Genomic DNA, 461373 nt, shown 5'->3' with positions numbered 1-461373 from the left:
CATCCGCGGCGACGATCCCAAGGTGCTGCTGATCGACGAGACCGACAAGGCGGACGTCGAGGTGGAGGGCCTGCTCCTGGAGGTGCTCAGCGACTTCCAGGTCACCGTGCCCGAGCTGGGCACGGTCACCGCGACCCGCCGTCCGTTCGTCGTCCTCACCTCCAACGCCACCCGGGAACTGTCCGAGGCACTGCGCCGCCGCTGCCTGTTCCTGCACATCGGTTTCCCCGACGCGGAGCTGGAGCGGCGGATCGTGCGGCTGAAGGTGCCGGGGATCGACGCCGCGCTGGCCGAGTCCGTCGTACGGGTGGTCGGGGCGCTGCGCGCCATGGACCTGCGCAAGGCCCCGTCGGTCGCCGAGACCGTCGACTGGGCCCGCACCCTGCTGGCGCTGGGCGCCGGCACCCTGGACGAGGACGTCGTGCGCGACAGCCTGGGCGTGCTCCTCAAGCACCAGGACGACATCCTGAAGGCGGCGGCCAAGCTCGACCTGGACGCCGTGTGACCGCCGCCCCGCCCGCGGACCTCGCGGCGCGGCTGACCGGTCTCGTCGACGCGCTCCGCTCGCACGGCGTACGCATCGGCACCGGCGAGACCGTGGACGCGGCGCGGGCGGTGGAGGCCCTCGGACTGACCGACCGGGAGCCGCTCCGGGAGGGCCTGGCGGCGACCCTGCTGCACGGCACCGGCCAACGGCCGGTGTTCGACGCGGTCTTCGACCTGTACTTCCCGCGCGGGGTCGGCGCGCCGCGGGGCGGACCCGCGGACCGGGAGGACCTGCGCGACCGGCTGGCGGCCGCCCTCGCCGACGACGACGCCGCGCTGATGGCCCGGCTGGCGGTGGAGGCGGTCGACGGCTTCGGCGGATACGGGAGTTCACCCGCCTCGGACGGCTGGTCGTCGTACCGGACGCTGGACCGGCTGCGTCCGCAGACGCTGCTCGCGCGGGTACGGGACGAGGTGCGCGGGCGGGACGGCGCCGCGGGCTTCGGCGACCGGCTGCTGGAGGACGAGATCCGGCGCCGGATCGAGGAGTTCCGGCGGCTGGTGGCCACGGAGGCGCGGCGCCGGGTCGCCGAACGGCGGGGGCGGGACGAGGTCGCCCGGCGCGCGGTGGCCCCGTCCGCCGACCGCGTCGACCTCCTGTTCGCCGGGAAGGACCGGCTGGCCGAACTGCGCCGTACGGTCCAGCCGTTGGCCCGGAAGCTGGCGACCCGGCTGGCCGCACGGCGCCGCAGGGCCGCGCGCGGCAGCATCGACCTGCGGCGGACCCTGCGCGGTTCGCTGTCGACGGGCGGGGTGCCGATGCGGCCGGTGCTGCGCCGGCGCCGGCCCGCCCGGCCCGAACTGGTGCTGCTGTGCGACGTCTCCGGATCGGTGTCCGGGTTCTCCGACTTCACGATGCTGCTGGTGCAGGCGCTGCACGACCAGTTCTCGAAGGTGCGGGTGTTCGCCTTCGTCAACCGGGTCGACGAGGTGACCGGGCTGCTCGTGCGCGGCGCCGCCGACCCGGAGGGCCTGAGCGGGCGGATCCGGGCCGAGGCGACCGTCACCGGCTGGCACGGCAGCAGCGACTACGGCATGGCGCTGGGCGAGTTCACCGAACGGTACGCCGGTGCCGTCGGCCCGCGCACGACCGTGTTCGTCCTCGGCGACGCCCGCACCAACACGGCCGACCCGAACCTGCCGGCCGTGCGCGAACTGACCGGACGGGCGCGGCGCGTGTACTGGCTCAATCCCGAGCAGCGCTCCCGCTGGGGCACCGGCGACTCCGCCGCGCCCGAGTACGCCGAGCTGGTGGAGATGCACGAGTGCCGCACCGTACGGCAGCTGAGCGCGCTGGCCGGGCGCCTGCTGCCGGTGTGACCGCGCCGGAGGGCCGGACGGCCCCGCGGGCCGTGAACAGCCGATCCCCGCACTCGGCGGGGGCGGCTGCGCCCCGTTTCCCCCGCCGGCCGTCGTCCGGTCTCCGGCAGCCCGGGGGTGGGGCCGGTGACCGCCGCCGGCGGGCGCCCGCCGGGCGCCTCACGGGCGGGGGCGGGAAGACCCGCCGGGGAGACGGCCGCGGGTGACCGGCCCGGGCCGGTCACCCGCCTTCGCGTACGGGTCAGTCCGCCTTCGCGTACGTCTGGGCCATGCCGCCCGCGAAGTCGTACACCACGACCTGGTCGTCGCCGACGACCCACGCGTCGTGGCCGGGTGCGCAGACGAAGACGTCGCCGGGGCCGACCTCGCGCTCGGCGCCGTCGTTCATCCGGATGTGCATACGGCCCTGGACGACGTAGCCGTTGTGGTGGATCTCGCAGCTCTCGGTGCCCGCGATGGGACCGACGGACTCGGACCAGCGCCACCCGGGCTCGAACGTGGCCACGGCGAAGTCCAGTCCCGTCATGTGGACGGCTTCGAGGTGCCCCCTGGGGAAATCACGTCGCTCGTCCGGCTTGTCCAGCGTCTTGACCTCCAGCATGTCCTTCTCCCTTCCGGTCGTCGCCCTGCACGACCGGGTCCGGTCTCCGTCTGTCCCGAACGGCACCGGCGGGGCCGGGCCCCACCCGTTCATCGTCCGCCCGTCCCCTCGGGGACGCCATTCGGGTGACGGGGCCGGTCGGCCGGTCGGTCGCCGGGCCCGCAGAGCCGTGCGAAGCGCTCGGCGTCGACGTTCCCGCCGGAGAGGATCACCCCGACCCGGCCCGGGAGGGTGCCCGCGCGGCCGGTGAGCAGCGCGGCCAGCGCGGTGGCCCCGCTCGGCTCCAGGACGATCTTCAGCCGCTCGAAGGCGAACCGCATCGCGTCCCTGATCTCGTCGTCGCCGACCAGCACGATCCCGTCCAGCAGCCGCCGGTTGAGGGAGAACGTCAGCTCACCGGGGGTGTGCAGCGCCTGGCCGTCGGCGATGGTGCGCGGGACCGGGATGCTCACGCGGCGCCCGGCCTCCAGCGACCGTCTGGTGTCGTCCCCGGCCTCCGGCTCGACGCCGATCACCCGGGCCGCCGGGCACAGGCCCTTGACGGCGGTGGCGCTCCCGGCGATCAGCCCGCCGCCGCCGACCGGTGCGAGCAGCGCGTCCAGCTCTCCCGCCTCCTCGAGCAGTTCGAGAGCGGCCGTGCCCTGTCCGGCGATGACGTGCGGGTGGTCGTACGGGGGGACGAGGGTCAGCCCGCGCTCGGCGGCCAGTGCCTGAGCGACGGCGACGCGGTCGCCGGTGTAGCGGTCGTACGTGACGATCTCGGCGCCGTATCCCTCGGTGGCCGCGCGCTTCGACGGCGGCGCGTCCCCGGGCATGACGACGACGGCGGTGGTGCCCAGCTCCCGGGCGGCCAGGGCGACGGCCTGGGCGTGGTTGCCGGAGGAGTGGGCGACGACGCCCCGGGACAGCTGCTCGGGGGTGAGACGGGAGACCGCGTGGTGGGCGCCGCGGAACTTGAAGGCGCCGACCCGCTGGAAGTTCTCGCACTTGAGGTGGACCTCGGCGCCGGCGAGCGCGTCCAGGGTGCGCGAGCGCAGGACCGGCGTGCGGTGCGCGACGCCCTTGAGCCGCTCGGCCGCGGCGCGGACGTCGTCGAGGGTGACGGGCGGATGCGTGGTCGTCACTCGGTGCCTCCGGAGGATGCTCGGACCGTACGTCCGGACGAGGGATACCCGGTTCGACGGCCGGCCGATCGTCAGGTCCTTACAGGAGTCTGACGGCCGGGTCCCGCGCGCACCACCCGGCCCGTCCGTCGGCCACTCTGGTTTGCGTCAGCCGTGGTGACGGGCGCGCGGATGAGGACGTGCGCGCCGGAAGGGAGTGAAGTCGTGGGACGTGCGGGTGGAGGGGCGGCCCGGCGGGTGGCGGCCGTGGCCGCGGTGCCGGCCGTCGCGTTGGCGGGCCTGGGGCTGTACTGGTTCCAGCCGTGGAGACTGTGGGTGGACGAGGAGGTGCGGGAGGAGCTCCCCGCGGCCGCGTCGCGACGGCCCTCCCCCACCGCGACGGCCTCGGGCCCCCCGTCCTCACCGGCCGCGGACCCGGGCCCGCGGACCGTCGCCGACGGCGCACTCGTCACCCACGAGCACCGCACCACCGGCACGGTCCGCGTCCTGCGCCTGGCCGACGGCTCGCACGTCCTGCGGTTCGAGGGGCTGGACACCTCCAACGGCCCCGATCTGCACGTCTGGCTGACGGACGCGCCGGTGATCGAGGGCAAGGCGGGATGGCACGTCTTCGACGACGGGAAGCACGTCGCTCTCGGCAAGCTCAAGGGCAACAAGGGTGACCAGAACTACCCGCTGCCCGCCGGCGTCGACCCGGCCGACTTCCGCAGCGTCACCATCTGGTGCGACCGCTTCGACGTGTCCTTCGGGGCGGCGGAGCTGACGGCCTGACCCCGGGCCCCGCTCGACCGGCGCCTGCCGGTCTCCCCTGCGGCGGGAGACGTCGCGCAAGGCGTTCCCCGGCCACCGGTGCCCGCGGCCGGGAGCACGACACGCCGGGCCCGGCCGGGGACGCGGGACGGCCGGGCCGCCGGACGGGCTCACGAACGGCCTTCGGCGCCGTCGTCGGCTCCGGCGCCGCGACGGCCGGCCCGGCGCCGGGTGCCGGGCAGCATCTCCTGCACCTTGGCCTTGAACCCCTGCCTGATCATGGAGCCACGGTCGCTGTCGCCGTGGAGGATCGCGGAGGCCGTGGCCTCGATCTGGTCCGGTTCCGCGTGCGGCGGGATCGGCGGCACGGCCGGGTCGGTGCGGAAGTCGATGACGAAGGGCCGGTCGGCCGCCAGCGCACGGTCCCAGGCCTCCTCGACCTGCTCGGGCTTCTCCACGCGCACGCCGTCGAGACCGATCCGCTGCGCGATCTCGGCGTACGGCAGGTCGGGAAGGTGCTGCGACTCCTCGAACTGCGGTGCCCCGGACATCGCCCGCATCTCCCAGGTGACCTGGTTCAGGTCCCGGTTGTTGAGGACGGCCACGACCAGGCGCGGATCGGACCACTGCTGCCGGTACTTGGCGGCCGTGACCATCTCCATCATGCCGTTCATCTGCATGGCGCCGTCCCCGACGAGGGCGATGGCGGGCCGCTCGGGGTGTGCGAACTTCGCACCGATGGCGTAGGGCACCCCGGGGCCCATGGTGGCCAGGGTGCCCGACAGGGAGCCGCGCATCCGCCCGCGCAGCCGCAGGTGGCGGGCGTACCAGTTGGCCGCGGAACCGGAGTCGGCGGTGACGATCGCGTCCTCGGGGAGCCGCCCGTCGAGGGCGTGCACCACGTACTCCGGGTTGATCGGGTCGGCTTCCACGGCGGCGCGCCGCTCCATGACCTCCCACCACCGGGCGACGTCCTCCTCGATCTTCTCGCGCCAGGTCCGGTCCTCCTTGCGGCGCAGGTGCGGCAGGAGCCGGCGCAGCGTCTCGCGCGCGTCGCCGACGAGGTTCACCTCGAAGGGGTACCGCAGGCCGATCATGTGCGGGTCGATGTCGATCTGCACCCCGCGCGCCTGGTCCAGCTCCGGCATGAACTGCGTGTACGGGAAGCTGGAACCGATCATCAGCAGGGTGTCGCAGTCCCGCATCAGCTCGTAGGAGGGCCGGGTGCCGAGCAGGCCGATGGCACCGGTGACGTAGGGCAGGTCGTCGGGGAGCACGTCCTTGCCGAGCAGGGCCTTCGCGACACCCGCCCCGAGGGCGTCCGCCAGTGCCTCCACCTCGGCGCGCGCGCCGCGGGCGCCCTGGCCGATGAGCACGGCGACCTTCTCACCGGCGTTGAGGACCTCGGCGGCCCGCCGGACGTCGGCGTCGGCGGGCACCGGGGCGTACCGGCCGGTCCCCATGCTCGACGGAACCATCTTGAAGGCGTGCGTCGGCGGGCTGTAGTCCAGTTCCTGCACGTCGGCGGGGACGATGACGGCGGTGACCGTGCGCCGCGCGTACGCGGTGCGGATGGCGCGGTCGATGAGGTTCGGCAGTTGCTCCGGCACCGTCGCGGTCTCGCAGAAGTCGGAGGCGACGTCCTTGTACAGGTTCTGCAGGTCGACTTCCTGCTGGTACGAGCCGCCCATCGCGCTGCGGTTGGTCTGCCCGACCAGCGCGACGACGGGCACGTGGTCGAGTTTCGCGTCGTACAGCCCGTTGAGCAGGTGGATCGCCCCGGGGCCCGACGTGGCCGCGCAGACGCCGACCCGGCCGGAGAACTTCGCGTATCCGACGGCCTGGAACGCGGACATCTCCTCGTGCCGGGACTGGACGAACTTCGGAGCGTCGTCGGCCCGTCCCCACGCCGCCAGCAGCCCGTTGATGCCGTCGCCCGCGTAGGCGAAGACGTGGTCCACCTCCCACTCGCGCAACCGCTGGAGGATGTAGTCGGATACCTTCATGCCGGCCATCGACCTTCCGTTTTCTCGCTGACGCGCGCCCGCGCGATCCGGCCGCGCACCACGCTGGCAGGGACCTGACGGGTTCCGTGCGGCCCCCGGCACAAACGTCAGCGGTCCGTGCCGTCCCGCCTCTCCCCCTCCCCCGCCGCGTCCGGGGCGGGGCCGCCGTGCCCGTGCAGGGGGGTGCCGTCCCGGGCGAGGCGGTCGGCGAGTTCGTCGGTGAACAGCCGGCCGCGGTCGACCGCGTCGGTGCGGTAGGCGATGCGGCCGACGATCTGGCTGGTGATGGGCGCGTTGAACAACTGGAAGAGGGCGACGAGCAGCAGCACCGGGGCGTTCCTGAGGGGCAGGTGCACGGCCGCGCCGACCAGGACGAGCAGCAGGCCCAGGGTCTGCGCCTTGGCCGCCGCGTGGAGGCGGCTCACGGTGCCCGGGAAGCGGAGCAGCCCCAGGGCGCCGAGCAGGCAGAAGCACGCGCCGGTGAGGAACAGGACGGCGGTGACGGCGTCACGCAGGACGGTCATCGCATGCCTTTCCGTTTCTCGACGAGGTGGGCCGCGGTCACCGACCCGATGAAGGCCAGCAGGGCGAGGACCACGAGCACGGGGAGGGCGGTGCTGTCGTCGCGCAGCGTCATGCCCACGGCTGTTCCGGCGATGACCATGGTGACGATGACGTCGAGCGCCACGATGCGGTCCAGGACACGCGGGCCGCGGACGAGACGCACCAGGGTGAGCAGACCGGCCACGATCAGCGTCCCCAGCGCGACGGCGTACAGGTGGGTCATCGTCGTCTCCCTCGGTGGTCCGGTGGCGGGTCGTCCGGCGGGGGGTCGGACGGCGGGGGGCCGTCCGGCGCGTCGGACGGCGACCCGTGCTCGAGGGGGTGGTGACGGTGTCCGACGACTCGTGCGACCCGGCGCTCCAACTCCTGCGTCTCCTTCTTCCTGCGGGCGACGGCCTCCCGGTCGCGGACCGGAAGCGCGTGGACGTACAGCCGCCTGCGGCGGCGGTCGATCTCGGTGACCACCGTCCCGGGGGCGATCGTGGTGATCTCGGCGACGGCGGTGATCAGCACGTCGTCGTCGACGTGCAGGGGGACCTCGATGACCGCGGAGCGGGTTCTCCCGCCGTGCCGGACGACCTCCCAGGCGACGATGGTCCCCGACCTGACGAGGTCGGCCAGCAGATGGAGCAGCAGGAGTCCGATCCACCGCGGCCGGGGCACCGCTCCCGGCAGGACGGACGGCAGGGGAAAGAGCACGGCGACGGCGACGGCGACGAGCAGCCCCCCGACGAGCACGACCGCGCCGGTGGACCCCCACAGCGCCACCCACAGCAGCCACAGCCACACGACCAGCGGCAGGTGGTGCAGGGCCCGGCGGATCCTCTCCCGGCGGCTCAACCGTGCTCCCCCTCCCCCAGCACGGCGGACCGGTACGCCCCGGGACGCAGCAGGTCCCCGGCGGCCCGCTCGCCGATGCCCGCCAGCGGGCCGGCGAAGACGGCGACCGCCACTCCGGTCAGGACCGTGCCGGCCGTCGAGGCGAGCATCAGCCGGGCTCCGCGCACGCCGCCGGGGCGCGGTTCGGGCGCCTCGGCGGCCGATGCCGCGATCCCGTCGGCCGCGCCGCGCACCGTGTTCCTCGGCTGCCCCGCGAAGGCCGTGGTCCACACCCGCGTCATGGCGTAGAGCGTGAGCAGACTGGTGAGCAGGGCGGCCGCCGCGAGGGCGTAGGCGGCCGTGCCCCCCTGTGCGACCCCGGCCCTGAGCAGGGCCAGTTTGGCGACGAAGCCGGAGAACGGCGGAACGCCCGACAGGCTCAGGGCCGGTACGGCGAACAGCACGGCGACCAGGACGCCCGGCGGCGGCCACTTCGCCATGCGGGGCAGCGACGCCGTTCCCGTGCGGATCACGGCGAGGCCGACGGCGAGGAACAGCCCGGCCTGGACGACGATGTGGTGGATGACGTAGAGGATGGTGCCGGTCAGCCCCTGGACGTCGAACAGCGCGATGCCGAACAGCATGAAGCCGATGTGACTGACCAGGGTGAAGGACAGCAACCGGTTGACGTCGTCCTGGGCGATGGCGCCGAGGATGCCCACGATCATGGTGATGATCGCCGCGCAGGCCAGGAGGGTCCACACGCCGTCCCGCGGGAACAGCAGGGTCTCGGTGCGCAGCACGGCGTAGACGCCGACCTTGGTCAGGAGCGCGGCGAACACCGCGGTGATCGGCGCGGGAGCGGTGGGGTAGCTGTCGGGCAGCCACAGGTGGAGCGGGATGATCGCCGCCTTGATGCCCAGGACGACCAGCAGCAACAGGGCGAGCGTCCCGCGCAGCCCGTCCGACAGGTCCGCCAGCCGGGGCCCGAGCTGCGCCAGGGCGACGGTGCCGGTGGCCGCGTACACCAGGGCGATCAGGGTGATGAACAGGACGGACGAGGTCAGGCTGACGATCGTGTACGTCATGCCCGCACGGGTGCGGTTCTCGTCGGCGTCGACGGTGATCAGGACGTAGGAGGCGGCGAGCATCACCTCGAAGGCGACGAAGAGGTTGAACAGGTCGCCCGTGAGGAAGGCCAGGCTCACGCCCGTGACCAGGACCAGGTACGCGGGGTGGAAGACCGCCACCGTGCGGCGGCGCTCCTCCGCGGTGCCCTGGCCCATGGCGAAGAGCAGCACGGCCAGCGTGACCAGCGTCGACACGGTGAGCAGCAGAGCCGACAGCCGGTCGGCGACGAGGGTGACGCCCAGCGGCGCCCTCCAGCCGCCGGCGTGCAGGACCTGCGGGCCCCGGGTGTCGGCGAGCACGAGCAGTGCCAGCGCGTCGGCCGGGACCAGCGTCAGCACGACGGTGCTCAGTACGCGCACCGCGCGGCGGGACAGGCCGATCAGGGTCAGACCGGCTCCGACGGCCGGCAGCAGGACGGGCAGGGCCAGCAGCGCCTGGGTCACCGGTCGCCTCCCCGCCGTGTGCCGTCGTCGGCCGGGACCGCGCCGGAACCGGGATCGGGTTCGGGATCGGGATAGGTGTCCTTGTCCTCGTCGGCGTGTTCCCGGGTGGCGCCGATGCGCCGGTCCTCCGGGTCGTCGGGGACCTCGTCGCTGCCGGTCAGGTGCCAGGACCGGTAGGCCAGCGCCATGAGGAAGGCGGTGAGGCCGAAGGTGATCACGATGGACGTCAGTGCCATGGCCTGGGGCAGCGGGTCGGCGATCCGCTCGGGGTCCGGGGGCGCGCCGTCCAGCACCGGGGGAAGGCCCGGCGTGCCTCCGCCGACCAGGAGCAGCAGGTTCGTGCCGTGGCCGAGGACGAGGAAGCCGAGGACGATGCGCATCAGCGAGCGCTGGAGCATGAGGTAGAAGCCGACGGTGAAGAGGCCGCCGACCACGAGGGACAGGGTCACGTCGATCGTGTTCACCGCCGGCCGCCTTCCTTGTCCCGGTCCCGGGCCCGGTCCCCGTTTCCGGCCTCGTCGTCCTCGCCGTCGTCCCCACCGTCGTCGTCCTCGCCCGTCGCGGCCCCGGGGACGTCGAGGGCGGCCCCCACCGCCGACAGCAGCCTGAGCGTGACGCCGACGACCAGCAGGTACACGCCGATGTCGAAGAACAGGCTGGTCGCGAACTTCACCGTGCCCAGCACCGGCGGGTGGAGGGTCACCACCGTGCTCTCCAGCGGCGCACCGCCGAGGGCGAGCGGGAGCAGGCCGACGACGGCCGCCAGCATCAGTCCCGCGCCGGCGACCGCACTCGCGCGCACCCGTACGGCGGCCCCCAGGTCGGCGTGTCCCCCCACGAGGTACCGCAGCACGAACGCCTGGCCCGCCACCAGGCCGCCGGAGAACCCTCCGCCGGGGCCGTAGTGCCCGGAGAACAGCAGGTACAGCGAGAGCAGCAGGATCGAGGGGAACAGCAGCCGGGTGGCCACCTCCAGCAGGACCGACCGCTCGCCGCCGGACCGCTCGGGCGCGCCCGGCAGCCAGGTCTCCACCGGCTCGTCCCAGTGCGCCGTCGGGAACGGGCCGCCGGCACGGTCGCCGGTCTCCCGCACCCCTGCGGGACCGCCCACCCGGACCAGGCTGACGACACCCACCGCGGCGACCAGGATCACCGAGATCTCACCCAGCGTGTCCAGTGCGCGGAAGTCGACGACGATCGCGTTGACGATGTTGTGGGCGCCGGTCTCCGGCGTCCGGTGCACGTACTCCGCGGAGATCGCCGGGGCCGTGCGGGCGGAGGAGGTCACCAGGGCCAGGGAGGTGACCAGGAGCCCGACCGCCCCGGCGGCCGCCCCCCGCACGACGCGCGTACGGGTCAGCGCCCGGCCGGGTTCGAACCGCTCCGGCATCCGGCGCAGCACCAGCACCATCACCACCACCGTCATGGTCTCCACGAGGAACTGGGTGAGCGCCAGGTCCGGCGCTCCCCGGACCAGGAAGATCACCGCCACTCCGTAGCCGACGGCTCCGGACAGCAGGGTGCCGGTCAGCCGGTGCCGGGTGACGACCACCGCCGCGGCCGCCGCCAGCACCATCACCGCGAGGAACGGCTCGCTCGGCGACCACCACCACCGCGGTGAGCCCGGCGAGGGCGCCGCGGCCACCAGCGCCGCGCCCGGCACCGCCACCACGGTGACCAGGAGCACCGTCATGTAGACCGGCAGCGAACCGACCTGGGTGTGTCCGGTCAGGACCACGGCCAGCCGGTCCACGGCGGCCACCGCGCGGTCGAACGCGCGCTGCGCGTCCGGCAGTCGGGGCAGACGCCACCGGTCGCCCCCCGCCAGGTGCAGCAGGACGCCGAGGAGGACGGACAGCGCCGACAGGCCGAGCACGGCGGTGGGGCCGTGCCAGAGCGACAGCTCGTACGGACCGTGCGGCCCCGGCGGATAGCCGTCGGCGTAGGGCGTGACGAGGGCCGCGGTCCCCGCGTACCACACGCCGAGGACCAGGCTCGCGGCCGACAGCACGGCCACGGGCGCGACGAACCCCGGGGCCGGCCGGTGCGCGCGGGCCGCCGCCTCGCCGGGGGGCCCGCCGAAGGCGCCCCGGACGAAGCGGGCTCCGTAGGCCACGGTCAGGAGGGAGCCGAGCAGGAGCCCCGCGGTCAGCCAGAGGTGGCCGCCGAGTTCCGTGCCGTGCAGGAAGGCCTCCACCGCGGCTTCCTTGCCCAGGTACCCGAGCAGCGGCGGCAGGCCGGCCATCGAGGCCACGGCCACCGTCGCGGCCGCGCACAGCACGGGCATGCGGCGGCCGAGGCCCGACAGTGCGCGGATGTCGCGGGTCCCCGTGGTGTGGTCGATGACGCCGACCGCCAGGAACAGCGCGGACTTGAACGCCGCGTGGGCGAGCAGCATGACCGTCCCGGCCAGGGCCGCGGTCCGGGTGCCCGCCCCCAGCAGCGCGGTGAGCATGCCCAGTTCGCTGACCGTGCCGTAGGCCAGCAGCATCTTCAGGTCGGTCGCGCGCAGCGCCCGCCAGGCGGCGAGCACCATGGTGACGAGGCCGACGACGAGCACCGCCGGCCGCCACGGGGGCACGTCCGCCAGGGCGGGTGCCAGCCGTGCGACGAGGTAGACGCCCGCCTTGACCATCGCGGCCGCGTGCAGGTACGCGCTCACCGGGGTGGGGGCCACCATCGCGGCGGGCAGCCAGCCGTGCAGCGGCATCTGCGCGGACTTGGCGAACGCCCCGATCAGGACGAGCACCACGGCGACGGAGACCGCCGTGCCGCGCGGGGGGCCGGCGAGGATGCCCGAGACGCTGTAGGTCCCGGCCGCCTGGCCGAGGACGATGAAGCCGAGCAACATGGCCAGGCCGCCGCCCGTGGTCACCAGCAGCGCCTGCCGGGCGGCGCGCCGCTGCTCCGCGGCCTCGCCGCGTTCGGCGATGAGCAGGAACGAGGCGACCGTGGTCAGTTCCCAGAAGACGTAGAGGACGAACAGGTTGTCGGCCAGGACGAGTCCGGTCATCGCGCCCGCGAAGGCCAGCAGCGTGGCGGCCAGCCGGCCGGCGTCGTGCTCGACGTAGTACCGGCAGTACAGCAGCACCAGGGCGCCGACACCGGCGACGACCCAGAGCATCAGCAGGGCCAGGGCGTCCAGCCGCAGCTCGACGGTCAGCCCGAGCGAGGGCGCCCAGGACAGGGTCTCGCGGTACTCACCGCCGTCCAGCACCCGCGGCGCCCGTGTGCCCGCCCAGACCACGACCGCCAGCGGGACCAGGGCCGCCACGGGCCACACGGCACGGCCGAGCCGTCGCTGCCACCAGGGGATCACCACCGCGAGTCCCGCGTGGGCGGCGAGCAGGAACAGCACCGCCGCACCAACTCCTCGTCGAAACCCGGTTCACCGGTTCGTCCGGCTCCCTGACGCGGGCCCTTCCCGCTCGGCTCTGGCGGTGTACCCCGATCGACTTCCGCAGGTGCCCCGTACGGCCGCGATCAATCTCAAAGGTGAGGCAGACGGGCGTACCGAGCGCGTGCGCCGCGGAGGCCGCCGGGCACGTCACCGTCCGGCGGTCCCGGCGGCCTCCGGCACAGGAGCCCGGCGTCGCCGGGGAGCACTCCGGCGAGGCGCGCGGCACCGGCGGCACCGCTCCCGCCGCGGGCGTCGCCCGGCACGGCTCCGGCGGCGTCACCGGCCGGACCCGGCGCCGTACGCGTCACCGGGTCCGGGGCCGGGCCCGCCGGGACCCCGGGGAGCCGGCCGCCTGGCCGGCGAGCCCGGCCAGGACCAGGCCGGCGGCCAGGAGCAGCCCCTGCGGCAGGACCATGCCGGCCACCACCCCGGCGATCCCCGCCAGGAGCAGCAGCCGGGCTCCCGCGCCCCGGTGCTCGCGCGGCCGGGGCGAGCAGTTCCTTTCCCGCGCCCCGCACGAGCGGGGAACGTCGCGCCGTACGGGGAGTTCGGTGGTGCCGGGTCGCTCGTCGCACTTGGACATGGCTCCTCCCTCCCGGGCTGTGGAGCCGGCCGTGGGCGTGTGTCGCGCTCTCCCGTCCGAACGGCATCGACCCCTCACCGTAATCGTACACATGTTCGCATCAATCGGTCCATATCTACCCGTCCCCTCCCGTCCCCTCCCGATCCCGCCTCGGAGCCGTCGGGTCCGGGGCCCGGCGGCGGAAGCGCGCGGGACGCGGACGTGACGGGCGCCGGACCCGCCGGACACCCGTATGCGCCCCGCCGGTCGCCCGGACGGCCCGGAACGGCCGCGCCGGAGGGGCGGGGACGCCGTGGTGACGCGAATGTGGTGACAGCCGTGACGCACGGGCGGACGCGAGGAGGCCGGATGGCGAGGACCGTGGCGGAGGGCGCCGTGGCGTGCGACGACGGGCGCCGCGACGCCGGAGCCGGGCGGCAGGACCCCTCCGGCCGTTCCTTCGAGCAGCTGGGCGCGGTGGCCGACGCCGTCCTGTACGAGGGGTACCTGCTCTACCCGTACCGCCGTTCCTCGCCGAAGAACCGGGTGCGCTGGCAGTTCGGTGTCCTCCTCCCCCGCGACTGGGCGGAGCGGCACGGCCCCGTCGAGCCCGGTGTCTCCGGTTCGGCGGACCCCTGGTACCAGCAGACCGAGTGCCTGCTGCGGATCCGGCGGCCCGGCGCGGTCGTGCGGGTCAGGGTCCGCCACCTGCAGCTCCAGCACAAACAGGTGGAGGAGACCGGCCGGGACGGCCGCCACCGGCCGGTGGCGGCCCTGCACCTGCCCGACGGCACACCGCACCTGACGTTCGACGAGGCGGTGCCGCGCGAGGCCGATCTCGCCGTCCCCCTGGACGACCTGCTGCGGCGGGAGTCCGCCTTCCCGGTGGAGGGGCCCGCGGGCGAACGGACCGAGGCGCTTCCCGGGGGCGCCGGGCGCGTCGTGCGGCGGCGCTTCGACGTGCGCGCCCGCACCACCGTCGGGGCCGAACGGCTCACGGACGACGTCTGCCGGCTGCGGATCCGCACCGAGAACACCGGACGCGCACCGGGACCGGACGCCGTGCGCGACGAGGCGCTGCGCCGTGCGCTCATCGCCACGCACACGCTCGTCGGCGGGGACGGCGTGGAGTTCGTGTCGCCGACCGACCCGCCCGCACGGCTGCGCGAGCACACCCGCGCCTGCCGCAACGACTTCACCTGGCCCGTCCTCGGCGGACCGCCCCCGGCCACCGGCGACGGCGAGGGGCCGCCGGGCACGGGGAGCGCGGACCCGCCCGGGGCGCGGCTGCTGCTCTCCTCGCCGATCATCCTCCCCGACCACCCGCAGGTGGCACCGGAGAGCCCGGGCGACCTGCACGACGCGGCGGAGATCGACGAGATCCTGACGCTGCGCACCCTGCTGCTCACCGACGAGGAGAAGCGCGAGGCCCGCGCCACCGACCGGCGCGCCGCCCGGATCCTCGACCGGGTGGAGACCATGCCGCCCGAGGTCTTCTCCCGGCTGCACGGCGCCATCCGCTCGCTGGACCCCGCCGGTCCCCCGCCCGGCGACTCCCCCGGCCCCCGGCCGGTGGGGTGGCGGGAGGGCGCCGACGAGGGGCTGTCGCCCGCGACCGACGCGGTGCCGGTCGGCGGCGTGCCCGTGCGGGGCGGCAGCCGGGTCCGGCTCCGTCCGCGCGGGCGCGGTGCCGACGCCCAGGACATGTTCCTGGCCGGACACCCCGTCCACGGTCCGCGGCATCCACCAGGGGAACAAGGGCCCCTACCACCACCAGCCCGGGCACCACAAGGACGGCACCGCCGACGCGCGGCGGTCCACCGGGATCCGCTGGAAGCGGCACGACGCGCTCATGAAGGTCATGCCGAACCTGTCTCCCGGCTGAGCCCTCCGAGCACGGTGCGCCCCGAACGACACACGAGGAAGCAGGAAGCGGACATGACGGCCAAGCGAATCCTGATGGCGGAGGCGGCGCTGGTGGGCGGAGCACTGCTGGCGCTGCTGGTCAAGGAGTGGCCCGGGATGAGGCGCGAGGTGCGCATCTGGCGGATGGCCGGCTCCCGCCCCCGCTAGGACCGGTCCGGCGGCACCCTGCCGGCACGGGCGGGCGGGGCGGGGGTCCCCGCCCCGCGGGAACCGGGAGGGCCCGCCGGGTCCCGCGTCCCGGGCACGGGCCGCCGGGGCGGGCTCCGGCGGCCCGTCCCGCCGACCGCGGGCGTCAGGGGGACGCGGCCGGGGCCGCCGGGATCACGCCGCCGGGCTGAGTTCGTCCAGGATGCGGACGACCTCCTCGTCACCGACCTGGTCGAACTTCTCGTACCACTGGCCGACGGCCCGGAAGTCCGGCGGCTGGTGCAGGCAGATCAGGTCGTCGGCCTCCGCGCGCATCAGGTCCACGGCGCCCGGTGCGCCGACCGGCACGGCGAGGACCAGCCGCGCGGGGCCCTGCCGGCGCAGATGCCGCAGGGCGGCGCGCGCGGTGACGCCGGTGGCGAGTCCGTCGTCGACGACGATCACCGCCCGGTCCGTGACGTGGGGCGCCGGCCGGCCCCCTCGGTAGCGGCCCTCACGGCGGTGGAGCTCGGTCCGTTCCCGGGCCACGTCCGGGCCGAGGCGGTCCTCGCTCAGGCCCAGCATCTCCAGCACCCGCCGGTCGTACAGCGGCGGGTCGTCGCCGACGATCGCGCCGATCCCGGTCTCCGGCCGGCCGGGCACGCCGATCTTGCGGGCGACCAGCACGTCCAGCGGTGCCCGCAGGGCCCTGGCGACCTGTGCCCCCACCGGCACCCCACCGCGGGGAAGCGCGAGGACGAGGGGGTCCACGAGGTCGCCGTCGGCGGCCCACTCCATCAGCCGGAGGGCGAGGTCCTCGCCCGCGTGCCGGCGGTCGTGGTAGCGCATGGCCGGTGCCCGCCTTCCTCTGCCCGAACTCCTCGCGGGGCGCATCCTCGTCGACGGCGTCCGCCCTGTCCGGCTTCCGGGGTTTCCTCCGCGTGAGCGCCGAAACCGGAAGCCGGACCTACGAGTTCCCGGGTCCGGCCGGATAGGGCACCGCCGGGCCGGGTACCCGGCCCGGTCGACGGGCGCCCCCAGGGAGGTGACGACGCATGATCTCCGAGAGCGTGACCGTTCCCTCGGGAGAGGCGGGGCTGGCCGGTGACCTCGTGGTCCCGGCGGGCGCGCGCGGCGTGGTGGTGTTCGCGCACGGCAGCGGCAGCTCGCGCCTGAGTCCCCGCAACCGTGCGGTCGCCGAGGCGTTGCGCCGGGCCGGGTTCGGCACGTTGCTGATGGACCTGCTGACCGAGGACGAGGAGCGCCGGGACTCCGTGACCGCCGAGTACCGTTTCGACATCGGCCTGCTGGCCCGGCGGCTGGTGGACGCCGTCGACTGGCTCGAGCAGCGGCCGGACACCGCGGACCTCCCGGCGGGCCTGTTCGGGGCGAGCACGGGAGCGGCCGCGGCCCTGGTGGCCGCGGCCGAGCGTCCGAGGAGGGTGTCCGCGGTCGTGTCGCGCGGCGGACGGCCGGATCTGGCCGACGCGGCGCTCCCCCTGGTGGCGGCCCCGGTGCTGCTCGTCGTCGGCGGCGACGACGGGCAGGTCCTCGGCCTCAACCGCCGGGCGGCCGAAGCGCTGTCCGCGCCGCACACCGTCCACGTGGTGCCGGGCGCGACCCACCTCTTCCCCGAACCCGGCGCCCTGGAGGAGGTGGCCGAAGCCGCCGCCGGCTGGTTCCGGGACCACCTGGGCGCCGGGAACGGCTGCGGGTCCCCCGCCTGAGGTCATGTGCCGGGTGGGGCACGGCGGTCACGGCACGGCCTGGCTGCCTGCCGGATGACGGCGTGGGGGACGGGACCGGTGCGCGGGCGCGGGCAGGGGCCACGGGGCCGGCCGGACGCCGTCCGGCCCTGGCGGCCCGGGGAATGCCGCGGTGTACTGGAGGGGACGGGAAGGACCCGATGCCGACGCGGGGAAGCGGCTCACCACCGCGCACCGCGCAATCCGGATCCGCGAGAAGCGGGTGGAGTCCTTCCCGTCTCGTCGTTCCGGACGGCCCGGTCCCGTCCGCGCGAGTGCTGCCGGTCTCCGCGAGCACCGACGTGCCGGGCGGCGCCCGGCCCGCCCGGGGACCCGCCGCTCGGCCCCGGCGCGCCGGAGCGAGACCCGTCCCGGAGCGGCCGGTCCGGCGCCGTCTCCCGCCGCGTGGTGTCAGTGGCCCTCGTGCTTCAGCCGGTCGCGGGCCTGGGTGGCGATCACGGCGGCCTGGATGCGGCGCTCCACGCCCAGCTTCGCCAGGAGACGGGAGATGTGGTTCTTCACCGTCTTCTCCGCCAGGTACAGCCGCAGACCGATCTGCCGGTTGGTCAGCCCCTCACCGACCAGCGCCAGGATCTCCCGCTCCCGGTCCGTCAGCCCCGGCAGCGCGTCCGGCTCCTCCTCCTTCTCCCGCGGCCGCCCACCCCGCAGCCGCGCCATCAGCCTGGCGGTGGCACTGGGATCCAGCAGCGACTGTCCCCGGGCCACCGTGCGCACGGCCTCGACCAGGTCGGAGCCCCGGATCTGCTTGAGCACATACCCGGACGCACCCGCCATGATCGAATCCAGCAGGGCCTCCTCGTCGTCGAACGAGGTCAGCATCAGACAGGCCAGATCCGGCAGGCCCGAGCGCAGCTCACGGCACACGCTCACCCCGTCCCCGTCGGGCAGCCGCACGTCGAGGACCGCGACCTGAGGACGCAGCGCCGGCACACGGACCAGGGCCTGCTCGGCGGTCGCGGCCTCACCGACCACACTGATGTCCGGCTCGTCGTCCAGCAGGTCGTGCACCCCGCGCCGGACCACCTCGTGATCGTCCAGCAGGAAGACCCGGATCGGATCGCCGGGACCGGGCTGCGCACCGTCCGCCATGAAGTGCTCCTCGTTCTCTGCGTGCCCTGCGTGCTCCGTGTGCTCTGCGCGCTTCGCGTGCTCTGCATGCTCTGCGTGCCGGGTCCGCGCCGGTGGCCCATCATGGACCCCATCGGCTTCCCGTACGGAATCCTTCCCGGCCCGGGGCCGGATGGCCAGGGCCGGTCGGCCCTGTTAGTCCGGCCCCGTCCTCACCGGCGACCACCCGCTCAGGGGGTGGCCGGCGCGCTTGCGGCACCGGGCGGCGGCACGGACCGGCCGGCGGTGGCCCGGGGAACGGGTGACGAGCGGGGCCGATCGGCCCGCCCGAGGGCGCCGGACGGGAACCGGCCGTCCGCCCGGCACGCGTCCGGCGCCGCGGGCGCGCCGGCCCGCCGAGCGGCCCGCGGGACGCCGTACAGAGCTGAGGAGCGCGACGCCATGGTCCGATACGTGTACGACTTCCACGAGGGCGGCCGCGACATGGCCGGCCTGCTCGGCGGCAAGGGCGCGAACCTGGCCGAGATGACCCGGCTGGGACTGCCGGTGCCGCCCGGCTTCACCGTCACCACCGAGGCCTGCCGCGCCTACCTGGCCACGGGCGCGGAGCCCGAGGGGCTGTCCCGGGAGGTCTCCCGCCATCTGTCCGCCCTGGAGGAGTCCGCCGGGCGGCACCTGGGCCGGGCCGACGACCCGCTGCTGGTGTCCGTCCGCTCCGGGGCGCGGTTCTCCATGCCCGGGATGATGGAAACGGTCCTGGACATCGGCCTGAACGACGACTCCGTCCTGGGTCTGGCCGCGGTGTCGGGCGACGAGCGGTTCGCCCGGGACTCCTACCGCCGTCTGGTCCAGATGTTCGGCAGCACGGTCATGGGCGTGGACGCCGCCCTGTTCGAGGACGCCCTCACCCTGCTGAGGGACGAGCGGAACGCCCCGGACGACGTGCACCTGGACGCCGGTGACCTCGCCCGGCTCGTGGAGACGTACAAGGAGCTGATCCGGCGCGAGACCGGCGAGTCCTTTCCGCAGTCCCCCGCCGAACAGCTGCAACGGGCGATCCTGGCCGTCTTCGAGTCCTGGAACGGGGAGCGGGCCCGCCTGTACCGGCGGCGCGAGCACATCCCCGACGACCTGGGCACCGCGGTCACGGTGCAGCGCATGGTCTTCGGCAACCTCGGCCACGACTCCGGCAGCGGGGTGGCCTTCACCCGCGACCCGGCCACCGGGCGCCCCGGCCTGTACGGCGACTACCTGCCCGACGCCCAGGGCGAGGACGTCGTCGCCGGGATCCGCAACACCGTGCCCCTGGCCGAACTGGAACGCCTGGACCCCGGCTCGTACACCCGGCTGCGCGAGCACATGCGGACCCTGGAACGGCACTACCGCGACCTGTGCGACATCGAGTTCACCATCGAGCGCGGCACCCTGTGGATGCTGCAGACCCGGGTCGGCAAGCGCACCGCCGAGGCCGCGTTCACGCTCGCGACCGAGCTGGCGGACGAAGGGCTCATCACCCCGCGGGAGGGGCTGGCCCGGGTGAGCGGTGACGGGCTCGCCCGGCTGATGTTCCCGCGGTTCGACACCTCCGCGACCGGCGACCCGCTCGCCCACGGCATCCCGGCCTCGCCCGGCGCGGCGGTCGGCGCGGTGGTCTTCGACTCCGCCGAGGCGGTGCGGCGCGCCGCGGCCGGCGAGAAGGTGGTGCTCGTGCGCCAGGAGACCACCCCGGACGACCTGCCCGGCATGGTCGCCGCGCAGGCCGTGCTCACCAGCCGCGGCGGCAAGACGTCGCACGCGGCCGTCGTGGCACGCGGCATGGGCAAGGTCTGCGTGTGCGGTGCCGAGGAGCTCACGGTCGACACCGGGCGACGGCGTTTCACCACCCCGGACGGCACCGTCGTCGAGGAGGGCGCGGTCGTCTCGGTGGACGGCTCCGCCGGTGCGGTGTACTCCGGTGCGGCCCCGCTGGTCGACTCGGAGGTCATGCGGTACCTGGAGACGGGTGGGACGTCCGAGGGCGTGGTCGCGTCGGTCGCCCGCGTCCTGAAGGAGGCCGACGGCACCAGGCGGCTGGCGGTGCGGGCCAACGCCGACACGCCCGAGGACGCCGCGCGGGCCCGCCGGTTCGGCGCGCAGGGCATCGGCCTGTGCCGCACGGAGCACATGTTCCTCGGCGAGCGCCGCAAGCTGGTCGAGGACATGATCCTCGCCCCCGACGACGCGGCCCGTGACCGTGCCCTCGACGCCCTGCTCCCCCTGCAGCGGCGGGACTTCGCCGGCATCCTCGAGGCGATGGACGGCCTGCCGGTCACCATCCGGCTCCTCGACCCGCCGCTGCACGAGTTCCTGCCCGACCGCACCGACCTCGCGGTGCGCGTCGCCGCCGCCGAGGCCCGCGGCGAGCGCCCGGATCCGCACGACGTGGACCTGCTCGACGCCGTGAACCGCATGCACGAGGAGAACCCGATGCTCGGCCTGCGCGGTGTGCGCCTGGGCCTCGTGGTTCCGGGTCTGGTCGCGATGCAGGTGCGGGCCGTCGCCGAGGCGGTGGTGGAGCGGACCGGGGCCGGGGGCTCCCCCCTGGCCGAGATCATGGTGCCGCTGGTCGGCGCCGTCGAGGAGCTGCGGCTCGCCCGCGCGGAGGTCGAGCGCGTCCTGGCCGAGGTGTCCGAGGCGTCCGGCGTCCCGGTGAGGTGCCCGGTCGGCACCATGATCGAGCTGCCCCGGGCCGCGCTCACGGCGGGCCGGATCGCCGAGGAGGCGGAGTTCTTCTCCTTCGGCACCAACGACCTCACCCAGACCACCTGGGGCTTCTCCCGCGACGACGTCGAAGCGGAGTTCTTCCCCGCCTACCTCGACAAGGGTGTCTTCCCCGCCTCCCCCTTCGAGACCCTCGACCGCGAGGGTGTAGGCCGTCTGGTCGGCATCGCCGTCGCCGAGGGCCGCGCCGCACGGCCGGACCTGAAGATCGGCGTCTGCGGCGAGCACGGCGGCGACCCGGATTCCGTCCGCTTCTTCCACGGCGCGGGACTGGACTACGTCTCCTGCTCGCCGTTCCGCGTTCCGGTGGCCCGCCTGGAGGCCGGCCGGGCGGCGCTGACGGGGACCGGGGACGGCGACAGCCGGTGACGGGGATCGCGGCCCCGGGGACCGGGGCGGGTGCTCGCCGCACGCCGGAGCCACGCAGCGCTCGCAAGGAGCCGGGCACATGACCCTCGACGACACCGGCGCCCGAGCGGCACCCGGCACCGTGCGGGTACGGGCCGGGGGCGACGTCGGCGCGCGGGACCTCGCGTACGTCCGGACCGGGGCCGGCGCCGTCCTCGGCCGGCCGGGGCTGCCGGCGGTCAGCGGCGACGTGCGGGTCCCCGGGGCGGCGCCCCCGTCGTCACCGCCTCCGGCCGGCGGTGCGCCCCGCCTCGCCGTGGCGGACGGGCCCATGGGTTCGCCCACGCCCCCTCGGGTACCCGGGACGTCCGGAACGTGGGAAGAAGAGGAGCGCGACGATGGCTCCCGCGACGACAGGGCCGGCGGACTCCGCACGAGACGGTCGCCGGTCCCCGGCCCGTACCGGTAAGCGGCTCAGTGCCGTCCCCGAGCCCGATCAGGAACCGGATCTCCTGGGCCAGTACCTGCGGCAGATCGGGGCGACCCCCCTGCTCACCGCGGACGACGAGGTGTGGTTGGCGCAGCGCATGGAGGCCGGGCTGCGCGCCATGGAGGAGCTGGAGCGGGCCGAGGGCGGCGACCGCGGCCTGCCGCGGGAGCGACGGCTCGCGCTGGAGGCGGCCGTGCGCGACGGGCAGGCGGCCAAGGACCACATGATCCGCGCCAACCTCCGGCTCGTGGTGTCGATGGCGAAGCGCCACGCCCATCGCGGGCTGCCCCTGCTGGACGTCATCCAGGAGGGCAACCTGGGACTGATCAGGGCCGTGGAGAAGTTCGACCACACCAAGGGCTTCAAGTTCTCCACCTACGCGACCTGGTGGATCCGCCAGGCCATCGAGCGCGGCGTGGCGACGCACGCCCGTTCGGTACGGCTGCCGGTGCACGTGGTGGAGCAGCTGCAGAAGCTCGGCAAGGTCGAGCGCAAGCTGCACTCGAGCCTCGACCGGGAGCCGACCGTCGAGGAGGTGGCCCGCGAGAGCGGCATCGCCGAGGACAAGGTGATCTGGCTGCGCCGGGTCGGGCGGCAGGTGATCAGCCTGGACACCCCCGTGGACGACACCGGTGACACGGTCGTCGGCGACCTCATCCCCGACACCGAGGTCCTGCAGGCCCCGGAGGTCGCCGAGTTCCAGGCGCTCGCCGAGGAACTGCGGGGGGCCATCGACACGCTCGCGCCGCGCGAGGCGCTGATCCTCAGCCTCCGGTACGGCCTGCACGACGGGCGGACGCGCACGTTGCAGGAGGTCGCCAAGCAGGTGGGCCTGACGCGCGAACGCGTCCGTCAGCTGGAGAAGCAGTCGCTGGCACATCTGCGGCAGCGGGAGCAGGGCGAGCGGCTTCTGGCGTGGGCGGGCTGACGGACCTCGCGGGGCACGGCCCGGGGGCCTCCCGGGCCGCCTCGCGGACGCCGCCCGCACGGCCCCGTCGGCCGGGTTCGGCACGGCCGGAGGATTCGGCGTGACCGGCCGGGTCCGCACCGCCCCGGTGGCCGCGGGAACCGGGCTGCGCGGACCCACCGGCTCCGGGCCGGGCCCCCCGCCGCCACCGGATCGCCGGCCCCCGGAGAGACAAGCCCCGCCGGATGCCCCACACTCGGAACAAGGCTGCCGATCGATCCCGCTCGAGGGGGCGGACCCGTGCATGATGTGCCACCGTGGCTGTGGCTGGTCTTCGCCGTCACCGTGCTGGTGTCGCTGGCGGTCGACCTCCTCGCCCATCGGCGGGCACACGTCATCGGGTTCCGCGAGGCCGCCGCCTGGAGCGGGGTCTGGGTGGGACTGGCGGTGCTCTTCGGAGCCGTCGTGTTCCTCGTGGTCGGCACGACGGCCGGAGTGGAGTACACGACCGCCTGGCTGCTGGAGAAGAGCCTCTCGGTCGACAACCTGTTCGTCTTCGCGCTGATCTTCGGCTACTTCAAGGTGCCGCGCGCGTACCAGCACCGCGTGCTCTTCCTCGGTGTCCTCGGCGCCCTGCTCTTCCGCGGCGTCTTCCTCGCCGCCGGAGTCGCCGTGGTCAGCCGCTTCACCGCCGTCCTGTACGTCTTCGCCGCCGTCCTCTTCTACAGCACGTACAAGATCCTCAAAGAGGAGGAGGACAGTTTCGATCCCGGCAGGAGCATCGCCGTACGCCTGCTCCGCAAGGTCGTTCCGGTGCGGGACGAGTACGCCGGCCCCCACTTCTTCGTCAAGGAGGCGGGCAGGCGCGTCGCCACCCCGCTGCTCGCCGTGGTCGCCGCCATCGAAGCCGCCGACCTCGTCTTCGCCGTCGACAGCGTGCCCGCGGTCCTGGCCGTCAGCAGCGACGCCTTCATCGTCTACACCAGCAACGCCTTCGCCATCCTCGGCCTGCGCGCCCTCTACTTCATGCTCGCCGGACTGCTCGACCGCTTCCACTACCTGAGCAAGGGCCTGGCGCTCATCCTCGCCTTCATCGGTGTCAAACTCATCCTCCAGGCGTCCCACAAGATGATCAGCCCCGCCGTTCCCGAGGTCCCCTCACCGCTCAGCCTCGCCGTCATCGTCCTCGTGCTGACCGTTTCCGTGGTGCTCAGCCTGGTGCGCCCTCCGCCGCCGAGCCGCACCGGCGACCGGCCGGCGGAACACGACGGAGCGGCCTGAGGGCCGACGCCCACGAGGCGTCGTGAAGTCCACAAAGCGGGCGTAAAATCCCTTTCATGAACCAGCAGCGACGCAGGATGACCGTCTCCTCGGATCATGTCTGCAGTTCGTGCGGGAAGCCGGTGGACACCGTGCTGGAACGGCACAAGACCATGGGCGTCTTCGCCCCCCTGTGGGCGACGGACCCTTGCCGCAACCCGGACTGCGCCCGGTACGAACCGGAACGGACGGCGCACGAGACGGAGCGGACGGCGGACGAGACGGTCCGGAAGACCTCCTGAAACCCTCCCGGAGGTCCGGCACACCTCTTCCGTGCCGCCGCACCGCCGTGCCGGCGGCCCCCGAGGCAGCGGTTTCGGCCGGGTGGACCCCGGCGAGCCGTCCCGCGGAGGGATGTCAGCCGCCGCCTCCCCGGGTCCTGCCCGCTCCCGATCCGGTCGGCCGCCGGTCCGTCTCCCGGTCGTCCGCCGCTCGCCCGTCCCGGTCGTGCCGGCGCAGGCGTAGCTCGACGTGGGCGTCGACCACGCGGGTGTCGAAGGCGGGCTGGGGCGCGGTGGCGGGGCCGCGCACGTTCCAGCCGTCCGAGAGCCTGAAGGTGCTGCCGTGCCACGGGCACTGGACGCATCCGTCGGCGACGGTGCCCTCGGACAGCGGTCCCGCGAGGTGGCTGCACCGCTCGGCCAGCGCGTGGACCGTGCCGCCGGGTTCCCGGACGACCAGGACCGGCACGTCGTCCACGCTGCGCCGCACGGGCCGGCCGGCCGGGAACTCGTCCACGGTGCCGATCCGGTGCCAGCCCTCCGTGACGACGTGCGGGACCTCCTCGGCGTGGTTGGCTCCGGACGCCTGGCGGTAGGCCAGGTGGCCGCCCAGCATGCCGCCGAGTCCGACCGCCGTCATCCCCAGGAAGCCGAACGTGCGGCCCGCCGCCCCGCGGCCCTTCACGCGGCAGACGAGCGAGGCGGTGTACAGGGCGACGGCCGCCGTGTTGGTCAGGGCGTGCAGCAGACCGACGCGCTGCTGCTGACGGTGCAGCTCCGCCCAGTCGACGGCGCCCGTGAAGGCCGCGGGAGCGGCGGCGGCCAGTCCGACGCCGACCAGCAGCCCCGCCTCGCGGGAGCGGCCGGGCCGCAGGTCCAGCACCGCCGCGGACAGCCAGCTCCCGATCGGCACCTGCACCATCAGCGGATGCACCGGATGTCCCAGCCACCTGCCGTGCAGCAGGTCCCGGCCGCGTCCCAGCGGCAGGGCCCGCACCCTCTCGCGGAGCGCGTCGATCACCGGATCGGCTCGTGGGTCCCGCTCCAGGCGGTCCAGCAGCCACAGGGCCCGGCTCTGCCGCATCCTGCGGCGGTCTGGCGTTGTGCTCATGGTCGGCCGGGTCCCCCGCCCGCGCGAACGGCAAACGGACCCACGGGCGGAAACCGGGTCAGCCGGGGCGCAACCGTGGGTGACGCCTGATTCCCTCCGGCCTGCGGCCGACGTCTCATCCGCGCTCGCGGAGGTACGCCTCCAGCTCCGCGGCCCCGGTCAGCATCGCCCGCCCTCGGGCGGACAGCCGGCCGTGCCAGTCGCGCAGGGCGGCCTCCAGCGGCTCCAGCCCGCCGGCCGCCCGCACCCGGGCGACCAACGGGGCGATCTGCTCCAGCAGGTAGCCGCCCCGCCTGAGCTGGTGGGTCAGCCGGGCGTCCCGCTCGGCGGCCTCCTCGTAGACGCGGTACCCGGTCCGCGGGTCGCGGCGCGGACACACCAGCCCGGCGCGCTCCCACTTGCGCAGTGTCGCGGGCCGGATCCCGAGCCTGTCCGCCAGCGGCCCGATGAACGTGCCGCCGGGGCCGGACACCGCGGCTGGCCCGGATCCCGCACCGGGCCCGGGCGCCGTGGTGGACCCCAGGTCGCGCAGGGCGCCCTCCACGGCCCGGAGGGTCCGCCGGTCGTCGAGGAGCTGGGCGTGGCTCTCGTCGATGAGGCGGAACGCCTCGTCGACCGCCCCCCGGTTCACGGCCCGCATGATCGACGCCGCCGTCCGGTGGCCGTGGCCGGGCACCAGGGCGAGGAACGCGCGCAGGGCGCCCGCGTGCAGCGCGGTGTAGGCGCGGTGGCCGTGGGGCGTGCGACCGGCGGCCGGGAGGATGCCGGCCTCCTCGTAGTTCCTGACCGCCTGCGTGGACAGACCGTGCCCGCGCGCCAGGTCGACCGGCCTGAGCCGCTCCCTGTTTTGAAGCTTTCGCACCATGGATGCGACGGTATCGCGGAAAAGTTTCAACCGAAGGTTCAACGATACCGTTGAAGGCATGGCTACCGACATCGAGGACACCGTCCGTGCCGTCGAGGCTGCCGCCGTCATGGGGCTGCTCCCGGCCCGGCCCCGGCTGCTCGCCCTGGGCGAGCCCACCCACGGCGAGGACGCCCTGCTCGGCCTGCGCAACGAGCTCTTCCGGCAGCTCGTCGAGCGGGAGGGCTACCGGACGATCGCGATCGAGAGCGACTGCCTGGCGGGCCTGCTGGTGGACGACCACGTCACCTCGGGCAGGGGCACCCTCGACGAGGTCATGGAGCACGGATTCAGCCACGGCTGGGGCGCCCTTGCGGCCAACCGCGAACTCGTGCGCTGGATGCGCGCCCACAACGAAGGCCGACCCGCGTCCGAGCGGCTGCGCTTCGCCGGTTTCGACGGTCCGCTGGAGATCACCGGCGCCGCGAGTCCCCGCCGGGCCCTCACCGCACTCCACGGCTACCTCACGGCCCGGGTGGACGCGGACCTGCTCCCCTGCACCGGGGAGACGCTCGACCGCCTGCTCGGTCCCGACGACCGGTGGACCGATCCCGCCGCGATGCGGGACCCGGCCCGGTCCGTGGGGCGGTCGGCCGAGGCCGGCCGGCTGCGGCTGCTCGCCGACGAGCTGGTGGCGCTGCTCGACGAGCAGATGCCGCACCTGCTCGCCACGACGTCGCAGGACGAGTGGGACCGGGCGCTCCTGTACGGGCGCACCGCGACCGGCCTGCTGCGCTACCACCACTGGACGGCCGACGCCTCACCGGCCCGCATGTCCCGGCTGGTGGCCGCGCGGGACCGGATGATGGCCCACAACCTCCTCGCCGTCGCCGCTCGGGGTCCGGTGCTCGTCCACGCCCACAACTCCCATCTCCAGCGGGAGAAGAGCTCGATGCGGATGTGGGAGGGACCGGTGCAGTGGTGGGGCGCCGGCGCGCTGGTGAGCGCCCGGCTCGGCGAGGAGTACGCCTTCGTGGCCACGGCCCTCGGCACGCTCCGGCACCGGGGAGTGGACACCCCGCCGCCGGACACCGTCGAAGGACTCCTGCACGCGCTCCCGGAGGATCGCTGCGTCGTCGACGCCCCGCGGCTGGCCGCCGTCCTCGGCGGCAGACGGCCCGCGCCCCGCGTGTCCCCCTGGTTCGGCTACGCCCCGCTCGACCCGGACCACCTGGCGCACATCGACGGCCTGGTGTTCGTCAAGGACGTCCGGCGGAGCTAGTTGTCCTGCCCAGCAGCCGGACGCCGTCCGGTACGTCGATCCCGAACTCCTCGTCGAGGAGGCGTCGTGCCTCCCGCTCGTCGGTCAGCTCCCGCGCCGTGACCGCGCCGTCGGCGCGGGTCTCGGTGAGGCGGCGGCCGTCGAGGAGCAGGTGGCGGCCGGGGGTGAGGCGCTGGACGTAGGGGCGGTGGCTGAACGGGGAGCGGGGGTTGGTGGCGATGTGCCAGTTGATGACCTCGAAGTCGGGCCGCTCGAAGGGCTCCACCGTGAAGGCGTACTGCGCCTCCCAGCCGTCCGCCCTGCCCGCCCCGGTCGTGCCGTACGCCTCCAGCACCCACATCTCCAGTGGGCCGTCGTGCGGTGCGTGCACCAACCGGTGCCGGCGGCCCGCGTCGTGGAACTCCGTGCCGGCCACCAGCGGCACCGGCTCCAGCAGGGCGCCGGCCGTGCCGAAACCCACGTCCGCGAGGTGGGGCCGCTGCTCGCCGGGCACCTCGACGAGCAGCGCCATGTGCGTGCGCGGGCGGCTCTCGAAGCGGTCGGTGCCGACCACGACCCGGGCGGCCAGCAGGGTCACCCGGAAGCCCAGCGCCTCCAGGGCGCCCGCGAACAGCGTGTTGTGCTCGTAGCAGTAGCCCCCACGGCGGCCGTGGACCAGCTTGGCCGTCAGATCGGCCGGGTCGAGGGAGGGGGCCACACCCCGCACGGGGTCCAGGTTCTCGAACGGGACGGTCAGCGCGTGGGCCGTGTGGACGCCCCGCAGCGTCGCGAGGTCGGCCCGCCGCTCGCCCTCCCACCCGATCCGCTTCAGATAGGCATCGAGGTCGAACGACGTCGTCGGTACGGTCTCAGGCATGCCTCCACCGTATGGACGCACCGCCCCGGTCCGCCCGCCCCCGCGGCCGGAACCACCACCGGCCTTTGGTCCTAGTGCTCCGGTCGGAAATCGTCGCCCGCGCCGGTTCCTCCCCGGTGGCGGCGGGCCGTGGCTCGGTGCCGTCTGCGCCGGAGGGACCGGTTCGGTGCACGGGCGACCGGTTCGGGGCGGGGGAGGACGCTGCCGGTGGCGCCGGTGAGGTGGTCGTAGGGCTCCTCCCGGGTCAGCCAGGTCGACGGCGCCGTCTGGATGCCGTCACGGCACGGTGGGCGTAGTGTCCGCGTATGGGAGCTGTTCGGTGTGGCTGGAGGGATGCAGCCCTGCCGGAACCGGCGGAGCACGGCGGCCGTCTGCGTCGTCCGGTGCTCCGGCGAGCGGCTCGGCGGGCGCGGTGCCGGTGGCGGGCCGCGGACGGTGCGCGGCAGGACGTGGCCGGGAGGAGCGGACCGGGGCCGGCGTCCCCGCCGCCGCGGTGTCACGTGGACGGCTGATGGACAGCGCGATGACCGCCGTGGTGCGGGAGACCGGCGCGTTCGCAGGGCTGCTGTACGTGCTGCCGCCGGGCGACGACGCGTTGTGGCTGGCCGTCGTGGCGGGGGCACCGCACGAGTTCGCCGCGCCGTGGAGGAGGGTCGCGCTGACCGATCCGATGCCGGTGGCCGATGCCGTGCGCGAGCGGCGCCTGGTGTGGGTCGCCGGTCAGGAGGAGATGGCGCGCCGGTACCCGCGACCGGCGTTCGTGCTGCCGTACGACTTCGCGCTGTCGGCCGCCCCGGTCACCTCGAGCGCCGAGGTCCGGGGCGGGCTGGTGCTCCTGTGGCCCGGCACCCGTCCGTCACGGCTGAGCCCCGGCGAACGCGACGCCATCGAGACGGGCTGCCACCGCCTGGGCGGCGTCCTGCAACAGGCCGTGGAACGCGGCGACCCCCTGCCGCCCCCCGGCCGGCCGCGGACCCTGTCCCCGCCGGCCGGGCGCACCGTCCCGCCCGGCGAGGCGGCGGCGGCCGCGGCCTTCATCGACCGCCTGCCCGGAGGGTCCTGCGCGCTGGACACGAACGGCCGCCTCACCTTCGTCACGCCGGCCGCCGCCGGTCTGCTCGGTGCCGCTCCGGCCGACCTGGTGGGTGCCCTGCCCTGGGAGGCGCTGCCCTGGATGGACGTCCCCCAGGTCGAGGACCGCTACCGGGCCGCGGTGGTGAGCCGCCGGCCGCAGGCCTTCACCGTCCTGCGCCCCCCGGACGTGTGGCTGTCCTTCGAGCTGTACCCGGACCCCTCCGGCATCAGCGTCCGCATCACCGGCACCGACCCGTCCGAGGACGCCCCCGCACCGTCCGTGCCGGCCGCGGGTCCCAGCCGCGCCGTCCTGCTGTACCAGCTGATGCACCTGGCCGCCACCCTGACCGAGGCCGTCGGCGTGCAGGACGTGGTCGCCCAGGCCGCCGACCAGCTGCTGCCCGCCCTCGGCGCGCAGGGCATGGTGGTGATGACCTCCGAGGACGGCCGTCTGAAGATCCTCGGCCACCGCGGCTACCGCACCGAGATCATGGAACGCTTCGACGCCCTCCCCCTGAGCACGGACATCCCCGGCACCAGGGTCCTGACCACCGGCGTACCGGGGTTCTTCGCGTCCTTCGCCGACCTCCGGCGCGACTACCCGGCCACCGTGCACGAGGACGGGATGGCCGCGTGGGCCTTCCTGCCGCTGATCGCCTCCGGCCGTCCCATCGGCTCCCTCCTCATCGCCTACCGCCGTCCCCACCCCTTCCCGCCCGGTGAACGCGCCGTCCTCACCTCCCTGGCCGGCCTGGTCGGCCAGGCCCTGGACCGTGCCCGCCTCTACGACAGCAAGCACGACCTCGCCCACCGCCTGCAGTCCGCCCTGCTGCCCCACAGCCTGCCCCGCGTCCCCGGCCTGAGGGTCGCCGCCCGCTACCTGCCCGCCGCCCGCGGCCTGGGCATCGGCGGCGACTTCTACGACCTCATCCGCCTCGACCAGCGCACCGCGGCCGCCGCCATCGGCGACGTGCAGGGCCACGACGTGGACGCGGCCGCCCTCATGGGACAGGTCCGCACCGCCGTCCACGCCCACGCCACCGTCGGCGCGCCCCCGGACGACGTCCTGGCCGCCACCAACCGCCTGCTCACCGACCTCGATCCCGGCCTGTTCACCAGCTGCCTCTACGTCCACCTCGACCTCGCCCGCCGGCGCGCCTGCCTGGCCACCGCCGGACACCCGCCGCCCCTGCTGCGCCACGCGGACGGACGCACCGAACTCCTCCGCGTCCCGCCCGGCCTCCTCCTCGGCATCGACCCGGACACCCGGTACCCGACGCTGGAGTTCCCCCTGCCCCTCGGCTGTGTGCTCGTCCTCTACACCGACGGGCTCGTCGAAGCCCCCGGAGTCGACCTCGACGACGCCGCCGCCGCCCTGGCGGGACTCGTGGAGCACGCCGGACCGACCGACCTCGACGCCATGGCCGACACCCTCGTCCGGCACGCCCCCAGCCCGGGGGACGACATCGCCCTGCTCCTCATCGGCCCCGACGGGTGACGCGGCGTTCGTCCCCGGGGAGACGGGGGTTCCCGGCCCGCCGCGGGTGATCGCACGCCCGCGGGCCGCCGGGTCCGCGGCCCGCGACCGCACCCGGCCGGGCACTGGAAGTGAAACCCGCTGTCGTGTGCTGACCGACGCGGCCCGCGCCGCCGTACGGCCCTCCCCGACGGATCCTGCAGGCGGGGCCGGCCGGTTCGGGCTTCGCGGGGCGGTGCGCCCGGCCCCGGTACGGCGCGCGGCACGGGGATCGGGGCCTTCCCGAAGGGGCCCGCCCGCGGATCGGCGGACACTCCGCGGACCCCTCCGCCGAGGACGCGCCGACGGGGCGCCGCCCCTTCGGGGGTGGCGCCCCGCCTCCGTGTCCTCGCCGCCGGTCAGTCGGCCGGCGTCAGCGCGACCTCGGCGCTGCCCGAGAGGGACGGCAGGCCCTCGGGGGAGAGTCCTTGTAGGTGGCGTTGAAGACCGCCTTCAGGTTGTCCGCACCGGCGTGACCGCCGTCCACGAACGTCTTGAACGACCCGGAGCAGCCGTTGCTCGTGGAGAGCGGGTGGCCGTGCGAGTCGTGGCCGAGGATGAACGTGACGGTGACCTTCGAGCAGTCCACCGGCTGGTCGTCGGTGACGGTGACCTTCCAGGTGACCGTGTCACCCCAGTGGAACGCCGTACCGCCGTGCGGAGCCGGGTCGGTGGTGAGCGAGACGACCGGCGCCTTGTTGCCGACCACGACGGGAACCGACGCGGAGGCCGAGCGTCCGGTGCTGTCGGTGACCTTCAGCGTGGCGTCGAAGACGGCGTTCTCGGTGAACGTGTGCTTCGGGTTCGCCTCCGTGGAGTCCACGGTGCCGTCGGCGTCGAAGTCCCAGGCGTAGCTGAGGGCGTCGCCGTCGGCGTCCTTCGTGCCGGCGCTGGAGAACTGGACCGTCAGCGGGTTGGTGCCGTTGACCACGTCCGCGGCGACCTTGGGCTCCGGGGTGCGGTTGCCCCGCGTGAAGTCGATGCGGGAGAGCTGGGCCTCGGGCAGCTCCGCGAAGTACCCGGTGCCGTACTCGAGCACGTACAGCGCGCCGTCCGGGCCGAACTCGGCGTCGATCGGGCCGTCCGTCGTGATCGAGGGGATCGCGTCCTCGATCTTCCGGACCTCGTTCCTCTTGCCGAGGGTGATGGCCTTCATCTGGTCACGGGTCCACTCGTAGAAGAGCGGCTTGCCGTCGAAGTACGCGGGCCAGCGGTTCTCGGCCTTGTTCCGCTTGTCGTAGCGGTACGCCGGGCCGCCCATGGGGCCGATGCCGCCCGTACCGAGCTCCGGGAACGCCTCGGAGGCCCCGTAGCCGTAGACGATCTCCGCGTCCGTGACCGGCGGCAGCTTGCTCAGGCCGGTGTTGTGCCGCGAGTCGTTGACCGGCTTGGCGCAGTCGAACGCGCCGCTCGACTTCTGGGTGGCGAAGTCGTAGTCCTGGTACGGCATGTCCCGGGTCACGCAGAACGGCCAGCCGTAGTTGGCGGGGCGGTCGATGACCATCCAGCGGCCGTGGCCGCCGGGGCCGCGGTTGGGCTTCGCCTCGTCGGCGTCGGGCGAGTAGTCGCCGACGTAGACCTCGCCGGTCCTGTCGTCCACCGCGAAGCGGAACGGGTTGCGCAGGCCCATGGCGTAGATCTCGGGACGGGTCTTCGGGGTGCCCGGCGCGAAGAGGTTGCCGTCCGGGACCACGTAGCCGCCGTCGCGCTTGACCTTGATGCGCAGGACCTTGCCGCGCAGGTCGTTGGTGTTGCCCGAGGTGCGCCGCGCGTCGTAGGCCGGGTTGCGGTCGGGGCGGTCGTCGAGCGGGGCGTAGCCGTCCGAGGCGAACGGGTTGGAGTCGTCCCCGGTCGACAGGAACAGGTTGCCCTTGTGGTCGAAGTCGATCTTGCCGCCGACGTGGCAGCAGATGCCGCGGTCGGCCGGGACGTCGAGGATCTTCTGCTCGGTGCCGAAGTCGAGCTTGTTGCCCTCGAGTTTGAACCGCGACAGCCGCGTGACGCCCTTGTACTCGGCGAAGTCCTCGGCCGTGCCGTACTCCGGTGCGTCCCCTTCGTTGACGCCCGGGGTGGCCGGGTCGTCCATCGGGGTGTCGAGGCGGGGCGAGTAGTAGAGGTAGACCCAGCGGTTCTTGGCGAAGCCCGGGTCGACGGCGATGCCCTGCACGCCTTCCTCGTCGTGCTGGTAGAGCCCGGCGGGGCTCTTCTTCATGTCGGCGGCGAGGAAGTTCACGCCGCTCTCGGGGTCGTGGATCCTGACCTCTCCCGTGCGCGCCGTGTGCAGCACCCGCCGGTCGGGCAGGACGGCGAGGGCCATGGGCTCGCCCGGGCGGTCGTTGAGGGTGACCTTCTGGAAGTCCGACTGGGCGGGCGGTGCGGGGTCCGATTTGGCGGCTTGGGCTGGGGACAGGGGCAGGAGGCCGACGGCCCCGGCCAGCGCCGTCGCCCCCACGAGGGTGACGATCCGTCTGTTGCGCACTCAGAACTCCTCTGGTCCGGTCGGCGGCCGTGAAAAGGCCCGGGGCTCGGCTCCCGGCCGGCCGCCGCAGAGTGAAACAGGTGAAAACCCGTGCGAGGTGAGTCAGTTGGACGCTAGAGCGCCCACTTTCGACTCGTCAAGGACAAAGTTTCAACTTTCTCGGAGAAAGACTGTCCCGGTACTTCAGGTGCTTCCGGGCACGCCCGGGGCACCCGCCCCGCGCCGAGACGCGGGACGGGTCACGCGGGTGACGCTCCGTCAGCGGCGGGCGCGCAGGGCCGCGAGGTTGTCGTAGCCGATCCGGGCGAACTCCAGGGACTGGGCGGGGACGCTCGCGCTCGGCGCGTTGTCCTGCTCGACCATCGGGTTGTGGTGGTTCTTCGCGCCCACCCGGGTGAAGAACTTCCGGTAGTCGATGTCCCCCGTGCCGAACGGCACCATGTCGTAGCCCAGGCCGCTCTGGGGGTTGACCGCGCCGTCCTTCGCGTGGAAGAGGGGGAAGCGGTTGGTGTTGCGGGCCACGAGACCGGCGGGGTCGAAGACCTTCTCGCGCTGCGAGCCGTCGTGGGCGGTGTACGTGTGGAACTTGTACTGGGCCACGTGGGCCCAGAAGACGTCCAGCTCCAGGTAGACGCTCCTCGGGTCCGTCACCTCCAGGAAGTACTCCAGCTTCCGGATGCCGGAGCTGCGGGTCGGCCGGCCCTGGTCGTCCAGCGGGCCGCCGTCGAGCAGGAAGTCGTAGGCGCTGTCGTGGTTGTGGGTGTAGAGCTTGACGCCCTCGCGGCGGGCGATGGCCCCCAGGGTGTTCCACTTCTCCGCGGCGACGTCCCAGTCGGCGCGGTAGGGGGTGCCGGTGGGGTCGCCGCCGGTGCCCATGTGGTCCATGCCGATGATGTTGGCGATCTCCAGGTGGAGCTTGAAGGTGTCCAGGTCCGCGGTGGTCAGCGGCCAGGACGGCGGGATGAAGCCGTGGCTGCCCTGGGCGCGCAGGCCGTACTCGTCGAGCCAGGAGCGCAGCAGCTTCGCGCCCTGGACGGTCCCCAGGTTCGCGCCGCCGGGCGCGTTGGCGTGCTGGCCGTAGCCGGCGAACTCCACCTGGCGGTAGCCGAAGCGCGACAGCTGCCTGAACACCTCGCGGAAGCCGGAGGGCAGGTCGGTGGAGAGGGGGTCGCGGCCGACCGCGTCCCGGACGGTGTAGAGGATGATGCCGCGCTTGTGCGGCGGGACCAGGGCGGAGCGGCCCCGGTCCTCGACGGCGGGTTCCGCCCCGTCCTGCGCCAGGGCGGGCGAGGCGCCGAAGACCGGGGCGGCGATCGCCGCGGCCGCGGCGGCCGTGCAGGTGCTGAGGAAACGGCGGCGGTCGACGCCGAGCGTGCGGCGCAGTTCGTCGCCGGTGACGGCTTCGTCGTTGAACGCGGTCACAGTGATTCTCGCTTTCGTCGTCGCGGTGCTGCGGGTGCCTGACGGCGGCCGCCTCGGCAGAGGCCGGCGAGCCGCAGCGGCAGGGACTTCACATCGGCGGCCGCCTGGCGGCCGGACACTGCGCGGGGGGTGGGGCACGAGGCGAGCGAACGTCGTCGCTCAGGGGGAGGCGGCCGTGGCGGCGGACGGGCTCGCCGCGGCCGGGAGTCCGGCCGCGCCCGGCGCCGCCGCCGGGGAGACACGGCCGGAGGGGACGGGACGACGGGGGCGGTCGGCGGCGTCCTCGTCGCGGTCGGCCCACAGGAGGGAGCGGATCACTCGGCCTCCCGCAGACGGTCGGCGAACGACAGCAGCGCGGTGAACTGCTCCGAGAGGCCCGACGGGCCCCCGTCGGGGTCCTTGAAGTAGAAGCCCAGCTCCGGGAGCGGACCGGACAGGCCCGCCTCGTGGGCGCGGGCGACCAGCCGGGCCAGGTCGAGGACGAGCGGGGCGGCCAGCGCCGAGTCACAGCCCTGCCAGATGGTCTGCAGGACCATCCGCGAGCCGAGGAAGCCCTCGAAGGCGATGTGGTCCCAGGCCGTCTTCCAGTCGCCGAGCGCCGGCACGTCGTCGATGTGCACCTCGCCCTCCGGTGTGTGCCCGAGGGTCTCGGTCAGGACGCGCTCCTTGCCGGCGTTCTTCGCCGCGGCCGCCCCCGGGTCGGCCAGTACCGCCCCGTCGCCGCCGCCCAGCAGGTTGGTGCCGGACCAGGCCCGTACGTCCAGGGCGCGCTGGACGAACATCGGGGCGAGCACGGCCCGCAGCAGCGTCTGGCCGGTCTTGCCGTCCCGGCCCGCGTGGGGAAGTCCGCCGGCCGCGGCGGCGTCCGTGAGGGCCGGGGTGCGCAGCCCGGTGGACGGCGTGAAGTTGACGTAGGGGCAGCCGGCCCGCAGGGCGGCGGCCGCGTAGAGGGAGCTGGGCGGCAGCCGTACGGCGTCGGGCGCGGGCAGCGGCTCCGTGGAGGAGACGTTGACGACGACCACCCGTGCCAGTGCGTTGCGGGTGCGGAACGAGGCGAGGTCGGCGGCGAAGTCCGCGATGAGTTCCTCGTCGCTGCGGGTGTCGCCCGGGAGCGGGCCGCCGGGCCGTATCTCCTCGTCCGCGGCCTCCAGTCCGGCGCGCACGGCGGAGGCGAGCCCGTGCGGCAGGACGCCCGCGCCGGTGAGGTGTTCGGCCCGCTTGGGCAGCGGGCAGTCGACGGTGTCGTGGCCGCCGAAGACGAGTGAGGGCAGGGGCGCCAGGCCGGTGCCGCGGAACGGCGGCGTCTCGGTGACCATGCCGGTCGGCGGACGCAGTCCGGCGGTGACCGCCGCGCATCCGGCGACGGAGGTGGTGGCCACCGATCCGCGGGCTCCGACGAACCAGACACCGGTGCGCGCGGTCCGCCCGCCGGTCCGGGGCTCCGGTGCGTTCCCCTGGTTGTTCACGGGCTGCCTCCCTGCCGTGTCGGTGTTCCGGGGTGGTTGGGGACGGCGGGCGGGGGCTCGGGGCCTTCCCGCCCGCCGCCGGCATGTGGGCGGGCTCCGGCCGCGCCCCGGGAGGGCGGCTCCGCGGTCGGCGCGGTCACGGTGGGCGGGTGGGCGGCGGGACGGCCGCCGGCGACGAGTGCGGTCCTCTCGGGGGCGCTTGGCTCTGTGCTGTGCACGGATGTCCTCCGTAGGCCGGCCGAACGAGCGGTGAGCCGTGCAACCGGAACGCGCCGTCAGTGGCGGACCACTGTGTGGCACTGTGCACGAGACGGGACCGTAGCCCGGTTCGTCCTCGACGGAAAGCCCTTGCGCAACAAGGAAGTCGAACTTTTTCCCGGTCCAGGACAAAGACGTGTCCGGGCAGCCCGGACCGGCCCGGCGGCTCTTCCGCCGCCGGGCGCGGGCCCGGCTGGTTCCGGGGCCTGTTGCGCGGGTCCCGTGGTCCGCCCGGAGGGCGGGCCGGGCCTTCTCGGCGGGCCCTAGCTGCCGCCGCCTCCGAACGCGGCGTCGAAGGACGCGCTGGGCGGGTCGAAGTCGAAGGCCTTCAGGCGGGTCAGCGCCTCGGGAGCGCCCTGGAGCCGGTCCATGCCGGCGTCCTCCCACTCCACGGAGACCGGACCGTCGTACCCGATCGACCGCAGCATCCGGAACACGTCCTCCCAGGGAACGTCACCGTGCCCGGCGGAGACGAAGTCCCAGCCGCGCCGCGGATCGCCCCAGGGCAGATGCGAGCCGAGACGGCCGTTGCGCCCGTCCAGCCGCCGCCGGGCCTCCTTGCAGTCCACGTGGTAGATCCGGTCCCGGAAGTCGTAGAGGAACCCCACCGGGTCCAGGTCCTGCCACACGAAGTGCGAGGGATCGAAGTTGAGCCCGAAGGCCGGCCGGCGGCCGACCGCCTCCAGGGCCCGCACGGTCGTCCAGTAGTCGTAGGCGATCTCACTGGGATGCACCTCGTGCGCGAACCGCACGCCCTGCGCGTCGAACACGTCCAGGATCGGGTTCCACCGCTCGGCGAAGTCCTCGTAACCCCGCTCGATCATCGACTCGGGCGCCGGCGGGAACATCGCCACCAGGTGCCAGATCGACGAACCGGTGAAACCGACGACCGTGTCCACACCGAAGGCGGCCGCGGCACGCGCGGTGTCCCCGATCTCGGCCGCGGCGCGCCGCCGTACGCCCTCGGGCTCGCCGTCGCCCCAGATCCGGGCGGGCAGGATGGCCCGGTGGCGCTCGTCGATGATGGCGTCGCACACGGCCTGGCCGACCAGGTGGTTGGAGACCGCCCAGCACTTCAGGCCGTACTTGTCGAGGAGCCGGTGGCGGGACGCGAGGTAGGAGGGGTCGGCCAGGGCCTTGTCGACCTCGAAGTGGTCCCCCCAGCAGGCGAGTTCCAGCCCGTCGTAGCCGAAGTCGCGGGCCAGGCGGCAGACCTCCTCCAGCGGCAGGTCGGCCCACTGACCGGTGAACAGCGTGAAGTTGCGCGGCATCCGTTCTCAGCCCTCCTTCAGGCGGCGATCGGCGTGTAGACGGAGTTCTTCCCGGCACTCTCCTCCACCGCGGCCAGCACCCGCTGCACCTGCAGCCCGTCGGCGAAGGAAGGCTCGGGCGTGCGCCCCTCGGCGACCGCGTGCACCAGATCACGGGCCTGGTGCACGAAGGTGTGCTCGTAACCGAGACCGTGGCCCGGCGGCCACCAGGCGTCCAGGTAGGGGTGCTCGGGTTCGGTGACGACGATCCTGCGGAACCCCGCGGTGACGGCCGGTTCCCGGTGGTCGTGGAAGGACAGCTCGTTGAGCCGCTCCAGGTCGAAGGCCAGCGAACCGGACTCGCCGTTGACCTCCAGGCGCAGGGCGTTCTTGCGCCCCGACGCCATCCGGGTCGCCTCGAACGTGGCGAGCGCGCCCGAGGAGAGCCGGCCGGTGAAGACGGCCGCGTCGTCGACCGTGACCGGCCCGCGCCGGGTGCCGCCGGAAGCGGTCAGGCCGGAGGAGGCACCGTCGAGGCGGGGGCGTTCCCTGACGAAGGTCTCCATCTGCGCGGAGACCCCGACCAGCACCTCACCCGCCAGGTACTGGGCGAGGTCGACGATGTGCGCCCCGAGGTCGCCGAGCGCCCCCGATCCCGCGTGTTCCCGCTGCAGCCGCCACGTCAGCGGGAAGTCGGGGTCGACCAGCCAGTCCTGGAGGTAGGTGACCCGTACGTGGCGCAGCGTGCCGAGCCGGCCGTCGGCGATGAGCCGGCGTGCGTGGGTGAGGGCTGGCACGCGCCGGTAGTTGAAGCCCACCATCGCCACCTGCCCGCGTGCGCGGGCCGCCTCGGCCGCCGTGACCATGGCCTCCGCCTCGGCGACCGAGTTGGCCAGGGGCTTCTCGCACAGCACGTGCTTGCCGGCCTCCAGCGCCGCGATCGCGATCTCCGCATGGCTGTCGCCCGGTGTGCAGATGTCGACGAGGTGCACGTCGTCGCGGGCCACGAGGGCGCGCCAGTCGGTCTCCGCCGCGGCCCAGCCGTGCCGGTCGGCCGCCGCCCGCACGGCGTGCGCGTCGCGGCCGGCGATCGCGGCGAGGACCGGCCGCAGCGGCAGGTCGAACACGTGCCCCACGGTGCGCCAGCCCTGGGAGTGCGCGGCGCCCATGAACGCGTAGCCGACCATGCCCACGCCGAGTGCCGGCGGCGCGCTCCGGCTGTCCCTCTGTTCCATGCGGATTCCTCCTCGTCGGAGTGTCACTGACTCGTCGCTGTGCTGGTGGGGCACGGGGCCCGGACCGGTCAGATGAAGCCGGTCGGCAGGTACTGGTCGACGTTGTCCTTGGTGACCACGGCCGAGTAGAGGGTCAGCGAGGACGGGATCTCGAACTCGGCGAGACCGCCGACGCCCTTGCCCTGGCCCAGCGCCCGGGCGAGGTCGATCGCGGAGGCGGCCATCGTCGGCGGGTACAGGACGGTCGCCTTCAGGACGCCGTTGTCGGCCTTGATGGCGTCCATCGCGGACTTGGCGCCCGCGCCGCCGACCATCAGGAAGTCGTCGCGCCCGGCCTGCTCGATGGCGCGCAGCGCGCCCACGCCCTGGTCGTCGTCGTGGTTCCACAGCGCGTCGAACTTCGACTGCGCCTGGAGCAGCTGGGCCATCTTGGCCTGACCGGACTCGACCGTGAAGTCGGCCGCCTGACGGGCCACCTTCCTGATGTTGGGATAGTTCTTCAGCGCGTCGTCGAAGCCCTGGGTGCGCTGCTTGGTGAGCTCCAGGTTGTCCAGCCCGGCCAGTTCCACGACCCGGGCGTCCGGCCTGTCCTTGAGCTTCTCCCCGATGTAGTGGCCGGCGTTCAGCCCCATGCCGTAGTTGTCGCCGCCGATCCAGCAGCGGTACGCCTGCGGGGTGTTGAAGATCCGGTCCAGGTTGACCACCGGGATGCCGGCGCGCATCGCCTTCAGCCCGACCTGGGTGAGCGCCTTGCCGTCGGCCGGCAGCACCACCAGCACGTCGACCTTCTTGTTGATCAGGGTCTCGATCTGGCCGATCTGCTGGGCGGTGTCATTGGAACCCTCGGTGATCTCCAGCGTGACGTCGGAGTACTTCTCCGCGCGCTGCTTGGCGTTCTGGTTGATGGCGTTGAGCCAGCCGTGGTCGGCCTGCGGCCCGGCGAAACCGATCGTGACCGGCTTGCCCGGCTTGTCGTCGGCGACCGGGGCGTTGTCCGTGGCCTGTTCCTGGCTGCTGGACTCGTTGCTGGTGCACGCCGTCAGCAGCGCGCCGGCGGAAGCGGCTGCGGTGCCGAACAGCAGTGCTCTGCGGCTGGTGGCCGGGATTCTTGCCATGGCGGATCGACCCTTCGACTGGGCGGTGTGCGGGGGATGGAGGGCGCGGGGGGTGCCGGACGGCGGGGTCGGACCCGCCGTGCGGCGGTGTGCCGCGCTGCGTCAGGCGTCGCCGCCGCGCAGTGAACGGTGCTGGACCAGGACGGCGGCGACGATGATCGCGCCCTTGGCGATCTGCTGGACGGCGGTCTCGAGGTTGTTCAGGGCGAAGATGTTGGTGATCGTGGTGAAGACCAGGACACCGAGGACGGAGCCGACGATGGTGCCCCGGCCGCCGGTGAGCAGGGTGCCGCCGATGATCGCGGCGGCGATGGCGTCGAGTTCGTAGAGGTTGCCGTTGGTGTTCTGGCCGGAGCCGGACAGCACGATCAGCAGGAACGCGGCGATGCCGCAGCACAGCCCGGACAGCAGGTAGAGGTAGAGCCGCTGGCGGCGGACGTCGATGCCGGCGAGCCGGGCGGCCTCCGCGTTGCCGCCGACCGCGACGGTGCGGCGGCCGAAGGTGGTCCGGTTGAGCACCAGCCAGCCGATGACGGTGACCGCGGCGAACACCAGCACCAGCGGCGGGACGCCGAGCACGTAGGCGTCGCGTTCGCCGAGGTCGAGGACGCCGTCGACGGTCACGATCTGCGTCCGCCCGTCGGTGATCTGCAGGGCCAGGCCCCGGGCCGAGGCGAGCATGGCCAGCGTCGCGATGAACGGCACCATCCCGCCGTAGGCGATCAGCACGCCGTTCACGAGACCGCAGCCCACACCGACGGTCACCGCGGTGAAGAGGATCCCCGCGAAGCCGAACTCCTGCGTGGCCACGGTCGTCGCCCACACCGAGGCGAGGGCGACGATCGCGCCGACCGACAGGTCGATGCCGCCGCTGGTGATGACGAACGTCATGCCGACGGTGACGACACCGATCACGGACGCCTGGGTGAGGACGAGCTGCAGGTTGCTCACCGCCAGGAACTCGTCCGGCGCGGTGATCCCACCGACCACGACGAGTGCGGCGAGGACACCGAGCAGCGACAGACTGCGCACGTCCCACCGCAGGCCGAGCGGTCGGCGCGAACCCTCCTTGTCCGTCGGGGACTCGGCGGCGGACGTCGGCGCTTCCTTCTGCGCCGCGGTGGCCGGCTGCGTCATGGCGTCGGGCTCCCTTCCATCACGAGATCGAGTACACGGTGCTCGTCGAGCTCCCGGGCGTCCGCCGTGTGCACGACGCTGCCTTCACGGAGCACCAGCACCCGGTCGGCGAGCCCCAGGACCTCGGGCACCTCGCTGGACACGAGAAGTACGGCCAGGCCCTCGTCGGCCAGCCGGCGGATCACTGCGTAGAGCTCCGCGCGGGCGCCGATGTCGACACCCCGGGTCGGCTCGTCCAGCAGCAACACCTTGCACCCGCGCAGCAGCCAGCGTGCGAGCACGGCCTTCTGCTGGTTGCCGCCGGACAGCGTCCTGATCGCGACATCGGGATTGTCCGGCCGCAGGGACAGCTCCCGGACCGCCCGGTGCGCCGCGGCGCGCTCGGCGCGCCGGTCGAGCCAGCCCGCGCGGGCGAACCGGGACAGGGTGGAGATCGAGACGTTGCTGCTGACGGACTCCAGCATCAGCAGGCCCTGCGCCTTGCGTTCCTCGGGCGCGAGGCCGATGCCGGCGCGGACGGCGGCGCGGACACTGCCGGGAGGCAGCGGGGTGCCCTCGACGAGGACACGGCCGCCGTCGGCCTTGCGGGCCCCGTAGATCGTCTCCAGGATCTCGCTGCGCCCGGACCCGACGAGCCCGGCCAGACCGACGATCTCACCGGGCCGCAGGTCCAGGTCGACGGGCGCGAACTCGCCCCGCCGGGTCAGCCCTTCGACCGTCAGCACCGGTTCCCGCCCCGCGGCGAACCCCGCCCGGGGACGCTCGGGGAAGACGTACTCGACATTCCGCCCCGTCATCAGAGCCACGATCTCGCGGGTCGGGGTGGACTCCGCGGGCAGCCCGCCGGCCACGGCCCGGCCGTCCTTCAGCACCGTCACCCGGTCGCCGATGCGCCGGATCTCCTCCAGCCGGTGCGAGATGTAGACGACGGCGACACCGTCGGCCGTCAGATCGCCCACGATCCTGAAGAGGTTGTCGACCTCGTCCGGGTCGAGCGCCGCCGACGGCTCGTCCATCACGATCAGCCGCACCTCGTGGGACAGCGCGCGGGCCATCGAGACGATCTGCTGCTGCGCCGCGGACAGGTCGCCGACGAGCCGCGCGGGACCGATCTCCGAGTGCCCGAGACGCTCGAGCAGCTCCGCGGTCGCGGTACGGGCGGCGGAGCCGCGCACGACGAACCCGGCGGCCGTGGGTTCGTGCCCGAGGAAGACGTTCTCCGCGACGGACAGCCCCTCGATCAGGTCGAGTTCCTGGTAGATGGTGGCGATGCCCAGGCGCATGGCGGCGATCGGCGACCCCAGGTTCACCGGCTCGCCCCGCCAGGTGATCTCACCGTCGTCGGGCTGGTGGGCTCCGGCGAGCACCTTGATCAGGGTGGACTTCCCGGCACCGTTCTGGCCGAGGAGGCAGTGGACTTCGCCGGCCTGGACCTCCAGGTCCACACCGTCCAGGGCGCGGACGCCCGGGAACGACTTGGTGATGCCGGACATGGTGAGCAGGGGTGGTTGTGGTGCCATGAAGGATCCCCTCGGCGGGTGCGGACCGTGAGCGGGCAGGCTGGACGGCGGGTTCGGGTACGTGGGCTGCTGCGGGAAGCCCCCGGCGTCGTGCGTGCCGGGGCGGAGGGGTGAGCAGGGCGGGGCGGCCCGCGACCAGTGCCGCGGGCGGAGCCGGCCGCCGGAGCGCCGTGGGGTGGCACGGCGGTGCTGCGGTGGCGCTACGGGGTCGTGGCGCTGTGAGGCTGTGGCGCTCCGGGACCGACGGCGCTCCGGAGCTGTGGCGTCACGGGGTCGCGGTGGCGTCCGTGGTGGACCGCGGCCGGCGGGTACCGGCGGCGGTCAGGCCGGTGAGAACACGTGGTCGCTGATGAGCCGGGCCGCGCCGATGACCCCGGCGGCCGGTCCCAGCTCACCCAGGACGATCGGCAGGTTGCCCGTGGCCAGCGGCAACGACTGCCGGTACACCTGGGTCCGGACACTGGCCAGCAGCGTGTGCCCGAGCCCGGTCACACCACCGCCGATCACCACCAGTCCCGGATTGAAGAAACTGACGAGTCCGGCGATGACCTGGCCCAGACGCTTCCCGCCCTCCCGGATCAGCTCCAGGGCCACCGTGTCGCCCGCCGCCGCCGCGGCCGACACGTCCGCGGCCGTCAGGCGCCCGGCCGTCTCCAGCCGAGCGGCAAGCTCCCCCGACCGGCCCGTACGCGCGGCCTCCTCCGCGTCGCCGGCCAACGCGGCGCCGCTGAAGTGCGCCTCCAGGCAACCCCGGTTGCCGCACGCGCACGCGCGGCCTCCCGGTTCCACCTGGATGTGGCCGATGTCGCCGGCGCTGCCCGTTGTCCCCCGGTAGACCTCGCCGCCGACCACGATCCCGCAGCCGATACCGGTCCCGATCTTGATGCACAGGAAGTCGCCCACGGAACGCGCCACGCCCGCGTGCTGCTCCCCCACCGCCATCAGGTTCACGTCGTTGTCGACCATGACCGGGCAGCCCAGTTCCTGGCTGAGCGCCTCCCGCACCGGGAAGCCGTCCCAGCCCGGCATGATCGGAGGCGCGACCGGCACGCCCTCCGGGAAGCGGACCGGACCCGGGACGCCGATCCCGGCGCCGTCGAAGCCCTCCGCGACACCGGAGGCCTTCAGCTTGGCGGCCATCGACAGCACCTGCTCGAAGACCGCGACCGGCCCCTCCCGGACGTCCATCGGATGGTTCAGGTGCCCCAGGACCTCCAACTCCGCGTTCGTCACGGCGACATCGATCGACGTGGCGCCGATGTCGACACCGAGGAAACGCAGTGCCGGCGCGAGCCGGATGTTGTGCGAACGCCGGCCGCCCCGTGAGGGGGCGAGGCCGTCCGCGACGACCAGGCCCGTCTCCAGCAGCCGGTCCACCTCGACAGCCAGTTTCGAACGGGACAGGTCCACCAGATCACCCAGTTGGGCGCGGGAGTTGGCCCCGCCGTCACGCAGTAAACGAAGCAGCCGCGCCTGATGCGCGTTCTCAGGCCGAGCGGTCATCCGTCTCACGAACCCCTCCCCTCCCCTCGCCCAAGGCTGGGGACCCAGGCTCCTGCCTCCGTCGGCTGAGCCGTCAGGCTTTCGGGAGGAACGTAGCAGCGATTTACCGGGCGGGGAAGAACTTACGCACGACTTGAGTGCAACTTCTTCCACGCACAGGACAAAGTCCGGACGGTGCTCGCCGGAAACCCCGAACGGGGCCGAGGGGCCCGGGTGGTGGGCCCGGGTCCACCGGGCGACGCGGGGCCCGGGCGATCGATGCCGCCGCAACCGCCGGCCGGCCGGCGGCCCGTCCGCATCGGCGCCGAGCGCTCCGCGCACCCCGGTCCGGCTGGTTCGACATGTGTCAACATCGAGGCTGGCGAACACGAAGGTGCTGCCGCTGCTCGAGCCCGCCGACGACCGGGCGGCGGTGCCGTGCTGCCCGCCGCCGGCCGAGCGTCCGATGACCGCCGAGGAGGCGGAGACGGCCGCCCGGATGTTCAAGGCCCTGGGCGATCCGGTGCGGCTGAGGCTGTTCTCCGCCGTGGCCTCGCACGAGGACGGCGAGGCGTGCGTGTGCGACATCTCCGGCGTCGGCGTCTCCCAGCCGACCGTCTCCCACCACCTGAAGAAGCTCAAGGAGGCCGGCCTGCTCACCTCCGAGCGGCGCGGCACCTGGGTCTACTACCGGGTCGAGCCGACGGTGCTCGCCGCGATGGGCAGGCTCCTCGCGCCGGCGGCAGCCGCATGACGCGCCTCGAAGGAGCGGGGCCGGGGCCGGCCCGGCGCGTGCGGTGACCGTGCCGCCGGCCTCCGCGCACGCCGGCCGGGCCCCGGCGATCCACCGGGCAGGCGCCGACGGGGGCGGCGCCGCCTTCGCGAGCACGGTTCCCCGCCCGGATCCTCACGCTCCGGTCATGGGCGCAGAAGGTCGCGGATCCGCACCGCGGCGTCCCGGGCCGTCCGGCCGACACCGATCAGGGTGGCGGAGGCGGGGCCGGTCCAGTCCCCGTAGCCGAGCAGGTGCAGTCGCGGCTCGCCCACGGCCCGGGTGCCGTCGGTGGCGATGCGCCCGCGCGGACCGCGCAGCCCGAGCGGGGCGAGGTGGGAGAGGGCGGGGCGGAAGCCGGTGCACCAGACGATCGCGTCCGCCTCGGCGTGCGTGCCGTCGGTCCATGCGACACCGGTCGCCGTGAGCCGGGCGAACATCGGCCGGGCGGCGAGCAGGCCGGCGTCGCGGGCCGCGCGGACCGGGGGTACGGCGACGATGTCGCCGAGCGAGGCGACGCCGCCGGTGTCCGCGCGGCCTTCGTCCAGGGCGCGGCGGCGTCCGGTGGCGACGTCGAACAGGGCGTGGCCGTCGATGTCGTCGGGCAGGAACCGGGGCGGGCGCCGGGTCACCCAGGTCATGTCGATCCCGGCCAGGGCGAGGTCGGCGGCGATCTGCGCGCCGGAGTTCCCGCCGCCGACCACCAGCACGCGCCGGCCGGCGAGGTCGGCCGGGCGCCGGTACCCGGTGGTGTGCAGCTGCCGTCCGGAGAAGACGTCCCGGCCGGGGACGGCGGGCAGGAAGGGCCGCGACCAGGTCCCGGTCGCGCTGATGACCGCCCGTGCCTCCCAGACGCCCGCGTCGCTCTCCACGCGCAGGCGCTCGCCGCCGCGGCGCACGGCCCGCACCTCCACGCCGTGCCGGACGGGCAGGGCGTACCGCTTCTCGTAGTCGGCGAGGTAGTCGACCACGTGCCCGGCGTCCGGGCAGGTCCCGCCGGGCAGGCCGGGCATGAGCCGTCCCGGGAGGGAGGAGTGGGCGGCCGGGGAGAACAGGCGCAGGGAGTCCCAGGTGTGCCGCCAGGCACCCCCGGGCGCGGGATCGGCGTCGAGGACGACGAAGTCCGGCACGTGGCGGCGCAGGTGGTAGCCGGCGGCGAGTCCCGCCTGGCCGCCGCCGACCACCACCACGTCCGTGCGCCGGGTCACGGGCCCACAGGCGCGGCCGTGAACTTCCGGCGCCACGCGAGCGACACGTACACCAGCGCCACCAGCACCGGGACCTCGATCAGCGGGCCCACGACGCCCGACAGGGCCTGGCCGCTCGTGACGCCGAAGGTGGCGACGGCGATCGCGATGGCCAGCTCGAAGTTGTTGCCGGCCGCGGTGAAGGCGAGGGTGGCGGTGCGGTCGTAGGCGAGGCCGATCGCCTTGCCCAGGGCGAAGGTGCCGAACCACATCACGGCGAAGTACACCAGCAGCGGCAGCGCGATCCGGGCCACGTCCAGGGGCTGCGAGGTGATGGTCCTCCCCTGGAGGGCGAAGAGAACGACGATCGTGAACAGCAGGCCGTACAGCGCCCACGGTCCGATCACCGGCAGGAAGCGCCGCTCGTAGTCCTCGCGGCCCATCCTCCGCTCGCCGATGCGGCGGGTGAGGAAGCCGGCCAGCAGCGGGAGGCCGAGGAAGACGGCCACGTTCGCCGCGATCTCCCGCATTGAGATGTCCAGGTGCTCACCGTCGCCCAGGCCCAGCCACCCGGGCAGCAGGTCGAGGTAGAACCAGCCCAGCAGGCCGAACGCGATGACCTGGAAGACCGAGTTCAGGGCGACGAGCACGGCGGCGGCCTCGCGGTCGCCGCAGGCGAGGTCGTTCCAGATGACGACCATGGCGATGCAGCGGGCCAGCCCGACGATGATCAGGCCGGTGCGGTACTCGGGCAGGTCCGGCAGGAAGATCCAGGCCAGCGCGAACATCACGGCCGGGCCGAGGACCCAGTTGACGACCAGCGAGGAGACCATCAGCTTCCTGTCGCCGGTGACCGCGTCGAACCGGTCGTAGCGGACCTTGGCGAGGACCGGATACATCATGATCAGCAGGCCGAGCGCGATCGGCAGGGAGATCCCGCCGATCTCCACCTTCGCCAGGGCGTCGTTCAGTCCCGGGACGAGCCGTCCGAGCCCGAGGCCCACGGCCATGGCGAGGAGGATCCACACGGCGAGGAAGCGGTCGAGCGTCGACAGCCCGGCGACGATCGGGGAGCCCTCGCCGGTCGCGGGGGCTTCGGTACGGGTCACGGGCAGGCTCTCTTGTTGTCGGCGGCGGCACGGGCCCGCTCGGCCAGTTCGGAGAACTGCCCGGCGAGCGAGGCGATGACGTCGGGGCGCAGCCTGTAGTACGTGAACCGGCCGCACGGCTCGGTCTCGACGACCCCGGCCTCGCGCAGCACCCGCAGGTGGTTGGAGAGGTTGGTCTGCTTCGCGCCGGTCTCCTCCACCAGGTGGGTGGTGCACAGCGCCTCCCGGGCGAGCAGGGTCACGATCCGGAGCCTGAGCGGGTCGGCGAGCACCCGGATCAGGTCAGCGTCGACTGACGTCATCATGGACTGATATTTTCACATCAGCCTGAGCTGATACCAGCCCGGGTCCGGGCCCCGCACGAAGGAAGAACCGATGCCCTCCTCCACCCCGCTCGCGTCCGTGCTGTTCGTCTGCGTCCACAACGCCGGCCGTTCCCAGATGGCCGCCGGTTTCCTCAGCCACCTCGCGGGCGACCGGATCGAGGTCCGCTCCGCCGGCTCCCTCCCCGGCGACCGGGTCAACCCCGCCGCCGTCGAAGCCATGAAGGAGGTCGGCATCGACATCTCCGCGGCCACGCCGAAGGTCCTGACCACCGAGGCCGTCCAGGCGTCCGACTACGTCATCACCATGGGCTGCGGCGACGCCTGCCCCGTCTTCCCCGGCAAGAAGTACCTCGACTGGACCCTGGAGGACCCGGCCGGCAAGGGCGTCGAGGCCGTCCGCCCCATCCGGGACGAGATCGGGGCGCGCATCGAGGCCCTCATCACCGAGATCGACGCCGGGCACGAGAGCGGCGCCGGACAGGAGGCGTGAGCGGCGTGTCCGGCGGCGCCGTCCCGCGCGACGCCCTCACCGCCGCCGTCCGCGACCCGGACGGCACGGGCCCGCGCACCGCCGCCGGACACGCCCCCTGCACCGAACCGCTCACCGGCGCGCCCACCGATCGGGCAACTGATCGGGCCACTGATCCACAACGCCCGGTGTGACCTGGGATATACCCATTCGGTGCCCGGTTGTGCGTAGCTTGACCGATTGCTCCCGCACGCAGTGCCGCGGCATCGGGGGCACGTCACATCGATCGTTCAGGAGACCCATGCGCCCCCGAATACCCTCCGTCCCCCGAATGGCCTCCCTCCCGCCCGTCGCCCTGGCGGGCGGTGCGCTGACCGTCGGCCTGGGCGGCCTGTACCTCGCCGGACTGCTGCTCACCGGCGGTGAGATCGAGGCGGGTACGACGGTGCGCGGCGTGGACATCGGGGGCCTGACCCGCGAGGAGGCCGGCCGGAAGCTGGAGCGGCACCTGGCGGCGACCGCCCCGCGGAAGCTGGCGGTGGAGGTCGGCGACCGCGGGGGCACGGTCGACCCGCGGCAGGCGGGGCTCGCCTTCGACATCCGGGAAACCCTTGACCGGGCGGTGTCCACCGGCTCCGATCCGATCGGCGTGATCGGCGGGCTGTTCCGCTCGGGCGGTGACGTCGAGCCGGTCGTGCGGGTCGACGAGGACAGGGCCCGTGCCGCCCTCGGGGAGCTGGCGGGGACCCTCGACCAGGAGGTCCGCGACGGCGCCGTCTCCTTCGCCGGCGGCCGCGTCGAGCAGACCGCCCCGCGCACCGGGTACGCGCTGGACGTGGACGCCTCGATCGACGCCCTGCGCACCCCCTTCCTGCGCGGCGCGGCGGACTCGGTCACGGTGCTCCCCGCACGCGAGACCAGCCCGAAGGTCACGGCGGAGGAGGTGCGGCGGGCGGTGCGCGAGTTCGCGCAGCCGGCGATGTCGGCGCCGGTCACGCTCACCGCGGGCGGCAGGCGGTTCACGCTCACCCCGGCCGTGCTGGGCGAGCACCTGACCATGCGGCCGGACGACAGCGGCAGGCTCACACCGGAGCTCGACGACAAGGGCCTGCGCGCCTCCCCCGCGGTGACCGGCGCCCTCAACGGCCTCCCCGCCACGCCCCGCAACGCCCGGCTGGGCCTCGAGGGCGACAGGGCCGTGGTGACCGCCGACGCCAGGCCCGGCCTGGAGGTCACCGACAAGGCGCTGGGCAAGGCCGTCCTGCCCCTGCTCACCGAGTCGGGCGCCGCCCGCACCGGCGAGGTGGACACGCGGCGGATCCAGCCGGAGGTCACCCGCGAGAACGCGGCCCGGCTGGGGCTGACCGAGAAGATGTCCTCCTTCACCGTCGAGTTCGAACCGGCCGCCTACCGCACGACGAACGTCGGCCGGGCCGTGGAACTCATCGACGGCTCCGTCGTCATGCCGGACGAGACCTGGAGCTTCAACCGGACCGTGGGCGAGCGCACCGAGGCCAACGGCTTCGTCGAGGGCATCATGATCCTCGACGACCAGTACGCCAAGGCGCCCGGCGGCGGCGTGTCCGCCGTGGCCACCACGGTCTTCAACGCGATGTTCTTCGCGGGGGTCAAGCCCGTCGAGTACGGCGCCCACTCCTTCTACATCGAGCGCTACCCGGAGGGCCGCGAGGCGACGGTCGCCTGGGGCAGCCTCGACCTGAGGTTCACCAACGACTCCGGCAGGGCCCTGTACATCCAGGCCGAGTCCACCGACACCTCGGTGACCGTCACCTTCCTCGGCACGAAGAAGTACGACGAGGTCACGTCGGTCAAGGGAGCGCGCACCGAGGTGCGGCGGCCGGAGACGAAGACGGGAACCGGCGAGCGGTGCGTGCCGCAGACCCCGCTCGAGGGCTTCGACGTCACCGTGGAGCGGGTCTTCCGCGACGACGGCCGGGAGGTGCGGCGGGAACCGTTCCGCACGCACTACACCCCGCGTGACGAGATCATCTGCGAGGAGGCACCGGGCGGGCGCCGGCCCTGAGGACGCGTCCCCGTCGGCGGGGCGGCGGCGGGCCGCCGCACCGCGGCCTCCTCGGAGCACAATCATCCGGCGATGACGGAAGAGGTGACAGTGTGCCGCCTCCTCCGTCATCGCCGGCGTCGTGCCGCCCGGCGTCCGGCCGCCCGCCCGCCGCGCCCGGCACGGGCCCCGGCCCCGGACCGTGCGCCCCCGCCGAGGTGCGGAACACCCTCACCGGCCGGATGCCGCCCGCCGTCGCCCCGCGCCGGTGGCGCCGTCCGCACCCGGCACCGTGTTCCCCGGCCGTCGACGGCCGGTCCTCGGGCCCGGAACCGGACGAGGACGTCGCGCAGTTCCCGCCCTCCCCTGCGTCGTCAGGAGTTCCCGTGTCCGTCGAGGACCTCAACGCCGAAGCCTGGACCGTGTACGGCCGACGTCAACTGGATCGCGGATACGTGCCGCCCGTCCCCGGACGACTGGAGTGGACTCCGTGGAAGGGGGTCGGTCCCGGCGCGGAGATCCTCGGCGACGTCGCCGGCAAACGCGTCCTGGACATCGGCTCCGGCGCCGGCCACCACGCCGTGCACCTGGCCCGCGCCCACGGCGCGCAGGTCACCGCCGTCGAGCGGTCCCCCACCCAGCACCGACGCGCCACCGGCGCGCACGCCGGCGCACCCGGCGTCCGGTTCGTGCACGGCGACGTGGTCGACCACCTGCGCACCGCCGGTCCCTTCGACGCCGCGTACGCCATCGGCAGCCTCGCCTTCGCCGACCCGCGCCGCGTGCTGCCCGCGCTGCGCGAGGGCCTGCGCCCCGGCGCGCCGCTGGTCCTCTCGCTCCTCCACACCGACCTGCACGGCCGCGGCCCGTCCACGACGGTCGCGCCACGGGAGCAGACGATCAGGCTCCGGGACGATCCGCCGCTGACCGTCCGGATGTGGGTCCTGGCACCGCGGCTGTGGGAGGACCTGCTCACCGAGTACGGCTTCCGGGTCGAGGCCGTCGACCTCCTGCGCCCTCCCGGCGAGGACGACCCCGTCGTGCAGCAGCTCGTCCGCGCCCGCCGCCTCCCGGACCGCCCCGCGCGTCTTTCCAGCCGGCCCCGCACCACGCGGCCGCCGGCGCCGCACGCGGCCGTCGGCGTGGGCGCCGTCGTCCTCGGCGACCGGGGCGTGCTCCTCGGCCGCCACCGCCACGGCACCCTCGAACTGCCGGGAGGAACCGTGGAGGCCGGGGAGTCCCTCGAAGCGGCCGTGGTCCGTGAACTCGCCGAGGAGACCGGCCTGATCGCCCGGCCCGACGACGTCACGCTCCTGGGCACGCTCGTCGACCACGTCGGAGACGTCGTGCGGGTCACCGTCGGTGCCCTCGTCACCGCCTGGCGGGGGCAGCCGGCCGCACAGCCGGACGAGAGCGTCGACGACTGGGCCTGGTACCCCCTGGACCGGCTGCCCGACGGCCTGTTCGTGTGCAGCGCCCAGATCCTCACCGCCTGGCGTCCCGACCTGCCCATCGACCACACCCCGGCCCACTTCACCCCCTACGCCCCCCCCCGCACGGCGCCCTCGGCCCGCCGGCCCGGGGGCTCGTGCTCGCCCTGACCGGCAGGGCCCGGCTCCAGGCCCCGCCGCCCGCGGCTCCCCCCGTTCACCGCGGTCGCCCAGCCCGTCCCAGGGGAACGGGCCCGCGCCCGGGGCGCCCCGGTCACGCCGGCCGAGGCGCCCCGGGTCCCGCCACCACGGCGTCCGGGGGCGGGGCCGGACGGCCCCTGCGAAGGGATCCGGGCGCCCCTTCGCAGGGACGGTGCCCGTGTGCCGAGACCGGAAGCGGAACGGGGCCGAAGAGGTGAGGACCATGCGTGCGCTCGTCTACCGCGCCCCGGGACGGGTCTCCTGGGACACGGGGTGAGGGATCCGGGGATCGAGGCGGCGACGGACGCCCTGGTACGCGTCGACGCGACCGCCGTCTCCGGCGGTGACCTGCGCATCGTGCGCGGCGACCTCCCCGAGGCCGAGCCCGGCACGGTGCTCGGGCACGAGGCGGTCGGCGAGGTGCTGGAGGCCGGCCACGCGGTGCGCCGGTGCACCGCGGGCGACCGGGTCGTCGTCTCGTCCGTCTCCGCGTGCGGGCAGTGCGCGTGGTGCCGGGACGGCGGGTACGGACAGTGCCCCGTCGGCGGCCGGATGCTCGGACACCGCATCGACGGCCCCCGGGCGGAGAGGGTCCGTGTGCCGTTCGCGGACCACTCCCTCCACCGGTGGCCGTCCTCGCTGACGCCGGAGGAGGCCGTCCTGCTCTCCGAAGTGCTGCCCGCCGCCTACGAACTCGGCGTGCGCGCGGGCGGCGTCGGCCCCGGCCACACGGTGGTCGTGGTGGGGCGGGGCCGGTGGAGCCGGCCGCGGCGGTCGTCGCGCGCGTCCACGCCCCGCTGAGGATCATCACCGTGGACCTGTCCCGGCCCCGCCTCGCCACCGCCGCCCGGGTGGCTTCCGACGCCGCGTACCTTCCCGGGGCGGCGATCGCCGAGCTCGCCGCCGGGCCGGGCGCCGAAGGGACACACTCCGGTCCACGGCGGTCGTTCCGGGCCCCGCGGGGGGGGAGGAGGAACCGCGAGCGGTGGACGAGCGTGCGCCGCACCCCGCTCCGTCCGGTCCCGGACGCACGGCCCCGTCGGCGCCCCGGCCGGATCTCCCGGCACCGGCCTCGCTCCGGGCGAGCGGCTCCACGAGCGGGGTTCCCGGTCCGGCGAACTCCCCGTGGGCCGGCGGCGCCTGCGCGCGGAACCCGGAATCCGGCCCGCGCGCGCCCGTTCGGCGGCGCCACAATCCGGCTCTGTGCCTTTCGCTGCCGACGGAGACCGGTGCGGCCCGTCAAGGACGGCGGCGCATGGTCACCGAAATCGCCGACAAGGTACCCGTGGCCGCTACAACCAGTGACGATCCCGGCGAATGCGGAGCCGTGCCGCACCGCGATCCGCCCAGTATTTCGGAATCACCGGTCATTTCAGGACGGCCCGATCCGGACTGACGAAGTCCAGCGGCATGCGCGCGGGCCTGTGCGTTACCAGGTCGGCCAGGATCTCCCCGATACCGCTGGCGTGTTTGAAACCGTGCGCATTGCAGCCCCCGGCAAGAATCAAACGCGGATCGCCCCCCGGTCTTCCGATGACGAACTGCCCGTCGGGCGTGGCGGTGAGCATGCACACCGAAACCTGCGAGGGAATGGGTTCGAGCCCGGGCAAATAGCGTTCCAGCACCCTCGTGAGGTCGGCCCAGTCCTCGCTGACGGCACTCCGGTCGTCCGTGTCCGGGTCGATGGGGCGCGGCCTCCTCCCATGGGCCTCCAGGCCCAGCTTGACGCCGTACTCCTTCTCGCTGCCGTTGCCCCACAGGACCTCCTGCCCCGGAAGCTCACGCATGAACACGGGAAAGCGGTCCAGTTCGAACCGGTCGTCACCGGTGGCGGAACGGAACCACGTGATCGGCATCCGCAGGGGGGTCAGCGCCATGCCCGGAACCAGCGAGGCGAGCCAGGAACCGATGGCCATCACGGCTTGCCGCACCCGTATCAGTCCCCCTCCGGTCTCCAGCTCCACGCCGCCGGAGACCAGTTCGACGGAGTGCACCTGGGTGCCGGTGACGACCCGCGCCCCGGTGGAGCGGGCGAGCCCGGTCGCGGCGCGTACGGCTTCCTCGGGGCGCAGGATGCCGGCCGACGGCTCCCACACCGCGATGTCGTCGGGGCCGGGTTCCGCGTGCTGGCCGAAGCGTTCGCGCAGCTCCGGCGGGGCCAGTCGCTCCACGTGGATGCCGTGCCGGCGCGCGGCGCGCAGCGTGCCGCCGACGACACGGCCGCCCTCGGGCCCGATCAGCAGTCCGCCGCGGTTCTCGAAGAGCGGCGTACCGGTCAGGCCGGCGAGTTCGTGCCACAGTTCCAGCGATCGCCGTGCCAGCGGCACGAGTTCGGGATGTTCCAGGCAGGTGACGCGGAACATGCGCGACCCGCCGTGCGAGGCCCCCCAGGCGTGACCCGGGTGGAACTGCTCGATGCCGAGGGCGTCGACGCCCCGGGAGGCGATCTGCCAGAGCGCGCAGGATCCCCACGCGCCCAGGCCGACCACCGCCACTTCCGCGTCCCAACTGCTCATGACCCTCCTGACGTCCGGGCGGTGCGACCCACGGGCGAGAGCGGTCAGGGCGTTCCGGTGCGCCTCGGGCCCGAGGACCGCGGGGAAACGCACCGATGGTCGCCCGGCCCGCTGACACGACCCTGACGACCTGCCAGGAGACTGACGTACAAAGTGTTTCCCAAAGACCGTCAGTGGCGGAATCTCATGTGGTGACTCTTTCAACGTGGCCGCTTAGGATCATCGCAACACGGGTTCCGGCTTCGCTGGAGCGCCGCGTCGGTCACCTGGCAGGTCCCGTCCGTTCCACAGGAAAGGAGGCGGCGGCGGAGCCCGGTCTCATCCCCCCACACAGAACCGTCTGGGAACCGGATTTCCGACAACAGCGGGAGAAGGTGTGAAGTTCAGAGTTCTTGGATTGACGGAGCTGTACGACAGCGTCAACCAACGCAGGGTCCCCCTCAGCAGCCACAAGCAGCGCACCCTGATGGGAGCACTCATCGTCAAGTGCGGCTCCACGGTTTCCGCCGAACAGTTGAGCGAGGAAGTCTGGGGCAATTCCAAACCTCGTAAGTCCGCCAACGCCCTCCAGGCCCAGATCTACCGATTACGCCGGATGATGGATCCGCTCAAGGGCGGCGAGGCCGCCGCCCAGGAGTGTCTGATCACCGAGGAGTCCGGTTACGTCCTCAGAGCCGACCCCGAGCAGATAGACAGCGAGGTCTTCGTCCGCACCGTCGACCGGGCGCGTCACACCGCCGCCCAGGATCCGGCCCTCGCGGAGAAGATGGTCCGCGGCGCGCTGAAGCTGTGGCGCGGCCCGGCCCTCCAGGGCAGCCGCGGCCCGCTCTGCACCGCCGGCGCGGCGATGCTGGAGGAGGCGAGGCTGAGCGCCCTGGAACTCCTCTACGACGTGTCGCTGCGCGCCAACATGCACGCGCACGTCATCGCCGAACTGGAAGAACTGACCAACAGCTACCCACTGCGGGAACGTTTCTACGACCAGTTGATGGTCGCCCTCTACCGGTGCGGCCACCAGGCACAGGCACTGAGCGTCTACGAACGGGTCCGTCGCCGTCTGGCCGACGAACTCGGCGTCACACCGGTACCCGCGCTCAGCAAACGGATGCAGCAGATACTGTCCCACTCCCCCGAACTGCTGGACGTGCAGGCGTCGGGAGCCACCGATTCCCGGGGCCCCCAGCGGATCACCCTGCGCACCCAGCCGTCCTCCTCGGCCATCGCGCCCGCGCCCAGCACGGCGCCCCGGCCCGCGGGCGGCGTCCGCCGTCCGCCCGGACCCGGCAACTCCGGCCCCGGGCCGGCCCGCCCGGGCCCGCTGTCGGGGCACGCCCGCGCCGAGTCCCCCGTGGACGCGGAGTTGCGCCGGTTGCGTCTGCAGGTGAGAGAGCTCATGTCGCAGCAGCAGACGCTGGTCTCGACGGTGCAGCAGCTGTCCACCCAGCTGGAGGAGGCGATCGAGGCGGTCGAGGAACACCGGCCGGGGCACGGCGCCGACACCGGCCGGCCGCCCTTCGGGGAACCCCGGCTGCTGCACCGGCGGCCATAGGCGCGCACCGGGGCCTGTCCGGCGGACCGGGTCGCAGGAGACCTGCGGCACGGCCCGCCGGACAGGCCCGGTCGGGTGCGCCGGGAACCGCCCTCGGAACACCGGTCCCGGCGCACCCTGCCGCGGCGGCCCGAGGGGCCCGCCGGTCAGTCGGCCGCGGCGGCCTCCGTCGGCTGCTGCGCGTCCTTCTCGGCGGTCCGCGCCTGCTCCGCCCTCTCGGCCCGCAGCAGCATCGATCCGGCGATGCAGCCGCCGACCAGGACCGCTCCCGCGCCGATGAGCTGGCTGAGCGTCAGGGCCTGTGCGAAGCCGTCCCGGACCTCGTCCAGCAGTCCCGGGGAGCCGTCGGCCGCGGCCACGGCCTCCGGATAGGACTCACCGGCGGCCGAGCGCAGCGCGTCGGGCACCGCTTGGGCGAAGATCCCGGTCAGGACCGCGCCGAGGACGCCGATGCCCAGGCCGCTGCCCAGCTCCTGCAGGGTGTTGTTCACTCCGGACCCGGTGCTGGCGCGCTCGCGGGGGATGGAGCTCATCAGCGCGTTGGCGACCAGGGGACCCGAGACGCCCGCGCCGCCGCCCAGCAGCAGCAGACCGGCCACCAGGACGGCGTAGCCGTTCTCGTCGGGCGCCAGCGCCACGGTGAGCAGCCCGACGGCCGAGCAGGTGACACCGATCACGATGCCCTTGCCGACGCCGACCGCCTTCAGCACCCGCGGGCTGACCAGGATGCTGCAGGCCAGGACGCCGATGGCCATCGGGGTCAGCTGGGCACCGGCCTCCAGCGGGTCGTAGCCGCGCAGGAACTGCAGGTCCTGGGTGAGCAGGAACAGCGAGCCGGCCAGACCGAAGGCCGTGAGGATCCCGCCGAAGACGGCGCCGCGGAACTTGGGGTTGCCGAACATCGCCATGTCGAGCATGGGATCGTCGACCCGGCGCTCCCACCACACGAACAGCGCGACGCCGGCCAGGCCGACCAGCCCGGCGCCGAGGGTCTGCGGCGCCAGCCAGCCGTCCCGCGGCACGGAGATGACCGCCCACACCAGCGACACCACGGACACGGTGGACAGCAGCGCGCCGGCCAGGTCGGGGCGGGAGTTGCCGGGGTCCTTCGACTCCGGCAGCAGCACGCCCATGGCGATCAGGCCGACGATCGCGACCGGCACGTTGATCAGGAAGGTGGAGCCCCACCAGAAGTGGTCGAGCAGGAACCCCCGAGGACGGGGCCGAGGGCCATGCCGGCGGAGGAGACCGCCGCCCAGACGCCGATGGCCCGCGGTCGTTCCTCGTCGTCGAAGGTGCGCACCAGGACGGCGAGGGTGCCGGGCATGAGGAAGGCCGCCCCGATGCCCATCAGCGCGCGGGCGGCGATGAGGACCTGCGGGGAGGGAGCCAGCGCGCCCAGCAGGGACCCGCCGCCGAACACCGCCAGGCCGAGCAGCAGGGCGCGCTTGCGGCCGAGCCGGTCGGAGAGGCCTCCGGCGGTGATGAGCAGGCCGGACAGGATGAGCGTGTAGGCGTTGAGCGTCCACTGGATCTGCGCGGTGCTCGCGCCCAGTTGCTCGGTGATGGACGGGATGGCGACGTTCAGGATGGTGTTGTCCAGAACGATGACGAACAGGGAGGTGCACAACACCGCGAGGATCCACCAGCGACGGGGATCACGCTGCGTCTCGGACATGAAGGAACTCCTGAGCAGGGGACGGAACATTGCGGATACGCAAGAACCGAAGACCGCCCGTTGGTCCTCGTCAGCCGCGCGGACGGCAGAACCGAAGCGCGAGGACGCGGCAGTGCCGGACAGATGCCACGGCAACGGCAGCAGGCTGAGAGCGACGCCGACGGGGCTCCGTCGAAGGAGCGGGGCGGCGTCGTGGCATGACGTCGTGAAGAAGAGGAGACGTCAGGTCGGTCGAAGACAACGGGCGATGCCCGCGCACTCAGTAGATCATGGAGCAAGCCTCCCACAGCGTTTCGCGGTCGGTCAAACCGCTTCCCGGCCACGCGGGCGGGACCGGTCAGCAGGGGTCGCGGTCCACCGGATGGCACCAGCCGTAGGGGTCGGCCGCCTCGCCGCGGTGGACGGCGGCCAGGGCCGCGGAGAGTCGGCCGGCGACCGGGCCCGGCCGGCCGTCGCCGACCGTCCACGGCCCGTCCGCGCCGAGCACGCGGCCGACGGACGTGACCCGGGCGGCGGTGCCGCACGCGAAGACCTCCGTGATCCGGCCGGCGGCGCAGTCCTCGCGCCACCGGTCGAGCGCCACGGGGGCCTCGGTGACCCGCAGTCCGAGGTCGCGGGCGAGGACGATGAGGGCGTCGCGGGTGACGCCGGGCAGGATGGTCCCGGTCAGCGGCGGGGTGAGCAGTTCGGCCCGGTCCCCCTCGCCGTACACGAAGAACAGGTTCATGCCGCCCAGTTCCTCCACCCAGCGGCGTTCCACCGCGTCCAGCCAGACCACCTGGTCCGCGCCCCGCCGGGCGGCCTCCTCCTGGGCGCGGTAGGCGCCCGCGTAGTTGCCCCCGCACTTGGCCGCCCCGGTGCCGCCCGGGGCGGCGCGCACGTGGTCCTCGGCGACCGCCACCGTCACGGCCCGGGCGTCCGCGCCGAAGAAGTTGCCGGTGGGGAAGGCGATGAGGACGAACAGGCAGGCGCGGGCGGGCCGCAGCGCCAGATGGGCCTCGGAGGCGAACAGCACCGGCCTGAGGTACAGGCTCCTGTCGTCGCCCTCGGGGATCCAGTCCATGTCCTGGCGGACCAGGGCCTCGGTGGCGGCGACGAACAGGGGGGCCGGGACCTCGGGAGGGCGAGCCGCCGGGCCGAGGCCGCGAGCCGGCGGGCGTGGGCCAACGGCCGGAAGACGGCGGCCCGGTCGGCCGTCCTGCGGTAGGCCTTGAACCCCTCGAACACGCTCTGCCCGTAGTGCAGTCCGACCGTGGCCGGGCTCAGCTCCAGCGGGGCGAACGGCTCCAGCACGGCGTCGTGCCAGCCGTCGGCGGCGGTCCACCGCACGGTGACCATGTGGTCGGTGAACACCTCGCCGAAGGCGGCGCCGTCGGCCGCCGGCCGGCGCCGGCCGGCGGGCACGGACACCGGGCCGGGGCGCAGGACGACGTCCGGGGGCGCGGTCGCGGTCGTGGCGCCGGCGGTCACGGGGCGTGTCACCGGTGCGCGATGAACAGGCGGCCGGTGGGGAAGGCCAGGGTGACCGCGCGGGCGTCGGAGAAGCCGGCGCCGCGCAGCTTGCCCAGCCACTCCTCCTCGCTCAGCAGCCTGCGCCGCATGAACTCCCCGTGGTAGTACGACACCGCTGCGCTGAACCGGCGCTCCCGCGGGTCACGCAGGTACGGCACGGCGTCGGTGACGGCGAGGAACCCGCCGTCGGCGAGCTGGTCGCGGCAGTTGGCGAGCACCGCGTCGCACACGTCCTCCTCGTCGGGCAGCATGTCGTGGAAGACGAAGCCCGCGTGGATGACGTCGGCCTCGGCCAGGAAGCCGGGGTCGTCGGCCACGGACTGGATGGTGCGCTCCAGCACCTCGAGCCGGTCGGCGAGACCGGCCTGCGCGACGGCGTGCTCGGCGGCCCGGCAGGCGTCGGCGGCGAAGTCCAGCCCGATCCCCGTGGAGCCGGGCACGGCCGACAGCGTCTCGATGAGCAGTCGGCAGGTGCCCGCACCGAGGTCGACCACCTTGCGGGGCTTGGCGTCGACGATGGTGGCGAGCGCGGCCGGGTAGAAGGCGTGCGACCCCATCCACTGGGAGCTCACGGCGACCTCCCGGTAGTCGCGCACGTACGTGCGGGCGGCCCGCTCCCAGTCGGTGAAGAACTCCCGGGCGTGTTCGATGAAGGGCCGGTTGGCGTTCATCGTCCAGGAGATGTAGCCGGCCTGGTGCCGTACCGTCTCGAAGTCGGGGCAGCCGCGGTAGTGACCGGTGCTCTCCCGGACGACGAGGCCGGCCGACTCCAGGGCGTCCAGGTAGCGGGTGAGGGCGGGTTCGGGCAGGTCCGCGGCGGCGGCCGTCTCCCGTGTGTCGAGGACGCGGTCGCTGCCGAGACGGTCCAGGACGCCGAGCCGGTCGCCCATCTCCAGCAGGGCCGCGGCGGCGGCGAGGTCGGGGGCGGGCCCGCTCGCCTCGATGCCCTCGTGCAGGTGCTTCTCGGCGACTTCGTGGGATGCCATGCGCGTCTCTCCTTCTGCTTCGGAGTGCGGCCCGGGCCGAGGTGCGGCGCCGCCCGGTCGGGCGGGTGCGCGGCCCGGTGCGTCGGACGGTTTCTCCGGCCCGTTGTCGTGGACTGTAGGAGGCGGCCATGACGTCCGGCTGACAGTGATCTGACGGCGCCGGCGGCCGGTGGACGGGCCGCCTCAGCGGTCGCGCCAGGCGGCCTGCAGTTCGTCGAGCTCTGCCTGGTCGAGGTCGACCAGGGGCAGGTCGGACGGTGTCCAGCCGCCCGGATCGCCGTGCCGCGCGTGTTCCGTCAGGGCGGTCAGCGCGCGCAGCCAGGCGTCGGACTGCGCCTCCACCGTGCCGGGCGCGAGCAACCCGTCGGGCCAGCTCCACACGGCGTGCAGCCGGGGCCCTTCGGGGCCGTCCAGGGTCACGGCGTTGACCTCCAGGTCGTGGGCGACCGGGAAGTCCGGGTCCGCTCCCCGCCGGCGAGGGCGGTGTCGTCGGGCGCGGCGCTCCACGGCGTGTCGTCGTGGCGGAACCGGCCGAGGTAGTTGAAGGCCAGCGGCGGCGGATCCAGGCGGGCCAGGACGGGCGCCGTCCGGTCGTTGAGCCTGCGCAGCAGGCCGAACCCGGATCCGTCCGAGGGCAGCGCGCGGACCGCCTCCTTGACGCGCCGGACGGCGTGGCCGAGCGCGGCTCCCCCGGCGAGCGCGTCGTCGGGGTCGAGGTCCGCGAGCGGCAGCCGCAGGGGGTGCAGGCAGGTGAACCAGCCGACCGCCGTGTCCGGCGGCGCGCCGGGGCCGGTGGTGTCCCGGCCGTGGCCCTCCAGGTCGAGCAGGACGTCACCGGCCGTCCGGCCCGCGCGGGCGGCCTGGTGGAGGAGGGCGACACCGAGGGCCGCGACCAGCGGTTCGAGCACACGGCAGTGGAAGGCGGTGGGCACGGTGGTGAGCAGGTCCCGGGTGACGGGGACGGGCAGGTCGGCGGTGTGGTGCCGCAGGGCGGCGAAGGTGTCGCGGCGCGGATCGCGCGGGCGGGCCCCGAGCCGCAGCCGGGGTGCCTCCAGCACGGCGGTCCACAGGGGCAGTTCGCGCACCCGCCCGGGGGACGCGGCCTCCTCGGGGAGCCGGGCGGCCCAGTCCGCGTAGGGGGTGCGGGCGGGGGGCCGCGGCAGTGGTGTGCCCGCGAGCGCGGCCTCGCAGGCGGTGCGCAGCGCGGGCAGCAGGACGCCCCAGGAGACGGCGTCCACGGCGAGGTGGTGCACGACGAGGGCCAGCCGGCCCTCCCGGTCGCCGGCGTCGAACCACACCGCGCGCAGCATCCGCCCCTGTTCCGGGGCGAGTTCGGCGCGGGCCCGGGTGAGCTCGGTGGTCCGGACGGACTCGTCGGGCGCCGCGTCGACGGGCACGCGGCGCAGGCAGTCCGCGGCGTCGGGGGTGCCCTGCGGGGCCGGGCGCAGGCGCAGGCGGGCGGCGGCCGGGGCGGACCGGGGGCCGCGCAGCAGCGTGGTGCGCAGCGCGTCGTGGCTGTCGATGAGGTGCTGCAGGGCGCGCAGCAGCGGGCCGGTGTCCGGCAGCGGCGGGGTGCGCACGATCATGGTCTGGCTGAACGTGTCCACCGGTCCCCCGCTGTCGTGGAGCCAGTGCGCCATGGGGGGTGCCGGGAAGGGGCCGGTGGCGGGCGCGGTGCGCCGCGGTCCCGGGACGTCGTCCGGGTCGCCCCCGGTCGCGGCGTGGGCGGCGAGCGCGGCGGCCGTACGGTGCTGGAAGACGTCCTTGGTGGCGATGCCCAGACCGCGCGAGCGCAGCAGGCCGACGAGCCGGATGGCCAGGATGCTGTCGCCGCCGTGTTCGAAGAAGTCGTCGTCCGGGCCCACGGTGGTCGTCCCCAGCACCTCGGCGAGGGCCGCGCACACGGTCTCCTCCGTGCCGGGGCGCGGCGGGCGGGACGCCCGCGGGGGCGGGGCCGGCTCGGCGCCCGGGGCGGGCAGCGCGGCGCGGTCCAGCTTGCCCTGCGCGGTGACGGGCAGCGTCTCCAGGGTGACGAAGGCGGCCGGGACCATGTGGGCGGGCAGGCTGCCGGCGAGATGGCGGCGGAGGTCGGCGGGGTCGGCCCGGTGGCCGCGGCCGGGGACGACGTAGGCGACCAGCCGGCGGTCGCCGGGGCGGTCCTCGCGGGCGACGACCGCGCAGCGGCGTACGGCGGGGTGGCGGCCCAGGGCGGCGGTGATCTCCCCGGGTTCGACGCGGAAACCGCGGATCTTCACCTGGTCGTCGGCCCGGCCGAGGTATTCCAGGGTGCCGTCGGCGCGCCGGCGCCCGAGGTCGCCGGTGCGGAAGGCGCGGCTGCCGGGCGGGCCGTAGGGGTCGGCGACGAAGCGTTCGGCGGTGGCGCCGGGACGTCCCCGGTAGCCGTGGGCGACGCCGGGGCCGGCGATGTACAGCTCGCCGGGGACGCCGGTGGGTGCCAGGCGCAGACGCTCGTCGAGGACGTGGACGCGCAGGCCGGCGACGGGGGTGCCGATGGGCACGACCGCTTCCCCGTCCAGGGGGAGGCTCATGGTGGCGCAGGCGGTGGTCTCGGTGGGGCCGTAGGCGTTGACCAGACGGCGGCCGGTGGACCAGCGGGCGGCCAGCGCGGGCGGGCACGCCTCGCCGCCCACGACGAGGGTGCGCAGGCCGGGCAGGGACTCGGGCGGGACGCCGGTCAGCGCGGTGGGCGGCACCAGGGCGTGGGTGATGCCCCGGGCCGCGGCGACCTCGGCGAGGTCGGCCCCGGCGAGCGGTCCGGGCGGCGGGACGACCAGGGTGGCGCCCGCCGCGTACGCCATGAGGGTTTCCATCACGGACGCGTCGAAGCTGGGTGAGGCCAGTTGCAGCACGCGGCTGCCGGCGTCGAGGGCGAAGCGTTCGACCTGGGCGGCGGCCAGGGCGGGCAGTCCCGTGTGCGGGACCACGACGCCCTTGGGGGATCCGGTGGAGCCGGAGGTGTGGATGACGTAGGCGGGGTCGTCCGGGTGGATCGGGCGCGGGCGCTCGGCGTCGGCGAGCGGGGTGGCGGGCAGGGCCGCCAGGGCGCTCCGGACGGCGGGCTCGTCGAGGACGATCCGCCGGGTGTCCCGCGGCAGGACGGCCGTGTGGGCGGCGGCGGTCAGCACGGGGCCGCCGGGGGCGGCGGCCAGCAGGTGCCGGACGCGTTCGGCGGGGTAGGTGGGGTCGACGGGCAGGCAGCAGGCGCCGGTCTTGAGGACCGCCAGCCAGGCGAGTGCCGCCCGGCCGCAGCGGGGCAGCGCGATCGGGACGACGGTGCCGGCCCCGACGCCGTCGTGCAGCAGCAGCCGGGCCAGCCGGTCGGTGGCGGCGTCGAGTTCGGCGTAGGTGAGGACGGTGCCGTCCGCCTCCAGGGCGGGGCCGTCGGGGCGGGCGGCGGCCTGCGCGGCGAACAGCGCGGGCAGGTGCGGGTGGGCGGCCGGGGTGGCCGGCGGGTTCCAGGGGCCGAGGGCGAGCCGCCGCTCGCGCGCCGAGGTGAGGTCGACGTCGGTGACGGGCCGGGCCGGGTCGGCGGCGACGGCGCGCAGCAGGGTCAGCAGCCGGCGCACCGTGGCGCGGGCCGTGCCGGCGTCGAAGAGGTCGGTGGCGTACTCGACGTCACCGGTGAGGCCGGCGGCGGTGCCGTCGGCGGCGCGCCGCTCCACCAGGTTGACGGTGAGGTCGAACTTGGCGGCGCCGAGGTCGACGGGGAGCGTGGCGGTGGGCACCCGCGGCAGGTCCAGCCGGGGTGCGGTGTCCTGGAAGGACAGCACGACCTGGAAGAGGGGGTGACGGCTGAGGGTGCGCTGCGGGGCGAGGGCGTCCACGACCCTGTCGAAGGGGACGTCCTGGTGGTCGTAGGCGGCCAGGTCGGTGCGCCGGACCCGGGCGAGGAGCTCGGAGAACGAGGGGGAGCCGGAGGTGTCGACGCGCAGCGCGACCGGGTTGACGAAGAAGCCCACGACCTCGTCGGCGGTCGCGTCGGGCCGCCCGGAGGTGGGACTGCCGATGACCACGTCGGTGCCCGCGCCGGAGGCGGTGAGCAGGGCGGCGAGGGCCGCGTGCAGGACCATGAAGAGGGTGGCGTGGTGGTCGCGCGCCAGGGTCTGCAGGCGGGTGTGCAGGTCGGCGTCCACCTCCAGCGGGACGCTCGCGCCGCCGTGCCCGGCGACGGCCCGGCGCGGCCGGTCGGTGGGCAGGGGCAGCTGTTCGGGGGCTCCGTCGAGGGTGCGGCGCCAGTACTCGAGTCCGTCCGGCCGTGCCGCGGGCCCGCCGGCCGGCGGGCGCAGGGCGGCCGGGTGCGGGGCGGGCCGCGACCAGTGGGGGGCGCGGCCGAGGCGGCGGGCGGCGTAGGCGTGGCCGAGGTCGCTCAGCAGCGGGCGCAGGGACCAGCCGTCGCCGGCGATGTGGTGCAGCACCAGCAGCAGGACCCGGACCGGGCTGCCGTCGGGTGCGGGCGGAAGCGCGAAGAGGGTGGCGCGCAGCGGCAGGTCGGCGGCGAGGTCGAAGGGGAGGCGGGCCGCGCCGGTCAGGTCGCCGGGCAGCTCCTGTTCGGTGGTGGTGCGGGTGGTCAGGGCGAGGCGGTCGGCCGCGGCGGGCGGCAGGATCTCCTGGACGGGTTCGCCGTCGGTGTCCGGGTAGCGGGTGCGCAGGATGCCGTGGCGGCGCACCACGTCCCGCAGGGCCTCCTCGAGGGCGCGGTGGCCGGGGTCGCCGGTGAGCCGGAAGGCGCAGGGCAGGTTGTAGGTGGCGTTCGGGCCCTGCATCCGGTGCAGCGCCCACATGCGGCGCTGGGCCGGGGCCAGCGGCAGCCGGCCGGACGCGGGGACGGCCGGGACGTCCCCGTCCGGCTCCCCGGGAGCCGGGGCGGGCGGCGTGCCGGCGCCGGGCCGCGACGGCGCGGGGCGCACGCGGGTGGCGAGGGCGGCCGGGGTGGAGGCGTCGAAGACGGTGCCCACGCCGAGGTCGGCGCCGAAGGCGGCCCGGACGCGGGCGACGAGCCGGGTGGCGAGCAGGGAGTGTCCGCCGAGGTCGAAGAAGTCGTCGTCGGCGCCGACCGGGCCGCAGCCCAGCACGTCCTGGAAGAGGGCGCACAGCTCCCGCTCGACGGGGTTCGCGGGCGCGCGGCCCGCGGGGCGGGCCACCGGGTCGGGCAGGGCGTCCCGGTCGAGCTTGCCGTTGGGGGTCAGGGGCAGCGCGGGGAGGGCGACGACCGCGGAGGGCACGGCGTGCGGCGGCAGGCTCCGGGCCAGGCGGTCGCGCAGGCCGGCGGGTTCGATCCGCGCGCCGGCCGCGGGCACGACGTAGCTCACCAGCCGCGGGCCGGTGGTGGGGCCGTCCTTCAGCACCGTGGCGCAGGCGGCCACGGAGGGCAGCCGGCCGAGCTCGGCGTCGATCTCGGCGGTCTCGATGCGGAAGCCGCGCAGCTGGACCTGCCCGTCGGCGCGGCCCAGGTGGGCCAGGCCGTGTTCCTCGGTGTACCGGGCGAGGTCGCCGGTGCGGTACATCCGGGCGCCGGGCGGGCCGTAGGGGTCGGCGACGAAGCGCTCCGCCGTGAGCGCGGGCCGGCCCAGGTAGCCGCGGGCCAGTCCGGCGCCGGAGACGTACAGTTCGCCGGTGGTGCCGGGGACCGCTGGCCTCAGCGCGCTGTCCAGCAGGTACAGGCCCAGGTCGGCGAGGGGCTGCCCGATGGGGCTGCCGGTGGTGGCGGTGCCGGCGGCGCGGCGGTCCATCGGCAGGTGGGTCACGTGCACGGTGGTCTCGGTGATGCCGTACATGTTGACGACGCGGGGGCTGTCCTCGGGGTGGCGTGTGTACCAGTCGCGCAGCGAGCCGGGGTCGAGCGCCTCGCCGCCCAGGACGACCCGGCGCAGGGCCAGGTCCCGTCCCAGGTCGGGACGTTCGCCCTCGGTGAGGATCAGCTGCTGGAACGCGGTGGGCGTCTGGCTGAGCACGGTGACGCGTTCGGCGGCGAGCAGACGCAGCAGCCGGGCGGGGGTCCGGACGGTGTCGTGCGGGACGACGACCAGGCGGCCGCCGTGCAGCAGGGGGCCCCAGATCTCCCAGACGGAGAAGTCGAAGGCGTACGAGTGCAGCAGCGTCCACACGTCGTCGGCGCCGAACCCGACGGCGGGGCGGGCGGTGGCGAAGAGCCGTACGACGTTGCGGTGCGGGACGACCACGCCCTTGGGGCGTCCGGTGGAGCCGGAGGTGTAGATCACGTAGGCGGTGTGGTCGGGGTGCGGGGCACGGCCGGGGCCGCCGCGGTCGGCGTCGGTGAGGGGGGTGTCGGCCAGCGCTTCGAGGGCGGCGCGGCAGGCCGGGCCGTCGAGGGTGATCCGGTGGGGGCCGGCGGGGACGCGGTCGGCCTCGCCGCTGACGGTGAGCAGCAGGGCGGGCCGGGCGTCCTCGATCATGAGCGCGAGCCGGTCGGCGGGGTAGCCGGGGTCGAGCGGCAGGTAGCCGGCGCCGGTCTTGAGGACGGCGAGCAGGGCCACCGGCAGGACGGCGGAGCGGGGCAGGGCGAGGGCGACCAGGTGGCCGGGCCCGGCGCCGTGCCGCAGCAGCAGGCGGGCCAGCCGGTCGGCGCGGCGGTCGAGTTCGCGGTAGGTGAGGTGCTCGTCCTCGGCGGTGACGGCGGTGCGGTCCGGGTGACGGTCGGCCTGCCGTGCGAAGAGGCCGGGCAGCGTGCCGGCGGGGTCGGGGGCCGGTGCGGGCGCGGGCCGGGTGGCGCGGCGCTCGGCCGGGGTGCGCAGGTCGATGCGGGCCAGCGGCCGGTCGGGGTCGGCGGCGAACTCCTCCAGGAGGTGCAGGAACCGCTCGCGGTGGCGGTCGAGCTCGGCCGCCGGGTACCGCTCCGGGTTGGCGTCCAGGTCGACGGGCAGGGGCCCGGATCCGGAGTCGTAACAGGTGATCTTGAGGTCGTCGACGGGTCCGTTGGACAGGAAGTCCAGCCGGGCGGGCAGCGTGGCGAACGCGCCGCCGGCGGAGCGCATGATGTTGACGACGGGGCCGTACAGGGGCTGCCGGGAGCCGAGGATCCGCAGGTCCCGGCGCAGCTCCTCCTGCGGGTAGCGCTGGTGGCGCAGTGCCGCGCGCAGGGCGTCGGCGGCCTGGCCGACGAGGTCGCCCACGAGGGTGCCGGGACCGGCGGTCAGGCGCAGCGGGACCACGTTGGCGGTCATGGCGGGGGTGCGGCGGGCGGCGGGGGTGAGCCGGGCGTTGACGGCGAGGCCGAGCACCAGGTCGGTGGCGCCGGTGAGGCGGTGGACGAGCGCGGCGACGGCGGCGACCACCGCCGCGGGGCGCGCGCTGTCGAACCGGGCGGCCAGTTCCTCCAGCGCCCGGGCCGGTCCGGCCGCGAGGGTGCCGCCGGAGCGGACGAAGGCGTGCGAGGTGGTGGCGGGCGGGCCCGCGAGGGAGAGGGCCGGGGGGCGGTCGCGCAGGGCGCGCAGCCAGTGGGCGCGGTCGTCCTCGAACCGTCGTGAGGCCCGGTACGCCGCCTCCTCCTCCCACAGCCGGGCCAGCGGGGCGGCCGGGTCGGCGGGGACCGCCCGTCCCGCGGCGAGCGCGGTGTGGACGGCCTCGACCCGGCGCTGGAGGAGCCACATGCCCATGCCGTCGAGGAGCAGGTGGTCGGCCCGGTGGTACCACAGGTGGCGGTCGGCACCGGCGTGGAAGAGCACGTGCGCGGCCCGCGGGCCCCGGTGCGGGGGCGCGGCGGCCGCGAGGTCGTCGCGCATCCACCGCAGCGCCTCCTCGGCGGTGGCCTCCTCCCGTGTCACGGGGACGTGCGCGGCGGGGGCGAGGCGCTGGACGGGCTCGTCGCCGTCGGCGCCGTGTTCGGCGAACTCCAGGCGGAGGGCCTCGGTGCCGGCGACGGCGTGGCGCACGGCCTCGGCCAGCGCGCCGGTGTCGAGCGGGCCGCGCAGGTCGAGGCAGGCGGCGCCGTTGTGGAGGGGGTTGCCCGGGTCCAGGCGCTGCGCGTACCAGATACCGCGCTGCGCGGCTCCGAGCGGGACCCAGTCGGTGGGGCGCGCTGCCTCGTCGAGCATCGGGACGTCCTCCCGGGGGGCCGGCGACAGGGAAGGGCGCCGCCGCGACGGCCGCTGAGGCCGTGCCGGGCCGCCCGCCGGTCATCGTCGCGGACCGCTCTGATAGGCCGCTGACGCCGGTATGACGGGGGACGCGCCGGGCGGTGCGCGCGGGCCGCCGGGGCCGGTGGGCGGACGGGCGCGCGGGCCGGCCGGGCCGGGTGAGGGGGCGTACGGCGTGAGCGTCGTGGCTCGTCACGGGTGCGGCGCCGGAAGGTGCACCGCGGCCGTGCGCACCGGCCGGGCGGGCGGATCGCGTCGACGCGCCGCGCGCCGCGGTCCCGGATCGTCGCGGGGAGGCGGCCGTGCGTCCGCTCCGTCGGTGCGGGCCCGGGCCGTGGCCGGGGAGCGGCCGGGCGTGGGTCCGGACGGGCGCCGGTCCGTCCGGTGTGGGTCCGTCCGGGCGGCCCTGTCCTCCGGCCCGTCCGGGGACCCGGGCCGTCGGTCCCGGACGGGGCCGGGCGCGGGAAGGGGGCGAGGAGCCGCGGTCGTGCCCCGACCGGCCGGTCGCCTTCTCCGGCGGGCGAGGAGCGCGGGCCGGGGCACGGTGAGGGCGCGGGCCGGCTCCGGGCCGGCGGGCTCTCGGCACCGGTGCCCCGGGCGGGCCGGTGTTCCGGACCGGCTCCGGCGTCCCCGCGGCGGGCGCTCCCGTGCGGGGGCGGATTCCGCCCTGTGAACGTCCCCGTCCGCCCGGAAGGGGAGGTCCGAGGACCGGTCAGACGGCGCTGCGGGCCCGGGCGCGCGGGAAGGCCGGCATCACGTGGTCGGCGAAGAGCCGCATCGCGGTGACCGCCTCGTCCCTGCCGAGACCGCCGGGGCTGAACTGGAGACTCATGTCGAGGTCGGTGCCGAGGTCCGCGCGGATGGCGGTGATCTGGTCGCGCACCGCGTGGCAGTCGCCCGCCAGGACCTTGTTCGCCGCCAGCGACCGCTGGAAGTCGTAGCCGGCCGCCTTCTCGGCGAAGGTCTCGTAGCCGGGGTAGTCGGCGCCGCCCCCTGCGGCCAGCGGCGCCACGGCGCGGGCCATGTGGGCGACGTACGACCGCTCCCAGTGCTCCGCCCGCGCCAGCGCCTCCCCGTGGCGCTCGGACAGGTAGCAGGTGTACTTGATCTGGACGCGGTACCCGCCGGGCGGGTGCCCCGCCTCCGCCCACGCCTGCCGGTAGGCGTCCAGCATGCCCCGCAGCTGCTCCGTCGTGGTGACCGACGGGACGACCTGGAGGTGGTGTCCGGCGCGCCCGGCGGCGGCGCAGGACTCGGCGCTGGTGGCGGAGGCGACGAAGATCGGCGGATGGGGGCGCTGGTAGGGGCGCGGCAGCAGCGTGACCGGCCCGAAGCTGTGGAACTGTCCCTTCCACTCCAGGTTCTCGGTGGTCCACAACCGGCGGCAGGCCTCGACGCCCTCGGCGAAGCGGGCGCGGCTCTCGTCCATCGGCACGTCGAACGCCGCGAACTCGGTGGGCAGGAAACCGCGTCCGAACCCGACGTCGAGGCGGCCGTGCGAGAGGTGGTCCAGCATGGCGAGCTTGCCGGCGAGCTTCACGGGGTGGGTGAAGGCGGGGATGACCGCGCCGGTCACGATGCGGACGCGGCGGGTGCGGGCCGCCAGGGCGGTGAGCAGCGTGACCGGGTCGGGACAGTAACCGCCGTAGGGAGTGAAGTAGTGCTCCACGGTCTGGACGTGCTCGTAACCCAGTTCGTCGGCGAGTTCGGCGAGTTCGCCGGCGAGGTCGTAGCACTCGGTGGCGCTCCTGACGCCCGGGTCGACGACGGGGAAGAAGTTCACACCGAATTCCATTGCTGCGTTGCCGCCTTCGGATCGGGCGCTCCCGCGCCGCCAATGGTGCCTTCGGACTCCTTCACCTTGAAGAGGGTGCCGGCCGCCGGGCAATGGCGCGGCGCTCGCCCCCGCCGATTCGGGGGCGTTTTCGCGTCAGTGCGTCAGCGCGCTGTCAGCGGTTCACCAGAACAATTGCCAGGGTGCCCGGCGTCCCCGTAGAGTCCCCGGCACCGGCCTGCCGGGCGGCGGTTCAGCGCGCGGCCACGAGCCGCCACCAGTCCCCCAGGGTCGGCGCGTCGATGAAGTCGTGGGGCGGGCGGTCAAGGCCCGCACGACGCCAGGACCCGATCAGGGAAAGCGCGGTGACCGAGTCGAGTCCGAGTTCGAACAGGCTGTGGTCGTCGCCTATGTCGTCCGGTTCGAGACCGATCCGTTCGGCAATGGTCCGGCGGAGTTCTTCCCGGCTCTGCGGAATTCGATTAATGGTCATGCCCGGCACCGTAGCAGAACGCGCAATTCACAGAAAAGCAACGGGAAGAAAGGGGAGCCGAATTACGGGGACCCGCTCCGTGAATTCACCTCCGAGTCGCCGCTTCCCGTGCTCCCCGGGACGATGTGGACCGCATGTCGACACCGCGGCGGCACCGCACGATTCGTCGTCTAAGGAGTCGCTGTGCTTGAAGGATGCGTCGGCTGGCCGCCGGAGACGGCCGGCAGGTACCGGAAGCTGGGCCTGTGGGAGGGGCGGACGCTCGGGGACGAGCTGCGGCGCTGGGCCCTGGCCCACCAGGACCGGGTGGCGCTGGTGGCGGGCGAACGGCGGGTGTCGTACCGGGAGCTGGACGCGTGGGTGGACCGCGTCGCCGCCGGGCTGCGCGCCCGCGGGATCGGCCGTGACGACCGGATCGTGGTCCAGCTGCCCAACGTCCCCGAGTTCGTGGTGCTGTGCTTCGCGCTGTACCGCCTGGGGGCGCTGCCGGTCTTCGCCCTGCCCGCCCACCGGGCCAACGAGATCACCTATCTGTGCCGGCACGCCGAGGCCGTCGCGTACGTCGTGGCCGACACCCACCACGGCTTCGACTACCGGCCGCTCGCCGAGGCGGTCCGGGCCGAGGTGCCGTCGGTGCGGGAGGTGTTCGTGGTCGGCGACCCGGGCCCGTTCACCCCCTTCGAGGCGCTGTCCGCCGCGTCCGGCACCCCCGCGGACGCCGGCGACGCGCGCGGCGGGCCGGACTCCGGCGACGTCGCGTTCTTCCTGCTCTCCGGCGGCACCACCGCGCTGCCGAAGCTCATCCCGCGCACCCACGACGACTACGCCTACCAGACCCGGGTCAGCGCGGAGATCTGCGAGGTGGACGAGACGTGCGTGTATCTCGCGGTGCTGCCGCTGCCGTTCAACTTCACCTGGGGCTGCCCGGGGGTGCTGGGGGTGCTGGGCGCCGGCGGGCGGGTCGTGCTGGCGACCGGCACCGGTCCCGAGGAGTGCTTCGCCCTGATCGAGTCCGAGCGGGTCACGCTGACGTCCGTGGTGCCGACGATCGCCCACCTGTGGCTGGACGGGCGGGAGTGGATCGAGCGCGACCTGTCCAGTCTGCGCACGCTGCAGATCGGCAGCGCGAAGCTGCATCCGGAGGTGGCGCGCCGGATCGAGCCGGCGTTCGGCTGTGCGCTGCAGCAGGTGTTCGGCATGGCCGAGGGGCTGCTGTGCGTGACCCGGTCCACGGACGACCCGGAGACGGTCATGACGACCCAGGGCCGGCCGATCTCCCCCGAGGACGAGCTGCGCGTCGTCGACCCGCAGGGCCGGGCGGTGCCGGTGGGCGGGACGGGTGAGCTGCTCACCCGCGGTCCGTACACGCTGCGCGGCTACTACCGGGCTCCCGAGCACAACGCCACGGCCTTCGACGAGGAGGGCTTCTACCGCACCGGCGACCTGGTGCGGCTGACGGACGGGGGCGGGGTGGTCGTCGAGGGCCGGGTGAAGGACGTCATCGTGCGGGGCGGGGACAAGGTGTCCGCCACCGAGGTCGAACGGCACGTCAGCGCCCACCCCAAGGTCGAGCAGGCGGCGGTGATCCCGGTCGCCGACCCCGTGCTGGGGGAGCGGGTGTGCGCCTGTGTGATCCCGGCGGCGGACGGGGCACCGAGCCTGAAGGAGCTGAAGCTGTTCCTCTCCTCCCGTGGGGTGGCCGACTTCAAGCTGCCGGAGCGGCTGGTCCTGCGGGAGTCCTTCCCGCTGACCGGCCTGGGCAAGGTGGACAAGAAACGGCTGCGGGCCGACGTCGCCGGGTCGAGGGGGTGAGCCCCGTGCATCGGGCCATGCGGTCGACGGCCCGGGGCCGTACGGCGGGGTCGTACGCGGTGCCGGCGGCGAGCCGGGGCAGTGTGCTGGGCCGGGAGGAGGCGGAGGCGCTGACCGCACTGCTCTCCTCGCGGGCCGTGCTGTCCTCCGGCGAGCAACGGGAGCGGTTCGAGGAGCGGTTCGCCCGGCACGTGGGGGCGCGCCACGCGCTGTCGGTGACCAGCGGAACGGTGGCGCTGGACCTCGCCCTGCACCTGCTGGACCTGCGCGAGGGGGACGAGGTGGTCGCCACCCCGCAGACGTACCAGGCGACGGTGCAGCCGCTGCTCGCCTCGCCGGCCCGGGTTCGGTTCTGCGACGTCGACCCCGACTCGCTCAACATCGATCCGGACCGGCTGGCGGAGCTGATCACCGGCCGCACCCGAGCCGTCGTACTGGTGCACTACGGGGGCTGGCCGGCGGACATGGACCGTGTCATGGCACTGGCCCGGGAGCGGGGCATCACGGTCGTCGAGGACTGCGCGCACGCGCTCGGCAGCGGCTACCGGGGCCGTCGGCCGGGTGCGCTCGGCGATCTGGGGTGCTTCAGCTTCCACTCCTCCAAGAACATCACCTCCCTCGGCGAGGGAGGCATGATCACCTTCGACCGGGACGAGTGGGCGCCGCGGCTGGACCGGTTGCGTTCCAACGAGCCCGACGGGCTGTACACCGGGCTGCCCGAGCCGGCGGACGGGGTGCCCGACCTGCTGCCGTGGATGAAGTACTCCTCGTCGGTCTACCGCACCGTCTGCGACGGTGTGCGCCGGCCCGGGACCAACGCGACGCTGTCGGAGGCCGCGTGCGCCGTGGGGCTGGTGCAGCTGGACCGGCTGGCGGAGCTGGTGGCGCGCCGCCGGACCATCGCGGCGCGGCTGGACCGGGTGCTGGAGCGCCATCCGCTGTGCCGGGTGCCGCGTCCGGGCGCGGATCTGGAGCACGCCTACCACCTGTACACCTTCTTCGTCACGGAGCGGCAGGGGGTGCGCGAGAAGCTGGTGCGCGGCCTGGACGAGCGGGGCGTCGAGGTGGAACTGCGGTACTTCCCGATGCATCTGACGCCCGAGTGGCGGGCGCGCGGCCACGGTCCGGGCGAGTGCCCGGTCGCCGAGCGGCTGTGGTTCGGCGAGCACGTCAACCTGCCCTGCCACCCGGGCCTGACCGACGACCAGATCGACCACCTGGTGTGGGCGCTGGACGACGCGCTGACCGCGCTGACGGCCGGCTGACGCACCTCCTCCCCTGTCCACGCACGACGAGTGACCGAAAGGACCGAGCGATGCCGCTGATCGAGGTCAAGCTGTACGAGGGACGGCTCGAGGACGGCAACGACGCGAAGCTGATCGCCGCGCTGACCGACGCGGTGGGCCGGGTGCTGGGCGACGCCGCCCGGGAGCAGACGTGGGTGACGCTCCAGGAGGTGCCGCGCGCTCGCTGGGGCATCGCCGGGCGGCCGGGTTCCTGACCGCCCGCGAACGGCCGTACGCCGGACGCCCGGTGCCGCTGTGGCACCGGGCGTCCAGCGTCGTCGCCGCCCGCGCGGGGCGGGGACGTCAGCGCGTCCAGGTGCGGTCCAGGTTGTCGGCGACGGCCTGGCTGTGGGCGCAGTAGCCCTGCTCCCGGGCGTAGTTGGCCATGTACCGGCGGAAGGCGTCCTGCGGTTCCACGGACATCCGCAGGGCCCGCCGGTTGGCCAGGACACTGGTCAGTCCCATGGCGCGCAGCCCCTCCACGGCCCGGTCCGTCGCGGCGTCGATCTCCTCGGCGGGCACCGCCTCGGAGACGATCATGCGCCCCTCCGGGCTGTCCACGGGGATGTCGCGGTTGAACAGCACGGCCTGCCGGGCGAGTTGCTCGCCGACGAAGCGGGGCAGGCGGAGCACCCCGCAGCCGGGGATGATGCCCTCGCGTCCGGCGGGCAGGTTGACGTACGCCTCCCGCTGCGCCACCACGTGGTCCATCACGAGCAGGAACTGGCAGCCCCCGCCGATGGCGAACGCGTCGACGGCGGCGATCCAGGGTTTCTCCCGGGCGCCGCGCGGTTCGGCCTCACCGGTGAAGGTGCCGGAGTGGCCGCGGTACATCTTGTTGACCGCGCCGAGTTCCCGGTCGAGGAAGAAGTCGACCAGGGAGATCCGGCCCTGCCGGAGGTGGGTGAGGTTGATGCCGGCGCCGAAGACGCGGCGGCCGGCCCACTTGGGGTGGGTGGCGACTCCGCCGCGCAGCACGCCGATGTCGATGCGGTCGTCGAGCAGCACGAGGTCGACGGCGGTCTCCAGGGCCTGGTTGGAGGTGTCGTCCTCGGCGTTGAGGTAGCGGTGGTTCTGGAAGGTCACGTGCCCGACGCCGTTCTTGTGGTGGACGGCGATCGGGCCGAGGTCCACCGCGTCGCGCTGGCGGAACTCCTCGAGCAGCCGTTCGGCCCGCTGCCGCGGCCGGGTCATGGCGTGCAGCAGGTGGCGTCCGCTGGGGCGGTCGTCGAGCACGTGGGCGACGAAGATGCCCTGGTCGATCTCCCAGCCCTCCTTGGCCCGCTGCTCCCGCTCCCGGTCGGCGGCGAGGTCGGCCTCGGCGGGCACCAGGCCGGGGTAGTGCCGGGCGGCCGCCGCGAGCAGGTCCGCCACTCTCGGGACGCGGCTGAGACCCTCGGTGAGGGTGGCGTAGACCTCGCGTACGTGACGCCGGAGGAACTCCTCGCGGACGGCGCGCGCCTCGGTCAGCAGGCGGCGCGCGACGTGCTGCTGGGCGGCTGAGCGGTCCGGGCGCGGGGGCAGCCGGTCCAGGCGCGCGCGCACCCCGGCGAGCTGCGCCGTGAGGGCCCGGGCGTCCTGTTCCAGGGCGGAGCGGGCCGTGCCGGGGGCGTGCGCCACGGTGTCCTCGCTCATTCGGTTCGGGCGCCCGCGGCCGGCGCGCCGTCCATGCGGGCGGCCAGGCTCCGGGGCCGCATGTCGGTCCAGGTGCGTTCGATCCATTCCAGGCAGGTGTCCCGGTCGTCCTCCTCGTGGGCGACGGTCCAGCCGTCGGGCACGTCCGCGAAGACGGGCCACAGGGAGTACTGGCCCTCGTCGTTGACGAGGACGAGGAAGCGGCCCTCCGGGTCCTCGAACGGGTTGCTCATGGTGGGTCCTCTCTGTCCGGTCTTTCGGGATCGGGTGGTGCGGTGCCCGCGGTGCCCGGGGTCGTGGTGTGGGCGGGGCGGGCCGGTCAGGGGGTGTCGCCCAGATGGCGGGCGAGGATCTCGCCGATGCGCCGGATGGGGGCGTCGCGGACCATCTCGGCGTGCGCGCAGGGGACGTCGTGCACCAGGACGCGTCCGGCGGTGTACCGCTGCCAGCGCTCGGCGGGCGGTGCCCCGGCGACGCGGCCGGTGGTGGCGGCGAAGAACAGGACGTCGCCGCGGACGGTGCCGAGGGGCGGGTCGAACATCATGCGGCTGCACCGGACGAAGACGTCGGCGAAGGCGGCGACCCGGTCCTCGTCCATGAGGCCGGCCAGTACGGTGCTGCCCTCCTTCAGCAGGGCGACGATCTCGTCGCGGTCGAGGTCCCGGTCCAAGGCGTGCCGCGGATCGAGGCCGGCCTCGGCCAGCAGCACCTGGTGGATGCCCCGCGTCATGGCCTCGTCGCCCTGCGTTCCGTCGGCGTCGGCGGGCCGTTCGATGTCGGGGTAGGCGTCCAGCAGGGCGAGGGTGGCGACCTTCTCGCCGTCGGCCTCCAGCCGGACGGCGACCGCGTGGGCGAGCAGGCCGCCGAGCGACCAGCCGAGCAGGTGGTAGGGCCCGGAGGGCTGGACCTGCCGGATGCGTGCGGCGTAGTCGGCGGCGAGTTCGGCGATGGTCGTCGGGGTGGCGCCGGGTTCGCTCAGCCCGCGGGCCTGGACGCCGTACACGGGCCGGCGCGGGTCGAGGGAGCGCAGCAGCCCGGAGTACACCCAGCTGATGCCGCCCGCCGGGTGGAGGCAGAACAGCGGGGCGAGGTCGCCGCCCCGGCGCAGCGGCAGCATCACGTCGAAGGCGTCGGAGCCGTCGGCCACGCCGAGCCGGGCGGCCAGCCGGGCCACGGTGGGTGCCTCGAACAGGGTGCGGACCGCGAGCGGCGTGCCGAAGGTGGCCCGGACCCGGTTGATGAGCCGGGCGGCGAGCAGGGAGTGGCCGCCGAGGGCGAAGAAGTCGTCGTCGACGCCGACCGACTCCCGGCCCAGTACCTCGGCGAAGAGCTTGCACAGCAGGTCCTCCGGCACGGAGGCGGGCGGGCGGCCGCCCCGGCTCTCGCGCAGCGCGGGGTCGGGCAGGGCGCGGTGGTCGACCTTGCCGTTCAGCGTCAGCGGCAGCCGGTCCAGCACGGTGAAGTGGCTGGGGACCATGTACGCGGGGAGCCGTTCGGTGAGGTGGGCCCTGATCCGGGCGGTCAGCGCGGCGTGGCCGTCGGCGCGGCGCGGGTGTCCGGCGTGGGCCCACACGGGGAGCGCGGCGGCGTCGGCCGTGGGCCGGTAGCGGCCCAGCGCGGCGGCCGCCCGGCCGGCGCCGTCCGGCGGTGCGGGCGTGAAGGTGACGTCGTAGCGTCCCGGCTCGCCCGGTGCGGGGACCAGGGCGGCCCGCAGGCCGAGGCGGTCCGCGAGGCGGTGCAGGTCCTCCGGGTCGGGCAGGGACGCGGGGAGCGGCCCGCGCAGCCGGCCGAGGACCACCTCGGGGTCGCTGCCGTTGTCGAGGGCGGTCACGGCGGCGAGCGGGGCGGCGACACGGCGGTCGGGTACCCGGGTGACGGTCAGCGCTCCCGCCGGGGCGGTCCGGCCGAGGTGTTCGGCCAGTTCCGTCAGGTCGGTCAGGTCATGGCCCCAGCGCAGGGTGCGGGCGGGCGGCGGCCCGTCCGGGGCGGCGGGGCCGGTGTGCAGGACGACGTCGTAGCGGTAGGCGCTGAGTTCGTTGTGGTGGACGGCCCGCTTCAGGCCGACGTCGACGGCCGTGACGGCGGGTATCTCGGTGTGCAGGGTGGCGAAGAAGTCGGGGGCGAGCAGGAGTTCGTTCTCCAGCAGCACCTCGCGTTCCACCGCCGTGCGCAGGTCGGACAGGGTGGCGGAGTCGTCCGCGCGGTGCAGGGCGACGGAGGCGGCGAAGGTGCGGTGGTGGCGCAGGTCGCGCACGTCGCCGACGAAGATCCGTCCGCCCGGCGCCAGCAACGGCACCAGCCCGCGCAGCACCTCCACCGCGTACCGCGCCCCGGGGAAGTACTGCACCACCGAGTTCAGCACGATCGTGTCGAAGTAGCCGCGCGGCAGCCCGTCGGTCTCCAGCGCCGAAGCCACCCGCAACCGCACCCGCTGCGCCCACTCCCGCCCCCGCACCACGGCCCGCACCCGCTCCACCGCGGCCGCCGACACGTCCGTGCCCCAGTAGCACTCCGAGCGCCCCGCCAGCTCCGTCAGCAGCAGGCCGTTGCCGACCCCCACCTCCAGCACCCGGCCCGGACCCAGCGCACCGATCCGCGCCACCGCCGCCGCACGCCACTCCTCCATCTCCCCCACCGCGATCGCCGACCCGTCGTAACTGCTGTTCCAGCCGGCGAAGGGGTCGTCGTCGTTCTCGCGGTACAGGGTCTCGTACAGGCCGTGCCACTCCTCGACGTGTTCGGCCTCGGTCCTGAGGTCGCGGTCGCTGGCGGTGGCGGTGCCGGGGTCGGCGGGGACGAGGTAGGCGGCGAGGGTGCGGTCGCCGGGGCGGTCCTCGCGGGCCACCACGGTGGCCTGGGCGAGTTCGGGGTGGCGGACGAGCACGGCCTCGATCTCGGCGGTCTCCACCCGGAACCCGCGGATCTTCACCTGACCGTCCGACCGGCCCGCGAACTCCAGCACCCCGTCCGCACGCCACGCCACCACATCACCCGTGCGGTACATCCGCTCCCCGCCACCGGCGAACGGATCCGCCACGAACCGCTCCGCCGTCAGCCCCGCACGACCCGCGTACCCCCGCGCCACACCCGCACCCGCCACGTACAGCTCACCCCGCACCCCCACCGGCACCGGACGCAACGCCCCGTCCAGCACGTACACCCGCGTGTCGGCCATGGGCCGGCCCAGGGGCACGGTGTGTTCCACCCGGTGGGGGTGGCGCATGGGGTACCGGGTGGCGCACAGGGTGATCTCGGTGGGGCCGTAGATGGCGGTGACCGTGGTGCCGGGGCAGGTGTCGAGGACGCGCTGCACCGCCGCGGGTGAGACCACGTCACCGCCGGTCCACACCTCCCGGACCCCGGTGAAGCTCTCCGGGCGCTCCTCGGCGATCAGGCGGAACAGCCCGGCGGTGTAAAGCACACCGGTGACCTGTTCCTCCGTCATGACGCGTTCGAGGGTGGCGAGGTCGAGTTCGCCGGCCGGGGCGACGACCACGCGGTGGCCGTTGAGCAGCGGGGCCCACAGTTCGAAGGTGGAGGGGTCGAAGGCGTGCGGGGAGTGCATGAGCACGCGTTCGGCGGAGCACCGCGCGGCGCGGCAGACCCCGGCGCCCTCCTCGTAGGGCCCGTGCCACACGGGGTCGTGGGCGAGGTCGAGGACGTCCCGGTGGGTGATCTCGACGCCCTTGGGCTCGCCGGTGGAACCGGAGGTGAACATGACGTAGGCGAGATGGCCGGGGTCGCCCGGCACCTGCGGGTCGGCGGTGCTGCGGGTGGCGAGGGCCGGTTCGTCGTCGACGACCACGACGGGTCCGTCGTGGCGCACGTCGCGGGTGCGCAGGGCGCGGTCGGTGAGCAGGATCCGGGCGCCGGTGCGGGTGAGCGCCATGCGGGCCCAGGCCGCCGGATAGCCCGTGTGCAGGGGCACGTAGACACAGCCGGCCTTGACGATGGCGAGCAGGGACACCACGAGGTCCGCGGAGCGCTCCTGGAGGACGCCGACGGCGGTCTGCGGGCGCGCGCCGAGCGCGATGAGGTGGTGCGCGAGGCGGTTGGCGCGTTCGTCGAGTTCGCGGTAGGTGAGTCCGCGGCCGTCGGCGCGGACGGCGACGGCGTCGGGCACGGCCTCGGCCCGGGCCCGGAAGGCCTCCTGGAGACCGCCGTGCGGTGCGGGTGCCGTGGGCCGGGCGGTGTCGTTCCAGTCGGTCAGGACGCGCCGGCGTTCCTCGTCGGTGAGGAGGTCGAGCGAGCCGACCGTGCGCCCCGGGTCGTCGACGGCGGCGCGCAGCAGCCGGCCGAGGCGTTCCAGCAGGGTGCGCACGGTGTCCGGGTCGAAGAGGTCGGTGCTGTACTCGGCCATGACGTCGAGGCCCGCCGGGCGGCCCTCGCCGTCGTGGCGTTCGTAGCAGAACAGCGACAGGTCGAACCGGGCGGCTCCGGCGGTCAGCGGGAGGTAGTCGGCCCTGGCGTCACCGAGCCGGAAGTCGGCGCGGGGCGTGTTCTGGAGGGCGAGCATGACCTGGACCAGGGGGTTGCGCGACAGTGACCGCGCGGGGTTGAGGACCTCGACCAGCCGCTCGAACGGCACGTCCTGGTGCGCGTACGCCGCCAGGTCCCCCTCCCGCACCCGCCCCACCAGCTCACGGAACGACGGATCACCCGACACGTCCGTCCGCAGCACCAGCGTGTTGACGAAGAACCCCACCAGATCGTCCAGCGCCTCGTCCGTACGGCCCGCCACCGGCGAACCCACCGCGATGTCCTCCCCCGCACCCAACCGCGACAACAACGCCACCAGCCCCGCCTGCACCACCATGAACAACGTCGCCGACGCATCCCGCGCCAGCCCCACCAAACCCCGGTGCAACTCCGCGTCCAGACGGAACGCACAACTGCCCCCACGGTGCGAGAACACCGCCGGACGCGGACGGTCCGCCGGAATCTCCAGCTGGTCCGGCAACCCCGCCAGCCGCTCACGCCAGAAACCCATCTGACGCGCCATCTCGCTCCCCGCGTCCGACTCCTCCCCCAGCAGCCCGCGCTGCCACACCGCGTAGTCCGCGTACTGCACCGGCAACGCCGACCACACCGGCGCCCCACCCGAGACCCGCGCCCCGTACGCCGTCATCAGATCCCGCGCCAACGGAGCCAGCGACCACCCGTCACCCGCGATGTGATGCAACGTCAGCACCAGCACACACCGCTCCTCCCCCACCACGAACAACTCCCCCCGCACCGGAATCTCCACCGCGAGATCGAAGGGGTGGCGGGCCGCCCGGTGCAGGCGCTCGTCGAGGCCGGGGTCCCCGGCGCCGACGGTGTGGACGTCCAGTGCCGGGGCGGCGGCCTCGGGCGGGAGAATCCGGGCGACGGCCTCGCCGTCGGCGGCCGGGTACACGGTGCGCAGCACCTCGTGGCGGGTGACGACGTCGTGCAGGGCGGCGCGCAGCACCTCGGGGTCGACGCGGCCGTCGAGGGCGAGCGCCAGCGGGATGTTGTACGTCGCGGCCGCGCCCTCCATCTGGCTGAGGAACCACAGGCGGCTCTGGGCGTACGACAGGGGCACGTCGGCGCCGGTCCGCCCGGCGGGCCGCAGGGGCGGGCGGGCGGTGTCCGCGCGGTCCAGGTGACGCACCAGACCCGCCGGGGTGGGACTGTCGAACAGCGCCCGCACCGGCAGCTCCACCCCGAACACCGACCGCACCCGCGACACCAGCCGCGTCGCCAGCAGCGAATGACCGCCCGCCACGAAGAAGTCGTCGTCCGCCGCCACCGACGCCAGACCCAGCACCTCCGCGAACAGACCGCACAGGATCTCCTCCCGCGGCGAACGCGCCGCCCGGCCGCCACCGCCACCGGAGAACTCCGGCACCGGCAACGCCGCACGGTCCAGCTTCCCGTTCACCGTCAACGGCAGCCGCTCCAGCACCACGAACGCCGCCGGCACCACCGACGCCGGGAGCACCTCCGCGGCCCGGGCCCGCACCTCGTCGGAGGTGAGGGCGCCGGCGTCGCGGGGGACGAGGTGGGCGACCAGGCGCTTGCCGCCGTCCGGGGCGTCGTGGGCGGTGACCACGCAGTGGCGGACCCCGGGCAGGCCGGCCAGGGCGGCCTCGACCTCGCGGGGTTCCACCCGGACGCCCCGGATCTTGACCTGGTCGTCGCCGCGGCCCAGGTACACGAGGCGGCCGTCGGCCGTCCAGCGGGCGAGGTCGCCGGTGCGGTACATGCGGCTGCCGGCGCACCGTAGGGGTCGGCGACGAACCGTTCCGCGGTCAGGGCGCCGCGGCCGAGGTAGCCGCGGGCGAGGTGGAGGTCACCGGCGAGGTAGAGCTCTCCCGCCGAGCCGGGGGGCAGCGGGCGCAGTCCCGGGTCCAGGACGCGGGCGGTGACGTTGCGCAGCGGCGCGCCGATGGTCGGCTCGGCGGTGTCGTGCGGGTCCAGGACGGCGCGGGTGGCGTAGACGGTGGCCTCGGTGGGCCCGTAGACATTGAGGACGCGGCAGCCCGGGAAGGCGGCGGCGGTGTCGCGGACCAGCCGCGCGGTCAGGGCCTCGCCCGCATACAGCAGGGTGTGCGGCGCGAGCGCGCGGGGCGGGGTGCCGGGGTCGGCGAGCAGGGCGGCCATGGCCGACGGCACGGTGCTCAGCAGGCCGGTGGAGGAGTCGCCGTCCCGGGCCAGGGCCAGGACGTCGTCGGCCAGGTCGACGCGGCCGCCGCAGAGCAGCGGGGCGAAGAGTTCGAAGGCGGAGACGTCGAAGCCGAGGGAGGTGGTGGCGGCGACGGACGCCAGGCGCTCGGCGCCCAGTTCGTCGGCGGCCCAGGCCGCCAGGTCGACGACGTTGCGGTGCGGCACGACGACGGCCTTGGGGCGTCCGGTGGAGCCGGAGGTGAACAGGGCGTAGGCGGCGTTGCCGGGGTCCAGCGGGCGGAGGCGGTCGGCGTCGGTCAGGTCGGTGTCGGGGTACCGGGCCAGGGCGGCTCGCAGGTCCGGGGCGTCGAGGACGAGGTGCCGCCGGCCCTCCGGGAGGGCGCCGGCGGTCTCGCGCGTGGTCAGGACGAGGGCCGGGGCGGCGTCGTCGAGCATCAGCGCGATCCGCGCGGCCGGGTGGTCGGGGTCGAGCGGCAGATGGGCGGCACCGGCCTTCAGTACGGCGAGGACGGCGACGACCAGGTCGGGGGTGCGCGGCAGGGCGAGGCCCACGAGGTCCTCGGTGCCGGCGCCGGCGGCGACGAGGTGGCGGGCGAGCCGGTTGGCGCGCGCGTTGAGCTCGGCGTAGGACAGGACGGTACCGGCGTGCCGGAGGGCGGGGGCGTGGGGCGTGCGGGCGGCCTGGGCCTGGAAGCGGTCCGGCAGGGTGCCGGGGCGGGCCGGGGCCGCGGTGTCGTTCCAGCGCTTCAGGGCGTGGTGCTCGCGGGGGGCGAGCAGGTCCGCGGCGCCGACCGGCCGGTCGGGGTGGGCGAGGAGTTCGCGCAGGGCGCGGACCAGCCGGTCGGCGAGGGCCTGCGCGGTGTCGTGGTCGAAGAGGTCGGTGCTGTACTCCAGGACGCCGTCGACGCCCCGGGGGGTGCCGTCGGAGCCGCGGCTCTCCCGCAGGTGGAAGGAGAGGTCGAACTTGGACACGCCGATGTCGAGCGGTTCCGGCCGCACGCGCAGTCCGGGCAGGCCCAGTTCGGCGCGGGGCATGTTCTGGAGGGCGAGCATGACCTGGACCAGGGGGTTGCGCGACAGTGACCGCGCGGGGTTGAGGACCTCGACCAGCCGCTCGAACGGCACGTCCTGGTGCGCGTACGCCGCCAGGTCCCCCTCCCGCACCCGCCCCACCAGCTCACGGAACGACGGATCACCCGACACGTCCGTCCGCAGCACCAGCGTGTTGACGAAGAACCCCACCAGATCGTCCAGCGCCTCGTCCGTACGGCCCGCCACCGGCGAACCCACCGCGATGTCCTCCCCCGCACCCAACCGCGACAACAACGCCACCAGCCCCGCCTGCACCACCATGAACAACGTCGCCGACGCATCCCGCGCCAGCCCCACCAAACCCCGGTGCAACTCCGCGTCCAGACGGAAGCGGATCAGGGCGCCGTCGTAGCCGGCGACGGGCGGACGGGGGCGGTCGGTGGGCAGGGCGATCTCGTCGGGGAGGCCGGCGAGGGCGTGCTTCCAGTGGTCGAGCTGGCGGGCGAGTTCGCTGTGCGGGTCGTCCTCCTGGCCGAGGAGGCGGTGCTGCCACAGGGCGTAGTCGGCGTACTGCACGGGCAGCGGCGCCCAGTCCGGGGCCCGGCCCCCAGCCGGGCCCGGTAGGCCGTCATCAGGTCGCGGGTCAGGGGCGCCATGGACCAGCCGTCACCCGCGATGTGGTGCACCGTCAGCAGCAGGACGGCCTCGGTCGGCGCGGTGCGCAGCAGGCGGGCGCGGACGGGCAGGGCGCCGGCGAGGTCGAAGCCCTGCCGGCCGGCGGCGGTGAGGGCGGCCGGCAGGTCGTCCTCGGTGGTCTGCACGACGGTGAACGGCACGCGGGCGTCCCCGGCGGGGAGGATCTCCTGGCGCGGCCGCCCGTCGCGCTGCGGGAAGACGGTGCGCAGCACCTCGTGGCGGGCGACCACGTCGTCGAGGGCGCGGCGCAGCGCCTCCTGGTCGAGGTGGCCGGACAGCCGCATGGCGTAGGGGATGTTGTACGTGGGTCCGGCGCCCTCGACCTGGTCGAGGAACCACAGGCGCCACTGGGCGGCGGACAGGGGCGTCTCCCGCGGGCGGGGCTCCGGCCGCAGGGGCGGGCGGGCGGTGTCCGCGCGGTCCAGGTGACGCACCAGACCCGCCGGGGTGGGACTGTCGAACAGCGCCCGCACCGGCAGCTCCACCCCGAACACCGACCGCACCCGCGACACCAGCCGCGTCGCCAGCAGCGAATGACCGCCCGCCACGAAGAAGTCGTCGTCCGCCGCCACCGACGCCAGACCCAGCACCTCCGCGAACAGACCGCACAGGATCTCCTCCCGCGGCGAACGCGCCGCCCGGCCGCCACCGCCACCGGAGAACTCCGGCACCGGCAACGCCGCACGGTCCAGCTTCCCGTTCACCGTCAACGGCAGCCGCTCCAGCACCACGAACGCCGCCGGCACCACCGACGCGGGAAGGCGGTCGCCGAGGTACGCGCGCAGGGAGGTGACGAGGGAACCGGTGAGCCGGGAGCGCCGGGGGCTGTTGGCGAAGCGGGCCGGGTCGGCCGCGGTGGTGACGGCCGGGGAGTACAGGCCGTCGATGACGTCGGGCACCGGTTCCCGCCCGTCGGCCCCGGCCGCGGTGTCGCCGGGCGCGGTGAACAGGACGTCGAGGTCGCCGTCCGGCGAGTCCGCGGACCAGGTGACGGCGGCGCGGCGGCCGAGGCGTCCGGCGAGGGCGTGCAGGTGCTCGGGGTCGGCCGCGGGGCGGCCGGTGTCCGTGGAGCGGACGGCCCGGCGGGCCTCGCCGAGCTCGCCGGATCCGTCCAGCAGCCGCAGGGCGGCGGTCTCGCCGGCCAGCCGGGCGTTGGGCACGCCCGTCACGCGCAGCGCCTCGGGCCGGTCGGCCAGCAGGCGCTCGAGTGCGGCCGGGTCGTCCAGGCCGCGGCCCCAGGGAAGGGTGACGGCGGGGCGGGGCTCCGGGGGACGGGGGCCGCCGCGCTTGCGCAGGACCACGTCGTAGCGGTGGCGGCTGAGCTCGTTGTGGTGGTGGCCGCGTTTGACGCGGATGTCGACGGCGTCGAGGGCGGGCAGGCGGTGACGCAGGGCCGGGAAGAACTCGGGGTCGACCAGCAGCTCGGTCTCCAGCAGCACGTCCTGTTCGACGGCGCGCCGCACGGCGGCCGCGTCCCGCTGCTCGTCGGGGCGGTGGAGCTGCACGGCGGCGGCGAAGGTGCGCAGCAGCCGGTGGTTGCGTACGTCGCCGAGGAAGAGGCAGCCGCCGGGGGCGAGCAGTTCCATGGCCGCCTCGATGACGTCGGTCAGGTAGGCGGCGTGCGGGAAGTAGGGGACGACCGAGTTGATCACGACGGTGTCGAAGTGGGCGGTGGGCAGTCCGTCGGTGACGTCGGCGGGCTGCGCCCGCAGGTGGACGCGGTCCCTCAGGGCGGGCCGCTCGGCCAGTTGGGTGCGCAGCGCCTCGATGGCGGTGGCGGAGAAGTCGGTGGCCCAGTACGTCTCGCACTCCTCGGCGAGCCGGGAGAGGATCAGACCGCTGCCGACGCCGATCTCCAGCACCCGGCGGGGGCGCAGGGCGCGGATGCGGTCGACGGTGGCGTCGCGCCACTCGCGCATCTGGGGCAGCGGGATGGGCCGGGAGTCGTAGCTGCTGCTCCAGCCGGCGAAGTTCTCGCCGAAGGCGGCGGTGGCGGCGTCCCGGTACACCTCCTCGTAGACGTCGTGCCACTCGCCGACCTGCTCGGCCTCGTCGCCGCGGTCGCGCTCGGCGCCGTCCCGGGGGACGACGTAGGCGACGAGCTGCCGGTCGCCGGGGCGGTCCTCCCGCACCACGGCCACGGCCTGGGAGATCTGGGGGTGGCCGCGCAGGGCGGTCTCGATCTCGCCGAGTTCGACGCGCAGTCCGCGCAGCTTCACCTGGGAGTCGGCGCGTCCGACGAAGTGGAGACGGCCCTCGGCGTCGCGGCGGACCACGTCACCGGTGCGGTACAGACGGGCGCCGGGCCCGCCGAAGGGGTCGGCGACGAATCGTGCGGCGGTCTCGGCGGGCGCCCGGTGGTAGCCGCGCGCCATGCCCGCGCCCGCGATGTACAGCTCGCCGGGCACGCCGACGGGGACGGGGGCGAGGTGGTCGTCGAGGACGTACAGCCGCATCTCGTCGAGCGGGACGCCGATGGGGACGGGCGCCGTGGGGTCGCAGCTGCCGCGGAAGGTGTGGCAGGAGGCGTAGACGGTGGTCTCGGTGGGGCCGTAGCCGTTGACGAGGGTGGTGTCGGGGCAGTCCGCGGCCAGCCGGGCGGCGGCTGCCGGGGAGAGCACGTCACCGCCGGTCCACAGGGCGGTCAGGCCGCGCAGCCATTCGGTGCGGTCCTCGGCGGTGGTGTTGAACACGCCGGTGGGCAGCAGGAGTCCGGTGACCCCTCCCTCGGTGACGGCCCGTTCGAGCACGCGCAGGTCGAGGTGGCCGGGCGGCGCCATGAGGACGTGCCCGCCGGACATGAGGGGGAGCCAGAACTCCATGTTGAAGGCGTCCCAGGCGTGGGCGGAGTGGAGGAGGACGCGGTCGGTGCTGCCCGGTGTCCAGACGCGGTCGTGCCGCAGGCACTCGATGCCGCCGTGGGTGAGGGCGACACCCTTGGGCCGGCCGGTGGAGCCGGAGGTGTACATGATGGCGGCGAGCCGGTCGGGGTCGTGGACCGGCGGGAGCGGTGCCTCGGCGCCGTCGGGCCGCGGGAGCGGGTCGTCGAGGACGAGGAGCGGGAAGCCGTGTCCGGCCGCCTCGTCGCGCAGCGCGCGGTCGGTGAGCAGCACGGGCGGGCTGGTCTCGGCGAGGACGGCGGCCCGCCGGGCGGGCGGGTGGTCGGCGTTGAGCGGAACGTAGGCCCCGCCGGCCTTCAGGACGCCGAGGACGCCGACGGCGAGGTGCGCGGAGCGCTCGGTGAGAAGCGCCACGGGTGTCTCGGCGGCGACGCCGAGCCCGCGCAGCAGGCGGGCCAGTTCGTCGGTGCGGCGGTCGAGTTCGGCGTACGTCAGCGTCTTTCCGGCGGCGGTGACGGCGGGCGCGTCCGGCTGTGTGCGTACGAGGTGGGCGAACCGGTCGGTGAGCGTCGAGGGTGCCGGGGCGTCCGGGCGGGCGGTGTCGTTCCACTCGGTGAGCAGCTGGTGCCGTTCGCCGGGCTCGAGCAGGTCGACGGCGCTGATGCGCTGGTCGGCGTCGTCGACGCAGGCGCGCAGCATCGCCGTCAGGCGGTCGATGAACCGTTCGACGGTGTGCCGCTCGAAGAGGTCCCCGCTGTACTCGACGAGACCCCAGACGCCGTCGGGCGCGCCCTCGCCGGTGCGTGCCTCGGTGAGGAAGACGGCGAGGTCGAACCGGGAGACCTCGGGCCTGAGGTGTTCGGGTTCGACGGTCAGGCCGGGCAGGTGGAAGGGGGCCTCGGGCGTGTTCTGGAGGGCGAGCATGACCTGGACCAGGGGGTTGCGCGACAGTGACCGCGCGGGGTTGAGGACCTCGACCAGCCGCTCGAACGGCACGTCCTGGTGCGCGTACGCCGCCAGGTCCCCCTCCCGCACCCGCCCCACCAGCTCACGGAACGACGGATCACCCGACACGTCCGTCCGCAGCACCAGCGTGTTGACGAAGAACCCCACCAGATCGTCCAGCGCCTCGTCCGTACGGCCCGCCACCGGCGAACCCACCGCGATGTCCTCCCCCGCACCCAACCGCGACAACAACGCCACCAGCCCCGCCTGCACCACCATGAACAACGTCGCCGACGCATCCCGCGCCAGCCCCACCAAACCCCGGTGCAACTCCGCGTCCAGACGGAACGCACAACTGCCCCCACGGTGCGAGAACACCGCCGGACGCGGACGGTCCGCCGGAATCTCCAGCTGGTCCGGCAACCCCGCCAGCCGCTCACGCCAGAAACCCATCTGACGCGCCATCTCGCTCCCCGCGTCCGACTCCTCCCCCAGCAGCCCGCGCTGCCACACCGCGTAGTCCGCGTACTGCACCGGCAACGCCGACCACACCGGCGCCCCACCCGAGACCCGCGCCCCGTACGCCGTCATCAGATCCCGCGCCAACGGAGCCAGCGACCACCCGTCACCCGCGATGTGATGCAACGTCAGCACCAGCACACACCGCTCCTCCCCCACCACGAACAACTCCCCCCGCACCGGAATCTCCACCGCGAGATCGAAGGGTTCGGCGACGGCCGCGGTGATCGCCTCGTCGAGGCCGTCGGGGTCGACGAGGACGCGTCGCAGGCGGCACGGGGGCGCGGGGTCGAGGATCTTCTGGTGGGGGTGGCCGCCGGGCGCGGGGAAGACGGTGCGCAGGCTCTCGTGGCGGGCGATCACGTCGTCCAGGGCGGCGCGCAGGGCGTCGGTGTCGAGGGAGCCGGTGATCCGCAGGCCGAGCGGGATGTGGTAGGTGGGGCTGGGGCCCTCCATCTGGTTGATGAACCACAGGCGGCTCTGGGCGAACGACAGGGGTGTCCCCTCCGTGCGGGGCACCGGCCGCAGCGGGGGCCGTCCGCCGGGTCCAGCCGTGTCCAGGGCGGCGGCCAGCCCTGCGGGGGTGGGGTGCTGGAACAGGTACCGGATCGGCAGGTCGGTGCCCAGGGTGGAGCGGACGCGGTTGACGAGCCGGGTGCCGAGGAGGGAGTGCCCGCCCAGGTCGAAGAAGTCGTCGGTGGGGCCGACGGCGGGCAGGCCGAGCACGTCCGCGAAGAGGGAGCACATGATCTCCTCCTGCGGGGTGCGCGGCGCGCGTCCGGCGCGCGGGCCGGTGTCGGGGTCGGGCAGGGCGCGGCGGTCGAGTTTGCCGTTGGCCGTGCGCGGCAGCGCGTCGAGCGCGGTGAGGGTGGCCGGCACCATGTGTTCCGGCAGGCGGCCGCGCAGGTAGGGGCGCAGGGTGGTGGCGAGGGCCGCGGAGTCGCGGGCGCGCAGGGGGTCGTTGGTGAGGGCCCCGGAGAGCGGTCCGTGGCCGTCGGGGGCGGACGGGCACAGGTCCGCGAAGAGCGGGGCGGGGCCGTCGGCGGCCGGGGTGAACACCGCGTCGAGGGTTCCGTCGGGTCCGTGGGCCGACCGGCTCAGCGCCAGGTGGTGGCCATGGCGGGCGGCCAGGGCGGCCAGTTCCTCGGGGTCGGGCAGCCCGGGCCCGGGGGGCGCGTCGAGGACGGCGTGGGCGTCGTCCGGGGAGGCTCCCCGGGCGAGGGCCGCCTGTGCGGCGCGTTCGCCGGCCAGACGGGCGTCGGGTACGCCGGTCACGCGCAGGCCGCCGGGGTGTGCGGCGCGGTCGGCGAGCAGTGTGGCGAGCTGCCCGGCGGTGGTGACGTCGCCGTCCCAGGCCAGGGCGGGCAGGTCGGCCGCGCGGGGCGTGCCGGCGCCGCGCGTGTGCAGGACGACGTCGTAGCGGTGGCGGCTGAGCTCGTTGTGGTGGTGGCCGCGTTTGACGCGCAGGTCGACGGCGTCGAGGACGGGCAGCGACCGCGTCAGGGCGGTGAAGAAGGCGGGGTCGAAGAGGAGTTCGTTCTCCTGGGCGACGCCCCGTTCGGCGGCGGCGGTCAGACCGGCCGCGTCCGTGGCGCCCTCACCGCGCGCGAAACGGCGCAGTTCGACGGCGGTGCGCAGGGTGCGGTGGTGGCGCAGGTCGCGCACGTCGCCGACGAAGATCCGTCCGCCCGGTGCCAGCAACGGCACCAGCCCGCGCAGCACCTCCACCGCGTACCGCGCCCCGGGGAAGTACTGCACCACCGAGTTCAGCACGATCGTGTCGAAGTAGCCGCGCGGCAGCCCGTCGGTCTCCAGCGCCGAAGCCACCCGCAACCGCACCCGCTGCGCCCACTCCCGCCCCCGCACCACGGCCCGCACCCGCTCCACCGCGGCCGCCGACACGTCCGTGCCCCAGTAGCACTCCGAGCGCCCCGCCAGCTCCGTCAGCAGCAGGCCGTTGCCGACCCCCACCTCCAGCACCCGGCCCGGGCCCAGCGCACCGATCCGCGCCACCGCCGCCGCACGCCACTCCTCCATCTCCCCCACCGCGATCGCCGACCCGTCGTAACTGCTGGTCCAGGCGGCGAAGGGGTTGCCGGAGGCGTCGCGGTACAGGGCGTCGTAGACCTCCTCCCACTCGCGTTCCTGTTCGCTCTCGCGGACACGGCGGGCCTCGTCGTCGGCGGCGGGGACCACGTAGCCGGCCAGGCGCCGGCCGCCGTGGGCGTCGGGGAGGGCGACGACGGCGGCCTCGGAGACGGCGTGGTGGGCGCGCAGCACGGCCTCGATCTCGGCGGTCTCCACCCGGAACCCGCGGATCTTCACCTGACCGTCCGACCGGCCCGCGAACTCCAGCACCCCGTCCGCACGCCACGCCACCACATCACCCGTGCGGTACATCCGCTCCCCGCCACCGGCGAACGGATCCGCCACGAACCGCTCCGCCGTCAGCCCCGCACGACCCGCGTACCCCCGCGCCACACCCGCACCCGCCACGTACAGCTCACCCCGCACCCCCACCGGCACCGGACGCAACGCCCCGTCCAGCACGTACACCCGCGTGTTGGCGAGCGGGCCGCCGATGGTGACGGGGGTGCCGGGACGCACGGGTGCGGCGGTGGACCAGATGGTGGTCTCGGTGGGGCCGTAGAGGTTGGTCACCTCGGCCGCGGCGGCGGTCAGGTGGGCCGCCAGGTCCTCCGGCAGGGGCTCGCCGCCGGTCAGCACGCGCAGCCCGGCCAGGGCGTCGGCGTGGTCGGGGACGAGGGTGCGCCACAGGGTCGGGGTGGCCTGCATGACGGTGGCGCCGCTGGAGGTGACGGCCTCGGCGAGGGCCCGCGGCTCCAGCACCGTGTCGCGGTCCGCGAGGACGACCTCGGCACCGGTGATCAGCGGCAGGAACAGCTCGAGGGCGGCGATGTCGAACGACACGGTGGTGACGGCGAACATGCGGTCGCCCGGCCCCATCGGCACCCGTTCCCGCAGGTCGGTGAGGAAGTTGGTGAGGGCCCGGTGGGGGACGACGACGCCCTTGGGGCGTCCGGTGGAGCCGGAGGTGTGCAGGACGTAGGCCGTGTGGTCGGGGCCGGGCGCCACCGGGCCGGCCCCGGGGGCGTCGGCGGGCTCGTCCGGGTGCAGCACGGGGATGTCCGGGGGGAGTTCGGCGCTCCGGTCGGCGGTGGTGAGCACGCACACCGGCCGGACGTCGTCGAGGACCTGGCCGATCCGCTCGGCGGGGTGGTCGGGGTCCAGGGGCACGTATCCCGCGCCGCTGCGCAGGACGGCCAGCAGGGCGGCCGGCAGGTCGGCGGTGCGGGGCAGCAGCAGCGCCACGTGGGTCTCGGGCCCGGCGCCGAGCGCGCCGAGCCGGCGGGCCAGCCGGGCGGAGCGGCGGTCGAGTTCGGCGTAGGTGAGGGTCTCGCCCGCGGCGGTCACGGCGGGGGCGTCCGGGGTGCGGCGGGCCTGGGCGGCGAACAGGTCGGGCAGGCAGGCGTCGGGCAGCGGCCGGGCGGTGTCGTTGCGGGCGACCAGCAGGTCCCACCGTTCGGCGGCGGGCAGCAGGTCCACGCCGGCGGCGGTGCGCTCCAGACCCTGGGCGAGGAGTTCGAGCAGGCCGGTCAGGCGCGCGGCGAGAGCGGCGACGGTGTCGTGGTCGTACAGGTCGGTGCGGTAGCTCAGGCGCAGCCGGAACGGACTGCCGGGCACCACCATCAGGCACAGCGGGTAGTGGGTGGCGGCGTGCTCGCTCACCCCGGTGAGCCGGATGTCCCCGGCGGTGACCTGGAGGGTGTCCGGGTCGAGCGGGTAGTTCTCGAAGATGACCATCGTGTCGAAGAGTTCGGCCGGCTCGGCCAGGCTCTGCACGGCGGCCAGGCCCAGGTGCTGGTGCGGCATCAGGCGGGCGTGCTCGTCCTGGAGCCGGTGCAGCGCCGCGGACAGGGGTTCGCCGGGCGCGGTGCGCAGGCGGACCGGCAGGGCGTTGGCGAACATGCCGACCATGCGCTCGGCGCCGGGCAGCTCCGCGGGCCGTCCGGAGACGATCTCCCCGAAGGTGACGTCGTCCCGGCCGGTCAGGTGGCCCACGAGCAGGCCCCAGGCGCCCTGCACCAGGGTGTTGAGGGTCAGGCCGTCGGCGCGGGAACGGGCGACGAGCGCGGCGACCAGCTCCTCGGGCAGGTCGGTGACGTGTTCGGCGGGGGTGCCGGTCGCGCGGCCCCGGGCGGGCCCGGCCACCAGGGTGCCCTCGTCGAGGCCGTCCAGGGCGCCGCGCCAGGCGGTGCGGGCGGCGTCGTCGTCCTGCCCGGCCAGCCAGGCCAGGTAGTCGCGGTAGGGCGTGGTGGCGGGCAGTGCGGCGAGGTCCGCGTCGCTCCCGTAGAGCGCGAAGAGCTCCTTGATGAGCAGGCCCATGGACCAGCCGTCCAGGAGCAGGTGGTGGTGGGTGAAGACCAGGCGGTGCGCGGTGGGACCGAAGCGGAGCAGGGTGAACCGCATCAGCGGCGGGGCGGCCGGGTCGAACCGCTCGGCACGGTCGGCGGCGAGCAGCCGTTCGGCCTCGGCGGTCCGCTCCGGGTCCGGCCGTCCGGACAGGTCCACGGTCCGCCACGGCAGCCGTACCGCCCGGGGGACGACCTGGACGGGGCGGCCCTCGCGGCGCTGGTGGCGGAAGCCGGCGCGCAGGTTGGCGTGGCGCCGCAGCAGGGCCTCGGCCGCCGCGCGCATGCGGTCGGCGTCGAGGGGGCCGGCGACGTCGAACCTGAACTGCACCACGTAGACGTCGTCGCCGGAGGGGTCGTCGTACCGGGAGAGGAAGAGCAGCCCCTCCTGCAGCGGCGACAGCGGGAGCACATCCTCGATACGGGACACGGTCACAGCGTTGCCTCGTCTTCCTGGTCCAGTTCGCCTTCGAAGTCGTCTATGTCGGCCTGACTGAGGTTCACGAGCGGCAGGTCCGAGGGCGAGCGGCCGCCCGCGCCCCCGGTGGCGGTGTGCGTGACCAGGGCGCGGAGCAGGGCGAACCAGCCCTCGGCCAGCTCCCTGACGTCCTGTTCGCTCCAGAGCGCGGCGGGCCAGGACCACAGCGCGACCAGCCGGGGGCCGCCCGGTCCGTCCTGGGTGTAGGCGTTCAGCTGGAGCGGCCTGCCGAACGGCAGGGCTCCGTCCACCGAGCCGCCCAGCGGCGGCGACTCGGGCGCGGGCGCCCAGTCGGTGCCGTCCGGCGGGGCGAACCGGCCGAGGTAGTTGAAGCAGATCTGCGGGCGGGTGCCGTCCGCCAGCAGGGGGGCGGTGGTGTCGTCGAGGTGGCGCAGCAGGCCGTGGCCGAGGCCGTGCCGGGGCAGGGCGCGCAGCTGCTCCTTGACCCGTTTCACGGCCCGGCCGAGGGCCGGGCCGCCGGACCTGAGGGCGGCGGGGTCGGCCAGGCCGATGTCGAGCCGGACCGGGTAGAGGCTGGTGAACCACCCGACGGTGCGGGAGAGGTCGCCGCCGGTGACGCTCTCGTCGCGGCCGTGGCCCTCGACGTCGACGACGAGGGCGGTGGCCTGCTGGCCGCGCTCGCGGCGCCAGGCGGTCACGGCGGCGGCCAGCGCGGTGAGGAGGACGTCGTCGATGTCCGCGTGGAACGCGGCGGGGACGGCGGTGAGCAGCGGGTGGGTCGTCCCGGCCGGCAGCTCCAGGGTGACCAGGCGGCCGGTGGCGGCCGTGTCGCGCGCCGGGTCCGGGGGCACGGCGGTGGGCAGCGGTTCGGCGGGGCGGACGACGGAGCGCCACAGGTCCAGTTCCCCGTGCACGGCCGGGGTGCGGGCCAGCTCCGCGAGCCGGTGCGCCCAGTGCCGGAACGACACGGGAACCGGGTCGAGCCGGGGGGCGCGCCCGGCGCGGACCGCCTGCCACGCGGTCGCCAGGTCGGCCGTCAGGACGCGCCAGGAGACGCCGTCCACGGCGAGATGGTGTGCGGTCAGCACGAGCCGTCCCGGCCGGCCGGGACCCGCGTCGCACCAGACGGCGCGCAGGACGTCGCCTGCGGCGGGCCGCAGTCGCCGGTCGGCGGCCTCGCTCTCGCGTGCCACCGTCTCGCGCAGTGCCCCGGGCCCGAGTCCGCTGACGTCGACGCGGTGGACGCGGTCGGCGGCGCGGACGGAGCCGGGCGGCGGGATCTCGGGCCGCCAGCCGCCGTCGGGGCCGGTGGTCAGGCGCAGCCGGAGCATGTCGTGGTGGTCCAGCAGGGTCTGCAGCAGGACGGTGAGCCGCGGCTCGTCCAGGTCCGCGGGGGCGCGCAGCACCACCGACTGGCTGAATCCGTCCACGGGGCCGCCCAGTCCGCGCAGCCAGTGCATGATCGGGGTGGCGGGGAAGGGGCCGGTGCCGTCCAGGCCGGCGGGCCGCTCCTCGTCCTTCCCCACCTCGCCGGCGACGGCGGCCAGCCGGGCCGCCGTACGGTGTTCGAACACGTCGCGCGGGGAGAGCAGCAGCCCGGCCTTGCGGGCCCGGCCGGCGAGCTGCATCGACATGATGCTGTCGCCGCCCAGGGCGAAGAAGCTGTCGTCGATGCCGACGTCCCGGGCGCCGACGACCTCCTGGAAGAGCCGGACGAGCAGCCGCTCCCGCTCGTCGCGGGCCGCCCGGCCGCCGGCTCCGGTGACGACGGGCGCCGGCAGCGCCTGGCGGTCGACCTTGCCGTTGGCGTTGCGGGGCAGCGCGTCGAGCACCACGCACGAGGCGGGCACGAGCGGGGCCGGCAGGCGCCGGGCCAGGTGGTCGCGCAGCACGCCCGGATCGGGCCGGCGGCCCGGGACGGGCACCGCGTACGCCACGAGACGGGGAGCGCCGGGTGTGTCCTCACGGGCCGTCACGTACGCCTGCGCCACGTCGGGGTGCTCCTCCAGCGCGGCGCGGGTCTCGCCGGGCTCCACCCGCTGCCCGCCGATCTTCACCTGGTCGTCGGCGCGTCCGAGGAAGTCCAGGGCGCCGTCCGGACGCAGCCGCACCAGGTCACCGGTGCGGTACAGGCGGCCGCCGGGCGGTCCGAAGGGGTCGGCGACGAAGCGGGCCGCGGTCAGGCCGGGCCGGCGCAGATAGCCCCGGGCGAGCATGACACCGCCGATGTAGAGCTCGCCGGTCACGCCCGGCGGCACCGGCCGCAGCCAGGGGTCCAGCACATGGGCGCGGGTATGGGGCAGGACGGTGCCGATCGGTGCGGAGCGGGGCCAGGCGGCCGGGTCGGGACCGAGGGTCGCGGCGGTCACCACGTGGGTCTCGGTGGGGCCGTAGAGGTTGTGCAGCCGCCGTGCGGGGTGCCGGTGGAAGAGGCGTTTGACGGCGTCCGTCGGGGTCAGGGCCTCGCCGGCCTGGACGATGTGGCGCAGGGCGGGCAGGTCGCGGTCCTGGGCGGCGGCCGCCTCGGCGAGTGCCTCCAGGACGGTGTGGGTCGTGTAGAGGTGCCGGGCCTCGTCGCGTTCCAGCCAGTCCAGGAGTTCGTGCGGGTCGTGCCGGGCGGCGTCGGTGGCGACCGTGAGGGTCTGGCCCTGGGTGAGCGCGGAGAGCATCTCCAGCGGGGCCGGGTCGAAGGCGAGGGTGGAGAACTGGGAGACGGTCTCCCCGGCGGGGGCGGGCACCGCGTCCGCGTACCAGGCCATCAGGTTGAGCAGGGGCTCGGCGTGCATCTCGACGCCCTTGGGGCGGCCGGTGGAGCCGGAGGTGTAGAGGACGTAGACGAGGTGGTCCGTGGTGAGGGGGGCGGTGCGGTCGGCGTCGGTGAGGTCGGCGTCGGAGTGGGCGGCCAGTTCGGCAGCGCAGGCCGGGTCGTCGAGGACGACGGCCGTGGTGTCCTCGGGCAGCCGCTTGCGCTCGGCGGCGGTGGTCACCACGGCGACCGGTGCGGCGTCCCGCAGCAGGAAGGCGATGCGCTCGGCCGGGTAGGTGGTGTCGACGGGGACGTAGGCGGCGCCGGCCTTCAGGACCGCGAGGAACGCGACGACCTGGTCGGCCGAGCGGGGCAGGGCGAGCGCCACCGGGGTCTCGGGCCCGGCGCCGAGCGCGACGAGCAGCCGGGCCAGCCGGTTCGCCCGGGCGGCCAGTTCCCGGTAGGTCAGCCGGGTGTCCGCGCAGACGACCGCGGTGGCGTCCGGGGTGCGCGCGGCCTGGCGCTCCAGCAGGGCGGGCAGGGTGGCCCGCGGGTACGCCGGTGCCGTGGCGTCGGGCGTGTGCGTCACCGCCGTGCGCTCGTCGTCCGTGAGCAGGTCGAGGGCGGCGGCGGGCCGGTCCAGGCCGTCGGCCAGGGCGTGCAGCACCTTCAGCAGGCGGGCGCCGATGCCGCGCACCACCTCCGGGCGGCACCGGCCGGGCCGGTGCTCGACGCGCAGCCGCAGCCGTTCGCCGGGGATCACCACCAGGCTCAGCGGGTAGTGGGTGGCGTCGCGCACCTCCAGGCCGGCCAGGGTCACGCCGTCGGCGCGCAGGTCGAGGGCGCCGGGGTCGAGGGGGTAGTTCTCGAAGACGACGAGGGTGTCGAAGAGTTCGCCGAGCCCGGCCGCGCGCTGCACGGCGGCCAGACCGGCGTACTGATGCTCCGTCAGGCTTCCCTGGCGTTCCTGGAGTTCGGCCAGGATCGCGGCGAGGGACCGGTCGGGGCGGGCGCGCAGCCGGATCGGCACGGTGTTGATGAACAGACCGACCATGGAGGCGGAGCCGGGCACCTCGGGCGGCCGGCCGGAGACCACGGCGCCGAAGGTGACGTCGGCGGAGCCGGTCAGGGCGCCCAGCAGCAGTCCCCAGGCTCCCTGGACGAGCGTGTTGAGGGTGAGTCCGTGGGCGCGGCCCCGCGCGGTGAGCGCAGCCGTGGCGCGCTCGTCGAGCTCGACGTACTCCTGGCGCGCGGCCTCGCCGTTCCCGTCCGTGCCCGGCACGGCGACCGTGGTCGGCCGGTCCAGCCCCGCGAGCTCCCGGCGCCATGCCCGGGTGTCGGCCTCGGTGTCCCGGGCGTGGAGCCAGGCGAGGTGGTCGCGGAAGGCGGGCGGGGCGGGCAGGGCCGTCTCGTCGCCGCCGGCGTCGTACAGGGCGAACAGGTCGGCCAGCAGCAGGGGCATGGACCAGCCGTCGAACAGCAGGTGGTGGTGGCTGAGGACCAGCCGGTGGTCCCGCGGGCCGAAGGTGACCAGGGCGCAGCGCAGCAGGGGCGGCCGGGCCGGGTCGAAGCGGCGGACCCGGTCGGCGGCCAGCAGCCGCTCCAGCGCCTCCTCCCGGCCGGACGGCGCGGTGTCCGTCAGGTCGTGCTCGGTCCAGGGGACCGCGGCCTGCCGGGGAACGACCTGCACGGCCCGTTTCATGCCGTCCTGCCAGAAGCCCGCCCGCAGGTTGGGGTGCCGGCGCAGCAGGCCGTCGACGGCGGCGCGCAGCCGCGCGGGATCCGGCCCGCCGCGCAGGTCGAGGACGAACTGCACGACGTAGACGTCGGCGGCGCGCTCGTCGTAGAGGGCGTGGAAGAGCAGCCCGTCCTGGAGGGGGGTCAGGGGCAGCACGTCCATCGGTCCCGTCCGCGTCACAGCGTCTCCTCCGCTCGCGTTCCGTCCGGCCGCACGGCCCTGGGAATTGATCCGCAGCATCGTCACAAATAGCGCTGACTCTGCACTGACGAACGACTGACAAGACGCCTGCACATAAGGGGAGGCGCGCCGGAATTACCCCGCTCCGCGCTTTCGCGTCTTTCCGGGCCACCGCCGTCTGCTAGGCTCCCGACGCATTGGACCACCTGCCGGACGTGCTCCCGCGAGCATGTCGGAAAGCGGCTTCGACGGACCACCTCCCCGGCCCTCCCCGCAGGTATTTCACGACGCCGTGCGGACCGTGCCGGGAACCGGACACGATGGGTGACGACGATGCTCAGTCCAGCGCAGATCACCGACTACCGATCCACCGGATTCCTGCTCACCGACAGCGGGATCGGACCCGCGGACCTGGAACGCGTCCGCGAGGAGGTCGCCCGCCTGGAGGGGGTGGAACACCCCGGGCGCGTGATGGAGAAGGACGGCACGACCGTGCGCGGGCCTGCACGGCTGTCACCAGGTGAGCGAGCTGTTCGGCCGGCTGGTCCGGCTGCCGCGGATCCTGGAGGCGGCACGGCAGCTGGTCGACGGCGACGTGTACGTCCACCAGGTGAAGGTCAACGCCAAGCGGGCGCTGTGCGGCGATGTGTGGCCCTGGCACCAGGACTACGTGTTCTGGCAGCACAAGGACGGCATGCGGCGGCCGCTGGCGGTCAACGCGGCGCTTTTCCTGGACGAGGTCACCGAATTCAACGGCCCCCTTCTCCTCATCCCCGGTTCGCACCGGAAACCGGTTCCGCAGAACCTGCCGGAAAACGGAGGAGAACCGGAATCGAGAATCACGGGAGCTGAATCCGGAAAGACATCCGGCGCCGGATCCGATCACCGCGGGAAGACGTCCGGAAAGCAGGACTGGCTCTCCCAGCTGTCGGCCGACCTGGATTTCCGGCTGCATGCCGAACAATTGACGTCGCTGGTGGCGGAAAGCCGCATCACGTCCGCCACCGGGCCGGCCGGGGCGCTGCTCTTCTTCGATCCGAGGATCGTGCACGGCTCGGGCACCAACATGGCGCCCTCCGACCGGCGGGTCGCCCTGTTCACCTACAACAGCGTCGCCAACCCGCTCGCCGAGGTGCCCTCGCCCCGGCCGGAATTCCTGGCGGCCCGGGACTACCGGCCGCTGGCCCCGCTGTCCGGGGCGCTGTGATGGGGTCGGGCACCGCCGCCTCGGCCCCTTCCGCGCCGGGCACCGCCACCGCTCCGGCCCCTTCTGCGCCGGTCGCGGCGGCGGACGGTCCCGGGGCCGGCGGGGGGCCGGCCGTCTGGCGTCCGGGGGCCGACGGACCGCTGCGTGATCCGGCCCCGCTGCTGCCCGACCCGGCGCCGGTGCGTGTCCTCGGCACGCCCGCGGCCGACGCGGTCGACCCCGGGTGGGCGCGCACCCTGCACCAACGGCTGGTCGTGGGACGGCGGTTCAACGAGCAGGCCACGGCGCTGGCCCGGCAGGGCCGACTGGCCGTCTACCCCTCCTCCACCGGTCAGGAGGCGTGCCAGGTGGCCGCCGTGGCCGCCCTGCGGGAGACGGACTGGCTGTTCCCCACCTACCGGGACACGCTCGCGGTGTTCCTGCGCGGACACACCGCGGGCGAGACGCTGGCGCTGCTGCACGGCGCCGCGCACAGCGGCTACGACCCGCGGGCCCGGCGGACGGCGCCGCTGTGCACTCCGCTGGCCACCCATCTGCCGCACGCCGTCGGCCTCGCGCACGCGGCCCGGCTGCGCGGCGACGACGTGGTCGCGCTCGCCCTGGCCGGTGACGGCGCGACCAGTGAGGGCGACTTCCACGAGGCCCTCACCTTCGCCGGGGTGCTGCGGGCGCCGGTGGTCTTCCTCGTGCAGAACAACGGCTTCGCCATCTCCGTGCCGCTGGCCCGGCAGAACGCCGCACCCACACTGGCCCACAAGGCGGTGGGCTACGGGCTGCGGGGGCGGCTGGTCGAGGGCAACGACGTCCTGGCGACGTACCGGGTCGTGGCGGAGGCCGTCGCGCACGCGCGTGCGGGGCGGGGCCCGGTCCTGGTCGAGGCGATCACCTACCGGATCGACCCGCACACCAACGCCGACGACCCGCGCCGCTACCGCGCCGACGAGGAGGTCGCCCTGTGGCGCGAGCACGATCCGGTGACCCTGATGGAGGCCCACCTCGGGGCGGCGGGACTGCTGGACGACGCCACGGTGCGCGAGGCCGCGCAGGCCGCCGACCGGGTGGCCGCCGAACAGCGCGCCGCGTTCGCCGACCCCCCGCCGCCGTCCGCGCGGCAGCTGTTCGGGCACGTCTACGCGCGGCCCACCCCGCACCTGCGCGAGCAGGCCGCCGAACTGGCCGCGTGGCGGCGCTCGTTCGCCGCCGGAACCGAGGAGGAGACGTGACCACCCTCGACGAGGCGGACGACACCCGGTCCGCGGCACCGCCGCCCGCCACCGCCGCGACCGGGTCGACGATGGTGCAGGCGCTCAACCGGGCGCTGCGGGACGCGATGCGGGAGGACGACACGGTGTACGTCCTCGGTGAGGACGTCGGCTCCCTCGGCGGGGTCTTCCGCGTCACCGACGGCCTGGCCGCCGAGTTCGGGGCGGACCGCTGCGCGGACACCCCGCTGGCCGAGGCGGGCATCCTCGGCACCGCCGTCGGCATGGCGATGTACGGCCTGCGTCCCGTCGTGGAGATGCAGTTCGACGCCTTCGCCCACCCGGCGTTCGAGCAACTGGTCGGCCACGTCGCCAAGATGCGCAACCGCACCGCCGGCCGGCTTCCGCTGCCCCTGGTGGTGCGGATCCCGTACGGCGGCGGGGTGGGCGGCGTCGAGCACCACAGCGACTCCTCGGAGGCCTACTACGCGCACACCCCCGGCCTGCACGTGGCCACCCCCGCCACGGTGGCCGACGCCTACGGCCTGCTGCGTGCCGCGATCGCCGGCGACGACCCCGTGGTGCTGCTGGAGCCCAAACGGCTCTACTGGGGCCGCGAGCCGTGGTCCCCGGACGAGCCCGTCCCGGTCCCCCCGCTGGGCCGCGCGGTGCTGCGACGCCCCGGCCGCTCCGCCGTGCTGATCACCTACGGGCCCTGCGTACCGCTCTGCCTGGAGGCGGCGCGGGTGGCGGCGGAGCGGGGGATCGACCTCGCCGTGCTGGACCTGCGGACACTGGTGCCCCTGGACGACGACGCGCTGTGCGCCGCGGTGCGCGCGACCGGGCGGGCGGTGGTGGTGCACGAGTCGAGCGGCTTCGCCGGCGTCGGCGCGGAGCTGGCCGCCCGGCTCACCGAGCGCTGCTTCTACCACCTGGAGGCCCCGGTCCTGCGCGTCACGGGGCTGGACATCCCGTATCCGCCGCCGCTGCTGGAGCACCACCACCTGCCGGACGTCGACCGGGTCCTCGACGCGGTCGAGCGACTCCACTGGGACGACTGAGCGCGGACCGCCGGACAGGAGCCACCGGTCACAGGACGGGCGACGGAGGGCGGGCGGCGCCGGAAGGCGCGCAACCGACCGCGGCGCGAAGCGCCTTGGGCCCGGCCGCGACGGCGCCGCGACGGCCGGGCGGGGCGCCGCCGCCCCGCCCGTCCCTTTGCCGCCACGTCCGCCCGGCCGCTACACTCGACCGCATGATCTTCTGAACGGGCAGGCGAGCTCCCCAGCACAGACAGCCATTCGCCCCTTCCCGCATGCCGTCGCCGCCGCTGCGCGCGACCGCGGGTTCCGGGACGCCCTCGACGCGTCCCGTCTGGAGATCTCCCTATGCCTTCTCAGCTCACTCTCTCCGGCGTGTCCAAGGGCTACGCCGACCACCCCGTCCTGGAGAACGTCTCGTTCAGTGTCCGCCCCGGTGACGTCGTCGGCGTCGTCGGGGAGAACGGCGCGGGCAAGAGCACCCTGCTGCGTCTGATGGCGGGCGTGGAGCAGCCCGACGAGGGTGAGGTCGTCGTCGACGCCGGGGCGGGCGTGGGCCTGCTCGGCCAGACGGTCGACCTGCCCCCGCACTGCACGGTGCGCGACGCCGTCGACCGCACCCTGTCGGACCTGCGGGACCTGGAGCGCGCCATCCGTGAGGCCGAGAGCCGGATGGCCACCGCGACCCCCGCGGAACTCGACGCCTACGGCGAGCTGGTGACCCGCTTCGAGGCCCGCGGCGGGTACCGGGCCGACGCCCGGGTCCACGCCCTGCTCGACGAACTCGGCCTCGGACACATCCCGTTCGACCGGGCCGTCGGCGCGCTGTCGGGCGGGGAACAGAGCCGGCTGGTGCTGGCCTGCCTGCTGGCCACCGAACCGGGGCTGCTGCTGCTCGACGAACCCAGCAACCACCTCGACGAGCCGGCCATGACCTGGCTGGAGAACAAGTTGAGGACATTTCCCGGCACGGTCGTCGCCGTCTCCCACGACCGGGTGTTCCTGGACAACGTGACCCACACCGTCCTGGAGGTCGACGGCGAGCGGCGGACCGTCAACCGCTACGGCAACGGCTACGCCGGCTTCCTCGAGGAGAAGGCCGCGGCCCGCAGGCGCTGGGAGGAGGCGTACCGGACCTGGCTGGACGACATGGAGTTCCAGCGGGTGCGCAGCGTCACCACCGCCCACCGGGTGGGCTACGCCAACCGCTTCCACTCCAACAAGCTCCAGTACTTCAACCACGGTCTGCGGGCGGAACGCCAGGTCGGCAGCCGGGTGCGCAACGCGCTGGAGCGGCTGCGGCGACTGGAGAGCAACCCGGTGCCCCGGCCGCCCGACCCGCTGCGCTTCACCGCGGACGTGTCCCACACCGGCGCCGAGGTCGACGGTCCGCTGGTCACCCTGACCGGCGTGGTGGTGCGGGGCCGGCTCCGGGCCGACGAACTGACGATCGCCGCCGACCGCCGGCTGCTGGTGTACGGCCCCAACGGCGCCGGCAAGACCACCCTGCTCAACGTGATCGCGGGCGTACGGCAGCCGGACTCCGGCACGGTGGAACGCCACGGACGCGTCGGCCACCTCCCGCAGGAGGTGACCGTCCGCAACCCCGAGCAGCCGCTGCTGGCCGCGTTCGCCGAGGGACGCGTGGGCACCGAGGACGAGCACCGGGAGCGGCTGGCGTCGCTCGGCCTGTTCCAGCCGGAGACCTTCCACGTCCCGGTGGGGCGGCTGTCGGTCGGCCAGCAGCGCCGGCTGGCGCTGGCCCGGCTCCTGGTGGAGCCGGCCGACCTGCTGCTGCTCGACGAGCCCACCAACCACCTGGCGCTCACCCTCGTCGAGGAGCTGGAGCAGGCCCTGGCGCTCTATCCGGGCGCGGTCGTGATCGTCACGCACGACCGGCGGCTGCGCTCCCGCTTCACGGGGGACCGCGTCGAGGTGCGGGACGGCAGGCTGCTGTCCGAGTCGCCGACACCGTCGGCGTGACCGTGCGGGACGGTTCCCCTCACCCGGGCCCGGCCCGGGTGAGGGGAACCACCGGGTGACGGGCCCCTACCAGGTGACCGGGATCTCCGAGAACCCGCTGAGCATGGAGCCGGGGCTCGACCAGCGCAGGTCCGCGACGTCGGCGGCCAGCCGGATCCGGGGGAAGCGGCGCAGCAACGCGCCGATCGCCACCTGGAGTTCGAGCCGGGCCAGGGCGGCACCGAGACAGAAGTGGATGCCGTGGCCGAGCGCGGTGTGCTGGTTGTCCGTGCGGTCCAGCACCAGGCCCCTGGGGTCCTCGAAGCGCCGCGGGTCCCAGTTGGCGGCCTGGGTCGACGCCAGGACGGCGCTGCCCGCCGGGATGCGGGTGTCGCCGATCGTCACCTCGTCCAGGGTGACGCGGAAGAGGGCGCCGTCCCCGGCCGGGGCGTAGCGCATGAGTTCCTCCACCGCCGACGGCAGCAGTTCCGGCCGCTGCCGCAGCTCCGTCAGCCGGCCGGGGAAGCGCAGCAGCGTCAGCACGCTGGAACCCAGCTGGTTCGAGGCCGGCTCGTACCCGGCGAGCAGCAGGATGAGGGAGAGCGAGCGCACGTCGCGGTCGGTCAGGTCGTCCTCCCGGTCGGCGGTCGCGACCAGGGCGCTCAGCAGGTCCTCACCGGGCTCCTTCCGCTTGGCCACGATGAGGCCGTCCAGGTAGTCCTGGAGGGAGTCGCGGGCCGCCGACCAGTCCTCCATCGAGTAGCCCGTGAGCGACACCATGGTGTCGGCCCAGCCGCGGAACCGGGTCACGTCGTCCAACGGCACCCCGAGCAGCTCACAGATGACGGTGATCGGGAACGGCACCGCCAGGGACTCCACGATGTCGGCCGGCGGGCCCTGGTCCTCCATGGTCTGCAGGAGTCCGTCGACGATCTCCTCCAGCCGGGGGCGCATGCGTTCGACGCGGCGCGAGGTGAAGTCCCGGGAGACCAGCCGGCGCAGTCGTGTGTGCACCGGCGGGTCCGTCGTCATCACGCTCTCGAAGGTCATCTCGGTCAGGCGGGGCGCGCCCGGCAGGTCCTGGCGGACGCTGAAGCGGGGGTCGGAGAGGACGAAACGGACGTCCTCGTACCGGGTGACCAGGAAGCCCGGGTCGCCCGTCGCCATGGTGATCCTCGCGACCCGTTCCGTTTCGCGCAGTTCCTCGTACAGGGGCGGGATCTCGGTCGGGACGGTGCGGTCGAAGGGATAGGGGTGACGCGTCTCGCTGGCGACCATGTCTCTCCATGTGCGTCGGGGTGGCCGTCGGGTGGCCACCGGTGCGGCCGGTGGACGGCCGGGGCGGTGGCCCCGGAGGCGGCCCGCGCGGCCCGGCGGACCTCGTGCCGGGCGCGGCCGGCCGGTGAACCGCCGCGCGGCTCGTCGTCCGTCCCGTGAGTCTCCTCGCCCCCCGTGACACGGCGAGAGGGGCCGCCCGCGGTCCGTCAGGCGGGCATCAGGCCGGCGTCAGACGGGCTGCCCATAGTGGCGGACGGGAGATCGGCGACCGTTCGGTCGGACCACACGAGCAGGAGGTCGGATGGAGGCCACCACGAGCGGCGACGTTCCGTGTACCAGCCGGACCACGACGCTGTGCCTGCCGAGACTGTCGGAGGACGCCTCCGGGGCACGTCTGCTGCGGACCTACCGGGAGCCGGGCGAGCGCTTCCGCGCCGGTGAGCCCCTCTACGAGTGCGAGACCGACAAGGTCACCGTGGACGTCGACGCCCCCGTGGACGGCGAGCTGGAGAGCTGGCTGGTCTCCGAGGGCGCCGCCGTCGAGGCGGACGCGCCGGTGGCCCGGATCCGCGTCACGGCGGTGGCCGACGAGGGGACGGGCGGAGCCGACGGGCCGGACGGGACGGGCGGGGCGCAAGAGGACGGCGCGGACCGGGCGGACGGGACGGGAACGGCCGGCTCGGAGCGGGCGGAGGAGACCGGATCGGACCGGACGGAAGGGACCGGCCCGGACCGGACGGGCCGGGAGGTCCGGACGGACGGGGTGGCCGGGTCGGGGGCGGCCCCGGACGGCGTGCGCGGGCCCGGCGGGACGGCCGGCCCCGACGCCGCCGGCCGCACCGGGGACACCGGCGGTACCGGCGCCACGGGTGGCACCGGCGGCGCCCCCTCCGGCGCCGGCCGCGTCGGCACCGCCGGCGTCACCGAGCCGGCCCTCCCCCCGGCGGACGCACGGCCCGTCCGGGTGTCTCCGCTGGCCCGCAAGCACGCCCGGCTGCGCGGGCTGTCCGTGGCGGACCTCGCCTCGATACCCCGGCGCGGCTCGATGCTCACCCCCGCCGACATCGACCGTCATCTGGACGGCGCCGGGAGCGGGCGGGAGCCCGCCGGGCGGTCGTCCGAGGACCCGCCCGACTACGACGACGTACCGCTCACCGAGGCCCAGCAGCGGCTCAACCGGGCGCTGGACCGGGCGCGGGAGGAGGTGACGGCGTCGTCCGTCAGCCTGTCCCTCGACGCCGCGGCGCTGCGCCGGGCCGCCGCCCGGCTGCGCGTGGAGTCCGGTGCGGGATTCGTCAGCGACTTCCAGGCCCTGGTGCGGCTGGCCGCGCTGGCCGCGCGCGACCACGCCCGGCTCAGGGCGCGCCGGATCGGAGCCGACGGCCTGCGGGTCTTCCGCCGGACCACCGTCGGGGTCGCCGTCGCCACGGCCGAGGCCGACCTGGTCGTCGCGGGCCTGCCGGGCGCGGGCGAGGGCACCTTCGGGGAGTTCTCCGCGCGCTGGGCGGACGCCCTGGAGTCCGCCCTGGCCGGCCGTTCCACGGTCGACGGGACCGCCACGCTGCTGGTCTCCTCGCTGGACGAGGAGGGGGCGCTGGACGCGGCACCCGTGGTGGTGCCGCCCGCCGTGGCCACGCTGTTCCTCGGTGCCGCCGCTCCGGGACCGGACGGGTCCCGGCTGCTGACGCTCGCCTACGACCACGGCGTCCTGAACGGCCGCGAGGCCACCCGGTATCTCGCGGACGTCCGCCGACAGGTGGAACGCCTGGCCGGCGCCGGCCCGGACACCGGCGCCCCCGCCACCGCCGGCGTGGAACCCGCCGGGCCGCCGCCCGCCGGCACCGCGTCGGACCGGGCGTTCCCTCCCCCCGCCCCGGGGCCGGCCCCGGCCCACGGCGTGACACTGACCCGGCTGACGGAGCTCGTACGGGAGGTCACCGGGTGTCCGGTGGACGCGGACCGGCCGTTCGCCGAGCAGGGGCTGACCTCGTCCGGCGCCGTGCGGCTGGCGTCGGCCGTCGGCGAGCGGTGGGGGGTCCGGTTGCCGGCCACCGCCGTGTGGCACCACCCGACCCCGCGCGCCCTCGCGGCGGCCGTGGACGCGCGTTCCGCCGCACCGGCCGGTGTGCCCACCGAGCAGCACGCCGGGGCGGCGGCAGCCGTCGTCCCGGACGCACCCGCGGCCACGCCCGCCGGCCCCGTGCCCGACGGCGTCGCACCGCCGCCGCCCGGTGACCGGGCCGTGATCGTCGGGATGGCGTGCGCGTTCCCCGGTGCCGAGGGGCCGGAGGCGTTCTGGCGGTTGCTGGAGGGCGGAGGGTGCGCGGTGCGGGAGGTGCCGGCGGGCCGTCTGGCGGACTTCGTCCCGGACGCGGGCGGCGCGGACGGGCCCCCGCCCCGGGCCGGGCTGCTCGACGCGCCGGGCGACTTCGACGCCGCCTTCTTCGGGATCCCGCCGCGCCAGGCCCGCTCGATGGACCCGCAGCAGCGGCTGCTGCTCGAACTGAGCCATCACGCCCTGGAGGACGCCGGGCTGGTGCCCGGCCGGCTGGCCGGCACCCGGACAGGGGTCTTCGTCGGAACCTCCAGCTACGACTTCCGGGAGCGCACGGTCCGGGAGGGGCGCCCGGACGGCTACGCGACCCTCGGCACCTTCCCGGCCTTCCTCGCCAACCGGATCTCGTACCACTACGACCTGACCGGGCCCAGCATCACCGTCGACACCGCCTGCTCGGCCTCCCTGACCGCGCTGGTCCTGGCCGTGTCGGCGATCGAGCGCGGAGAGTGCGAGACCGCCCTGGTGGGCGGGGTGAACCTGCTGGGCAGCGGGTTCAACCAGGCCGCCTTCCAGCGGGCGGGCATGCTGTCGTCCACGGGTCTGAGCAGGGCCTTCGACGCGGCGGCCGACGGGTACGTGCGCGGCGAGGGCGCGGGCTGGCTGGTGCTGCGGTCCCTGCGCCGGGCCGAGGCCGAGGGCGATCCGCTGCTGGCGGTGGTGCGCGGCGCGTCCGCCAACCACGGCGGGCGGGCGGCCGGCCCCACCGCGCCCAGTCCGCGCGCACAGACCCGGCTCATCCGCGACGCCCTCGCCCGGGCCGGCCTGCGCGGCCACGACCTGGGGTACGTCGAGGCCCACGGCACCGGCACCCCGCTCGGCGACCCCGTCGAACTGGAGGCGCTCCGCGCGGCACTGGAGGCCGACGGCGTGCCGTCGCGGGCGGCGGGCCCCGGGGGCCGGGTGGCGGTGGGCTCCGTGAAGGCCAACATCGGGCACCTGGAGGGCGCGGCCGGTCTCGCGGGGGTCGTGAAGACGGTGCTGGCGATGCGGCACGCGCAGGTGCCGCCCATGCCGCACTTCACGCGGCTCAACCCCGCGATCGACCTGTCCGGCAGCGTGCTGCGGGTCGCGGACCGGGCGCTGCCCTGGCCGGCCGGTGACGCGCCCCGGCGGGCGGCGGTCAGTTCCTTCGGCATCGGGGGGTCCAACGCCCACGTCGTGCTGGAGCAGGTCGAGGTGCCCGCCGCCGCGGACGGTCCCGGCCCGTACGTCCTGCCGCTGTCGGTGGCCACGCCCGACGCCCTGCCCGTGCTGGCCCGCCGGCTGGCCGGCCGGCTGGCGGACGGGAGCGAGCGGGGCGGCCGGCCGTCCCTCGCCGCCTGGGCCCGGACCCTGCAGACGGGGCGCGCCGCGCTGCCGGTGCGCGCCGCGCTGACCGTGCGTGACACGGAGGAAGCGCGGGAGGCCCTGCTCGCGCTGGCCGAGGGCCGGCCGCACCCCGCGGTCACCGGCCCGGCGGTCGCGCCGGACGGCGTCGGCGCCCGGGAGGCCGCGGCGAACGGCTCTCCCGTGCGACGATGGCTGGACGGCGAGGCGGTGGACTGGACGGCGGCCTGGAACGGTCCGGACCGGCCCAGGCGGGTCTCCCTGCCGGGGCACCCCTTCGACCGCCGTCCGCTGCCCCCGCCGTGGGCGGACGGGCCCGCGGCCGCCGCGGCGGGGGACCGGCCCCCCGGCCCCTCCCGGGAGCCCGGGCCCCGGGCCCCGGAACCGGAGGCCGCACCGGAATCCTCACCGCCCCCTTCCCCTTCCGTGTGCCTCGCCCCGCGGTGGGTGCCCGAGCCCCTGCCGGACACCGGCCGGCACGGCCCGGCGGCCGCGGCGGGCGTCGTCCTGGTGCACGACGCCTCGACGGAGGCACCGGCCCGTTCCTGGGCCCGCCGGTGGCCGTCACAGGCAGGGGCGGCCGCCTCGACGCCGGTGCTCGTGGCCTACGGCGGCGGGCTGCCGGACGGACTGCCCGAGGGACCCGTCCGCGTCCTGCTCCTCGTGGGCGGGGCGGACTGGACGGCGGACGCGGACGGTCACCGGGAGGTGCGCCGCTGGCTGCGGACGCTCGTACGGCTCGCGCGGGCGCTGGACACGCGCGGGTACCCGGCGGCGGTCACCCTCGTCACGACGGGGCTGGCGGTGCCCGGCGGCCGGCCCTCCCCCGGCGCGGCGCTCCAGGGCACGCTGCTGGGCGCGTTGCGGTCGCTGCCGCACGAGTCCGGCCTGCTGACCGCCGCGGCCGTCGACCTGCCGGGCTTTCCGGCCGACGCCCCGACCGAGGTGACGGGGGCGGCCGAGGCGGCCGCCGAGCCGTGCGGCACCTGGGTGCCGCTCGTGTCCCACGGCCACGGCCGGCGGCTGGTGGAACGCCTGACGCCGGTCGCGAAGGCGGCGGACCCGGGCGGTGAGCGCGGTCCGTGGCCCGCCGCGGCGCCCGCGCTGATCGTCTTCGGCGGCGCGGGCGGGGTGGGCGGGACCGTCGCCGTCGACCTCGCCGCGCGCCGGCGGGCCCGGCTGCTCCTGGTGGGCCGCTCGGCGCCCGACGAGCGGGTGGCCGCGGTGCTGCGCGGCGTGCGGGACGCGGGAGGCGACGCGGAGTACCTGGTGGGTGACGTCCGCGACGAGGCCGACGTCTCCGCCGCCTTCGCCCGGTGCGTGCGGCTCCACGGCCGCGTCGACGGCGTCCTGCACACGGCCGGCGCGGCGGAGAACGCCCTGCTGCACGACATCGGCGAGGACGCGCTCGGCCCTCTCCTGGACGTCAAGGTGGACGCGGTCGCCACCTTGCACCGGGTCCGCTCGCGCCACCCGGGAACGCCTCTGGTGCTCTTCTCGTCGTTCCTGGCCACCTTCGGCAGCCAGGGCGGTCTCGGGTACGCCGCGGCCAACGCCTGCCTCGACCGGGTGGCGGCCGCCCTGGACGGCCCGGACACCCCGACCCGCGCGGTGGGCTGGGGACTGTGGCGGGACACGGGGATGGCCCGCGACCACGGCGGACGGATCCTCGCCGCCTTCCCCGGCCTGCGCCCCCTCGACACCGACGAGGCGACCCGCGTCCTCGAACGCTGTCTCGCCGGCCCCCACCCGCACGTGGTGGTTCCGGGCGGCCGGCCGCGGGCGCTGGAGGCTTTCCTGACGACACCCGGACCGCACCCGGACGACGGCCCCGCCGGGGATCCGGCCGGGCCCCCGGCGGCACACACGACCGAACGACCTGCCCGACGCCCGGAGGCGGACACGGTGGAGGAACCCGCACGTCAGCGGCCGGAAGAACTGGAGGAGCGCATACGGTCGGTGGTGCGCGCCGTGCTCGGCGCCGGCCGTCCCCTGCCACCGGCGCTGCCGTGGCGGGAACTCGGCGTGGACTCCCTGCTGCACGTGGAGCTGACCTCCCGGCTGGGCGAGGTCTTCGGCCCGCTGCCGGGCACCACTCTCCACGAACACGGCACGATCGAGGACCTCGCCCGGCACCTGGCCGGACGCGCCGGCGTGCGGGACGCACCGGCCGCCCCCGAGGGCGCCCCGGCCACCGCCCCGGAGGCACGCCCGCGCCCCGCACACTCCCCCGTCGCGGCCCGTGGGGCGCCCCCGCGCGCCACCGGCGCGGCGGACGCCGCCGAGGACGCCGACGCGCCCCTGGTGCCGGCGGGCCGGCCCCCCGCGCGGCCCGGGCCCGCGGCGCCCGGGCACCCGCCGGCTCCCCACCGCCGCACACCGCGGCCGTCCGTCCCCGCCGGAGCCGGCCGCACGCAGCCGCCGGTGGCGGTGATCGGTCTGGCCGGGCGGTACCCGGGCGCTCCCGACCCGGACAGCCTGTGGCGGCTGCTGTCGGAGGGGCGAAGCCCGGTGCGGGAGGTACCCGAGGACCGCTGGGACTGGCGGGTGGCCCACGTCCTCGACCCCGGCACCACCCGCTGGGGCTGCTTCCTGGAGGACTGGGACCGGTTCGACGCCGAGTCGTTCCGCATCCCGCCCCGGGACGCCGCCGTACTGGACCCGCAGGAGCGGCAGTTCCTGGAGACGGCCTGGGAGACCTTCGAGTCGGCCGGGTACGCGCCGTCCGCGCTGTCCGCACCGGGGAGCCCGCACCGGGTGGGGGTCTACGTGGGCGTCACCTCCCCCGGCAACCTCCTCGCGCAGCGCGACGCCCGGCTGACCGGCGCGGACAACGCCGAGTACGGCATCACCGCCTTCTCCTCCGTCGCCAACCGGGTGTCGTACGCCCTGGGCCTGACCGGGCCGAGCCTCGCGGTCGACACCATGTGCTCCGCCTCCCTGACCGCCGTGCACCTGGCGTGTCAGGCGCTCGCCACCGGGGACGCCGACCTGGCCCTCGCCGGGGGCGTCCACCTGCTGCTGCACCCGGACCGGTTCGGCGCGCTGGGCGCGGTCGGCATGACGTCGAAGGGCCCTCGGACGCGGGCCTTCGGCGCCGGCGGGGACGGCTTCGTCCCCGGCGAGGGCGCCGGCGCGGTCCTCCTCAAGCCGCTGGAGCGGGCGGAGGCGGACGGCGACACGGTGTACGCGGTGATCACCGGCAGCTCCGTCAACCACGGCGGACGGGGCAGCGGCTACACGGTGCCGAACCCGGTCGCGCAGTCCGACCTGGTCCTGCGCGCGCTGGAACGTGCCGGGACCGCGCCGCACACCGTCGGGTACGTGGAGGCGCACGGCACCGGCACCGAGCTGGGTGACCCGATCGAACTGCGCGCCCTGACACGGGCGTTCACGACGGACGAACGGGTGCGGCCGCACTCGGTGCGGATCGGCTCGGTCAAGGCGAACATCGGGCACGGCGAGGCCGTCGCGGGCGTGGCCGGGCTGACCAAGGCGATCCTGCAGCTGCGCCACCGCCGTCTGGTGCCGAGCCCGCACGCCCGGCCCGAGAACCCGCTGCTGGAGCTGGCCGGAAGCCCCTTCCGGGTGCAGCACACGGCCGAGGCGTGGCAGGCGGCCGCCGACGAGGAGGACGGGCCCGTTACCCGGCGCGCCGCGGTCAGCTCCTTCGGGGCCGGCGGTGCCAACGCGCACGTCGTCCTGGAGGAGTACCGGGCCGCGCCGGACCGGGAGGACACCGACCGTCCGTGCGTGGTGCCCCTGGCCGCGCCGGACACCGCCCGGCTCGCTGAGTCCGCGCGCCGGCTGGCGGCCGCGCTGTCGGCGCCCGCCGAGACGCTCACCGGGCCGGCCGCGCTGCGGGACATCGCCGCGACACTGGCCCACGGCCGCGCGGACGGGCCGTGCCGGGCGGCCGTGGTGTGCGCCGACCGCGGCACGCTCGTGGAAGCGCTCGAGGCGCTGGCGGCGGGCGCCGGACATCCCGCCCTGGTCACCGAGGGCACGGACGGGGAACCGCCGGCGGGGGTCACCGCCCACGAGGCGGCGGAGGCCTGGCGGCCGGCCCGGCGGTGGGTGCGGTCGGGGGCGTCGGCGCGGCCCGCGCCGTCCGGCCCCTACCGCAGGGTGGCGCTGCCCGCGACCCCGTTCGGCGGCGGGCGCCACCGGGTGCCCCGCCCGGCGACCGGTGCGGTGGAGGCGGCTCTGCTGCCGCTGCGCCGGGGGCGCGCGCTGCCGCTGGTGGCGCCCGGCGGACCGGTCGGGGACCGGGTGCCGGTCGCCCTGCCCGCCGGACATCCGTGGGTGACGGACCACGTGGTGGACGGCAGCCCGCTGCTGCCCGGCGCGCTGGCCGTGGAGGCCGTCCTGGAGGCACTGCTGGCCCTGGGCACCAACCCCTACGGGTCGGCCCTGGAGGACGTCACCTTCCTGACGCCGTGGGCCGGGCGGATCACCGAGGCCGAGGTGGTGCTCGGACCGGCCGGCGGTGACGGCACGCCGGACGGCGCGCCCGGCACCGGGGGACGCCGCCCCTTCACCGTCCGGGCCGGGGAGACCGAGCTGGTGCGCGGCGGCGTCGCGGCCGCCGCGCCGCCGCGCCCGCTCGACGGGCTGACCCGGTACGCGCCGGACCGGCTGGCCGCCGCACTGGCGCCGGACGGTGCCGAGGGCGGCGCGGACGACCTGTACGCGGTGCTGGAGGCGCACGGCTTCTCCTACGGGGCGGGCTACCGCGCGGTGCGCACGGCGGTCCGCTCGGGCGGGGAGGTCGTGGCGGCACTCGCCTCCGACGGCCCCGCGGCGCCCGCCGGGCGGCCGGCGCTGCACCCCGCGGTGCTCGACGGGGCGTTCCAGGCGGCCGGCTACGGGGCGATGGCGGAGGCCGGGCTCCGGCCCGTCGCGCGGTTCCGGCCGTTCTCCGTGGACCGCGTCGTGGTGCACCGCCCCGCCGTCGGCCCGGTGTACGCGCACGTACGGCCGGTGCGGCTGGACGACGCGCGCGGCGTCCACGTCTTCGACCTGAGCCTCGTCGACGAGGCGGGCGTCCCGGTGGCCGACGTCGACGGGTTCCTGCTGCGCTCCGAGCCCCTGACGCGGCGGCCCGCGACCGTGGCGCCCGCGCCCGGGGCCGGCCGGGACACCGGCGCGTACGCGCTGGAGTGGCGACCGGCCGGGGAGAACCCCGGGCCGGAGCCCGCGGACCTGCTGGTGATCGGCGGTGACGGTCCGCTGTGCCGGGCCCTGCGCGCCGGGGCCGGCGTGTCGCTGCCGTGGGAGGCGCTGCCGCCCGGGGAGCCCGAGGCGGCGCGGGAGCGTCTGGAGCGGGCGCTGGAGGGCCTGGCCCCGGACGCGGGCGTGCTGCTCGTCCTGGACGGGCTCCCCGCCGGCGACGGGTTCCCGGCGGGTGAGCCGGACGCGGCCCTCGACGCCTACGAGCGGTTCGCCGCGCGGACCGTCCAGCCGGTGTTCGCCGCACTGCGCGCCCTGGTGTGCGCCCGCCGGCTCGCCTCCGCGCAGGTACGGATCGTGGCCTGCTGCCCGCCGGCCGGTGCCGAGGCGGTCCAGCACGCCCTGTACGGGCTGGTGCGCACGGTGGCGGGCGAGACGGGCCGCTTCGGCGCCGGCCTGGTCACGGTCGACCGGGCGTGGTGCGCGGCGGCGCCGGACGAGGCGGCTGCCGCGGTGCGGGGCGAACTGGGCCGGACCGGCGCCCCGTCGTGGACCCGGCCGGCCGCCGACGGCCGCGTCGACCGCGCCGAACCGGTGGAGGTGCCGCGCGCCGCCTCCTCCCTCCCCCTGCGTCCCGACGGCTGCTACCTGGTCGTCGGCGGCACCGGCGGTCTGGGGCGCGCCGTCGCCCGGTCCGTGCTGCGCCGGGAACCGGGGGCCCGGGTCGTCGTCGCGGGCCGGCGCACCCGGCCGCCCGGTGAAGCGGAGACGGGGCGGGTGACGTACCTGCCGTGCGACGTGACCGATCCGGAGGCCGTGGCCGGGCTCGCCGGTGAGCTGGACCGCCGGGGCCTGCGGGTCGCCGGGGTGGTGTTCGCCGCGGGCGTGCTGCGGGACGGCTTCCTGCGGACGAAGACGCCCGCCGCGGTGGACGACGTGGTCCGGGTCAAGGCGCTCGGCGCCGTGCTGCTGGACGCGGCGCTGGTGCGGCATCCGCTGGACTTCTTCGCCCTGGCGTCGTCCGTCGCCGTGCACGTGGGCAACCAGGGCCAGTCCGACTACGCGTTCGCCAACGGCTTCCTGGACGGCTTCGCCGAGGACCGCGCCCGGCTGGCCGCCGCGGGACTGCGTCCCGGGCGGACGCTGTCCGTCGGCTGGCCGGTCCTGGAGGGCGGCGGCATGCGCCCCTCCGAGTCGGTCCTCGCCTTCCTGCGCGAGACGTACGGCCTCGCCCCGCTGCCGGTGACCGAGGCGGCCGAGGAACTGTGGCGGCTCCTGGCCTGCGCTCCGCCCGCCGGCGGTCCGGCCCGCGTCGTCGTGGCCCACGGAGACCTCGGCCGCTGGGCGGGGGCCACCGGCGCCCGCCCGGCACGGGGCGACGGACGGGACCGCACGGCGCAGACCGGGGCGGAACCGGTACGGGAGACGCGGGCGGAGCCGGAGACGGAGCCGGCCGGCGCGCACGCGGCGGCCGTACGGTGGCTGACCGCCGAGGTGTCGGCCGTCACCGGGCTGGCCGAGGCCGCGCTGGCCCCGGACACCCCGCTGGACTCCCACGGGGTGGACTCGATCGCCCTGATGCGGCTGGCGCGGCGGCTGGAGGGCTCGCTCGGCAGGCTCCCGCGCAGCACGCTCCACGACCACGACACCATCGCCGACCTGGCCCGGGCCCTGGCGGTCACGCACGGCTCGGCACTGGCCTCGGCCTCCCGGGCCGCGTCCGGCGGGGCGCCGCCCCCGCGGCCCGCCGCCGTGCCGGCCGGACCCGCGTCCTCCCCGGACACCGGTGCCTGGCCGCTGACCGAACGACTCGTGCCGCTGTGGACGGCCGAGCAGGTCGCCGCGCCGCGGGCCCCCTACAACCTCTCCGTGGCCTGGCGGCTGCCCGCCGGGCAGGACCGGCACGCCGTCGGCGCGGCCGTCACCCGCCTGGTCGCGCTCCACCCGGTCCTGGGCCGGGCCGTCGGGCCGCACTCCGGCACGCTCCGCCTCCTGACGCCGGCCGCGGACCGCACGGCGTCCGGACTCCTCGACGTGCGCGGGACGGCCGCCGGGCGGCTCCACGACGCGCTCGTCGAGGAGTCCGCGCGGCGGCTGCCGCTCGACTCCGGGCCGGCGCTGCGGGCGGTGCTGTGGGACGACGGCACGGGCCGGGACGTGCTGCAGGTGACGGTCCATCACCTGGTGGCGGACGGCCGGTCGGTGGAGCTCCTCGGCGAGGACCTCGGCGCCCTGTGCCGGGACCCGGAGCACCGGCGCGCGCCGGGCGGGTCCTTCGGCGCTTTCCTCGCGCAGGAGGAAGAGGGGGCCGGGGCCGCCCGGGCGCAGGAGGTGCGGGCCTGGTCCGACCGGCTGCGCGACGCGCCGCCCGCGCCCCGCTTCCCCGGCGGCGCGCCCGGTGCCGGGGACTGGGCGGCCGGGCACGCCGAGTACCGGATGCCGGGGCCGCTGCGCGACCGGCTGCGCGCGCTGGCCGACCGCGCCGGGGTGAGTGCCTTCACCGTTCACCTCGCGGCGTACGCCCTCGCCGTGTGCGCGGTCACCGGCAGCGGCTCCCTGCTGGTGGCGGTGCCGACGTACGGCCGTCCGGACCGGGAGTACGACCGGACCGTCGGGAACTTCGTGAACTCCGTACCGGTGCGGGTGCGTCCGGTGCCGGAGCTGCCGCTGCGGCGCTGGCTGGCCGAGGTGCAGGAGGAGGTCCGCTCGGCCCTCGCGCTCGCCGCGGTGCCCTACCCGTCGGTGGCGGAGCTGTGCCGCGGGCAGGGCGGTGAGGCGGCGGTGCCGACGCTGACCTTCGCCTACCAGAACTGGCCCCGGCCGGCGGACGCGCCGCGGCCTCCCGGCGAGCGGGTGTTCATCCGGGGGCAGGGCGGCCACTGGGACCTCGGGCTCGAACTGACCGACACGCCCGACGGGGTGGAAGTCCTCGCCAACCACCGCCTGACCGCGCTGACCGACGGTGAGCTCGACTCCTTCGTCGACACGTGGTTCACGCTGGCGGGCGCGCTCGGCGCGGATCCGGACGCCCCCACCGGGGACCTGCTCGGCGCGGACGCGCTGACGCTGCACGGCCGGTTCCGGCGGGTGGCGGCCCGGCGGCCGCAGGCGGAGGCGGTGCGCGACGCCACCGGGTCCCTCAGCTACGCCGAGGTCGACCGGCGTTCGGCCGCGGTGGCGCGGGCGGTGCGCGACGCCGGGGCGCGGCCCGGGGATCCGGTCGCCGTCCTGGTCCGCCGGGGGGTCCACCTGCCGGTGGCGCTGCTCGGCGTGCTCCGGGCCGGCTGCCCGTACGTGCCGCTGGACGCCTCGTACCCGCCGGAGCGGCTGCGGTCGGTCCTGCGCGACGCCGGCTGCGCCGTGGCGGTGACCGAACGGTCCGCGGCCCGGGCGGCGGAGGGCGGGGCGGGCCCGCTGGACGGCGGCGGGCCGCTGCGGACCGTCCTGCTCGACGACCTTCCCGCCGCGCCGCCGGACGAGGACCGGTCCGGGACCGGCGCCCCGGACCCGGACGGCGGCCCGGACCCGCTCGCCTACCTGATGTTCACCTCGGGCAGCACCGGGCGGCCCAAGGGGGTCGCCGTGGGGCACCGCAACGTCCTGCACACCCTGGACGCCTTCCGGGACCTGCTCGGCTGGTCCGGCCGCGACCGGCTGATGGCCGTGACGACGGCGGGCTTCGACATCTCGGTCCTGGAGCTGTTCCTGCCGCTGGTGACCGGCGCCACCGTGGTGGTGGCCGACCGCGAGGCGGTACGGGACCCCGCGCGGCTGGGGCGGCTGCTGGACGAGGAGGACATCACCGTCCTCCAGGCCACGCCCAGCGGCTGGCGGCTGCTGCTGGACAGCGGCTGGCGGGGACGGCCCGGGCTGACCGCCCTGTGCGGCGGGGAACCGCTGCCGCCGTCACTGGCCGGGGACCTCGCGGCCCGCGTCGGCGCCCTGTGGAACGTGTACGGCCCCACCGAGGCCACGATCTGGTCGACGGCGGCCCGGCTGACCGCCGGGGCACCGGTGGTGCTGGGCGAGCCGGTCGGCGCCACCGAGCTGCTGCTGGTCTCCCGGGACGCCGACGGCGCGCCGTCGGCCACGCCGGACGGCGGGACCGGCGAGCTGTACATCGGCGGCCCGGGCGTCGCCGCGGGCTACTGGCGCCGCCCGGGGACGACGGCCGAGCGGTTCACCGGGCATCCGCTGCTGCCCGGCCGCGCGGGGCGCTGGTTCCGCACGGGCGACCTGGTACGGCGTGCCCCCGACGGGGGGCTGTGCTTCGTGGGCCGCGCCGACGGCCAGGTGAAGATCCGCGGTCACCGGCTGGAACTGGGGGAGGTCGAGGCGGTCCTCGCCGACGATCCCCGGGTCGGGCAGGCGGTGGCGGTGACCGTCGGCGAGGGGCCGGCCACCCGGCTCGCGGCGGTGGTCACGCCCGCCGCCGGCGCGGCGGTCCCGTCCGCCGAGGAGCTGCGTGCCTCGGCGGCTCGGCGGCTGCCCGAGTGGATGGTGCCCGGGACGATCCTCGTGCGGGACGCCCTCCCGGTGACGCCCAACGGCAAGACCGACCGTGCGGCCCTCGCCCGGCTGGCGGCGGGCGGCGGCCCGACGGCACCGCTCCGGGACGGCGTCCCCGGCGCGCCGCCCGTGGACGGTGTCCCCGGCGCGCCGCCCGCGGTGAGCGGGACGGGAGGGCCGTACGGGACCGGCGTGCCGTCGGAGCCGGGTCCGGACGGGGTGCCCCCGGTGCCGCGCGAGGACGAGTTGTCCCGGCGGCTGGCCGAGGAGTGGGGGCGGCTGCTCGGCGTGGACCGGGTGCCGCCGGACCGGGAGTTCTTCTCCCTGGGCGGCAACTCGGTGCTGATCGGCAGCCTGTTCGCCCGGCTGTCCGAAGGGTTCCCGGACGCTCGCCTGGAGCTGGCGGACCTGTTCGCGCACCCCACGCTGGCCGACCAGGTACGGCTGCTCACCGGCCGTCTCGCCGCCGGCCCGCCCGGGCGGGAGCACGCCGGGGAGTCAGCTCCGCCGCCCGCGGGGGACGGGGCGCACTCCGCCGACGACCGGAACGGACCTCCCTCGGCGCAGCAGCTGCGGCGGGAACGCCGGCGCAGCGCGCGCCGCACAGCCACGAAAGCGGGATGACGATGACCCTCGCACCTTCCGCACAGCAGCCGACGACGGCCGCGGACGACCCGACGGCGGTCGCGGTGGTCGGGGTGTCCTGCCGGTTCGGGCCGGTGTCCACGCCGGACGCCTACTGGGATCTGCTGGTGCGCGGCGACACCGCGATCCGCCGGTTCGGCCGGGACGAGCTCCTGGCCCTCGGCCACCGCACCGCGGACGTGGACGCGCCCGGCTTCGTCGCGGCGGGCTGCCCGCTCGTCGACGCCGACCGGTTCGACGCGGCCCTGTTCGGGTTCAACCCCCGGCAGGCCGCGTGGCTCGACCCCCAGCAACGCCTCCTGCTGGAGCTCGCGTGGGCCGCCCTGGAGGACGCCTGCCTCGCGCCCGACCGGGCCCCCGGCCGCACCGCCGTGTTCGCCTCCTCCGCCCGGCCCACCCTGCCCCCCGTGGGCATCACCGGGCTGGACGCGGAGGGCATGGCCCGGTTCTCCTCCGCCGACCGCGACTTCACCGCCACCCGCGTCGCCCACCGGCTGGGCCTGTCGGGCCCCGCGCTGGCCGTGCAGACGGCCTGCTCCAGCGCGCTGGTCGCCGTCCACCTGGCGGTGGAGAGCCTGTTGGGCGAGGAGTGCGACACCGCCGTCGTGGGCGCCGCGTCGCTGCACCTGCCGCAGGCCGGTTATCCCGCGCACCCGGAGATGATCCTCTCCCCCACGGGTGTGTGCCGCCCCTTCGACGAACGGGCCGACGGCACCGTGTTCGGCAACGGCGGCGGCGCGGTGGTGCTGCGCCGCCTGGCCGACGCGCTGCGGGACGGCGACCCGGTGCGGGCCGTCGTGCGCGGATCGGCCGTCAACAACGACGGCTCCGCCCGGCAGGACTACCAGGCGCCCTCCCCCGAGGGGCAGGCCGAGGTCCTGCGGGAGGCCGTGGCCGTGGGCGGCGTGCCGCCGTCGGGCGTGGGCTACGTCGAGGCGCACGGCACCGGCACCCCCCTGGGCGATCCGGTGGAGTTCTCCGCCGTGCGCCGGGTGTACGGGGAGGGGGCCGAGGCGTGCGCCCTGGGGTCGGCCAAGGCCGCGGTGGGCCACCTCAACACGGCGGCGGGGCTGGCCGGCCTGGTGAAGGCTGTCCTGGCGCTGGAGCACGGGCTGGTGCCGCCGCAGCACGGTTTCGCACGGCCCAACCCCCTGCTGGGGCTCGCGGACAGCCGGTTCTTCGTGCCGTCCGCCCCGGTCGCCTGGCCGGTCGCCCAGGGTCCCCGGCGGGCGGCGGTGAGCTCGTTCGGCATCGGCGGCACCAACGCGCACGTCGTCCTGGAGCAGGCGCCCCGGCCCGCCGCCCCCGTCGCCGACGGGCGGCGCCACCCGGTGCCGCTCGCGCTGTCGGCCCGTACCGGGGAGGCGCTGCGGGAGTCGGCGCTGCGGCTCGCCGACCACCTGGACGGCCCCGGCCGGTCCCTGCCCCTGCCCGAGGTCGCCAGGACGCTGCGGGAGGGGCGGGGCCGCCTGCCCGAACGCATGGCCGTGGTGGCCCGGGACACGGCGGAGGCGGCCCGTCTGCTGCGGGACCGCGCGGCGGGGCGGCCCGCCGGCCCCGCCGACGACGCGGACCCGGCGCCGTGGCGGGCCGCCGAGGCGTGGGAGACGGACCCGGACGCCGGCTTCCCCGTGCCGCCCGCCGGAACGCGGCACGGCACGTCCGCGGTGGCCCCGAGGGTGCGGCTGCCGGGCTACCCGTTCGACCGGAGCCGCAGCTGGCCGCTGGCCGCCCCGGAGCGGCCGGCCGGGGAGGACACGGAAGCGGGCGGATTCCGCGGCATGGTCGACCGCAACACCTCCACCCTCGACGGTGTCCGCTTCGAACGCGACGTGACGCCCGACGAGCCCCTCGTCCGCGACCATGTCGTGGCGGGCCGCCCCCTGGTGCCCGCCGCGGCCTTCATGGAGCTGCTGCGTGCCGCCGCGGCGCGGGCCACCGGCGTGGAGCCCGGCGCGCTGGAGGACGTCACCTTCCAGGAGCCCGCCGAGGCGGACCGGCCCCTCGTCCTGCACGCGGACGTCGCGCGCCGCGACGGCGCGGTGGACGTCACCGTCACCTCCACCGCGCCCGGCACCGGCGCGGTCCGCCGGCACGTGACCGCCCGCGTGCCCGCGTCCGCCGGCGCGGCGGGCGGCGGGGAGCCGCCGTCGGCGCCCGCCCCCGAGGAGATCCGCGCGCGATGTACCGGCGACGTCGCCCCGGACGACCTCTACGCGTCCTTCGAGCGGCACTCGGTGCGCTACGGGCCCGCCTACCGGGTGCTCGTCGGACTCGCCCACGGGGAGCGGGACGTCCTCGCCCGGCTGGACGGCGGGCCGCAGGCGCGGCCGTCGCCGGTCGCCCTGCTGGACGGCGCGCTGCAGGCGGTGATGGGATTCCTCGCGCGGGGCGGCGCGGCGCACGAGCGATACCTGCCGTTCGCGGTCGACCGCCTGGAGCTGTGCGGGCCCCTGCCGCCGGGCGGCTTCGTCCACGTACGGCCCCACCCGCTGGCGGGCGGCGGGACACGGGTGCGCAAGTTCGACGTCACGGTGCTCACCGCGGACGGCACCGTGCGGACGCGGCTGACCGGGCTCTCCCTGCGGCCGACGGCACCGGCGGACGCCGAGCAGCGCGGGGCCGGACCGGGCGGGGCCGCCGGGGGCGCGGCGCCGGCGGGGAGTGCCGCGGTCCCGGGACGGGACCCGGAGACCGCCGGCCGGGATTCCGGAGCCGCCGTGCGCCGTCCCGAGGTGCACGTCCTCACCCCCGTCCACCTGCCCCTGCCCGCTCCCCCCGGGGCCGGCCCGGTGACGGGCGGCCGCCCGGCGGTGATCGGCGGTGGCGCGGCCGACCGCGCGGCGCTGGCCGGACTGTGGGGGCCGCTCGTCGACGTACCGGGGTTCGAGGGCGAGGCCCCCCAGGAGGCCGCGCGCCGGATCGCCGGGCAGGTCCTGGGCGCGGCGGACCGCACCGGCGAGCGGCCGGTGCTGCTGTGGCTGGGGGCGCACGCGCCGTCGTCCGGCGCCGGGGACGGTCCCGGTGCGGTCGGCGTCGGGGCCGTCGCGGTGGACTGGGCGGAACGGGCGGTGGCGCTGCTGCGCGCCCTGCTGCGGCCGCTGGCCCGCACGGGCGCCGTGATCCGCGTGCCCTACCTCGCGTCCGACCCCGCGTGGGCGGCGGTCGGCTCCGGTCTCGCGGCGCTGGGTCGCTCGCTCACCCGGGAGAACCCCCGGTTCGACCTGTGCGCGGTGGGGCTCCCCGCGCCGTTCGACGAGCCGGGCACCGCGGCGCTGCTGGCGCGGGAGCTCGAGCCGTCACCGGTCTCCCGGCACGTGCTGGTCGGGGCGGACGGCCGTCGCCGTGCGCCCGGCCACCGGTTGGCGTTCCCCGCCCCCGACGCCCGCCCGGCCTTCCGTACCCGCGGCAGGTACTGGATCCACGGGTTCGGCGGGCTGGCGGCCCGGCTCGCGGAGCACCTGCTGACCGTCCACCGGGCCGAGCTGGTCGTCACCGGCCGGCGGGCACGGGGCGTGGACGATCCCGAGTGGAACGCGCTGCGCGAGCTGGCGCGGCGCACCGGCGGCTCGGTCGAGCACCGGGTCGCGGACGGCACCGACGCGGGGGCCCTGGCGGCCGTCGTGGCGGACCTGACCGCGCACGGGCGTGCTCCGCAGGGGGTGTTCCACTGCGCCGGGGTGCAGCGTGACGGCTTCCTGCTGAACCGTGCCCCGGACACGGTGGCGGACGTCGTCGCCCCCAAGGTGCTGGGCGCCGCCGCGCTGGACGCCGCGACCGGCGGACTCGACCTGGACTTCTTCGTGGTCTTCTCGTCGCTGTCCGCGGCCCTGGGCAGTGAGGGCCAGGCGGACTACGCGTACGCCAACGCCGTCGCCGACCGCTTCGCCACCGAGCGGGCCGCGGCCGTGCGCGCCGGGCGGCGCACCGGCCGCACCCTCTCGGTGGGCTGGCCCTACTGGGCCGACGGGGGGATGCGGCTGCCGGGCGATCCGGCCGCCGTCCTGGGCCCCTGGGCGCCGTTCCCCTGCCGACCGCGGCCGGCCTGGACGCGCTGGAGACGTTGCTGACGACTCCGGACGGGCCGGTGTGCCCGCTGGTGCTGTACGGGGAGCGCGCCCGGCTGGCGGCCACCCTGCTGCCGGCCCTGTCGGCCACGGACCCGGCCGCCGGGACGTCCGAGGCCGTGGACGCAGCGGCGGCGGATGACGCCGGTACGGCCGCGGGCCCGGTATCGCGGGCGGCGGGTGACGCCGGTCCGGCCACCGGACCGCAGCCGTCCGTCGCCGACGGCACCGGGACGGACGGCCAGGGCGAGCAGGGCGGGCAGGAGGCGCGGGACGCGGCGCTGGTCGGTTTCGTCCGGGACGTACTGGCCGACGTGACCGGGCACGAGGTGGAGCGCGTGGGGCCCGACACGCTCTTCGACGACCTCGGCATCGACTCGCTGCTGGCGATCCGTACGGTGGACCGCCTCTCCGAACGCTTCGGCCGGCTGCCCCGCACCCTGCTCTTCGAGTGCCGTACCCCGGCGGAGCTGGCCGCCCACCTGCGTGAGCGGGTCCCGGCCGGGGAACCCGAGCCGCCCGCCCCGGCCGCCGCACCGCCGTCCGCTCCCCCGCCGCCTCCCGCGCCGCACGCCGGCGGGGCCGGGGCGGCACCGGAACAGGCACCGGCGCCCGGTCCGGCACCGGATCCGGCCGACGACCGGGCCGTCGCCGTCATCGGCTTCGCCGGACGGTTCCCGCAGGCCGACGACCTGGACACGTTCTGGCGCAACCTCCTCGAGGGCCGCGACTGCGTCACGGAGATCCCGCCCGACCGGTGGCCGCTGGAGGGCTTCTACCGGCCCGGCCGGGACCGGCCGAACACCTCCTACGCCAAATGGGGCGGCTTCCTCGACGGCATCGACCGTTTCGACGCGCCCCTGTTCAACATCTCGGCCCGGGAGGCCGGCACGATCGACCCGCAGGCCCGGCTGTTCCTGGAGAGCTGCTGGGCCGCGATCGAGGACGCCGGGTACACCCCGGCGGACCTCGCGCCGGAAGGTGATCCGCGCCGGCCCAGGGACGTCGGTGTGTACGTCGGCGCGATGTACAGCGAGTACCAGCTGCACGAGGCCGAGGAACGGCTGCTGGGCAACCCCGTGCACGCCAACAGCGCCTTCTGGTGCATCGCCAACCGGGCGTCGTACTTCTTCGGCTTCGAGGGCCCCAGCATCGCCCTGGACACGGCCTGTTCGTCCGGTCTCAGCTCGATCCACCTGGCGTGCGAGGCGCTGCGCGCGGGCACCTGCGCGGTGGCCGTCGCCGGCGCGGTCAACGTGTCGGTGCACCCGAACAAGTACCTGATGCTGAGCCAGGGACGCTTCCTGTCCAGCGACGGCAGGTGCCGCAGCTTCCGCGCCGGGGGTGACGGCTACGTGCCCGGGGAGGGAGTCGCGGCCGCCGTCCTCAAGCCGCTGCGGGCCGCGCTGCGGGACGGCGACCAGATCCACGCGGTGATCCGGGGCAGCGCGGTCAACCACGGCGGCCGGACCAACGGCTACACGGTGCCCAGCCCGAGGGCGCAGGCCAACCTGATCGGGAAGGCTCTGGCGGACGCGGGGCTGACCGCGCACGACCTCCACTACGTCGAGGCGCACGGCACGGGCACCTCCCTCGGCGACCCGATCGAGCTGCGCGGGCTGACGGAGGCGTTCAAGCGGGACGGCCGCACAGACCCCGGCGCGTGCCCGATCGGCTCGGTCAAGTCGAACATCGGGCACCTGGAGTCGGCGGCCGGCATGGCGGCGTTCGCGAAGGTGCTGCTGCAGCTGCGCCACCGCACCCTGGTGGCGTCCCTGCACGCCGATCCGCCCAATCCGGAGATCGACTTCGAGGCCACGCCGTTCACCGTCCAGCGGCGCGCCGAGCCCTGGCGGCCCGTCGGCCCGGACGGCGCCCCGGCCGTGCTGCGGGCGGGCATCAGTTCGTTCGGCGCGGGCGGCGCCAACGCGCACGTCGTGGTGGAGGAGGGCCCGTCCGGGCCCGCGGCGCCCCCGGACGACGGACGGCCGCTGACGCTGTTCCTGTCCGCGCGCACCCCGGCCGCGCTGGAGCGCGGCGCGGGGCGGCTGCACCGGTACCTGCGGGACGCCTGGGCGGCCGGGACCGGTCCGGCTCCGGCGGACGTGGCGTTCACCCTGGCCGTGGGCCGCGTCCGGCTGGCGCACCGCGTGGCGGTGCGCGGCAGCACCCGCGAGGAGCTGCTGGACGGGCTGTCCCGCGTCGCGTCCGGCGCCTCGGCCGACGGCGGTCCCGAGGCGCCGGTGGGGGCGTGGCCGGCCGGTGAGCGGCCCGACCTGCGCGCCGCCTGCGGCGCCGGGGACCGGGGACGGCGGGTGTCCCTGCCGCACTACCCCTTCGAACCGATCCGCTGCTGGTACGACAACCAGCTCGACCGGCCCGCCACGACCGGCGGCGGCTCCCCTGCCGGCTCCGGTGCGGGCGAGGCACGCCGTGCGGTGCGGGGGCACCTGCGGGACTTCGGCCTGCCGCCCCGGCCCGCCCCGGAGCGGGACGTGCCGCAGGCCGCGGACCCGCCCGCGCCCGGAGCCGCGGCCGGTACGGCCGAGGTGCCGACGCCGGCCCCCGCCGGCACGGACGCCGGGACCGGGGGACCACCGACGCCGTCCGACGCCCCGGGCAGGCGCCCGCTGGACGTGGACCACGTGCGCTCGACCCTCCTGGAGGTGCTGGGGCAGGTGCTGTACGAGGACGCGGCGGCGATCGGCGCGGACCGGCCCTTCGAGGAGATGGGTCTGGACTCGCTGCTGTCCGAGGAGCTGGTCGTGGCCGCGCGCGACCGGCTGGGCGTCGCGCTCGAGGCGCGGGCCCTGTTCGAGTACCCGACGGTGGACCGGCTCGCCCGCCACCTGTGCGAGAGCGGGGCCGGACGGCCGCCGGCCGCACCCCCGCCGCCGGACCCCGGCGACCCGGACGCCGTACTCACCGCGCTGGAGAACGGGGTGATCGGGCTGGAGGAGGCGGCCGCCCTGCTGGAGGGCTCGGGGGGACGCCGATGACCTGCTCCGTGACCCGCGTCCCGCCCACGGCGCCGGACACGACCCACGACGCCGTACACGCCGTAGCCGAGGAAGGGATCTGGACGGCATGGACACCCGCGACGTTCTGAGCCGGTTCACCGCCGGTGACCTGTCGAAGGACGAGGTACTGGGCCTGCTGCGCGACCGCGGCCCCGGCGCGCGGGACGGCGGCGCCCGGGAGCGGGCGTCCGCGCCGGCCGGCGGGTCCGGCCCGCCGTCCGGGCGGGTTCACGAACCGGTCGCCGTCATCGGGTGCTCCGCCCGCTTCCCGGGCGCCGACGACCTCGACGCGTTCCGGCGGCTGCTGCGCGAGGGCGCCGACACGGTGGCCGAGGTGCCCCGGGACCGGTGGCCGGTCGAGCGGTGGTACGACCCGGACCCCGCCGCGCCCGGCAGGTCGCTGTCGCGCTGGGGCGGCATGCTCCGGGACGCGGCGGACTTCGACGCCGGCCTGTTCCGGATGACCCGCCGGGAGGCGGAACTGACCGACCCGCAGGCCCGGTTGTTCCTCCAGGAGTGCCGGCGCGCGGTGGAGAACGCCGGGTACGCGCCGTCCTCGCTGGCGGGGTCCCGGTGCGGGGTCTACGCGGGGGTGATGCTCAACGACTACGCGCTGCGCGTCGAGCGCTCCAGCCCGCACCACCGGATGCCGCAGGTCATGCAGGGCAACTCGCAGTCGATCCTGGCGGCCCGGGTGGCCTACCTGCTGGACCTCGCCGGGCCTGTGACCTCCGTGGACACCGCCTGCTCGAGCTCGCTGGTGGCGCTGCACCTGGCCTGTCAGGCGCTGTGGCTGGGCGAGGCGGACATGATGCTGGCCGGCGGGGTCACGCTGTACACGACCGAGATCCCGTACGTGTACATGAGCAAGGCGGGGATGCTCTCCCCCACCGGCCGGTGCCGTCCGTTCGACGCGTCGGCCGACGGCTTCGTGCCCGCCGAGGGCAGCGCGGTGGTGCTGCTCAAGACGCTGCGCCGGGCGCTGGCCGACGGCGATCCGGTGCAGGCGGTGATCCGCGCCTCGGGCGTCAACCACGACGGCGCCACGAACGGCCTGACGGCTCCGTCGCGGCGCGCGCAGACGGCACTGGTCGAGGAGACGTACCGCCGGTTCGGCGTCGATCCGGCCGGCATCGACTACGTCGAGTGCCACGGGACCGGGACACCGCTGGGCGATCCCATCGAACTGGCCGCGCTGAACGCGGTGTTCGCGCCCGCCGGGCTCCCGGCGGGCAGCGTCCCGGTCGGTTCGGTGAAGGCGAACGTGGGACACACCTCGGCGGCGGCGGGACTGGCCGGCGTGTTCAAGGCGATGGAGGTGCTGGCGACCGGACGGGTGCCGGCCACGCCGCACTTCCGGCGGGCCAACCCGCGCATCCCGTTCGCCGAAGGGCCCTTCAGGGTCGCCGACAGGCCGGTCGAGCTGGTCCGGGACGGCTCCCGGCCCTGGCGGGTCGCGGTCAGCTCCTTCGGGCTGAGCGGCACCAACGCGCACGTCGTGCTGGAGGAGCCGCCGGCAGTGCCCGCCCCGGCCCCCGTCCCCGGCCCCGTCCTGGTCGTGCTGTCGGCGCACGAACACGCCCTGCTCGCCGCCCAGGCCCGCGTGCTGGCCGACTGGCTCGAGGGGCCCGGCGCCGGCACCGCGCCGGCCGATGTGGCCCGCACCCTCGCCGTCGGCCGCGATCACCATCGCCACCGGCTGGCGGTCGTCGCCGAGACCGCCGACGACCTGCGCGAGGCGCTCACGGCACTGGCACAGGGGCGTCCCCCGGGGCGCTGGGTGGCGTCACCGCCGGACGGCGCGGACGGCGCGCCCGGCGACGGCGGCGCGGGCACCCCCGTGAGCGAGGACGCCCGGCGGGCCCGGGAACCGCTGCCGGAACGGCTGTACGACCGTGTCGCCCCGGCGGGCCCTGCCACGGCGGACGATCTGCTGGCCCTGGGGCGGCTCTACGTCCAGGGGCACACCGTGCGCTGGTCCGAGGTGTTCCCGCCCGGGCGCGGGCGGGTGGTGCCGATGCCGGGGTCGGTCCTCGCCACCGACCGCTTCTGGATCGAGGAGGACCTCCCCGCCCCCGAACGGGGGACCACCGCCCCGGCCACCGCCCCCGCGTCCGCCCCGGCAACCGGGCCCTCCGCCGGCGCCCCGCACGCCGCCTCCGCTCCCGCCGCCCCGGCGCCCGGTCCGGCCGGTGTCAGCCTGTACGCGCCGCACTGGGTGCCGGTGCCGGTCGCGCCCGACGGCGTCACGTCGGGACCGTTGCTGGTCGTCGGTCCCGCCGAGCTGGCCGCCGGGCTGGAGGCACGGTGGTCGGGTCCCGTCCACGTGCTCGCCGCGGACGGGGCACCGCCCGCGGACCTCGCCCCGGCGACGGCGCACGGAGCGGACGAACGGGTGACCCTCGTCGTGGTCGTGCCGCCGGCCGGCTCGCGGCACTGGTGGGCGCCGCTGTTCGGGCCCGTCCGGCAGGTGCTGACGGGCCTGTGGCGGCGGACGGTCCATGTGCTGGCGGTCGCCACGGACCGGGCGACGGCCCTGGCCGCCGGCGGCTTCGTCCAGACCCTCGCCCACGAGAACCCGCGGCTGACCGGCCGCGCGCTGCTGCTGGACCGGGCCGGCGCGGCCGAGGCGGATCCGATCGCGCAGGAGGCCGCGGACCCCGCCCCCGGCTCCGGCCGGATCGTCGACCGCCGGGCGGGACGCCGGCTGAGCCGTCTCCTCGCCCCCGTCGAAACGCCCACCGCCGCGCCCCCGGGCACGGACGCGCCGTTCCTGCCGGGTGAGGTGTACCTGGTCACCGGTGGGCTCGGCGGACTGGGCCTGCTGACCGCCCGTCACCTGCTCGGCCACGGGGCGCGGGTCGTGCTGTGCGGACGACGGGCGCCGGAGGCGCTGGCCCGCGCCGACCGCGACGCGCTGACGGCTCTCGGCGGCGACGTCCGCTACGTGCCGACGGACGTCACCGACGAGGACGCCGTGCGGGACCTGGTCGACGGCGTGCTGCGGGTGGAGGGCCGGCTGGACGGGGTGTTCCACGCGGCCGGCACGCTGCGGGACGCGTACCTGGTGCGCAAGCGCCCGGAGGAGGCCGACGCGGTGATCGGCCCGAAGGCGCGCGGTGTCCGGGCCCTGGACGCGGCGACGGCCGGGCTGGGGCTGCGGATGTTCGTGCTGTTCTCGTCGCTGTCGGGTGCCGTGGGCAACCTCGGCCAGTCGGACTACGCGACGGGCAACGGTTTCCTGGACGGTTTCGCCGAGCAGCGGCGCGCGGCCGTGGCCCGCGGGGAGCGGTCCGGCCGGACCCTGTCGGTGGCCTGGCCGCTGTGGCGGGACGGCGGCATGACGGTTCCGGACGCGGTGCTCGCCGCGATGCGCGAACGCACCGGCGCCGAGCCGCTGCCGTCCGCGCCGGGCCTGGCCGCGCTGGAGGCGCTGCTGCGCCTGCCGGAGGACGCCTGCCTCGTCGCGGTCTTCCACGGCGAGCGTTCCCGCTGGGAGGCGACGCTGCGGGCGTTCTCGGTGCTGGGCACGGTACGGCCGCAGGCTGGGCGGACGTCGGAACCGGAGCCCGGTCCCCCTTCCGGTCCCGGGGGCGGGGCGGGCGCGGGGGCCGGTACCGGCCCCCGGCACCGGCGCGTCGCCGACCTGGTGCGTCGTGCCGTGACGGAGGTGACGGGGACCCCGGAGGGCGCCGTGCGGATGGACGCGCCCCTGGAGTCGCTGGGGCTGGACTCGGTGACGATCCGGAGCCTGGCCGCGACGCTGAGCCGGACGGTCGGCCGGGTCGAGGGCGCGGAGGTGTTCACGGCTCCCTCGTTGTCGGCCCTGGCCGCGCTGCTGGCGGACCGGACCGACGACGACGCGCCGGCAGCGGCGCCGCGACCGGACCTCCCGGCCCCCTCGACGCCGTCTCCCGGCCCGGCCCCTGCGACACCGGCACCGCTCCCCGCCCGGGCTCCCTCGGCACCGTCCCCGGATCCGGTCCCCTCGGCGCACGGTCCGCACGGTTCGCACGGGGGTCCCGGGTCCGGTCCGGCGCTGGCCGTGGTGGGGATGAGCGGGCGGTACCCCGGGGCTCGCGACCTCACGGCGTTCCTGCGCGGCCTCCGGGAGGGCAGGGACTCCTCCGGGCCGCTGCCGGCCGGCCGCTGGGCCGCCGGGGGGACCGGCACGGAGGACGTCCGGGGCCACTTCCTCGAGGACGTCGACCGGTTCGACCCGGAGTTCTTCGGGCTGTCCGCGCACGAGTCGGCCCTGGTGGACCCGCAGGAGAGGCTGTTCCTGGAAGCGGCCTGGGAGGCGCTGGAGGACGCCGGAGCGCTCGGGGAGCGTCTCGACGGCCTGCGCGACGACTCGGGTGAGCCGCGCAGCGTCGGCGTCTTCGTCGGGGTCACCTCCAGCGACTACCAGAAGGTCGGCGTCGAGGCGTGGGGCGGCGGCAACCGCACCGTCCCCGGCGGCCACTACTGGAGCGTGGCCAACCGGGTCTCCTACCTGCTGGACCTGCGCGGCCCCAGCCAGCCCGTGGACACCGCCTGTTCGTCGTCGCTGGTGGCGCTGCACCTGGCCGCGGAGGCGATCGCGCGGGGCGAGTGCGCGGCCGCCGTGGTCGGCGGGGTGAACCTCTATCTGCATCCGTCGCGGATGCTGCTGCTGAAGGAGTTCGGGTTCCTCTCCCCCGACGGGCGCTGCCGGTCCTTCGGCGCCGGCGGCACCGGCTTCGGCCCCGGTGAGGGCGTCGGAGCGCTCGTGGTCAAGCCGCTGGCCCGGGCGCTGGCCGACGGCGACCGGGTGTACGCCGTCGTCAGGGGTACGGCGGTGGCGCACGCCGGACGCGGTCACGGCTACACCGCGCCGAGCCCGCGGGCCCAGGCCCGGGTGATCCGCCGGGCGCTCGCCCGGGGCGGTGTGGACCCGGCCTCCGTCGGGCTGGTCGAGGCACACGGCACCGGCACCGAACTGGGCGACCCCGTGGAGGTGGCGGCCCTGACCGAGGTGTTCGGCGGCCGTCCCGCGGACCGTCGGCCCATCGCCCTCGGCTCGGTCAAGTCGCAGGTGGGGCACGGCGAGTCGGTGGCGGGGCTGGCCGCGCTGACCAAGGTGGTCCTGTCCCTGCGGAACCGGGAGCTGCTGCCGACGCTGCACGCCGACCCCGTCAACCCGGCGCTCGGCCTGGACCCCGCCCTGTTCACCCTGACGACCGAGGGCGGCGACTGGCCGGACGACGGCCTCGCGCCGCGCCGGGCCGGCGTCAGCTCGTTCGGGGCCGGCGGGGTGAACGCGCACGCCGTGCTGGAGGAGTACGTGCCCGAGGACGGCGCGCGGCCGGCGGCCACGCCCGCCGGGCCGGGCGGCGAGGAGCTGGTGCTGCTGCGCGCTCCGACGCCGGATCACCTGGCCGCGCTGGCCGGCCGGCTCGCCGACTGGCTGGAGGACACCGGCGGGCCCGGTCCCGGCGTCGACCTGCGCGACCTGGCGTACACGTTGCGGTGCGGGCGCGCGGAGCAGCCGTGCCGGCTGGCGGTCACCGTGCGCGGGGTGCCGGAACTGGCCCGTGTCCTCGCGGCGGTGGCCGCCTCGGGGGCGCGGGGGGAGACCCTGCCGCCGGGGGTGCACCTGAACGACGTACGCGTCACGGCCGCCGATCCGGAGTCGTTCCGTGACGACGCGGCGTTGCGGGCGTTCGTCGCCTCGTTGTGGGCGGCGGGGGACGTCGGCCGGGTGGGCCGGCTGTGGACGCAGGGAGTGCCCGTGCGCTGGACGGACCTCACCGCGCCCGGACGGATCGTCTCCCTTCCGCCGACGGTGTTCCTGCGCCGGCGCATCTGGGTGACCACCACGTCCGCGGACCGCCCGTCGACCTCCCCCGCACCGGATCCGGAGGCACCGACCGCACCCGCCGTGCCGCCCGCTCCCCCCGAGCCCTCCGCGCCGTCCACGCTCCCGGCACGAAACGGCGGCCGGAGCCACGACCGGAACGAGGGCCGGAGCGACGGCCGGGAGGACGGCCGGTACCGGGAGGTGCTCGGGCGGCTGGAGGACCTGGTGCTGCCGCGCGTGCCGGGGCGGCAGGGCCGCGTGGACGCCGACCGGTCCCTGGTGGAGGCGGGGATGGACTCGGTCAACCTGATGAGCCTGCGGTTCGCCGCCGAGGAGGAGTTCGGCGTCGAGCTTCCCCTGGACCTGCTGGGCGGGGACGCCCCGCTCACCGCGATCGCCCGGCGGATCGCCTCGGCGTCCGCCGCGCCGGCCCCCGCACCGAGGCCGCCCGCAGGCACGCGGTCCGGCAACGGTCTGCCGCCCTCGCTCCACCCTTCCCAGTCCTGAGGAGCCACCGTGCAGTCCATCCGACACGACACCGTGCCCCGGCCGGTCCGCTCGTCCGCCGCCGAGGCGCCGGGACGGTGGGAGGACGTCTTCCCCCTGACGGACGTCCAGGAGGCCTACTACGTGGGCCGGTTCATGGAACCGGAGTCGGCCGCCGCGATCTATGTGGAGTTCGAAGCGGACGGGCTCGACCCGTCGGCCGCCGAGGACGCCTGGAACGACCTGGTCGCCGAGACCGGGATGCTGCGGGCCGAGGTCCTGCCGGACGGCCGCCAGGGGATCAGGGCGTCGGTGCCGCGCCACCGCGTCCCCGTCACGGACCTCCGGGAGGCCGACGAGGCGACACGGACGGCGGAACTGGAACGGCTGCGCGCCGAGGGCCGCTCCGCCGCCTTCGACGTCCACCGCTGGCCCCTGTTCTCGGTGACGGTGGCGCTGCTGCCGGGCGGCCGGAGCCGGGTGCACCTCGCGGTGGACGAGATGGCGGTCGACGGGCCCAGCGTGCCCCTGCTGCTGCACCGCTGGTACGCCCTCCACCACGGCCGGCGGGAGCCCGCCGCGCCGGAGTTCGGCTTCGGCGACTACGTCAGGGCGCTGCGCGCCCGCGAGGACGGCGACCGGACCCGGGCGGCCCTGGCCTACTGGCGGCGCAAACTGTCCGTGCTCGACCCGCCGTCCGGCGCGGACGCGGCGGGTCCGGACACCGGGGCGCCGGAGGACGCCGTCCCGGCCCCCGCACGCCGGCGGCTCACCCTGCGCCTGCCGGGTGACGCCTGGCGCCGCGTCGGCGCACACGCCTCCGCCCTGCGGGTCACCCCGTCCGCGCTGCTGCTGACGCTGTACGGAGGGCTGCTGCACCGGACCGGCGCGGCGCGGCGGTCCGGCTGGACGGCCGCCGGCGGCGGTCCCGTGCCGGTGGTGGTGACCACCTACAACCGGCTGCCGCTGCACCCCGACATCGCCCGTGTGGTGGGCCCCTTCGTCTCCACGTCGGTGTTCCTGGCCCCCGAGCCCGCCGGGCCGCCGGCCCGCCTCGCCGGCACCGTGCGCGATCAGCTGTGGGCGGACCTGGAGCACGGCGCGGTCAGCGGGGTGCGCGCGCTGCGGGAGACGGCCCGGGCACGGGGGCGGACGGTGGCGGTACCGCCGCCGTTCGTCTTCACCAGCATGCTCGGCACGCTCGGCGGGGCCGCACCGGGGGCCGGGCCGCGGGACGCGGGCTGGGCCGGGACCGCCGCGACGGAGGCGGGACGCACCCGTACGCCCGGGGTGTGGCTGGAGTGCCTGCTCCACGAGGTGCGGGGCGAACTGCACGTGAGCCTCGACTGCGACGAGGAACGCCTCGGCCCGGGCGTGGCCGACGACCTGTTGTCGCGGCTGGGCGGAGCCCTGGAGACGCTGGCCCGCACGTCCCCCGAGGACGTCGCCGCGCTCGACGACCCGGCCGCCCTGCTCGACGCCCCCGCGGACGCGAACGGGGACGGACCCCGGGACGCGGCGTCCCCTGCGGACGTGAACGCGGAAGCGGACGCGACGTCACCCGCCGGCGCGGGCCTCTCCGCGTGGGCGGCCGTGGAGGGCGCGGACGCCGCCGACGGGCTGCCCCTGACACCGCTGCAGACGGCGTACCTCGTCGGGCGCACCACGATGCCGGGCGCCGCCGGGGAGACCCGGGTGCACCAGGAGTTCCGGCTGCCCCGGCCCGACCTGGACCGGCTCACGGACGCGTGGCGGCTGCTGGTCCGGCACCATCCGGCGCTGCGGGCCCGGGTGCGGGCGGACGGCACGCTGACGGTGGAGCCCGCCCCGGCCGATCCCGCGCTGCCGCGCGTCCCGCACCACGACCTGTCGGATGTCACCGCGGAGGAGGCGGAAGAGGCCCTCGCACGACGGCGGGCCCGGCTCGCCACGACCCCGATGCCGCTGGAGGACGGGCCGTTGTGGCGGCTGGAAACCAGTGGTCTGCCGGACGGCTCGGTGGTCCTGCACGTGCTGCTGGACGCGCTGGTGGCCGACGCGCGTGCGGTGGCGCTGCTGTTCGAGCAGCTGTTCCGGCTGCACGCGGGTGAGGCCCCGGCGAGGGTTCTGTCCGGGCACCGCGTCCCCTTCGCGGCGTTCCTGCGCGACCGGGACGGCGCGTCGCGCGGACCGGCGGCCGAGGCCGCCCGCGCCGAGTGGGACGCCCTGTTGCGTACCGCCCCCGCGGGCCCGTCGCCCGTCCGCCGGGGCCCGGGCTCGTCCGGTCCCGGCGGGGCGGGCGGTGACCACCGGCGCCTCGACCTGCCGCGGTGGCGGGTGCTGCGGCGTCTCGCCGAACGGTGGGGGGTGCCGCTGGACGTCCTGCTGCTCACCGTCTACTGCGACGTCTGGCGCCGTGCCTGTCCCGACGGCGAGGCGTTCACCGTGGTCGTCGTCTCCTGGGACCGGCCGGCGCGGCCGCCCGGCGCCGACGCTCTCCTCGCCGACTTCACGCGGCTGAGCTGGCTGGTGGTGGACGACACGCTGCCGGCCGGTCCGGCCGACCGGGCGCGCGCGGTGGCGGAGCGGCTGCGCGGTCAGCTGTCGCGAGCGGAACGGGCCGACGGCCTGGCGGCGGCCCGTGAGCGCGCCCGGCGCGAGCCCGGCGGCACGTCCCCGTTCCCGGTCGTCTTCACCCGGTTGCCGGCCGAGCGTCCCGCACGCGGCGGTCCGGGGGTCGAGCTGCGGTACAGCCAGTCGCAGACCTCCGGGGTGGCCGTCGACCAGGTCCCGATGTTCGTCGGCGACACCTTGGTGTGCCAGTGGGACGTGCGACCGGACGCCCTTCCCGACGGGCTCCTCGACACCCTCTTCTCGGACTACGCGCGCACCCTGGGGGACCTCTGCGAGCGGGACCCGGAACACGACCCGGCCCCGGCGCCGCCGCAGGCCCCCCTGGTCGGTCCGGTGCGTGACTTCGCGGCCGGACTCACGCTGGCCGACCGGCTGGAGCGAGCGCTGGCCGAGCACGCGGACCGGGTGGCGCTGCGGTCCGGGGAGGAGGAGCTGACGTACCGGGAGCTCGGGCTCCGCAGCGCCCGGCTGGCCCGGTACCTGCGGGCCGGCGGTGTGGGTGTGGCCGACCGGGTGGCCGTGCACCTGGAGCGGTCCGTGGACCTGGTGGTGGCCCTGCTGGCGGTGGTCAGGTCCGGTGCCGCCTACGTTCCGCTGGACACGGCCAACCCGCCCGCCCGCACCCGTCTGCTGGCGGAGGACTGCGAGGCCCGGCTGGTGATCACCGACTCCGGCCTGCGCACCGTCTTCGACGGGCTGCCGGTGCGGGTGCTGGACGTGACGGCACGGCGCGAGCGGATCGACGCCGAGGACGGCGGACCGCTGGTGGCGGGCGCGGGCCCGGACGACCCGGCGTACATGATCTACACCTCGGGAACCACGGGCCGCCCGAAGGGCTGTCCCAACGCCCACCGGGGCGTCGCCAACCGGCTGCACTGGGCGCAGGAGCGGTTCCGGCTCGGGCCCGGGGACCGGGTCGCGCAGAAGACGCCGTGCGGCTTCGACGTGTCCGTGTGGGAGTTCTTCTGGCCGCTGCTCGCGGGCGCGAGCGTGGTGCTGGCCCGGCCCGGGGCGCACCGGTCCCCGGCCGCCACGGCCCGCTGGTTCGCCGAGGCCGGCATCACCGTCAGCCACTTCGTCCCGTCGATGCTGTCGCTCTTCCTCGACGAGCCGGGCGCGGCGCGCGCGACCTCGCTGCGGCTGGTGCTGGCCAGCGGCGAGGCCCTGCCGGCGGACACGGTCCGCCGTTTCCAGGCCGTCCTGCCCGGCGTCGGGCTGCACAACCTGTACGGGCCGACGGAGGCGGCCATCGACGTCACCCACTGGGCCTGCCCGCCGGGGTGGTCGGGGACGGACGTGCCGCTGGGCGGACCGATCGACAACACCGTCATCCATCTGCTGGACGCCGGCCTCCGCCCGGTCGCCGCCGGTGACGTCGGCGAGATCTGCGTCGGCGGCCCCGCGGTGGGGCTCGGCTACCACCGCCGGCCGGAGGCGGAGGCGGAGCGGTTCGTGGACTCGCCGTTCCCGGAGGACCGGTCGAGCGGCGGGAGCGGCCGGCTGTACCGCACCGGGGACCTGGGGCGGGTGGACGAGCACGGCCGGCTGCGCTTCCTCGGCCGCCGCGACGACCAGTTCAAGATCCGGGGCCTGCGGGTGGAGGCACAGGAGATCGAGGCGGCGCTGCGCGGCGTGGCGGGCGTCGACGACGCCCGGGTGCTGCCGTGGACCGGCCCCGGCGGCGACCGGGAGCTGGCCGCGCTGTGCCGCGGCACGGCTGCACGACGGCCGTCGGCCGCCGCGGTCCGCGAGGAGCTCTCTCGCGTGCTGCCCGCCGCGCTGGTCCCCTCCCGCCTGGTGTTCGCCCCGCACCTCCCGCTGACCACCAACGGCAAGCTCGACCGCGCCGCCGCCCTCCGGCTCCTGGAGACCGGAGACGCACCGGACGCGGCCCTCGCACCGTCGGGCGCCGGCGCACCGGGTGCCGGCCGGGTCCAGCCGGGCGGCGCCGCACGGGACGGGCGGGGCGACGGCACACCCGCCACCGCCGGGGAGAGGGCGAGTGGCGGCGCGGCGCGGGCCGTCGGACCGGACCAGGTGGCACGGGTCGCCGCCCGGCTGCTCGGCGTGGAGCACGTCGCCGGGGACGCGGATCTCTTCCGGCTCGGCGCGACCTCGTTCACCATGATCCGGCTGGCGCAGGAGATCCGGCGCCGGTACGGCGTCGACGTGCCGCTCGAGGCGCTCGTGCAGCGTCCGACACCGGCCGGAGTCGCCGCCGCGGCCACCGCCCCGGAGGACGGCGACGGAACCGGCGGCGCGCGGTGGCCGGGCGCCGAGGAGGTCGCCGCGGTCGCCGCCCCGCTCCTCGGCCGGCGGGAGATCGGCCCGGACGAGGACCTCTTCGCACTCGGCGCGACCTCGTTCACCATGATCCGGCTGGCGCAGGAGATCCGGCGCCGGTACGGCGGCGACGTCCCGGTCGACGTTCTGGTGAGCCGCCCGACCGCCCGGGGGGTGGCCGAGGGGCTGACCCGGCCCGACACCGGTACCGGCTCCGGTACCGACCCCGGTACCGGCACACCCGGCGGCGCCCCCTCCGACGCCCCCGACGTCCGCATCGCCTTCGACGCCGAGGCCAAGGCCGCCTTCAAGGCCGAGCGCCGCTCGCTGCGCCGCTTCGGCCCCGACCGCCTCCGCGTGGCTCTCGACCTGCCGCCGGACCGCACGCCGCCCGCCCGGCCGGTGCGCAGCGTGCGGGAGTTCGCCGACGGGCCGGTGGACCTGCGCTCGCTGTCCCTGCTCGCGCTGGCCTTCGCCGAACTCGGCCCCGACGGCGACGGCAGGCGGCCGTACCCGTCGGCCGGCGGCCTGTACCCGGTCCAGGTGTACGTGTACGTCAAGCCGGGCCGCGTCACGGGCGCCGCTCCCGGCGTGTACTACCTCGACCCGGTCGACCGCGCCCTGGTCCTGCTGGCCGGGGGCGCCGTGATCGACGCGGAGTGCCACGTGCGCTACAACCGGCCGGTGTTCGAGGGCTCGGCCTTCGGTCTGTTCCTGGTCGCCACGCCGCGGGCGATCGCACCGGCGTACGGGCGGGCCCTGGCCACCCGGTACACGGCGATCGAGGCGGGCCACATGGCGCAGGCGGCCATGGAACGCGCGGGCGGCCTGCGGCTCGGGCTGTGCCCGGTCGGCGACATGGACTTCGCGTCGGTGCGCGGCCACTTCGCCCTGGACGACGGCCAGGACCTGCTCGTGTCCCTGTGGGGCGGCCCCCTGCCCGAGGAGGACGACGCGGCGGGGAAGGACCACGTGGCCGGGGACGCGGTCGCGGTGGTCGGCTTCGCCGCCCGGCTGCCCGGCACGGACCCCGCCGACGGTGTGGGCGGGCTGGCCCGGATGCTCGCCGAGGGCCGTACCGCGATCGGTCCGCCGCCGCCCGGGCGGGCCCCGCACCGGCCCCTGCGCACCGACCGGGGCGGCGCGACGGTCGGCGCCTACCTGGCCGACGTGGAGGACGACGAGCCCGGCGAGTCGGGGATCACGGACGACACCGCACCGGCCGTCGACCCGCAGGAGCGGCTGCTGCTGGCGACGGTACGCGCCTGCCTGGAGAACGCGGCGGTGCGGGCGGACCGGCTCTCCGCCGCGGGCCCGGTCGGGGTGTTCACCGGTGCCATGTGGCACGACCACGCGCGGGGACGCGGCTCCTCGCCGGAGCGGGCGGCCGCGGTGCCGACCGGTACGGGACTGGCCCACCGGGTGTCGCACGTCTTCGACCTCCGCGGCCCCAGTCTGGTCGTGGACTCCGGCTGTGCCTCGGGTCTCGCCGCGGTCGAGGCGGCCGTGCGCTCGCTGCGGTCGGGGCAGTGCACGGCGGCGGTGGCGGCGGCCGCGAACCTCGTCCTGGACCCGTCGCACCTGGAGTTCCTCGCGGAGGCCGGGCTGCTCGCCGAGTCCGCCGGCTCGCGCCCCTTCTCCGACCGGTCGGACGGCTGGATCCCGGGTGAGGGCATCGGCGCGGTGCTGCTCAAGCCCCTGGCCCGTGCCCTGGCCGACGGCGATCCGGTGCTCGCGGTGGTGCGCGGAGGCGCGTGCCGTCACTCCGGGCGCACCCGGGACTACGGCATGCCCGGTCCCGGACGCCTGGAGGAGACGGTCAGGGCGGCGCTGGCCGACGCCGGGGTGGATCCCGGCGCCATCGGGTACGCCGAGACGTCGGCCACCGGCGCTGCCCTGAACGACGCCCTCGAACTGGACGTCCTGGGCAGGGTGTTCGGCGATCGGCCGCGGCCGCTGCCGGTGGGTTCGGTGAAGGGTGTCCTCGGGCACATGGAGGCCGCCTCCGGGTTCGGCCAACTGGCCCGTGTGCTGGCCCAGTTCCGGCGGGGCCGGCTCCTGCCGACGCCCGTGCCCGACGGCACCGGCGCCCTCGCGGGCGGGGGCGGCCGGGTGCGCCTGGTGCGGGGCGAGGAGGACGCGGATCCGCCCCGGCTGGTCCTCGTCAACAGCTTCGCCGGTACGGGCGGTTACGTCAGCCTCGTCGTGGAGGCCCCGCCGCGGGCCGCGGCCGGCCCGGCGCCCGACGTACCGGTGACGCTGCCGCTGAGCGCCGACACGCCCGCCGAACTGGCCCGGTACGCGGAGCGGTTGGCCGACCACCTGGAGGAGGAGCGTCCGCCTTTGACGGCCGTCGTCGCGGCCCTGGTCCGGGGCCGGCGCCCACGGGACTGCCGGGCGGCGGTGGTGGCCACCGCCGAGGGTGCGGTGCGGGCTCTGCGCGAACTGGCGGCGCGTGCGCCCGCCGAGGGCAGCGGACTCCTCGTCCGGGCCGCCGGGGACGCGCCGCCGCGTCTGCCGGACGGCTGGCTGGCCGGTGCCAGCGCCCCCTGGCCCGCGGCGACGGGCCGGGCCGCGGCGCTCCCACCGACCCCGGTCCCGGTCCGCAAGCGCTCCGCGGACACCGACGCAGCGCCGGGCCCCGAGGCGCCGCCGCCCGGACCGGCCGCGGACCGCGCCCTGCGGCGGACGGCGGCGATCGTGGCCCGGGTGACCGGCCTTCCCGCCGGCGAGCTGGCCGCCTCCACGGACCTGATGTCCCTGGGCGTGGACAGTCTGCGCCTGGTGCGCATCGCCCGCGCGATCGCCGAGGAGGGCGGCCGTCCGCCGTCGTTGACCGCGCTGTACGAGCAGCCCGTGCTGGGTCCGATCGCCGAGGCCGCGTTCGGCACCACCGTGCCGGAGGCGCCGCCGGGTCCGCCCGGGGACCCCGGCGCACGCCCCGGGCCCCGACCCCCGGCCGGCCCGGACGCCGGCACCCCGGACGTCGACGCGCCGCACGTCGACGCGCTGGACGTCGACGCGCTGAACGAGGCGGAACTGGACGCGCTGCTGGCGCGCCACGCCGGATCCGGCCCCCTGCCCACCGCCGCCCACCGACCCGCCGAGGAGACATGAACGCGCCCACCCCCCTCCCCACGACCGGCCCGCCCTCCGCGTCCGTCGAGGCCAAGCGCGAGCGGCTGAGGGCCCTGCTGCACGGCACCCCGGGCGACACGGCGGTGGCCCTCACCCCGGAGCAGCGCGGACTGCTGTTCCTGCACCGCCTCGATCCCGGCTCGGGGGCGTACGACATCCCGCTCGCGGTCGCGTTGCGCGGACCGCTCGACACGGACCGGCTGGCGGGCGCCTTCGACGGCCTGATGGCCCGTCACCCGGTGCTCGCGACCCGCGTGGAGGACCGGCCGGGCGGACCGGTGCTGACCCCCGCCGCACCGGCGCCGCGCCTTCGGCTCCGGGACACGGTCACCGGGGACGCCGCCCCGCGGGACCCGCTCGCCCCCGTGCGCGAGGAGGCCGCCCGGCCGCTCGACCCGGACCGCGCGGTGCTGCGGGCGGTGCTGTTCCGGCACGCGCCGGACCACCACCACCTGCTGCTGATCGCGCACCACGTGGTGTTCGACGGCGACTCCTGCGTCATCGTGCTCCAGGACCTGTGGGCGCTGTACCGGGCCCGTGCGGACGGCCCGCGGCTGCCGCCCGCCGGGGCGCCGTTCGCCGCGTACGCGGCCGGCCGGGCGGCGCGGTCCGCGGAGCGCGAACGGGCCCTGGCCGGTTTCTGGCGCGCGCGGACCGAGGGGGTGACGGGCGCGCCGGTGCTCCCGTTCGACCGGCCCGGGACCACGGCGCGCACCCGCGTCTCCGCCGACGTGCCGGTCCGTCTCGGGCCCGCCGGCACCCAGGCCGCGCGGGCCTTCGCGGCCGAGCGGCGCACCAGCGTGTTCGCGGTGCTCCTCGCCGCCTACCTGCTGGTGCTGGGCCGCCACGACCCGGCCCGGCGCCTGGCGGTGGGCACGCCGGCGGCGATCCGGCACGACCCGCGCTTCGACCGCACCGTCGGCTGCCTGATCAACATGATCCCGGTCCGCGCCCCGTTCCCGGTCGACGCGGCCGGGCCCGAGGGGCCCACGGCCGCCGAGTACGTCCGCGCCGTACGGACGGAACTGGCCGAGTGCCTCGACCACGCGGATCTTCCCTTCCCCCGGATCGCGGAGCTGATGGACGGCCTCGACCCGGAAGACGGCTCCCCGTTCACCTGCCCGTTCGCCTTCCAGCGGTGGCGGGGCGACACGGTCCGCGAGGTGTCCCCGGAGGTGCGCGCCGAGATCGTCGAGGAGGTGCACCAGCCGGGCGTCGGCCATGTGAACCTCACCCTGGTGGAGTACGACGACGAGATCCGGGGGCACCTCAAGTACGACGCGGAGCGCTTCGACAGGACCTCGGCCGCCCGCTTCGCCGCCGAGCTGACGTCGGTGGCGACCGCTCTCGTCACGCACTCCGACGCGCCGGTCGCGCGGGTGCTGCGGGAGTCGCCGGCCGGGACGACGGCCAGGACCACGGCCCAGGACGGGAACGTCCCCGCCGCACCGGCGGCCCCCGCCGCCTCCCCCACGGCCCCGTCCCCGCCCCCGTCCCCGGACCTCCCGGCCGACGCGGCGCCGGAGGGCACCGCGCCGCGGCCCGGTGACTCCGCCGTCTCCGAGCAGAAGGCCCTGGCCGCCGCCCGCGAGGCATGGCGGGAGCTGCTGGAGACGGCTCCCGAGGAGGACGTCGACGACGTCGACTTCTTCGCCGCCGGCGGCGACTCGGTCATCGCCGTGCAACTGGCCGCGCGGTTGCGGCAAGCCGGTTTCGACCTGTCGGTCCGCCGGATCTACCGGCACCCGACCCCGGCCTCCCTGGCCCGCTCACTCGCCTCGGACCCGACCACGGCGGCCCCTTCCCCGTCCCCGCATGACGCCCCCGCGGCCGCCGACAGCCCGGCACCCGCGCCCACGCCCATGCCTGAGCCCGCGCCTGCCCCCGTGCCTGCGCCTGGGCCTGTTCCCGGGGCGGCTCCGCCCGAAGCCGGCCCCGCGTCCGCCCCTGGCACGGTCCCGGACCTGTCTCCCGTCCAGTCCTGGTTCTTCGAGAAGGTGCGCGAGCACCGGGCGCACTGGAACCAGTCCGTCGCGGTGCGCCTGCGCCGGCCCGTGGACCCGCTGCTGCTGCGTCTGGCCCTCCAGGCCGTCCTGGCCGCGCACCCCGCCCTGACCGCCCGTGTCGAGCCCGGCGGCCCGTCGGGGCACCGCGTGCGCCCGGCCGGTCCGCTCACCGGGCAGGGCGTCCGCGATCTGCTCGCGGTGGCCGACGGGGCCGGTGCGGGCGAGGCCGAGCGGCTGTGGCGGGACGCCCAGCGGGGCCTGGATCCCGCCGCCGGCCGAACCGTCCGGGCGCTGCTGCTGCGCGGCGGGCCCGACGGTGACGAACTGCGCCTGACGGCACACCACCTGGTGGTCGACGCCGTGTCCTGGGGCATCGTGCTGGCCGACCTGGACGCGGCGCTGACCGCGCTCGAGGAGGGTGAACTGCCGCGTCTCGCGCCCGAGTTCACGACGGAGCGGGAGTGGGCCGCCCGGCTGGCCCTGGCCGCGCGGGAGGCGGACGGCGCGGAGTACTGGCGGGCCGTGTCCCGTGTGCGGCAGGAGTGCGACGGGCTGCTCGCCTCCGCACCCCCGGGGCCCGAGGCGGAGACCCGACACGAGGAGTTCACGCTCGACCACGACGCGACCACGCGGCTGCTCACCGAGGTCCCGCGGCGGCTGGAGCAGCCGGTGCACGCGGTGCTGACCGGCGCGGTGGCGCTGGCGCTGGCCCGCTGGCGCGGCTGCCGGATCGTGACGTTCGACGTCGAGACCACGGGCCGCCCGGGCCGTGAGCAGGTGCGGGGCACCGACGGGCCGGGACCGGTGGAGCTGTCGCGCACGGTGGGGTGGCTGACGTCGGTCGACCCGGTGGTGCTCAGCGGGCCCCGGGAGGCGGACGCCGAGACCTATCTGCGCGAGGCCGGCGCCGCCCTGGCCGCCCGACCGGACTGTGCGGGCTTCCTGACGTACCGACACCTCTCGCCCGACGCGTCCCTGCGCGAGGAACTGGCCTGCCTGCCCGCCGCGCTGGTCTCCGTGAACCATCTGGGACGGGCGGACCGCCTCGTCGTCTCCTCCCGGATGTCCCTCGCCCCGCCCCCGCCGCTGGACCGGTCGGGGCGGGCGCGGCGGCTGTATCCGGCCGAGGTGTACTCCGTCGTGCGGGAGGGGCGGCTGCGGGTCGGGGTGGCCTGGACACCCGCGCCGAGCGACGGACTGGACGCCGACAGCGTGCGTTCGCTCACCGCCCGTCTGCGCGCGGTCCTCGACGAACTGGCCGCCCGGCCCCCCTCCACGGCCGCGACCGCACCCGTCGCGTCCCCCGCTCCGCCGCACTCGCCCGACACCGCCCCGGTCGACGCGGGCGGCACCGCCGCCCCGGCCACCCCGGCGCGCTCACCCGGTGCCTCGCCTCCGGCCGCTCCCGCCGCGTGTGCGTGGCCGTTGACGCCGCAGCAGTACGGCGCGGTCGTGGAGTCGCTCGCCGCGCCGGACTCGGGGCGGCACGTGGAGCAGTTCCACTGGTGGTGGCGCGGCTCCTTCGACCGCGACCGCTTCGCGCGGGCCTGGGCCGTGCTCTTCCGCCGCCACGCCGTGCTGCGCGCCCGGGTGTCGGACGGACCGACTCCGCTGCTGTCGGCCGCGCCGGACGTCGGCCCGGACCTGAGCTGGTCGCGGAGCACCGAGGCACCGGAGGAGCGGGAGCCGTCCTGGGACGACCTGGTACGCGCCGAACGCGACCGCGGCTTCGCCCCCGACACGGCGCCGCTGCTGCGGGTCGTGGTCCGCGAGGAACCGGACGGCCACCGCATCCTGCTGACCCTGCACCACGCCCTCCTCGACGGCTGGAGCATCGCGCTGCTGCTGGAGGAGCTGTACGAGGCGTACCTGGACGGCACCGATCCGGTGTCGGTCGACGAGCGGCGCCCCGATCTGCGCGACCACGCCCGGTGGCTGTCGGACCGCGACACCGACGCGGCGCGCGCCCACTGGGCCGCCCTGCTCGGCGGGCCGGGGGCGGCCGAGGCGGCGGTGCTGCCGGGTCTGCCCGGACCGGTCCGGGATCCGTCCCCGGCCCCGGACGGGAAGTCGCGCGTGAAGCCGGACGGAGAGCCGGACGCGGGCGGGGAGCCGGAGCCGGCCCGCGCCGAGGTGGACGCGGGGACCATGGACCGGCTGCGGGTGTGGGCGGCCCGGCACGCGGCGACGGAGTCCAACGTGCTGCAGGCGCTGTGGGCCGCGTTGCTGTGGCGCTGCGCCGGGGGCACCGGCCGCGTCCGGACCCGGCTGGGGGTGACCCTGTCCGGTCGGGCCGGGGGCCCCGACGGGGTGCGGCGGATGCCGGGCATGCTCAGCACCACCCTCCCGCTCGACCTGGACGTCGGCCCGGGGGACTCCCTCGGCTCTCTGGTCGAGCGGGCCCGTGAGGCGGCCCTCGATCTCCAGGACCACGAGTGGGCCAGCACCGGACAGGTCCACGAGTGGGCCGGGCTGCCCGGCGGTCGGCCCCTGTTCGACAGCCTGCTGGTGGTGGAGAACTACCCCGCCGCGCTGCACGGGGTCGGGGAGCGGCTGGCGGCGGCCGGTGCCGACGTCGGGGTCCCCACCGCCGTCGGGGCCCGTACCGCGTACGCGGTGACCGCGCTCGCGCACCGCGAGGAGTCCGCGCTGGTGACGGAGTTCGTGGCCGATCCGCGCCGGGTCGCGGGTCCGGACGCCGCCCGGCTCGCCGCGCTGTGGGAGGCGGCCCTGCGCCGGCTGGCCGAGGACCCGGAGGCCCTGACGGTGGCGGACCTCGTGGGCGGTGTCGGCGACGCCGCGCTGCCCCGGATCGGTCCCCGGGCGGGGTCCGCGCGCCGTCGCGCGGTCTCCTGGCCGGAGTCGGCGTGGGCCACGGAGGCCGTGCGCGACGCGTTCCGCACGGTGCTCGGTGTGGCCGACGTCGGGGCGGACGCCGACTTCTACGCGCTGGGCGGCCACTCCCTGCTGTCCGTACGGCTGCTGCGGGCCCTCGAGGAGGCGGGCGCGCCCGGTCTGGCACTCGCCGATCTGCTGCGGCACCCCACGGCCGGGGAACTGGCGCGCCTGCTGGAACGCCGCCGTACCGCCGGCGGGGAGGCGCCGTCCGTGCTGGTGCCGCTGCGGGAGCCGGAGGACGGGGACGAGCCGGTGACGGTGTACCTGCTGCACCCGCCCGGCGGCCAGGTCGCCTGCTACGGCGAGCTCGCCGCGCACTTCCCCGGCACCGCGCGTCTGGTGGGCGTGCAGGACCCGCGCACCACGCTGCCGGGCCCGCCGCCGCACCGCACGGTGGAGGAGCTGGCCCGCCTCTACGCCGACGCGCTGCCCCCGGCCGCCGCCGGTGAACGGCTGGTCCTCGGCGGGTTCTCCGGAGGCGGGGTCATCGCCTACGAAATGGCCCGGCTGCTGCGCTCGCGGGGCCGCACCCCCGGTCTCGTGGTGCTGCTCGACGCCGCCGCCCCCTCCGGGCCGCGCACCGACACCACCGCCGACGGCAGCTTCCTGGAACAGGTGGCCGCCTACGACCGCCGGCGGCGCGCCGCCGGCGGCGACCGGGCCGTGCCGCCGGAGGCGGCGTCCGCTCCGGCGGCCGCGCCGCAGGAGTACCTGGACGAACTGGCCAGGGTCGCCGACTGGATGGGCAACGCCGGCCCGGATCCGTTCGCGCTGCTGCGCGAGACGCTCGGCGCGGTAGAGGACTACCGGCCGGGACCGTACGCGGGACGGCTGCTGGTGCTGCGGGCGGCGGAGACCGACTTCGGGCGGGGCACCTCCTTCGACGCCTCCGGCACGTACTACGCACGCCCCGCCCTGGGCTGGGAGGACCACTGCCCGGACGTGACGGTGCGGGAGGTCCCCGGCAACCACGTCAGTCTGCTGTCCGGTTCCCACGCGGTGGCGCTGGCCGCCCTCCTGGCCGACCGGTGCGCCGGGCTGCCGCGGCCGGCGGACGCCCGCACCGACACCCTCGAGGACGAGGTGGAGACACCATGACCACCGTTCACATGTTCGCCGGTCAGGGCGTGCAGCGGCCCGGCATGGGCAAGGACCTCTTCGGCCGTTTCCCGGAGCTGACCGAGCAGGCCGACTCCGTCCTCGGCTACTCGGTGGCCGACCTGTGCCTGACCGGCGGGGACGGCCGGCTCGACGACACCCGGTACACCCAGCCCGCGGTGTACGTCGTCAACGCGCTGTCCCACCGGGCGGCCGTGGAACGGGACGGACCGCCGGACCTCGCCCTCGGGCACAGCCTCGGCGAGTACAACGCCCTGGAGGCGGCCGGGGTGTTCGGATTCGCGGAGGGCCTGGAACTGGTCGCGGCCCGCGCGGCCGGCATGGCCCGGATCACGGGCGGCGGCATGAGCGTGGTGGTCGGGCTGGGCGAGACGACGCTGCGCTACCTGCTGCACCGCTCCGGGTTCGACTCCGTGCACCTGGCGAACCTCAACGCACCGGACCAGCTGGTGCTGGCCGGCCCCCGCGAGGACCTGGAGATGATGGAACTGATCCTCCAGGACGCCGGCGCCCGCCTGGCCCGCCGGCTGCCGGTCAGCGGCCCCTTCCACTCCCCGCACATGACCCCGGCCGCCCGGGAGCTCGCCGCGCTGCTGGACCGTGTCCCGTTCCGTCCGCCGCGGTTCCCCGTGGTGTCCAACCGCACGGCCCGGCCCCACCGGTACGAGGAGCTGGCCGCCACACTGGCCGAGCAGGTCGACCACCCGGTGCGCTGGGCGGAGTCGGTGGCGTGGGTGCTGGGCCACGAGCCCGGCGGCGGGCGGCGGGAAGGGCCGCCGCCGAGGTTCGTGGAGGTCGGTGACGGCACCGTGCTGACGGGCATGGTCCGGCGCATCCGCGAGGAGTGGGACCGGCACTCCGCCGACCGCGGCGACCGGGTTCCCGCCGGGGTGACGGGAGGGCGGGCGTGAACACGACGAGCACCGTCTTCCAGGGCCGTCCGGCGGCCGATCCCCGGCTGCGCCTGTTCGTGTTCCACCACGCGGGCGGCTCCCACATGACCTACCGCGCGCTGGCCCGGGAGTTCCCGCAGGACTGGGAGGTGTGCCTGGTGGACGCGCCGGGGCGCGGCCGGCTGATGGACGAGGAGCCCCTGACCACGCCCGAGGCGCTGGTCGACCGGGTCTACGACGACCTGCTGGTGTGGCTCGACCGGCCGTTCGCGTTCTTCGGGCACAGCATGGGCGGACTGCTCTGCCACGACCTGACGCTCCGTCTGGGCCGGGCCGGTCTGCCGCTGCCGGTCTGGCTCGGGCTGTCCGCCCGCGGCGCCCCGGCGCCGGAGGGCGGCACCGCGGACGAGCTGCGCCACCTGCTGCCGTCGGCCGAACTGCGCGAGGCCGTCGGCCGGCTGGGCGGCACCCCGCAGGCCGTGCTGCGCGACGACGACCTGTGGTCGCTGGTGGAGCCGGTGCTCCGGGCCGACCTGCGGATCGTGGAGACCTGGCGGTTCGACCGGGCCGACCGGCTGCCGCCGGTGCCGCTGGCCGTCTTCGGCGGCACGGCCGACCCGATGGTGGCCCCCGCCCGGCTGGCGGCCTGGGCGGACCGCACCCCGGCCTTCCAGGGCCTGCGTCTGTTCCCCGGCCACCACTTCTACTTCACCGAACAGCCGCACCGGACCGCCGCGCGCATCGTCGCCGACGTCCACGCGGCGCTGGACGCGGCGGGCCGGCTGCACCGGTGACACCGCGGCCCGCTGCCGCCGTTCCCGTCCCTGAGGAGACCCGTATGACCACCACCCCGCAGGCCCCGGTCCCGGCCACCGGGCTGACCGGCCAGGTCGCCGCCGTCCTCGGCCTGCCGGAGCACGGCGTCGACCCCGACCGCCCGCTGACCGCCCTCGGTCTGGACGCCCGCTCCGCGCTGCGGCTGCAGCACCGGCTGAGTGCGCTCGGCGCCACCGGCGTGTCCCTGCGCCGGCTGCTCGACGGCGGTTCGGTGCGTTCCCTCGCGGCGCTGCTGGCCCGGGAGCCGCAGGCGCCCGCCCGTCCCGGCGCGCCCCCCGCCCCGGACGCCTCCCCGGGCCGCCGGCTCGTGCCGCTCGGCGCCGACCCGGCCGGCCGGCTGGCGACGCGCGCCGAGGAGTGGGGTCTGACGCGGGAGGAGGTGCTGTTCGCGGCGGCCGCACTGGCCGTGGCCCGCTGGACGTGCGGCACCGGCTCGCTGGAGGTCGGGCCGGAGACGGGCGGGCAGCCGGCGCGGACGGTGCGGGTGCCGGCGCCCGACCCGCTGCGGTGGACCGGGTTCGGCGCGTACGCCCGCGAGCTGAGCCGCGTGCCCGACGCCCCGGCCGGGGCGCTGCACCCCTCGGCGGGCGCGGCCCGCCTGGTGTTCAGCGCGGTGCCCGGGGACGGGGCCGACGCCCCGGACGGGCCCGGGCCCGTCCTCGCACACCGGCTCGACCACACCGGCGTGCAGCCGGTGGCGGTGTGGGAGCCGGGCGACGCGGGCGGTGCCGACGCCGCGTTCCTGACCGGTCTCGGCGAGGCGTACGGCAGGCTGCTCACCGTCCTCGCGGCCGACCCCGCCGCCTGGCGGCGGATCGACCTGGGCTGGGACCCGACGTTCGCCTTCCAGGAGCCGCTCACCGCCCGGCCGTTCCCGGACGCGGGGCCCCTGCTGGACGGTCCGCTGCGCGCGGCGGCCCGGCGCGCACCGGACGCCCCGGCGCTGCTGGGCCCCGCCGGTGCCCTCACCCACGGCGAGCTCCGGGCGCGGGCGGCCGTCCTCGCCCGGCGGCTGACCGAGGCGGGGGTGCGCCCGGGCGACCCGGTGGCCGTCGCCCTGCCCAAGGGTTTCGACCAGATCGCGGCGGTGACCGCGGCGGCCCGCTGCGGCGCCGTCTACGTGCCGGTGGACCCCGGCTGGCCCGCCTCCCGCATCGCCGCGGTGGTCCGGCGTTCCGGCCTGGCGCACGCCCTGGTCGCCGCGGAACCCCGGCCGGCCCGGACGCGCGGGCCGAGCTGCCCGCCGGCGTGACCCGCGTCCCGGTGGACGCGGCGGCCCCGCCCCCCGCCGCCGGCGGCGGTGCGGGACACGACGGCCCCGGACCGGGGACGGCGCCGGACTCACCGGCGTACATCATCTTCACCTCCGGCTCGACCGGTGAGCCGAAGGGCGTGGTCGTCGACCACGCGGCGGCCCGCGTCACCGTGGACGACATCACCGACCGACTCGCCGTGGGGCCGTCGGACCGGGTGCTCGGGCTGTCGGCGCTCAGCTTCGACCTGTCCGTCTACGACGTCTTCGGAGTGCTCGGCGCCGGGGGCGCGCTGGTCCTGCCGGATCCGGACGGCGAACGCGATCCGCAGCACTGGATGGACCTCGTCGAGCGGCACCGCGTCACCCTCTGGAACACCGCGCCCGCCCTGATGCAGATGGTGCTGGACCTGGCGGAGGCCGACCCCCGGTCGGCGGCCGGGCAACTCGCCCCGCTGCGCCGGGTGCTGCTGTCGGGCGACTGGATCCCGGTGACGCTGCCGGACCGGCTGCGCGCCCTGGTCCCGGAGGTCGAGGTGATCAGCGCGGGCGGTGCCACCGAGGCGGCGATCTGGTCGATCTGCCACCCGGTCGGCGAGGTGCCGCGACAGTGGCGCAGCATCCCCTACGGGCGGCCGCTGCGCGAGCAGTTCTTCCACGTCCTCGACGACGAGGGCCGCCCCCGGCCGGTGGGCCGGGCGGGTGAACTGCACATCGCGGGCCGGGGCCTGGCCCGCGGCTACGCCGGCGACGAGGAGCAGACGGCCGCCCGCTTCCCGGTCCACCCCGTCCTCGGCGAACGGGTCTACCGCACCGGCGATCTGGGCATGTGGCGCACGGACGGCACCATCGAGTTCCTGGGACGCCGGGACCGGCAGGTGAAGATCAGGGGGCACCGGATCGAGCTGGGCGAGATCGAGTCGGTCCTCGACCGGCTCCCGCAGGTGCGCCGCGCCGTCGCCTCGGTCACCCGGGGCCCCGACGGCCGGCCCCGGCTGCTCGCGCACGCGGCCCTCACCCCCGGGGCGCTGCTGCGCGAACCGGACACCGTGCGGGCGGAGCTCCACGCCGCGCTGGAGCGGTCCCTGCCCGTCTTCATGGTGCCGCACCGCATCGTCCTCACCGACGCCCTGCCGGTCACCGCCAACGGAAAGATCGACCACGCCCGCCTGGCCGGCCTCCCGGATCAGGCCGGGACTCCGCACCGGCCGTCCGGTCGCCCCGCGTGTCCGAATCCCTCCCCCGGCGCCGAAACCGACTGTGCCCCGCGGAAACCGCTGTGACAGACTCTCACCACTCGTCGCCGCGGCGCCGTCGCGCGTCATCGCGGCGGCCTCTGTGCAGTCGACCCCAGCGAAGCGAGCGCCCGCACCGATGCCCGTCCCGTCAGCCGCGCGCCGGACCCACGCCGCCGACCGGACCGGAGCGCGGGCCCCGGCCGGGGGTGGGCGACGCCGCGTCCCCGCCGCACCGCCGGCGGCGCCCGTGTGCGCGCCGCCGGCGCCCGCGTGCCGCACCGTACGGGTGCCCGCCGCCCCGGCCGGGCCCCTCCGGGGGGCGTCCGCACGGGGATCAGCGTGACCGCCGTGTCGCGGTTCGCCTTCCGCGTCTGACGCGGTGCGCCGTCGACCCCGTACCCGAGAGGACCCCCACCCATGCAGAGCGCGCCTTCGACAGCGCAGGACACGGGCACCTCGCACCCCCGGGCCGTCCTGGCCGTCCTGTGTGTGACCCAGCTCCTGCTCACCATGGACGACAACGTCGTCAACATCGCACTGCCGACCATCCAGCGGGAGCTGGACTTCGGCCCCTCGTCCGTCGTCTGGGTGATCAACGTCTACATGCTGACGTTCGGCGGCTTCCTGATCCTCGGCGGGCGGCTGGGCGACCGCTTCAGCCTCGTGCGGACCTTCTCCGCCGGCACCGCCGTCTTCGCCCTCGCCTCCCTCGCCTGCGGCCTGGCCGTGGAGCCCTGGCAGCTCATCGGCGCCCGCGCGCTGCAGGGGCTGGGCGCCGCGCTGGTGGCCCCCGCCGTCCTGGGGCTGATGACCCTGGTCTTCTCCGAGCCCGCGGCGCGGGCCCGGGCCTTCGCCGTGTGGGGGGCCACCGCGATCGTCGGCGCCCTGGCCGGCCTGATCCTCTCCGGTGTCATCACCGGATACGCCTCCTGGCGGTGGGTGTTCCTCATCAACCTGCCGATCGCCGCGGTGGCCCTGTTCCTGCTGCCCCGGCTGGTGCGCGGCGTGCACCCGGGCGGTGCCGGGCAGCCGCTGAACTGGCGCGGCGCGACGCTCCTCACCGGCGGCCTGTCCCTCCTCGTGTACGCCCTGCTGTCGGTCGAGGGCGAGGAGAACCCGCGGGCGACGGCGGTCACCGCGGTGCTGGCGCTGTCGCTGCTGGCCGCCTTCGTCGTCGACCAGCGCCGCTCGGCCAGCCCCCTGGTGGCCAAGGGCGTGTTCGCCGCGCCGGTGCGGTCCCGGGCGCTGCTCGCCGCGGTGCTGCTGTCGGCGGCGATGTTCCAGGGCTTCCTGGTGCTGACGCTGTACCTGCAGAACGGCCTGGGCTACGAGCCGCTGGCCGCGGGTCTGGCCTACGTGCCGTTCGCGCTCGGCTCGCTGAGCGGTGTCAAGCTCGGTGAGCGGGCCACGGTGCGCCACGGCGCGGGCCGGGTGCTGACGGTCGCATGCTTCGTCACGGCGGTGGGCGCGCTGCTGCTCGCCTGGGCTCAGGGCGCGGACCTCGGCTATGTGGGTCTGCTGCCGGGCATCCTGCTGTTCGCCACCGGCATCGGTGCCGGACTGCCCTCCTCCGCGACGGCCTCCACGCACGGCGCCGACGAACGGACCTCGGGCGTCATCGCGTCGCTGGTCAACTCCAGCCAGCAGCTCGGCGGAGCCGTCGGGCTGGCGCTGGTGGGGATCGCCCTCGGCGGGACGGGCGGGCGCTTCGGGACCGCCATGGCCACGGCGACCGTGCTCGCCGCGCTGTCCTGCGTCGTCTCGTTCCTGGTGGTGCGGCACGAGCCGCGCGCCCGGGACGCCGCCGAGTCCGGTCCGGCGTGACACCGGCCGGCACGCCCGCCCCCGCCCGACCGCACTGACGCCCCCGATCAGGAACGAAGGTCCCCCCATGCCGACTGTGCGCCTCCAGGCCGTCGACCTCGTCAAGTACTACGCGGACCACCGGGTGCTGAACGGGCTCTCGCTGTCGGTCTCCCCCGGCCGGCGGATGGGCCTGGTCGGGGAGAACGGCGTCGGGAAGTCGACGCTGCTGCGGCTCCTCGCCGGCGTCGAGGAACCCGACTCCGGCACGGTCGACCGGCCCGAGGACTGCGGGTTCCTGCGGCAGGAACTGTCGTTTCCCCCGGACACCACCGTGCAGGACGTGGTGGACGACGCCCTGTCCGGCATCCGGGCCGCCGCGGCCCGGCTGGAGGAGCTGTCGGCCCGGCTGGAGACGGCTCCGGACGACGCGGAGGCCCTCGCGGCCTACGGCGACACCCTGGAGTGGGCGCAGCAGCACGACCTGTGGGACGCCGACCGGCGCGCCCGGCTGGTGCTCACCGGTCTCGGTCTGGGGTCCGTGGATCCGCGGCGGACGCTGGGGACGCTGTCCGGCGGGCAGCGTTCCCGGCTGGCGCTGGCGGCCCTGCTCGTCCGGCAGCCGCAGGCCATGCTGCTGGACGAGCCGACCAACCACCTGGACGACGACGCGGTCGGCTTCCTGGAGCAGCGGCTGAACGAGATGCCGGGCGCGGTGGTGCTGGCCTCCCACGACCGGATGTTCCTGGACGCGGTGTGCACCGACATCCTCGACCTGGACCCGTCCCGGGGCGGGGTGACGCACTACGGCGGCTCGTACTCGTACTACCTGCGGGCCAAGCGGCTGGAACGGCTGCGCTGGGAGCAGCAGTACGAGGCCGAGCAGGAGGAACTCGCCCAGCTGCGCGCCTCGGTGGACGTGACCGCGCGGGCCGTCAACCACGCGCGGGCCATGAAGGACAACAACAAGATGGCCTACGACCGGGCCGGCGGCCGGGTGCAGCGGCAGATCTCCCGGCGGGTCCGCAACGCCCAGCACCGGCTGGAGGAGCTGGAACGCGCCCAGGTGCGGCGGCCCCCGGACCCGCTGCGGTTCGCCGCCACGCTCACCGGCAGGGCGGCGGAGGACGACGGGCCCGCGGTGTCGCTGCGCTCCGTGGAGCTGGCGGGGCGGTTGCGCGTGGACCGCCTCGATGTCGGCCCCGCCGAACGGCTGCTGGTCACGGGCCCCAACGGGGCGGGCAAGTCGACCCTGTTGAACGTGGTCGCCGGTCGCCTCGCACCGCACTCCGGGACGGTGGAACGGGCTCCCGGGGTGCGGGTCGGGCTGCTGGAGCAGGACGTCGGCTTCCCCGACGACCGGCGCAGCGCGAGCCAGTTGTACGAGCGGGCCGCGCGCGCGGACTCCCCGCCGCTGTCGCAGCTGGGGCTGCTCCCGGCCCGCGACCTCGGCCGGCCGGTGGGGCAGCTGTCCATCGGCCAGCGGCGCCGGGTCGCCCTGGCCCTGCTGATCGCCCGGCCGCCGGACGTCCTGCTGCTGGACGAGCCGACGAACCATCTCTCCCTCAGCCTCGCCGAGGAACTGGAGGAGGCGTTGCGGACCGCGCCCGGGGCCGTCGTCGTGGCCTCCCACGACCGCTGGCTGCGACGGTCCTGGGAGGGTCCCGAACTCGTCCTGAAGAACGGCGAGATCACCGGCGCCCCGACCCCACGGCCGGGCACCTGAGGCCCGCACCCGGCCGGGAGGTCGGGTGTCCCCGGCCGGCTCGGCAGGCCGGTGGGCGCGGGGGCGTCCCCGGCCCCGGACACGGCGGGGTGCGGGGGCGCCGCGCCCCCGCACCCCGGGCCGGCTCAGACGGGCAGGTGCGCCCTCAGTTCGGACGCGAGTGCCGGTTCGACCCGGGCCTTGAGGAGCGTGCCCTGCGGGGTGTGCTCGACGGAGAGCACCTCGCCCTCGCGGTGGGCGCGGGAGACCAGGTTCCCCGCCGAGAAGGGCAGCATGACCTCGATCTCCTCGGTCGGGCTGGGCAGCCGCTCGTCGATCAGGGCCCGCAGCTCCTCCACGCCCTGACCGGTCCGCGCGGAGACGACGACCGCGCCCGGCTCGGCCTCCAGCAGCCGCGCCAGCACCTCGGGGTCGGCCGCGTCGGCCTTGTTGACGACCACGACCTCCGTGCCCGCCGCGGCGCCCACCTCCCGCAGGACCTCCCGCACGGAGGTGAGCTGCGCCCACGGGTCGGGGTGCGACCCGTCGACGACGTGCAGGACGAGATGCGCGTCGGAGACCTCCTCGATGGTGGAACGGAACGCCTCGACCAGGTGGTGGGGCAGATGACGGACGAATCCCACGGTGTCGGTGAGGGTGTGGGTGCGGCCGCTGGGCGTCGTCGCCCGCCGCACCGTCGTGTCCAAGGTGGCGAACAGGGCGTTCTGCACCAGCACGCCGGCACCGGTGAGCCTGTTCAGCAGCGAGGACTTGCCGGCGTTGGTGTAACCGGCGAGGGCGACCGACGGCACGCTGTTGCGCCGCCGCTCCTCCCGTTTGATGTCCCTGCCCGTCTTCAGCTGTGCGATATCGCGGCGCAGTTGGGACATCTTCTTCTGGATCTGCCGCCGGTCCGTCTCGATCTTCGTCTCGCCGGGGCCGCGGGTGGCCATGCCACCGCCTCCGCCGCCGCCCATCTGCCGGGACATCGACTGCCCCCAGCCGCGCAGCCGGGGCAGCATGTACTGCATCTGCGCCAGCGCCACCTGGGCCTTGCCCTCACGGGTCTTCGCGTGCTGGGCGAAGATGTCCAGGATCAGCGCCGTACGGTCGACGACCTTGACCCGGACGACCTCTTCCAGCCGGACCAGTTGGGCGGGGCTGAGTTCACCGTCGCAGACCACGGTGTCGGCACCGGTCTCCTCGACGATCTCCCGTAGTTCCGACGCCTTGCCGGAACCGATGTACGTGGCCGGGTCCGGCTTGCTGCGGCGCTGGACGACCCCGTCCAGCACCAGGGCGCCGGCCGTCTCGGCCAGGGCGGCGAGTTCGGCGAGGGAGCGCTCGGCGTCCTCGGCCGTGCCGGAGGTCCAGATCCCGACGAGGACGACCCGCTCCAGGCGCAGTTGCCGGTACTCGACCGTGTTCACGTCGCTGAGTTCGGTGGACAGGCCGGCCACGCGGCGCAGCGCGGCCCGTTCCTCCCGTTCGTACTGCTCGCCGTCCAGGTCGTCGGCCCCGGCCGCGGCGAACCGGTCGTCCATGAGGGCATCGGCACGCTGATGGCGGGGGGTGAAGTGGTCGGGGCGCGTCATATACGTCCTTCCGTTGCACGGGCGGTACTGAAGCCGGTGGGGGGGCAAGGGCCGGTGGGCGCGGGAACCGCGGTGGGTTCCGCTCCGGGGGACGGCTCGGGAACGCTCCGCACCCGTGGCCGCCACCGGGACTCGCCACGACAGCTGCCGGGCCAGGGGTGGGGGGGAGCGAAGGAAGACTCGACGACACCGGAACGGACATCCGGGCACACCGGACGGGCGGCACCACACGGCGGCGAGAGCCTCGCGGGAGGCTCGGGGGCCGGGGCCGCTACGGGCGGCGCTCCGAGCGCGCCGCGTCACAGAATCAGATTCCGTTCGTCATGGAGATCCACCCTACGGGGTCCCCGGGGGCGGACGCATCCCCATTCCCGCGAACGTGGAAAACCAGCCGGCCGGACCGCGCGACGAGGGCGGACGGTGGCGCAGACGTCGTCCGACCTCATCGGGGGGCCGGCACGACGTGGCTCCGAACGGACGACTCCGCCCCGCGCGCGGGGCCGGGCGGCCCGGGACGCGGAACCAGCCGGGCGTTGCCGCGCAGGCCCGCCACCCGCAGCAGCTCGTCCGCCGCCCGCGACCCAGGGCGCTCTCTCGCCCGGTGCCCGCGAACAGGACTGCCCGGCGACGGGCCCGGGGCCGTTCGTCGCCTCACACCGGAACGGTGACGACGGGGCAGCGGGCGTGGTGCGGTACTTCCCTGGCTCACCGAGCCCAGCAGCATGCCCGTGAAGCCTCCGTGCCCCCCCGCGGTCAGGCCCGCTGCGGCACGACCGCCACCGGGCAGGCCGCGTGGTGCAGCAGGGTGTGGCTCACCCGGCCGAGCCGGAGGCCGAAGTGCCCGGACCTGCGCCGTGCGCCGACGACCACGAGGTCGGCGGCGGCCGAGCGGTGGACGAGCACCTTGTGGGCCGGTCCCTCGGCCGCCGCCCGGTGTACCCGCACGGCAGGGTGATCGGCCGACGCCTCGGCGACGAGCGCGTCGACCAGGGCCAAGGCCTGTTCCTCGTGCCGGTGCGCCGGATCCGCGGCCGGTGCCGAGTGGTCGGCGTTCTCGTACGCGGGGCAGCGCCAGGCGCGGACGACGTGCAGCTCGCACCCGCGCGCCTCGGCCTCCCGGAAGGCGAACCGGACGGTCTCACCGCTCGTGCCGGGGTCGCCGGCACCGAGCAGGATCCGCTCGTGGGTTCCGGCGAGGCCGGCCTTGTCGCCCCGGACCACGACGACCGGGCAGGACGCGCGGGCCGCGACGGCCGGACCGACCGAGCCGAGCAGCACTCCCCTCAGTTCTCCGCGGCCGCGTGAACCGGTCACCAGGGCGAAGGCGTCGTTCCCCTCGCGCAGGAGGGCGGACGCCGCCTCTTCGGGCAGGATCTCGGCCGAGACCTCGAGACCGGGGTTGCGCCTGCGGACACGTTCCTCGGCGGAGACGACGAGATGACGCGCCGTCACCTGCTCCGCGGAACGCTCCCGGCTCGTCCTCGGCAGCGCTCCCTCGTGGCGCTCCCCCCGGGAGGCGTGGACCAGCCGCAGCGGGAGACCGTGACGGGCGGCCTCGTCCACCGCCCAGTCCACGGCCAGAAGACTGCCCTCCGACCCGTCGACACCGACGACCAGGGGAAGCACCATGATCCCCACCGCCTTCTCTCGGACTGCGTCGTGCAGTGGCCGGTACCTCTTTCACGGTCTCACCCGGTGCTCGGGGACAGCAGGGGCGAACCGGCCCCCGCCGGAAACCTCCGGCCCTGCCGCGGCGCGCCCGGCCGGGCCCCCGGACCGGCTCCGTGCACCGTTCGGCCCTGGGCCTCGCGGACCGTCCGGCGGACACCGGAAGCAGGACACGCAGTACGACGACCCCCGTGCTCCGCCCCGTGATCGTCACCGGATCCGAAGGGACCGGTCCCATGAGCACGAAGACCCTGCCCCCGGCGATGCCTCCCGCCGTGACACCGCCGGTCCACCCCGCGCGACCGACCGCCGTCCTCGACCCGCCACCGTCCCGCCGGCTGTGGCGGGTGAAGTGGCTGCTCGCCCTCCCCGCTACGCCGTCCTGCCCTTCCTGTGGGTGGCGTTCGCGGGGGTGAGCGTGGCGGTCTTCCCCGGCGGTCCTCCTGCCGGGCTGACGGAGCACTTCGTCGAGGGCGATCCGTCGGAAGCGCTGATCCGTGCTCCAGGGGCTGGAGCGGACCCGCGGTCGCGTACGGGTGAGGGGGCGAAGCGCCGTGCGACCGCGACGGGCAGGCTCAGCGCGGTCAGGACGACCCCGGGTTCCAGCAGCAGGGCGAGGGGGTGTGCGCCGGACCCCGGTGATGCCGTCGTGGGTGCCGATGACGGCCAGGAGGTCTCCTGCCCGCAGGGGGCCGGGCCGGTCCGGGTGGGCGATGACGTCCTCGCCGCGGACGACGCCGGCACCGGCGTCGCAGGGCCGTAGGATCTTGGCTGCCGCGACGACCGCAGGTGCCACACCGTTCGGGCGACGGCAGGGCCGTTCGGCATGATGGGATGGCACCTACGTCCGGAGGGAGCGGGGATGGCGGAGGGGCCGGCACAGAGGCGGAAGGGGGTCCCGGCAGCGCCCCATCTGCGGCTGGACGAGCTGCTGGAGGGTCTGCAGGCACAGGTGGAGCAGGTCCGCGCGACCCGGGACCGGGTGCACACGCTGCTGGACGCGGTCCTCTCCATCGGCACCGACCTGGACCTCGACGTCGTGCTGCGCCGGATCACCGAGTCCGCCGTGACCCTGGTGGACGCCCGGTACGGGGCCCTGGGGGTGCTCGGCGAAGAGGGGAAGATCCGGCAGTTCATCACGGTCGGCATGGACGAGGGCACCATCGAGGCGATCGGTCACTATCCCGAGGGCAAGGGCATCCTCGGGCTGCTGATCCGCGAACCGGAGCCGCTGCGCCTGGCCGACCTGGGTCGTCATCACGACTCGGTCGGCTTCCCCGAGGGACATCCGCCGATGACGACGTTCCTGGGAACGCCCGTGCGCGTGCGCGACCAGGTCTTCGGCAACCTGTACCTGACCGACAAGCGCGGCGGGGCGGAGTTCGACGACGACGACGAGGCCGTGCTGCGCACGCTCGCAGCCGCAGCCGGCGTCGCGATCGACAACGCCCGCCTGTACGAGGACACCCGGCGCCGCGAGCAGTGGCTGTCGGCGAGCAGCGAACTGACCCGCACCCTGCTGTCGGGCACCGACCCGGACAACGTCCTGCACCGGGTCGCCGCCACTGTCCGGACGCTGTCCGGCGCCGATCTGGTGACGCTGGCGGTGCCGCTCACCGGCAGCGAGGAACTGGTGATCGAGGCCGCCGAAGGAGAGGGTGCCGATCGGGTACGCGGGCTGGTCCTGCCGGCCGCCACGCTGGCCGCGAAGGTCTACCGGTCCAACGAGCGGATCACCAGCAGCGCCCTGTCGGAGGAGCCACAGGCAGGGGGCGGCTCCGCCGCCAAGATCGGCCTGGGGCCGGGGTTCCTGCTCCCGCTGGGTGGTGGCGAGGACGTGCGCGGGGTCCTGCAGGTCGCCAACCTGGCCGGCGGCGCGGAGTTCTCCGAGGCCACCATGAGGATGATCAGCGGGTTCGCGGACCAGGCCGCACTCGCGCTGGAGATCGCCGAGCACCGCCGCGAGGCCGAGCACCTCATGGTCCTGTCCGACCGCGACCGCATCGCCCGCGATCTGCACGATCTGGCCATCCAGCGGCTGTTCGCCTCCGGACTGACGCTGAACTCGGTCCTCGGCCGCATCGCCGACCGGCCCCAGGTGGCCGAGCGTGTGCAGCGAGTCGTCGACGACCTCGACGACACCATCAAGACCGTGCGCGGCACGATCTACGCGCTGCGCGAGCGCGATCGCGCCGACGCCCAGGGCGGTCTGCGCGGGAAACTGCTGGCCGAGACCGACCGGGCGGCCGCCGTACTCGGCTTCACCCCCGCCCTGCGCATGACCGGTCTGCTGGACACCGACGTCCCCTCCGGCCATGCCGAGCACCTGCTGGCGGTGTTGCGTGAGACGCTCTCGAACGCCGCCCGGCACGCACACGCCACCTCCGTGGAGGTCACCGCCGAGACGGACGGCACGCGGCTCCACCTGCGCGTCGCCGACAACGGCAGGGGCATCGACCCGGCCGTCACCCGCCGCAGCGGCCTGGAGAACCTCCGCCGGCGCGCCGCGGACCTGGGCGGCGGCTTCACCGTCACGCCGAACGAGCCCGCCGGCACCATCGTGGAGTGGACGGTGCCCCTCCCCGCGAAGGACGGAGCCTGAGCCCCACGGTGGCGGCAGTCAGGACAGCGGCGACGGCCCGCCGGGGGTCGTCGCCGGACGGACGGGGCGCCGACCACGCCGGTGACCGAGCCGACCTTGTCCGCCGGGGTCACAGGAGGGCCACCAGGGCGAAGGCCGCCCCGCTGCCCGCACCGAGCGCGGCGGCCATCGACAGGAAGGCGGTCGTGCCCAGCGGGGCCAGGGGCGGGGTGAACGACTGTACGACCGCTCCGGTGACGACCACGGCCGGCGAGCCGGTGAGCACCCGCACCGGGCCCAGCCGGTCGGACAGCCAGCCGCCGGCCGGACGCATCGCCACCGCGAGCAGCACGAAGCCGGCCATGCGGTGGGCGGCGTCGGCCTGGGTGAGGCCGTAACCGGTCTTGAGGTAGGTCGGCAGGTAGACGGAGACGGCGACGTACCCGCCGAAGGTCACCGCGTACGGTGCGGACGCCTGCCAGGTGGTGCCGAGGCGGGCGGTGACTGCCAGCCGGCGTCCCAGCGGCTCGGCCGGCACGGTGCGGCCGGGTGCGTCGCGCGGCAGCAGCGCGGCGGCCACGGCGTACACGGCGAGCACCCCGGCGGTGATCAGGAACGGGGTCGCCATGCTGCTCGCGTCGACCAGCTTCACGGTGGTCAGGGCACGGATCGCGGTGCCTCCCATGCCGGCGCCGAAGACACCGATGGCGAGGCCCCGCCGCTCGGGCGGGAACCAGGCGTTGACGAACGGCACACCGACGGCGAAGGCGGTGCCGCCGATGCCGAGGAAGAACCCGCCGGCCAGAAGAGCGGTGAGCGAGTCGTGTCCGGCCAGACCGAGGTGGAGCACCGGCACGATGGTGGCCGCCGGCACGATCGGGAACATCGCCCGCCCGCCGAACCGGTCGGTCAGGGCGCCCACCGGGATGCGGCCCAGGGAGCCGACCACGACCGGCACCGCCACAGCAGCGACTGCTCGAACGACGACAGGCCGAGGCTGTCCTCGAACCGCGGGCCGAGCGGACTCAGCAGCGCCCACGCCCAGAAGTTCACGGCGAAGCCGATCGTGGCCATGGCCGGCATCAGCCACGCCCGGCCGGACACCGGAGCACCCGACGGTGAGCTGTCGCCCTTCGACTTCAGCGGCTTCGACTTCAGCGGCTGGACCATGTTGTCCGTCCTCTTCCTCCGCGCGGTGGCACGGCGCCACCGGGATCGCATGCGCGCGGCAGGCCCTTCGCCCGTCCGCCGGCGTCCTGTGACCACTGTCCGCAGCCGGGCTCACCGGCGGCATGGGCCGTCGGTCCCCGCGGAGGGCCGGGCAGGCCCCGGGTCCGGACCCGCCGCTCCCTCTCACGGCCCCGGACACCCGGGACCACCGTCATGCGGCCGCTGTTCGCACTGGGGTAGGGCCGACCGGCCCTACCCCGTCCGTCGCCGGCGGGGAGACGATGGACCGGTGTTCCCGACAGACGGCTTTCGCGCACTCGGCCGGCAGGAGTGTCTGCGCCTGCTGGCCAAGGTGCCGGTCGGCCGTGTGGTGTACACCCGGCAGGCACTTCCCGCGGTCCTCCCCATCAACTTCTCCCTGGACACGGACGCCTCCGTCCTGCTGTGCACCTCGCCGGCCTCGGACCTCGTCCGTGCCATCGACGGCGTCGTGGTCGCGTTCGAGGCCGACGAGTTCGACGCGGTGACCCGGTCCGGCTGGAGCGTGGTCGTCACCGGGCGGGCCACCGTGGTGAGCGATCCCGCCGAGCACGAACGCCTGGCGCAGACCGGCCCGAGCTCCTGGATGCCCTTGCGGGAGTCGGTGTTCGTACGGATCGAGTCCGAGATGGTGACCGGACGCGAACTCAGGGGAGCTCCTGACCCGCGGTGAGGCACGGCCCGCAGCCGCTGCGGGGTCCTGACACCTCTGAGGCGGGCAGGCGCCCGGCAGCGCGGGCAGGCCCGGGCGGACCTCCGGATGACGGTGAACGGACGCTCCCCCGCGTCGTGCCGCCGGCGGCGGACGACACGGGCGGGGCGGTCACCGCACGGCCCTGCCCAGCGCCCTGGGGCCGTGTCCGGCCGCCCTGGGGCCAGGGCGGACGAGGCGGGCGGCCGGACGGTGACCGGGCCGGACCGTGCGCGGTGCCCGCCGTGAGCGGCAGCGGGGCGATCGGCCTCGGGTGCGGTCGGTGGAGTCGTACACGGGTCACCTCCGGGATCGGTCGCCGTCGGCATCCACCGGCGGCGGTGCTCGGCGCGGCGGCCGATGGTCGTCCGCGGCTCGGTCACAGCCGGCATGCAACGCCCGGCACACCCGGCTCCCCGGCCGGCCGGACCCGGCACCGGAACCATTGGTCCCCCTTGCCACCGGCGACATGGGGCCGGTGGGCCGGTCGCCGGGGACCGCGGGCCCCGGGTGCCGACCGCCGTGCACCGCTTAGCGTTCCGGGCCATGGAGAACGGTCAGAACGCGCGGCGTGGGGAGTCGAGCGCCGGTGAGGGCCGGCCGCTGGCGGCCCGCAGGCTGCTGAACCGCCGTGAGGTGTCGGCCGACGGGCGTGCGGTGTTCGGTGAGGGCGACCCGAAGTGGGAGGGTTTCTACCGGGACCGCTGGTCCCACGACAAGGTGGTGCGCTCCACCCACGGCGTCAACTGCACCGGATCCTGCTCCTGGACGGTGTGCGTCAAGGACGGCATCATCACCTGGGAGCACCAGACCACCGGCTACCCGTCGATCGGCACCGACTGCCCCGAGTACGAGCCGCGCGGCTGCCCGCGCGGGGCGTCGTTCTCCTGGTACACCTACTCGCCCGGCCGGGTGCGTCACCCGTACGTCCGGGGCACGCTCCTGGTCTACCGGCGTCGGGCCGCACCGGCCGCGTCCCCGACGGCAGCGGCTCGGCCGCGGTCGGCCTCCGGCTCCCGGCGAGCGGCATGAACCACGGACCCGCGCTCGCGCCGGACGCCGCCCCCGCCCTGGCCCGCCACCCGGGCCGGGGAATGTCCGGCCCCAGGGCTCGCCGCGTGGTGTCAGTGGCCCTCGTGCCTCAGCCGGTCGCGGGCCCGGGCGGCGATCACGGCGGCCCGGATGCGGCGCTCCACGCCCAGCTTCGCCAGGAGAGGGGAGATGTGGTTCTTCACCGTCTTCCCCGCCGGGTACAGCCGCAGACCGATCTGCCGGTCGGTCAGCCCCTCACCGACCAGCGCCAGGATCTCCCGCTCCCGGTCCGTCAGCCCCGGCAGCGCGTCCGGCTCCTCCTTCTCCCGCGGCCGCCCACCCCGCAGCCGCCCACCCCGCAGCCGCGCCGCCCCCGTGGCGCGGCTGCCCGCCATGTCGGGCAGCCGGCTTCCGGCTCCGGACCTCCCCGTCGCGCTCGTGAAGGAGAACTCGCCGTGACCGCTCGCACCGTCGGTGAAGTGATGACCAGGGACGTTGTGCAGGCCCGCCGGACGACACCGTTCAAGGAGGTCGTGCGCCTGCTCGACCACCACCGGATCAGCGGACTGCCGGTGGTCGACGCCGACGACAAGGTCCTCGGCGTCCTGTCCGGCAGCGATCTGGTACGCACTCAGGCGTACCGGGACGGCACCGCTCCGCCTCCGGCCGTGACGGCGGGTGACGTGATGTCGAGCCCCGCGATCACCGTGCACCCCGAGCAGACCGTGCCGGACGCGGCCCGGCTCATGGAACGCCGCGGCGTCGAACGGCTGCCCGTGGTCGACGAGGAGGACCGGCTCGTCGGCATCGCCACCCGCCGGGACCTGCTCCGGGTCTTCCTGCGCACGGACGACGACATCAGCCGCCAGGTGACCGAGGAGGTCCTCGCCGCCGCCCCGGGACTGCCGGCCGAGGCCGTCCGCGTCTCCGTACGCGACGGCGTCGTCGCCCTCGACGGCCGGGTGGAGCTGCGCAGCCAGGTGCCGGAGCTCGTTCACGCCGCCTGGCGCCTCGAAGGCGTGGTCGGCGTGGTGAACGGCCTCGGTTTCCGCGTCGACGACTGTGCGGCGCCCGCTCCGCCCGCTCGGGCCGGGAGCCCGTGAGCGCGGCGGCGGGCGATGCCGTGCGGCGACCCGGTCCGGCCGGGGCCGACGGTCCCTGCCGGGCCGGACGGACACGGAAGGGGTCCTTCGGCGCCTCCTGCGGCAGGGCGGCCCGAAGGACGGTGAGGGAAGGGAGCGGCGCCGTTCACCTCGGTACCGCTCCCGCCCGGCGCCGCCGTGCACCACGGCGGTCCCCGACGACGGAGGCACACCACCATGACCCGGGAGCACGTGCGGACCAGGGCGTGGAATCGCTCGCCGCCGCCGTCGAGCGGCGGAAGCCGCCGCACGGGAGCTTCCGGGCTTCCGCACGGCGGCTTCGGCGGGCCGGGCGGCGTCGGCGGACGTGCCCCCGGGTGCGACGGACCCGACGCGCGGGCCGTCGGACCCTTCCGCCCGTCGGGCGCCGGTCCTGGTCGTCCGCCGGTCCGGCCCAGGTCCGTGCCCCGCTCGGCCGTCGTCCCGCAGGGGATCGAGAAGCGGGAGGCGGCACTCGGCCGCCTCCCGCTCACCAGCCACCGGCAATCAGCGGTTTCCGCCGCTCAACGGACCCTTCCCCGCGGCTTCAGCGGCACCGCCGGCAGCTCGGGGGCAGGCAGCGGCGCACCGTCGTACCCCTTGACCTCGCCGAACCGCGTGCCCTCCATCCAGTCCCGGCGGGCCTGCACGATCTCCTCCTGGGTCCGGCCGATCCAGTTCCAGAACATGATCAGCTCCTCCTCGAACGGTTCGCCGCCCAGGAGCATCAGACCGGCGTCCGACTCGGCGCGCAGCGGGAGTTCGCTCCGGCCGCAGCCGAGGTAGAGCATCGAGCCGGGGAGCACCGGTACGCCGTCGACGTGGGCCTCGCCGGACATGGAGAGCACGGCGTACTCGAAGTCCGGTTCCAGCGGCAGCCGGACGTCCGCGCCGCGCGCCAGGGCGAGGTCGGCGCCGACGATCGGGGTGTACGCCGTGCCGGGCGAGGTGGCGCCGTCGAGGTCGCCGAGGATCAGCGTGGCCTCGACGCCCGGCGCCGTGACGACCGGCAGGTCGGCGTGGTGTTCGAAGCGGGGCTCCGTGTGACGGTGACCGTCCGGGAGCGCGACCCACAGCTGGGCGCCGTGCAGGAAGCGGGCGTGCGAGCGGGGGCTCTCCTCGGAGTGGCTGATCGCCCGGCCGGAGGTCATCAGGCCCAGCTCGCGCGGGCGGATCGTCTGGAGGCTGCCCGTGGAGTCGCGGTGCAGCACCTCCCCCTCGTGCAGCCAGCTCACCGTCTGCAGCCCCATGTGGGGGTGCGGCGGCACCTGCATGCCGGGCTCGTCGGCGATGTCGTCGGGACCGTAGTGGTCGACGAAGCACCAGGCGCCGACCATGCGCCGGCCCAGGTTGGGCAGCAGCCGCCTGACCTCGCTGGACTCGCCCAGCTTGACGTGCCGAGGGCTGAGGAGTTCCCGCACGGGTTCCGCCACGACGAAGCCCCGGCCGCCGCACGGGGAAGGAACCGCCTCGCGCTCAAGATTGCTCATGACGGACAACCTAGCCCCGCGGGGCGCCGCGCGTCAGTCCGTCGCCACGCCCGTGGCGGTGGTTCCGGATCCCGGCGGTGACGCCCGCGGAAGAAAACAGTAGCCATGTACATAGTAGCCATGTACGGTATTCGTCATGAGCTCGGCACACGAGGGCGCGACGCCCGGATTCCTGGTCTGGCGGCTGTCCATGAAGTGGCGCGTGGCGGTCGACCGCGCGGTGGCCCCGCTCGGCCTGACGCACGCGCAGTACTCCGTGGTGGCGACGCTGTACGGGATGCGCCGCTCCGGCGAACGGCCCAGCCAGCGCCGCCTCGCCGACCACACGGGACTCGAGCCGCTCTACGTGTCGAAGCTCGCCCGCGCCCTGGAGGCCGCCGGTCTCCTGGAGCGCACTCGGGACCCCCGCGACCCGCGCGCCGTGCAACTGTCGCTCACGGACCGGGGTGCCGAGGTCACCCGGCAGGCGATCGAGGTCGTCCAGGGGCTCCTGCGACAGCTGCTGGAGCCGCTCGGCGGTCTCGACGGCGCGCGCGCCCGGGCGTTCGTGCACGACCTGACGACCCTGCTCGACACACCTCTCGACCCTTCAGCCGATCACACGAGCGAGCACGAGACGGAGCAGTCATGACCACCACCGCACCCCTTGCCGACGGCCGCGTCATCGGCCTGGCCCACTACGCCGGCCGCGCGGTCCTGGAGAGCGTCCTGGACCGCTACGGCGTCACCTTCCAGCAGTCCGTCACCCTCCGGGCCGTCGCCGTGTCCGGCACCGGCCCGGCCGACCGCACCCGCCTCGCCGGGGAGGTCTCCGACGCCCTCAAGATCCCCCGGGCGGAGGCCGACGGCGTGATCGACGAGCTGATCGCCGCGGAGCTGCTGGTCCCGCACGAGCCCTCCGCGGTGCGGATCACGGACGCCGGACGGGAGGTGTACGAGCGGAGTTCCGCCGAGACCGGGGCGATCTCCGCCCGGATCTACTCCGGCATCCCCGCCGAGGACCTGGCCGTCGCCGGACGGGTGCTCACCCTCGTCACCGAGCGGGCCGACGCGGAACTGGCCGCCGCGACCGGCGCGGTCGCGTAACGGAATAGGGGACCGCCCGGGTCCGTTGTCGGCGTCGAAGGAGGTACGAGTGGACACCACGTACTACGACCACGGGACACCGGCCGAGCGGTGGGAGCGGGCCGGGATGTTCTTCGACGCCAAGGACTACGCCGCCGCCGCGCGCGTCCTGGACGGGCTGGTCGAGGAGGTGCCGGAGCAGACCGGGCCGCGGCTGCTGCTGGCGCGGGCCTACTACCACTCGGCCCAACTGCGCCGCGCGGAAGCCGAGTTGCGCGCCATCGTGGAGCGCGACCCGGTGGAGCACTACGCCCGGCTGATGCTCGGCCGCACGCTCGAGCGGCAGGGGCGGCACGAGGAGGCCCGGTCGCACCTGCGCATCGCCTCCGCGCTGGCGGGCGACTTCGACGACGACCGGGCCGTTCCCCGCCGGTGACGTCACCGGCGTCATGACGTCACGGCGCCACCGGTGCCCGGCCCCCTCGGGGGCCGGGCACCGTCATGACCGCGGCTCGTGCCGCGGCGCCGGTGTCACGGTCGTCCCGCTGCGTACGTCCGGCGCCCGCGCCGGTGCGCGATCTCCCCGAGCACGACGTCGACGGCGAGGAACGCCGCCAGCGGGATCCCGAGCAGCGGCACGAAGCAGCCCAGCACGGCGATCACCGCCAGCAGCGGGACGAGGACGTACGGCGGCACCTGCTGCCAGGCTCCCCGGGGGATCGGCCGTCCGAAGGAGGAGCCGCGCCCGCGCTGCCACCACATGCGGTAGCCCCACAGGATCAGCAGGATCAGGGCGAGGGCGAGGGCCATCAGCGCGATCTGGTTGACCAGGCCGAACAGGTTGCCGGTGTGGAGGTCGATGCCCCAGCGGGTGAGTTTCGCGAGCACCGGGTAGTCCGCGAACCGCAGGACGTCGGTGACCTCCCCGGTGGCCGGGTCGACGGCGGCCGCGTCCTGCTTCTCGGGCCAGCTGCGCTGCACCTGCTTCACGACGTACGCGGACCCGGCGCCGGCCGGCGGCACGATCTCCACCGGATCACCCAGCCCCTCGGCCCGCGCCGCCGCGAGGACCCTGTCCAGGCCGACCCCGTGGGCCGCGTCGCCCGCCGTGCCGCCGGCCGTGTCGTGGCCCGCGTGCTCGCCGCCCGCCGCGGCCGACAGCGACGGGGTCTGCTGGCCGAGCGAGGCGCGCAGGTCGTCGATGCCGGCGCCGGCGTAGGTGGACCACGTCAGACCCGTGGCCGAGAGGAAGAGGAAGCCGGCCGCGGCCCAGACGCCGACGCCGCCGTGCAGGCCGAGGGTGCGGCGCCGTCCCCCGGTGCCGCGCACCCTGCGCTGGGCGCGGCGCCGGGAGAGCCACAGCGCCAGTCCGCCGCCCGTGATCACCCACAGCCAGCTGGCCGCGAACTCGCTGTAGAGGCGGCCCGTCTGCCCCAGGTGCAGATCGCGGTGGAACTCGTCGATCCAGGTGCGCAGGGGCAACGCGCCGGTGGAGCCGTACTGTTCCAGCGCACCGCGCACCTTCGCGGTGTACGGGTCGACGAAGACGGCGAGCGTGTGGCCGGGATCCACACCCGGCACTCCGGACAGCATCACCCTGGTCGTGGCGTCCGCCCCGGGTGAGGGGCGCACGGCGGCGACCGTGCCCTCCGGGTGGGCCGCGCGGGCGGCGGCCACCTGCTCGGCGACGGGCAGCTTGCGGTCGCCGACGGGGACGGTCAGTTCGTGGTCGTAGACGATCTCCTCGGCCTGGAAGGAGGCGGCGTACAGCAGACCGGTGAGGGCGGCGACGAGCAGGAACGGGGCCACCAGCACCCCCGCGTAGAAGTGCAGGCGCAGGATCAGGGGGCGCAGGGCGGCCCACGTGCTTGCGGCGGGCGCGGGGGCGGGGGGCGGGGGGACCTCGTCCGTGGTGGTCGAGGGAGCGGTGGTCATCGGTCGGCTTCTCCCGGGGGGAAGTTGGCGGTGGTGGTGCAGTAGTCGGGGCGGCGGGGCGCCGGGTTCCCGGGAAGCGGTTGTGACGTGCGTCACCCGGCGGGCCGGGGGCTCGGTGGCGGCGTGACATCCTGGCGCGATGGGAACTGCGTACGATCAGGTGCCGCCGGCCGAGCGGGTCGAGGAACTGCTCGCCGTCCGGGGGCCGTTGCCCGTCGTCGCGGCCGGTGACCCGGTCCTGCGGCGCGGTGCCGAGCCGTTCGACGGCCAGCTGGAGCCGGCGCTGCTGGCCCGGTTCGTCGAGGCGCTGCGGGTCACCATGCGCGCGGCGCCGGGGGTGGGACTGGCCGCGCCGCAGGTCGGGGTGGGTCTGCGGATCGCGGTGATCGAGGATCCGGCGCCCGTCCCGGAGGAGGTGCGGCTGGCGCGCGGGCGGGTGCCGCAGCCGTTCCGGGTGCTGGTGAATCCGTCGTACGAGCCGGCCGGAGCGGGGCGGGCCGCCTTCTTCGAGGGCTGTCTCAGCGTGCCGGGGTACCAGGCGGTGGTGGCGCGGCACGCCGAGGTGCGGCTGAGAGGGCAGGACGAGCACGGGCGGCCGCTGGACGAGGTGTTCACCGGGTGGCCCGCGCGGATCGTGCAGCACGAGACGGACCACCTCGACGGCACGCTCTACCTCGACCGCGCCGAGCCGCGGTCGCTGTCGTCCCATCAGGCCGTGGTGGAGCGCTGGTCGCAGCCGACGCCGGAACGGGCGGCGCGGGCGCTGGGGTTCGAACTGCCGTAGGGCGTGGGGGGATCGTCGCGGTGACGCCGGGCGGCCGCTGTCCGGGACGCGCGGCCGGACCGGGGCCGGACCGGCGGGGCGGGCGGGACCCCGCGGGGCGAGGAGCACCCGCGAGCGGCTTCCTCCCCGGCCCGCGTGCGGCCCCCGCCTCCCCCGGACCTGGCTCAGGCGTCCCGGTACGCCTCCAGCAGGCGCAGCCACACCTCGCTGATCGTCGGGTACGACGGGACCGCGTGCCACAGGCGGCCGACGGGGACCTCGGCGGCCACCGCGACGGTCGCCGAGTGGATGAGCTCGCCGACGCCGGGGCCGACGAGGGTGACGCCGCGCAGGATCTCGTCCTCGAGGTCGACGACCATGCGGGCGCGGCCCTTGTAGCCGTCGGCGTACAGACCGGCGCCGGCGACCGAGGACAGGTCGACGTCGACGGCGCGGACGCGGTGGCCCTCCTGTTCCGCCTCGGCCAGCGAGAGACCGACGGCGGCCACCTCCGGGTCGGTGAAGACGACCTGCGGGACGGCGGCGTGGTCGGCGGTGGCGGCGTGCGCGCCCCAGTCCTCCGTGAGCGCGGGTCCACCGGTGGCGCGGGCGGCGATGGCGGCGCCCGCGATCCGGGCCTGGTACTTGCCCTGGTGGGTGAGCAGGGCCCGGTGGTTGACGTCGCCGACGGCGTACAGCCAGTCGTGGCCGCTCACCCGCAGGCTGTCGTCCACGCCGAGCCACACGCCGGGCTTGATGCCGACGCTCTCCAGCCCGATGTCGTCGGTGCGCGGCGCGCGGCCGGTGGCGAAGAGGATCTCGTCGGCCTCGATCCGGTCACCGGCGTCGGTGACGACCAGGACGGTGCCGTTCTCCCGGGTCACCGACTTCACCGAGGTGCCGGTGCGGATGTCCGCGCCCGCCTCGGTGAGGGCCTCGGCGACCAGTTCCCCGGCGAAGGGCTCCATGCGGGACAGCAGACCGCCGCCGCGCACGAGGACCGTGACCCGCGAGCCGAGCGCCTGCCAGGCGGTGGCCATCTCGGTGGCGACCACACCGCCGCCGACCACGACCAGCCGGCCGGGCACGGACCGGGCGCTGGTGGCCTCCCGGCTGGTCCACGGCCTGACCTCGGAGAGTCCGGGCAGGTCGGGCAGCTGGGCGCGGCTGCCGGTGCAGACGGCGACGGCGTGCCGGGCGGTGAGGACGTGCCGGCCGCCGTCGGGGCCGGTGACGGTGACGGTGCGCGGGCCGGTGATCCGTCCGTGGCCGCGGTGGAGGTCGGCTCCGATGCCCTCCAGCCACCGGACCTGGCCGTCGTCCTTCCAGTGGGAGGTGTAGAAGTCGCGGTGGCCGAGCACCGCGGCGGCGTCCAGGGGGCCCTGGACCGACCGGCTCAGGCCGGGGACGCGGCGGGCGTCGGCCCGGGCGATCACCGGACGCAGCAGGGCCTTGCTGGGCATGCAGGCCCAGTAGGAGCACTCGCCGCCCACCAGCTCGCTCTCCACGACCGCGGTGGTGAGCCCGGCGGCGCGGGTGCGGTCGGCGACGTTCTCCCCCACGGGGCCGGCTCCGAGCACCACGACGTCGTAAGCGATGGATTCCGTCTGCGTCGATTGCGTTTCCGTCATGGCGTCAGTCTGGTGGGTGGTGTGCGAGGTGGCCACATGGGTAGGGCGCGGAATACGTGACCGGTCGGCCGTGTTGTGCCGACGGCCGACCCGACACCAGGAAGAGGGAACACGCCATGAGCAGCACCGTGGAGCTCACCAAGGAGAACTTCGACCAGACGGTCACGGACAACGCGTTCGTCCTGATCGACTTCTGGGCGGCCTGGTGCGGTCCGTGCCGTCAGTTCGCGCCGGTGTACGAGAAGGCGGCGGAGGAGAACCCGGACCTGGTGTTCGGCAAGGTGGACACCGAGGCGCAGCCGGAGCTGGCCGCGGCCTTCGGCATCCAGTCGATCCCGACGCTGATGATCGTCCGCGACCAGGTCGCCGTCTTCGCCCAGCCGGGCGCCCTGCCCGAGGCCGCTCTGACGGACGTCATCGGACAGGCCCGCAAGCTGGACATGGACGAGGTCCGCAAGCAGATCGCCGAGCAGCAGGCACAGCAGGAGCAGGGCCGGGCCCCGGGCCAGGGCGAGTAGTCGCCTCCCCCGCCGTCAGCTGGACTCGCGCCGCACCACCGACGCGCCCAGCACCTTGTGCGCCTCGGGCGCGGCGACCGGGTCGCGCACCGTGCGGTCGACCAGCTCGGCGAGCTCACGGCCGGACGGCAGCTCCAGGTGCACGGTGCTCAGCCGGGGCCGCAGCAACCGGCCCAGCATCAGGTCGTCGGCACCGATCACGGCGGTCTCCTCGGGGATGCGGACGCCCTCGTCCTGGAGTGCGCGCATCAGGAGCATCGCGTACTCGTCGTTGTACGTGAACACGGCGTCGAGGCCGAGGGCGCGCCAGCGGGCGGCGAGCCGCGCGGCGGCGTCCTCGTCGTGGGCGAGGGGCAGCTCGGTGACCGTGGCGTCCGTACCGCGCAGGGCCTCGCGCACCCCGGCCAGGCGGGGCGCGGAGAACGCCTCCAGGCCGGGCTCCCGCGGGACGACGACGCCGATCCGGCGCCGGCCCCGGTCGAAGAGGTGGGCGCCCGCGCTGTACCCGACGACGTCGTGGTCCATGAGCAGGGCGTGCGCGCCCTCGACGGACTCGGGACCGAGGGTGACGACGGCCCGCGCCCCGGAGCGTTTGAGCACCTCGACGCCCCGCGGGCCGAGTCCGGACCCGGGGACCAGGACCGCCACGGGCCGCAGTTCGGCCCAGGCACGGGCGGCCTCGTCGTCCTGCGGGCCGACGGTGCCGTGCTGCACGACCGTGTAGTCGAGGCGGGCGAGCGCCTCCTGGAGGTCGTTGATGAACCGGCTGTAGAGCGGGCCGACGGGGAAGGCCGGCGCGGGCATCAGCACCATGCGGCTGTGCCCGGCGCGCAGGCTGCGGGCGGCCGCGTGCGGCACGTACCCGAGTTCTCTCGCGGCCTCGCGGACCCGGCGCCGGGTGGGTTCGCTGATCCGGACGGCACCGGCGTTGTTCAGGACGTAGGAGACGGTCGCGCGCGAGACGCCGGCCAGGCGGGCCACATCGGCGCTCGTGGGAACGGAGCGCGTCGGTGCGGGGGATGCGGGCGGGGGCGTTTTCGATATCTGCACCATGACGTACCGCATCCTTGCAGAAGGGGCAACGAGCCTGTCGGCCGGGTGAGTTGAGGGTCCCACGGCGGCCGTCGCCCCGCTCCGGGGCCTCCGCCGGGCACCGGGCCGGCTGGGGAGCCCAGGCCTACGGAAGAGCTCCGGGCCGGCAGGAGGGCGTCCGGCCCGTCACCCGGCCGTCCGGCCCGTCACCCGGTCGACCAGGTCCACCCACGCCGATTCCAGCCGCTCCGGCGGCATGCCGCACTGCCGGGTCAGGTGGTGGATCAGAGCGGGGTCGAGCTGGGCCAGCAGGGTGTGGGCGAGGAGCTCGCAGTCCGCGTCCGGCACCGCCTCGCGCAGCAGCAGGACGACGTGGTGGCGCAGCACACGGCGGGGCGGGGCGGTGAAGCGGCGGCCGGCATCCGGTTCGGCCGCCAGCTGCAGCTCCAGCTCGTCGGCGCTCCGGCGGAGCATGGCGAGGCCGAAGGCCCGCAGCCGCTCCGCGGGCGGCGCGCCCGGCCCCAGCGGCGGGGGCCCGGTGAGGAAGGCGGCCTGGAACTTCTTCTCGGACTGGTCGAGCAGCGCCGTGAGGAGACCGGTGCGGTCGCCGAAGCGGCGGAAGACCGTGCCCTTGCCCACGCGGGCCGCGGACGCCACCGCCTCCATGGTGACGCCGTCCGCGCCGCGCTCGGCCACGAGCAGTGCGGCGGCCTCCAGCAGCCGGGCCCGGTTGCGCGCGGCGTCGGCGCGCAGGCAGGGCTCGTCGACGTCGAGGCCGAGCTGGGGCAACTCCTGCGGTTCGACGGACTCCTGGGGCGTCGGGGCGGGCGGCGGGACTGCGGACATGAAGACAGCGTAAAGCATCGGGAAGAAAATGGACCGCGGTCCGGTTAGTCTGCTACAACAGAGAAACGGACCTCGGTCCGGATCGTTGACGCAGTGCTTTCCCCCTCCCCTGGAGTTCGTCGTGTCTGTTCGCATCCTCGCCCTCGTCGGCAGCCTCCGCGCCGGTTCGCACAACCGCCAGCTCGCCGAGGCCGCGGTCAAGCTCTCCCCGGAAGGCTCCGAGGTGGCCCTCTACGAGGGGCTCGCGGAGATCCCCTTCTACAACGAGGACATCGACGTCGAGGGCAGCGTCCCGGCCGCCGCCGCCCGGCTGCGCGAGGCCGCCGCCGGCGCCGACGCGCTGCTGCTCTTCACGCCCGAGTACAACGGCACGATGCCGGCCGTCCTGAAGAACGCCATCGACTGGCTGTCCCGCCCCTACGGCGCCGGTGCCATCAGCGGCAAGCCGGTCGTCGTGATCGGCACCGCCTTCGGGCAGTACGGCGGCGTCTGGGCGCACGACGACGCCCGCAAGGCCGTGGGCATCGCGGGCGGGAAGGTGATCGAGGACGTCAAGCTCTCCATCCCGGGCTCCGTGACCCGTTTCGCCGAGGTCCACCCGGCGGACGACACCGAGGTCGTCGAGCAGCTGACCGAGGTCATCACCCGTCTGGGCGGCCACGCCGCGGAGTCGGCCGCGGCCTGATCACGGCCGGCGCACCCGTTGCCCGATGGGGCCGGAGCCAGGACGGCTCCGGCCCCATCGCCGTGCGCGCGCCCGGTGCTCAGGCGGCCCCCGCCACCCTCCGCCCGGCGTCGCGGTGGATCGGCACGCCCGAGCCGGTCAGGGGCACGCCCGTGCCTCCCCGGCGGGCCGCGACGATCTCCGCCGCGATGGACAGGGCGGTCTCCTCCGGCGTACGGGCGCCGAGGTCGAGGCCGATCGGGGACCTGAGCCGGGCCAGCTCCCGCTCCCCCACGCCCGCCTCGCGCAGCCGCCGCTCCCGGTCGGCGTGGGTGCGGCGCGAGCCCATCGCCCCCACGAACGCCACCGGCCTGCCCAGCGCCTCCTTCAGCAGGGGGACGTCGAACTTCGGGTCGTGGGTGAGCACGCACAGCACCGTGCGCGCGTCGGTCGCGGTGCGGCGCAGATAGCGGTGCGGCCAGTCGACCACGATCTCGTCGGCCTCCGGGAACCGGGCCCGGGTGGCGAAGACCGGGCGGGCGTCGCAGACGGTGACGCGGTAGCCGAGGAACCCGCCCGCCCGCACCAGGGCCGCCGCGAAGTCGATCGCACCGAAGACGATCATGCGGGGCGGCGGCACCGACGACTCCACCAGCAGCGTCAGACCGTCGGGGCAGTACGCCCCTGTCCCGGACTCCGCCCGGGGCAGTCCCCGTCCCGCTCCGCCCGGCGCGAGGGCGACCGTGCCGGTGCGCCCCGCGTCCAGCAGGGCCCCGGTCTCCTCGGCCACCGTCCGGTCCAGCTCCGCGGGCCCGCCGAGCCCGCCCTCGTACGACCCGTCCGGACGTACGAGAAGAGCGCCGCCGAGGAGTTCGGCCGGGCCCTCGACGACCCGGGCGAGTGCCCCCGGCTCGCCCCGGACGACCGCCGACAGCGCCGCCCGCAGCACCGGCCGGACGGGGGCCCGCGCGCCGACCGGGGTCACCATGATCTCGACGACCCCGCCGCAGGTCAGGCCGACCGCGAAGGCGTCCTCGTCGCTGTAGCCGAACCGTTCGACGTGGATCTCGCCGTCCTCGAGCGCCTGCAAGCACAGCTCGTACACGGCACCCTCGACGCAGCCCCCGGAGACGGAGCCGATCGCCGTGCCCTCGCTGTCGACGGCGAGGGCGGCGCCGGGGCCGCGCGGGGCGCTGCCGCTCACGGACACCACCGTCGCCACGGCGAACTCCCGGTCCTCGGCCAGCCAGCCGTGCAGCTCGCCGGCGATGTCAAACACGCGGTCCTCCCGCCCGCAGCACCCGGTCCGGGCGGATGGGCAGGCTGCGGTGGCGCACGCCGGTGGCGTGCCAGACCGCGTTGGCGACGGCCGCGGCGGCGCCCACGATGCCGACCTCGCCGATGCCCTTGATGCCGACCGGGTCCTCGGGGTCCTCGTCGTCCACCCAGTCCGCCTCGATCTCCGGCACGTCGGCGTGGGTCGCGACGTGGTAGCCGGCCAGGTCGGACCCGTAGAGGCCGCCCGAGGCGCCGTCGCGGACCGCCTCCTCGTGCAGGGCCATGGAGAGGCCCCAGATCATGCCGCCGACGAGCTGGCCGCGCGCGGTGAGCGGGTTGACGATCCGGCCCGCCGCGAAGATCCCCAGCATCCGGCGCACCCGCACCTCGCCGGTGGTGACGTCCACGGCGACCTCGGCGAACTGCGCCCCGAAGGAGTGCCGCTCCTTCTGCGCGAGGGCGCCGACGGCGGCGGTGGTGTCGGAGCGCGCCGTGATGCCCTCCGGCGGCACGGTGCCTCCCGGGACGAGCCGGTCCCGCAGTTCCCCGGCGGCGGCCGTGACCGCCCAGGCCCAGGAACGGGTGCCCATGGAGCCGCCCGCGATCCCCGCCGGGCCGAAGTCGCTGTCGCCGATCCGCACCCGGACCAGGGCGGGCGCCACCCGCAGCGCGTCGGCGGCGACCAGGGTGAGCGCGGTACGGGCCCCGGTGCCGATGTCGGCCGCCGCGATCCGCACGGTGAAGGTGCCGTCCGCCTCCGCGGTCACCGCGGCCGTCGACGGCAGGGCACCCGCGGGGAAGGAGGCGGCGGCCGTGCCCGTGCCCAGCAGCCAGCGCCCCTCGCGGCGCACGCCGGGGCGCGGGTCCCGGCCGGCCCAGCCGAAGCGGCGGGCGCCCTCCCGGAAGCAGGCGGCGAGGTTGCGGCCGGCGAACGGCAGCCCGGAGACCGGGCCGCGCTCGGCGTCGTTGCGCAGCCTCAGCTCGATCGGGTCGAGGCCGCACCGCTCGGCCAGCTCGTCGAGCGCCGCCTCCAGCGCGAACGACCCCGGCGCCTCGCCCGGCCCGCGCATCCACGTCGGGGACGGCACGTCCAGCCGCACGACCTCGTTCACCGTGCGGTGGGCGGCGGCGTCGTACATCACCCGGGCCGGCCCGGCGCCCGGTTCGACGAACTCCCACACCGTGGACGTCTGGTTGAGCGAGCGGTGCTCCAGGGCGCGCAGCCGCCCGTCGGCGTCGGCACCGAGCCGGACCCGCTGGGCGGTGGGGCTGCGGTAGCCGGTGAGCGAGAACATCTGACGACGGGTCAGCACGACGCGCACCGGGCGCTGCAGGACGGTCGCGGCCATCACGGCGGCCACCTGGTGGGCCCGCAGGCCCTTGCTGCCGAAGCCGCCGCCGACGTGCTCGGAGCGCACCCGCACGGCGGACGGTTCGAGGGAGAACATCTTGACGAGCTCGTCGGCGATCCAGGTGGTGCCCTGGTTGGAGTCGACGACCTCGAGCCGTCCGCCGTCCCACCGGGCGGCCGCCGCGTGCGGCTCCATCATGGCGTGGTGTTCCTCGGGCGTGGTGTACTCCGCGTCCACCACGTGGGCCGAGGCGGCGAGTTCGGCCTCCAGGTCGCCCTTCTCCGTGGCGGCGGGCATGTGCCCGTCCGCCGGGTACGCGTCCGGGCGGCCCGCGTGGAACGCGATGTCGTGCGGCTGCCGCTCGTAGGTGACGACGAGCGCCTCGGCGGCCTCCCTGGCCTGTTCGGGCGTCTCGGCGACGACCAGCGCGACGGGCCACCCGGAGTACGGGATCCGGTCGTGCTGGAAGAGGGCCGCGGTCGGGTCCGGCGGGACGCCCAGCAGGCCGATGTAGTCGGTGTCGACGCGCGGGGCGTTCCCGTGGTGCAGGACGGCGAGCACGCCCGGCATGCCGAGCGCGCCGGCGGTCTCGACGGAGCGGATCCGGCCGCGGGCGACGGTGGACAGCACCAGCCGGCCGTGGGCGAGGTCCGCGAAGGGTATGTCGCCGGCGTAGCGGGCGGCCCCGGTGACCTTGTCGCGGCCCTCCACCCGGGTGTGCGCGGTGCCGACGGCGCCGGCCGGCGCCGTACGGCCGGTCGTGGCGGCGGTGGTCATCGGGCGGCCTCCTCGGCGAGTTCGGACAGCACGGCCACCACGAGGTTGCGCATGAGGGTCACCTTGTATCCGTTGTCGGGCAGCGGCCTGGCCGCCGCCAGTTCGGCGTCCGCGGCCGCGGCGAAGCGCTCCTCGCCGGCCGGGGCCCCGGTCAGGACGCGTTCGGCCGCCCGGGCCCGCCACGGCCGGGACGCCACCGCGCCGAAGGCCAGGCGCGCCTCGCGCACGACCCCGTCGCGGACGTCGAGGGCGGCGGCGACCGAGCCGATCGCGAAGGCGTACGAGGCGCGTTCGCGGACCTTGCGGTACCGGGAGCGGGCGGCGACCGGCGCGGGCGGCAGGGTGACGCCGGTGACGAGCGCGCCGGGCGGCAGGGCGGTCTCGCGGTGCGGGGTGTCGCCCACCGGCAGGTAGAAGCCGTCGAGCGGCAACTCCCCGGGGCCGTCGGCCGTCTCGTACGAGACGACCGCGTCGAAGGCGGCCAGCGCCACGCCCATGTCGGACGGGTGGACGGCCACGCAGTGGTCGGAGGCTCCCAGGACGGCGTGGTTGTGGTGCTCACCGGCGACGGCGGGGCAACCGCTGCCGGGCGCACGCTTGTTGCAGGGCTGGGTCACGTCGGCGAAGTAGCCGCAGCGGGTGCGCTGGAGCAGGTTGCCGCCGACGGTCGCCATGTTGCGCAGCTGCCCGGAGGCGCCGGCGAGCACCGCCTGGGCCAGGGCCGGGTAGCGGCGGCGGACCTCGGGGTGCGCGGCGAGGTCGCTGTTGGTGACGGTGGCGCCGATGCGCAGCCCGCCGTCGTCGGCCGGCTCGATCCGGTCCAGCGGGAGCCGGCGGACGTCGACGAGCCGCGCGGGGCGCTCGACGCCGGTCTTCATCAGGTCGACGAGGTTGGTGCCGCCGCCGAGGTAGCGGGCGTCCGGGTCGGCGCCGAGCAGCGCCACGGCGCCGGGGACGTCGTCGGCGCGCCGGTAGTCGAACTCCCTCACGCGGCGGCCTCCTCGGTCCCGGCCCGGGTCACGGCGGCCGCGCGGGCGACCGCTTCGGCGATCTGCGCGTAGGCGCCGCAGCGGCACAGGTTGCCACTCATGCGTTCCTTGATCTCCTCGGGGGTCAGGGGCGGCGGCCCCGTTTCGGGCCGTACGTCCTCGGTGGCGGCGCTGGGCCAGCCCGCGGCGTGCTCCTCGATGACGGCGACGGCCGAACAGATCTGGCCGGGCGTGCAGTAGCCGCACTGGAAGCCGTCCAGGTCGAGGAAGGCCTGCTGCACCGGGTGCAGCCGGTCTCCCCGGGCCATGCCCTCCACGGTGGTGATCTCCCGTTCCTCGGCCGCGACGGCCAGTTGGAGGCAGGAGACGGTGCGGCGGCCGTCGACCAGGACCGTGCAGGCTCCGCACTGTCCCTGGTCGCAGCCTTTCTTGGTGCCGGTCAGATCGAGTCGCTCGCGCAGGGCGTCGAGCAGGGTGGTGCGGTGGTCGACGGACAGCGTGTGCTTCTCGCCGTTGATGTCCAGGGTGACGGTGCTGGACGTCGAGGGGGCCATGAGCAGCCTTCCTTCGCGGATCCGGGGCGTGTCGGGACGGCCTTCCGGACGGCGGGCGGGTCGGTGACGCGGGGGGCTGTACGGGACGAGCGCGGCTCGGGAACCATGCGTCCATGCGGGAGTGCGCAGGGCCGGAGCGCCGGTCGCGCGGGCCCGCCGATACGATGAGCCGAAGCGGACAGCTGTCCACTACCGGAGAAGTTAGTGGACAGCTGTCCGGTTAACAAGAACGGGTTTCGGCCACGGCCCGGGAGGAGTCACGCGTGCGGGAGAAGAAGGACGCGCCCCTGCGTTCGGACGCGCAGCGCAACCGCGAGCGCATCCTGGACGTGGCCCTGGCCGAACTCACGCGCTCGGCGGACACCCCGCTGAGCGTGATCGCCAAGAAGGCGTGCGTCGGACAGGGGACGTTCTACCGGAACTTCCCCAGCCGCGAGGCGCTCGTCCTGGAGGTCTACCGGCACGAGATGCGGCAGGTCGCCGAGAGCGCGGCCCGGTTGCTGGCCACCCGGGAGCCCGACCGGGCCCTGCGCGAGTGGATGGACCGGCTGGCCCGGTTCGCCATGGCCAAGGCCGGGCTGGCCGACGCCATCCGGCAGGCCACCAGCGGACCGGGGAGCCCGGCGAAACCGGGACACAACGAGGTGACCGAGGCGGCCGAACTCCTGCTGCGCGCCTGCGAGGAGGCCGGATCCATCCGTCCGGGGGTGAGCGTGGACGACTTCTACCTCGCCATCGCCGGCCTCTGGCAGATCGACCCGGACGGGGACTGGCAGCCGCGCGCCACCCGGCTGCTGGACCTCGTCATGGACGGGCTGCGCGCGGGGGCGCGCGGGCGGTAGGCCCTGCGGACCGCGTGCGGCGTCCCGCACCGGCCGCGCGGGGCACGCGGGCGGTGGCCCCGGACCCGCTCCCCGCCCTCAGGCGACCGCCGTCGGCGCCAGCTCCCGCAGTTCCCGCAGCGCGGCCTCCACCGCCGGCCGGGCGCGGCCGCCGCCGCGCGTGCAGGTCAGCAGCTTGCGGTGCGGGTCGCCGGCGCAGCGCACGCGGGTGATCGGCAGGTGCGGGGTCAGGTGGGCGAGACGCGGGATCAGGGCGACGCCGAGTCCGTGGGCGACGAGGTGGGCGGTGACGTTCCAGTCGAGGGCGTGGTGGACGACGTCCGGGGCGAATCCGGCCGCGCCGCACGCGGACATCACGTGCGGCCGGCAGGGGCTCTCCGGCACCGGCGCGATCCACGGCTCGCGCGCCGCCTCGGCGAGGTCGATCCGCTCGCGTCCGGCCAGGGGATGTCCCCGCGGGACCACCAGGTCGAACGGGTCGTCCAGCAGCGGCCGCTGGTCGAACCGCGGGTCGCCCAGCGGCGGGTTGTGCGGGGTGGACTCCACGACGGCCAGGTCGGCGGCCCCTTCGAAGAGCAGGTCGAAGCTCTGCTGCACTCCGGCCTCGGCGATCCGCACCGACAACCGCGGGTGGCGCTCGCCCAGCCGGGCGGCCATGGGTGCCAGCAGCACCGAGACCGCCACCGGGAACCCGGTCACGCGCAGCGGCCCGGCCGGGACGCCGCGGTCGGCCCGCAGGTCCAGTTCCGCCTGGTCCCAGCGCGCCTGGATGGCGTCGGCGTGCGCGAGCAGGCTCTCGGCGGCCGGGGTGAGCCGCACCCCGCGTCCCTGCGGCTCGAGCAGCTCGACGTCCAGGTCGCGGGCGAGCCGGCGGATCTGCTGCGAGGCGGCGGACGGGGTGAAGTGCAGGGCGCGGGCGGCCGCGGTGACCGTGCCGTAGCGGGCGACCGCCCTGAGGACGTGCAGCCGGCGCAGGTCAATCATGAAGCCCACGCTTCACGGTGGCGTCCACGAAGTCAACCTGGACGTGCACGGAGGTTCCGGCGCACCCTTGCCGTGTCGCGACGACCGACGAGCACCCGACGCGCGAGCAGGCGAGGAGTCACCATGACCAGCACGACCGGCGCCACGGGCACGACCGGGGCCGTCTGCCCGTACTGCGGGTGGCCGGACGACGCCGAGCCGTTCCGGGTGGTCTCCCGGCACGGCACCGCGGCGGGCAGCACCGTGTGGACCCGGTGCGGGTGCGGCTCGCTCCAGGTCCGCGCCGTCGACGACCGCGGCGTCCGCATCGTGTCCCGCAGCGGGCCCGCCGGCCTCCCGTGGAGCGGGGCGGACCGGTGACCGGCCGGGGCGGCCGTTGACAGGCGGCCCGCCCCGGCCGTACTAATCGAGGCCGGTGGTCCGGGGTCCGGCAGGAGGCGTGGACGTGCAGAAACACCCCTTGTCCGGGGTCACGGTGGTCAGCCTGGAGCAGGCGGTGGCCGCGCCCTACGCCACCCGGCAGCTGGCCGATCTCGGCGCCCGCGTGATCAAGGTGGAGCGGCCGGGCGAGGGCGACTTCGCCCGCCGCTACGACACGACCGTCCACGGCCACTCCAGCTACTTCGTGTGGATCAACCGCTCCAAGGAGTCCCTCACGCTGGACCTGAAGGATCCGCGGGGCCGCGCGATCCTGCACCGGCTCCTCGAGGACGCCGACGTGTTCGTGCAGAACCTCGCGCCGGGCGCCGCCGACCGCCTCGGCCTGGGCACCGAGGAGCTCACCCGCCGCTGTCCGCGGCTGATCCCGTGCACGATCTCCGGTTACGGCACGACCGGGCCCTGGGCGGACCGCAAGGCGTACGACCTGCTGATGCAGTGCCAGACGGGCCTGGTGTCGCTGACCGGGACGGCGGACGGGACCGCGCGCACCGGCATCTCCGTCGCCGACATCGCCGCCGGGATGTACGCCTACAGCGGCGTGCTCACCGCCCTGTACACCCGCGCGACCACCGGCAGGGCCCATCCGGTGGAGGTGTCGCTGTTCGAGGCGCTGGCCGAGTGGATGGGCCAGCCCGCCTACTACACCCGCTACGGCGGCAGCCAGCCCCCGCGTCTGGGCACCCAGCACGCCACCATCGCCCCGTACGGGACCTACCGGGCCGCCGACGGCCGCGAGGTGCTGTTCTCCGTCCAGAACGAGCGTGAATGGGCGGCCCTGTGCGCCGGGTTCCTCGGCCGGCCCGAGCTGACCGACGACCCGCGCTTCGCCACGGGTTCCGACCGCGTGGCCCACCGGGAGGAGCTGAACGCGATCATCGCCGAGCGCTTCGCCCGCTCCGGCGCCGAGGAGCTGCTCGGGGAGCTGGAGGCGATCGGCATCGCCTGCGCCGGGGTCAACGACGTCGCCGCGTTCCTCGACCACCCGGTCCTCGCCGCCCGCGACCGCTGGCGCGAGGTCGCGGTGCCGGGCGCGACCGTCCAGGCGCTGCTGCCGCCCGCCGACCTCGCCGGCCTGCCGGCGCGCATGGACCCGGTGCCGGCCGTGGGCGAGCACACGGAGGCGATCCTGACGGAACTGGGCCACTCCCCGAGGACATCGAGGCGCTGCGCGCGGACTCCGTCGTCTGAACCCGGCTACCCCTGCCGCTGGTGCAGCGCCGCCAGCACGTCCTCGTCCGTCAGTTGCCCGAAGTCGTCGTACCACTGCCCCACGGCCATGAACGCGGCCGGCTCGTGCAGGCAGACCACCTCGTCGGCCTCGGCGCGCATCAGCCTGGCGCCCTCCGGTGCGCAGACCGGGACGGCCAGCACCACCCGGGCGGGCTCCTGCCGCCGCAGGGACCGCAGGGCGGCGCGGGCCGTGGAGCCGGTCGCCAGCCCGTCGTCGACGACGATCACGGTCCGCCCCCGGAGGTCGGGAGCGGGCCGGTCCGCGCGGTAGAGCCGTTCGCGGCGGCGCAGTTCGCCGCGCTCGCGCTCGACGACGGGGGCGAGGTCGGCCTCGTCGAGGCCCAGCCGGCGCAGCGCGTCCGCGTCGAACAGCGGCACCCCGTCGCCGGCCATGGCGCCGACGCCGAACTCCTCGTGGTGGGGGGCGCCGACCTTCCGCACGACGAGGACGTCGAGCGGGGCGTCCAGCGCCCGGGCGACCTCCTGTGCCACGGCGACACCGCCGCGGGGCAGGGCCAGGACAACGGGGTCGGGCAGGGCCCCCTCGTCCTGTCTCGTCCGCAGCCGTCCGGCCAGTTCGCGGCCGGCTTGCCGGCGATCACGGAACCGCATGGCGGATGCCCTCCCTCCGCACCGGGGACGGCGCCGACGGCGGTGCCGCGGACGGCACCCGGTCCGGCACCCGCGTACCCCGCTCCCGGGCGGTCGAAGCACGCCGCGTACGCCGTCCGCCGGAGCGGGGCGGCATGGGTGCGCGGTCGTCGGGCAGTCGGGATGCATGGTCGGTGACACGGGCGACTACGGGCAGGTACGGCGGCCGGGCGACAGCGGGCACCGGACGGTGCCGCAGGAGGACGACGTCCGGATCGAGGCGTGGGCGGGAAGCCGGGAGAACTGCCTGGCGGAGGCCGTGGCGGCGGTGGTGGAGTGTTTCGCCGACGTCTCCGGGGTGCGGCCGACCGGCGTGGGCCGCATCCGGCTGGACGAGGCCAGCGACGACGATCTGCTGGCCGCGCTGCTGGACGAGATCCTGTACCGGCTCCAGGTGCACGGGCAGGTTCCGGTGGACGTGGAGGCGGACGAGGCGGAGGGCGGGCTGGACGTGCGCCTGGCGGTCGCCGGCCTGGCGGACGTGCGGGTCACCGGGGACCTGCCGACGGCCGTGGCCTGGGAGGAACTGCGGATCGGGCCGGGGCCGTGCGGGTGGTCCTGCGCGGTCACGGTGGACGGCTGAGCGACGCCCCCCGGTGCCCCGGCGGACGCCGCATGCCCGCGGGGCGCCTGGGGTACCCCGGGGCACATGAGCGGCATCGACATCGGCAGTGACGCCTTCAACGACCACTCCTTCATCGCGCGCCGGTACGCGTACGAGGGGCCCAACGTCTCCCCCTCGCTGACCTGGAACGGGGTGCCGGACGACGCGGCGGAGCTGGTGCTGTTGTGCGAGGATCCCGACGCGCCGTCGGGCACCTTCGTGCACTGGATCGTGGTGGGGATCGACCCCCACAGCGACGGGGTCGCGGCGGGACAGAGCCCCCCGCGGGGGACCGAGCTGGTCAACGGCTACGGCGAGCGCGGCTGGGGCGGACCGCACCCTCCCCCGGGGGACGACGCGCACCACTACTACTTCCGGCTCTACGCCCTCGCCGAACCGTGCGTCCTGCCCGACGCGCCCCGCGCGGAACAGGTGCACGAGGCGGTCGACAGGGCGCAGATCGCCAGCGGCACGCTGGTGGGGCTCTACCAGCGCTGAACACACGGCGGCCGGCGGGCGTCAGTGGGTCGGGGCCGCCCTGCTGATGTCCGCCAGCGCGGAGTGCGGGTCCTCGGTGGCGGCGAGGTCGCCGAGGCTGACCACGCCGACGGGGCATCCGCCGCGTTCGACGACCGGGAGCCGGCGCACGGCGTACCGCCGCATCAGCTCGACGGCGTGATCGGTGGTGTCCTCGGGGGCGAGCGTCACCAGGGGCGGGCGCGTGCACAGGGAACCGACCGTCGTGGCCTCCGGGTCGTGCCCCTCCGCGACGGCCCGCAGCACGATGTCGCGGTCGGTGAGCACGCCGAAGAGGTCGCAGTCGTACGCCACCAGCACGTCGCCGACGTCCCGCTCGCGCATCAGGCGCGCCGCCCGCGCCACCGTGGTCATGGGCTCCACGGACGCGGTGTCCGGTGACATCACGTCCCGTATCCGCCGGGTCATGGGCACCTCCCGGGAACGGGTCGGGCGGGTCTTCCCCCGTGTCCGCCGCGTAGCCCGCAGCGCGGTGCGTAAACCGCCCGCCGGGCGGTGCCCGGTGCCGGCGCGCGGCCGGAGACCGGCCGGCCGGGGCGGGACGGGTCGCGCCCCGCCCCGGCCGTCTCCGGGACCGGGCCCCGCCTACACCGCTCCGGGGACCTCCTCCGTCGTGCCGTTCAACGGTGAGGCCGGGTCACTGCCGTACGGCCGCGTGAGGGCCTCGAGGCCGTGTCCGGCCGGATCCCTGAAGTACACGCCGCGTCCGCCGTCGTTGCGGTTGATCCGGCGCGGGTGCCGTCCGTGCGGATCGGCCTGGATGGGGATCCCGGCGTCCACGAGCCGGGCGAGGATCGCGTCGAACTCGTCCTCGGAGACGAGGAACGCGTAGTGCTGCACGGGGATGTCGGCGTCGACGGTCGCGAAGTCCAGGGTGACGCCGTTGGCGGTCGTCACCGGCAGGAACATCCCGGCCGGCTCGCCGACCTCCAGGCCCAGGACCTCCGCGAGGAAACGGGCGGACCTCTCGCGGTCACGGGCGAGAACGATGGTGTGGTCGAATTCGACTGACATGATGTCAATGCCTCCACGGGCATCCGCGGCGCCTCCATGCCTCACCCGACCGGTGACCGACACGCGATGCCGCACGCCGGAGCCTAGGCGACGTCCCCCGCGCCCGTCGACCGGATTACGGCGGCGCGGTGGGGCTGATCCCCGTTCTCCGGGGCACCCGGACGGCACACCGTTTCAGGGGAGGGACACCGTGCTGGCCGTCGCGCTGCTGCTGCTGCCCGGGCTGGGGCTGCTGCTGCTTGTCATGACGCACATCGAGGACCGGCTGCTGAAGGGGGGCGAACCGCCCCGCCGGCCCCGTCTTCGCGTTCTGCCGGGAGGCCGGGGCGGTCCGTCCGCGGCGTCCTCGTCGGCGGGCGGGCGGCACGCCCATCGGGGGCGGCACGCGGCCTGATCCGGCACGGCGGACGGCGCCCGGGCCGGACCGCGGGCACGGGACGGGCACGGGACGGGCACGGGCGTGGCCGCCGGTGCCGCGCGGCCGTGCGCCCGCCGTCACCGCGAGCCGGTGGAGCCGCCCGCGGTCCCGGCGGCCTCCTCGACGCGTTCGGCCACCCAGCCCAGGAAGTCCCGCACCCGTGCCGGGGGCAGCGGGAGCGCGGCCTCCCGGGGGCGTTCGAAGCTGCGCAGCGCGTCCTCGACGAGCGGCCGGAACGCCTCCTCGCCGGCGGCGATCGTCTCGGCCGCCCTGCGTTTGGCGAACCAGCGTCCCGTGCGGCAGTACACCACGGAACGGCAGCCGTTGAGCACGCGGTTGTCGGCGACGTGCCCCTCACCGGCGGCGTGTTCCCGCACGGAGGCCCGGAGCGCGGCGAGCACGGCGGGCCGCCCCGGCGCGGCGATCACCTCCCGCACCGGCCTGCCGAACAGCGGCAGACCGCTCTGGTGGGCGATGGAACGGTCGAGGACGTACCAGAACTCCGGTGACTCCTGCGGGTCGTAGCTGACCCGCCCGGGCAGCGACGGGCCGGTGTTGAGGTCCATCAGGTACCCCGCCTCCCCCGACGGACGGGCGGCGAACCCGGCCGGGTACACGACCAGTTCCAGCCCGGCCGCGGGACAGGGCAGGGCGGGGTGGGCCAGTGCCCCGGCCAGGTCGGGCAGCGCCCGCCGGGGAAGGGAGGGGGCCACCACCGCCGTCACGTCGACATCGCTGCGTCCGTGCCGGTAGTCGCCGAGCGCGAGGGACCCGACGGCGAGGACGCTCACCAGGTGGGGGCCGCAGACGGCACGGGTGCGGCGGGTCAGCTCGTCCAGGTAGGCGCGGACGTCGCGGGGCGGGGCGGGGGCGCGGCTCATGGCTCCAGTGTCGTCCCGCCGCGCGTGGCCGCGCCGTCAGTTCCACAGTTCCCGGCTGTCGCACACGTGCGCGCCCATGTTGCGTTCCATCATCCGCAGGGCGGCGTCCGCGAGGTCGGCGTGGATGTGGGCGACGGCGTCCCGCGGCACGGTGACGTCGAAGTGGCGGATGTGCGCGTCGAGCGAGGAGTAGAGGACGCACTGTTCCGTCACCTGGCCGCACAGCACGAGCCGCTCCACGCCCTGCTGGCCGAGCAGATAGGCGAGCGGGGTCTCGAAGAAGATCGAGTGGCGGGCCTTGACGACGAAGAGGGAGGAGTCGTCCGGCCGCAGCGGCTCGACGAGGTGGGCGTGCGGGCCCGCCAGGGCCCGGTCGAGCAGCTCGCCGTGGTGGGAGCGCCACTCGCCGAAGTTGTCGTTGACGTAGATCACCGGCACGTCCCGTCGCCGCGCCCGTTCCAGCAGGCCGGAGACGACGGGTACGACCGACTCCGCGGACGGGAGCAGCAGCTCGGCGTCCGGGTGGTCGTAGGTGTTGATCATGTCGATGACGATCAGTGCTGTCTTGCCCATGGCACCGGGGTTCCCCGCACACCGGGGTCGAACGACGGGGCGGGGAAGACCCGTGCTCCCCAGGTACGCCGGCAGGGGACCGGGAAGGCGACGTGCCCGCCGAAGGCCACCGCGTACGGGGCGGACGCCTGCCGGGCGATGCCCGGCCTCGCACCACCCGGGGGGCCGGCCGGCGGGGGCGGGGCGTCCCGTACGGTACGCCCGTGACCGCCTACAGCACCGAGGACGCCCCGGGCCGCCACGGCCCCTCCGCCACCGTCGAGGCCGCACCCCGCGAGGTGGGCCGGGTGCGCACCGAGTACTCGCCCGCCCACGACGGCGACCCCGATCCCGGGGAGATCGTCTGGACGTGGGTGCCCTACGAGGAGAACGACGGCCGGGGCAAGGACCGTCCGGTGCTCGTCGTCGCCCGTGAGGCGGCCGGGACCTTCCTCGCCGTGCAGTTGTCCAGCAGGCGGCACGCCGGGGACCGGGACTGGGTGCCGATCGGCAGCGGGCCGTGGGACCGGTCGGGCCGGGAGTCGTGGGTCGCCGTCGACCGGGTGCTGCGGCTGCACGAGGAGGGCATGCGCCGGGAGGCGTGCGCCCTGGACCGGATGCGGTTCAACCTCGTGCGTCAGCGGCTGCGGGAGCGGTACGGCTGGAGCTGATCCCCGCCGCCCCCGGGACGAGGTCCGCGAGGACCCGTTCGAACGCGGCGCGGACCTCGTTCCGGCGCGTGCGGTCCAGGATCCCGAAGACCACGTGCTCGAAGGCGCCCGCGAAGCGCGCGCCGGGCTCCAGCAGCGCCCGGAAGGCCGCCGCCACCTGGGCCGGGTCGTTGCGGAAGACGCCGCATCCCCATGCGCCGAGCACCAGCCGCCGGTAGCCGTGGGCCACGGCGGTCTCCAGGACGCGCTCGGCGCGCACAGCCAGGGCGCGGGGCAGTTCCCCCGCGCGCTCCGGCACCGTCCGCAGGACGACCCCCGCGTTGGGTGCGGGCGAGGTGAGGAAGCCGGCCGTGAACGGCTCGTCCAGGAGACGGCCGCGGTCGTCGCGGAAGACGGGCACGGCGGGCGAGTGGATCACCCGGTCCGTGTAGAACGGGTCGCGGTGGGCGCGGTGGTGGTCGTAGTAGTGGTCCTGGGCCCGCAGCAGGCAGGTGTACAGCGCGGAGGCGCGGCACAGGGCCTCCTCCTGGGCCTGGGCGCCGTTGAGGTAGCCTCCGCCGGGATTGCGCGCGGAGGCGAAGTTCAGCACGGCGGGCCCTCCGACGGGGGCGGGCGAGCGGCCCGCGAGCCGTCGCGCGGCCTGGAGACTGCTCTCGCCGGTGACCTCGATCCGGGTGTCCGCCGGCCGGAACGCCGGGAACGGGACCGGATCCGGCCCGTACGTCCGCGTGCCCTCCCGCGCGGCCTCGATCGCCGCCAGGAGGGACACCTCCCGCCCGTCCGGCGCGCGGTAGCCCCCCACCGCCACGATCTCCTCGGTCTCGCGTGCGATGCCGCGCAGACGCGCGCTCACGCCGCGACCCCCGTGCGCGCCGTGACCGCGCGTCGCGCGTTCTTCCCCGTCGTGCTCACGCAGGCATCCTGAGCGATGCTGGTGACGCGGCGCAACGGAGTTTCCTCCGCCCGCCGAGCCCGGGAAACGGGCGGGAAAGCCCTGTGGAACGGGCGGAGCGGAAGGACGACCGCCCCGGAACGCGCCGCCAGGCACTCTTGTGCCGGGCGGCGTGAGGGCTTTGGGTGGACGCGTCGATGCCGGCCCGGACCACCGATCTCCGGGCCGGCGGCATGGTGGAACCCAGGAGGACCCCGACATGTCCGATCCGTCAGGTGGCCGTACCGAGCCACGCACCGCCGTCACGGAAGCAGAGGTGGAGGCCCTGGTGCGGGGCATCTGTTTCAAGACCGGGCCGCCGCTCCGCCTCGGCGTCGAGGTGGAATGGCTCGTCCACGAGCTGCGCGACCCGCGGCTCCCCGTGTCACCCGAACGGCTCGAAGCGGCCTACGCCGCCGTACGGACCGTGCCCCTGAGGTCGGCGCTCACCGTCGAGCCCGGCGGCCAGCTGGAACTGAGCTCGCCGCCCGCCGCCTCACTGATGGAGTGCATCGGTACCGTCTCCGCCGACCTGGACGCCGTCCGCGCGGTGCTGCGCGAGGACGGCCTGGTCCTCGCCGGTCTCGGCCACGATCCCTGGCGGGCGCCGCGCAGGTTCCTGCGCGAGGCGCGCTACGACGCCATGGAGACCTGTCTCGACCGCACCGGTCCGGCCGGCCGCGCGATGATGTGCGCCTCCGCCTCCGTGCAGGTGTGCCTGGACGCCGGGTACGAGGAGCCCGGTCCCCTCGGCCACGTACGGCGCTGGTGGCTGGCGCACCAGCTGGGCGCGGTCCTGGTGGCCGTGTTCGCCAACTCCCCGATCGCCGGTCACCGGCCGACCGGGTGGCTGTCCACGCGGCAGCTGCGCTGGGCGCAGCTCGGCACCGGCCGGGCGGGCGGCCCCGTGCTGGACGCCGACCCGCGCGGCGCCTGGGCCCGGCACGTCCTGGACGCACCGGTGATGTGCGTACGGCGGGACGACGGGCCGTGGGACGTCCCGCAGGAGCTGACCTTCCGGGAGTGGGCCAGGTCGGGCGTGCCCAGGCCGCCGACCCGGGAGGACCTCGACTACCACCTCACCACGCTGTTCCCGCCGGTCAGACCGCGCGGTCACCTGGAACTGCGCATGATCGACGCACAGCCCGGTGACGACGGCTGGATCGTGCCGCTGGCGGTGACGGCGGCGCTGTTCGACGACCCGGAGGCCGCCGAGACCGCCTACCGGGCGGTGAAACCACTGGCCGAGCGGACCCTCGGCATGCCCGCGCCGCACAACCCGCTGTGGTGGGACGCGGCCCGTGCCGGGCTGGCCGACCCGGAGCTGCGCGAGGTGGCCGCCACGTGTTTCGGGGCGGCGCTGCGGGCCCTGCCCCGGCTCGGCGCCACCGCCGGGGTCACGGACGCGGTCGCCGCGTACCAGGACCGCTACGTCGCCCGGGGCCGCTGCCCGGCGGACGACCTGCTCGACGACCTGCGCGGCGACCCGGGCGACGGCCGTCCGCACGAGGCGGCCCGCGGCGCCGGCACGCGCGCACCCGCCCGTCCCCCGCACCGCACACATCCGCACGGCACACATCCGCACGGCACGCACCCTTACGGGAAGGACATCCGCTCATGACCGATCCCGCCCTCGACGCCGAAGCCCTGCGTGAGCGCGCGGTCGCCTCGCTGGTCACCGCGCGGGACCGCACCACGCTGCTGACCGGCTGCGTGGACGAGCCCGACCTGACCGCGCAGCACTCGCCGCTGATGTCGCCGCTGGTGTGGGACCTCGCGCACATCGGCAACCAGGAGGAGCAGTGGCTGCTGCGGGCCGTCGCCGGCCAGGAGGCGATACGGCCCGAGATCGACAGCCTCTACGACGCCTTCGAGCACCCGCGCGCCGAACGCCCGAAGCTGCCGCTGCTGCCGCCGGACGAGGCGCGCCGGTACGCCGCGGACGTGCGCGGCCGGGCGCTGGACGTCCTGGAGAGCACCGCGCTGCACGGGACGCGGCTGACGGAGGCGGGCTTCGCCTTCGGGATGATCGCGCAGCACGAACAGCAGCACGACGAGACCATGCTGATCACCCATCAGCTCCGCAGGGGGCCGCAGGCCCTGACCGCCCCGGACCCGGACCCGGTACCGCTGTTCACCGGTCCGGCCGAAGTCCTCGTCCCGGGCGGCCCGTTCACCATGGGCACCTCGACCGAGCCGTGGGCGCTGGACAACGAACGCCCCGCGCACCGGCGCGAGGTGCCGCCCTTCCACATCGACACGATCCCGGTGACGAACGCCGCGTACCAGGCGTTCATCGAGGACGGCGGCTACGACGACCCGCGCTGGTGGACGGCACAGGGCTGGGCCCACGTCCGCCGCAACTCCCTCACCGCGCCGCTGTTCTGGCGCCGTGACGGCCGGCAGTGGCTGCGGCGCCGGTTCGGCGTCACCGAGGTCGTGCCGCCCGACGAGCCGGTGCTGCACGTGTGCTGGTACGAGGCCGACGCCTACGCCCGCTGGGCCGGACGGCGGCTTCCCACCGAGGCCGAGTGGGAGAAGGCGGCCCGGTACGACCCGGCAGGCGACCGCTCGACGCGCTACCCGTGGGGCGACGCCGACCCCGGGCCCGAGCACGCCAACCTCGGCCAGCGGCACCTGCGTCCCGCGCCCGCCGGGAGCTACCCGGCCGGCGAGTCACCGCTCGGCGTGCGGCAGCTGATCGGCGACGTGTGGGAGTGGACGGCGAGCGACTTCCTGCCGTACCCGGGGTTCGAGGCGTTCCCGTACAAGGAGTACTCGGAGGTGTTCTTCGGATCCGCGCACAAGGTGCTGCGCGGTGGTTCGTTCGCCGTGGACCCGGTCGCCTGCCGGGGCACGTTCCGCAACTGGGACCTGCCGATCCGGCGGCAGATCTTCTCCGGTTTCCGCACGGCGCGCTCGGAGGACGTCTGATGTGCCGTCACGTGGCTTACGTGGGACCCGGGGAGCCGCTCGGCAAGCTGCTCGTGGAGCCGCCGCACGGCCTGTACCGCCAGTCCTGGGCCCCCCGGCGGCAGCGGCACGGGACGGTCAACGCCGACGGCTTCGGCGTGGGCTGGTACGCGCCGGGCGATCCGGTGCCCGCGCGGTACCGCAGGTCCGGGCCGATCTGGGCGGACCTGTCGTTCGCGGACCTGGCCCGGGTGGTCCGCACCCGGGCGCTGCTCGCCGCCGTACGGGACGCGACGCTCTCGGGCGCGGACGCGGAGGCCGCGGCGGCGCCGTTCGCCGCGGGGACCTGGCTGTTCAGCCACAACGGGGCGGTACCGGGCTGGCCGGGCTCACTCGCGCCCCTCACCGCGTCCCTGGCCGCCGAGGAGGTGCTGTCGCTGGAGGCCCGCAACGACTCGGCGTTCGTGTGGGCCCTCGTCCTCGCCCGTCTGCGCGCCGGCGTCCCCGAGGGGCGGGCGCTGGCCGACACGGTCCTGGAGGTCGCCGCGGCGGCCCCCGGCTCCCGGCTCAACCTGCTGCTCACCGACGGCGACACCGTCACCGCGACGGCCTGGGGCGACACGCTGTGGTACCTCGTCCGGCCCGGCGGCGGCACCGTCGTGGCCTCCGAGCCGTACGACGACGATCCGCACTGGCGCGAGGTCCCCGACCGCACCCTGCTGACGGCGAGCCGTACGGACGTGCTGCTGACCCCGGTCGGGCAGTCCCCTCCGAAGGAGCCGGCGCCCGGCCCGCCCCCGTTCGACACCCCCCTGCCCGAGGAGCCCGGCGACGCCCCGGTGCCCGCCGACGTACCCGCCCCCGCGAAGGAGTACCTCACGTGAGCCCGTTCGCCGTCACCCGCACGCTGCCCGAGGACGCCGCCGGCGCCGCACTGCGTGCCGACGTCCTGGAGGGTCTGACCGGCAGCCCCAGGACGCTGCCGCCGAAGTGGTTCTACGACGCGCGCGGCAGCGAGCTGTTCGAGGAGATCACCGCGCTGCCCGAGTACTACCCGACGCGCGCCGAGCGCGAGATCCTGCTCTCCCGCTCGGGTGAGATCGCCGCGGCCGCCGGCGCCCGCACCCTGGTCGAACTGGGCTCCGGCTCCTCGGAGAAGACGCGGCACCTGATCGACGCCCTCACCGGTCTGCGCGCCTACGTCCCCGTCGACGTCAGCGAGAGCGCCCTCACCGGGGCCGGGCGGGCGCTCGCCGCCGAACGGCCGGGGCTGGAGGTGCACGCGCTGGTCGCCGACTTCACCGCCCGCCTGGCGCTGCCGCGGACCCCGGGTCCGCGCCTGGTGGCGTTCCTCGGCGGCACGATCGGCAATCTGCTGCCCGCCGAGCGGGCCGCGTTCCTCGCCTCGGTCCGCGGCCTGCTCGCGCCGGGCGACGCCCTGCTGCTGGGCACGGACCTGGTGAAGGACGAACAGGTGCTGGTCCGGGCGTACGACGACGCGGCCGGGGTGACGGCCGCGTTCAACAAGAACGTCCTGACCGTGATCAACCGGGAGCTGGGCGCCGACTTCGATCCGGCCGCCTTCGACCACGTGGCCCTGTGGGACGCCGGGCACGAGTGGATCGAGATGCGGCTGCGCTCCCGCTTCGCGCAGACGGTGAAGGTCCCCGCCCTCGATCTCGCCGTGGACTTCGCGGCGGGCGAGGACCTGCGCACCGAGGTGTCGGCGAAGTTCCGGAAGGAGGGTGTGCGCGCCGAGCTGGAGGCCGCGGGGCTGGAACCGGCCCGGTGGTGGACGGACGACGCGGGGCGGTTCGCGCTGTCGTTGAGCGTCGTGCGCTGACGGCGGTCCCGCCGGGACCCCGCCGGGGTGTCACCGGGGGTCGAAGTCGAGGGTCTCGGTGATGCGCCGCGAGGCGCGCCCGGCCTCCGTCGCCGGGTCGGCCCCGGTGAGCACCGCGGTCATGTACTCCTTGATGGGGTTGTCCGCCTCGACCTCGCCCCACTCGGGTGTGATGGGGGTCGCCCGGCCCTGCGCGGCTCCGGCCGCCATGGCCGCGACCCCCTCCTCCCCCGCCACCGAGCCGGCGAGCGAGGCCTTGTTGGGGACGTAGTTCATGGTGCGGGCCAGCTCGGTGTTCCACCGGGCGCCGGCGAGCGCGGCGACGACCTCGACGGCCCCCTCCCTGCTGCCGGTGTTCGCCGGGACGACGAGGTCGGAGCCGCCCGTGAAGACGGCACCGGGCTTGCCGGCGGTCCTGCCGGGGACGGGGAAGTAGCCCAACTCGTCCTCGAGGTCCGGGTTCTGCTGGACGACGGCCCGCGCGAGCCCGGGCACGGCCACGATCTGCGCGACCCGGCCCCGGGCGAACACGCCTGCCTGCGGCGGGTGTTCCTCGTCGGCGTCGACCGGTCCGTCGCCGAGGGCCTGCAGCCGGCGGTAGAAGTCCATCCCGCGCAGTGCCGCGGGGCTGTCCAGGGCGCCCCGCCAGACGCCGCCCCGCTCCTCGGCGAGCTCTCCGCCCTCCTCCCAGATGAATCCGGCGAGCGTGTACCAGTCCTGTCCGGCCAGGTAGATGCCCTGGTTCCCGCCGGTGTCGAGCCTCTCGGTGACGGCGAGCCACTCGTCGCGGGTCTTCGGCGGGGCGGTGACGCCGGCCTGCCGGAAGAGGTCCTTGCGGTAGACGACGACGCGGTTGGCGGCGTACCAGGGGATGCCGTACTGCTGGGTTCCCCACTTCCCCGGTTCGGCGAGGCCGGGCAGCCAGTCGTCGCGGCCCCAGTCGCGCATCGACTCCAGGGTGAGGTCGAGCAGCCCGTCGCCCTCCGCGTACTGGGCGACCTGGGTGTTGCCGACCTCGATGACGTCGGGGCCGTCCTCCCCGGCGGTCTCCAGTGCCGTCTGCACCTTCTCGCCGATGCCGGTCCACTCCTGGATGCGGATGTCGAGGTCGAGGCCGGGGTGGGTGCGCTCGAAGTCCTCGGTGAACCGGTCCAGGAACTCCTGCGAGGCGCTGTGCCGCATCAGCCACACGGTGACCGTGTGGCGTTCGGTCCCGCCGCCGGGCATCAGGCCGCAGCCGGTGAGGAGGGATGCGGACACGCAGACGAGGGCGAGCAGACGACGTCTCACGAGGGGTCCTGTTTCTGTCTGGCGGACAGGGGCGGGGCCCGACGTGGGGGGCGAGCGGGAGCTCGTACGGGTGTCCTGCATCTTGGTATGGACCAATGCGGAGGTCAAGGGGATCGGGCGAACGGTGCCGACGCCTCGCGCACCACCGCCCCGTGGGGCACGGTGGAATGACGTGCGACACAGGCGCCGCCCCGTGCGGGTGGGAGCCGCCAGGAGAGGAGCACCCGCATGTCGAACCACACCTACCGGGTCACGGAGATCTTCGGCACCTCGCCCGACGGCGTCGACCAGGCCGTGCGCAACGGCGTCGAACGCGCCTCGCAGACCCTGCGCAATCTGGACTGGTTCGAGGTGACCCAGGTGCGGGGCCAGATCGAGGAGGGCCGGATCGCGCACTGGCAGGTGGGACTGAAGGTCGGCTTCCGCCTGGAGGACGCGGGCTGAGCCGCCCGGCGCGCCGCGCGGCCTCAGGTCCGCCCTTCCCGCTCCTGTGCCTCCTCCAGTTCTCCGGAGGGGGCCGTCCAGCGGGCCGGGACGACGGTGAAGCCGGCGCGCCGGGCGTCCTCGCAGACCAGCTCGTCGTCGTCCACGAGGACACGGACGTCCCGGGTGCGGGCGAGGCGCCGCAGGACCTCCAGCTTGGTGCGGCGCGCGGGCCGGCGGTCGGCGTCGGCGCGCATGTACACCCTTCCCCCGGGCAGCCCCTGGGCGGCGAGCCAGTCGAGCGTGTCGCGCCGGCAGCGCTCGGGCCGTCCGGTGAGGTAGACGATCTCGCACTCCCGCGCGCTCTCCCGCACCATCGCGACGCCCTCGGCGAGCGGCGGGTCCTGCGGCGCGGCGGCGAAGAAGGCGTCCCAGTCGCGCGGCCTGCGCTCCAGGAACCGCTGCCGGTGCGCCGTGTCGGCGAGGGTGTTGTCGAGGTCGAACACGGCCACGGGGCGCTTGTCGCTGTCGGTCACGCGGTCAGCCTAGACACCGGCCGCGCGACGGCCCCGCCGGCCGGCGGGCCGGTGTGCCCGGACCACGGCGCGGCGGCGGGCGGAATCCTGCGGCCCGCCGGGTGTTGTACCGGGTATGAGCTCCCTGATCACCTCGGTCCGCTTCTCCGTCCTCGACCGTTCCCGCATCCGCGAGGGGCACACCGGTCCCGAGGCGCTGCGCGACACCGTGGAGCTGGCGCGGGAGGCGGAGCGGCTGGGCTACCACCGGTTCTGGGTCTCGGAGCACCACGGGGTGCCGGGGATCGCCGGTTCGGCGCCGACCGTACTGGCCGCCGCCGTCGCCGGGGCGACCCGGACCATCCGTGTCGGCACCGGCGGGGTCATGCTGCCCAACCACCGGCCGCTGGTGGTGGCCGAGCAGTTCGGGGTGCTCGAGTCGCTCTTCCCGGGACGCGTCGACATGGGTCTGGGCCGCTCGGTCGGCTTCACCGACGGGGTGCGCAGGGCGCTGGGGCGCGACAAGGACGACGCGGAGGACTTCGCGGCCCAGCTCGACGAACTGCTCGGCTGGTTCCGCGGCACCTCCCCGACCGGGGTGCGCGCCCGTCCGTCCGAGGGACTGACCGTGCCGCCGTTCGTGCTGGCCATGGGCGAGGGCGCCGCGATCGCCGCACGCGCGGGCCTGCCCATGGTCATCGGCGACCTCCGCGACCGCGACCGGATGCGGCGCGGCATCGACCGCTACCGCGACCGCTTCCGCCCCTCGGTCTGGGCGGACGAGCCGTACGTCGTCGTCTCGGGCACGGTCGCCGTGGCCGCCACGCCCCGGGAGGCCCGGCGGCTGCTGGTGCCGGAGGCCTGGTCGGCGGCGCACTCCCGTACGCACGGCACCTTCCCCCCGCTGCCGCCCGCCGAGCGCGTCGGCTCCCTGACGATGACCGCCAGGGAGCGGGACCTCTACGAGGCCGGACTCACCGGCCACCTCGCCGGCACCGAGGAGCAGGTGAGGGACGGGCTGGAGTCGGTGCTGAAGGAGACGGGCGCCCAGGAGGTGCTCGTCACCACCAGCACCCACGACCGGGAGGCCCTGCTGGACTCCTACCGGCGGCTCGCCGCGATCGCGGGGCTCGACGGCAGGACGGCGCGCCAGTGACGACTCGCACCGGCGCGCCGGGGGACGGGGATGGCGGGTACGGGCCTACGGGCGGCCCTTCTTCGGGACGTCACGGCCCGGCCGCCCGGTGTCGCCCTCGGCCTCGGCCTCGGCCTCGATGCGCTCCTTGCGCACCTGACCGCGCACGGTCTCCTCGGTGGTCTGCTCCTCCGTGGTGAGCCGCACCCGCTCCACCGGTACCGCCTCGGTCTCCACGACGGGGCGCTCCTCGTGCAGCGTGACCTCGTGCTCGGCCTCGGAGATATCCGGGCCGGACATGGCGGCGTCGCGGTTGGCGTCCGTGATCGGCTCCCGCTCCACGCGCACTTCCTCGTGGCGCACCGGCACGGTCTGCTGGACCTCTTCCGTGACCACGTACTTGCGCAGCCTGGCCCGTCCGGTCTCGCGGCGCTCGACGCCGACGCGCATCTGCTCCTCGGAACGGGTCATGGCGTCGTCGCCGCGCGCACCCGTGCGCGCCTCACCCCGCCGGCCGGCCATGTCCGCGGTCCCGGCCGTCCCGCCGGCCGCCCCGGCCGCGTCGTCTCGGCGACCGGCCGTGCCCGCGGCCCCGGCGGCGCCCGCCGCCCCGGCCGTGCCCGTGCCGGTGGTCCGGTCACGGTCGCCCGGCTCGGCCAGCACGCTGTCCCAGTCGATGCCGTAGTAGTCGTACAGACGGTGTTCCTCGTCCGCCGACAGGTGGCCGCCCGCGTCGACGTCGACGTTGGGCGCGCCCTTGACCTTGTCCTTGCGGTACGGGACTTCGAGGTGGTCCTGCACCACGGAGGCGTCGCGGATGGGTATGAAGGACTCGTTGGAGCCGAACATCCCCGTCTTGACGGTCACCCATTCGGGACGCCCGCTCATGTCGTCGAGGAAGACGTGCTTCGCGTCACCGATCTTGTTGCCGTCCCCGTCGTACACGGGGTGATCCAGCAGGGTCGCAATCTCTTCGCGGGTGATCATCTTTCCTCACCCTCCCTTCGGGGTCGCTCCTCCCCCGGTTCTCCGCATCCACCGACCGAAAACGATGGATAAGCCACAAATTTCACTGTTTTGTCCACAGTGCTCTCCCGTGGACACCGTCACCGCGCGCGGGACCGGACTCCGGCTGAGCGGCGGCGGCCAGGGCGCGGCGGTCGGTGAAGTCCCCCGGCGGGATCGGGGCCCGCACCTCGACCTCCGCGATCACCCCGCGGGCCGAGGCCACGCGCCACAGCGAGGCGAGCAGGGTGTCGTCGCCGACGAAGGCCACGGCGGTCACCGGGTCCCCGCGCACGGTCCGGTAGCGGATCCGGACCGGCTGGACCGGGACCGCCGCGTCCAGTGCGGCCTGGAAGACCGCGCGGCGGAAGTGTCCCTGGGCCCGGCCGCACCAGGTGCTGCCCTCCGGGAAGGCTCCGACCGCCGCGCCCTCGCGCAGGGCCCCGGCGATCCGGGCGACCGTGTCCGGCAGGGCGCGCAGCCGGTCCCGGTCGATGAACAGGACGCCGCCGCGCGCGGCCAGCGGCCCCGCCACGGGCCAGCTCCGTATCTCGGTCTTGGCCAGCATGCGGGCGGGCCGGACCGCGGCGAGCAGGGGCACGTCGAGCCAGGAGATGTGGTTGGCGACGAGCAGCAGTCCGCCCGCGGGCACGGCGGCCCCGGTGATGCGGACCCGGACCCCGGCGGCCCGCACGATCCAGCGGCACCACCGGCGCACCGGGTCCGCGGGGATCCGCCGCCCGAGCGGCAGCAGTGCGATCCCGGCGAGGAGCAGGAGAACGACCGCGGTCAGCCGTGCCACCGCCCGCACCGTCCGCGGCACGACCGCCGCGGCTGCCGCCGGCTCCACACAGCCCCGTGGGGTGCAGGGCGCGCCGGGCAGCCAGGGGCTCATCGGGCCGGGACGAGGGAGAGGAAGTGGCGCAGGTAGCGCGGGTTGACCCGGTGCATCGGCAGCAGCACGTAGAAGTCGGCGACGCCGAAGTCCACGTCGTGCGCGGGTTCCCCGCAGACCCAGGCGCCGAGGCGGAGATAGCCGCGCAGGAGGGCGGGCAGCTCGGTGGGGGCCGCGGGAGCGGCGGTCTGCGGCGGCCAGGGCAGCAGGGGGCGCACGCGGTACTCCTCGGGCGCCAGGTGCTTGGCCCGCACCCGGTCCCAGGTGGCGGAGACGAGCGCGCCCCCGTCGGCGAGGGAGACGGAGCAGCAGCCGGCCAGCCAGGCGTGGCCGTGGTCGGTCATGTAACGGGCGATGCCGGCCCAGATGAGCCCGATGACCGCGCCGTCGCGGTGGTCGGGGTGCACGCAGGAACGGCCCACCTCGACGAGGCCCGGCCGTATCGGGTCGAGCGCCGAGAGGTCGAACTCGCCCTCCGCGTAAAGCCGTCCGGCGATCCCGGCGCGCTCCGGCGGCAGCAGCCGGTACGTCCCGACGACCTGGCCGCTCACCTCCTCGCGCACCAGCAGGTGGTCGCAGTACGCGTCGAAGGGATCGATGTCCAGCCCCGGCTGCGGGGTGGACAGCAGGGCGCCCTGTTCCCCCGCGAAGACGTCGTGCCGCAGCCGCTGGGCGGCGCGCACGTCCTCCTCGTCGCGGGCGAGGGTGACGGTGTAGCGGATGGGCGCCGCGGGCTGCGGGGGGCGGTGGAGCGTGGTGACGCCGGTCATGGCTGACTCCTGGGCACGGGCCGGGTTCGGCGGAGCGGAGGCGGACCGGGGGACGTGCGGCCCGCCGCTCCTGTTCTTCCGACACCGGTTGGCGCCTGCGTGACCTGTGCCGGGAGCGCGGATGTGGGGATGTTGAACGACGCGCGCCCGTGAGCCGCCGGTCCCGCGGCCCGGCGCCCCGCGGGGCGGCCGCGCCCGTACGGCGGCGGCGGCGCGGAACCGCTCCCTCCCCCTTGTGCCCGGGGACCGTGCGGCGAAGACCGCCGACGGGGTGCGACAGCCCTCGTCCCCCGTGCGGGACACGAGGCGGGGCCGGGATGAGCACCGGCTCCCGGCCCCGCCCGTCCGCCCGTCCCGGCGAACGCTTCCCTGTGCGGCCCGCCGCTACCCCTTCGCGGCCTTCCGGGTGGCCCGCAGCCACTCCTTGTTCATGCCCGTGATGGAGACGAGCGGGATGCCCTTGGGGCAGGCGGTGGCGCACTCGCCGGCGAGGGTGCAGCCGCCGAAGCCCTCCTCGTCCATCTGCGCCACCATGTCCAGCACCCGGGTCTCGCGCTCGGGCGCGCCCTGCGGCAGGACGTTGAGGTGGTTGATCTTGGCGGAGGTGAACAGCATCGCCGCGCCGTTGGGGCAGGCCGCGACGCAGGCGCCGCAGCCGATGCACTCGGCGTGCTCGAAGGCGAGGTCCGCGTCCGGCTTCGGCACGGGCGTGGCGTGGGCCTCGGGCGCGGAACCGGTGGGGGCGGTGATGTAGCCGCCGGCCTGGATGATCCGGTCGAAGGCCGACCGGTCGACCACCAGGTCCTTCACGACCGGGAAGGCCGCCGCCCGCCACGGCTCGACGTCGATGGTGTCGCCGTCCTTGAAGGACCGCATGTGCAGCTGGCAGGTGGTGGTGCGCTCGGGCCCGTGGGCGTCGCCGTTGATGACCAGCGAGCAGGCGCCGCAGATGCCCTCGCGGCAGTCGTGGTCGAAGGCGATCGGGTCCTCGCCCTTGAGGATGAGCTCCTCGTTGAGGGTGTCGAGCATCTCCAGGAAGGACATGTCGGGTGAGACGCCGTCCACCTCGTACGTGGACATGGTGCCGTCGGCGTCGGCGTTCTTCTGCCGCCAGACGCGCAGGGTGAGCTTCATGCGTAGCTCCGCTGGGTGGGGTGGACGTACTCGAAGACCAGGTCTTCCTTGTGCAGGACGGGAGCCTCGCCGGTGCCGGTGAACTCCCAGGCGGCGGCGTAGGAGAACTCGTCGTCCTTGCGGGCGGCCTCACCGTCCGGGGTCTGGGACTCCTCGCGGAAGTGACCGCCGCAGGACTCCGATCGGTGCAGCGCGTCGAGGCACATCAGCTCGGCGAGCTCCAGGTAGTCGACGATGCGGTTGGCCTTCTCCAGCGACTGGTTGAACTCCTCGCCGGTGCCGGGGACCTTGATGCGCCGCCAGAACTCCTCGCGGATCTGCGGGATGCGCTCCAGCGCCTTGCGCAGACCGGAGTCGGTGCGGGCCATGCCGCAGAACTCCCACATGAGTTCGCCGACCTCGCGGTGGAAGGAGTCGGGGGTGCGGTCGCCGTCGACGGACAGCAGCAGGTTCAGCCGGTCCCGGGTCTCCGCCAGCACCTCCTGGACGACGGGGTGGTCGTCGCTCACCTCGTCCCGGTGCGGGTGGCGGGCCAGGTAGTCGTTGATGGTGGCCGGCAGGACGAAGTAGCCGTCGGCCAGGCCCTGCATCAGCGCGGAGGCACCGAGGCGGTTGGCGCCGTGGTCGGAGAAGTTGGCCTCGCCGATCGCGAACAGGCCGGGGATGGTGGTCTGCAGGTCGTAGTCGACCCACAGGCCGCCCATCGTGTAGTGCACGGCGGGGTAGATCCGCATCGGCACCCTGTACGGATCCTCGTCGGTGATCCGCTGGTACATATCGAAGAGGTTGCCGTACTTCGCCTCGACGGCCTTGCGGCCCATCCGCTCGATGGCGTCCGCGAAGTCGAGGTAGACGCCCTGCCCGCCGGGGCCCACTCCCCTGCCCTCGTCGCAGACGTTCTTCGCGGCGCGGGAGGCGATGTCGCGCGGGACCAGGTTGCCGAAGGACGGGTAGATGCGCTCCAGGTAGTAGTCGCGCTCGTCCTCGGGGATCTCGTGCGGCGGCCGGGTGTCGCCCTTGGCCCTGGGCACCCAGATCCGGCCGTCGTTGCGCAGCGACTCGCTCATCAGCGTCAGCTTGGACTGGTGGTCGCCGGTGCGCGGGATGCAGGTGGGGTGGATCTGGGTGAAGCAGGGGTTGGCGAAGTACGCGCCGCGCCGGTGCGCGCGCCAGATCGCGGTCGCGTTGGAGTTCATCGCGTTCGTCGACAGGTAGAAGACGTTGCCGTAGCCGCCGGAGGCGAGGACCACGGCGTCCGCGAAGTAGGTGGAGATCTTCCCGGTGATCAGGTCCCGGGCGACGATGCCGCGGGCCCGGCCGTCGACGACGATCAGGTCCAGCATCTCGGTGCGCGGGTGCATCTCGACGTTGCCGGCGGCGATCTGCCTCGACAGCGCCTGGTAGGCGCCGAGCAGCAGCTGCTGGCCCGTCTGGCCGCGGGCGTAGAAGGTGCGGGAGACCTGGACGCCGCCGAAGGAGCGGGTGTCCAGCAGGCCCCCGTACTCGCGGGCGAAGGGCACGCCCTGGGCCACGCACTGGTCGATGATCTCCACGGAGATCTGCGCGAGGCGGTGCACGTTGGACTCGCGGGCGCGGAAGTCGCCGCCCTTGACGGTGTCGTAGAACAGGCGGTGGACGGAGTCGCCGTCGTTGCGGTAGTTCTTCGCCGCGTTGATGCCGCCCTGCGCCGCGATGGAGTGGGCCCGGCGCGGCGAGTCCTGGTAGCAGAACTGGACGACGTGGTAGCCCTGTTCGGCGAGGGTGGCCCCGGCGGAGCCGCCCGCGAGGCCGGTGCCGACCACGATGACCGTGTGCTTGCGCCGGTTGGCGGGGTTGACCAGCTTGGCCTCGAAGCGGCGCTTGTCCCAGCGCTCGTGGACAGGGCCGGCGGGGGCCTTGGTGTCGACGACCGGCTCGCCGGTCGCGTACTCGGTGTAGGAAGTCATGGTCAGCTCACCACTCCGGTCATGACGCCCACGGGCACGGCGAGGAAGCCTGCCGTGAGCAGCAGCGCGAGGACGTTGGCGACGGTCTTCAGGGCGCGGTCGCGGGTGCGGCTGCCGACGCCGAGGGTCTGGGCGGCGCTCCAGAAGCCGTGCCGGATGTGCAGGCCGACGGCGAGCATCGCGACGATGTAGACGGCGTTGCCGTACCAGGTGGAGAAGGTGTCCACGACGTTCTGGTAGGGCTTGCCGGTCTCGAAGCCGCCGGAGTGCACGTGGCCGGTGGTCAGGTCCAGGACGTGCCAGACGATGAACAGGGCGAGGATGATCCCGCCCCAGCGCATGGTGCGCGTGGCGTAACTGGCCCGCGGCTTCTTGTGCACGTACTTGCTGGGCCGTGCCTTGATGTCGCGGCGGCTGAGCTGGTACGCGGAGACGGCGTGGGCGGCGACCGCGACGACCAGCACGATCCGGACCAGCCACAGCGTCCACTCGTAGTGCATGAACGGCTCGCCCACGGTGCGCAGCCAGTGCGCGTAGTGGTTGAACTCGCCGGCCCCGAAGAAGATCTTCAGGTTTCCGATCATGTGGACGACCAGGTACAGCAGCATGATCAGTCCGCTGACCGCCATCACTGCCTTCTTGCCGACGGTCGAGTCCCACACGGTGCGTGCCATGGACGGCCGTCGGTCCGTCCGCGTTGCCAGAGCCATGTCACCGACGCTAGGGCCGGAGGACCCCATCGGTCCAAGACATGGTGCAGCTTGTTTCGATAGGGAGAGCCTATGATGAGGCATGCAGTTCCAGCAGCTCCAGTACTTCGTGGCGGTCGCCGAGACGCGTCACTTCACCCGGGCCGCCGAGCTGGTCCACGTCGCGCAGCCGTCGCTGTCGCAGCAGATCAAGGCGCTGGAGCGGGAGCTGGGGGCGGATCTGTTCCTGCGGGCGCGCGGGAACATCACGCTGACCGACGCGGGCGAGGCGCTGCTGCCGCTGGCCCGGCGGATCCTGGCCGACGCGGACACCGCCCGGCACGAGGTGCAGGAGCTGGCGCAGCTGCGCAGCGGCCGGGTGCGGCTGGGCGCGACGCCGAGCCTGTGCACCGGCCTGCTGCCGGACGTGCTGCGGGTTTTCCACGACCGCTACCCGGGCGTCCGGCTGCTGATCGAGGAGGGCGGTTCGCACGATCTGGTGCGGGAGCTGGCCCGCGGGGCCCTGGACCTGGCCCTGGTCGTCCTGCCCCTGCCGACGCCCTCCCCCGCGCTCACCACGGTGGAGCTGCTGCGCGAGGACCTGGTGGTGGTGTCCTCCCCGGACGCCCCGGGGCCGGAGCGGGGGCGGCGCACCGTGCGCATCGCCGACCTGGAGGGCGAGCGCCTGGTGATGTTCCGGCACGGCTACGACCTGCGCGAGCTGACCGTGGCCGCGTGCCGCGCGGAGGGCTTCGAGCCGGAGTTCGCGGTGGAGGGCGGCGAGATGGACGCGGTGCTGGGCTTCGTGCGGGCGGGGCTGGGCGTCGCCGTCGTGCCGCGCATGGTGGCCGCGCGGTCCGGGCACGGCCTGCGGGTGACGCCCCTGGCCCGCCCGGGCCTGCACCGGACCATCGCCCTGGCCCACCGCAGCGACGTGGCTCCGCCCCGGGCCGCCAGGGAGCTGCAGCGGATGCTGCTGGAGCGGTGAGCCGGGCACCGCGCGAAGGGGCTCGGGCCGTCCGCACCGTACGGCGCGGACGCGCGGCCCGCGCCCCTCGCGGTACGCCGGTCAGACCGCGTCCGGCGGCACCGGGGTGCCCTGGTGGTAGTACATGCGCCAGCCCGTCTCCCCGTCGCGCTCGCGCCACAGGGAGCTGCGGCGGGCGCGGCGGCCGTCGAAGCGGGTCTCGTACGTGAGGTGCACCAGGCCGGGCGCGAGGAGGACGCCGGTGATCTCCGACGGCTCGTGGACCGGGCCGTCCGCCGAGCTGCCGGGGTGGTCGGGCAGCCACGCGATCATGTCCTCGTACGTGTAGCGCCGGCCCGAGGACCCCACCTCGGTGAACTCGGGGTCCAGCAGGCGCGCGACCTCGGTGCGGGAGGACCGCACGGCGGGGTCCATGAGGCGCAGCTCGCCCTCGATCGCCGCGTTCACCGCGTCTGTTTCACGAGTCATCCGCACATGATCGCCCGCGCCCCCGGCACCCCCGCAACCGGATTGCGGCCCTCACCCCGTCGCGTCCACCAGGGCCAGCTCGTGCAGCCGCTCCGGCGGTCCCGGGCGGGCGTAGTACCAGCCCTGGGCCGTGTCGCAGCCGAGGATGCGCAGCTGCTCGGCCTGGGCCCCCGTCTCCACGCCCTCCACCGTCACCGCCAGGTCGAGGCTGTGCGCCAGCGAGACGATCCCCTCGACGATCTTGAGGTCGACGGGGTCGGCCGGGAACTGCTGCATGCTCTGGGTGAACGAGCGGTCCAGCTTGAGCACGCTCACCGGGAGCCGGCGCAGATTGGCGAGGTTGGAGTAGCCGGTGCCGAAGTCGTCCAGGGCGATGTCGACGCCCATCTCGGCGAGCCGGCGCAGCGGCTTCAGCAGGTCGTCGTCGGCTCCGATCAGCGCCGACTCGGTCACCTCGAGGCACAGCGCGTCCGGCTCCACGCCGGTGCGCTCCAGGATGTCCACGGTGTCCTGGACCAGCCCGGGGTGGGTGAGCTGGCAGGGCGAGAGGTTGACGTTGATGCGCAGGGACCCCACGGCCTCCTCGCCGCCGTTCCTCTCTCGCCACTCACGGGCCTGGCGCACCGACTGCTCGAGCACCCAGCGCCCCAGCGGAACGATCAGCCCGGTGTGCTCGGCGAGCGGGATGAAGCGGTCCGGGGACAGGACGCCGTGCTGCGGGTGCAGCCAGCGCACCAGCGCCTCGGCACCGCGCACGCTCCCGTCGCCGAGGTGCACCAGCGGCTGGTACTCGATGAAGAACTCGCCCCGGTCCAGGGCCGTCGGCAGCGAGGTGGTGAGCCCGTGCCGGGTGATGGCGCGGGCGTCGGCCTCCGGGTCGGCCAGCTCGAACCGGTTGCCGCCCGCCGACTTGGCCCGGTACATGGTGATGTCGGCGCTGCGCAGCACCTCCGCCGCGCTGCGCTCCCCGGCCGGCCCCTCGACGATGCCGATGCTGCCGCGCACGGTCAGTTCCCGGCCGTCGACGCTGATGGGGGCGAGCAGCGCGTTCATGATCCGGGCGGCGAGCTCGTCGACCGTGCGCGGGGTGTCGGGGCCGGTGGTCAGCGCCACGAACTCGTCGCCGCCGAGCCGGGCCACCATCTCCCCGGGCGCCGTGGCGCAGGACTGGAGCCGGTCGGCGACCTCGACGAGCAGCCGGTCCCCGGCCGCGTGCCCGAGGCTGTCGTTGACGGTCTTGAAGCCGTCCAGGTCCAGGTAGCACAGGCCGAACCGCCGGCCGTCGCCGGCGTTCAGCGCCTTCTCCAGGCGCTCGAAGAAGAACGTGCGGTTGGGCAGCCCGGTCAGCGCGTCGTGGGTGGCCTCGTAGCGCAGCCGGAGGTTGAGCAGCCGCCGCTCGGTGGTGTCCTCCATGAGGGCGAGCTGGTACTGCGGGGCGCCGTCGGCGTCGCGCAGCAGGGACACCGTCAGGTTGGTCCACAGGACCGTTCCGTCCGGGCGGTTGAACGCTTTTTCCAGGTGGTAGTGCTCGCGCTCGCCGCGCACCAGCTCCTCGTAGAGCTTCCAGGTCTGCGGGGCGTCGTCGGTGTGGGTCCACTCCGTGACGTTGCGGCCGCGCAGGCTCTGCTCGGACAGGCCGAACATGCGCCGCAGCGCGCCGTTGACCTGCAGGACGTTGCCGTCCAGGTCGGCGATGCCGATCCCTATGGCCGCGCCCTCGAAGACCGCGCGGAACCTGGCCTCGGTGGCGTGCAGCGCCTGCGCCACCACGCCCTGCGCCTGCAGCGCGGCCTGGGCGATGGACTCCTGCTCGGCCAGGGTCCGCTGCCGCAGCGCCTGCGCGTACCCGGCGGCCATGGCGTGCTGGAGCCTGGCCGAGCGCGCCCGCAGGTCCTCGCGGTCGCCGTCCCCGCCGCAGTACAGGACGAGGTAGGCGTCCACGCAGTCCAGGCTCCGGCTGAGCGCCTCGGGGTCGGTGCAGTGCGCCTCCACCAGCGCGGCGCCGGCCCGCCTGCCCGCGTCCGGGTCGAAGGACCTGGCCCGCAGCGCCTCACTGAGCAGCCGGGCCGGCGGCAGCAGGAGCGCCTCGAACTCCGGCCGGGTCGACGACGTCGAGGTCACCGGGAAGACCGCCCGGCTCCAGATCGTCGCGAACCTGCGCAGTCTGTCCTCCGGCCCGTCCGGTTCCGCGCTCACGCCGTACGCCCCACGCCCGCGAAACCGGAGAAGGCATAGGGATCCTCGTCCTCCGGTGCGGTGTCCGGCCGCCACTGCGGCATCGGCACCAGTCCGGGTTCCACCATGTCGTACCCCTCGAAGAACCGCGCGATCTCGTCGCGCGAGCGCATGATCAGCGGGTTGCGGATGTCCTTGTACACGTCCACCGCGCCCTCGGCCCGGTCCGGCGGCAGCGGGATCCCCTCGTACGAGGCGTGGGTGAGCACGAGCAGGCTGCCGGGCGCGAGGGCGTCACGCAGTTCGGCCACCGCCGCGTACGGGTCGTCCGCGTCTTCCACGAAGTGAAGTATGGCAACGAGAAGCAGCGCCACTGGCCGATTCAGGTCGATCAGCCCCCGCAGTTCGGGACTGTCCAGGATCTCGCGGGGCTTGCGGAGGTCCGCGGCGACGACGTCCGCGCCGTCGTTGCCCTCCAGGACGGCCTGGCTGTGCGCCACGGCCACCGGGTCGTGGTCGACGTACAGCACGCGCGCGCCCGGGTCGGCCGCCTGGACCACCTCGTGGACGTTGCCGAAGGTCGGGATGCCGGAGCCGATGTCCAGGAACTGGGTGATGCCCTCGTCGACCGCGAAACGCACCGCCCGCCGCATGAAGGCACGGTTCGCCTGCATGATCTTGGGGAGTCCCGGCATGAACTCCATGGCCTTGCGGGCCGCTTCCCGGTCGACCTCGAAGTTGTGCGAACCGCCCAGGTAGTAGTCGTACATCCGGGAAACGCTCGGCACCGATATGTCGATGCTGCGCGGGGCCCAGGCGGGACGTTCCATGTATCTCTCCAAGGCGTAAGCGATCCGGTGTTCGAGCAGAGGCTACTGATCGCCCGCCAAAGGAGCGACCTCAAACGGAAATTGACCATCCGTTCCCGGTCACTGCCAGCGGCACGTGCCGCGCCGGCACCCCCGGCGGACACCCACGCGAGGTGTCCGCGGCGTCCCGGAGCGTTCCGGCACGCCCGGAATCTCCCGGGAGCACCCGGCGGTTCCGGGAGAAGAGCGCCGACGGTTCCGCGCGTTCCGGTGAACCACGGCACAACGGTCCGCCCCTCCGCGGGCTGCGGAGGGGCGGACTCGGGGCCGGCGGCGTCGCAGTGGACGACAGCCTGGGGAGGTTGTTACTCCTCCGACGCGCCGACCGGCTTCCCGTCGGGCCGTACGGCGTACCAGGTGCCGCCGACGCCCTGACCGTTGGTGTCGCCGGGAGCCTTGTCGCCGGCGAAGGTGTAGATGGGCCAGCAGTTGATCGTCTGCTGGTCGGCGCCGTCCGGGCGGGTGAAGGTCATGTAGCCCTTCTTCTGGATGCCCTCGGTGTCCTCGAAGTCGACCGGCGACACCACCGGCCACTTCTCCAGGCAGGCGCCGGTGCAGGCCGACACGGGCTTCGGCCAGGCCTCGTCCTTCATGAAGCGGTAGACGGTCATGCCGTTCCCGTCGACGACGATCTCCCCGAGCTCGGGGTCCTGGCGGGTGGACAGGCCGGGCTGCTCGGCCGCCTGCGCCTTCTTGCCCTCGGGGTTCAGCGCGTACCACTTGCCGCCCACGCCCTGGCCCCTGACGTCCCCGGCGTTGACGTCCTTGACGTAGCGGTAGGCCGGCCAGCCGCCGACGGTGAGCTGCTTGGTGCCGTCGGCCCGGACGACCTCGCCGAGCAGCGACTCGTCGATCCCCTCGCCGGCCGTGACGTCGTCGGCGGGCACCGGGGGCCAGGTCTTGGCGCAGTCGCCGTCGCAGTTGGACTTGGACGGCTCCGCGGCGTCCTGGTCGAAGCGGTAGAGGGTCAGACCGAGGCTGTCGGTCACCACCTCGCCGAGTTCGGCGTCGGTGGAGACGGCCAGCTCGCCCGCCGTGCCGGAGGGGCTCTGCGAGGCCTGGGCGCCGCCGCCCGGCTTGTCGGCTCCGGCGCCGATGCCGGCGTAGTCCCCGGCGCCCGTCGTGGCGCCGACGTTCTGGCTGCCGGCCTGCGGAGGAGCGTCCTGACCGCACGCCGTCGTCAGGGCCAGCACCGCCGCGGCGCTCGCCACGAGCGAGGCGGTCCGCCAGGTGGTCTTCATCGTCAACTCCACATCATCGCAAGGGTGTTGCAGCGCCCTGCTGTGCCGCCGCTCGACGATGGGTACGCACGGGAGCACCCGTGGTGTTCAACGCCGGCCCGGATTTTTTTCCGGAACCTGCGTCTCCGCGGGAATCCACCGGGGGTAACTCCTTCGGGGCAATCATCCGGCTCCCGGGCGTGACCCGGCGGGTCACGCCTCATGATCCTCGTCGTGCAAGCACTCCTACCGACCCAATCCCGCGTCACCGCGCGCGCGTTGGCCGTGGCGGCGCTGATCTGGTCGCTGGCCGGGGCGCCCGGCCCGGCGGTGGCCGACGCCTGCGCGTACGCCTCGACGGGGCCGGACGGCACCGAGGCGGTCGCGGTCGCGGGAAACGCCACCTGGCCGCTCCCCCCGCCCTGCGCACCGCCCCCGCCGTCCCCCACACCGACGCCCACGCCGACGCCCACGCCGACGCCGTCGCCCCCTCCGCCCCCGCCTCCGCCTCCGCCGAAGCCGACACCTCCCCCGCCGCCGAGACCCGGCCCCACCGCGGAACCCGAGCCGACGCCCCCTCCGCCCCCGCCGGCGGCCCGCCCGGCGCCGCCTCCCGTCCGGCCCGCGCCCGCTCCCCCGCCGGCACCGCGCCCCTCACCGCCCCCGGCGCCGTCGGCCACGCCGGAGCCGCGTCCGTCCGCGACGCCCGTGCGCTACCCGCGGTACCGGGCGGCCCCGGTCCGGCGGACCTCCGGCGGCGCCACGTCGCCGCTCACCTTCGTCCTGCTCATCACGGTGCCCGCGGTGGTCGCCGTCGCCGCGCTGCGCCCCCGCTGAACCCGATGAACCCGACCGCCCCTGGAGGCACCTCTTGCCGGAATGGCTTGTTCTCACCCTCGCGATGCTGGCCGCCTGTGTCGTCGTGGTCGTCATCACCCTCGTACGGCACCGCCGGGCGGCCGACGACGAGGATCCCACCGAGACCCCGGACGTCATCGAGTACATGACGATGTGGATCGGCGTGGTGTACGCCATCGTCCTGGGCCTCGCCATCGCCGGCGTCTGGGAGGGGCGCAGCGCCGCCCAGGAGCACGTGCGGGCGGAGGCGGTGGCACTGCACGAGATCTCGGAGCGGGTGCGGGTCTACCCCGTCGAGGTGCGTGACCGCATCCGGGACGATGTCAACGCCTATGTCGGACACGTCGTCACCACCGAGTGGCGGACCATGGCGGACGACGGCCGGGTCACCGAGCACGGCACCGAACTGCTCGACCGCGTCCGCCGGGACGTCACCGACTACCGGCCGCGGACGGACTTCGAGGCGCAGGCCTACCAGCCGCTCGTGGACCAGGTCGCCGCCGCCGACCAGGCCCGCAGCTCGCGGGCGGAGTCGACCGGGCGGACCATGCCGGGCGTGGTGTGGTTCGGCCTGATCACCGGGGCCGTCGTCACCATCGGGATGGTCTTCGCGCTGCAGATCCGGCGCACCTCCCGCGAACTGGTCCTCGCCGGGCTGTTCTCCGCGCTGATCGCCTTCCTGCTCTTCCTCATCTGGGACTTCGACGCGCCCTACGGCCGGGGCATCGCCGCGTCGACGGACCCGTTCCTGCGGCTCTTCCCGCACGTAGGGGGCTGAGCACCCACGGTCGCCGGCTGCCGTGCGGCACGGCACTTCGCCCCGGATCCGGCGGGGTCCGGGGCGAAGTCCTCCCGTCACGTGCGAAGCGGCCGCCCGCAGGGGAAGGCGGCTCAAACGTGCTTCTCGGCTCGGCGGCGCATCCAGAAGACACCGCCGCCGGCGACCGCCGCGGCCACCAGCCCTCCGCCGATGGCGATGTCGGTCGGCGTCGCCCCGCTGGTGCTGCTGCCGCCGATGCCGCCGCGGACGCCGCCGATGACGGTGAAGGCGGCCGGCCGGGTCAGGCTCCTGCCGGAGCAGTGGACCGTGATGTCGTACGAACCGGGGCGGGCGTTGTGGTCGATGGTGGCGGTGCCCTTCGCGGTGTCGTTGGTCCCGCGGATGGGCGTCAGGTTGGTCCTCGGGAACGCGTTGGAGGTCGCCGTGCCGCCGTTGGGGCAGCCGTCGACCGTGATGGTCAGCTGGCCGCCGCTGGCGATGACGCTGGGCAGGGCGACGATGTTGGACGGACTGGGAACCCGTCCGGCGTCCGCGACGGCCGCCGGGGCGGCGACCCCGAGGACGGCGACCGCGGCGCCCGCGGCCACCAGGGCACGTGAGTTGCGCATGTGATCCTCCGCGGAAGACGCCCCGGGTCCCGTCCCCGGTCGATCGGCGAGAAAACGTCTCCCGGAAAGACCCTCAGTTGCGTTGCCCGGGACCGCATTTCGGGGATGGTCCGTACCGGTGAGACCGCATCCCGCGAAAAGCCGAACGAGTGGGACATCGCCGCAGGTCACGACCCGTCAGAAAATCTTCGTCCGGTGCCACCCCGGATGGCGCACCGGCCGCCGTCGCGGCCACCCGTTCGCCGCCGCTCCCGTCGCCGGTTGCGCGCGCGGCACTTAGCGTTCTGGTATGCGCGAGCGACGCGGCGACGGCCGTGTCGAGAGGGGAAGGCGAATGTCTGCTTTCTGGCCGGCCGAAGCCGAGGAGGAGGCGCCGCGGAGGAAGCGCGCCCCCTGGGGCGTGATAGCGCTGGTTCTGCTCACCGGCCTCGCGCTCATCCGGAACGGCTCGGGGGAGTTCGACGTGGGTCCGCCGCAGCCGGCCAGCGCGGCCGCGGCCGACAGCCAGGCGCCCGGCGGCCCCGTGGCCGGTTCGGTTCAGCCGCTGCCGTACGCGGTGCCGGACCGGGTCAGGATCCCGGCGATCCAGGTCGACGCGCCGATCATGCCGGTGGGACTGGACGCGGAGGGCTGGGTGGACGCGCCGCCGCCGGAGGACCCGAATCTGGCGGGCTGGTTCACCGGCGCCGTCTCGCCCGGCGAGAAGGGCACGGCGGTCGTCGTCGGACACGTCGACAACCACCGGGGACCGGCCGTGTTCTACGGACTCGGAGCGCTGAAGAAGGGAAACCGCGTCGAGATCGCGCGCAAGGACGCGAAGACGGCCGTGTTCGAGATCTACGGCGTCGAGGTCTTCGCGAAGAACAACTTCCCCGGCGACCGGGTCTACGCCTCCAAGGGGGCCCCGGAACTGCGGGTCATCACCTGCGGCGGCGCCTTCTCCCAGCAGGACGGTTACGACGGGAACGTCGTCGCCTTCGCCCGCCTGGTCGAGGTGCGCTGAGCGGCCCCCCGACCGGGCGGGCGGGGCCGCTCAGGCACGCTGCCGGCGGGGCACGGTGATCCGGTAACCGGAGTCCAGCAGCTCGGGCAGATAGGCGCGCAGGGCCCGCACGCTCTGGGAGCGGTCGCCCCCGGCGTCGTGCGAGAGCACCACGACGCCGGGGGCGGCGCCGCCCTCCACCCGGTCGACGATGGTGCGGGTGCCGGGCTCGGTCCAGTCGAGGCTGTCGACCGTCCAGGCCAGGGGTTCCATGCCCAGTTCGGCGCCGATCTGGAAGGCGGCGCGGTTCCAGGCCCCGTACGGCGCGCGGAACCACTCGGGGCGCTCGCCGTAGGCCGCCTCGATGGCGTCGCAGGTGCGTTCCATCTCCGAGCGGATCCGGCCGCGGCTCAGGCTGGTGAGCAGGGGGTGGGACCAGGTGTGGTTGCCGACGACGTGCCCCTCGTCGGCCATCCGGGCCAGCAGGTCCTGGTGGTGGACCACCATCTCCCCGCACACGAAGAACATCGCCCGCACCTCGTACCGGGCCAGGGTGTCCAGGATGTCCGGGGTGTAGCGGGGGTCGGGGCCGTCGTCGAAGGTCAGCACCATGACGCGGCCGCGCCCGGACACCCGCAGCAGGGGTTCGCTGCGCACCGGGGGCCGGCCGGCCACGATGCGGGGCGGGCCGTACCCGGTCAGGGGCTGGAGGCGGTACGCGGAGGGCTTGAGCCGGTGGTGGGCGGCCCGGGCGCCGGCGGCGGGTCCGGCCGGAGGGGCGGCCCGGTCCCCGGCGCCGATCGCGAACACTCCGGCCGCACCGGCCGCGCCCGCGGCGGCGCCGGCGATCATCACCCGGCGCCGCGTGAGCAACTGATCCTTCTGCATGACTCATCAGTCACCCCGCGGAGGACCGGCGCACCCCCGCGACACCGGGGCGGCGGCACGTTTCCACCCGCTCGGCCCACCGGCCGGCCGCGCACCGGCCGTGGCGGGCCGGCCGCGGGCGGACCGGCCGGTGCGACGGGGTCCGATAGCCTCGCAGGTGTGACGCAACAGCCCTCCCAGCGCTTCGAACGGGGCACGGACGGTCCCAAGGTGATCGTCGTCGGGGTGGACGGCTCCGACTCCTCGCTGCGCGCGGCGGCGTACGCCTACGGACTGGCCCGGCGCCAGCGCGCGCTGCTCGCGGCGGTGTACGTGCGGCCGGTGATGGCCGCGGGCGCCGTGCTCGGCGCGCCGATCGCCGACGTGACCGACGAGATCGCCGAGGACCTGGTGGCGCGGATCCGGGACGCGGACGAGCGGGGCAGGGGGCTGTCCGGCGTCCGCTGGGAGTTCCACACGTTCCGCGGCGACCCCTACAACGGCCTGGTGAGGGCGGCGGACGACCTCAAGGCGGACGCGGTCGTGGTGGGCGCCTCCGAACGGGCGGGCCACCGGATCGTCGGGTCGGTCGCGGTGCGGCTGGTGAAGGCGGGGCGCTGGCCGGTGACGGTGGTGCCGTAGCTCCACAAGCGTGCCCGCGGGCGTGCGTGGCGTCTTTCGCCGACGGCGTGGGGGAGGCATCATGATCCGCCGTCAGCCGTTTGCCGATCGTGAAGAGGTGAGGCGCATGGCCGGGCTTCGGACGGGTGAGGGAGTTCTCCGTCGCAAACCCATCGAGCACATCGAGGAGACGGAAGTCGGCGAGGGCACGCGGCTGGAGCGCACCCTGGGCCTGTGGCAGCTGACCGCGATCGGCGTGGGCGGCATCATCGGCGCCGGCATCTTCACGCTCGCGGGAACCGTGGCCAACGGCACGGCCGGACCGGCGGTGCTGATCTCGTTCCTGGTCGCGGGTGTCGCCAGCGCCGCCGCCGCGCTGTCGTACGCGGAGTTCGCGGGCCTGATCCCGAAGGCGGGCTCGGCGTACACCTACGGCTACGCGGTGCTCGGCGAGCTCGCGGGCTGGTTCATCGGCTGGGACCTGCTGCTGGAGTACACCGCGATCGTGGCGGTGGTGGCGATCGGCATCTCCGGCTACTTCAGCTTCCTGGTGAACTCGATGGGCGCCGACCTGCCGAACTGGATGCTCGGCGCGCCGGGCACCGGCGACGGCCACCGCGTCGACCTGTTCGCGGCGCTGCTGTGTCTGCTGATCGCCTTCCTGCTGAACCTCGGCATCAAGAACGCGGCCCGTTTCGAGACGGTGGTCGTGGTGCTGAAGGTCCTGGTGGTGCTGCTGGTGATCGCGGTCGGCGTGTTCCACATCGACACCGCGAACTACGACCCGTTCTTCCCGTACGGGGTGGGCGGTGCGTTCACCGGTGCGGCGACGGTGTTCTTCGCGGTGTTCGGCTACGACGCGATGTCGACGGCGGCCGAGGAGTCCAAGGACGCGCAGCGGCACATGCCGAAGGCGATCATCTACTCGCTGGTGATCTCGATGGTCCTGTACGTGGCGGCCTGCCTGGTGCTGACGGGCATGCAGGACTACCGGGACATCGACCCGGAGAGCGGATTCTCCACCGCGTTCGAGTCGGTGGGGCTGAGCGGGCTCGCGGACGTGATCGCGGTGGGCGCCATCATCGGCATCCTCACGGTGATGTTCACGTTCATGCTGGGCGTGACGCGGGTGTGGTTCGCCATGTCGCGCGACGGGCTGCTGCCCCGCTGGTTCGCCAAGACCCATCCGACGCGGCACGTGCCCACGCGGGTCACCTGGATCGTCGGGGTGGGGTCGGCCGTCATCGCCGGGTTCCTGCCGATCGGCGAGGCGGCCGAGCTCACCAACATCGGGATCCTGCTGGCGTTCGTGGTGGTGTGCACGGCGGTGATCGTGCTGCGCTACCGGCAGCCCGAGCTGCCGCGCACCTTCCGCACGCCGTGGATGCCGGTGGTGCCGGCGATGGGCGTGGTCTTCTCGATCTGGCTGATCACGTTCCTGCAGTGGCAGACCTGGGCGCGGTTCGCCGTGTGGCTCGCGCTCGGGCTGGTGATCTACTTCTCGTACTCCTACCGGCACTCGAAGCTGGCGCGGCGTTAGTGCCGCAACGGTGTCCGTGCCGGTCGCCGACCGGTCTCAGGGGCTGTGCCCGCGTCGTCCGCAGTGACTGGCGCGGGCTGGTGCCGACGCCGTCGGCGCCGGTGCGACCGGTGCCCGGTCGGGCCGGGCGATGGCCAGGTCCTGCCACGGAGGACCGACCGGGGCGCACACCGTGATCTCCGATCGCGCGGCCCGGCCGGAGCACCCGCTCCGCAGGAGCTCGCCGAGCGAGGCGTCCGCGGTGGTCCGCGTGCTTCCGCCGGCCCCGGCCGGAACGCCCGCCGCGGGCCGCCGCGTACCCTCGACCCCGGTCAGGCGATGCGGTCGTCGCTGCGGAACCCGTTGCGCAGCGCTCCGACGCACGATCCGATGTCCGGGAGGGACAGGAGATCACCTCGGGTCAGGACGCGTGTCCATGACGTTCCCGCTCGGGCGGCGGGCCGGACGCCGGCAGCGCCGCCGCACTCGACGGACCCGGTCGGTCACTCGGCGGTGCTGTCCGGACGCCACGTCGTGAGCTTGTAGGCGAAGGCGTCTCCGCAGGTGAGCTTCACCTGCTGCCCCATCGTCCGCGCCGTCACGTCGGCCTTCAGCGGATAGTTCCATCCCTTGGTCACCACCTGGCCGTACGGCTCGTCGTACACCTCGTGGACGCGCTTCGGCAGCCCGGACCGTACGTAGGCGCCGCTGATCACGACCGTCCGCGCGGTACCCGAGGTCTCGGAGCCGACGACGAACTCCCGCTCCACGCGGCCCTTGCGGAAGAGGCCCGCCTCGGTCTCCCCGCCCCGGACGTACTCGTCGTCCGGCGTCCGCACGCTCACGGCGGCATGCGTTCCGAACACGTCGTTGTCGTAGAGGTCGGCCGTCACTTCGACACCGGACGCCGTGCCCGTGCACGCGAGCACGTGTCCCTTCTCCCGGGTGACGGTGACGGGGGTCCCGGAGTCGTGGGGGGAGGCGGTCGCGACCGCCGGAAGCGCCACCACGGCGACCGCGGCCGCTCCGAGCACTGCCGTCATGAGCGTGCGGTGGGTCATTTCGTCTCCTCGCAGAGTGTGAGTCGTGAGCCGGGAGGACAGCCTCGCGGTGGATCGTCCGCCTGCCCGGCCCTCCAGGCCGCGGCCTCGGCGTGCCGCCTCGAGCCCTCGGATGAGGTGATACGGAGAGGAGCAGTGCCGTTCCACGAACCCCCCGAACATTTTCTAACATAATCATGTTCGAATGAACAAGAGCGATGTTCACTCCGTCGGGGCGGATCACAAGCCGGCCTTCCCGGCCGGCAGCCGGCGAGTGACAGGGACCGTGCGCCGCCGAGCCGGTGCGCACGGCCGCCGCCGTCGTGGACGCCGATCGTGCCGGCGCCCCCGTCGGCCCCGCCGGCGATCAGGAGGGGCCCTCCCTCGCGCACCTGGTCGCACAGGGAGGCTTCCCCGAGGCGCGACTCGGCGAGCGAACCCGCTCCGGGCCGCGGCCCCGGGCCCGAAGGACGTCGGCGTCGCCACGGTCCCGGAAGCCGGGGGCGACCGGCGCCCGGACGGGGCCGGGGCGTTCCGGCGCGGTGTGCACGGCCGGACTACTCGCCCATCACCAGTCCGTCCCCGGCCGCGCCCCGGCTGAGCACCACGTCGCGGATGCGGTCCCGTACGGAGCGCACCTCGGCGCCCTCCTCCAGCGCGCGGTTGAGGTTCACCACCCGGCCGGCGTCCACGTCGAACATCAGGGGGACGAACTCCGCCTTCGTCACCCGCCACCGTCCGCCGGGCCGGGCGGGCGGGGCGAAGGTGAAGCGGCCGAGCGTGGACCGGTTGCCGCGCGGGTCCTGGACGCCCTGGTGGTCGACCGCCGCACCGGCGACCTGGTCGCCCGCCCCGTAGACCACCCAGGTGCCGTTGACCTTCTCGTAGGGCTGCGGGACGTGCGCGTGCGTCCCGAGGATCAGGTCGATGTCGGGGCGGCCGCCGGTGCGGGAGGCGGTGAGCGAGCGGGCGAGGGCGACCTGCCGCTCGTCGGGCGCCTCCTGCCCTTCGGTGCCCCAGTGCAGGGAGACGACGACCACGTCGGCTCCGGCCCTCCGCGCGGCCCGGGCGTCGGCGACGATCCGCGCCTCGTCGACGAGGTTCACCGCCCAGGGCTGGTCCGGCGGCAGCAGGAGGCCGTCGGTGCCCTGGGTGTAGGCGAGGTGGGCGACGCGTGCCGGGCCCGCCCGCAGGACGGCCGCCGTGCGGGCCTCCTGCTCGGTGCGGGCCGAGCCGGTGTGCCGCAGGCCCGCGTGGTCGAGGGCGTCCAGGGTGCGGCGGATGCCGTCCGGGCCGTCGTCCAGGGCGCGGTCGGAGGCGGTGGAGCAGCCGTCGTAGCCGGTGGCGGCGAGGTCCCGGGCCATCTCGGGCGGGAAGGTGAGGACGGGGTGGCCGATGTGGCCGCCGCTCGCGCCGTACACGGTCTCCATGTGGCACAGCGCCACATCGGCGGGGGCGACGACGGAGCGGATGCCGGAGAGCATCGGCCGGAAGTCGTGACCGGCGCCGCCCGCGTCGAAGCGGGCGCGTTCGATGATCGAGTCGTGCGGCAGCACGTCTCCCGAGGCCACCAGGGTGAAGCCGCGGGCCGGTGTGGCGGAGGGCGCCGGACGGCCGGATTCCGGTGGCCGGTGGTCACGGGCCTGGCAGGCTGCGCCCGCGGCGAGGACGACGGTCAGGGCCACGGCCACCTGTCGACTGCGTGTGATCATCACTTCACCCCGCTGTAGTCATATGTGACGATAACCAGGTAAGAATCCGGCTCCGGATCGTCGTCGCTCCGACACGCCCATTAGCCCGTCCGGCGTGCGGGAACCGCCGCCCCGACCGTTCGTCGAACCGTTCGTCGACGCGATCGACCGTCCGCCGCACACCCTTGCGCGCGCCCTGTCCCCGGGGGGCGCCGTGCGCTGCCATACGGCCATGACGGCCGGAACCACACTCATGAACGGGACGACCGCCGAGCACGAGCTCGCCGCACTGCAGCGCGAGCACGGCCGGCCCCTCTTCGCGCTGCTGCTCCGGCTCTGCGACGGGGACCGGCAGCGCGCGGAGGACCTGGTCCAGGAGACGCTGGTGCGCGCCTGGCAGCATCCCGAGGCCCTGCGCGCCGAGAACTTCGACTCCGTACGGCCCTGGCTGCTCACGGTGGCGCGGCGGCTCGCGATCGACGCGCGGCGGGCCCGGCAGGCGCGGCCCGCCGAGGTCGGGGACGCCGTGCTGGAGAACGCGCGGGTGATCTCCGATCATGCCGAGCGGGCCGCGGCCGCGCTCGACGTCCGCGAGGCTGTGAAGACACTCACTCCGGAACACCGTGAAGTACTGGTGCTCGTGTATTTCCACGGGGCGAGTGTGGCGGAAGCGGCGACGGCCCTCGGGATCCCGCCCGGTACCGTGAAGTCCCGCGCGTACTACGCGCTGCGTGCCCTGCGCCGGGTGCTTCCGGGATACGCCGCCGACCTGCGGTGAAACCGGACGTCGGGTCAAACCTCCGTAAAGCGCCTTGCCGATGACCCCGGTTGGGTAATCGGCTGTCCTCATCCGTGTTCCGGACCGGGACCCGGGGTCGGGCGACGCGCACGTACCGGAGGAAGGCAGGAAGGGATGCTGCACAGAGGTCAAGAGAGCACGGACGGCTCCGGCGACGGTGAACTGACCGTCCCCATGGCCTGGTTGTACGCCGAGTACATCGCCGACGAGCTGCTGCGCAGCGGCGATCTCATGCCGCCGACGTCCTTCGAGTTCCGGGCCGGCCGGGACGCGCTGGCGCTGACCGTGTTCCTGTCCGACACCGAGGGCGAGCTGTCCGGCATCCGGGTGGTCACCCAGCTGGAGACCTGGCTGTCGCTGACCGCGTACGACCAGCCGTGGCAGGAGTGGGTCGAGGAGCGCCTGGCCTGCCTGGCCGCGGACGCCGCCGCGCCGGAGGCGGACCTGGAGCTGGCCCGGGGGGCCTGGCGCTGGCTGCAGGAGACGGAACTGCTCGCACCCGATCTGAACGCGGTGCCGGGCGGCGCGGTGGCCGGCGAGGACGAGGGGCCCAAGGTGTGGACGCCGGCCTGGCAGCTCGGGCTGCCGCTCGGCCACCTCGCCATCCACCTTTTCTAGACTCCCCGGGAATCCGACCAATCCGCGGGCCGGAGGGCTCCGAATCCCTTGGTTACGATTCGGCACGTCGCTTGAGTGATTCGGCTGCCCGGTGCGTACCGGTGGGAGCAAGGAGTAACCCCACCCGCACCCAACGGTACGAGGATTCGGCATGAGGTCCCTGGAGAGGCATCGCGACGTCGGCGCCTACGCGCTCGGCGTGCTGGACGAGGCGGAGGCGTTCCGCTTCGAGGACCACCTCATGGAGTGCCCCAGCTGCGCTGCCCAGGTGACCGAGTTCGGCCCGACCACACGGCAGTTGATGCTGTACCGGCGCTCCACGCCGCAGCTGGTGCACCCACTGGCCGAACCGGGCCGGAGGATGCTGGACCGGCTGCTGTCCCAGGTGGCGGCCCGGAACCGGACGGGGCGCCGCAGGATGCTGCTCGCGCTGGCCGCCTCGGTGGTGTGCGCGGTGTCCGCGTCGGCGATCGCGATGGTGACGGACGACGGCGGCGGGGCCGCCGTGAGCATCGCGGCGACCGACGAGCGGTCCGGGGTGTGGGCGCAGGTCACGTCGCGGGACGAGACCTGGGGCAGCCAGGTGGAGCTGAAGGTCAGGGACGGGGCGGGCCCCCGCGTCTGCCGTCTGGTGGTGGTCGGCCGTGACGGCTCCGAGGAGACCGCGACCAGCTGGAGCGTGCCCCGGCACGACGCCCGGCCCAACACGATGCTGGGCGGGTCCGCCCTGCACTCCGAGGAGATCGCCCGCTACGAGGTCCGCACGGCGGACGGCGAGCACCTGGTGACCCTGCGGCCCCGGTGAACCGGGAGCGGCACGGTCAGACCGGGCCCGGCTCCTTGACGACGAACTCGCACCACACGCACTTGCCGCCGCCGCGCGCCTCCACCCCCCAGACGTCCGCGAGCATCTCGACCAGGAGCAGGCCGCGGCCGGAGACGCCCGACTCCCCCGCCTCGCGGCGGCGCGGCAGGGCGCTGGAGGAGTCCTCGACCTCCACGCGCAGCAGCCGCTCGCTGCCGGTGAGGGCCCTGAGGGTGACGACCGCGGCGCCCTCGGTGTGCATCAGGGCGTTGGTGATCATCTCGTCGGCGACCAGTTCGACCTCGTCGACGCGGTCCCCCGCGCCCCAGGCGCCGACCGCCGTCCGGATCATGCGCCGGGCCTGGGAGAGGGCCTCGGGATCGCCGGGTGCCACGTGCTGCTGGAGCCGGCCGCCGGGGCGCGAGCTGTCCAGGGCGCGGCGGCGCAGCAGGAGCAGGGCCACGTCGTCGTCGCCGCCGCGTTCCTCGGCCACGTCGATGAGCCGGTCGGCGAGCTCGCGCACGTCGCCGGGACCGCCGGCGATGAGCGTGGAGAGGGCCTCCATGCCGTCGTCGAGGTCGGCGCCGGGCTGCTCGACCAGCCCGTCGGTGCACAGCAGCAGGGTGTCGCCGGGGTCGAGCTCCATGGTGCCGACCGGGTAGTCGAGTTGTCCGAACTCGGCGGACAGGCCGAGCGGCAGCCCGCCGGGGACGTGGACGCGGCGGCAGGAGCCGTCGGTGCGCCGCACCAGCGGCTCGATGTGGCCGGCCCGGACCATCTGGAGCACGCCGGTGGACAGGTCGGCCTCGGCGTAGAGGCAGGTCGCGGAGCGGTCGGTGTCGAGCTCGTGCAGGAAGACGGAGGCGCGGGCCATCACGGTGGCCGGCGGGTGGCCCTCGGCGGCGTAGGCGCGCAGCACGATGCGCAGCTGTCCCATCACGGCGGCGGCGTGGGTGTCGTGGCCCTGGACGTCGCCGATGACGGCGCCGACCCGGCCGCCGGGCAGCGGGATCAGGTCGTACCAGTCGCCGCCGATGTCCCGGCCGACGGGACCGCCGATGGCGGCGGCCCGGTAGCGCACGGCGACGTCGGCACCGGGCACGCTGGGGATGGTGCGCGGCAGCATGGCCTGCTGCAGGCCCTGGGCGAGGTCCATCTCCTGCTCGTAGAACATCGCGCGCTGCAGGCTCTGGGCGATGCTGCTGCCCAGGGCGACCAGGATGTTGCGCTCCTCGGCGGAGAAGCCGCGGCGGTCGCTGTAGAGCAGGCCCATGCCGCCGATGGGGCGGGCCTGGACGATGAGCGGCAGGTAGGCCGCGGAGGTGATGTTCAGCCCGAGGATGCCCTGCCACAGCTGCGGGTAGTGCTCGGCGAACTCCTCCGGGGACTCGATGAAGCGCGGGCTGAGGGTGCGCACCGCCTCGCTCATCGGGTACGGCTCGTCGATCCGGGTGATCTCGGTGCCCGGCACGAAGCTGCCTTCGGGGCCCTCCGCGATGAGCCGGATCCGGCCGGCCTCGACCAGTCCCATGACGAGACTGGTGGCGCCCAGGTGGGTGAGTCCGTGGGTGTCCTTGAGGGCGTCGATGACGTCCCGCACGGTGCGGGCGTGGGCGAGGGCGGCGGTGGTGAGCTGGACGACGTTGGTCTGCCGGCGGCGGGCGTCCTCCCGGACCGTCTGCTCGCGTCTGGCCTCGCTGTCGCTGAGCTCCTGGGTGGCGTCCCGGACGATGCCGATGATGCGGCGGGGCCGTCCGGTCTCGTCACGGCGGATGTAGCCCTGGGTGTGGGTCCAGCGCAGGGAGCCGTCACGGCACCGGACGCGGAAGTAGGCGCCGTAGTTCTCGCTGCCGTCCTTCAGCGCCTGCGACACGGCGGTGTCCAGGCGCCGGGCCTCGCCGGGCGGGACCCGCTTGCCCAGGGTCTCGGGGCGGTCGTCGTACTCGTCGGGGCGCACGTCGAAGATCTCGTGCGCCTGGGCGTCCATCTGCATCGCCCCGGTGTCCAGGTCCCAGTCGAAGCTCCCCATGCGGTTGAGCGCCAGGATCGGATCCGGGTGGTCCGGCCAGTCGTCCGGGAGTGACAGGGCGCTCGCTCCCCGATCAGCCATGGGCCCACCTTGCCAGGATTCATCCGATTCTTCGACCGCTGCGCCGAAAGAGCGGGGTGCCCGGCACGGCCGCCGTCCGTGAGGGAAGACGTCGCGGAGGCTTCAGAGGATGCAGTCCGCCGCCGCGACTTTCGGGGATCTGTGCGACTCCTGCGCGCTTCCTCCACGCGGGCCGCACAGGCCGCGCGGTGGTATACGGGGGGTCACGGGGAGACGCGGAAGGTCCGGCGGGACGACGCAGGAGGGAGCACGGTGCCGTGGAGTGGTTCACCGCATCCGACTACTGGCTGACCCGGCTGGTCTTCCAGCGGGCGCTGGCCGGTCTGTACCTGGTCGCGTTCCTGACGGCGGCGCTGCAGTTCCGTGCGCTGATCGGGGAGCGCGGCATGCTGCCGGTGCCGCGTTTCACGGCGCGGGTGCCGGCGCGCCGGTCGCCGAGCCTGTTCCACCTGCACTACTCGGACCGGTTCTTCGCGCTGTGCGCGTGGTCCGGCTGTGCGGTGTCGGCGGCGCTGCTCGCGGGACTGGACTCGCTGCTTCCGCTGTGGGGCGGGATGCTGCTGTGGCTGGTGCCGTGGGTGCTGTACCTGTCGATCGTCAACGTCGGGCAGACCTGGTACTCGTTCGGCTGGGAGTCGCTGCTGCTGGAGGTCGGCTTCCTCGCCGTCTTCCTCGGCAACGACGAGGTGGGCCCGCCGGTCGTCGTGCTGTTCCTGCTGCGGTGGATCCTGTTCCGCGTGGAGTTCGGCGCGGGACTGATCAAGCTGCGCGGCGACGAGTGCTGGCGGAAGCTGACCTGTCTGGACCACCACCACGAGACGCAGCCGATGCCGGGGCCGCTGAGCTGGTTCTTCCACCACCTGCCGAAGCCGCTGCACCGGGTGGAGGTGGCGGCGAACCACGTCACCCAGCTCGTCGTGCCGTTCCTGCTGTTCGCCCCGCAGCCGGTCGCCACGGCCGCCGCCGCGCTGATGACCGTCACCCAGCTGTGGCTGGTGCTGTCGGGCAACTTCGCCTGGCTGAACTGGATCACGATCGTGCTGGCCCTGTCGGCGGTCGCGTTCCCGGCCGATCCGCCGGACGTGCCCGGCGCGCCGCTGTGGTACGTGGTGGTCGTCCTCGCGGTGTCCGCGCTGCTGCTCGGCCTCAGCTACCGCCCGGTGCGCAACATGCTCTCCCGCCGCCAGGTGATGAACCGCTCCTTCGACCCGCTGCACCTGGTCAACACCTACGGGGCGTTCGGCAGCGTCAGCCGGGTCCGGTACGAGGTGGTGATCGAGGGCACGGCGGACGAGACGGCCCGGGAGGACGGCGACTGGCGGGAGTACGAGTTCAGGGGCAAGCCGGGGGACCCGCGGCGCTGGCCGCGCCAGTTCGCCCCGTACCACCTGCGGCTCGACTGGCTGATGTGGTTCGCCGCGCTGTCGCCGGCGTACGCCGGGCCGTGGTTCGGCGCGCTGGTGGAGCGCCTGCTGGAGAACGACCGCGACACGCTGAGGCTGCTGCGCCGCTCCCCGTTCCCGCCGGACGCGCCGCCCCGGTACGTGCGCGCCCGCCTGTTCCGCTACCGCTACACGACCTGGCGGGAGCTGCGGGAGACGGGCGCCTGCTGGGAGCGGACGTACGTGCGGGAGTTCCTGCCGCCGACCCGGCTGGCCGGGGCGGCTCAGAGGCCGTAGACGCGGGTGGCGGTGGTCTCGAAGAGCTGCCGGCGTCCGGTGGCGTCGAGGTCCCGGGCCAGCGCCCGCGCGGTGGACAGGACGTCGCCGTACGCCGCCGCCAGGGTGCACACCGGCCAGTCCGAGCCGAACATCAGCCGGCCGGGCCCGAAGGCGTCCAGCACGACGTCGGCGTACGGGCGCAGGCCGTCGACGCTCCAGGAGGCCGGGGCGGCCTCGGTGACCAGGCCGGAGAGCTTGCACACCGTGTTGGGCAGGGCGGCCAGCGCGCGGACGCCGGACGCCCAGGGTTCGAGCGTGCCCGAGGCGACGGGGGGCTTGCCCGCGTGGTCGAGGACGAAGGTGAGCCGCGGCAGTGCCGCGGCCGCCCGGACGCACGCCGGGAGCTGGTGCGGCAGGACCACCAGGTCGTACACGAGCCCCGCGCCGGCCACGGCGTCCAGTCCGCGCCGTACGTCCGGCCGCAGCAGCCACTCGGGGTCGGGCTCGCCCTGCACCTGGTGGCGGATGCCCTTCAGGTAGCGTCCGCCGGGCAGTTCCCGCAGCCGGGCCAGTTCGTCGGCGACGCCGGGGCGGGTGAGGTCGGTCCAGCCGACGACGCCGGCGACCGGCTCGTGCGCGTCGGCGAGGGCCAGGAGCTCGGGGGTCTCCTCCGGGACGGTGACCGTCTGGACGAGGACGGTGCGCTCGACACCGGCCGCCCTCACCTCGGGTGCGAGGTCGGCCATGGTGAAGTTCCGTCGCAGGGGCAGGAGTCCGGGCCCGGTGATCCAGTCCTGGTCGCGGACGGACAGGTCCCAGAGGTGGTGGTGCGCGTCGACGGTCACGGCAGCTCCCGCACGGCGGGCGGGGCCGCGCCGGGGCGGACCCCGGTGTGCGGGACGGCCCTCACGACGGCTCCTCCCCGGCGGGGACGGGGGCGCCGGACGGCAGCAGACCGGTGTCGCGCAGCTCCTGCCAGAGGGCGGCGGGCACCGGGGCGGCGAACTGGTCCGCGCAGTCGTGGACCTCGGCCGCCGAGCGGGCGCCGACCAGCACGCTCGCGACCGCCGGGTGGGCGGCGCAGAAGGCCAGGGCGGCGGCGCGCAGGGTGGTGCCGTGGCGTTCGGCCGCCTCCTCGATGCGCAGGGCGCGCTCCAGCAGCCCGGCCGGCGCGGGCGCGTAGTCGTACGTGGCGTCCGGCCGGGGGTTCGCGAGGAGGCCGGAGTTGAAGGCGCCGCCGAGGACCACCGACGTGCCGTGTTCCCGGGCGGCGGGGAGCAGGTCGGTCAGGGCGCTCTGGTCGAGCAGGGTGTGGCGGCCGGCGCACAGGACGACGTCGACGTCCGTGTCGCGGACGAAGCGGGTGAGCATCGCGGTCTGGTTCATGCCGGCGCCGATCGCGCCCACCACGCCCTCGGCCCGGAGCCGCTCCAGGGCCGGGTAGCCCTCGCGGAAGGCCTGTTCGGCGTGGTCGTCGGGGTCGTGGAGGTAGACGACGTCGACGCGGTCCAGGCCGAGGCGTTCCAGGCTCGCCTCCAGGGTGCGGCGCACGCCGTCGGCGCTGAAGTCCCAGACCCGGCGGTGGGTGGCGGGCACGGCGAAGCCGTGGGCGAGGTCGTCGCCGCCCGTGTCGGCGGGTTCGAGGCGGCGGCCCACCTTGGTGGACACGATGTACTGCCCGCGCGGGTACGCGCGCAGCGCCGCGCCGAGGCGGCGTTCGGCCAGGCCGAGGCCGTAGTGCGGGGCGGTGTCGAAGTAGCGGATGCCGCGCTGCCAGGCGGCCCGCACCGCCTGCCGCGCCGCCTCCTCGCCGACCTCGGTGTACAGGTTGCCGATGCCCGAGGCGCCGAAGGCCAGGCCGGTGACCTCGACGCCGCTGCGGCCGAGCCGGTGGCGGTTCACCGGACCGCCGGGCGCGGCCGCAGGCCCTGCATGCCGCCGTCGACCGCGAGGGCGGTGCCGGTGGTGGCGCCGGACAGGGGGCTCGCGAGGTAGGCGATGGCGCCGGCGACCTCGGCGGCCGAGACCAGGCGGCCGGTGGGCTGGCGGGCCTCGAGGGCGGCGCGTTCGGCGGCCGGGTCGTCGGCCGCGTCGAGCAGCCGGCCGACCCAGGGGGTGTCGACCGTGCCCGGGTTGACGCAGTTGACGCGGATGCCCTCGTGGACGTGGTCGGCGGCCATGGCGAGGGTGAGGGAGTGCACGGCGCCCTTGGTGGCGCTGTAGAGGGCGCGCCGCGGCAGGCCCGCGGTGGCGGCGACGGAGCAGGTGTTGACGATCGCCGCGTGCGCGGAGGCGCGCAGGTGCGGCAGGCAGGCGCGGGCGGTGCGGACCATGCCGAGGACGTTGACGTCGAAGACGCGGTGCCATTCGTCGTCGGAGTTGGTCTCCACGGTGCCCTGCGCGCCGATGCCGGCGTTGTTGACCAGTACGTCGAGGACGCCGTGGCCGCCGAAGCCGTCCACGGCGGCGGCCACCGCCGCGCGCAGCGAGGTGTCGTCGGTGACGTCGGCGCGGTAGCCGGTCAGGGGCTCGCCGACCGGTGACGGGTCCAGGTCGAGGACGGCCACCCGGGCGCCGCGCTCCGCCAGGAGGTCCGCGGCGGCCCGGCCGATGCCGGAGGCTCCGCCGGTGACCAGGGCCGTCAGTCCTTCGAAGTCGCTCATGCCGCCTGCTCCTTCTCCTTCTGCGGGTCCGCGTCGGCGGCCCAGAAGGCGCCGTCGGGGTAGGTGTACCGGGCGATGGACTCCGGCCGCATGGCGGCCGAGAAGCCCGGTGCGAGCGGGGCCGTGTAGTGGCCCTCGCGGATCACCACGGGGTCGAGGAAGTGGTCGTGCAGGTGGTCCACGTACTCGATGACGCGGTCCTCGGTGGTGCCGGTCAGGGCCACGTAGTCGAACATCGACAGGTGCTGGACGAGTTCGCACAGACCGACCCCGCCGGCGTGCGGGCACACCGGTACGCCGTACTTGGCGGCGAGCAGCAGCACGGCCAGGTTCTCGGGGACCCCGCCGACGCGGGCCGCGTCGATCTGGACGACGTCGAGGGCGCCGGCCTGGAGGAACTGCTTGAAGACGATCCGGTTCTGCACGTGTTCGCCGGTGGCCACCTTCACCGGGGCGACGGCCCGGCGGACGGCCGCGTGCCCGAGGACGTCGTCGGGGCTGGTGGGTTCCTCGATCCAGTACGGGTCGAACTCGGCGAGCGCCCCGGTCCAGCGGATCGCCTCGGCCACGTCCCAGCGCTGGTTGGCGTCGATCGCGATGCGCACGTCCGGCCCGACGGCCGCGCGGGCGGTCCGGCAGCGCCGGATGTCGTCCGCCAGGTCGGCTCCGACCTTGAGCTTGATCTGCCGGAAGCCGTCGGCGACCGCCCGCGCGGCGAGCCGGGTCAGCCTGTCGTCGTCGTAGCCGAGCCAGCCGGGCGAGGTGGTGTACGCGGGGTAGCCGCGCTCCAGCAGCCGGGCCGTGCGCTCCTCGGCGCCCTCCCGGCCGCGGCGCAGCAGGGTCAGGGCCTCCTCGGGGGTGAGGGCGTCGGTGAGGTAGCGGAAGTCGACCTGGCGGACGAGCCATGCCGGGTCGGCCTCGGCGAGCAGCCGCCACAGGGGCTTGTCCGCGCGCTTGGCGGCCAGGTCCCACAGGGCGTTGACGACCGCCCCGACCGCCATGTGCATCACGCCCTTCTCCGGGCCGAGCCAGCGCAGCTGGCTGTCGCCGGTCAGGGCGCGGTTCAGGACGGAGGGGTCGGCGCACAGCTCGTCGGCGGACCGTCCGACCAGATGGCCGCGGAGCGCCTCGATCGCGGCGACCTGGACGTCGTTGCCCCGCCCGATGGTGAACGCGAACCCGTGTCCCTCGTGGCCGTCGGCGGCGTCGGTGCGCAGGACGACGTAGGCCGCCGAGTAGTCCGGGTCGGGGTTCATCGCGTCGGAGCCGTCGAGTTCGCGCGAGGTGGGGAAGCGGATGTCGTACGTGTCGACGGCGGTGACGCGGACGGGCTGCGGGGGCACGGAGGGCCTTTCGGTGAGGACGGGAGGGCACAGGGCCGGTCCTGGGCGCGGCCCGCGGTGAGGCGGACGGTCACGAGCACGACGAGGGCATGCTTATCAGACCACTTGGAGGGCGGAACACCCGTCGGACGCGGATTTCCGCGAAATCGCCGCACAGTGGTCCGACCACTTTCGTCGTTAGACTGCGGCGCACCCGGTGAGTGGAGGAGCGGCGTGGAGGAGACGGCCCCGCGCAGGGGCACGGTGACGCAGCGCGCCATCGAGCGGATCACGGCGATGATCCGCGAGGGTCTGCTGGAGCCCGGCCAGCGGCTGCCCACGGAGCGGGACCTGGCCGCGCGCCTGGGCATCTCCCGCAGCTCGATGCGGGAGGCGATCCGCGCGCTCACGGTGCTGGGCGTGCTGGAGGCCCGGCACGGTTCGGGGGTCTACGTCACCCGGCTGGAGGCCGGGGACCTGCTGGAGAACTTCGGGGTCGTGGCCGATCTGTCGCGGGGGCCGCGTCTGGTGGAGCTGCTGGAGGTCCGCCGCGTCCTGGAGTCGACGGCGACCGCGCTGGCCGCCGCGCGGATCACGCCGGACCGGCTGGCCGAGGTCGCACGGCACCTGGCGGCGATGGACGCCACCGACGACCCGGAGGAGTTCCTCGCCCACGACCTGGCGTTCCACCGCGAGATCGCACGAGCCGCGGGCAACGGGACGATGGCCGCGATCCTGGAGGGCCTGTCCTCGCGCACCTTCCGGGCCCGGATCCGGCGCGGCCACCAGGAGGGGGGCGCCTTCGACCGCACCCGGCGCGAACACGCCGCGATCCACCGCGCCCTGGCCGCCCGCGACCCGGAGGCGGCGCGGGCGGCGGCGGCCGCGCACGTGGGCGCGGTGGAGGAGTGGCTGCGCACACGGCTGACGGCGTGACCGGACGGGCCGCGGACACGGCCGTCCGGCCCGGGTCCGGGCCGCCGGCATCGGCCCGGACCCGCGGGCGTGGGGTCAGGCCCGCTTCAGCCGCAGGGTCATCAGCTGGAAGGGGCGCAGCCGTACGGAGATCCGGTCGCCGTCGAGCACCGGGGGCTCGGTGTCGGTCAGCGGGCGCTCCAGCAGGTCGGTCACCTGGACATCCGCGGCCGCGAACCCGGTGGTGAGCGTGGCCCGGGCGCGGCCCCCGTGGGCCTCGTGGAAGCGGACGACCACGTCACCGCTGCCGTCGTCGGCCAGCTTGACCGCGGTGACCACCACGGACTCCTGGTCGACCGTCACCAGCGGGGCGACCTCCCCGGCGCCGGTCAGGCGCCGTTCCGGCAGGTTGATCCGCCAGCCCTCGCGCACCGCGTCGCCGATCCCCGCGCCCGGCACCAGCGCGTGCCGGAAGCGGTGCACGCCCTGGTCGGTCTCGGGGTCGGGGAAGCGCGGGGCGCGCAGCAGGGACACCCGGACAGTGGTGACGGTGGTGGCCCGGCCGTGGTCGGTGCGGACGGTGCGGGTCACGTCGTGGCCGTACGTCGAGTCGTTGACGACCGCGACGCCCCAGTCCGGCTCCTGGAGGTGGACGAAGCGGTGGTTGCACGCCTCGAACTTGGCCGCCTCCCAGGAGGTGTTGGTGTGCGTCGGCCGGTGGACGTGCCCGAACTGGGTCTCGGACGCGTACCGTTCGGCGTGCAGGTCCAGCGGGAAGGCGAGCTTGAGGAACTTCTCCGTCTCGTGCCAGTCGACCTCGGTGTCCACCACGAGCCGCCGCTCCCCCGGCGCGAGCGACAGCACCTGGGTGACCCGGGAGTCGCCGAAGGAGCGCACGATCCGCACCGACGCGCCGTCCTCCCCGGCGGTGACCCCGTCCGCGTCGGTCAGATCGGTGACCGTGTTGCGGTAGAACGCGTCGACGTCCCAGGCGTCCCACATGTTCGGCAGGTCCGGGTGCAGTTGGAGGAGGTTGCCGGCCCGTCCGGGGGCGATGGCCTCGCGGTCGGCCTCGATGTCGTGGGCGGAGACCACCAGGCCCCGGGCGTCGATCTCCACCCGCAGGATCCCGTTGGCCAGGACGTACCCGCCGCCGGCGCGGTCCGACAGCTCCGTGCGCCCCTGCTCCGCGGGGGTGCGCGCGCCGCCCGCCGGGACGCCCGCGCGGGGGTGCGGGGCGGCGTTGAAGACGAGCGGGACGGTGCCCTCGCCGGCCAGGGCGCGCTGGGCGGCCTCGATGACGCCGTTCAGCTCCCGCGCGACCCGGTCGTAGGTCGCGCGGGCCTCGCGGTGCACCCAGGCGATGGAGGAGCCGGGCAGGATGTCGTGGAACTGGTGCAGCAGCACCGTCTTCCAGATCCGGTCCAGCTCCGCGTACGGGTAGGGGAATCCGGTGCGCACGGCCGCCGTGGCCGCCCACAGCTCGGCCTCGCGCAGGAGGTGTTCGCTGCGCCGGTTGCCCTGCTTGGTCCCGGCCTGGCTGGTGAGGGTGGCCCGGTGCAGTTCGAGGTAGAGCTCGCCGACCCAGACGGGCGGCTCGGGGTAGTCGGCCTCGGCCTTCGCGAAGAACGCGGCCGGCGTCTCCCAGGTCACGGTCGCCGAGCCCTCGAGGTTCCGCAGGCGCGCCGCCCTGGCGACCATCTCGCGGGTGGTGCCGCCGCCCCCGTCGCCCCAGCCGGTGGGCGCCAGCGAGTGCCGGGCGACGCCCTTGTCCTTGAAGTTGCGGGTCGCGTGGGCGATCTCGGCGCCCTTCATCGAGCAGTTGTAGGTGTCGACGGGCGGGAAGTGGGTGAAGATCCGGGTGCCGTCGATGCCCTCCCACTGGAAGGTGTGGTGCGGGAACCGGTTCGTCTGCGACCAGGAGATCTTCTGCGTCAGCAGGTACCGGGAGCCCGCCGCCCTGATGATCTGGGGCAGCCCGGCGGCGAAGCCGAAGGTGTCCGGCAGCCACGCCTCGTCGTTCTCGATGCCGAACTCGTCGAGGAAGAACCGCTTTCCGTGCACGAACTGCCGCGCCATCGCCTCCGAGCCGGGCATGTTGGTGTCCGACTCCACCCACATGCCGCCGGCCGGCACGAACCGCCCGTCGGCCACGGCCTTCTTGACCCGGGCCCACACCTCGGGCCGGTGCTCCTTCACCCACGCCCACTGCTGGGCCTGGGACATGGCGAAGACGAACTCCGGCTCGTCGTCGAGCAGCGCGGTCATGTTGGCCGCCGTACGGGCGACCTTGCGCACGGTCTCGCGCAGCGGCCACAGCCACGCCGAGTCGATGTGCGCGTGCCCGACGGCGCTGATGCGGTGGGCGGAGGGCACGGCGGGCGCGGCGAGGACGTCGGTGAGCCGTGAACGGGCCTGTCGCGCCGTGCCGTTGACGTCCTGCAGGTCGACGGCGTCCAGCGCCCTGTCCACCGCGCGCAGGATCTCGAAGCGGCGCGGTGAGTCCACCGGCAGCTCGGCCATCAGCTCGCCGAGCACCTCCAGGTCGATCACCAGCTGCCACACGTCCTCGTCGAGGACGGCGAGGTCCATCCGGGCGAGCGTGTACTGCGGTTCGCCGCCGGCGGTGTCCTTGTCGCCGAGCGGTGTGGGCACGAAGGGGCGGGGGCCGAAGATGACGGGGTTGGAGGCGGCCTCGATGTGCAGGCGCACCTGCTCGCCGCCCTCGGCGGGGGCGCCGATCCGCACCCACTGGTTGCGCGGGTTCAGGCCCTTCACCGGGGTGCCGTCGGGCCGGTAGACCAGGCCCTCGCACTGGAAGCCGGGCATGTTCTCGTCGAAGCCGAGGTCGAGGACCGCCTCGACGGTCCTCCCGGCCCACGCCTCGGGGACGGTCCCGGTGACCCGGAACCAGCTGGTGCCCCAGGGGGCGCCCCAGCGGGCGCCCACCTCGACGGGCTCCGGTTCGGCGGCGAGGCCCTCGGCGACCGGAACGGGCTCTCCGGGGGCGTGCCAGACGGCGACCTCGAGGGGCACGGACTCGGGGTACACGGCGGGGCGGATGCGCTCGTCGAGGACGCGCCTGAGGCGGGCTTCGACCAGGGTGCGGTCGTCATGCATGCGGGGTGCTCCGTAGCGGTGGTGGGGCGGGCGGTCCGCCCGGTGCGGCGGGTTACCGGGGGCGGGGGGGATGACGGGTCCGGACGTGGTGTACAGCTCCCCCACCGCGCGCGGTTCGAATCGCGCGCGGCCTCCTCCCCGTCCGGGACGGGGACCGCCGGCGGACCGGCACCGCGTCCCGCGGCCGGGGGTGGGCGCGCCGGCCCGGACGCGCGGGCTCTCGACGCGGGGCCCCGGCCAGGGCACAGTGCTCCCTGCGTACTCGCCGGTACGCACCGCCCTGTCCCCTCGCCACGAGGAGCCGAAGTGACCAGTTGGGTCGGCCGGACCGCCGTCGAGATCGCCGCCGCCGTACGGGAGAAGCGGGTCGCGCCGCGGGAGGTGGTCGCGGAGCACCTCGCGCGGATCGAGCGGCTCGACGGGCGGGTCGGGGCCTTCCGCGCGGTACGGGCCGCGGCCGCGCTCGCCGAGGCCGACGAGGTGGCCGCTCGCGCCGGGCTGGGTGAACTCCCCCTGGCCGGGGTGCCCGTGGCCGTCAAGGACAACCTCGCCGTGCGCGGCGAGAGCACGCGCGTCGGGTCGGCGGCGACCCCGGACACGCCCGCCGAGCGGGACCACGAGACGGTGGCCCGGCTGCGGGCGGCGGGCGCGGTGGTCGTGGGGCTGACGAACGTGCCGGAGCTGTGCGTCTTCGGCACCACCGAGGGCGTCCACGGCACCGCCCGCAACCCCTGGGACCCGACGCGCACCGCGGGAGGGTCGTCCGGGGGCAGCGCGGCCGCCGTCGCCGCCGGGATGGTGCCGATCGCCCTCGGCAACGACGGGATGGGCTCGCTGCGCATACCGGCCGCCAACTGCGGTCTGGTCACCATCAAGCCGGGCCGCGCGGTCGTGCCCGCGGGGATCGGGGACGGCGACTGGTTCGGGATGTCGGAGAACGGGCCGCTCGCCACGACGGTCGAGGACGCCCGTGTGGTGTTCGCGGTCCTCGCCGGGACCGGGACGGTGCGCAGCGCCGGGAACGGCACCCGCAGGATCGCCGTGTCCCTGCGCAGCCCGCTGGCCGGCGTCGTCGTGGCCCGGCCGTACGCGGCGGCCGTCCGGGAGGCCGCCGGAGTGCTGATCAAGGCCGGGCACCAGGTGCGGCGGGCCGATCCGCCGTACCCGGTGTCGCTGGGCGCGACCGCGCTGGCGCACTGGACGGCGGGGACGGCCGTGGACGCACGCGGTGTCGACGCCCGGCTGCTGACGCGGCGCACCCGGGTGCACGCGGCCGTCGGCCGGCGCTGCGAGCACGCCGTGCGCTCCGGGACCGGCCGGGAGCGGCTGCGCCGGCGGCTGGAGCCGTTCTTCGCCGAGCACGACGTCCTGCTCACCCCGGCGCTGGCCCGCCGCTCCCCCAGGGCGGCGCCCTGGCACGAGCGGGGCTGGCTGCGGAACGTGGCCGTCAACTCGGCCTACTCGCCGCTGACTCCGCCCTGGAACCTGACGGGATGGCCCGCGATGTCCGTTCCGTTCGGCACCCTGCCGTCCGGCGCGCCCTGCGCGGTCCAGCTGGTGGGCCGTCCCGGGTCGGAGGCCGATCTGCTGGAGATCGCCGGGCAGTTGGAGCAGCGGCGCCCGTGGCCGCGGACCGCGCCCCTGGAGTAGCGGCCCGGCCGGAAACGATGTTGCCGGGAGCCGCGGCGGGCGCCTAGGGTCGGCCGGGTGACTGCCGGGTCGGCCGTGGGCCATACACGTAGGGTGCTCCCGGCCTCGGTGTGAGGCCGGCGGGGGTCGTCCCCCGCCCGGGTGGGGCCGGGCGCCGGGGAGGGCACGCGCCCCGCCTTCCGCTCCGGGTTCCTTTGCGCCGCCCCCCGCGCGCGGCATCCCCGACGAAGACGACACCCCGGAGACGAATCCAGCCATGCCCGAAGCACAGCGCTCCTCGACGACCCAACCGCCCCTCGCGAACATCCAGTTGAACCACACCGTCGTCCACGCCCGCGACCGGCGGCTCTCGGCGGAGTTCCTCGCCGTGATCCTCGGCCTGGAGGTCGGCGCCCCGTTCGGGCCGTTCCTGCCCGTGGACCTCGGCAACGGGGTGACGCTCGACTACTACGAGAAGCGGGACGAGCCGATCCAGGGGCAGCACTACGCGTTCCTCGTGCCCGAGGAGCGGTTCGACGCGATGATCGGCCGCCTCGAGGCGGTCGGGGTCACCTACTACGCCGACCCGGGTCACACCGAACCCGGCCGGGTCAACGACCTGTTCGGCGGTCGCGGCGCCTACTTCGACGACCCCGACGGCCACAACATGGAGATCATGACCCGGCCCTACGCCCGGCCGTAGGAGGGGAACCCCGGTCACGGCGCCCGGTGCACGAGGCGCGGCCCGAAGGGCCCGGGCGCCCTCCTCGGAGGGCGCCCGGGTCCCGCGCGCGGGTCCCGTCCACGGTGACGACGCGGTGCCGCAACGGCCGGTCGCCCGGCCGGTCGCCGTCGGCGGCTTCCCCGGTCAGCACGGGTGCGGGTCCGGTACGCCCGTGCGTCCGGTGAGCACGAAGGGGTGGCGGAGGTCAGTCGACGCCGGGGAGGATGTGGGGCTCGGCGAGGTCGTCCTCGTAGCCCGCGAGGCGGATCGGGGCCGACCGGGCCCACACGTCCAGGCTGCCGAGTTCCCCGGGCCGGCGGCCCGCGCGCTCCGGGCGTTCCTTGGGGCGCTGTTCTCGTTTCGTCTTCTCCGGTGTCACCGCGCACTCCTTCTGTGTCGGTCACCCTAGGGACGTGCCGCGCCGGTCCTGCCGCCGCGCGCCCGACGTCCGCTCGGGCCTGGGTCGAAAAGCGGTTCGGACGCGGTGGCGCCGGTAACTCGAGGGAGAGCAGGCCGTTGTGAAGCGGCTTGTCCCATGACGGGCCGTGGGTGTGGGTAGGACCCTTTGTTGCTGCCCGTCCGCATCAGGGTAACCAAATGAGCGGCCCCCCGCTCGATGGGGCTCGAAACCGAGGGTAACAATCACACTTCGAGCAGCAGTCGGCGCCCTCCCATATGCCCCCATGTCACCATGAGGGCCCTTTGTTCGGTCACTCGTCCGGACTACATGGCGTCGATGTTTTCGGCAAGGCGGCGTGGTCGTGGCGGAGTTCAGGTCCTGTTGGCCGACGCGCAAGCTCGTCATGGTCTGCTGCCGCACGGCAACGGCTGTCTCCCGGGAGGACCGGCGCATGGAGCTGCGCACCGTCGAGGAGCTGATGGACCTGCTGTACGCGTGCCGGGGCACCCGGCAGGTGCCGGGCCGGGGCGGCGCTCCGGCCGACGCCCACGAGCACGCGCTGCGGACCGCCGCGCTGCTGCGCCGCGGCCGGCCCGCGGACAAGGAGCTCCAGGTGGCGGGCCTGGTGGGGCCCGTCGGCCGACTGCTGTGGCCGGGCGAGGCGGCGTCACGGGCCGACCGCACGGCGGACGCGATACGGGCCCTGCTCGGCGAGCGGGTCGCCGACCTGGTCCGCCGCCGGCCCCGGGCCGGCCTGCCCGCCGACGACGACCTCCTCACCCTGCGCGCGGCGGACGAGGAGGCCCGCACCGCCTGTTTCGACGCCGGGGTCCTGGAGGACTGGCGCACCGTGCTGGAGCTGCTGGCGGCGCGCAACTCACACCTGGGCGCGGTCGACTGACGGCCCGCCGGGCCGGCGAGCCGCCGGCCCGTCCGCCGCCGTCACCACTTGCCGGGCGCGTAGTCCTTCAGGAAGACGCCGTACAGGTCCTCGCCCGCCTCGCCGCGCACGATGGGGTCGTAGACGCGGGCCGCCCCGTCGACCAGGTCGAGCGGGGCGTGGAAGCCTGCCTCGGCGAGGCGCAGCTTGTCGAAGTGAGGGCGCTCGTCGGTGATCCAGCCGGTGTCGACCGACGTCATCAGGATGCGGTCGGTGTCGAACATCTCCTGCGCGCTGGTCCGCGTCACCATGTTCATGGCCGCCTTGGCCGCGTTGGTGTTGGGGTGGCCCGCGCCCTTGTAGCCGCGGGCGAACACGCCCTCCATCGCCGAGACGTTGACGACGTACGCGCGCCCCGCGGACGCCCGGCGCGCGGCCTCGGCCATCACCGGACGCAACTTGCTGATCAGGATGAACGGCGCCGTGTAGTTGCACAGCTGGGTCTCCAGCAGTTCCACCGGGGAGATCTGCTCGATGGTCTGCACCCAGGTGTTGGTGTCGACCACGTCGGGGACCAGGCCACCGGCGTCGATGGCGGTGCCGTCACGGTGCCGGGCCACGCTGGCGTTGCCCGCGACCAGGGCGAGGTCGGCGACCTTCTGCGCGTCGAGTCCACCGGCGCCGACGGGCAGTGCGGTCAGGCCGTCGACCGCGCCGGAGCCGAAGGCGCCGATGACGTGGTGGGCGGGCAGCTCGCCGGCCGGCAGCGGGGCGCTCTCGCCCTCCACGAGCGCGGCGTACGCGGACGGCAGGCGGCGTACGGTCTGGGTGGCGTTGTTGATCAGGATGTCGAGCGGGCCCTGCTCCGCGACCCGGTCGGCCAGCGCGACGGCCTGGGCCGGGTCGCGCAGGTCGATGCCGACGACCTCCAGGCGGTGGATCCAGTCCGCGGAGTCGTCCATGGCCCGGAAACGGCGGATGGCGTCCTTGGGGAAGCGGGTGGTGATCGTGGTGTGCGCGCCGTCACGCAGCAGCCGCAGTGCTATGTACATGCCGATCTTGGCGCGCCCGCCGGTGAGCAGGGCGCGCTTGCCGGTGAGGTCGGTGCGGGCGTCGCGCCGGGCCCGGTTCTCGGCGGCGCACTTCGGGCAGAGCTGGTGGTAGAAGTAGTCGACCTCGACGTAGCGGGCCTTGCAGACGTAGCAGGAGCGGGGACGCCGGAGTATCCCCGCGATCCGGCCGGGCGCCACGCGGGAGGACGGCAGGATGCCTTCCGTCTCGTCGTCGATGCGCTCGGCGGAGCCGGTCGCGGTGGCCTCGGTGACCGCCCTGTCGTGGGCGGTCTTGGCGGCGCGGCGCTCCTGGCGGCGGCGCTGCTTGACGGTGCGGTAGATGTGCGAGGTGGCCCGGCGGACCAGGATCGCGTCCGGGTGGTCGACGTCGAGCCTGTCGAGTTCCTCGAGCACGCTGAGGCAGACGGCGAGCCGCTCCGGGTCGATACCGGGCCCGTGTGCCACCGCGTCCGTGGCCCGGGGGCCGTCCTCTGTCACCGTCATCGCCGCTGCCGTTCCCTGCTCTGCCGTCGCGGCGCTCCGGTAGCGCCCGCTGTCGAACGGGGGATTTTACGGAGCACCGGGCCGCAGTACCAAACCCGGGCGGATGACCCGCACCGGCCGGAGCGCCCCGGAGGGGGACGGGCCGACGGGCACGGCGGTCAGGGATCGCAGACGGTGATCAGCGTCCGCACCTCCTCGGACACCGCACGGGCCAGCCGGTCGAGGTCGGGGACGGCCGCGCCGTCGGCGACCAGGCCGTAGTGGACGTGCCCGCGGTAGGTGGAGACCGCGACCGCGAGGGAGTGTCCGGGGGCCAGCGGCGCGAGCGGGAAGACCGCGCCGAGCGGGTCGCCGCCGAGCTTCAGGCCGAAGCCGGGCAGCGGCACACTGGTGACCAGGACGTCGAACCAGAGGCGGGCCGCCTGGCCGAGCAGCGGCCCGCCGAGCCGGTGGCCGAGCGGCGGCACGTGGTCGGCGAGCAGGGCGACGGCACCGGCGCCCCGGTGGGGACCGGCGTCCTTGTTGCGGTCCATGGCGGTGCGCACCAGGGCGAGGCGGGCGAGCGGGTCCCGCTCGTCGACGGGCAGCCGCAGCAGGTACCCGGAGAGCCGGTTGCCCTGCGGGTGGGCGGTGCGCGGCCGGCGCCGGGAGACGGGGACGAGGGCGCGGGGCGCGACGCCCCCGCTGCCGTCGCCGCGCTCGTCGAGCCAGCGCCGCAGCGCGCCGGCGACGACCGCGATCAGTACGTCGTTGACGGTGCCGCCGGCGCTCTTGCGGATCCGGTGCACGTCGTCGAGGTCGATCACCACGCCGGCGGTGCGGCGGGTGCCGCTGGGGGCGCAGCCGAGCGCGGGCGAGGACCGCATGTCGAGGGTGGAGCGGGCGACGGCGGCGCCGATGTCCAGGGCCCGCCCGGCGTCGGACAGGGCGTCCCGGACGAGGTCGGGCAGCCTGCGCACGTCCGGGAGCAGCCCGCGCGGCGGCTCGGCCGGACCGGGCCGGGAGGCGGGCAGGTCCATCGGGTCCATCAGCGCGGCGGCCAGGGTGAGCGCGCGCAGTCCGTCGGCGAGGGCGTGGTGGAACTTGAACAGCACCGCGAACGAGGCGCCGTCCTCTCCCGGCAGCACATGGGCCTCCCAGGGCGGCCGGCTGCGCTCCAGCGGGCGTTCCATGAGCCCCCCGGCCGCGGCGTGGAAGTCGGCGGCCGGGGCGTGCAGCCGGACGTGGTCCAGGGGGTCGAAGCCGGGGTCGGGTTCCCGCGCGGCACCGCCGAACGCGAACGGCCCGCGCAGGGCGGAGGCGAGCGGACGGCGCAGGGCGGAGACGAGCGACTCGCCGGGGGCCGGCCGCGGGGGCCGGAGCGACGGGAGCGCGGTGAGCGGCCGCCACACGTCCCGGATGCGCATCCGCAGTCCGGGCACGGCGGCGGCCCGGGCGGCGAGCAGGTCGGCCGCGTGGGCACTCGCGGAGGGCGAGCGGGCCGCGAAGACCCCGAGCGCCCCCAGGTGCATGGGATGGCCGGTGGACTCCAGGTTCCAGAACGCCAGGTCGAGAGGAGCGAGCGGGTCTGCGGTCACGGGCTTGCCTCTCATCGGCGGCGGGAGGGGTCGGGCGGGACGCCCGGACGGGACGGACCGGGCGCGGGACGGATCAGCAGTCAATCGCCTCCGGCCGATTACGGTCAAGTACGATCTGGCTACACATAGTTAACACCATGTGACGTCTCCGCCCCTTCCGCCGTACGGCGGAAGGGGCGGAATCCGAGTGACCGACGGGGCTACGGCGGCGCGATCCGCGCCTTCCCGGGTGACCCACGCCACCCGGACGGGCGCGGGCCGCCGGGGGAACCCCTCACCGGGCGGCGTCCCGTGCCGCCGGGCAGCCCGCGGGCCGCTCCAGGGAGGCGTCCCGGATCAGGGCCTCGTGCGCGGCCTTCACCCGGGCCACGTCCGGCTTCATGACGCGCCGGTCGTAGGTGAGCAGGCCGTTGAGCTCTCCCTCCACGTCCGTGATCTGGGTGTAGACGGCGCCGTTGCTGCCCCGGCACACCAGCGCGCGCACCTCGTCGAGCTTGGTGAGGTAGTCGTCGGTGTAGGTCGCCGGGTCGACGTCGACGTACGACTGCTGCACCGACCACGCGTGTCCGGGCACCGCGAGGCCCAGACCGCCGTACTCGCCGCTGACCAGGGCCCGCTTCCCGTCCGGGCGGGGCGGGAGGGCCGGGCTGGGATAGCCGTGCTCGTCCATGATGTCGCCGGTGCCTCCGTCGGCCCCGAGGTTGAGCCCCGACTGGTTGTTGACCAGGCGGGTGGGGTCCCAGGCCTTGGCCTGTTCGGCGATCCGGCCGACGTCGTACTGGCCCCAGCCCTCGTTGAAGGTGACCCACATGACGACCGACGGGCTGCTGATGTGCTCGTCGATCATCTGCTTCATCTCGCGCTCGTAGCGGGCGCGGGCCTCGGGGCTCGGGTCGACCCCGGCCGTCATGGACGGCATGTCCTGCCACACCATGAGCCCCAGCCGGTCGGCCCAGTAGAACCAGCGGTCCGGTTCGACCTTGATGTGCTTGCGCACCGAGTTGAAGCCGAGCTCCTTGTGCTTGCGCAGGTCGTACGCGAGGGCCTCGTCGGTGGGCGCGGTGTGCAGGCCGTCCGGCCAGAAGCCCTGGTCGAGGGTGGCCATCAGGAAGACCGGCTTCCCGTTGAGGACCGTGCGCGGCACGCCGTCCACCTGCTCGACGGCGATGGAGCGCATCCCGAAGTAGCTGCCGACGCGGTCGGCGCCGGCGGTGACCTCCAGGCGGTACAGGAACGGGTCGTCGGGCGACCACAGGCGGGGGTTGTCGATCCTCAGGGTCAGCGGCTGCCCGGTGCGGCCGGTCGCCTTGGCGACCTTGCGCCGCCCGTCGTACGCGGTCGCCGTGATCGGCACGCCGTCGCGCACGCCCTTCGCCTCCACGGTGAGCCGCTCGCCGGGCACGTCCGGGACCAGCTTCAGGGAGTCGACGTGGTCACGGGCGACCGGCTCCATCCAGACCGTCTGCCAGATGCCCGAGCTGGGCGTGTACCAGATGCCGCTGGGGTCCAGGCGCTGCTTGCCGAGCGGCGGGTTCTCGCCGTTCGCGGCGTCGGTGGGGTCGTACACGCCGACGATGAGCTCCTGGGTGCGGCCGGGTTTCAGCGCGTCGGTGACGTCGGCGCTGAACTTGTCGTAGCCGCCCTCGTGCGCGGCGACCTTCGTGCCGTTGACGTAGACCTCGGAGCGCCAGTCGACGGCGCCGAAGTTCAGCCGCAGCCGCCGGTCGGAGCCGATGCGCCAGTCGCGCGGGACGGTGAAGGTGCGGCGGTACCACATGCGGTCCTCGTGCCGCTGGATCCCGGAGAGCTGGGACTCCACCGGGTACGGGACGAGGATGCGCTCCTCGAGCGTCCTGCCCACGGGCGGCCGCTCGCCCTCCTCGGCGGCGGCGAACTGCCAGCGGCCGTTGAGGTTGCGCCACGCGTCGCGGGTGAGCTGCGGGCGCGGGTACTCGGGCAGGGCGTTGTCCGGGCCCACCTCGTCGGCCCACCCGGTGCGCAGCTCGTGGGTGGAGCGGTTGGGGCCGCTGCTCAGGAACGCGTCCACGGGGTCGCCGTCGGCGGCGGTCAGGCCGCCCCGTCCGTCGTAGCGGACGTCGGCGCTGCCGCGGGCGGTGCCGGTCCTGTTGCCGACGACCGGCTCGGCGAGCGTGACGAGCAGCGCCCTGGGGTCGGCCGGGTCCGGCTCCGCCGACTTCAGGGGCCACTTCGCTCCGCCGATCACCGCGTTCAGGTGGTCGGTGAAGCCGGCCGGCGGCGCGGCGAGCGGCCGGGGGAAGTCGAGCTTCAGGGTGCGGCCGGAGGCGAGGACGGTGGCGGCGAGGGCACCGTCGTAGTCGAAGCCCTCGGGGAGGCGGAACGCCGACTGCGGTACGGGTTCCTTGGTGCCGCCGGGCTCGGTCCAGCGCAGGTGGAGGTTGGAGCCGCCGTAGTGCTCGAAGTACTCGACCTTGATGTCGTGGGCCCGGCCGGCCACCAGCTCGATCGGTTCGGCGGTCTGTTCGCGGTCCCAGTCGTCGACCCAGTGGTCGATGGCGAGCCGGCCGTCGATCCACAGGCGGAAGCCGTTGTCGCCGATGACCGAGAAGGTGTGGGCGCCGGTCCTCTCCGGCACGATCCTGCCGGTCCAGCGGACGCTGACGTCGTCCGAGCGGCCGGTGGTGACGTTCAGGCGCGGCTCCAGGTTGTCGAAGTCGAGGTGCGGGTCGAAGGCGGTGGCCTTCAGCTCGTGGAAGTCGAAGGCGCCGGGGGCGGAGTGGGTGTAGTACTCGCCCTTCAGCCCGTGGACCTCCACCGGGTCGTCCTCCGCCGCGGTCGCGACCGGGCCGGTCGCGGTGAGTCCGGCTACTCCCAGTGCGGCGGCCAGGAGAAGCGCGAAACGGTTTCTGAGTCGTCTGATGCGCACGGATCCTCCGTCGGTGAGGAAGGTGACGGCTCGCTGCTCAGTACGTGGTGCTCAGTGCTCGACGTTTCCTTGTGTTCTGTTGTGTGCGCTGCGCATGGCTGTACAACGTTGTCATGAACAGCAATTGTCATAACAGCACGGATTTCGCTGCTCGTCCAGGGACATGACAAAGGCCCCGGTGGTCACACGACCGACCGGGGCCCACGCGCCGCCCGTACGCCGCTACGGCACCCGCTGTCCCTTCCCGAGGGCGATCACCCCACCCCGGGACACCGTGTACAGCTGCGCGTCCCGCTCCGGGTTGACGCCGATCGTCGCGCCCGGCGGCACCTCGACGTTCTTGTCGAGGACGGCGCCGCGCACCACCGCGCCCCGTCCGACGTGGACGTTGTCGTGCAGCACCGAGCCCTGCACCACGGCCCCGGGATCGACCACCACGCCCGGGGACAGCACGGACCGGGTGACCTGGCCCCGGATCAGGCAGCCCGCGCTGATGATGGACTCGCTCGCCATGCCGCCGGCGTTGAAGCGGGCGGGCGAGAGCTGGCCGGAGTGGGTGTAGATGGGCCACTGGCGGTTGTACAGGTTGAAGGCGGGGCGCTCGGCGATCAGGTCCATGTGCGCGTCGTAGTACGCGTCCAGGGTGCCGACGTCCCGCCAGTAGCCCTGGTCCCGGCTGGTCTCGCCGGGCACGTGGTTGGAGCTGAAGTCGTACAGGTGGGCCTCGCCCCGCTCGGTGAGCTGGGGCAGGATCGAACCGCCCATGTCGTGCACCGAGTTCTCGTCCTCGGCGTCCCGCTGGAGCGCCTCGACCAGGGTCTTGGTGGTGAAGAGGTAGTTGCCCATGGAGGCGAACACGCACTCGGGGTCGTCGGCGAGTCCGGGCGGGTCGGTGGGCTTCTCCAGGAAGCCCTCCACGGTCCGGCCGTCCGACCCCGGGGTGATCACCCCGAAGGCGGAGGACTCCGAGCGCGGCACCCGGATCCCGGCCACCGTGACCCCGGCGCCGCTCTCGACGTGCTGGGCGAGCATCTGGCGCGGGTCCATGCGGTACACGTGGTCGGCGCCGAACACCGCCACGTACTCCGGCTGTTCGTCGTGGATCAGGTTCAGCGACTGCAGGATGGCGTCGGCGCTGCCCAGGTACCAGCGCGGGCCGAGGCGCTGCTGGGCGGGGACCGGCGTGACGTAGTTGCCGAGCAGGCTGGACATCCGCCAGGTGGTGGTGATGTGCCGGTCCAGCGAGTGCGACTTGTACTGCGTGAGCACGCAGATGCGCAGGATGTCGCCGTTGACGAGGTTGGACAGGACGAAGTCCACCAGGCGGTACGTGCCGCCGAAGGTGACCGCCGGTTTGGCGCGGTCCGCCGTGAGGGGCATCAGGCGCTTGCCCTCGCCACCCGCCAGCACGATTCCCAGGACCGAAGGACCCCCACGACGCATGGCCGCTCTCCTCACGCCGAATTTCCCCAAGACTGCCCCGGACCGGCAGGACTAAGCCTGTTTGAGGATCTCCTCGTAGAGCCGGACCGTACGGCGGGCCACCGCGTCCCAGCCGAACTCCCGGACCGCGCGTTCCCGCCCGGCCTCGCCCATCCGCCGCGCGGCGTCCGGATCGCCGAGGACCGAGTCCAGGGCCCGTGCGAGGCCCGCCTCGAAGTCGTCGTCCACCTCCACCAGCACTCCGGTCCCGCCGTCCGCCACGACCTCGGGGATGCCGCCGGTCCGGGACGCCACCACCGGGGTGCCGCAGGCCATCGCCTCCAGGTTCACGATACCGAGCGGTTCGTACACCGAGGGGCAGACGAACACGGCGGCGTGGGTGAGGAGCTGGATCACCTCCGGGCGGGGCAGCATCCGCGGGATCCAGTGCACGCCCTCGCGGACCCGGCACAGCTCCTGGTACAGCTCGCGGAACTCCCGGTCGATCTCGGGGGTGTCCGGGGCGCCCGCGCACAGCACGACCTGCGCGGCCGGGTCGATGCCGCGGACCGCCCGCAGCAGGTGGGGCACGCCCTTCTGGCGGGTGATGCGGCCGACGAACAGCACGTACGGACGGGAGCGGTCGAGGCCGATCCGGTCCAGGGCGCCGGTCCCGGGGTCCGGGCGGTACAGGCTGGTGTCGATGCCGTTGTGCACCACGTGCACCCGGCCGGGGTCCAGGGCCGGGTAGCAGCCCAGGATGTCCTCGCGCATGGCGCCGGAGACGGCGATCACCGCGTCGGCGGCCTCGACGGCGGTGCGCTCGGCCCAGCTCGACAGGGCGTAGCCGCCGCCGAGCTGCTCGGCCTTCCACGGGCGCAGCGGCTCGAGGGAGTGGGCGGTCATCACGTGCGGGACGCCGTGCAGCAGCTTGGCGAGGTGGCCGCCGAGGTTCGCGTACCAGGTGTGGGAGTGGACGAGTTCGCAGCCCCGGAGGGCGTCGGCCATGGCGAGGTCCACGGAGAAGGTGCGCAGCGCGTCGTTGGCGCCGTCGAGCGCGGGCCAGGACCGGTGGCGCAGCACGCCGTCCGTGCGGCCCTCGCCCCAGCAGTGCACCTGGAGGTCGACCAGGGGCCGCAGCTCCCGGGCGAGGAACTCCACGTGGACCCCGGCGCCGCCGTACACGTCCGGGGGATACTCCCGGGTCAGCAGTCCCACTCGCACCCGTGAACCCCCTGTCTGAGCGGACGTTTCCTTCATGGTCACTCAGACGGGGCGCGTGGGGAAGAGCGGGGCGGCCGCGGGAAGCAGCAGTCGCCGCAGACGCCCCCGGCGGGCACCCGGTAGTACAGGCAGCAGCTGCGGCGCCGGAAGGCGGTGCCGGTGAGGGTTCCGGTCCCGGCGAGCAGGGGGTGCGCGAGGAGTTCGGCGGCCAGGGCGGCGGCGCGGGCGGCGACGTCGGCACGGCCGTGGCCGCGCCCCCAGCGGTCCAGCTCCCGGGCGGCGCCCGCGAGCGCGGAGGCCGCGTTGCCGCGCAGCAGGCCGCGGGCGAGGCGGTGGCGGGAGCGCAGGGCCGCGGCGAGGGGTTCGAGGTGGCCGTGCAGCACCACGTCCGCGACGGTCGCCGCGTCGCCGGGCCGTGCCCGTACGCCGGTCAGCCACAGGTCGTCCGGGGCGGTGCCGTCGGGGTCCCAGTGCAACAGCCGCGGGGCGAGGTCGGGGACCGACCCGTACAGGGCGGCGCAGCCCAGCGTCACCGACCACAGGCGGGCGGCGAGCCCCTGCTGGGCCACCGAGGCGGCGACCCGCGCCTCGGTGGTGCCGAGGGCGCCGGCGACCACACGTACCCGCGAGGCCAGGAAGTCACCGTGAACCTCCGGGCGTTGCGGCGCGTACACCTGTGCGAGGGTGGGCAGCCGCAGGACGGCCGCCGCCGTGCGCAGGACGAAGAAGCCGCCGACGCTGCGGAGGGCGGTGAGACGGGGGTCGAGGTCCACGACGTGCAGTAGTACCAAGTCCCCTAGGGGGAGCAACCAGGGGCCCTCCGTCCACGGGCACCCACCCTGGGGATGACGGGGTCGTCGTCGTACTCCATCGGCAGTAGGACTCATTGAGTGCTCAGGGACGACGACGGGAACAACCGGACAGGGCATCGTGTTGGTCATGGAAGCCGACCGTTCGCCGCGCCGGGTCCCGCGCCCGGGCCTCACGCAGAGGAGCAGCCGATGAGCGCCCTCGCGTTGTCCGTGCTGCTGTCGTTCGTCTCCGCGGTGGCGTACGCCGGCGGAGCGATCGTGCAGGAGCAGGTCGCGGTGTCCTCGTCCGGTGCGCAGCAGTACGCGCCGCTGCGCAGGCCGGGCTGGTGGGCAGCGGTCGCGCTCAACGGTCTCGGCGGGCTGCTGCACGTGGTGGCGCTGGCCTACGGTCCGCTGAGCCTCGTTCAGCCGCTGGGCGCCCTGACCATCGTGTTCGCGCTGCCCATGGCCGCGCTGTTCGTGGGCCGCAGGGCCGGGGCGACCGCGTGGCGCGGCGCCGTCATGGCGACCGTGGGCCTCGCCGGTCTGCTCTCCCTGGTCGGCGCGTCCGACGCGCAGTCGCTGGACACCCCCCAGCGGGTGGCGGCCGCGCTGGTGACGGCCGCCGCGGTGGTGGCGCTGATGATCGCGGCCCGGGCCGCGCACCGGCATCCCGCGGTGCGCAGCATCCTGCTGGCCACCGCGTCCGGTGTCGCGTTCGGCATGTCCTCGGTCTTCACCAAGACCGTCGCGGTCGACTGGACCGGCGGGGTCTCGGCGGCGGACCTGCCGTCCCTCGCGGTGATCGGCGTCCTGGCCACGGCCGGCATGCTCCTGTCCCAGGCCTCCTACCGCGGTGCCGGACTCGCGGCGCCGCTGGCGACGCTGACGGTGGTGAACCCGGTGGTGGCGGCGGCCGTCGGCATCACGATGTTCGGCGAGACCTTCCGCTACGGCGCGACGGGCACGGCGCTCGCGCTGAGCTGCGGCGTGGTCGCGGCCGGCGGACTGATCCTGCTGACGACGGAACGGCTGGCGCGCGAGCAGCAGCGGACGGCGGCCGCGCGGCCCGCGCTGAACGAAGGACTCCCGGGACTCCCGCCCGCGCGGGACGGGGACCTGCCGTCCGGGTCCGCCGTCTCCGTCCCGGACCCCGTTCCCGGGACGGTCCTCGCCGCCCGGTCCGTGGTGGCCGCGGGACCGCGGACCGACCCCGCCGAGCGGCTGCTGGCCGCCCTCGAACTCCCCGGGGACGTGCGCGTGCCGCTCCCGGTGCCCTCCCCCGGGACGCCGGACGGGCCGGAGCCCGCCCCGGCGCCGCTGGTGTCGTACGGGCCCTTCTACGGCGGCCCCTACGTGCCGGTGCCGGCGGTGGACCGGCACCGGATGCGCGTCAGATCCTGACGCCGCCCGCCCTCAGGTAGGCGACCGGGTCGATGTCCGAACCGAAACCGGGCCCCGTCCGCACCTCGAAGTGCAGATGCGGGCCCGAGCTGTTGCCGGTCGACCCGGAGCGGCCGATGCGCTGGCCCGCGACGACCGGCTGACCGCTCTTCACGGAGATCGCCGACAGGTGCGCGTACTGGCTGTAGCGGCCGTCGGCGTGCCGGACGACCACCTGGTAGCCGAACGACCCCTCCCAGCCCGCGCTGACGACGCGGCCCGCCGCGACCGACTTCACGGACGTGCCGGTGGGCACGGGGAAGTCGACCCCGGTGTGGTAGCCCTTCGACCAGGCGGACCCGGCCTTGTGGTACGGCGTGCCGAGGGAGGCGCTGACCGGGGCGACCAGGGTGCCGCCGGTCTTGGCGGCGCGGTCGGCACGGTCATCGGTGCGCTGCGGGGAGGTCTGCTTCCCGGCCTTCTCCCCGCTTTTCCTCTCGGTCTTCTTCTCGGTCTTCTTCTCGGCCGGCCCGGCCTGCTTCGACGGCCGGCGCTCGGGGGCCTCGGAGGCCCCGTCGGGCAGCGCCAGCCGCTGGCCGGGCAGGATCAGGTCGGGGTCGGCGCCGATGGCCGAGCGGTTGGCTTCGTACAGTCCCCGCCAGCCGCCCCGGACCCGCTCGTCCGCCGCGATGCCGGAGAGGGTGTCGCCGTGGACCACGGTGTACATCTCGGCGCGGCCCGCGCGGGACTGGGGCGTGGTGTGCGGCTTCACGTCCTCGACGGAGGACCGGCCGGTCTTCCCGCTCTTCTTCCCGCCGTCGCGGTCGGACCTGTCGGCGGCCGGCCGGATGTCGGGGGTGTCGCCGCCCCGGGCCAGTCCGGCGCGGACCGAGCACGACGGCCAGGCGCCGGGCCCCTGGCCGTCGAGGACCTTCTCGGCGATCGCGATCTGCTGGTCCTTGGTGGCCAGGTCCGCGCGCGGCGCGTACCGCGTGCCGCCGAACTCCTCCCACGTGGACTGGGTGAACTGCAGCCCGCCGTAGAAGCCGTTGCCCGTGTTGATGTCCCAGTCGTTGCTCGACTCGCAGGCGGCGACCTTGTCCCAGGTCTCCACGTCGGCGGCCTGGGCGGCGCCGGTGCCCATCAGCGGGAGCGCCATTCCGGCACCCCCCGCGGTGACGGTGAGTGAGGCGCGGTTGATCCTGTTCGGCTGATACCGGCGGTGCCGGCCGCGCACGGCCATGGAATCCCCCTCGACAATGCGTCAGGAGCGGCAAAAGTATGCGTTGCGAACTGGCCGTGACAAGACGGCTATCGGCCGCACGGTTGCGCCAAGTGGCTTGGATCGTCCGCTCGTTGCGCCCCGCTGTCGCAGCCGGACATCGCACGCGCGGGTGGGTGCGCACGTCCGCGGGAGCGTGGGGGCGTGCGCCGGGTGAGTGCGCGGAGGGCTTCCGCCCGTATGTGCCTGCGCGCGCGGAGTCGTACGATCCGCGCGTGCGGACGGAAGTACGGCACGTCAGGATGGTCGACGGCAGGACTGGCGGGCACCGGCCGGCAGCACCGACACCCCGGCAGTACCGACACCAAGGGCACTAGGAGCCAACCCTATGAGCAGTTCAGCGCAGATCGGCGTCACGGGTCTCGCGGTCATGGGCCGCAATCTCGCGCGCAACTTCGCCCGCAACGGCTACACGGTCGCGGTGCACAACCGGACGGCGGCGCGCACGCACGCGCTGGTGGAGGAGTTCGGTCACGAGGGCGGCTTCGTGGCGGCCGAGACGGCCAAGGAGTTCGTGGCGGCGCTGGAGCGGCCGCGGCGGCTGGTCGTCATGGTGAAGGCCGGCGAGCCGACGGACGCCGTGATCGAGGAGTTCGCCCCGCTGCTGGAGCCCGGCGACATGATCATCGACGGCGGCAACGCCCACTTCGCCGACACCCGGCGCCGGGAGAAGGCGCTGCGCGAGCAGGGCATCCACTTCGTCGGCATGGGCGTCTCCGGCGGCGAGGAGGGCGCGCTGCACGGGCCGAGCATCATGCCGGGCGGGCCCAGGGAGTCGTACGACTCCCTCGGCCCGATGCTGGAGAAGATCTCCGCCAAGGCGGCCGACGGGGCGCCCTGTGTCACGCACGTCGGCCCCGACGGCGCCGGCCACTTCGTGAAGATGGTCCACAACGGCATCGAGTACGCCGACATGCAGCTGATCGGTGAGGCGTACCAGCTGCTGCGCGACGTCGCCGGGTACTCCCCCGCGCAGATCGCGGAGATCTTCCGCACCTGGAACACCGGCCGGCTGGACTCGTACCTGATCGAGATCACGGCCGAGGTGCTCTCCCACGTGGACGCGGCCACGGGCGAGCCGTTCGTGGACGTGGTGGTGGACCAGGCGGAGCAGAAGGGCACGGGCCGCTGGACCGTGCAGATCGCGCTCGACCTGGGCGTGCCGGTGTCGGGCATCGCGGAGGCGGTCTTCGCGCGCTCGCTGTCCGGTCACGCGGCGCTGCGCGAGGCCTCGCGCGGTCTGGCCGGCCCGAAGGCCGCGCCGCTGGGCGAGGCGGAGGCGGCGGCGTTCGCCGACCGGGTGGAGCAGGCGCTGTACGCGTCGAAGATCGTGTCGTACACGCAGGGCTTCCACGAGATCGCCGCGGGCAGCGAGGAGTACGGCTGGGACATCGACCTCGGCGCGGTCTCCGCGATCTGGCGCGGCGGCTGCATCATCCGGGCGGCCTTCCTGGACCGCATCCGCGCGGCCTACGACGCGCGCGCCGGCCTGCCGAGCCTGCTGTCCGACGAGACGTTCGCGCGGGAGATCGCCGACGCGCAGGACGACTGGCGCGAGGTGCTGATCGCCGCGACCCGCCAGGGCGTGCCGACCCCCGGTTTCGCCGCGGCCCTCGCCTACTACGACGCCCTGCGCGCGGAGCGCCTGCCGGCCGCGCTCACCCAGGGCCAGCGGGACTACTTCGGCGCGCACACCTACCGGCGCACCGACCGCGAGGGCTCGTTCCACACGCTGTGGGGCGGGGACCGGTCGGAGGTGACCGCGTGACGGACCGCGGCGGGACGCGCTGACCGGCGCACCGCACGGCGAAGGGCGGGGACGGCCACGGCGGTCGTCCCCGCCCTTCGCCCGTTCCCCCGTGCTTTCCCGTGTGCGCGGACCGGTTCAGCTCAGCGGCGGTCCGGGCTCCGGGTCGGGCACCGGCTCGGGCCCCGGCGGGATCGGTGAGGGAGGGGGTTCGGGCGGGCCCGGGTGCGGCGGCGGGGCGGGATGAGGGGGTGGCGGCGTGGGACCCGGTGGTGGTTCGGGGCCCGGGGGCGGCTCCGGGGGCGGCACCGGATGGGGCTGGGGGTGCGAGGGGTCCGGGCCCGGGGCGGGTCCCGGAGTGGGACCCGGCTGAACGGGGTCCGGGTACGGCTCGGTCATGACGGATGTCCTCCGGCCAGTCGGTCGACGTCGGCTCTGGACTACTGCCCCGCCTACCCGGGGGCGGCGCCCTCAGTCACCCGCCGGTATGACGGTGGGGGCCCGGGTGGCGCACCCGACGAGCAGGTGTGCTCGACGAACGGGCGTGCTCGACGAACGGGCGTGCCCGACGAACGGGCGACGGAGGCCGGAGCCGCCACGGGACGCCCGCTCCCGCCCCGGGCGCCACTACGGGACGCCCGCCGCCGCCGCACCCGCCGCGAGTCCGGGGCGCGGGCTGGACAGCACCGGGACGGGGGTCGTGCAGAGCCGCCCGGCCGGCGCCATGGAGGCCTGGGCGAGGACGATCACGTCGGCGCCGGTGACCTCGTCGGCCGCGTCCGCGACCCGGCGTGCGTACCCTTCCGGGTCGCCCGCCTCGAAGCGGGCCCAGGCGCCCTCGACCAGCACGGTGCGCACCCCGACGGCGCGGCCGGCGCGCCGCGCCTCCTCCTCGAGGAGTGCCACCGTGGGCCGCACGGTGCTCTCCAGGGCGGCGAGGACGACGACACGGGGGCCGGCGGCCACGGCCGCGGCCGCCATCGGCCGGTCGACGCGCAGCACGGGAACCCCCGCCTCGGCGGCCGCCGCCTCCGCGACGCCGCCGATGGTCGAGCACGTGCACAGCACGGCCCGGGCCCCGCCGTCGACGGCCTCCCGGACCCTCGCCCGCACGTCCTCGGCGACCGCCGCGGGACCGGCCTGGCGGGCCCGGTCCAGCAGGTCCTCGGCGACGAGGTGCCGCAGTTCCAGGCCGGGAAGGTCCTCGTCGCGCAGCGCGTCGAAGACGGGGACGTGGACGGGCGAGGTGTGCAGGAGGGCGAGCACGCGGGCGGCCTGAGGTCAGAAGCGTCCGGGGTGGGCCGCCAGCCACTCCTTCGCCGCCCCGGTCAGCTCCGGGCCGGCCGCCGGGGCCTGGTCGGGGTGGCGTTCGGCCCACCTGGCGACGTACGGGCAGAGCGGGGCGACCGCGCTGTCCTCGCGCGCGGCGACGGCGTACAGCTCGCGCGCGAGGGAGCCCGCGATGCCCTTGCCCTCGTGGGCGGGCTCCACGACGGTGTGCACCGGCACCAGCGCGCGCCCGGGGGCGTCGAGGACGAAGTACTCGATCCGGCCGACGACCTCGCCGCCCGTCACCGCCTCGAGCCGGCCGGCCGCCCGGTCGTCGCGGATCTCGATGTCACCCATGGCCACGTCACGCTCCTGCCTCGGTCTGCGCCGGTCAGGCCGTGGGGACGGCCTGCGGGCTGCGCTCCTGGTCCGATCCCGGCACCGGCTCGGACGGGTCCGCGCCCAGGGCCACGATGCGGTTGTCGCGGTCCACGTGCACGATCCGGGGTTCCAGCGCCCGCGCCTCGGCGTCGGTGACCTGAGCGTAGCTGATGATGATCACCAGGTCACCGGGGTGGACGAGGTGGGCCGCCGCCCCGTTGATCCCGACGACACCGGAGCCCCGCTCGCCCTCGATGACGTACGTCTCCAGCCGGGCCCCGTTGGTGATGTCGACGATGTGCACGAGCTCGCCGGGCAGCAGGTCGGCGGCGTCGAGCAGATCGGCGTCGATGGTCACCGATCCCACGTAGTGCAGGTCGGCCTGGGTGACGGTGGCGCGGTGGATCTTGGACTTGAATAGATTACGAAGCACTCAGCACTCCCGAAACTCGCTCCCTGCCTGCTTTCTGCAGGTCAAAGGCTGTTATCTAAGGCTACAGGGGATCGCTCGCTGGTTGGCACCGACGAGCAGTCGTCCGATTCGCGCTGACCGCTTGCCGGCTTTCCTGACACCTCGCCAGCCAAGCCTCACGGCCGCTCGAGTAGGTTTCCGCCCTGCTCTGCAGCATCGATTGCGATCAGGATATGAACCGCGACGCCGGAAGAACAGCGAGATCTGTATCACGTCACGGGCCGCGAGCAGCGGTCCGGGTGAAAGGACGGGCACTCAGATGCTGTCAGGCAGCCACGGGAATCACGGTGCATTCGACGCATCGCCGTCGAAGGTTTCAGTTCGTGGCATCGCTCGACGAGCATATGGAACGCTCAAGCCACCGCCCAACGTGCTGCGTGGTCAACGCCCCGCCAGTGCAAAGCGGATCCGGGTGTGGCTGCCGGCCCTCATCGCCCTGTCCGCGAACTCTCCGTGTGGGACGGCGACGACACCGGCTTCGCCAGCGCACCGTAATCTTCAGCCGCTGGCCGGTCAGCGGCATGTCCCCTTCGGGACACGAAGGTTCGCGTTCCGCCAGGCCCGCGGGAGCGGGCCATCCGATGTCCGCCCGGGCGCAGACGAACAGCGGGGCCGGCAACAGTGCGGGGTCTCCTCCTTGACCCTTGACTGCGGCGGCCTCGCACCAAAGCAGTACCAGGCCGCCGCCGGAAGGCCCCGAAGCCCTCGGGCGCCCCCCGGAGCACACGATCAGCGCAGGAAATCGTTCTTCCGGTCCGTCCCAGACACCGCTCTGCGGCGGTCCGTCGCGCACAGGGTGATGCCGCAGCCGCACCCACCGGGAAACACCGCCGGTGACGGCGCGCTCCGGTCGAGCAGACTCACCGCCCGTCCGCCGGGCTCATGGGTGCCCGGATCCGCCGTCAAGGCGGGCGACCCCTACACCGGAGCGCTCACCCTCACCGTGCTTTGACGCACACATGACTCAGCCGACCGGCTATCCCCTGCGGGTGGCGTGCCGCCTGAGGAAGGAGATCAGGAGGCGGTTCCACGCGGTGGGCTGTTCCCAGTGCGGGTGGTGACCCGCCTCGGTCACCACGTGCGTCTCGACGTTGCGCAGATGCTGTGCCTGCAGGCGCATCACGGACGGTGGGCTGTGGAGGTCGGCGTCGCCGGTGATGAGCTGGACCGGAAGCGTCAGCTTCTCCAGCCCGGCCCAGGTGATCGTGTGCGCGAGGGGCTGGGCGAAGGCGTCCGCGGTCTTCGCCCGGGCGTTGGTCACCGGCCAGGCCGCCAGCCCGTCCGGGTCTCCGCCCCGGTAGGAGGGCCCCAGTTCTCTGAAGGACACGGGCAGGTCACCGAACGGGTCGGGCTGCATCGCCTCGGACAGCTCGAGGTACGAGGCGTCCCGCACGTCCATGATGCTGCCGGAGACGGTCAGATGGCAGAAGAATGGCACATGTGCCCGGCTCACCGGCGTGCTCCGACAAGCGTTACGGCAGAAAGAGGGCAAAGGCGCGGAGCCGTCTGCCTGCGTGATCGACGCCCAGAGCGTGAGAACCTCCACCAGTTTCCCGGCCGCCGGACAGGGCACGGACGCGGCGAAAGAGAGCGTGGGCCGCAAGCGGAGCATCGTCACTGACACTCTCGGGCTGCTGCCGGCGATGCCCGTCACCGCGGCGAGCGTGCAGGACTCCGTCGCCGGTACCGACCTGATCAACCAGGTGGCCGCCGCACACCCCACCATCCGCAAGGTCTGGGAGGACGGCGGCTGCCGACACCGCCTCGTCGAGCACGCCGCCGCCCTCGGCATCGCATGGAAAACGTCCAACACGCCCGGGAAGAAGGGATTCAGCCCGCTGCCCAAGCGTTGGACCGTGGAGCGGACCTGCGGCTGGTCTGACGCTTCACTGCCCTCTGGCCTGCGACTACGAGACCCTGCCCGCCCGCTCCGAAGCCATGATCCAGCTGGTCGTGACCGACCTGATGGCCCGCCGCCTCACCGACCAAGCAACGATCCCTGGCGCGACGCGATCAACGTTCATTCCTGAATAAACATGGCGAGAGAACGATCTCTTATGCGAGTGGGTTGCCCGCTTTCTGGACGACCTTGGCGATCCAGGCCATGGCCTCGGGCACGTCGTAGTTCCCGGCGTGCGGCTGGTTCCAGGCGAGCCGGTAGTCCAGGTCCTCGACCTGCTTGTCCGCGGCGAGTGCGCGGTCGAGGTTGACGGAGACGGTGAGGGCGGTGTCCCGGTCGCGGGTGCCGTGGCGGACGTACCAGTTCGGCGCGGTGTCGGCCTTGGTGCCGATGAAGTCCATCGGGTTGATGAGGTGGACCTGGTCGTCGACGGTGGTGCTGTTCCGCGCGGTGTACTGCTTCCAGGTCAGCCCGGTGTCGTCCAGGCCGCTGCCGTCGCCGGGCACGTCGTTGTGGTTCCAGCTGAACTCGGTGTAGTTGAGGTACGTCTGCGTCGGCGGGCCGAAGAGGTTGGTCTCGGTGCGGCTGGTGGTGTTCCCGTCGACGCCCACGGCGTCGAAGGCGGGGGTCGTCTTGAGGGCGGCCTGGGTGGCGACGAAGGCGAGGTACTTCGCCATGTCGATCGAGCGCACCGTGCGGGTGGCGGGGTCGACGTCGATCCAGTCGTTGACGTACGACTTGGTGGTGCCCCCTGCCGTGATCGGGAAGGTGCCGCCCAGCGGTGGGATGGTGTGGGCGGGGTCCGCGTCCAGGTAGGTCTCGGCGGAGCGGACGACCTCCTGCTGGATGGTGTCGAGCATGGTCGCGGCGGTGAGCCGGGAGCCGTCGGCGTTGCGCAGGTCGAGGCTCTTCTCGTAGGCCGCGAACCGGGCCGCTATCTCTGCGGCTGCGGCGGGTGAGGGGTTCTGTCCGGTGGTGTCGCGGGTGCCGAGGGCGTTGTAGAGCCACTCGTAGGCCGTGTCGGCGTTGCCGAGGTCGGTGATCGGGCAGTAGGCGTTGACGGCGAAGACGTCGTCGCGCAGGGTGCTGCGCCCCTTGGCGTCGATGCCGGCGGCGCCGATCGCGGCGAGGTACGGGGTGTACTCCCCGCTGTTGCCCGAGGCCCCCAGGATCGACGCCAGCGCGCCGCCGCCGCTGGTGCCGTTGACGACGATCCGCTCCGCGCTGCCGGGCATCGCGGTGTCGTTGAGACGCAGGTAGCGCACGGCGGCCTTGGCGTCGGCGACGGCCGCGGGTGCCTTTCCGGGGAACGAGCCGTCGGCACCGACCAGTCCGCGGCTGCGGCTGGCGACGTCGACGAAGACGTAACCCGCCTTCAGGGCGGCGCCGACGTTGCTCGTCGCACTGGTGTAGGAGGCTCCGGCGGTCACGCTCGCCCGTATGTAACTGGCCATCCAGCCACTGTTGTTCACTGCGAAGTAGACCGGCGCCCGCTGGTCGCCGAAGGCACTCTCGGGGACGAACACGTTCATGCTCTGGTAGCCGCAGGCGGTGTTGGGGATGGTGGTGCTGCCCCCGCCCGGACCGCCGGGCTGCTGTGCCGCCGCGGCGACCGGGTTCGCGACGTAGCAGATCTCCTTGTACCAGCGCACGTCCACCGGACGGCCGTCGACGGTGATGGTGATCGTCGTGTAGCCGGAGGAGTCGAAGGCGAGCGCCGCGTCCTGGGGGTCCGCGGCATGGCCACGGCTCTGCGCAGGGGCGGCCGCCGCGACGGAGGCCGGTACCGCGACGGACGTGAGGACGAGGGAACCCGCGAGCGCCACACCTCTCAGGAAGCGTGTGCGGGTCGCGGGGCGTTGCGCCCGCAGGCTCGGCCGGTGGGTGAGTGCGTCCCGTCCGCGGGGCGCGGTCAACCTCTGCATGGGTCTCCCCTCATCGAGCACCGAGTGCTTCGCGTGGGCCTCGGGGTCGAGGCGTGACGCACGCTACAAGTTTGTTAACAATATGACCAGCATTATCGCCGACATTGTGGGTGCCTAGTGGGTCAGGAGGCTACTGCCGGTTCGAGCCGACGCGGCGTCCTGCCTCCGGCGCGTCGCTCAGGCGGCGTTGTGGCGCAGCCACAGGACCAGGTGCCAGTCCTGATCGTTGGCGAGGGGGTCGGCGGTGTGGGCGGGGCGTCCGTCGACGGCGGAGGGCATGACGAAGGCGCAGGTGGCCGAGCCGTCCTCACCGTAGTGAGCCATGTTGGCGCGCAGGATCGCCTCGGCGAGGCGGTCGGTGCCGGGGGTGCGCAGGGTGTCCGGCAGGCGCAGGAGGGCCGTGGCGGTCAGGGTGCTCCAGTAGTGGGGGAAGATGTCTCCCCAGAGCCGGTTCTCGCCGAACCAGTAGCCGTCCCAGTGCCGGATGGCGATGCCGTGCAGCCGGGCGTGCGGCTGGGGTCCGCCGAAAGCCAGCAGCCACGGCAGCCGCTCCTCGATCGCGTCGTGGAAGACGGCCTCGCCGGTCAGAGCGTACGCGTCGCTGAGGAGGTCCAGCAGCGGAGCGACGATCGCCTGCTCGTAGCTGACCTCGTGGGCGGGCAGTTGCCGCCCCATGCGGGTGAACTCGCGGGCGCTGTCGACCAGTCGGTCGCGCAGCCGTGCGGCGCGGGCGGTCTGGCCGGCGGCGTCGAGGCCGTCGCAGACGGCCGTCGTGGTCGGGGAGTCGTCGATGGACAGGTGGGTGGCTCCGCCCAGGTCGAAACGGCGCTCGATGATGCGGGCGGCGCGCTCCAGGTCCTCTTGGCGGCCGTGCGCCCGGTGCCGGTCGAGGAAGAAGCGGGCCAGCCAGGGCATGTCGTACAGCCGCGGTCCGAGGTGCCAGGTCTGGGACCCGCGGCGCGGGGCGTCGGTCTCGTCCAGCAGGTGGCGTACGGCGAACCGGGACCAGTCCTCCAGCAGGGGGCCCGTCTCCTCCGGGTCGGCGAGACCGCGAGCCGTGGCAGCCTGCAGCAGCAGCGGCATGGCGATCCGCTCGGAGCCGTCGGACCAGTCCGACCAGCCGTTGGTGGCGCTGGTCAGCCCGGTCCCGGTGTTCACCGGGACGAAGGCGTGGGCGAGCAGACCGGGCCGTTCCGTGGCCCGCTGGTGGCGGATGATGTAGGCGACGCGGCGGCGGACGACCTCCTCCAGCGGGAGGTGGAAGAGGACCTCGGTACGGGCGCCGTCGCCGACGTCCAGGGTGCGGGTGCCGTGCGCGGACGCCTCGACCCGGTACCGGCCCTCCGACTCCCGCTCCACCTTCACCTCCGGGTCCGGGCTGCTCACCGACGCCGCCTCGACGACGATCGGTGTCCCGGTCTCGGCGGCGTACGCGGAGAACACGGCCGGAGGCCGGGTGGCGGCGGTGAACTCGTCGACCGACTCGTACCAGCCCAGCTCCCAGGCCACCGACGTCGACTCCCCCGGCGCCAGGCGCAGCACCGGCTGGCCGCCGAACGCGTCCGGGTTACGGGCGCGGTCGGTGACCTGGAGGACCAGATGACCGCGGACGTCGGACAGCGACGCCTGGTTGCGGGACTCCACCGCGTACGCCCGCACCGCCCCCTCCCGCACGATCAGCCCCAGGCAGCGCCCCGCACCCGACATCGGCTGCGCCAGCACCCACGCCCACGTGCCTCCGGTGAAGACGTGGGCGTGCACCGCCTCCTCCAGCGAGGTCCGCGCATCCCGGTACCAGTCGGCGAAGGGCGTCTGGATGCCGAGGCCGGTGACGGCGAGGGACTCGTCGGCGCTGTTCACGACCGTATAGCGCTCACGCAGCACGTCCCCGTCCACGCGCCGCCGCACCTCCACCCGGACCCCGGGCAGCGGTGTGTGCACCGCCTCCACGGCGTCGCCCACCACCCGCAGTCCCGACGGCGCGAGCCACCGAGCCGCTCCCCTGTCCGTCACCAGGTGCCCGGACCCCCACTGGTGCTCCACCGAGTGCCAAGGGGCGGCGTCCTGGTCGAGCAGAAACCGCCGTACCGGGGCCCGGTCGTCCAGGAACTGCACCGGCGCGCCCGTCACCGGGTCGAGGACCGCACACCCCGTGCCGAACTGGAGCGCCTGCGGAACCCTGGCCTCGGTGGAAAGCACTCGGATACTCCTTGTGTGTACGGGGGCCCGCTCGGGCGGCAGCGGTCACATGAAAACAACGCCACCCGGCCCAGTACAGGGAGGCGAAACTTTTCGACCGCCGGCAACGACCAGACGTCCCACGTCCACCGACACGCCCCTCAGCCATGTCGAAGGCTGCGGGTGCGACCGCGAGTGCGTCCGCACGGCACCGATCGGCCGCTGCATCCGCCACGGATGTGACACTGAGGGGAATGATCACGGCCACGCCTGATCCACGAGGATGCGTCAGCGGTGCCGCAGGAGTCCACCAGGAATGATGAACAACGACTCGGTACTCGATGATCCGGTAGGCCAGTCGCTCGGCGGCCCGCACGCGCATCTGGCCCGACGGCTCGGCGGGGCCGTCACCTACTCCACCGAAGTGGCGACCTTCTCCGCCGTGCCTGTCCAGCCTGAGGCAGAGGACTGGGCCGACCTCGCCGCGTTGCTCGGTCCAGGTGCCCTCGCCGACATGTTCAGCTGTCCGGCTGCCCCGCCGCCGAGCTGGGAGCCCGTCTTCAGCCTTGCGGGCCGTCAGTTGATCTGGACCGGCGGCCGCCTCCCTGACCGACGCGGCGCCGAGCCCGACAGCGGCTTGGTCGTACTGGGCAAGGACAACGTGTCCGAGATGCTCGATCTCGTCGCGCGGACCGAGCCGGGGCCCTTCTGGTCACGCACCCACGAACTCGTCACCTACCTGGGTGTCAGGGTCGGAGGTGCCCTCGTGGCGATGGCCGGGGAGCGCCTGCGGCCCCCGGGATGGACGGAGATCAGCGCCGTCTGCACCGCTCCCGAGGCACGGGGTCAAGGCCACGCCGCCCGTTTGGTATGTGCGCTCGCCGCACGCATCGTGGCACGCGGCGAGCGTCCCTTCCTGCATGTGGCCGAGACGAACAGCCGCGCCATCGCTTTGTACGAGCGCCTCGGCTTCAGGACGCGCAGGCAGGTGACCTTCCGGGGCTTCCGGACTCCCTGACGGCTCGCATCGGCGGCTCCGTGGAGTGGCCTGCCGACGACGGGGCAGCACGCGTCACCGCCAGTGAGCCTTCTTCGGTTCCGGTCGGCACCACGCGGGGAGGTCCGGTGCGGCGGGCTCGGTGGTGATGACGAGGACCGCGGTGCCGGGCCGGTGCGCCGTCCATCTGCTTGCGGCGACGGAGCAGAGGGTGACGCACAGCAGGCCGGTGCCCTGGACGGTCAGGTCCGCTGTCGACCAGTGACTTCGCCCGTTGCCGGGCATCGCGCACTTCGCCGGCGGTCGGGATCCTGATCACGTCGCGGCGCCGTCCGCCTCACCCCCGGGGAACGGTCGGACACTGGTCGGCTCCCGGTTGACGGCGACCGGAGGCAGGTCCTGAGCCACTCCTGAGCCACCGCTGACAACAGCACCCGCGCCCGACGTCAGGTTCCCTTCGGTACGGCGGCGGGGTCGGCCAGGATGTGTTCGCGTCCGGCGGCGAGCGCACCGTGGAGGGCCGCGTCGGCACCGAGGGCCCCGGGAGTGACGGCGGGGGAACAGGCCGGGAAGGCGCCCCGGCGCGGGGCGAGGCGGGCGTCGATGCCGGGCCTCAACCAGGGCAGCCAGTCGGCAAGTCGGCCGCCGAGGACGACATGATCGGGGTCGGTCACTCCGGTGAGCGACTGGAGTGCGGCGCCCAGGGCATGCCCGGCGCGGTTCAGTGCGGCCAGAGCGCCCGGCTCGCCTGTACGCAGGCGGTGGTCGAGTTCGGTGAGGGCGGCGCTGGTGTGGTGAGGCGAAGCCGAAGTGCCGAGGCCGGCCTCCTCCAGGACCGCGCGGGTGCTGACGTACGTGGTCAGGCAGCCGGTCGCGCCGCATCGGCAGACGGGCCCGTCGAGGGAGACCGGGATGTGGCCGAGCTCCCCGGCCAGGCCGTGACTGCCGTGAAAGACGCGGCCGTTGACGATCAACGCACCGGCCACTCCCGCGTCCGACTTCACATACGCCACGGTGCCGCCCCGCAAGGCGAGAGCGTGGTACTCGGCCAGTGCCGCGGCCTTGGCGTCGTTGACCACGTCGACGGGGCAGGGCAGTCCGGGCAGCCGGTCGGCGACAAGCCGGGCGAGGTGCGAGGCACTGCGCGCAGGGCCCGGCGCTTCCTGCGCCCTGTCGGTGACCGGTCCGGACAGAGCGATCACCAGACGGCCATGATGGACTCCTGGCTCCGGTGGATCGACGGCGTCGACGGCGGAGGCGATGTCATCGGCCAGGTTCTCCACGGGTCCGAACGGCCCTCCCGAATTCGGTAGTTGGCGTGCCAGGCCGGGCACGCCGGCCAGGTCGGACGTCATCACCGTGCTGTATCCCCAGGCCACATGAACGGCTGTGGTCCGCACCCGCCCGGGCACAAGACTCACCAGTCGGCGCGGACGGCCGCGCCCCCCCGATGAGGCGGCGCCGACCTCCGCCACCAGGCCGCGATCGATCAGGTCGGCGACGAGCGCCGTCACCGAGGCGGGCACCAGGCCGGTGCCCGCGGCGACCTCGGTGCGTGCGCACGGGCCGTGCGCGGCGAGGTAGCGCAGGACCAGGGAGAGGTTGGCCCGGCGCACAGCCGCGGAACCGGTGGGAGCGGGGGTGTCCACGTCTTGATTGTGCATGGTCGCCACAGCGGTCCCCGATTTCACCTCCTTCTAATTTTTCAATCCTTGAAAATAAAGCGCTGGAGTCCGCACACTCGACGGGAAGCCCCCCCCCACGGGCGGCGGACAACTCGCCGGGACGAGGAGATGACCATGAAGCACAGGGCAGTGAACCGCAGGAGCGTCGTCATAGGACTCGGTGCGACCGCCGGGGTCGCAGCCGTCGGCGGCATCACATTGACCGCACAGGCAGACAACACGGGCGGCACCGACAGCAAGGGCGCCTCGGTCAACGACTTGCTGGTCTTCGACCGGGACGACTTCACGGAGAAGACAGAGTCGATCGCCGACGCCTCCGGCACCGAGCACTCGGTGGCGTACCGCTTCTACAAGGCCCGCAACTACGTCACGCACCCGAGCGACTCCGACCACCAGAGCCTGGTGGTCAGCGTCCCGGTCAAGATCGACGGCACGACGGTCGATGCCTCGAACGCCCCGATCGTGCTCGCCAACGCCGCGGGCGCCTACATGCCCACCACCGTGGCGGACGCCACCGGGGTGGGACAGGCCAAGCTGGAGATGACCGGCATGGGCGGCGCCATGCCCAGCGGCATGCCATCGGGCGGCACGGACGGCGGCATGGCGGGTGGCACGGGTGCCATCAACGGCATGGTGAACCTCGCGAAGCTGGCCCTGGTCGCCGGTTACGTCGTGGTGGAGCCCGGCACCCGCGGACGCAGCCTCACCGACTCCTCCGGCACCTACTACGGCACCGCCCCCGCGGTGATCGTCGACCTGAAGGCCGCCGTGCGCTACATCCGCGCCAACGAGGGCCGCATCCCGGGCAACGTCGAGCGGATCGTGTCCACCGGCACCAGCGCGGGCGGCGCCTCCTCGGCCCTGCTCGGCGCCTCCGGCGACAGCAAGATCTACGAGCCGTACCTCAGGGAGGCCGGTGCGGCCGACGCCTCCGACACCATTTTCGCGACCGGCGCCTGGTGCCCGATCACGGACCTGGAGCACGCCGACGGCGCCTACGAGTGGAACTGGGGCACCCTGCCCACGCAGACCACCGGCAAGACCGTCGACCAGAGCGTGTCGAAGGAGCTCCGGTCGCAGTTCGCCGAATACCAGGCGGGCCTGAAACTCCGCGGCCTCAAGGGCTCGGGCTTCGGCAAGATCACCGCCCGCAACTACGCCGACTACCTCCTGGAGCACCACCTCCAGCCGTCGGCGACGAAGTACCTCGCGGCCCTGTCGGCTTCCGAGCGCGAGACATACCTGGCCGAGAACACGTTCATCACGTGGAGGAACAATCAGGCCGCCTTCACGTGGGAGGGCTACCTCGCCCACGTGGCACAGCGGAAGAAGACCCAGCCGGCCTTCGACGCGTTCGACCTGTCCGCCGGTGAGAACAACGAGTTCGGCAAGGGCACCACCAAGGCCCGTCACTTCACCGCCTACAGCGCGAAGAACGACACCACCGGGCTCAGCAGCAAGCGGGTCGACAGCGACGTCCCCGAGAAGCTCAAGCTGATGAACCCGATGTTCCACATCCTCGAAGAGCGCAACCCGAACCGTTCCAAGCACTGGTGGATCCGGCTCGGCACATCCGACACCGACACAGCGCTGACCGTCGCCGCGAACCTCGCCATGGCCGTGGACAACCTCGGTGACGACGTCGACCACGCGTACTACTGGGACAAGGGCCACGCCACCAACGAGGACCCGGGCGACTTCATCAAGTGGGTCGCCAAGGTGACGGGCTACAAGAGCTAACCACCGACACCGCCGAACCGTACGCCCGTTCCGCCGTTCCTTGCCGGAGCTGACCGCCACGGACGGCCTGAACACGCTGCGGCAATTGCGCCACCACCAGCCGGCCCCTCATGGTCCTCACGTCCTTCAGCCTCGAAAGAGCGCCTGGCGCACGCGCAGATTGATCCGCCGTGCAGGGCAGCGGGCCGGGGGGACCGCCGGCAACGGCCGCTCCGCCCTCCCCGCCGGCGGCCTGACCCTCGACGAGGGCAGCCACCAGCCCTGGCGCCCTGCGCCGAAGATCGGCGCCGGTGGCCGCCGGTGATCCGCATCAGGTGCAGCACCGCATGCACAACCAGGGCCGTTGTCCAGCGCCGCCTGTGAATCCCGCCGTGACTCGCCTCACCCAAGAGTGAGAACAGAATTGTTGACAATCCTGTTGGCCTAGATTTAGCGTCGACAGGCACTCACTCAGGGAGGGCAGATGCCGAAGGAAGCCCGTCCAGGCTCCGGAGAGCAGGCCAAGCAGTACGCACTGGAGCGCCTCAGGAAGGCGATCCTGCAGGGCGAGATGGCGCCGGCCCAGCGGCTGGTGGAGAACGAGCTCGCCGAGAGGTACGGCGTCACGCGTGCCAGCATGCGCGCCGCTCTGCTCGATCTGACCTCCGAGGGGCTGGTCGAGCGGATCCGCAACCGCGGTTCGCGGGTGCGGGTGGTGACGGTCGAGGAGGCCGTGGAGATCACGGAGTGCCGGATGGCCCTCGAAGGGCTGTGCGCGGCCAAGGCGGCGACCGAGGCCACCGACGCGCAGCTCGACGAGCTGACCGGCCTGGGCAAGGCCATGTCCAAGGCGGTCGCCGACGGCGATCCGGTCACCTACTCCGAGCTCAACCACGACCTTCACGCCCTGATCCGGGACGCCTCCGGCCAGCACACGGCCGTCGGCCTCCTGGAGCGACTCAATGCGCAACTTGTGCGCCACCGCTTCCAGTTGGCGCTGCGGCCGGGCCGTCCGCAGCAGTCCCTGAGTGAGCACCTGGCCGTGATCGAAGCGATCAGGGCCAGGGATCCGCAAGCGGCCGAGACGGCCGTGCGCGCCCACCTCAGCAGCGTGATCGACGCCCTGCGCGCCGACTAGACGCGCTCCTGGGGCGGGTGCGGCACCTGTCACCAAGGAGATACAGCATGACCCACGGCAACGGCGCACCCGCCGCCACTCCGCCCCGATCGACCCTCGTCGTCACCGCGCACGCCGGGGACTTCGTGTGGCGGGCGGGCGGCGCCATCGCCCTGGCCGCCTCCCGCGGCGAGAAGGTCACCATCGCGTGCCTGACCTTCGGCGAGCGCGGCGAGTCGGCGAAGGCGTGGCGGGAGGGGAAGAAGCTCGACGAGATCAAGGTGATCCGCCGCGAGGAGGCCGAGCGCGCCGCCGCGACGCTCGGCGCGGAGGTCCGCTTCTTCGACGCCGGCGACTACCCGCTCCTCGCCACCCCCGAACTGACCGACCGGCTCGTCGCCGTCTACCGCGAGACCCAGCCGGACGTCGTCCTCACCCACCCGACCGAGGACCCGTACAACGGCGACCACCCCGCCGCCAACCGCATGGCCCTGGAGGCCCGGGTCCTCGCCCAGGCCATCGGCTACCCCGGCGAGGGCGGCATCATCGGCGCCCCGCCCGTCTTCTACTTCGAGCCGCACCAGCCCGAGATGAGCGGCTTCACGCCCCAGGTCCTCCTCGACATCACCGAGGTCTGGGACACCAAGCGCAAGGCCATGGAGTGCCTCGGCGCCCAGCAGCACCTGTGGGACTACTACACCGACCTCGCCGTCCGCCGAGGCGTCCAGCTCAAGCGCAACGCCGGCCCCAACCTGGGCCTCGCCCACAAGACCATGGCCGAGGCGTACATGCGGCCCTACCCGCAGATCGCGAAGGAGCTCGCCTGATGCCCGGCGTCATCGTCACCAACCCGCCCAAGGCCGAGGCAAAGGCCGTCGAGGCGCTCGCCGGCTACGGAACGGCCACCGTCGGCGAGGCCATGGGCCGCACCGGCTTCCTCGGCACGCATCTGCGCCCGGTCCAGCAAGGCGTCCGGGCCGCGGGCACCGCCGTCACGGTGCTGTGCTGGCCCGGCGACAACCTCATGATCCACGCGGCCGTCGAGCAGTGCGGCGAGGGCGACATCCTCGTCGTCACCACCACCTCGCCGTGCGAGGACGGCCTGTTCGGCGAGCTGTTCGCCACAGCCCTCGCCCGTCGCGGGGTGCGTGGCGTCGTCCTGAACACCGGTATACGCGACACCGCCGAACTCCGCGCGATGGGCTTCCCCGCCTGGTCCGCCGCCGTCAGCCCGCAGGGCACGGTCAAGGCGACCGGCGGCAGCGTGAACGTACCGATCGTGATCGGCGGCCAGGTGATCCGCCCCGGTGATGTGATCGTCGCCGACGACGACGGCGTGGTGGTCGTGCCGCGCGAGCGCGCCCACGAGACCGCCGAGGCGTCCGAGGCCCGCGAGCGGAAGGAGGCCGGGGCCCGCGCCGCCTTCCTGGAGGGGCAACTGGGTCTGGACCGCTACGGGTTGCGGGAGACCCTCATGCGGCTCGGGGTGACCTACCGCTCGTACGAGGAGGCCGAGTCGTGACCAGCCCCGCGGAGGTCCGCTGCATGCAGATGCGCGGCGGCACCTCCAAGGGCGCCTACTTCCTGGCCGACGACCTGCCCGCCGAAGAGAGCGTCCGCGACGAGCTGCTGCTGCGGGTCATGGGCAGCCCCGACCCGCGCCAGATCGACGGCCTCGGCGGCGCCCACCCGCTCACCAGCAAGGTCGCCGTGGTGTCCCCGTCGGCCGACCCCGAGGCCGACGTCGACTACCTCTTCCTCCAGGTCGCCGTGGACAGGGCAGAGGTCTCGGACCGCCAGAACTGCGGCAACCTGCTCGCCGGGGTCGGCCCGTTCGCCGTCGAGCGCGGACTCGTACGAGCGGGGAGCAACGAGACGTCCGTGCGCATCCGGATGGTGAACTCCGGTGACTTCGCCACGGCGACGTTCCCGACCCCGGGCGGCCGCGTCGACTACAGCGGCGACACGCAAATCTCCGGGGTCCCCGGGAGCGCCGCCGCCGTCGTCATCGAGTTCCCGCCGGGCCGAGGCGAGTTGCTGCCCACGGGGAACGCGCGCGACACGGTCGCCGGCATCGGGGTCACGTGCGTCGACAACGGCATGCCGACCGTCCTGATCCCGGCCGAGGCCCTCGAGGTCACCGGTCAGGAGGACCCGAAGGACCTGGAGAGCAACCGGGAACTGACCGCCCGGCTCCACGACATACGGCTGGCGGCCGGGCATCTGATGGGACTCGGCGACGTCACCGACACCACCGTCCCCAAGCTCACCCTGCTCTCTGCGCCCCGCCACGGCGGCGCCGTCACCACCCGCACCTTCATCCCGGCCCGCGTCCACACCTCCATCGGCGTCCTCGGCGCCGCGAGCGTGGCGGCCGGGCTGCGGATCGAGGGAAGCGTCGCACACGGCATCGCGGCCCTCCCCGACGAGGGTGACCGGCTCCGCATCGAGCATCCCAGCGGATTCACAGACATCGAGAGCAGCATCGATCGCACCCCCGAGGGCGGCCTGAGAGCACGTCGCACCGCCGTCGTCCGCACCGCCCGCAAGATCTTCGACGGCACCGTCTTCCCCGTACCACCCACAGGAGGTCACTCATGACCCCGCCTCTCGGCGACATCGCCCACATCGGCCACGCCCAGCTGTTCACCCCGGACCTGGACGCCTCCGTCGCCTTCTTCACCGACTTCCTGGGCCTGACCGTCAACGGGCAGGACGGCGACACCGTCTACCTGCGCACCTTCGACGACTACGAGCACCACAGCCTCGTCCTCACCGCCCGCGACCAGCCCGGCCTCGGCCGCCTCGCCCTGCGCACCTCCAGCGAGGAGGCGCTCGGGCGCCGGGTGCAGGCCATCGAGGCGGCGGGCGGCACGGGCAAGTGGACCGAGGACGAGCCCGGTCTCGGCCGGCTGTACGTCACCACCGACCCGGACGGCCACGAGCACGCCCTGTACTGGGAGAGCGAGTACTACCAGGCCCCAGGGGAGCTGCGGCCCGCGCTGAAGAACCAGCCGCAGGCCAAACCCAACCGCGGCGTCGGCGTCCGCCGCCTGGACCACGTCAACTTCCTCGCCGCCGATGTCCTCGCCAACGCCGAGTGGCAGGAGCAGCTCCTCGGCGCCCGTCCCACCGAGCAGATCCGGCTCGACTCCGGGAAGATCGCGGCACGTTGGCTGACGTACACCGACAAGTCGTACGACGTCGTCTACACCTCGGACTGGACCGGCTCGGCCGGGCGGCTGCACCACATCGCCTTCGCCACCGACACCCGCGAGGACATCCTGCGCGCCGCCGACCTCGCCATCGACACCGGCGTCTTCATCGAGACGGGACCGCACAAGCACGCCATCCAGCAGACGTTCTTCCTCTACGTCTACGAACCCGGCGGCAACCGCATCGAACTCTGCAACCCGCTCACCCGCCTCGTCCTCGCCCCCGACTGGCCACTCATCACCTGGACCGAGGAGGAGCGCAAGAAGGGCCAGGCATGGGGCCTGAAGACCATCGAGTCCTTCCACACGCACGGCACGCCGCCCGTGCAGCCCTGATGTGATCCGTCCTTCCAGGCCCCGGGGAACGGCTACCACCCGTACCCCGGGGCCAAATCGTTGCTTAGATTGTTAACAAAAGTGTTGACGTAATGGCTATGGCTTCTTAACGTCTACGCCACAGCGAGCTTGAGACTCCCCACGCGAAGTCCACAGCTCGGGGGCATGCTCCGCCCGTCCTCCCCACCGGCCGCGCGAGCCGCACCGGCCCCACCGCCCTTGCAGCCAGGGACCAAGGCCCCGTCCTGACGTCCCGCACGAGAGGAAACAACGATGTCCTCCTCCGCCACCTCCCCGCTCGCCCCGGCGACCGGGACGACGGCCCGCCGCAGCCGCACCGCCGTCATCGCCCTGTGCTGGGCACTCGTCCTCCTCGACGGCATCGACACGTTCATCTACGGCTCCGTGCTCCCGAAGATGCTCGGCGGCCACAGCCTCGGCCTCACCCCCGACCTCGCCGGCACGATCGGCAGTTACGCCAACTTCGGCATGCTGATCGGCACGATCCTGTCCGGCATGGCCTCGAACTGGATCGGCCGCCGCGTCACCGTCTTCGCCAGCGTCGTGATCTTCACCCTCGCCACGCTGGGCACCGGCTGGTCCCAGTCCTCGGGCCAGTTCGGCTTCTTCCGCTTCGTGTGCGGCTTCGGCCTCGGCGCGCTGCTGCCGATCGCGATCTCGTACGGCATGGAGTTCACCTCGCGCGGCCGCCGCGCCCTCGCCACCGGCATCATCATGACCGCCCACCAGACCGGCGGCGCCCTGGCCCCGCTGATCGCGCTCTGGCTGGTCGACGACCACGGCTGGCGAACGGCCTTCATCGCCTCCGCGATGCCCGCCCTGATCCTGCTCCCGGTCGCCTTCAAGCTGCTGCCCGAGTCGCCCACCAACCTGCTCACCCGCGGCCGCCGCGCCGACGCCGAGCTGCTCGCCGCCGCCTACGGCACCGAACTGGCCGAGCCGAAGGCGCACCGCGGGGACAAGCTGGACGCGCTGAAGAACCTCTTCCGGCACGGCCAGTGGTCCACCACTCTGTGCTTCTGGCTGACCTCCTTCGCGGGTCTGCTCCTGGTCTACGGAGTCGGCCAGTGGCTGCCGAAGATCATGGTCGAGCTCGGTTACGACACCGGCGACTCGCTGCTCTTCTCGACGTTCCTGAACGTCGGCGGCATCTGCGGCATGCTCATCGCCGGCCGCACCGCCGACCGCATCGGCCCGCGCAAGGTCGTCATCGCCTGGTTCCTCCTGACCTCCGTCTTCGTCTACCTCATGGGCGTCAAGATGTCGGTCGGCGTCCTGTACGCGGTGGTCTTCTTCGCCGGACTGCTGCTCTTCTCCGGCCAGACCATGGTCTACGCGACGGTCGGCACGCACCACAACGACGAGGACCGTCCCACCGCCCTCGGCTGGGTCTCCGGCATGGGCCGCTTCGGCGCCATCTTCGGCCCGTGGATCGGCGGCGCCCTCCTCGCGGCGGGCAACGCCGACATCGGCTTCACCATGTACGCCTGCGCCGCGCTCTTCGGCGCGCTCATGATGAGCCTGGCCGCCCTCACCCTCAAGACGCGCACGACCGCGAAGGTCTGACCGCAGGAAGACGGAAAGGACCTTCCAGCGTCGACGGACTCACCAGGGGTCGTCGCACCATACGCTCGTGTTGATCAGGCCGCGAGCGGTTCATGCAGACGCTCGGCTGGGATCTCCCAGCCGAGCGTGTTGCGTGGGCGGCCGCTGAGCGCGACGCAGGTCCTCGCGCAGCTGGTCGGTCCGCCGCGCCAGGAGCGAGCACCGTCACCGTCCTGCAGCGAGGGTACGGATCAGGAGGTCCAGGGCTTCCACGACGGCCTGTCGACGCTGGGGGTCCAGCCCGGCCAGCAGTTCGGCTTCGAGCGAGAGCTGGCCCGGGAAGACCGCGTCCACCAGGGCGGCACCGTCCGGGGTGATGCGGATGAGGGCGGCACGGCGGTCCGCAGGGTTCGGATCCCGGGTGATGAGGCCGCGCTGGTCGAGCTTGATCACGATCCTGCTGATCGCGGCCCGGGAGCAACCGCGCTGACGGGCGAGCTGCCCGGCGACGCGCGGCTGCCTGGCGTGCCGAAGAAGGACCAGCACCTCGGTTTCGGCCGGGCTGAGGGGAGCTCCTTCGTAGGCCTTCTCCATGGCGAGGTCATGCAGGGCGTGCAGGTGTCTCAGCCGCCCGAAGACGTCCATGGGGCTGGTGTCCAGCTCGGGCCGGGCCCGCTGCCAGGCGTCGGCAACGCCGCTGTCGTACGCGGACAGCGAGGACGGCTCCGGCAACTCGTCAACATGTAGACTATCCATTGCGCATCCATCCTAGTCCCCTCTCAGGCGACTCATGGCATACGCCACTGCCGTCCGCTCCGGCGAGGAGGCCGGTTGCCCGTCGGCAGTACGCTTCCTGTCGAAAGAGCCAGGTCACACCCCTTGACTTCGCCTTCCTCCACATCCATCACCCAGCCATCGACCGCGCAGGCGCCTCCCGCGGCGCCCCGCCGCACCGGACTGCTGATCACCGTGTTGGCCTCACTGACCGCGGTCGCCCCGCTGGCCACGGACATGTACGTGCCCGCCTTCCCGGAGATGACCAGGGCACTGGGCGCCACCAGTGCCGGGATCCAGTTGTCCATGACCGCGTTCCTTCTGGGGCTGGTCATAGGTCAGCTGCTGATCGGCCCGCTCAGCGACGGCCACGGCCGGCGCCGCCTGCTGCTGGGCGGCAGCGCGCTGTTCACCGTCTTCTCGCTGGCCTGCGCCGCCGCCCCGAACGCCGGGGTACTGACCGCCGCCCGTCTCCTGGAGGGCACGGCCGGTGCGGCCGGCATGGTGATCTCCCGCGCCGTCCTCACCGACTTGTACCGCGGCGCCGACGTCGCCCGGCACTTCTCCGTTCTGTCGATGATCCTCGGCGTCGCGCCGGTCGCCGCACCGGTGATCGGTGGCCTGATCGCCACCGGCGCCTCCTGGCGCGCCGTCTTCTTGGTCCTCGCCGGCTTCGGCCTGATGCTCGTGCTGGCCGTGTGGCGCTGGGTGCCCGAGTCACTGCCGGCCGAGCGGCGACAACGCGGCGGCCTTCCTGCCGCGTTTCGCGCCATGGGGCGGCTGACCCGGCAGCGCGCCTTCATGGGATACGTTCTCGTCCTGTCCTGCGCCTCAGCAGCGCTGTTCGCCTACATCGCCGGCTCGCCCTTCGTCTTTCAGGACATCTACGGCGCCTCAGCCACGGGCTACAGCCTGATCTTCGCGGTCAACGCCCTGGGCATGCTCGTCGCCTCCGGACTGGTCGGCGCGCTGTCCCGCCGTCTGCCCCTGACCACGTTGCTCAGCGCGGGGGTGGGTCTGGCCGTCGTCGGTACCCTCGCCCAGGCCGCCATCGACCTCACCACTGGTGGCAGCCTCATCACCACGTGGGGCTGCCTCTTCCTCGCCATGTTCGGGACCGGTCTCACGATCACCACGACCTACACGCTGGGCCAGACCGTGGCCGCGCGTGCCGCAGGCGGCGCCTCCGCCATGCTCGGCGGCGGACAGTTCCTCCTCGGCGGTCTGGTGTCCCCTCTGGTCGGCGCCTTCGGCGAAAGCAGTCCCACCCCCATGGCGGTCATCATGTGCATCGGGTTCCTCTGCTCTGCCGCCATGCTCGTCCTGCTCGTCCGCCCGTGGCAGCGCCGGGGAGCAGACCGCACCACCAAGTGACGTTTCACGAACGGTCGAAGAGCAAAGCAGCGGTTCGTGCCGGAGCACCGGGACGAACCGCTGCGCCCATCCCAGCCTTCCGGCGCCGCGAGGTGAGCGTCCGCCGCTTCGTCGGCCCCGAACACGGTGAATGCGTGCCGGGCCGGCCGAATCCCTGGGGCGCGACGATCACAGCGTGACGGACCTGTCGTCGACGACACGGCGGTGAGGCGAACGGCTCCCTTTCCGGGCCGCCCGCCTCGCCGCCGTCTTCCTCGTCGCCGTGCGGCTCCCGTATTGCTACGCCGGGGCGATCATTCCCGCTGACGGTCGATGTCCGCCCCGCACAGGCCGGGCATGCCGAGCATCGCCACAAGGGCCCGCGCCACCTCGGTCCCTTCGACGAGCCGGCCCAGAGCCGCCCGGGAGGCGAAGTCGCGCTCGGCCTCCTGGACGGTGCAGCCGGTCAGCTCGGCCGTCAGCCGGGAGTTGCGGTCCATGCGGGGACCGCGTACCGGCCCGGGCGACAGGGAGTTGACCGCGACGCCCCGCGGGCCGACCTCCCCGGCGAGCGTCCGGGTCAGGCCGAGCAGGGCCATCTTGGACGCGGTGCAGGGGGTGCGGTTGAGCAGGGGGCGTTTGCCGCTGACGGAGGCGACGTTGACGACGTCACCGCGCCCGGCTGCGATCATGGGCGGGAGGAAGGCACGGCACATCAGGCAGACGCCGCGCACGTTGGCGGCGAACACGTCGTCCCACTCCCCCGGCTCGATGCCGACGAGGGGTTTCACCGGCCCTGCCACTCCGGCGTTGTTGACGAGCAACGAGACGTCCTCGTCGGCGAGCCCTGCGGCCGGCGTGCGCACCGACTCGGGGTCGGACACGTCGCACACCGCGGTCCGCGCCGCGCCTCCCGCCTCGGAGACCCGGGCGGCCGGTGCCCGTTCCGGCGGGCTGTTCGGTGCTCGACTTCGAGCTGGAGGCCGGCGCGGTGATCGGCCGGAGCGGGCGTGACCTCACCCCGGAGGAGGCCCGCGAGCACATCGTGGGCTACCTGGTGTTCAACGACTGGTCGGCGCGGGACCTGCACAAACCGGAGAAGAACCTCGGGCTGGGCTTCTCCGAGGGCAAGGCTTCGCCCACACGCTGGGCCCGTACCTGGTCACCGCCGACGAGGTGGAGGACCGGCGGGACGCGGACGGCTTCCTCGACCTGGAGATGACAGTCACGCTCAACGGCAAGCTGATCGGACGGGACACCCTCGCCAACGTCTCCTGGACGTTCGAGGAGATGGTCGCCTACGCCTCCCGGGACGCCTGGGTGCGCCCGGACATGAGACCGCCATGGCCCGCACCCCGGCAGCCACCAGACCGCCCTCCGCGCCAACGTGCAGGAACGCGCCCGGTGGAGAACCTCACGCCCACGACACCCGGGTAGAACCGGCCGGCCGCCGCCGGGCAACGCCGTCAAGGCATGGCACCCGACAGGCACGTCACAGCAGCGACGCGACGTCAGCCACAATCGGCACAGGCTCCGAGCAGCGGGGCCCGCGGAGCCGTCACGTCCCGGCCGGCGAGGCCAAGGCCGCGGCACCGACCGCGGGCGGGGCTGGCCGTCTGCCAGCGGAGTGGTGGAATACAGGGTGGATCACTTGGCCTCGCAGCCCATGACGTCACCGTCCCCGTCAAGGCGGTCCGGGTCGTCGGGAGCCGCCCCAGCAGCGACCTGAGCAGTCCGCATCGGGAACACCAGCGGGAGACTCGTCCGGGAGATCCCGGAGGTCCGGTCGTGCCGGGGTGTCAGGGGCAGGGGAGCAGGCGAGTCGTTCAACTGCCTCTTTTGGGCACCACCAGCTGGCGAGCTCGTTTGTTTCCCCCGCATCTGCTGCGGCTGCGGCAGCCGTGGGAGCGGCGGCCCCGCCGCTTGCCCTCCCCGAGTCGACCGGGTCTCATGTGCCGTGCGTGGCTTGCACGCGGCGACACAGGGCACCCGACATGCGCGGATCGGCGTCCGCCGCGGGCACAGGGGCGGTGAGTCGGCGGTGGCCGTCCGCTCGGATGACACAGGGAGACACGTGACGGTCGGCATCGGGGCACATGCGTCAGGGCTGCGGAGGGCCGGATGACGGCCGGGGCGACGAAGGCGGTGCGGCTGGTCGCGGAAGCCGCGGCGGGCACCCCCGGCGAGGAGGTTCCCCGGCGGGTGTGCGCGGCGGTGTGCGAGGGGCTCGGCGTGGACGGTGCCACCTTGTCGTTGCTCACCGACACGCCCTCCCGCCAGCTGCTCGCCGCGTCGGACGATGCCGCCCTGCTGCTGGAGGAGATCCAGTTCACGGTGCTGGAGGGGCCCTGCATCAGTGCCGCGCGGACCGGCGAGCCCGTGGCCGTGGACGACCTGGGGCAGGAACTGACGCCCTGGCCGCTGTTCGGGGCGATGGCGCGCGAGAAGCTCCCGGAAGTGGGCTCGGTGTACGCGCTCCCCCTGTTCTTCGGCGACTACGTCCTCGGGTCGGTGGACCTGCTGTCGACACGGCCCCGCGCTCTCGATGAGGACGCCCTGGAGCAGGCGTCCCACGTGGCCGACGCGGTGACGGCAGCGCTCATGCCCACCCGCGAGATGCTGCTCACGGGGAACGACGCCCCGGCGTGGGAGCCGGAGCAGGTGGTCCGTGCCCACTGGTTCGACACCTGGCGTGCCGTCGGAGCCCTGGCGGCCCGACGGCGGATCAGCCCTGAGGACGCCCTCGCCCTCATGCGCGCCGAGGCCCTCCGCACCGGCAGGTCATTGCCGGACATCACCACGGACGTCCTGCGCGGCCCGCCCGGTACGTCGTAGGCGCGCGGGTCCAGAGCAACTGCTCGGGCGCCCGTCAGCAGGTCGTTCTCCCGGACAGCTGCCAGGGACAGCGTCCTGGAGCCGACCTGCCCGAGGCGGCGGCGCCGGACACGACGACCAAGGTCGGCGTTGGACTCCAGCAGGGCATTGACCTGTCAAGGCGTGGTCATGCCGGTCCGTCCTGGCCACCGATTCGCCGCGCTAGGACCCGCGCTTCCCGCTGATCGCGTCGACGAGCTCTTCCTTGCGCATGTCGTGAACACCGCTGAGGCCCTTGTCGCGGGCCATGTCGCGCAGCTCGTCCATGTTCATCTCGCGGAGTTGCTCCTCGGAGACCTCCTGGGACGCCTCGGACGTTCCAGACGTCTCTGCCCCGCCGCCCATGGAGGCTCCGGCAGGCGTCGTCGCGCTGGGCGGGGACGCGGGGTACCCCTCGCCGGCGTCGCTCGAGCCCATCTGCTCGGCCAGCCGACCCAGCAGCTGTTCCGTCTCGCGGCACTCCTTCGCGGACAGCTCGAAGTACGGAGTGCCCTTGAACTCCTCGGCAGCGTCCGCGCTCGCGCGCAGGACGGTGCGGGTCGTCTCGATGATCGCCATCGTCGTCGGCGCGTCGTATCCCGTCTGGCGGGCCAGGATCCGGGCCGCGACCGTACACAGGTCGGTGCAGTCGTTGTCCAGGCGCACGCACTTGATGGACATCACGATCTTTTCCGGGTCCTGCTCGGCGGCGGCCGCGTCGGCGCAGGTCAGGCAGACGCCGGCGCACTCGTACAGCTTGTCGACCGCCTCGCCCAGCATTTTGGGCGGCATCCCGGTCTCGGCGGGGTAGGCGTCGAGCAGCTTCTCGACCAAGGACATGGCATCCTCCGCACATCAGGGGCGGGGTCGGAAATGCCCGTTTCGCGTGATTCGCGCCACGGGTACCCGCACCTGCGCTCGCCACCCACTCCGATGGCGTTGCAGCCGGCTGCGGATCTCGCCGGTACTTTGCGCGGCCCCTGTGCCGGCCCGGGCGACACGGAAGAGATTGGCGGCACAGTGGGGATCCTCCCGCCCACCGGCGCCCACCGGGACGCCGACCGCCGAGCGACCGGTGGGTGAAGGCGGTCCTACCGGGTACTCGCCAGGGCGTGATCAAGCGCGCACTGTGGCAGGGACTGCTCGCCGGTACCGCCGGAGGCGTCGTGATGACCCTCGGCGAGAAGATCGAGCAGGCCGTCACCGGCCGGCCCGACTCCCATGTGCCCGCGCGGGTCCTGCAGCGGCGGACCGGTCTGCCCGAACGACCTGGCTCCCAGCCGCTGCCGGTCAACTGGGGCATGCACTACGGCCAGGCCGCCCTCCTCGGGGTGCTCCGGTCGGTCATGGCCCAGGCCGGACTGCGCGGACCGGTCGCCTCCGCCAAGTTCGCCGTCGTCCGCCTCACCAACGACCAGATCCTGGAGAACGCGACCGGCGTCGGCGCCCCACCGCAGAGCTGGCCCCGCAAGGAACTCGTCGTGGACCTGCTGCACAAGGCCGTTTACGCCTTCGCCACGGGTGCCGTCGCCGACGCCCTGGCCGCCCGCGGCGGCCCGGGCCCCGGACAGCGCCACGCCGCCGCCCGCCCCGGGCGCCACGCCCACGTCGGGCCCCTGTCCCGCAGGCACGGCTACGGGGCGTGAATCCGGCGGTCGTCACCGAACGGCGCGTCGGGAGCAGCCGTCCGGGCGGTGATAACGGGTGCCGCTCGTTCACCGCCGGCCGCTCCTGACGTCGCCCGTGGTCCGGGCGGGGGACGAACGCAGCCAGGCGGTGATCCATCCGGTCTGCATCGCGGCGTCGAGGAGGTACGTCGGCCGGATCCGCCCCTTGGGCACGTAGACAAGGTCGACGGCCAGCAGGGTGAGGGCGGTGCCCAGCCCGATGCGGCGGGCGTGGGCCGGACCTTGCGCGTCCCCGGCCGCCGCGAGCTGGGCGACGCCAGCGGAGGCGAGCAGTCCGCCCGTCGTCATCTGCAGCCACACGTCGGTCTTCGGGCCGAAGACCCACTCGAAGCTGCGCAGGTGCAGCAGGGGCCACAGTCCGCCCACGATGTTGAAGGCACCGTGCGCGACCGCGAGCGTGCGGGCGGGCTCCCGCACTCCGGTTCTGCTCAAGGGACATCCCTTCGTAGGCTCCGGCCGGGTACCCCCGCCCAGGCGCCCTCAGTCCGGGCCGAGTTCGGCCGTCGTCGTGACCCGGGTGGCGGAGGGGTTCCTCGGCGCCGAACCGAACCCGAAGCGCACGGGCGGCTCGACCGGTGCCATCGCCCCGAGGTCCGCGCCCCCGCAGTCGGCCGAGGCGGCACGGGTCGGCAGCAGGTCCCGGGCGCAGTACCACTCCCGGCGGCCCTGTCCGGCGCTGCCGCGGGTGCGCACGCCGGGCAGCAGCAAGCGGGCGGGCCGGTCCGTCAGCGCGCTCCGTGCCGGACGGCGGGCGAGCGCGCCGGGTACGGTCCGCAGGGCGATGCCCGGAGGCCCTCGCCGGCCGGTGGTGAAACGCAGGTCGAGTGGCCCGGCGGTGACGGTCCAGGCGTCGTCCGTGACACTCACCTCGACCGGGACGACACGGACCGTGTCGAAGACGTGGGTGCCGCTGATGAAGTCCGCTGTCTCCCGCGTGGGGGCCAGCAGCAGCCTGTCCCCGTCGGCCCGCTCCAGCATCACGTCGCTGAACGCTCCGAAGGGCGAGCCCTGCCGGTATCCCAGCACGATCCGTGTGCCGGAGGAGGTGCCCATGCCCGCGATCCAGCCGTCGAAGCGCACGCGCGGGCGTCGCGTGACGGCGCCGGAATTCGGGCGAGGGGTGTCAGGGAGGCTGGGAGACGTGCTCCGGGACGCACGGCCTGGAGGGCCCGAGCCGTACATGCCTGACTCCTTCCGAGAAGTGCACCAGGCGCTCACCGAGGGGGGCTTCCCGCAGGCCCGCCGCGGCGGTCAGCGTCTCCTCCAGTACATCGACGCCGGCGTCGGCCAGCGGCCACGGCTCGTGCTCGACGGGCGTCTCCCAGAGCATGCCGAGCCTGCGGGTGTACGCCCGCCAGCGCGAGGTCAGCCACACGTCCCGCTCCGTCGGCTCGATCGGGTCGCCAGGCCGGACGACCAGGCGGTAGGAGGCGTCACCGATCCATCGGGAACCGGAGTACGAGACGGTGTCCCCGTCCGTGGACACGCGGAGGGTGCCCGGGTTGTACGGTGCGCCGATGGCGCGGGCCGCCACCATCGGGGGGAAGGCGACCTCGATGGACAGGAACCAGAGCCCGTCCCGGCCGTCACGGTGGCGTACGTACGTGCGTAGGTTGGTCTCCGCGAACGTCGGCAGGCCGGGCAGCGAGACGGGAACGCCGGGTGGTCGCACGTCCGACATGACAAAGGGGGTGAGCCCCACCCAGGCGGCCTCCTCGTACTCGTCCACGACCAGTCCCCCGGGCAGGAGCGCCTGGACCGCGTCAGGCCGGAACGGCCAGTGGACGAACGTCTGCGTCAGCCAGCCTGCCCGCAGCGCCGGCAGGCGCACCCGCTGCTCTGCTCCGTATGCCACCACGGCCGTCGGGTCCCCCGCGCACGCTCGAAGGAAACCGACGGGGCCCGGCACGGCGGGCGGAACGGCGCCGACCAGATCATGAAGTGGGCCGGGACGCCGAGCGTCCGGGCGAAACCCTTCGCCCGGCTCAAGGAAGGTAGTAGGTCTGCCGCAGGAACGCGGCCGTGTCCCGCAGGGCCTGGGTATAGCCCGCCTTATAGCGCGCGTCGGTGTCGGTGCGCCGGCTTTCGGCCTCCGCCCACTGGTCGAGATGCAGGGCGATGTCCAGGTGGTTGCGGTAGAGCGTGCCGTGTTCGCCGTCGAGGGCCGCTCGTGCGCGCTCCTCGTCCCAGTCCTCCAGCTCGCCGGTATCGAAATCCAGCAGTTCCTCATCAGGCCGCTGCACGGTCTCCTCCTTCGTTCCCCTCAGGCCGAGGACGAGCAGCCCAGTCGTGCCTCCCAGGTACCCGTCATCGGATCCCCGTCGCGTCTGATGACCGGCTTCCAGACGACGGCCCTCTGATCGACATACGACAAGAAGTAGCGTCGCTTCTCCTCGGGCTCTGCCACCGCACCTGGCCGAGGCCGAGTGCGCGCGCTTCGGCCAGGACGGCTCCATCGGCATCGGACCCACTCCGCGCCCCGGTGATCGTCCCTCGGGAACAGGCAGTCCATGCCGCCCTGCCGCGGCGGGTCCTCGCCCGCCTGCTCTTGGCGTGGGGCCATTGCCGGGGTTCATCCGGCCTGGTCGGCCGTTTGCGGTATGCGCAGGTGGGGACCCGGCTGCGCATGACCACGACGCCACGCCGTCGGATGCGGCAGAACCGGGTCCTGTGGCTGCTGGACCGCATAGAACGAGACCCCTGGGCCGATGCGGTGATCGACGCGATCGGCCGGGGTGTGCGTGCCCTGCCGCTCGGTCGCGGCCGGGACGCGCTGCACGGAAGGTGGCTGGGCCACCCCGTGCATCCGCTGATGGTGCAGGTGCCGATCGGCAGCTGGCTGTCCGCGGCCCTGCTCGATCTACGGCCCGGCCGCTCCCGTGAAGCGGAAGTGCTCATCGGTGTCGGCCTGAGCGCCGCCGCCCCCGCGGCCCTGGCAGGCTGGGTCGACTGGGCGGAACTGCACCGCCAGCAAAAACGCGTGGGCCTGGTGCACGCCCTGAGCAACGTGACAGCCGTCGTGCTGTACGCCACCTCACTCACCTGCCGCCTCAAGGGACGCCACGCGGCCGGCCGAGCCTACGGCCTGCTCGGGCTGACGGCGGTCGGGCTCGGCGGCATGCTGGGCGGCCACCTGGCCTACCGTCAGGCATCCGGCGCCAACCACGCCGAAGAGGTGCCGTACGTGGTCACGGAGGGCTGGCACCGGATCGGGACCGTGGATGAATTCCCGGCCGGCCGGCCCGTGCGGCGCAGTGTGGGCGACGTACCGGTCCTGGTCGTGCGCGAAACCGGCGGCACCGTCCACGCTCTGGCCGACCGGTGCAGCCACCTCGCCGGACCACTGTCCGAGGGCACGATCGCCGACGGATGCGTCCAGTGCCCCTGGCACGGAAGCGTCTTCCGCCTCTCCGACGGCTGGAACGTACGCGGCCCCGCCACCGCTCCCCAACCCGCCTTCGACACTCGGATCACCGACGGCCACGTCGAGATACGCCTGCGCCAGGACGACCGGGCGGAGCACGCGGACAACAGCCGGGAGGCAGAGCGGCAACCGGGCGCAGCGGAGGAGGGCATGACCCATGGATCCCCTGGCCACCACGCCTGACACCACAGGTGACGCCGCAGCTGACAAGACGGCTGACAACCGCCTCGCACCTCGCCTGCGCGAGCTCGCCCGGCGCACCGGACGACGGTACTCCGCAGGGCACGACCGGCCGCTGGGCGGCTATCTCGCGGCCATGACGGGATTCGGGGCGTACACGGCGGCCTTGGCCACGGCGGTACGGCTGCGCGGGAGCCCCGTGCCCGACCGGCCCCAGCCTTGGGACGTGGTCCTGACCTCGGTCGCCACCTTCCGGCTCAGCAGGCTCTTGAGCAAGGCGTCCGTCACCAGTCCGCTGCGCGCGCCCTTCACGCGGTACGTCGGCCCGCAGGGCCCCGCCGAGCTGCACGAGGAGGCGGAGCCGGAGGGCGGCAGGGACACCGTCGGCGAGCTGGTGACCTGCCCGTTCTGCACGAGCGTCTGGGTGGTGTCCACCCTGACCGCCGGCCAGTTGCTGTGGCCGCGGGCAACCCGGACCGCCATGGGCGCGCTCGCGGCACTGGCCGGCGCGGACGCGCTGCAACTGGCGTACGGCGCACTGGTGAGCCGGACCACCGGGGACGACTGACCTGGCCCGCGGAGAGCCGGAGTGCAACGGTGCCCACGCCAGCCGCTGCACTCGCACTCCGTCACGACCTCTGTGCACAGAAGCCCCGCCGAGCCCCGGCGGGGCTTCGTCGTGGCACGGAGCCCGTAGGGAGGGGGCCTACAGGAAAGCGGACCGCAATGCGGCAAAGCCGTTGGGCTTTGCAGGGGTGAAGACTACGACTTGGTTGGTCGCGAAGAGTTCCCGGGCTGAGCAGGGCACCGGGCGGCCCAGGAGGACCATGCCATAGGTGCGGGTCAGCAAGCCGGACACCGTCCGACCCGATGCTGACCGTTTACTGACCCGGGGGCGGCAATCAGGGCTCTGACCTGCGAAAACACCCAAACGCTAGATCTTGGACTTGAACGTGGTACGCAACGTGAAGAAGCTCCCGGTCCATCCGCTCCCTGCCTGCTTCTTGCAGGTCAAGGGCATCGTCTGGAGATTACGACGCTTCGCTCGTCCGGTCAGCCGTTACCGGGTGTTCCAGGACTCACACCGACCCGTTGCCGGCTTTCCCGACGATCGGCCGGGTCGGTGCCGGGCCGTCCCGAGCCCTCGGCCCGTCCTCCTGCGAGGCCCGTCACCCGCGGCTGTGCGACCGGAGATCCGGGGGTACCCGGGCGGAAGGACTCCCGGAAGCGTCTCGGGGTCCGGCTGCGAGGAGGCTTCGTGACCCTGTACGTGAGAGCCGCGGTTGCCGCCGCCCGCGGGCGCGGGCCGCGTCGGCCGACGACCGGCCGAACGGGGATGCCATGACCGGGCGCACCGGGGGCACGTCGTCCCGGACGCCCGCGGGACCGCGTCACCGGATCGCCGAACTGCGCCGCATCGCCCGGGAGCGTTTCGGGTGGAGCGAGCTGGCTCCCGAGCAGACGGAGGCGATGGACGCACTGCTGGACGGCCGCGACGTGCTGGTGGTCATGCCCACCGGTTCGGGCAAGTCGGCGATCTATCAGGTGCCGACCGTCATGCTGGGCGGCCCCGCCGTCGTGGTGTCGCCGCTGATCTCCCTGCAGCGCGACCAGGTCGCCGGACTGCGGCAGAGCGCGGCGCCGGACGCCGTGGCCGTGAACTCCGCGCAGCCGGAGTCGGCCACCGAGGAGGGCTGGCGGGCCGTCCGGGAGGGCGATGCCGAGTACCTGTTCATGTCGCCGGAGCAGCTCGCCAAGGACAGTGTCCTGAAGAGGCTGCGTGGCCTGAACCCCTCGCTCTTCGTCGTCGACGAGGCCCACTGCGTCTCCACCTGGGGGCACGACTTCCGTCCCGACTACCTGAGCCTGGGAGAGGCCGCCGACCGGCTGGGCCGCCCACCGGTGCTGGCGCTGACGGCAACGGCCGCGACCCCGGTCCGGGCCGACATCCTCGAGCACCTCCACATGCACGACGCCGAGGTCGTGAGCACGGGGACCGACCGGCCCAACATCCACCTGGACGTGCGCACCTTCACCGACGACGACGGCAAACGCGCCGCCGTCTCGCACTGGACGGCCGGAGCAGACGGCCCGGGCATCCTGTACACGGCCACCCGCAAGGACGCCGAGACCTATGCGGCGCGACTGCGGCGGGACGGCGTCGAGGCCGAGGCCTACCACGCCGGGATGAAGGCGGCGGACAGGCGCCGGATCCAGGACGGTTTCATGGCCGGCCGTCCTGCCGTGGTGGTGGCCACCTCGGCGTTCGGGATGGGCATCGACAAACCCGACGTACGGTTCGTCGCCCACGCGTCCGTCCCGGAGTCCCTGGACTCGTACTACCAGGAGATCGGACGCGCCGGCCGGGACGGGGGGCCCGCCCGTGCGGTGCTGTTCTACCGCCCCGAGGACCTGGGGCTCCAGAGATTCCTCACCGCCCGGGCGCTGAACACCGAAGAACTGAAGAAGATCATGACCGTACTGCTCGGCCAGGACGTCCCGCAGAGCCGCACCCGGGTGGCGCAGCTGTCCGGACTGTCCCGCCGCAAGACCACGGACCTGCTCAACCTGCTGGAAGAGGCCGGAGCGGTGACCTGCGAAGGCAGGCGCCGCACGGTCCGGGCGTCTGCCGGTCGTACGGCGGACGACGCCGCCGAAGGAGCGGCGGAGGTGTTCGAGCGGCGCCGCCGGATGGACCGTTCACGCATCGAGATGATGCGCGGCTACGCGGAGACGCAGTCGTGCCGCCGCCAGTACCTGCTGGGCTACTTCGGCGAGCAGCTCGACCGGCCCTGCGGGCGGTGCGACCTGTGCCGGCGGGACCGGGACGGCCGCACCGGGACCACGCGCCGGGAGCCCGCCCGCACCCCTGGGGACCGTGTTCCCTACGAGCCGAACGACAGGGTCCGCCATGCCGAATGGGGTGAGGGCACGGTCATGCGCATCGAGGAGGACCGCGTCGTGGTGCTGTTCGAGCAGGTCGGCTACAAGACGCTGTCCCTGGCGGCCGTGGCGGAACACGGCCTGCTGACCGGCGCCTGATCCGCACCGGACGGCCGGCTCCGCCACCGCGGCGGAACCGGCCGTCGGCGTCATGGCGCGAGGACGGGGTACACGTGTTCGACCTGTGGTGGAGCCGCGAAGTGCGGTCCGGCCAGGGCCCGCCACCTGGCGAAGCCCTGGGAGCCGCGGAAGGCGACGGTGTGGTGCTCGACCGTCTCCCACCGGACCATGAGCCGGTAGCGCGTGGGGTGTTCGACGCTGCGGTGCAGGTCGGCCCCCTCGCAGCCGTCGGCCTCGAGGAAGAGGGGCAGGGCCTTCGCGACGGCCTCCTCGAACTCCTTCTCCCGGCCCGGGTGGATCTCGATCTGGGCGATCTCGGTGATCACGGTGGTGTTCCTGCTCCTGGGTCGTGTCGGTGTCAGTCGCGGGTCCCGGCGGCGGCCTTGCCGTGCTCGGCGTCGACACGCGCGGTGACGCCGGTCTCGACGAGGGTGCGGGTGGCGTCGACGGAGGCGTAGATCCACAGGATCCGCATGGGTTCGGTGGCGGAGGCGTTGCGGAAGCGGTGGGGGGTGCCGGCGGGGACGTAGGTGGTGTCGAAGCGGGTGACGCGGTGTTCGGTGCCGTCGATCTCCACGACGGCGTCGCCTTCGAGGACGGTCACGCTCTCGGGGCAGTTGTGGGTGTGCAGGGCGATACCGGCGCCGCCCTCGAAGAGGGTCTGCCCGGTGAGGAAGACCTCGGCGCCGACGGCCCGGGTGACCAGGGGGACGGTGCGGGCGCCGCCGCCGCGGCTGAAGGAGGTCAGTTCGGCCGGGCGCAGGACGGCGGGCGGGAAGGAGGCGGAACAGGGCTCGTCGGTGGGGTGGTTCACGGCGTTCTCCGTGCAGAGGGGGACTGGGGGGGCGGTCAGGCGGCCGGGCCGTCGCCGCGACACGTCACGGACCCGGTGGACCGCACCGGGACGGAGTGCGGCCCACCCGGCACGAGGAGACCCGCGAGGCGTCGCGCGCGGCTCAGGTGACGCTGATGGCACCGGTGACGACGGCGAAGAGGATGTAGGCGGCGGAGACGAGGACGCCCCAGCGCAGGGCGTGCCGCTGGAAGTCGCCCAGCTCGGCCTTGACCAGTCCGAGGAGGACCCAGAGCGGGGCGCTGGTGGGGCCCATCATGTGGAGGATCTGGCCGATGGCGCCGGCGCGGGCGATCTCGTTGGGACTGATGCCGTAGTGCGCGGCGGACTCCGCGAGCACGGGGACGACGCCGAACCAGTAGCCGTCGTTGGACATGAAGAACCCGAGCGGCAGGGCGAGCACGGCGGTGAACAGCGGGATGACGTCGCCCCAGCCCTCGGGGACGACGGCGAGGGCCGCGTCGGCCATGGCCTTGATCATGCCGGAGTCGGTCATGATGCCGGTGAAGACGCCCGCGGCCAGGACGAGGATCATCACCGGGACGGCGTTGGCGGCCTGGCGCTTGATGAGGTCCTGCTGGTCGCCGATGGAGCGGACGTTGACGAGCAGGGCGATGACGAACGCCACCATGAACAGGACGAGCAGGTCGGCGACCTCGAGGATCAGCAGGACCATCAGCAGCAGGGTGAGGGCGGCGTTGAACCACATGCGCCAGCCGACCTCGACCGGCTCGAACGCCTCACCGGAGGCGATCTCCAGCTTGTAGGCGGCGAGCTTCTCACCGTCGAGCTTGTGGCGCTCGCGCAGGCCGAGCCAGTAGGCGACGGCGACGATGGCCAGGCCGGTGAGGGCCATGGGGCCGATCATGTGGACGAAGTACTCGGTGGCGCTCAGGTGCAGGACGCTGATGCCGCGGGTGGCGGCGCCGCCCCAGGGGGTGGTGCCGGAGATGGTGCCCAGCGCCATGGCCGCCAGCGTCGCCAGGATGAGGGGGTTGATGCCCAGGCGCCGGTAGATGGGCAGGAAGGCGGAGCAGACGATCATGTAGCTGGTGGTGCCGTCGCCGTCGAGGGCGACCAGCAGGGAGAGCACGGCGGTGCCGACCACGATGCGGACCGGGTCGCCCTTGGAGGCCCGGACGATGGCCTGGACGATCGGCTCGAAGAGTTTGGCCTCCATCATCAGGCCGAAGTAGAGGACGGCGAACAGCAGCAGGGCGGCGGTGGGCGCGACGGTCTCCAGGCCGTTCACGATCATGTCGCCGAGTTCCGTGCCCTTGCCCGCGACGAGGGCGGCGGCGATCGGGGTGAGCATGATGGCGGTGAACGCGGAGAGGTGCTTGCGCATCACGAGCAGCATGAAGCTGCCCAGGGTGGCGAAGCCGAGGACGGCGAGCATCGTTGCTCCTTGGGGCAGGGCTGTGGGCCGCCGGTCGGACGGCGGCGCAGGGCGGCGCGCGGGTCAGTGCGTGTCGGGCTGAAAGGCGACCGGCAGCGCACACGGGGCCGTACTCGGCTGGTGCGTCGGGTCGGTCATGGTACGTGCGGTTCCTGTACGGCGGCTCGGGGCGCACGATCGCGGCGGGCAAGGGCCTACTGAGAACGTCAGAGGTGCGCCAGGCATGGCGGGGGCTTCCGAGGCGGCTGACGGAGGTGGACGAAGGCGCTTCACACGCGCCGAACCTCCGGACAACCGGTTTACCGGATTGCCGGTAGGTAACTAGAATCCGGCCATCGCGTCAATACCGAAGTGAGGAAATCGATGGCCGAACTCGCCAGGATCACGGTCGAGCCGCGCGAGCCGCTGGCCGCCGAGGTCTCCCGCCGCCTGATCGACTACCTGATGTCCGGCGAGGTCCAGCCCGGCGACCGCATCCCCTCCGAGCGGCAGCTGACCGAGATGCTCGGAGTGAACCGGCCCACCGTGCGGGAGGCGATCAAGTCGCTCGGGTTCCTCGGCCTGCTGGAGATCCGGCAGTCCAGCGGGACGTACTTCCGCGGCGCCGACTCCGACGTGCTCTACCGCTTGTTCGAGCTGGGACTGGTCCTCGGGGAACGAGGCGCCCGCGACATGGTGCAGGCCCGCGCCGAACTGGAGGTGATCGTCGCCGGCCTGGCCGCCCAGGCGCGCGACGAGGCGGGCGTCGAACTGCTGCGGGCCCGGCTGACGGCGATGCGGGAGTGCCCGGACGACGAGTTCCCCGAGGCCGACACCGCCTTCCACGCCGCCCTCGGCGAGCTGGCCGGCAACACGGTGCTGCGCGACATGCTCAAGGGCATGCGCGCGATGATCCAGCGCGGCTGGGTGGAGCGCACCGGCGCCGTGCGGTCCCGCGAGGTGGCCTACGCCGACCACGTGCCGATCTACGAGGCGGTGGCCGAGGGCGATGCCGCCGCCGCCCGAACGGCGATGGCCCGGCACATGGAGGGCGCCTCCCGCCGCCTGATGGAGGCGCTCGAACAGCGCGAGGCGTAGCGGGACACCACGGGCCGCCGGACCGGCGCCGGCAGCCCGTGGGCTCCTCGCCGACACAACCGGTTGACCGGTTTACCGGTTCGGCCTACAGTGGCGGCACGGCACACCACGCAACGCTGCCGCCCCCCATCTCGGGCGCTGCCTTCCCGCTGTCACGGACGTTCCTCCGCCGACCGGAGCAGGCCCGCGGTCGGGACCCTTGCCGGTCCCCGCCTACCGGAAGAGGTAAGAACCCCGGTGATCGAACCCCGACCTCTGGTCGCCATGATCCACGCCGTGCCGACCGCGCACCGCATCGCCGAAGAGGCGTTCGCGCGGGAGTTCCCGCACGCCACGGTCTGGAACGTGCTGGACGACCGCCTCCTGGACGACGTCCGTGCGGCCGGCGGACTCACCGACGCGCTGCGCCGGCGCATGCTCCGCCTGATCGGCCACGTGATGGACGGCGGCGCCCAGGCCCTGCTGCTGACCTGCTCCTCCTACGGCGAGGTCGTGGACACCGCCCGCGCCCTGTGGGACGTGCCCGCCCTCAAGTCCGACGAGGCGATGTTCAGGGCCGCCCTGGCCGGCCCGTACCGGCGTATCGCCGTGGTCGCCTCCACCCCGCCCGCCGTTCCGGCCGCCGTCGCCCAGCTCGAAGCGCTCGTCCCGGCGGTCCGTCCGGACCGTCCGCTCGACATCGTGACCGCCCTGAGCGAGGAAGCCGCCGCGGCGGACGACGCCGAAGCCACCGCCCGCCACCTGGCCGACGCCCTGCACGCCGCCCGGGGGGCCGACGCCGACGCGGTCCTGCTGGCGCAGTACTCGCTCACCCCCGCCCGCGACGCCCTGGCCGGCCTGGTGGGTGTGCCGGTGCTGGACGGTGCGGGCGCCGCCGCACGCGAACTGCGCGGCCTGCTCACCCCCGGCGGACAGCCGGCGCCTCCGGCCGCGGCGGTCGCGCCGTGACGGCGGGGCTGCCCTGGCCGCTGGCCTACACCGTCTCGGGCGACGACTGCTCCTCGCCGATGCCGCTCGGCTTCACCGCACCGCTCACCGAAGCCCTCCGCCGACTGGCCGAGCTGGGCTACGACGGGGTGGAGGTGCAGGTCCGGGAGACCGGTGCGCGGGACGCCGGGGCACTGGCGCGGACGGTGGAGGCCGCCGGGCTGAAGGTGCTGGGCATCGGCACCGGTCCGGTCGCCGCACAGGACCGTCTGACGCTGACCGACCCGTCGCCCGACGTACGCCGTCACGCCCTGTCCCGCCTGCTGGGCGCCGCCCGTCTGGCCGGTGAACTCGGTGTCCCGGTCACCCTGGGCCAGACCCGCGGCACCTTCCTGCCGGGTCTCGAGGACATGCAGCGCCTGTGGGCCGAACGCGCCGTGCGGCACCTGGCCGACGAAGCGGCCGGCCACGGCAGCCGGCTGCTGCTGGAACCCCAGTCACGCGCCCACACCTCGCTGTGGCGCACCCCGGCCGAAGCCCTCGCCCTCATCGACTTGCTCGACGCTCCGGCCGGACTGGTGCTGGACACTCACCACCTCGACGCCGAAGGCGTCGACGCCGTCCGTGCGGTCACGGACCACGCCCGCGTCACCGGCTGCCTCCAGCTCGCCGCACCCGCCACCCGCGGCCCCCTGGCCGTCGGCGACCCCCGGCTGCCCGCCCTGCTCACCGCGCTGCGCGCAGGGGGCTTCACCGGCTGGCTGACCCTGGAACACACCCAGGACGGCGACAGCCCCGAAGCCGCCGCCCGCTCCCGGACCGCGCTCACCGACGCCGCGGCCGTCCTGTCCTGACCCTCCTCCCCCACCCCCTGTTCTGAGAGGAACCCGCACCATGAGCAGCACGACCTACCGCCTCGGCGTCCTCGAGGGCGACGGCATCGGCCCCGAGATCGTCCCCTCCTCCGTCGAGATCGCCACCGCCGCCGCCCGGGCCGCCGGCGTCTCCGTCGACTGGGTGACCCTGCCGCTGGGCGCCGCCGCCATCGAGACCCACGGCACCCCCGTCCCCGAGGAGACCAAAGAGGCCCTCGCCGGCCTGGACGGCTGGTACCTCGGCCCGCACGACTCCGTGTCCTACCCCGAGCCGCACAAGTCCGCGCTCAACCCCTCGGGCACCCTGCGCAAGCACTTCCAGCTCTTCGCCAACATCCGCCCCGCCAAGTCCTTCCCCGGCGCCAAGGCGGTCTGCGACGACGCCGACCTCGTCATCGTCCGCGAGAACACCGAGGGCTTCTACGCCGACCGCAACACCTTCGCCGGCACCGGCGAGTTCATGCCCACCCCCGACACCGCGATCATGCTGGGCATCATCACCCGCGAGGCCACCGAGCGCGTCGCCCGCGTCGCCTTCGACCTGGCCCGCTCGCGCCGCAAGAAGCTCACCATCGTCCACAAGGCCAACGTCCTCAAGCTCACCACCGGCCTGTTCCGCACGGTCTGCCAGGAAGTCGCGAAGGACTACCCGGACGTGACGGTGGACGACTTCCACATCGACGCCATGACCGTCCACCTGGTGCGCCGTGCCCGGGACTTCGACGTCATCGTCACCGAGAACATGTTCGGCGACATCCTCTCCGACCTGGCCGGCGAGATCTCCGGCTCGCTGGGCACCGCCCCGTCCATCAACGCCTCCGCCACCACCGCCATGGCCCAGGCCTCCCACGGCTCCGCCCCCGACATCGCCGGGCGGAACGCCGCCAACCCGGTCGCCATGATCCTCTCCGGCGCGATGCTCTTCGAGTGGCTCGCCGCCAAGCACGGCGACGACAGGCTCGCCACCGTCGCGAAGACCATCGAGAAGGGCGTGGCCGACGCCATCGCCGCCGGCACCTCCACCCGCGACCTCGGCGGCTCGGCCTCCACCACCGAGTTCACCGCCGCCGTCATCAAGGCCATCGGCGCCGGCCAGAACTGACTCCCTCACTCCGGGGCGGGTGACTCCCCCGCCCGCCCCGGTCCCCCATGCTCCGCCCGCACGCCCGAGGAGAAACCCCCGACCATGACCCTGCGCATCGGCTGCACAGCCGACGACTTCACCGGCGGCACCGACGTCGCCGCGGCCTTCCGGCGTGCGGGCCTGCGCACCGCCCTGGTCTTCGGTACCCCGGACGACACCACCGTGCTCCCGGCGGACTGCGACGCCGCCGTGGTCGCCCTCAAGTCCCGGTCCACGCCCGCCGACGAGGCGGTCGCCGACTCCCTCGCCGCCCAGCGCTGGCTGTGGTCCAAGGGCGCGGCTCAGGTCTACTTCAAGTACTGCTCCACCTTCGACTCCACCCCGCACGGCAACATCGGCCCGGTCACCGACGCCCTCCTGGACGCCGCCGGCGCCACGGTCACCCTGCACTGCCCGGCCTCCCCGCCCAACGGCCGCACCGTCTACCAGGGCCACCTCTTCGTCCACGACCAACTGCTGTCCGACTCACCGCTGCGCCACCACCCCCTCAACCCCATGACGGACTCCGCCCTGGTGCGCCTGCTGTCCGCGCAGACCCGCCACCCGGTGGGCCTGATCGACTGGACCACCGTGCGCCGCGGGGTCGAGGCCGTGCGCGACGCCGTGACCGCCCACCAGCAGGCCGGTGTCCGGCACGTCGTCGCCGACGCCCTGACCGACGACGACCTCGCCGTCCTGGGCGCCGCCGCCCTCGAACTGCCGGTCGTCGCCGGCGCCGCCGGTCTCGCCGAAGGGCTCGGACACGCCTACCCCGCCGCCGGTCCGGCCACCGCCGAACCCTGGCCCGGCGAAGGCCGGGCCGCCGTCCTGGCGGGCAGCTGCTCGGCCCGCACGCTCGAGCAGATCGCCCAGTTCTACGCCGCCGGCCTGCCCTCCCTCCACCTCGACGTCCTCGCCGCCGCCACCGGCCGCGACGTCACGGGTGAGGCGCTGGCCTGGTACGACGAGCAGGACCCCGCTCTCCCCGTGCTGATCTACGCCTCCGCCTCACCGGAGGAACTGGCCGCAGTGCAGGCCCAGTTGGGTGTCGCCGAGGCCGCCGCGCAGGTCGAGGACCTCCTCGGCGCGCTCGCCTCCCACCTCGTCGGGCGCGGCGTGCGACGCCTGCTCGTCGCGGGCGGGGAGACCTCGGGCGCCGTCACCACCGCGCTCGGCATCCGTGCCGTCCTGGTCGGCGAGGAGGCCGACCCCGGTGTGCCGTGGACCTACGCCACCACCCGGCACGGCGACCTCGCCCTCATGCTCAAGTCCGGCAACTTCGGCGCACCCGACCTGTTCACCCGCGCCCTCGCCCCTTCCACCGAGGAGGTCGAGTGACCTCCTGCACCGACGAATCGGCCGCGCGCAGGCTCATCGTCCGCACCGCCCGCTCCCTGTTCACGCGCGGCCTGACCCACGGCTCCACCGGCAACCTGTCCGTCCGCCTGGCCGACGGCAGCCTGCTGCTCACGCCCACCGGGTCCAGTCTCGGCACGGTCGAGGAGGCCGACCTGTCGCGCACCGGCCTGCACGGCGAACACCTCGACGGGCCGCGCCCCACCAAGGAGGCGTTCCTGCACGCCGCCTTCTACCGGGCCCGGCCGACCGCCCACGCGGTCGTGCACCTGCACTCCACCCACGCCGCGGCGGTCTCCTGCCTCGACGGCGTGGACCCCGCCGACGCGCTGCCCCCGCTCACCGCCTACTACGCCATGCGCGTCGGCACCCTTCCCCTCCTGCCCTACCACCCCCCCGGCGACAGCAGCCTGGAACCGCTCGCCGAGGAGACGGCCCGCACCCACCACGCCGTCCTCCTCGCCAACCACGGGCCCGTCGTCGCCGGCGCGTCCCTGGAGCAGGCCGCCGACGCGATCGAGGAACTGGAGGAGACGGCCAAGCTGCACCTCCTCCTGCGCGGACACGCCGTCCGTCCCCTCACCCCCGAGCAGGCTGCCGCGCTCGCTCCCCCCTCCCCCTGACGGCCGGATGAGCAGCGGGCGCGGCAGCCCCGAACGAAGGAGCACCACCATGCCCGAGACGGTCACCCCCGTCCCCACCGCCGACCTCGTCGACCGGTACGGCACCGACCTGCGCGTCTGCGACCTGCAGTTCCGCCGGTTCGGCGCCCACCGGGGCTTCGCCGGCCGCGTGCGCACCGTCTCCTGCCACGAGGACAACGGCCTGCTGCGCGACCTGCTGCGCACGCCGGGCGACGGCGCCGTCCTGGTCGTCGACGGCGGCGGCTCCCTGCGCACCGCCCTGGTCGGCGACCTCATCGCCGGTGCCGCCCAGGACAACGGCTGGGCCGGCCTGGTCCTGCACGGCGCCGTCCGCGACAGCGCCGCCCTCGCCGGTCTCCGGCTCGGCATCAAGGCGCTGGGCACCATCCCCCGCAAGAGCGCCAAGGACGCCGCCGGAGCCGTCGACGTCCCCGTCACCTTCGGCGGCGTCACCTTCCGCCCCGGCGACGTCCTGCACGCCGACGACGACGGCGTCGCGCTCCTCCCCGACCGCGCCTGACCACACGATGGGGCACCCAGTGGTTCTGAAAACCTTCGGCTGGTCGTTCGCGGTCACCGCGCTCGGCCTGGTCGCAGCGGTTCTCTTCGGGGGGTGGACCGCCTTCGGCATCGTGGCGATCCTTTCCATCCTCGAGATCTCGCTGTCCTTCGACAACGCGGTGGTCAACGCCGGCATCCTGAAGAAGATGAATGCCTTCTGGCAGAAGATCTTCCTCACCATCGGCATTCTGATCGCCGTCTTCGGCATGCGGCTGGTCTTCCCCGTCGTGATCGTCGCCGTCAGTGCCCAGCTCGGCCCGATCGAGGCGGTCGACCTCGCGCTCAGTGACAAGGACCGCTACCAGGAACTCGTCACCGACGCCCACCCGGCGATCGCCGCGTTCGGTGGCATGTTCCTGCTGATGATCTTCCTCGACTTCATCTTCGAGGACCGGGACATCAAGTGGCTCGGCCGGCTGGAGCGCCCGCTGGCCAAGCTCGGCAAGGTCGACATGCTGTCGGTCTGCATCGCGCTGATCTTCCTGATGATCTCCGCCATGGCCTTCGCCACCCACGCCCACCAGCACGGCGGCGCGCACGTCGACAAGTCCTCCACCGTCCTGCTCGCCGGCGTCGCGGGCCTGATCACCTACATGATCGTGGGCGGCCTCTCCGGCTACTTCGAGGACAAGCTCGAGGAGGAGGAGGAACGCGAGCACGAGCAGGAGGAGCAGGCCGAGCGCTCCGGCAAGCCCCGCTCGGCGGTGGCCCTGGCCGGCAAGGCCGCGTTCTTCATGTTCCTCTACCTGGAGGTCCTGGACGCCTCCTTCTCCTTCGACGGCGTGATCGGCGCCTTCGCCATCACCAACGACATCGTGCTGATGGCGCTCGGCCTGGGCATCGGCGCCATGTACGTGCGGTCGCTGACGGTGTACCTGGTCCGCCAGGGCACCCTGGACGACTACGTCTACCTGGAGCACGGCGCGCACTACGCCATCGGCGCCCTGGCGATGATCCTGCTGGTCACCATCCGGTACGAGATCAACGAGATCATCACCGGCCTCATCGGCGTGGTCCTGATCGGCGCCTCCTTCTGGTCCTCCGTCCGCCGCAACAGGGCACTGGCGGCGGCCGAGGGCGAGGACGAGCGGGCCGGGGCGGCTTCCGCGGCCTGACGGATTCAACGGGCACGAACTCCCGTCCCGGCCGAAGCCGTGCGTCGCGGGCCGGATGAGCGGCCGTCCCGCCGCCGAGTCGGAAGGCGGTCTTCGGTCTCGCGGACCGTCAGGTGATCCGGCCCGGCGGCGGCCGCCCCGGCCGGCACGGCATGGCCGGAGAAGCCGTCCCGCAGTACGTGTCCCTTTCGGACCGCGACGGCTGAGGCGACGCGCAGACCGGCGCCCGTGGTGACGACTTGGCTGTGGTGGAACACCAGGTCGGCCGGCTTCGCGTCGGTTACGGACACGTCGTGAGCCCGTGCGCGCCTTCGGCGAGTGGCAGAACGACCGGCCCTGTCGGGGCCGGCCACGTGTCGCGGCCGGCGGTGCCGAAGCCGTCGAGGCCGCAGAAGGCGTCGCAGGTGCGGGTGGCGGTCACGATGTCCTCCCGGGTGCGCGTGAGCGCATGGGGGACGGGCAGACCGGAGATCACCGCCGGACTCGCCCTCGGCCGCCGGAGCCACCCGGCATGCGGTCGGAGCCGCGAGACGGCCTCCACGGCGGCTTCCGGGCCTGCCGGTCCGCGCGGGCCGGATGCCGCCGTGCGAGGCCCCGCGAGGTGAGGGTGCCGGGTCGTTCGTCCCCCGAGCGAGCCGTTCGGGCGGGGCCGGGCCGGGCCGGGCACCTGGATCCCATGAGCGACGACGCAGACCGCATCCGGCTGGTGCAGACCGTGCTCGACAGCACCGACGTCCGCAGGCTCGCCGGGTTCTACCGGTCCCTGCTGGGGCTCGACTACGCCGAGGGGGACGAGCCGCCTCCGGCCGGGCAGCCGGACGAGCACGGCAGGGACTGGCTCGTGCCGCGCAACCCCGACGGCGTCCCGCAGCTCGCCTTCCAGCAGGTGAAGCGCCTGCGCGAACCGGACTGGCCGGACGGCCCGGTGCCCCAGCAGCTGCACCTCGACCTGAGCGTCACCTCGCCGGAGGAGCTGCGGAACCAGCACGAGCGCGTGCTCGCCCTCGGCGGCAGCCTGCTCAGCGACCGGGACCGACCGGACCCCGACGACGGGGAGCGCTTCCGTGTCTACCGGGATCCCGAGGGCCACCCGTTCTGCATCTTCGTCGCGGAGCGGAACGAGTAGGACCGTGCCGGTGTGGTGAGGCGGACGTCGGCCCGGTACGGCGCGGGGTGCGTGGAGTCCTCGTACGCGCCCGTGCACGTGGTCCGCCGGACGGTGGGTGGCTTCCGCGGCCGGCGCCCAGGGGCACGCCGGACCTCCGCGGCGCTCGCGTGGTCCCCCGGTGCGGAGGACACGGAACGCCCGCCGGCAGAGGGCCGGCGGGCGTTCCGTGAGGAGCGCTGCGGAGAGGACCGGTCAGTGACCGGCCACCGTGCCGGACAGTTCGTTGGTGCTCTTCGGCAGGGTCACGGACGCCAGCTTCTCGCCCGATTCCAGGTCGAAGGCGTGCAGTCGGCGCTTGCCCGGCTCGGAGACGTACGCCGTGTGGTCGCGGACGAAGAGGGTGGGCCGGGGCTGCTGCCAGTCCAGGGGCTCCGTCCAGTCGCCCACCGCGTCGATCTTCCTCTCGACCTTTCCGGTCTCCGGGTCGATGACGTGGAGCATGCCGTCGGTGCCGAGCACGAGTGCCTCGCCGTGCGGGCCGCGGGCGAGGGAGCGGAAGGAGTAGCTGGTGCCGAGGTCGACCAGCTTCATCTTCGCGGTGCGGGTGTCGATCAGCGAGATGCGGGTGGGCCGTTCCAGTTCCGCCTCGGGGTCGGTCTTGTAGTCGCCCAGCAGGATCGGGGAGATGTCGCTGCCCGCCTGGTTGCCGGTGCGGGCGTAGTCGTCGGGGGCGTCGACCTTGGTGAACTCGCCGTCCTTGTAGAGCAGGACGCCGTCCTCGCAGCCGAGAGCGACCACCTCGCCCTTCGCGGCGGCCTCGCCGTGCACGCCCGGGCAGTTCTCGGCGCGTGCGATCTCCTTGTTGTCCTCGTCCAGGACGAGGGCGCCGGTGCGCTTCTCCTCGGTGCCCAGGGTGGTGACGAGTTCGCCGTCGGCCAGTTCGATGGCGACACCGTGGTGGGGCTCGGCGGAGGTGTAGGTGCGGGTCCGCGGCTTGGTTCCGTCGCCGAGTTCGGCGGGGTCGAGGACGTTCACTTCACCGGTGCCGTCGGTGAACAGGACCGTCCTGCCGGCGTGCCGCACGACGTGACCGGGCTTGGCTCCCTCGAACCCGGTGTCCGTGAAGGTCTGCCGGGCGGCGTCGAAGACGCGGAAGCCGGTGTCGGTGGAGACGACGACGTGGTCCTCGTCGCCCGCCGGGTTGACCCGGTTGAAGCCGGGCAGCTCGATCGTCTTCGCCGGCTCCAGGGTCTCGCCGTCGAGGACGTACAGGCCCCCGTCGAAGGTGGCGACCAGCGGGTTGTCGACCGTGGCGGCCTTGCTGCTCTTCGTCTGCTTCGGCTCGGCCTCGGACGAGGCGTCGTCGTTTCCGCCGCAGGCGGTCAGCGCCACGGACGCCGCCAGGGCGAGGGCCGCGCCCGTGAGCGTTCTGGCGCGCGTCGACTTGTTCATGGTGTGTGCTTCCTCTCCGGCCCCGGTGGGGGCGGGTTTCGGGGGTGGAGCGGCCGGTGTTCGGTCCGCCGGGCCGCGGGGTGGATTCGTTCAGTCGCCGGTGAGGCCCTCGGCCACGGCCGTGGTGTTGGCGCGCATCATCTCCAGGTAGGTGCCGGCGCCCTCGCCCTTCCCGGTCAGCGACTCGGAGTACAGCGCGACGACGTCCACGTCGCCGCCCGTCTCCCGGCGCAGGACCTCGGCCAGCCGGGTGGGCTGGGAGGAGTCGGCGAAGACGGTGCGCACCCCGGCCTGCTCCATGGCCTGGGTGAGGGAGCGCAGGTCGGAGGAGCTGGGCGAGGCGAGGGTCGTGCCGCTGGGGATGACCGCGCCGATCACGCGGAAGCCGAAGCGGTCGGCCAGGTAGCCGAAGACGTGGTGATCGGTCACCAGGGCACGCCGGTCCTCGGGAATGGCCGCGAAGGACTTCTCCATCCAGGCGGTGAGGTCGGCGAGTCGTCCGTCGTAGCGTTCGGCGTTGTCGCGGACGGTGTTCTCGCGCACGCCGTCCACGTGTTCGACGACCTGGTCGGCGATCAGGCCGGCGGCCTTGCGCACCCGGTCGGGGTCGGTCCAGAAGTGCGGGTCGGGCTCTCCGGCCTCGTCGGCGGGACCGCCCTCGGCCCCGGTGTGGAAGGTGAGCGGGTCCGCCGCCTCGCCGGCCGCGAAGGTGGCCACACCCGATTCACGGGCCGCCTCCACGTGCCGCAGTACGTTCTCCTCCAGCCCGAGCCCGTTGTGGACGACCAGGTCCGCGTTCTCCAGCTCGGCGGCCTGCACGGCCGACAGCCCGAAGGAGTGCGGATCGGTGCCGGGTTTCATCAGCACGCTGACGTCCGCCTCGTCCCCGACGATCTCCCGGGTGATGTCGCCGAGGATGTTGGTCGTCACCACGATCCGGGGCCGCTCGTCGCCGCTCGCGCAGCCGGTCGCCGTGGCGGCGGCGACGAAGGAGGTCACCAGGGCCGGCAGCAGGGCGCGCACCCGCACTGCCCCCGTCCGCGCGCTCATCGGCCCGTCTCCGCCATCAGGGACGGCCGGACGTCCAGGTCGAACGTGCGGGCGACGCGGAGGTCGTCGTTGTAGTCGATCTCGTACACGCGCCTGCCCGACGGGTCGTTGAGGTAGGCCCGGCTCCGGTCGACCTCGATCACCGGTGCCGCCGTCCCGCCGGTGGCGGCTTCCGGGACGTCCTTCAGCAGGGGGCCGGTGACCGCGGTCTCCTTCCCGGTGGACATGTCGTAGCCGTGCAGGGCCCCGTCGGTCTCCAGGACGAGCAGCGGGGAGCCTTCGCCCGCGGTGTTGGCGGCGACGACAGGGCCGGTCTCCACCCGGGTCCAGGCACGCTCGGTCACGTCCAGGACCCAGACGGCGTCCTTCCCCGCGCGTGCGGTGAGCGTGGTGCTGCCCGGGCGGTGCCGGAACTCCGTGGCCCGCTCCGCCTTCGGCACGTCCTCGCCGTACGGGATCCTCTCGGCGGTGAAGGCGCCGTCGTCCTCGTGGACGAGCAGGGCGCCGTCGGCGCAGCCGAGGACGATCCCCCGCCGGGTGACCGCGTCGCCCCTGGGGTCCTCGCACTCGGACTCCGGAGCGGCGACGCGCTCGCCCGACCGGTCGAGCACGACGACCCTCGCGGGGCCGTCGCCGTCGCGCGTGAGAGCGATCAGGTGGTCCGCGTACGGCACGACGGCCCCGGCGTAGCTGCCCGGCAGCCGGTCGGGGGTGCCGGGCGCGCCTTTCTCCAGATCGGCGCGCAGGTGGACGCCGGCCCGCCCGTCCGCCGCCGTGACCACCGTTACGCCGGCGTCGCTGCGGACGCGCGTGCCGGTGCCGCCCGGGAGTTCGCCGGCCTCCTGGATCTTCGCGCGGTAGTAGTGCACGTGGTCCCCGTGGTCGACCGTCCACGCGCCGCCGTCGAGGACGTGGGTGCGGTCCGCGCCGTGGAAGTAGCCGAAGCGGCCGTCGGTGGTGAGCCGGGTGACGCCGGCTCTGCGCGCGGTGTCGTGGACCTTCCCGGTGATCAGGTCCAGTACCCGGGTCTCGCCGGTGCCGGGGTCACCGAGGAGGAGCCGGGACTGCTGCTCGGCCGCCTCGGTGGCGCCCTCGACGTGACCGTGGGGGGTGGCGGAGGAAGAAGGGTCCCCGGGGCCGGACTCGGTGTCGTCCCGGCCCGCGCAGCCCGCGGTCAGCAGGACCACGGACAGGAGTGCCGGAGCCAGGGATGTGACGTTTCTTCGGACGAACAAGGAGATCGCCTCAGGTTTCGTTCGGTCGGGTCGCGGGGGCGTTCGCGGTGAACACGGCGGCACGGGCGGGGAGACCGGCGCGGCGCGCACGACGGCGGTGCCGGAACCCGGACGCCAGGTGGGACAGGAAGAAGAGGCTGACCGCGAGGGCCGAGACGGACGCGCCGGCCGCGGTGCCCAGATGCCAGGAGAGCAGCAGGCCGCCGAAGGTGGCGGTCGCGCCGAGGACCGCGGCCAGGGCCATGACACCGCTCACGCCGCGCGCCCAGGGCAGGGCCGCCGCCGGCGGGGCGATGAGCAGGCCGAGGACGAGCAGCGTTCCCACGATGTGGAAGGAGGCGACGATGGCCAGGGCCAGCAGCCCCAGCAGCACGGCATGGGCCGGCCGGGGGCGCAGGCCGAGCGTCCTGGCCTTGCGCTCGTCGAACGCCAGGGCCAGGAAGGCGCGGTGACCGAACACCGAGACGGCCAGTGCCAGCAGCAGCGCCGCTCCGAGGAGGACCAGGTCGCTCTCGCGCACGGCGAGCACGTCGCCGAAGAGGAACCCGGTGAGGTCCACCGCGAAGGACTGCGAGCGCGACACGATGATGACGCCGAGGGACAGCATCCCGACGAACAGCAGGCCGATGCCGGTGTCCTGGGACAGCCTCGGGGTGCGGTTGAGCGCCGTGACGCCGGCGGTCATGACGGCCGCGCTCACCACCGCCCCCACCAGCAGGTTGCCCCCGAGCAGGGCGGCGACCGCGACGCCCGGCAGCAGACCGTGGGACATGGCGTCGCCGAGGAAGGCCATCCCCCTGAGCACCACCCACGTACCCGCGAGGGCGCATATCGCCGACACCAGAATCCCGGCCCACAGGGCCCGTTGCACAAAGGCCGCCTCGAAAGGGGCCGTCAGCCATTCCATGCGAGGAGCCTACAATGACAATCATGTTCAAAAAACATCGCTCCGAGTCGCCCGGCACCGGGACGGCGGGCCGGCGCGTCCGCTTCACCGACCTGGACGCCGGCTACCCGGGCAGACCCGTGCTCCGCCGACTCAGCGCAGACATACCGGCGTCGGCCATGACGGCACTCGTCGGGCCGAACGGGAGCGGGAAGTCCACCCTGCTCGGTGTCCTCGCCGGCGTGATCGACGCCACATCGGGCCGGCTCCGGTACGCCGAGGGTCGTCCGCCGGCCTTCGTTCCGCAGCGCGGCGCCGTCGGCGACGCGCTCCCCCTCACGGCGCGGCAGACGGTGGAGATGGGCCGCTGGGGCGAGCGGGGGCTGTGGCGGCGGCCGACCCGGCACGACCGGGCGGTGGTCGACTCCGCCATGGAGCGACTGGGCGTCGCCGACCTGGCCGCCCGCCAGCTCGGCGAGCTGTCCGGTGGGCAACGCCAGCGCGTCCTGATCGCGCAGGGCCTCGCCCAGCAGTCCGACCTGCTGCTGCTGGACGAGCCGACCACCGGGCTCGACCCCGGGGCCCGGGAACGGATCACGACCCTCCTGACGGACCTGGTCGCCGACGGCACGACCGTCGTCCAGGCCACGCACGACCTTCAGGCCGCCCGCTCGGCGGACGCCTGCCTGCTCCTCAGCGACGGACGGCTGGTGGGCCAGGGCCCGCCCGGGGAGGTACTCACCCCGGCGGCCCTGTCCCGGATCTGGCAGCCGGCGTGAACCGGCCGGACCGGACCGGTGCCGCCCCTCGCGCGTCCACCACCACGGTGTGTGCCGTGGGGTGCCGCCGGGATCCACCGGAACCCGCGGGCTCCGCCCAGGGGGGTCACGAGGTGCCTCGTCACGCCGGGCGGGCCCGGCACCGCGCGATCACCGCGCCGACGGTCACCGGCGGGCCGGGCACGGACGGTGCCCGAGGTGAAGGGCGGTGGGAGGACCCGGGCGCGGGACCGGACCGGGGTGAGCCTTGTCACCTCGTCCAGGCACGTGTTGACAGGCCGGGTGGCCGATTTGCTAGCTTCCGAAGGTCCTGTCATGAGGGTCGGTCCTGGTACCAGGCTGCCTGAACTCCGAGGAGCCTCATGCGTGTCTGCCCGAGCGCCGGCCGCCCGGCGCGGAGCGGACGTCGGGCCGTCACGACCGGCGGGACAGCACGGCACCCTCACGTTCCACCACGCTCACGCGACGCCCGTCCGCTCGACTCGGGCCCGACCGTCCCGGACCGGCGTCACGAGGCGCTGACAACGGTGTCAGCCACGTTGTCGGGGACCGGGGACGCGGGCGTCCGGCCCGCGCGGCGGCGGTCCGTCCCGGGAGACGGCGGAGCGGGGGAACGATGAGCGGCCACTTACGGGGGTGGGCGGCCGGATCACGGCTGCCGCGTGGACGTCCGCTCCTCCTGAGACGTCAGACCGCGATCATCAGGGGATCTTGCATGACATCGCCATCGATACGCATCGTCATAGCGGACGACCACAGCCTGGTCCGTGACGCACTCAGCGAACTGCTGGGCGCTCAGGCGGGGATCGCCGTCGTCGGGCACGCGGCCTCCTGCACCGAGGCGGTCCGGGTCGTGCGCGTGCTGCGGCCCGACCTCGTCCTGCTCGACCTGCGCATGACCGGTCGGCGGGGCGGCGAGACGGTACGGAGGATCCGGCGGGCGGCTCCCGCCACCCAGGTCCTGGTGCTGTCCGCCCGCAACTGCCCCCGCGAGACCGGGGAACTGCTCGCGGCCGGGGCCGGCGCGTGCCTGCACAAGGGCGTCGGCCGCGGCGAGCTGCTGCGCGCCATCGGCACCGTGTGCGCCGGCCGGTCCGCCGCCGTGCCGCCGTCGCCTCCGGACGGCCCGCGCCCCGTCGCGTCGCCGCTCGCGTCCCGGCCGGCGGCCGACTTCTCGTTACGGGAGCGCGAGGTACTCGGCTGCGTGGCCTCGGCGATGAGCAACCGTCAGATAGCGGTGGCCCTCGGCGTCACCGAGGGCACGGTCAAGCGGCACCTGCACAACGTGTACCGCAAGCTCGGTGCCGTCTCCCGGGTCGACGCCGTCAACAAGGCGGTGGCGGCGTCCCTGATCCCGGACCGGCCGCCGCTGCCCGCAATGGGGGCCGGCCGTACCGCCACGGTCGTCGCCGCGGCGGTACGGCCGGCCGGGCCGGGGCCCGTCGCTCAGGTGACCGTCGGCGGTCGCCGCAGCAGCGCCGCCGCCACCGAGCCGTCCGCTCCGACCGACGTCACCAGACCCCAGCGGGCCCGTCCGGGCGCCGCCTCCTGCTCCCAGAAGCCGAGGAGGGCGGCCAGCTGAAGGGCCGCGCCCGCGCTGTGGGTCTCGCCCAGCACGTCCTGCGCCCGCAGCACCACGGGACGGCAGCCGTCCAGGGCACGGCCGCGGCCCCGCGCCTCGACCGCCGGCCAGCCCCGCAGTGCGGTGGCGCCGGCCGACACGACCTCCACCTCGTCCGGCGCGGCGCCGCCGGCCGTCAGGGCGTCGGTCACACAGCGGGCCAGCGCCTCGGCGACCGCGCCGGGACCGTCCTCGGGCGGGGCGAAACCGGTCTCGCACGCGAGCAGTTCCGCCGTCGTCCCGTGGCCGGTGCCGGTGCCGCGTTCCAGGACGAACACCGCGCCGCCCTCGCCGACCGGGTGCCCGGCGGGCGCTCCGGCCCGGTGCCACGCCCAGGCGGTCTGCGGGCTCAGCTCCTCCATGGCGCCGGCCAGCACGCGGGTGGCCTGGCCGGTGAGCAGGGCGTTGCGCGCGTACCGCAGCGCCGACAGGCCGGAGATCCGGCCGCCGGCCAGGGAGGCGTTGACGCCGGTGAACCCGTGGCGCATCGCGACCTGGCTGGCGGCGTGGTTGAGCAGGATGCCCGGGAAGAGCGCCGGGCTGACCAGGTACGGCCGCTCCTGCTCGTAGGTGTCGCGGAAGAACTCGCCGATCGCGCGGGCGCTGCCGGCGCTGGTGCCCAGGACCACCCCGGTGGTGGACCGCTGCTCCTCGGGCACGGGCTCCGGCAGGGCGCGCAGGGCCAGCTCGCAGGCGGTCATGCCGAGCACGGCCGTGCGGCTGAGGCTGCTCAGGCCCTTGCGCCCGAGGTGCTCGCGCGGGTCGAAGTCCGGTACCGGCAGCAGGCGCAGCGGCGGCAGCGGCTCGCCGGCCGGCGCACCGGCGGGCTCGGCGGTCCCCTGCTCCCGGGGCGGCAGCGTCCCGGTCCGCAGGGCCTCGCCGAGCGCCTTGCCGCCGACACCGGCCGGGCTGAGCACCCCGTAGCCGGTGACGGTCACGACGGTGGACGGGTCCCGGTCCGTCGCCACGGCGTCCGATGTCACGGCACCCGTCAGTGCGGTGTCCGTCATTGCGGCCTCCCCAGGATGACGATGGCGTTGTTGCCGCCGAAGGCGAAGCCGTGGTTCTCCACGATCCGGGGCCGCGTCCGCCGGGCCTCGCCGGCGACGCAGTCCAGGTCCGGCCCCAGCGCGGGATCCGGGGTCCGGACCGTGGCGGTGGGCGGCAGGAAGCCCTCGTGGAGGGCCGCGCAGCAGGCGAGGGCGCCGAAGCCGCTGGCCGCCCCCATGGTGTGCCCCAGCATCGACTTGATGGAGCTGATGGGAGGGACGCGGTCGCCGAACACCTCGCGGACCGCGGCCACTTCGGTGGTGTCGTTGGCCCGCGTGCCGGTGCCGTGCGCACAGATGTAGTCGATCTCGTCCGGCTTGACCCCGGCGTTGTGCTGGGCGCGGCGGATGCACTCGGCGATGCCGTCGCGGTCCGGCTGCGTCGGGTGCTTGGCGTCGCAGGTGAGGGCGTGGCCCAGCACCTCGGCGTAGACGCGGGCCCCGCGCGCCCGCGCGCTCTCCCAGGACTCCAGGACCAGTGCGACGCCGCCCTCGCCGGTGAGGATGCCGGCCCGTGCCTCGTCGAACGGGCGGCAGGCGTCGGGGGCGATCGCGCCCAGGCGGTGGAAGCCGGCGTGGGTGGCGCGGTTCACCGCGTCGGCGCCGCCCACCACCATCACGTCGGCGGAGCCGCCCCGGATCTGGTCGAAGCCGTATCCGAGGGCGTAGTTGCTCGCCGCGCAGGCGGTGCCGAACGTCTGGGCCTCGCCCCGCAGCCGCAGTTCGGTGTTGACGGCCGCCGCGATGCGGTCGGCCGGTGCCTGCGCGACCAGGCCGGGGTCGGTCCCGGCCGGGCCGCGCTCCAGCCACTGTTCGGTCAGTTCCTGGAAGACGCGGGCCTCACCGTTGGTGGTGCCCATGGCACTGCCCGCCCGGCGGGCGGACAGCTCGGCCGTGTCCCACCCGGCGTCCCGCACCGCGAGACGGGCGGCCGCGGCGGCGAACTGGCTGCTGCGGCCCCAGCGTCGCGGGTCGAGGCGTTCCAGGTGCTCCTCCGGCACGAAGCCGTGGACCTCACCGGCCTGGGTGTGGTCGAACCCGGAGGCGTCGAAGGACCGGATCGGCGAGATGCCGCTGCGGCCGGCCCGCAGGGAGTCGATGAACGGCCGGGCGCCGATGCCCAGGCTGCTCACCGCGCCGAGTCCGGTCACGACGACGCGGTGTGTCGCCGTCTCAGACACCCGCTGCCTCCGCGGACGGCTGGTGACGGGCGACCAGGTCGTAGGCGGCCCTCAGGTCCTCCAGCTCGGTCATCTCCTCCTGCGGTATGCGGATACCGAGCTGCCGCTCGAAGCGGGAGAAGATCTCGATGGCCATCAGGGAGTCGGCGCCGAGGTCCTCCAGGCTCTTGTCCTCGACGAGCTCGTCGGCCGGGACCTCCAGGACGTCCGCGACGATCTCCCGGACCCGGGTGCGCAGTTCGGAGGAGAGCGACGACGTCAGGTCGGACATGGTGGTGGTTTCCCTTCTCTGCGGACGGGTGCGATGCGGAATGCGGCGGGCGACGGCGGTCCGGAAGCGGTACCGGTCATTTCCGCCGGCCCGGGTCAGCATGCTGCCACGGCAATGAGAGCCTGCCGACAGGAATCCGGCGAATATGATCCGCATTCCATTCCGGTTTTATGTGCCGTCTATTTCGACCCGGGTTTTATGCGCCGTCGACTTCCCTTCCAGAGAATGCCCGCTGCCAGGACGGTGGCGTCCGGCTGTCGACTTGAAGGGGCTTGCACCGATGAGACCGCCCGTACCCGTGGGTATCACCTCAGTCGCCCTGTGGCTTCCCCCCGGACGCGACGTCGCCGCCGACGCGGTGACCGAGGGCCGGCTGGAGGCGCGGGTGGCGAGGGACCTGGGGCACCGCCAGCTGCCCGTGGCCGAGGACGTGTCGGCTCCCGACATGGCGGTGCACGCCGCGTCCGAGGCGCTGCGCCGGTCGGACGCGGTCGCCGGCGACCTGGCCCTGCTGTGCCACTCCTGGATGTACTACCAGGGCCACGACCTGTGGTCCCCGCCCCACTACATCGCCGACCAGCTGGGCGCGCACGCCGCCCTGCCGGTCGGCGTGCGGCAGATCTGCAACGGGGGAGCCGCCGCGCTGGAGCTGGCCGTGGCGCGGATGTCCCTGGAGACCGGCGTACGGCACGCCCTGGTCACCACGGCGGACCGGTTCGTCCCGCCGGGCTTCGACCGCTGGCGCAGCGACTACGGCGCCGCGTACGGGGACGCGGGGACGGCGGTGCTGCTGCGGCAGCCCGCCGCCGCCTCCGACCTCCTCCTGCTGCGCTCGCTGCACAGCGCCGCGGCGCCGCAGCTGGAGGGCATGCACCGGGGCACCGACCCCTTCGCCCGGCTGCCCCGGGACGCCTCCCCCGTCGTCGACATGCGCCGCACCAAGCGGCTGTACCTCAAGGAGCACGGGACGGACGCCTTCCACAAGATCAACCGCGACATGATCCGGCACGTCCTGCGGCGGGCGCTGCGGGACGCCGGGGTGCGCCCGGACGATCCGCGGATCCGTCTGGTGGTGCTGCCCCGGCTCGGCGCCAAGGTGCTGGACACGGCCTGGATCCCGGTCCTGGGCGGGCTGCTGCCCGCCCCCGCGGCCGACTGGGGCACGGACACCGGTCACCTGGGCACCGGTGACCTGGCGGCCGGCCTGCACGACCTGCTGCGCCGTGAGGCCCTGCGCCCCGGCGAGGTCGCGGTGCTGCTCAACGCCGGCGCGGGGTTCACCTGGACCTGCGCGGTCGTGGAGGCCGCGCGCCGCTGAGCGGCCGCCGTGCGGGCCGCGCGCCACCGAGCGAAGGCCACAAGGGGCCCGCCCGAGGACCGGGCGGGCCCCTTGTGGTGTGTTCAGCCCACGGTGCGCCAGGCGCCGGCCGGGACGTGCGGGAGGGGGCGCAGCCAGCCGGGCCCGGCGGGCGCGGGCCCGGCGGGCGCGGGCCCGGTGCCGTCCGGCGGGCCGCCGCGCAGCAGGAGGCACAGGACGGCGGCGGTCGCGGCGATCTCCTCCGGCGTCGGCCGGCCGCGGACGATCCGGAACTCGGGGGCGGGGTGCTCGGTCACGGCGGTCTCCCTCACATCGGCGGGTTGCCGTGCTTGCGCGGCACCAGGTGCTCCTGCTTGGTGCGCAGGGCCCGCAGCGCCTCGGCGACCACCGCCCGGGTGCGCCGGGGGTCGATCACGTCGTCGACGAGGCCGCGTTCGGCCGCGTAGTACGGGTGCATCAGTTCCTCCCGGTACTTCTGCGCCAGGATGCCGCGCGTGGTCTCGGGGTCGTCCGAGGCCGCCACCTCCCGCCGGTGGATGACGTTGACCGCGCCCTCCGCGCCCATCACGGCGATCTCGTTGGTGGGCCAGGCGTACGACAGGTCGGCCCCGACGGAGCGCGAGTCCATCACGATGTACGCGCCGCCGTAGGCCTTGCGCAGGATGACCTGCACCCGTGGCACGGTGGCCGCGCAGTAGGCGTACAGCAGCTTCGCCCCGTGCCGGATGATGCCGCCGTGCTCCTGCGAGGTGCCCGGCAGGAAGCCCGGCACGTCCACCAGCGTCAGCAGCGGGATGTTGAACGCGTCGCAGAGCTGGATGAACGAGGCGCCCTTCTGGGAGGCGTCCACGTCCAGCACGCCGGCCAGGTGCCGCGGCTGGTTGGCGAGGACGCCGACGGTGCGGCCGTCGATGCGGGCGAGCGCGCACAGCAGGTTGGGCGCCCACCGCTCGTGCACCTCCATCAGCTCCCCGTCGTCGACGAGGCGCTCGACGACGGCCCGCATGTCGTAGGGCTGGTTGGGGTCGGCGGGCACCAGGTCGAGCAGGTCCTCGTCGAGGACGTCCACGGGGGGCGCCGGCACCGACGGCGGCAGCTCGCGGTTGTTGGAGGGCAGCAGCGAGAGCAGGTAGCGGACGTCCTCCAGGCACGACTCCTCGTCGTCGTGGACGAAGTGGGCGGCGCCGGACAGGGCGGCGTGCACGTCCGCGCCGCCCAGCTCCTCATGGGTGACCTTCTCGCCGGTGACGGTCTCCACCACGTCGGGGCCGGTGATGAACATCTGGGAGATGCCGCGCACCATGAACACGAAGTCGGTCAGCGCCGGCGAGTAGGTCGCCCCGCCCGCGCACGGCCCGAGCATGACGCTGATCTGCGGGATCACTCCGGAGGCGCGGACGTTGCGGCGGAAGATGCCGCCGTAGCCGGCCAGGGCGGTGACGCCCTCCTGGATCCGCGCGCCGGCGCCGTCGTTGAGGCTGACCAGCGGGGCGCCCGCCGCCTCGGCCATGTCCATGATCTTGTGGATCTTCGCGGCGTGGGACTCCCCCAGCGAGCCGCCGAAGATGCGGAAGTCGTGCGCGTAGGCGAAGACCGTGCGGCCGTGCACCCGGCCCCAGCCGGTGACGACACCGTCGGTGTGCGGACGGCGCAGCTCCAGCCCGAAGCCGGTGGCGCGGTGCCTCCTCAGTCCCTCGATCTCGACGAAGGTCCCCTGGTCGAACAGGGCCTCCAGCCGCTCGTGCACGGTCAGCTTCCCCCGGGCGTGCTGCGCCCGGGTCGCGCGTTCGCCCGGCCCGCCGCGCACCTTCTCCCGCAGGCGCAGCAGTTCGTCGGTCCGCTCCCTCATTCCTGTCTGTGTCATCGGCGGACATCCCTCCCTTTTCTTTTCCCGAGCGGATCCAGGTGACGGGCCGCATCATGTGGCGGGTGGATGAAAGCCGGTTAAAAGCTGCCGATCCCGCGGGCGGCAACAGGCACCGGGGCATTGGTTCGACGTCTTCTTTACGCGCCTTTCATGTGCGCCCCGGAACATCGTGTCGGCACCGAAACACAAGGAGTTCCGACATGACGACAGTCACCGAAGTCGTCGAAGAGGCGGCGACACCGGATCCGCCACCGCCGCCCGCGGCGGCCGACGCCGCGCCGGAGTTCGTGCGCACCGTCGACCGCCGGCTGGTGCACCGCGCCGCGGTGAGCGAGGTGTTCGTCACCGACCTGCGGCGCGACGGCGACGGATTCCTGGCGGGGGCACAGCTTCCGCTGTCGCACGGCTACTTCGGCGATCACCTGCGCCGGCCGGCCGCGTTCGACTTCCTGCTCCTCCTGGAGTCCGCCCGGCAGGCGTGCACCGCCGCCGGACACCTGTACTACGGGGTGTCCCGGGACACCGTCTTCCTCGTCAACGGCTTCTCGGTCCGCATCACGGACCAGGACGCCCTCACGGCCGGGACCCGGCCCGGCGAACTGGTCCTCGAGGGCGGCGCCGTGCGCGACGAGGGCAAGGGCGGGCGGCTGCGGGGGGTGCGCTTCGACGTGACCCTGAGCCTGGCCGGACGGCGGGCCGCGCGGATCGGCATCGACACCAGCACCGCGGCGGGCGAGGACTACCGCAAGCTCCGCTTCCTCCAGCGCAGGTCCACTCCCCCGGTCACCGAGGACCTGGACACCACCGCGGCCGGCCGGCCCGCGGACGCCGCCGCCGTGGGGCGGCGCAATCCGCTCAACGTCGTGCTGGGCGAGCCGGTGCGCGAGGGCGGCGCCGTGTCCGCGCCGGTCGAGCCGCGGTGGGAGAACCGCAGCCTGTTCGACCACTCCTACGACCACATCCCGGCCATGGTGCTGGTGGAGGCGGCGCGGCAGCTGGCCCATCTGGCGGACGTGCCCGTCACCGCGCCCGTGACCGCGTGCACGGCGCGCTTCACGCGCTTCGTCGAACTGGACAGCTCCGTCACGGCCACGGCCCGCGCGGCCCGGCCCGGCGCCGGTTCCCCGACGCCGCCGTGCGGTCTGCTCGTGGAGTTCCGGCAGAACGGGGCGACGGTGGCCGAGACGGAGCTGGACTTCGGCCCCGCGGCCGGCGAGGAGGGGGCATGACCGCGACGTCCGCCGTACGGGCGGTCTGGAGCGACTTCGGGGGCGTACTGACCCCGCCCGTCGACCGTGACCTGGAGGACTTCTGTGCCCGGGAGGGGCTGCCCGCCGCGGCGTTCCGCCGGGCGATGGCCGAGGTGGCCCGGCCCTTCGGCGGGGACGTCATGGCCCCGCTGGACACTCCGCTGATCAGTGAGGAGGAGTGGGCCCGCCGCATGGCGGCCGAACTCGCCCGGGACACCGGGGTGGAGGCCGACCTGTCCGGCTTCGGCGAGCGGTGGTTCCGGGGGCGGCGGACCAACGACGCGTGGCTGCGCTTCCTGCGCGAGCTGCACGACGGGGGCCTGTTCGTCGGCATGCTGTCGAACATGCCGCCGGCCTGGGACCGGCAGTGGCGCCGCATGATCGAACCGGACGGCCTCTTCGACGCGTTGGTCCTGTCGTTCGAGGTCGGCTCCCGCAAACCCGAGCGGCGGATCTTCGAGATCGCCGCGGAGGCCGCGGGGGTGCCCGCGGAGGCCTGTGTGCTGGTCGACGACTCCGCGGCCAACTGCGCGGGCGCCGAGGCGGCCGGCTGGCGGGCCGTGCACTTCACCGACGCCGAGCAGGCGGCGGCCCGGTTGCGTCCGCTGCTGGCCCTGCCCTCCGGTGTCTGAACCGGCGGACCGCTGCGGCAGACCGCCTTCCACCATGTGTCCCGACCACAGGAGACCATCGTGTCGAGAACCGTTCTGATCACCGGCGGGAACCGGGGGATCGGGCTCGCCGTGGCGCGCGCGTTCAGCGCGGACGGCGACAAGGTCGCCGTCACCCACCGCACCGGGGAACCGCCCGAAGGGCTCTTCGCCGTGCGCTGCGACGTGACCGACCGCGACTCCGCCGAGCGCGCCGTGTCCGAGGTCGAAGCCCAGTACGGCCCCGTCGAGGTGCTCGTCGCCAACGCCGGCATCACCCGGGACGGACTGGCCCCGGCGATGCGGGACGACGACTTCGAGGACGTGCTGCAGACCAACCTGGTGGGGGCGTTCCGCATGGCCCGCCTGGTCGCCCGGTCGATGATCGGCGCCCGGCGGGGCCGGATCGTCTTCATGTCGTCCGTGATGGGTTTCCTCGGCTCGCCCGGCCAGACCAACTACGCCGCGTCCAAGGCCGGATTGCTGGGGCTGACCCGCTCGCTCGCCTGGGAGCTGGGGTCGCGCGGCATCACCGTCAACATGGTCACCCCCGGCCTCATCGAGACCGACATGATCCGCGACGTCACCGACAAGCGGCGGGACCAACTGCTCAGCCAGACCCCGCTGCGCCGCACCGGCACCCCCGAGGAGGTCGCCGAGGTCGTCCGCTTCCTCGCGAGCGACGGCGCCTCGTACGTCACCGGGGCCGCCGTTCCCGTCGGGGGCGGTCTCGCCATGGGCCAGTAGCGCCCCGGTACGCACACCGCGCACCGCACACGAACCACATGGCCATCGCATCACCGCACACCTGACCGACGAAACGAGAGGAGCAGATCGTGACGACCCACGCCCTGACGGATGAGGACGTCCGGCAGATCGCCGTGGACATGGGGCTGATCTTCAACGACGGGGACGAGGAGGCCGCGCACCGGCTCGTGGCCGAGGACTTCGTCGACTGGGAGGCCCCGGAGGGGGCGCCGCGCGGCCCGGAGGCGTACGCCAACACCGCCCGGTGGATGCGCAGCGTCTGGGAGGACGCCCGCTGGGAGATCGTCGACTCGTTCGCCAAGGGCGACAAGGCGGCGCTGCGGGTGATCTTCACGGGCCGGCAGGTCAAGGACTTCATGGGGATCCCCGCGACCGGCAAGCGGGTCCGGGTCCAGCACATCCACCTCTACCGGATCGCCGACGGCAAGGTCGTCGAGCACTGGGCGGTCCGGGACGACCTGGAGCTGATGCGTCAGCTCGGCGCGTGGGACAAGCCGCTGGAGGGCGCGCCCAAGCCGGCGCCGCGCGCCTGACCCGGGACGTCCTCCCTCTCCGTCTCCCCCCTCGAACGTGTGGGCGGCACCGGATCGGTGCCGCCCGCACGGCGTTCCCGCGTGCCGGGTGCACCGGATCCCGCACACCGGGTGCGGCCGGGTACTCCGGGTTCCCGGACGCCGCGGACCGGCCCGCACCCTGCCCCTCCCCCGACGCCCCGCCGCCCCCGCCGCCCGGACGGCGGCGGGGGCGGCCCGCTCACCGCTTCAGCGGCCCCACGCCGCTCAGCAGCGTGTCCACGACGGCCGCGGCGAGCGCGTCCGGGTCGATGGCGCTGGCCGCACGCTCCTGGATCGCCTGCTCGATCAGCGCGTGGTAGACGCGCTGCGCCCACACCAGGTCCGCACCGGGACGCAGCAGCTCCGCGTCCCGGGCCCGTTCCAGCAGCTTCATGCCCTTGGCGAAGATGCGGTCGTGCGCGGCGACGGCCTCGGGGTCGCGCAGCTGGGGCTGGTGGACGGCGAACCGCCAGCTGCTCTTGGCCTCGATCACGTTCGCGGTGACCTGGTGGAGCGCCACCATCGGCGGCGCGGTCTCCGGCCGCCCCGCGTCGATGGCCTCCTCGACCTGCCGGAAGGCGTGCGAGGCCATCGCGTCGAGCAGGGCCTCGCGCGAGAGGAACCGCCGGTGCACGGTGGTGCGGGCCACGCCCGCGGCGGCCGCGATCTGGGCCAGGCTCGCGGCGGGATCCTCGCTCAGCACGCGCTCCGCGGTCTCCAGGATCAGCCGGACCGTGCGTTCGGAGTCCGCACGCAGCGGCCGTTCTTTGGTGGTGTCCGGCACGGTGCCCGCCTTTCTGCCCTGCTCTCGGCGTTCTGCTGACTCTACCAACCTACACCCGAGTAGCAGGTACGTGAATAGTTGCAACATCGTGTTGCATCTTCGCGAGTTTCGACTACAGTCATGTGTCGACTAGCGACGGAGTTGCAACCAACAAGGAGTGTGAATCTCGTGTCGCACGACCAGCAGGACTGGATGGAGACGTACGAGTTTCACGACGGGGTCACCGCGAGCGGCCCCGCGGAGCTGCAGAAAATCGGCGTCCTCAGGATCGGCCGCCCCGACGCCCGGCGCGTGCTCGTGCTGGTGGGCGGCCGCGAGGGCGGCGCCGCGGTCTTCAAGCACACCGCGCGCTGCCTGGCCAAGGCCGACGACGACCTCCAGGTGTGGGCGGTCGACCGCCGTGAGCAGAACCTCGCGGACCTCTCCGGCTTCTCCCGCAGCCCCGAGGAGGCCACCGAGTACTACCTGGGCGGCCGGTACCGGGCCTGCGAGTCCAAGGACCACCTGTACGCGGCGCAGTGGGGCCTCGGCGTGCTCGTGGAGGACCTGCGCCGCGTGGTCCGGGCCGCCTCGGACGGCGGGCGGCGGGAGGTCGTCCTCGGCGGTGTGTCCGTGGGCGCGACCGCCGCGCTGTCGTACGCCGCCTGGGACTTCGACGGCGCCCCCGGCCACCGCGACCTGGCGGGCCTGGTCGTCGTCGACGGCGGTGTGCACAACGCCTACGCGGGCGCCGGCATGGAGTTCGACCTGCCGCTGGCCGCCGCCGAGGGCTGGCTCGCGCAGATCGAACAGGGCGCGGTCTTCGAGGACTTCACCAGCACCACGGTCGGTCTGGGCACCCGGCCCGAGGACGCCGCCGTCTGGTTCCAGCTGGCGGCCCAGCACGCCCTGGCGGATCCGCAGGCCCCGGCCGTGCTGGCCGACCGGCTGCCCGAAGCGGTCCGCACCGACCGCAAGCTGACCAACGCGGGCCTGCTGGGCTGGCTGTTCGACGCCGAGCGCGCCCACCCCTCGTTCTCGGTGAGGGCCGGCACGCTGGAGGACAGCGGCGTCTGGAGCGACGGCGGCCCCACCCGCCTGGCCACGATCGCCGAGGCGTTCGCCGGCCCGCGGCCCGGCGCCTGGCTGTGGTACACGCTCAACCGGGTGCTGCTCGACTACGTCGCAGCCCTGCCCTTCACCGAGACGGACGTCACCCGGCGGCTCGGCCTGCGGCTGACCCACACCGCCGGCCTCGACATCCCGCTGTACGCCTTCCAGTCGGGTCTGACCAACGGCACCACCGGGCAGGCAGCCGCCTCGGTCGCCGCCGGCAGCCGGATCCCCGAACTGGCGCTGTACTCCGACACGGCGCTGACCCACCAGGACGTGGTGTACGCCCGCTGGGAGGACAACCGCTTCCTCCAGACCCTGTCGCAGTGGCTGCGCAACCTCCCGGCACGCGACCGCTGACCGGCACGCGCGCCCGGGCGGCGGGGCCGTCCCCGCGGCTCCGCCGCCCGGCGGAACCCACCCCGGACCTCACCTCGGATCTCACCTCGGAAGGAGCAGCAGTCCGATGACTGCCGTCACCGCCCGTGAAGCACCTCCACGGGCCGGACTCACCCTCTTCGCCCTGTGCCTGGCCGTCTTCATCGTTCCCTACGGCCTCAGCAGCCCTCCGGTCGCGCTGCCGGCGATCGGCCGCGACCTGGACGCCGGCGTCGTCCCCCTCCAGTGGGTGGTCAACTCCTACAACGTGATGGCCGCCAGCTGCATGATGGCCGCGGGCTCCATCGCCGACCGCATCGGCCGCAAGCGGGTCTTCGCCTTCGGTGTCGCCCTGTACGGCGTCTCGTCGCTGGTCGGCGCGCTCGCTCCGCACGTCGTCGTCCTCGACGTGGCACGCGGTGTCTCGGGTGTGGCCGCGGCCTGCATCATGACCGCCGGCGTGTCGGTGATGGCGAACATGTACGAGGGCGCCGCCCGGACCAAGGCGTTCGCCTACGTCGGGGTCACCATCGGCGCGGGCCTCGCGCTCGGTCCGACGACCTCCGGCCTGCTCGCGTCGGCGCTCGGCTGGCGTTCGGTGTTCTGGATCCACGTCGCCATCACGGCGCTGTCCCTGCTCGGCTTCCGCCTGGTGCAGGAGTCCAAGGACCCGGAGGCCAACTCCGTGGACTGGCCCGGCACGATCACCTTCACCGTCGGCCTGTTCCTCTTCACCCTCGGCGTCATCGAGGGCCCGCAGTGGGGCTGGGGCAGCCCGCAGGTGCTGGGGCTCTTCCTCGGCTGCGTGGTGTTCCTGGCCGCCTTCGTCGCGGTGGAGCGGCGCCAGCGGATGCCGATGTTCGACCTGAGCCTGTTCCGGGAACCGCGCTTCATGGCCGTCAACCTGCTCGCCACCGCGGTCTCCTTCGGCTTCGTCGGCCTGATGGTCCTGCTGCCCTCCTACCTCGTCGGTGCCAACGGGCAGAGCGACGGCGAGGCGGGCCTGACCATGCTGCTGCTGACCGTTCCGGTGCTGGTCTTCCCGCTGATCGCCGGGCGCCTGGCGCAGGCCGGGGTCGGCATGCGCAGCATCCTCAGCTCCAGCCTGGTGCTGGTGGCCGCCGGCTGCGCCTGGCTGACGGTGGTCCACCCGGGCATCGGCCTGCTCGGCCTGGCCGGTCCGCTGCTGGTGGTCGGCATCGGCATCGGCCTCATCTACGGCTTGATGGACGGCGCGGCGGTCAGCACCGTCCCGCCCACCAAGGTCGGCATGGCCAGCGGCATGTTCAACACCATCCGGCTCGCCAGCGAAGCCGTCGCCGTGGCGGGCATGGTGGCCGCGCTCGTCTCCCTCGTCCAGAGCCGGATCTCCGACGGGCTGGCCCGCTTCGCGACCGAGGCCGGCCTGCGCACCCGCGAGGTCGCCGACAGCGTGGCCAGCGGCGACGTCGACGGCCCGGTCGGGGAGGTGGCCACCGGTCTGCGCAGCGAGTTCGCGGACTTCCTGCGCACCGGGTACACCGAGGGCTTCCGGATCGTGCTGTGGTGCGCCGCCGCCATCTGCGTCGTCAGCGCCGTGGTGCTGCACCGCATCCTCACCGACCGGCCGGACGACGCCGGTCGGGACACGGCGGAGGGCGAGCGCGCCGGGGCCCCGGCCGCGGAACGCGGCGAAGCCCCGGCCGCGCCGAGGACGGACGCCACCGTCTGACGGCCGGACCCCGACGGCCGGCGCCACCGCCGGCGGCCCGACGCTCCGTCCGGCGGCCGGCCGCACCGTCCGAGGGCCGGCGCCACCGGCGAGGCCGGCCCTCCCCCACTCGTTCGCCGCCCGGTGCCCGGCGCCCGGGCGGCGAACGCGCTCGCTCCCGCGGATTTCGCTCCCTTTCCGCGTGCACAGCGTTGCGCCCGCACCGGCGTGGCGGAATTCACACACCGGCGCCCCGGAAAAGCAATGGTGAAGAGCCGGGGGTGGGATCAACCTTCGTTGTACTCCCTTGAAAGCACTCTTCACGTGTGTGAGCCTTTTGTCGAAAGGTTGTTGGAGTGAGCGCGAACTCAAGGATCCCAGTGCTTCGGTTCAATATTCTCGGCCCGCTGGCCCTCACCTGGAATACTGAGACCATCACCGTTCCGCGGGGCCCGAAAGTCCGTCAACTGCTGAGCCTTCTGGTGCTCCAGCCGGGAGCGGTGGTGTCACACGGCACACTGGTGGACGAACTGTGGGGCAAGGAACCTCCGAAGACGGCACTCTCCACGGTGAGAACGCATGTGTACCACCTGAGAAAAATCCTGCGCGAGGCGCTCGGCGAGCGAACGGCGCACGACCCGATCGAGACCTGGTCGACCGGCTACATCCTGCGGGCGCTGCCGGAGCAGGTGGACGCGGAGAACTTCCAGCGACTGGCCCGCCAGGGCGAGGCGCTGCTCAACCGCGGTGACCTGGCGGAGGGTTCACGCCTGGTCAGACAGGCCCTGGCCCTGTGGCGCGGCGATCCGCTGGCCGACGTGGCCAGCGGTCCGGTGCTCACCCAGCACGTGCGGCACCTCGAGGAGCTGCGCATGCGGACCCTCCAGCTGCGCATAGACGCCGATATGCGCATGGGCCTGCACTGCCAGATCTCCGCCGAACTGAAAAGGCTGGTCGCCTGCCACCCGCTCGACGAATGGCTGCACGGGCAGCTCATCACGGCGCTTTACCGCAGCGGTCGGCGGGGCGACGCCCTGCACGCCTATCACGACATGCGGAGCCTGCTGAGGGAAGAACTCGGACTCGACCCCTCACTGGAACTCCAGACGCTGTACCAGGCGATACTGTCGGACAAGGCGGGGAATCGCTGTTTCGTCCGTTCCCCGGTCGCCGCCGCGGACCGGCTGTTCGCCGGAGAAATGCACCGCGCATCCTGACTCCCGGCCCCCGGCCCGCCTCACCCGGGTGATTTCCCGCATTCCCGCCGCCCCGCCCTCCGCCGGGGAATTCCTGGACGCGAAGCGGACGCCATTCACCCGGGTCACCCCACACCGTCCCATCGACCCCGCTACCGGAAAGGCACTCCCATGATCAACGGACTGCGGCGCGTGCACCGGGCGCTCCTGCCCGCCGCCCTCGTCCTCTCCACCGCCCTGCTGCCCTCCACGGCACTCGCCGCGCCCGTCGCGGCCGGCGCGGACGGCACCGGACCGGCCGCGGCCGACGCGGCGCTGCCGTCCGTGATCAGCGGCTCGGGCACGGCCATCCACCCCGAGGGCGTCACGTGGGACCCGACGCGCTCCGCCTTCCTCATCGGTTCCCTGCGCTACGGCACCGTGTCCGTGGTCGGCGCCGACGGCACGCCCCGCACGCTGATCGACGACCCCGAGCTGATAGCGACCGGCGCGATCCGCGTCGACGTGCCCCGCAACCGTCTCCTCGTCACCTACGACGACGTCTACGCGGGCCCGGACGCCCTGCTCAGCGTCGGCTCCACCCCCGAGACCCGCGGACGCCACGCGGGGCTGGCCGTCTACGACCTGCGGACCGGGAAGCTGCACAAGCGCATCGACCTCGGCGAGGCGCCCGGTCTGCACCTCGCCAACGACATCGCCCTGGACCCCCGCGGCAACGCCTACGTCACGGACTCCTTCTCCGGCCACATCTTCAAGGTCACGCCGTCGGGCCAGAAGTCGACGTTCCTGTACGACCCGGCGCTGGACGCCGGCGCGGACGAGAACGGCCTGCCCAACGTCGGTGTGAACGGCATCGTGTACCACCCCGACGGCTACCTGCTGGTGGTGCGCTACGACACGGGGGCGATCTTCCGGATCCCGCTGGACCGGCCCCGGGACTTCCGCGAGGTCGACCTCGAGCAGCGGATCCCCGGTGCGGACGGCATGGCCCTCGCCCCGGACGGCACCCTCTGGGCGGCGACGAACACCATCCGCTCCACCGGCATCGACGGGGTCTTCCGGCTCCGCTCGGACGACGGGTGGCGCACCGGCCGCACCCTCAGCGCCCAGGCGTCGCCGGAGGCGGCACCCACGACCGTGGCCATCACCCCGTCCGGCGGCTACGTGCTCAGCAGCAACCTGAACGTCCTGTTCGGCAGCGGCGGCTCGCAGACCCGGGACGGCTTCGTCCTGCGCCGCTACTGAGCGCGGGCGGCCGTCCCCGGAAGGAACCACTGCGCAGGAACACGGGAGAGAACGCATGGAACGCCGATTCCTCGCCGGTCTGGAGGTCTCCGCCCTCGGCCTCGGCTGCATGGGCATGAGCGACCACTACGGCGTGCCCGACGACACGGAGTCCCTGGCGACGATCCGGCGCGCGCTGGACAGCGGCGTGACGCTGCTGGACACCGCCGACATGTACGGCCCGTTCACCAACGAACGCCTCGTCGGCAGGGCCGTGGCCGGCCGCCGGGACGAGGTCGTCGTCGCCACCAAGTTCGGTGTCGAGCGGCTGCCGGACGGCACGGTCAAGGGCATCAACGGCCGCCCCGAGTACGTGCGGGCGGCCTGCGACGCCTCGCTGCTGCGGCTGGGCGTCGACCACATCGACCTGTACTACCAGCACCGGGTCGACCCGAAGGTGCCCGTCGAGGAGACCTGGGGCGCCCTGTCCGAACTGGTCGCGGCGGGCAAGGTGCGGCACCTCGGCATCTCCGAGGCGGCCCCCGGCACGGTGCGCCGGGCACACGCCGTCCACCCGATCACCGCGGGGCAGTACGAGTACTCGCTGTTCACCCGCGACATCGAGGACGCCCTGCTGCCCACCCTGCGGGAACTCGGCATCGGGCTGGTGGCCTACAGCCCGATGGGCCGCGGACTGCTCACCGGCCGCATCGCGGACACCGACGCACTGCCGTCCCACGACGTGCGGCACCTGTCGCCGCGCTTCCGCCGGGAGAACCTGGACGCCAACCTCGCGCTCGTGGACGCGCTGCGGAAACTGGCCGCGGACCACGGCGTGACGGCCGCCCAGCTGTCCCTGGCCTGGCTGCTGGCCCGGGGCACCGACGTCGTGCCGATCCCGGGCACCAAGCGGCGCGCCTACCTCGACGAGAACCTCCGGGCGCTGGAGCTGGAGCTCACCGGGGAACAGCTGGCCGCGATCGAGGCGGCCGTACCGGCCGCGGCCGTCGCGGGTGAGCGGTACGACCCGCCCCGCATGGCCACCGTCAACATCTGAACGAAGTCCGTCAACCAGGAGACACACATGAACGTCACTGTCCTCGGGGCCACCGGCGCCACGGGCCGGCGCGTCGTCGGGCGGCTGCTCGCCGACGGGCACACGGTGCGCGCGGCGGTGCGCGACGCCGCGCGGGCCGAGAAGCTGTTCGGCGCGGACGTCACGACCGCCGTCGTGGACCTCTCCGCACCCGGCGCCGCCCTGGCCGACGCGTTCGCCGGAACGGACGCGGTGATCAACACGGCGGCCACGCGCAGCATGGACAAGCGGCAGGCCGAGCTGATCGACCACCGGGGCGTCGCCGCCGCCGTGGACGCGGCGGTGGCCGCCGGGGTACGGCGCTGGGTGCAGCTGTCGATGTGGGGCACCGCCGACCCCAGCCGTCTGCCCGGGTACCTCCGCGACACCGGACACGCCAAGCTGGCCGCGGACACCCACCTGGAGAAGTCGGAACTCGACTGGACGATCGTCCGGCCGCCGTGGCTGAACGACAGCGCCCCCGGCGGCCGCGTCACCGTGGGTGACGAGGTCGAGGAGGGGTCCCTGAGCCGTGAGGACCTGGCGACCGTCCTGGTCTCCTCGCTGGACCACCCGGCCACCGTCCGCCGCGCCTTCGAGGTGACCGGCGGCGGCCGCCCGATCGCCGACGCCCTGGACTCGCTGGCCTCCTGAGTCCGCCCCCGCCCCGCCCGGTGAGGCCGTGGGAGACGGACGCCCTCCCCGGTCCGCCGCGACCGGGGAGGGCGTCCGTGACGTCGCCGAAGCCGCTCCCGGCGTCAGTCCGGGTCCGTCGTGGAGATCACCATCATCTTGGTCACGGTGCCGTCGTCACCGATCACGTCGCGCACGTGCCGGAAACCGAGCCGGCGGCAGAGTGCCAGGCTGGCGGTGTTGCCGGCGCCGACCATGCCGTAGGCCTCCTTCAGGCCCAGGTTGTCGGCGGCGTGGCGGAGCAGGCCGCGGACCACTTCGGTGCCCAGGCCCCGGCCCCAGTGCCCGGGGGCGAGGGCGGTGATCAGTTCGTGGCCGTCGACGTTGCCGGTCCTCTTCACCTCCGCGTGGCCGACGTAGACCTCCTCGTGCCACAGCCCCCACACGTCGAACCTGCGCTGCGGGTAGACGTCGGCGAGGATGGCGCGGAACAGCGTGCGGATGTCGGCCTCGGGCACGCGCTCCTGGCCCATCCAGCGGCAGACCTCCTCGTCGCGCAACAGGGTCACGAAGACGTCCTCGTCCTCGGGGCGGTAGGGCCGGAACGTGAGTCGTTCGGTGTGCAGGACCGGTGTCATGACGGCTCCTCGGGACGGAACGGGACGGAGGGGCAGGGCGGGGCCGGGGCGCGGCGGCGCACCCCGGCCCGTCCCTCACGGCTGCGCGGGGCGCGTCAGGCCCCGGCGTTCTCCATGCGCTCCCGCAGGCTGCGCGGGCGCATGTCGGTCCAGACCTCGTCGACGTAGGCGGAGCACTCCGCCTCCGTGCCCTCCTTGCCGACGGACTGCCAGCCGGCCGGCACCTCGACGTCGACGGGCCACAGCGAGTACTGCTCCTCGTCGTTGCGCAGCACCTGGTAGCGGGTGTTCTCGTCCATGTCTGTCGGTCTCGCTCTCTCGGATCCGATGGGGTTCGGGCAACGGGCCGGTGGTGGGGCGTCCGGCGGTGGGGCGCGGGCCGCGGGGCGGGGCGTCACCGGTTGCCCCGGGCGTGGCGGGCAATGTGACGCAGGGCCTCGGCGAAGTCGTCCGCGACGCGCCGCACGGTGTCCGTGGCGTGCAGGGCGGGCCGGTGGTGCCAGGTGAAGGACAGCCGGCCGCCCTGCACCGCGCCGACGACCTCCAGCGGGTGGGAGCCGCTGTCACGCGGGTCGTGGTCCCGCCCGAACGACCCGTGCTCGGCGCGTACCAGGCCGTCGCCGGGGCTCTCCGGGCGGGCGTCCCACTGGCCGAGGTAGTTGAAGACGACCTGTCCGTGCGCGGCCCGGCCGAGCCGCTCGCGCACCTCGGGCGGTCCGAAGGTGCGCAGTGCGCCGAAGCCGAGGCCGTTGCCGGGGACGGCGCGCAGCTGGCGGCGCACCGACTTCACCAGGGTCCGCCAGTCCCGGGCGGGGCTGTCGGGTTCGGGCACCCGGAGGGCGACGGGGTGGACGGTGGTGAACCAGCCGACCGTGCGGGAGAGGTCGACGTCGTCGAGGACGTCCTCGCGGCCGTGTCCCTCCAGGTCCAGGCGGACCTCCTCGCGTCCGGTCCAGCGGGCCAGGGCCAGGGCGAGGGCGGCGAGCAGCACGTCGTTGACGCGGGTGCGGTAGGCGGTCGGCGCGGCCCGCAGCAGGGCCTCGGTGTCCGCCTCGTCCAGTTCCACGGTGAGCGTGCCGGCGCGGCCCGCCTCCGGTCCGGCCGGTGTCCCGGCCGGCAGCGGCTCGGCGTCCACCGCCCGCTCCCAGTAGGGGAGTTCGCCGTCGAGGGCGCCGGCCTCGACGTGCGCGGCGAGACCCCGGGCCCAGTCGCGGAAGGAGGTGGTGCGTTCGCCCGGCGCGACGGACTCGCCCCGGACGGCCTGCCGGTAGGCGGCCTCCAGGTCGTCGCGCAGGATGCGCCAGGACACGGCGTCCACGACGAGGTGGTGCGCGACCAGGAGGAGGAAGGCGGGCCGGTCGGCGTCCCCGGTGAACAGGGCCGCCCGCAGCAGCGGGCCGCGCGCCAGGTCGAAGCCGGTGTGCAGGTCGTCGGCGGCCTTCTCCATCGCCGCGTCGGCCTCGGCGGGGGTCAGCCCGCTCAGGTCGTGGCGGCGCAGGAGCCCGTCGCGGTCGGTGTCGGACGGCGGCGGGTTGAACTGGCGCCAGCCTCCTTCCTCCCGGGTGAAGCGCATGCGCAGGGCGTCGTGGTGGTCGAGCAGGGCGTTCAGGGCCGTCTCCAGGGCGGCGGTGTCCAGGGGGTGCCGAGCTCCAGCAGCAGCGACTGGTTGAAGTGGTGGTGACTGGCGCGCGGGCCGGTCAGGAACCACTCCTGGATGGGGGTGAGCGGCACCTCCCCGCTCACCGGACCCTCCCCGGAGTTCCGGGGCGCGTCGGCGACGACGCCGGCCAGCTCGGCGACCGTCTGGTGGGTGAACAGGTCACGGGTGGCCAGGTGCAGTCCGTCCCGCCGCAGCCGGGAGACGACCTGCATGCTGAGGATGGAGTCGCCGCCGAGGTGGAAGAAGTTGTCGTGCGCGCCGACCTCCGCCACGCCGAGGACGTCGGCCCAGATGCGGGCGATGCGGCGTTCGGTGTCGGTGCGCGGTGCCGTGCGCGGCCCGGCGGCGGTGTGCGCGGGGCCGGGTTCGGGCAGGGCGCCGCGGTCGGTCTTGCCGTTCGGGGTGAGCGGCAGGCGCTCCAGCGGCATGAACGCCGACGGGACCATGTGTGCCGGGAGCAGCCCGGCCAGGTGGTCGCGCAGCTCCGCCACCGGAAGCTCCTGAGCGGTGCCCTCGGCGGGCACCACGTAGGCCACGAGCCGTTCGCCGGAGCGGCCGTCCGGGCCGGGCCCGCCGCCGCGCACGGTGACCACCGCGTCGCGCACCCGCGGGCTGCGGCGCAGCGCGCCCTCGATCTCCCCGGGCTCGATGCGGAAGCCGCGCAGCTTCACCTGGTCGTCGGCGCGTCCGGCGAAGCGCAGTTCGCCGTGGGAGTCCCAGCGGGCCAGGTCGCCGGTGCGGTACATCCGCTCCCCCGGCGCGCCGAACGGGTCGGCGACGAAGCGGGAGGCGGTCAGGCCGGGCCGGTTCAGGTAGCCGCGGGCCAGTCCGGGTCCGGCCACGTACAGGTCGCCGGTGACGCCGGGCGGGACGGGGCGCAGGGCGGCGTCGAGGACGTGGACGCGGGTGGCGCCGGCCGGGCGGCCGATCGGCGGGGCGCCCGTACCCGGGGCGAGGGGGCCGGTCCAGGTGGCGACCACGGTGGCCTCGGTCGGACCGTAGGAGTTGATCATGCGTCGGCCCGGCGCCCACCGTTCGACGAGGTGGGCCGGGCACGCCTCGGCGCCGACGATGAGGGTGCGCAGGTGCGGCAGGGCGCCGGCGGCCCGGGGGTCGACCGTGGCCAGGGCGGCGGGCGGGATCAGCGTGTGGCTGATCCGCCGCTCCGCGAGGACCTGGGCGAGCCGTTCGCCGACGAGCGGGCCCTCCTCCCCGGTGACGAGGGTGGCCCCGCAGAGCAGGGACGTGCACAGCTCCAGCACGGAGGCGTCGAAGCTGGGCGAGGCGAACTGCAGGACCCGGTCGCCGGGGCCCGCGTCGTAACGGTCGGCGGCGGCCGCGGCGAAGGCCGCCAGGCCGCTGTGCGTCACCGTGACCCCCTTGGGCGTGCCGGTGGAACCGGACGTGTAGATCACGTACGCCGGGTGGGCGGTGGTCAGCGGGGCCGTGCGGTCGGCGTCCGTGGGCGCGGTGTCCGGCCCGTCCGCGTCCCGTACGGCGGCGGGGTCGTCCAGGACCAGCCAGGCGCCCGCGTCGCGCAGCATGAACTCCCGCCGCTGCTCCGGGTAGTCCGGGTCGACGGGCAGGAAGGCGCCGCCGGCCTTGGCCACGGCGAGCTGGGCCACCGCCGTCTCCGCGCCGCGGGGCAGGGCCAGTGCCACGATCCGCTCGGGCCCCACGCCCCGGGCGATGAGCCGGTGCGCCAGCCGGTTGGCGGCGCGCTCGACCTCGGCGTACGTCAGCTCGCGGCCGTCGGCGTCGGCCAGGGCCACGGCGTCGGGCGTGCGGGCGGCCTGCCGTTCGAACAGCTCCGGCAGTGTCGCCGCCGGTACCGGGCGGGCGGTGCCGCGTCCCTGGTCGAGGACGGCCTTGAGCGTCTCGTCGGTGGCCAGGGGCAGGGCGCCCAGGGGCCGGTCGGGGTCGTCGGCGACGGCGGTCAGGAGCGTGCCGAGCTGGTCGGCCATCCGTTCGGCGGTGGCCGCGTCGAACAGGCCGGTGTTGTAGGTGAGCAGGCCGTGCAGTTCTCCGGCGCCGGTCTCGGCGAACTCCAGGGTGAGGTCGAACGCCGCGTGCCGCAGGTCCGTGTCGACGTCGGTGACCTCGACTCCGGGCAGGTCGAGGACGGCGGCCGGGGCGTTCTGCAGCACCACCATGACCTGGAACAGGGGGGTGCGGCTGGTGTCGCGGACCGGCTGCACCTCGTCCACCACCCGCTCGAACGGCGCCTCCTGGTGGGCGAGGGCGTCCAGGACGGTCCCGCGCACCTCGGTGAGGAACTCGGGGAAGGGGCGGTCGGGTTCGACGCGGGAGCGCAGGACGAGGGTGTTGACGAAGAACCCGACCAGGTTCTGGGTCTCGGCGCGGTCGCGGCCGGAGGTGACCGTGCCGACGGCGACGTCCCGGCCGCCGGTCAGGCGGGCCAGGTAGGCCTGCGCCGCGGCGACCAGCGTGGTGAACAGGGTGGTCCGCCTCTCCCGGCTCACCCGGACGAGGCGGCGGGTGGTTTCGCGCGGCAGGACGAGGCGCACGGTGGCGCCGTCGTGGGTGCGCACCGCCGGACGCGGCCGGTCGGTGGGCAGGTCCAGCGTCTCCAGACCGGTCAGGTGCTCCTTCCAGTAGGCGAGGTGGTCGTCCGTGCCGCGGCCGCGCTGCCAGTGGGCGTAGTCGGGGTACTGCACCGGCAGTGGCGGCAACGTGCCCGTGTCCGCGCCCAGTTCGGCGCGGTAGAAGTGGGCGAGGTCGCCGGTGAGCACTCCGGTGGACCAGCCGTCGGTGACGATGTGGTGCAGGGTCAGTGTCAGGACGTGCTCGTCGCCGGTGAGGCGGATCAGCCCCGCGTGCAGCAGCGGGCCGCGGCGCAGGTCGAACGTGCGGGCGCGCTCGGCCTCCAGCAGCTCCTCCAGCCGGGCCGTCCGGTCGGCCTCCGCCATGGCCGACAGGTCGTGCAGCGGCAGCGGCACGTCCGGCGCCGGGTGGACGATCTGCACGCCGTGGCCGTCCACCGCGTCGAAGGTGGTGCGCAGCGCCTCGTGCCGCTCGACCAGGGCGCGCAGGGCCGCGGTGAGGGCGGGCACGTCGAGCCGGCCGCGCAGGCGCAGGGCCAGCGCGGTGACGTACTCGCCGCTGTCCGGCGCGAACTCCTCCAGGAACCAGAGGCGTTGCTGGGCGTACGACATCGGGGCGGGGGTGTCGCGGGGGACCGGGACGATCGCGGCGGGCGCGGCACCGCCGGACGGCTCCGCGGTGAGCAGGGCGGCGAGGGCGGCGGGGGTGGGGTGGGTGAACACCTCGCGCGGCGACAGGTCGGTGCCGAACTCCTCGGACAGGCGGGCGGCCAGCCGGATGCTGAGGATGGAGTCGCCGCCGAGCCGGAAGAAGTCGTCCTCCACGCCGGGCCGCTCCACGGACAGGACCTCCGCGAAGACGCCGGCGGTGCGCCGCTCGGCTTCGGTGCGCGGCGCGGTCGGCGCGTCCCGCCGGCCGGAGCCCGCGGGCTCCGGCGCCGGGAGGGCGGCCCGGTCGACCTTGCCGTTGCCGCTGAGCGGCAGCGCGGGCAGGGCGACGAACGCCGAGGGGACGAGGTAGTCGGGCAGCGAGCGCCGGGCGAACTCCGTGAGGGCGGTGAGGTCCCCCGGGCCGACCACGTAGGCCACCAGGCGCCGGCTGCCGGGCCGGTCCTCGCGGGCCAGCACCGCCACGTCCACGACGTCGGGATGCGCCGCGAGGACCGCCTCCACCTCGCCGGGTTCGACGCGGAAGCCGCGGATCTTCACCTGGTCGTCGGCGCGGCCCAGGAACTCGACCGTGCCGTCGGGGCGGCGGCGGGCCAGGTCACCGGTGCGGTACATGCGCGTGCCGGGCGGGCCGGCGGGGTCGGCGAGGAAGCGGGCGGCGGTGTCGCCGGGACGGCCCAGGTAGCCGCGTGCCACGCCCTCGCCGGAGAGGTACAGCTCGCCGGCCGAGCCCGGCGGCACGGGCCGCAGGCGGCCGTCGAGGACGTGGACCCGCAGGTCGTCGAGCGGGTGGCCGATGGGCACGGTGTCCGGGACGGCCGTCGCGTCGGTGAGCGCGAAGGACGTCGCGAACGTCGTCGTCTCGGTGGGGCCGTAGCCGTCCACGACGGTCAGGCCGGGGCAGGCGGACAGCACGCGGCGCACGGCCACGGCGGGCACCACGTCGCCGCCGGTCCACACCTGGCGCAGGCCGGCGAAGCAGTCCGGGGCGTCCTGCGCCAGCAGCCGGAAGAGGCCGGCGGTCAGCCACAGCACGCTCAGGCCGTCGTCGCGGACCAGGCGCCGCAGCAGTGCCGCGTCCACCGGCCGGGGCGGCGCCACGACCACGCAGCCGCCGTTCAGCAGGGGCGCCCACACCTCGAAGGTGGCGGCGTCGAAGGCCACCGGGGAGTGCAGCAGCACCCGGTCGCACACCCCCGCGGTGAAGCGGCCGTCGGTGGCGAGGGAGGCCACGTCGCGGTGGCGCACCGCGACCGCCTTGGGTTCGCCGGTCGACCCGGAGGTGAACATCACGTACGCCAGCCGGTCGGCGTCCGCGGACGCGGCGGCGGGTGCGCCCGGCACGAGGGTGCGGGCGGCGGCGACGTCCGCGGCGGTCAGTTCGGCCGTCGCGCCCGCCCGCTCGACCAGTGCCCGGCGCCGCTCCCCGGGGGCACGGACGTCCACCGGCACGTAGGCGCCGCCCGCCTTGAGGACGGCGAGCTGGGCGACGACCAGTTCGGCGCAGCGGTCCATGGACAGCGCCACCCGGTCCTCCGCCCGCAGGCCGCCGGCGAGCAGCCGGGAGGCCACGGCGTCGGACCAGTCGTCGAGGCCGCGGTAGGTCAGCTCCGTGCCGCCGTCGCGCAGGGCGGGCGCGTCGGGGGTGCGGCGGGCCTGCTCGGCGAACAGCTCGACGGGACTGCGCGGCACCACCCGCCGGGCGGGGGTGTTCCACCGCTCCAGCAGGGCGCGGTCGTCCTCGGTCAGCGGCTCGAGGCCGGTCACGTCCGCGTCCGTCCCGATGCCGTCGGCGAGGGCGGTCAGGAGGGCCGCGAGCCGGGCGGCGAGGCGTTCGGCCGTGTCCGCGTCGAACAGGCCGGCGTCGTAGGCGAGGTCGAGGCCGAGCCGGTCGCCGAGGTGGGCGCGCAGGCACAGCGGGAAGGTCGGCGCGTCGTCGGCCCGCACCTCCTCGACGCGCACGCCCGTGCGGGCCGTGGCGGACTCGTCGACGGGGTAGTTCTCGAACACCACCATGCTGTCGAACAGCGCCTCGCCCGCCGGTGTCCCGCTCAGCGCCTGGATGCGGGGCAGGGCGAGGAAGTCGAAGCGCCGGGCGTCGCTCTGCCGCTCCTGCACGTCCCGCAGCCAGGACGCCGCTCCCCCGCCCGTGACGCGGATCCGGGTGGGCACGGTGTTGATGAACATGCCGATCATCGACTCCACGCCCGGCAGTTCGGCCGGGCGCCCGGAGACGGTCGTGCCGAACACGACGTCGTCGCGTCCGCCGTGGCGGGCCAGCAGCAGCGCCCAGGCCCCCTCGACCACGGTGTTCACCGTCAGCCCGGCTCGTGCCGCGGTCTCCCGCAGCCGCGCCGAGACGTGCTCGTCCAGCTGCCGGCGCGCCGTGGCGGCGGCGCGGGCGCGGTGCGCCTCGGCCGGCGTGCGGTCGTACGGCAGCGGGGTGCGGGCCGGGAAGCCGGCGAGGGCGTCGGCCCAGTACGCCTCGGCCGCCCGCTCGTCCTGCTCGTCCAGCCAGCGCAGGAAGTCGGAGAACGGGCGCCTCACCGGTGCGGGGGCCTCGTGTCCGCCGGTGAGCGCGGCGTAGCGCTCGCACACCTCGGTGAGCAGCTGCCCGGTGCTCCAGCCGTCCAGGATCAGGTGGTGGGAGGACCACAGCAGCAGGACCTCGTCGCCGGGCAGCGCGGCCAGGGTGAGGCGGGTGAGGGGGGCGGTGGTGAGGTCCATGCCCGCCGCGCGGTCGGCGGCCAGCAGCCCCCCGGTCTCCCGCTCGCGTTCCTCGGGCGTCAGGTGCCGCCAGTCCAGGTGGGTGACGGGCAGTTCGGCCCGGTGGTGGACGACCTGGACCGGGTGGGGCAGGCCCTGCCAGTGGACGCTGGTGCGCAGGGCCTCGGTGCGGTCGGCGACCTGCTGCCAGGCCGCGGCGAAGGCCCGCGGGTCGCTCACCCCGGACAGCCGTACGGCCGTCCGGTCGAAGTAGGCGCCCGCCGTGTCCACCAGGCCGTGGAAGAGCATCCCGGCCTGAAGGGGGGTCAGCGGCAGGACGTCCGCCACGTGCCGGCCGTCGCCCACGAGGCGGTCCAGCTCGCTCTGGCCGAGCCCGGCGAGGGGAAGTCCGACGGGGTGCGGCCGCCCGCGTCCGGGCGGGCGCAGTGGGCCGCGATCTCGCGCAGCGCCCCGCACGTCTCCTCGGCGAGGGCGCGGACGGTGGACTCGTCGTAGACGGCCGGCGGGTAGGTCCAGCCGAGTTCGAGGCGGCCGCCCTGGACCACGCCGGTGACGTCCAGCAGGTAGGGGCGGGGGGCGTCGGGGTCGGTGTCGGAGCCGGCCGGGGGCAGGGCGGTGCCGTAGAGGCCGCCTCGGCCTCCGCCGGTGTCCCACTGGCCGTGGTAGTTGAAGCCGACCTGCGGCGCGGGGGCGCCGGCCAGCGGGCTGCCGGGCAGCAGGTGGCGCAGCGCGCCGTGGCTCAGCCCGTGCAGGGGCACCGCGCGCAGCTGCTCCTTGACCGAGCGCAGGGTGTCGTGCCAGCCGGCGCCGGGGTCGACGCCCAGCGCGAGGGGGAACTCGGCGGTGAACCAGCCGACCGTCCGGGAGAGATCCACGTCGTCGAAGAGGTCCTCGCGGCCGTGGCCCTCCACGCCGACCAGCACGGTGTCGCGGCCGCACCAGCGGGCCAGGGTGCGGCCGAGGGCGCTGAGCAGCACGTCGTTGACCTGGGTGCGGTAGACCTCCGGGACCCGGCGCAGCAGGGCCTCGGTCGTCTCCGGCTCCAGCTCCACGGTGACCGTGGCGGCGGTGCCGTGGGTGTTGGGGCCGGGCCGGCCCGCGGGCAGGCCGGCGGGGGCCGCCGCGGTGCGCTCCCAGTGGGCGAGGTCGCCGTCCAGGGCGCCGGAGCGGGTGTGTGCCTGGAGCCGGGCCGCCCAGTGCCCGTACGCGGTGGTGGCCGGGGGCAGGTCGACGGGGCGTCCGGCCGCGGCGCAGCGGTGGGCGGTCTCCAGGTCGGCCAGCAGGATCCGCCAGGAGACGCCGTCGACGACCAGGTGGTGAACGGTGAACAGGAGCTGTGCGGGCAGGTCCGGGCCGCGGTCGAGGAGCAGGACGCGCGCCACCCGGCCCTCGGCCGGGTCGAGGGACGCCCTCGCCTCGTCCGCCGCGCGCGCCACCTCGGCCTCCAGTGCGGGGCCGTCCGGACCGGTCAGGTCGTGGTGGGTGAGGACGCCGTCGGGGACGTCCGGCAGGACCTCCTGGCACCAGCCGTCGTCGGTGCGGCGGAAGCGGGTGCGCAGGGCCGGGTGGTGGCGGACCAGGGCGTCCACGGCGGACCGCAGGGCGGACAGGTCGGTTCCGGGGGCCAGTTCGATCCGCTGCGACATGGTGAAGCGCAGCGGGTCGCCGGGGCGGCGGCCGTCGAGGTACCAGCGCTGGATCGGGGTGAGCGGCGCCTCGGCGGGCGCGGGCGCGTCCGCCGCGGCCGCGGGGGCCGCCTCGGTGACGTGCAGGGCGAGTTCGGCGACGGTCTGGTGGCGGAAGACGTCCTTGGTGGTCAGCGCCAGTCCGGCCCGGCGGGCCCGGGAGACGATCTGGATGCTGAGGATGGAGTCGCCGCCGAGCGCGAAGAAGTTGTCCCGCGCGCCCACCCGTTCGGCCCGCAGGACGTCCGCCCAGATCGCGGCCAGTGTCTCCTCGGTGCCGGGGCGCGGCGCCACGTACGCCGTGGCGGGGTCCGGTTGCGCGGGCGGGGCGGGCAGGGCGCGCCGGTCGGTCTTGCCGCTGCTGGTGCGGGGGATCCGCGCCAGCGGGACGAACGCCGCCGGCACCATGTGGTCCGGCAGGGTGCGCCGGAGCGCGAGGCGCAGCGCGTCGGCGGCCGGGGCGGAGTCCCCGGCGGGCACCAGGTACGCCACGAGCATGAGCCGGCCCGCGTGTTCGCGGGCCGTCACGACGGCCTCGGCCACGTCCGGGTGGGCGAGCAGCGCGGCCTCGACCTCGCCGGGCTCGACGCGGAAGCCGCGGATCTTGATCTGCTCGTCGGCGCGGCCCAGGAACTCCAGCAGCCCCCGCTCGTTCCAGCGGGCGCGGTCGCCGGTGCGGTACATCCGCTCCCCCGGCGCGCCGAACGGGTCGGCGACGAAGCGCGACGCGGTCAGGCCGGGCCGGTTCAGGTAGCCGCGGGCCACCTGGGCGCCGGCGAGGTACAGCTCGCCGGGCACGCCGGGCGGCACCGGGCGCAGGGCGCCGTCGAGGACGTGGGCGCGCAGGTTGCGGCCGGGACGCCCGACGACCGGCCGGTCCGGATGGTCGGTGACGGGCCCGTAGGTGGCGTCGACGGTGCACTCGGTGGGCCCGTACACGTTGTACGCGGTGACGCCGAGCCCGTCGGCCGCGCACAGCTCCCGCCAGGTGTCGGAGCCCGTCGCCTCGCCGCCGACCAGCAGGACGCGCGGGTGGTGGCGGCCGGGGGCGAGGAGTCCGGCGGCGGTGAGTTCGCGCAGGAAGGACGGGGTGACGTTCACCAGGTCCAGGCCGCGTTCGGCGACCTGGGCGCAGAACGCCTCCGGGTCCAGGCGCACGTCCTCGTCGACGAGGTGGACCTCCTGCCCGAGGGCGAGCAGCAGCGGCCCCTCCCAGGAGGTGTCGAAGGAGAACGAGGCGCTGAGCGCGGCGCGCAGCCGCCGCCCGTGGGCGGTGTGCGGCGCGACGATCCCTTCGCGGTGGTCGTGGCAGAGGTTGACCAGCTGGCGGTGTTCGACGACGACGCCCTTGGGCAGGCCGGTGGAGCCGGAGGTGTAGACGATGTAGGCGGCGTGGTCCGGGCGCAGCGGGGCCGGGCGGTCGCGGTCGGTGGGGTCGTGGGCGGGCAGCCGGTCCCACTCCACCGCGCGCAGTGCGCCCTCGGCCAGCACGGTGTGCGGTGCCGCGTCCGCGAGGAGGCGGGCGACGCGCTCCTCGGGCAGGCCGGGGTCGAGGAAGAGGAAGGTGCCGCCCGCCTTGGCGACGGCGAGCAGCGACACCATCAGGCCGGAGGTGCGCGGCAGCCGTACGGCGACCGTCCGCTCGGGGCCGGCGCCGTGGGCGATCAGGTGGTGGGCGAGCCGGTTGGCGCGCTCGTTGAGGGCGGCGAAGTCCAGCGTGGCGTCCCGGGCCACCAGGGCGGTGGCGCGCGGGGTGCGGGCGGCCTGCGCCTCGAACAGGGCGGGGAAGGTGGTCGCCGGGACCGCGAGCCGCGGCCCCTGCCAGTCGTGGAGCACCCGGCGCCGCTCGTCGGCGGTCATCAGCTCCAGCGCCCGCACGTCCCGGCCCGGGTCCTGCGCGGCGGCCTCCAGCAGCAGCCGCAGGCGGGCGGCCAGGGTCCGGACGGTGTCCTCGTCGAACAGGGCGGTGTCGTACTCCAGGTGGCCGGTGACGCCGCCGTCGCCCTCCACGAAGTCGAAGGCCAGGTCGAACGTGGCGTGCCGGACCGGCGGGGTGACCGGCTCGGCCTCCAGGCCCGGGAGCGCCGGGGCCTCGGCGCCCAGGTTGTGCAGGGCGACCATGACCTGGAACAGGGGGGTGCGGCTGGTGTCCCGCTCGGGCTGGAGGGCGTCCACCAGCCGCTCGAAGGGCACGTCCTGGTGGGCGAACGCGTCCAGGACGGTGGAGCGCACCTGCTCCAGCAGCGCGCGGAACGACGTGCCGGGGCGCACCCGGTTGCGCAGCACCAGCGTGTTCACGAACATGCCGACCACGTCGTGCAGTTCGGGGCGCTCGCGGCCCGCGGTGACGGTGCCGACGGCGAAGTCGTCCTGGTCGGCCCAGCGGGACAGCAGGGCCGTGCAGGCGGTCAGCAGCGTCATGTACAGGGTGGCGTCGGCCTCCCGGCCCAGCTCGCGCAGCCGGTCGGTCAGCCCGGCGGGCAGGGCGAAGGTCACCAGCGCGCCGTCCCGGCCCCGTACGGCGGGACGCGGCCGGTCGGTCGGCGGCTCCAGCGGGGGCACTCCGTCCAGCACCTCGCGCCAGTGGGCGAGGTCCCGCTCGACGTGGTCGGTGCGGGCGCGCTGCCAGGCGGCGTGGTCGGCGTACCGGACGGGCAGCTCCGGCAGCCGGGGGCCGCGGCCCTCGTGTGCCGCGGCGTACAGCTCGCCCAGGTCCCGGCCGAGGACGCCGAGCGACCAGCCGTCGGTGACGATGTGGTGGACGGCGAGGACGAGAACGTGCTCGTCGGCGGCCAGGCCGGCCAGCCGGGCGCGCAGCAGCGGCCCGGTGCTCAGGTCGAAGGGCGTGGCGGCCTCGCGCTCCAGCAGCGCGTCCAGTGCCGCCCGCGCGTCCGGGGCGGTGGTGAGGTCGTCCACGGGCAGGTCGACCCGGTGCGGCGGGTGCACCAGCTGCCGGGCCCGTCCGTCCTGTTCGGCGAAGGTGGTGCGCAGCGCCTCGTGCCGGGCGACCAGGCCGTCCAGCGCGGTGCGCAGGGCGTCCTCGTCGAGCGGGCCGCGCAGGCGGAGCGCGGACAGCGTCGTGTACTCGGTGCTGCCGGGCTCGAACCGGTCGAGGAACCACAGGCGCTGCTGGGCGTACGACAGCGGCGCCGGGGTCCCCGCGGCGGTCGCCGGTATCGCGTCGTCCCGCGGGGCGGACGGGTCGCCGGCCGGTTCACCGAGCTCGGCGGCCAGGGCGGCCACCGTGGGGCGGGTGAACAGCAGCCTCGGGGAGACGTCGGGGCCGAACGCGGCGCGCAGCCGGGCGGTGACGCGGACGGCGAGGATGGAGTCGCCGCCGAGCGCGAAGAAGTCGTCGCCGGCGTGCACCTCCCCGACCCCCAGCACGTCCGCCCAGGCGGCGGCGACCAGCCGTTCGGCGGGGGTGCGCGGCGGTGTCCGGTCGGTGCCGGCGGCGTGGCCGTCCGGTCCCGGCGCGGGCAGCGCGCGCCGGTCGAGCTTGCCGTTGACGGTGAGCGGCAGCGCGTCCATCGGCACGTAGGCGGCGGGCACCATGTGGGCGGGCAGCAGGCGCTCCAGGTGGGCGCGCAGTTCGGCCGCCGCGGGGGCGGCGCCGCCGGAGCCGACGACGTGCGCCGCGAGCCGGCGGGTCCCGGAGGCGTCCTCGAACACGCCGACCGCGGCCTCGGCGACGCCGGGGTGGGCGTGCAGGGCCGCCTCGATCTCGCCGGGCTCGATGCGGTAGCCGCGGATCTTCACCTGGGCGTCCGCGCGGCCCAGGTACTCCAGCGTGCCGTCGGCCCGCCACCTCGCCCGGTCGCCCGTGCGGTACATGCGGCCGCCGGCCGGTCCGAACGGGTCGGCGAGGAAGCGGGTGGCGGTGAGGCCGGGACGGCCGAGGTAGCCGCGGGCCAGGCCCTCGCCCGCCACGTACATCTCGCCGGTGGCGCCGGGCGGCACGGGCGCCAGGTCCGCGTCGAGCACGTACACCCGCAGGTCCGGGATGGCCGCGCCGATGGGACTGGCGGGGCCGTCGGCGCCGGCGGCGGGGTCGAGCGGGGCGTGGGTGACGTGCACGGTGGTCTCGGTGATGCCGTACATGTTGACCAGCCGCGGCGCGGAGGCCGGGTGGCGCGTCCACCAGCCGGCGAGCCGGCCGGTGTCCAGGGCCTCGCCGCCGAAGACCACCGTGCGCAGCGCGAGGCGCGCGCCGGTCTCCGGGTGCTCGGCGTCCGCGCGGATCAGCGGGTAGAACGCGGACGGCGTCTGGTTGAGGACGGTGACCTGCTCGTCCGCCAGCAGGCGCAGGAAGTCCTCCGGGGAGCGGGCGGTCTCGTCGGGCACGACGACGAGCCGGCCGCCGTGCAGCAGCGGGCCCCACAGCTCCCACACGGAGAAGTCGAACGCGTAGGAGTGGAACATCGTCCACACGTCGTCCGCGCCGAAGCGGAACCAGTGGCTGGTGCGGGTGAACAGCCGCACCACGTTGGCGTGCGGGATCACCACGCCCTTGGGGCGGCCGGTGGAGCCGGAGGTGTAGATGGCGTAGGCGGGGCTCTCCGGCAGCGGCCGGCGGGCCGGGGCGGGGCCGGTGTCCGGGCGGCGGGCGAGGTCGGCCTGGACGCCCGGGTCGTCGAGGAGGAGGACGGGCACGCCGGTGCCGTCGGCGCGGGCCGCCGTGCCGGTCGTGGTCACCAGTGTCACCGGGGCGGCGTCGGCGAGCAGCCGGCCGACGCGTTCGGCGGGCGAGGCCGGGTCGATCGGCAGGTAGGCCGCGCCGGTCTTCAGCACGGCGAGGACCGCGACGACCTGGTCGCAGGAGCGGGGCAGCGCGAGGGCGACGAACCGCTCGGGCGCGGCGCCGAGTTCGGCGAGCCGGTGGGCGAGCCGGCCGGCCCGGGCGTCGAGCGTCGCGTAGTCCAGGCGCTCGGTCCCGCAGGTGACGGCGACCGCGCCGGGCGTGCGGGCGGCCTGCGCCTCGAACAGGTCCACCAGGGTCTCGTCGGGGCGGCCCCGTTCGGTGCCGTCCCAGCCGGTGAGCGTCCGCCGTTCCTCCTCCGTCGTCCAGGCCAGGGCGCGCAGCGGCCGGTCGGGGCCGTCGGCCATCTCCGTGAGCAGCAGGCACAGCCGGCCGGCGAGCGCGCGGACGGTCGCCGCGTCGAACAGGGCGGGGTCGTAGGCGAGGTCGAAGCCGAGGCGTTCGCCGTGGTACGCGCGCAGGACGAGCGGGTAGTTGGTGGCGTCGCGGGAGGTCACCTCGGCCAGGCGCACCCCGGAGCCGGCCGTGCGGGCCTCGTCGAAGGGGTAGTTCTCGAAGGCGACCATGCTGTGGAAGAGCGGGCTGCCGGACGGCACGTCGCTCAGCTGCGTCAGCTCGGCCAGCGACACGGCCGCGTACCGTCTCGACTCGGCCTGGGCGTCCTGCAGGTCCCGCAGCCACGCCCCCGCCGTGCGCCCGGCGTCGACGCGCACCCGGGTGGGCACGGTGTTGATGAACATGCCCACCATGGACTCGACGCCGGGCAGGTCGTCGGGCCTGCCGGAGACGGTGGTGCCGAACACCACGTCGTCCTCGGCGGCGTACCGGGCCAGCAGCAGCGCCCAGGCGCCCTGCACGACCGTGTTGAGGGTGAGTCCGGCCTCGCGCGCGGTGCGCGCCAGCCGGGCCGACGCCGCGTCGTCCAGGCCGGCCGTGTGCACGTCCGCGGAGCGGGCCAGGTGGGCCTCGCGCAGGGAGCGGTCGGCGGGCAGCGGGGTGGGGGTGGCGAAACCCGCGAGGACGCCCTGCCAGTGGGCGCGGGCGGCGTCCGGGTCCTGCTCGGCGAGCCAGCGCACGTAGTCGCCGAAGGGACGCCGCACCGGCGGCCGGGGTTCGGCGCCCGCGGTGAGGGCCGCGTACTCCTCGAACACCTCGGTCAGCACCTGGGCCAGGCTCCAGCCGTCCAGGATCAGGTGGTGGGAGGTCCACAGCAGGTGCAGCCGCGCGTCGGGCAGCCGGACCAGGGTCAGCCGCATCAGCGGCGCGGCGGCGAGGTCGATGCCGCGGGCCAGGTCGTCGGCCCGCAGCCGGGCGAGGCGCTCGGCACGCCCGGGCTCGTCCAGGTCGCGCCAGTCGAGGTGGGTCACCGGCACCCGCACGTCCCGGCGCACGACCTGGAGGGGCACCGGCACGTCCTCCCAGACCACGCAGGTGCGCAGGGCGGGCGTGCGGTCGGCGACGCGCTGCCAGGCCGCGGCGAGGGCGTGCGGGTCGGCGACGCCGTCCAGCAGGAGCGCCGCCTGGTCGACGTAGACGTCGTCGGGGCCGCCGACCAGCCGGTGGAAGAGCATGCCCTCCTGGAGCGGGGTCAGCGGCAGCACGTCCTCCACGTCCCGCCCGTCGCCGACCAGCCGGTCCAGGCGGTCCTGGTCGAGGCGGGCCAGCGGGAAGTCGGACGGGGTGCGGCCGCCCGCGCCGGGGCGGGCGCAGTGCTCGGCGATCGCGGCGAGCGCGCGGGTCATGCCGTCGGCGAGGGCGCGGACGGTGTCCTCGTCGTGCACCCGGTCGCTGTAGTGCCAGGTGATCTCCAGTTCGCCGCCGGCGACCACGGCGGATATGTCCAGCAGGTGGGCCGGCGGCTCGTCGGCGGCGACGTCGCGGCCGGGTGCCTCGTCCGCCGGGGCGAAGTCCCGCCCGCCGCCGGCCTCCCACTGGCCGTGGTAGTTGAAGCAGACCTGCGGCAGCGGCAGGTCCCGCAGGGCGCGGGCGGCCGGGTCGGGCGAGCCGAGGCGGGCCAGTGCCTCGTAGCTCAGGCCGTGCCGGGGGACGGCCCGCAGGCGCTCCTTCACCGCCTTGAGGGTGGCACCCCAGTCGGGCGCGTCGGACGGCCCGGCGGGCGCCAGGGTGACGGGGTACTGGGCGGTGAACCAGCCCACCGTGCGGGACAGGTCCAGCGTGTCGTCCTCGCGGCCGTGGCCCTCCAGGGCGACGGTCACCCGTTCGGTGCCCGTCCAGTCGGCGAGGACCCTGCTCAGCGCGCTGAGCAGCACGTCGTTGACCTGGGTGCGGTAGACCGCGGGCACCCGGCGCAGCAGGGCGTCGGTGGTGGCGCGGTCCACGCGGGTGCGCAGGGTGCGGACCGAGCCGGCGAGCGGGGTGCCGGGGCGGTCCACGGGCAGCGGGGTGCGGGGCTCGGCGGCCTCGGCCGTCCAGTGCGGCAGGTCGGCGTCGAGGTCGCCGGCGCGCACCCGGCGGGACAGGTGCGCGGCCCAGTCGGCGAACGCCGTGGGGACGGGCTCCAGCCGGACCGTCCCGCCCCGGGCCGCCTGCCGGTAGGCCTGGTCGAGGTCGGCGAGCAGGACGCGCCAGGAGACGCTGTCCACCGCCAGGTGGTGGGCGGTCAGGAAGAGCTGGGGGCGCTCGCCGGGGCGGGACAGCAGGGCGGCCCGCAGCAGGGCCCCGGCCTCCGGGTCCAGGGCGGCGCGGGCGGCCCCGGCGGCCTCCTCGCGGGCGGTGGCCGGGTCGGCGGCGCGGGAGAGGTCGTGGCGGGTGAGCAGCCCGGTGGCCGGGCCCTCGCCGGGGTGCTGGCGCCAGGTGTCCCCGGAGCGGAGGAAACGGGTGCGCAGCGCGGGGTGGTGGGCGACCAGGGCCTCCAGGGCGCGCTCCAGGGCCGGCTCGTCCAGGTCGCGGGGCAGGTCCAGCAGCATCGACATGCTGAAGTGCCGCAGCGGGCCGTGCGCGGCGAAGAACCACTCCTGGACCGGCGTCAGCGGCGCCGGTCCCCCCTCGCGCGGCCGGCGGGGCGCGGGCACCGCGGCGGTGCGCGCGGACGCCGCGGCGGCGAGGTCGGCGACGGTCTGGTGGCGGAAGACGTCCCGCGAGGTCAGGTGCAGGCCCGCCGCGCGGGCGCGGGAGACGGCCTGGATGCTGAGGATGGAGTCGCCGCCCAGCTCGAAGAAGTTGTCGGTCACGCCGACCCGGCGCGCGCCCAGCACCTCGGCCCAGATGCGGGCGAGGGTCTCCTCCCCGGGGGTGCGCGGGGCGACGAACTCCCTTTCGCGCTCGCCGCCGTCGGGGTCGGGGGCGGGCAGGGCGCGCCGGTCGACCTTGCCGCTGACGGTCATCGGCAGGGCGTCGAGCACGGTGAACGAGGACGGCACCATGTGGTCGGGCAGCACGCGCCGGCAGGCCGCCCGCACGTCGCCGGCGGAGAGCCGGGCGCCGTCCGCGGGCACCAGGTAGGCGGCGAGCCGGGTGTGGCCGTGCGGGTCGGTGACGGCGACGACCGCCGAGGCGGCGACGCCGTGCAGGTCGGTCAGGGCCGCCTCGACCTCGCCGGGCTCGATGCGGTGGCCGCGCACCTTGACCTGGTCGTCGGCGCGCCCCAGGTAGTCCAGGCGTCCGTCGGCGGTCCAGCGGGCCAGGTCGCCGGTGCGGTACATGCGGGCGCCGGGCGGGCCGTACGGGTCGGCGAGGAAGCGGGCGGCGGTCAGGCCGGGCCGGCCCGCGTAGCCGCGCGCCAGCTGCACGCCGGCCAGGTACAGCTCGCCGCCGACGCCCGGCGGCACGGGCTGCAGCCGGGCGTCGAGGACGTAGGCGCGCACGTTGGCGAGCGGCCTGCCGACGGTGGGCCGCTCGCCGGCCCCGATACGGCAGGCCAGGGCGTCGACCGTGCACTCGGTGGGGCCGTAGAAGTTGTAGGCGGCCACGTCCCGCCGCTCCGCCAGTTCCCGCCACAGGCCGGGTCCGACGGCCTCGCCGCCGAGCATCAGCACCCGGGGGCGGTGGCGCGGGTCGGTGAGCAGTCCGGCGGGCAGCAGCTGGCGCAGGTAGGTGGGGGTCAGGTCGAGGAAGTCGATGCGGTGCTCGACGACGTACTCGACCAGCGCGGCGGCGTCCAGCCGGGTCGTCTCGTCGACCAGGTGCAGCGGGTGGCCGTCGGCCATCAGCAGCACGCCCTCCAGGGAGGTGTCGAAGGAGAACGACGCCGTCAGCGCCACCCGCAGCGGCCCGCCGCCCGCCTCCGCGACGAAGCCCTCGCGGTGGCCCGCGAGGAGGTTCGCGGCGGACCGGTGGGTCACGGCGACGCCCTTGGGGCGGCCGGTGGAACCGGAGGTGTAGATGACGTAGGCGGTGGTGTCCGGGTCCGGCGGGGCGAGCGGGCGGGCGTCGGCGGCGGGACCGGCGGCGGGCAGGTCCCGCAGCGCGGCCTCGTCCAGGACGAGGGCCGGCCGGGCGTCGTCGAGCAGGAACCGCACGCGGTCCTCGGGCAGCGCGGGGTCCAGGGGCAGGTAGCCGGCGCCCGACTTCCAGACGGCGAGGATCGCCACGATCATGTCGGCGGTGCGCGGCAGTCTCAGGGCGACCAGCCGCTCGGGACCGGCGCCGTGCGCCACGAGGTGCCGGGCCAGCCGGTCGGCGCGGGCGTCGAGCGTGGCGTGGTCCAGGCGCTCCTCCCCGGCGACCAGGGCGGTGGCGTGCGGGGTGCGGGCGGCCTGCCGCGCGAACAGCTCGGGCAGGGTGCCCTCGGGAACGGGCAGGTCGGTCGCGTTCCAGTCCCGGGTGACCTGCTCCAGCTGCCGCGGCGAGAGCAGGGGCAGGGTGCCCAGCGGCCGGTCCGGCTGCGCGGCGGCGGCCTCCAGCAGGCGCAGCAGCTGGTCGGCCATGCGCTCGGCGGTGGCCGCGTCGAACAGGTCGGTGCGGTACTCCAGCAGGCCGGTGAGACCGTCTCCGTCCGGGACGAACTCCACGCTCAGGTCGAAGGTGGCGGCCCGCCGGGGCACGGCGACCGGGGCGGCGGCCAGGCCGTGCGGGTCGGGGGCGGCGGGCGGCGCGGGGTGCAGCAGGACCATCACGTCGAACAGGGGGTTGCGGCCCGCCTCCCGGGCCGCGCCGACGGCCTCCACCAGCCGCTCGAACGGCGTGTCGCCGTGCGCGAAGGCGTCGTTGACGGTGTCCGCGGCGGCGGTCAGCAGATCGCGGAAGGAGCCGCCGGTCTCGACGCGGGTGCGCAGCGCGACGGTGTTGACGAAGAACCCCACGGCCCGTTCCAGGTCGGTGCGCCCGCGTCCGGGGGTGAGCGAGCCGACGGTGACGTCGTCCTGTCCGGACCAGCGGGCCAGCAGGGCCTGGCAGGCGGCGACCAGGGCGGTGAACAGGGTGGTGTGCCGCTCGGCCGCGAGCCGCTTCAGCCGGGCGGTGGTGTCGGCGGGGACGGTGAAGGCGTGCACCGCGCCCGCGCCGGACTCCTCGCCGCGGCGCGGCCGGTCCAGCGGAAGCCCGGGCGCCACCGCGCCCGCCAGCCGCTCCTTCCAGTGCGCCAGTTCGCGCTCCAGCCGAGGGCCGGAGAGCTGTTCGCGCTGCCAGACGGCGAAGTCCGGGTACTGCGTGGCCACCGGCGGCAGAGCGGGCTCCGTCCCTTGCACGAGGGCGTCGTAGGCGGTGCACAGCTCCTGGAGGAGCACGCCCATCGACCAGCCGTCGGTGACGATGTGGTGGGCCGTCAGCAGCAGCACGTGCGCGTCGTCCGACTCGCGCAGCAGCAGGGCGCGCAGCAGCGGCCCGGTGCGCAGGTCGAAGGGGCGCTCGTACTCGGCCAGCAGGGCCGCGTCCAGGGCTCTCCCGTCCCCGGGGGCCGTGAGGTCCCGGACCGGCAGCGGGAGCGGGCCGGCCGGCCGCACGGTCTGCGTGGGGCTGCCGTCGGTCTCGTCGAACACGGTGCGCAGCGCCTCGTGCCGGCGCACCACCAGCTCCAGCGCGGCGGTCAGGGCGGTGCGGTCCAGTGCTCCGGTGAGCCGGAGCGCGACCGCGCTGTTGTAGCGCGGGTCGCCGGGGCGCAGCCGGTCCAGGAACCACAGGCGCTGCTGGGCGAAGGACAGGGGCAGCGGCCGGGTGCGGTCCGCGTGCCCGATGGCCTGCCGGGCGGCGGCGCCGGGGGTGCCGGCGGCCCGTCCGGCGAGCCGGCGGCGGAGCGCTTCCTGGAGGTCCTGCGGCAGGGCCTCGGCACGGTTTCGCTTCGAAGACGTCATGGTTGTCCGGTCCTCACCGTTCTTCGTGGTCGCTGTCGCCGCGTGCGGCGTCTTCGAGTTCGCTCAGCACCTGTTCCTCCACCAGGTCCGCCAGGGCGGCGACGGTGCGGTTGACCAGGACGTCGCGGGGCGTGAGGGTCACGCCGAAGGTGTCGTTGGCGCGGGAGGCGATCTGCAGGGCGCGCAGGGAGTCGCCGCCCAGGGCGAAGAAGTCGTCCTCCGCGCCCACGGTGGTCCGGAGGATCTCCTCCCACAGGGCGGCGACCGCCTCCTCCGTGGGCGTGCGGGGCGGTACGTGCCCGGCGGTCCTCTCCGGCGCGTCCGGGCCGGGCGCGGGCAGCGCGGCCCGGTCGGTCTTGCCGTTCTCCGTGAGCGGGAACCGGTCCAGCGTCACGAACGCCGAGGGCACCATGGGGCCGGGCAGGGTGCGGGCGGCGAAGGCCCGCAGCTCCGCGCCGGCGGGCGGTTCGGCGCCGGGCGCGACGAGCAGGTGGGCCACCAGGCGCGGCAGCCCCGGTTCGTCCTCCCGCACGCTCACCACGGCGTCCAGCACCGCGGGGTGGCGCACCAGGGTCGCCTCGACCTCGCCGGCCTCGATGCGGTGGCCGCGCAGCTTGAGCTGGTGGTCGGTGCGCCCGAGGTAGTGCAGTTCGCCGCGGGCGTCGCGGCGGACCAGGTCGCCGGTGCGGTACATGCGGGTGCCGGGCGGGCCGAAGGGGTCGGCGGTGAAGCGGGCCGCCGTCAGGCCGGGCCGGCCCAGGTAGCCGCGGGCCAGGGCCGGTCCGGCGAGCCACAGCTCGCCGGGCACGCCGTCGGGGACGGGACGCAGGCGCGCGTCGAGGACGTAGGCGCCGGTGGCGGGCAGCGCGCGGCCGATGGGCGGCGCGGAGCCGTCCGGTTCCAGCGGGTCGGACCAGGTGGCGACGACGGTCGCCTCGGTGGGCCCGTAGGAGTTGACCATGCGGTGGTGCGGTGCCCAGCGGGCGACCAGTTCGGCCCGGCAGGCGTCCGCGCCGACGATCAGGGTGCGCAGCTCGGGCAGGGTGCCGGGGGTGTCCGGCGGGAGGGTGGCGAGCGCGGCGGGCGGCAGCAGGGTGTGGGTGATGCGCGAGGTGCGCAGCACGTCCGCCAGTTCGGCGCCGAGCAGCGGGCCGGGCGGCGGTACGACGAGGGCCGCGCCGCTCGGCAGGGACATGCACAGCTCCAGCACGGAGGCGTCGAAGCTGGGCGTGGCGAAGGCCAGGACCCGGTCCCCGGCCCGCACCCGGTAGTGCGCGGCCTCGGCGGCGGCGAAGCCGGCCAGTCCGCGGTGGGTGACGACGACGCCCTTGGGGGTGCCGGTGGAGCCGGAGGTGTAGATGACGTACGCCGGGTCGTCGAGGTCCAGCGGGCGGACGCGGTCGGCGTCGGTGGGCCGGTGGTCCGGGACGCCGCCCGGCGGGGCCGCGAGCAGGCCGGCGACCTCCTCGGCGGTGAGGGTGACGGCGGGATCCGCGTCGCGCAGCATCAGAGCGACCCGCTCGGCCGGGTAGCCCGGGTCCACCGGCAGGAAGGCGGCGCCCGCCTTGGCCACGGCGAGCTGGGCGAGGACCATGTCCGCCGAGCGCGGCAGCACGAGGGCCACGAGGTCGCCCGGCCCGGCCCCGCGGGCGATGAGCCGGTGCGCGAGCCGGTTGGCGCGTGTCTCCGCCTCGCCGAAGGTCAGCGTCGACTCCCCCGTGTCGAGGGCGGTCCCCTCGGGCCACCGGTCGGCCGCGGCCTCGAACAGCGCGGGCAGCGTCGCCGGGGGCACCGGCGGCAGCTGCGGGCGCGCGGGGCCGTGCAGCAGCCGGTGCCGTTCGCCGGGCGGCAGTACGTCGAGGGCGTGCAGCGGCACCCGGTCACCGGACGCGGCGAGGGCGGACAGGGCGTGCATCAGCCGGGCGGACAGGGCCTCGGCCGTGGTCTCCTCGAAGTACCGGGGGTCGTAGCCGAGTTCCACGCTCAGCTCGTCGCCGGGCGAGATCACCACGGTGAGCGGGTAGTTGGTCGCCTCGCGGGCGTCGAGGTCCCGGATGCGCACGCCGTGCGCGCCCGCGGTGGCGTCGCCCACGGGGTAGTTCTCGAAGACCAGCAGGCTGTCGAACAGGGAGGTCCCGGGAGGCAGTTCGCTCCACTGGTGCAGGTCCGTCAGCGGCACGTGGTCGAAGCGCCGGTCCTCCGCGCGGGCGGCCTGGAGTTCCCGCAGCCACGCGGCGCACGGCGCGGACTCGTCCACGGCGACCCGCGCGGGCAGGGTGGTGATGAACAGGCCGGTGATCGTGTCCGCGCCCGGCAGGTCGGCGGGCCGGCCGGAGACGGTGGTGCCGAAGCACACCTCCCGCTCGCCCGCGAGCCGCGCCAGCAGCAGCGCCCAGGCGCCCTGCACCAGGGTGTTGAGGGTGAGCCGGTGGCGGCGGGCGAAGTCCGTCAGCCGGGCCGTGGCGTCGGCGCCGAGCCGCCGGGACAGCCACGTCCCCGACCGGGCGGCGGCGCCCGGGGCGGGCCTGCGGTCGTACGGGAGCGGGGTGGGCGCGGCGTAGCCGGCGAGGGCGGCCTTCCAGTGCTCCTCGGCGGCTGCGGCGTCACGGCCGGCCAGCCAGGCGGCGTAGTCCGCGAAGGGCCGCCGCCGCGGCAGCCGCGGCTCGCCGCCGGCGGCGAGCGCGGCGTGCGCGGCCATCACGTCGCCCAGCACGTGGAAGACGCTCCACCCGTCCAGCAGGACGTGGTGGAAGGTCCACACCACGCGCACCTCGTCCGGGCCGAGCCGGATCAGGGTGACGCGCAGCAGCGGGGGGCGGTCCAGGTCGATGCCGCGGGCGCGGTCCTCGTCGAGCAGCCGCCGCAGCCCGGTGTCCCGCCGCGCCGGGTCCAGGCCGCTCCAGTCGAGCGTGGTGACGGGCAGGGTGACGCGGCGGTGCACGGTCTGGAGGGGTGCCGGGACCCCGCGCAGGGCCACGGCGGTGCGCAGCACGGGGGTCCGGTCGACGACGTGCTGCCAGGCGGCGGCCAGCAGCCGGGGCTCGCGCACGCCGTCCGCGACGAAGGTGATCTGCTCGGTGTACAGGCCCTCACCGGGCTCGTCCATGCCGTGCACGACCATGCCGGTCTGCGTGGGGGTGAGGGGGTAGACGTCCGTCACGTCGCGCCCGTCGCCGACGAGCCGGTCGACGGCCGCCTGGTCCAGGGCGGCCAGCGGGAAGTCCGACGGGGTGCGGCCGCCCGCGCCCGGCTCGGCGCAGTGCCGGACGATCCTGCGCAGTTCCTCCGCCGTCTCCCGCGCGAGGCGGGCGACGGTGTCGCGGCGGTGCACCCGCCGGGAGTACGACCAGGTGAACTCCAGCCGCTTGTCGGTGACCCGGCCGAGGACGTCGATGAGGTGCGGCCGGTCCGCCGAGCGGTCCATGTCGCCGGTCAGCCCGCCGTGGGGCGCGCGCAGCAGGCCGCCCTCGGACGCGTTCCAGTCCTGCTGCCCCAGGTAGTTGAAGCCGACCTGCGGCAGTTCCGGCAGTTCGCGTCCCGCCGTGGGGTGCAGGTGGCGCAGCGCGCCGTAGCCCACTCCCCCGCGCGGCACGGCCCGCAGGTTCTCCTTGACCGTCTTCAGCGCGGCGCCGAGGCCGGCGTCGCGGGGCACGTCGAGGCCCACGGGGAACATGGTGGTGAACCAGCCGACGGTGCGGGCGAGGTCGACGTCGTCGAAGAGGTCCTCGCGGCCGTGGCCCTCCAGCGCGACCACCACCCGGTCCTGTCCCGTCCAGCGGGCCAGGACCCGGCCGAGGGCGCACAGCAGGACGTCGTTGACGCGGGTGCGGTAGGCGTCGGGGACGTCCTTCAGGAGCCGGCGGGTGTCCTCGTCGTCGAGGCCCACCGTCACCGTCTCCTCGTCGGCGGCGGTGTTGCCGCCGGTGAGGTCGGTCGGCAGGGCGGTGGGACGCAGGCCGCTCCAGTGCGCGATCTCGTCGTCGAAGCCGCCGTCGGCGGTGTGCGCGGCCAGGCGCCGGGCCCAGGTGCGGAAGGAGGTCGTCTTCGGGCCCAGGTCCGGGACGGTGCCGGTGCGCAGGGCCCGGTAGGCCGCGTCGAGGTCCTCCAGGACCACCCGCCAGGACACCGCGTCGACGACCAGGTGGTGGGCGGCCAGCAGCAGGACGGGCGGCCGGTGGTCGTCCGGGCGGCACAGCGCGGCCTTGAGCAGCGGCCCCCGTGCCAGGTCGAATCCGGAGCACAGGCGGGCGGCCACCGCGTCCGGCGCCTCGGACGCGTCGTGCACCTCGAGGTGCGGCGCGGCGCCGGGCGGGGTGCCGTACTGGCGCCACCGTCCGCCGCCGGCCGGTTCGCAGCGCATGCGCAGCGCGTCGTGCCGCTCCAGCACCGCCGCGAGGGCGGCGCGCAGCAGCGCCTCGTCGGTGTCGGACGCCAGCTCGAAGGAGACCGCCTGGGTGAGGCGGGCCGGATCGCCGGTGAGGGTGTCGAACAGCCAGTGCTGTACGGGGGTCAGCGGGACGTCCCCGGCCACCGGGCCCTGTTCGGCCGCGGCCGTCGGCGCGGCCGGGACCTCCTCGGCCGCCGCGGCCAGTTCGGCGACCGTCTGGTGCCGGAAGAGGTGCCGGGGCGTCAGCGCGAGTCCGGCCCGGCGTGCGGCGGAGACGATCTGGATGCCGAGGACGGAGTCGCCGCCGAGCGCGAAGTAGTTGTCCGTCGCGCCCACGTCGGGCACGCCCAGCACCTCGGACCAGATCGCGGCGAGCGTCCGCTCGGTGGCGGTCCGCGGCGGCCGGCCGCCCTCCGCGGCGGCGGCCGCGGACCACACCGGTTCGGGCAGGGCCCGCCGGTCCAGCTTGCCGGTGGCGCCCAGCGGCAGCCGCTCCAGCTCCACCACGACCGCCGGGACCAGGTGGTCGGGCAGCGTCCGGGCGAGGAAGGCGCGCAGGTCGGCCGGTGCCGGGGCGTCGCCGGCGCGGGGCACGGCGTAGCCCACGAGGCGCTTGTGGCCGTCGTGTTCCACGACCCGGGCGGCGGCCGCGGCCACCCGCGGGTGCCGGGCCAGGGCGGCCTCCACCTCGCCGAGCTCGATGCGGAAGCCGCGCACCTTCACCTGGTCGTCGGTCCGGCCGAGGTACAGCAGGTCGCCGCCGGCCGTCCAGCGGACCAGGTCGCCGGTGCGGTACATGCGGCCGCCGGGCGGGCCGTAGGGGTCGGCGAGGAAGCGGGACGCGGTCAGGCCGGGCCGGTTCAGGTAGCCGCGGGCCACGCCGGTCCCGGCGAGGTACAGCTCGCCGGGCGCCCCGACGGGCACGGGGCGCAGGCGGGCGTCCAGGACGTAGGCGCGGGCGCCGCCGACGGGCCGGCCGATGGGCGGGACCCGGTCGGGTTCCGCCGGGTCGCAGGTGAAGGCGGTGGCGTAGACGGTGGCCTCGGTGGGTCCGTAGATGTTCATGACCCGGCAGCCGGGGACCGTCTCGCGCACCTGGCGGACGGCGCGGGCGGGCAGCGCCTCGCCGGCCAGGACGACGGTGTCGGCCGTGACGCGCACGGTGTCCTCGGCGAGCAGGCGGGTGAGGGCGGAGGGGACGGCGCTGAGCAGTCCCGCCCGCCACGGTCCGGGCCGCTCGGCCAGGGCCAGCAGGTCGCGGACGACCTCGACGTGGCCGCCCGCCAGCAGCGGCGTGAGGATCTCGAACACCGACACGTCGAAGTTGAGCGAGGTGGAGGCCACCACGTGGGAGAGCCCGCGGCCGGTGAACTCGGCGGCGGCCCAGTCGGCCAGCGCCACCACCGAGGCGTGCGGGACGACGACGCCCTTGGGCCGGCCGGTGGAGCCGGAGGTGTGGATGACGTAGGCGGGGTGGCCCGGCAGCAGCCCGCCGCGCCGCTCGCCGTCGCCGACAGCGGCGGCGGACGCGGCGGCCAGCCGCGCGGCGCAGGCCGGGTCGTCCAGGGCGATCCGCGCGTACGGGCCGTCCGGCAGCCGCGCGGAGGTCTCCGCACAGGTGATCACCGCGTCGGGACGGACGTCCTCGAAGAGGAACGCGATGCGCTCCGCCGGGTGGCCGGGGTCGACCGGGAGGTAGGCGGCGCCGCTCTTGAGGACCGCGAGGAGCGCCACGATCAGGTCGGCGGTGCGGGGCAGGGCCAGCGCGACGAACCGCTCCGGTCCGGCCCCGGCCTCGATCAGGAGGCGGGCCAGCCGGTTGGCGCGCTCGTCGAGCTGCCGGTACGTGAGGCGCTCGGCGCCGGCGGTCACGGCCGGGGCGCCGGGGGTGCGGGCGGCCTGGGCCGCGAAGGCGTCCGGGAGGGTGCGGCGCGGCGGACTCGTCACCGGTCCCGCGAGGCGGTCCAGCAGGCGGCGTCCGTCGTCCGGGCCGAGCGCCGGGAGGTCGGCCAGGCGGCGGCCGGGGTCGGCCGCGATCCGCGTCAGCAGGGCGCGCAGGCCCGCGCCGAGTCCTTCGACGGTGGCGGCGTCGAAGGCCGCCGGGTCGTAGTCCAGGGACACCGTCACGTCGTCGCCGGGGGCGACGACCACGCTGAGCGGGTAGTTGGTCGGCTCCAGGTCGCGTTCCTGCTCGACGGTGATCCCGTGCCGGGCCAGGGCGCCCTCGTCGAACGGGTAGTTCTCGAAGACGACGATGCTGTCGAACAGGCTGGTGCCGCCGGGCACCTCGCTCCAGGTCTGCAGCTGGGCGAGGGAGACGAAGTCGTGGCGCCGGGCCTCCGACTGGGCGGACTGCACCTCGCGCAGCCACTCCAGCAGGGGGCGCTCGCCGTCGATCCGCAGCCGGGTGGGCAGGGTGTTGATGAACAGGCCCACCATGGACTCGACGCCGGGCAGGTCGGCCGGGCGGCCGGACACGGTCGTGCCGAAGACGACGTCCGCGCCGCCGCCGTAGTGGTGCAGCAGCAGCCCCCAGGCGCCCTGGAGGACCGTGTTGACGGTCAGCCCGGCCCGCTGTGCGGTCTCCTTCAGCCGCGCCGACACCTCCCGCCCGAGGGCCACCCGGACCGTCCCCGACGAGGACGTGCGGTGGGCCTCCGCGGGCCGGCGGTCGCGCGGCAGTTCGGTGGGGACGGCGAAACCGGCGAGGGTCTCGCGCCAGTGGCGCTCCGCCCGGCCGGTGTCCCGGGCGGCCAGCCACCGCAGGTAGTCGGCGAAGGGCGCCCGGTCGGGCACCTGCGGGCGGCGTCCGGAGGTCAGGGCCGCGTACCGCTCGCACACCTCGTCGAACACCTGGGCGGCGCTCCAGCCGTCGAGCAGGACGTGGTGGAACGTCCACACCATGCGCACCCGGTCCGGGGCCAGGCGGATCAGCGCGAGCCGCGTGAGCGGGGCCGCGCCCAGGTCGATCCCGGTCTGCCGGTCGGCCTCCAGCAGCGCCCCCATGTCCCGCGCGCACTCCTCGGCGGGCCGTCCGGACCAGTCGTGGTGGGTGACGGGCACGACGGCCCGCCGCTCCACCACCTGGAGGGGTTCGGCCGTCTCCTGCCACACCAGGCGGGTGCGCAGGATCGGGTTCGCGTCCGCCGTGCGCTGCCACGCCTCGGCGAGCGCGTGCGGGTCGGTGACGCCGTGCAGCACCACCTGCACCTGGTTCACGTAGGTGCGCCCCTGGGGGTCCATGAGGCTGTGGAACAGCATGCCCGCCTGCATCGGCGTCAGCGGGTACACGTCCTCGACCGCGCGTCCGTCCCCCACGACCCGGTCGACGGCGGCCTGGTCGAGGCGGGCCAGCGGGAAGTCCGAGGGCGTGCGGCCGCCAGCGTCCGGGGCGGCGCAGTGCGCGACGATCTCCTCCAGCGACCGCAGCATGCCCCCGGCGAGGGAGGCGACCGTCTCCTCGCGGTGGCGTCCGCCGCTGTAGTGCCAGGTGATCTCCAGCTCGTCGTCCTCGACGCGGGCCACCACGTCCAGCAGGTGCGGGCGCGGCGCCCCGGGGTCCTCGGCGCCGTCCAGGCCGCCGGGGACCGCCCGGACCAGCGCGCCGTCGCCGGCCGACCAGTCGAACCGGCCCAGGTAGTTGAAGCTGATGCCGGGCAGCGGCGCGGCGGCGAGCCGCTCGTCGCCCGCCAGGTGGCGCAGGACGCCGTGGCCGACGCCCCGGTCGGGTACGGCCCGCAGCTGTTCCTTCACCGACTTCAGGGCGGCGCCCCAGTCCCCCTCGGGCAGTTCGAGGGCCACGGGGAAGAGGCTGGTGAACCAGCCGACCGTGCGGGACAGGTCGAGGTCGTCGAAGAGGTGGTCCTCGCGGCCGTGCCCCTCCAGTCCCACGGCGACGGTGCGGCGGCCGGTCCAGTCGGCCAGCACGCGGCCGAGGGCGGTCAGCAGGACGTCGTCGACGCGGGTGCGGTAGACGCCGGGGACCCTGCGCAGGAGGTCGTCGGTCCGCCGTCGGTCGAGGCGCACGGTCACCGCGCGCAGGTCGGCGACGGTGTTGCCGCCGTCGAGGTCCACCGGCAGCGGGTCGGCGCAGTGCCGCGACACGGCCTCCCAGTGGGCGCGCTGCGCGGCGAGGTCACCCTCGCCGGCACGCCGGGTGAGCCGCCGCACCCACTCCCGCACGGACGTCGTGCGCTGCGGCAGCCGTGTGCGCCCGCCGGCCCGGGCCTGCCGGTAGGCGGTCTCGAGGTCCTCCAGCAGGACGCGCCAGGAGACGCCGTCGACGATCAGGTGGTGGGCGGTCAGCAGCAGGCGCGGGGCCCGGTCCCCGCCGGTGAACAGCCGGGCGGCGATCAGCGGGCCGGTGTCCAGCCGGAATCCGGTGTGCGCCTCCCGCGAGAGGCGGGCCTCGGCCTCCTCGGCGGCCCGCGCGTCGAGACCGTCCAGGTCGTGCACCCGCAGCAGCCGGGGGGCCTCCGTGTCCGGGGCGGCGTACTCCTGGCGCCAGGTCCCGTCCGCGGTGCGGGTGAAGCGGGCGCGCAGGGCGTCGTGGTGGGCCCACAGCGCGGTCAGGGCGGCGTCCAGCGCGTCGGTGTCCACGTCCCCGTCCGTCTCGGCGACCACGGACTGGTTGAAGTACTCCGGGCGCGGCGGCTCGGCGTCGAGGAACCAGCGCTGGATCGGGGTGAGCCCGACCTCGCCGGTCACCGGGCCGGTGTCCGCCACCGTGCGGGCGGCGCCGGTCGCGGCGGTGGCCAGGGCGGCGAGCACGGGGTGCCGGAACAGGTCCCTCGGGGTCAGCGCGAGCCCCGCGGTGCGGGCGCGGGAGACGACCTGGATGCTGACGATGGAGTCGCCGCCCAGCATGAAGAAGTTGTCGTCGGCGCCGACCCGTTCCACGCCGAGGAGTTCGGCCCAGATGCCGGCGAGCACCCGCTCGGCGTCGGTGCGCGGCGCGCGGTAGGCGGCGTCGCCCGCCGCCGACGGATCGGGGTCGGGCAGGCGCCGCCGGTCGACCTTGCCGTTCGCGGTCAGCGGCAGCTCCGGCACGGTGACGAACGCGGCCGGGACCATGTAGTCGGGCAGTTCGCCGGACAGGCTCTCGCGCAGCCCGGCCGCCGGCGGCACGGCCGCGCCGGGAGCGGGCACCAGGTGGGCGACCAGGAGCTTGCGCCCGGCGTGCCGCGACACCGACACCACCGCCTCGGCGACCGCCGGGTGCGCGGTGAGCCGGGCCTCGATCTCGGCGGGTTCGACGCGGAAGCCGCGGATCTTGATCTGGTCGTCGGCGCGTCCCACGAAGTGCAGTTCGCCGTCGGCGCTCCAGCGCACGATGTCGCCGGTGCGGTACATCCGTCCGCCGGGCGGGCCGAACGGGTCGGCCAGGTAGCGGGCCGCCGTCGCGCCGGGGCGCCCGGCGTAGCCGCGGGCCAGTCCGGCGCCCGCGAGGTACAGCTCCCCGGGGACGCCCGGGGGCTGCGGCTGGAGCGCGCCGTCCAGGACGTAGGCGCGGGTGTCGTCCAGGGGGCGGCCGATGGGCAGGGCCGCGGGCAGCGCGTCACCGGCGCGGAAGACCCGCCGGGTGGCGAAGGTGGTGGTCTCGGTCGGGCCGTAGACGTCGACGACGGTGAGGTCCGGGCAGGCGTCCAGCACGCGCCGCACGGCGGAGCCGGGCACGGCCTCGCCGCCGGTCCACACCTCGCGTGCGCCGCGCAGGCAGGCGGGGTCCTCCTGGGCGAGGAGGCGGAACAGGCCCACCGTCAGGAACAGGCAGCTCACCCCCTGTCCGGTGATCGCGCGGCGCACGGTGGCGGCCTCGAGGTCCCCCGGCGGGGCGAGCACGGCCGTGCCGCCGCGCAGCAGCGGCACCCACAGCTCGTAGGTGGAGGCGTCGAAGGCGTGCGGGGAGTGCACGAGGACCCGGTCGTGGGCGGCGAAGGCGCGGTCGAGGGCGAGCGCCGCGACGTCCCGCTGCCGCACCGCCACGCCCTTGGGGGTGCCGGTGGAGCCGGACGTGAACATGAGGTACTGGACGTGGTCCGGGTCCACCGCGGGCGTCGTGCCGGACGCGGGGGCGCCGGCGGTGTCGCCGTCCGGCCGCAGCACCACGCCGTCCGGCAGCAGGGCGGCGGCGGTCTCCTCCCAGGCGCCGTCCGTGAGCAGCAGACCGGCGCCGGCTTCTTCGAGCATCGTGCGCAGCCGCTCGCGCGGCGCCCTGCCGTCGAGCGGGACGTACACGCCGCCGAGGCGGGCGAGGGCGACCTGGGTGACGACGAGGCCGGCCGAGCGGTCCATCAGGACGCCGACGGGTACCTCCGGGCGGACCCCGAGCGCGGCCAGCCGGCCGGCCAGTGCCCCGGCCCGGTCGTCCAGTTCGCGGTAGGTGAGCCGTTCGTCGCCGGCCAGCAGCGCGACGGCGTCGGGGGTGCGCCCCACCTGCGCGGCGAACAGGTCCGCGGTGGTCGCCGCGGGAGCACCGGTGGCGGTGTCGTTCCACGCGTGGAGCACCTGTGCGCGCCGGGCGGCCGTCAGCAGGGGCAGGCGGGCGGGCGCGCTGCGCGGTGCGGCGGCGAAGCCCTCCAGCAGCACGGTGAGGTACTCGGCCATCCGCTCGACGGTGGCGGCGTCGAAGAGGTCCGGGTCGTAGCCGAGGCGCAGGGCGAGCTCCGTGCCGGGGTAGGCGACCAGGCCGAGCGGGTAGTTGGTGGTCTCGATGCCGTCCAGGCCGCTGAGCCGCAGTCCGTGCGCGGCGGCGAGGTCGTCGTCGACCGGGTAGTTCTCGAACACCACGATGCTGTCGAACAGGGCGGCGCGTTCGGGCAGCGCGGTGAACGCCTTCATCCGGTGCAGCGGCACGTGGTCGTGGCGGCGGTCCTCGCTCTGCTCCTGCTGGAGCCGGGCCAGCCAGGCGAGCAGCGTTCCCTCCCGCGGCACGTGCACGCGGGTGGGCAGGGTCGCGATGAACAGGCCGTTCATGGCGTCGGCCCCGGGCAGCTCGGGCGGCCGGCCGGAGACGGTGGTGCCGAAGACCACCTCGTCACGGCCCGCCTGGCGGCTCAGCAGCAGCGCCCAGGCGCCCTGCACGAGGGTGTTCACGGTCAGGCCCGCCGTCCTGGCCAGGCCCTCCAGGGCCCGGGTGGTGGCCTCGGGCACCGTGACGTGCACGGCCCGCGTGGACTCCGCGCGGTGGCTTTCGCGCGGTTCGCGGTCGAAGGGCAGCGCGGTGGTCTCGTCCAGGCCGTCCAGGCGGGTCCGCCAGTGCCGTTCGGCCTCGTCCCGGTCGGCGCGGCCCCGCAGCCAGGCGACGTAGTCGCGGAAGGGCCGGCGGTCGGGCAGCGGGACGTCCGCGGCGCCCGCCAGGCCGGCGTGGCACGCGAAGACGTCGGAGAGGACCTGGAACAGGCTCCAGCCGTCCAGGATCAGGTGGTCGAAGGACCACACCACGCGGACCGCGCGGTCACGGACACGGGCCAGCACCAGGCGCTGGAGCGGCGCGCGCGTCAGGTCGACGCCGCGGGCGCGGTCGCCCTCGAGCAGGTCGCGCAGCCGCCGGTCCCGCTCGGCGTCGGACAGGCCGCGCCAGTCCGTCAGCTCCACCGGCACGGCCGCCCGGCGCTGCACCACGAGGAGCGGCTCGGGCACGTCCTGCCAGACCACGCGGGCGCGCAGCACCGGCGTGCGGTCCGTGACCCGCTGCCAGGCGTCCGCCAGCACGGCCGGGTCCTCCACGCCGTCCAGGACGAACGTCAGCTGCTGGAAGTACACGCCGCGGTCGTCCTGCGAGAGCCGGTGGAAGAGCATGCCGGCCTGGGTGGGCGTGAGGGGGTGGACGTCCTCCAGGCCGGCGGGGTCCCCGGCCGCGATCCGGTCGACCTGCGTCTGGTCGAGCCGGACCAGCGGGAAGTCCGAGGGGGTGCGTCCGGCGGCGCCGGGCCGGGCCGCGTGGCGGGCGAGGCCGGCCAGCGCGTCGGCGAACCGCCCGGCGAGGTCCTCGACGGTCTCCCGCCGGTGCAGCCCGTCCGAGTAGAACCAGGTGAACTCCAGGCCGTCGCCGTCCAGCAGCCCCACGACCTCCAGGGCGTGCGGGCGCGGCGCCGAGGGGTCGGCGTCCAGTTCCAGCGGGCGGAGCGGCCCGCCGTACAGCCCTTCGGAGGTCCCGGAGAGCCCGAAGCGGCCCAGGTAGTTGAAGCTGATCTGCGCGGTGGTCGCCGGGAGCGGTGCGGCGTCGCGGCCCGGCAGGGTCAGGGCGCCGTGGCCGAGGCCGTGCCGGGGCACCGCGCGCAGTTGCTCCTTGACCTGCTTGAGCACGGCGTCCCAGTGCGCCCCGGGCGGGACGGCGAGGGCGACGGGGTGGCGGGTGGTGAACCAGCCGACGGTGCGGCTGGTGTCGACGTCGTCGAACAGTTCCTCCCGGCCGTGTCCCTCGACGTCCACCAGCACCCGGTCGTGGCCCGTCCAGCCGCACAGCACCCGGCCGAGGGCGGCGAGCAGGACGTCGTTGGCCCGGGTGCGGTAGGTCTCGGGCAGGGTGCGCAGCAGCGCTCGGGTGTCCTCGGGCCCGAGGCGCACCGTCACCGAGCGCTGGGAGGCGTAGGTGTTGGCGCCCGTCCGGTCCGTCGGCAGGGCGGCGCGGGCGTCTTCGGTCACCCGCGCCCAGTACGCCTTCTCGTCGTCGAATCCGCCGGCGGCGGCGTGCGCGGCGAGGCGCTCGGCCCAGTGCCGCAGCGGGGACGACTTCGGGGGCAGGGCCGCCGCTCCGTCCCGGCCGGCGCGGCGGGCGCGGTAGGCGCGGTCGAGGTCCTCGAGCAGCAGGCGCCAGGAGACCCCGTCGACGACGAGGTGGTGGACGGCCAGGTGCAGGGCGTGCGGCCGTCCGGGGCCCCGGTCGTGCAGCACGGCGCGCAGCAGCGGGCCGTGGCGCAGGTCGTGGGGGCCGAGGTGCGGGGTGTCGGTGTCCGGACCGGTGTGGCGCGCGAGGCGGCAGCGGGCGGCCGGGCCGTCGATCAGCCACCGCACGCCCTCCTCGTCGGTGAGGAAGCGGGAGCGCAGGGCGTCGTGGTGGGCGATCACGTCGTTGAGGGCGTCCTCGAGCGCGGTCGCGTCGACGCCGGCGCGCAGTTCCACCGAGAGCGTCTGGCCGAAGTGCCCGGCCCGCTCGGCGGCGTTGCCGAAGAGCCAGTGCTGGATGGGCGTCAGCGGCGCGGGGCCGGTCGCCTCGACGGGCGCGGACGCGGCGGCGGGCCGGCGGCTTCCCGCCTCGTCGGCGCGGCGGGCCAGGGCGGCGACCGTCTGGTGCCGGTAGACGTCCCGGGAGGTGATGGTGAGGCCCGCCTGCCGCGCCCGGGCGACGACCTGGATGCTGAGGATGGAGTCGCCCCCCAGCGCGAAGAAGTTGTCGTCCGCTCCGACCCGCTCCAGGTGCAGGACCTCGGCCCAGACGGCGGCGAGGGTCCGTTCGGTGGGCGTGCGGGGCGCGACGTGGCGTACGGCGGTTTCCGCGGGCGCGGGGTCGGGGAGCCGGGCGCGGTCCAGTTTGCCGTTGGGGTTGAGCGGCAGCTCGGGCAGCACCACGACGGCCGCGGGGACCATGTAGTCGGGCAGGGTGCGCCCGAGTTCGCGGCGCACCGCCTCCGGTTCCACGTGGGCGCCGGGGGCGGGGACGACGTATCCGGCCAGGCGGCGGTGGCCGTCGCCGTCGCGGACGGTCGCGGCGGCCTCGGCGACGCCCGTGCAGCGGCGCAGGGCCTCCTCGACCTCGCCCAGTTCGATGCGGAAGCCGCGCACCTTGACCTGCTGGTCGGTGCGGCCGAGGTACTCGAGCCGGCCGTCGGCGCTCCAGCGCACCAGGTCGCCCGTGCGGTACATGCGGTCGCCGGGGGCGCCGAACGGGTCGGCGACGAAACGCGCGGCGGTCAGGCCGGGCCGGTTCAGGTAGCCGCGGGCCAGTCCGCCGCCGCCGAGGTACAGCTCGCCGATGACGCCCGGGGGCTGGGGGCGCAGCAGGCGGTCCAGCACGTAGGCGCGGGTGCGGGCGACGGGACGGCCGATGGGCGGGGCCTGGTCGGGGACGGTGCCGTCGGCGAACCAGGCGGTGGCGTAGACGGTGGCCTCGGTCGGCCCGTAGAGGTTCGCCACCTGGGCCGAGGGCATGGCGTCCCTGATGTCCCGCACGGTCCGGGCGGGCAGGGCCTCGCCGGCCAGGACGACGGTGTCCGCCTCGACGGCGCCGTCGCCGCCGAGCACGCGGGAGAGGACGGACGGGACGCCGCTGAGGAGTCCGGCCCGGCGCGGGCCGGAGCCGTCGGCGAGGGCGGGGAGGTCGGCGACCACCTCGACGCTGCCGCCGGCCAGCAGGGGGCACAGCAGCTCGAAGACGGACACGTCGAAGTTGAGCGAGGTGGACGCGACGACGTGGGCCAGCCCGCGCGGGCCGAACGTCTCCCCGGCCCAGGCGGCCAGCGCGGCCACGCTGCGGTGGGTGACGACCACGCCCTTGGGGCGGCCGGTGGAGCCGGAGGTGTAGATGACGTAGGCGGGGTGGGACGGATCGAGCGGCCGGGTCCGGTCGGCGTCGGTCGGATCGGCGTCGGACGGTCCGATGTCCTCGGTGTCCTCGGCGTCCTCGAGGAACAGCGGCTCGCAGTCGTCGGGGAGCGCGTGGGCGGTCTCACGGGTGGCGACGACGAGGGAGGGGGCCGCGTCGGCGAGCATGAAGCGGATCCGCTCGGCCGGGTAACCGGGATCGACGGGCAGGTACCCGGCGCCCGACTTCAGGACGGCCCACAGCGCCGGCAGCAGGTCGGCGGAGCGCGGCAGGCACAGCGCCACCAGGGACTCCGGGCCCGCGCCGCGCGCCGTCAGCAGCCGGGCGAGCCGGTTGGCGCGCCGGTTCAGCCCGGCGTAGTCCAGCCGGACCCCGCCGCAGGTCACGGCGGTCCGGTCGGGGGTGCGGGCCGCCTGCGCCTCGAACAGCGCCGGGAGCGTGGCGCCGTCGGCGCGGTCGCCCGCCGTCGCGGGCGGGTTCCAGGAGTCGAGGAGCGTGCGCCGCTCGTCGTCCGACAGCAGCGGCAGCTCGGCCAGCGTCCGGTGCGGGCCGCCCGCCATGCCCTCCAGCAGGCGGTGCAGCTGGCGGCTCATCCGGGCCGCGGTCGCCGCCTCGAACAGGTCGGTGTTGTACTCGACCGTCAGCTCGCAGTCGCCGTCGCCGCGCGGGGCGAACTCCAGCACGAGGTCGAAGCGGGCGGCCGGGCGGGGCAGCGGATGCTCCTCGATCCGCACCCCGGCCGCCAGCGGCGGCCGGGCGGGCGCCGTCTGCTGCACCACCAGCACCTGCACCAGCGGAGTACGGCTGGGGTCCCTCGGCGGGGCCAGTTCCTCGACCACCCGGTCGAACGGCACGCCGTCGTGCGCGAAGGCGTCCAGCACGGTCGTGCGCATGGACTCCACGAACCGGTCGACCGTGACGGCGTCGTCGACCTCGCCGCGCAGCACGACGGTGTTGGCGAAGAAGCCCGTCACGTCCTCCAGTTCGCGGCGGTCCCGCCCGTTGGTGACGGTCCCGAACGCCACGTCCCGCTGCCCGGAGTAGCGGGAGAACAGCACGGCCGCCGCCCCGGCGAACAGCGTGAAGACGGTCGCGCCGCGGCCCTGGGCCAGCTGCCGCAGCCGGTCCACCAGGTGCTTCGGGAGGGTGTGGCGGTGTGCCGCGCCCGCGGTGGTGCGCACCGCCGGCCGGGGCCGGTCGGTGGGCAGGTCGAGCTGCTGCAGGCCGGCCAGGTGGCGCTTCCAGTAGCGGAGGTCGTCGGCGTCCGCGTCGCCGGTGAGCCGTTCGTGCTCCCACAGGGCGAAGTCCGGGTACTGCACGCCCGGCAGGGGGAGGCCGTCCGGTTCGCCGCAGGCCTCCGCGTGGTAGAGCGCCGCCAGGTCCCGGGTCAGGACGCCGACCGACCAGCCGTCGGTGACGATGTGGTGCTGGGCCAGCAGCAGGACGTGGTCCCCGGGTGCGCGGCGGACGAGCAGCGCCCGGGTCAGGGGTCCGGCCGTCAGATCGTGGGGGCGGCGCAGTTCCTCGGTCAGCAGGCGTTCGACGGCCTCGTCCCGCCGACCGGCGGGCAGGTGCTCGACGCCGGCCGTGCGCAGGGGCAGCACCGCCTCGGGGGCGACCAGCTGGACGCCCTGGCCGTCGACGGTGGCGAAGGTGGTGCGCAGGGAGTCGTGGCGGGCGGCGAGCCGGTCCAGGGCGCGTCGCAGGGCCTGCGCGTCGAGCGGGCCGCGCAGCCGCAGCGCCACACCGGTGTTGTACTCGGCTGCGCCGTCGGTGAGGTCGTCGAGGAACCACAGGCGCCGCTGGGCGCCGGAGAGCGGGACGGGCTCTCCGCGCGGGGCGGGGGGGATCGGGTCCGGCGGCACGGCGGTGGACGGGTCCGCGGCCAGCGGGGCGAGCGCGGCCACGGTCCGTGCGGTGAACACGTCGCGCAGGGAGAGCCGGACGCCGAGGGCTTCCCGGATCCGCGTCAGGGTGCGGGCGGCGAGGATCGAGTCGCCGCCCAGGTCGAAGAAGTCGTCGGTGACGCCGACGGTGCCGACGCCGAGGACGTCGGCCCAGATCGCGGCCAGGGCCCGCTCGTCGTCGGTGCGCGGCTCGACGCGCTCCTCGGTCCGCGTGCCGCCGGGAGCGGGCAGGGCCCGCAGGTCGACCTTGTGCTGCGGGGTGAGGGGCAGCGCGTCCAGGACGACGACGGCGGAGGGCACCATGTGGGCCGGCAGGGCGGCGGCGAGGGCGGCACGCAGCCGGGCGGGCTCGGGTCTGCGGGCCGGGTCGGCGGGGGTGACGTAGCCGACGAGCCGGCCGCGGGCGGGTTCCTCGTCGCGGACCACGACGACGGCCTCGCGGACGCCGGGTTCGCGGGTCAGCGCGGCTTCGATCTCGCCGGGCTCGATGCGGAAGCCGCGCACCTTGACCTGCCGGTCGGCCCGGCCGAGGAACTCCAGCTCGCCGTCCGCCCTGCGGCGCACCCGGTCGCCGGTGCGGTAGAGGCGGGTGCCGGGCGGCCCGAAGGGGTGGGCGACGAACCGGGTCGCGGTCAGGCCCGGGCGGCCGAGGTAGCCGCGGGCCAGTCCGTCGCCGCCCACGTACAGCTCGCCCTCGGCGCCGGGCGGCACCGGGCGCAGCGCCGCGTCCAGGACGTGGGCCTCGGTGCCGGGCAGCGGGCTGCCGATGGCCGGTGTGCCGGTGCCGGGGGTCAGCGGGCCGGTCCAGGTGGCGACGACGGTGGCCTCGGTCGGCCCGTAGGAGTTGATCATGCGGCGGCCGGGGGCCCACCGGTCGACGAGCGCGGCCGGGCACGCCTCGGCGCCGACGATCAGGGTGCGCAGGTGCGGCGCGCCTCCGCTGTCCGCCGGGTCGGGCAGGGTGGAGAGGGCGGCGGGGGGTATGAGGGCGTGGGTGATGCGGTGCTCGTCCAGGACGGCGGCCAGCTCGTCGCCCAGCCAGGGCCCGTCCGGCGGTACGACCAGCAGGGCGCCGGACAGGACGGATGCGCACAGCTCCAGGACGGAGGCGTCGAAGCTGGGTGAGGAGAACTGCAGCACGCGGTCGCCCGGGCCGACGGCGTACCGCTCGGCGGCGGCCGCGGCGAAGGCGCCGATGCCGCGGTGGGTGACGGTGACGCCCTTGGGGGTACCGGTGGAGCCGGAGGTGAAGATGACGTACGCGGCGTGGTCGGGGAGCACCCGGCTCCCGGGCGGGTCGGCCTCCCCCTCCTCGGCGTCCAGCAGCGCGCGGACCCGGTCCGGGTCGTCCAGGACGACGGCCGGTGCGGCGTCGGCGAGCATCAGGGCGCGCCGTTCGGCCGGGTAGGCGGGGTCCACGGGGAGGAAGGCGGCACCGGCCAGGGCCACGGCCAGCTCGGCGGCGATCAGTTCCATCGAGCGCGGCAGGACCAGCGCCACCGTCCGCTCCGGCCCGGCGCCGCTGCCGACGAGGTGGGCGGCGAGACGGCCGGCCCGTCGCGCGAGTTCCCCGTACGACCAGGTGCGCCGGCCGTCGGTCACCGCGGGGGCGTGCGGGTCGCGCGTCACCCACCCGGTGAACAGCTCACCGAGCGGGACGTGACGGGTGGCGTGGTCCGTGCGGGCCGGTAAGGGGGTGCCGGCCGGTGCGGAGGCGGGCGCGGCGGGGCGCTGGGCGTGCAGGTCCGTCATCGGGGTGAAGTCCTTCGGGCGTGGGGCGGCGCGCGGACCCGCCGCACCGGTCTCGGGCGGTCTGCGGTCACACCTCGGCGGTGCGGGGGTCCGTGCGTACGGGGCGGGTGCGTGGCGCGGGCGCGGGCCCGGTCAGACGGTGCCGGTGCGGCGCGCGGTGCGCCCGGATATCTGCAGGCGGTCGATGGCCCCGGTGGCGGGGTCGCGGTGGAACCGGCCGCCGGGCTCGTGCCGGCCCGTCGCCGGGTCGACCAGGTCGCAGGACAGGTCCGGGTAGCACACCAGCGGGATGGGACAGTCGCCGTCGACGGACAGGGTCGGCACGCCGTCCCCGTCGAGTTTGACCGTGTACTCGGTGCCCCCGTTGCGGTAGGTGCCGGCGCACTCCGGCAGCGGTACGGCGGGGCCGCGGCGGGCGGTGGCCGGGGCGGCCGGCACGCGTATGCCGGTGAGCCGGAGGAGGTCGGCGGCGAGGTCCCGCCACAGGGCGGTGGCGCCGCCGGAGTTGCCGGTGAAGGCGACGACCACGCCGCTGTCCGGCTCCGCCCGCAGATGGCAGGAGGTTCCCTGGGCGTTCCCGTCGTGGCCGCACCACACGCGGCCGTCCTGCTCGAAGAGGGCCGGGCCCAGGCCCCAGGAGTCCGCCAGGGCACCGGGGTCGGCGGCCGGTTCGGGGCGGCGCATCAGGGCGGCGGCGGACGCGGGCAGGACGGTGGACCGGCCGACGAGGGCCCTTCCCAGGGCCATCAGGTCCTCGGCGCTCGCCAGCAGGGCTCCGGCCGGAGCCTCCACCGGGGCGAGGTTCTGGCGGGCCGGGCGCACCAGGCCCGTGGCCGTGTTGCGGGCGTGGCCGGCGGCGGCCGGCCGCGCGGGGGCGGCGTCGCCGAGGAAGGCGGGGACGATGTCCAGCGGTTCGAGGAGGAGTGCCCGCACCGCTTCCTGCCAGGTCATGCCGGTCACTTCGGACACGAGCCGGCCGGCGGCGACGTAGCCGGCGTTGGAGTAGGAGAAGCCGGTTCCCGGCGTGAACAGGGCGTACTGCGCGGTGCAGACGGCCGAGAGGTAGCGCGCGGCGGTGGCGCCGGCGGCGCTGTCGGAGTCGGGCCCGGTGGGCAGGCCGGCGGTGTGACTGAGCAGGTGACGCACCGTCACCTCGGGTAACGGCCCGAACTCGGGCAGCAGTTCGGCGACGGGCTCGTCGAGGCCGAGGTCTCCGTCCTCGACGAGGAGCAGCACGGCGGCGGCCGTGCCGAGCTTGGTGACGGAGCCCAGGGGTACGGCCGTGTCCGCGGTGAACGGCGTTCCCGTCAGGGCGTCGGCCGTACCGGTGTGCACGCTGAGGGTGTGCGTGCCGGTGTGGACGGCCAGTTGGGCGCCGGGGACGCGGTGGGCGTGCGCGAGGAGGTCGAGCCGGCTCTGCAGTTCCCGGTGCAGCGGGGACGATGTCCGGTCGGTGGCCGGAGCGACGGTGGAGTAGGGCATGGGGAGGTGACTCCTGGTGGGGACGGGTGCGGGGAGGGAACGCGGCCGGCCCCGGGTGAGCGGTGGGGCATGCGCGCGTCGGCGGCGTCACGGTCTGGTGACGGCGATCGGCAGGTGGCGTACGCCGACGATGACGGCCGGGTTCTGGTACGCGACGTCGTCGTAGGAGGGGACCGTGATACTGGGGAAACGTTCCATCAGCATATGCAGCGCGATCCGTGCCTCCAGCCGGGCCAGAGGTGCGCCGAAGCAGAAGTGGATGCCGTGGCCGAAGGTCAGGTGGGGGTTCGGGCTGCGGGTCACGTCGAAGACGTCCGGAGCCGTGAAGCGGGAGGGGTCACGGTTGGCGGCGCCCAGGTGTGCCGTCAACAGGGTGTCGGCCGGGATCTCGTGGCCGCCGAGCAGCACCGGGCGGGTGGTGCGCCGCCCCAGTTCGGGGAAGGGCGGCAGCCAGCGCAGCACCTCCTCCACGGCGTCCGGCAGCCGGCCCGGGTCCTCACGCAGTGCGTCGAGGGCACCGGGGTGCCGGTCGAAGGTGACCACGGCGTTGCCGAGCAGCGCGGTGGTGGTGATGTGCCCGGCGACCAGCAGCAGGGCGACGAATCCGACGATCTCCTCGTCCGCCAGGCGCGCTCCGTCCACCTCGGCGGTGAGGAGTCTGCTGGTGAGGTCGTCCCCCGGGTGGGCGCGGCAGCGCCGGATGTGGTCCAGCACGTAGCCGTTCATCTCGCGCACGGTCGGGGCGATGGCCTCCAGCGCCCGTTCCAGGTCGGCCATGTCGAGGCTGTCGCCGAGCTGGTCGCCGCCGAAGAGGGTGCCGGCCCACTCCTGGAACAGTCTGTGGTCGTCGGCGGGGACGCCGAGGAGTTCGGCGATCACGATGATCGGCAGGGGGTAGGCGAGGGTGTCGACCAGGTCGAACCGGTCGCGGTCGGCGACCCCGTCGAGCAGGCGCGCGCACACGGCCTCGATGCGCGGTGCGAGCCCCTGGACCACTCTCGGGGTGAAGGCCTGGCTCACCAGGGTGCGGAGTTTGCGGTGTTCCGGCGGGTCCATGCCGACGAAGTTGCCCTGCCGGAAGGCCTCGAAGTCCTGCTGGGTGGGGGTGATCGACGTGAGGTCGGAGGAGTACGTCGCCGGGTCGGCGAGAACGGCGGAGACCGTCCGGTGGTCCACGACACGCCACTGCCCCTGCCCTTCGTCGTAGGTCACGGGGCCCGCCTCGCGCAAGGACCGCCACTGGTCGGGTAACGCCTCCAGGGGGGATCCGGTCGCGGTCGGTTGTGTGCTGGTCACCGTTTCTCCTTGGATGAGGACACGCGGGCACGACGGAGCTGCGGGTTCGCCGGGCGGGAAGCCGTGGCTGTCACGGGTGTGGTCAACGGGTGCGGCACACGCGGCAGCCTTCGCTCCGCGTCAGGTGGCCGATCCGTGGTCGGGCCGGGCCGGTCGCCGCTCGGAAGCGTCCGCCCGTCCTCCCCTCACGGAGTGCCGGTGACCTCCCGGGGCGTCAACAGACCCGGGGGCAGGTGCCGTACGGAGGGGCGGCGGTTCCGAGCGGTCCGGGCGTCCGGCGCACGGCCGGCCGACCCGCACGCCCGCGACCCGGCGACACACGCCTCGGGCACCAAGCAGACATCACCCATCCCCCAGCGACTTCTCCCGCGCAGCGGCCCGCGCAGGACTCCCCTGTCCCATGATGTAGTGCTTTGCGCGCCAAAAAGACGCTTCGGCGCGATCTGTCCGGGCCGAATGCGCTCACAGTTTTCACGTTCGGTCACAGAATGGCAACCCCCCGGAATTGAAGGGGAGATGACCTGCCGACGACCCACTGCGACACGCGTGTATCCCGTCGTTCCACACTCAAACTCCCCGCCTGAGTGAAAAGTTGACTTTCTCTTTCGCCCAGCGGGCCACGACCGTCGCCACCTGCACCATTCGCCCCGGACGCGTGGACGTCACCCCGCGGGTTCCGGCCGGACCGAACGGCGGCGCGCCTGGACTCCGCGCGGCACGGGCCCCCGGTGAGCACCCGGCCCGGGGGAACGTCTTGGTGCGCGGAGGAAGTCACCGGCGCTCACCGGCATCACGCGTGCGCGGGCGTACGCCCCCGTACTCCGCGCCGTGCGCCCCCGCGAACCGCGGGGGCGCCGCCCCTCATCGTCCGCCGACGCCCGCGGACCCGACGACGAGCCGTACGACGGTGTCCTGATGGTCCATCAGGTAGAAGTGCTCCCCGGGCAGGACCTCCAGCCGGAAACCGGCCGTGGTGTGCCGCTTCCAGGCGGCGGCCTCCTCCGGTGCGACCTGCGGGTCCCGGTCCCCCGTCAGGCAGAGGACGGGCGTGTCCACCGCGGCGCCGGGGACCGGACGGTACCGGGCGACCGCCCGGTAGTCATTGCGCAGGACGGGCAGGAACAGGTCCATGAGGTCCGGGTCGCGGACGACCGCCGGATCGGTGCCGCCGAGACCGGCGAGGTGGTCGAGGATCTCCTGGTCGGAGTCGGGGGCGGGGATCACACGCGGTACCGAGGGGGCGGTCCGGCCGGACACCACGAGACGGCAGTGCGCCGTCAACCGGTCGCGCCCGAGCCGGAGCATCGACTCGAAGGCGACGGACGCCCCCATGCTGTGGCCGACGAGCACGAGCGGCACGGGTTCCGCCGCCCGTCGCCGTAAGGACGGCACCAGCCGGTCGGCGAGTCCTTCGACGGTCGTCACGAACGGTTCACCCATGCGCTCCTGCCGCCCCGGGTACTGAACGGCCGCGACGTCGTACCCCTCGGGGAACCGGCGCGCGAACGGCGCGTAGAACGCGGCGGTGCCGCCGGCGTGCGGAAAGAAGAGCACGCGCGCGCGAGGTGCTCCGGCACCGCGCAGTGGTCTGATCCAGGGGTCCTTGTACTCCATCGGCGCTCCCCGCCCTTCCTTCCCGCGGCCGGGATCGCGCGCCCGGCCGGTCCGGTGTGATCGTCGCCGACCGTACGGCGCACACGGGCCGGCCGTCGAGGGTCCCCGGCGGGGCACGGCTGCCGGGCACCCGCACCGGCGTTCACCCTCGTGCAAGCATCCGTGCGCCGGTGGAAGGCCTGCCGGACGAACGGCTCCCTCTCGCCTTCGGCGGTGCCGGATCGTGAAGGCCGGGCAGCTCCACCTCGCGGAGAGCGGGGCCGGTGATCCGACCTGGATGTTCCGCGGCGGACGACATCGCACCGGGTCCTCGGCCTTGTCGCGCCGGACTCCCACGACCGGACGCCGAGCCGACCGGTCGGTCCCGGGAAGGCCGGCCGCGGGGACGCGGGCCTGCGGCTCCGGAGCCGAGGGCCTGTCCGTGGCCGTCATGACGTGCCGTCACCACCGGACGGGAGACGGAGCCGAGCATTTCACGGTCCCGAAGGGCGGCGCGGCCTCATGGGCCGAGCTCCCGTCCGTACTGTCCGGGGGAGTAATGACCAGTAGGTTCACCGGGTGGGTTGTCGACTGCCACGCTCCGGAGCGGCTCGCGGCCTTCTGGTGCGCGGTCCTGGCCTTCGAGGTGATCGACCGGAGCGAGGGCGAGGCCGGGATCGGCTCCTGGGTGCCGACCGTCGAGGAGGTCCGGGCCCGCCGGATGCCGCCCACCCCGGTGTTCGTCCGGGTGCCCGAGGGCAAGACCGTGAAGAACCGGCTCCACCTCGGCGTCGGCCCGATCGACCGCAGTACCGACGACGAGGTGGCCGGACTGCCCGGCCTCGGCGCCGCCGAGGCCGACGTGGGCCAGGGTCCCGGCCGGAGCTGGGTGGTCATGGCCGATCCCGGGGGCAACGCGTTCGATGTCCTGCGCACCCTGGCACCGTCCCACCGGACGATCGGTCCCGGGGAACAGTGGTCGTAGGCGGTCAGTGAGCGCGGGACGGGCTGTCCGCTCCGGTCGTCGTGCCGGACGGCGGTGGTCGGCGTGAGGGTGCGCTGCATGACGCGGGCGACGACGCCGACGGGGGTGCGGCCGTGGTGGCGTTCCAGGCCGAGCCGGCCCTCGACGCCTCGTCGGCCGGCTCGACGGCCTGCCGCAGTGGTGTGAACGGCTCGGCTCCGGGTCCGTCGGAGGTGATCCGCTGGTCCGCGCGGCGCGTGTGCGGTTCACGGCGCTCCCGGTACGCCGCGGCTTCCGGGGGGCCGCGGGACCCGTGGGCTCCCCGGCCATCAGATCGGGTCCCCCGGGTGCGGCGGGTCGGACCCCCTTCCCCCTCGGCCTTCTCCTGCCGCGCCTCCTCCCCCGCCGATGACGACCACTTCGTCCTCGGCCGTCCAGCGGCGCCGCTCGTCCTTGGGCGGATTGATCCGCACGCCGTAGCCGGGGCTCGTCGACGAGTCGTCGTGGCTTCGGTAGCCGATGGCGCATTCGCCGCGACGACGTGCCGCCGCCACTGCCGTGGCGAAGGACGTCTCGCACCCGGGCAGCACGTAGTCGGTGGCCGGACGCAGGCGGACCCCGGCGCCGTCCGCGGAGAACAGTTCCTCGAACACCGCCGCCAGGTGCCGGTTCTGGGAGATCTGTGCCATGAGCAGGCCGATGAGTTTGCCGCTGATGATCACGTCGGCCCCGGGGCCGACGGGGGCCAGTGCCCGGTTCCGGTCGTCGGTCAGTTCGGTGACGACCGGCAGTTCGCGCCCGGTGGCCTCCTCCAGCCGGCGCAGCAGCAGGAGGGTGACGAGCGTGTGGTTGTCGGGGTCGTCCGGCGGCTGTCCGGGAACGGGGTCCCGGCCGAGCACGATCACGCTGTCGTAGGAGTGGACGTCCAGGCGTCGCAGGGTCTCGGGACGGGTGACGTCCCCGTGGTGAAGCGTCAGGACCAGGCCGGAACCGCCGTTCGCCTCGGCCTCGTTCACCTGCCGGACCGTCGCTTCGCCGTGGTCGGCCACCACGTCGACGACCGATCCGGGCCGGGCGCGGCGTCGCAGCTGGTCGATCATGAGCGGCGCCCGACGGTTCCAGCCCAGCAGGAGGACCCGCTCCGCCCGCGCGGGCGTCGGAGGGCCGGATGCCGTCAAAGCCTCCTCGACCAACTCCGCGCAGTCGGCCGGCCGGGCCGTGTCGTCGTCGCGGGAGATGACGACGAGCAGGTCGTCCGGGGCGATGGGGGTCTCCGGCGGCGGGTTGAGCAGGGGGTGTCCCCTCGCATCATCCCGACGACGCTCGAGGCCGGGTAGGACAGCAGCGCGTCGCCGAACGGGCGGCCGGCCAGGGCCGGTTCGGTGATCAGGTAGAACTCGTCGCCGGCGAAGTCGAGGAGTTCCTGGTGCACCAGGGAGAGCCCGGGGCGGCAGGCGGCCTGGACGATCAGCCGGGCGGTGACGGTGTCGCTCTCCAGGACGACGCCGCCCGGTCCGGCGGCGAGACGGGCGGCCAGGCGGTACCGGTCGTCCCGGACGGCGGCGACGACGGGCGGACGGTCTCCCTCCCCGGCCAGGGCCGCCCTGAGCGCCAGCAGTGTCCTGACCACCTCGGCATCGGCGTCGGGCTCGTCGTGGGGCAGGACCAGCACGACACCGGCCGTGGCCGGGCTGGTCAGGGAGAGCACGGCCGGGTCGGTGGTGGGGCCGCTGCGGCAGATCAGCCGCGTACGGCCGGCAGGGCCCACCTTCGTGCTCAGAGCCTCCTCCATGAGGGTCTTGTCCCGGTCGGCCAGCACCGCCACCGCGGCGCGCCGCTGGTTGGCGTTGGCGGCCACCAGCTCGCTGACCACCGTGAAGACCTGCTCGGACAATCCCAGGACCACGGCGTGCCCGTGTTCGAGCACGGTGGAACGGCCCCGCCGCAGCGCGGTGAGCCGCTCCGTGAGCGCCGTCGTGATCAGGCCGACGAGCGTCGAGACGTACAGCAGGGTGACCAGTGCGAGCAGCACCGACATCGCCACCCGCAGCGGCGTGCCCGTCGCACCGCCCAGCCGCAGCGTCTCCCCGGTGAGGTGCCACACCTGCGCCAGCCGGTCCGTCAGGGACGCCGGCACGCCGGGGTCGGTCCACACCAGCACCGCACTGGCCGGGACGACGACGGCCAGGCACAGCAGCGCCATCCAGCCGACGAGGGCGGCGGCACCGCGGGCCAGCGTGCTGTCGAACCAGTAGCGGGCCCTGTCACCGAACGGAGTGCGCCGCTGCGCCATCCTTCCCCCCTCCCTCGCCCCGAACTCCCGCAGGGCCGCGTCGGCGCCGCGTACGCGATGCGCCGCGCGGGCCCGCCGGAGAGCACGGATGTGGATCCGCACGTCGCAGTGTGGGGGATCGGTCACCGCGTCGGACGGAGCTCGCGCGGCGTTCATCCCTTCGGGTCTGCCAGGCCGTTCACCTCGGCGGATCCGCCGTGACGTCAGGGTTCGCCGCCGCTTAGCTCCTTCGGGTCAACGCCGGAGCGAAGGACGGGTGCCCGGTCACGGCCGTCGGTACAAAGGCCGCCATGACTGAAGATCACGCAGTGGTGCGTCCGGACGGCGGCTTCTCCCGGAGGAGTTTCGCGGCGGTGGCCGGCACGGCCACGGTGGCCACGGCCCTGACCGGCGGCGTCGCCGCGGCGCTGCCCGCACCGGCCGCCCCGGCCGGCAGGCGCGGCGCCGACTTCGACCGGTGCCTGGCCGTCGCCCGCGCACTCCTCGTCCTGGACTCCGACGACCGCCCCCTCGTCCCGCGTTACCAGAACGTCCTCCGGAAGGGACTGCCGGCCCAGCGACGGGCACGGCCCAAGGACGTCCTGGTCATCGGTGCCGGCCCGGCCGGTCTCGTGGCCGCCTGGCTGCTGAAGGGGGCAGGTCACCGGGTGACGGTGCTGGAGGCCAACGGCAACCGGGCGGGCGGGCGCGTCAAGACCTTCCGCAGCGGCGGCCACGAACGCGCCGAGCAGCCCTTCGCCGATCCCCGCCAGTACGCCGAGGCGGGCGCGATGCGCATCCCGGGCAGCCACCCCCTGGTGATGGAGCTGATCGACCAGTTCGGCCTGAAGAAGCGGCGTTTCCACTACGTCGACGTCGACGGCGGGGGACGTCCCGCCCACCGCACCTGGATCCACGTCAACGGTGTCCGCGTGCGGCGCGCCGACTACGCCCGCGCGCCCCGGCGCGTGAACCGGTCGTTCGGTGTCCCCCGGGCCCACTGGGACACCCCCGCCGCCGCCGTCCTGCGCTCCGCGCTGGATCCGGTGCGCGACGAGTTCAGTCACGTCGGCCGCGACGGCAAGCGGGTCGGGAAGCCGCTCCCGGAGCAGTTGCGGGGCTGGGCCCGCGTGGTGCAGCGGTTCGGTGACTGGTCGATGTTCCGCTTCCTGACCGAGCACGCCGGCCTCGACGAACGGACCGTCGACCTGATCGGCACCCTGGAGAACCTCACCTCACGCCTTCCCCTGTCCTTCATCCACAGTTTCATCGGCTCCTCCCTGATCAGCCCCGACACGCCCTTCTACGAGCTGGAGGGCGGCACGGCCGTACTGCCGGACGCCCTGCTGGAACGCGTGCGGGAGGACGTGCGGTTCGACCGCCGTGTCACACGCATCGAGTACCACCACCCGGACCGTCCCTCCCCGGACACCGGGCACGTCCGGGGCAAGGGTCCGCACGTGTGGGTGGACACCGTGTCGGAGGGCCGCGGCGGTCCCGTCGTACGCGAACAGTTCACCGCGGACGTCGCCGTGGTCACGGTGCCGTTCTCCGGGCTGCGCCACGTGCAGGTCGACCCGCCCCTGTCGTACGGCAAGCGCCGGGCGGTCTGCGAACTGCACTACGACAGCGCGACCAAGGTGCTGCTGGAGTTCAGCCGTCGTTGGTGGGAGTTCGACGAGGCGGACTGGAAGAGGGAGCTGCGCGCCGTCGACCCGGATCTGTACGACGCCTACCGCACCGGCCGCGCCGCCGCGGACGGCAGTCTGCTCGGCGCCCACCCCTCCGTGCCCGCCGGGCACATCACAGCGGGCCAGCGCACCCACTACGCCGCCAACCGCTCGATCACGCGCGACCAGCCGGAGGCGGTCGGCGTCGTGGGCGGCGGCTCGGTGTCGGACAACGCCAACCGGTTCATGTTCCACCCCTCCCATCCGGTTCCGGGCAGCGCGGGGGGTGTGGTCCTGGCCTCCTACAGCTGGGCGGACGACGCCCTGCGCTGGGACTCCCTGGACGACGACGCACGGTATCCGCGCGCGCTGTGCGGCCTCCAGCAGGTCTACGGCCGGCGCATCGAGGTCTTCTACACCGGCGCGGGCCGCACGCAGAGCTGGCTGCGCGACCCCTACGCCTACGGGGAGGCGTCCGTGCTGCTGCCCGGGCAGCACACGGAGCTGCTGCCCGCCGTCCCCGTGCGCGAAGGGCCGTTGCACTTCGCCGGGGACCACACGTCCGTGAAGCCCGCGTGGATCGAGGGGGCCGTGGAGTCCGCCGTGCGTACCGCCCTGGAGATCCACACCGCGTGAGCCGGGCGGCCCGCCCGGCCGCGGCCGAGAGCGGGTCGTCCCCGCAGGGAACCCCCGGCAGCAGCTGACCGGGCGGCTGCCGGGGGGGTGCCCTCGCGGGCGGCCCGCGCCGTCCCGCCCGCGGCCCCGTTGCGCTGCCGCTCCGGCGCGGCAGCGGTCCTCGGCCGTTCAGGGGGCCGTGCGGCGGCGCGGCGGGGTGAAGGCGTACAGGTCGAGGATCTCCGGCCGGGGAGCGACGCCGGGACCGCCCGCCCGTACCCAGGCGGCGACGTCCTCCGTCGCCGCCGGGTCGTTGACCAGGCCGAGCCACACCGGCCGGGCTCCGGCCGCCCGCCCGGCGGAGGAGGGCTGCACGACGACCACGTTGGCCTGGTCGCACACGTCCAGGCAGTCGGAGACGCGCACGGGCGCCTCGGCACGCAGACGCTCGGTCTGCGCGGCGTGGTCGACGCCGGTCACCTTCGCGGTGCCGCAGCAGCAGTCGCGGCACACGACGACCCGGCACGGCACGGCGCCGACCGGTTGCGCAGCCTCCTCGGCGCCGAACGCCTGACCCTCCGTCGTCCCGGGCACGCCGAACCACCCCTCTCCTCCGGGGAGCTCCGCCCCGGTGTCCTTCGAGGAGGCGACGACGTGAGTCTCCTGGCTCTCGGGTCGTGGCTCGTCCCGGCCTTCCCGCCCTGCGCGGGGCAGTGGCCCGTTCGGGATCCGCTCGCCGATCACAGTGGCGGGACCGCGCCGGATTCGCACCGGCTTCCTCGGACCGTCGTCGCCCTGTCGCCGGTCATCATCGCATCAGCCGGCCGCCCGCCCTCGGGCGCCTGCGCCGGACCCGCCCCTCCCGGCGGCCGTGGGTCACTCCGGCTCGGGAGCGTGCGGGCTCGTCGAGGGCGGCTCGGCCGGGCGTTCCCGGCCGCCGTCATGACCGGACACCACCACGACGACCAGCCCCACCACGACGGCCCCGGCGGCCACCCGGCCGGCGGCCCGCACCCCCCAGCCCGGCAGCGACACGCCCCCGCGCCGTCCCGGCCCGCCCAGTCGCTCGGCCCGCCGGGCGGGCCGCAGCAGCCGAGCCAGCAGCAGTGCCGCGACCGGGAGTTGGAGCAGCCACAGGACGGTGCGCGGCCACTCGCCGTACCAGACGTTGGTGCCGTACAGCAGGGTGTGCCACACGCTCAGCACGTACACGACGATGACGAAGCGGTGCAGGCGGCGCCAGGTGCCGGCGCCGATGCGGTGCCGGACGTAGAACAGCAGGCCGAGGGGAACGGCCAGGTAGAGGGCGCCCTGGCCGAGGGGGATGGCTACCTGGCCGGTGCCGGAGTCGTACCAGCCGGGCACGAACGTGTCCGCGAAGCCCGCCCACAGCCGTTCGAGCCACGTCAACCGGGCCTCGTACCGCACGAGTTCCGCCGCGAACATCAGCGCGTGCGCGAACATCAGGGCCATCGTGGTCAGGCTCGTGGTGCGGTGCCAGCGCTCCAGGGTCTGCCGGGGGACCGGCAGCCGGGCGGGGCGCGGCCCGGACAGCAGCAGACCGAGCATGACCGTGCCCCAGGCCCACAACAGGCCCGACCAGCCGAACGCCTGGCTGAGCAGGTACATCCAGTACGTGCCGGGGTCGTCCATGAACGGCATGACCGCGACCGTGTCCGACTCGCCCGACTCCATGCGCGCCCACAGCAACACGAACACGAGCGCCGTGACCACCACCGCCGCGCTCGCGTCGGGCAGCGCGGCCCTCAGGTCGGCGCGCAGGGCGACGCGATCGGCCGGACGCCTGTCACGGGCGGGCGGTGCGGCCGTGCCGTCGTCCTCCGGCGTCGTCTCTGGCAGCATCCTGGGCCTTCCGGGGCGCGGAACACCGACGGGCGGTGTGCACGTGGGACGGGAGGCACCAGTGTGACCGAGGCGGCCGGGAGCACCGAGGCCACATCCGGCCAGAGTGGTCCCCGGCCGACGCAGGGCCCTGACGCCCGCCGGGGCACCGATCGCATCCGGACAACCGGCGCCGCACCCCCTGCCGCCGGAGCGCGAGCCGCCCTACGCTGATGCCCGCAGTCGGTTCGCGCCCGCCGGTCCGGCCGGATGCCGGGCGGACCGGCGCAAGAGGGAACCCGGTGGGAGTCCGGGACTGTCCCGCGGCGGTGAGTGGGAACGAAAGCCGTCAACAGCACTGGGCCCGTATCTCGTCGGGGCCGGGAAGCGACGGCCGGTAGGTGCCCGCCGGCATCCCCGGTGGGCGGGTCCGCGAGTCCGAAGACCTGCCGCTGCGCCCGCACGTGACGTGCGGGCTGTGCACGGTGACCTCGCGGACCGGGTTGGCGGTGCGGACGGCCGCAGGGCACGCCCTGCGCGGTGCCTCCCTCCCGGTCGCGTTCCAGGACGCGGACAGGAGGGGTACGTGACGGGCCGCACCGTGTCCGGCGTCTGCCACGGCACTCTGGGCGAGCTCTACCAGGGCCCGCTGCGGGCGGGGGCCGATCCGGACATCGCCGTGGTGTCCTTTCCCGTGGAGCGGCACTCCCGGGTGCACTTCGCCCCCGGGGCGCAGCCGCCGAATCCGCTGCCCCTCGGCGAGAAGTCCGCGACGGCGGCCCGGCTCTTCCTGGAGCGTTTCGGGCTCACGCTGCCGCCGGGCCGCTGGAGCGCCCACTCCGACCTGCGGGTGGGCGTGGGGATGGCGAGTTCCACCGCCGACATCGTGGCGACCCTGCGCTGTCTGTTCCGGCTCTTCGCCCTGCCGTACGACACGGACGTGGTCCTGGGCGTCCTGGCGTCGATCGAGCGGGCCGACAGCGTGTTCCTCGACGAGTTCGCGCTGTACCTCAGCGGCCGGCACCGGGTGGTCCGGCGCCTGGGCACGGACATCGGCTTCCACACCGCGTACACCACCGAGCCCGGGACCGTGGACACCGCCGCCGTCACCGACCTGCTGCTGGAGCACTACCGGCGGCACGGGGAGGAGTACGAGCGGTGCCTGACCGACCTGCTCAAAGGTTTCGCCTCCGGCGACCCGGCCGCCGTCGCACGGGCGGCGACCGCCAGCGCCGCCCTGTCGCAGAACGTGCTGCCCAAGGCGACGTTCGGCAGCCTGCTCGCCCACCGGGAGCGGTTCGGCGCCGACGGCGTCTTCGTCGCCCACACGGGCTGCCTGATCGGCTACCTCTTCCCCGGCCGCCTGGACGCCGGTCTCAAGTCCGAACTGTCCGCCTTCTTCCACTCGCTCGGCCACCGGTGTTCCTTCGCCCAAGGAGGCTACGGGTGATCCACCCCCGCATCGCCGACGCCCTGAAGTCCCGGATCTCGTCCGGCTCACCGACGGCCTCGTCCTGATCCGGTTCGAGTCGATGAAGATCTACTCGGCGCTCGCCGCCGTCCGCCACCTCCTGGAGCGGGGCGCGATCCGCCCGGGACAGACCCTGATCGACAGCTCCAGCGGCATCTACGCCTACGCCCTGGCGCTCGCCTGCCACCGCTACGGCATGCGCTGCCACGTCGTCGCGTCCACCACCGTGGACACCACCACCCGCGCCCAGCCGGAGATCCTCGGCGCCACCGTGGAACAGGTCAGACCCTCGAAGGACCTCAAGCTGGACCAGGAGCTGCGGGTGCGGCGGGTGAAGGAGATCCTCGCCGATCACCCCGGCTGGCACTGGATGCGCCAGTACCACGACGACGTCCACTACCTCGGCTACCACGAGGTGGCGGACCGGATCACGGCCGCGTTCCCCTCGACCGCGCTGACCGTCGTCGGAGGGGTGGGGTCGGGGGCCTCCACGGGCGGCCTCGTGGAACGCCTGCGCGCCACCGACCCCTCGGTGCGGCCGGTCGGCGTCCAGCCCTTCGGCAGTGTCACCTTCGGCAGCCAGGACCACCACGACCCGGAGGCGATCATCGCCGGCATCGGGTCGTCGATCGTCTTCGGCAACGTCCGCCACCACCTCTACGACGCCGTTCACTGGCTGGACTTCACCCACGCCATGTCCGGCACGGTCGCCCTGCTGCGCGACCACGCCGTCTTCGCCGGGCTGTCCACCGGCGCCGGACACCTGGCCGCGACGTACGAGGCCCGGCGCCACCCCGACCGGCTGCACCCGGTGGTCGGCGCCGACACCGGACACCGCTACGTCGAGCGCGTCTTCGCCCGCCACACGGAAGCCCTGGACCCCGCCGCGCTGAAACCGGTCGAGGTCTCCGCCCCCGAGGAGATGTCCATGCCCTGGTCCAGGATGGCCTGGCGGCGCACCGCCCGCCCGGCCGGCCGCAAGGAGCGAGCGGCATGAGCGTGGTCTGCCTGGAGTCACTCACCTTCGGCCTCGGACACCTGGTGCGCGCCGCCGACGCACTCGGCGAGCGGCTCATCCTGCTCACACGCGACCGCGCCTCCTACTCCTACGAGCTGGAGAGGCTTCCGGCGGACGCCCTCGACGTCGTCGTCACCGACACCTTCGACGTGGAAGGGCTCACGGATCTGCTCCGCCGGACGCCTCGGCCGCGCGGCCTGATCAGCTCGACCGACACCTGGACACTGGCCGGTGCCGAGCTCGCGGACCGTCTCGGCCTGCCCGGGCTCGATCCGGCCGTGCTCCGGCTGACCCGGGACAAGGCGGCCGTACGGAACCGGCTGCACGACGCCGGGCTGACGCGCGGGCGGGCCGTGGAGGCGCCCGGAGCGGAACTGAGGGACGTGCTGCTCAAGGAGGTCGGTCTGCCCGCCGTCCTCAAGGACACGGCGGGCACCGGGAGCCAGAACGTCTGGCTGGTCCGCGACGAGCCGGAGCTGGAGGCGGCCCTCGACGGGGCGGCCGGGCGGGAGCTGAGAGGGCGGCTGTTCGCGGAGCCGTACTTCAGCGGGCCGGTGTACAGCGCCGAGACCCTCACCTGGGCCGGCCGGACCCGGCTGCTGGGCGTCTCCAGCCGGCTGATGTCACCGGAGCCGTGCTTCCGGGAGGAGATCACGGCGTTTCCCGTGGCCTTCCCGGAGGCCCGGCGGTCCGTGCTGGAGCGGTGGCTCGGCGAGGTGCTCGCGGCGATCGGCTACACCGACCGTTTCGCGCACGTGGAGTTCGTCCTGACCACCGGCGGCCCGGAGGTCGTCGAGATCAACCCGCGGATCGGGGGCGCCCTGGTCGGGGAGGGCATGTGCCGGGCGCTGGGCGTCAACGTGTACGAGGCGACGGTCGAGGCGGCGCTCGGCCGCCGTCCCCGCCTGATGGACACGGACCTGCCCGGCGGTCCGGCGAGCGAGGTCGCCGTCCACCCCCGCACCGGAGCGCCCCAGGTGACCTTCCTCCCCGGGCACCCCCATCCGGCCCACCCGGTCGAGGCGGACCGCTCCGCCTCGTGACGGACGCGCACGCGCCCGGCCGGGCGGGCCCTTCGGGAAGGGCTCAGTCCCGGGTGCCGGCGAGCGGTGCCCGGTGGCTTCGCACCACGTCCGCGTACGCCTTCGCGCTCGGCTTCGGGCGGCGCTCGAAGGTGTCGCGGTCGACCTCGTGCAGCCCGAGCCGGGCGCCGTACCCGAAGATCCATTCGAAGTTGTCCATGAGCGTCCAGTGGCAGTAGCCGAGGACGGGCGTGCCCGCACGCACCTCGGCCGCGAGGTGTTCGACGGCGGCGGGGATGAAGGCGGCGCGTTGTGCGTCGTCCGGGGTCTGGATGCCGTGTTCGGTCACGAGGACCGGCACCCCGGACACCTCGTGGGCGTAGCGCACGGCGCCGGCGAGGGACGCGGGCTCGATGACGGTGCCCATCCCGTTGAGTTCGCCGTCGGGCGTCACCTCGCCGTCGGGGCCGTGGACGATGCGCTCGTAGTTCTGCACGCCGACGAAGTCGTCGTGGCGTGCCTCGCGCAGCCAGTGGTCGTAGACGGCGGCGCGCTTGGCGTCCCGGCGTTCCTCGCCGCCGGGGAGGGCCACTTCGTCGGCGACGGCGATGGAGACGCCGACGGGCAGGTCGCCGCGGCGGGCCTTGACCGCGTCGCGGGCGGCGCGGTGGGCCCGGGTGAACGCGGCCCGGAACTCCTCCTGCCGGTGGGCGGGGATGACGTTCGCGCTGGCGTAGGTGTCGCTTCCGGCGGCCCGTGCGGCGGCCGCCAGCATCCGCGTCTTGAGCGCCTCGGCCTCGGCCGGGAGCTTCGCTCCCGCCTGCAGCAGCTGTTCGAGGTTGGGTTCGTTCAGGGTGACGGCGTGGGAGATGCGGTCGCCGAAGCGCGCCACGACGCGGTCGCACTGCTCGGCGAAGCGCGCCGGGGCGTCGGCGGCGGTCCAGGAGCCGGCCGCGGCGAACCAGTGCGGTGCGGTGAAGTGGCTGAACGTCACGATGGGTGCCAGGCCCCGCTCGAGGCAGCCGTCGACCATGCGCTCGTAGTGGTCGAGGGCCTCGGCGCGGACGACCCCGCGCTCGGGTTCGACGCGGGCCCACTCGACGGAGAAGCGGAAGGCGTTGAGTCCCAGTCCGGCGGCCAGATCGAGGTCCGTCTCCCACCGCTGGTAGCCGCGGCACGCCGGACCGCTCGGCTCGCGGAACAGCGAGGGCGTCGTGTGCTCCAGGAACCACGTGTCACTGGCGCTGTTGTCGCCCTCGTTCTGGTGCCCCGCGGTGGCGACGCCCCACAGGAACGCGTCGGGCAGGCTGGTGGGTGTCATGTGTGCTCCTCGCACTGGTTCCGGTGAAGCGGTGGGCGGGTCGTCCGGCGGGGCCGGACGCGCGGTCGTCGGGGCCGCCCCGTGGTCGCGTGACACGGGGTCCGGGTGCGGTCGTGTGAAACGCGGTCACCCCGTGGTCGTGTGAAGCCGCGTCGTCACGTGGTCGTGCGGAACGGGGTCCGGAAGGTGTGCCGGCCGGGGCCGACCTCCACGGGCTCCGCGCCCGGCAGATCGACCAGCGCGGTGACGCGCAGGGGTACGACGACGTCGACGTGCAGCGTGCCGCCCTCACGGCGCCACCCGGCCCCGGCCCGGCCGTACGGCGTGTCGTGCTCGGCCCGGGCCCAGGTGAGGCCGCCCCCGGGGCGGGGGCGGATCAGCAGCCGCCGGTAGCCCGGCTCGGCGGGCGCCAGACCGGCGACGGTGCGGTGCATCCAGTCGGCGACCGCGCCGAGCGCGTAGTGGTTGAAGGAGGTCATCTCACCGGGGTTGACGCTGCCGTCGGGAAGCATGCTGTCCCAGCGTTCCCACACGGTGGTGGCGCCCATGTCGACCTGGTGGAGCCACGAGGGACAGGACCGCTGGGCCAGCAGCCGGTGGGCGGTCTCCACGTGTCCCGTGCCGGTCAGCGCGTCGCACACCAGGGGGGTGCCGAGGAAACCGGTGCCGATGCGGTGGCCGCGCCCGGCCACCAGGTCCGCCAGCCGGCGTCCGGCCTCGGCGCGCTCGGCGTCGTCCTGGAGCAACCGGAAGCACAGGGCGAGGGCGTAGGCGGTCTGGGTCTCCTCCGTCAGCCGCCCGCCGCCGGCGTGGAAGCGGGCGAGGAAGGCGTCGCGGACCGCGTCGGCCAGGGCGTGGTGGCGAGCGGCGTCGTCCGCGTCGCCCAGGACCTCGGCGGTGCGGGCCAGCAGCCGCGCGGAGTGCGCGAAGTAGGCCGTGGCGACCAGGGCGGACGACGTCGTCGCGCGGCCGGGGTCGTCCGCCGGGGCGGTCGGGTCCAGCCAGTCACCGAACTGGAACCCCTCGCCCCAGACCCGGGCCGGCCCGGCGATGCGGTCGACGGCGTCGACCCAGGCGCGCATCGAGGGGTACTGGGCGCGCAGCACCTCGGTGTCGCCGTAGCGCTCGTACAGCACCCAGGGCACGATGACGGCCGCGTCGCACCAGCCGGCCATGGGCGGGTTGCCCGGGGGGAGGGGCACCGGGGTGATCACCGGGATGTCGGGGCTGAACACCGGGGGCACGCGCCGGTCGTCGTCGCCCTGGTCGGCGGCGAGGTCGCGCAGCCAGGAGCGCAGGAAGTCGCGGACGTCGTAGAGGAAGGCGGCGGTGGGGGCGAAGACCTGGACGTCGCCGGTCCAGCCGAGGCGCTCGTCGCGTTGCGGGCAGTCGGTGGGCACGTCGACGAAGTTGCCGCGCATCCCCCACACCACGTTCTCGTGCAGGCGGTTGAGGGAGGCGTCCGAACAGGAGAACCAGCCCGTGCGGCGCAGGTCGCTGTGGAGGACCACGGCGGTGACGTCGGCCGGGTCGAGGTCGCCGGGCCAGCCCTCGACGTCGGCGTAGCGGAAGCCGTGGTAGGTGAAGCGGGGTTCCCACTCCTCACCCGCCGGGTCGCCGCGCAGGACGTAGCGGTCGGTGGCGGCGGCGTGCCGCAGCGGACGCGTGCAGAGTTCGCCGTCCTCGAGGACCTCCGCGTGGCGGAGGGTGACCGTGCGGCCGGCCTCGCCCCGGACGCGGATGCGCAGCCGTCCGACGAGGTTCTGGCCGAAGTCGAGGATCGTGCGCCCGGTGGGCGAGGTGGTGACCGCGACGGGCGCGAGGTGTTCGATGCGGCGCACCGGCGGGCTGTCCGCCGGGAAGAGGACGGTGGTGTCGAAGTCGACGAGGTCGGCCGGCTGCCACGCCGAGTCGTCGAAGCCGGCTTCGCTGAAGCCCGCCCGCTCCCGGCGGGCGTCGTGCTCCTCGCCCTCGTACAGGCCGGCGGCGAGGACCGGCCCGGTGCTCCAGCGCCAGCCGTCGCCGGTGGCGACGGTGTCGGTGGAGCCGTCGGCGTACTCGAGGTGCAGTTCGGCGAGGAGCCCGGTGCGTTCGCCGTAGACGCACCGGGTGCCGCCGTTGAACCCGAGCAGGCCCCGGTACCAGCCGTCGGCCAGGTGGGCGCCCCAGGCGTTGCGGCCCTCACGGACCAGGGAGGTGACGTCGAAGGACTGGTAGCGGTGGCGGTGGCGGTAGCTCGTCCAGCCGGGGGCCAGGACGTGGTCGCCCACCACGGTTCCGTTGAGCTCCAGTTCGTAGACGCCGAGGGCGGTGACCAGGAGCCGGGCCGACCGCACGGCCTGCCGCGCGGTGAACTCGCCGCGCAGCAGCGCGGCCGGGCAGGCGCCCTCGGCGGGCGGGGGGAGGCGGGGACTGACGACACGTGCGGTCCAGTGGTGACGCATGGCGGCCTTTCTCAGCGCCGGAGGTGAGCAGACACGATCATGCGGCCAACACTTAGTGATTACTAGGTTTTGGCGTACGTGACGTGGAACACGTCGTGAACGGGCCGCCACCACGGGGGGTGGGGCACGGTCGTCAAATTAATCATGAGCATGACAATCAAGGACCCGGACGGCCCCGGAGGCACCCACCGGCCCGTTCGCGGCGGCCCTACAGACCCTGCCCGTCCGCGGAGATGGCCCGCACGAGGCGGTCGAGGTGGGCACGCATGACGGCGACCAGGTCGAAGGACCGCCCCGCGGCCAGCCACTGCTGCAGCAGCCCCGCGTCCATGGCGACGCACTCACGGGCGATGCCCTCGTGGTCCAGGCCGGGGAGCAGCTCCCCGCTGCGACTGCCGGCCCGCAGGCGGTCGGCGAGTTCCGCCACGCCCTTCTCCTGCCACGTGGTGAAGTGGCCGTGGGCCGGGTGGTCGGGGGCGGTGGCCTCGGCGGTCAGGACGACCGCCAGCTCCACCATGCCGGGCATGCCGAGCGTCTCGGCCGTGTCCTCCAGGTGGCAGCGGAAGGCGTCCCGCACCGAGTCGGAGACGCGCTCCCACCGCACGTCCATGCGTTCGTGCCAGTACTCGACGACCGCGAGCAGCAGCTGCTGCTTGTCCCGGAAGTGGTGCAGCAGCCCGGCGTCGGTGATCTCGGCGTCGCGCGCGATGCGGGCGAGGGAGGTCTTGCGGTAGCCGTCCCTGCCGAAGCGCAGCAGGGCCGCCTCCAGGATCTGCGTACGCCGTGCCCGGCCCGCCGTGTAGTGGCCGCGGGGCCCCCTGGGTGTCGCCATGCCAGAACAGTACCGGCGGGGTACGGGGCGACGGCCGGCCGCGCCGCCCGAGGAAACCCTGTGTGAGGTGGGCCACACTTCCGAAACCTAGCGACCACTAGGTGTTCGGGTCATCATCGACGTCACGCGACGACGGGTTGCCGCGCTGTCACGTTCCCGTGAGCGACGCGTCACGGCAGTCCGTCCTCCGCCTCTCCCCCACGTGCTCCCCCTTCCCTCGGCACCTCCGTGAAAGGAGGGCTGGCATGACGTCGCCGTCATCGAGCCCCTCGGTCGACCTCGCACCCCGCGTCCGCGCGGACGGGCGGTGGACACCCCGCCTGGTCCTGATCCTCGTCGCGCTCGCGTGGCCGACCCAGTTGCTGGCCGCGGGCGGCATCCTCGGGGCCAACGCCACGGCGGGCGTCGCCCAGGCGTTCCACACCACCCAGGTGGTGTGGTTCGGCCTGACCCTGACCCTGGTGTCGACCCTGCTCACCCCCTTCGTGATCAAGCTGGGAGACCTGTACGGCAAACGGCGCGTCATGCTCGCCATGACGGCCCTGGGCGCCCTCGGCGAGCTGCTGGCGGCGCTGGCCGGCAGCTTCTGGCTGGTGCTCGCGGGCCGGGCGATCGCCGGGTGCTACGGGCCCTTCGGCGCCCTGTCGTTCGCCGCCGTGCGGGACGTCTTCCCGCCCCGGCTGGTGAAGCAGGCGAGCGGCATCATGGGCAGCAGCGTCGGCCTGGTGGCCATCGTCTCGCCGTTCCTCGCGGGCCGGCTGATCGACACCTGGGGGTACCGCGGGGTCCTGTGGTTCCTCGCCGCCGCCACCGCGGTCGCCTTCGCGCTGATCGCGCTGCTGGTTCCGGAGACCCCGCGGCACGCCTTCGAGTCCGGTTTCGACTGGCTGGGCGGGCTGGTGCTCGGCGGTGGTCTGACAGCCGTGGTCTACGCCGTCGGCCAGGGGCAGAGCTGGGGCTGGTCGGACGTGCGGACCCTGGGCTGGCTGGCAGCGGGGACCGCCGCGCTGATCGCCTTCCTGTTCGTCGAGCGCTCCAGTGCCCATCCGATCCTGGACCTGCGGGTCCTGCGCCGCCGTCCGGTCGCCCTGGCGCTGACCGCCGGCGGCCTCGGCCAGACGGTCGCCTTCACCATGCCGGGCCTCGCCATCCTGCTCGCCCTGTACCCCGCCATCCCGGGTGTGTCGGACGGGCTGGGCTGGACGGCCCACCACAACGCCGTCGTCAGCGTGAGCTGGAACCTGGTGATGTTCGGCACCGGCATGCTGGTCAGCCGGTACCTGCGCCGCTTCGACGTGCGCGGGATGTGGTGCGCCGGCCTGGCGGTCATGGCCGTCGGCTACGCCCTCGTGGGTTTCCGCCACGGCGACGAGCTCGAACTGATCGTCACCTCCTGCGTCGCCAACCTCGGCGCCGGCGTCGTCGTCGCGGCGGCACCGGTGCTGGTGATCGGCGTGGTCTCGCGTGACGAGCAGGGGCTGGGCAGCGGCATGCTCAACATGCTCATCAGCCTGTTCGGCGCCGTCCTGACCGCCGGCGCCTACGCCGTCCTCGGCGCGCACAGCACCACCGTCGAAGGCACCGCCTTCTACCTCGACGCCGGTTACTCCTGGATCTTCTGGCTCGGTGCCCTGGTCACGCTCGCGGCCCTGGTGGTCTCCCTGTTCCTCCCGCCGCTGCGCGATCCCGAGGAGGATCCCGCCGGGGCCTGACCCCGCGACCGGCCGCACCGGCCCGCGGCCCGTGCGCGCGGCGGGGAACGGGGTCCCGCCGCGCAGCCGCCCGCCCCGGCCCGGTCGTGTCCCGCCGTGCGCCTCAGGGCTTCGCCACGGACCGGAACTCGGTCGGCGTCATGCCGGTGCGCTGGCGGAAGAAGGCGCTGAAGACCGTCGGATAGGTGAACCCGACGCGTTCGCTGATGACGGCGGGCGGCAGCGAGGTGTGGATGAGCAGGCGTTTGGCCTCCAGCAGCACCCGGTCGTCGATGTAGCGCTTGGCGCCGCAGCCGAGGGCCGCCCGGGTGGCGCGGGTGAGGGTGCGGGGACTGTAGCCGAGCCGTGCGGCGTAGTCCTCGACCCGGTGGGTCCGGGAGAAGTCCTCCTCGACCGCCCGGCGGAACAGGTGGAACGGCTCACCGCCGCCGGAGCGCGTCTGCCGCCGCGGGTCGGTGAGGTGGGCGAGCCGGACGAGGATCACCGAGAGCAGGTTCCGCAGCGTCTCGATGTACGCCTCCAGCGACAGGTCGGACAGCGCGGCGTGTTCCTCGACCAGGGCCTCCAGGAGACGCAGCAGGGCCTTCTGACGCGGCTCGTCCGGCGTGATGAGGCGGTACGGGGTGTGCTCGCCGTCCCGGATGAGCGCGTCCGTCGCGGCGCTGGGGAAGCCCGTCGGGAAGACCAGGACGGTGGCGGCGGCGTCCTGGTGCCCGCCGGGGAACTGGAGCACCTGTCCGGGCCACACCCACAGCCAGTCGCCCGCGCCCATGCCGTACGCGGTGAAGTCCACCGAGCACTCCAGCCGCCCGCCGCGGACCGCGATGACCAGGTGGAAGGCCGGACGCCCGGGCGCGGTGAGGGGCATCCCCCGTTCCTCGGCGCGGGCGGCGAGTCCGGGGAGGTCGAGGACCTCCAGACCCGGTGGCCTCCCGGGCGTCGGGCGGTACGGCACGACCGGGACGCCGGCCGTGCCGCGGCCGGCGGGGATCTGTCCGTTTTCCTTCATCGCGTGCCCGAGTGTATGCCGGTCGCCCCTCTCCGCCGGTCCTAGCTTGAGGGAGGGAGCTCCGGCGCGCGGCGGGCCGCGAACGTCCCGGCCGGCTTCCGGCACGCCGTCCGAAGGACGCGCGGCACCGCGGACGGCCCTCGCCCGCCGAGGGTGCCTCCTCGTCCGTCCCGCCCGGCCGAGCACCCTCCCCTCCATCACGCCCATCACGTCCAGCAGGTCCGTCAGGAAGGATCCCCATGACCATCGAGTTCGCCACCCGTTACCGCGAGCGCTCGTCCATCCCGCCCGAGCCGGGCAAGCCGTACTTCGTCGAAAAGGGCAGGGGCGACCGCGCCCACCTGTTCACCGACCTGTTCACCGTCTACGCCGGCGGCGAGCAGACCGAGAACACCTTCAACTTCTTCACCTGCGAGGGTCCGAAGGGCGACATCATCCCCGCCCACTCCCACCCGGACACCTACGAGGTCTTCTACATCACCGACGGCGCGGTGCGGCTGTTCGTCGAGGACCTCCAGGGCGAGCAGTACGAGAAGCTGCTCACCGCGGGCGACTTCGGGTTCGTGCCCAAGAACTGCCCGCACGCCTACCGCATCGAACGCCACCACAGCCGGATCGTCGGCGTGGCCGCCGGCCCGGGCGGCACCTTCGAGCGGTTCTTCGAGAACCTCGGCACCCCCACCGACGAACTCGGCCTGCCCAAGAAGCCGTTCGTCCCCGAGCCGCACAAGTTCGGCACCGTGCCGCAGCGGTACGACGTGAACTTCCTGCCCGACCACACGTGGCGCACCGGAAGCTGAGCACCCCATGTCCTGTCTGAAGGCGCTGCTCGCCGGTGTGCTGGTCGGCGTGGCCTACGTGCTGGTGCGGGTGAAGTCGCCCGCACCGCCCCCGGTCGCGCTGGCCGGCCTGCTGGGGATGCTGCTGGGCCGGACGGCGCTGGAGGCCCTGTGACGGCCCCCGGCCCGGTCCGCTCCTCCGTCCGCAGGGCCGTCCTCTCCTTCGCCGCCGGACTGCTCATGGGGGCGCTGTACTGGGCGCTGGACCTCACCTCGCCCGCCCCGCCGCTCATCGGGCTGACCGGGCTGGCCGGCATCGTGCTCGGCGAACGCGCCGCCACCGCCGTCCGCGACCGCCTGGCCCGGCGCCCCGCTCCTCCTCCGCCCACCGCAGAACAAGGAAGCACCCGTGTCCCCTGACACCCCCGGATACCTCGACGTCCACGCCCACTTCGTCACCGACTCCTACGTCCGCCGGGCCCGCGAGGCCGGGCACGGGCTCCCCGACGGGGTCCCCGCCTGGCCCACCTGGTCGGCGGCCGCGCACCTGGAGCTGATGGACCGCTGCGGCATCGAGACCTCGATGCTCTCGATCTCCTCCCCGGGCGTCCACTTCGGCGACGACACCGCCGCCCGCCGCCTGGCCCGCGAGGTCAACGAGGCCGGAGCCGAAACCGTACGCGAACACCCGGGCCGTTTCGGCCTGTTCGCCTCGCTGCCCCTCCCCGACGTCGACGGCGCCCTGGAGGAGATCGCCTACGCCCACGACACGCTGCACGCCGACGGCGTGGTCCTGGAGAGCAACACCCACGGCACCTACCTCGGCAACCCGGACCTGGAACCCGTCTGGGCCGAGCTCGACCGGCGCGGCGCGGTCGTCTTCCTCCACCCGACGTCCCCGGTGTGCTGGGAGCGCTCCGCCCTCGGACGCCCCCGGCCGATGGTCGAGTTCGTCTTCGACACCGCCCGCACCGTCACCGACCTGCTCCTGGCCGGCACCCTGGAACGCCACCGCGACCTCACGGTGATCGTGCCGCACTGCGGCGGCGCCCTGCCGGTGCTGGCCGACCGCATCGACGGCTTCATGAAGATGTTCATGCCCGAGGGCACCGAGGCCCCCGGCGCCGTCGAGCAGCTCGGCCGCCTCTACTACGACCTCGCCGGCCCCGCCCTGCCCCGTCAGCTCCCGGCCCTGCTCGGCCTGGTGGGCACCGACCGGATCCTGTACGGCAGCGACCACTGCTGGACGCCCGCCGCCGGAGTGGAGGCCCACGTCGCGAGCCTGGACGCCGCCCCGGCGCCCGACGGCGCCCCCGGCTGGCGCGCGCTCACCACCGCCAACGCCCGCCGCGTCCTGCCCCGCACGGCCCGCTGAACGAAGGAAGCCCCCCGTCATGACCGACACCGCCCCCGCTCCCCTCCCCCCGCACCTGCCGGCACCCCCCGACCCGGCCGCGCTGCCCCTGCCGCACCCCGCCCGTCCCGTCGACGGCGTGCGGCTCCTGCGCGGCGCCGTCTACGCCGTCCGCGACGGCAGCCGCCCGCTGACCGTCGACCTGTGGCTGCCCGAGGACAGCGCCGGCCCCGTGCCGGTCGTGGTCTTCGTCCACGGCGGCGGCTGGCGCACGGGCCTGCGCGACGACCTCGGCCCCCGCTTCCGCCACTGGGAACCCGGCCCCTTCGCCCGCCTCGCCCGGGCCGGGTTCGCCGTGGCCTGCCCCGACTACCGCCTCAGCGGCGAGGCGTCCCACCCCGCCCAGACCGACGACCTGGCCGCCTGCCTGGACTGGCTCCGCACCCGCGCCGACGGCCTCGGCCTCGACACCGCGCGGACCGTCCTGTGGGGCGAGTCCGCCGGCGGACACCTCGCCGCCCTGACCGCGCTCACCCGGCCCGCCGGCACCGTCTCCGGCTGCGTCACCTGGTACGCCCCCACCGACCTGCCCGCGCTCGCCGAGGACCGCCCCGAGGGCACCTACGACGCCCGTGATCCGGCCACCTTCGAGGCCCTGCTGCTCGGCGGCGCCCCGGCGGAGAGGACCGACGCGGCCCGCGACGCCAGCCCGGTCACCCACGTCGGCCCCCAGGCACCGCCCTTCCTCATCCTGCACGGCACCGGCGACGTCCTGGTCCCCGCCCGGCAGTCCGTCCGCCTCGCCGAGGCCCTGCGCGAGGCCGGCCACCGTCCCGGCCTGCGGCTCCTCGACGGTGGTGATCACCTCTGGGCGGGCCTGCCCGACGAGGACGTGGAGGACTGCTACGCACGCACCGTGGACTTCGCCCGCCGCTGCACGGGCGGCGGGCGAACCTGAACCGCCGCGCCCGGCGGTGACGGCACCACCCGCTCGGCCGCCCCGCCCCGAGAGGAGACGTCCTCTCGGGGCGGGGCGGGCGAGGCGGGCGGCGGCACCGCGGAAGCCGGATGGCCACGACGCGCGCTCGCCCCTTACCCTCACGGCGCGGTCCGCACCCCCGCGGCACGGCCCTCACCTCGCGGCAGGGTGCACCGGACCCCCGCCGGCGTCACCGGCGGCAGGCGCGGAAGCAGAACAGGAGCACGGACGATGGCGAACTCACCCACCGGGGAGACGGTCACCGAGCGGATCGTCCGCGTCCTCGAGACGTTCGGCACGGACCGCACCGTGCAGACGACGGCGGAGATCGGCCGGCGTGCCGGGCTCCCCTCCTCCACGGCGCACCGGATGGTGGCCGACCTCGTGGAGTGCGGGCTGCTGGAGCGGGACGAGGAGCAACGGGTGCGTCTGGGCATGCGGCTGTGGGAACTGGCCCTGCGCGGCTCCCGCGCCCTGCGGCTGCGGCAGGCGGCGCTGCCCTTCATGGAGCGCGTGCAGGCCCGCATCGGGGAGCACACCCAGCTCGCGGTGGTGGAGAACGACGAAACGCTCTTCATCGAGCGCCTGTCGCACCCGCACGCGGGCGCCAACATCACCCGGATCGCGGGCCGGCTGCCCCTGCACGCCTCGTCGTCGGGTCTCGTACTGCTCGCCCACGGCCCGGAGGAGCTGCGGGAACGCGTCCTCACCGGGCCGCTCGAAGCGGTGTCGAGGGAGACCGTGACCGACCCGGCGCGACTGCGCCGCGTCCTGGCCGACATCCGCCGCGACGGCGTCGTCGTGGCACCGGGGTCGGTCGAGACCGTCTCGACGGGCGTCGCCGTGCCGGTGCGCGAGGAACGCGGTCGGGTGATCGCCGCGCTGTCGGCCGTGCTTCCGCGCGGCGCGCCGACCCGCCACGCGGTGGCGGAGCTGCGCGCCGCGGCCTCGGCCATCTCGGCCGCGATCGGCGCGCACGGCCCGTAGCCGTCCGAGGAGCGCCGTCACCACCGCCCGGGCCGCGGTCCGGTGCGAACCCGGTTCCCGTTCAATGGCAATCGGTGTCGCCGACGAAGCCCGGCAGGCGTCAGACTCCCTGCGTTCCCCGCCCGCGCGCCGAAGGAAACGACATGCCCGAACGCACCCGCGTCGCCGTCATCGGCGCAGGCCCCGCCGGCCTGCTGCTGTCCCACCTGCTCGCCCGGCACGGCATCGAGTCGGTCGTCCTCGACTCCCGCACCCGCGAGCAGATCGAGACCACCATCCGGGCGGGCATCCTGGAACAGGGCACCGTCGAGATCCTCACGGAGACCGGGGCCTCGGACCGGGTCCTCACGGCCGGGCAGAAGCACGAGGGCATAGAGCTCCGCTTCGGCGGCGAGGGCCACCGGATCGACTTCACCGACACCGTCGGCCGGGCCGTGTGGCTGTACCCGCAGCACGAGGTGCTGCGGGATCTCGTCGCCGCACGCCTCGCCGCCGGGCAGGACCTGCGCTTCGGAGTCACCGCCCGGCGCGTGGAGGACGCCGGGACGGACCGGCCGCGCGTCGTGGCCGAGGACGCCGAGGGCAACACGGTCGAGATCGAGGCCGACGTCGTGGTCGGCGCCGACGGATCGCGCGGCGTCACCCGGGAAGCCGTCACCGGTGCGCACGGCGGCTACTTCCGGGAGTACCCGTTCGCCTGGTTCGGCATCCTCTGCGAGGCGCCGCCCAGCGCGGAGGAGCTGATCTACAGCAACTCGCCGGACGGCTTCGCGCTCATCAGCCGGCGCAGCTCCGACGTGCAGCGCATGTACTTCCAGTGCGACCCGGAGACCGACACCGGGGCGTACACCGAGGAACGGCTGTGGGAGATCCTGCAGTCGCGCGTCCCCGGCACCACGCTCCAGGAGGGCCGCATCTTCCAGCGGGACGTGCTGCGCTTCCGCAGCTTCGTCGCCCACGAGATGCGCCGCGGCCGGGTGGTGCTCGTCGGCGACGCGGCACACACCGTGCCGCCCACCGGGGCCAAGGGGATGAACCTCGCCGTCGCCGACGTCGTTCTGCTGACCGACGCGCTGCGCGCCCTTCTGCTCGACCGGGACGAGACCCTGTTCGACGCCTTCCCGGACACCGCGCGGCAGCGCATCTGGAAGGCGCAGCACTTCTCCTGGTGGATGACGAACATGCTGCACCCGCAGCCCGGGGCGAGCGACTTCGACCGGATGCGGCAGACCGGCGAACTGCGCACGGTCGTCGAGTCGGACCACGGCCGCGCCTACCTCGCCGAGGCCTACACCGGCTGGCCGCTCCCGGCACACGGCAGCGCCCGGGCCCGGTGACGACGAACCCCCGCCGCCTCGGCCGCGTCCGGTGAAAGGGCTCGGACCGACTGTTCGGGGCGGCACGGCCGGGGAGGGCACGGCCAGGGGTGCGGGCGTCCCGGTCAGCCGGGTGCCGTCGCGGGCTCCACCGGGTTGCGGAGCCCCTCGGCGGCGTCCGCGACCCGCTGCATGAGGTCGAGGAAGAGGGCCTGCTCCCCGGTGTCGAGCGGGGCCAGGAAGACCTGGTTCATCCGCGCGGTGCGCACCGTCAGCCTGCGGTGGGCGCGCAGGCCCTCGTCGGTGAGGCGCAGCAGGAAGCGCCGGCCGTCCTGCGGATCGCGGACCTTGTCGAGCAGCCCGCGCCGGATGAGCCGGCCGATCACCTCGGCGATGGTGGACCGGTCCAGCCCCACCCGCTCCCCCACGGTCCGCTGGTCCAGGCCCGGTTCGGCGACGAGCGCGTTGAGGACGGCGAACTGCGGCGAGGTGATCTCCTCGGAGACCATCGTGTTCCACAGCAGGTGGTGCGCCTGCTGGAGCCGCCGGGCCAGGTGCCCGGGATGGGTGGTCAGGTCGACCGCGGCCATGTGCACTCTCCGAGGTGAAATTCGTTAGTGCACTGACGGTATCTCGATCACCCCCGGGCGCTCCACTGCCCCTCCACGTGATTTACCAGGGTGTTTCGGGGTCTTGACGCCCTCCTCGCCTGATGGCAGCGTGTGGGGACCTCGCCAAAATACTCAGTGCCCTGACTAATTCACTCGGGGCACCAGGAAGAAAGAGGACTTCCCGGATGGACAAGGTGGTGGCCTCGGCCGCGGAGGCGGTGGCCGACGTGGCCGACGGTGCCTCGCTGGCGGTGGGCGGGTTCGGGCTGAGCGGTGTGCCGAACGTGCTGATCCAGGCGCTGTACGAGCGCGGGGTGGGCGGGCTGTCGGTGGTGTCGAACAACTGCGGGGCGCTGGAGTCCGGGCTGGCGGTGCTGCTGGCGGCGGGGCGGATCGTCCGGGTGACCGGTTCCTACATCGGGGCGAACAAGGAGTTCGCCCGGCAGTACCTGGCCGGGGAGCTGGAGGTGGAGCTGATCCCGCAGGGCACGCTGGCGGAGCGGCTGCGGGCGGGCGGAGCCGGCATCCCGGCGTTCTACACCCCGGCCGGGGTGGGCACGCAGGTCGCCGAGGGGGGTCTGCCCTGGCGCTACGACGGTTCCGGCGGGGTGGCGCTGGCCTCGCCCGCGAAGGAGGTGCGCGCGTTCGACGGCACCGAGTACGTGCTGGAGCGCGGCATCCGCACCGACTTCGCGCTGGTGCGGGCGGCCCGGGGCGACCGGCACGGGAACCTGGTGTTCAACAGGTCCGCCCGCAACTTCAACCCGCTCGCGGCGATGGCCGGCAGGGTCACGATCGCCGAGGTCGAGGAGCTGGTCGAGCCGGGAGAGATCGACCCGGACGCGGTGCACCTGCCGGGGATCTTCGTCCAGCGCGTGGTCGCGCTCACCCCGGAGCAGGCGGCCGACAAGCAGATCGAGAAGCGGACGGTGAGCGGCTGATGGCCTGGACACGCGAACAGATGGCGGCCCGCGCGGCGCGCGAGCTGAGGGACGGCCAGTACGTCAACCTCGGCATCGGCCTGCCCACGCTGATCCCCAATCACCTCCCGCCGGGGGTGGAGGTGGTCCTGGAGTCCGAGAACGGCATCCTGGGCACCGGCCCGTACCCGGCCGAGGACCGGGTCGACCCGGACCTGATCAACGCCGGCAAGGAGACCGTCACGGTCCTGCCGGGCGCTTCCTTCTTCGACTCGGCGCTCTCCTTCGGCATGATCCGCGGCGGGCACATCGACGTCGCCGTGCTCGGCGCCATGCAGGTCTCCGCGCGCGGGGACCTGGCCAACTGGGCGGTGCCGGGGAAGATGGTCACCGGCATCGGCGGGGCGATGGACCTGGTGCACGGCGCCCGCACGGTCATCGTGGTGATGACCCACACCGCCAAGGACGGCAGTCCCAAGATCCTCGAGGAGTGCGCCCTGCCGCTGACCGGCAGGGCGTGCGTGAACCGGATCGTCACCGACCTGGGCGTCCTGGACGTCACCGACGACGGCCTCGTCCTCGTCGAGACCGCGCCCGGCGTCAGCCCCGAGGAGATCGCGGCGAAGACCGCCGCCGAGGTCCGCATCAACGAGGAGACCGCCTCATGAGGGACGTCTACGTCGTCGACGCCGTCCGCACCCCCATCGGCCGCTACAACGGCGCGCTGGCCTCCGTCCGCCCCGACGACCTGGCCGCGCACGCCGTCCGCGCCCTGCTCGCCCGCACCCCCGCCCTGGACCCGGCGCGGATCGAGGACGTGTACCTCGGCAACGCCAACGGCGCCGGCGAGGAGAACCGCAACGTCGCCCGCATGGCCGCGCTGCTGGCCGGCCTGCCCACCTCGGTGCCGGGCGTGACCGTCAACCGGCTGTGCGCCTCCGGCCTGGAGGCGGTGATCCAGGCGGCCCGCGCCATCGCCGTCGGGGACGCCTCGATCGCGGTGGCGGGCGGCGTCGAGTCGATGACCCGGGCGCCGTACGTCCTGCCCAAGAGCGACCGGCCCTTCCCGGCCGGGCACGCCGAGCTGTACTCCACCACCCTCGGCTGGCGCATGGTCAACCCGGCCATGGACCCGCAGTGGACCGTCCCGCTGGGCGAGTCGGCCGAACTCATCGCCGACAAGCACAGGATCGGCCGCGAGCAGCAGGACGAGTTCGCCCTCGCCAGCCACCGCAAGGCCGCCGCCGCGCAGGCGGAGGGCCTGTTCGACGCCGAGCTGGCGCCCGTCCCGGTGCCGCGGCGCAGGGGCGAGCCGCTGGTGTTCGCCGCCGACGAGAGCGTGCGGCCGGACGCCTCGCTGGAGGCGATGGCCAAGCTCGAGCCGTCCTTCCGCACCGGGAACGGCACCGTCACCGCGGGCAACGCCTCCCCCTCAACGACGGGGCCGCCGCCCTGCTGCTGGTGGACGAGGAGGGACTGAAGGCCACCGGCCGCGAACCGCTGGCCCGGATCTCCGCCACCGGCGTCTGCGCACTCGACCCGCACCACTTCGGGCTCGCCCCCGTCGAAGCCGTCAACCGGGCGCTGAGCAGGGCGGGCCGGACGTTCGCCGACCTGGACGTGCTGGAGCTGAACGAGGCGTTCGCCGCCCAGGTGCTGGGCTGCCTCGCCGAATGGCCCGAGTTCGACCCGGCGGTCCTCAACCCCCAGGGCGGCGCCATCGCCCTCGGCCACCCGCTCGGCGCCTCCGGCGCCCGCCTCGCCGGCACCGTCGCCCACCAGCTCGCCCGCAAGGGCTCCGGCACCGGCGTCGCCACCCTCTGCATCGGCGTCGGCCAGGGCCTCGCCCTCGTCCTCGAACGTTAAGCACCCAGGAAGCCCCAGGGACTCCCATGACTCTCACCCAGCACGACATCGACCAGGAGATCGCGGCCGAGCACGCCGCGTACGAGAAGCGGGTCGCCGACGGCGCCCCGGTCGAGCACCACCCGCGGCGCGACTACGCGCCCTACCGCTCCTCGCTGCTGCGGCACCCGAAGCAGCCGCCCGTCACCATCGACGTGACCAAGGACCCGGAGCTGGTGGAGCTGTCCTCCCCCGCCTTCGGCGAGCGGGACATCACGGAGATCGACAACGATCTGACCCGGCAGCACACCGGGGAGCCGATCGGCGAGCGGATCACCGTGTCCGGGCGGCTGCTGGACCGCGACGGGCGGCCGGTGCGCGGTCAGCTCGTCGAGATCTGGCAGGCCAACTCGGCCGGCCGGTACGCGCACCAGCGCGAGCAGCACGACGCCCCGCTCGACCCCAACTTCACCGGCGTGGGCCGCACCCTCACCGACGACGAGGGCCGCTACCACTTCACCACCATCCAGCCGGGCCCGTACCCGTGGCGCCAGCACCTCAACGCCTGGCGGCCGGCGCACATCCACTTCTCGGTCTTCGGCACCGCGTTCACCCAGCGGCTGGTGACGCAGATGTACTTCCCGAGCGACCCGCTCTTCCCGTACGACCCGATCATCCAGTCGGTGACGGACGACGCCGCCCGGCAGCGGCTGATCGCGACGTACGACCACAACCTGTCGGTGCCGGAGTTCTCGATGGGCTACCACTGGGACATCGTGCTCGACGGCCCGCGGGCCACCTGGATGGAAGAAGGGCGCTGAGCAGCCATGACGAAGATCGACACCAGCCGTCCGGAGACCGTGCTGCCCACCCCGTCGCACACGGTCGGCCCCTTCTACGGACACGCCCTGCCCTTCCCCGGCGGCGGCGACATCGCACCCGTCGGGCACCCGGACACCATCGCCCTCCAGGGATACGTGTACGACGGCGCGGGCAACCCGCTGCCGGACGCCTTCCTGGAGCTGTGGGGCGCCGACCCCGACGGCAACGTGTCCCGCGTGGACGGCTCGATGCGGCGCAACCCGGCCGACGGCGGCTTCCTGGGCCGCAACGGCGTGGAGTTCACCGGCTGGGGCCGTGTCCAGACGGATGCCAACGGCCACTGGTCCGCGCGGACCCTGCGCCCCGGGGCGCGCGGCGACAGCGCCCCGTACATCAGCGTGTGCGTCTTCGCGCGCGGACTGCTGGTGCACCTGTACACCCGCATCTACCTGCCCGGTGACGACGCGGCGTCGGCCGCCGACCCGCTGCTGGCCGGGCTCGACGAGGCGCGCCGCGGCACGCTGATCGCGAAGGACGACGGCAAGGGCACCTACCGTTTCGACATCCGCCTTCAGGGCGAGGGCGAGACGGTCTTCCTGGAGTTCACGTGACATCAGCCGATTCCGACACCGGCCTGCTCGCCCCCGGGCGGGCGGGCTCGGCGGCCGCTTCCACGACGAGCGACACCGCGTACCTGCGGGCGCTGCTGGACGCGGAGACCGCGCTGACCCGGGCCCAGGCCGCGCTGGGGCTCGCCCCGGACGGGGCCGTGGCCGCGGTGACGGAGGCCGCCGACCCCGAACGCTTCGACCTCGCGTCCCTCGCCGAACGGGCACGGAGCGGCGGGAACCCGGTGATCCCGCTGGTCGCGGACCTGACGCGGGCGGTCGGCGAGCCGTACGGCCCGTACGTGCACCGGGGCGCCACCAGCCAGGACATCATGGACACCGCGACCGTGCTGGTCGCCGCGCGCACCCTGGACGTCGTCCTCGCCGACCTCGGCCGCACCGAGCGGGCGCTGGCCCGGCTGGCCGCCGAGCACCGGGACACCCCCATGCCGGGCCGGACCCTCACCCAGCACGCCGTGCCCACGACGTTCGGGCTCAAGGCGGCCGGATGGCGGTCGCTGGTGCTGGACGCCCGCGACCGGACGGCCGCCGTGCGCGACGGCCTGCCCGCCCAACTCGGCGGCGCGGCGGGGACGCTGGCGGCGTTCGCGGCGTACGGCGCGCCGGACCCGGCCGCGTTGCCGGCGGCGTACGCCCGGGAACTCGGCCTCCGGCCGCCCGCGCTGCCCTGGCACACCCTGCGCACGCCGATCGCCGACCTCGCCGGCTGCCTCGTCTTCACCGCCGGCGCGCTCGGGAAGATCGCCGCGGACGTGCTGGCGCTCTCCCGGACGGAACTCGGCGAGGTCACCGAGGGCAGCGGCGGCGGTTCGTCGGCCATGCCGCACAAGGCGAACCCGGTGCGGTCGACGCTGATCGCGGCGGCGGCCCGGCGCGCGCCGCAGCTCGCGGCCACGCTGTACGGCTCCCTGGCCGCCGAGGACGAACGCCCGGCCGGGGCCTGGCACGCCGAATGGGAACCGCTGCGCGACCTGCTGCGCCTGGCCGGCGGGGCCGCGCGCGACGCCGCCGAACTGGCCGGGGGGCTGCGCGTGCACCCGCAGGCGATGCGCGAACACCTGGGCCTCACCCACGGGTTGATCGTGTCCGAGCGGCTCTCCGCCGAACTGGCGCCGGTGCTCGGACGGGCCCGCGCCAAGGCGCTCCTCACCGAGCTGGCCCGGCGGACGTACGCCGAGGGCCGCACGCTGGGCGAACTGCTCGCCGAAGTACCGGAACTGGCGGACCTCGACCTCGGCCCCCTGACGGACCCCACCCGCTACACCGGCTCCGCCGGAGCCCTCACCGACCGCGCCCTGGAGCGACGTTGACCGACACCCTCCTCAACCACCGTGCCGAAGGCCCCGCCTCCGCTCCCCCGCTGCTGCTCGGCCCCTCGCTGGGCACCTCGTACGCGCTGTGGGACAAGGTGGCGCCCGAACTGTCCATCGGGCACCGGGTGATCCGCTGGGACCTGCCCGGCCACGGCGGTTCGGCGGGCGAACTCGTCTCCGCGGGCGCCACCGTCGGTGACCTCGCCGCCCTGGTGCTCGCGCTCGCCGACTCGCTCGGGGTGCACCGGTTCGCGTACGCGGGGGTCTCGCTGGGCGGTGCGGTGGGACTGCATCTGGCGGTGCACCATCCGCAGCGGGTGTCGTCGCTGGCGGTCGTCTGCTCGTCGGCGCACTTCAACGGCGCGCGGCCGTGGCGGGAACGGGCCGCGCTGGTGCGTGCCGAAGGCCTGGGCGAGCTCGCGCAGAGCGCGGACGGCCGGTGGTTCACCCCCGGGTTCACCGTGCCGGAGCTGGTCCGCGACCACCGGGAGGCCGATCCGGAGGCGTACGCCGCGTGCTGCGACGCGCTGGCCGCGTTCGACCTGCGCGACCGGCTCGCGGAGATCGAGGCGCCGACGCTGCTGATCGCCGGCCGGGAGGACCCGGCCACGCCGCCGGCGCACCTGCGTGAGATCGCCGACGCGGTGCCGGGGTCCACGCTGGTCGAGATCCCGGGCGCGTCGCACCTGGCGCCGGCGGAGCGGCCGGAGGCGGTGCTGACGGCGCTGCGGGCGCACCTCGACGGGGGCGCCCGGCGCGGCATGGAGGTGCGCCGCGAGGTGCTGGGCGACGCGCACGTGGACCGGGCCCAGGCCCGGCAGACGCCGTTCACTGCGCGCTTCCAGGACTTCATCTCGCGCTACGCCTGGGGCGAGATCTGGACCGACCCGACGCTCTCCCGCCGGGAGCGCAGCATGATCACCCTCACCGCGCTGGTCGCCCACGGCCGCGACGACGAGCTGGCCATGCACGTCCGCGCGGCGCGCCGCAACGGGCTCACACCCGAGGAGATCGGGGCGGTGCTGCTGCAGACGGCGGTGTACTGCGGGGTGCCCGCGGCCAACTCGGCGTTCGCGGCGGCCCAGCGGGTCCTGGCCGAGGAGGACGGCGGCACCGGGGACTGAGACGCGCCGACGCGGGCGGCGGGGTTCCCCACCGGGGCCGCCACCGCCTGGGAGGCCCGCTCGCCCCCGTCCGTCCGCACCGCGGGAAGCCGTCGGGTCCACGCCGCGTTCCGGGCGGGCAACCGCCTGTGCGCCGTCCCGGCACCCGCCGCCGGCGGTGGGGGGCGGTCGGGTCAGAGGTCGCGCAGGAGCGCGCGGACCTGGTCCACGTCCGGGTCGGGGGCGTTGATGTCGAGGTAGATGCCGAGGGCCAGGCGCAGGGCTTCCCGGGCCGGTCCGGTGGCTCCCGTCGCCCGGTGGGTCTGGCTCAGGTGGACCAGCGTCTCGGCCTCGTTGTAGCGGTGTCCCAGTGCGCGGTTGAGCTCCAGGCTGTGCTCGTAGCAGTCGACGGCCTTCGCGTGGGCGCCGAGCTGGTGGTACGCGTAGCCGAGGGTGTCCCAGGTGCCGGCCCGGCCCCGCTCGTCGCCCAGCTCGCCCTGGATGGCCAGCGCCTCCCGGCAGCGGTGTACCGACGCGGCGGGGTCCCCGAGCTGGGCGTGGTCCCAGGCCACCGCGTTCAGGGCGCGGGCCCGTCCCGGGAGGTTCCCGAGGGAGGTGAACAGCTCCACGGCCCGCTGGTCGTGCCGCAGGGCGGCGGGCCTGTCCCCCTGGCGCTCGTACAGCCAGCCCAGGGCGAGGTGGGTGTGGGCGGCCGAGAGGAGATCGCCGCCCGTCTCCGAGAGGGCCAGCGCGCGGGCCAGTTCGTCATGGGCCTCGGGGAAGCGGCCGGTCTCCGTGCAGGCCCAGGCGAGCGTGCGGTGGGACTCGGCCCGGGCGGCCGGATCCCCGAGGCGGACCGCGGCGGCGAGGGCGGTGGTCTGCACGGCGGCGACGTCGGCCCAGCGCCCCCGGCGGGCCAGGAAGGTGGTGATCGCCCACGCCAGCCGCCATGCCTGGGCGTCGTGTCCGGTGCGTGCTGCGTGGTCGACGGCCTCGGTGAGCACGGCGTGCTCGTCCGCGAACCACGCCATGGCCTGGTCGTGCGTGGCGAATTCCCCGGGGTGGGCGCCCTGCGCCACCGGGGCCGGCGGGAGCGGGTCGCGGTGGGGCAGCAGGAGCCGGTCGGCCGCGTACGCCGTGTGCGCGTAGTGGTCGAGCACGCGGGTGAGCGCCGCGTCCGCCTCCCCGGCGGGCGCGGTGGTCTCCGCCAGTTCGAGGGCGTACGCGCGCAGCAGGTCGTGGCAGGTGAAGCGGCCGGGGACGTGTTCCCGGACGAGGTGGTGGGCCTGGAGGCGGCGCAGCCGCGTGCGGAGCCGGGCGAGCGGCAGGGCGGTGAGGCCGGCGGCGGCGGACAGCCCGATGTCGGCGCCGGGCGCCTGGGCGAGCTGGCGGAACACCCGGGCGGAATCGGGGTCGAGGGCGAGGTAGGACGAGGCGAAGACGGCCCGTACGTCACCGGTCGCCTCGCCGGTCTCCAGGGCGTCGAGCCGGGTCGTGGTGTCGCGCAGTTCGGCCGCCAGGGCGGTCGGGGTGAGGACCGGGTTGGTGGTGAGGCGGGCGGCGAGGAGGCTGATGGCCAGGGGGAGGCCGGCGCAGTGGCGGAGGATTTCCGCCGCCGCGTCGGGTTCCGCGGCGAGCCGGTCGGCGCCCAGGCGGCGCACCAGCAGGTCGTGCGCCTCGGCGCGGTCGAGCGTTTCCAGGGTGAGCTGGCCGGCGCCGTGGGAGGCGGCCAGTCCGGGGAGCTGGTGGCGGCTGGTGACCAGGACCGTGCAGGTGGGGCTGCCGGGCAGCAGGGGCACCACCTGGTCGGTGTCGCGGGCGTTGTCGAGCACGATGAGCAGCCGGAGGCCCGTGGTGAGGCTCCGGTACGTCGCGGCCTGGGACCGCGGGGTGGTGGGGAGGTCCGCGGGGTCGGCGCCGAGTGCCTCCAGGAACTCCCGTACGACCGCGTACGGGTCCACCGGTTCGCCGGAGGGGTTGAAGCCCCGCAGATCGGCGTACAACTGGCCGTCCGGGAAGCGCTCCCGCTGGTCGTGGGCCCAGCGCAGCGCCAGCCAGGTCTTGCCGACGCCGCCGGTGCCGCAGATCGCCGCGATCGGCACGGTGCCGCCGTCCGGCTCCCCCGGCGGCGTCAGCAGTTTGTTCAGGACGGCCAGTTCACCGTGGCGTCCGGTGAACATCGGTGGCGCGGCGGGCAGTTGCCGGGGGCGGAGCGCGGCGGTCTGTGCCGGGTCCGGTCCGGCGTCCCGGACCGGTGGCGCGAGCTGCGGGTCCGAGACCAGGATCCGCCGGTACAGCTCCCGCAGCGGTGGGCCCGGGTCGATGCCCAGCTCGTCGGCGAGGCGGCGACGTACCTCCTGGTAGTGGTTGAGGGCGTCGGCGGGGCGTCCGCAGCGGTAGAGGGCGAGCATCAGCTGGGCGGCGAGCCGCTCGTCCAGGGGGTGGCTCTCGGCGTGGACGGGCAGCGCGGTCAGCAGCTCGGCGTGCAGCCCGCGCCGCAGCTGGAGGTCGCCCCAGTCCAGGGCGGCCGCGAGCCGTTCCCTGTGCGCCGTCTCGCGCTGGGCGTTGAACCAGGGGGTGTCGACGCCGGGGCACGCGTCGCCCTGCCAGAGCGCGAGGGCCTCCTCCAGCAGGCGCGCCGCCCCGTCCTCGTCGCCCTCGTGCGCGGCGGTCCGGGCCCCGGCGGCGAGGGACCGGAAGCGGTGCAGGTCGGCGGCCAGGGGGGCGACGGTCAGCTCGTAACCTCCCGACCGTCGTGCGATCCGGGCCTCCCCGGCCGCGGTCCGCAGCGCGTGGCGCAGCCTGGAGAGGTAGCTGTACAGCGTCGACCGGGCGCGCTGCGGGGCCCGCTCCCCCCAGACCCGGTCGACGAGCTGGTCCACCGTCACCACGCGGTTGGCCTCGAGCAGCAGCGCCGCCAGGACGCGCTGCTGCCGTGCGGGCCCCAGGTCCAGCCGGTGGCCGTCGACCCGGACCTCGATCCCGCCCAGCACGCGTAACTCCACCGCCACCCGCACCACCTCCGGGACGAGATCCTAGGGCTGGGGCCGGTGGCTCCGACCAGCCGTTTCAAGCTCTTTTCAAGGTGGTGGACCGGGGTGCGGGGCCCGGGGAACCGCGGATCGCCGGCCTGCCGTCCCGACCTCGCCCGGGGCGTCACGGGGCGGTGACCGGGCCCGGGAAGTGCGGGGATCCCACCGTCCGGCGGGTCCCGTCCGGGATGCGCCGGACGGCACCGGCGGGCCCTGGGGCGGGAAGCGGGGCCTCGGTTCCGCGCGGGACCTCGGCCAAGGTTTTCTCCAAGCGGGTGGAGCACCGTTGTCCGTGTGCCGGGGACGGGGGTCCCGGTTCCGGCACCGGGCAGCGCGTCCGCGCTGTCCGAGTCGCATCGAGGAGAGACGACCATGCGTATCCGACACGCTCTGGCCACCGCGGCCCTCGGGACGGTGCTGGCGGTTTCCGGCCTGGCGACGCAGGCTCAGGCCGCTCCCGCCGCCGCGGTCCCCGCGGCGGCGGCCTCCGGTTCCGCGGAGCACGCCGCGCACGGCGAGGCCGGCGCACTGGCGTCGTGGCGCTTCTGGCGGAGCTACTGGACGGAGGGCGAGTGCGACCGTGGTGCCCTCGCGGTGCTCGCCCAGGGGTACGACGCCGCGTACTGCGAGTACGGCAAGGGCACCGACGGCAGGTGGAAGTGGCACCTGTACGTGTGGGCGTAGCCGAGCGGCGCCCGGGAGCGGCGGCCCGCGTGTCCGAAGGGCACGTCCGGGTCGCCGGCCCCGCCGGGGCGGGAGGGCTCAGGCGTGCCTGCGCCCCGCGGCGGAGGCGAAGCCCAGCCAGGTGTGGCGGTTGCCCCACCAGCACCAGCCGACCTTCGGGGCGTTGCGCCGCTCGCGGCCGTCCCGCCCCGTGCCGTTGCTGATCCAGATCGCCGGAGTGCGGGCGTCCAGGGTGCCGTTCGCCTTGCGCAGCCGGGAGCCGATCGTCATGAAGCAGTGGTTGCGCCGGAGAACCTCCGGCTGCTGGAGCACCCAGTGGATGCCCTCGGTGAGCAGGAGCGGGGTGCGGTCCTGCCCGGTGAGGGCGGGCAGCGCCTCCTCCGGGCTCCAGTCGGCCATGTGGTCGCCGCGGTCGGGGCCGGTGACGAGGTAGAGGGGGGCGTCGGGCAGCTCGACGGCGCAGGGGGCGAAGCGGTCGACGTCGGGCATGTCGGTGACGACGAAGCCGGGCTTGCCGCCGTGGCGCAGCAGCGGCGCGACGGCGGAGGCGGGGGCGCGGTCCGGGTGGACGGCGAGCAGGGCGTCGCCGCCTTCGCCGCCGGCGCCGCCGGCGAAGGCGCGCAGTTCGTCGGCGGACATCCCCGCGTGTTCGTGCACCCCGAGCTCGATCAGGCGTTCCGCCTGGGTGGTGAGCGGCGGGAGAGGAGGCGGGGCGTCGGTGGACGAGGTGTCGGGCAAGGTACTCCTCTGTTCGGTTCCGAAGCAGCGGACCTGCGGTGAACGAGACGGTCCGCCGGAAGGTTCCCGGCGGGCGCGCCCGCCGCGACGGGCGGCTCCCCGGACGGACCCGGTGCCGCGGAGGGCCCACGGGGCGGCGCCGGAGTTCCGGCGAACGGGCCGACGGGCACCGGACTTTGAACTCATCGATGACAAAGTATGGACGCGCTCGGCAGAAGTCTCCTACGGTATCGGCGCAACCTCACGAGTACCGCCTCTGCGTGCACCCGCGCAGAGGGACAGCTCGACCGGAGTGCAATCCGGCGGCCTCCGGTCCGTTCTGGAGGACCGATGCACCGACGGCTTTTCCGGCGTGCCCGAAGACGACTCATCCCCCTGTTCCTCGGCGCCTTCCTCACCGGAGGCGTTCTGGCCGCGCCCCCGTCCGCCGCCGCCCCCGACGACGTCCCGCCCCAGGAGCCGGGCGTGACCCTGCGGGTCTTCGACACCCAGGTCCCGCTCAGCAAGCTCTGCACGCTCAAGCCGGGCCAGACGCCCAACCACGACAAGCTCATGCCGACCGTGGACTGGTCCACCGTCGACGACTTCGGCGGCTTCGCCGACAACTTCACGGCCGAGGTCACCGGTCACCTCGTCGTCCCCGGCGACGGGACGTACGCCTTCCGGCTCACCAGCGACGACGGCTCGCGCCTGACCGTCGACGACCGGACGGTCATCGACCACGACGGACTGCACGCCGCCGAACCCAAGGACGGGACCGTCGAACTCACCGCCGGATCCCACCCCTTCCGCATCGACTACTTCGAACGGGGCGGCGAGCAGCGCCTCGCGCTCGCCTGGAGACCGCCGGGCGCGGACGACTTCACCGTCGTGCCGAGCGAGGCCCTGAGCACCGACGCCGGGGTCGTCCGGGTCACCGCTCCGGGGCGCAAGGAGTGCGAGGCGGGATCGGACAGCCCGGGCGACGGCCTGCCGCTGACCGGCGTGCGCCCCGACCTCACCCTCACCGACCTGCGCCCGGACGGCTTCGAGCCCCAGGTCACCGGCATGGACTGGCTGCCCGACGGACGCCTGGCGATCACCACCTGGGGCGGCTCCCAGACCACGGCGGGCGAGGTGTACCTCCTGGACAACGTGACCGGGGACACCAGCCGCGACAAGGTGACGGTGAAGAAGGTGGCGAGCGGGCTGCGCGAACCGATGGGCGTCAAGTACGTCGACGGTTCGCTGTACGTCTCGCAGAAGCACGAGCTGACCCGACTGGTCGACAAGGACCGGGACTTCGTCACCGACGAGTACCGCACGGTCGCCACGTGGCCCTACGGCGGCAACTTCCACGAGTTCGCCTTCGGGCTGCTCTACCGCGACGGCTACTTCTACGTGAACCTGTCCGTCGCCATCAACTACGGCGGGGCGACCACCACCCCGCAACCGGCACCCGGCCGCGGCACCACGTACCGGATCAGCAAGAAAACGGGGAAGATCCATCCGGTCGCGGGCGGTCTGCGCACCCCGAACGGCATCGGCTGGGGCCCCGGCGGCGACATCTTCACCACCGACAACCAAGGTGGCTGGCTGCCCGCGTCCAAGCTCGTCCAGATCAAGCAGGACCGCTTCTTCAACCACTACACCGAGCCCCCGGGCCCCTTCGACGACCGTCCCGTCACCCGGCCGGTGCTGTGGCTGCCGCAGAACGAGATCGCCAACTCCCCCAGCACACCGCTGTACTTGACCAAGGGACGGTTCGCCGGGCAGCTGCTCATCGGTGACGTCACCTACGGCGGACTCCAGCGCGCCTACCTGGAGAAGGTCAAGGGGCAGTACCAGGGTGCCGTGTTCCGCTACACCCAGGGACTCGAAGCCGGCGTCAACCGGATCACCATGGGTCCCGACGGCGCCGTCTACGCGGGCGGGCTCGGTGCCGACGGGAACTGGGGCCAGGAAGGAAAGCTGAAGTTCGGCCTGCAGAAGCTGACGCCCAACGGCGGCAACACCTTCGACATCAAGGAGATGCGCGCCGTCCCCGGCGGCTTCGACCTGGAGTACACCCAGCCGGTGTCGCAGGCCACCGCGGAGCAACTGGCCTCCCGCTACCAGGCCGCGCAGTGGCGCTACACCCCGACGTCGGACTACGGGGGGCCGAAGATCGCGGAGGAACGGCTCACCGTCCGCTCGGCCACCCTCGCCCGCGACGGGCGCACGGTGCGGCTGCGACTCGACGGGCTCGAGCCCGGCCGTGTCGTGCACGTCCGTTCGCCGCGCCCCTTCGCGTCCGCGTCCGGCGAGGCGCTGTGGAGCACGGAGGCCTGGTACACGCTCAACGCCCTGCCGGGCGAGCAGCCGCCGCCCGCCACCCTGTACGAGGCCGAGGAGGCGCGCCTGACCGGGACGGCCGGTGTCAACACCGACCACACCGGCTACTCGGGCAGTGGTTTCGTCGACCGCTACCAGACCGAGGGCAAGGCCGCCACGACCTTCGACGTGACGGTCCCCGAGGCCGGCGACTACGACGTCGGTCTGCGCTACTCCAACGGGCCCAACCCCTTCCAGGGCACCAAGTCCCTCTCGCTGTACGCCAACGGGCAGAAGCTGCGGCAGACGGAGCTCGCCCCGACCGGCAACTGGGACACCTGGTCGACACGGACCGAACGCGTCACGCTGCGCGCGGGGAAGAACACCCTCGCCTACCGCTTCGACCCCGGTGACGACGGCCACGTCAACCTCGACCTGATCACCGTGCACCCGCACGGCGCCCCGGTCACCCTCTTCGACGGCACCGCCGGCTCCCAGGACCAGTGGCAGCACACGGACGGACGGCGCGTCGAATGGCCGCTCACCGCCGAGCGGTCCATGGAGGTGTGCTGCGGTGACATCCGCACCAAGGACGCCTACCAGGACTTCAGGCTGCACGTGGAGTTCCGCGTCCCGCTCCTGCCGGACGACGTGACCGGCCAGGACCGCGGCAACAGCGGCATCTACCTCCAGGACCGCTACGAGCTGCAGATCCTCGATTCGTACGGTGACCCGACGCTCGACACGAACGAGGCCGGGGCGATCTACCTGAAGAAGGCCCCGGACGTCAACGCGGCGACGGCGCCGGAGACCTGGCAGACGTACGACATCACCTTCCGCGCCGCGCGCTTCGACGACGACGGCGACAAGACCGCCGACGCGCGGGTGACCGTCGTGTGGAACGGCAGGAAGATCCACGACGACGTCGCGATCGACGGCCCGACCGGCGCCGGCGCGCCGGAGGGACCGTCGGCCGGCGCCGTCCGCCTCCAGGACCACGGCAACAAGGTGCGGTTCCGGAACATCCGGGTGACACCGCTGGGCTGAGGCCGGTGGAGAACGCCGCGAGGAAGGGGGCGCGCCCGCGACACCGCGGGCGCGCCCCTTTCTCACGCGGTCGCGCGCTCCGCCGTCCTCCCGCGGTCGCGCGCTCCGCCCCGACGCCGTGCGGGCCGGTGTCCCGTCGTGTCCGGTGCCGGTGGCACGGCGGCCCGGGGCTCAGCGGCGCAGGGTGGTCTTCCGCTGCATGTACGACAGTTCCTCGGGGTTGCGCACCGCGTAGAGCCGGGTGACGAGACCGTCGTCGACGCGCACCGCCACGACGGTGTCGATCGCGCCGTCGACCCGGAAGACCAGCGCCGGGTGGCCGTTGACCTGTGCCCGCCCCAGCGACGCCCCGGCGGGGATCCTCTCCAGCCCGGCGACCAGCAGGCGGGCCACCTTGCCGGCCCCCACGACGGGCCGCAGGACGGCCTGCCTGACTCCTCCCCCATCACCCAGGAGGACCACGTCCGGCGCGAGGATGTCGAGCAGCCCCTGCAGATCACCCGTTTCGATCGCCCGCCGGAACGCGTCGAGCGCCTCCCGGGTCCGGGCCGGGGAGACGGTCCCGCGCGGCCGGCGCGCCACGACGTGGGCCCGTGCCCGGTGCGCGATCTGGCGGACCGCGGCCGGGTTCTTGTCGACGGCTTCGGCGATCTCGTCGTACCCGAGGCCGAACACCTCGCGCAGCACGAACACCGCCCGCTCGGTCGGCGCGAGCGTCTCCAGCACCAGCAGCATCGCCATCGAGACGCTGTCGGCCAGTTCGACGTCCTCGGCCACGTCGGGCGAGGTGAGCAACGGCTCGGGCAGCCAGGAGCCGACGTAGGACTCCCTGCGCCGGCCGAGCGTGCGCAGCCGGCTCAGCGCCTGACGCGTGGTGATCCGGACCAGGTAGGCGCGCGGGTCGCGCACCGTGCCGAGATCGACGCCCGCCCACCGCAGCCAGGTCTCCTGCAGGACGTCCTCCGCGTCGGCGGCCGAGCCGATCATCTCGTAGGCGACGGTGAACAGCAGGTTGCGGTGGGCGACGAACGCCTCGGTGGCGGGGTCCGTGCGGCCACCGCCGGCGGGCTGCCCGGCCGTGTCCCGTGTGCGCTCGCTGTGCTCGCTCTTCACCGCTTGCTCCTGCCTGTTCGCTCGCGACGGTGTCACGCGCACCAGACGCCCGCCCCGGCGGCTCTGTGACATCCGCGAGCGGTGGCGCACGTCACACGGTCGTCCCGTCACGGGGGAACGGGTCGCCGGCATCTCGTGTCCGTCCGGCACCCGCCACGAGTCACCAGTGAGGACGACGTCATGGACGCCCGATGCGACCTGTTCGACAACGAGATCGCCGCCAGGTTCGCCAAGCGGTTCGCGAACGCCGCCCTGGTGGTCCACCGGTCGCCGCTGCCGAGGTCCACGCGGGAACTGGTGTCGCTGCGCGCCAGCCAGATCAACGGCTGCGGCCACTGCGTCGACATGCACACCAAGGAGGCCGCGGCCGCGGGTGAGACCGCCGTCCGGCTCCACCTGGTCGCCGTCTGGCGCGAGTCCACCGTGTTCGACGAGGCCGAGCGGGCCGCGCTGGCGCTCGCCGAGGAGGGCACCCGGCTCGCCGACGCCCACACCGGCGTGTCCGACGAGACCTGGGCCCAGGTGCGCAAGCACTACGACGACGACCAGATCGCCGCGCTGGTCGCGCTGGTCGCCGTGATCAACGCGGCCAACCGGCTCGCCGTGATCGTCCACCAGAAGGGAGGCTCCTACGAGCCCGGCATGTACGCCGCCGCGCTCGACTGACCCGCGGACGCGTCCGGCCCCGGCCCGGGATCGTGTCGTCCGGGCCGGGGCCGATCACGTCCGGGCGCTCCGCGCGCGCCGTGCGGCGGGGACGGGCCGGGACCCCGTTTCACCCGCCCGGGGCCACGGACGGCCCGCCCACTCGCACTCCGGGACCGCGCCCTCCCAGTCGTCGGTGCACCGGTCGGCCCAGTTCCGGCCCACCACGACGGGCCGGGTCACCACGCCGCCGGCGACGTCCTGCACCCGCAGCACGAGCCCCAGCCCGTCGGCTCCGGGGTTCCCCCGCGGGCCGTAGGACACGTCGAGCACTCCACACCCGTGAGCGTGCAGGAGGAACCGTTCCAGGTCGGCGGGGACGCAGGCGGTCAACTCCCTTCCCCAGAGCGTCACCTGGGGTCCTCGGGCCGCGTCGACCGCGACACAGGACAACCGGTCGTCGAGGAAGTAGGCGTACACGGCGGGCTCCGCACGCCTCGTGCCGAACTCCACGCCGAGGACCTCCGGAAACGAGGGGTCGGCCGGGAACCGACGCAGCTCGGACATGCTCGGCAGCACCGCGGCGACCTCGGTGACACGCATGCCGAACCACAGCGGCCCGACGCCTTCCAGGGGCATCAGCTCCCAGTCCGGCCGCGCCGGCCCCTTCCCGGCACCCCGGGGCTCCGCCGCCGCCATCGCCCAACCCTTTCCCGTCCGCCCACCGAGCCGCGCCGGTTCCCGGCACTCGGCATCACCCCGGCATGACATCGAGCTCGAGATCGTCCGCGGAACCCCGGGCAGCGCCGTGCCGGTGGTGGGCGGCTGAAACTTCCAGCGCATGCTTGCAGCCTTCCGGAGCAAGGTGCTTGACTCGCTTCCCGCGCCGTCCGCGCCACCGCCCTCGACCCGAGGATGCCGCACATGAGCCTGTCCCCCCACGACGTCCTGGTGGTCGGCGGCGCCGGAGTGGACACCATCGTCCGCGTCGAGAAGCTGGAGGTCCCCCCGGGCGACTCGACGCACGTCCCACCCGTGCACGACTACGTCGCGCACACCGGGAACGGTGTGGCGCTCGGCTGTCAGGCGCTCGGGCTCGCCACCAAGTTCATCGACTTCCTCGGGGACGATCCGCAGGGTCACGCGGTGCTCGCCGCGTACGCCGAGCGGGGACTGGACTTCAGCCACCTGGTGTCCCCGCACGGCACCCCGCGCGGCATCAACCTGGTCGACGCCCGGGGCCGCCGGTTCTCCTTCTACGACTCCCGGCACCCGGCGGACCTGCGGCTGCCCCGCTCGTTCTACCTGCCGCACCTCCGGCGGGCGCGGCACGTCCACCTGTCGATCGTCGGTCACAACCGCGACATGTACGAGGACGTCCACCGTCAGGGCGTGACCAGCTCCACCGATCTGCACGACTGGGACGGGTCCGACCCCCACCACCTCACCTACGCCCTCGCCTCCGACTACGTGTTCCTCAGCGCGGCGGCCCTGCGCGGCCGGCTCGACGAGGTGCTGCACCGGATCGTCGACGAGGGCCGGGCCCGGTTCGTGGTGGCCACCGACGGCGCGGCGGGCTGTCACGTGCTGGTGCGGGGCGCGGGGAAACCGCGGCACTTCCCCGCGGTGCGGCCGGAACGGCCGGTCGTCGACACCAACGGCGCGGGCGACGCGTTCGTCGCCGCCTTCCTGCACGCCCTGCTGGAGGGGCGGCCGCTCGAGGACTGCGTGCTGGCCGGTTCCGTCTCCGGTGCCTTCGTCTGCGGAAGCGCCGGCACCCACACCGAGTTCATCGACCTGCCCGGTCTGCGCGCGGCCTGCGCCCGCGCCGTCCCCGCCGACTCCGACGAGCACGTCCGCACGGGGGCCGGGCCGACGGCGTGAGAAACGCCCCCGGCGCCCGCGGACCGGCGCCGGGGACGTGAACGGCGGCGCCAGGGAGTGCGGGCGGGGGACCGATGACGCACGTGTGCCGGGCTTCGCCGCCGATCCCTCCAGGAGGCAGCCGTGGACGCATCGGTGGACCGGATCGCCGTGCCGTGGGGCGGCCGTGCCCCGTACCGCCGCCACGAGCCGTGACCCGGGCGGCAGACACCTGCCTCCGGGAGGGCGCCGGCGGGCGGACGGACCGGCCCCCTCACCACGTCCCGGGGAGCGGCGCCCCGAGCCGGTGTGCGACGGGGGAACGGACCGCTCGCCGCTCCTCCCACGGCCTCCCGCCCGCGGGCGTCCTCCGGCCGGTGCCGCCGCCGTACCGACGGTGGTGTGGCCGCCCCGTCCGGTGCGTACGCCGACGAGCGCGCCCGGGTCCCCGGCCGGCCCCGCCCCGATCGGGAGCCGCGCGGCCGGGCCCCGCTCCACCTCACCGTCCGCCGCGAGCGGCGCCCTTCCCGGATGGCCGGCGCGTGCGGGGTGCGCGAGGGGACGCGAGGCGGGGAACGCCGGCGCCCGACATCGATTACAGTGATCCATGGATTTTTGGAGGATGTGATGCGAGACCCCGCCACGAGCGGCACGAAGGCCGCGCTGTACGACGCGTTCGCGGCCAGCGGCAAGGCGCTGGCCAGCGGAAAGCGTCTGGAACTGCTCGATCTGCTCGCCCAGGGCGAGCGCACCGTCGACGCGCTGGCGAAGGCCGCCGGGCTGAACCTGACCACCGCCTCGGCTCATCTGCAGACGCTCAGGCAGGCCGGTTTCGTGGCCACCCGCCGTGAGGGGGTCCGGATCCACTACCGGCTCGCCGGCGACGACGTGGCCCAGCTGTTCGCCCTGCTGCGCAAGGTCGCCGACCGCCACCAGGCAGCCGTCCCCGCCGCCCGGAACGCCTACCTGGGCGAGGACGACGCCGTCGCGGTCACCCACGAGGAACTGCTGGCCCGGGTCGCCGCCGGCGACGTGACGGTGCTCGACGTGCGGCCGGTGGAGGAGTACCGGGCCGGGCACATCCCCGGCGCGATCAACATTCCCGTCGCGGAGCTGGCCGGCCGCGTCGGCGAGCTGCCCGAGGGGGCCGAGGTCGTCGTCTACTGCCGCGGCGAGTACTGCGCGCTGGCCCACGACGCCGTACGGCTCCTGGCCGACCACGGACGGCGGGCGATCCGGCTCAACGACGGCATGCTCGAGTGGCGCCTGGCCGATCTGCCCGTGCACGCCGGGGAGACGGCGTGAGCGACGCCCCCGGCGGCCCTCCGTCGTACCCGGGCCTCACCGGGGGGGCCGGTCCACCGGAACCACGACGCCACCGCGCCGGTCGAGCCACGGGGCGCCGGGGCGGCGCCGCCGCGGCTGTGCCCGGGCTTCCGGAGCACCGCGGGAGACGCCGGGAGGCGGCAGCAGCCCTGACCCCGGCGGCCGCCGCGCACCGCCCGGCCCGCACCGGCCCGGGCAGTGCGCCCGACACCCCGCCCACCCACCGACCCGCGCCGTCCACCACCGTTCCGGAAAGCCACATGACCCCTACCGCACCCGCCGCCGGCACGACTCCCTCCCTGTCCGATCCCGGACAGGCCCAGCGCCGCGTCCTGCGCGTCCTGGTCGCCTCCCAGGTCCTCAGCGGCGCCGGACTCGCCGCCGGCGTCACCGTCGGCGCGCTCCTCGCCCAGGGGATGCTCGGCACCACCAGCCTCGCCGGACTGCCCAGCGCCCTGTTCACCGCGGGATCCGCACTCGCCGCCGTCGCCGTCGGCCGCATCTCCCAGGCCCGCGGCCGCCGCCCCGGACTGGCCACCGGGTACCTCACCGGCGCCGTCGGCTCGGCCGGCGTCATCACCGCCGCCGCCCTCGACAACGCCGCCCTGCTGTTCATCGCCCTGTTCGTCTACGGAGCGGGCACCGCCACCAATCTCCAGGCCCGCTACGCCGGGGCCGACCTCGCCCGACCCGGCCACCGCGCCCGGGCCGTCTCCACCGTCCTGGTCGCCACCACCCTCGGCGGTGTCGCCGGCCCCAACCTCGCCGCACCCACCGGCGCCCTCGCCGAGACCCTCGGCATCCCGGCCCTCGCCGGGCCCTTCATCCTGTCCGGCGCCGCCTACGCGCTCGCCGCCCTCGTCCTCGCCCTGTGGCTGCGGCCCGACCCGCTGCTCACCGCCCGTTCCCTCGCCCTGGCGGCGGCGGACACCACCGCCGATCCCGCCCCGGCCCACGCCCCCGGCACCCGGGAGGGCCGCACGGGCGTCGTCCTCGGCGCGCTCGTCATGGTCCTCACCCAGCTCGTCATGGTCGCGATCATGACCATGACGCCGGTGCACATGCACGACCACGGCCACGGGACCGCCGCCTCCGGCCTCGTCATCGCCCTCCACATCGGCGCCATGTACCTGCCCTTGCCCCTGACGGGCCGGCTGGCCGACCGCTACGGCCGCATGAAGGTCGCCGCCGCCTCCGGGATCACCCTCCTGGCCTCCGGCGTCCTCGCCGCGGCCGCCCCCGGCGACTCCGTCGCCCTCCTCGCCCTCGCCCTCGTGCTGCTCGGCATCGGCTGGAACTTCGGCCTCGTGTCGGGCACCGCGATCATCACCGACACCGTCCCGCTCGCCACCCGCGCCAGGACCCAGGGGCTGGTCGACGTCGCCATCGCCATCGCCGGCGCCACCGGCGGCATGGCCTCCGGCATCATGGTCGCCGCCACCGGCTACCCCGCCCTCGCCCTCACCGGCGGCGTCCTCTCCCTCGCCCTGCTGCCCGCCATCGCCGCGACCGCCCACCGCCGGTGAGCCCCGTGGTCCCGGACGTCCCCGCGCCGGACATCACCGTCGACGGCACCGGCCTGCTCTGCGTCACCCTCCTGCTCCGCCTCCGCGAGGAGATCGACGGTGCCCGGCCGGGCACCGTCGTCCACGTCGTCACCACCGACCCGGCGGCCCCGCTCGACCTGCCCGCCTGGTGCCACATGACCGGACACCACTACCTGGGCCCCGTCCACGACGGCGCCCGGCCGGTCCACGCCCTGCGGCTCGCCGCCGGCGCCCGGCCCACCAGGCCCGACGCGCCCTGGCACGGGGACGGCCGCTGACGCCCGGCCGCGCCGGCTCGCGCACGGCTCCCCGCCGGGGGATCGCGCCCTCCCGCCCGGGCCGGGCGGAGGTGAAGGCCCCGGCGGCACACCGCACCGCGATGTCCGAATCCCGCCAGCAACACCGTCCGGGAGACGGCAGGGTGGAAGGTGCGACGAAAGATCACGAGGAGGAGGCGACCATGACGCTCTGGTCGACCATCGCCAGCCCCCTGGGCGACCTGCTGCTGGTGGGGGAGAGGACCGACGGACAGGTCACCCTCACCTCGCTGTCCATGCCCGGCGGGCGGAACACACCCGCCGTACGGTCCGACTGGCTGCACGATCCCGAGGCCCTCGCGGACGTCTCCCGTCAGGTGGCGGCCTACTTCGCCGGGGAACTCACCCGGTTCGACATCCGGTTCACCCCGACCGGCACGGACTTCCAGCAGCGGGTGTGGCGCGCGCTGGAGGACATCCCCTTCGGCACGTCGACCACCTACGGCGAGCTCGCCGAACAGCTCGGCGTCCCGCGGCAGGGCATCCAGGCGGTGGGCGCCGCGATCGGAGCCAACCCGCTGCTGCTGGTGCGGCCCTGTCACCGCGTGATCGGCGCGGACGGCACCATGCGCGGCTACGCCGCCGGTGTCGAGCGCAAGGTGTGGCTGCTCACCCACGAGGGCGTGCTGCAGCCCACGCTCCTGTGAACCGCGGCGCCCCCCCGCCGCGGGCCGGGCGAACCTCCAAGGACCGAGGAGTCCCTCGACATGACCCATCCGACGGCCGGCATCGACGACCGTGTCGCAGCCGGGGACTGGACAGCGCTCACCGACGAGCTGAACGAGCACGGCAGCGCGCTCACCGACCGGCTCCTCACCCCCGGCGAATGCCGGGCGGTCTCCGCGCTGTACGACGAGCCCGAGCACTTCCGCACCACGGTCGACATGGCCCGGTACCGCTTCGGCAGCGGCCAGTACCGCTACTTCACCCACCGGCTGCCGGACGTGGTGCGCGAACTGCGGGAGGCTTTCTATCCCCGGCTGCTGCCCGTCGCGCGGGACTGGGCCCGGAAGCTGGGGCGGCCCGCCCCGTGGCCCGACGACCTCGACGAGTGGCTGGCGATGTGCCACCGGGCCGGGCAGGACAAGTCCGCCCAGATCCTGCTGCGCTACGGCAAGGGCGACTGGAACGCCCTGCACCGCGACGTGTTCGGCGAGATGCTCTTCCCGCTGCAGGTCGTCATCGGGCTCGACGCCCCCGGCACGGACTTCACCGGAGGCGAGTTCATCATGACCGAGCAGCGCCCCCGCGCCCAGTCGCGCGGATCGTCCACCACCCTGCCCCAGGGCCACGGACTGGTCTTCACCACCCGCGACCGGCCCGTCGCCTCGAAACGGGGCTGGTCCAACGGCCCGATGCGCCACGGCGTGAGCGCCGTCCGCTCCGGGCGGCGCCACACCCTGGGCCTCGTCTTCCACGACGCGGCATGACGGGCGACACCGCACGACGCGCGTACACGCTGCTGGGCGCGGACGGCAGACCGTACCGGAGCGCCGTTCCGGGCACGCTGGGCGGGCACCGGCGCACACGGCTGTACGGGCGTCTGGACTGCCCCTCGGCGCTGCGGGCCCTCGCCCGCGGCCACTACGCGGCCCACCGGGTCTTCTTCCCGGACGAGGCCACCGCGGTCGCCGCGGGCTACCGGCCCTGTGCCAGATGCCTGCCCCGGGCGTACGCCCGCTGGAAAGCCGCCACCCGCGCCACCGGGGCGGGCCGTGAAAGCGGCTCCGCGTCATGACCGGCCGCGACGAGCGGCCGGAGTCCCGCTCGCCCCTCATCACGGCCGCGGACCTCGCGGCCCACGGCGTCCTGCCATCGCCGGCTCCGCACACCGGGCGGGAACTCGACGCGCTGCTCGGCCTGCTGACGCCGCATCGCCCGGGGATCACGACGGTCGCCGTCGGTCACAGCCGTGACGACTCCTGCCGCCGCGCGGCCGAAGCGTTCACAGCGGCCTGGGAGAACCGCGGCGGCACGGTCCTCGCCACCGTGGACTGGCCCGAGACCGCGGCGTCCTGGCTGCGCCCCGCGACCCGGCTGACCGCCGGGGAACCCGACGCCTGGGTGATCGCCGCAGCCGTGCCCGGATTCGCCCAGCTCGCCCGCCGGCTGCGTCACTCCACCGACTGGGACCCGGCCAGGACCTATGCCTTCGCCTCCCTGCAGGACTCCCGGCTCCCGGCGCTCGCCGGACCGCGGGCCGTGCACGGCCTGCGCGGCGCGACCGGCGACGGCGGCACCTGGCAGGTGCGGCACCGCTGGATCGTCTCCCGTCCGCCCGCGTGACCGCGCCGCCTGCCGGATCAGGGCCGGGCGGCGCGCCGCGGCCGGTGCGGCGGGTTCCGGCTCCGCCCGGCGCGGCCGGTGAAGGGCTCACCCGCGTCCTCGCCGGCGGACCCCTCCCCCTTCATGATCCTCTTCGAGCGCGCTCCCGAGCGGGACCGGGGCGGGACGGACCGTCCGGCGGGGGCCGCGCGGACGTCCCCCGCCCCCGCCGCGCCCGGCGCCGAGCATGGTTCGCGCCCCTGTGGGCACACGGCCCGCAGAGCGGTGGCGGCTGAGGCCATCTGTCCCGGACGGACGTCCGAAACGACGAGGGGACGGTGGAGCCGTGAACGGGACCGACCGGGTCGCGGACGCGGCCTTCCTGTACGCGGTCCTTCACGACCTGGGCGCGGGCGTCTTCACGGTCGACGCCTCGGGACGCGTCACGTTCGTCAACCCCTGGGCCGAGCGCCTGCTGGGCCGGTCCGAGGAGGAGATGCTCGGCCACGACGCGCACGACCTGCTGCACCGCCGGCGCGACGGCGGTCCCGTGCCGCGCGAGCAGTGCTCGATGCTGGCTCCCCTGCGCGGGGGCGGGTCCGGGGGACTGGGCAGCGAGGAGTACTTCCTGCGCGCCGACGGCGCGACCGTGCCGATCATCTGGTCGACCACTCCCCTGCGGGTGACGGGCGGCGCGAGCGGGATGGTGGTGGTCTTCCACGACTTCAGCCTGCAGCGCGAGGCCGAGGAGCGGGCCGCGGCGCACACCGCCGCCCTGGAGGCGCTGACCGCTCGGCTGAACCTGGTGGCGGACGTGTCGGCGCTGCTCATGTCCACCGTGGACGCCTCCGGCATGGGCCGCCGGCTGCTGCGCCTGCTGGTGCCGAGGATGGGTGACTGGGCCGTACTGGACCTGTGTCCCGCGGTGGCGGGGGAAGGGGAGCGGATCGTCCTTCGCAGCGCCCGCGACGGGGAGCGGCCGGTGTCCCCGGAAGGGCCGTTCCCGCCGTTGCCGGCGGAGAGCCTGCGGCCGGTGGAACGCGCCATGAGGGGCGACGAGCCCGTCCGGACGACCGCCGGGGAACTCGCCGCGGACCCGGACGCCCCGCTGGCCGCCACGCACCGGGTGCTGTTCGACCGGCTCGGCGGCCGGTCGGCCGTCGTGGTGCCGCTGCGTGCCCGGCAGCGGTCCTTCGGGATGCTGACCGTGGCCCGCACCGGGAGCGCCCCCGCCCATTCGGACGCCGAGGTCAGGCTGCTGTCCGACATCGGCCGGCGCCTCGGGATGGCGATGGACAACATCCGGCTGTACCACGAGCAGCGGAGCGTCGCCGAGACCATGCAGCGCCAGCTGCTCGCCCCTCTCCCCCAGGTGGACTACCTGCGGATGGCCGCCCGCTACCTCCCCGCGCAGAGCGCCATGGAGATCGGGGGCGACTGGTACGACGCCTTCCTGCTCTCCGACGGCGTCACGGCCCTGGTCATCGGGGACGTGGTCGGCCACGACCGGCAGGCCGCCGCGCACATGGCGGAGGTCCGCAACATGCTGCGCGCCCTGGCCTGGGACCACCAGGAGCCGCCCAGTCTGATCATGCGCCGTCTGGACGAGGCCGTGACCCACACCAGCGACGCCCCGATGGCCACCCTCGTCTTCGCCCGGGTGGAGGGCGAAGAGGGCGGTCCCTGGCAGTTGCACTGGGTCACCGCCGGGCACCCGCCGCCCCTGCTGGTGACCGGCGAGGGCGACACGCGCTTCCTGACCGGCGGCCACGGACCGCTGATCGGCATGAGCGCCGTCCTGCACCTGGATCTGAGCTGGCCCGACGCGTACGAGGACCTCCCCCCGGACTCCACCCTGCTCCTCTACACCGACGGCCTGGTGGAGAGCCGGGGCCGCTCCATCGACCTCGGTCTGGCCAAGCTCCGGCACCACGCCGCGGTCCTGGCCCGGCGCACGGCGGGGCGGACCGTGGACGACTTCTGCGACGAGCTGCTGGCACGGATCGACCCCGGTGGGGACGACGTCGCCCTGCTGGCCCTGCGCGTGCCCGCCGCCGGTGCGGGAACCCCCGGCGACACCTCTCCCCCGCCTCCGCGGCAGTCCCCGCGCAGTCCCGCCGCCCCCGGCCGGGCCGCCCCCGGATCCGCGGTGGAGCATTCCGAGGTCCTGGATCCCACGCGGGCCACCGGGCGGGGTGAGGCGACGTGGGAGTGAGCCGGCCGTGTGCCCGCCGTGGCACCTCGGCGGGAACGGCGCCGCGGACAGGGACGTGGCGCGGCGGACCGGGCCGCCGCGCCACGGGTGCGGTGCGTCGGGTGCCCGCCGGTCAGCCGGCGCTGCAGGAGACCGTCGGCCAGTTCCAGTTGCCGTTGCTCTGGATCGTCACTCCCCAGTTGTTCCCGCTGCCGTTGGGCCTGGCGACGAGTGTCTGGCCGTCGGGGTAGGACGCGCTGACGTTCCAGGTCGCGGAGACCTTCGCCGGGGACGGCACCTTCATCGTCACGGTCCAGTTGCTCGAACCGCTCACCGCGACGTTGAGGTTGTAGCGGTCGCTCCAGCGGCTGCCCGCGGACAGGGTCGCGGTGCACGCGCCGCCGCCACCGCCGCCCCCTCCCCCGCCGCCGGAACCGTCGGGCGCCACCGCGCGGCCGGTCTGCGGGGAGATCATGCCCGCGCACAGGCCCCGGGAGGCCAGGTTCTGCGCGATGCGCGGGATCGCGGCGATGGTGTTGGCCGGCCAGTCGTGCATCAGGATGACCTGGCCGTCGGTGAGCCGGGAGGCGGCCTGCACGATGGCGTCGGTGCTCGCGTTGTTCCAGTCCTGCGAGTCGACGTCCCAGATGACCTCGGTCAGGCCGTACTTGCTCTCGACCGAACGCAGTGTCGAGTTGGTCTCCCCGTACGGCGGACGGAACAGCTTCGGTGTGCCGCCGCCGGCGGCCGCGATCGCCTGCTGGGTGCGGGAGATCTCCGAGTCCATCTGTGCCTGGCTCAGCTGGGTCATGTGGGGGTGGGTGTAGCTGTGGTTGGCGACCCACATGCCGGCGTCCACCTGGGCCTTGACCAGGGACGGGTTGGCGGCGGCGTACTGGCCCTGGTTGAACATCGTGGCCCGCAGCCCGTTCTGCCTGAGCGCGTTGAGCAGGCTCGGTGTGGTGCTGGTGGAGGGGCCGTCGTCGAAGGTGAGTCCGACGTACCCGTTGCAGGCGGCGGCGTGCGACGGGGTGGCGCCGAGGGTCGTGGTCACGGTGCCCGCCAGGGTCAGTGCGGCGACGGCCAGGCCCGACACCAGGGTCCGGGCGGCCGGCTGTCGTTTTCCGGTGGTCATCTGCGGTGGTCCTCCTCGTACGGTGGTCAGCCGGCGCTGCACGAGACGGTCGGCCAGGTCCAGTTGCCGTTGGCCTGGATCGTGGCGCCCCAGTTGTTGCCGCTGCCGTTGGGCCTGGCGACCAGGGTCTGGCTGTCGGGGTAGGACGCGCTGGTGTTCCAGGTCGCGGAGACCTTCGCCGGGGAGGGCACCCTCATCGTCACGGTCCAGTTGCTCGAACCGCTCACCGAGACGTTGAGGTTGTAGCGGTCGTCCCACTTCTGGCCGGCCGACAGCGTCGCGGTGCAGCCGCCGGTGCCCCCGCCGCCGCCACCGCCTCCGCCGGAGCCCGATTCGCTCACGGTGATGTTGGAGCTGCCGCTGCTCTGGTAGCCCTCGGTGGCCATGATCATGTAGTTGTGGTTGCCGAGGTTCATCCCCTTGCCGGCCCACGCGTCGAAGTGGTTGCCACTGGTGATGGTGCCGCCGGTGCGCTTCGACTGCCGGACGCTCCAGTACTGGTCGAAGGTCCTGGTGCCCTCGATGGAGGGGGCGTTGTACCGGGTCGTCTTGTAGATGTCGTACGTGCCGCCGTCGGTGGTGACGGTGCCCTTGTACTCGCCGGTGGGCCGGTAGGTGCCCCAGTTGTCGACGATGTAGTACTCGATGAGCGGGCTGGTGGTCCATCCGTAGAGCGTCAGGTACGCGTTGCCGGACGGGTTGAAGGTGCCCGAGTAGTTCACGGTCTTGCGCCCGCCGGTGCTCCAGCCCTTGCCGGCGACGAAGTTGCCGGTGTTGCTCCACCGGGTGCTGTAGTTGCCGCCGGAGCCCAGGTCCATGGAGACCGTTCCCTGGGCGTCGGTCCAGAACGAGTAGTAGTAGCCGTTGTTGGTGCCGGTCTGGTTCGTCGTGATGACCGGAGCGGCGGTGGCGGTGCCGGGCAGGAGCATCACGGCCAGGGCGGCCAGCACGACGGCCCAGGTGCTTCTGAGACTCAGCGGCGGGCGGCCGCGTCTGCGGCCTCCCGGACGGGCGAACGCGTTCATGGGGGTGCGCCTCCTCGTGGCGGTCGGCGGTGCGGGTCGACGCCGGACAGTGTTGGCTTGTCCGCGTCAACCGTCAACAGTTTCGGTAGAAGTTTCGAAATCTTCGGAGGAGACGCACCGGCGGAGAAATCATCGTCCACCCATGTCAACGCGGCTGCTTGACCGGTCAAGGCCGAATCCGCTCCGATGATCGGCGACAGTCATCCGAACCTCACCCGGAGGCAGCCGAAAGTTTCGAACCGGCTCGTCCGCACAACGCGACGGAGCCCGGGCGCCTGCTCGGCGTCCGGGCTCCGCGGCGGGAGGGGGTCACTCGGTGATGCCGACCTTGCCGTTGGCCGGCTCGGCCGGGGCGGGGGGCGCCTGCGTACCGCGCCGGGCGAGGCCCTGGAGGAGCTCGGCGAGGTCGACGCCGGTGGTGGAGCTGAGCAGTTCCACGCCCTGGGCGACGTTGTCGGCGACCGTGCGCGGAAGCTGTCCCGCGCCGTCCGTGGAGATGACGGTCAGCTTGTCCACGGCGGCCAGCGGCTCGGCGGCCTTGCCGACGACCTGCGGCAGCACCTCGACCAGCATCTGGAGCACCGCGGCGTCGCCGTACCGCTCGAAGGCGTCGGCCCTCTTGTGCATGGCGTCGGCCTCCGCCGCGCCCTTGGCGGCGATCGCGGCCGCCTCGGCGGCGCCCTCGATGCGCACGGCGTCGGCGAGCGCCGCGCGGTGCGCCTTCTCGCCCTCACCGGTGAGCCGTGCCCGCTCGGCCGCCGCCTCGGCCTCCTTGACCAGCGCGATGCGGCGGGCCTCGGCCTCCTGCTCGGCCCGGTACCGGGCGGCGTCGGCGGGCTTGCGGACCTGGGTGTCCAGCTCGCGGTCGGTCAGCGCGGCCTGCCGGGCGGCGACCTTCTCCTGCTCCTGCAGGACCTCCTGCCGCCGGGCGGCCTCGGCGAGCGGGCCGGCGGCGGCGGCACGGGCGGCGGCCTCGTCCGTCTCCGCCTTGATCTCGGCCTGCTTCAGGGCGAAGGTGCGCTGCGCGATCGCGATCTCCTCCTCCGCCTTGAGCCGGGCCTGCTCGGAGGCGCGCCGGGCGACGGCCTCGGCGATGTCGGCCTCCTGCCGGGCGCGGGCCGCCTCGGGCCGCCCGAGGTCCTCCAGGTAGGAGCCCTCGGTGGTGATGTCCTGGATCTGGAAGGCGTCCAGCACCAGGCCCTGCCCGGACAGGCTGGCCTCGGCCTCCTCGGCGACCTGTCCCGCGAAGGCGGCGCGGTCACGGATGATGTCCTCGACCGACATCCGCCCGACGATGGAGCGCAGCGCGCCGGACAGCACCTCCTGGGTGAACCCGACGATGCCTTCCTGCTGTTGCAGGAAGCGCTGGGCGGCGGCGCGGATCGAGTCCTCGGTGCCGCCGACCTTGACGATGGCGACGCCCTCCAGGTTGGCCTTCACGCCGCGCAGGGTGACCGCGCCCCGGACGGCCACCGGGATGTGCCGGCTGGACAGGTCGAGGGTGAACTTCTGCTGGACGAAGGGCACGACGAAGACGCCGCCGCCGACCACGACCTTCTGGCCGCTGTTGTCGGTGAAGACCCGGCCGGTCGCGGGGTCGGTGGACTTCTTGCCGCGTCGTCCGGTGACGATGAACGCCTCGCTGGGTCCCGCCACCTTGTAGCGGGTGACCACCACGAGGGCCAGCAGGACCAGGAGTACGACGACTCCCACCACGGCGATCAGTACAGGGCTCATGCTGGTGAATCCCCTCAGCCCTCCCGGGGGACGGCGGTTCGGATCGGATCGGGAACGGACGCGGGAAGGGGGCGAGCCTTGGTGACGTACCGGTCAGCGCTCGACCGGGCGGACCGCGACCGAGGTCGCGGACAGCACCGATTCCACCCAGACCTCGGCGCCCCGTGCCACGGGCACCGAGCACTTCGCGGCCAGTTTCATCGGCTGCCCGGCGAGGTACACCAGCACCTCGCCGTACCCCTCGGCGGGAATGGCGGTCACCACGGAGCCGGAGCTGCCGACGAGATCGTCGCCCCGGGGGGTGGCGTCGGTCTGGTCCCGCATCAGGACGCTGCTGAACCTCCACGTCAGCCAGCCCGCGCCGGCACCCGCCACCACGCCGGTCGCCGTGGCGCCCGTGACGCCCAGGCCCGTCGTGCCGAGCACGATCGCGCCGCCGAAACCGAGCATGGACACGAACCCGGCGATCACCGGCAGCGACAGCAGCCCGTCGAACAGGCCGTCCAGCACGCCGTCGAACACGCCCTCCAGGATCCCGTCGAAGACCAGCGAGAGCAGCAGCAGGACCAGCCCCGCGATCCCGAGGCCCACGAACCATTCCATCGGGGCCCCCGTTTTCGCTCGACCGCCTCCCCGTGCGTGCATGTTCCCATGTGAACCGGTCGCGGTACATTGCCCGAACCCGGCAATCTTTACGGGCCGTTGATGCCGCCTTCCCACGGACTCCCGGATTCCGCCGCCGTTCCGGCTGATGCGTCGTCAACGTGGGGTGCGGTCGGGTGCGCCGCACGACGGCCGCCGCCCCGGCCCGGAACCCGGGAAGGGGCGGTGCGGGGTGGGGTTCGTTGCCCGGCTCCGGCAGTTCACGAGGGAGTCGCGGCCGGCCCCGCCCTCCGCCGCGTCGGGACCCTCACCCCCGGGCCCCGCTGACCCCGGGCCCGGTGGCCCGGCGCGCCGGGCCCGGGGTCAGGTGGGTGTCGTCCAGCGCGGGGCCGTCTCGGCCCAGGCGGTGGCCCAGCCGGCCAGGTTGCGGCGGCGCAGGGCGAAGGTGGTCAGGGCGTGGGCGGCGGCGCCGGTGAGGGCGACGCCGACGGCGGCGAGGAGCGCCCAGCCCATGCTGCGGCTGCGGATCTGCTCGCGGGTCAGCGGCGGTTCGGCCGCCTCGCCGCCGACGGTGACCCAGATGCGGACCTCGTTGCCGGCGGGCAGTCCCGGCGGGACCTCCGTCCGCGTCGTCCGGGTCCTTCCCTCCCGGGTGACGAAGCGGACCTCGACCGGGTAGCGGGTCTTCCTCTCCTCGTCCGACCCCGGCTCCGGATGGCGTGGGGCGTCCCCGGTGAGGACCGCGGTCGTCTCGTACCGGGTCAGGTTCTGGTGGCGGGCGGCGTCCGCGTAGTGGCGGTGGGCGGCGTCGGCCACCAGGACGGTGGCCACGGGCGCCACGGCCAGTACGGCGAGCAGCAGCCCGAGGCCGAGCCAGGCCTCGAGCACGTCGGTGCGGCGGCGCAGGGGGTTGCGCCGCCAGCGCCACAGCAGGGGGCGCGGGGGTGGGCCGGGAGGCGGTTGTGCCGGTGGTATCTCGCCCGCCACGTCGTGGCTCCTTCGGGGTCTCGGGTCGCAGGCAGGTGGGGGTGGAACGGGTGCGGGGCGCCGGGACCGGTCAGACGGCGCCGGTGACCGAGGGGTGGTGGTGCGCCGCGGCGAGGAGACGGGCGGCGCCCCGGACGGCGGCGGTGTGCGGGGACGGCACCGGCCGCACCGGGCAGCCGAGCCGGCCGGGGAGGTCCTGGGTGATGTCGGGGCGCAGGGCGCCCCCGCCGGCCAGGAGGACCCCACGGCGCAGGGCGGCGCGGGTGAGGGAGGTGCGGTCCTGCCGCAGCATCGCCGTCACCATGTCGACCACGGCGTCGGTGAGCTGCCCCGGTGCCGTGTCGTCGGACAGGTCGCCGGTGCCGAGCGCGACGCGGCGCGCGTCGGTGACCGCGCCTCCGGCGAGCAGGACGGCCTCGGTGAGGTGCGCGCCGACGTCCACGACCAGCAGCGGCCGGGCGTGGTCGGCGCCGGCGGCCAGGGCCACCGCCCGCGCGCCCGGGACGGTCAGGACGGCGCGCGGGCGGAGGATCTCGACGGCCGTCCGGGCCTCGGTCCGGAAGGCGAGCCCGTCCAGGACCGGCGTCGTGACGACGACCAGGGGGCGGCCGAAGCGGGGCAGCCGGGGCCCGAGCAGCCGGTCGAGCATCCGGGCGGTACCCGGGGTGTCGACGATGGTGCCGCGCCGGACGGGGTGGAGGGTGCCGTGGCCCGGGAAGGTCACCGTCGGCACGTCGAGCACCATTCCCCGCCCCGCGATCCACGCGCGCGTGCGGGCGCTGCCCAGGTCGAGCGCGATCCCGGTGCACCGCCGGCACAGCGGCCAGGGGAGGTGCCGCGCGGGCACCGGTCGCGGACGCCGGGTGGTGGTCATCGGACGGCCTCCTGTGCGGACGGACCCGCGGGGACGGGTCCCGGGCGGAACGCGGCCGCCGGAGCCGGACCCCCGGGGAGGCGGCCGCGGCCGTACGGCTGCCGGTGCCCGGGACGCGCGGCGCACCGCCGCACCGGCGCGGGACGCGGGCGGCGGGCTCCGTCCCCGGCGCACCGCCGCACCGGCGCACCGCGCATGCCCCGTGTCGTGGTCATCGCGACGCCTCCCGCACCTGCTGGCAGCGGGCGCAGTAGCGGGCCTGCGGGACGATCAGGAGGCGTTCGCGCTGGATGGGGCGGCGGCACAGGTGGCAGGTGCCGTAGGTGCCCGTGTCCATGCGGGTGAGCGCCGCCTCGACGTCGGCGAGCACCATGCGGGCGGAGGCGGCCAGTTTGACGCGGACCTCGATCCGGCCGGCACCGCGCGGGCCGTCGGCGAGGGGCGTGGGGTCGGCGGCGAGCTGCCGCAACTGCTCCTCGCGGAACAACCGCTGCTCGTGCAGGTCGTCGCGCAGCGCGGCGAGGTCCTCGGAGGTGAGGACCCCGCCGCGCTCACCGATGGTCTGGTGGGTCACCACTTCACCCCTTGGGCTGAGCGGGAGGGGAGAACGGAACGGGGGGCGCGGTCAGGCCGCGCGGCTCTGGCAGGTCACGCAGTGCCGGGTGTGCGGAAGGATCTCCAGCCGCTCCGGCGGGACGGGCTTCGAGCAGCCGAGGCAGATCCCGTAGGTGCCGTCGTCGAGGCGGGCGAAGGCCTCCTCGATCTCCTTGAGGGCACGCCGGATGGCGTCCTTCTGGTGGGACATGAGGTGGTCGTCGGGACTCTGCCCGGTTTCGTCCAGGGCCTTGAGCTGGGCGAGGCGCGTACTGCGGGCGTGTTCGAGGCGCTGACGGATCTCGCCGGCGGCGGGGTGGTCGGGGCGCAGCGCGGTGCGGGGCAGGTCGAGCGACATGACGGGTCCTCCCGGAGACGGACGGGTACGTCTTCACCTTCGCCGCTCCCCCGCCGCGGGCCCATCGGGCGCGGTACCCATCTGTGCGGGGTCGCAGGACCCACCCCGTACGACATGGGTCCGGCGGGCCGCCGGAAATGGGGTGCGGGGCCCATGGCCCCGGGGTCCGGGGTCGTGCACGCTGGCCGCTGTCCGCCGGGACCAGGGGGCCGCGGCCGCACCGGACGGCACGGTGACCGACAGTAGAGGCCGACGAGAAAGAGGAAGGCGTGACCTCCGTGTCCCTGTACTGGCGGATCTTCGGGCTCAACGCGGTGGTGCTGGGCACGGCCACCGCACTGCTGCTGTGGGCTCCGGTGACCGTGTCGGTCCCGGTGCTGCTGACCGAGGCGGTGATCCTCGTGGGCGGCCTGGGCGTGATGCTCGTGGCCAACGCGGCCCTGCTGCGCATCGGGCTCGCCCCACTGGACCGGGTGACCCGGCTGATGACCACCGTCGACCTGCTGCGTCCCGGTCAGCGCCTTCCGGTGCGCGGCGGTGGTGAGATCGCCGAACTCGTCAGGACGTTCAACGCCATGCTGGAGCGGCTGGAGCGGGAACGCGCCGCGAGCAGCGCCCGCGCCCTGTTCGCCCAGGAGGCCGAGCGGCGCCGTATCGCCCAGGAGCTGCACGACGAGGTCGGGCAGAGCATGACCGCCGTCCTGCTGGCCCTGAAACGGGCCGGCGACGAGGCGTCCGGCTCGCTGCGCGGCGAACTCCAGCAGGCGCAGGAGATCACCCGGGAGAGCCTGGACGAGGTCCGCCGCCTGGTGCGCCGGCTGCGGCCGGGCGTCCTGGACGACCTCGGTCTGGTCAGCGCGGTCACCTCGCTCGCCACCGAGTTCGCCACGCACACCGGGCTGCGCGTGGTGCGCCGCTTCGACGCCGATCTGCCCCCGCTCGACCACGAGACCGAGCTCGTGATCTACCGTGTGGCGCAGGAGAGCCTGACCAACGCCGCCCGGCACGCCGAGGCGCGGACCGTGGAGGTGAGCCTGCGCGGCGTCGGCGAGCACGTCGTCCTCGAGGTGAGCGACGACGGCCGCGGCATCGGTGCCGCCCGCGAGGGGGCCGGGATCCGCGGCATGCGCGAACGGGCCCTGCTCGTCGGGGCCACACTGGACATCACCTCCGCGACACCGGCCGGCACGAGGATCAGGCTGGCCGCACCCGCCGTCAGGAAGCAGTCATGACCCACGACGTCCGTCCGGCCACGATCAGGATCCTGCTCGCCGACGACCACGCCCTGGTGCGGCGCGGTGTCCGGCTCATCCTCGACCGGGAGCCGGACCTGGAGGTGGTCGCCGAGGCCGGTGACGGTGCGGAGGCGATCGCCATGGCCCGCGCCCACGAGGTCGACCTGGCCGTCCTGGACATCGCCATGCCCCGGCTCACCGGGCTGCAGGCCGCGCGCGAGCTGGCCTCGGTGCGCCCCGCCGTGCGGATCCTGATGCTGACGATGCACGACAACGAGCAGTACCTGTTCCAGGCGCTCAAGGCCGGCGCGAGCGGTTACGTGCTGAAGTCCGTGGCCGACCGCGACCTGGTCGCCGCCTGCCGCGCGGCGATGCGGGACGAGCCTTTCCTCTACCCGGGCGCGGTCACCGCCCTGATCCGCAACTACCTCGACCGGGTCCGTGACGGCGAGGAGGCCCCCGAGCAGCTGCTGACCCCGCGCGAGGAGGAGGTGCTGAAGCTGGTCGCCGAGGGGCACTCGTCGAAGGAGATCGCCGAGCTGCTGTTCATCAGCGTCAAGACGGTGCAGCGCCACCGGGAGAACCTGCTGCACAAGCTGGGCCTGCGGGACCGCCTGGACCTGACCCGTTACGCCATCCGCGCCGGACTCGTCGAGCCTTGAGCGCCGACCGGACGGGACCGGCCGCCCGCCTTCCGCTCCGCGCCGGCGCGGTCCTCGCCGCCCTGGCCGCCGTCCTGCTGACCCTCGCGCTCGGCTTCACCGACGGTGCCCGGCTCGTCCCGTCCCCGTCCGCGCAGGGACTCGCGGCCCCGGGGGCACCGCAACCGCCGGGACCGCGCGCCACCGTGGTCCCGGGCCCGCCGTCGGCCCTCCCTGCGCCGGTCCTCCCGGCACCGGTCCTCCCGGTGCCCGCGCCGCCGGTCCCCGCCCCGCCCTCCCCCGCGTTCCACCCGGCCGACACCCGTCCGTACACCGACGACGCCTACATCGGTACCGCCACCCTCCTCGTCAGACCGCAGCGCGACGCCGGCGAGCGGACGGTGCCCGCCGGCCCGCTGCTCTTCACCCCCGCGCACACCCCCCGCGTCCCGCCCCGGCCGGCCCGTCCCGCGCCGGTGTCCGGCCACGTTCCGGCCGGCACCGCGCACGTGCCGTCGGACCTCGGCCGGGCACCGCCCACGGCCTCCAGCACCTGAGGTTCCTTCCCCTCTTCCTTCACCTCTTCATCTCCGCCGCGCCGCCCGCCGGCCGCGGCGTGCCTGCTGGAGGCATCCGTGAAAAACTCCGCCCGCGTCAGGGCGTTGTTCGCGCTCGTCGTGATCGCCGTGTCCGTGTACGTCGCCGCCACCGTTCCGGTCCGCCTGGGGCTGGATCTGCGCGGCGGCACCCAGATCGTCCTGGAGACCCGCTCCACCCCCACCACCGAGGCCGACGGGGAGGCCACCGACCGCACCCTGGAGGTCCTGCGCGGCCGGGTGGACGCGCTCGGTGTCGCCGAACCCACCATCGTCCGTTCCGGTGAGAACCGGATCATCGTCGAACTGCCCGGCGTCCAGGACCCGCGCAGGGCCGCCGACGTCCTGGGCCGCACCGCACAGCTGTCCGTCCACCCGGTGCTCGGCGCCGCCGCGGAGTCCGACGAGCCCGAGGACGAGGGCGAGCGGATCCTGCCCGACGAGGCCGGTGAGCGGCTCCGGCTGGGCGCCGCGAGGCTCACCGGCCAGGACGTCGAGGGCGCCGAGACGCAGTTCGACCAGCAGGGCGGCGCCGGCTGGCACGTCACCGTGGACTTCGAGGACGGCAAGGGCTGGGCCCGGCTGACCGGCGAGGCCGCCTGCCACCCGGCCGGCGATCCGCAGCGCCGGGTCGCGATCGTCCTGGACGACAAGATCATCTCCTCGCCGCAGGTCGACCCGTCCGTCTCCTGCGACGTCGGCATCACCGGTGGATCCACCCAGATCACCGGCTCCTTCACCAGCGACGAGGCCCGTGAGCTGGCCCTGCTCGTCGAGGGCGGCGCCCTGCCGGTGCCGGTCGAGACGGTGGAGCAGCGGACCGTGGGCCCGACGCTGGGCGCCGAGGCCATCGAGTCGAGCGCCCGGGCGGCCGTCATCGGCACGGCCCTGACCGCGGTGTTCATCATCGTCGTCTACCGCCTCATGGGCTTCCTGGCCACGCTGGCCCTGGCCTGCTACGGCGTGATCTCCTACGCCGCCCTGGCGGCGCTCGGCGCGACACTGACCCTGCCGGGTCTGGCCGGTTTCGTCCTGGCGATCGGCATGGCCGTCGACGCCAACGTGCTGGTCTTCGAACGAGCGCGCGAGGAGTACGGACGTCGCAACCGGCCCAGCGGCCGCTCGGCGCTGACCGCCGGCTTCAGGGGCGCGTTCAGCGCGATCGCCGACTCCAACATCACCACGCTCATCGCGGCGGCGCTGCTGTTCCTGCTCGCCTCCGGTCCGGTGAAGGGCTTCGGCGTCACCCTGGGCATCGGTGTGCTCGCCTCCATGATCAGCGCGCTGGTGATCACGCGGGTGCTGGCCGAGTTCGCCGTGGCGCGCCGCTGGGTGCACCGCCGTCCCCGGCTCACCGGTCTGGCCTCCATCGGCCGGGTCCGCGCGTACCTCACCCGCCGCGATCCGCAGCTGATGCGCCGCCCGCGCCGCTGGCTGGCGGTGTCCGTCCTCGTGCTCGTCGTCACCGGCGCGGGCATCGCGGTGCGCGGGCTGGACTTCGGTGTCGAGTTCACGGGCGGCCGTCTGATCGAGTACTCCACCGGCACCTCCGTCGATCCGGACCGGGCGCGTGCCGCCCTGGCCGACGCGGGCTTCCCGCAGGCCGTCGTCCAGTCCTCGGGGGACAACCGGCTGACGGTGCGCACCGAGGAGCTGAGCAACGCCGAGGCGGTCGAGGTCGCCGACGCCCTCTCCGGGATCGGCGGCGGCGCGGAGAAGGTCCGCGACGAGTTGATCGGCCCGAGCCTCGGCGACGAGCTGCGCCGCAACGCGCTGATCGCACTGGGCCTGGCCCTCGGCGCCCAGCTGCTGTACCTGGCCTTCCGGTTCCGCTGGATGTTCGGTACGGCGGCGGTCGCCACCCTGGCCCACGACGTGGTGGTCCTCACGGGCCTCTTCGCCTGGCTGGGCAAACCGATCGACGGGGTGTTCCTGGCCGCGCTGCTCACCGTGATCGGCTACTCGGTCAACGACTCCGTCGTGGTCTTCGACCGCGTCCGGGAACTGTGGGCCAAGGACCGCAAGGCGCCCCTGGCCCGGTCCGCCAACCGGGCGATCCTCCAGACGGTGCCCCGCACGGTCAACACCGGCATCGGTGTGGTCTTCATCCTGGCCGCGCTGGCCGTGCTGGGCGGTGACTCGCTCACCGACTTCGCGCTCGCCCTGCTGATCGGCGTGCTCGTGGGCACGTACTCGTCGGTCCTGACCGCCTCACCGCTCGCCGTCGAGCTCGACGCGCACGGGGGCGGTGGCAGGGGTGGCCGCGGTCGCGGCGGGCGCGGGCACGACGGTTCCGGAGCCGCGCAGTCGGGTGCCGGGCAGCGCCCGGACCGGGCCGAGGCCGCCGGCCGGGGGAAGTGACGCCGGGCGGTTCCCGCCGGGGAGCCGCCGCGCACGCGGAGACGGCGCCGCCGGCCCCGGTCCCGGGGGCGGCGGCGCCGTGGTGCGACCGGGGGCCGGGAGCAGTTCCACCCGGGGGGTTCGCGCGCGGGGTCCGCGCGGGCCCTACGCCGCCGCCGGCGTGCCGCGGCCGCGGTCCCGCTCGTGGTCCCCCGGCCGGGGGGCGAACTGGGTGCGGTGCAGCTCGGCGTAGCGGCCGCCGGCCGCCAGCAGTTCCTCGTGGGTGCCGCGCTCCACGACGCGGCCGGCCTCGATCACCAGGATGAGGTCCGCGGCGCGGACGGTGGACAGGCGGTGGGCGATCACGATCGCCGTCCTGCCCTCCAGCGCCTCCGTGAGCGCCTCCTGGACCGCGGCCTCCGAGGTGTTGTCCAGGTGGGCGGTGGCCTCGTCCAGGATGACGACGCGCTGCCGGGCCAGCAGCAGCCGGGCGATGGTCATGCGCTGGCGCTCGCCGCCGGAGAGCCGGTAGCCGCGTTCGCCGACCACCGTGTCCAGGCCGTCGGGCAGGGACCGCACGAGGGTGTCGAGGCGGGCCCGGCGCAGCGCGTCCCACAGCTCGGGCTCGCCCGCCCCCGGGCGTGCCAGCAGCAGGTTGGCGCGGACCGTGTCGTGGAAGAGGTGACCGTCCTGGGTCACCATGCCGAGGGTGTCGCGCAGGGAGGCGGCGGTCAGGTCCCGGACGTCGACGCCGCCCACGCGCACGGCGCCCGCGTCGACGTCGTACAGGCGCGGCAGCAGCTGGGCGACGGTCGACTTGCCGGCGCCGGAGGAGCCGACCAAGGCGACGGTCTGCCCCGGCTCGGCGCGGAAGGAGACGCCGTGCAGGACTTCGGCGCCGCCTCGCGTGTCGAGGGAGGCGACCTCCTCCAGCGAGGCCAGGGAGACCTTGTCGGCGGACGGGTAGCCGAAGCGGACGTCGTCGAACTCGACGGACACCGGTCCGTCGGGGACCTCGCGCGCGTCGGGCCTCTCCTCGATGAGGGGCCTCAGGTCCAGCACCTCGAAGACCCGCTCGAAGCTGACCAGGGCGCTCATCACCTCCACCCGCGCCCCGGCGAGCGAGGTCAGCGGCGCGTACAGGCGGGTCAGCAGCAGCGCCAGTGCCACGACCGCGCCCGGCTCCAGGGCGCCGCGCAGGGCGAGCCGGCCGCCGAGTCCGTAGACCAGGGCCAGGGCCAGGGCGGAGACGAGGGTGAGGGCGGTGATGAACACCGTCTGGGCCGTGGCGGTCCGTACGCCGATGTCGCGGACCCGGCGGGCGCGCTCCGCGAACTCCTCCGACTCCTGCTCGGGGCGGCCGAAGAGTTTGACCAGGGTGGCGCCGGGCGCGGAGAAGCGCTCGGTCATCCGGGTGCCCATGGCCGCGTTCAGGGCGGCGGCCTCGCGCTGCATCCGGGCCATGCGGCGGCCCATGCGCCGGGCCGGGACCACGAACACCGGCAGCAGCACCAGGGCGAGCAGGGTGATCTGCCAGGACAGGGTGAGCATCACGGCGAGGGTGAGCAGCAGGGTGACCAGGTTGCCGACCACGGTGGACAGGGTGTTGCTGAAGGCCCGCTGGGCGCCGATGACGTCGTTGTTGAGACGGGAGACGAGCGCTCCCGTACGGGTACGTGTGAAGAACGCGACCGGCATGCGCTGCACATGATCGAACACCGCCGTCCGCAGATCGAGGATGAGGTCCTCGCCGAGCGCCGCCGACAGCCGGCGGCCGAGCACGCCGAGGGCGGCCTCGACCACCGCGATCAACGCGATGAGCAGGGCCAGGCGGACGACCACGGCCTCGTCGCCGCCGGACACGATCGCGTCCACGACGCGCCCGGCGAGGACGGGCGTGGCGACGGCCAGCAGCGCGGTCGCCGTGCCGAGCAGGACGAACAGGGTGATACGGCGGCGGTGCGGGCGCGCGAAGGCGCCGATGCGCCGGAGCGTCGACCGCGCGAAGGGACGGCGTTCGTCCTGGGCGTTCATGACGCTGTGCAGCTGCATCCACGCTGTGGTCTCCATGCTCATGAAAAGAAACCTAGAACCTCGAGCATGGTTGAGGTCAAGGGCGGCTCCTCGCCGTGCCGCCGGCCGCTTCCCGGGGGTAGGCCGTGCCGTAAGCCGCCGTCCGGACCGCCGCAACCCGCCGTTGGCGTGCGGCGGAGAGACTCCGTGGACGTGACGCGGACGATCCGCCGGATCCTGTGTGTGCTTCCGCTGCTGCTCGTGACCGTGGTCGCGGTGCGGCACCGGTCGGTGCTGGCCGACGGCTTCGCCCATCTGGCCACCGCCCGGTGGCCCTGGCTGCTGGCCGCGGTGGGCGCGACCTGCCTGACCTGGGTGGCCGCTGCGTGCACCCGGCAGGGCGCGGTCCTGGAACGGCTGCCCGGAGGACGGCTGCTGGCCGCGCAGTTCGCGGCGGGCGCGGCGAACCACCTGCTGCCCACCGGGCTGGGGGCGAGCGCGGTCAACCTGCGGTTCATGACGGTGTGCGGGCTGTCGCCGGTCCGCTCCTCGGCCGCGCTCGCGCTGTATCTGCTGGCGGAGTCCGTCGGCCGGGTGGCCCTGCTGGGCGCCCTGCTGGTCGCGTTCCCGGACGCGCTGCGGCTCGGCTCCCTGCTGCCCGAGGGCGCGTTCGGCCCACTGCTGCTCGCGGCCGGCGCGGTGTCGGTCGCCGCGGCGGGCGTGCTGGTGTCCGTACGGCGGCTGCGCACGGCCGTGTCGGCCTTCCTGCGCACCGCGCTGGGCGAGGCGCGGTCGGTGCACGCCCGGCCGTCCCGGGCGCTGGCGCTGTGGGGCGGGGCGCTGGCCTTCCCCGCGCTGCAGGCGGCGGCGCTGGTGCTGGTGGGCCGGGCGCTCGGGCTGCCGGTGCCGCCCGCCCACATGGCGCTGGCGTACCTGGCGGCGACGGTCGCGGTCGCGCTGGTGCCCACACCGGGCGGGCTCGGCTCGGTGGAGGCGGCGCTGGTCGTGGCGCTGGTGGCGGTGGGCGGCCCCGCCGCGGTGGCCACGGCGGTGGTGCTGGCCTTCCGGGTCATCACGGTGTGGCTGCCGCTGCTGCCGGGCGCGGTGACGCTGGGCGTCCTGGTGCGGCTGAGGGTGATCTGAGCGGCGCAGCGGGGCGGGTCCCGGGGCCGGACGGCCCGGCCGGCCCCGATGTGCCGGGCGGGGGCCGGGGACGGCGGGATCCGGACGGGCACGGTGCGGACGGACCGCGTGGATACGGCAGGATGTGCGATCGTGCCGACCGCAGGTCAGAACGGCTCCGGCACACCGTACTTCCCGGAAATCGAGCAGGTGACGACACGTGACACGACTTCACATACGGCCGTCGGCCAGGGCGTTCGCCGGAGGTGAGCGGTGACCCGCGCGCTCACCGTGGACGATCTGGTGTACGCCGGAATCGCCCTCGCCGCCGGCCTGCTGGCGGCGTTCCTGCTGCGGATGCTGCTGCGCTGGCTCGGCCGGCACGCCGAACGCACCAACTGGCGCGGGGACGACGTCCTCGTGGACGCCCTGCGCATGATCGCGCCGTGGGCGGCGGTCGCGGGCGGCGCGGCCTTCGCGGCGGCGGCGCTGCCGCTGACCCGGACCGTGCAGCACAACGTCAACCAGACGCTGACGGTGCTGGTCATCTTCGCCGCGACCGTGTCGGCGGCACGGGTGGTGGCCGGCCTGGTGCGCTCGGTCACCCAGTCCCGCTCCGGCGTCGCCGGATCGGCCACCATCTTCATGAACATCACCCGGATCCTGGTCCTGGCGATCGGTTTCCTGGTGGGGCTGCAGACCCTGGGCATCTCCATCGCCCCGCTGCTCACCGCCCTCGGCGTCGGCGGCCTGGCGGTCGCGCTCGCGTTGCAGGACACGCTCGCCAACCTCTTCGCGGGCATCCACATCCTCGCCTCCAAGACCGTGCAGCCCGGTGACTACATCCAGCTGAGCAGCGGCGAGGAGGGCTACGTCGAGGACATCAACTGGCGCCAGACGACCGTCCGCAACCTGTCCAACAACCTGGTGGTCATCCCCAACGCGCAGCTGGCGAAGACCAACATGACCAACTTCATGCGCCCCGAGCAGCAGCTGACCATCCTGGTGCAGGTCGGGGTGTCGTACGACAGCGACCTGGAGCAGGTGGAGCGGGTGACGAAGGAGGTCGTCGCCGAGGTGATGACCGGGATCACCGGCGCCGTGCCGGAGCACGAGCCGGCGGTGCGCTTCCACACCTTCGGCGACTCCCGCATCGGGTTCACCGTGATCCTGGGCGTGGGCGAGTTCAGCGACCAGTACCGGATCAAGCACGAGTTCATCAAGCGCCTGCACCGGCGCTACCGCGACGAGGGCATCCGGATCCCGTCGCCCGCGCGGACGGTGGCGCTCCAGCAGGGCGCGGTGGTCATCCCGCAGCAGCGCGGCACCGGGACGGAGCCGGACGACATGACCACCGGCACGCCGATCTGACCGGGACGCCGGCACCGCCCGCCCGGTGCCGTCCCCCGGCCCTCCCGGCAGGGCGGGCCGCCCTGCCGGACCATCCGGCCGGCCCGGCCGCGTCGCCCGGCGGGCAGCCGGCCGGGGCCGCCCGCCGGAGCGGGGGCGGGGGCTCGTCCGGAAATCGGCCCGGACCCCTGTCGAGCCGAGGTCGATCACGAGATATCTTGATGTCGAGCAATGTTGCAGACGTGGAGCGGAGCACCCGGTGACTGACTCGACCATCATCTATACGCACACTGACGAGGCCCCGGCCCTGGCGACGTATTCCTTCCTGCCGGTGGTCCAGGCGTACGCCTCGCAGGCGGGTGTCGCCGTGGAGACGCGGGACATCTCGCTGGCCGGGCGCATCATCGCCGTGTTCCCGGAGTACCTGACCGAGGACCAGCGCATCCCGGACGCCCTCGCCGAGCTCGGTGAGCTGGCCAAGACGCCCGCGGCCAACATCATCAAGCTGCCGAACATCTCGGCGTCGATCCCGCAGCTCAAGGCCGCGATCGCCGAGCTGCAGGGCCAGGGCTACGCGCTGCCGGACTACCCGGACGACCCGAAGACCGACGAGGAGCGCGAGATCCGCGCCCGCTACGACAAGGTCAAGGGCTCGGCGGTGAACCCGGTCCTGCGTGAGGGCAACTCCGACCGTCGCGCCCCCGCCTCGGTGAAGAACTACGCCAAGACCCACCCGCACCGCATGGGCGCCTGGACCCCCGAGTCCAGGACCAACGTGGCGACCATGGGCGAGAACGACTTCCGCTCCACCGAGAAGTCGGTCGTCATCGCCGAGGACGGCGCGCTGCGCATCGAGCTCGTCGGCGACGACGGCACCACCACGGTGCTGCGCGAGTCCGTCCCCGTCCTCAAGGACGAGGTCGTCGACGCCTCCGTGATGCGGGTCGCCGCGCTGCGCGAGTTCCTGGCCGCGCAGGTCGCCCGGGCCAAGCAGGAGGGCGTGCTGTTCTCGGTGCACCTGAAGGCCACGATGATGAAGGTCTCCGACCCGATCATCTTCGGTCACGTGGTGCGCGCCTTCTTCCCGAAGACGTTCGCGAAGTACGGCGAGAAGCTCGCCGCGGCCGGCCTGACCCCGAACGACGGTCTGGGCGGCATCTACAAGGGCCTGGAGTCCCTGCCCGAGGGCGACGAGATCAAGGCGTCCTTCGACGCCGAGCTCGCCGAGGGCCCGGCGCTGGCGATGGTCGACTCCGACAAGGGCATCACCAACCTGCACGTCCCCTCGGACGTCATCGTCGACGCCTCCATGCCGGCCATGATCCGCACCTCCGGCCACATGTGGGGCCCGGACGGCCAGGAGGCCGACACCCTCGCCGTCCTGCCGGACTCCAGCTACTCCGGTGTCTACCAGGCCGTGATCGACGACTGCCGCGCCAACGGCGCCTACGACCCGGCCACCATGGGCTCCGTGCCCAACGTGGGCCTGATGGCGCAGAAGGCCGAGGAGTACGGCAGCCACGACAAGACCTTCGAGATCCCGGCCACCGGCACCGTCCGCCTGGTCGACCAGGCCGGCAACGTCGTCCTGGAGCAGACCGTCTCCGCCGGCGACATCTTCCGCGCCTGCCAGACCAAGGACGCCCCGATCCGCGACTGGGTGAAGCTGGCCGTCACCCGCGCCCGCGCCACCGGCGCCCCGGCGGTGTTCTGGCTGGACGAGACCCGCGCCCACGACGCCAACCTGATCGCCAAGGTGAAGCAGTACCTGCCGGAGCACGACACCGAGGGCCTGGACATCCGCATCCTGTCCCCGGTCGAGGCGACCAAGCTGTCGGTGGAGCGCATCCGCCGCGGCGAGGACACCATCTCCGTCACCGGCAACGTGCTGCGCGACTACCTGACCGACCTGTTCCCGATCCTGGAGCTGGGCACCAGCGCCAAGATGCTGTCGGTCGTCCCGCTGATGGCGGGCGGCGGCCTGTTCGAGACGGGCGCCGGCGGTTCCGCGCCGAAGCACGTCCAGCAGCTCGTCAAGGAGAACTACCTGCGCTGGGACTCGCTCGGTGAGTTCTTCGCGCTGGTGCCGTCCCTGGAGCAGTACGCGAAGACCACGGGCAACGCCCGCGCGCAGGTCCTCGCCGACACCCTCGACCGCGCCACGGCGACCTTCCTCAACGAGGACAAGTCGCCGACCCGTCGCATCGGCGGCATCGACAACCGCGGCAGCCACTTCTACCTGTCCCTGTACTGGGCGCAGGAGCTGGCCCGGCAGACCGACGACGCGGACCTGGCGAAGGCCTTCGCCCCGCTCGCCGAGACGCTCTCCGCCAACGAGCAGCGCATCGTCGACGAGCTGAACGCCGTCCAGGGCGAGCCGGCCGAGATCGGCGGCTACTACCGGCCCGACCCGGCCAAGGCCGCCGAGGTCATGCGCCCGTCCGCCACGTGGAACGAGGCGCTGGCGTCCCTGAGCTGACGCAGCCGCCTCCCGGGGAACCCCCCGTGTCTCCGCCCCGGCCGGCCACGCGCCCGGCCGGGGCGGAGCCGTCTCCCCCCGCCCGCGTCCCGGCCCACCGGTCGCGGTGGCGTTGTCAGTGCCGTGTGACACCTTGATCTTGTCGTGCACCCCTGACAACGCCCCTGGAGCAGCCGTATGACCGATGTCCCGCCGTCCTTCGAGTTCCTTCCCGGCGACGCGGACTCGCCCGTGATCCTCCATGTGCCGCACTCCGCGCGGGAGATACCGGCCGACGTGCGGTCCGGGATCGTGCTGGACGACGCGGAGCTGGAGCGGGAGCTGGACCACATCACCGACGCGCACACGGCCGGCATCGCCGAGGCCGCGGCCCGCGCGGCCGGGCTCACGCCGTGGCGGTTCGTGAACCGGCTGTCCCGGCTGGTGGTCGACCCCGAGCGGTTCCCGGACGAGCGGGAGGAGATGCTCGCCGTCGGGATGGGCGCCGTCTACACCCGGACCACGCACAAGGACGTGCTGCGGCCCGACGGACACGACGCCGGGCCGCTGATCGAGCGCTACTTCCGTCCGTACGCGCGGGCGATGACGGAGGCGGTCGCCGGGCGGCTCGCGGCGACCGGGCGGGCCGTGATCATCGACGTGCACTCCTACCCCAGCGCGCCGCTGCCCTACGAACTGCACGGCGAGGGGCCGCGGCCCGCGGTCTGCCTGGGCACCGACTCCTTCCACACCCCGCCCGGGCTGCTCGGCGCGGCCCGCGAGGCGTTCGCGCCGTGCGGGGAGACGGGGCTGGACAGCCCGTTCGCCGGGACGTACGTGCCGCTGGAGTTCTACGGGAAGCGGGCCGAGGTGTCCGCGCTGATGGTGGAGATCCGCCGGGACACCTACATGACCGAGCCGGGCGGGCCCGCGGGACCGGGACTGTCCCGGCTGGCCTCGGCGCTGGGGGCGCTGGTCGACGCCGCGACGCGCTGACGACCCCCGAGGACCCCGGAGGGACCCGGCCGTGTGCCGGCCGGACGCCGTTCCCGGCGCCCGGCCGCCCGGTGCCGAGGTCCCCTCAGGCGCGCAGCCACTCCGTCACGACCACGTCCCCGCCGGTGCGCAGCCGGAGGGCGAACGGGCCGGAGGGCGGGGTGTCGGCGGTGAAGCGGCCCATGTCGTCGGCCGTGAGCCGGGCGCCCTCCTGCGGCCCGCCGAGCACCTCGATGCCGGCCGGCTGGGGCGGCAGCACCTGGCCCATCAGGCCCTGCGCGGTCACCTCGACGTCGACGGTGACCTCGCCCGCGCTGAAGGTGAGCATGCGCGGCACGTCCGTCGCTCCCCTGACCGGGATGGCGTCGACCAGCGAGTCGAAGGTCAGCTCGGCCACGCGGGCGTCGAGGTCGTGCAGCGCGTAGGCGTCCACGGCGACCTGCAGCAGACCCGGCGGCAGCGGGTCCAGCACGGCGGCCGCCCGGCGGAGCTCCTCCTCCAGCAGCCCGTCCTCGATGTCCTCGCCGCCCGGCCCCGCCGTGTCGGAGTCCTCGTCGAACGCCGCCCCGTCGTGCGTGCCGTTCACGTCGTCCGTGCCGTTCATGCCGTTCACGTCGTCCCCCGTGACTCGAGCCGGGCCCGCAGCCGGCGCAGACAGCGCTGGCGCAGGGGTCCGATGCTGCCCACCGCGATACCGAGCGCGGCGGACACCTCCTGGTAGCTGGGCGGCGGCGAGGCGATCAGGACGCGCAGCAACTGCCGGCACCGCTCACCCAGTTCCTCGAACTCCTCCCACAGCCGTCGTACGCGTTCGCTCTGGGCGGCCGCCTCCTCCGCCTCCAGCAGCGACTGCTCCGGCGCGCCGTCCTCGCTGACCCGGTCCAGCAGCTGCGGATCGTCCGTCAGCATCAGCCGGCGCGCGTTGCGGTGCACCTTCAGGCATTCGTTCCGCGCGGTGCTGGACAGCCAGGCGCCCGCCTTGTCCGGCTCCCGGATCCGCCCCAGGTGCTGGGCGAAACGGAACCACACCGTCTGATAGACCTCGTGCGCGTCGGCGTCGGAGAGCCGGTGCGCGCGCACCACGGACCACACCAGTGGGCCCAGCCCTTCCACGATCGCCTTCCAGGCCGCCGCGTCGCCGTCGGCGGCGGACCGGACCAACGCGCCGACATCGGTTCGCTCCACGGTTCCACCCCTCGTGTACGGCACGTCATCGTACGCCGCAGAGGGGACGGTTCCGGTCCTCATGCCCGCACGGAGGGGAGCGAGACCGGCACCGGGCGCCAGGTGGGCGGCAGGAGTGCCGGGACGTGCGCCCCGCGCACCTCGGCGAACTCCGTGTTGCTGTCCAGCAGCTGCCGGCGGGCCTTGCGCGGGTCGGTCTGCGCCTGCGCGGTCATGTGGGCGGCGACCATGCCGACGGCGACGGGAGTGGCGAACGAGGTGCCGCTCCACTGGGCGAGCCCTTCGAACATCACCTGGTCCGGCTTGGCCCGGCCGCCCTCCTCGCTCAGCACGCCGGTGTGGCGCGGGTGCCGGCAGGTGCAGGCGTAGGAGAAGCCGTAGCGGCAGGCGTCGTAGGTGGAGTGCTGGTACACGTACGGCACGGGGGTGTCGAAGCCGGTGAGGGCGCTGACGAGGCGCTCACCGGGGGCGTAGACCGACACCCAGGCGCCGTGGTTGCTGAAGCAGGCGCCGAACTCGCCGTCGCCGCGCAGCGCGCCGACCGACAGCACGGCGTTCTCGTAGCCGGGCAGGCCGGCGTAGGCGGCGGGCCAGAACGGGGTGGCGCTGGCGTTGTTGCCGGCGGCGGCGACCAGCAGGGTGTGCTGCTCGCGCAGTTCCTCCATGAACGCGTCGATGCCGAGGAGGCCGTCGGTGCGACCGTTGGAGGTGCCGGCGGAGAGGCTGATGACGTCCGGCCAGCCGTCCCGGTCGACGGCCTCGAAGAGCTTCTCGCCGAACTCGGACTCCAGGATGGCGCCGGCGTCGTTGAGCGTGCCGCGGACCGTGATGTCGGTGCAGGGGGCGACGGCGGCGACGAGCCCGGCGATGAACGTGCCGTGTCCGCAGTACTGCTTCAGGACGCCCTCGCCGTCGCACTCCTCGACCTGGGCGTCGCCCCGGGTGTGGGCGAGCAGCGGGTAGGAGCGGTAGTCGTGCGTGAGGCCGGTGTCGACGACGAGGACGCTGACGGCGCTGTCCGGGTCGTGGTCGGCCCGGGCGGCGGCCGGGTTGGGCTGCTCGCCGGCCTGGACGGGCACGGGTTCGTCACCGGGGCAGGCGTTGACGGCGATCGACACCACGTGGTTGCGGCTGATCAGCCGGCGCCCGGCGCGGCCCTCGGTCGCCGAGAGCGCGCGCAGTGCGCCCGCGACCGCCGGATCGCCGCTGCCGTCGCCCTGCCCCGGGTCGGCGACCCGGATGCGGGTGATGCCGGAGCGGTTGGTCTCCGGGCTCACCCGGCCCACGTGGTCCGGGGCGGGTCCGGCGAACGTGGTGAAGTGCTGCCGCACGGTGTCCTCGACGACGCGGGCCTCCTCCCCGTCGCGGGCGAGGACGACACCCTTCTCGTAGAGGAACTCGCCCGCGTCGTCCGGTCCCATCGCCAGGGGGACGTCGGGCATCGAGCGCTGGATCTGGTCGAACTGCTCGCGGAATCGCTGTGGTGCCATGGCGTGTCCTCCACTGGGGCGGCGGCGACCGGGGCCGAGGAGCTGTCCTGAACCAGAGCCCCGAAGCGGTCGTTTGATACAACGTCGTACCTGTGGGGCGCGGTTGCGGACCACTACCATCCGTAAGGTGACAGCGGGAAGCGAATCGGTGCTGGAACTGCTGCCGATGGTGTTCGCCGCCCCCGGCGAGGCCCTGGCGAGGGCGGAAGAGGTGCTGCGCGACCGTCCCCCGCCCCTGCACGCCTCCGTCGCCCACCAGGTGATCGGCATCTGGCAGCGGGACTTCGGCGACATGCGGCTGGCCCTGTCCCATCTGCGGCGGGCCCGGGACTGGGCGGCGCGCGCGGACTCGGCCGAGCGGGAGGCGGACGTCCTCGCCACGCTCGGGGTCGCGCTGGTGCACGCGGGACGCACCCGGCAGGGCATGGACGCCCTGGGCCGGGGGGTCGCCCGCGGCACCGGACACACCCGCGCGCGCGTGCTGTTCCGCCGGGCGTACGCGTGGTGGGTGCTGGGCCACCACAAGGAGGCGCTGGAGGACGTACGGCGCGCGGTGCCCGTCCTGCGGCAGGCGGACGACGTGATCTGGACGGCGCGCGCGCTGACCCTGCGGGCCACGGTGCATCTGGCGCTGGGCGCGGTGGAGCGGGCGGACGCCGACTTCACCGCGGCCGAGGCGCTGTGGGACACCACGGGGCAGGAGCACGACAAGGCGGACGCCGTGGAGAGCCGGGGGCTGGCCGCGTTCCGCTCGGGCGACGTCCCGGCGGCGCTGAGACTGTTCGACGAGGCGGAGGAGCGGTACGCCAAGCTCGGCACGCCGACGTTCATGCTGAACATCCGGCGCTGCGAGGTGCTGATGGCCGCCGGACTGCCCGCGGAGGCGCTGGCCGAGGCGGACGCGGCGATCAGGGCGCTGGACGGGATCGGCGGGCAGTCCACCCGCAAGGCGGAACTGCTGCTGGCCGCCGCGCGGGCGGCCCGGCTGGCGGACGATCCGCAGACGGCGATCGCGCGCGCGGCACTCGCCGTGCGGCTGTTCGCGGGGCAGCGGCGCACCTGGTGGGAGACGCACGCGCGGCTGGTGCTGATCGGGGCCCGCCACGCGGCCGGGCGCGGTTCGGGCCGGCTGGTCGCGGACGCGGCGGCGGTGGCCGAGAGGCTGGCCGCGCTCGGCGCGCCCGCCGCCCCCGAGGCGTCCCTGCTCGCGGGCCGGATCGCGCTGGACCTGGGCTGGACGCAGGACGCGGAGCGGCACCTGGCGGTCGCCGCCCGCAGCAGGCTCGGCGGGCCCCCGCTGGCGCGGATGACGGGCTGGGCGGCGCAGGCGCTGCGCGCGCGGGCCGCCGGATCCGCGCGGGGTGTGCTGGAGGCCTGCCGGCGCGGCCTCGACGTGCTCGACGACCACCGGATGACGCTGGGCGCCTCGGAGCTGAGGGCCCGCGCCACCGCGCAAGGGGCGGAGCTGGCCGCCCTCGCCCAGCAGGCCAGTCTGGTCTCGGGCGGACCGCGGCGGCTGCTGGTGTGGAGCGAGCGCTGGCGGGCCACCGCCCTGTCCGCGCCGCCCACCCGGCCGCCCGCCGACCCCGCGCTGCTCAGCGGCATGACCGCCTACCGGGAGATCGCCGCCCGCGCGGAGGAGGCCCGCATGGAGGGCAAGCCCGTGCCGGCGCTGGAGCGGGAGCAGCGGCGCCTGGAGCGGGAGATCCGCTCCCGGACGCTGCACATGCGCGGCGAGGCCCCCGACGGCGGGGACCGCTTCGACGTCGGCCGGCTGCTCGACCGGCTGGGCGACGGTGACGGCGGACAGCTGGTGGAGCTCGCCGTGCTCGGCGGGCGGGTGCAGGTGCTGCTGTGCGGGCAGGGTCGGGTGCGGCGGTTCGAGGCGGGCCTGCTGGCGGCGGCGGAGACCGAGGCCGAGCACGTGCAGGCCGGGCTGCGGAGGCTGGCGCATCCGGGGGCGGAGGCGCGGCTGCCGGTGGTGGAGGCCGCGGGCCGCCGGCTGGAGGAGCTGCTGCTGGGCCCGGCGGCGGCGCACCTGGGCACGGGTCCGGTGGTGATCGTGCCGCCGGGGCGGCTGCACCGGGTGCCGTGGGCGCTGCTGCCCTCGCTGCGGGAGCGGGTGCTGAGCGTGTCGCCGTCGGCGAGCAGCTGGCTGCGCGCGCGGGAGACCGCGCCGCCGCCCGGGGGCCGCCAGGTGCTGGTGCGCGGCCCGGGCCTGGCGACCGGCGGCGCGGAGGTGCCCGAGCTGGCCGGCCGTTACGGCGGCGCGACCGTCCTGGAGGACGACGACGCGGCGGTGCCGCGCGTGCTGGCGGAACTGGACGGGGCCGCGTTGGCGCACATCGCCGCGCACGGCACCTTCCGCGCGGACGGCCCGATGTTCTCCTCGCTGCGGATGGCCGACGGGCCGCTCATCGTCCACGACTTCGAGCGCCTGGACCGCAGCCCGTACCGGATCATCCTGTCCTGCTGCGACACCGCGCGGTTCGCCACCGTCGGCGCCGACGAACTCCTCGGCCTGGTGACGGCGTTGCTGCCGCTGGGCACGGCGGGGGTGGTGGCGTGCAGCGCGCCCGTCAACGACGCCGCCGTGGTGCCGCTGATGCTCGCGCTGCACAAGGGGATCGACGCCGGGCTGTCCCTCGCCCAGGCGCTGCGCGACGCCCGGGCCGCGCTGCCCGGTGACGCGCTGCACCAGGCCACCGGGTGGGCGTTCTCCGCGTTCGGGGCGGCCTGAGCCCGGTGCCTCACGCCGGCTGCGCCTGCGGCGGTCGCGTGAGCGGCGGCAGTGCGCCGCGGTCGCTCGCGCCGAGGCGGGCGTAGGCGCCGTACAGGTGGTTGCCGACGGTGCGGACGGACAGCGTGAGGCGCTGCGCGATCTGCCGGTTGCTGAGGCCGGCCGCGGCGAGGGTGACGATCTGCCGTTGCCGCGCGGTGAGTTCGCCCAGCACCAGGCCCGCGAGCGCGGGGGTGCGGGCGCCCTGGCAGCGGCGGGCGAGCGCGACGGCGCGGGTGCGCGAGGTGCGGGCGGCGAGCGGATCCCGGTGGGCGCCCGCGGCCTGGGCGTGCGCCTCGGCGGCGAACAGCAGGAAGCCGCGCCGCCGGAGCTCCTCGGCCACCCGGTCCAGTGCGGGTCCGTCGGCGCGGGCGAGGGCGTCGGCGTGGTCGGCGAAGACGCCGCCGAGCCGGCCGGCCGCCCGTTCGGGGGTGCCGAGGCGTACGGCGTCGTAGGGGTCGCCGTCGGCGGAGCCGCTGTCGCGGGAGCCGTCGTACGGCTCGGCCGGCGCTGCGCACCGTACCTCGGACGCGGCGAGTTCCGCGCGGCAGGACGGGTCTGCCGGAGCGGTGCGCAGGCCCTCGCGGGCCCATGCGGCCGCTTCCCCCGGTTCGCCGCGCAGCCGCGCGTACCGGGCGCGCAGGGCCGCGTACCCGGCCGGGACCGGGGCTCCCTCCGCCACCAGCCAGTCCCCCACGGGCGCCGGGACCGCCGCCACGTCGGCCCGTTCGATCCGCCGGGTCAGCTCCGCCGACTCGGCGTCCAGGGCGGGGCCGTACTCCTCGGGCGCGCGGGCCAGCCGGCGGGCCCGCAGCCGGCCGGCGGCGGCCCGCAGGACCGGGCCGTGCAGGGCGTGGGCCAGCCGGACGCCGACGGGGGTCCCCCCTGACCGGGCGGAGCCGGGACCTCGGGGGAGGTCGTCGACGCGGACCAGGCCCTCGCTCTCCAGGCGTTCCAGGGCGGCGAGGTCGAGGTCCTCCGGGGCCGGCGGCAGGGGTTCGGCGAAGGCGAGGCGGTCGAGCGTCTCGCGCTCCTCGGGGCGGGCGCGGTCCAGGAGGCGGGCGGTGCGTTCGCGCACGACCGGGGTCAGCGGCACCGGGCCCCGCCAGGCCCACGCGTCGGTGCCCGGGACGCGGACGAGCCGCCCCTGCTCGCGGACCGCGGCCAGCAGTTCCCGCAGCAGCCGCAGGTCCCCGCCGCACAAGCGGTGCAGCCGGTTCACGGTGAGCGGCTCCAGGGCGTGGCGCGTGCCCGCCGCGAGCAGCCGCGCGGTCTCCTCCCGGGACAGCTCGGGCAGCGCCAGGCGGGGCAGCAGCTCCCCGGTCCACAGCCGGGACACGGCGGCGGGCGCCGGCTCGCCGTCGGTCACCACGACCAGCAGCCGGGTGCGTCCCTGCACGGCGAGCTGGTGGAGCAGGGCGGCGGAGGCGTCGTCGAGCAGATGGGCGTCGTCGACCAGCAGCGTCCGCGTCCCGGACAGGAGGTGCAGCGCGCGGTGCAGGGTCACGGGCTCGGGCAGCAGGGCGGCGAAGGCGGCGAAGGGGAGGTCCCGGGTCTGCGGCGTCCCGGTGACGCGCGCGCAGTCGGTGCCCCGGACGGCCTCGGTGACGAGCCGGGTCTTGCCCCGGCCCGCCGGTCCGGTCACCACGAGGCCGCGCCGTGCGCCGGTCAGCGACCGCCGCACCAGGTCGAGTTCGTCCTCCCGGCCGGTGAACGGCCAGGACGGACCAGGGGTCGTCGTGGCCTTCTCGTGCGGCTCGTGCGGCTCGTGCGGCCCGGTGGCGTCCCGTCGCGGTGTCGTCGTCACATGAAACAGGAGCGCGGATACTCACGCCTGATACAGGGTCACTTGAGCAGACCTCGACTCAGGCGCCCGGGGCCCGTCGCACGGCAGCCTGTGGCCCATGACCGCTCGTTACTGCTCGCTGCCGCCGCAGCCGGCCCCCGCGTCCGCGCCGGGCCTGGCCGCCGAGCGGCTCGGCGCGCTGGTCTGCGGGCGGCGGATGTGGGTCAACGGCACCGTGCTGCACTACTGCTTCTTCCGCGGCGACACCGAGGGATCGGTCATCGCCGTCCCGGAACCGGGCGGACCCACTGGGTTCCCTGGGGCGGTGCGAAGGAGCAGCAGGACGTCGTGCGCGAGTGCTTCGAGGAGTGGCGCGGTCTCGGGATCGGGCTGACCTTCGCCGAGGTCCGTGACCGCTCCGAGGCGGAGCTGCGCATCGGGTTCCAGCCCGGTGACGGCTCCTGGTCGGCCGTGGGCAGGGACGCGCTCCGGGTCGGTGTGCACGACCGCACCATGAACTTCGGCTGGGACCTGACCGCACCGGGTGAGCGCGCGACGGCCCTGCACCAGATCGGGCACGCGCTCGGGATGCTGCACGAGCACCAGAGCCCGTACGCCGGTATCCACTGGGACGACGAGGCGGTGTACGCCGAACTGGCCGGCCCTCCGAACCACTGGAGCCGGGACCGGACGTTCCACAACGTGCTGCGCAAGATCGGCCCGGACGAGGTGAACGGCTCCGTCTGGGACCCGCAGTCGATCATGCAGTACGCGTTCCCTCCGGGGCTGATCCTGGAGCCGGAGCAGTACCGCGGGGGTGTGCACCCGCCGGGCACGCTGTCCCCCGCCGACAAGGAGTTCGTGCTCCGCTGGTATCCGCCGGCCGATCCGCCGCGGCCGCCCGCGCTGGTGCCGTTCCGTTCGGTGCCGCTGGGTCTGGGCCCGGGCGAGCAGGCGGACTTCCGCATCGATCCGCCGGAGACCCGCGACTACACGGTGGGCACCTTCGGCGACGGTGACACGGTCGTCGTGCTCTTCGAGGAGCGGGACGGGGAGCCCCGCTTCCTCGCCGGCCACGACGACGGGGGAACCCCGCGCAACGCGACGATCGCGGCCCGGCTCGTCAAGGGCCGCCGCTATTACGTCCGTATCCGCCTGTACTCCGCCTGGGGTTCGGGCGAGACGGCGGTCATGTGCTGGTGACGGCACGGGCCGCCGGCCGTACACGGACGCCCGATCCACAGTCCGGCGCCGGGGGAAGCGGCCGGGGATGCCACCTTCGGGGGAGGGTGGCATCCCCGGCCCACGCCATGTCCGGTGTCCGCACGGCACCCGCGCCGGCCGACGGCGGGAGGCCTCACCTTGCGGGCCGCGCCGTGCGGGTGAAGAGTGGAATTATATCGGCTCCCTATTGACCGATGCACATTTCAATCTCCTCCGCAGCGCCACCCGCGAAAGGGAAGAGCGCGCGATGGAAATGAAAGCGCAGTACGACGCTCACCGCATCCGGAACCATCATGGCCAGAAAAATCCGGCGACATGTCTCCCGCACGGTCAGCGCATCCGCCGTGGCCGCGGTGCTCGCCTTTCCCGCAAGTCTGGCGGCCGCCACGGCAGCACCTCACACCGGCGACGGGATCACGGCTGGAATACCCGCTCAGACAACGCCTCCCCCGTCCGATCCGCCGGCGGAGCCGACCCCCACGGAGCCTCCGCCGACGCCACCGGACGAGCCCTCGGAACCGACGGATCCGAGCGATCCGCCGGGATCGACGGATCCGGCGGAGCCGACAGATCCGACGGATCCTACGGAGCCGACCGACACTCCGACGAGTGAGACGTCGGAGCAGAACGGAACACCTGACGGTGGTGAGACGACCGGACCCGATGAAGAAACGGACGGGGTGACACCCGAACCCACCGAGGAACAGAAGAAAGAGATTGAAGAAGTAACCGAAATACTGGCCCAGGAAGTGACGGAAGTCCCCGCGGAACTCGCGTCGAGCGTCTCCGAACTGACCACCGTCCTGGAGGAGGCCGAAGCCCCGGACGCATCACCGCAGGAGAGGGAGGGGGTCATCGAGAGCGCGAAGGAGATCGCCGCCGCACTGGAGGTCATCAATGACCCCGGGACTCCTCCCGAGGTGCGGGAGAAGCTGATCGGGATCGTGAAGCAGATGATTTCCGCGCTGGACGCGGCCCGCGCCCCGGGGGTCCCGCCCGAGGAGCGCGCCGCGGTCATCCTGATCGTGGAGAGGTGCACGTCCGTCCTGCGCGTGATCGGGGACCCCGCGACGCCGCGGGAGCTGAGGGACCATTTGGCCAACACCATCGACCAGGTGTACGACGTCCTGATGTCGAGCGCGGACGCGTACCCGACGCAGGGCGGGAACGCGGCGAGGAGCAGGGCCGACGCCGCGCAGCAGTCCCGCCGGGACGCGGCGACGATAGGCGTCGCGCTGGAGACGGTCGGCCGGTCCGAGACGTCCGAGGGGAGCCGGCACGGCCTCGCGGAGACCGCGGACGAAGCCAGCTCGTCCCTGCAGGAGGACAGTGATCCCAGGGTGTCGGAGGAGGAGCGGGAGGAGGCGCGGAAAGAGGCGGACGAGCAGCTCGCCCGGCTGAACGAGCAGATGAAGAAGATCGCCCTCGCCCAGGGCCTTCCGGACGTACCGCTCGGCGAGGCGGCCGAGGTCTGCGCCAACGCCGTCTTCAAGTCCGTCCCCGACGACCGCGCCCTCACCCGGGGCCTCGAACGGCTGACTCCCGAGCAGTGGGACGACGAAGGGGTGAAGGACTTCTGGAAGGCCCGGGAATCCGGAACGGATTCCCTCGACGTCCAGGCCCAGCTGCAGAACAACAAGTACGACAACGCCCCCTTCGAAGTCGCCCCGCTCGTCACCGGGCTCGCCGGCGTCGTACCGGCGGACGAGCTGTTCGGCACCGTCGGCCTTCCGGGTCTCCACTGCCTCCAGTCGGCCCGGCACCTCGACCAGCAGGGAGTGAGGACGGGGACCTGGCTCGAGCTGGCCGAGGAGGCGTAGGAGGACCCGGGCTCCGTCAGCCTCCGGCTGCTCCCAGCAGCTCCGCGACGGGCACCTCGGTGTCGGCGTAGGCCGTCGAAGCACCGTACCTGTCGACGTCCCTCCGTTCTTCCGAACGGTCGACCCTGCCTTTGAAGTAGTACGACGAAATGGAGTAGAGGGGCCTTGCCCGGGGGACCAGACCGCCGTCACATATCGCGGTTTGCGCGTCACGTTGACGAGGTTGTTGTTGTGCCGCACCCTGCCGTGGTAATAGAGTTCCTCCCCGCACTTTTCCGGCCGGCAGTAGTACACGCCTTCCTTCTTGTCCCACGAACGGTGCATCCGCCGGAACTGGGCCACGTCGAGCTTTCCCCGGTCCTTCCTCATGTACGTGATCTGCAGGAAGACGTTCACCGTGTCGAACTCGGCGTCCACCGGGATCTGGAACACACGTTCCATGGCTTGTTCCTGTCCGACGTCGAGCGAGTCGCCCGGCCGGTAGAATCTCCCGCTGCTCACCGTGGTGAAACTCAACCGGCCGACGTAGCGTTCGGCATCCTCGTCACGTTTTTCATCCAGACTCCTCCTCCACTCCTCCAGCCGGTCCCCTCCCTCGGAATACTCGGCACTTCTTCCGTACACCGTGTAATCGCTGTTGATGATGTAGACCGGAATCCCTCCGGCGTTCTTCACGTAAAGTTTCACCGGGACGTGCACGAGCGGTTTCCTGTTGTCGGCCCGCGACGCACCGAATTCCGCCTTCAGAACGAAGTGCACGGGAGCCGCCGCGGGCTGGTACATGGTGGAGTACGCCAGGCTCACGGCGGTCATGAGCGCCGTGACGACCACCCCGGCCGCGAATGTCTTGGGGCGCGGAACCCCCTGCCACGCCCTCTCCCGGACGAGGACCCAGAGCGCCCACAGGGACCAGCACCAGAGCGGCACGAACACCAGCAGATAGGGCGTGTACTCCTTTTCCTCGAACCACATGAACAGCAGCAGACCGTCCGTGGCCAGTGCGATGAGGACCCCCAGCAGGACGACCGCCCCGGAACTCCTGTGCTGCCGTCTCCCCCAGTGGTTGAGCACCGCGATCACCGCCACCGCCTGCACCGCACCGGACAGGAGGATCAGGGCCCCGCTCATGCGTTGCGCGAACGTGAGAGCACCGATGGCGTCCGGCCATCCGATGACGGTGTTCAGGATCGCGGAAGCCAGCATTCCCGCCGTCATCAGCACGACGGTCGCGTGCCGTCGCCGGGCACGGTCGGGCCACGTGTCGCTGTCCCCTCCGCGCCAGTACACGGACGCCGGGTCCTTCAGGTCCATGTCCTTCGGACAACCGAGGCGGTCGAGCAGCTTCCGCAGCTGGCGCAGCGACCAGACGCCGCCCACCGTCTCGCCGCCCACGACGACGCGGCGGAGACCACGACGGTCCGGCGCCTCGACGATCACCCACGGTCGGATTTCCATGGCACAAGACTCGATCCGGGACCGGCGCCGTGCATGCGGGACTCCCCCGTTCGGCTGCTCGCGGCCCCGCCACCGGGCGGAGGCCCGGGAAACGGCCGAGGACTCGGGAAACGACGGAGGGCCCTGCCTCACCGAGGTGAGGCAGGGCCCTGGTCCGGGCCGACGGCCCGTCCGTCCGTCGGGACGACAGGATTTGAACCTGCGACCCCTTGACCCCCAGTCAAGTGCGCTACCAAGCTGCGCCACGTCCCGATGCGGTTCGCGCGGTGGACCGCGTGATCACGCAGGTCAACCCTACCCCATCCGATGAGCGGCCGGGTGTCGCCGGCCGCCGGCGGAGGCGGTGCCGCACTCCCGGGTCCGCCGGGCCGCCTCCCCGGCGGCGCCGAGGGCGGCCGGGCGGGCCGCCCGGCCGCTCAGTGCGCGGCCAACTGCTTGGCCTGCGGGCCGTCCTGGGCACCCTGCCGCGAGCCGCGCAGCGCCGCGACCCCGATGAACACCGTCGAGGACACACCGGCCAGCGCGAACGCCGTGAACCCCCAGTCGCCGTGGCCGGCGGCGAGGAGCTGGCCGCCGAGCCACGGGCCGAAGACGGCGCCGAAGCGGCCCATGCCCGAGGTCCAGCCGACGGCGGTGGCGCGGTTGCCGGGGTGGGAGCGGATGGAGACCGTCGCGTAGATCATCGTCTGGGCGCTGTTGAGGAAGACACCCGTGAGGAAGACGACGGCCATCGTCACCGTCATCGGCATGTGCACGCTGAGCAGGTACACGCCGGCGGCCGTCAGCGCGAACCAGACCGCCGAGATGCGCGGGGCGCCGAAGCGGTCGGCGGCCCGTCCGGCGACCAGCATGCCCACGATGCCGCCGAGGTTGAAGACGACGACGAAGGACAGGGCGGAGCCCAGTGCGTAGCCCTCGGCGCGCATCAGGGTGGGCAGCCAGGTGGCGACGCCGTAGACCAGGAGCAGACCGCCGAACGAGGCGAGCCAGTACAGCAGGGTCTGGATCCACTCGCCGCCGCGGAAGAGGTTGACCAGGCTGGTCCAGCGTTCGTCCGTGCCCTGCCGGTCGGACCTGGCGGCGGGCAGCTCGACGTCGTAGCGGGCGGCCAGCGCGCGGGCCTCCTCCGTCCGGCCCTTGGCCACCAGGAAGCTCAGCGACTCGGGCAGGAACCTGGCGAGCACCGGCGCGAAGAGCAGCGGCAGCACGCAGACCCAGAACGCCGAGCGCCAGCCGACCGGCTCCACGAGCCACTTGGCGACGTACGCGGAGAGGATGCCGCCGGCGTGGTGGGCGGTCATCAGCAGGCCGATGACGATGGCGGCGCGGCCGCGCGGGGCGTAGTCGGAGACCATGCTGACGGCGGTCGGCAGCAGGCCGCCGAGGCCGATGCCCGCCAGGGTCCGGCCGAGGCCGAAGACCGCGACGCCGTCCGCCACCGCGCACACCGCGGAGGCCAGCGAGAAGAGGGTCACACAGGCGACCATCAGCTTCTTGCGGCCGATCCGGTCGGCGACGGTGCCCGCGGTCAGGGCGCCGACCAGCATGCCGAAGGTGGCGTAGCTGCCGAGGTCGCCGGCCTGGTCCGGGGTGATGCCGAAGGTCTTGGTCTCCAGCAGGTGCGGCAGCACCGACCCGTAGATGAACATGTCCAGGCCGTCGAAGAAGACGGCGAGCCAGCACAGGCCGACGGCCAGGAAGGCCAGCCTGCCGCCGCGGGCGGACGGAGCGGGGGAGGAGGACATCGTTGTTTTCCTCTCGTCCAGGAGGCGTTCCCTGGAGGGGATCCGGGTGAGGGGCCCCGACTCGGGCGGAGCCGGGAGCGGGGGCGGGTCGACGCGGCTCGTGCGGCTGACCCGGTGTGCGCTGGACGCCAAGGATCCGCCCGAAAAGTATCAACGCTTTTGTCAACAATCTCATCGGCGATACGGGAACGAAAGGGGGGACGCGCCCCCGTGCGCGCGTCCACCCCCCGTTCCGTCGGTCTAGGCGACCGGCGGCGTACCGTGCGTGTGGAACGACTCGATGGTCTTCAGGCCCCAGGCCTGGCCCTTCTTCCGTTCCTCCTCGGTCCAGGTGATCAGCGGCCAGTCGGGCGCCAGCACGAGCCGCGTGAGCGGGTTGCACAGCTCGACGCGGTTGCCGCCCGGCTCGTAGACGTACAGGAAGAACGTCTGCTGGATGGCGTGCTTGTGCGGGCCCGTCTCGATGAACACACCGGTGTCGATGGCGAGGTCGGCGGCGCGCAGGATGTCCTCGCGGGTGTCGGTGGCGAAGGCGATGTGGTGCAGCCGCCCGGCCGAGCCGGTCCAGTCCGAGGTGTAGACGACGTCGTAGGACTTGTCGGTGTACGTCAGCCAGCGGGCGGCGACCTTCCCGCTGTCGAGCCGGATCTGCTCCGTGGGCCGGGCGCCGAGCACGTCCTGCTGGAACTCGGCGTTGGCGAGGACGTCGGCGGCGAGGAAGTTGACGTGGTCCAGGCGCCGCACCCCCACCCCCCGGTTGGGCTTGGCCTGCGGCTGGTTCTTCAGCGCCGGTCCCAGCTCGTCGGGGGCCCGGTAGTGCTCGCTCTCCCAGTAGAGGGCGTGCTCGTGGCCGTCCGGATCGGTGGTGACGTAGAGCTTGCCGAGGCCGGGTTCGTCCTCGGCCCAGCGGCCGGTGCCGCCCGCCTCCTCGACCGCCTCGACCCGGCGCCGGAGCGCCTCCTCGCTGGAGGTGCGCAGGGCGAGCCGGCCGAGGCCGGGCTGCTCGCGGGCGGTGAGCACCAGGCTGTGGTGCTCGTAGTCGTCGTAGGTCCGCAGGTAGACCGTGTCCCCGTCGTGGCCGTTGACGGTGAGTCCCATGTAGTCGGTGAAGAAGGCGACGCTGGCGTCCAGGTCCGGGGTGAAGAGCTGGGCGTGGCCTATGTGGGCGATGTCGCCGAGCGGCGGAGTCATCGTGGACCTCCAAGGGGGTGCGAGGGGATCGGTGCCGTCTCGGCGGACCGGGGGGACACGGTGCCGTCGAAGATCTTGCGGGCCGTGCGGACCACGGCGGTGCGGCGGGCCGCGGGCAGCCCGTCGGGGGTGGTGCCGAGGCTGCTCTCGATGTCCAGGAATCCGGTGGGGTGTTCCATGCGGACCCGGTCGCTCCCGGGCGTGAGCCGTGCGAGGTCCGCGCCCACACCGCCCTCGACGCGCAGGCCCGCGGCCACACTGGCCGCGCCCAGCACGCCGATCGAGGTGTGACACCGCACCGGGATGAAGGTGCGCGTGGCGACCGCCCCGCCGGCCCGGGGCGCGGCGAGCAGGGTGAGCCTGGGCACGGTGGCGTCCGAGACGTCGCCGAGACCCATCAGCCGGCCCGCCCGCAGGCGGATCGCGCGGAGCCGTTCGGCCAGTTCGGCGTCGGCCTCCAGGTCGGCCGGCGACTCGTGGCCGGTCACCCCGAGGGAGGCGGCCGCGACGAGGACGGTCGGCATGCCGTTGTCGACGCAGGTCACCTGCACGCCGTCGATCTCGTCCCGGACGTTGCCGGTGGGCAGCAGCGGGCGGGCGCCCGGCGGGAACTCGACGGTCACGGGCGCCGCCGTCCCCGGCACGCCCGAGATCTCGGTGTCCCCCGTGTAGTCCACGCGCCCGCCCGGGGTCGGGAAGGTCGCCGTCGCACGGTCACCGCTGTTGACCATGCGGATGCGGACGGAGGTCCTCTCCTCCCCCGCCGCCACCAGCCCGCGCTCGACGGCGAACGGGCCGACGCCGGCCAGGATGTTGCCGCAGTTCTGGCGGTCCCCCACCTCGGGCCTGTCGACCGAGACCTGGAGGAAGAGGTGGTCGACGTCGGCGTCCGGGTCGGCCGACGGGGAGACCACGGCGACCTTGCTGGTGAGGGGGTGCGCGCCGCCCAGACCGTCGATCCGGCGTGCGTCGGGGCTGCCCATGACGCGCAGCAGCAGCGCGTCGCGCGGGGCCGGTTCGGCGGGCAGGTCACCGGCGAGGAAGTAGGCACCCTTGGAGGTGCCGCCCCGCATCAGCAGGCAGGGCACCCCCTCGGGCACGCCGGTCACGATCCCGCCCCCTCGCCGGTGTACTCCTCGTAACTCCTGTACACGACTCCGAGCCGCTCGAGCGTGCCGCGCAACCCGTAGCGGTCCAGGCCGAGTTCGCCCTCGAGGAAGGCGGCGCGGGACGTGGCCTCCTTGGCCTCGCGGGCCTCGGACGCCTCGGCGGTGGCACGGGCGTGCTCGCGCGGCACGACCACGACCCCGTCGTCGTCGGCGAGCACCACGTCACCGGGGCGGATCACCTGCCCGTCGACGGCGACCGGGACGTTGACCGACCCGCCGGTGGCCTTCACCGTGCCCTGCGCGGAGACGGCCCGCGACCAGACCGGGAAGCCCATCTCGCGCAGTTCCCGGGTGTCGCGGACGCCGGCGTTGATGACCAGTCCGCGCACCCCGCGCTGCCGGAGCGCGGTGGCGAACAGCTCGCCGAACATGCCGTCGGTGGACGGCGAGGTGGTGGTGACGACCAGGATGTCGCCCTCGCCGCACTGCTCGACGGCCGCGTGGATCATGAGGTTGTCGCCGGGCCAGCTGAGCACGGTGACGGCGGTGCCGGCGACCCGGACGCCCTGCTGCGCCGGGCGGATCCCCGGGCCCAGCAGGCCCGTCCGTCCCATGGCCTCGCTCACGGTGGCCACCCCGAAGGCGGCCAGCGCGTCGACGTCCTTCGGGTCCGCCTTCGGCGGGCCGGTGACGATGACGCCGCTCATGCCAGCTCCTTCGCGATCTGCGGGTAGGGGCGCATGTACGCCTCGGCCACGGTCCGGTGCGCGAGGCCCAGGTTCGGGCCGGCGTTGCGCTTGAGCTGGACCCCGCGGCGTACGGCGAGGTCGGTGTAGTAGTCCCACAGGTGCTGCTGGGCGGCGAGGCACTCCATCGCCTTGCGCTTGGTCTCCCACACCTCGGTGATGTCGAGCAGGACCTCGGGCCGGAAGCCGCTCATCTCGGGCTGGTGCGGCTCGAAGTAGAAGACCGGCAGGGCGCCGATGATCTCGCCGGGGCCCGGGTAGCCGATGGCCTGGGCGAGCACGCGCGCCTCCAGGGCCATCCGGTTGGCCGCCGGGTGGTCGCCGTTGTAGGGGTCCTCGACGGGGTGGGTGAGGACGACGTCCGGCTGGACCTCCCGGTAGACGGCGACCAGCCGGTCGGTGAGCTCGGGCGTGGGGAGCAGCGGGTAGTCGCCGGCGTCGAAGAAGCGGACCTCGGCGCCGAGCACGGCGGCGGCCCTCTCCGCCTCCTCCCTGCGGAGGGCCTTGATCTCCTCCAGCTTCTTCCCCTCGCGCCAGGCCTTGGCGGACTCGCCGCGCTCGCCGAAGGTCAGGCAGGCGATGGTGACCTTCTCGCCGCGCGAGGCGGCCAGGGCGATGGCGCCGCCCGCCCGCCACACGAAGTCCCCCGCGTGCGCGGTGACCACCAGGGTCGATCGTGGGGAAGCGGCGGGCGCGTTGCCGTGGGTCATGCTCGGATCTCCTTGAGGACAGGTGGGCGCCCGCCCCGCGCGTGCCGGTGGGCCGCGTCAGCCGCGCAGCGCCTCGATCACGCTGGCGAGGTGGGCGCGGACGGCCTCCTCGGCCGCCTGCGGGTCCCTGGCCCTGATCGCCTCGATCATGGCCAGATGCTCGTTCAGGGACTGCTGCGACCGCCCCGGTCTCAGCGCCAGCTGGAAGCGGTGACGCACCAGTTGGGCGTTGAGCCGCTCCAGCAGCTCCACGGCCGTCCGCTGTCCGGAGAACTCCCGGATGCGGGCGTGCAGTTCGTGGTTGAGTTCCGAGTAGGTGAGCGGTTCACCGCCGGCCACGGCCTTGGTCATCGCCGAGCCCAGTCCGGCCAGTTCATCCAGTTGCCCGTCGGTCGCCGCCGCGGCCGTCTTCGCCGCGCAGAGTCCTTCCAGCACCATCCGGCACTCGGTGATGGCGACCGCTTCCTCCACGGTCACCACCCGCACCCGTGAACCACGGTTGCGGATCCGCTCGACCAGTCCCTGCGCCTCCAGCTCGATCAGTGCCGCCCGGATACTGGCCCGGGTCACACCGAACTGCTCGGCGAGCTCGTTCTCCACCAGCCGCTGGGCCGGTGCCATCTCGCCGTGCAGGATCGCCTGCCGCAGCCGCGCGAGCGCGTGCTGCTTGGCCTGCTCCCCGGTGCTCGGACGGGCTTGGTTCGGCATCGTTGCTCTCCCTGAGTGAGTGCCTGTCGAACGTAAATCCAGCGAAACAAAATTGTCAACAATTTCGTTCGCTTCTTCGTGGGCAACAGGGGATCCGGCGGCCGGGGCCCGCCCGGCGCCGGGGACGGTGAGGGGCGGGCCCCGGCCGTACCGGGACGGCCGGGACGGCCGGACGGCGTCGGGGTCGCGCCGGTCGGCCCCGGCCGGGGCCAGGACGCGGAGGAGGGGGAACGGCGCCGTGCCGCTCATGGACCAGCCGCCCGCCGTGGCGCCGTCGTCCCCGGCGGGCGCCGTCACGATCAGCGGGGCCGCGGCGCCGCCGAAGCCGCACGGGCCGCCGGCGGGGTCACCCGGTGCCCGCCCCGGCGGCGGCCGGTCTCCGCGTCCGGTTCACCCGCCCGGCCGGGGCGTGCGGAGGGGACCGCTGGTCCCCCGGATCTCCAGCGTCGGTGCGATGAGGTGGAGTTCCCCGGCCCCGCCGGGCGTCTCGAGCCGGTCGAGGAGGAGACGGGCGGCCCGGCGGCCGACCTCGTGGCCCGCGTTGTCGACGGTGGTGAGCCACAGGTGGCGCAGCCGGGAGATGCTCGTGTCGTCGTAACCGGCCACGGACAGGTCGTGCGGGACCCGCAGCCCCAGTTCCCCGGCCGCCGACAGGACTCCCACGCAGGCGATGTCGTTGACGGCGAAGACGGCGGTGGGGCGGTCGGGGCGGTTCAGCAGCCGGACGGTGGCGCGGTAGCCGCCCTCCTCGGTCATGTCGCCGGCCTCCACCACCGCACGGTCCGCCAGGCCGTGCCGGCGCATCGTCGCCTCGAAGCTGCGCCGGCGCAGCTCGCCCACGGCGCCGTACCCGGCGATGTGCGCGATGCGGCGGTGGCCGAGCCCGACGAGGTGCTCGGTGACCAGCCGGGCGCCGCGCTCGTCGTCGCCCGCGACCACGTCCACACCGGGCGGCACCGGTTCCCGGGCGCCCGCCAGCACCACCGGCATCCGCGCGGCGACCGCTTCGAGCGCCGCCGGGTCGGGCAGCGTGCCGACCACGACCAGGCCGTCGACCCCGAGTTCGAGGAAGGGGTCGGCCGGGTCCTGGCCGGTGCGGCGGTTGAGGCGGGCGTCGGCGAGCAGCATGCGCAGACCGCCCGCGTGCAGCAGGGAGTTCAGGCCGTCGAGCAGGTCGACGAACCAGGGGTTGCGCAGGTCGTTGAGGAGGACCCCGACGGTGCGGGTGCGTTTCTCGCTCAGGCTGCGGGCGGCGGCGTTGGGCCGGTAGCCGAGGTCGCGCGCGGCCCGCAGCACGGCCTCCCGCTTCTCCGGGCGCACCTGCTCCGAGCCGCGCAGCACCAGCGAGACCAGCGACTTGGACACGCCGGCCCGTTCGGCCACGTCGCGGATCGTCGGCGGTCTCATGGGATGGACCGTTCCACGCCGCCCGCCCGCCTGTCAAAGCCTTGACACCGCCGCTCGTGGGCGCTCAGGGTGACGTGGACAGGTTCTGGAGCGGTCCAAAGAGGGGCTCTCATGGTGGATACGCTCGGTGTCGCCGTCGTCGGATTCGGCTGGATGGGCCGGGTGCACACCCAGGCGTACGCGCGCGTGACGCACCACTATCCGCAGCTCGCCCTGCGTCCGGAGCTGGTCGCGGTCGCCGAGGCGGTGCCGGGGCGGGCCGAGGAGGCCGCCCGGCAGTTCGGGTTCGCCTCGGCGACCCGTGACTGGCGCGAGGTGGCCGCCGACCCGAGGGTGAAGGCCGTCAGCATCACCGCCCCGAACTTCCTGCACCGCGAGATCGGCGTCGCGATGGCCGAGGCGGGCAAGCACATCTGGATCGAGAAGCCGGTCGGCCTGGACCACGAGGACGCCCGCGCGGTCGCGGACGCGGTCGCCGGGGCCGGCGTCCAGGGCGCGGTCGGCTTCAACTACCGCAACGCGCCCGCCGTCGAGGCGGCCCGGGACCTGATCGCCTCCGGCGGCATCGGCGCGGTCACGCATGTGCGCATCCGGTTGTTCAGCGACTACGCCGCCCATCCCGAGGGTGCCCTGACCTGGCGGTACGAGCGGGAGCGCGGCGGCAGCGGGGTGCTCGGCGACCTGGCCTCGCACGGCGTGGACCTGGCCCGCTTCCTGCTCGGCGACATCGCCTCGCTGACCGCCGACACGGCGGTCTTCCTGCCCGAGCGGGCCCGCCCCGCGGGCGCCACGGCCGGCCACTCCCGCGCCACCGGCGGCGAACTCGGCCCGGTCGAGAACGAGGACTACGTGAGCTGCCTGCTGCGCTTCGCCTCCGGCGCGCGCGGGGTGCTGGAGGCCTGCCGGGTCTCGGTCGGCGAGCAGAACAACTACGGCTTCGAGGTGCACGGCACGAAGGGCGCGGTGTTCTGGGACTTCCGCCGCATGAACGAACTGGGCGTCAGCCGCGGCACGTCCTACCAGGACCAGCCGGTGAGCACCCTCTACGTCGGCCCGGGCCACGGCGAGTTCGGCGCCTTCCAGCCGGGCGCCGCGAACGCCATGGGCTACGACGACCTGAAGGTCGTCGAGGCGTACCGCTTCCTGCGCTCCGTCGCCGAGGGCGTCCCGCACGGCGCCACCCTCGCGGACGCCGTGCGCAGCGCGGCCGCGCTCGACGCGATGGTGCGGTCGGCCGGGAGCGGGGCGTGGGTGACGGTGGACGCTCCCGCGTGACGGTTCAGCGGGCCGCGGCCTCCCGGCGGCCCAGCCAGACCTTGACCGGCACCAGCACCAGCCACCACCACATGGCGGCGGGGCCGACCAGCAGGGCCAGCGGGATGGTCACCAGGAACACCACCACCGTCGAGCTCAGATCGGCGGTGGAGAGCGTCACGTCCCGGCCCGGGGCCGCCTCACCGTGCAGCCAGGGGCGTCCGGCGAGCAGGAGGGCCAGCGCGAGGTGGACGCCGCCGAGCGAGGCGACCGCCGCCGAGTAGACGACCACCGAGACGCTCTGGTCGCCGTACTCCGAGATCAGCGTGGTCGGGAACGGCAGCAGTGCCGCGATGCCCAGGCCGAGCACGGTCAGCGAGATCACCTGTCCGTCCACCTCCCGGACGGTGCGGAAGAGCACGCGGTGCTCGCGCCAGAAGCCGGCCAGCACCGCCAGGCTGATCCCGTAGGCGCCCAGGTTGGGCAGCAGTTCGTGCAGGGCGTCGCGGTACTCCTCGGGGTCCAGCCCCTGCGGCACGGAGAAGTCCAGGACCAGCAGGGTGATGGCGATGGCGAACACGCCGTCGGCGAGGGCCACCAGCCGCTCGGGCCCGCCTTCCGGGGTCGGATTCCTCATGCGCACGACGGTAGGCAGCCCCGGCCCGCCGGAGGCGGATACACGCCCGGACCGCGCTCCCTTCGGCGCGGCCCGTCACCCGGCCACCGGGCCGGACGGCATGTTGTAGGGGGTCACCACCTGGATCGCGGACGGCAGGGTGGGGCCGGCGGGCGGCAGCGCCCCCTGGGCGCGCATCACCAGGTGGCAGGCCTCGCGCAGGTCGTGGCGCAGGTCGTGGTGGAGCACGGCGGACAGCCGGTGCTCGCGCAGCAGCCGGGTGTTGTCGTGGTCGAGGTCGTGCGCGACGAACACGGCGCACTCGCGCCCGGCGTCCTCGAAGGCGCGCAGGGTGGCGATGTTGCCGCCGCCGATCGAGTAGACGGCGCGGATGTCCGGGTCGCGGTCCAGGGCGGCCCGGACGAGGTCGTACTGGGTGGCGTCCAGGCCCTGCCCCTCGGCGATCTCGACGAGGGTGCGCTCGGGGTGCCGGGCGCGCATGGCGCCGCGGAAGCCCATCTCACGCTCCTCCTCGTTGCGGAAGAAACCGCTGGAGAGGCTGGTGAGCACATGGCCGGGACGGTCGCCGAGCCACTGCCCCACGAGGTACGCGGCGGTCGCGCCGGCCGCGCGGTTGTCGCTGCCGACGTAACCGATCCGGGCGCTCGCGGGCAGGTCGGTCACCAGCGTCACCACCGGGACGCCCGCCGCCGCGAGCCGCCCGACGGCGGCGGTGACCTCGGGGACGTCCGGGGCCTTGAGGATCACCCCCTGCGAGCCGCGCCGGCCGATCCGGTCGAGGACGGCGACCAGTTCCCGCGCGGGACCCGTCTCTCGGAAGTGGAAGCGGGAGCGGACCACGGCCGGGTGCAGGGACGGCAGTTCGGCCTCCAGGGCCGCGCGGACGGCGGTGGAGAACCGCTCCGGCGCCTGCATCACGATGTCCACCATGAACGTCCGGCCGACCAGGCGGACCTGGGTGCGCTGCCGGTCCAGGTCGGCTATCGCCCGGCGCACCTCCTGCGCGGTGCTCTCCCGCACGCCGCCCCGGCCGTTGAGGACCCGGTCGACGGTGGCCTCGCTCAGCCCTGCCTGACGTGCGATCTCCCGGATCGGGAAGGGGTGGCCCATGCGTCGGCTCCTGAGGGTTTTTTGACGGCTTCCTGCTGGTTGTTCGAAGGGTTTGTACTGACAAGAATGACAGAGCCGAGTCGCTCCGTGACCCGAAAGGACGAGGATGTCCTTCCCCCCTGCCTCCACCGCCGCCGCTCCGGCGCGGACCGCCCCCGCACCCGCCTCCTGGCTGTCCGAGCGGGACTGCGACCTGGACGCCTTCCGCGCGCTGGTCGAGCGGACGACCGACCCCGCCGACCACCCTCACTGCTCCGCCGTCGAGCGGAACGTGCCCCTGTACGACGCCGAGCGGCTCGTCCTCGCCGACCGCCGCGCGGTCCGGGCCGAGCTGGTGCGCGCCCTCGCCGACGGCCCCGGCATCGTGGTGATCCGCGGCGCCTTCCCCGACCCGGCGGTGGTCGACCGGACCTCCGCCGTCTTCGACGCCCTGATCGCGCGGCAGCGCGCCTCGGGCACCACCGCCGGTGACCACTTCGCCAGGCCGGGCGCCAACGACCGGGTGTGGAACGCCCTGGAGAAGGCGGCCCTGCACGACCCCGAGGCGTTCGCCGACTACTACGCCAACGACGTGATCGCCCTGGTCTCCTCGGCCTGGCTGGGCCCCGGCTACCAGGTCACCTCCCAGGTGAACGTGGTCAACCCGGGCGGTGCCGCGCAGACCGCGCACCGCGACTACCACCTCGGCTTCCTCTCCGCCGGGGTCGCCGCCGCCTACCCGGCGCACGTGCACCGCCTCTCCCCCGTGCTCACCCTCCAGGGCGCGGTCGCGCACTGCGACATGCCCGTGGAGTCCGGCCCGACGCTCTACCTGCCGCACTCCCAGAAGTACGAGCCGGGCTATCTCGCCTGGCGGCTGCCGGAGTTCCGGGCGTACTTCGAGGAGCACCACGTGCAGCTCCCGCTCGCCAAGGGCGACGCGGTCTTCTTCAACCCCGCCCTCTTCCACGCCGCCGGCGCCAACCACTCGGCGGACATCCGGCGCATGGCCAACCTGCTCCAGGTGTCGTCCGCGTTCGGCCGGGCGATGGAGAGCGTCGACCGCGCGGCCGTGGTGGGCGCCGTCTACCCGGTGCTGGTGGCGCGCAGGGCCGCGGGCGCCGACGAGCGGTGGCTGGAGAACGTGATCGCGGCGAGCGCCGAGGGCTACCCCTTCCCCACCGACCTCGACGCCGACCCGCCGGTCGACGGCCTGGCCCCGCCCTCGCAGGCCGACGTCGTACGGCGGGCGCTGCGCGAGGGGTGGACCGAGCGGACCCTGCGGGACGAACTGCGGGCCGGCGCCGAGCGGCGCCGGAACCGGTGCGGGAGCTGAGAGCCCTGGAAGGAACCGGAGGAACCATGGGACTCCTCGACGACAAGGTCGTCCTCGTCAACGGCGGCAGCCAGGGCGTCGGTGCCGCCGTCGCGCGGGCCGCGGTCCGCGAGGGGGCGGTCGTGGCCGTCACCGGCCGGCGCCCCGGCCCCGGTGAGGCCCTGGTGGCCGAGCTGGCCGCCGCGGGCGGCGAGGCGGTGTTCGTCCGCGCCGACCTGGCGGACGCCGAGCAGGCCAAGGCGTCCGTCACACGGGTGGTGGAGGCGCACGGCCGGGTGGACTGCCTGGTGAACTCGGCGGGGCTGACCTCGCGCGGCACCCTGCTGGACACCACGCCCGAGCTGTTCGACCAGCACGTCGCGATCAACCTCAGGGCCCCGTTCTTCGCGATGCAGGCCGCCGTCGCGGACATGGTGCGGCGCGGGGAGCCCGGCACGATCGTCAACGTCATCACCTCGTCCGCGCACGGCGGGCAGCCGTTCCTCGCGCCGTACGTCGCCGCGAAGGCCGGGCTGATCGGCCTGACCCGCAACGCGGCGCACGCCCACCGCTGGGACCGCGTCCGGATCAACGGCCTGAACATCGGCTGGACCGCCACCGAGGGCGAGGACGCGACCCAGCGCGCCTTCCACGGCGCCGGGGACGACTGGCGGGAACGGGCCGCCGCGCGGCTGCCGATGGGCCGGCTCGGCCAACCGGACGAGATCGCCGACTTCGTGGTCCTGCTGCTCTCCGACCGCTCCGGGGTGGTCACCGGCTCCGTGATCGACTGGGACCAGAACGTCCTCGGCGGCCTCGACTGACCCCCTCTCCCCTCTTCCCGCTCGTACGCCCCCGCACCAAGGAGCAGCATCCCCATGCGCATCGGAATCCTCGGCCTCGGCCGCATCGGCGCCTTCCACGCCGAGACCCTCTCCGGGCTCGACGCCGTCGAGTCCCTCGTCGTCTCCGACCCGTTCGCGGACGCCGCGAAGGCCGCCGCCGAACGGTTCGGCGCCGAGGTCGCGGACTCCCCCGAGGCCGTGCTCTCGGCCGGCGTGGACGGCGTGGTGGTCGCCGCGGCGACCGACGCCCACCCGGGGCTGATCCTCGCCTGCGTCGAGGCCGGCGTCCCGGTGTTCTGCGAGAAGCCCGTCGCCCGCACCATGGCCGAGGGCGTGGAGGTCCTCAAGGCGGTCGGGGGCAAGGACGTGCCGATCCAGATCGGCTACAACCGGCGCTTCGACGCGGGGTTCGTGGCCGCGCGGGCTGCCGTGCGGGCCGGGGAGCTGGGCGAGCTGCACACCGTCCGCTCGACGACGCTGGACCCGGCGCCCCCGCCGGCCGCCTACGTCGCCGCGTCCGGGGGCATCTTCCGCGACTGCGCGGTGCACGACTTCGACGTCATCCGCTGGGTGACCGGCCGCGAGGTGACCGAGGTGTACGCGGTCGGCGGCAACCGGGGCGCCGACCACATCAGGCAGGCGGGCGACGCCGACACCACCGGAGCGATCCTCACCCTGGACGACGGCACCATCGCGGTGGTCTCCAACAGCCGCCACAACGCGCGCGGGTACGACGTCCGCATGGAGATCCACGGCTTCGCGGACTCCATCGCGGTCGGCCTGGAGGACAAGCTCCCCCTGCGGTCGGTGGAGCCGGGCACGACCTTCCCCGCGGGCATCCCGCACGACTTCTTCATGGACCGCTTCGCCGCCGCCTACCGCGCCGAACTGACCGCGTTCACCGAGGTCGTGGCCGGCTCCCGCCCCTCGCCGTGCACGGTCGAGGACGCCCTGGAGGCGGGCTGGATCGCCGAGGCGTGCACACTGTCCCTGCACGAGCACCGTCCCGTCACCCTTCAGGAGGTACGCCGGGCATGAGCGGACCGGGCCCAGAACCCCTGCGCATCGGAATCCTGGGAGCCGCGCGGATCACCGAGCGCTCCCTCGTCGGCCCGGCCCGGGCGGGCGGCCACCGCCTCGTGGCGGTGGCCGCCCGCGACCGCTCCCGGGCCGAGGCGTTCGCCGCCGCGCACGGCGTGGAGCGGGTCCTCGGCTCGTACGCCGAGCTGCTGGCCGATCCCGAGGTGGACGTCGTCTACAACCCGCTCGCGAACGGCCTGCACGGCCCGTGGAACCTGGCCGCCCTCGCGGCCGGCAAGCACGTCCTGACGGAGAAGCCGTCGGCGAGCAACGCGCAGGAGGCGCAGGAGGTGCGGGACGCGGCGGCGAGGTCCGGCGCGGTCTTCATGGAGGCCTTCCACTACCTCTTCCACCCGGTCACCCGGCGCCTGCACGAGCTGCTGTCCTCCGGCGAGCTCGGCGAACTCCGCCACGTCGACGCGCTGGTGGCGATCCCGGCCCCGGACGCCGACGACCCCCGCTGGTCCCTCCCGCTGGCCGGCGGCGCCCTGATGGACCTCGGCTGCTACAGCCTGCACGCCCTGCGCGTGCTCGCCCCGTGGGCGGGCGGAGCACCGCGCCCGCTCTCCGCCCGGGCCGGCGAACGGGCGGGCGCGCCGGGCGTGGACGAGTGGCTGGACGCCGACCTGGAGTACCCGGGCGGCGCGACGGGCACGGCCCGCTGCCACATGGCGTACGACCGGCTGGAGATGAGCATCCGCGTCGTCGGCAGCCGGGGCGAGGCGACCGCCCCGAACTTCGTGCTCCCGCAGACGGACGACCGTGTCGTCGTCCGCACCCCGGACGGCGAACGCACCGAGCGCCTCGGCACCCGCTCGTCGTACACGTACCAGCTGGAGGCGTTCGCCGCCCGGGTCCGCGGGGGAGCCGGCCTGCCCCTGGACGCGGACGACGCCCTGACGACCATGCGGCTGATCGACGCCTGCTACGAGGCGGCCGGACTCGGCCCGCGCCCGCGCACCGCGCTCGGCGGCTGAGGCCCCGGCCGCACCGGCACGCGGTGCGGCCGCCCCGGACGAGGCGGCCGCACCGCGCTGTGTCACCGGTACAGCGCCGGCTTCTCCACCAGGTCGACCTCCACCCGGCCGCCGGCCTCCAGTGCGCGGACCCCCGCCTCGCAGACGGCCGCCGCGGCGTAGCCGTCCCAGGTGCCGGGACCGGTCACCTCGCCGCGGCGGGTGGCGTCGACCCAGGCCTGGAGCTCGTCGTCGTAGGCCTGGGCGAAGCGTTCGGTCCAGTCCTGGGCGATGGTGCCGCCCCAGTGGCCGGCCGTGTGGGTGACCAGGGCGTGGCCGTCGCCGATGCGGGCGGTGCCGCGTTCGCAGACCGCCTCGGCCTGGACCTGGTAGCCGAAGCCGCAGTTGACGAAGATCTCGACGTCGGAGAGGGCGCCGCCGTCCGTCTCGAGGACGACGAACTGCGGGTCGCTCAGGCCCTCGGGGGCGCCGGAGGAGGGGGTGGGGCGCAGGACGGTGACGGCGGTGATCTCGTGGCCGAGGAGCCAGCGGGTGGCGTCGACCTCGTGGGCCACGGAGTCGCTGATCAGCATGGAGCTGGTGAAGAAGGGCGGGCTGGCGACGTTGCGGTGGCGGTTGTGCAGCATCAGCGGGCGGCCCAGCCGGCCGGTGGACAGCAGCGCCTTCAGCTTCACGTACTCGGCGTCGTAGCGGCGCATGAAGCCGACCTGGACCCGGCGGTGGCCGAGGGCCTGTTCGGCTTCCATGACGCGCAGGGCGGAGGCCGCGTCGGGGGTGAGGGGCTTCTCGCACAGGACGGGCAGGTCGTGCTCGAACGCGGTGAGCAGGGCGGCCTCGTGGGCCGGTCCCGGGGAGGCGATGAGCACGGCGTCGACGTCGGCCGCCGCCATCGCGGCGGCCGGGTCGGTGTGGGCGGTGCAGCCGTCGACGCCCGCGGCGACGGCCTTCGCCCGTTCGGCGTCGACGTCCACGACGGCGGTGACCCGTGCGCCGTTGACCACCCGGTCGATGCGGCGCACGTGGTCCGCGCCCATGCGGCCCGTGCCGATGACGGCGATTCCCAGCGGTGCGCGCCGGTTCATGGCTCTCGCCTCCCCTCCGGGTCGTCAGGCGCCGCAGGAGCGCAGGAACTTGCGGGTGCGCACCGCGATCGGCAGCGGCTTGTCCGGCTCGCAGGGGTACATGTCCTGCTCGACGATGGCGAACAGGTCCACGCCCAGCTTCTGCGCGGCCGTGAGGACCGGCCCCAGCTCGGGGACGCCGGCGGGCGGTTCGCACATCACCCCGCGCTGCACGGCCGGCCCGAACGGGATCCCGTTCTCGACGACGTCGGCGAGGATCTCCGGGTCGACCTGCTTGAGGTGGAGGTAGCCGATGCGCTCGCCGTAGGTCTCGATCAGCTTGACGCTGTCGCCGCCGCAGTAGGCGTAGTGGCCGGTGTCCAGGCAGAGGTTGACCAGGCCGGAGTCGGTGGAGTCGAGGAAGCGCTCGACGTGCTCCTCGGTGTCGATGTGGGTGTCGGCGTGCGGATGGACGACGATGTCCAGGCCGTAGGTCTCCTTCACCTCGTGGCCGAGGCGTTCCATGCCCCTGGTGAGGTGGCCCCACTGCTCGGTGGTGAGCTCCGGGGGTTCCAGGATCTCGGCGGTCCTGTCGTCGCGCCAGAAGGACGGGATGACGACGAGGTGCTTCGCGCCCATGTCCCGGGTGAGCGCGGCGACCCGGCTGACCTGCTCCCAGGTGGAGTCCCACTCGGACGGGCCGCGGTGCAGGCCGCAGAAGATGGTGCCGGCGGAGACCTTGAGGTTCCGCCGGTTCACCTCGTCCGTGAGGCGGGCGGGGTCGGTGGGGAGGTAGCCGTAGGGGCCGAGTTCGATCCAGGAGTAGCCGGCCTCGGCGACCTCGTCGAGGAAGCGCTGCCAGGGCACCTGCTGCGGGTCGTCGGGGAACCAGACGCCCCAGGAGTCGGGGGCGGAGCCGACCCGGATGCGGTCGAGCGCGAGGGCCATGTCAGGACTTTCCTTCCGGAGTGACGGCTGCGGGGGCCTGGAGGGCGCCCTCCTCGGGCAGCTCCTCGGTGTCGACGCCGCGGACCTGCGCCAGCTCGTGCTTGAGGGCGGCCAGTTCGGCGCCGCCCGCCATGTGGTTGGTGAGTTCCTCGAGGCCGACCTCGCTGCGGTCGGCGGACAGTTCCACGGTGCCCAGGCGCAGCACGCTGAAGTGGTCGCCGACCATGTAGGCGTGGTGGGGATTGTGGGTGATGAAGATGACGCCCAGGCCGCGGTCGCGGGCCATGGCGATGTACTTCAGCACCACGCCGGACTGCTTGACGCCGAGGGCGGCCGTCGGCTCGTCCAGGATCAGCACGCGGGCGCCGAAGTAGACCGCGCGCGCGATGGCGACGCACTGGCGCTGGCCGCCGGAGAGCGTGCCGATGGGCTGCTCCAGGTCGTCCAGGACGATGCCCATGTTGCGCAGTTCCTCGTCGGCCGTCCTCTTCATGCGGTCGATGTCGAGGCGGCGGACGGGCCAGGGGCCCTTGGTCATCTCGGAGCCGAGGAAGAAGTTCCGCCACACCGGCATCAGCGGGACGACCGCGAGGTCCTGGTAGACGGTGGCGATGCCCTTGTCGAGCGCTTCGCGCGGGGTGGAGAACCGCACCGGTGCGCCGTCGACGAGGAACTCGCCCTCGGTGTGCTGGTGCAGCCCCGAGACGATCTTGATGAGGGTGGACTTGCCGGCGCCGTTGTCGCCGAGGACGCAGGTCACCCTGGAGGGGTGGACGGTGAGGTCGACGCCGTGCAGGGCGCGGATGTTGCCGTAGGACTTGCCGGCGCCGCGGAGTTCGACCAGGGGGCGGTCCCCGTCGGGTGCGGTGTCCTCGAGGACGGCACCGTGGGTGCCGGTGGTGTTGTCGGTCATTGCGGTCACCTCCGGGTCGCCGTGCGCTGGACCCACAGATTGATGAGGACGGCGCCGAGCAGCATCACGCCGAGGAAGGCCTTGAACCAGTCGGGGTCCCAGCCGGCGTAGACGATGCCCTGCTGCACCATGCCGAACATGAAGGCGCCGAAGACCGGGCCGATCGCGGAGCCGTAGCCGCCGGTGAGCAGGCAGCCGCCGATGACCGCCGCCGCGATGTAGATGAGCTCCTGGCCCACGCCCTCGCCGGACTGCACGGTGTTGAAGGAGAACAGGTTGTGCATGCCGACGAACCAGGCGCCGAAGCCGACCAGCATGAACAGCGAGATCTTGGTGAAGGTGACGGGGACGCCGACCGCGCGGGCGCTCTCCTTGTTGCCGCCGACCGCGAAGATCCAGTTGCCGTACCTGGTGCGCAGCAGGACCCAGGTGGCCAGGGCGGCGAAGACGAGCCACCACACGACGGTGATCTTCACCTGGACGCCGCCGACGTCGAAGCTGGAGGCGAAGAGCGCCTTGGCCTGGCCGAAGCCGTCCATGTCACTGATGTCGTCGGTGGCGACGTTGCCGGTGACCAGCTTCGTCACCGCGAGGTTGACGCCCTGCAGGATCAGGAAGGTGCCGAGGGTGACCAGGAAGCTCGGCAGCCCCGTCCTGACCAGCATCCAGCCGTTGAACGCGCCGACGGCGAGGGACACCACGAGCGCGACGATCACACCCATCCACACGTTCAGGGTGAGCTGGTAGCTGAGCATGCTCGCGGTCAGCGCCGAGGCCACGACGGCGACGCCGGCCGAGAGGTCGAACTCGCCGCCGATCATCAGCAGGGCCACGGGCAGCGCCATGATCCCGATGGTCGAGGACTGGTACAGGATGTTCGCCATCGAGCTGCCGTCCCGCACCGGCGGGGCGGCGAACAGGAAGAACACCAGGACGGCCACGGCGCCGAGGAACACGCCGACCTCGGGCCGGGCGAGCAGGCGCAGCGCCGGCGAGCGCCGCACGGTGCGGCCGTCGGTCTGCTTCGGGCCGGGGGCCGGCGGTGTGTCCACCGCCGGCTCAGCCTGTCGGGTCATGCTCATCACCGAGTGCCCTTCGCGGCGTACTCGGAGACCGCGTCGACGTTGGACTTGTCGACGAACGCCGGGCCGGTCAGCACCGGCTGCTCACCGCCGCCGCTGTAGTTGCCGTTGTTCTCGTAGAGCCACAGGCCGTCGACGGCGAGGTAGCCCTGGAGGTAGGGCTGCTGGTCCACGGCGAACTGGATGTCGCCGGCCTCGATCGCCTTGGTCAGCTCCTTGTTGAGGTCGAAGGTGGCGACCTTCGCCTCGCTGCCCGCGTCGCCCGTCGACTGCACCGCGGTCGGCGCGAAGGGGGCGCCGAGGGTGACGACGTAGTCGATGGAGGAGTCCTGCTTCAGCTTGGCGGTGATGGTCGACTTCACCGACGGCATGTCGGTGCCGTTGACGTTGAGGATCTGGGTCCTGCCCTCGAAGGTCTTCTTCACCCCGTCGCACCGCTGGGTCAGACCGACGTTGCCCTGCTCGTGGATGACGCAGACGGCGTTCTTGGCGCCGACCTCGTTCAGCTTCTTGCCGAACGCCTCGCCCGCCACCGACTCGTCCTGGCCGAAGAACTCCAGCAGGCCGAGGTCCTTCCAGTCACTCAGACCGGAGTTGAGGCCGACGACGGGTATGCCGGCCGCCTCCGCCTTGCCGATGACGTCCTTGAGCGCGTCCGGCTTGGCGAGGGTGACCGCGATGCCGTCGACCTTCTGGTCGATCGCGTTCTGCACCAGGTTGGCCTGGGTGCCCGCGTTCGGGTCGGAGGAGTAGACGAGCTCGATGTTGTCCTTGGCCGCCGCGGCCTCGGCGCCCTTGCGGACGATGTCCCAGAAGGTGTCGCCGGGCGCCTGGTGGGTGACCAGGGCGACCTTCATGCGGGGCGTGTTCGCCTTGCCCGCGGAGGCGTCGGCTCCGCCCTCCTCGGCCTTCTTGCCGCCGGAACCGCTGGAGCAGCCGGCGAGGGTCAGGGCGGCTGCCGCCGCGACCGCGACGAACGGCGCGATTCTGCGGGAGCGGGGGTGAGAAGAGCGGTCCATCGTTCCTGCACCTCACTGTGCTACGCGGGGAAAGGGCGGGAGTCCGAGGATCCGGTTGCCCGGAGCCTCGGGAGTCCGGGGTGCGCCGTGGAACACGGCTGTCGTGCTGGGACGGGATCCAATCCCCTGTTGCGCCCGCTGTCAATACTTTGTTAAGACATCATTTCACAAGCTCGTCCGAATGTAAGTACAAACTATTGACATCGCCGCCCTCCGAGACCTACACCTGAGGGGCGGCAGGTCCCCGGGGTCCACG

General features: G+C 74.5%; 319 protein-coding genes, 1 tRNA gene, 14 pseudogenes and 2 riboswitches (1 of these 336 cut by a window edge). Of the genes and pseudogenes, 163 read left to right on the top strand and 171 right to left on the bottom strand.

The features are described from left to right. Positions 1 to 505: the 3' portion of a MoxR family ATPase gene (locus tag GL259_RS34850; protein ID WP_159537422.1), read on the top strand. The gene continues 353 nt to the left of window position 1, outside the view; the window shows 505 of its 858 coding nt (coding positions 354-858); the start codon falls outside the window, past its left edge; its stop codon occupies positions 503 to 505. Next, on the top strand, positions 502 to 1866 hold the full coding sequence (locus GL259_RS34845; protein ID WP_159537420.1) for a VWA domain-containing protein: 1365 nt from the start codon (positions 502 to 504) through the stop codon (positions 1864 to 1866). Before GL259_RS34850 ends, GL259_RS34845 begins: the two co-directional genes overlap by 4 nt. A 241-nt stretch (positions 1867 to 2107) precedes the next feature. On the opposite strand, the gene GL259_RS34840 is transcribed toward GL259_RS34845, so the two are convergent. Together GL259_RS34840 and GL259_RS34835 are read right to left on the bottom strand one after the other, a co-directional pair. Beyond that, positions 2108 to 2467: a cupin domain-containing protein gene (locus tag GL259_RS34840; protein ID WP_159537418.1), complete on the bottom strand. Its 360-nt coding sequence runs from the start codon at positions 2465 to 2467 to the stop codon at positions 2108 to 2110. An 89-nt stretch (positions 2468 to 2556) separates the two neighbouring features. Next, positions 2557 to 3591 carry a pyridoxal-phosphate dependent enzyme gene (locus GL259_RS34835; protein WP_159537416.1) on the bottom strand — a complete coding sequence of 345 codons (1035 nt, stop codon included), beginning with the start codon at positions 3589 to 3591 and terminating at the stop codon, positions 2557 to 2559. 237 nt (positions 3592 to 3828) lie between these two features. Between GL259_RS34835 and GL259_RS34830 the strand changes: the two genes are divergently transcribed. Continuing rightward, positions 3829 to 4362: a DM13 domain-containing protein gene (locus GL259_RS34830; protein ID WP_243762618.1), complete on the top strand. Its 534-nt coding sequence runs from the start codon at positions 3829 to 3831 to the stop codon at positions 4360 to 4362. Positions 4363 to 4511: 149 nt separating this feature from the next. Here the strand turns inward: GL259_RS34830 and GL259_RS34825 are convergent, their stop codons facing one another. The 8 genes from GL259_RS34825 to GL259_RS34790 form a co-directional block, all read right to left on the bottom strand. Then, positions 4512 to 6347 carry a thiamine pyrophosphate-requiring protein gene (locus tag GL259_RS34825; RefSeq protein ID WP_159537412.1) on the bottom strand — a complete coding sequence of 612 codons (1836 nt, stop codon included), beginning with the start codon at positions 6345 to 6347 and terminating at the stop codon, positions 4512 to 4514. Positions 6348 to 6454: 107 nt separating this feature from the next. After that, entirely contained in the window at positions 6455 to 6871 is a 417-nt protein-coding gene (mnhG, locus tag GL259_RS34820; RefSeq protein ID WP_159537410.1) for a monovalent cation/H(+) antiporter subunit G, read from the bottom strand. Next, positions 6868 to 7134, bottom strand: a complete 267-nt coding sequence (locus GL259_RS34815; protein ID WP_159537408.1) for a monovalent cation/H+ antiporter complex subunit F — start codon at positions 7132 to 7134, stop codon at positions 6868 to 6870. The genes mnhG and GL259_RS34815 overlap by 4 nt, the downstream gene beginning before the upstream one ends. After that, on the bottom strand, positions 7131 to 7751 hold the full coding sequence (locus GL259_RS34810) for a Na+/H+ antiporter subunit E (RefSeq protein WP_159537406.1): 621 nt from the start codon (positions 7749 to 7751) through the stop codon (positions 7131 to 7133). Before GL259_RS34810 ends, GL259_RS34815 begins: the two co-directional genes overlap by 4 nt. Further along, entirely contained in the window at positions 7748 to 9304 is a 1557-nt protein-coding gene (locus tag GL259_RS34805) for a Na+/H+ antiporter subunit D (RefSeq protein WP_159537404.1), read from the bottom strand. The genes GL259_RS34810 and GL259_RS34805 overlap by 4 nt, the downstream gene beginning before the upstream one ends. Next, positions 9301 to 9768 carry a Na(+)/H(+) antiporter subunit C gene (locus tag GL259_RS34800; RefSeq protein ID WP_159537402.1) on the bottom strand — a complete coding sequence of 156 codons (468 nt, stop codon included), beginning with the start codon at positions 9766 to 9768 and terminating at the stop codon, positions 9301 to 9303. The genes GL259_RS34805 and GL259_RS34800 overlap by 4 nt, the downstream gene beginning before the upstream one ends. Beyond that, positions 9765 to 12662, bottom strand: coding sequence for a Na+/H+ antiporter subunit A (locus tag GL259_RS34795; RefSeq protein WP_159537400.1), 2898 nt, complete (start codon positions 12660 to 12662; stop codon positions 9765 to 9767). The genes GL259_RS34800 and GL259_RS34795 overlap by 4 nt, the downstream gene beginning before the upstream one ends. 346 nt (positions 12663 to 13008) lie before the next feature. Then, positions 13009 to 13287, bottom strand: a complete 279-nt coding sequence (locus GL259_RS34790) for a hypothetical protein (protein WP_159537398.1) — start codon at positions 13285 to 13287, stop codon at positions 13009 to 13011. A 348-nt stretch (positions 13288 to 13635) separates the two neighbouring features. On the opposite strand from GL259_RS34790, the pseudogene GL259_RS34785 reads away from it, so the two are divergent. Together GL259_RS34785 and GL259_RS39140 are read left to right on the top strand one after the other, a co-directional pair. Further along, a pseudogene (locus tag GL259_RS34785) lies at positions 13636 to 14985 on the top strand (hypothetical protein); the annotation flags it as partial. Continuing rightward, complete coding sequence (locus GL259_RS39140) at positions 14954 to 15151, top strand: hypothetical protein (RefSeq protein ID WP_159539213.1); 198 nt, start codon at positions 14954 to 14956, stop codon at positions 15149 to 15151. The pseudogene GL259_RS34785 and the gene GL259_RS39140, both read left to right, overlap by 32 nt. Before the next feature lie 362 nt (positions 15152 to 15513). Here the strand turns inward: GL259_RS39140 and GL259_RS34775 are convergent, their stop codons facing one another. Continuing rightward, on the bottom strand, positions 15514 to 16167 hold the full coding sequence (locus tag GL259_RS34775; protein ID WP_159537396.1) for a phosphoribosyltransferase family protein: 654 nt from the start codon (positions 16165 to 16167) through the stop codon (positions 15514 to 15516). A 206-nt stretch (positions 16168 to 16373) separates the two neighbouring features. Here GL259_RS34775 and GL259_RS34770 point away from each other — a divergent pair, with 206 nt between their 5' ends. Beyond that, on the top strand, positions 16374 to 17045 hold the full coding sequence (locus GL259_RS34770; protein WP_159537394.1) for an alpha/beta fold hydrolase: 672 nt from the start codon (positions 16374 to 16376) through the stop codon (positions 17043 to 17045). 429 nt (positions 17046 to 17474) lie between these two features. Here the strand turns inward: GL259_RS34770 and GL259_RS34765 are convergent, their stop codons facing one another. Next, entirely contained in the window at positions 17475 to 18173 is a 699-nt protein-coding gene (locus GL259_RS34765) for a response regulator transcription factor (protein WP_159537392.1), read from the bottom strand. A 420-nt stretch (positions 18174 to 18593) separates the two neighbouring features. Here GL259_RS34765 and ppdK point away from each other — a divergent pair, with 420 nt between their 5' ends. From ppdK to GL259_RS34745, 4 genes are all read left to right on the top strand, one after another. After that, positions 18594 to 21281, top strand: a complete 2688-nt coding sequence (ppdK, locus tag GL259_RS34760; protein WP_159537390.1) for a pyruvate, phosphate dikinase — start codon at positions 18594 to 18596, stop codon at positions 21279 to 21281. A 377-nt stretch (positions 21282 to 21658) separates the two neighbouring features. Next, a complete protein-coding gene (locus GL259_RS34755) occupies positions 21659 to 22678 on the top strand; it encodes a sigma-70 family RNA polymerase sigma factor (protein WP_159537388.1) in 1020 nt (339 codons plus the stop codon). A gap of 279 nt (positions 22679 to 22957) precedes the next feature. Next, complete coding sequence (locus GL259_RS34750) at positions 22958 to 23938, top strand: TerC family protein (protein ID WP_159537386.1); 981 nt, start codon at positions 22958 to 22960, stop codon at positions 23936 to 23938. A 56-nt stretch (positions 23939 to 23994) separates the two neighbouring features. Further along, complete coding sequence (locus tag GL259_RS34745; RefSeq protein ID WP_159537384.1) at positions 23995 to 24219, top strand: hypothetical protein; 225 nt, start codon at positions 23995 to 23997, stop codon at positions 24217 to 24219. A gap of 115 nt (positions 24220 to 24334) precedes the next feature. Here GL259_RS34745 and GL259_RS34740 read toward each other — a convergent pair whose 3' ends face one another. After that, entirely contained in the window at positions 24335 to 25282 is a 948-nt protein-coding gene (locus GL259_RS34740; RefSeq protein WP_159539212.1) for a Rieske (2Fe-2S) protein, read from the bottom strand. Between the two features lie 142 nt (positions 25283 to 25424). Further along, positions 25425 to 26174, bottom strand: coding sequence for a TioE family transcriptional regulator (locus GL259_RS34735; protein WP_159537382.1), 750 nt, complete (start codon positions 26172 to 26174; stop codon positions 25425 to 25427). Between the two features lie 58 nt (positions 26175 to 26232). On the opposite strand from GL259_RS34735, the gene GL259_RS34730 reads away from it, so the two are divergent. Continuing rightward, entirely contained in the window at positions 26233 to 27435 is a 1203-nt protein-coding gene (locus GL259_RS34730; RefSeq protein WP_159537380.1) for an erythromycin esterase family protein, read from the top strand. Here the strand turns inward: GL259_RS34730 and GL259_RS34725 are convergent. Next, the gene (locus GL259_RS34725; RefSeq protein ID WP_159537378.1) at positions 27413 to 28291 is read right to left on the bottom strand and encodes an arylamine N-acetyltransferase; all 879 of its coding nucleotides are present in this window, start codon (positions 28289 to 28291) and stop codon (positions 27413 to 27415) included. The genes GL259_RS34730 and GL259_RS34725 overlap by 23 nt on opposite strands. A gap of 511 nt (positions 28292 to 28802) precedes the next feature. On the opposite strand from GL259_RS34725, the gene GL259_RS34720 reads away from it, so the two are divergent. Then, a complete protein-coding gene (locus GL259_RS34720) occupies positions 28803 to 30863 on the top strand; it encodes a SpoIIE family protein phosphatase (protein ID WP_159537376.1) in 2061 nt (686 codons plus the stop codon). A 391-nt stretch (positions 30864 to 31254) separates the two neighbouring features. On the opposite strand, the gene GL259_RS34715 is transcribed toward GL259_RS34720, so the two are convergent. The 10 genes from GL259_RS34715 to GL259_RS34670 all read right to left on the bottom strand — a co-directional run bounded on the left by GL259_RS34715 (position 31255) and on the right by GL259_RS34670 (position 44266). Continuing rightward, on the bottom strand, positions 31255 to 33360 hold the full coding sequence (locus tag GL259_RS34715; RefSeq protein ID WP_166461598.1) for a PQQ-dependent sugar dehydrogenase: 2106 nt from the start codon (positions 33358 to 33360) through the stop codon (positions 31255 to 31257). A 258-nt stretch (positions 33361 to 33618) separates the two neighbouring features. Beyond that, positions 33619 to 34782 carry a sugar phosphate isomerase/epimerase family protein gene (locus GL259_RS34710; RefSeq protein ID WP_159537374.1) on the bottom strand — a complete coding sequence of 388 codons (1164 nt, stop codon included), beginning with the start codon at positions 34780 to 34782 and terminating at the stop codon, positions 33619 to 33621. Positions 34783 to 34941: 159 nt separating this feature from the next. Continuing rightward, entirely contained in the window at positions 34942 to 35100 is a 159-nt protein-coding gene (locus GL259_RS34705) for a hypothetical protein (RefSeq protein ID WP_166461413.1), read from the bottom strand. Beyond that, positions 35097 to 36248, bottom strand: a complete 1152-nt coding sequence (locus tag GL259_RS34700) for an inositol-3-phosphate synthase (RefSeq protein WP_159537372.1) — start codon at positions 36246 to 36248, stop codon at positions 35097 to 35099. The genes GL259_RS34705 and GL259_RS34700 overlap by 4 nt, the downstream gene beginning before the upstream one ends. A 521-nt stretch (positions 36249 to 36769) precedes the next feature. Continuing rightward, positions 36770 to 37777, bottom strand: coding sequence for a sugar phosphate isomerase/epimerase family protein (locus GL259_RS34695; protein ID WP_159537370.1), 1008 nt, complete (start codon positions 37775 to 37777; stop codon positions 36770 to 36772). A 17-nt stretch (positions 37778 to 37794) separates the two neighbouring features. Then, on the bottom strand, positions 37795 to 38991 hold the full coding sequence (locus GL259_RS34690) for a Gfo/Idh/MocA family oxidoreductase (RefSeq protein ID WP_159537368.1): 1197 nt from the start codon (positions 38989 to 38991) through the stop codon (positions 37795 to 37797). Positions 38992 to 39059: 68 nt separating this feature from the next. Then, on the bottom strand, positions 39060 to 40106 hold the full coding sequence (locus GL259_RS34685; protein WP_159537366.1) for a substrate-binding domain-containing protein: 1047 nt from the start codon (positions 40104 to 40106) through the stop codon (positions 39060 to 39062). 102 nt (positions 40107 to 40208) lie between these two features. Then, the gene (locus GL259_RS34680) at positions 40209 to 41243 is read right to left on the bottom strand and encodes an ABC transporter permease (RefSeq protein WP_159537364.1); all 1035 of its coding nucleotides are present in this window, start codon (positions 41241 to 41243) and stop codon (positions 40209 to 40211) included. Next, positions 41240 to 42763: a sugar ABC transporter ATP-binding protein gene (locus GL259_RS34675; RefSeq protein ID WP_159537362.1), complete on the bottom strand. Its 1524-nt coding sequence runs from the start codon at positions 42761 to 42763 to the stop codon at positions 41240 to 41242. Before GL259_RS34675 ends, GL259_RS34680 begins: the two co-directional genes overlap by 4 nt. Before the next feature lie 321 nt (positions 42764 to 43084). Continuing rightward, positions 43085 to 44266, bottom strand: a complete 1182-nt coding sequence (locus GL259_RS34670) for an ROK family transcriptional regulator (protein WP_159537360.1) — start codon at positions 44264 to 44266, stop codon at positions 43085 to 43087. Positions 44267 to 44624: 358 nt separating this feature from the next. On the opposite strand from GL259_RS34670, the gene GL259_RS34665 reads away from it, so the two are divergent. Continuing rightward, complete coding sequence (locus tag GL259_RS34665) at positions 44625 to 44999, top strand: metalloregulator ArsR/SmtB family transcription factor (protein ID WP_159539211.1); 375 nt, start codon at positions 44625 to 44627, stop codon at positions 44997 to 44999. Positions 45000 to 45163: 164 nt separating this feature from the next. Here GL259_RS34665 and GL259_RS34660 read toward each other — a convergent pair whose 3' ends face one another. From GL259_RS34660 to GL259_RS34650, 3 genes are read right to left on the bottom strand one after another with little or no spacing between them, the layout of a single operon-like run. Then, on the bottom strand, positions 45164 to 46225 hold the full coding sequence (locus GL259_RS34660) for an ArsO family NAD(P)H-dependent flavin-containing monooxygenase (protein ID WP_159537358.1): 1062 nt from the start codon (positions 46223 to 46225) through the stop codon (positions 45164 to 45166). Further along, the gene (arsB, locus tag GL259_RS34655; RefSeq protein ID WP_159537356.1) at positions 46222 to 47313 is read right to left on the bottom strand and encodes an ACR3 family arsenite efflux transporter; all 1092 of its coding nucleotides are present in this window, start codon (positions 47311 to 47313) and stop codon (positions 46222 to 46224) included. The genes GL259_RS34660 and arsB overlap by 4 nt, the downstream gene beginning before the upstream one ends. Further along, complete coding sequence (locus GL259_RS34650) at positions 47310 to 47618, bottom strand: metalloregulator ArsR/SmtB family transcription factor (protein WP_159537354.1); 309 nt, start codon at positions 47616 to 47618, stop codon at positions 47310 to 47312. Before GL259_RS34650 ends, arsB begins: the two co-directional genes overlap by 4 nt. A 70-nt stretch (positions 47619 to 47688) precedes the next feature. Here GL259_RS34650 and GL259_RS34645 point away from each other — a divergent pair, with 70 nt between their 5' ends. The 5 genes from GL259_RS34645 (at position 47689) to GL259_RS34625 (ending at position 53158) form a co-directional block, all read left to right on the top strand. After that, positions 47689 to 48129: an arsenate reductase ArsC gene (locus GL259_RS34645; protein ID WP_159537352.1), complete on the top strand. Its 441-nt coding sequence runs from the start codon at positions 47689 to 47691 to the stop codon at positions 48127 to 48129. 280 nt (positions 48130 to 48409) lie between these two features. Then, complete coding sequence (locus GL259_RS34640; protein ID WP_159537350.1) at positions 48410 to 50152, top strand: VanW family protein; 1743 nt, start codon at positions 48410 to 48412, stop codon at positions 50150 to 50152. A gap of 365 nt (positions 50153 to 50517) precedes the next feature. After that, entirely contained in the window at positions 50518 to 51732 is a 1215-nt protein-coding gene (locus GL259_RS39430) for a bifunctional class I SAM-dependent methyltransferase/NUDIX hydrolase (RefSeq protein WP_279578641.1), read from the top strand. 303 nt (positions 51733 to 52035) lie between these two features. Then, positions 52036 to 52563: an alcohol dehydrogenase catalytic domain-containing protein gene (locus GL259_RS34630; protein ID WP_243762482.1), complete on the top strand. Its 528-nt coding sequence runs from the start codon at positions 52036 to 52038 to the stop codon at positions 52561 to 52563. Between the two features lie 454 nt (positions 52564 to 53017). Beyond that, positions 53018 to 53158 (top strand): hypothetical protein, encoded by a 141-nt coding sequence (locus GL259_RS34625; protein WP_159537348.1) that lies wholly within the window; start codon positions 53018 to 53020, stop codon positions 53156 to 53158. On the opposite strand, the gene solA is transcribed toward GL259_RS34625, so the two are convergent. After that, positions 53130 to 54278, bottom strand: coding sequence for an N-methyl-L-tryptophan oxidase (gene solA / locus GL259_RS34620; protein ID WP_159537346.1), 1149 nt, complete (start codon positions 54276 to 54278; stop codon positions 53130 to 53132). The genes GL259_RS34625 and solA overlap by 29 nt on opposite strands. Positions 54279 to 54675: 397 nt before the next feature. Here solA and GL259_RS34615 point away from each other — a divergent pair, with 397 nt between their 5' ends. Beyond that, positions 54676 to 55827 carry an AfsR/SARP family transcriptional regulator gene (locus tag GL259_RS34615; RefSeq protein ID WP_159537344.1) on the top strand — a complete coding sequence of 384 codons (1152 nt, stop codon included), beginning with the start codon at positions 54676 to 54678 and terminating at the stop codon, positions 55825 to 55827. 146 nt (positions 55828 to 55973) lie between these two features. On the opposite strand, the pseudogene GL259_RS34610 reads toward GL259_RS34615, so the two are convergent. The 7 genes and pseudogenes from GL259_RS34610 to GL259_RS34580 form a co-directional block, all read right to left on the bottom strand. Continuing rightward, positions 55974 to 57505 (bottom strand): annotated as a pseudogene (locus GL259_RS34610) (MFS transporter). 337 nt (positions 57506 to 57842) lie between these two features. Continuing rightward, positions 57843 to 58568, bottom strand: a complete 726-nt coding sequence (locus GL259_RS34605; RefSeq protein WP_208026557.1) for an aminotransferase class IV — start codon at positions 58566 to 58568, stop codon at positions 57843 to 57845. Positions 58569 to 58983: 415 nt separating this feature from the next. Beyond that, a complete protein-coding gene (locus tag GL259_RS34600) occupies positions 58984 to 60003 on the bottom strand; it encodes a methyltransferase (RefSeq protein ID WP_159537342.1) in 1020 nt (339 codons plus the stop codon). Between the two features lie 183 nt (positions 60004 to 60186). Continuing rightward, entirely contained in the window at positions 60187 to 60423 is a 237-nt protein-coding gene (locus GL259_RS34595; protein WP_159537340.1) for a hypothetical protein, read from the bottom strand. After that, a complete protein-coding gene (locus GL259_RS34590) occupies positions 60420 to 68075 on the bottom strand; it encodes a non-ribosomal peptide synthetase (protein ID WP_159537338.1) in 7656 nt (2551 codons plus the stop codon). The genes GL259_RS34595 and GL259_RS34590 overlap by 4 nt, the downstream gene beginning before the upstream one ends. A 754-nt stretch (positions 68076 to 68829) precedes the next feature. Beyond that, on the bottom strand, positions 68830 to 69900 hold the full coding sequence (locus GL259_RS34585; RefSeq protein WP_347814636.1) for an LLM class flavin-dependent oxidoreductase: 1071 nt from the start codon (positions 69898 to 69900) through the stop codon (positions 68830 to 68832). A gap of 244 nt (positions 69901 to 70144) precedes the next feature. Then, on the bottom strand, positions 70145 to 70384 hold the full coding sequence (locus tag GL259_RS34580; RefSeq protein ID WP_159537334.1) for an acyl carrier protein: 240 nt from the start codon (positions 70382 to 70384) through the stop codon (positions 70145 to 70147). A gap of 183 nt (positions 70385 to 70567) precedes the next feature. Here GL259_RS34580 and GL259_RS34575 point away from each other — a divergent pair, with 183 nt between their 5' ends. From GL259_RS34575 to GL259_RS34565, 3 genes are read left to right on the top strand one after another with little or no spacing between them, the layout of a single operon-like run. Beyond that, entirely contained in the window at positions 70568 to 72196 is a 1629-nt protein-coding gene (locus tag GL259_RS34575) for an AMP-binding protein (RefSeq protein ID WP_159537332.1), read from the top strand. A gap of 17 nt (positions 72197 to 72213) precedes the next feature. Continuing rightward, a complete protein-coding gene (locus tag GL259_RS34570; protein ID WP_159537330.1) occupies positions 72214 to 73461 on the top strand; it encodes a DegT/DnrJ/EryC1/StrS family aminotransferase in 1248 nt (415 codons plus the stop codon). Between the two features lie 50 nt (positions 73462 to 73511). Continuing rightward, positions 73512 to 73697, top strand: a complete 186-nt coding sequence (locus GL259_RS34565) for a 4-oxalocrotonate tautomerase family protein (protein WP_159537328.1) — start codon at positions 73512 to 73514, stop codon at positions 73695 to 73697. A gap of 88 nt (positions 73698 to 73785) precedes the next feature. On the opposite strand, the gene GL259_RS34560 is transcribed toward GL259_RS34565, so the two are convergent. The 6 genes and pseudogenes from GL259_RS34560 to GL259_RS34535 form a co-directional block, all read right to left on the bottom strand. Next, positions 73786 to 75117 (bottom strand): enoyl-CoA hydratase/isomerase family protein, encoded by a 1332-nt coding sequence (locus GL259_RS34560; RefSeq protein WP_159537327.1) that lies wholly within the window; start codon positions 75115 to 75117, stop codon positions 73786 to 73788. Next, positions 75114 to 75350: an MbtH family protein gene (locus GL259_RS34555; RefSeq protein WP_159537325.1), complete on the bottom strand. Its 237-nt coding sequence runs from the start codon at positions 75348 to 75350 to the stop codon at positions 75114 to 75116. Before GL259_RS34555 ends, GL259_RS34560 begins: the two co-directional genes overlap by 4 nt. An 86-nt stretch (positions 75351 to 75436) precedes the next feature. Next, entirely contained in the window at positions 75437 to 81346 is a 5910-nt protein-coding gene (locus GL259_RS34550) for a non-ribosomal peptide synthetase (RefSeq protein WP_159537323.1), read from the bottom strand. Between the two features lie 74 nt (positions 81347 to 81420). Next, a pseudogene (locus tag GL259_RS39425) lies at positions 81421 to 83376 on the bottom strand (AMP-binding protein); the annotation flags it as partial. Positions 83377 to 83426: 50 nt separating this feature from the next. Beyond that, positions 83427 to 92645 (bottom strand): annotated as a pseudogene (locus GL259_RS34540) (amino acid adenylation domain-containing protein); the annotation flags it as partial. A 20-nt stretch (positions 92646 to 92665) separates the two neighbouring features. Then, positions 92666 to 97336 carry a non-ribosomal peptide synthetase gene (locus GL259_RS34535; protein ID WP_159537317.1) on the bottom strand — a complete coding sequence of 1557 codons (4671 nt, stop codon included), beginning with the start codon at positions 97334 to 97336 and terminating at the stop codon, positions 92666 to 92668. A 520-nt stretch (positions 97337 to 97856) separates the two neighbouring features. Here GL259_RS34535 and GL259_RS34530 point away from each other — a divergent pair. The 4 genes from GL259_RS34530 (at position 97857) to GL259_RS34515 (ending at position 102768) form a co-directional block, all read left to right on the top strand. Next, positions 97857 to 98543, top strand: a complete 687-nt coding sequence (locus GL259_RS34530) for a phytanoyl-CoA dioxygenase family protein (protein WP_243762481.1) — start codon at positions 97857 to 97859, stop codon at positions 98541 to 98543. Beyond that, positions 98543 to 99766, top strand: a complete 1224-nt coding sequence (locus tag GL259_RS34525) for a thiamine pyrophosphate-dependent enzyme (protein WP_159537315.1) — start codon at positions 98543 to 98545, stop codon at positions 99764 to 99766. Before GL259_RS34530 ends, GL259_RS34525 begins: the two co-directional genes overlap by 1 nt. Before the next feature lie 71 nt (positions 99767 to 99837). Further along, positions 99838 to 100806, top strand: a complete 969-nt coding sequence (locus GL259_RS34520) for an alpha-ketoacid dehydrogenase subunit beta (RefSeq protein ID WP_159539208.1) — start codon at positions 99838 to 99840, stop codon at positions 100804 to 100806. A 327-nt stretch (positions 100807 to 101133) separates the two neighbouring features. Next, the gene (locus GL259_RS34515; RefSeq protein ID WP_159537313.1) at positions 101134 to 102768 is read left to right on the top strand and encodes an ABC-F family ATP-binding cassette domain-containing protein; all 1635 of its coding nucleotides are present in this window, start codon (positions 101134 to 101136) and stop codon (positions 102766 to 102768) included. Between the two features lie 66 nt (positions 102769 to 102834). Here GL259_RS34515 and GL259_RS34510 read toward each other — a convergent pair whose 3' ends face one another. Then, positions 102835 to 104025: a cytochrome P450 gene (locus tag GL259_RS34510; RefSeq protein WP_159537311.1), complete on the bottom strand. Its 1191-nt coding sequence runs from the start codon at positions 104023 to 104025 to the stop codon at positions 102835 to 102837. Positions 104026 to 104326: 301 nt separating this feature from the next. On the opposite strand from GL259_RS34510, the gene GL259_RS34505 reads away from it, so the two are divergent. The 12 genes from GL259_RS34505 to GL259_RS34450 all read left to right on the top strand — a co-directional run bounded on the left by GL259_RS34505 (position 104327) and on the right by GL259_RS34450 (position 153215). Then, on the top strand, positions 104327 to 117994 hold the full coding sequence (locus GL259_RS34505) for a non-ribosomal peptide synthetase (RefSeq protein ID WP_159537309.1): 13668 nt from the start codon (positions 104327 to 104329) through the stop codon (positions 117992 to 117994). Then, positions 117991 to 122085, top strand: coding sequence for a beta-ketoacyl synthase N-terminal-like domain-containing protein (locus GL259_RS34500; protein ID WP_159537307.1), 4095 nt, complete (start codon positions 117991 to 117993; stop codon positions 122083 to 122085). The genes GL259_RS34505 and GL259_RS34500 overlap by 4 nt, the downstream gene beginning before the upstream one ends. Beyond that, positions 122079 to 125081, top strand: coding sequence for a beta-ketoacyl synthase N-terminal-like domain-containing protein (locus tag GL259_RS34495; protein ID WP_159537305.1), 3003 nt, complete (start codon positions 122079 to 122081; stop codon positions 125079 to 125081). The genes GL259_RS34500 and GL259_RS34495 overlap by 7 nt, the downstream gene beginning before the upstream one ends. Positions 125082 to 125169: 88 nt before the next feature. Next, complete coding sequence (locus tag GL259_RS34490; protein WP_159537301.1) at positions 125170 to 131430, top strand: SDR family NAD(P)-dependent oxidoreductase; 6261 nt, start codon at positions 125170 to 125172, stop codon at positions 131428 to 131430. 9 nt (positions 131431 to 131439) lie between these two features. Next, entirely contained in the window at positions 131440 to 139422 is a 7983-nt protein-coding gene (locus GL259_RS34485) for a non-ribosomal peptide synthetase (RefSeq protein ID WP_159537299.1), read from the top strand. Beyond that, the gene (locus GL259_RS34480) at positions 139419 to 145445 is read left to right on the top strand and encodes a condensation domain-containing protein (protein WP_159537297.1); all 6027 of its coding nucleotides are present in this window, start codon (positions 139419 to 139421) and stop codon (positions 145443 to 145445) included. Before GL259_RS34485 ends, GL259_RS34480 begins: the two co-directional genes overlap by 4 nt. After that, positions 145442 to 146377 carry an ACP S-malonyltransferase gene (locus tag GL259_RS34475; protein ID WP_159537295.1) on the top strand — a complete coding sequence of 312 codons (936 nt, stop codon included), beginning with the start codon at positions 145442 to 145444 and terminating at the stop codon, positions 146375 to 146377. The genes GL259_RS34480 and GL259_RS34475 overlap by 4 nt, the downstream gene beginning before the upstream one ends. Next, positions 146374 to 147153: an alpha/beta fold hydrolase gene (locus tag GL259_RS34470; protein ID WP_243762480.1), complete on the top strand. Its 780-nt coding sequence runs from the start codon at positions 146374 to 146376 to the stop codon at positions 147151 to 147153. Before GL259_RS34475 ends, GL259_RS34470 begins: the two co-directional genes overlap by 4 nt. A gap of 44 nt (positions 147154 to 147197) precedes the next feature. Beyond that, a complete protein-coding gene (locus GL259_RS34465; RefSeq protein ID WP_159537293.1) occupies positions 147198 to 148448 on the top strand; it encodes an AMP-binding protein in 1251 nt (416 codons plus the stop codon). Next, the gene (locus GL259_RS34460) at positions 148445 to 149731 is read left to right on the top strand and encodes an AMP-binding protein (RefSeq protein WP_159537291.1); all 1287 of its coding nucleotides are present in this window, start codon (positions 148445 to 148447) and stop codon (positions 149729 to 149731) included. The genes GL259_RS34465 and GL259_RS34460 overlap by 4 nt, the downstream gene beginning before the upstream one ends. A gap of 372 nt (positions 149732 to 150103) precedes the next feature. After that, positions 150104 to 151510, top strand: coding sequence for an MFS transporter (locus tag GL259_RS34455; protein ID WP_159537289.1), 1407 nt, complete (start codon positions 150104 to 150106; stop codon positions 151508 to 151510). A 67-nt stretch (positions 151511 to 151577) separates the two neighbouring features. Next, positions 151578 to 153215: an ABC-F family ATP-binding cassette domain-containing protein gene (locus GL259_RS34450; protein WP_159537287.1), complete on the top strand. Its 1638-nt coding sequence runs from the start codon at positions 151578 to 151580 to the stop codon at positions 153213 to 153215. Positions 153216 to 153340: 125 nt separating this feature from the next. On the opposite strand, the gene hflX is transcribed toward GL259_RS34450, so the two are convergent. Both hflX and GL259_RS34440 read right to left on the bottom strand, forming a co-directional pair. Beyond that, positions 153341 to 154789, bottom strand: a complete 1449-nt coding sequence (hflX, locus tag GL259_RS34445; RefSeq protein WP_159537285.1) for a GTPase HflX — start codon at positions 154787 to 154789, stop codon at positions 153341 to 153343. Positions 154790 to 155542: 753 nt separating this feature from the next. Beyond that, a complete protein-coding gene (locus GL259_RS34440) occupies positions 155543 to 156418 on the bottom strand; it encodes a universal stress protein (RefSeq protein ID WP_159537282.1) in 876 nt (291 codons plus the stop codon). A gap of 901 nt (positions 156419 to 157319) precedes the next feature. Here GL259_RS34440 and GL259_RS34435 point away from each other — a divergent pair. Next, the gene (locus tag GL259_RS34435) at positions 157320 to 159059 is read left to right on the top strand and encodes a GAF domain-containing protein (protein WP_166461596.1); all 1740 of its coding nucleotides are present in this window, start codon (positions 157320 to 157322) and stop codon (positions 159057 to 159059) included. Positions 159060 to 159124: 65 nt separating this feature from the next. Here the strand turns inward: GL259_RS34435 and GL259_RS34430 are convergent. Then, positions 159125 to 160121: pseudogene (locus GL259_RS34430) on the bottom strand (MFS transporter); the annotation flags it as partial. A 376-nt stretch (positions 160122 to 160497) separates the two neighbouring features. On the opposite strand from GL259_RS34430, the gene GL259_RS34425 reads away from it, so the two are divergent. Then, positions 160498 to 160920, top strand: coding sequence for a pyridoxamine 5'-phosphate oxidase family protein (locus GL259_RS34425; protein ID WP_159537280.1), 423 nt, complete (start codon positions 160498 to 160500; stop codon positions 160918 to 160920). A gap of 564 nt (positions 160921 to 161484) precedes the next feature. Beyond that, positions 161485 to 161883 (top strand): annotated as a pseudogene (locus tag GL259_RS34420) (nitrate reductase subunit alpha); the annotation flags it as partial. 179 nt (positions 161884 to 162062) lie between these two features. Here the strand turns inward: GL259_RS34420 and GL259_RS34415 are convergent. Then, positions 162063 to 162320: pseudogene (locus GL259_RS34415) on the bottom strand (helix-turn-helix transcriptional regulator); the annotation flags it as partial. Between the two features lie 105 nt (positions 162321 to 162425). Here GL259_RS34415 and GL259_RS34410 point away from each other — a divergent pair. Next, positions 162426 to 163073 carry a CBS domain-containing protein gene (locus tag GL259_RS34410; protein WP_243762479.1) on the top strand — a complete coding sequence of 216 codons (648 nt, stop codon included), beginning with the start codon at positions 162426 to 162428 and terminating at the stop codon, positions 163071 to 163073. A gap of 542 nt (positions 163074 to 163615) precedes the next feature. Here the strand turns inward: GL259_RS34410 and GL259_RS34405 are convergent. Further along, a complete protein-coding gene (locus GL259_RS34405) occupies positions 163616 to 164581 on the bottom strand; it encodes a pirin family protein (RefSeq protein ID WP_159537278.1) in 966 nt (321 codons plus the stop codon). 136 nt (positions 164582 to 164717) lie between these two features. Between GL259_RS34405 and GL259_RS34400 the strand changes: the two genes are divergently transcribed. The 3 genes from GL259_RS34400 to GL259_RS34390 are packed head-to-tail and all read left to right on the top strand — an operon-like array spanning position 164718 to position 166082. Beyond that, positions 164718 to 165212 (top strand): MarR family transcriptional regulator, encoded by a 495-nt coding sequence (locus tag GL259_RS34400; RefSeq protein WP_159537276.1) that lies wholly within the window; start codon positions 164718 to 164720, stop codon positions 165210 to 165212. After that, positions 165209 to 165667, top strand: coding sequence for a MarR family winged helix-turn-helix transcriptional regulator (locus GL259_RS34395; protein WP_159537274.1), 459 nt, complete (start codon positions 165209 to 165211; stop codon positions 165665 to 165667). Before GL259_RS34400 ends, GL259_RS34395 begins: the two co-directional genes overlap by 4 nt. Before the next feature lie 49 nt (positions 165668 to 165716). Further along, positions 165717 to 166082 carry a tetratricopeptide repeat protein gene (locus GL259_RS34390; protein WP_159537272.1) on the top strand — a complete coding sequence of 122 codons (366 nt, stop codon included), beginning with the start codon at positions 165717 to 165719 and terminating at the stop codon, positions 166080 to 166082. 95 nt (positions 166083 to 166177) lie between these two features. Here GL259_RS34390 and GL259_RS34385 read toward each other — a convergent pair whose 3' ends face one another. Then, positions 166178 to 167581: a PepSY-associated TM helix domain-containing protein gene (locus GL259_RS34385; protein ID WP_159537270.1), complete on the bottom strand. Its 1404-nt coding sequence runs from the start codon at positions 167579 to 167581 to the stop codon at positions 166178 to 166180. A 139-nt stretch (positions 167582 to 167720) separates the two neighbouring features. Here GL259_RS34385 and GL259_RS34380 point away from each other — a divergent pair, with 139 nt between their 5' ends. Beyond that, positions 167721 to 168365 (top strand): peptide deformylase, encoded by a 645-nt coding sequence (locus tag GL259_RS34380; protein ID WP_159537268.1) that lies wholly within the window; start codon positions 167721 to 167723, stop codon positions 168363 to 168365. 164 nt (positions 168366 to 168529) lie between these two features. On the opposite strand, the gene GL259_RS34375 is transcribed toward GL259_RS34380, so the two are convergent. Then, the gene (locus GL259_RS34375) at positions 168530 to 169975 is read right to left on the bottom strand and encodes an NAD(P)/FAD-dependent oxidoreductase (RefSeq protein WP_159537266.1); all 1446 of its coding nucleotides are present in this window, start codon (positions 169973 to 169975) and stop codon (positions 168530 to 168532) included. Positions 169976 to 170091: 116 nt separating this feature from the next. On the opposite strand from GL259_RS34375, the gene trxA reads away from it, so the two are divergent. Next, positions 170092 to 170493: a thioredoxin gene (trxA, locus tag GL259_RS34370; RefSeq protein ID WP_159537264.1), complete on the top strand. Its 402-nt coding sequence runs from the start codon at positions 170092 to 170094 to the stop codon at positions 170491 to 170493. 15 nt (positions 170494 to 170508) lie between these two features. Here the strand turns inward: trxA and GL259_RS34365 are convergent, their stop codons facing one another. Both GL259_RS34365 and GL259_RS34360 read right to left on the bottom strand, forming a co-directional pair. Then, complete coding sequence (locus GL259_RS34365; RefSeq protein ID WP_159537262.1) at positions 170509 to 171546, bottom strand: LacI family DNA-binding transcriptional regulator; 1038 nt, start codon at positions 171544 to 171546, stop codon at positions 170509 to 170511. Positions 171547 to 171711: 165 nt separating this feature from the next. After that, complete coding sequence (locus GL259_RS34360; protein WP_159537260.1) at positions 171712 to 172371, bottom strand: TetR/AcrR family transcriptional regulator; 660 nt, start codon at positions 172369 to 172371, stop codon at positions 171712 to 171714. A gap of 121 nt (positions 172372 to 172492) precedes the next feature. Here GL259_RS34360 and GL259_RS34355 point away from each other — a divergent pair, with 121 nt between their 5' ends. Beyond that, positions 172493 to 173056 (top strand): NADPH-dependent FMN reductase, encoded by a 564-nt coding sequence (locus GL259_RS34355; protein WP_159537258.1) that lies wholly within the window; start codon positions 172493 to 172495, stop codon positions 173054 to 173056. Between the two features lie 79 nt (positions 173057 to 173135). Here GL259_RS34355 and GL259_RS34350 read toward each other — a convergent pair whose 3' ends face one another. The 4 genes from GL259_RS34350 to GL259_RS34335 are packed head-to-tail and all read right to left on the bottom strand — an operon-like array spanning position 173136 to position 177985. Continuing rightward, positions 173136 to 174314, bottom strand: coding sequence for an XdhC/CoxI family protein (locus GL259_RS34350; protein ID WP_159537256.1), 1179 nt, complete (start codon positions 174312 to 174314; stop codon positions 173136 to 173138). Continuing rightward, the gene (locus GL259_RS34345; protein WP_159537254.1) at positions 174307 to 176442 is read right to left on the bottom strand and encodes a xanthine dehydrogenase family protein molybdopterin-binding subunit; all 2136 of its coding nucleotides are present in this window, start codon (positions 176440 to 176442) and stop codon (positions 174307 to 174309) included. Before GL259_RS34345 ends, GL259_RS34350 begins: the two co-directional genes overlap by 8 nt. Next, positions 176439 to 177431: a xanthine dehydrogenase family protein subunit M gene (locus GL259_RS34340; protein WP_159537252.1), complete on the bottom strand. Its 993-nt coding sequence runs from the start codon at positions 177429 to 177431 to the stop codon at positions 176439 to 176441. The genes GL259_RS34345 and GL259_RS34340 overlap by 4 nt, the downstream gene beginning before the upstream one ends. Further along, a complete protein-coding gene (locus tag GL259_RS34335) occupies positions 177428 to 177985 on the bottom strand; it encodes a 2Fe-2S iron-sulfur cluster-binding protein (RefSeq protein ID WP_159537250.1) in 558 nt (185 codons plus the stop codon). Before GL259_RS34335 ends, GL259_RS34340 begins: the two co-directional genes overlap by 4 nt. Before the next feature lie 263 nt (positions 177986 to 178248). Between GL259_RS34335 and GL259_RS34330 the strand changes: the two genes are divergently transcribed. Then, complete coding sequence (locus GL259_RS34330; RefSeq protein WP_159537248.1) at positions 178249 to 178827, top strand: TetR/AcrR family transcriptional regulator; 579 nt, start codon at positions 178249 to 178251, stop codon at positions 178825 to 178827. Positions 178828 to 178905: 78 nt separating this feature from the next. Here the strand turns inward: GL259_RS34330 and GL259_RS34325 are convergent, their stop codons facing one another. Then, positions 178906 to 179811: a LysR family transcriptional regulator gene (locus GL259_RS34325; protein ID WP_159537246.1), complete on the bottom strand. Its 906-nt coding sequence runs from the start codon at positions 179809 to 179811 to the stop codon at positions 178906 to 178908. Positions 179812 to 179934: 123 nt separating this feature from the next. On the opposite strand from GL259_RS34325, the gene GL259_RS34320 reads away from it, so the two are divergent. Both GL259_RS34320 and GL259_RS34315 read left to right on the top strand, forming a co-directional pair. After that, on the top strand, positions 179935 to 180171 hold the full coding sequence (locus GL259_RS34320; RefSeq protein ID WP_159537244.1) for a hypothetical protein: 237 nt from the start codon (positions 179935 to 179937) through the stop codon (positions 180169 to 180171). A 79-nt stretch (positions 180172 to 180250) separates the two neighbouring features. Next, positions 180251 to 181440: pseudogene (locus tag GL259_RS34315) on the top strand (CaiB/BaiF CoA-transferase family protein). Between the two features lie 6 nt (positions 181441 to 181446). Here the strand turns inward: GL259_RS34315 and GL259_RS34310 are convergent. Next, positions 181447 to 182094: a phosphoribosyltransferase family protein gene (locus GL259_RS34310; RefSeq protein WP_159537242.1), complete on the bottom strand. Its 648-nt coding sequence runs from the start codon at positions 182092 to 182094 to the stop codon at positions 181447 to 181449. A gap of 166 nt (positions 182095 to 182260) precedes the next feature. On the opposite strand from GL259_RS34310, the gene GL259_RS34305 reads away from it, so the two are divergent. Together GL259_RS34305 and GL259_RS34300 are read left to right on the top strand one after the other, a co-directional pair. Next, positions 182261 to 182716, top strand: coding sequence for an archease (locus GL259_RS34305; RefSeq protein ID WP_159537240.1), 456 nt, complete (start codon positions 182261 to 182263; stop codon positions 182714 to 182716). Between the two features lie 66 nt (positions 182717 to 182782). Continuing rightward, the gene (locus tag GL259_RS34300; protein ID WP_159537238.1) at positions 182783 to 183235 is read left to right on the top strand and encodes a YbhB/YbcL family Raf kinase inhibitor-like protein; all 453 of its coding nucleotides are present in this window, start codon (positions 182783 to 182785) and stop codon (positions 183233 to 183235) included. Positions 183236 to 183256: 21 nt separating this feature from the next. On the opposite strand, the gene GL259_RS34295 is transcribed toward GL259_RS34300, so the two are convergent. Continuing rightward, complete coding sequence (locus GL259_RS34295) at positions 183257 to 183682, bottom strand: CBS domain-containing protein (RefSeq protein WP_159537236.1); 426 nt, start codon at positions 183680 to 183682, stop codon at positions 183257 to 183259. Between the two features lie 177 nt (positions 183683 to 183859). Continuing rightward, positions 183860 to 184288, bottom strand: a complete 429-nt coding sequence (locus tag GL259_RS34290; RefSeq protein ID WP_159537234.1) for a VOC family protein — start codon at positions 184286 to 184288, stop codon at positions 183860 to 183862. 190 nt (positions 184289 to 184478) lie between these two features. On the opposite strand from GL259_RS34290, the gene GL259_RS34285 reads away from it, so the two are divergent. Beyond that, entirely contained in the window at positions 184479 to 184682 is a 204-nt protein-coding gene (locus GL259_RS34285; protein WP_159537232.1) for a hypothetical protein, read from the top strand. Positions 184683 to 184783: 101 nt separating this feature from the next. On the opposite strand, the gene GL259_RS34280 is transcribed toward GL259_RS34285, so the two are convergent. Together GL259_RS34280 and GL259_RS34275 are read right to left on the bottom strand one after the other, a co-directional pair. After that, complete coding sequence (locus GL259_RS34280; RefSeq protein WP_159537230.1) at positions 184784 to 185587, bottom strand: aminoglycoside adenylyltransferase domain-containing protein; 804 nt, start codon at positions 185585 to 185587, stop codon at positions 184784 to 184786. A 36-nt stretch (positions 185588 to 185623) separates the two neighbouring features. Further along, a complete protein-coding gene (locus GL259_RS34275; protein WP_159537228.1) occupies positions 185624 to 186160 on the bottom strand; it encodes an isochorismatase family cysteine hydrolase in 537 nt (178 codons plus the stop codon). A 203-nt stretch (positions 186161 to 186363) separates the two neighbouring features. On the opposite strand from GL259_RS34275, the gene GL259_RS34270 reads away from it, so the two are divergent. Further along, on the top strand, positions 186364 to 186810 hold the full coding sequence (locus tag GL259_RS34270) for a type II toxin-antitoxin system PemK/MazF family toxin (RefSeq protein WP_159537226.1): 447 nt from the start codon (positions 186364 to 186366) through the stop codon (positions 186808 to 186810). Here the strand turns inward: GL259_RS34270 and GL259_RS34265 are convergent. Continuing rightward, positions 186764 to 187663, bottom strand: coding sequence for a TIGR02452 family protein (locus GL259_RS34265; RefSeq protein ID WP_166461595.1), 900 nt, complete (start codon positions 187661 to 187663; stop codon positions 186764 to 186766). The genes GL259_RS34270 and GL259_RS34265 overlap by 47 nt on opposite strands. Positions 187664 to 187961: 298 nt before the next feature. Between GL259_RS34265 and egtA the strand changes: the two genes are divergently transcribed. The 4 genes from egtA to egtD are packed head-to-tail and all read left to right on the top strand — an operon-like array spanning position 187962 to position 192497. After that, positions 187962 to 189362, top strand: coding sequence for an ergothioneine biosynthesis glutamate--cysteine ligase EgtA (gene egtA, locus GL259_RS34260; RefSeq protein WP_243762478.1), 1401 nt, complete (start codon positions 187962 to 187964; stop codon positions 189360 to 189362). Continuing rightward, complete coding sequence (gene egtB, locus GL259_RS34255; RefSeq protein WP_159537224.1) at positions 189359 to 190675, top strand: ergothioneine biosynthesis protein EgtB; 1317 nt, start codon at positions 189359 to 189361, stop codon at positions 190673 to 190675. The genes egtA and egtB overlap by 4 nt, the downstream gene beginning before the upstream one ends. Further along, positions 190675 to 191538, top strand: coding sequence for an ergothioneine biosynthesis protein EgtC (gene egtC, locus GL259_RS34250; protein ID WP_159537222.1), 864 nt, complete (start codon positions 190675 to 190677; stop codon positions 191536 to 191538). Before egtB ends, egtC begins: the two co-directional genes overlap by 1 nt. Beyond that, positions 191535 to 192497 carry an L-histidine N(alpha)-methyltransferase gene (egtD, locus tag GL259_RS34245; protein ID WP_159537220.1) on the top strand — a complete coding sequence of 321 codons (963 nt, stop codon included), beginning with the start codon at positions 191535 to 191537 and terminating at the stop codon, positions 192495 to 192497. Before egtC ends, egtD begins: the two co-directional genes overlap by 4 nt. A 30-nt stretch (positions 192498 to 192527) precedes the next feature. On the opposite strand, the gene GL259_RS34240 is transcribed toward egtD, so the two are convergent. Beyond that, positions 192528 to 193787 (bottom strand): extracellular solute-binding protein, encoded by a 1260-nt coding sequence (locus GL259_RS34240; protein ID WP_159537218.1) that lies wholly within the window; start codon positions 193785 to 193787, stop codon positions 192528 to 192530. A 228-nt stretch (positions 193788 to 194015) separates the two neighbouring features. Between GL259_RS34240 and GL259_RS34235 the strand changes: the two genes are divergently transcribed. Continuing rightward, on the top strand, positions 194016 to 194231 hold the full coding sequence (locus GL259_RS34235; RefSeq protein ID WP_159537217.1) for a dodecin: 216 nt from the start codon (positions 194016 to 194018) through the stop codon (positions 194229 to 194231). 23 nt (positions 194232 to 194254) lie between these two features. On the opposite strand, the gene GL259_RS34230 is transcribed toward GL259_RS34235, so the two are convergent. Continuing rightward, entirely contained in the window at positions 194255 to 194746 is a 492-nt protein-coding gene (locus GL259_RS34230) for an HAD family acid phosphatase (RefSeq protein ID WP_159537216.1), read from the bottom strand. Between the two features lie 115 nt (positions 194747 to 194861). On the opposite strand from GL259_RS34230, the gene GL259_RS34225 reads away from it, so the two are divergent. Next, on the top strand, positions 194862 to 195881 hold the full coding sequence (locus tag GL259_RS34225) for an LLM class flavin-dependent oxidoreductase (RefSeq protein WP_159537215.1): 1020 nt from the start codon (positions 194862 to 194864) through the stop codon (positions 195879 to 195881). Positions 195882 to 195926: 45 nt separating this feature from the next. On the opposite strand, the gene GL259_RS34220 is transcribed toward GL259_RS34225, so the two are convergent. From GL259_RS34220 to GL259_RS34195, 6 genes are all read right to left on the bottom strand, one after another. Continuing rightward, a complete protein-coding gene (locus GL259_RS34220) occupies positions 195927 to 196847 on the bottom strand; it encodes a PRC and DUF2382 domain-containing protein (RefSeq protein WP_159537214.1) in 921 nt (306 codons plus the stop codon). An 82-nt stretch (positions 196848 to 196929) separates the two neighbouring features. Then, positions 196930 to 197760: a lysophospholipid acyltransferase family protein gene (locus tag GL259_RS34215; protein ID WP_159537213.1), complete on the bottom strand. Its 831-nt coding sequence runs from the start codon at positions 197758 to 197760 to the stop codon at positions 196930 to 196932. Then, positions 197757 to 198530, bottom strand: coding sequence for a GNAT family N-acyltransferase (locus tag GL259_RS34210; protein WP_159537212.1), 774 nt, complete (start codon positions 198528 to 198530; stop codon positions 197757 to 197759). The genes GL259_RS34215 and GL259_RS34210 overlap by 4 nt, the downstream gene beginning before the upstream one ends. 384 nt (positions 198531 to 198914) lie before the next feature. Then, positions 198915 to 199664: a succinate dehydrogenase/fumarate reductase iron-sulfur subunit gene (locus GL259_RS34205; RefSeq protein ID WP_159537211.1), complete on the bottom strand. Its 750-nt coding sequence runs from the start codon at positions 199662 to 199664 to the stop codon at positions 198915 to 198917. Then, the gene (locus GL259_RS34200) at positions 199661 to 201610 is read right to left on the bottom strand and encodes a fumarate reductase/succinate dehydrogenase flavoprotein subunit (protein ID WP_159537210.1); all 1950 of its coding nucleotides are present in this window, start codon (positions 201608 to 201610) and stop codon (positions 199661 to 199663) included. The genes GL259_RS34205 and GL259_RS34200 overlap by 4 nt, the downstream gene beginning before the upstream one ends. Before the next feature lie 2 nt (positions 201611 to 201612). Then, positions 201613 to 202284, bottom strand: a complete 672-nt coding sequence (locus tag GL259_RS34195) for a succinate dehydrogenase (RefSeq protein WP_159539199.1) — start codon at positions 202282 to 202284, stop codon at positions 201613 to 201615. 118 nt (positions 202285 to 202402) lie between these two features. On the opposite strand from GL259_RS34195, the gene GL259_RS34190 reads away from it, so the two are divergent. Continuing rightward, the gene (locus GL259_RS34190) at positions 202403 to 203287 is read left to right on the top strand and encodes a LysR substrate-binding domain-containing protein (protein WP_159537208.1); all 885 of its coding nucleotides are present in this window, start codon (positions 202403 to 202405) and stop codon (positions 203285 to 203287) included. Between the two features lie 81 nt (positions 203288 to 203368). Here GL259_RS34190 and GL259_RS34185 read toward each other — a convergent pair whose 3' ends face one another. From GL259_RS34185 to GL259_RS34170, 4 genes are all read right to left on the bottom strand, one after another. Beyond that, complete coding sequence (locus GL259_RS34185; RefSeq protein WP_159537206.1) at positions 203369 to 203755, bottom strand: DUF4440 domain-containing protein; 387 nt, start codon at positions 203753 to 203755, stop codon at positions 203369 to 203371. Between the two features lie 51 nt (positions 203756 to 203806). After that, positions 203807 to 205951, bottom strand: a complete 2145-nt coding sequence (locus GL259_RS34180) for an EAL domain-containing protein (RefSeq protein WP_159537204.1) — start codon at positions 205949 to 205951, stop codon at positions 203807 to 203809. Further along, complete coding sequence (locus GL259_RS34175; RefSeq protein ID WP_159537202.1) at positions 205948 to 206760, bottom strand: SAM-dependent methyltransferase; 813 nt, start codon at positions 206758 to 206760, stop codon at positions 205948 to 205950. The genes GL259_RS34180 and GL259_RS34175 overlap by 4 nt, the downstream gene beginning before the upstream one ends. 344 nt (positions 206761 to 207104) lie before the next feature. Next, positions 207105 to 208040: an SCO0930 family lipoprotein gene (locus tag GL259_RS34170; RefSeq protein WP_159539198.1), complete on the bottom strand. Its 936-nt coding sequence runs from the start codon at positions 208038 to 208040 to the stop codon at positions 207105 to 207107. 687 nt (positions 208041 to 208727) lie between these two features. Here GL259_RS34170 and GL259_RS39420 point away from each other — a divergent pair. Both GL259_RS39420 and GL259_RS34165 read left to right on the top strand, forming a co-directional pair. Then, entirely contained in the window at positions 208728 to 208856 is a 129-nt protein-coding gene (locus GL259_RS39420; RefSeq protein ID WP_279578640.1) for a hypothetical protein, read from the top strand. 34 nt (positions 208857 to 208890) lie between these two features. Beyond that, on the top strand, positions 208891 to 209655 hold the full coding sequence (locus GL259_RS34165; RefSeq protein ID WP_159537200.1) for a DUF4239 domain-containing protein: 765 nt from the start codon (positions 208891 to 208893) through the stop codon (positions 209653 to 209655). A gap of 113 nt (positions 209656 to 209768) precedes the next feature. Here GL259_RS34165 and GL259_RS34160 read toward each other — a convergent pair whose 3' ends face one another. Further along, complete coding sequence (locus tag GL259_RS34160) at positions 209769 to 210266, bottom strand: hypothetical protein (protein WP_159537198.1); 498 nt, start codon at positions 210264 to 210266, stop codon at positions 209769 to 209771. 334 nt (positions 210267 to 210600) lie between these two features. Here GL259_RS34160 and GL259_RS34155 point away from each other — a divergent pair, with 334 nt between their 5' ends. Beyond that, positions 210601 to 211269: a class F sortase gene (locus tag GL259_RS34155; RefSeq protein ID WP_159537196.1), complete on the top strand. Its 669-nt coding sequence runs from the start codon at positions 210601 to 210603 to the stop codon at positions 211267 to 211269. Between the two features lie 30 nt (positions 211270 to 211299). Here GL259_RS34155 and GL259_RS34150 read toward each other — a convergent pair whose 3' ends face one another. Then, positions 211300 to 212136 carry a polysaccharide deacetylase family protein gene (locus GL259_RS34150; protein WP_208026555.1) on the bottom strand — a complete coding sequence of 279 codons (837 nt, stop codon included), beginning with the start codon at positions 212134 to 212136 and terminating at the stop codon, positions 211300 to 211302. A 159-nt stretch (positions 212137 to 212295) separates the two neighbouring features. Here GL259_RS34150 and GL259_RS34145 point away from each other — a divergent pair, with 159 nt between their 5' ends. Next, the gene (locus GL259_RS34145; protein WP_159537194.1) at positions 212296 to 212757 is read left to right on the top strand and encodes a universal stress protein; all 462 of its coding nucleotides are present in this window, start codon (positions 212296 to 212298) and stop codon (positions 212755 to 212757) included. 106 nt (positions 212758 to 212863) lie between these two features. After that, entirely contained in the window at positions 212864 to 214276 is a 1413-nt protein-coding gene (locus GL259_RS34140; RefSeq protein ID WP_159537192.1) for an amino acid permease, read from the top strand. A 482-nt stretch (positions 214277 to 214758) separates the two neighbouring features. On the opposite strand, the gene GL259_RS34135 is transcribed toward GL259_RS34140, so the two are convergent. Beyond that, entirely contained in the window at positions 214759 to 215316 is a 558-nt protein-coding gene (locus GL259_RS34135; RefSeq protein ID WP_159537190.1) for a hypothetical protein, read from the bottom strand. Between the two features lie 536 nt (positions 215317 to 215852). Continuing rightward, positions 215853 to 217007 carry a CapA family protein gene (locus GL259_RS34130; protein WP_159537188.1) on the bottom strand — a complete coding sequence of 385 codons (1155 nt, stop codon included), beginning with the start codon at positions 217005 to 217007 and terminating at the stop codon, positions 215853 to 215855. Between the two features lie 211 nt (positions 217008 to 217218). Between GL259_RS34130 and GL259_RS34125 the strand changes: the two genes are divergently transcribed. The 3 genes from GL259_RS34125 (at position 217219) to GL259_RS34115 (ending at position 219208) form a co-directional block, all read left to right on the top strand. Next, a complete protein-coding gene (locus tag GL259_RS34125; protein WP_159537186.1) occupies positions 217219 to 217764 on the top strand; it encodes a sigma-70 family RNA polymerase sigma factor in 546 nt (181 codons plus the stop codon). Positions 217765 to 217899: 135 nt separating this feature from the next. Beyond that, complete coding sequence (locus GL259_RS34120; protein WP_159537184.1) at positions 217900 to 218403, top strand: hypothetical protein; 504 nt, start codon at positions 217900 to 217902, stop codon at positions 218401 to 218403. A gap of 151 nt (positions 218404 to 218554) precedes the next feature. Continuing rightward, complete coding sequence (locus tag GL259_RS34115) at positions 218555 to 219208, top strand: zf-HC2 domain-containing protein (RefSeq protein WP_159537182.1); 654 nt, start codon at positions 218555 to 218557, stop codon at positions 219206 to 219208. A gap of 16 nt (positions 219209 to 219224) precedes the next feature. On the opposite strand, the gene GL259_RS34110 is transcribed toward GL259_RS34115, so the two are convergent. Beyond that, a complete protein-coding gene (locus GL259_RS34110) occupies positions 219225 to 221318 on the bottom strand; it encodes a SpoIIE family protein phosphatase (RefSeq protein ID WP_159537180.1) in 2094 nt (697 codons plus the stop codon). Positions 221319 to 221575: 257 nt separating this feature from the next. On the opposite strand from GL259_RS34110, the gene GL259_RS34105 reads away from it, so the two are divergent. Further along, positions 221576 to 222997 carry a lipase maturation factor family protein gene (locus GL259_RS34105; RefSeq protein ID WP_159537178.1) on the top strand — a complete coding sequence of 474 codons (1422 nt, stop codon included), beginning with the start codon at positions 221576 to 221578 and terminating at the stop codon, positions 222995 to 222997. On the opposite strand, the gene GL259_RS34100 is transcribed toward GL259_RS34105, so the two are convergent. The 4 genes from GL259_RS34100 to GL259_RS34085 all read right to left on the bottom strand — a co-directional run bounded on the left by GL259_RS34100 (position 222985) and on the right by GL259_RS34085 (position 226985). Beyond that, positions 222985 to 223824, bottom strand: coding sequence for an amidohydrolase family protein (locus tag GL259_RS34100; RefSeq protein WP_159537176.1), 840 nt, complete (start codon positions 223822 to 223824; stop codon positions 222985 to 222987). The genes GL259_RS34105 and GL259_RS34100 overlap by 13 nt on opposite strands. Positions 223825 to 223885: 61 nt before the next feature. Further along, positions 223886 to 224881, bottom strand: a complete 996-nt coding sequence (locus GL259_RS34095; protein WP_159537174.1) for an aldo/keto reductase — start codon at positions 224879 to 224881, stop codon at positions 223886 to 223888. Then, positions 224878 to 225642 (bottom strand): SDR family oxidoreductase, encoded by a 765-nt coding sequence (locus tag GL259_RS34090; protein ID WP_159537172.1) that lies wholly within the window; start codon positions 225640 to 225642, stop codon positions 224878 to 224880. Before GL259_RS34090 ends, GL259_RS34095 begins: the two co-directional genes overlap by 4 nt. Then, on the bottom strand, positions 225639 to 226985 hold the full coding sequence (locus GL259_RS34085) for an L-fuconate dehydratase (protein WP_159537170.1): 1347 nt from the start codon (positions 226983 to 226985) through the stop codon (positions 225639 to 225641). Before GL259_RS34085 ends, GL259_RS34090 begins: the two co-directional genes overlap by 4 nt. Positions 226986 to 227198: 213 nt before the next feature. Here GL259_RS34085 and GL259_RS34080 point away from each other — a divergent pair, with 213 nt between their 5' ends. Beyond that, a complete protein-coding gene (locus GL259_RS34080) occupies positions 227199 to 227900 on the top strand; it encodes an FCD domain-containing protein (RefSeq protein WP_159537168.1) in 702 nt (233 codons plus the stop codon). A gap of 75 nt (positions 227901 to 227975) precedes the next feature. Here GL259_RS34080 and GL259_RS34075 read toward each other — a convergent pair whose 3' ends face one another. Beyond that, positions 227976 to 230999: a glycoside hydrolase family 38 C-terminal domain-containing protein gene (locus GL259_RS34075; protein WP_159537166.1), complete on the bottom strand. Its 3024-nt coding sequence runs from the start codon at positions 230997 to 230999 to the stop codon at positions 227976 to 227978. 306 nt (positions 231000 to 231305) lie between these two features. Between GL259_RS34075 and GL259_RS34070 the strand changes: the two genes are divergently transcribed. Both GL259_RS34070 and GL259_RS34065 read left to right on the top strand, forming a co-directional pair. Next, positions 231306 to 232649, top strand: coding sequence for an amidase (locus GL259_RS34070; RefSeq protein WP_159537164.1), 1344 nt, complete (start codon positions 231306 to 231308; stop codon positions 232647 to 232649). A 256-nt stretch (positions 232650 to 232905) separates the two neighbouring features. Then, positions 232906 to 233331: a VOC family protein gene (locus GL259_RS34065; RefSeq protein ID WP_159537162.1), complete on the top strand. Its 426-nt coding sequence runs from the start codon at positions 232906 to 232908 to the stop codon at positions 233329 to 233331. A gap of 226 nt (positions 233332 to 233557) precedes the next feature. Here the strand turns inward: GL259_RS34065 and GL259_RS34060 are convergent, their stop codons facing one another. After that, positions 233558 to 233731 (bottom strand): hypothetical protein, encoded by a 174-nt coding sequence (locus GL259_RS34060; RefSeq protein WP_159537160.1) that lies wholly within the window; start codon positions 233729 to 233731, stop codon positions 233558 to 233560. 472 nt (positions 233732 to 234203) lie between these two features. Between GL259_RS34060 and GL259_RS34055 the strand changes: the two genes are divergently transcribed. Next, complete coding sequence (locus GL259_RS34055; RefSeq protein WP_159537158.1) at positions 234204 to 234653, top strand: hypothetical protein; 450 nt, start codon at positions 234204 to 234206, stop codon at positions 234651 to 234653. 41 nt (positions 234654 to 234694) lie between these two features. Here the strand turns inward: GL259_RS34055 and GL259_RS34050 are convergent, their stop codons facing one another. The 6 genes from GL259_RS34050 to GL259_RS34025 all read right to left on the bottom strand — a co-directional run bounded on the left by GL259_RS34050 (position 234695) and on the right by GL259_RS34025 (position 244107). Continuing rightward, positions 234695 to 236188 (bottom strand): SDR family NAD(P)-dependent oxidoreductase, encoded by a 1494-nt coding sequence (locus tag GL259_RS34050; protein ID WP_159537156.1) that lies wholly within the window; start codon positions 236186 to 236188, stop codon positions 234695 to 234697. Between the two features lie 158 nt (positions 236189 to 236346). Beyond that, on the bottom strand, positions 236347 to 237765 hold the full coding sequence (locus tag GL259_RS34045) for a wax ester/triacylglycerol synthase family O-acyltransferase (RefSeq protein WP_159537154.1): 1419 nt from the start codon (positions 237763 to 237765) through the stop codon (positions 236347 to 236349). A 274-nt stretch (positions 237766 to 238039) separates the two neighbouring features. Next, positions 238040 to 240670 carry a PA14 domain-containing protein gene (locus GL259_RS34040; RefSeq protein WP_159537152.1) on the bottom strand — a complete coding sequence of 877 codons (2631 nt, stop codon included), beginning with the start codon at positions 240668 to 240670 and terminating at the stop codon, positions 238040 to 238042. A gap of 222 nt (positions 240671 to 240892) precedes the next feature. Then, entirely contained in the window at positions 240893 to 242113 is a 1221-nt protein-coding gene (gene glgC, locus GL259_RS34035; RefSeq protein WP_159537150.1) for a glucose-1-phosphate adenylyltransferase, read from the bottom strand. A 51-nt stretch (positions 242114 to 242164) separates the two neighbouring features. Next, positions 242165 to 243316, bottom strand: a complete 1152-nt coding sequence (glgA, locus tag GL259_RS34030; protein WP_159537148.1) for a glycogen synthase — start codon at positions 243314 to 243316, stop codon at positions 242165 to 242167. 38 nt (positions 243317 to 243354) lie between these two features. Then, positions 243355 to 244107, bottom strand: a complete 753-nt coding sequence (locus GL259_RS34025) for a (2Fe-2S)-binding protein (protein ID WP_243762477.1) — start codon at positions 244105 to 244107, stop codon at positions 243355 to 243357. 210 nt (positions 244108 to 244317) lie between these two features. Between GL259_RS34025 and GL259_RS34020 the strand changes: the two genes are divergently transcribed. Next, positions 244318 to 245511: a DMT family transporter gene (locus GL259_RS34020; protein ID WP_208026554.1), complete on the top strand. Its 1194-nt coding sequence runs from the start codon at positions 244318 to 244320 to the stop codon at positions 245509 to 245511. Here the strand turns inward: GL259_RS34020 and GL259_RS34015 are convergent. After that, positions 245501 to 246733, bottom strand: coding sequence for a transglycosylase family protein (locus GL259_RS34015; protein ID WP_159537144.1), 1233 nt, complete (start codon positions 246731 to 246733; stop codon positions 245501 to 245503). The genes GL259_RS34020 and GL259_RS34015 overlap by 11 nt on opposite strands. A gap of 367 nt (positions 246734 to 247100) precedes the next feature. Between GL259_RS34015 and gndA the strand changes: the two genes are divergently transcribed. Then, positions 247101 to 248540: an NADP-dependent phosphogluconate dehydrogenase gene (gndA, locus tag GL259_RS34010; protein WP_159537142.1), complete on the top strand. Its 1440-nt coding sequence runs from the start codon at positions 247101 to 247103 to the stop codon at positions 248538 to 248540. A gap of 606 nt (positions 248541 to 249146) precedes the next feature. Here gndA and GL259_RS34005 read toward each other — a convergent pair. The 4 genes from GL259_RS34005 to GL259_RS33990 form a co-directional block, all read right to left on the bottom strand. Beyond that, complete coding sequence (locus GL259_RS34005; RefSeq protein ID WP_159537140.1) at positions 249147 to 249785, bottom strand: aspartate/glutamate racemase family protein; 639 nt, start codon at positions 249783 to 249785, stop codon at positions 249147 to 249149. A 15-nt stretch (positions 249786 to 249800) separates the two neighbouring features. Continuing rightward, positions 249801 to 250151: a GNAT family N-acetyltransferase gene (locus tag GL259_RS34000; RefSeq protein WP_347814635.1), complete on the bottom strand. Its 351-nt coding sequence runs from the start codon at positions 250149 to 250151 to the stop codon at positions 249801 to 249803. 28 nt (positions 250152 to 250179) lie between these two features. Continuing rightward, complete coding sequence (gene panD / locus GL259_RS33995; protein WP_159537138.1) at positions 250180 to 250602, bottom strand: aspartate 1-decarboxylase; 423 nt, start codon at positions 250600 to 250602, stop codon at positions 250180 to 250182. Between the two features lie 1015 nt (positions 250603 to 251617). Next, positions 251618 to 252094, bottom strand: a complete 477-nt coding sequence (locus GL259_RS33990; RefSeq protein WP_159537136.1) for an alpha/beta hydrolase — start codon at positions 252092 to 252094, stop codon at positions 251618 to 251620. A 61-nt stretch (positions 252095 to 252155) separates the two neighbouring features. On the opposite strand from GL259_RS33990, the gene GL259_RS33985 reads away from it, so the two are divergent. After that, complete coding sequence (locus GL259_RS33985) at positions 252156 to 252671, top strand: transposase (RefSeq protein WP_159537134.1); 516 nt, start codon at positions 252156 to 252158, stop codon at positions 252669 to 252671. Between the two features lie 25 nt (positions 252672 to 252696). On the opposite strand, the gene GL259_RS33980 is transcribed toward GL259_RS33985, so the two are convergent. Together GL259_RS33980 and GL259_RS33975 are read right to left on the bottom strand one after the other, a co-directional pair. After that, positions 252697 to 254466, bottom strand: a complete 1770-nt coding sequence (locus GL259_RS33980) for a subtype B tannase (protein ID WP_159537132.1) — start codon at positions 254464 to 254466, stop codon at positions 252697 to 252699. 177 nt (positions 254467 to 254643) lie between these two features. Next, positions 254644 to 256665, bottom strand: a complete 2022-nt coding sequence (locus GL259_RS33975; protein ID WP_208026553.1) for a hypothetical protein — start codon at positions 256663 to 256665, stop codon at positions 254644 to 254646. Positions 256666 to 256960: 295 nt separating this feature from the next. Here GL259_RS33975 and GL259_RS33970 point away from each other — a divergent pair, with 295 nt between their 5' ends. Beyond that, complete coding sequence (locus GL259_RS33970) at positions 256961 to 257662, top strand: GNAT family N-acetyltransferase (RefSeq protein WP_159537130.1); 702 nt, start codon at positions 256961 to 256963, stop codon at positions 257660 to 257662. A gap of 54 nt (positions 257663 to 257716) precedes the next feature. On the opposite strand, the gene GL259_RS33965 is transcribed toward GL259_RS33970, so the two are convergent. Together GL259_RS33965 and GL259_RS33960 are read right to left on the bottom strand one after the other, a co-directional pair. Further along, positions 257717 to 257926: a hypothetical protein gene (locus GL259_RS33965; RefSeq protein WP_159537128.1), complete on the bottom strand. Its 210-nt coding sequence runs from the start codon at positions 257924 to 257926 to the stop codon at positions 257717 to 257719. A 161-nt stretch (positions 257927 to 258087) separates the two neighbouring features. Continuing rightward, complete coding sequence (locus GL259_RS33960; RefSeq protein WP_243762476.1) at positions 258088 to 259290, bottom strand: ROK family transcriptional regulator; 1203 nt, start codon at positions 259288 to 259290, stop codon at positions 258088 to 258090. 150 nt (positions 259291 to 259440) lie between these two features. Between GL259_RS33960 and GL259_RS33955 the strand changes: the two genes are divergently transcribed. The 7 genes from GL259_RS33955 to GL259_RS33925 all read left to right on the top strand — a co-directional run bounded on the left by GL259_RS33955 (position 259441) and on the right by GL259_RS33925 (position 267300). Next, positions 259441 to 261066: a subtype B tannase gene (locus tag GL259_RS33955; RefSeq protein WP_159537124.1), complete on the top strand. Its 1626-nt coding sequence runs from the start codon at positions 259441 to 259443 to the stop codon at positions 261064 to 261066. Positions 261067 to 261529: 463 nt separating this feature from the next. After that, positions 261530 to 262183 carry a GntR family transcriptional regulator gene (locus GL259_RS33950; RefSeq protein ID WP_159537122.1) on the top strand — a complete coding sequence of 218 codons (654 nt, stop codon included), beginning with the start codon at positions 261530 to 261532 and terminating at the stop codon, positions 262181 to 262183. Positions 262184 to 262230: 47 nt separating this feature from the next. Next, on the top strand, positions 262231 to 262989 hold the full coding sequence (locus GL259_RS33945; protein WP_159537120.1) for a PIG-L deacetylase family protein: 759 nt from the start codon (positions 262231 to 262233) through the stop codon (positions 262987 to 262989). Further along, on the top strand, positions 262989 to 263684 hold the full coding sequence (locus GL259_RS33940; protein WP_159537118.1) for a 4-carboxy-4-hydroxy-2-oxoadipate aldolase/oxaloacetate decarboxylase: 696 nt from the start codon (positions 262989 to 262991) through the stop codon (positions 263682 to 263684). The genes GL259_RS33945 and GL259_RS33940 overlap by 1 nt, the downstream gene beginning before the upstream one ends. Beyond that, positions 263681 to 264763 (top strand): 4-oxalomesaconate tautomerase, encoded by a 1083-nt coding sequence (locus GL259_RS33935; protein WP_159537116.1) that lies wholly within the window; start codon positions 263681 to 263683, stop codon positions 264761 to 264763. The genes GL259_RS33940 and GL259_RS33935 overlap by 4 nt, the downstream gene beginning before the upstream one ends. Then, positions 264760 to 265713 carry a catechol 2,3-dioxygenase gene (locus GL259_RS33930; protein WP_159537114.1) on the top strand — a complete coding sequence of 318 codons (954 nt, stop codon included), beginning with the start codon at positions 264760 to 264762 and terminating at the stop codon, positions 265711 to 265713. The genes GL259_RS33935 and GL259_RS33930 overlap by 4 nt, the downstream gene beginning before the upstream one ends. Before the next feature lie 273 nt (positions 265714 to 265986). Next, positions 265987 to 267300: an aromatic acid/H+ symport family MFS transporter gene (locus tag GL259_RS33925; RefSeq protein ID WP_159537112.1), complete on the top strand. Its 1314-nt coding sequence runs from the start codon at positions 265987 to 265989 to the stop codon at positions 267298 to 267300. A 204-nt stretch (positions 267301 to 267504) separates the two neighbouring features. Here the strand turns inward: GL259_RS33925 and GL259_RS33920 are convergent, their stop codons facing one another. Further along, positions 267505 to 268011 carry a MarR family winged helix-turn-helix transcriptional regulator gene (locus tag GL259_RS33920; protein ID WP_243762475.1) on the bottom strand — a complete coding sequence of 169 codons (507 nt, stop codon included), beginning with the start codon at positions 268009 to 268011 and terminating at the stop codon, positions 267505 to 267507. Between the two features lie 147 nt (positions 268012 to 268158). Here GL259_RS33920 and GL259_RS33915 point away from each other — a divergent pair, with 147 nt between their 5' ends. Beyond that, a complete protein-coding gene (locus tag GL259_RS33915) occupies positions 268159 to 269427 on the top strand; it encodes a multidrug effflux MFS transporter (RefSeq protein WP_243762474.1) in 1269 nt (422 codons plus the stop codon). Between the two features lie 293 nt (positions 269428 to 269720). Here GL259_RS33915 and GL259_RS33910 read toward each other — a convergent pair whose 3' ends face one another. Continuing rightward, a complete protein-coding gene (locus GL259_RS33910) occupies positions 269721 to 270290 on the bottom strand; it encodes an SDR family oxidoreductase (protein ID WP_243762473.1) in 570 nt (189 codons plus the stop codon). A gap of 53 nt (positions 270291 to 270343) precedes the next feature. Here GL259_RS33910 and GL259_RS33905 point away from each other — a divergent pair. Together GL259_RS33905 and GL259_RS33900 are read left to right on the top strand one after the other, a co-directional pair. Beyond that, a pseudogene (locus GL259_RS33905) lies at positions 270344 to 270735 on the top strand (fumarylacetoacetate hydrolase family protein); the annotation flags it as partial. A 792-nt stretch (positions 270736 to 271527) separates the two neighbouring features. Beyond that, positions 271528 to 272241, top strand: a complete 714-nt coding sequence (locus GL259_RS33900) for a GAF and ANTAR domain-containing protein (protein WP_159537107.1) — start codon at positions 271528 to 271530, stop codon at positions 272239 to 272241. A 201-nt stretch (positions 272242 to 272442) separates the two neighbouring features. Here the strand turns inward: GL259_RS33900 and GL259_RS33895 are convergent, their stop codons facing one another. Beyond that, entirely contained in the window at positions 272443 to 273099 is a 657-nt protein-coding gene (locus tag GL259_RS33895) for a Rho termination factor N-terminal domain-containing protein (protein WP_159537105.1), read from the bottom strand. A 272-nt stretch (positions 273100 to 273371) separates the two neighbouring features. Between GL259_RS33895 and GL259_RS33890 the strand changes: the two genes are divergently transcribed. Next, positions 273372 to 273905 (top strand): hypothetical protein, encoded by a 534-nt coding sequence (locus tag GL259_RS33890; protein ID WP_159537103.1) that lies wholly within the window; start codon positions 273372 to 273374, stop codon positions 273903 to 273905. Positions 273906 to 273974: 69 nt separating this feature from the next. Here GL259_RS33890 and GL259_RS33885 read toward each other — a convergent pair whose 3' ends face one another. From GL259_RS33885 to GL259_RS33870, 4 genes are all read right to left on the bottom strand, one after another. Next, a complete protein-coding gene (locus tag GL259_RS33885) occupies positions 273975 to 274379 on the bottom strand; it encodes a hypothetical protein (RefSeq protein ID WP_159537101.1) in 405 nt (134 codons plus the stop codon). 48 nt (positions 274380 to 274427) lie between these two features. Further along, positions 274428 to 275000, bottom strand: coding sequence for a hypothetical protein (locus GL259_RS33880; protein ID WP_243762472.1), 573 nt, complete (start codon positions 274998 to 275000; stop codon positions 274428 to 274430). Between the two features lie 70 nt (positions 275001 to 275070). After that, a complete protein-coding gene (locus GL259_RS33875; protein WP_159537097.1) occupies positions 275071 to 275805 on the bottom strand; it encodes a DUF2071 domain-containing protein in 735 nt (244 codons plus the stop codon). Positions 275806 to 275932: 127 nt separating this feature from the next. Beyond that, complete coding sequence (locus tag GL259_RS33870) at positions 275933 to 276190, bottom strand: hypothetical protein (protein WP_099965329.1); 258 nt, start codon at positions 276188 to 276190, stop codon at positions 275933 to 275935. Between the two features lie 407 nt (positions 276191 to 276597). On the opposite strand from GL259_RS33870, the gene GL259_RS33865 reads away from it, so the two are divergent. The 3 genes from GL259_RS33865 to GL259_RS33855 all read left to right on the top strand — a co-directional run bounded on the left by GL259_RS33865 (position 276598) and on the right by GL259_RS33855 (position 280593). Continuing rightward, a complete protein-coding gene (locus GL259_RS33865) occupies positions 276598 to 277554 on the top strand; it encodes a Rieske (2Fe-2S) protein (protein ID WP_159539192.1) in 957 nt (318 codons plus the stop codon). Further along, the gene (locus GL259_RS33860; RefSeq protein WP_159537095.1) at positions 277529 to 278119 is read left to right on the top strand and encodes a DUF1360 domain-containing protein; all 591 of its coding nucleotides are present in this window, start codon (positions 277529 to 277531) and stop codon (positions 278117 to 278119) included. Before GL259_RS33865 ends, GL259_RS33860 begins: the two co-directional genes overlap by 26 nt. Before the next feature lie 773 nt (positions 278120 to 278892). Next, on the top strand, positions 278893 to 280593 hold the full coding sequence (locus GL259_RS33855) for a RecQ family ATP-dependent DNA helicase (protein ID WP_159537093.1): 1701 nt from the start codon (positions 278893 to 278895) through the stop codon (positions 280591 to 280593). A 50-nt stretch (positions 280594 to 280643) separates the two neighbouring features. On the opposite strand, the gene GL259_RS33850 is transcribed toward GL259_RS33855, so the two are convergent. From GL259_RS33850 to GL259_RS33840, 3 genes are all read right to left on the bottom strand, one after another. Continuing rightward, positions 280644 to 280940, bottom strand: coding sequence for an antibiotic biosynthesis monooxygenase family protein (locus GL259_RS33850; protein ID WP_159537091.1), 297 nt, complete (start codon positions 280938 to 280940; stop codon positions 280644 to 280646). Between the two features lie 32 nt (positions 280941 to 280972). Further along, positions 280973 to 281428, bottom strand: a complete 456-nt coding sequence (locus tag GL259_RS33845; protein ID WP_159537089.1) for a cupin domain-containing protein — start codon at positions 281426 to 281428, stop codon at positions 280973 to 280975. A 142-nt stretch (positions 281429 to 281570) separates the two neighbouring features. After that, the gene (locus GL259_RS33840) at positions 281571 to 282866 is read right to left on the bottom strand and encodes a citrate:proton symporter (RefSeq protein WP_159537087.1); all 1296 of its coding nucleotides are present in this window, start codon (positions 282864 to 282866) and stop codon (positions 281571 to 281573) included. 363 nt (positions 282867 to 283229) lie between these two features. Here GL259_RS33840 and GL259_RS33835 point away from each other — a divergent pair, with 363 nt between their 5' ends. The 9 genes from GL259_RS33835 to GL259_RS33795 all read left to right on the top strand — a co-directional run bounded on the left by GL259_RS33835 (position 283230) and on the right by GL259_RS33795 (position 291670). Further along, positions 283230 to 283943, top strand: coding sequence for an FCD domain-containing protein (locus tag GL259_RS33835; RefSeq protein WP_159537085.1), 714 nt, complete (start codon positions 283230 to 283232; stop codon positions 283941 to 283943). Between the two features lie 237 nt (positions 283944 to 284180). Further along, the gene (locus GL259_RS33830; RefSeq protein WP_159537083.1) at positions 284181 to 284891 is read left to right on the top strand and encodes an aspartate/glutamate racemase family protein; all 711 of its coding nucleotides are present in this window, start codon (positions 284181 to 284183) and stop codon (positions 284889 to 284891) included. Beyond that, entirely contained in the window at positions 284888 to 285724 is an 837-nt protein-coding gene (locus GL259_RS33825) for a sugar phosphate isomerase/epimerase family protein (protein WP_243762471.1), read from the top strand. Before GL259_RS33830 ends, GL259_RS33825 begins: the two co-directional genes overlap by 4 nt. 40 nt (positions 285725 to 285764) lie before the next feature. Beyond that, the gene (locus tag GL259_RS33820) at positions 285765 to 286847 is read left to right on the top strand and encodes an isocitrate/isopropylmalate dehydrogenase family protein (RefSeq protein ID WP_166461594.1); all 1083 of its coding nucleotides are present in this window, start codon (positions 285765 to 285767) and stop codon (positions 286845 to 286847) included. A gap of 84 nt (positions 286848 to 286931) precedes the next feature. Next, positions 286932 to 288206, top strand: coding sequence for a 3-oxo-tetronate kinase (gene otnK, locus GL259_RS33815; protein WP_159537081.1), 1275 nt, complete (start codon positions 286932 to 286934; stop codon positions 288204 to 288206). Continuing rightward, positions 288203 to 288847, top strand: coding sequence for a 3-oxo-tetronate 4-phosphate decarboxylase (otnC, locus tag GL259_RS33810; protein ID WP_159537079.1), 645 nt, complete (start codon positions 288203 to 288205; stop codon positions 288845 to 288847). The genes otnK and otnC overlap by 4 nt, the downstream gene beginning before the upstream one ends. A 49-nt stretch (positions 288848 to 288896) precedes the next feature. Then, the gene (gene rraA, locus GL259_RS33805; protein WP_159537077.1) at positions 288897 to 289388 is read left to right on the top strand and encodes a ribonuclease E activity regulator RraA; all 492 of its coding nucleotides are present in this window, start codon (positions 288897 to 288899) and stop codon (positions 289386 to 289388) included. A gap of 19 nt (positions 289389 to 289407) precedes the next feature. Further along, positions 289408 to 290544, top strand: coding sequence for a DUF475 domain-containing protein (locus tag GL259_RS33800; RefSeq protein WP_159537075.1), 1137 nt, complete (start codon positions 289408 to 289410; stop codon positions 290542 to 290544). A gap of 676 nt (positions 290545 to 291220) precedes the next feature. Then, the gene (locus GL259_RS33795; RefSeq protein WP_159537073.1) at positions 291221 to 291670 is read left to right on the top strand and encodes a VOC family protein; all 450 of its coding nucleotides are present in this window, start codon (positions 291221 to 291223) and stop codon (positions 291668 to 291670) included. A 234-nt stretch (positions 291671 to 291904) separates the two neighbouring features. Here the strand turns inward: GL259_RS33795 and aztD are convergent, their stop codons facing one another. The 4 genes from aztD to aztB all read right to left on the bottom strand — a co-directional run bounded on the left by aztD (position 291905) and on the right by aztB (position 296296). Beyond that, positions 291905 to 293104, bottom strand: a complete 1200-nt coding sequence (gene aztD / locus GL259_RS33790) for a zinc metallochaperone AztD (protein WP_159537071.1) — start codon at positions 293102 to 293104, stop codon at positions 291905 to 291907. Positions 293105 to 293194: 90 nt separating this feature from the next. Beyond that, a complete protein-coding gene (aztC, locus tag GL259_RS33785) occupies positions 293195 to 294154 on the bottom strand; it encodes a zinc ABC transporter substrate-binding protein AztC (RefSeq protein ID WP_159537069.1) in 960 nt (319 codons plus the stop codon). After that, positions 294151 to 295389 carry a hypothetical protein gene (locus GL259_RS33780; RefSeq protein ID WP_159537067.1) on the bottom strand — a complete coding sequence of 413 codons (1239 nt, stop codon included), beginning with the start codon at positions 295387 to 295389 and terminating at the stop codon, positions 294151 to 294153. The genes aztC and GL259_RS33780 overlap by 4 nt, the downstream gene beginning before the upstream one ends. A 10-nt stretch (positions 295390 to 295399) precedes the next feature. Beyond that, positions 295400 to 296296, bottom strand: coding sequence for a zinc ABC transporter permease AztB (aztB, locus tag GL259_RS33775; protein ID WP_159537065.1), 897 nt, complete (start codon positions 296294 to 296296; stop codon positions 295400 to 295402). A 14-nt stretch (positions 296297 to 296310) separates the two neighbouring features. Between aztB and aztA the strand changes: the two genes are divergently transcribed. Together aztA and GL259_RS33765 are read left to right on the top strand one after the other, a co-directional pair. Beyond that, the gene (gene aztA, locus GL259_RS33770) at positions 296311 to 297054 is read left to right on the top strand and encodes a zinc ABC transporter ATP-binding protein AztA (RefSeq protein WP_159537063.1); all 744 of its coding nucleotides are present in this window, start codon (positions 296311 to 296313) and stop codon (positions 297052 to 297054) included. A gap of 616 nt (positions 297055 to 297670) precedes the next feature. Next, positions 297671 to 298375, top strand: a pseudogene (locus tag GL259_RS33765) (response regulator transcription factor); the annotation flags it as partial. Positions 298376 to 298500: 125 nt separating this feature from the next. Here the strand turns inward: GL259_RS33765 and GL259_RS39415 are convergent. Genes GL259_RS39415 through GL259_RS33750 form a run of 3 tightly spaced genes read right to left on the bottom strand, consistent with a single transcriptional unit; the run spans position 298501 to position 301176 of the window. Further along, positions 298501 to 299685, bottom strand: a complete 1185-nt coding sequence (locus GL259_RS39415; protein WP_159537059.1) for a beta-ketoacyl synthase N-terminal-like domain-containing protein — start codon at positions 299683 to 299685, stop codon at positions 298501 to 298503. Beyond that, on the bottom strand, positions 299682 to 300905 hold the full coding sequence (locus GL259_RS33755; protein ID WP_159537058.1) for a beta-ketoacyl-[acyl-carrier-protein] synthase family protein: 1224 nt from the start codon (positions 300903 to 300905) through the stop codon (positions 299682 to 299684). Before GL259_RS33755 ends, GL259_RS39415 begins: the two co-directional genes overlap by 4 nt. Next, positions 300898 to 301176: an acyl carrier protein gene (locus tag GL259_RS33750; protein ID WP_159537057.1), complete on the bottom strand. Its 279-nt coding sequence runs from the start codon at positions 301174 to 301176 to the stop codon at positions 300898 to 300900. Before GL259_RS33750 ends, GL259_RS33755 begins: the two co-directional genes overlap by 8 nt. Positions 301177 to 301474: 298 nt before the next feature. Between GL259_RS33750 and GL259_RS33745 the strand changes: the two genes are divergently transcribed. Then, positions 301475 to 302494 (top strand): ketoacyl-ACP synthase III family protein, encoded by a 1020-nt coding sequence (locus GL259_RS33745; RefSeq protein ID WP_208026552.1) that lies wholly within the window; start codon positions 301475 to 301477, stop codon positions 302492 to 302494. An 83-nt stretch (positions 302495 to 302577) separates the two neighbouring features. Here GL259_RS33745 and GL259_RS33740 read toward each other — a convergent pair whose 3' ends face one another. Then, entirely contained in the window at positions 302578 to 302790 is a 213-nt protein-coding gene (locus GL259_RS33740) for an acyl-CoA carboxylase subunit epsilon (RefSeq protein WP_159537055.1), read from the bottom strand. A gap of 11 nt (positions 302791 to 302801) precedes the next feature. Beyond that, complete coding sequence (locus GL259_RS33735; protein WP_243762470.1) at positions 302802 to 304358, bottom strand: acyl-CoA carboxylase subunit beta; 1557 nt, start codon at positions 304356 to 304358, stop codon at positions 302802 to 302804. Between the two features lie 203 nt (positions 304359 to 304561). On the opposite strand from GL259_RS33735, the gene GL259_RS33730 reads away from it, so the two are divergent. From GL259_RS33730 to GL259_RS33715, 4 genes are all read left to right on the top strand, one after another. Continuing rightward, positions 304562 to 305590 (top strand): AfsA-related hotdog domain-containing protein, encoded by a 1029-nt coding sequence (locus GL259_RS33730; protein ID WP_159537054.1) that lies wholly within the window; start codon positions 304562 to 304564, stop codon positions 305588 to 305590. After that, complete coding sequence (locus GL259_RS33725; protein ID WP_159537053.1) at positions 305587 to 306243, top strand: HAD-IA family hydrolase; 657 nt, start codon at positions 305587 to 305589, stop codon at positions 306241 to 306243. Before GL259_RS33730 ends, GL259_RS33725 begins: the two co-directional genes overlap by 4 nt. Before the next feature lie 60 nt (positions 306244 to 306303). Next, positions 306304 to 307008, top strand: a complete 705-nt coding sequence (gene fabG / locus GL259_RS33720) for a 3-oxoacyl-ACP reductase FabG (RefSeq protein ID WP_159537052.1) — start codon at positions 306304 to 306306, stop codon at positions 307006 to 307008. 89 nt (positions 307009 to 307097) lie between these two features. Continuing rightward, a complete protein-coding gene (locus tag GL259_RS33715; RefSeq protein WP_208026551.1) occupies positions 307098 to 307562 on the top strand; it encodes an ester cyclase in 465 nt (154 codons plus the stop codon). A 220-nt stretch (positions 307563 to 307782) separates the two neighbouring features. On the opposite strand, the gene GL259_RS33710 is transcribed toward GL259_RS33715, so the two are convergent. Further along, positions 307783 to 308367 carry a TetR family transcriptional regulator gene (locus GL259_RS33710; RefSeq protein WP_243762469.1) on the bottom strand — a complete coding sequence of 195 codons (585 nt, stop codon included), beginning with the start codon at positions 308365 to 308367 and terminating at the stop codon, positions 307783 to 307785. Between the two features lie 168 nt (positions 308368 to 308535). On the opposite strand from GL259_RS33710, the gene GL259_RS33705 reads away from it, so the two are divergent. The 6 genes from GL259_RS33705 (at position 308536) to GL259_RS33680 (ending at position 315676) form a co-directional block, all read left to right on the top strand. After that, positions 308536 to 309819, top strand: a complete 1284-nt coding sequence (locus GL259_RS33705; RefSeq protein ID WP_159537050.1) for an alpha/beta hydrolase — start codon at positions 308536 to 308538, stop codon at positions 309817 to 309819. A 106-nt stretch (positions 309820 to 309925) separates the two neighbouring features. After that, positions 309926 to 311548 carry an MFS transporter gene (locus GL259_RS33700; RefSeq protein ID WP_159537049.1) on the top strand — a complete coding sequence of 541 codons (1623 nt, stop codon included), beginning with the start codon at positions 309926 to 309928 and terminating at the stop codon, positions 311546 to 311548. A 359-nt stretch (positions 311549 to 311907) separates the two neighbouring features. Then, a complete protein-coding gene (locus GL259_RS33695) occupies positions 311908 to 312744 on the top strand; it encodes an AfsR/SARP family transcriptional regulator (RefSeq protein WP_208026550.1) in 837 nt (278 codons plus the stop codon). Positions 312745 to 312894: 150 nt separating this feature from the next. Continuing rightward, complete coding sequence (locus GL259_RS33690) at positions 312895 to 313968, top strand: SMP-30/gluconolactonase/LRE family protein (RefSeq protein WP_159537045.1); 1074 nt, start codon at positions 312895 to 312897, stop codon at positions 313966 to 313968. A gap of 55 nt (positions 313969 to 314023) precedes the next feature. After that, complete coding sequence (locus GL259_RS33685) at positions 314024 to 315004, top strand: aldo/keto reductase (protein ID WP_159537044.1); 981 nt, start codon at positions 314024 to 314026, stop codon at positions 315002 to 315004. A gap of 27 nt (positions 315005 to 315031) precedes the next feature. Then, on the top strand, positions 315032 to 315676 hold the full coding sequence (locus GL259_RS33680) for an NAD(P)H-binding protein (RefSeq protein ID WP_159537043.1): 645 nt from the start codon (positions 315032 to 315034) through the stop codon (positions 315674 to 315676). Positions 315677 to 315780: 104 nt separating this feature from the next. On the opposite strand, the gene GL259_RS33675 is transcribed toward GL259_RS33680, so the two are convergent. The 9 genes from GL259_RS33675 to GL259_RS33645 form a co-directional block, all read right to left on the bottom strand. Beyond that, positions 315781 to 316293 (bottom strand): GNAT family N-acetyltransferase, encoded by a 513-nt coding sequence (locus GL259_RS33675; protein ID WP_159537042.1) that lies wholly within the window; start codon positions 316291 to 316293, stop codon positions 315781 to 315783. Between the two features lie 95 nt (positions 316294 to 316388). After that, positions 316389 to 316592, bottom strand: a complete 204-nt coding sequence (locus GL259_RS33670; RefSeq protein ID WP_159537041.1) for an MbtH family NRPS accessory protein — start codon at positions 316590 to 316592, stop codon at positions 316389 to 316391. A gap of 95 nt (positions 316593 to 316687) precedes the next feature. Beyond that, a complete protein-coding gene (locus tag GL259_RS39120; protein WP_243762468.1) occupies positions 316688 to 318001 on the bottom strand; it encodes a condensation domain-containing protein in 1314 nt (437 codons plus the stop codon). Continuing rightward, positions 317899 to 324258 carry a non-ribosomal peptide synthetase gene (locus GL259_RS39115; protein WP_243762467.1) on the bottom strand — a complete coding sequence of 2120 codons (6360 nt, stop codon included), beginning with the start codon at positions 324256 to 324258 and terminating at the stop codon, positions 317899 to 317901. Before GL259_RS39115 ends, GL259_RS39120 begins: the two co-directional genes overlap by 103 nt. Next, positions 324219 to 336605: a non-ribosomal peptide synthetase gene (locus GL259_RS39110; protein WP_243762466.1), complete on the bottom strand. Its 12387-nt coding sequence runs from the start codon at positions 336603 to 336605 to the stop codon at positions 324219 to 324221. Before GL259_RS39110 ends, GL259_RS39115 begins: the two co-directional genes overlap by 40 nt. Before the next feature lie 13 nt (positions 336606 to 336618). Continuing rightward, on the bottom strand, positions 336619 to 355194 hold the full coding sequence (locus tag GL259_RS33660) for a non-ribosomal peptide synthase/polyketide synthase (RefSeq protein WP_159537040.1): 18576 nt from the start codon (positions 355192 to 355194) through the stop codon (positions 336619 to 336621). Positions 355195 to 355326: 132 nt separating this feature from the next. Then, positions 355327 to 356676 carry a serine hydrolase domain-containing protein gene (locus tag GL259_RS33655; protein ID WP_159537039.1) on the bottom strand — a complete coding sequence of 450 codons (1350 nt, stop codon included), beginning with the start codon at positions 356674 to 356676 and terminating at the stop codon, positions 355327 to 355329. 87 nt (positions 356677 to 356763) lie between these two features. Continuing rightward, complete coding sequence (locus GL259_RS33650; protein ID WP_159537038.1) at positions 356764 to 357972, bottom strand: cytochrome P450; 1209 nt, start codon at positions 357970 to 357972, stop codon at positions 356764 to 356766. An 861-nt stretch (positions 357973 to 358833) separates the two neighbouring features. After that, positions 358834 to 359586 carry an alpha/beta fold hydrolase gene (locus tag GL259_RS33645; RefSeq protein ID WP_159537037.1) on the bottom strand — a complete coding sequence of 251 codons (753 nt, stop codon included), beginning with the start codon at positions 359584 to 359586 and terminating at the stop codon, positions 358834 to 358836. Positions 359587 to 360124: 538 nt separating this feature from the next. On the opposite strand from GL259_RS33645, the gene GL259_RS33640 reads away from it, so the two are divergent. Continuing rightward, positions 360125 to 360550, top strand: a complete 426-nt coding sequence (locus GL259_RS33640; RefSeq protein ID WP_159537036.1) for a VOC family protein — start codon at positions 360125 to 360127, stop codon at positions 360548 to 360550. Between the two features lie 308 nt (positions 360551 to 360858). Here GL259_RS33640 and GL259_RS33635 read toward each other — a convergent pair. Beyond that, positions 360859 to 362822, bottom strand: a pseudogene (locus GL259_RS33635) (NAD-binding lipoprotein). 290 nt (positions 362823 to 363112) lie between these two features. Here GL259_RS33635 and GL259_RS33630 point away from each other — a divergent pair. Continuing rightward, on the top strand, positions 363113 to 365107 hold the full coding sequence (locus GL259_RS33630) for an NAD(P)/FAD-dependent oxidoreductase (protein ID WP_159537035.1): 1995 nt from the start codon (positions 363113 to 363115) through the stop codon (positions 365105 to 365107). A gap of 168 nt (positions 365108 to 365275) precedes the next feature. Here GL259_RS33630 and GL259_RS33625 read toward each other — a convergent pair whose 3' ends face one another. Then, positions 365276 to 365617, bottom strand: coding sequence for a (2Fe-2S) ferredoxin domain-containing protein (locus tag GL259_RS33625; RefSeq protein ID WP_166461683.1), 342 nt, complete (start codon positions 365615 to 365617; stop codon positions 365276 to 365278). 125 nt (positions 365618 to 365742) lie between these two features. After that, positions 365743 to 365867: riboswitch (cobalamin riboswitch) on the bottom strand. Between the two features lie 95 nt (positions 365868 to 365962). Then, positions 365963 to 366949, bottom strand: a complete 987-nt coding sequence (locus GL259_RS33620; RefSeq protein ID WP_159537033.1) for a ferric reductase-like transmembrane domain-containing protein — start codon at positions 366947 to 366949, stop codon at positions 365963 to 365965. 268 nt (positions 366950 to 367217) lie between these two features. Continuing rightward, positions 367218 to 367376, top strand: a riboswitch (cobalamin riboswitch). A 138-nt stretch (positions 367377 to 367514) separates the two neighbouring features. On the opposite strand from GL259_RS33620, the gene GL259_RS33615 reads away from it, so the two are divergent. The 3 genes and pseudogenes from GL259_RS33615 (at position 367515) to GL259_RS33605 (ending at position 370460) form a co-directional block, all read left to right on the top strand. Beyond that, positions 367515 to 368378, top strand: a complete 864-nt coding sequence (locus tag GL259_RS33615; RefSeq protein WP_159537032.1) for a hypothetical protein — start codon at positions 367515 to 367517, stop codon at positions 368376 to 368378. Further along, positions 368375 to 369396: pseudogene (locus GL259_RS33610) on the top strand (cysteine synthase family protein). The gene GL259_RS33615 and the pseudogene GL259_RS33610 overlap by 4 nt, the downstream one beginning before the upstream one ends. Further along, entirely contained in the window at positions 369393 to 370460 is a 1068-nt protein-coding gene (locus GL259_RS33605; protein ID WP_243762465.1) for an ATP-grasp domain-containing protein, read from the top strand. The pseudogene GL259_RS33610 and the gene GL259_RS33605 overlap by 4 nt, the downstream one beginning before the upstream one ends. 43 nt (positions 370461 to 370503) lie before the next feature. On the opposite strand, the gene GL259_RS33600 is transcribed toward GL259_RS33605, so the two are convergent. The 3 genes from GL259_RS33600 to GL259_RS33590 form a co-directional block, all read right to left on the bottom strand. Then, positions 370504 to 371760: a family 1 glycosylhydrolase gene (locus tag GL259_RS33600; protein ID WP_159537031.1), complete on the bottom strand. Its 1257-nt coding sequence runs from the start codon at positions 371758 to 371760 to the stop codon at positions 370504 to 370506. A gap of 155 nt (positions 371761 to 371915) precedes the next feature. Further along, positions 371916 to 374204 carry a glycoside hydrolase family 78 protein gene (locus tag GL259_RS33595; protein WP_159537030.1) on the bottom strand — a complete coding sequence of 763 codons (2289 nt, stop codon included), beginning with the start codon at positions 374202 to 374204 and terminating at the stop codon, positions 371916 to 371918. Between the two features lie 208 nt (positions 374205 to 374412). Next, positions 374413 to 375036, bottom strand: coding sequence for a TetR/AcrR family transcriptional regulator (locus GL259_RS33590; RefSeq protein ID WP_159537029.1), 624 nt, complete (start codon positions 375034 to 375036; stop codon positions 374413 to 374415). A 245-nt stretch (positions 375037 to 375281) separates the two neighbouring features. Between GL259_RS33590 and GL259_RS33585 the strand changes: the two genes are divergently transcribed. Beyond that, positions 375282 to 376748, top strand: a complete 1467-nt coding sequence (locus GL259_RS33585) for an MFS transporter (protein WP_159537028.1) — start codon at positions 375282 to 375284, stop codon at positions 376746 to 376748. Positions 376749 to 376851: 103 nt separating this feature from the next. On the opposite strand, the gene GL259_RS33580 is transcribed toward GL259_RS33585, so the two are convergent. Further along, positions 376852 to 377757: an AraC family transcriptional regulator gene (locus GL259_RS33580; protein WP_159537027.1), complete on the bottom strand. Its 906-nt coding sequence runs from the start codon at positions 377755 to 377757 to the stop codon at positions 376852 to 376854. A 239-nt stretch (positions 377758 to 377996) separates the two neighbouring features. Here GL259_RS33580 and GL259_RS33575 point away from each other — a divergent pair, with 239 nt between their 5' ends. The 7 genes from GL259_RS33575 to GL259_RS33545 all read left to right on the top strand — a co-directional run bounded on the left by GL259_RS33575 (position 377997) and on the right by GL259_RS33545 (position 383193). Continuing rightward, entirely contained in the window at positions 377997 to 378557 is a 561-nt protein-coding gene (locus tag GL259_RS33575; protein ID WP_159537026.1) for a quercetin 2,3-dioxygenase, read from the top strand. Between the two features lie 7 nt (positions 378558 to 378564). Continuing rightward, entirely contained in the window at positions 378565 to 378711 is a 147-nt protein-coding gene (locus GL259_RS33570) for a DUF1427 family protein (protein ID WP_159537025.1), read from the top strand. Beyond that, positions 378708 to 378956: a DUF1427 family protein gene (locus GL259_RS33565; RefSeq protein WP_243762464.1), complete on the top strand. Its 249-nt coding sequence runs from the start codon at positions 378708 to 378710 to the stop codon at positions 378954 to 378956. Before GL259_RS33570 ends, GL259_RS33565 begins: the two co-directional genes overlap by 4 nt. After that, positions 378946 to 379911, top strand: coding sequence for an amidohydrolase family protein (locus GL259_RS33560; protein ID WP_159537024.1), 966 nt, complete (start codon positions 378946 to 378948; stop codon positions 379909 to 379911). The genes GL259_RS33565 and GL259_RS33560 overlap by 11 nt, the downstream gene beginning before the upstream one ends. A gap of 19 nt (positions 379912 to 379930) precedes the next feature. After that, positions 379931 to 380848 (top strand): alpha/beta hydrolase, encoded by a 918-nt coding sequence (locus tag GL259_RS33555; protein ID WP_159537023.1) that lies wholly within the window; start codon positions 379931 to 379933, stop codon positions 380846 to 380848. A 252-nt stretch (positions 380849 to 381100) separates the two neighbouring features. Continuing rightward, positions 381101 to 381856 carry an IclR family transcriptional regulator gene (locus GL259_RS33550; RefSeq protein WP_159537022.1) on the top strand — a complete coding sequence of 252 codons (756 nt, stop codon included), beginning with the start codon at positions 381101 to 381103 and terminating at the stop codon, positions 381854 to 381856. A gap of 143 nt (positions 381857 to 381999) precedes the next feature. Then, entirely contained in the window at positions 382000 to 383193 is a 1194-nt protein-coding gene (locus GL259_RS33545; protein WP_159537021.1) for a 4-hydroxybenzoate 3-monooxygenase, read from the top strand. Positions 383194 to 383297: 104 nt separating this feature from the next. On the opposite strand, the gene GL259_RS33540 is transcribed toward GL259_RS33545, so the two are convergent. Next, positions 383298 to 383762: a MarR family transcriptional regulator gene (locus tag GL259_RS33540; RefSeq protein ID WP_159537020.1), complete on the bottom strand. Its 465-nt coding sequence runs from the start codon at positions 383760 to 383762 to the stop codon at positions 383298 to 383300. 206 nt (positions 383763 to 383968) lie between these two features. Here GL259_RS33540 and GL259_RS33535 point away from each other — a divergent pair, with 206 nt between their 5' ends. The 7 genes and pseudogenes from GL259_RS33535 to pcaD all read left to right on the top strand — a co-directional run bounded on the left by GL259_RS33535 (position 383969) and on the right by pcaD (position 390436). After that, positions 383969 to 384724, top strand: coding sequence for a CoA transferase subunit A (locus GL259_RS33535; protein WP_159537019.1), 756 nt, complete (start codon positions 383969 to 383971; stop codon positions 384722 to 384724). Beyond that, on the top strand, positions 384724 to 385371 hold the full coding sequence (locus tag GL259_RS33530) for a CoA transferase subunit B (RefSeq protein WP_159537018.1): 648 nt from the start codon (positions 384724 to 384726) through the stop codon (positions 385369 to 385371). The genes GL259_RS33535 and GL259_RS33530 overlap by 1 nt, the downstream gene beginning before the upstream one ends. After that, positions 385368 to 386569, top strand: a pseudogene (locus tag GL259_RS33525) (thiolase family protein). The gene GL259_RS33530 and the pseudogene GL259_RS33525 overlap by 4 nt, the downstream one beginning before the upstream one ends. 26 nt (positions 386570 to 386595) lie before the next feature. Beyond that, positions 386596 to 387369, top strand: coding sequence for a protocatechuate 3,4-dioxygenase subunit beta (gene pcaH / locus GL259_RS33520; RefSeq protein ID WP_159537017.1), 774 nt, complete (start codon positions 386596 to 386598; stop codon positions 387367 to 387369). Between the two features lie 6 nt (positions 387370 to 387375). Beyond that, positions 387376 to 387981: a protocatechuate 3,4-dioxygenase subunit alpha gene (pcaG, locus tag GL259_RS33515; RefSeq protein ID WP_159537016.1), complete on the top strand. Its 606-nt coding sequence runs from the start codon at positions 387376 to 387378 to the stop codon at positions 387979 to 387981. After that, positions 387978 to 389309 (top strand): 3-carboxy-cis,cis-muconate cycloisomerase, encoded by a 1332-nt coding sequence (gene pcaB / locus GL259_RS33510; RefSeq protein WP_159537015.1) that lies wholly within the window; start codon positions 387978 to 387980, stop codon positions 389307 to 389309. Before pcaG ends, pcaB begins: the two co-directional genes overlap by 4 nt. Continuing rightward, on the top strand, positions 389306 to 390436 hold the full coding sequence (gene pcaD / locus GL259_RS33505) for a 3-oxoadipate enol-lactonase (RefSeq protein ID WP_159537014.1): 1131 nt from the start codon (positions 389306 to 389308) through the stop codon (positions 390434 to 390436). The genes pcaB and pcaD overlap by 4 nt, the downstream gene beginning before the upstream one ends. 173 nt (positions 390437 to 390609) lie before the next feature. Here the strand turns inward: pcaD and GL259_RS39410 are convergent, their stop codons facing one another. Then, positions 390610 to 393426, bottom strand: coding sequence for a BTAD domain-containing putative transcriptional regulator (locus GL259_RS39410; protein WP_159537013.1), 2817 nt, complete (start codon positions 393424 to 393426; stop codon positions 390610 to 390612). Positions 393427 to 393819: 393 nt separating this feature from the next. Here GL259_RS39410 and GL259_RS33495 point away from each other — a divergent pair, with 393 nt between their 5' ends. Then, positions 393820 to 394131: a hypothetical protein gene (locus tag GL259_RS33495; protein ID WP_159537012.1), complete on the top strand. Its 312-nt coding sequence runs from the start codon at positions 393820 to 393822 to the stop codon at positions 394129 to 394131. A 78-nt stretch (positions 394132 to 394209) separates the two neighbouring features. Here the strand turns inward: GL259_RS33495 and GL259_RS33490 are convergent, their stop codons facing one another. Next, entirely contained in the window at positions 394210 to 394869 is a 660-nt protein-coding gene (locus GL259_RS33490; protein ID WP_159537011.1) for a DUF5701 family protein, read from the bottom strand. A 330-nt stretch (positions 394870 to 395199) separates the two neighbouring features. On the opposite strand from GL259_RS33490, the gene GL259_RS33485 reads away from it, so the two are divergent. After that, positions 395200 to 398208 (top strand): family 16 glycoside hydrolase, encoded by a 3009-nt coding sequence (locus tag GL259_RS33485; protein WP_159537010.1) that lies wholly within the window; start codon positions 395200 to 395202, stop codon positions 398206 to 398208. Between the two features lie 171 nt (positions 398209 to 398379). On the opposite strand, the gene GL259_RS33480 is transcribed toward GL259_RS33485, so the two are convergent. Then, on the bottom strand, positions 398380 to 399321 hold the full coding sequence (locus GL259_RS33480) for an RNA polymerase sigma-70 factor (RefSeq protein ID WP_243762462.1): 942 nt from the start codon (positions 399319 to 399321) through the stop codon (positions 398380 to 398382). A gap of 180 nt (positions 399322 to 399501) precedes the next feature. Here GL259_RS33480 and GL259_RS33475 point away from each other — a divergent pair, with 180 nt between their 5' ends. Then, complete coding sequence (locus GL259_RS33475; protein ID WP_159537008.1) at positions 399502 to 399987, top strand: carboxymuconolactone decarboxylase family protein; 486 nt, start codon at positions 399502 to 399504, stop codon at positions 399985 to 399987. A 54-nt stretch (positions 399988 to 400041) separates the two neighbouring features. Here GL259_RS33475 and GL259_RS33470 read toward each other — a convergent pair whose 3' ends face one another. Then, positions 400042 to 400665 carry a hypothetical protein gene (locus GL259_RS33470; protein WP_159537007.1) on the bottom strand — a complete coding sequence of 208 codons (624 nt, stop codon included), beginning with the start codon at positions 400663 to 400665 and terminating at the stop codon, positions 400042 to 400044. Positions 400666 to 400890: 225 nt separating this feature from the next. Here GL259_RS33470 and GL259_RS33465 point away from each other — a divergent pair, with 225 nt between their 5' ends. From GL259_RS33465 to GL259_RS33425, 9 genes are all read left to right on the top strand, one after another. Beyond that, positions 400891 to 401850: a carbohydrate kinase family protein gene (locus GL259_RS33465; RefSeq protein ID WP_159537006.1), complete on the top strand. Its 960-nt coding sequence runs from the start codon at positions 400891 to 400893 to the stop codon at positions 401848 to 401850. Between the two features lie 606 nt (positions 401851 to 402456). After that, on the top strand, positions 402457 to 403134 hold the full coding sequence (locus GL259_RS33460) for a metalloregulator ArsR/SmtB family transcription factor (protein ID WP_159537005.1): 678 nt from the start codon (positions 402457 to 402459) through the stop codon (positions 403132 to 403134). A gap of 281 nt (positions 403135 to 403415) precedes the next feature. Further along, positions 403416 to 404681 (top strand): MFS transporter, encoded by a 1266-nt coding sequence (locus tag GL259_RS33455; protein ID WP_159537004.1) that lies wholly within the window; start codon positions 403416 to 403418, stop codon positions 404679 to 404681. Next, the gene (locus GL259_RS33450) at positions 404678 to 404980 is read left to right on the top strand and encodes a sulfurtransferase TusA family protein (protein ID WP_159537003.1); all 303 of its coding nucleotides are present in this window, start codon (positions 404678 to 404680) and stop codon (positions 404978 to 404980) included. The genes GL259_RS33455 and GL259_RS33450 overlap by 4 nt, the downstream gene beginning before the upstream one ends. 182 nt (positions 404981 to 405162) lie before the next feature. After that, positions 405163 to 405666: a methylated-DNA--[protein]-cysteine S-methyltransferase gene (locus tag GL259_RS33445; protein WP_159537002.1), complete on the top strand. Its 504-nt coding sequence runs from the start codon at positions 405163 to 405165 to the stop codon at positions 405664 to 405666. 60 nt (positions 405667 to 405726) lie between these two features. Next, entirely contained in the window at positions 405727 to 406449 is a 723-nt protein-coding gene (locus GL259_RS33440; RefSeq protein WP_159537001.1) for a 2OG-Fe(II) oxygenase, read from the top strand. Further along, on the top strand, positions 406446 to 406757 hold the full coding sequence (locus GL259_RS33435) for an Ada metal-binding domain-containing protein (RefSeq protein ID WP_159537000.1): 312 nt from the start codon (positions 406446 to 406448) through the stop codon (positions 406755 to 406757). Before GL259_RS33440 ends, GL259_RS33435 begins: the two co-directional genes overlap by 4 nt. After that, positions 406754 to 407305, top strand: coding sequence for an ABC transporter substrate-binding protein (locus tag GL259_RS33430; protein ID WP_159536999.1), 552 nt, complete (start codon positions 406754 to 406756; stop codon positions 407303 to 407305). Before GL259_RS33435 ends, GL259_RS33430 begins: the two co-directional genes overlap by 4 nt. A 325-nt stretch (positions 407306 to 407630) precedes the next feature. Then, a complete protein-coding gene (locus tag GL259_RS33425) occupies positions 407631 to 409499 on the top strand; it encodes a SpoIIE family protein phosphatase (protein ID WP_243762461.1) in 1869 nt (622 codons plus the stop codon). A 112-nt stretch (positions 409500 to 409611) separates the two neighbouring features. Here the strand turns inward: GL259_RS33425 and GL259_RS33420 are convergent, their stop codons facing one another. The 8 genes from GL259_RS33420 to GL259_RS33385 form a co-directional block, all read right to left on the bottom strand. Then, on the bottom strand, positions 409612 to 410613 hold the full coding sequence (locus GL259_RS33420) for a polysaccharide deacetylase family protein (protein ID WP_159536997.1): 1002 nt from the start codon (positions 410611 to 410613) through the stop codon (positions 409612 to 409614). A gap of 26 nt (positions 410614 to 410639) precedes the next feature. After that, positions 410640 to 411638 (bottom strand): glycoside hydrolase family 11 protein, encoded by a 999-nt coding sequence (locus tag GL259_RS33415; RefSeq protein WP_159536996.1) that lies wholly within the window; start codon positions 411636 to 411638, stop codon positions 410640 to 410642. A gap of 309 nt (positions 411639 to 411947) precedes the next feature. Then, positions 411948 to 413375 (bottom strand): flotillin family protein, encoded by a 1428-nt coding sequence (locus GL259_RS33410; RefSeq protein ID WP_159536995.1) that lies wholly within the window; start codon positions 413373 to 413375, stop codon positions 411948 to 411950. A gap of 93 nt (positions 413376 to 413468) precedes the next feature. After that, entirely contained in the window at positions 413469 to 413978 is a 510-nt protein-coding gene (locus GL259_RS33405; RefSeq protein ID WP_159536994.1) for a hypothetical protein, read from the bottom strand. A gap of 363 nt (positions 413979 to 414341) precedes the next feature. Further along, complete coding sequence (locus GL259_RS33400) at positions 414342 to 414965, bottom strand: hypothetical protein (protein WP_159536993.1); 624 nt, start codon at positions 414963 to 414965, stop codon at positions 414342 to 414344. 70 nt (positions 414966 to 415035) lie between these two features. After that, positions 415036 to 415839, bottom strand: a complete 804-nt coding sequence (locus GL259_RS33395) for a rod shape-determining protein (RefSeq protein WP_159536992.1) — start codon at positions 415837 to 415839, stop codon at positions 415036 to 415038. Between the two features lie 211 nt (positions 415840 to 416050). Next, positions 416051 to 416416, bottom strand: coding sequence for a TraR/DksA C4-type zinc finger protein (locus GL259_RS33390; protein ID WP_159536991.1), 366 nt, complete (start codon positions 416414 to 416416; stop codon positions 416051 to 416053). Between the two features lie 48 nt (positions 416417 to 416464). After that, positions 416465 to 416791 carry a TraR/DksA C4-type zinc finger protein gene (locus GL259_RS33385; RefSeq protein WP_159536990.1) on the bottom strand — a complete coding sequence of 109 codons (327 nt, stop codon included), beginning with the start codon at positions 416789 to 416791 and terminating at the stop codon, positions 416465 to 416467. A 278-nt stretch (positions 416792 to 417069) separates the two neighbouring features. Between GL259_RS33385 and GL259_RS33380 the strand changes: the two genes are divergently transcribed. From GL259_RS33380 to secD, 4 genes are all read left to right on the top strand, one after another. After that, entirely contained in the window at positions 417070 to 418023 is a 954-nt protein-coding gene (locus GL259_RS33380; protein WP_159539185.1) for a sensor histidine kinase, read from the top strand. Further along, the gene (locus tag GL259_RS33375; protein WP_159536989.1) at positions 418020 to 418688 is read left to right on the top strand and encodes a response regulator transcription factor; all 669 of its coding nucleotides are present in this window, start codon (positions 418020 to 418022) and stop codon (positions 418686 to 418688) included. Before GL259_RS33380 ends, GL259_RS33375 begins: the two co-directional genes overlap by 4 nt. Next, complete coding sequence (locus GL259_RS33370; RefSeq protein WP_159536988.1) at positions 418685 to 419224, top strand: hypothetical protein; 540 nt, start codon at positions 418685 to 418687, stop codon at positions 419222 to 419224. The genes GL259_RS33375 and GL259_RS33370 overlap by 4 nt, the downstream gene beginning before the upstream one ends. Positions 419225 to 419302: 78 nt before the next feature. Further along, positions 419303 to 421624 carry a protein translocase subunit SecD gene (secD, locus tag GL259_RS33365; protein ID WP_166461592.1) on the top strand — a complete coding sequence of 774 codons (2322 nt, stop codon included), beginning with the start codon at positions 419303 to 419305 and terminating at the stop codon, positions 421622 to 421624. A 144-nt stretch (positions 421625 to 421768) separates the two neighbouring features. Here secD and GL259_RS33360 read toward each other — a convergent pair whose 3' ends face one another. After that, positions 421769 to 423673 carry an ABC transporter ATP-binding protein gene (locus tag GL259_RS33360; RefSeq protein ID WP_159539183.1) on the bottom strand — a complete coding sequence of 635 codons (1905 nt, stop codon included), beginning with the start codon at positions 423671 to 423673 and terminating at the stop codon, positions 421769 to 421771. Positions 423674 to 423859: 186 nt separating this feature from the next. Here GL259_RS33360 and GL259_RS33355 point away from each other — a divergent pair, with 186 nt between their 5' ends. From GL259_RS33355 to GL259_RS33340, 4 genes are all read left to right on the top strand, one after another. Beyond that, the gene (locus GL259_RS33355; protein ID WP_159539182.1) at positions 423860 to 424759 is read left to right on the top strand and encodes a YbhN family protein; all 900 of its coding nucleotides are present in this window, start codon (positions 423860 to 423862) and stop codon (positions 424757 to 424759) included. 252 nt (positions 424760 to 425011) lie between these two features. Next, positions 425012 to 426109: a mechanosensitive ion channel family protein gene (locus GL259_RS33350; protein WP_159536987.1), complete on the top strand. Its 1098-nt coding sequence runs from the start codon at positions 425012 to 425014 to the stop codon at positions 426107 to 426109. Positions 426110 to 426347: 238 nt separating this feature from the next. Beyond that, positions 426348 to 428567, top strand: a complete 2220-nt coding sequence (locus GL259_RS33345; protein WP_159536986.1) for an NADP-dependent isocitrate dehydrogenase — start codon at positions 426348 to 426350, stop codon at positions 428565 to 428567. A 177-nt stretch (positions 428568 to 428744) separates the two neighbouring features. After that, the gene (locus GL259_RS33340; RefSeq protein ID WP_159536985.1) at positions 428745 to 429542 is read left to right on the top strand and encodes an N-formylglutamate amidohydrolase; all 798 of its coding nucleotides are present in this window, start codon (positions 428745 to 428747) and stop codon (positions 429540 to 429542) included. Positions 429543 to 429627: 85 nt separating this feature from the next. Here the strand turns inward: GL259_RS33340 and GL259_RS33335 are convergent, their stop codons facing one another. From GL259_RS33335 to GL259_RS33325, 3 genes are read right to left on the bottom strand one after another with little or no spacing between them, the layout of a single operon-like run. Continuing rightward, positions 429628 to 430155 carry a hypothetical protein gene (locus GL259_RS33335; RefSeq protein ID WP_159536984.1) on the bottom strand — a complete coding sequence of 176 codons (528 nt, stop codon included), beginning with the start codon at positions 430153 to 430155 and terminating at the stop codon, positions 429628 to 429630. Next, positions 430152 to 430727 carry a sigma-70 family RNA polymerase sigma factor gene (locus GL259_RS33330; RefSeq protein WP_159536983.1) on the bottom strand — a complete coding sequence of 192 codons (576 nt, stop codon included), beginning with the start codon at positions 430725 to 430727 and terminating at the stop codon, positions 430152 to 430154. The genes GL259_RS33335 and GL259_RS33330 overlap by 4 nt, the downstream gene beginning before the upstream one ends. Before the next feature lie 59 nt (positions 430728 to 430786). After that, positions 430787 to 432217: a S8/S53 family peptidase gene (locus GL259_RS33325; protein ID WP_159536982.1), complete on the bottom strand. Its 1431-nt coding sequence runs from the start codon at positions 432215 to 432217 to the stop codon at positions 430787 to 430789. 166 nt (positions 432218 to 432383) lie between these two features. On the opposite strand from GL259_RS33325, the gene GL259_RS33320 reads away from it, so the two are divergent. Further along, the gene (locus tag GL259_RS33320) at positions 432384 to 434957 is read left to right on the top strand and encodes a CHAT domain-containing protein (protein WP_243762613.1); all 2574 of its coding nucleotides are present in this window, start codon (positions 432384 to 432386) and stop codon (positions 434955 to 434957) included. Between the two features lie 10 nt (positions 434958 to 434967). On the opposite strand, the gene GL259_RS33315 is transcribed toward GL259_RS33320, so the two are convergent. Then, the gene (locus GL259_RS33315; RefSeq protein WP_159536980.1) at positions 434968 to 436803 is read right to left on the bottom strand and encodes a helix-turn-helix transcriptional regulator; all 1836 of its coding nucleotides are present in this window, start codon (positions 436801 to 436803) and stop codon (positions 434968 to 434970) included. A 97-nt stretch (positions 436804 to 436900) separates the two neighbouring features. Between GL259_RS33315 and GL259_RS33310 the strand changes: the two are divergent. After that, positions 436901 to 437985 (top strand): annotated as a pseudogene (locus tag GL259_RS33310) (M12 family metallopeptidase). Between the two features lie 205 nt (positions 437986 to 438190). Here GL259_RS33310 and GL259_RS33305 read toward each other — a convergent pair. Beyond that, a complete protein-coding gene (locus tag GL259_RS33305; RefSeq protein WP_159536979.1) occupies positions 438191 to 438394 on the bottom strand; it encodes a hypothetical protein in 204 nt (67 codons plus the stop codon). Positions 438395 to 438755: 361 nt separating this feature from the next. On the opposite strand from GL259_RS33305, the gene GL259_RS33300 reads away from it, so the two are divergent. After that, on the top strand, positions 438756 to 439826 hold the full coding sequence (locus tag GL259_RS33300) for a hypothetical protein (protein WP_159536978.1): 1071 nt from the start codon (positions 438756 to 438758) through the stop codon (positions 439824 to 439826). A 1633-nt stretch (positions 439827 to 441459) separates the two neighbouring features. Here the strand turns inward: GL259_RS33300 and GL259_RS33295 are convergent. The 8 genes from GL259_RS33295 to GL259_RS33260 all read right to left on the bottom strand — a co-directional run bounded on the left by GL259_RS33295 (position 441460) and on the right by GL259_RS33260 (position 448897). Then, positions 441460 to 441533: transfer RNA gene (locus GL259_RS33295), tRNA-Pro, on the bottom strand. Between the two features lie 164 nt (positions 441534 to 441697). Next, a complete protein-coding gene (locus GL259_RS33290) occupies positions 441698 to 443026 on the bottom strand; it encodes an aromatic acid/H+ symport family MFS transporter (protein ID WP_159536977.1) in 1329 nt (442 codons plus the stop codon). 240 nt (positions 443027 to 443266) lie between these two features. Next, positions 443267 to 444217, bottom strand: coding sequence for a catechol 2,3-dioxygenase (locus GL259_RS33285; protein WP_159536976.1), 951 nt, complete (start codon positions 444215 to 444217; stop codon positions 443267 to 443269). Further along, positions 444214 to 445326, bottom strand: coding sequence for a 4-oxalomesaconate tautomerase (locus GL259_RS33280; RefSeq protein ID WP_159536975.1), 1113 nt, complete (start codon positions 445324 to 445326; stop codon positions 444214 to 444216). The genes GL259_RS33285 and GL259_RS33280 overlap by 4 nt, the downstream gene beginning before the upstream one ends. Beyond that, positions 445323 to 446033, bottom strand: a complete 711-nt coding sequence (locus GL259_RS33275; RefSeq protein WP_159536974.1) for a 4-carboxy-4-hydroxy-2-oxoadipate aldolase/oxaloacetate decarboxylase — start codon at positions 446031 to 446033, stop codon at positions 445323 to 445325. The genes GL259_RS33280 and GL259_RS33275 overlap by 4 nt, the downstream gene beginning before the upstream one ends. Next, positions 446030 to 446782 (bottom strand): PIG-L deacetylase family protein, encoded by a 753-nt coding sequence (locus GL259_RS33270; RefSeq protein ID WP_159536973.1) that lies wholly within the window; start codon positions 446780 to 446782, stop codon positions 446030 to 446032. The genes GL259_RS33275 and GL259_RS33270 overlap by 4 nt, the downstream gene beginning before the upstream one ends. Positions 446783 to 446839: 57 nt before the next feature. Further along, the gene (locus tag GL259_RS33265) at positions 446840 to 447490 is read right to left on the bottom strand and encodes a GntR family transcriptional regulator (RefSeq protein WP_159536972.1); all 651 of its coding nucleotides are present in this window, start codon (positions 447488 to 447490) and stop codon (positions 446840 to 446842) included. 390 nt (positions 447491 to 447880) lie between these two features. Then, positions 447881 to 448897, bottom strand: a complete 1017-nt coding sequence (locus GL259_RS33260) for a LacI family DNA-binding transcriptional regulator (protein ID WP_159536971.1) — start codon at positions 448895 to 448897, stop codon at positions 447881 to 447883. 111 nt (positions 448898 to 449008) lie between these two features. Between GL259_RS33260 and GL259_RS33255 the strand changes: the two genes are divergently transcribed. Next, the gene (locus GL259_RS33255) at positions 449009 to 450172 is read left to right on the top strand and encodes a Gfo/Idh/MocA family oxidoreductase (protein WP_159536970.1); all 1164 of its coding nucleotides are present in this window, start codon (positions 449009 to 449011) and stop codon (positions 450170 to 450172) included. A gap of 4 nt (positions 450173 to 450176) precedes the next feature. Here GL259_RS33255 and GL259_RS33250 read toward each other — a convergent pair whose 3' ends face one another. Both GL259_RS33250 and GL259_RS33245 read right to left on the bottom strand, forming a co-directional pair. Beyond that, on the bottom strand, positions 450177 to 450788 hold the full coding sequence (locus tag GL259_RS33250) for a TMEM175 family protein (RefSeq protein WP_243762459.1): 612 nt from the start codon (positions 450786 to 450788) through the stop codon (positions 450177 to 450179). A 75-nt stretch (positions 450789 to 450863) separates the two neighbouring features. Continuing rightward, positions 450864 to 451898, bottom strand: a complete 1035-nt coding sequence (locus GL259_RS33245; RefSeq protein ID WP_159536969.1) for a LacI family DNA-binding transcriptional regulator — start codon at positions 451896 to 451898, stop codon at positions 450864 to 450866. Positions 451899 to 452004: 106 nt separating this feature from the next. On the opposite strand from GL259_RS33245, the gene GL259_RS33240 reads away from it, so the two are divergent. From GL259_RS33240 to GL259_RS33225, 4 genes are read left to right on the top strand one after another with little or no spacing between them, the layout of a single operon-like run. Then, a complete protein-coding gene (locus GL259_RS33240; protein ID WP_159536968.1) occupies positions 452005 to 453213 on the top strand; it encodes a phytanoyl-CoA dioxygenase family protein in 1209 nt (402 codons plus the stop codon). Between the two features lie 26 nt (positions 453214 to 453239). Further along, positions 453240 to 454016 (top strand): SDR family oxidoreductase, encoded by a 777-nt coding sequence (locus GL259_RS33235; RefSeq protein ID WP_159536967.1) that lies wholly within the window; start codon positions 453240 to 453242, stop codon positions 454014 to 454016. Between the two features lie 54 nt (positions 454017 to 454070). Continuing rightward, the gene (locus GL259_RS33230; protein ID WP_159536966.1) at positions 454071 to 455075 is read left to right on the top strand and encodes a Gfo/Idh/MocA family oxidoreductase; all 1005 of its coding nucleotides are present in this window, start codon (positions 454071 to 454073) and stop codon (positions 455073 to 455075) included. Then, positions 455072 to 456094 (top strand): Gfo/Idh/MocA family oxidoreductase, encoded by a 1023-nt coding sequence (locus GL259_RS33225; protein ID WP_159536965.1) that lies wholly within the window; start codon positions 455072 to 455074, stop codon positions 456092 to 456094. The genes GL259_RS33230 and GL259_RS33225 overlap by 4 nt, the downstream gene beginning before the upstream one ends. 62 nt (positions 456095 to 456156) lie before the next feature. On the opposite strand, the gene GL259_RS33220 is transcribed toward GL259_RS33225, so the two are convergent. Genes GL259_RS33220 through GL259_RS33200 form a run of 5 tightly spaced genes read right to left on the bottom strand, consistent with a single transcriptional unit; the run spans position 456157 to position 461117 of the window. After that, positions 456157 to 457176 (bottom strand): Gfo/Idh/MocA family oxidoreductase, encoded by a 1020-nt coding sequence (locus GL259_RS33220; protein WP_159536964.1) that lies wholly within the window; start codon positions 457174 to 457176, stop codon positions 456157 to 456159. A gap of 24 nt (positions 457177 to 457200) precedes the next feature. Further along, positions 457201 to 458103: a sugar phosphate isomerase/epimerase gene (locus GL259_RS33215; RefSeq protein ID WP_159536963.1), complete on the bottom strand. Its 903-nt coding sequence runs from the start codon at positions 458101 to 458103 to the stop codon at positions 457201 to 457203. Between the two features lies 1 nt (position 458104). Continuing rightward, complete coding sequence (locus GL259_RS33210) at positions 458105 to 459016, bottom strand: ATP-binding cassette domain-containing protein (RefSeq protein WP_159536962.1); 912 nt, start codon at positions 459014 to 459016, stop codon at positions 458105 to 458107. Between the two features lie 5 nt (positions 459017 to 459021). Continuing rightward, positions 459022 to 460098: an ABC transporter permease gene (locus tag GL259_RS33205; protein WP_166461590.1), complete on the bottom strand. Its 1077-nt coding sequence runs from the start codon at positions 460096 to 460098 to the stop codon at positions 459022 to 459024. Beyond that, a complete protein-coding gene (locus tag GL259_RS33200; protein ID WP_159536960.1) occupies positions 460098 to 461117 on the bottom strand; it encodes a sugar ABC transporter substrate-binding protein in 1020 nt (339 codons plus the stop codon). The genes GL259_RS33205 and GL259_RS33200 overlap by 1 nt, the downstream gene beginning before the upstream one ends. Positions 461118 to 461373 lie beyond the last annotated feature (256 nt).

Source organism: Streptomyces sp. Tu 3180 (genome assembly GCF_009852415.1).
Lineage (GTDB): Bacteria > Actinomycetota > Actinomycetes > Streptomycetales > Streptomycetaceae > Streptomyces.
Note: the sequence above shows the minus strand (reverse complement) of the source record. Positions and strands in the feature narration are given on the sequence as shown.

Coding starts and splice junctions, on each gene's coding strand:
- GL259_RS34840 (WP_159537418.1), bottom strand. CDS start 2,467: ATGCTGGAGGTCAAGACGCTGGACAAGCCGGACGAGCGACGTGATTTC.
- GL259_RS34825 (WP_159537412.1), bottom strand. CDS start 6,347: ATGAAGGTATCCGACTACATCCTCCAGCGGTTGCGCGAGTGGGAGGTG.
- mnhG (WP_159537410.1), bottom strand. CDS start 6,871: ATGACCGTCCTGCGTGACGCCGTCACCGCCGTCCTGTTCCTCACCGGC.
- GL259_RS34815 (WP_159537408.1), bottom strand. CDS start 7,134: ATGACCCACCTGTACGCCGTCGCGCTGGGGACGCTGATCGTGGCCGGT.
- GL259_RS34790 (WP_159537398.1), bottom strand. CDS start 13,287: ATGTCCAAGTGCGACGAGCGACCCGGCACCACCGAACTCCCCGTACGG.
- GL259_RS34775 (WP_159537396.1), bottom strand. CDS start 16,167: ATGCGCTACCACGACCGCCGGCACGCGGGCGAGGACCTCGCCCTCCGG.
- GL259_RS34770 (WP_159537394.1), top strand. CDS start 16,374: ATGATCTCCGAGAGCGTGACCGTTCCCTCGGGAGAGGCGGGGCTGGCC.
- GL259_RS34765 (WP_159537392.1), bottom strand. CDS start 18,173: ATGGCGGACGGTGCGCAGCCCGGTCCCGGCGATCCGATCCGGGTCTTC.
- ppdK (WP_159537390.1), top strand. CDS start 18,594: ATGGTCCGATACGTGTACGACTTCCACGAGGGCGGCCGCGACATGGCC.
- GL259_RS34755 (WP_159537388.1), top strand. CDS start 21,659: ATGGCTCCCGCGACGACAGGGCCGGCGGACTCCGCACGAGACGGTCGC.
- GL259_RS34745 (WP_159537384.1), top strand. CDS start 23,995: ATGAACCAGCAGCGACGCAGGATGACCGTCTCCTCGGATCATGTCTGC.
- GL259_RS34740 (WP_159539212.1), bottom strand. CDS start 25,282: ATGCGGCAGAGCCGGGCCCTGTGGCTGCTGGACCGCCTGGAGCGGGAC.
- GL259_RS34735 (WP_159537382.1), bottom strand. CDS start 26,174: ATGGTGCGAAAGCTTCAAAACAGGGAGCGGCTCAGGCCGGTCGACCTG.
- GL259_RS34730 (WP_159537380.1), top strand. CDS start 26,233: ATGGCTACCGACATCGAGGACACCGTCCGTGCCGTCGAGGCTGCCGCC.
- GL259_RS34725 (WP_159537378.1), bottom strand. CDS start 28,291: ATGCCTGAGACCGTACCGACGACGTCGTTCGACCTCGATGCCTATCTG.
- GL259_RS34720 (WP_159537376.1), top strand. CDS start 28,803: ATGGACAGCGCGATGACCGCCGTGGTGCGGGAGACCGGCGCGTTCGCA.
- GL259_RS34695 (WP_159537370.1), bottom strand. CDS start 37,777: ATGCCGCGCAACTTCACGCTGTTCACCGGTCAGTGGGCCGACCTGCCG.
- GL259_RS34690 (WP_159537368.1), bottom strand. CDS start 38,991: ATGGAACAGAGGGACAGCCGGAGCGCGCCGCCGGCACTCGGCGTGGGC.
- GL259_RS34685 (WP_159537366.1), bottom strand. CDS start 40,106: ATGGCAAGAATCCCGGCCACCAGCCGCAGAGCACTGCTGTTCGGCACC.
- GL259_RS34680 (WP_159537364.1), bottom strand. CDS start 41,243: ATGACGCAGCCGGCCACCGCGGCGCAGAAGGAAGCGCCGACGTCCGCC.
- GL259_RS34675 (WP_159537362.1), bottom strand. CDS start 42,763: ATGGCACCACAACCACCCCTGCTCACCATGTCCGGCATCACCAAGTCG.
- GL259_RS34670 (WP_159537360.1), bottom strand. CDS start 44,266: ATGACCGCTCGGCCTGAGAACGCGCATCAGGCGCGGCTGCTTCGTTTA.
- GL259_RS34650 (WP_159537354.1), bottom strand. CDS start 47,618: ATGATGACGTCAGTCGACGCTGACCTGATCCGGGTGCTCGCCGACCCG.
- GL259_RS34645 (WP_159537352.1), top strand. CDS start 47,689: ATGCCCTCCTCCACCCCGCTCGCGTCCGTGCTGTTCGTCTGCGTCCAC.
- GL259_RS34640 (WP_159537350.1), top strand. CDS start 48,410: ATGCGCCCCCGAATACCCTCCGTCCCCCGAATGGCCTCCCTCCCGCCC.
- GL259_RS34625 (WP_159537348.1), top strand. CDS start 53,018: ATGGTCACCGAAATCGCCGACAAGGTACCCGTGGCCGCTACAACCAGT.
- solA (WP_159537346.1), bottom strand. CDS start 54,278: ATGAGCAGTTGGGACGCGGAAGTGGCGGTGGTCGGCCTGGGCGCGTGG.
- GL259_RS34605 (WP_208026557.1), bottom strand. CDS start 58,568: ATGGACTGGATCCCCGAGGGCGACGACAGGAGCCTGTACCTCAGGCCG.
- GL259_RS34600 (WP_159537342.1), bottom strand. CDS start 60,003: ATGGCATCCCACGAAGTCGCCGAGAAGCACCTGCACGAGGGCATCGAG.
- GL259_RS34590 (WP_159537338.1), bottom strand. CDS start 68,075: ATGCTCGACGAGGCAGCGCGCCCCACCGACTGGGTCCCGCTCGGAGCC.
- GL259_RS34580 (WP_159537334.1), bottom strand. CDS start 70,384: ATGACCATTAATCGAATTCCGCAGAGCCGGGAAGAACTCCGCCGGACC.
- GL259_RS34570 (WP_159537330.1), top strand. CDS start 72,214: ATGCGGTCGACGGCCCGGGGCCGTACGGCGGGGTCGTACGCGGTGCCG.
- GL259_RS34565 (WP_159537328.1), top strand. CDS start 73,512: ATGCCGCTGATCGAGGTCAAGCTGTACGAGGGACGGCTCGAGGACGGC.
- GL259_RS34560 (WP_159537327.1), bottom strand. CDS start 75,117: ATGAGCGAGGACACCGTGGCGCACGCCCCCGGCACGGCCCGCTCCGCC.
- GL259_RS34555 (WP_159537325.1), bottom strand. CDS start 75,350: ATGAGCAACCCGTTCGAGGACCCGGAGGGCCGCTTCCTCGTCCTCGTC.
- GL259_RS34550 (WP_159537323.1), bottom strand. CDS start 81,346: ATGTACCGCACCGGCGACCTCGCCCGCTGGACGGCCGACGGCCGCCTC.
- GL259_RS34525 (WP_159537315.1), top strand. CDS start 98,543: ATGGGGTCGGGCACCGCCGCCTCGGCCCCTTCCGCGCCGGGCACCGCC.
- GL259_RS34520 (WP_159539208.1), top strand. CDS start 99,838: ATGGTGCAGGCGCTCAACCGGGCGCTGCGGGACGCGATGCGGGAGGAC.
- GL259_RS34515 (WP_159537313.1), top strand. CDS start 101,134: ATGCCTTCTCAGCTCACTCTCTCCGGCGTGTCCAAGGGCTACGCCGAC.
- GL259_RS34510 (WP_159537311.1), bottom strand. CDS start 104,025: ATGGTCGCCAGCGAGACGCGTCACCCCTATCCCTTCGACCGCACCGTC.
- GL259_RS34505 (WP_159537309.1), top strand. CDS start 104,327: ATGGAGGCCACCACGAGCGGCGACGTTCCGTGTACCAGCCGGACCACG.
- GL259_RS34500 (WP_159537307.1), top strand. CDS start 117,991: ATGACGATGACCCTCGCACCTTCCGCACAGCAGCCGACGACGGCCGCG.
- GL259_RS34490 (WP_159537301.1), top strand. CDS start 125,170: ATGGACACCCGCGACGTTCTGAGCCGGTTCACCGCCGGTGACCTGTCG.
- GL259_RS34480 (WP_159537297.1), top strand. CDS start 139,419: ATGAACGCGCCCACCCCCCTCCCCACGACCGGCCCGCCCTCCGCGTCC.
- GL259_RS34475 (WP_159537295.1), top strand. CDS start 145,442: ATGACCACCGTTCACATGTTCGCCGGTCAGGGCGTGCAGCGGCCCGGC.
- GL259_RS34465 (WP_159537293.1), top strand. CDS start 147,198: ATGACCACCACCCCGCAGGCCCCGGTCCCGGCCACCGGGCTGACCGGC.
- GL259_RS34455 (WP_159537289.1), top strand. CDS start 150,104: ATGCAGAGCGCGCCTTCGACAGCGCAGGACACGGGCACCTCGCACCCC.
- GL259_RS34450 (WP_159537287.1), top strand. CDS start 151,578: ATGCCGACTGTGCGCCTCCAGGCCGTCGACCTCGTCAAGTACTACGCG.
- hflX (WP_159537285.1), bottom strand. CDS start 154,789: ATGACGCGCCCCGACCACTTCACCCCCCGCCATCAGCGTGCCGATGCC.
- GL259_RS34440 (WP_159537282.1), bottom strand. CDS start 156,418: ATGGTGCTTCCCCTGGTCGTCGGTGTCGACGGGTCGGAGGGCAGTCTT.
- GL259_RS34435 (WP_166461596.1), top strand. CDS start 157,320: ATGGCGGAGGGGCCGGCACAGAGGCGGAAGGGGGTCCCGGCAGCGCCC.
- GL259_RS34405 (WP_159537278.1), bottom strand. CDS start 164,581: ATGAGCAATCTTGAGCGCGAGGCGGTTCCTTCCCCGTGCGGCGGCCGG.
- GL259_RS34400 (WP_159537276.1), top strand. CDS start 164,718: ATGAGCTCGGCACACGAGGGCGCGACGCCCGGATTCCTGGTCTGGCGG.
- GL259_RS34395 (WP_159537274.1), top strand. CDS start 165,209: ATGACCACCACCGCACCCCTTGCCGACGGCCGCGTCATCGGCCTGGCC.
- GL259_RS34385 (WP_159537270.1), bottom strand. CDS start 167,581: ATGACCACCGCTCCCTCGACCACCACGGACGAGGTCCCCCCGCCCCCC.
- GL259_RS34380 (WP_159537268.1), top strand. CDS start 167,721: ATGGGAACTGCGTACGATCAGGTGCCGCCGGCCGAGCGGGTCGAGGAA.
- GL259_RS34375 (WP_159537266.1), bottom strand. CDS start 169,975: ATGACGGAAACGCAATCGACGCAGACGGAATCCATCGCTTACGACGTC.
- trxA (WP_159537264.1), top strand. CDS start 170,092: ATGAGCAGCACCGTGGAGCTCACCAAGGAGAACTTCGACCAGACGGTC.
- GL259_RS34365 (WP_159537262.1), bottom strand. CDS start 171,546: ATGGTGCAGATATCGAAAACGCCCCCGCCCGCATCCCCCGCACCGACG.
- GL259_RS34360 (WP_159537260.1), bottom strand. CDS start 172,371: ATGTCCGCAGTCCCGCCGCCCGCCCCGACGCCCCAGGAGTCCGTCGAA.
- GL259_RS34345 (WP_159537254.1), bottom strand. CDS start 176,442: ATGACCACCGCCGCCACGACCGGCCGTACGGCGCCGGCCGGCGCCGTC.
- GL259_RS34335 (WP_159537250.1), bottom strand. CDS start 177,985: ATGGCCCCCTCGACGTCCAGCACCGTCACCCTGGACATCAACGGCGAG.
- GL259_RS34325 (WP_159537246.1), bottom strand. CDS start 179,811: ATGATTGACCTGCGCCGGCTGCACGTCCTCAGGGCGGTCGCCCGCTAC.
- GL259_RS34320 (WP_159537244.1), top strand. CDS start 179,935: ATGACCAGCACGACCGGCGCCACGGGCACGACCGGGGCCGTCTGCCCG.
- GL259_RS34310 (WP_159537242.1), bottom strand. CDS start 182,094: ATGCGGTTCCGTGATCGCCGGCAAGCCGGCCGCGAACTGGCCGGACGG.
- GL259_RS34305 (WP_159537240.1), top strand. CDS start 182,261: ATGGTCGGTGACACGGGCGACTACGGGCAGGTACGGCGGCCGGGCGAC.
- GL259_RS34300 (WP_159537238.1), top strand. CDS start 182,783: ATGAGCGGCATCGACATCGGCAGTGACGCCTTCAACGACCACTCCTTC.
- GL259_RS34295 (WP_159537236.1), bottom strand. CDS start 183,682: ATGACCCGGCGGATACGGGACGTGATGTCACCGGACACCGCGTCCGTG.
- GL259_RS34290 (WP_159537234.1), bottom strand. CDS start 184,288: ATGTCAGTCGAATTCGACCACACCATCGTTCTCGCCCGTGACCGCGAG.
- GL259_RS34280 (WP_159537230.1), bottom strand. CDS start 185,587: ATGAGCCGCGCCCCCGCCCCGCCCCGCGACGTCCGCGCCTACCTGGAC.
- GL259_RS34275 (WP_159537228.1), bottom strand. CDS start 186,160: ATGGGCAAGACAGCACTGATCGTCATCGACATGATCAACACCTACGAC.
- egtA (WP_243762478.1), top strand. CDS start 187,962: ATGTCCGATCCGTCAGGTGGCCGTACCGAGCCACGCACCGCCGTCACG.
- egtB (WP_159537224.1), top strand. CDS start 189,359: ATGACCGATCCCGCCCTCGACGCCGAAGCCCTGCGTGAGCGCGCGGTC.
- egtC (WP_159537222.1), top strand. CDS start 190,675: ATGTGCCGTCACGTGGCTTACGTGGGACCCGGGGAGCCGCTCGGCAAG.
- GL259_RS34235 (WP_159537217.1), top strand. CDS start 194,016: ATGTCGAACCACACCTACCGGGTCACGGAGATCTTCGGCACCTCGCCC.
- GL259_RS34225 (WP_159537215.1), top strand. CDS start 194,862: ATGAGCTCCCTGATCACCTCGGTCCGCTTCTCCGTCCTCGACCGTTCC.
- GL259_RS34220 (WP_159537214.1), bottom strand. CDS start 196,847: ATGATCACCCGCGAAGAGATTGCGACCCTGCTGGATCACCCCGTGTAC.
- GL259_RS34215 (WP_159537213.1), bottom strand. CDS start 197,760: ATGAGCCCCTGGCTGCCCGGCGCGCCCTGCACCCCACGGGGCTGTGTG.
- GL259_RS34210 (WP_159537212.1), bottom strand. CDS start 198,530: ATGACCGGCGTCACCACGCTCCACCGCCCCCCGCAGCCCGCGGCGCCC.
- GL259_RS34205 (WP_159537211.1), bottom strand. CDS start 199,664: ATGAAGCTCACCCTGCGCGTCTGGCGGCAGAAGAACGCCGACGCCGAC.
- GL259_RS34200 (WP_159537210.1), bottom strand. CDS start 201,610: ATGACTTCCTACACCGAGTACGCGACCGGCGAGCCGGTCGTCGACACC.
- GL259_RS34195 (WP_159539199.1), bottom strand. CDS start 202,284: ATGGCACGCACCGTGTGGGACTCGACCGTCGGCAAGAAGGCAGTGATG.
- GL259_RS34190 (WP_159537208.1), top strand. CDS start 202,403: ATGCAGTTCCAGCAGCTCCAGTACTTCGTGGCGGTCGCCGAGACGCGT.
- GL259_RS34185 (WP_159537206.1), bottom strand. CDS start 203,755: ATGACTCGTGAAACAGACGCGGTGAACGCGGCGATCGAGGGCGAGCTG.
- GL259_RS34175 (WP_159537202.1), bottom strand. CDS start 206,760: ATGGAACGTCCCGCCTGGGCCCCGCGCAGCATCGACATATCGGTGCCG.
- GL259_RS34170 (WP_159539198.1), bottom strand. CDS start 208,040: ATGAAGACCACCTGGCGGACCGCCTCGCTCGTGGCGAGCGCCGCGGCG.
- GL259_RS34160 (WP_159537198.1), bottom strand. CDS start 210,266: ATGCGCAACTCACGTGCCCTGGTGGCCGCGGGCGCCGCGGTCGCCGTC.
- GL259_RS34155 (WP_159537196.1), top strand. CDS start 210,601: ATGTCTGCTTTCTGGCCGGCCGAAGCCGAGGAGGAGGCGCCGCGGAGG.
- GL259_RS34150 (WP_208026555.1), bottom strand. CDS start 212,136: ATGCAGAAGGATCAGTTGCTCACGCGGCGCCGGGTGATGATCGCCGGC.
- GL259_RS34140 (WP_159537192.1), top strand. CDS start 212,864: ATGGCCGGGCTTCGGACGGGTGAGGGAGTTCTCCGTCGCAAACCCATC.
- GL259_RS34135 (WP_159537190.1), bottom strand. CDS start 215,316: ATGACCCACCGCACGCTCATGACGGCAGTGCTCGGAGCGGCCGCGGTC.
- GL259_RS34130 (WP_159537188.1), bottom strand. CDS start 217,007: ATGATCACACGCAGTCGACAGGTGGCCGTGGCCCTGACCGTCGTCCTC.
- GL259_RS34125 (WP_159537186.1), top strand. CDS start 217,219: ATGACGGCCGGAACCACACTCATGAACGGGACGACCGCCGAGCACGAG.
- GL259_RS34120 (WP_159537184.1), top strand. CDS start 217,900: ATGCTGCACAGAGGTCAAGAGAGCACGGACGGCTCCGGCGACGGTGAA.
- GL259_RS34115 (WP_159537182.1), top strand. CDS start 218,555: ATGAGGTCCCTGGAGAGGCATCGCGACGTCGGCGCCTACGCGCTCGGC.
- GL259_RS34110 (WP_159537180.1), bottom strand. CDS start 221,318: ATGGCTGATCGGGGAGCGAGCGCCCTGTCACTCCCGGACGACTGGCCG.
- GL259_RS34090 (WP_159537172.1), bottom strand. CDS start 225,642: ATGAGCGACTTCGAAGGACTGACGGCCCTGGTCACCGGCGGAGCCTCC.
- GL259_RS34075 (WP_159537166.1), bottom strand. CDS start 230,999: ATGCATGACGACCGCACCCTGGTCGAAGCCCGCCTCAGGCGCGTCCTC.
- GL259_RS34065 (WP_159537162.1), top strand. CDS start 232,906: ATGCCCGAAGCACAGCGCTCCTCGACGACCCAACCGCCCCTCGCGAAC.
- GL259_RS34055 (WP_159537158.1), top strand. CDS start 234,204: ATGGAGCTGCGCACCGTCGAGGAGCTGATGGACCTGCTGTACGCGTGC.
- GL259_RS34050 (WP_159537156.1), bottom strand. CDS start 236,188: ATGACGGTGACAGAGGACGGCCCCCGGGCCACGGACGCGGTGGCACAC.
- glgC (WP_159537150.1), bottom strand. CDS start 242,113: ATGCGTCGTGGGGGTCCTTCGGTCCTGGGAATCGTGCTGGCGGGTGGC.
- GL259_RS34020 (WP_208026554.1), top strand. CDS start 244,318: ATGAGCGCCCTCGCGTTGTCCGTGCTGCTGTCGTTCGTCTCCGCGGTG.
- GL259_RS34015 (WP_159537144.1), bottom strand. CDS start 246,733: ATGGCCGTGCGCGGCCGGCACCGCCGGTATCAGCCGAACAGGATCAAC.
- gndA (WP_159537142.1), top strand. CDS start 247,101: ATGAGCAGTTCAGCGCAGATCGGCGTCACGGGTCTCGCGGTCATGGGC.
- GL259_RS33980 (WP_159537132.1), bottom strand. CDS start 254,466: ATGCAGAGGTTGACCGCGCCCCGCGGACGGGACGCACTCACCCACCGG.
- GL259_RS33970 (WP_159537130.1), top strand. CDS start 256,961: ATGATGAACAACGACTCGGTACTCGATGATCCGGTAGGCCAGTCGCTC.
- GL259_RS33965 (WP_159537128.1), bottom strand. CDS start 257,926: ATGCCCGGCAACGGGCGAAGTCACTGGTCGACAGCGGACCTGACCGTC.
- GL259_RS33955 (WP_159537124.1), top strand. CDS start 259,441: ATGAAGCACAGGGCAGTGAACCGCAGGAGCGTCGTCATAGGACTCGGT.
- GL259_RS33950 (WP_159537122.1), top strand. CDS start 261,530: ATGCCGAAGGAAGCCCGTCCAGGCTCCGGAGAGCAGGCCAAGCAGTAC.
- GL259_RS33945 (WP_159537120.1), top strand. CDS start 262,231: ATGACCCACGGCAACGGCGCACCCGCCGCCACTCCGCCCCGATCGACC.
- GL259_RS33940 (WP_159537118.1), top strand. CDS start 262,989: ATGCCCGGCGTCATCGTCACCAACCCGCCCAAGGCCGAGGCAAAGGCC.
- GL259_RS33930 (WP_159537114.1), top strand. CDS start 264,760: ATGACCCCGCCTCTCGGCGACATCGCCCACATCGGCCACGCCCAGCTG.
- GL259_RS33925 (WP_159537112.1), top strand. CDS start 265,987: ATGTCCTCCTCCGCCACCTCCCCGCTCGCCCCGGCGACCGGGACGACG.
- GL259_RS33900 (WP_159537107.1), top strand. CDS start 271,528: ATGACGGCCGGGGCGACGAAGGCGGTGCGGCTGGTCGCGGAAGCCGCG.
- GL259_RS33895 (WP_159537105.1), bottom strand. CDS start 273,099: ATGTCCTTGGTCGAGAAGCTGCTCGACGCCTACCCCGCCGAGACCGGG.
- GL259_RS33880 (WP_243762472.1), bottom strand. CDS start 275,000: ATGGGCACCTCCTCCGGCACACGGATCGTGCTGGGATACCGGCAGGGC.
- GL259_RS33865 (WP_159539192.1), top strand. CDS start 276,598: ATGCGGCAGAACCGGGTCCTGTGGCTGCTGGACCGCATAGAACGAGAC.
- GL259_RS33860 (WP_159537095.1), top strand. CDS start 277,529: ATGGATCCCCTGGCCACCACGCCTGACACCACAGGTGACGCCGCAGCT.
- GL259_RS33855 (WP_159537093.1), top strand. CDS start 278,893: ATGACCGGGCGCACCGGGGGCACGTCGTCCCGGACGCCCGCGGGACCG.
- GL259_RS33840 (WP_159537087.1), bottom strand. CDS start 282,866: ATGCTCGCCGTCCTCGGCTTCGCCACCCTGGGCAGCTTCATGCTGCTC.
- GL259_RS33835 (WP_159537085.1), top strand. CDS start 283,230: ATGGCCGAACTCGCCAGGATCACGGTCGAGCCGCGCGAGCCGCTGGCC.
- GL259_RS33820 (WP_166461594.1), top strand. CDS start 285,765: ATGAGCAGCACGACCTACCGCCTCGGCGTCCTCGAGGGCGACGGCATC.
- otnK (WP_159537081.1), top strand. CDS start 286,932: ATGACCCTGCGCATCGGCTGCACAGCCGACGACTTCACCGGCGGCACC.
- rraA (WP_159537077.1), top strand. CDS start 288,897: ATGCCCGAGACGGTCACCCCCGTCCCCACCGCCGACCTCGTCGACCGG.
- GL259_RS33795 (WP_159537073.1), top strand. CDS start 291,221: ATGAGCGACGACGCAGACCGCATCCGGCTGGTGCAGACCGTGCTCGAC.
- aztD (WP_159537071.1), bottom strand. CDS start 293,104: ATGAACAAGTCGACGCGCGCCAGAACGCTCACGGGCGCGGCCCTCGCC.
- aztC (WP_159537069.1), bottom strand. CDS start 294,154: ATGAGCGCGCGGACGGGGGCAGTGCGGGTGCGCGCCCTGCTGCCGGCC.
- aztB (WP_159537065.1), bottom strand. CDS start 296,296: ATGGAATGGCTGACGGCCCCTTTCGAGGCGGCCTTTGTGCAACGGGCC.
- aztA (WP_159537063.1), top strand. CDS start 296,311: ATGACAATCATGTTCAAAAAACATCGCTCCGAGTCGCCCGGCACCGGG.
- GL259_RS39415 (WP_159537059.1), bottom strand. CDS start 299,685: ATGACGGACACCGCACTGACGGGTGCCGTGACATCGGACGCCGTGGCG.
- GL259_RS33750 (WP_159537057.1), bottom strand. CDS start 301,176: ATGTCCGACCTGACGTCGTCGCTCTCCTCCGAACTGCGCACCCGGGTC.
- GL259_RS33735 (WP_243762470.1), bottom strand. CDS start 304,358: ATGACACAGACAGGAATGAGGGAGCGGACCGACGAACTGCTGCGCCTG.
- GL259_RS33730 (WP_159537054.1), top strand. CDS start 304,562: ATGACGACAGTCACCGAAGTCGTCGAAGAGGCGGCGACACCGGATCCG.
- GL259_RS33725 (WP_159537053.1), top strand. CDS start 305,587: ATGACCGCGACGTCCGCCGTACGGGCGGTCTGGAGCGACTTCGGGGGC.
- GL259_RS33700 (WP_159537049.1), top strand. CDS start 309,926: ATGACTGCCGTCACCGCCCGTGAAGCACCTCCACGGGCCGGACTCACC.
- GL259_RS33690 (WP_159537045.1), top strand. CDS start 312,895: ATGATCAACGGACTGCGGCGCGTGCACCGGGCGCTCCTGCCCGCCGCC.
- GL259_RS33685 (WP_159537044.1), top strand. CDS start 314,024: ATGGAACGCCGATTCCTCGCCGGTCTGGAGGTCTCCGCCCTCGGCCTC.
- GL259_RS33680 (WP_159537043.1), top strand. CDS start 315,032: ATGAACGTCACTGTCCTCGGGGCCACCGGCGCCACGGGCCGGCGCGTC.
- GL259_RS33675 (WP_159537042.1), bottom strand. CDS start 316,293: ATGACACCGGTCCTGCACACCGAACGACTCACGTTCCGGCCCTACCGC.
- GL259_RS33670 (WP_159537041.1), bottom strand. CDS start 316,592: ATGGACGAGAACACCCGCTACCAGGTGCTGCGCAACGACGAGGAGCAG.
- GL259_RS39110 (WP_243762466.1), bottom strand. CDS start 336,605: ATGACGTCTTCGAAGCGAAACCGTGCCGAGGCCCTGCCGCAGGACCTC.
- GL259_RS33660 (WP_159537040.1), bottom strand. CDS start 355,194: ATGACGGACCTGCACGCCCAGCGCCCCGCCGCGCCCGCCTCCGCACCG.
- GL259_RS33655 (WP_159537039.1), bottom strand. CDS start 356,676: ATGCCCTACTCCACCGTCGCTCCGGCCACCGACCGGACATCGTCCCCG.
- GL259_RS33645 (WP_159537037.1), bottom strand. CDS start 359,586: ATGGAGTACAAGGACCCCTGGATCAGACCACTGCGCGGTGCCGGAGCA.
- GL259_RS33640 (WP_159537036.1), top strand. CDS start 360,125: ATGACCAGTAGGTTCACCGGGTGGGTTGTCGACTGCCACGCTCCGGAG.
- GL259_RS33630 (WP_159537035.1), top strand. CDS start 363,113: ATGACTGAAGATCACGCAGTGGTGCGTCCGGACGGCGGCTTCTCCCGG.
- GL259_RS33620 (WP_159537033.1), bottom strand. CDS start 366,949: ATGCTGCCAGAGACGACGCCGGAGGACGACGGCACGGCCGCACCGCCC.
- GL259_RS33605 (WP_243762465.1), top strand. CDS start 369,393: ATGAGCGTGGTCTGCCTGGAGTCACTCACCTTCGGCCTCGGACACCTG.
- GL259_RS33600 (WP_159537031.1), bottom strand. CDS start 371,760: ATGACACCCACCAGCCTGCCCGACGCGTTCCTGTGGGGCGTCGCCACC.
- GL259_RS33595 (WP_159537030.1), bottom strand. CDS start 374,204: ATGCGTCACCACTGGACCGCACGTGTCGTCAGTCCCCGCCTCCCCCCG.
- GL259_RS33590 (WP_159537029.1), bottom strand. CDS start 375,036: ATGGCGACACCCAGGGGGCCCCGCGGCCACTACACGGCGGGCCGGGCA.
- GL259_RS33585 (WP_159537028.1), top strand. CDS start 375,282: ATGACGTCGCCGTCATCGAGCCCCTCGGTCGACCTCGCACCCCGCGTC.
- GL259_RS33580 (WP_159537027.1), bottom strand. CDS start 377,757: ATGAAGGAAAACGGACAGATCCCCGCCGGCCGCGGCACGGCCGGCGTC.
- GL259_RS33575 (WP_159537026.1), top strand. CDS start 377,997: ATGACCATCGAGTTCGCCACCCGTTACCGCGAGCGCTCGTCCATCCCG.
- GL259_RS33570 (WP_159537025.1), top strand. CDS start 378,565: ATGTCCTGTCTGAAGGCGCTGCTCGCCGGTGTGCTGGTCGGCGTGGCC.
- GL259_RS33555 (WP_159537023.1), top strand. CDS start 379,931: ATGACCGACACCGCCCCCGCTCCCCTCCCCCCGCACCTGCCGGCACCC.
- GL259_RS33550 (WP_159537022.1), top strand. CDS start 381,101: ATGGCGAACTCACCCACCGGGGAGACGGTCACCGAGCGGATCGTCCGC.
- GL259_RS33545 (WP_159537021.1), top strand. CDS start 382,000: ATGCCCGAACGCACCCGCGTCGCCGTCATCGGCGCAGGCCCCGCCGGC.
- GL259_RS33540 (WP_159537020.1), bottom strand. CDS start 383,762: ATGGCCGCGGTCGACCTGACCACCCATCCCGGGCACCTGGCCCGGCGG.
- GL259_RS33535 (WP_159537019.1), top strand. CDS start 383,969: ATGGACAAGGTGGTGGCCTCGGCCGCGGAGGCGGTGGCCGACGTGGCC.
- GL259_RS33530 (WP_159537018.1), top strand. CDS start 384,724: ATGGCCTGGACACGCGAACAGATGGCGGCCCGCGCGGCGCGCGAGCTG.
- pcaH (WP_159537017.1), top strand. CDS start 386,596: ATGACTCTCACCCAGCACGACATCGACCAGGAGATCGCGGCCGAGCAC.
- pcaG (WP_159537016.1), top strand. CDS start 387,376: ATGACGAAGATCGACACCAGCCGTCCGGAGACCGTGCTGCCCACCCCG.
- GL259_RS33495 (WP_159537012.1), top strand. CDS start 393,820: ATGCGTATCCGACACGCTCTGGCCACCGCGGCCCTCGGGACGGTGCTG.
- GL259_RS33485 (WP_159537010.1), top strand. CDS start 395,200: ATGCACCGACGGCTTTTCCGGCGTGCCCGAAGACGACTCATCCCCCTG.
- GL259_RS33475 (WP_159537008.1), top strand. CDS start 399,502: ATGGACGCCCGATGCGACCTGTTCGACAACGAGATCGCCGCCAGGTTC.
- GL259_RS33470 (WP_159537007.1), bottom strand. CDS start 400,665: ATGGCGGCGGCGGAGCCCCGGGGTGCCGGGAAGGGGCCGGCGCGGCCG.
- GL259_RS33465 (WP_159537006.1), top strand. CDS start 400,891: ATGAGCCTGTCCCCCCACGACGTCCTGGTGGTCGGCGGCGCCGGAGTG.
- GL259_RS33460 (WP_159537005.1), top strand. CDS start 402,457: ATGCGAGACCCCGCCACGAGCGGCACGAAGGCCGCGCTGTACGACGCG.
- GL259_RS33455 (WP_159537004.1), top strand. CDS start 403,416: ATGACCCCTACCGCACCCGCCGCCGGCACGACTCCCTCCCTGTCCGAT.
- GL259_RS33445 (WP_159537002.1), top strand. CDS start 405,163: ATGACGCTCTGGTCGACCATCGCCAGCCCCCTGGGCGACCTGCTGCTG.
- GL259_RS33440 (WP_159537001.1), top strand. CDS start 405,727: ATGACCCATCCGACGGCCGGCATCGACGACCGTGTCGCAGCCGGGGAC.
- GL259_RS33435 (WP_159537000.1), top strand. CDS start 406,446: ATGACGGGCGACACCGCACGACGCGCGTACACGCTGCTGGGCGCGGAC.
- GL259_RS33430 (WP_159536999.1), top strand. CDS start 406,754: ATGACCGGCCGCGACGAGCGGCCGGAGTCCCGCTCGCCCCTCATCACG.
- GL259_RS33420 (WP_159536997.1), bottom strand. CDS start 410,613: ATGACCACCGGAAAACGACAGCCGGCCGCCCGGACCCTGGTGTCGGGC.
- GL259_RS33415 (WP_159536996.1), bottom strand. CDS start 411,638: ATGAACGCGTTCGCCCGTCCGGGAGGCCGCAGACGCGGCCGCCCGCCG.
- GL259_RS33410 (WP_159536995.1), bottom strand. CDS start 413,375: ATGAGCCCTGTACTGATCGCCGTGGTGGGAGTCGTCGTACTCCTGGTC.
- GL259_RS33405 (WP_159536994.1), bottom strand. CDS start 413,978: ATGGAATGGTTCGTGGGCCTCGGGATCGCGGGGCTGGTCCTGCTGCTG.
- GL259_RS33395 (WP_159536992.1), bottom strand. CDS start 415,839: ATGACCACCACCCGGCGTCCGCGACCGGTGCCCGCGCGGCACCTCCCC.
- GL259_RS33385 (WP_159536990.1), bottom strand. CDS start 416,791: ATGTCGCTCGACCTGCCCCGCACCGCGCTGCGCCCCGACCACCCCGCC.
- GL259_RS33375 (WP_159536989.1), top strand. CDS start 418,020: ATGACCCACGACGTCCGTCCGGCCACGATCAGGATCCTGCTCGCCGAC.
- GL259_RS33360 (WP_159539183.1), bottom strand. CDS start 423,673: ATGGAGACCACAGCGTGGATGCAGCTGCACAGCGTCATGAACGCCCAG.
- GL259_RS33340 (WP_159536985.1), top strand. CDS start 428,745: ATGACCGATGTCCCGCCGTCCTTCGAGTTCCTTCCCGGCGACGCGGAC.
- GL259_RS33325 (WP_159536982.1), bottom strand. CDS start 432,217: ATGGCACCACAGCGATTCCGCGAGCAGTTCGACCAGATCCAGCGCTCG.
- GL259_RS33320 (WP_243762613.1), top strand. CDS start 432,384: ATGGTGTTCGCCGCCCCCGGCGAGGCCCTGGCGAGGGCGGAAGAGGTG.
- GL259_RS33290 (WP_159536977.1), bottom strand. CDS start 443,026: ATGTCCTCCTCCCCCGCTCCGTCCGCCCGCGGCGGCAGGCTGGCCTTC.
- GL259_RS33285 (WP_159536976.1), bottom strand. CDS start 444,217: ATGACTCCGCCGCTCGGCGACATCGCCCACATAGGCCACGCCCAGCTC.
- GL259_RS33275 (WP_159536974.1), bottom strand. CDS start 446,033: ATGAGCGGCGTCATCGTCACCGGCCCGCCGAAGGCGGACCCGAAGGAC.
- GL259_RS33270 (WP_159536973.1), bottom strand. CDS start 446,782: ATGACCCACGGCAACGCGCCCGCCGCTTCCCCACGATCGACCCTGGTG.
- GL259_RS33265 (WP_159536972.1), bottom strand. CDS start 447,490: ATGCCGAACCAAGCCCGTCCGAGCACCGGGGAGCAGGCCAAGCAGCAC.
- GL259_RS33260 (WP_159536971.1), bottom strand. CDS start 448,897: ATGAGACCGCCGACGATCCGCGACGTGGCCGAACGGGCCGGCGTGTCC.
- GL259_RS33255 (WP_159536970.1), top strand. CDS start 449,009: ATGGTGGATACGCTCGGTGTCGCCGTCGTCGGATTCGGCTGGATGGGC.
- GL259_RS33250 (WP_243762459.1), bottom strand. CDS start 450,788: ATGAGGAATCCGACCCCGGAAGGCGGGCCCGAGCGGCTGGTGGCCCTC.
- GL259_RS33245 (WP_159536969.1), bottom strand. CDS start 451,898: ATGGGCCACCCCTTCCCGATCCGGGAGATCGCACGTCAGGCAGGGCTG.
- GL259_RS33240 (WP_159536968.1), top strand. CDS start 452,005: ATGTCCTTCCCCCCTGCCTCCACCGCCGCCGCTCCGGCGCGGACCGCC.
- GL259_RS33235 (WP_159536967.1), top strand. CDS start 453,240: ATGGGACTCCTCGACGACAAGGTCGTCCTCGTCAACGGCGGCAGCCAG.
- GL259_RS33230 (WP_159536966.1), top strand. CDS start 454,071: ATGCGCATCGGAATCCTCGGCCTCGGCCGCATCGGCGCCTTCCACGCC.
- GL259_RS33225 (WP_159536965.1), top strand. CDS start 455,072: ATGAGCGGACCGGGCCCAGAACCCCTGCGCATCGGAATCCTGGGAGCC.
- GL259_RS33220 (WP_159536964.1), bottom strand. CDS start 457,176: ATGAACCGGCGCGCACCGCTGGGAATCGCCGTCATCGGCACGGGCCGC.
- GL259_RS33215 (WP_159536963.1), bottom strand. CDS start 458,103: ATGGCCCTCGCGCTCGACCGCATCCGGGTCGGCTCCGCCCCCGACTCC.
- GL259_RS33210 (WP_159536962.1), bottom strand. CDS start 459,016: ATGACCGACAACACCACCGGCACCCACGGTGCCGTCCTCGAGGACACC.
- GL259_RS33205 (WP_166461590.1), bottom strand. CDS start 460,098: ATGAGCATGACCCGACAGGCTGAGCCGGCGGTGGACACACCGCCGGCC.
- GL259_RS33200 (WP_159536960.1), bottom strand. CDS start 461,117: ATGGACCGCTCTTCTCACCCCCGCTCCCGCAGAATCGCGCCGTTCGTC.